This is a genomic window from Streptomyces sp. TLI_053 (assembly GCF_900105395.1).
Lineage (GTDB): Bacteria > Actinomycetota > Actinomycetes > Streptomycetales > Streptomycetaceae > Kitasatospora.
In genome coordinates this window covers 8,131,607-8,589,016 of record NZ_LT629775.1, presented here as the reverse complement: position 1 = coordinate 8,589,016, position 457,410 = coordinate 8,131,607, and the positions used below count along the sequence as shown (strand labels likewise).

Annotated in this window: 379 protein-coding genes, 2 pseudogenes and 2 CRISPR repeat arrays (2 of these 383 only partly in view); of the genes and pseudogenes, 188 read left to right on the top strand and 193 right to left on the bottom strand. The window is 74.6% G+C overall.

From position 1 onward, the window contains the following. The 3 genes from BLU95_RS35785 to BLU95_RS35775 all read left to right on the top strand — a co-directional run. Positions 1-1,864: the 3' portion of a putative baseplate assembly protein gene (locus tag BLU95_RS35785; RefSeq protein ID WP_093863646.1), read on the top strand. It extends 98 nt beyond the left edge of the window; the window shows 1,864 of its 1,962 coding nt (coding positions 99-1,962); its start codon lies beyond the left edge, outside the window; its stop codon occupies positions 1,862-1,864. After that, entirely contained in the window at positions 1,861-2,475 is a 615-nt protein-coding gene (locus BLU95_RS35780) for a phage tail protein (RefSeq protein WP_093863645.1), read from the top strand. Before BLU95_RS35785 ends, BLU95_RS35780 begins: the two co-directional genes overlap by 4 nt. 397 nt (positions 2,476-2,872) lie before the next feature. After that, entirely contained in the window at positions 2,873-3,583 is a 711-nt protein-coding gene (locus tag BLU95_RS35775) for a zinc ribbon domain-containing protein (RefSeq protein ID WP_231978052.1), read from the top strand. Positions 3,584-4,006: 423 nt separating this feature from the next. Here the strand turns inward: BLU95_RS35775 and BLU95_RS35770 are convergent, their stop codons facing one another. Then, on the bottom strand, positions 4,007-4,492 hold the full coding sequence (locus BLU95_RS35770; protein WP_093863643.1) for a hypothetical protein: 486 nt from the start codon (positions 4,490-4,492) through the stop codon (positions 4,007-4,009). Positions 4,493-4,690: 198 nt separating this feature from the next. On the opposite strand from BLU95_RS35770, the gene BLU95_RS35765 reads away from it, so the two are divergent. Then, positions 4,691-6,067, top strand: coding sequence for an alkaline phosphatase (locus BLU95_RS35765; RefSeq protein WP_502689760.1), 1,377 nt, complete (start codon positions 4,691-4,693; stop codon positions 6,065-6,067). Between the two features lie 106 nt (positions 6,068-6,173). Here the strand turns inward: BLU95_RS35765 and BLU95_RS35760 are convergent, their stop codons facing one another. Genes BLU95_RS35760 through BLU95_RS35750 form a run of 3 tightly spaced genes read right to left on the bottom strand, consistent with a single transcriptional unit; the run spans position 6,174 to position 8,734 of the window. Then, the gene (locus tag BLU95_RS35760; protein WP_093863642.1) at positions 6,174-6,971 is read right to left on the bottom strand and encodes an APH(3') family aminoglycoside O-phosphotransferase; all 798 of its coding nucleotides are present in this window, start codon (positions 6,969-6,971) and stop codon (positions 6,174-6,176) included. A 28-nt stretch (positions 6,972-6,999) separates the two neighbouring features. Then, a complete protein-coding gene (locus tag BLU95_RS35755) occupies positions 7,000-8,223 on the bottom strand; it encodes an MAB_1171c family putative transporter (protein ID WP_093863641.1) in 1,224 nt (407 codons plus the stop codon). Next, positions 8,213-8,734, bottom strand: a complete 522-nt coding sequence (locus BLU95_RS35750) for a hypothetical protein (RefSeq protein ID WP_093863640.1) — start codon at positions 8,732-8,734, stop codon at positions 8,213-8,215. Before BLU95_RS35750 ends, BLU95_RS35755 begins: the two co-directional genes overlap by 11 nt. A 267-nt stretch (positions 8,735-9,001) precedes the next feature. On the opposite strand from BLU95_RS35750, the gene BLU95_RS35745 reads away from it, so the two are divergent. From BLU95_RS35745 to BLU95_RS35690, 12 genes are all read left to right on the top strand, one after another. Beyond that, the gene (locus BLU95_RS35745; RefSeq protein ID WP_093863639.1) at positions 9,002-10,021 is read left to right on the top strand and encodes a zinc-dependent alcohol dehydrogenase; all 1,020 of its coding nucleotides are present in this window, start codon (positions 9,002-9,004) and stop codon (positions 10,019-10,021) included. Between the two features lie 64 nt (positions 10,022-10,085). Beyond that, positions 10,086-11,363 carry a DegT/DnrJ/EryC1/StrS aminotransferase family protein gene (locus BLU95_RS35740; protein ID WP_093863638.1) on the top strand — a complete coding sequence of 426 codons (1,278 nt, stop codon included), beginning with the start codon at positions 10,086-10,088 and terminating at the stop codon, positions 11,361-11,363. Positions 11,364-11,422: 59 nt separating this feature from the next. Next, entirely contained in the window at positions 11,423-12,538 is a 1,116-nt protein-coding gene (locus BLU95_RS35735; RefSeq protein WP_093863637.1) for a 2-deoxy-scyllo-inosose synthase, read from the top strand. A 48-nt stretch (positions 12,539-12,586) separates the two neighbouring features. Then, a complete protein-coding gene (locus tag BLU95_RS35730; protein WP_093863636.1) occupies positions 12,587-13,837 on the top strand; it encodes a glycosyltransferase family 4 protein in 1,251 nt (416 codons plus the stop codon). Next, positions 13,834-15,603, top strand: a complete 1,770-nt coding sequence (locus BLU95_RS35725) for an ABC transporter ATP-binding protein (protein WP_231978051.1) — start codon at positions 13,834-13,836, stop codon at positions 15,601-15,603. The genes BLU95_RS35730 and BLU95_RS35725 overlap by 4 nt, the downstream gene beginning before the upstream one ends. Beyond that, positions 15,600-17,600, top strand: coding sequence for an ABC transporter ATP-binding protein (locus BLU95_RS35720; protein ID WP_093863635.1), 2,001 nt, complete (start codon positions 15,600-15,602; stop codon positions 17,598-17,600). Before BLU95_RS35725 ends, BLU95_RS35720 begins: the two co-directional genes overlap by 4 nt. Next, positions 17,597-19,237, top strand: a complete 1,641-nt coding sequence (locus BLU95_RS35715) for a GMC oxidoreductase (RefSeq protein WP_159425133.1) — start codon at positions 17,597-17,599, stop codon at positions 19,235-19,237. Before BLU95_RS35720 ends, BLU95_RS35715 begins: the two co-directional genes overlap by 4 nt. A 30-nt stretch (positions 19,238-19,267) precedes the next feature. Beyond that, positions 19,268-20,170, top strand: a complete 903-nt coding sequence (locus BLU95_RS35710; protein ID WP_093863633.1) for a radical SAM family protein — start codon at positions 19,268-19,270, stop codon at positions 20,168-20,170. Next, positions 20,167-20,832, top strand: a complete 666-nt coding sequence (locus tag BLU95_RS35705) for a histidine phosphatase family protein (RefSeq protein ID WP_093863632.1) — start codon at positions 20,167-20,169, stop codon at positions 20,830-20,832. The genes BLU95_RS35710 and BLU95_RS35705 overlap by 4 nt, the downstream gene beginning before the upstream one ends. Beyond that, a complete protein-coding gene (locus tag BLU95_RS35700; protein ID WP_093863631.1) occupies positions 20,829-21,065 on the top strand; it encodes a DUF6137 domain-containing protein in 237 nt (78 codons plus the stop codon). The genes BLU95_RS35705 and BLU95_RS35700 overlap by 4 nt, the downstream gene beginning before the upstream one ends. Beyond that, positions 21,058-22,185: a glycosyltransferase family protein gene (locus BLU95_RS35695; RefSeq protein WP_093863630.1), complete on the top strand. Its 1,128-nt coding sequence runs from the start codon at positions 21,058-21,060 to the stop codon at positions 22,183-22,185. The genes BLU95_RS35700 and BLU95_RS35695 overlap by 8 nt, the downstream gene beginning before the upstream one ends. Further along, complete coding sequence (locus BLU95_RS35690; protein WP_093863629.1) at positions 22,175-23,053, top strand: PIG-L deacetylase family protein; 879 nt, start codon at positions 22,175-22,177, stop codon at positions 23,051-23,053. Before BLU95_RS35695 ends, BLU95_RS35690 begins: the two co-directional genes overlap by 11 nt. Before the next feature lie 71 nt (positions 23,054-23,124). Here BLU95_RS35690 and BLU95_RS35685 read toward each other — a convergent pair whose 3' ends face one another. Further along, entirely contained in the window at positions 23,125-25,077 is a 1,953-nt protein-coding gene (locus BLU95_RS35685) for a hypothetical protein (protein WP_159425132.1), read from the bottom strand. Between the two features lie 95 nt (positions 25,078-25,172). Between BLU95_RS35685 and BLU95_RS35680 the strand changes: the two genes are divergently transcribed. The 3 genes from BLU95_RS35680 to BLU95_RS35670 all read left to right on the top strand — a co-directional run bounded on the left by BLU95_RS35680 (position 25,173) and on the right by BLU95_RS35670 (position 31,336). Continuing rightward, entirely contained in the window at positions 25,173-26,420 is a 1,248-nt protein-coding gene (locus BLU95_RS35680; protein ID WP_159425131.1) for an aminotransferase class III-fold pyridoxal phosphate-dependent enzyme, read from the top strand. 137 nt (positions 26,421-26,557) lie between these two features. Then, positions 26,558-30,499: a hypothetical protein gene (locus tag BLU95_RS35675; protein WP_093863626.1), complete on the top strand. Its 3,942-nt coding sequence runs from the start codon at positions 26,558-26,560 to the stop codon at positions 30,497-30,499. Positions 30,500-30,520: 21 nt separating this feature from the next. Beyond that, entirely contained in the window at positions 30,521-31,336 is an 816-nt protein-coding gene (locus BLU95_RS35670; protein ID WP_093863625.1) for a class I SAM-dependent methyltransferase, read from the top strand. A 572-nt stretch (positions 31,337-31,908) separates the two neighbouring features. On the opposite strand, the gene BLU95_RS35660 is transcribed toward BLU95_RS35670, so the two are convergent. Next, positions 31,909-33,543: an FAD-binding oxidoreductase gene (locus tag BLU95_RS35660; RefSeq protein WP_231978050.1), complete on the bottom strand. Its 1,635-nt coding sequence runs from the start codon at positions 33,541-33,543 to the stop codon at positions 31,909-31,911. 290 nt (positions 33,544-33,833) lie between these two features. On the opposite strand from BLU95_RS35660, the gene BLU95_RS35655 reads away from it, so the two are divergent. The 6 genes from BLU95_RS35655 to BLU95_RS35630 all read left to right on the top strand — a co-directional run bounded on the left by BLU95_RS35655 (position 33,834) and on the right by BLU95_RS35630 (position 42,235). Continuing rightward, positions 33,834-34,037, top strand: a complete 204-nt coding sequence (locus tag BLU95_RS35655; RefSeq protein WP_093863623.1) for a hypothetical protein — start codon at positions 33,834-33,836, stop codon at positions 34,035-34,037. Positions 34,038-34,173: 136 nt separating this feature from the next. Next, the gene (locus BLU95_RS35650) at positions 34,174-34,695 is read left to right on the top strand and encodes a MarR family winged helix-turn-helix transcriptional regulator (RefSeq protein WP_093863622.1); all 522 of its coding nucleotides are present in this window, start codon (positions 34,174-34,176) and stop codon (positions 34,693-34,695) included. Between the two features lie 164 nt (positions 34,696-34,859). Continuing rightward, on the top strand, positions 34,860-35,363 hold the full coding sequence (locus tag BLU95_RS35645; protein WP_231978049.1) for a hypothetical protein: 504 nt from the start codon (positions 34,860-34,862) through the stop codon (positions 35,361-35,363). 91 nt (positions 35,364-35,454) lie between these two features. Further along, positions 35,455-36,321 (top strand): NmrA family NAD(P)-binding protein, encoded by an 867-nt coding sequence (locus tag BLU95_RS35640; protein WP_093863621.1) that lies wholly within the window; start codon positions 35,455-35,457, stop codon positions 36,319-36,321. A 507-nt stretch (positions 36,322-36,828) separates the two neighbouring features. Then, a complete protein-coding gene (locus tag BLU95_RS35635; protein WP_093863620.1) occupies positions 36,829-40,761 on the top strand; it encodes a Pls/PosA family non-ribosomal peptide synthetase in 3,933 nt (1,310 codons plus the stop codon). Positions 40,762-40,891: 130 nt separating this feature from the next. Then, positions 40,892-42,235, top strand: a complete 1,344-nt coding sequence (locus BLU95_RS35630; RefSeq protein WP_093863619.1) for a M1 family metallopeptidase — start codon at positions 40,892-40,894, stop codon at positions 42,233-42,235. Between the two features lie 43 nt (positions 42,236-42,278). Here the strand turns inward: BLU95_RS35630 and BLU95_RS35625 are convergent, their stop codons facing one another. Further along, entirely contained in the window at positions 42,279-43,592 is a 1,314-nt protein-coding gene (locus tag BLU95_RS35625; RefSeq protein ID WP_093863618.1) for a YhgE/Pip domain-containing protein, read from the bottom strand. A 202-nt stretch (positions 43,593-43,794) separates the two neighbouring features. Here BLU95_RS35625 and BLU95_RS35620 point away from each other — a divergent pair, with 202 nt between their 5' ends. Further along, the gene (locus BLU95_RS35620; RefSeq protein WP_093863617.1) at positions 43,795-45,177 is read left to right on the top strand and encodes a serine hydrolase domain-containing protein; all 1,383 of its coding nucleotides are present in this window, start codon (positions 43,795-43,797) and stop codon (positions 45,175-45,177) included. 77 nt (positions 45,178-45,254) lie between these two features. On the opposite strand, the gene BLU95_RS35615 is transcribed toward BLU95_RS35620, so the two are convergent. Beyond that, positions 45,255-45,665, bottom strand: a complete 411-nt coding sequence (locus tag BLU95_RS35615) for a hypothetical protein (RefSeq protein WP_159425130.1) — start codon at positions 45,663-45,665, stop codon at positions 45,255-45,257. A 278-nt stretch (positions 45,666-45,943) separates the two neighbouring features. Between BLU95_RS35615 and BLU95_RS35610 the strand changes: the two genes are divergently transcribed. The 5 genes from BLU95_RS35610 (at position 45,944) to BLU95_RS35590 (ending at position 51,058) form a co-directional block, all read left to right on the top strand. After that, a complete protein-coding gene (locus BLU95_RS35610; protein WP_093863615.1) occupies positions 45,944-46,846 on the top strand; it encodes a GNAT family N-acetyltransferase in 903 nt (300 codons plus the stop codon). Then, positions 46,843-47,661, top strand: a complete 819-nt coding sequence (locus BLU95_RS35605; RefSeq protein WP_093863614.1) for a lysophospholipid acyltransferase family protein — start codon at positions 46,843-46,845, stop codon at positions 47,659-47,661. Before BLU95_RS35610 ends, BLU95_RS35605 begins: the two co-directional genes overlap by 4 nt. A 98-nt stretch (positions 47,662-47,759) precedes the next feature. Then, a complete protein-coding gene (locus BLU95_RS35600) occupies positions 47,760-48,998 on the top strand; it encodes a hypothetical protein (protein ID WP_231978048.1) in 1,239 nt (412 codons plus the stop codon). After that, positions 48,995-50,164 (top strand): substrate-binding domain-containing protein, encoded by a 1,170-nt coding sequence (locus BLU95_RS35595; RefSeq protein WP_093863612.1) that lies wholly within the window; start codon positions 48,995-48,997, stop codon positions 50,162-50,164. Before BLU95_RS35600 ends, BLU95_RS35595 begins: the two co-directional genes overlap by 4 nt. Positions 50,165-50,275: 111 nt before the next feature. Then, the gene (locus BLU95_RS35590; RefSeq protein ID WP_093863611.1) at positions 50,276-51,058 is read left to right on the top strand and encodes a hypothetical protein; all 783 of its coding nucleotides are present in this window, start codon (positions 50,276-50,278) and stop codon (positions 51,056-51,058) included. 21 nt (positions 51,059-51,079) lie between these two features. Here the strand turns inward: BLU95_RS35590 and BLU95_RS35585 are convergent, their stop codons facing one another. After that, complete coding sequence (locus BLU95_RS35585; protein WP_093863610.1) at positions 51,080-52,633, bottom strand: MFS transporter; 1,554 nt, start codon at positions 52,631-52,633, stop codon at positions 51,080-51,082. A 106-nt stretch (positions 52,634-52,739) separates the two neighbouring features. Between BLU95_RS35585 and BLU95_RS35580 the strand changes: the two genes are divergently transcribed. After that, the gene (locus BLU95_RS35580; RefSeq protein ID WP_159425129.1) at positions 52,740-53,477 is read left to right on the top strand and encodes a TetR/AcrR family transcriptional regulator; all 738 of its coding nucleotides are present in this window, start codon (positions 52,740-52,742) and stop codon (positions 53,475-53,477) included. 231 nt (positions 53,478-53,708) lie between these two features. After that, entirely contained in the window at positions 53,709-55,325 is a 1,617-nt protein-coding gene (locus tag BLU95_RS35575) for an alpha/beta fold hydrolase (RefSeq protein WP_093863608.1), read from the top strand. A gap of 247 nt (positions 55,326-55,572) precedes the next feature. On the opposite strand, the pseudogene BLU95_RS35570 reads toward BLU95_RS35575, so the two are convergent. After that, positions 55,573-56,094 (bottom strand): annotated as a pseudogene (locus BLU95_RS35570) (MarR family winged helix-turn-helix transcriptional regulator); the annotation flags it as partial. A gap of 89 nt (positions 56,095-56,183) precedes the next feature. Here BLU95_RS35570 and BLU95_RS35565 point away from each other — a divergent pair. The 8 genes from BLU95_RS35565 to murQ all read left to right on the top strand — a co-directional run bounded on the left by BLU95_RS35565 (position 56,184) and on the right by murQ (position 63,979). Next, on the top strand, positions 56,184-57,557 hold the full coding sequence (locus tag BLU95_RS35565; RefSeq protein ID WP_093863606.1) for an MFS transporter: 1,374 nt from the start codon (positions 56,184-56,186) through the stop codon (positions 57,555-57,557). Then, the gene (locus tag BLU95_RS35560) at positions 57,554-58,567 is read left to right on the top strand and encodes a YdcF family protein (protein ID WP_093863605.1); all 1,014 of its coding nucleotides are present in this window, start codon (positions 57,554-57,556) and stop codon (positions 58,565-58,567) included. Before BLU95_RS35565 ends, BLU95_RS35560 begins: the two co-directional genes overlap by 4 nt. Before the next feature lie 148 nt (positions 58,568-58,715). Further along, the gene (locus BLU95_RS35555) at positions 58,716-60,296 is read left to right on the top strand and encodes an extracellular catalytic domain type 1 short-chain-length polyhydroxyalkanoate depolymerase (protein ID WP_093863604.1); all 1,581 of its coding nucleotides are present in this window, start codon (positions 58,716-58,718) and stop codon (positions 60,294-60,296) included. 126 nt (positions 60,297-60,422) lie between these two features. Continuing rightward, entirely contained in the window at positions 60,423-61,112 is a 690-nt protein-coding gene (locus BLU95_RS35550) for a DUF6445 family protein (protein WP_093863603.1), read from the top strand. 76 nt (positions 61,113-61,188) lie between these two features. Beyond that, positions 61,189-62,055, top strand: a complete 867-nt coding sequence (locus BLU95_RS35545; protein ID WP_231978047.1) for a P-loop NTPase family protein — start codon at positions 61,189-61,191, stop codon at positions 62,053-62,055. Then, positions 62,042-62,494 carry a hypothetical protein gene (locus BLU95_RS35540; protein WP_093863602.1) on the top strand — a complete coding sequence of 151 codons (453 nt, stop codon included), beginning with the start codon at positions 62,042-62,044 and terminating at the stop codon, positions 62,492-62,494. The genes BLU95_RS35545 and BLU95_RS35540 overlap by 14 nt, the downstream gene beginning before the upstream one ends. Then, positions 62,494-62,811: a hypothetical protein gene (locus BLU95_RS35535; protein ID WP_093863601.1), complete on the top strand. Its 318-nt coding sequence runs from the start codon at positions 62,494-62,496 to the stop codon at positions 62,809-62,811. The genes BLU95_RS35540 and BLU95_RS35535 overlap by 1 nt, the downstream gene beginning before the upstream one ends. 253 nt (positions 62,812-63,064) lie before the next feature. Beyond that, the gene (gene murQ, locus BLU95_RS35530) at positions 63,065-63,979 is read left to right on the top strand and encodes an N-acetylmuramic acid 6-phosphate etherase (RefSeq protein ID WP_093863600.1); all 915 of its coding nucleotides are present in this window, start codon (positions 63,065-63,067) and stop codon (positions 63,977-63,979) included. Between the two features lie 190 nt (positions 63,980-64,169). Here murQ and BLU95_RS35525 read toward each other — a convergent pair whose 3' ends face one another. From BLU95_RS35525 to BLU95_RS35495, 6 genes are all read right to left on the bottom strand, one after another. Continuing rightward, entirely contained in the window at positions 64,170-65,318 is a 1,149-nt protein-coding gene (locus BLU95_RS35525; RefSeq protein WP_159425128.1) for a hypothetical protein, read from the bottom strand. A 191-nt stretch (positions 65,319-65,509) separates the two neighbouring features. Further along, entirely contained in the window at positions 65,510-65,746 is a 237-nt protein-coding gene (locus BLU95_RS35515; RefSeq protein ID WP_093863597.1) for a hypothetical protein, read from the bottom strand. 234 nt (positions 65,747-65,980) lie between these two features. Next, a complete protein-coding gene (locus BLU95_RS35510) occupies positions 65,981-67,246 on the bottom strand; it encodes a sugar ABC transporter permease (RefSeq protein WP_093863596.1) in 1,266 nt (421 codons plus the stop codon). Beyond that, entirely contained in the window at positions 67,243-68,031 is a 789-nt protein-coding gene (locus BLU95_RS35505) for an ATP-binding cassette domain-containing protein (protein ID WP_078896788.1), read from the bottom strand. The genes BLU95_RS35510 and BLU95_RS35505 overlap by 4 nt, the downstream gene beginning before the upstream one ends. Before the next feature lie 196 nt (positions 68,032-68,227). Further along, the gene (locus tag BLU95_RS35500; protein WP_093863595.1) at positions 68,228-69,322 is read right to left on the bottom strand and encodes a sugar ABC transporter substrate-binding protein; all 1,095 of its coding nucleotides are present in this window, start codon (positions 69,320-69,322) and stop codon (positions 68,228-68,230) included. A 344-nt stretch (positions 69,323-69,666) separates the two neighbouring features. Next, the gene (locus tag BLU95_RS35495) at positions 69,667-70,671 is read right to left on the bottom strand and encodes an AraC family transcriptional regulator (RefSeq protein ID WP_093863594.1); all 1,005 of its coding nucleotides are present in this window, start codon (positions 70,669-70,671) and stop codon (positions 69,667-69,669) included. Positions 70,672-70,813: 142 nt separating this feature from the next. Here BLU95_RS35495 and BLU95_RS35490 point away from each other — a divergent pair, with 142 nt between their 5' ends. Next, positions 70,814-71,710: an MBL fold metallo-hydrolase gene (locus BLU95_RS35490; protein WP_093863593.1), complete on the top strand. Its 897-nt coding sequence runs from the start codon at positions 70,814-70,816 to the stop codon at positions 71,708-71,710. Positions 71,711-71,827: 117 nt separating this feature from the next. Here the strand turns inward: BLU95_RS35490 and BLU95_RS35485 are convergent, their stop codons facing one another. Further along, positions 71,828-72,628, bottom strand: coding sequence for an NAD(P)-dependent oxidoreductase (locus tag BLU95_RS35485; RefSeq protein WP_093863592.1), 801 nt, complete (start codon positions 72,626-72,628; stop codon positions 71,828-71,830). Positions 72,629-72,692: 64 nt separating this feature from the next. On the opposite strand from BLU95_RS35485, the gene BLU95_RS35480 reads away from it, so the two are divergent. Then, the gene (locus BLU95_RS35480) at positions 72,693-73,604 is read left to right on the top strand and encodes a LysR family transcriptional regulator (protein WP_093863591.1); all 912 of its coding nucleotides are present in this window, start codon (positions 72,693-72,695) and stop codon (positions 73,602-73,604) included. 42 nt (positions 73,605-73,646) lie between these two features. Here the strand turns inward: BLU95_RS35480 and BLU95_RS35475 are convergent, their stop codons facing one another. Beyond that, entirely contained in the window at positions 73,647-73,907 is a 261-nt protein-coding gene (locus tag BLU95_RS35475; protein WP_093863590.1) for a hypothetical protein, read from the bottom strand. Positions 73,908-74,093: 186 nt separating this feature from the next. Between BLU95_RS35475 and fxsT the strand changes: the two genes are divergently transcribed. Both fxsT and BLU95_RS35465 read left to right on the top strand, forming a co-directional pair. Next, the gene (fxsT, locus tag BLU95_RS35470) at positions 74,094-78,857 is read left to right on the top strand and encodes an FxSxx-COOH system tetratricopeptide repeat protein (protein WP_286158602.1); all 4,764 of its coding nucleotides are present in this window, start codon (positions 74,094-74,096) and stop codon (positions 78,855-78,857) included. Between the two features lie 211 nt (positions 78,858-79,068). Continuing rightward, entirely contained in the window at positions 79,069-83,079 is a 4,011-nt protein-coding gene (locus BLU95_RS35465; RefSeq protein WP_093863589.1) for a non-ribosomal peptide synthetase family protein, read from the top strand. A 145-nt stretch (positions 83,080-83,224) separates the two neighbouring features. Here the strand turns inward: BLU95_RS35465 and BLU95_RS35460 are convergent, their stop codons facing one another. Beyond that, positions 83,225-83,581 carry a hypothetical protein gene (locus BLU95_RS35460; RefSeq protein WP_093863588.1) on the bottom strand — a complete coding sequence of 119 codons (357 nt, stop codon included), beginning with the start codon at positions 83,579-83,581 and terminating at the stop codon, positions 83,225-83,227. A 477-nt stretch (positions 83,582-84,058) separates the two neighbouring features. Here BLU95_RS35460 and qcrB point away from each other — a divergent pair, with 477 nt between their 5' ends. Continuing rightward, entirely contained in the window at positions 84,059-85,645 is a 1,587-nt protein-coding gene (gene qcrB, locus BLU95_RS35455; RefSeq protein WP_093865371.1) for a cytochrome bc1 complex cytochrome b subunit, read from the top strand. A gap of 210 nt (positions 85,646-85,855) precedes the next feature. Here qcrB and BLU95_RS35450 read toward each other — a convergent pair whose 3' ends face one another. After that, positions 85,856-86,299 (bottom strand): hypothetical protein, encoded by a 444-nt coding sequence (locus BLU95_RS35450; protein WP_093863587.1) that lies wholly within the window; start codon positions 86,297-86,299, stop codon positions 85,856-85,858. Positions 86,300-86,683: 384 nt separating this feature from the next. Here BLU95_RS35450 and BLU95_RS35445 point away from each other — a divergent pair, with 384 nt between their 5' ends. From BLU95_RS35445 to BLU95_RS35405, 9 genes are all read left to right on the top strand, one after another. Beyond that, entirely contained in the window at positions 86,684-87,121 is a 438-nt protein-coding gene (locus BLU95_RS35445) for a hypothetical protein (RefSeq protein ID WP_159425127.1), read from the top strand. Beyond that, positions 87,118-88,212, top strand: a complete 1,095-nt coding sequence (locus BLU95_RS35440) for a polyprenyl synthetase family protein (protein ID WP_197698660.1) — start codon at positions 87,118-87,120, stop codon at positions 88,210-88,212. The genes BLU95_RS35445 and BLU95_RS35440 overlap by 4 nt, the downstream gene beginning before the upstream one ends. A gap of 137 nt (positions 88,213-88,349) precedes the next feature. Further along, on the top strand, positions 88,350-89,021 hold the full coding sequence (locus BLU95_RS35435) for a cupin domain-containing protein (protein WP_093863585.1): 672 nt from the start codon (positions 88,350-88,352) through the stop codon (positions 89,019-89,021). Continuing rightward, positions 89,018-90,166, top strand: a complete 1,149-nt coding sequence (locus tag BLU95_RS35430) for a hypothetical protein (protein ID WP_093863584.1) — start codon at positions 89,018-89,020, stop codon at positions 90,164-90,166. Before BLU95_RS35435 ends, BLU95_RS35430 begins: the two co-directional genes overlap by 4 nt. Then, positions 90,163-91,344, top strand: coding sequence for a hypothetical protein (locus tag BLU95_RS42660; RefSeq protein WP_093863583.1), 1,182 nt, complete (start codon positions 90,163-90,165; stop codon positions 91,342-91,344). Before BLU95_RS35430 ends, BLU95_RS42660 begins: the two co-directional genes overlap by 4 nt. Positions 91,345-91,372: 28 nt before the next feature. Continuing rightward, positions 91,373-92,245, top strand: a complete 873-nt coding sequence (locus BLU95_RS35420) for a hypothetical protein (protein ID WP_093863582.1) — start codon at positions 91,373-91,375, stop codon at positions 92,243-92,245. 97 nt (positions 92,246-92,342) lie between these two features. After that, a complete protein-coding gene (locus BLU95_RS35415) occupies positions 92,343-92,918 on the top strand; it encodes a hypothetical protein (RefSeq protein ID WP_093863581.1) in 576 nt (191 codons plus the stop codon). Positions 92,919-93,054: 136 nt separating this feature from the next. Continuing rightward, complete coding sequence (locus BLU95_RS35410; protein ID WP_093863580.1) at positions 93,055-94,791, top strand: asparagine synthetase B family protein; 1,737 nt, start codon at positions 93,055-93,057, stop codon at positions 94,789-94,791. Positions 94,792-94,926: 135 nt separating this feature from the next. Then, a complete protein-coding gene (locus tag BLU95_RS35405) occupies positions 94,927-96,291 on the top strand; it encodes an aldehyde dehydrogenase family protein (protein ID WP_093863579.1) in 1,365 nt (454 codons plus the stop codon). Positions 96,292-96,398: 107 nt separating this feature from the next. Here the strand turns inward: BLU95_RS35405 and BLU95_RS35400 are convergent, their stop codons facing one another. Then, a complete protein-coding gene (locus tag BLU95_RS35400; protein WP_093863578.1) occupies positions 96,399-98,012 on the bottom strand; it encodes an outer membrane protein assembly factor BamB family protein in 1,614 nt (537 codons plus the stop codon). A 161-nt stretch (positions 98,013-98,173) separates the two neighbouring features. Between BLU95_RS35400 and BLU95_RS35395 the strand changes: the two genes are divergently transcribed. Further along, complete coding sequence (locus BLU95_RS35395; RefSeq protein ID WP_093863577.1) at positions 98,174-98,830, top strand: NADPH-dependent F420 reductase; 657 nt, start codon at positions 98,174-98,176, stop codon at positions 98,828-98,830. A gap of 115 nt (positions 98,831-98,945) precedes the next feature. On the opposite strand, the gene BLU95_RS35390 is transcribed toward BLU95_RS35395, so the two are convergent. The 3 genes from BLU95_RS35390 to BLU95_RS35380 all read right to left on the bottom strand — a co-directional run bounded on the left by BLU95_RS35390 (position 98,946) and on the right by BLU95_RS35380 (position 111,449). Next, complete coding sequence (locus tag BLU95_RS35390) at positions 98,946-104,600, bottom strand: non-ribosomal peptide synthetase/MFS transporter (protein ID WP_159425126.1); 5,655 nt, start codon at positions 104,598-104,600, stop codon at positions 98,946-98,948. A 103-nt stretch (positions 104,601-104,703) separates the two neighbouring features. After that, positions 104,704-109,716: a non-ribosomal peptide synthetase gene (locus BLU95_RS35385; RefSeq protein ID WP_093863575.1), complete on the bottom strand. Its 5,013-nt coding sequence runs from the start codon at positions 109,714-109,716 to the stop codon at positions 104,704-104,706. 893 nt (positions 109,717-110,609) lie between these two features. Continuing rightward, the gene (locus BLU95_RS35380) at positions 110,610-111,449 is read right to left on the bottom strand and encodes a DUF4328 domain-containing protein (RefSeq protein ID WP_159425124.1); all 840 of its coding nucleotides are present in this window, start codon (positions 111,447-111,449) and stop codon (positions 110,610-110,612) included. A 225-nt stretch (positions 111,450-111,674) separates the two neighbouring features. Between BLU95_RS35380 and BLU95_RS35375 the strand changes: the two genes are divergently transcribed. Beyond that, positions 111,675-112,112 carry a YchJ family protein gene (locus tag BLU95_RS35375; RefSeq protein ID WP_093865369.1) on the top strand — a complete coding sequence of 146 codons (438 nt, stop codon included), beginning with the start codon at positions 111,675-111,677 and terminating at the stop codon, positions 112,110-112,112. An 87-nt stretch (positions 112,113-112,199) separates the two neighbouring features. Here the strand turns inward: BLU95_RS35375 and BLU95_RS35370 are convergent, their stop codons facing one another. After that, complete coding sequence (locus BLU95_RS35370; RefSeq protein WP_231978046.1) at positions 112,200-113,081, bottom strand: polysaccharide deacetylase family protein; 882 nt, start codon at positions 113,079-113,081, stop codon at positions 112,200-112,202. 288 nt (positions 113,082-113,369) lie between these two features. Between BLU95_RS35370 and BLU95_RS35365 the strand changes: the two genes are divergently transcribed. From BLU95_RS35365 to BLU95_RS35355, 3 genes are all read left to right on the top strand, one after another. After that, complete coding sequence (locus BLU95_RS35365) at positions 113,370-113,954, top strand: GNAT family N-acetyltransferase (RefSeq protein ID WP_093863572.1); 585 nt, start codon at positions 113,370-113,372, stop codon at positions 113,952-113,954. Continuing rightward, positions 113,941-114,543, top strand: a complete 603-nt coding sequence (locus tag BLU95_RS35360) for a 2'-5' RNA ligase family protein (protein ID WP_093863571.1) — start codon at positions 113,941-113,943, stop codon at positions 114,541-114,543. Before BLU95_RS35365 ends, BLU95_RS35360 begins: the two co-directional genes overlap by 14 nt. 145 nt (positions 114,544-114,688) lie before the next feature. Further along, positions 114,689-115,246, top strand: a complete 558-nt coding sequence (locus tag BLU95_RS35355; protein ID WP_093863570.1) for a YciI family protein — start codon at positions 114,689-114,691, stop codon at positions 115,244-115,246. A gap of 646 nt (positions 115,247-115,892) precedes the next feature. On the opposite strand, the gene BLU95_RS35350 is transcribed toward BLU95_RS35355, so the two are convergent. Then, on the bottom strand, positions 115,893-116,780 hold the full coding sequence (locus BLU95_RS35350; RefSeq protein ID WP_093863569.1) for a carbohydrate kinase family protein: 888 nt from the start codon (positions 116,778-116,780) through the stop codon (positions 115,893-115,895). Positions 116,781-117,285: 505 nt separating this feature from the next. On the opposite strand from BLU95_RS35350, the gene BLU95_RS35345 reads away from it, so the two are divergent. The 4 genes from BLU95_RS35345 (at position 117,286) to BLU95_RS35330 (ending at position 121,222) form a co-directional block, all read left to right on the top strand. Then, positions 117,286-118,887 carry a M1 family aminopeptidase gene (locus BLU95_RS35345; RefSeq protein WP_231978045.1) on the top strand — a complete coding sequence of 534 codons (1,602 nt, stop codon included), beginning with the start codon at positions 117,286-117,288 and terminating at the stop codon, positions 118,885-118,887. Between the two features lie 552 nt (positions 118,888-119,439). Then, the gene (locus BLU95_RS35340) at positions 119,440-119,961 is read left to right on the top strand and encodes a SigE family RNA polymerase sigma factor (protein ID WP_093863568.1); all 522 of its coding nucleotides are present in this window, start codon (positions 119,440-119,442) and stop codon (positions 119,959-119,961) included. Continuing rightward, entirely contained in the window at positions 119,948-120,943 is a 996-nt protein-coding gene (locus BLU95_RS35335; protein WP_093863567.1) for a hypothetical protein, read from the top strand. Before BLU95_RS35340 ends, BLU95_RS35335 begins: the two co-directional genes overlap by 14 nt. A 30-nt stretch (positions 120,944-120,973) precedes the next feature. After that, on the top strand, positions 120,974-121,222 hold the full coding sequence (locus BLU95_RS35330) for a hypothetical protein (RefSeq protein ID WP_093863566.1): 249 nt from the start codon (positions 120,974-120,976) through the stop codon (positions 121,220-121,222). 58 nt (positions 121,223-121,280) lie between these two features. Here the strand turns inward: BLU95_RS35330 and BLU95_RS35325 are convergent, their stop codons facing one another. The 4 genes from BLU95_RS35325 to BLU95_RS35310 all read right to left on the bottom strand — a co-directional run bounded on the left by BLU95_RS35325 (position 121,281) and on the right by BLU95_RS35310 (position 126,024). Beyond that, positions 121,281-122,954 carry a sigma-70 family RNA polymerase sigma factor gene (locus BLU95_RS35325; protein WP_093863565.1) on the bottom strand — a complete coding sequence of 558 codons (1,674 nt, stop codon included), beginning with the start codon at positions 122,952-122,954 and terminating at the stop codon, positions 121,281-121,283. Between the two features lie 318 nt (positions 122,955-123,272). After that, positions 123,273-124,292 carry a CAP domain-containing protein gene (locus BLU95_RS43480; RefSeq protein WP_231978044.1) on the bottom strand — a complete coding sequence of 340 codons (1,020 nt, stop codon included), beginning with the start codon at positions 124,290-124,292 and terminating at the stop codon, positions 123,273-123,275. 300 nt (positions 124,293-124,592) lie between these two features. Next, entirely contained in the window at positions 124,593-125,390 is a 798-nt protein-coding gene (locus BLU95_RS35315) for a maleylpyruvate isomerase N-terminal domain-containing protein (protein WP_093863564.1), read from the bottom strand. A 79-nt stretch (positions 125,391-125,469) separates the two neighbouring features. Beyond that, entirely contained in the window at positions 125,470-126,024 is a 555-nt protein-coding gene (locus BLU95_RS35310; RefSeq protein ID WP_093863563.1) for a GNAT family N-acetyltransferase, read from the bottom strand. A 246-nt stretch (positions 126,025-126,270) separates the two neighbouring features. Here BLU95_RS35310 and BLU95_RS35305 point away from each other — a divergent pair, with 246 nt between their 5' ends. The 5 genes from BLU95_RS35305 (at position 126,271) to BLU95_RS35290 (ending at position 130,608) form a co-directional block, all read left to right on the top strand. Beyond that, positions 126,271-127,839, top strand: coding sequence for an ATP-dependent DNA ligase (locus tag BLU95_RS35305; protein ID WP_093863562.1), 1,569 nt, complete (start codon positions 126,271-126,273; stop codon positions 127,837-127,839). Between the two features lie 304 nt (positions 127,840-128,143). After that, complete coding sequence (locus BLU95_RS35300; RefSeq protein WP_231978043.1) at positions 128,144-128,362, top strand: ferredoxin; 219 nt, start codon at positions 128,144-128,146, stop codon at positions 128,360-128,362. A gap of 137 nt (positions 128,363-128,499) precedes the next feature. Continuing rightward, positions 128,500-129,720, top strand: a complete 1,221-nt coding sequence (locus tag BLU95_RS35295) for a cytochrome P450 (protein ID WP_093863560.1) — start codon at positions 128,500-128,502, stop codon at positions 129,718-129,720. Positions 129,721-129,947: 227 nt separating this feature from the next. Further along, positions 129,948-130,109 (top strand): hypothetical protein, encoded by a 162-nt coding sequence (locus BLU95_RS42645; protein WP_159425123.1) that lies wholly within the window; start codon positions 129,948-129,950, stop codon positions 130,107-130,109. A 142-nt stretch (positions 130,110-130,251) separates the two neighbouring features. Beyond that, a complete protein-coding gene (locus tag BLU95_RS35290; RefSeq protein ID WP_231978042.1) occupies positions 130,252-130,608 on the top strand; it encodes a hypothetical protein in 357 nt (118 codons plus the stop codon). A 116-nt stretch (positions 130,609-130,724) separates the two neighbouring features. On the opposite strand, the gene BLU95_RS35280 is transcribed toward BLU95_RS35290, so the two are convergent. The 4 genes from BLU95_RS35280 to BLU95_RS35265 form a co-directional block, all read right to left on the bottom strand. Continuing rightward, the gene (locus BLU95_RS35280) at positions 130,725-131,723 is read right to left on the bottom strand and encodes a hypothetical protein (RefSeq protein WP_197698659.1); all 999 of its coding nucleotides are present in this window, start codon (positions 131,721-131,723) and stop codon (positions 130,725-130,727) included. 137 nt (positions 131,724-131,860) lie between these two features. Further along, a complete protein-coding gene (locus BLU95_RS35275; protein WP_093863559.1) occupies positions 131,861-132,145 on the bottom strand; it encodes a DUF427 domain-containing protein in 285 nt (94 codons plus the stop codon). A gap of 170 nt (positions 132,146-132,315) precedes the next feature. Next, positions 132,316-132,552, bottom strand: coding sequence for a DUF6296 family protein (locus BLU95_RS35270; RefSeq protein ID WP_093863558.1), 237 nt, complete (start codon positions 132,550-132,552; stop codon positions 132,316-132,318). Between the two features lie 105 nt (positions 132,553-132,657). Beyond that, positions 132,658-132,894 (bottom strand): DUF2277 domain-containing protein, encoded by a 237-nt coding sequence (locus BLU95_RS35265; protein ID WP_093863557.1) that lies wholly within the window; start codon positions 132,892-132,894, stop codon positions 132,658-132,660. Between the two features lie 216 nt (positions 132,895-133,110). On the opposite strand from BLU95_RS35265, the gene BLU95_RS35260 reads away from it, so the two are divergent. Next, complete coding sequence (locus tag BLU95_RS35260; RefSeq protein WP_093863556.1) at positions 133,111-134,373, top strand: MFS transporter; 1,263 nt, start codon at positions 133,111-133,113, stop codon at positions 134,371-134,373. Positions 134,374-134,438: 65 nt separating this feature from the next. On the opposite strand, the gene BLU95_RS35255 is transcribed toward BLU95_RS35260, so the two are convergent. From BLU95_RS35255 to BLU95_RS35245, 3 genes are all read right to left on the bottom strand, one after another. Then, positions 134,439-135,029 (bottom strand): gamma carbonic anhydrase family protein, encoded by a 591-nt coding sequence (locus BLU95_RS35255; RefSeq protein ID WP_093863555.1) that lies wholly within the window; start codon positions 135,027-135,029, stop codon positions 134,439-134,441. Positions 135,030-135,094: 65 nt separating this feature from the next. Further along, positions 135,095-136,414, bottom strand: coding sequence for a serine hydrolase domain-containing protein (locus BLU95_RS35250; protein ID WP_107452632.1), 1,320 nt, complete (start codon positions 136,412-136,414; stop codon positions 135,095-135,097). Between the two features lie 240 nt (positions 136,415-136,654). Continuing rightward, complete coding sequence (locus BLU95_RS35245) at positions 136,655-137,221, bottom strand: DJ-1/PfpI family protein (RefSeq protein WP_093863553.1); 567 nt, start codon at positions 137,219-137,221, stop codon at positions 136,655-136,657. A 361-nt stretch (positions 137,222-137,582) separates the two neighbouring features. Between BLU95_RS35245 and BLU95_RS35240 the strand changes: the two genes are divergently transcribed. Continuing rightward, on the top strand, positions 137,583-138,869 hold the full coding sequence (locus BLU95_RS35240; RefSeq protein WP_093863552.1) for a glycerophosphodiester phosphodiesterase: 1,287 nt from the start codon (positions 137,583-137,585) through the stop codon (positions 138,867-138,869). A gap of 117 nt (positions 138,870-138,986) precedes the next feature. Here the strand turns inward: BLU95_RS35240 and BLU95_RS35235 are convergent, their stop codons facing one another. Together BLU95_RS35235 and BLU95_RS35230 are read right to left on the bottom strand one after the other, a co-directional pair. Next, positions 138,987-141,362, bottom strand: coding sequence for a transglycosylase domain-containing protein (locus BLU95_RS35235; protein WP_197698658.1), 2,376 nt, complete (start codon positions 141,360-141,362; stop codon positions 138,987-138,989). A 225-nt stretch (positions 141,363-141,587) separates the two neighbouring features. Then, positions 141,588-142,664, bottom strand: coding sequence for a hypothetical protein (locus BLU95_RS35230; RefSeq protein ID WP_093863551.1), 1,077 nt, complete (start codon positions 142,662-142,664; stop codon positions 141,588-141,590). A 170-nt stretch (positions 142,665-142,834) separates the two neighbouring features. Between BLU95_RS35230 and BLU95_RS35225 the strand changes: the two genes are divergently transcribed. Next, positions 142,835-143,890 carry an SPFH domain-containing protein gene (locus tag BLU95_RS35225; RefSeq protein ID WP_093863550.1) on the top strand — a complete coding sequence of 352 codons (1,056 nt, stop codon included), beginning with the start codon at positions 142,835-142,837 and terminating at the stop codon, positions 143,888-143,890. Next, complete coding sequence (locus tag BLU95_RS35220; RefSeq protein WP_093863549.1) at positions 143,887-144,801, top strand: NAD(+)/NADH kinase; 915 nt, start codon at positions 143,887-143,889, stop codon at positions 144,799-144,801. Before BLU95_RS35225 ends, BLU95_RS35220 begins: the two co-directional genes overlap by 4 nt. Before the next feature lie 9 nt (positions 144,802-144,810). Here BLU95_RS35220 and BLU95_RS35215 read toward each other — a convergent pair whose 3' ends face one another. From BLU95_RS35215 to map, 4 genes are all read right to left on the bottom strand, one after another. After that, entirely contained in the window at positions 144,811-145,653 is an 843-nt protein-coding gene (locus tag BLU95_RS35215) for a universal stress protein (RefSeq protein ID WP_093863548.1), read from the bottom strand. Next, a complete protein-coding gene (locus BLU95_RS35210; protein WP_093863547.1) occupies positions 145,646-146,548 on the bottom strand; it encodes a universal stress protein in 903 nt (300 codons plus the stop codon). The genes BLU95_RS35215 and BLU95_RS35210 overlap by 8 nt, the downstream gene beginning before the upstream one ends. A gap of 424 nt (positions 146,549-146,972) precedes the next feature. After that, the gene (locus tag BLU95_RS42640) at positions 146,973-147,563 is read right to left on the bottom strand and encodes an SMI1/KNR4 family protein (RefSeq protein WP_159425122.1); all 591 of its coding nucleotides are present in this window, start codon (positions 147,561-147,563) and stop codon (positions 146,973-146,975) included. A gap of 176 nt (positions 147,564-147,739) precedes the next feature. Then, a complete protein-coding gene (map, locus tag BLU95_RS35205) occupies positions 147,740-148,507 on the bottom strand; it encodes a type I methionyl aminopeptidase (RefSeq protein WP_093863546.1) in 768 nt (255 codons plus the stop codon). Positions 148,508-148,594: 87 nt separating this feature from the next. On the opposite strand from map, the gene BLU95_RS35200 reads away from it, so the two are divergent. After that, on the top strand, positions 148,595-148,894 hold the full coding sequence (locus tag BLU95_RS35200; RefSeq protein ID WP_093863545.1) for a helix-turn-helix domain-containing protein: 300 nt from the start codon (positions 148,595-148,597) through the stop codon (positions 148,892-148,894). A gap of 33 nt (positions 148,895-148,927) precedes the next feature. On the opposite strand, the gene BLU95_RS35195 is transcribed toward BLU95_RS35200, so the two are convergent. The 5 genes from BLU95_RS35195 to BLU95_RS44640 all read right to left on the bottom strand — a co-directional run bounded on the left by BLU95_RS35195 (position 148,928) and on the right by BLU95_RS44640 (position 152,628). Then, the gene (locus BLU95_RS35195; protein ID WP_093863544.1) at positions 148,928-149,698 is read right to left on the bottom strand and encodes an SDR family NAD(P)-dependent oxidoreductase; all 771 of its coding nucleotides are present in this window, start codon (positions 149,696-149,698) and stop codon (positions 148,928-148,930) included. Between the two features lie 109 nt (positions 149,699-149,807). Continuing rightward, positions 149,808-150,398 carry a TetR/AcrR family transcriptional regulator gene (locus tag BLU95_RS35190; RefSeq protein WP_093863543.1) on the bottom strand — a complete coding sequence of 197 codons (591 nt, stop codon included), beginning with the start codon at positions 150,396-150,398 and terminating at the stop codon, positions 149,808-149,810. A 93-nt stretch (positions 150,399-150,491) separates the two neighbouring features. Beyond that, a complete protein-coding gene (locus BLU95_RS35185; RefSeq protein ID WP_093863542.1) occupies positions 150,492-150,788 on the bottom strand; it encodes an MTH1187 family thiamine-binding protein in 297 nt (98 codons plus the stop codon). 125 nt (positions 150,789-150,913) lie between these two features. Beyond that, positions 150,914-152,404, bottom strand: a complete 1,491-nt coding sequence (locus BLU95_RS35180) for a SulP family inorganic anion transporter (RefSeq protein WP_231978917.1) — start codon at positions 152,402-152,404, stop codon at positions 150,914-150,916. Positions 152,405-152,481: 77 nt separating this feature from the next. Then, entirely contained in the window at positions 152,482-152,628 is a 147-nt protein-coding gene (locus BLU95_RS44640) for a hypothetical protein (protein ID WP_231978041.1), read from the bottom strand. Positions 152,629-153,311: 683 nt separating this feature from the next. Between BLU95_RS44640 and gcl the strand changes: the two genes are divergently transcribed. Continuing rightward, positions 153,312-155,093 (top strand): glyoxylate carboligase, encoded by a 1,782-nt coding sequence (gcl, locus tag BLU95_RS35175; RefSeq protein WP_093863540.1) that lies wholly within the window; start codon positions 153,312-153,314, stop codon positions 155,091-155,093. Positions 155,094-155,264: 171 nt separating this feature from the next. Beyond that, a complete protein-coding gene (locus tag BLU95_RS35170) occupies positions 155,265-155,762 on the top strand; it encodes a pyridoxamine 5'-phosphate oxidase family protein (RefSeq protein WP_162497201.1) in 498 nt (165 codons plus the stop codon). Here the strand turns inward: BLU95_RS35170 and BLU95_RS35165 are convergent. Next, entirely contained in the window at positions 155,744-156,427 is a 684-nt protein-coding gene (locus BLU95_RS35165) for a hypothetical protein (protein ID WP_093863539.1), read from the bottom strand. The genes BLU95_RS35170 and BLU95_RS35165 overlap by 19 nt on opposite strands. A 318-nt stretch (positions 156,428-156,745) precedes the next feature. Here BLU95_RS35165 and BLU95_RS35160 point away from each other — a divergent pair, with 318 nt between their 5' ends. Then, on the top strand, positions 156,746-157,237 hold the full coding sequence (locus BLU95_RS35160) for a glutathione peroxidase (RefSeq protein WP_093863538.1): 492 nt from the start codon (positions 156,746-156,748) through the stop codon (positions 157,235-157,237). 67 nt (positions 157,238-157,304) lie between these two features. On the opposite strand, the gene BLU95_RS35155 is transcribed toward BLU95_RS35160, so the two are convergent. The 4 genes from BLU95_RS35155 to BLU95_RS35145 all read right to left on the bottom strand — a co-directional run bounded on the left by BLU95_RS35155 (position 157,305) and on the right by BLU95_RS35145 (position 161,937). After that, a complete protein-coding gene (locus BLU95_RS35155; protein WP_093863537.1) occupies positions 157,305-158,618 on the bottom strand; it encodes a hypothetical protein in 1,314 nt (437 codons plus the stop codon). Between the two features lie 111 nt (positions 158,619-158,729). Next, entirely contained in the window at positions 158,730-160,049 is a 1,320-nt protein-coding gene (locus BLU95_RS44635) for a hypothetical protein (RefSeq protein WP_231978040.1), read from the bottom strand. Positions 160,050-160,141: 92 nt separating this feature from the next. Next, positions 160,142-160,801 (bottom strand): serine/threonine-protein kinase, encoded by a 660-nt coding sequence (locus tag BLU95_RS44630; RefSeq protein WP_231978039.1) that lies wholly within the window; start codon positions 160,799-160,801, stop codon positions 160,142-160,144. Between the two features lie 212 nt (positions 160,802-161,013). Beyond that, positions 161,014-161,937, bottom strand: a complete 924-nt coding sequence (locus BLU95_RS35145) for a LysR family transcriptional regulator (protein WP_093865364.1) — start codon at positions 161,935-161,937, stop codon at positions 161,014-161,016. Between the two features lie 84 nt (positions 161,938-162,021). Here BLU95_RS35145 and BLU95_RS35140 point away from each other — a divergent pair, with 84 nt between their 5' ends. The 4 genes from BLU95_RS35140 to BLU95_RS35125 all read left to right on the top strand — a co-directional run bounded on the left by BLU95_RS35140 (position 162,022) and on the right by BLU95_RS35125 (position 166,062). Beyond that, entirely contained in the window at positions 162,022-162,726 is a 705-nt protein-coding gene (locus BLU95_RS35140; RefSeq protein WP_093863536.1) for a succinate dehydrogenase cytochrome b subunit, read from the top strand. Then, complete coding sequence (locus BLU95_RS35135; protein WP_231978038.1) at positions 162,723-164,687, top strand: fumarate reductase/succinate dehydrogenase flavoprotein subunit; 1,965 nt, start codon at positions 162,723-162,725, stop codon at positions 164,685-164,687. The genes BLU95_RS35140 and BLU95_RS35135 overlap by 4 nt, the downstream gene beginning before the upstream one ends. After that, positions 164,684-165,430 carry a succinate dehydrogenase/fumarate reductase iron-sulfur subunit gene (locus BLU95_RS35130; protein ID WP_093863534.1) on the top strand — a complete coding sequence of 249 codons (747 nt, stop codon included), beginning with the start codon at positions 164,684-164,686 and terminating at the stop codon, positions 165,428-165,430. Before BLU95_RS35135 ends, BLU95_RS35130 begins: the two co-directional genes overlap by 4 nt. Before the next feature lie 314 nt (positions 165,431-165,744). Continuing rightward, the gene (locus BLU95_RS35125; protein WP_093863533.1) at positions 165,745-166,062 is read left to right on the top strand and encodes a hypothetical protein; all 318 of its coding nucleotides are present in this window, start codon (positions 165,745-165,747) and stop codon (positions 166,060-166,062) included. A gap of 78 nt (positions 166,063-166,140) precedes the next feature. Here BLU95_RS35125 and BLU95_RS35120 read toward each other — a convergent pair whose 3' ends face one another. Continuing rightward, the gene (locus tag BLU95_RS35120) at positions 166,141-167,055 is read right to left on the bottom strand and encodes a DUF2797 domain-containing protein (RefSeq protein WP_093863532.1); all 915 of its coding nucleotides are present in this window, start codon (positions 167,053-167,055) and stop codon (positions 166,141-166,143) included. Between the two features lie 107 nt (positions 167,056-167,162). Between BLU95_RS35120 and BLU95_RS35115 the strand changes: the two genes are divergently transcribed. From BLU95_RS35115 to BLU95_RS35100, 4 genes are all read left to right on the top strand, one after another. Next, positions 167,163-167,837 (top strand): maleylpyruvate isomerase N-terminal domain-containing protein, encoded by a 675-nt coding sequence (locus BLU95_RS35115; protein WP_093863531.1) that lies wholly within the window; start codon positions 167,163-167,165, stop codon positions 167,835-167,837. Positions 167,838-167,999: 162 nt separating this feature from the next. Then, positions 168,000-170,207, top strand: coding sequence for a restriction endonuclease (locus BLU95_RS35110; RefSeq protein WP_231978037.1), 2,208 nt, complete (start codon positions 168,000-168,002; stop codon positions 170,205-170,207). Between the two features lie 238 nt (positions 170,208-170,445). Further along, positions 170,446-171,216 carry an ABC transporter ATP-binding protein gene (locus tag BLU95_RS35105; RefSeq protein WP_093863530.1) on the top strand — a complete coding sequence of 257 codons (771 nt, stop codon included), beginning with the start codon at positions 170,446-170,448 and terminating at the stop codon, positions 171,214-171,216. 74 nt (positions 171,217-171,290) lie between these two features. After that, positions 171,291-173,855 carry an ABC transporter permease gene (locus BLU95_RS35100; RefSeq protein ID WP_093863529.1) on the top strand — a complete coding sequence of 855 codons (2,565 nt, stop codon included), beginning with the start codon at positions 171,291-171,293 and terminating at the stop codon, positions 173,853-173,855. Between the two features lie 121 nt (positions 173,856-173,976). Here the strand turns inward: BLU95_RS35100 and BLU95_RS35095 are convergent, their stop codons facing one another. From BLU95_RS35095 to BLU95_RS35075, 5 genes are all read right to left on the bottom strand, one after another. Then, positions 173,977-174,624 (bottom strand): HNH endonuclease family protein, encoded by a 648-nt coding sequence (locus tag BLU95_RS35095; protein WP_093865362.1) that lies wholly within the window; start codon positions 174,622-174,624, stop codon positions 173,977-173,979. 262 nt (positions 174,625-174,886) lie between these two features. Next, positions 174,887-175,771 (bottom strand): iron uptake transporter permease EfeU, encoded by an 885-nt coding sequence (efeU, locus tag BLU95_RS35090; RefSeq protein WP_093863528.1) that lies wholly within the window; start codon positions 175,769-175,771, stop codon positions 174,887-174,889. 49 nt (positions 175,772-175,820) lie between these two features. Then, positions 175,821-177,125, bottom strand: coding sequence for an iron uptake transporter deferrochelatase/peroxidase subunit (efeB, locus tag BLU95_RS35085; protein WP_093863527.1), 1,305 nt, complete (start codon positions 177,123-177,125; stop codon positions 175,821-175,823). 142 nt (positions 177,126-177,267) lie between these two features. Beyond that, positions 177,268-178,407 carry an iron uptake system protein EfeO gene (gene efeO / locus BLU95_RS35080; protein ID WP_093863526.1) on the bottom strand — a complete coding sequence of 380 codons (1,140 nt, stop codon included), beginning with the start codon at positions 178,405-178,407 and terminating at the stop codon, positions 177,268-177,270. A gap of 328 nt (positions 178,408-178,735) precedes the next feature. Then, positions 178,736-179,605, bottom strand: a complete 870-nt coding sequence (locus tag BLU95_RS35075; RefSeq protein WP_093863525.1) for an ABC transporter ATP-binding protein — start codon at positions 179,603-179,605, stop codon at positions 178,736-178,738. Positions 179,606-179,975: 370 nt separating this feature from the next. On the opposite strand from BLU95_RS35075, the gene BLU95_RS35070 reads away from it, so the two are divergent. Continuing rightward, on the top strand, positions 179,976-182,129 hold the full coding sequence (locus BLU95_RS35070) for an AMP-binding protein (protein ID WP_159425121.1): 2,154 nt from the start codon (positions 179,976-179,978) through the stop codon (positions 182,127-182,129). A 22-nt stretch (positions 182,130-182,151) separates the two neighbouring features. Here the strand turns inward: BLU95_RS35070 and BLU95_RS35065 are convergent, their stop codons facing one another. Further along, positions 182,152-183,546 carry a hypothetical protein gene (locus BLU95_RS35065; RefSeq protein WP_159425120.1) on the bottom strand — a complete coding sequence of 465 codons (1,395 nt, stop codon included), beginning with the start codon at positions 183,544-183,546 and terminating at the stop codon, positions 182,152-182,154. Positions 183,547-183,743: 197 nt separating this feature from the next. Here BLU95_RS35065 and BLU95_RS35060 point away from each other — a divergent pair, with 197 nt between their 5' ends. Continuing rightward, complete coding sequence (locus tag BLU95_RS35060; protein WP_093863522.1) at positions 183,744-185,336, top strand: M4 family metallopeptidase; 1,593 nt, start codon at positions 183,744-183,746, stop codon at positions 185,334-185,336. Positions 185,337-185,489: 153 nt separating this feature from the next. On the opposite strand, the gene BLU95_RS35055 is transcribed toward BLU95_RS35060, so the two are convergent. After that, positions 185,490-186,452 carry a D-2-hydroxyacid dehydrogenase family protein gene (locus tag BLU95_RS35055; protein ID WP_093863521.1) on the bottom strand — a complete coding sequence of 321 codons (963 nt, stop codon included), beginning with the start codon at positions 186,450-186,452 and terminating at the stop codon, positions 185,490-185,492. A 200-nt stretch (positions 186,453-186,652) separates the two neighbouring features. Here BLU95_RS35055 and BLU95_RS35050 point away from each other — a divergent pair, with 200 nt between their 5' ends. From BLU95_RS35050 to BLU95_RS35035, 4 genes are all read left to right on the top strand, one after another. After that, positions 186,653-187,396 (top strand): response regulator transcription factor, encoded by a 744-nt coding sequence (locus tag BLU95_RS35050; RefSeq protein ID WP_093863520.1) that lies wholly within the window; start codon positions 186,653-186,655, stop codon positions 187,394-187,396. Then, a complete protein-coding gene (locus BLU95_RS35045; RefSeq protein WP_093863519.1) occupies positions 187,393-188,901 on the top strand; it encodes a sensor histidine kinase in 1,509 nt (502 codons plus the stop codon). Before BLU95_RS35050 ends, BLU95_RS35045 begins: the two co-directional genes overlap by 4 nt. Before the next feature lie 219 nt (positions 188,902-189,120). After that, on the top strand, positions 189,121-189,573 hold the full coding sequence (locus tag BLU95_RS35040; protein ID WP_093863518.1) for a hypothetical protein: 453 nt from the start codon (positions 189,121-189,123) through the stop codon (positions 189,571-189,573). After that, positions 189,570-189,791: a hypothetical protein gene (locus tag BLU95_RS35035; protein WP_093863517.1), complete on the top strand. Its 222-nt coding sequence runs from the start codon at positions 189,570-189,572 to the stop codon at positions 189,789-189,791. The genes BLU95_RS35040 and BLU95_RS35035 overlap by 4 nt, the downstream gene beginning before the upstream one ends. An 88-nt stretch (positions 189,792-189,879) precedes the next feature. On the opposite strand, the gene BLU95_RS45320 is transcribed toward BLU95_RS35035, so the two are convergent. From BLU95_RS45320 to BLU95_RS35015, 4 genes are all read right to left on the bottom strand, one after another. After that, a complete protein-coding gene (locus BLU95_RS45320) occupies positions 189,880-194,334 on the bottom strand; it encodes a caspase family protein (RefSeq protein ID WP_093863516.1) in 4,455 nt (1,484 codons plus the stop codon). Between the two features lie 9 nt (positions 194,335-194,343). Further along, positions 194,344-194,667, bottom strand: coding sequence for a Pepco domain-containing protein (locus tag BLU95_RS35025; RefSeq protein WP_093863515.1), 324 nt, complete (start codon positions 194,665-194,667; stop codon positions 194,344-194,346). Between the two features lie 195 nt (positions 194,668-194,862). Continuing rightward, positions 194,863-196,455: a glycerophosphodiester phosphodiesterase gene (locus BLU95_RS35020; RefSeq protein WP_093863514.1), complete on the bottom strand. Its 1,593-nt coding sequence runs from the start codon at positions 196,453-196,455 to the stop codon at positions 194,863-194,865. Positions 196,456-196,541: 86 nt separating this feature from the next. After that, positions 196,542-197,006 carry a MarR family transcriptional regulator gene (locus BLU95_RS35015; RefSeq protein WP_093863513.1) on the bottom strand — a complete coding sequence of 155 codons (465 nt, stop codon included), beginning with the start codon at positions 197,004-197,006 and terminating at the stop codon, positions 196,542-196,544. A 155-nt stretch (positions 197,007-197,161) separates the two neighbouring features. On the opposite strand from BLU95_RS35015, the gene BLU95_RS35010 reads away from it, so the two are divergent. Beyond that, positions 197,162-198,082, top strand: a complete 921-nt coding sequence (locus BLU95_RS35010; RefSeq protein WP_173862194.1) for an alpha/beta fold hydrolase — start codon at positions 197,162-197,164, stop codon at positions 198,080-198,082. Positions 198,083-198,155: 73 nt separating this feature from the next. Here BLU95_RS35010 and BLU95_RS35005 read toward each other — a convergent pair whose 3' ends face one another. After that, complete coding sequence (locus BLU95_RS35005) at positions 198,156-198,521, bottom strand: S26 family signal peptidase (RefSeq protein WP_093863512.1); 366 nt, start codon at positions 198,519-198,521, stop codon at positions 198,156-198,158. 159 nt (positions 198,522-198,680) lie between these two features. Continuing rightward, positions 198,681-198,920, bottom strand: a complete 240-nt coding sequence (locus BLU95_RS35000) for a hypothetical protein (protein WP_093865360.1) — start codon at positions 198,918-198,920, stop codon at positions 198,681-198,683. Positions 198,921-199,185: 265 nt separating this feature from the next. Between BLU95_RS35000 and BLU95_RS34995 the strand changes: the two genes are divergently transcribed. Beyond that, positions 199,186-200,016 carry a hypothetical protein gene (locus BLU95_RS34995; RefSeq protein WP_093863511.1) on the top strand — a complete coding sequence of 277 codons (831 nt, stop codon included), beginning with the start codon at positions 199,186-199,188 and terminating at the stop codon, positions 200,014-200,016. Between the two features lie 210 nt (positions 200,017-200,226). Here the strand turns inward: BLU95_RS34995 and BLU95_RS34990 are convergent, their stop codons facing one another. The 4 genes from BLU95_RS34990 to BLU95_RS34970 all read right to left on the bottom strand — a co-directional run bounded on the left by BLU95_RS34990 (position 200,227) and on the right by BLU95_RS34970 (position 206,534). Beyond that, a complete protein-coding gene (locus BLU95_RS34990) occupies positions 200,227-200,880 on the bottom strand; it encodes a DEAD/DEAH box helicase family protein (RefSeq protein ID WP_093863510.1) in 654 nt (217 codons plus the stop codon). Between the two features lie 670 nt (positions 200,881-201,550). Next, entirely contained in the window at positions 201,551-203,734 is a 2,184-nt protein-coding gene (locus BLU95_RS45315) for an acyltransferase family protein (RefSeq protein ID WP_197698657.1), read from the bottom strand. Between the two features lie 144 nt (positions 203,735-203,878). Next, on the bottom strand, positions 203,879-205,795 hold the full coding sequence (locus BLU95_RS34975; RefSeq protein WP_173862193.1) for a glycosyltransferase family 2 protein: 1,917 nt from the start codon (positions 205,793-205,795) through the stop codon (positions 203,879-203,881). Positions 205,796-205,958: 163 nt separating this feature from the next. Then, on the bottom strand, positions 205,959-206,534 hold the full coding sequence (locus BLU95_RS34970; protein WP_231978036.1) for a GNAT family N-acetyltransferase: 576 nt from the start codon (positions 206,532-206,534) through the stop codon (positions 205,959-205,961). Between the two features lie 373 nt (positions 206,535-206,907). Between BLU95_RS34970 and aroA the strand changes: the two genes are divergently transcribed. Then, a complete protein-coding gene (gene aroA / locus BLU95_RS34965) occupies positions 206,908-208,152 on the top strand; it encodes a 3-phosphoshikimate 1-carboxyvinyltransferase (protein ID WP_093863507.1) in 1,245 nt (414 codons plus the stop codon). Between the two features lie 46 nt (positions 208,153-208,198). Here aroA and BLU95_RS34960 read toward each other — a convergent pair whose 3' ends face one another. Further along, positions 208,199-208,984: a bestrophin-like domain gene (locus BLU95_RS34960; RefSeq protein ID WP_093863506.1), complete on the bottom strand. Its 786-nt coding sequence runs from the start codon at positions 208,982-208,984 to the stop codon at positions 208,199-208,201. Between the two features lie 282 nt (positions 208,985-209,266). Continuing rightward, the gene (locus tag BLU95_RS34955; protein WP_093863505.1) at positions 209,267-210,325 is read right to left on the bottom strand and encodes a LacI family DNA-binding transcriptional regulator; all 1,059 of its coding nucleotides are present in this window, start codon (positions 210,323-210,325) and stop codon (positions 209,267-209,269) included. A gap of 70 nt (positions 210,326-210,395) precedes the next feature. On the opposite strand from BLU95_RS34955, the gene BLU95_RS34950 reads away from it, so the two are divergent. The 6 genes from BLU95_RS34950 (at position 210,396) to BLU95_RS34925 (ending at position 216,743) form a co-directional block, all read left to right on the top strand. Then, a complete protein-coding gene (locus BLU95_RS34950; RefSeq protein ID WP_093863504.1) occupies positions 210,396-211,547 on the top strand; it encodes a Gfo/Idh/MocA family protein in 1,152 nt (383 codons plus the stop codon). An 82-nt stretch (positions 211,548-211,629) separates the two neighbouring features. After that, complete coding sequence (locus tag BLU95_RS34945) at positions 211,630-212,778, top strand: dihydrodipicolinate synthase family protein (RefSeq protein ID WP_093863503.1); 1,149 nt, start codon at positions 211,630-211,632, stop codon at positions 212,776-212,778. A 103-nt stretch (positions 212,779-212,881) separates the two neighbouring features. Further along, positions 212,882-213,718: a sugar phosphate isomerase/epimerase family protein gene (locus BLU95_RS34940; protein WP_197698656.1), complete on the top strand. Its 837-nt coding sequence runs from the start codon at positions 212,882-212,884 to the stop codon at positions 213,716-213,718. Next, the gene (locus BLU95_RS34935; RefSeq protein ID WP_093863501.1) at positions 213,715-214,803 is read left to right on the top strand and encodes a glycerate kinase; all 1,089 of its coding nucleotides are present in this window, start codon (positions 213,715-213,717) and stop codon (positions 214,801-214,803) included. The genes BLU95_RS34940 and BLU95_RS34935 overlap by 4 nt, the downstream gene beginning before the upstream one ends. 277 nt (positions 214,804-215,080) lie before the next feature. Further along, complete coding sequence (locus BLU95_RS34930; RefSeq protein ID WP_030396522.1) at positions 215,081-215,431, top strand: hypothetical protein; 351 nt, start codon at positions 215,081-215,083, stop codon at positions 215,429-215,431. Between the two features lie 439 nt (positions 215,432-215,870). Then, a complete protein-coding gene (locus tag BLU95_RS34925) occupies positions 215,871-216,743 on the top strand; it encodes a lysozyme (protein WP_093863500.1) in 873 nt (290 codons plus the stop codon). 86 nt (positions 216,744-216,829) lie between these two features. Here the strand turns inward: BLU95_RS34925 and BLU95_RS34920 are convergent, their stop codons facing one another. Next, entirely contained in the window at positions 216,830-217,417 is a 588-nt protein-coding gene (locus BLU95_RS34920) for a TetR family transcriptional regulator (protein ID WP_231978914.1), read from the bottom strand. Positions 217,418-217,744: 327 nt separating this feature from the next. Between BLU95_RS34920 and BLU95_RS34915 the strand changes: the two genes are divergently transcribed. Next, positions 217,745-218,479: a ScbR family autoregulator-binding transcription factor gene (locus BLU95_RS34915; RefSeq protein ID WP_231978035.1), complete on the top strand. Its 735-nt coding sequence runs from the start codon at positions 217,745-217,747 to the stop codon at positions 218,477-218,479. Here BLU95_RS34915 and BLU95_RS34910 read toward each other — a convergent pair. Then, positions 218,450-219,724, bottom strand: a complete 1,275-nt coding sequence (locus BLU95_RS34910) for an MFS transporter (protein ID WP_093863498.1) — start codon at positions 219,722-219,724, stop codon at positions 218,450-218,452. The two genes, BLU95_RS34915 and BLU95_RS34910, sit on opposite strands and share 30 nt — an antisense overlap. A 157-nt stretch (positions 219,725-219,881) precedes the next feature. On the opposite strand from BLU95_RS34910, the gene BLU95_RS34905 reads away from it, so the two are divergent. Together BLU95_RS34905 and BLU95_RS34900 are read left to right on the top strand one after the other, a co-directional pair. Then, positions 219,882-220,226 carry an ArsR/SmtB family transcription factor gene (locus BLU95_RS34905; protein ID WP_093863497.1) on the top strand — a complete coding sequence of 115 codons (345 nt, stop codon included), beginning with the start codon at positions 219,882-219,884 and terminating at the stop codon, positions 220,224-220,226. Positions 220,227-220,371: 145 nt separating this feature from the next. Then, positions 220,372-221,265: a class I SAM-dependent methyltransferase gene (locus BLU95_RS34900; RefSeq protein WP_093863496.1), complete on the top strand. Its 894-nt coding sequence runs from the start codon at positions 220,372-220,374 to the stop codon at positions 221,263-221,265. A gap of 33 nt (positions 221,266-221,298) precedes the next feature. On the opposite strand, the gene BLU95_RS34895 is transcribed toward BLU95_RS34900, so the two are convergent. Further along, positions 221,299-221,928: a TetR/AcrR family transcriptional regulator gene (locus BLU95_RS34895; protein ID WP_093863495.1), complete on the bottom strand. Its 630-nt coding sequence runs from the start codon at positions 221,926-221,928 to the stop codon at positions 221,299-221,301. Positions 221,929-222,185: 257 nt separating this feature from the next. Between BLU95_RS34895 and BLU95_RS34890 the strand changes: the two genes are divergently transcribed. From BLU95_RS34890 to BLU95_RS34880, 3 genes are all read left to right on the top strand, one after another. Beyond that, positions 222,186-222,944: an SDR family oxidoreductase gene (locus tag BLU95_RS34890; protein ID WP_162497200.1), complete on the top strand. Its 759-nt coding sequence runs from the start codon at positions 222,186-222,188 to the stop codon at positions 222,942-222,944. Between the two features lie 119 nt (positions 222,945-223,063). Then, positions 223,064-223,807, top strand: a complete 744-nt coding sequence (locus BLU95_RS34885) for an SDR family oxidoreductase (protein WP_231978913.1) — start codon at positions 223,064-223,066, stop codon at positions 223,805-223,807. Beyond that, a complete protein-coding gene (locus BLU95_RS34880; protein ID WP_093863493.1) occupies positions 223,804-224,814 on the top strand; it encodes an NADPH:quinone oxidoreductase family protein in 1,011 nt (336 codons plus the stop codon). Before BLU95_RS34885 ends, BLU95_RS34880 begins: the two co-directional genes overlap by 4 nt. A 212-nt stretch (positions 224,815-225,026) precedes the next feature. Here BLU95_RS34880 and BLU95_RS34875 read toward each other — a convergent pair whose 3' ends face one another. Beyond that, complete coding sequence (locus BLU95_RS34875; protein WP_093863492.1) at positions 225,027-225,236, bottom strand: DUF397 domain-containing protein; 210 nt, start codon at positions 225,234-225,236, stop codon at positions 225,027-225,029. Further along, positions 225,233-225,805 carry a Scr1 family TA system antitoxin-like transcriptional regulator gene (locus BLU95_RS45310; RefSeq protein ID WP_286158601.1) on the bottom strand — a complete coding sequence of 191 codons (573 nt, stop codon included), beginning with the start codon at positions 225,803-225,805 and terminating at the stop codon, positions 225,233-225,235. The genes BLU95_RS34875 and BLU95_RS45310 overlap by 4 nt, the downstream gene beginning before the upstream one ends. Before the next feature lie 57 nt (positions 225,806-225,862). Between BLU95_RS45310 and BLU95_RS34865 the strand changes: the two genes are divergently transcribed. Both BLU95_RS34865 and BLU95_RS34860 read left to right on the top strand, forming a co-directional pair. Beyond that, on the top strand, positions 225,863-226,321 hold the full coding sequence (locus BLU95_RS34865) for a hypothetical protein (RefSeq protein ID WP_093863490.1): 459 nt from the start codon (positions 225,863-225,865) through the stop codon (positions 226,319-226,321). Between the two features lie 26 nt (positions 226,322-226,347). Continuing rightward, positions 226,348-226,641: a hypothetical protein gene (locus tag BLU95_RS34860; protein ID WP_093863489.1), complete on the top strand. Its 294-nt coding sequence runs from the start codon at positions 226,348-226,350 to the stop codon at positions 226,639-226,641. Between the two features lie 566 nt (positions 226,642-227,207). Here the strand turns inward: BLU95_RS34860 and BLU95_RS34855 are convergent. From BLU95_RS34855 to BLU95_RS34845, 3 genes are all read right to left on the bottom strand, one after another. Next, a complete protein-coding gene (locus tag BLU95_RS34855) occupies positions 227,208-227,552 on the bottom strand; it encodes a hypothetical protein (protein ID WP_093863488.1) in 345 nt (114 codons plus the stop codon). A gap of 138 nt (positions 227,553-227,690) precedes the next feature. Beyond that, positions 227,691-227,870: a hypothetical protein gene (locus tag BLU95_RS34850; protein ID WP_093863487.1), complete on the bottom strand. Its 180-nt coding sequence runs from the start codon at positions 227,868-227,870 to the stop codon at positions 227,691-227,693. A 216-nt stretch (positions 227,871-228,086) separates the two neighbouring features. Then, the gene (locus BLU95_RS34845) at positions 228,087-228,953 is read right to left on the bottom strand and encodes an NAD(P)H-binding protein (RefSeq protein WP_093863486.1); all 867 of its coding nucleotides are present in this window, start codon (positions 228,951-228,953) and stop codon (positions 228,087-228,089) included. A gap of 128 nt (positions 228,954-229,081) precedes the next feature. Between BLU95_RS34845 and BLU95_RS34840 the strand changes: the two genes are divergently transcribed. Continuing rightward, on the top strand, positions 229,082-229,507 hold the full coding sequence (locus BLU95_RS34840) for a winged helix-turn-helix transcriptional regulator (RefSeq protein ID WP_093863485.1): 426 nt from the start codon (positions 229,082-229,084) through the stop codon (positions 229,505-229,507). A gap of 33 nt (positions 229,508-229,540) precedes the next feature. On the opposite strand, the gene BLU95_RS34835 is transcribed toward BLU95_RS34840, so the two are convergent. From BLU95_RS34835 to BLU95_RS34825, 3 genes are all read right to left on the bottom strand, one after another. Beyond that, positions 229,541-230,854, bottom strand: coding sequence for an alpha/beta hydrolase family protein (locus BLU95_RS34835; RefSeq protein ID WP_173862192.1), 1,314 nt, complete (start codon positions 230,852-230,854; stop codon positions 229,541-229,543). Between the two features lie 196 nt (positions 230,855-231,050). Then, positions 231,051-232,262: an acyl-CoA dehydrogenase family protein gene (locus tag BLU95_RS34830; RefSeq protein WP_093863484.1), complete on the bottom strand. Its 1,212-nt coding sequence runs from the start codon at positions 232,260-232,262 to the stop codon at positions 231,051-231,053. Positions 232,263-232,265: 3 nt separating this feature from the next. Beyond that, the gene (locus BLU95_RS34825; protein ID WP_502689758.1) at positions 232,266-233,258 is read right to left on the bottom strand and encodes a phosphotransferase family protein; all 993 of its coding nucleotides are present in this window, start codon (positions 233,256-233,258) and stop codon (positions 232,266-232,268) included. A 262-nt stretch (positions 233,259-233,520) separates the two neighbouring features. Between BLU95_RS34825 and BLU95_RS34820 the strand changes: the two genes are divergently transcribed. Then, a complete protein-coding gene (locus BLU95_RS34820; RefSeq protein WP_159425118.1) occupies positions 233,521-234,618 on the top strand; it encodes a hypothetical protein in 1,098 nt (365 codons plus the stop codon). 211 nt (positions 234,619-234,829) lie between these two features. Here BLU95_RS34820 and BLU95_RS34815 read toward each other — a convergent pair whose 3' ends face one another. Together BLU95_RS34815 and BLU95_RS34810 are read right to left on the bottom strand one after the other, a co-directional pair. Further along, positions 234,830-235,246 (bottom strand): VOC family protein, encoded by a 417-nt coding sequence (locus tag BLU95_RS34815; RefSeq protein WP_093865354.1) that lies wholly within the window; start codon positions 235,244-235,246, stop codon positions 234,830-234,832. Between the two features lie 10 nt (positions 235,247-235,256). Then, positions 235,257-235,676 (bottom strand): helix-turn-helix transcriptional regulator, encoded by a 420-nt coding sequence (locus BLU95_RS34810; protein WP_093863481.1) that lies wholly within the window; start codon positions 235,674-235,676, stop codon positions 235,257-235,259. 61 nt (positions 235,677-235,737) lie between these two features. Between BLU95_RS34810 and BLU95_RS34805 the strand changes: the two genes are divergently transcribed. Then, positions 235,738-236,271 (top strand): DUF2199 domain-containing protein, encoded by a 534-nt coding sequence (locus tag BLU95_RS34805; protein ID WP_093865353.1) that lies wholly within the window; start codon positions 235,738-235,740, stop codon positions 236,269-236,271. A 70-nt stretch (positions 236,272-236,341) separates the two neighbouring features. Here BLU95_RS34805 and BLU95_RS34800 read toward each other — a convergent pair whose 3' ends face one another. Both BLU95_RS34800 and BLU95_RS34795 read right to left on the bottom strand, forming a co-directional pair. After that, a complete protein-coding gene (locus BLU95_RS34800; RefSeq protein ID WP_093863480.1) occupies positions 236,342-237,241 on the bottom strand; it encodes a Gfo/Idh/MocA family protein in 900 nt (299 codons plus the stop codon). 224 nt (positions 237,242-237,465) lie between these two features. After that, positions 237,466-238,140 carry a DedA family protein gene (locus BLU95_RS34795; protein ID WP_093865352.1) on the bottom strand — a complete coding sequence of 225 codons (675 nt, stop codon included), beginning with the start codon at positions 238,138-238,140 and terminating at the stop codon, positions 237,466-237,468. 434 nt (positions 238,141-238,574) lie between these two features. Here BLU95_RS34795 and BLU95_RS42635 point away from each other — a divergent pair, with 434 nt between their 5' ends. The 3 genes from BLU95_RS42635 to BLU95_RS34780 are packed head-to-tail and all read left to right on the top strand — an operon-like array spanning position 238,575 to position 242,086. Continuing rightward, entirely contained in the window at positions 238,575-239,534 is a 960-nt protein-coding gene (locus tag BLU95_RS42635) for a hypothetical protein (protein WP_159425117.1), read from the top strand. Then, positions 239,535-240,230, top strand: coding sequence for a hypothetical protein (locus tag BLU95_RS34785; RefSeq protein ID WP_093863479.1), 696 nt, complete (start codon positions 239,535-239,537; stop codon positions 240,228-240,230). It abuts the gene before it with no gap. Then, a complete protein-coding gene (locus BLU95_RS34780; protein ID WP_093863478.1) occupies positions 240,227-242,086 on the top strand; it encodes a hypothetical protein in 1,860 nt (619 codons plus the stop codon). The genes BLU95_RS34785 and BLU95_RS34780 overlap by 4 nt, the downstream gene beginning before the upstream one ends. Before the next feature lie 223 nt (positions 242,087-242,309). Here the strand turns inward: BLU95_RS34780 and BLU95_RS34775 are convergent, their stop codons facing one another. Next, positions 242,310-243,167, bottom strand: coding sequence for a class I SAM-dependent methyltransferase (locus BLU95_RS34775; protein WP_093863477.1), 858 nt, complete (start codon positions 243,165-243,167; stop codon positions 242,310-242,312). A 154-nt stretch (positions 243,168-243,321) separates the two neighbouring features. Next, positions 243,322-244,323: a spermidine synthase gene (locus BLU95_RS34770; protein ID WP_231978911.1), complete on the bottom strand. Its 1,002-nt coding sequence runs from the start codon at positions 244,321-244,323 to the stop codon at positions 243,322-243,324. Positions 244,324-244,471: 148 nt separating this feature from the next. Between BLU95_RS34770 and BLU95_RS34760 the strand changes: the two genes are divergently transcribed. Both BLU95_RS34760 and BLU95_RS34755 read left to right on the top strand, forming a co-directional pair. Then, entirely contained in the window at positions 244,472-245,431 is a 960-nt protein-coding gene (locus BLU95_RS34760; protein WP_093863476.1) for an alpha/beta hydrolase, read from the top strand. Positions 245,432-245,616: 185 nt separating this feature from the next. Beyond that, entirely contained in the window at positions 245,617-247,050 is a 1,434-nt protein-coding gene (locus BLU95_RS34755) for a selenium-binding protein SBP56-related protein (RefSeq protein ID WP_093863475.1), read from the top strand. A gap of 54 nt (positions 247,051-247,104) precedes the next feature. Here the strand turns inward: BLU95_RS34755 and BLU95_RS34750 are convergent, their stop codons facing one another. Next, positions 247,105-248,376 (bottom strand): globin domain-containing protein, encoded by a 1,272-nt coding sequence (locus BLU95_RS34750; protein WP_231978034.1) that lies wholly within the window; start codon positions 248,374-248,376, stop codon positions 247,105-247,107. A gap of 210 nt (positions 248,377-248,586) precedes the next feature. Next, positions 248,587-249,594 carry a helix-turn-helix domain-containing protein gene (locus tag BLU95_RS34745; protein WP_093863473.1) on the bottom strand — a complete coding sequence of 336 codons (1,008 nt, stop codon included), beginning with the start codon at positions 249,592-249,594 and terminating at the stop codon, positions 248,587-248,589. Positions 249,595-249,721: 127 nt separating this feature from the next. On the opposite strand from BLU95_RS34745, the gene BLU95_RS34740 reads away from it, so the two are divergent. Next, the gene (locus BLU95_RS34740; protein ID WP_093863472.1) at positions 249,722-250,870 is read left to right on the top strand and encodes an NAD(P)-dependent alcohol dehydrogenase; all 1,149 of its coding nucleotides are present in this window, start codon (positions 249,722-249,724) and stop codon (positions 250,868-250,870) included. A 171-nt stretch (positions 250,871-251,041) separates the two neighbouring features. Here the strand turns inward: BLU95_RS34740 and BLU95_RS34735 are convergent, their stop codons facing one another. The 3 genes from BLU95_RS34735 to BLU95_RS34725 all read right to left on the bottom strand — a co-directional run bounded on the left by BLU95_RS34735 (position 251,042) and on the right by BLU95_RS34725 (position 253,185). Then, on the bottom strand, positions 251,042-251,443 hold the full coding sequence (locus BLU95_RS34735) for a DUF6114 domain-containing protein (RefSeq protein ID WP_093865351.1): 402 nt from the start codon (positions 251,441-251,443) through the stop codon (positions 251,042-251,044). Between the two features lie 161 nt (positions 251,444-251,604). Further along, entirely contained in the window at positions 251,605-252,261 is a 657-nt protein-coding gene (locus BLU95_RS34730; RefSeq protein WP_231978033.1) for a DUF6230 family protein, read from the bottom strand. A 138-nt stretch (positions 252,262-252,399) separates the two neighbouring features. Then, positions 252,400-253,185 (bottom strand): TetR/AcrR family transcriptional regulator, encoded by a 786-nt coding sequence (locus tag BLU95_RS34725; protein ID WP_231978032.1) that lies wholly within the window; start codon positions 253,183-253,185, stop codon positions 252,400-252,402. A gap of 450 nt (positions 253,186-253,635) precedes the next feature. On the opposite strand from BLU95_RS34725, the gene BLU95_RS34720 reads away from it, so the two are divergent. The 3 genes from BLU95_RS34720 (at position 253,636) to BLU95_RS34710 (ending at position 257,002) form a co-directional block, all read left to right on the top strand. Next, positions 253,636-254,310, top strand: coding sequence for a Tat pathway signal sequence domain protein (locus BLU95_RS34720; protein WP_159425116.1), 675 nt, complete (start codon positions 253,636-253,638; stop codon positions 254,308-254,310). Positions 254,311-254,522: 212 nt separating this feature from the next. Beyond that, positions 254,523-255,395: an AAA family ATPase gene (locus BLU95_RS34715; protein ID WP_093863470.1), complete on the top strand. Its 873-nt coding sequence runs from the start codon at positions 254,523-254,525 to the stop codon at positions 255,393-255,395. Continuing rightward, a complete protein-coding gene (locus tag BLU95_RS34710) occupies positions 255,392-257,002 on the top strand; it encodes a VWA domain-containing protein (RefSeq protein ID WP_093863469.1) in 1,611 nt (536 codons plus the stop codon). The genes BLU95_RS34715 and BLU95_RS34710 overlap by 4 nt, the downstream gene beginning before the upstream one ends. A gap of 131 nt (positions 257,003-257,133) precedes the next feature. Here BLU95_RS34710 and BLU95_RS34705 read toward each other — a convergent pair whose 3' ends face one another. The 3 genes from BLU95_RS34705 to BLU95_RS34695 all read right to left on the bottom strand — a co-directional run bounded on the left by BLU95_RS34705 (position 257,134) and on the right by BLU95_RS34695 (position 259,813). Beyond that, positions 257,134-258,129 (bottom strand): alpha/beta fold hydrolase, encoded by a 996-nt coding sequence (locus tag BLU95_RS34705; RefSeq protein WP_093863468.1) that lies wholly within the window; start codon positions 258,127-258,129, stop codon positions 257,134-257,136. Positions 258,130-258,222: 93 nt separating this feature from the next. Further along, positions 258,223-258,462: a hypothetical protein gene (locus BLU95_RS34700; protein WP_093863467.1), complete on the bottom strand. Its 240-nt coding sequence runs from the start codon at positions 258,460-258,462 to the stop codon at positions 258,223-258,225. 10 nt (positions 258,463-258,472) lie between these two features. Then, positions 258,473-259,813, bottom strand: a complete 1,341-nt coding sequence (locus tag BLU95_RS34695) for an MFS transporter (RefSeq protein ID WP_093863466.1) — start codon at positions 259,811-259,813, stop codon at positions 258,473-258,475. A 244-nt stretch (positions 259,814-260,057) separates the two neighbouring features. Between BLU95_RS34695 and BLU95_RS34690 the strand changes: the two genes are divergently transcribed. Beyond that, entirely contained in the window at positions 260,058-261,614 is a 1,557-nt protein-coding gene (locus BLU95_RS34690) for a D-alanyl-D-alanine carboxypeptidase family protein (protein ID WP_353653524.1), read from the top strand. Between the two features lie 20 nt (positions 261,615-261,634). On the opposite strand, the gene BLU95_RS34685 is transcribed toward BLU95_RS34690, so the two are convergent. Then, the gene (locus tag BLU95_RS34685; protein WP_093865347.1) at positions 261,635-262,432 is read right to left on the bottom strand and encodes a cytochrome c biogenesis CcdA family protein; all 798 of its coding nucleotides are present in this window, start codon (positions 262,430-262,432) and stop codon (positions 261,635-261,637) included. Positions 262,433-262,603: 171 nt separating this feature from the next. Here BLU95_RS34685 and BLU95_RS34680 point away from each other — a divergent pair, with 171 nt between their 5' ends. From BLU95_RS34680 to BLU95_RS34650, 7 genes are all read left to right on the top strand, one after another. Continuing rightward, positions 262,604-263,029 (top strand): PPOX class F420-dependent oxidoreductase, encoded by a 426-nt coding sequence (locus BLU95_RS34680; RefSeq protein ID WP_045943103.1) that lies wholly within the window; start codon positions 262,604-262,606, stop codon positions 263,027-263,029. Positions 263,030-263,260: 231 nt separating this feature from the next. After that, on the top strand, positions 263,261-265,624 hold the full coding sequence (locus tag BLU95_RS34675) for a DUF8508 domain-containing protein (RefSeq protein WP_093863465.1): 2,364 nt from the start codon (positions 263,261-263,263) through the stop codon (positions 265,622-265,624). A 258-nt stretch (positions 265,625-265,882) separates the two neighbouring features. Further along, entirely contained in the window at positions 265,883-267,988 is a 2,106-nt protein-coding gene (locus BLU95_RS34670) for a TerD family protein (protein WP_173862312.1), read from the top strand. 188 nt (positions 267,989-268,176) lie between these two features. Next, entirely contained in the window at positions 268,177-268,335 is a 159-nt protein-coding gene (locus BLU95_RS34665; RefSeq protein WP_159425115.1) for a hypothetical protein, read from the top strand. A gap of 53 nt (positions 268,336-268,388) precedes the next feature. Further along, positions 268,389-270,650, top strand: coding sequence for a heavy metal translocating P-type ATPase (locus BLU95_RS34660; protein ID WP_093865346.1), 2,262 nt, complete (start codon positions 268,389-268,391; stop codon positions 270,648-270,650). After that, positions 270,647-271,264 (top strand): copper chaperone PCu(A)C, encoded by a 618-nt coding sequence (locus BLU95_RS34655; RefSeq protein ID WP_093863462.1) that lies wholly within the window; start codon positions 270,647-270,649, stop codon positions 271,262-271,264. The genes BLU95_RS34660 and BLU95_RS34655 overlap by 4 nt, the downstream gene beginning before the upstream one ends. 405 nt (positions 271,265-271,669) lie before the next feature. Next, the gene (locus tag BLU95_RS34650; RefSeq protein ID WP_093863461.1) at positions 271,670-272,920 is read left to right on the top strand and encodes a hypothetical protein; all 1,251 of its coding nucleotides are present in this window, start codon (positions 271,670-271,672) and stop codon (positions 272,918-272,920) included. A gap of 106 nt (positions 272,921-273,026) precedes the next feature. Here BLU95_RS34650 and BLU95_RS34645 read toward each other — a convergent pair whose 3' ends face one another. After that, positions 273,027-274,112: an Acg family FMN-binding oxidoreductase gene (locus BLU95_RS34645; protein ID WP_093863460.1), complete on the bottom strand. Its 1,086-nt coding sequence runs from the start codon at positions 274,110-274,112 to the stop codon at positions 273,027-273,029. Positions 274,113-274,286: 174 nt separating this feature from the next. Between BLU95_RS34645 and BLU95_RS44610 the strand changes: the two genes are divergently transcribed. Next, positions 274,287-275,090 (top strand): SMI1/KNR4 family protein, encoded by an 804-nt coding sequence (locus BLU95_RS44610; RefSeq protein ID WP_231978031.1) that lies wholly within the window; start codon positions 274,287-274,289, stop codon positions 275,088-275,090. A gap of 208 nt (positions 275,091-275,298) precedes the next feature. Here BLU95_RS44610 and BLU95_RS34635 read toward each other — a convergent pair whose 3' ends face one another. Next, complete coding sequence (locus tag BLU95_RS34635; protein ID WP_159425114.1) at positions 275,299-276,243, bottom strand: universal stress protein; 945 nt, start codon at positions 276,241-276,243, stop codon at positions 275,299-275,301. 740 nt (positions 276,244-276,983) lie between these two features. Between BLU95_RS34635 and BLU95_RS34630 the strand changes: the two genes are divergently transcribed. Beyond that, positions 276,984-278,681, top strand: a complete 1,698-nt coding sequence (locus BLU95_RS34630; protein ID WP_231978910.1) for a sensor histidine kinase — start codon at positions 276,984-276,986, stop codon at positions 278,679-278,681. Positions 278,682-278,702: 21 nt separating this feature from the next. Here BLU95_RS34630 and BLU95_RS34625 read toward each other — a convergent pair whose 3' ends face one another. From BLU95_RS34625 to BLU95_RS34590, 8 genes are all read right to left on the bottom strand, one after another. Beyond that, positions 278,703-279,074, bottom strand: coding sequence for a hypothetical protein (locus BLU95_RS34625; protein ID WP_093863458.1), 372 nt, complete (start codon positions 279,072-279,074; stop codon positions 278,703-278,705). Between the two features lie 157 nt (positions 279,075-279,231). Next, a complete protein-coding gene (locus BLU95_RS34620) occupies positions 279,232-279,693 on the bottom strand; it encodes a pyridoxamine 5'-phosphate oxidase family protein (RefSeq protein WP_093863457.1) in 462 nt (153 codons plus the stop codon). A gap of 81 nt (positions 279,694-279,774) precedes the next feature. Further along, on the bottom strand, positions 279,775-280,521 hold the full coding sequence (locus BLU95_RS34615) for a response regulator (RefSeq protein ID WP_093863456.1): 747 nt from the start codon (positions 280,519-280,521) through the stop codon (positions 279,775-279,777). A gap of 303 nt (positions 280,522-280,824) precedes the next feature. Then, positions 280,825-281,268: a nuclear transport factor 2 family protein gene (locus BLU95_RS34610; RefSeq protein ID WP_093863455.1), complete on the bottom strand. Its 444-nt coding sequence runs from the start codon at positions 281,266-281,268 to the stop codon at positions 280,825-280,827. A 106-nt stretch (positions 281,269-281,374) separates the two neighbouring features. Further along, complete coding sequence (locus BLU95_RS34605; protein WP_159425113.1) at positions 281,375-281,911, bottom strand: hypothetical protein; 537 nt, start codon at positions 281,909-281,911, stop codon at positions 281,375-281,377. 168 nt (positions 281,912-282,079) lie between these two features. Then, positions 282,080-283,867 (bottom strand): aa3-type cytochrome oxidase subunit I, encoded by a 1,788-nt coding sequence (gene ctaD, locus BLU95_RS34600; RefSeq protein ID WP_093863453.1) that lies wholly within the window; start codon positions 283,865-283,867, stop codon positions 282,080-282,082. A 343-nt stretch (positions 283,868-284,210) separates the two neighbouring features. Next, complete coding sequence (locus BLU95_RS34595; protein ID WP_231978908.1) at positions 284,211-284,627, bottom strand: pyridoxamine 5'-phosphate oxidase family protein; 417 nt, start codon at positions 284,625-284,627, stop codon at positions 284,211-284,213. 122 nt (positions 284,628-284,749) lie between these two features. Continuing rightward, positions 284,750-285,682 (bottom strand): sigma 54 modulation/S30EA ribosomal C-terminal domain-containing protein, encoded by a 933-nt coding sequence (locus tag BLU95_RS34590; RefSeq protein ID WP_093863452.1) that lies wholly within the window; start codon positions 285,680-285,682, stop codon positions 284,750-284,752. 302 nt (positions 285,683-285,984) lie between these two features. Between BLU95_RS34590 and BLU95_RS34585 the strand changes: the two genes are divergently transcribed. From BLU95_RS34585 to BLU95_RS34570, 4 genes are all read left to right on the top strand, one after another. Next, on the top strand, positions 285,985-286,629 hold the full coding sequence (locus BLU95_RS34585; RefSeq protein WP_093863451.1) for a class I SAM-dependent methyltransferase: 645 nt from the start codon (positions 285,985-285,987) through the stop codon (positions 286,627-286,629). A 700-nt stretch (positions 286,630-287,329) separates the two neighbouring features. Then, complete coding sequence (locus tag BLU95_RS34580; RefSeq protein ID WP_197698655.1) at positions 287,330-290,545, top strand: type 2 lanthipeptide synthetase LanM family protein; 3,216 nt, start codon at positions 287,330-287,332, stop codon at positions 290,543-290,545. A gap of 136 nt (positions 290,546-290,681) precedes the next feature. Continuing rightward, on the top strand, positions 290,682-290,873 hold the full coding sequence (locus BLU95_RS42630) for a hypothetical protein (RefSeq protein ID WP_093863449.1): 192 nt from the start codon (positions 290,682-290,684) through the stop codon (positions 290,871-290,873). Positions 290,874-291,277: 404 nt separating this feature from the next. Next, the gene (locus tag BLU95_RS34570; protein ID WP_093865343.1) at positions 291,278-294,376 is read left to right on the top strand and encodes a helix-turn-helix transcriptional regulator; all 3,099 of its coding nucleotides are present in this window, start codon (positions 291,278-291,280) and stop codon (positions 294,374-294,376) included. Between the two features lie 64 nt (positions 294,377-294,440). On the opposite strand, the gene BLU95_RS34565 is transcribed toward BLU95_RS34570, so the two are convergent. Then, the gene (locus BLU95_RS34565) at positions 294,441-295,379 is read right to left on the bottom strand and encodes a Vgb family protein (RefSeq protein WP_093863448.1); all 939 of its coding nucleotides are present in this window, start codon (positions 295,377-295,379) and stop codon (positions 294,441-294,443) included. 132 nt (positions 295,380-295,511) lie between these two features. Here BLU95_RS34565 and BLU95_RS34560 point away from each other — a divergent pair, with 132 nt between their 5' ends. Further along, positions 295,512-296,084 carry a hypothetical protein gene (locus tag BLU95_RS34560; RefSeq protein ID WP_093863447.1) on the top strand — a complete coding sequence of 191 codons (573 nt, stop codon included), beginning with the start codon at positions 295,512-295,514 and terminating at the stop codon, positions 296,082-296,084. On the opposite strand, the gene BLU95_RS34555 is transcribed toward BLU95_RS34560, so the two are convergent. The 6 genes from BLU95_RS34555 to BLU95_RS34530 all read right to left on the bottom strand — a co-directional run bounded on the left by BLU95_RS34555 (position 296,075) and on the right by BLU95_RS34530 (position 302,345). Further along, positions 296,075-297,256 carry an AI-2E family transporter gene (locus BLU95_RS34555; protein ID WP_093863446.1) on the bottom strand — a complete coding sequence of 394 codons (1,182 nt, stop codon included), beginning with the start codon at positions 297,254-297,256 and terminating at the stop codon, positions 296,075-296,077. The two genes, BLU95_RS34560 and BLU95_RS34555, sit on opposite strands and share 10 nt — an antisense overlap. A gap of 252 nt (positions 297,257-297,508) precedes the next feature. Next, positions 297,509-298,657, bottom strand: a complete 1,149-nt coding sequence (locus BLU95_RS34550) for a winged helix DNA-binding domain-containing protein (RefSeq protein ID WP_231978030.1) — start codon at positions 298,655-298,657, stop codon at positions 297,509-297,511. Then, entirely contained in the window at positions 298,654-299,367 is a 714-nt protein-coding gene (locus BLU95_RS34545; protein WP_093865341.1) for a glycerophosphodiester phosphodiesterase, read from the bottom strand. Before BLU95_RS34545 ends, BLU95_RS34550 begins: the two co-directional genes overlap by 4 nt. 184 nt (positions 299,368-299,551) lie before the next feature. Beyond that, a complete protein-coding gene (locus tag BLU95_RS34540) occupies positions 299,552-300,007 on the bottom strand; it encodes a hypothetical protein (RefSeq protein ID WP_093863445.1) in 456 nt (151 codons plus the stop codon). Between the two features lie 208 nt (positions 300,008-300,215). Continuing rightward, positions 300,216-300,632, bottom strand: coding sequence for a TOBE domain-containing protein (locus BLU95_RS34535; protein WP_030398575.1), 417 nt, complete (start codon positions 300,630-300,632; stop codon positions 300,216-300,218). 504 nt (positions 300,633-301,136) lie between these two features. Further along, entirely contained in the window at positions 301,137-302,345 is a 1,209-nt protein-coding gene (locus tag BLU95_RS34530; RefSeq protein WP_093863444.1) for an ROK family transcriptional regulator, read from the bottom strand. Between the two features lie 209 nt (positions 302,346-302,554). Here BLU95_RS34530 and BLU95_RS34525 point away from each other — a divergent pair, with 209 nt between their 5' ends. The 6 genes from BLU95_RS34525 to BLU95_RS34500 all read left to right on the top strand — a co-directional run bounded on the left by BLU95_RS34525 (position 302,555) and on the right by BLU95_RS34500 (position 308,803). Continuing rightward, positions 302,555-303,865, top strand: a complete 1,311-nt coding sequence (locus BLU95_RS34525) for an MFS transporter (protein ID WP_093863443.1) — start codon at positions 302,555-302,557, stop codon at positions 303,863-303,865. Between the two features lie 182 nt (positions 303,866-304,047). Further along, the gene (locus BLU95_RS34520; RefSeq protein ID WP_093863442.1) at positions 304,048-304,686 is read left to right on the top strand and encodes an RICIN domain-containing protein; all 639 of its coding nucleotides are present in this window, start codon (positions 304,048-304,050) and stop codon (positions 304,684-304,686) included. Positions 304,687-304,765: 79 nt separating this feature from the next. Then, entirely contained in the window at positions 304,766-305,614 is an 849-nt protein-coding gene (locus tag BLU95_RS34515; protein ID WP_231978029.1) for a TVP38/TMEM64 family protein, read from the top strand. 353 nt (positions 305,615-305,967) lie between these two features. Continuing rightward, positions 305,968-306,360, top strand: coding sequence for a cell division protein SepF (locus tag BLU95_RS34510; RefSeq protein WP_107452631.1), 393 nt, complete (start codon positions 305,968-305,970; stop codon positions 306,358-306,360). A 219-nt stretch (positions 306,361-306,579) separates the two neighbouring features. Further along, entirely contained in the window at positions 306,580-307,134 is a 555-nt protein-coding gene (locus BLU95_RS34505) for a TetR/AcrR family transcriptional regulator (RefSeq protein WP_093863441.1), read from the top strand. A 94-nt stretch (positions 307,135-307,228) separates the two neighbouring features. Next, on the top strand, positions 307,229-308,803 hold the full coding sequence (locus BLU95_RS34500; RefSeq protein ID WP_093863440.1) for an MFS transporter: 1,575 nt from the start codon (positions 307,229-307,231) through the stop codon (positions 308,801-308,803). Positions 308,804-308,920: 117 nt separating this feature from the next. Here BLU95_RS34500 and BLU95_RS34495 read toward each other — a convergent pair whose 3' ends face one another. The 10 genes from BLU95_RS34495 to BLU95_RS34450 all read right to left on the bottom strand — a co-directional run bounded on the left by BLU95_RS34495 (position 308,921) and on the right by BLU95_RS34450 (position 323,196). Then, the gene (locus BLU95_RS34495) at positions 308,921-309,178 is read right to left on the bottom strand and encodes a hypothetical protein (protein WP_159425112.1); all 258 of its coding nucleotides are present in this window, start codon (positions 309,176-309,178) and stop codon (positions 308,921-308,923) included. 201 nt (positions 309,179-309,379) lie between these two features. Next, positions 309,380-311,854: a SpoIIE family protein phosphatase gene (locus BLU95_RS34490; protein ID WP_093863438.1), complete on the bottom strand. Its 2,475-nt coding sequence runs from the start codon at positions 311,852-311,854 to the stop codon at positions 309,380-309,382. Positions 311,855-311,998: 144 nt separating this feature from the next. Continuing rightward, a complete protein-coding gene (locus BLU95_RS34485; protein ID WP_093863437.1) occupies positions 311,999-312,622 on the bottom strand; it encodes a TetR/AcrR family transcriptional regulator in 624 nt (207 codons plus the stop codon). A 254-nt stretch (positions 312,623-312,876) separates the two neighbouring features. After that, positions 312,877-314,469, bottom strand: a complete 1,593-nt coding sequence (locus tag BLU95_RS34480; RefSeq protein WP_093863436.1) for a 4-coumarate--CoA ligase family protein — start codon at positions 314,467-314,469, stop codon at positions 312,877-312,879. A gap of 407 nt (positions 314,470-314,876) precedes the next feature. Then, the gene (locus BLU95_RS34475) at positions 314,877-316,064 is read right to left on the bottom strand and encodes an acyl-CoA dehydrogenase family protein (RefSeq protein WP_093863435.1); all 1,188 of its coding nucleotides are present in this window, start codon (positions 316,062-316,064) and stop codon (positions 314,877-314,879) included. Between the two features lie 185 nt (positions 316,065-316,249). After that, on the bottom strand, positions 316,250-318,310 hold the full coding sequence (locus BLU95_RS34470; protein ID WP_093863434.1) for an acetyl/propionyl/methylcrotonyl-CoA carboxylase subunit alpha: 2,061 nt from the start codon (positions 318,308-318,310) through the stop codon (positions 316,250-316,252). Positions 318,311-318,324: 14 nt separating this feature from the next. After that, positions 318,325-319,923, bottom strand: coding sequence for an acyl-CoA carboxylase subunit beta (locus BLU95_RS34465; protein WP_093863433.1), 1,599 nt, complete (start codon positions 319,921-319,923; stop codon positions 318,325-318,327). Then, complete coding sequence (locus BLU95_RS34460; RefSeq protein WP_231978907.1) at positions 319,920-321,614, bottom strand: acyclic terpene utilization AtuA family protein; 1,695 nt, start codon at positions 321,612-321,614, stop codon at positions 319,920-319,922. The genes BLU95_RS34465 and BLU95_RS34460 overlap by 4 nt, the downstream gene beginning before the upstream one ends. 488 nt (positions 321,615-322,102) lie before the next feature. Next, entirely contained in the window at positions 322,103-322,645 is a 543-nt protein-coding gene (locus BLU95_RS34455) for a DUF6368 family protein (protein WP_093863431.1), read from the bottom strand. A gap of 80 nt (positions 322,646-322,725) precedes the next feature. Beyond that, positions 322,726-323,196, bottom strand: a complete 471-nt coding sequence (locus BLU95_RS34450; RefSeq protein WP_093863430.1) for a DUF4279 domain-containing protein — start codon at positions 323,194-323,196, stop codon at positions 322,726-322,728. A gap of 138 nt (positions 323,197-323,334) precedes the next feature. On the opposite strand from BLU95_RS34450, the gene BLU95_RS42625 reads away from it, so the two are divergent. Next, a complete protein-coding gene (locus BLU95_RS42625) occupies positions 323,335-323,577 on the top strand; it encodes a hypothetical protein (protein WP_159425111.1) in 243 nt (80 codons plus the stop codon). Between the two features lie 14 nt (positions 323,578-323,591). On the opposite strand, the gene BLU95_RS34445 is transcribed toward BLU95_RS42625, so the two are convergent. From BLU95_RS34445 to BLU95_RS34430, 4 genes are all read right to left on the bottom strand, one after another. Next, the gene (locus tag BLU95_RS34445) at positions 323,592-323,954 is read right to left on the bottom strand and encodes a hypothetical protein (RefSeq protein WP_093863429.1); all 363 of its coding nucleotides are present in this window, start codon (positions 323,952-323,954) and stop codon (positions 323,592-323,594) included. A gap of 403 nt (positions 323,955-324,357) precedes the next feature. Continuing rightward, positions 324,358-324,660, bottom strand: a complete 303-nt coding sequence (locus BLU95_RS34440) for a hypothetical protein (protein ID WP_093863428.1) — start codon at positions 324,658-324,660, stop codon at positions 324,358-324,360. Between the two features lie 516 nt (positions 324,661-325,176). Continuing rightward, on the bottom strand, positions 325,177-326,319 hold the full coding sequence (locus BLU95_RS45305) for a prenyltransferase/squalene oxidase repeat-containing protein (protein WP_093863427.1): 1,143 nt from the start codon (positions 326,317-326,319) through the stop codon (positions 325,177-325,179). A gap of 226 nt (positions 326,320-326,545) precedes the next feature. Further along, positions 326,546-327,460 (bottom strand): S41 family peptidase, encoded by a 915-nt coding sequence (locus tag BLU95_RS34430; protein WP_093863426.1) that lies wholly within the window; start codon positions 327,458-327,460, stop codon positions 326,546-326,548. Positions 327,461-327,517: 57 nt separating this feature from the next. On the opposite strand from BLU95_RS34430, the gene BLU95_RS34425 reads away from it, so the two are divergent. Next, positions 327,518-328,042 (top strand): ArsR/SmtB family transcription factor, encoded by a 525-nt coding sequence (locus BLU95_RS34425; RefSeq protein ID WP_093863425.1) that lies wholly within the window; start codon positions 327,518-327,520, stop codon positions 328,040-328,042. Between the two features lie 66 nt (positions 328,043-328,108). Here the strand turns inward: BLU95_RS34425 and BLU95_RS34420 are convergent, their stop codons facing one another. Then, entirely contained in the window at positions 328,109-329,020 is a 912-nt protein-coding gene (locus tag BLU95_RS34420) for an alpha/beta hydrolase family protein (RefSeq protein WP_093863424.1), read from the bottom strand. A gap of 102 nt (positions 329,021-329,122) precedes the next feature. Here BLU95_RS34420 and BLU95_RS34415 point away from each other — a divergent pair, with 102 nt between their 5' ends. The 3 genes from BLU95_RS34415 (at position 329,123) to BLU95_RS34405 (ending at position 330,808) form a co-directional block, all read left to right on the top strand. Continuing rightward, entirely contained in the window at positions 329,123-329,692 is a 570-nt protein-coding gene (locus BLU95_RS34415) for a TetR/AcrR family transcriptional regulator (RefSeq protein WP_093863423.1), read from the top strand. A gap of 135 nt (positions 329,693-329,827) precedes the next feature. Next, positions 329,828-330,178, top strand: coding sequence for a thioredoxin family protein (locus tag BLU95_RS34410; RefSeq protein WP_093863422.1), 351 nt, complete (start codon positions 329,828-329,830; stop codon positions 330,176-330,178). A 108-nt stretch (positions 330,179-330,286) separates the two neighbouring features. Next, positions 330,287-330,808, top strand: a complete 522-nt coding sequence (locus BLU95_RS34405; protein WP_093863421.1) for an AAA family ATPase — start codon at positions 330,287-330,289, stop codon at positions 330,806-330,808. On the opposite strand, the gene BLU95_RS34400 is transcribed toward BLU95_RS34405, so the two are convergent. Both BLU95_RS34400 and BLU95_RS34395 read right to left on the bottom strand, forming a co-directional pair. Further along, the gene (locus BLU95_RS34400; RefSeq protein ID WP_231978028.1) at positions 330,798-332,123 is read right to left on the bottom strand and encodes an MFS transporter; all 1,326 of its coding nucleotides are present in this window, start codon (positions 332,121-332,123) and stop codon (positions 330,798-330,800) included. The genes BLU95_RS34405 and BLU95_RS34400 overlap by 11 nt on opposite strands. 136 nt (positions 332,124-332,259) lie before the next feature. Further along, entirely contained in the window at positions 332,260-333,633 is a 1,374-nt protein-coding gene (locus tag BLU95_RS34395) for an NAD(P)/FAD-dependent oxidoreductase (RefSeq protein WP_093863420.1), read from the bottom strand. Positions 333,634-333,858: 225 nt separating this feature from the next. Here BLU95_RS34395 and BLU95_RS34390 point away from each other — a divergent pair, with 225 nt between their 5' ends. The 3 genes from BLU95_RS34390 to BLU95_RS34380 all read left to right on the top strand — a co-directional run bounded on the left by BLU95_RS34390 (position 333,859) and on the right by BLU95_RS34380 (position 335,880). After that, the gene (locus BLU95_RS34390) at positions 333,859-334,617 is read left to right on the top strand and encodes an SOS response-associated peptidase (protein WP_093863419.1); all 759 of its coding nucleotides are present in this window, start codon (positions 333,859-333,861) and stop codon (positions 334,615-334,617) included. A 71-nt stretch (positions 334,618-334,688) separates the two neighbouring features. After that, positions 334,689-335,372, top strand: coding sequence for a helix-turn-helix transcriptional regulator (locus BLU95_RS34385; RefSeq protein WP_093863418.1), 684 nt, complete (start codon positions 334,689-334,691; stop codon positions 335,370-335,372). A gap of 31 nt (positions 335,373-335,403) precedes the next feature. Further along, positions 335,404-335,880: a DUF3291 domain-containing protein gene (locus tag BLU95_RS34380; protein WP_093863417.1), complete on the top strand. Its 477-nt coding sequence runs from the start codon at positions 335,404-335,406 to the stop codon at positions 335,878-335,880. 36 nt (positions 335,881-335,916) lie between these two features. On the opposite strand, the gene BLU95_RS34375 is transcribed toward BLU95_RS34380, so the two are convergent. Beyond that, positions 335,917-336,438, bottom strand: a complete 522-nt coding sequence (locus BLU95_RS34375; protein ID WP_093863416.1) for a GNAT family N-acetyltransferase — start codon at positions 336,436-336,438, stop codon at positions 335,917-335,919. Between the two features lie 232 nt (positions 336,439-336,670). On the opposite strand from BLU95_RS34375, the gene BLU95_RS34370 reads away from it, so the two are divergent. Next, complete coding sequence (locus tag BLU95_RS34370; protein WP_093865337.1) at positions 336,671-337,672, top strand: aldo/keto reductase; 1,002 nt, start codon at positions 336,671-336,673, stop codon at positions 337,670-337,672. A gap of 61 nt (positions 337,673-337,733) precedes the next feature. On the opposite strand, the gene BLU95_RS34365 is transcribed toward BLU95_RS34370, so the two are convergent. Next, the gene (locus BLU95_RS34365) at positions 337,734-338,582 is read right to left on the bottom strand and encodes a class I SAM-dependent methyltransferase (RefSeq protein WP_093863415.1); all 849 of its coding nucleotides are present in this window, start codon (positions 338,580-338,582) and stop codon (positions 337,734-337,736) included. 311 nt (positions 338,583-338,893) lie between these two features. On the opposite strand from BLU95_RS34365, the gene ddaH reads away from it, so the two are divergent. Then, complete coding sequence (gene ddaH / locus BLU95_RS34360; RefSeq protein WP_093863414.1) at positions 338,894-339,712, top strand: dimethylargininase; 819 nt, start codon at positions 338,894-338,896, stop codon at positions 339,710-339,712. Between the two features lie 390 nt (positions 339,713-340,102). On the opposite strand, the gene BLU95_RS34355 is transcribed toward ddaH, so the two are convergent. Next, a complete protein-coding gene (locus BLU95_RS34355) occupies positions 340,103-342,316 on the bottom strand; it encodes a M4 family metallopeptidase (RefSeq protein WP_093865336.1) in 2,214 nt (737 codons plus the stop codon). A 495-nt stretch (positions 342,317-342,811) separates the two neighbouring features. On the opposite strand from BLU95_RS34355, the gene BLU95_RS34350 reads away from it, so the two are divergent. The 8 genes and pseudogenes from BLU95_RS34350 (at position 342,812) to BLU95_RS34315 (ending at position 351,620) form a co-directional block, all read left to right on the top strand. Then, the gene (locus BLU95_RS34350; RefSeq protein ID WP_231978027.1) at positions 342,812-344,395 is read left to right on the top strand and encodes a hypothetical protein; all 1,584 of its coding nucleotides are present in this window, start codon (positions 342,812-342,814) and stop codon (positions 344,393-344,395) included. Then, the gene (locus tag BLU95_RS34345; protein ID WP_093863413.1) at positions 344,392-345,570 is read left to right on the top strand and encodes an ARPP-2 domain-containing protein; all 1,179 of its coding nucleotides are present in this window, start codon (positions 344,392-344,394) and stop codon (positions 345,568-345,570) included. The genes BLU95_RS34350 and BLU95_RS34345 overlap by 4 nt, the downstream gene beginning before the upstream one ends. A gap of 185 nt (positions 345,571-345,755) precedes the next feature. After that, positions 345,756-347,243, top strand: coding sequence for a hypothetical protein (locus BLU95_RS34340; RefSeq protein ID WP_159425110.1), 1,488 nt, complete (start codon positions 345,756-345,758; stop codon positions 347,241-347,243). Beyond that, positions 347,240-348,025, top strand: a complete 786-nt coding sequence (locus BLU95_RS34335) for a hypothetical protein (protein WP_093863411.1) — start codon at positions 347,240-347,242, stop codon at positions 348,023-348,025. The genes BLU95_RS34340 and BLU95_RS34335 overlap by 4 nt, the downstream gene beginning before the upstream one ends. A 29-nt stretch (positions 348,026-348,054) precedes the next feature. Further along, positions 348,055-348,312 (top strand): annotated as a pseudogene (locus BLU95_RS44600) (DUF2201 family putative metallopeptidase); the annotation flags it as partial. 136 nt (positions 348,313-348,448) lie between these two features. Beyond that, positions 348,449-349,816, top strand: a complete 1,368-nt coding sequence (locus BLU95_RS34325; RefSeq protein WP_093863410.1) for a M14 family metallopeptidase — start codon at positions 348,449-348,451, stop codon at positions 349,814-349,816. A gap of 286 nt (positions 349,817-350,102) precedes the next feature. Then, positions 350,103-350,555 carry a hypothetical protein gene (locus BLU95_RS34320; RefSeq protein ID WP_159425108.1) on the top strand — a complete coding sequence of 151 codons (453 nt, stop codon included), beginning with the start codon at positions 350,103-350,105 and terminating at the stop codon, positions 350,553-350,555. 117 nt (positions 350,556-350,672) lie between these two features. Further along, the gene (locus BLU95_RS34315; protein ID WP_093863408.1) at positions 350,673-351,620 is read left to right on the top strand and encodes an NAD-dependent epimerase/dehydratase family protein; all 948 of its coding nucleotides are present in this window, start codon (positions 350,673-350,675) and stop codon (positions 351,618-351,620) included. Positions 351,621-352,015: 395 nt separating this feature from the next. On the opposite strand, the gene BLU95_RS34310 is transcribed toward BLU95_RS34315, so the two are convergent. From BLU95_RS34310 to BLU95_RS34215, 20 genes are all read right to left on the bottom strand, one after another. Next, positions 352,016-352,915, bottom strand: coding sequence for a Gfo/Idh/MocA family protein (locus BLU95_RS34310; protein ID WP_353653595.1), 900 nt, complete (start codon positions 352,913-352,915; stop codon positions 352,016-352,018). Positions 352,916-353,107: 192 nt separating this feature from the next. Then, complete coding sequence (locus BLU95_RS34305; protein ID WP_093863407.1) at positions 353,108-354,316, bottom strand: MFS transporter; 1,209 nt, start codon at positions 354,314-354,316, stop codon at positions 353,108-353,110. A 583-nt stretch (positions 354,317-354,899) separates the two neighbouring features. Next, entirely contained in the window at positions 354,900-355,994 is a 1,095-nt protein-coding gene (locus BLU95_RS34300) for an ATP-grasp domain-containing protein (protein WP_093863406.1), read from the bottom strand. Next, on the bottom strand, positions 355,987-356,703 hold the full coding sequence (locus tag BLU95_RS34295) for a GAF domain-containing protein (RefSeq protein ID WP_231978026.1): 717 nt from the start codon (positions 356,701-356,703) through the stop codon (positions 355,987-355,989). Before BLU95_RS34295 ends, BLU95_RS34300 begins: the two co-directional genes overlap by 8 nt. Beyond that, on the bottom strand, positions 356,693-357,577 hold the full coding sequence (locus BLU95_RS34290) for a S8 family serine peptidase (protein ID WP_093863404.1): 885 nt from the start codon (positions 357,575-357,577) through the stop codon (positions 356,693-356,695). Before BLU95_RS34290 ends, BLU95_RS34295 begins: the two co-directional genes overlap by 11 nt. Then, positions 357,574-361,083: an adenylate/guanylate cyclase domain-containing protein gene (locus BLU95_RS34285; protein WP_093863403.1), complete on the bottom strand. Its 3,510-nt coding sequence runs from the start codon at positions 361,081-361,083 to the stop codon at positions 357,574-357,576. Before BLU95_RS34285 ends, BLU95_RS34290 begins: the two co-directional genes overlap by 4 nt. Further along, the gene (locus BLU95_RS34280; RefSeq protein WP_231978025.1) at positions 361,080-362,672 is read right to left on the bottom strand and encodes an MFS transporter; all 1,593 of its coding nucleotides are present in this window, start codon (positions 362,670-362,672) and stop codon (positions 361,080-361,082) included. The genes BLU95_RS34285 and BLU95_RS34280 overlap by 4 nt, the downstream gene beginning before the upstream one ends. Beyond that, positions 362,669-363,817 carry a DUF6895 family protein gene (locus BLU95_RS34275; RefSeq protein ID WP_231978024.1) on the bottom strand — a complete coding sequence of 383 codons (1,149 nt, stop codon included), beginning with the start codon at positions 363,815-363,817 and terminating at the stop codon, positions 362,669-362,671. The genes BLU95_RS34280 and BLU95_RS34275 overlap by 4 nt, the downstream gene beginning before the upstream one ends. After that, positions 363,814-365,022, bottom strand: a complete 1,209-nt coding sequence (locus BLU95_RS34270; RefSeq protein ID WP_093863402.1) for a radical SAM protein — start codon at positions 365,020-365,022, stop codon at positions 363,814-363,816. Before BLU95_RS34270 ends, BLU95_RS34275 begins: the two co-directional genes overlap by 4 nt. Beyond that, positions 365,019-366,032, bottom strand: a complete 1,014-nt coding sequence (locus tag BLU95_RS34265; RefSeq protein WP_197698654.1) for a DUF6895 family protein — start codon at positions 366,030-366,032, stop codon at positions 365,019-365,021. Before BLU95_RS34265 ends, BLU95_RS34270 begins: the two co-directional genes overlap by 4 nt. Further along, a complete protein-coding gene (locus tag BLU95_RS34260) occupies positions 365,938-367,257 on the bottom strand; it encodes a glycosyltransferase (protein WP_231978023.1) in 1,320 nt (439 codons plus the stop codon). The genes BLU95_RS34265 and BLU95_RS34260 overlap by 95 nt, the downstream gene beginning before the upstream one ends. Before the next feature lie 305 nt (positions 367,258-367,562). Further along, positions 367,563-367,694, bottom strand: a complete 132-nt coding sequence (locus tag BLU95_RS45300; RefSeq protein ID WP_286158599.1) for a hypothetical protein — start codon at positions 367,692-367,694, stop codon at positions 367,563-367,565. A gap of 192 nt (positions 367,695-367,886) precedes the next feature. Beyond that, positions 367,887-369,722: an AfsR/SARP family transcriptional regulator gene (locus BLU95_RS34255; protein WP_159425107.1), complete on the bottom strand. Its 1,836-nt coding sequence runs from the start codon at positions 369,720-369,722 to the stop codon at positions 367,887-367,889. Between the two features lie 7 nt (positions 369,723-369,729). Beyond that, positions 369,730-370,290, bottom strand: a complete 561-nt coding sequence (locus BLU95_RS44595) for a helix-turn-helix domain-containing protein (RefSeq protein ID WP_286158598.1) — start codon at positions 370,288-370,290, stop codon at positions 369,730-369,732. A gap of 121 nt (positions 370,291-370,411) precedes the next feature. Next, positions 370,412-370,732 (bottom strand): hypothetical protein, encoded by a 321-nt coding sequence (locus BLU95_RS34240; protein WP_093863400.1) that lies wholly within the window; start codon positions 370,730-370,732, stop codon positions 370,412-370,414. A 307-nt stretch (positions 370,733-371,039) separates the two neighbouring features. Beyond that, positions 371,040-371,951 (bottom strand): LysR family transcriptional regulator, encoded by a 912-nt coding sequence (locus BLU95_RS34235; RefSeq protein WP_093863399.1) that lies wholly within the window; start codon positions 371,949-371,951, stop codon positions 371,040-371,042. A gap of 700 nt (positions 371,952-372,651) precedes the next feature. Continuing rightward, entirely contained in the window at positions 372,652-373,845 is a 1,194-nt protein-coding gene (locus BLU95_RS34230) for a glycine C-acetyltransferase (RefSeq protein ID WP_093863398.1), read from the bottom strand. A gap of 38 nt (positions 373,846-373,883) precedes the next feature. Beyond that, complete coding sequence (gene tdh / locus BLU95_RS34225) at positions 373,884-374,912, bottom strand: L-threonine 3-dehydrogenase (RefSeq protein ID WP_093863397.1); 1,029 nt, start codon at positions 374,910-374,912, stop codon at positions 373,884-373,886. A 502-nt stretch (positions 374,913-375,414) separates the two neighbouring features. Further along, positions 375,415-376,071 carry a hypothetical protein gene (locus tag BLU95_RS34220; protein WP_093863396.1) on the bottom strand — a complete coding sequence of 219 codons (657 nt, stop codon included), beginning with the start codon at positions 376,069-376,071 and terminating at the stop codon, positions 375,415-375,417. Next, complete coding sequence (locus tag BLU95_RS34215) at positions 376,068-377,063, bottom strand: ATP-binding cassette domain-containing protein (protein ID WP_353653521.1); 996 nt, start codon at positions 377,061-377,063, stop codon at positions 376,068-376,070. The genes BLU95_RS34220 and BLU95_RS34215 overlap by 4 nt, the downstream gene beginning before the upstream one ends. A 256-nt stretch (positions 377,064-377,319) precedes the next feature. Between BLU95_RS34215 and BLU95_RS34210 the strand changes: the two genes are divergently transcribed. Further along, a complete protein-coding gene (locus BLU95_RS34210) occupies positions 377,320-378,762 on the top strand; it encodes a serine hydrolase domain-containing protein (RefSeq protein WP_093863395.1) in 1,443 nt (480 codons plus the stop codon). Positions 378,763-378,867: 105 nt separating this feature from the next. Here the strand turns inward: BLU95_RS34210 and BLU95_RS34205 are convergent, their stop codons facing one another. Further along, positions 378,868-379,929, bottom strand: coding sequence for an ATP-dependent DNA ligase (locus BLU95_RS34205; protein ID WP_093863394.1), 1,062 nt, complete (start codon positions 379,927-379,929; stop codon positions 378,868-378,870). A 212-nt stretch (positions 379,930-380,141) separates the two neighbouring features. On the opposite strand from BLU95_RS34205, the gene ligD reads away from it, so the two are divergent. From ligD to BLU95_RS34190, 3 genes are all read left to right on the top strand, one after another. Next, positions 380,142-381,140, top strand: a complete 999-nt coding sequence (gene ligD, locus BLU95_RS34200) for a non-homologous end-joining DNA ligase (protein ID WP_093865331.1) — start codon at positions 380,142-380,144, stop codon at positions 381,138-381,140. Between the two features lie 75 nt (positions 381,141-381,215). Further along, positions 381,216-381,872 carry a GNAT family N-acetyltransferase gene (locus BLU95_RS34195; protein WP_093863393.1) on the top strand — a complete coding sequence of 219 codons (657 nt, stop codon included), beginning with the start codon at positions 381,216-381,218 and terminating at the stop codon, positions 381,870-381,872. Next, the gene (locus BLU95_RS34190) at positions 381,869-382,762 is read left to right on the top strand and encodes an aminoglycoside phosphotransferase family protein (RefSeq protein WP_093863392.1); all 894 of its coding nucleotides are present in this window, start codon (positions 381,869-381,871) and stop codon (positions 382,760-382,762) included. Before BLU95_RS34195 ends, BLU95_RS34190 begins: the two co-directional genes overlap by 4 nt. An 82-nt stretch (positions 382,763-382,844) precedes the next feature. On the opposite strand, the gene BLU95_RS34185 is transcribed toward BLU95_RS34190, so the two are convergent. After that, positions 382,845-383,459 carry a hypothetical protein gene (locus BLU95_RS34185; protein WP_093863391.1) on the bottom strand — a complete coding sequence of 205 codons (615 nt, stop codon included), beginning with the start codon at positions 383,457-383,459 and terminating at the stop codon, positions 382,845-382,847. A 110-nt stretch (positions 383,460-383,569) separates the two neighbouring features. Further along, positions 383,570-384,766: an 8-amino-7-oxononanoate synthase gene (locus BLU95_RS34180; protein ID WP_093863390.1), complete on the bottom strand. Its 1,197-nt coding sequence runs from the start codon at positions 384,764-384,766 to the stop codon at positions 383,570-383,572. A 225-nt stretch (positions 384,767-384,991) separates the two neighbouring features. On the opposite strand from BLU95_RS34180, the gene BLU95_RS34175 reads away from it, so the two are divergent. The 4 genes from BLU95_RS34175 to BLU95_RS34160 all read left to right on the top strand — a co-directional run bounded on the left by BLU95_RS34175 (position 384,992) and on the right by BLU95_RS34160 (position 390,917). Then, positions 384,992-385,441, top strand: coding sequence for a WXG100 family type VII secretion target (locus tag BLU95_RS34175; protein WP_159425106.1), 450 nt, complete (start codon positions 384,992-384,994; stop codon positions 385,439-385,441). A gap of 25 nt (positions 385,442-385,466) precedes the next feature. After that, complete coding sequence (locus BLU95_RS34170; protein WP_093863388.1) at positions 385,467-387,731, top strand: DUF6571 family protein; 2,265 nt, start codon at positions 385,467-385,469, stop codon at positions 387,729-387,731. A gap of 163 nt (positions 387,732-387,894) precedes the next feature. After that, the gene (locus BLU95_RS34165) at positions 387,895-388,368 is read left to right on the top strand and encodes a hypothetical protein (protein ID WP_093863387.1); all 474 of its coding nucleotides are present in this window, start codon (positions 387,895-387,897) and stop codon (positions 388,366-388,368) included. Positions 388,369-388,424: 56 nt separating this feature from the next. Next, on the top strand, positions 388,425-390,917 hold the full coding sequence (locus BLU95_RS34160; RefSeq protein ID WP_173862310.1) for a DEAD/DEAH box helicase: 2,493 nt from the start codon (positions 388,425-388,427) through the stop codon (positions 390,915-390,917). 120 nt (positions 390,918-391,037) lie between these two features. Here the strand turns inward: BLU95_RS34160 and BLU95_RS34155 are convergent, their stop codons facing one another. Continuing rightward, positions 391,038-391,973, bottom strand: a complete 936-nt coding sequence (locus BLU95_RS34155) for a hypothetical protein (protein ID WP_159425105.1) — start codon at positions 391,971-391,973, stop codon at positions 391,038-391,040. Positions 391,974-392,383: 410 nt separating this feature from the next. Here BLU95_RS34155 and bioB point away from each other — a divergent pair, with 410 nt between their 5' ends. The 5 genes from bioB to BLU95_RS34130 all read left to right on the top strand — a co-directional run bounded on the left by bioB (position 392,384) and on the right by BLU95_RS34130 (position 397,622). Continuing rightward, positions 392,384-393,676, top strand: coding sequence for a biotin synthase BioB (gene bioB, locus BLU95_RS34150; protein ID WP_093863384.1), 1,293 nt, complete (start codon positions 392,384-392,386; stop codon positions 393,674-393,676). Positions 393,677-393,791: 115 nt separating this feature from the next. Next, complete coding sequence (locus tag BLU95_RS34145) at positions 393,792-395,096, top strand: adenosylmethionine--8-amino-7-oxononanoate transaminase (protein ID WP_173862189.1); 1,305 nt, start codon at positions 393,792-393,794, stop codon at positions 395,094-395,096. Between the two features lie 64 nt (positions 395,097-395,160). After that, positions 395,161-395,955, top strand: coding sequence for a dethiobiotin synthase (gene bioD / locus BLU95_RS34140; RefSeq protein WP_093865329.1), 795 nt, complete (start codon positions 395,161-395,163; stop codon positions 395,953-395,955). Positions 395,956-396,222: 267 nt separating this feature from the next. Then, positions 396,223-396,669 carry a hypothetical protein gene (locus BLU95_RS34135; protein ID WP_159425104.1) on the top strand — a complete coding sequence of 149 codons (447 nt, stop codon included), beginning with the start codon at positions 396,223-396,225 and terminating at the stop codon, positions 396,667-396,669. A 203-nt stretch (positions 396,670-396,872) separates the two neighbouring features. Beyond that, positions 396,873-397,622, top strand: a complete 750-nt coding sequence (locus BLU95_RS34130; RefSeq protein ID WP_159425103.1) for an AfsR/SARP family transcriptional regulator — start codon at positions 396,873-396,875, stop codon at positions 397,620-397,622. Positions 397,623-397,723: 101 nt separating this feature from the next. On the opposite strand, the gene BLU95_RS34125 is transcribed toward BLU95_RS34130, so the two are convergent. The 7 genes from BLU95_RS34125 to BLU95_RS34095 all read right to left on the bottom strand — a co-directional run bounded on the left by BLU95_RS34125 (position 397,724) and on the right by BLU95_RS34095 (position 406,583). Then, on the bottom strand, positions 397,724-398,659 hold the full coding sequence (locus tag BLU95_RS34125) for a class I SAM-dependent methyltransferase (RefSeq protein WP_093863381.1): 936 nt from the start codon (positions 398,657-398,659) through the stop codon (positions 397,724-397,726). Positions 398,660-398,681: 22 nt separating this feature from the next. Beyond that, the gene (locus BLU95_RS42615; RefSeq protein ID WP_093863380.1) at positions 398,682-400,865 is read right to left on the bottom strand and encodes a glycosyltransferase; all 2,184 of its coding nucleotides are present in this window, start codon (positions 400,863-400,865) and stop codon (positions 398,682-398,684) included. A 42-nt stretch (positions 400,866-400,907) separates the two neighbouring features. Continuing rightward, the gene (locus BLU95_RS34115; protein ID WP_093863379.1) at positions 400,908-401,861 is read right to left on the bottom strand and encodes a UbiA prenyltransferase family protein; all 954 of its coding nucleotides are present in this window, start codon (positions 401,859-401,861) and stop codon (positions 400,908-400,910) included. A gap of 13 nt (positions 401,862-401,874) precedes the next feature. Then, positions 401,875-402,906, bottom strand: a complete 1,032-nt coding sequence (locus tag BLU95_RS34110) for an NAD-dependent epimerase/dehydratase family protein (protein WP_286158664.1) — start codon at positions 402,904-402,906, stop codon at positions 401,875-401,877. Positions 402,907-403,031: 125 nt separating this feature from the next. Next, entirely contained in the window at positions 403,032-404,432 is a 1,401-nt protein-coding gene (locus BLU95_RS34105; RefSeq protein WP_197698653.1) for an aspartate aminotransferase family protein, read from the bottom strand. Continuing rightward, positions 404,419-405,465: a lysylphosphatidylglycerol synthase domain-containing protein gene (locus tag BLU95_RS34100; protein ID WP_093863378.1), complete on the bottom strand. Its 1,047-nt coding sequence runs from the start codon at positions 405,463-405,465 to the stop codon at positions 404,419-404,421. The genes BLU95_RS34105 and BLU95_RS34100 overlap by 14 nt, the downstream gene beginning before the upstream one ends. Next, positions 405,465-406,583, bottom strand: coding sequence for a glycosyltransferase family 2 protein (locus tag BLU95_RS34095; RefSeq protein ID WP_093863377.1), 1,119 nt, complete (start codon positions 406,581-406,583; stop codon positions 405,465-405,467). Before BLU95_RS34095 ends, BLU95_RS34100 begins: the two co-directional genes overlap by 1 nt. Positions 406,584-406,696: 113 nt before the next feature. Between BLU95_RS34095 and BLU95_RS34090 the strand changes: the two genes are divergently transcribed. Both BLU95_RS34090 and BLU95_RS34085 read left to right on the top strand, forming a co-directional pair. Then, on the top strand, positions 406,697-407,857 hold the full coding sequence (locus tag BLU95_RS34090; protein ID WP_107452629.1) for an endonuclease/exonuclease/phosphatase family protein: 1,161 nt from the start codon (positions 406,697-406,699) through the stop codon (positions 407,855-407,857). Beyond that, complete coding sequence (locus tag BLU95_RS34085; RefSeq protein WP_231978021.1) at positions 407,832-408,497, top strand: hypothetical protein; 666 nt, start codon at positions 407,832-407,834, stop codon at positions 408,495-408,497. Before BLU95_RS34090 ends, BLU95_RS34085 begins: the two co-directional genes overlap by 26 nt. 45 nt (positions 408,498-408,542) lie before the next feature. Here BLU95_RS34085 and BLU95_RS34080 read toward each other — a convergent pair whose 3' ends face one another. The 4 genes from BLU95_RS34080 to BLU95_RS34065 all read right to left on the bottom strand — a co-directional run bounded on the left by BLU95_RS34080 (position 408,543) and on the right by BLU95_RS34065 (position 411,570). Further along, entirely contained in the window at positions 408,543-409,481 is a 939-nt protein-coding gene (locus BLU95_RS34080) for an aldo/keto reductase (protein WP_093863375.1), read from the bottom strand. A gap of 79 nt (positions 409,482-409,560) precedes the next feature. Then, positions 409,561-409,746, bottom strand: coding sequence for a hypothetical protein (locus BLU95_RS34075; RefSeq protein WP_093863374.1), 186 nt, complete (start codon positions 409,744-409,746; stop codon positions 409,561-409,563). Next, entirely contained in the window at positions 409,743-410,747 is a 1,005-nt protein-coding gene (locus tag BLU95_RS34070) for a hypothetical protein (protein ID WP_159425102.1), read from the bottom strand. The genes BLU95_RS34075 and BLU95_RS34070 overlap by 4 nt, the downstream gene beginning before the upstream one ends. Before the next feature lie 115 nt (positions 410,748-410,862). Then, complete coding sequence (locus tag BLU95_RS34065) at positions 410,863-411,570, bottom strand: TetR/AcrR family transcriptional regulator (protein ID WP_093863372.1); 708 nt, start codon at positions 411,568-411,570, stop codon at positions 410,863-410,865. 95 nt (positions 411,571-411,665) lie between these two features. On the opposite strand from BLU95_RS34065, the gene BLU95_RS34060 reads away from it, so the two are divergent. Next, complete coding sequence (locus BLU95_RS34060) at positions 411,666-412,358, top strand: DUF4386 domain-containing protein (RefSeq protein WP_093863371.1); 693 nt, start codon at positions 411,666-411,668, stop codon at positions 412,356-412,358. Between the two features lie 49 nt (positions 412,359-412,407). On the opposite strand, the gene BLU95_RS34055 is transcribed toward BLU95_RS34060, so the two are convergent. Beyond that, positions 412,408-412,758, bottom strand: coding sequence for a deoxyxylulose-5-phosphate synthase (locus tag BLU95_RS34055; protein WP_093863370.1), 351 nt, complete (start codon positions 412,756-412,758; stop codon positions 412,408-412,410). 63 nt (positions 412,759-412,821) lie between these two features. Further along, positions 412,822-413,490: a hypothetical protein gene (locus tag BLU95_RS34050; RefSeq protein WP_093863369.1), complete on the bottom strand. Its 669-nt coding sequence runs from the start codon at positions 413,488-413,490 to the stop codon at positions 412,822-412,824. Between the two features lie 132 nt (positions 413,491-413,622). Between BLU95_RS34050 and BLU95_RS34045 the strand changes: the two genes are divergently transcribed. Continuing rightward, complete coding sequence (locus tag BLU95_RS34045) at positions 413,623-414,435, top strand: thioesterase family protein (protein WP_093863368.1); 813 nt, start codon at positions 413,623-413,625, stop codon at positions 414,433-414,435. A 77-nt stretch (positions 414,436-414,512) separates the two neighbouring features. On the opposite strand, the gene BLU95_RS34040 is transcribed toward BLU95_RS34045, so the two are convergent. Further along, complete coding sequence (locus BLU95_RS34040; protein WP_093865325.1) at positions 414,513-415,169, bottom strand: NADPH-dependent F420 reductase; 657 nt, start codon at positions 415,167-415,169, stop codon at positions 414,513-414,515. Positions 415,170-415,260: 91 nt separating this feature from the next. Between BLU95_RS34040 and BLU95_RS34035 the strand changes: the two genes are divergently transcribed. Then, positions 415,261-415,683, top strand: a complete 423-nt coding sequence (locus tag BLU95_RS34035; protein WP_093863367.1) for a winged helix-turn-helix transcriptional regulator — start codon at positions 415,261-415,263, stop codon at positions 415,681-415,683. Here the strand turns inward: BLU95_RS34035 and BLU95_RS34030 are convergent. The 3 genes from BLU95_RS34030 to BLU95_RS34020 form a co-directional block, all read right to left on the bottom strand. Then, positions 415,636-416,421 (bottom strand): alpha/beta fold hydrolase, encoded by a 786-nt coding sequence (locus BLU95_RS34030; protein ID WP_093863366.1) that lies wholly within the window; start codon positions 416,419-416,421, stop codon positions 415,636-415,638. The genes BLU95_RS34035 and BLU95_RS34030 overlap by 48 nt on opposite strands. 55 nt (positions 416,422-416,476) lie before the next feature. Continuing rightward, positions 416,477-417,121 (bottom strand): YrhB domain-containing protein, encoded by a 645-nt coding sequence (locus tag BLU95_RS34025; RefSeq protein WP_093863365.1) that lies wholly within the window; start codon positions 417,119-417,121, stop codon positions 416,477-416,479. Positions 417,122-417,230: 109 nt separating this feature from the next. Continuing rightward, positions 417,231-418,070, bottom strand: coding sequence for an SDR family oxidoreductase (locus tag BLU95_RS34020; protein WP_093863364.1), 840 nt, complete (start codon positions 418,068-418,070; stop codon positions 417,231-417,233). A 94-nt stretch (positions 418,071-418,164) separates the two neighbouring features. Between BLU95_RS34020 and BLU95_RS34015 the strand changes: the two genes are divergently transcribed. Continuing rightward, positions 418,165-418,527, top strand: a complete 363-nt coding sequence (locus tag BLU95_RS34015) for a winged helix-turn-helix transcriptional regulator (RefSeq protein WP_093863363.1) — start codon at positions 418,165-418,167, stop codon at positions 418,525-418,527. Positions 418,528-418,571: 44 nt separating this feature from the next. On the opposite strand, the gene BLU95_RS34010 is transcribed toward BLU95_RS34015, so the two are convergent. The 3 genes from BLU95_RS34010 to BLU95_RS34000 all read right to left on the bottom strand — a co-directional run bounded on the left by BLU95_RS34010 (position 418,572) and on the right by BLU95_RS34000 (position 420,546). Then, a complete protein-coding gene (locus BLU95_RS34010; RefSeq protein ID WP_093863362.1) occupies positions 418,572-419,138 on the bottom strand; it encodes a hypothetical protein in 567 nt (188 codons plus the stop codon). 142 nt (positions 419,139-419,280) lie between these two features. Continuing rightward, a complete protein-coding gene (locus tag BLU95_RS34005; protein WP_093863361.1) occupies positions 419,281-419,718 on the bottom strand; it encodes a GNAT family N-acetyltransferase in 438 nt (145 codons plus the stop codon). Between the two features lie 138 nt (positions 419,719-419,856). Beyond that, positions 419,857-420,546 carry a class I SAM-dependent methyltransferase gene (locus BLU95_RS34000; protein ID WP_107452694.1) on the bottom strand — a complete coding sequence of 230 codons (690 nt, stop codon included), beginning with the start codon at positions 420,544-420,546 and terminating at the stop codon, positions 419,857-419,859. Between the two features lie 192 nt (positions 420,547-420,738). On the opposite strand from BLU95_RS34000, the gene BLU95_RS33995 reads away from it, so the two are divergent. Then, on the top strand, positions 420,739-421,518 hold the full coding sequence (locus BLU95_RS33995) for an SDR family oxidoreductase (RefSeq protein WP_231978020.1): 780 nt from the start codon (positions 420,739-420,741) through the stop codon (positions 421,516-421,518). A 413-nt stretch (positions 421,519-421,931) separates the two neighbouring features. Continuing rightward, positions 421,932-423,119, top strand: a complete 1,188-nt coding sequence (locus BLU95_RS33990) for an ROK family protein (RefSeq protein ID WP_093863360.1) — start codon at positions 421,932-421,934, stop codon at positions 423,117-423,119. An 85-nt stretch (positions 423,120-423,204) separates the two neighbouring features. Here the strand turns inward: BLU95_RS33990 and BLU95_RS33985 are convergent, their stop codons facing one another. From BLU95_RS33985 to BLU95_RS33975, 3 genes are all read right to left on the bottom strand, one after another. Next, positions 423,205-423,606: a hypothetical protein gene (locus BLU95_RS33985; RefSeq protein ID WP_093863359.1), complete on the bottom strand. Its 402-nt coding sequence runs from the start codon at positions 423,604-423,606 to the stop codon at positions 423,205-423,207. Continuing rightward, complete coding sequence (locus BLU95_RS45295; RefSeq protein WP_093863358.1) at positions 423,606-431,306, bottom strand: RHS repeat-associated core domain-containing protein; 7,701 nt, start codon at positions 431,304-431,306, stop codon at positions 423,606-423,608. Before BLU95_RS45295 ends, BLU95_RS33985 begins: the two co-directional genes overlap by 1 nt. 227 nt (positions 431,307-431,533) lie before the next feature. Beyond that, positions 431,534-432,307, bottom strand: coding sequence for a GntR family transcriptional regulator (locus BLU95_RS33975; protein ID WP_093865322.1), 774 nt, complete (start codon positions 432,305-432,307; stop codon positions 431,534-431,536). A 294-nt stretch (positions 432,308-432,601) separates the two neighbouring features. On the opposite strand from BLU95_RS33975, the gene BLU95_RS33970 reads away from it, so the two are divergent. Next, entirely contained in the window at positions 432,602-433,396 is a 795-nt protein-coding gene (locus BLU95_RS33970) for an exodeoxyribonuclease III (RefSeq protein ID WP_502689875.1), read from the top strand. 263 nt (positions 433,397-433,659) lie between these two features. Next, positions 433,660-434,297: a CRISPR direct-repeat array (repeat unit 28 nt; unit sequence GAGCAATCCCCGCGTGTGCGGGGCCGAC). 18 nt (positions 434,298-434,315) lie between these two features. On the opposite strand, the gene cas2e is transcribed toward BLU95_RS33970, so the two are convergent. From cas2e to BLU95_RS33930, 8 genes are all read right to left on the bottom strand, one after another. Further along, a complete protein-coding gene (gene cas2e / locus BLU95_RS33965) occupies positions 434,316-434,594 on the bottom strand; it encodes a type I-E CRISPR-associated endoribonuclease Cas2e (RefSeq protein ID WP_093863356.1) in 279 nt (92 codons plus the stop codon). Next, a complete protein-coding gene (gene cas1e, locus BLU95_RS33960) occupies positions 434,591-435,613 on the bottom strand; it encodes a type I-E CRISPR-associated endonuclease Cas1e (RefSeq protein ID WP_093863355.1) in 1,023 nt (340 codons plus the stop codon). The genes cas2e and cas1e overlap by 4 nt, the downstream gene beginning before the upstream one ends. Before the next feature lie 3 nt (positions 435,614-435,616). Further along, positions 435,617-436,390, bottom strand: a complete 774-nt coding sequence (gene cas6e / locus BLU95_RS33955; protein ID WP_093863354.1) for a type I-E CRISPR-associated protein Cas6/Cse3/CasE — start codon at positions 436,388-436,390, stop codon at positions 435,617-435,619. A gap of 4 nt (positions 436,391-436,394) precedes the next feature. Further along, positions 436,395-437,243 carry a type I-E CRISPR-associated protein Cas5/CasD gene (cas5e, locus tag BLU95_RS33950; RefSeq protein WP_093863353.1) on the bottom strand — a complete coding sequence of 283 codons (849 nt, stop codon included), beginning with the start codon at positions 437,241-437,243 and terminating at the stop codon, positions 436,395-436,397. Beyond that, positions 437,243-438,382 (bottom strand): type I-E CRISPR-associated protein Cas7/Cse4/CasC, encoded by a 1,140-nt coding sequence (gene cas7e / locus BLU95_RS33945; protein ID WP_093863352.1) that lies wholly within the window; start codon positions 438,380-438,382, stop codon positions 437,243-437,245. Before cas7e ends, cas5e begins: the two co-directional genes overlap by 1 nt. Before the next feature lie 59 nt (positions 438,383-438,441). After that, positions 438,442-439,044, bottom strand: coding sequence for a type I-E CRISPR-associated protein Cse2/CasB (casB, locus tag BLU95_RS33940; RefSeq protein WP_093863351.1), 603 nt, complete (start codon positions 439,042-439,044; stop codon positions 438,442-438,444). Then, positions 439,034-440,782: a type I-E CRISPR-associated protein Cse1/CasA gene (gene casA, locus BLU95_RS33935; protein WP_093863350.1), complete on the bottom strand. Its 1,749-nt coding sequence runs from the start codon at positions 440,780-440,782 to the stop codon at positions 439,034-439,036. The genes casB and casA overlap by 11 nt, the downstream gene beginning before the upstream one ends. Before the next feature lie 159 nt (positions 440,783-440,941). Beyond that, positions 440,942-443,869 (bottom strand): CRISPR-associated endonuclease Cas3'', encoded by a 2,928-nt coding sequence (locus BLU95_RS33930; RefSeq protein ID WP_231978019.1) that lies wholly within the window; start codon positions 443,867-443,869, stop codon positions 440,942-440,944. A gap of 148 nt (positions 443,870-444,017) precedes the next feature. Then, a CRISPR array of direct repeats spans positions 444,018-444,942; the repeat unit is 23 nt; unit sequence CCCCGCGCTCGCGGGGGTTGCTC. A gap of 381 nt (positions 444,943-445,323) precedes the next feature. Between BLU95_RS33930 and BLU95_RS33925 the strand changes: the two genes are divergently transcribed. From BLU95_RS33925 to BLU95_RS33895, 6 genes are all read left to right on the top strand, one after another. Further along, a complete protein-coding gene (locus BLU95_RS33925; protein ID WP_093863349.1) occupies positions 445,324-446,364 on the top strand; it encodes a permease in 1,041 nt (346 codons plus the stop codon). Beyond that, entirely contained in the window at positions 446,361-447,215 is an 855-nt protein-coding gene (locus tag BLU95_RS33920) for a TIGR03943 family putative permease subunit (protein WP_093863348.1), read from the top strand. Before BLU95_RS33925 ends, BLU95_RS33920 begins: the two co-directional genes overlap by 4 nt. Before the next feature lie 108 nt (positions 447,216-447,323). After that, positions 447,324-448,187 carry a protein phosphatase 2C domain-containing protein gene (locus tag BLU95_RS33915; RefSeq protein WP_231978018.1) on the top strand — a complete coding sequence of 288 codons (864 nt, stop codon included), beginning with the start codon at positions 447,324-447,326 and terminating at the stop codon, positions 448,185-448,187. A gap of 428 nt (positions 448,188-448,615) precedes the next feature. Continuing rightward, on the top strand, positions 448,616-449,944 hold the full coding sequence (locus BLU95_RS33910) for a DUF6271 family protein (RefSeq protein WP_093863347.1): 1,329 nt from the start codon (positions 448,616-448,618) through the stop codon (positions 449,942-449,944). After that, positions 449,941-450,438 (top strand): GNAT family N-acetyltransferase, encoded by a 498-nt coding sequence (locus tag BLU95_RS33905; protein ID WP_093863346.1) that lies wholly within the window; start codon positions 449,941-449,943, stop codon positions 450,436-450,438. The genes BLU95_RS33910 and BLU95_RS33905 overlap by 4 nt, the downstream gene beginning before the upstream one ends. 353 nt (positions 450,439-450,791) lie before the next feature. Further along, positions 450,792-453,212: a helix-turn-helix domain-containing protein gene (locus BLU95_RS33895; RefSeq protein ID WP_159425101.1), complete on the top strand. Its 2,421-nt coding sequence runs from the start codon at positions 450,792-450,794 to the stop codon at positions 453,210-453,212. A gap of 99 nt (positions 453,213-453,311) precedes the next feature. On the opposite strand, the gene BLU95_RS41735 is transcribed toward BLU95_RS33895, so the two are convergent. Both BLU95_RS41735 and BLU95_RS33885 read right to left on the bottom strand, forming a co-directional pair. Next, a complete protein-coding gene (locus BLU95_RS41735) occupies positions 453,312-454,079 on the bottom strand; it encodes a hypothetical protein (protein ID WP_107452628.1) in 768 nt (255 codons plus the stop codon). 90 nt (positions 454,080-454,169) lie between these two features. Then, entirely contained in the window at positions 454,170-455,516 is a 1,347-nt protein-coding gene (locus BLU95_RS33885; protein WP_093863343.1) for an MFS transporter, read from the bottom strand. Between the two features lie 609 nt (positions 455,517-456,125). Between BLU95_RS33885 and BLU95_RS33880 the strand changes: the two genes are divergently transcribed. Continuing rightward, positions 456,126-457,410, top strand: partial view of a type I polyketide synthase gene (locus BLU95_RS33880; RefSeq protein ID WP_093863342.1) — the beginning only. 4,895 nt of this gene lie beyond the right edge of the window; the window shows 1,285 of its 6,180 coding nt (coding positions 1-1,285); it begins with the start codon at positions 456,126-456,128; its stop codon lies off the right edge, out of view.

Sequence of the window (457,410 nt, the reverse complement as noted above, 5' to 3'; positions counted from 1 at the left end):
CCACAACGTCTCCGACCCGGGCGTCACGCTGATCGAGACGTTCGCCTACCTCGTGGACCAGCTGCTGTACCGGCTGAACCGGGTCCCGGACAAGAACTACCTGGCGTTCCTGGACCTGTTGGGAATCCGGCTGTACCCGCCCTCGGCGGCCGTGGCCGAGGTCGACTTCTGGCTGTCGGCCCCCCAACCGGACACGGTGACGCTGCCCGCCGGCACCGAGGTGACCACCGCGGCCGGCGAGACCGAGGCGGCCGTGGTCTTCGCCACCACCGACGACCTGCGCATCGTGCCGAGCGAGCTGACCAGGTTGGTCACCGCGCCCCGCACCGGTGAGCAGACCGACCGGACGGGTGCCCTGGCCGAGGGCCGGGACATCCCGTGCTTCCAGACCGCGCCCGAGCCCGGCGACGCGGTGCTGTTCGGACTGCCGACGGCGGTGCCGCGCTGCGTGGTGGCGGTCCGCCTGGACAGCCGCGTCGAGGGCGTCGGTGTCGACCCGCGCCAGCCCCCGCTGGTCTGGGAGGCGTGGGACGGCGGCCGGTGGCAGCGCTGCGAGACCGGTTCCGACACCACCGGCGGGCTGAACCGGCCCGGTGAGGTCATCGTGTACGTCCCGGCCGGGCACACGGCGTCGCTGGTCAGCGGGACCAGGGCGGGCTGGCTGCGCTGCCGGGTCACCGAGGCGGAGCCGGGGCAGCCGTTCTACTCCGAGTCGCCGACGGTGCGCGAGGCCGCCGTCTTCACCGTCGGCGGCACGACGGCCGTGGAGCACGCCGAGCGGGTGACCGACGTACCGCTCGGTGTGTCGGAGGGGGTGGCGGGGCAGTCCTTCCGGCTCGGCCGTCCGCCCGTGCTGCTCGACGGGGAGCCCCCGGTGGTGGAGGTGTCCTCCCCGGACGGGTGGCAGCGCTGGGAGGTGGTGGAGCACTTCGGCCGCTCGGGACCGGCCGACCGGCACGTCCGGGTGGACGCCACCACCGGCGAGTTCACGTTCCCGCCGGTGCTGCGCGAGGCCGACGGCACCCTGCGTCCGTGCGGGGCCGTGCCGGCCAAGGGCGCCCGGATCCGGGTGGCCCGCTACCGCACCGGCGGCGGCCCGGCGGGCAACGTCTCCCGCGGCGCGGTCTCCGTCCTGCGCAGCTCCGTCCCCTACGTCGCCCGGGTCGTCAACCGGGAGGCGGCGCGCGGCGGTGTCGCCGGGGAGACGGTCGACAACGCCAAGCTGCGGGCACCGGAGACCCTCCGCATGCAGGAGCGCGCGGTGACCGCCGAGGACCACGAGATCATCGCCCGGCAGGCGGCCCCCTCCGTGCGCCGGGTCCGCTGCCTTCCCGACCGGGACGCGGGCGCGGGCGCGGTCCGGGTCCTGGTGGTGCCGAACGCGGTGGCCGACGAGGGCGGCCGGCTGCGCTTCGAGCAGCTGATCCCGTCCGACCAGGTCCTCGCCAGGATCACCGCGGCCCTCGACGAGCGGCGCCTGATCGGTACCCGGCTCCTCGTCGAGCCGCCGTTCTACCAGGGTGTCACCGTCGTCGCCCGGCTCTCGGCACCGGCCGCGGACGCCGATCGGGTGCGCGACGCGGCACTCGACGCGCTCTACCGGCACCTCGACCCCCTGCGCGGCGGACCCGACGGAACGGGCCGGGCGTTCGGGCGGCCCGTTCAGTACGGGGAGGTGTTCGGCGTGCTGCAACGCGCCGTCGGGGAGGTGGTGGTGGAGGAGATCCGGCTGTTCGCCGCCGACCCGGTCACGGGCCGGCGCGGCGCCCCGGTCGACCGGATCGACGTCGGCCCGGGCGCGCTGGTCTTCTCCTACCAGCACCAGGTGGTCGTGACCGCGCGGGAGCCGGAGGTGCGCGGATGAGCCGGGCCGCCGTCCCGGGCCTGCCCAGCCGGTACCCGATCGGTGAGCAGCTGCCCGCGCTGTACGCCGAGGACGACTTCGCGCAGCGGTTCACAGCGGGGCTGGACACGGTACTGGCCCCGGTGTTCACCACCCTCGACAACCTGCCCTCGTACTTCGATCCGCGACTGGCCCCGGCCGACTTCCTGACCTGGCTGGCCACCTGGGTGGGTAGTACCGACGACCCGCGCCGACCGACGGCGCTGCGCCGCGAGGCGGTGGCCGGCGCGGTGGAACTGCACCGCTGGAGCGGCACCCGGCGCGGCCTGGTCGAGGCCCTGCGCCTGATGCTGGGGGTGTCCGCCGACATCACCGGGGACGGCGGGGCCGCCTGGTCGAACACGGCCGGTGGCGCGCTGCCGCCCGCCCCGGCCGACGAGGTGCTCGTCCGGGTGTGGCCTCGGCACGGCGGAGCGGTGGACGGGGCGGACGGGGCGGACGGGGTGAACGGGGCGCACCGGGTGGACGCGGACCAGGTCCGGGCGCTGGTCCGGAGCCTGTGCCCGGTCCACACGGTCTGCCGGGTGGAGGTCCTGCCGGGACCGCCCACGAGCGAGGAGGGGCGACAGTGATGCGTGAGTGTCCCGCGTGCGGGGCGTCCAACGGCCCGACGGACGGCTTCTGCGGCAACTGCGGCTCGTACCTGGGCTGGTCGGACACCCCGGTTGCCCCGGCGGTTGCGCCGACGGCCCCGGCTGCCCCGACGGCCCCGGTTTCCCCGGTTTCCCCGGCTGCCCCGGCTGCCGACCACCCGGCCGGATCCGCCGCGCCCCGGCGTGCCGACCCCTCACCGACTCCCGACCCCTCACCTCCCCCGCCCCCGCGCTGCCTGCCGCCCCCGCGGCACCCGCCGAGCTCCCGCCGCCCGCCGGGCCACCGCACGTCTCCGCCCCTACTCCCGCCGACTCACCGCAGCCGGTGCGGCCGGCGAAGGCCGTCGCGCCGCGTCCGGTGGTCCGGCCGGTCCCGGTGGACGACGACACCGCCGGAACGCCCTGCCCCTCCTGCGGCACACCCAACCCGCCCGACCGCCGCTTCTGCCGCCGCTGCGCGACCCGGCTCGCACCCGGTGCGGCCCCACCGCCGCTCCCCTGGTGGCGGAGGATCCGGCCGCGCCGCCGCACCCGGGCGGGCTCGGGCCGGACGACGCGCTTCCTGGTGGTCCTGGCCGTGGTGCTGGCCCTGTGCGCGGGCGGCTTCCTGCTGCTGCCGGCTGGCCGGAACCTGATCGAGGACACCCGGGACAAGCTGGGCAAGAGCAAGCCGGTGACCCCGGTCCGGGTGGAGGCGAGTGCCGAGGTCGCCGGCCGGCCGGCGGGCAACGCCACGGACGGGCTCAGCAACCGCTACTGGGGCGCACCGGGCCCCGGCGCCTCGATCACCTTCACCTTCGCCAAGCCCTTCCGCCTGGTGGCCGTGATCGTCACCAACGGTGCCTCGACCTCGCCCGAGGACTACGCCCGCGAGGGGCGGGCGCTGCGGATCGACATGGAGGTGACGGCCTCGGACGGCCGGAAGACGGTCGAGCGGCTGAACCTGATCGACAAGCCCGGCCCGCAGACCTTCCCCACCGGAATCAGCGACGCCACCACCGTCCGGCTGACCCTCGACGACCCCGCGGGCCTGGACGGCGACCGCCATCTCGCCCTGGCCGAGCTGGAGTTCTTCCGGCGGAGCTGAGCCCCGGCGGGCACCGGTGCCGGACCGGCGCCCATCCGCACCGCACCCCCCGTCGACGCAGTCACCCTGCTGCGCGCTTCCGGCAGCACGGAGACCGGGACCGCCCCCGGCCCACCCGGGAACAGCTCGCCGCCCTCGTGACGGGCAGCGGCCTGGACGCCCGCCTGGTCGGTGGAGTGCCCGAAAGAAGCCGGAGCGGCCGTCCAGCGGGCGGTCCACCGGATCGCCCAGGAGGCCCTGACCGACTTCCTCCTGCTGGCGGTCGTCGCCACCGTCCTCTCCTGGCGCCGGACGGTGCACGGGCGGCGGCCCCGATCGGGCGGGGCGGTGGAACTGCCTGGTCGCGACGGCGGGCCTGGCGGGATACCTGGCGATCACCCTGGCACTGGTGTGGAGCTTCGCCGCACGAGCGGGGCAGGGCGGTCAGTTCGTGCCGTCGGCCGGAAGGTCCGGGTCGGCGCTGACGGGTGAGAGGTTCTGGACGGCCCGGGCCTGGTCGACCATGATCAGCAGGGCGTCGAGGCTCGCCGCGGAGAGCCCCTCGGCGCGCAGCGCGAGCGAGCGCACGCGTGTGTCGCGCAGCGCGTGCGCGAGCCTGAGCTGGGAGTTGACCCGCTCGGCGACCGCGTCGTTCAGGAAGTACTCGGGCGGCACGCCGAAGAACTCGGCGAGGACGTCGAGTTGTTCGAGCGTGACATTGCGCTTCTTGCCGGTGGCGAGTTCCCACAGGTAGGTCGCGGAGATCGCGCCGCCTGTGGTGTCGCGGATCTCCTTGGCCAGCCGGGCGTAGCCGGGCCGGGTCCGCTCGTCCGGGTAGATGGCGCTGATCAGCGTGTTGAGTCGCTGGTCGAACTTCCGCAGCAGGGATCTTCCCACCGCTCGGTCCGCCACCGGGTCGCTGTCGGTCATCCGTCACTCCCGCCCGCTGCGGTCCCCCGGTCGAGAGGTGTTCCGCCCGCTGATGTGGACAAGTCTGCTCGCTACAAATACCGCCATCCGGCGGGGTTGACAAGGAAACTCCGCGTAGGCGTACGCTCACGCACACACCTGTCCGCTAAAGCGGACACCAAAGTCTCCCCCGACCGTTCCCAGCGGAGGTGCGGCAGCGTGACGAATTCCCCTTCCGGTCCGCCGAGTTCGAACCGGCGCCGAACCGCCCTGCGGCGCATCGCGGCCGTCGCCGCCGGAGCCCTGGTGGTCGCCGCGGCCGCGGCGGCCGCTCCGGCCGGGGCCGAGGAGTCGGCCCGCAACCGCCCGGCCACCGGCGTCATCCTGCTGATCGGCGACGGCATGGGGGACTCCGAGATCACCCTCGCCCGCAACTACACCGTCGGCGCGGCCGGACGCCTCCAGCTCGACCGGTTCCCCGCCACCGGCGTCTACACCACCTACGCCGTCGACAGCGGCGGCCGTCCCGAGTACGTCACCGACTCCGCGGCGAGCGCGAGCGCCTGGGCCACCGGCCGCAAGACCGTCAACGGCCGGATCTCCAAGACGCCCGACACCGACCGGCCGCTGCCGACCGTCCTGGAACTCGCCCGCCGGGCCGGCCTGGCGACCGGCAGCGTCACCACCGCCGAGCTCACCGACGCCACTCCCGCGGCCCTCACCGCCCATGTCGGCGACCGCAGTTGCCAGGGGCCCGCCGACATGGCGGACTGCCCGGCCGACCTGCGGGCCGCCGGCGGCGGCGGCTCGATCGCCGAGCAGACCGTGGCGCTCGACGTGGACGTCCTGCTCGGCGGCGGGCGGGAGCGCTTCGACCAGGTCGTCACCGACGGACCCGACCAGGGGCTGACGGTCGCCCAGGTCGCCCGACGGCGCGGCCACCAGGTGGTGACCGACGCGGCCGGCCTGCGCGGGGTCGACCCGGGCCGGCCGGTCCTCGGACTGTTCGCGCCGGGAGCCGTCCCCGTCGAGTGGACCGGGAAGCCGGCCGTGCTCGGCGGCACCGCGCCGCAGCGGTGCGTGCCGAGCAACCCCGAGCGGCCCGTCGGCACCCCGAGCCTGGCCGCCCAGACCGCCCGGGCACTGGAGCTGCTGACCGCCCGACGGCCCGACCGGAAGGACGGCAAGGGGTTCTTCCTCCAGGTCGAGGGCGCCTCCGTCGACAAGCAGGGCCACGAGGCCGACCCCTGCGGACAGATCGGCGAAACGGTGGCCTTCGACCGCGCGGTCGCGGTCGCCCGGGACTACGCCGCCCGCCACCCCGGGACGCTGGTGATCACCACCGCCGACCACGGGCACGCCAGTCAGATCCTGCCGGTGGAGGCCAGGACGCGCGGACTGTCGACCACCCTGGTCACCGACGAGGGCTCTCCGCTGAAGGTCGCCTACGCCACCAACGCGGACGGCGACGGCGAGGAGCACACCGGCGTACAGGTGCGGATCGCCGCCCAGGGGCCGTACTCCCAGCGTGTCCTCGGCGTCACCGACCAGACCGAGCTGTTCGACACGCTGCGCACCGCGCTCGGCATTCGCTGAGCGCGGCCGCTCCTGTTCTCCCGGGCCGGGCCCGGAGGAACAGGAGCGGCCGGAGCGACCGCCACAACCGGTCGGACTCGAACGAGCTCGAAGGGACTGCGAAGAACTAGAAGAACTCGTCGAGCAGTTGGTAGAAGGCGATCCGGTCGCTCCGCAGCTCCGTCGCCCCGTAGCGCTCCAGGAAGCTCTCCACGCAGTCCGGGCCGAACCACGGGTCCTCGACGTGCCGGAGCTCGCGGAGCGCGATCGCCAGGTCGGCGTGCCGGTCGGCGCGGCCCAGGCGGCCCACGTCGATCAGCCCGGTCACCGCGAGGGTGTCGGGGTCGATCAGGACGTTGTTGGGGCACAGGTCACCGTGGCAGACGACGAGGTCCTCGTCGGCCGGGCGGGTGCGCCGGAGTTCGGCGAGCAGCCGCTCCCCCGACCAGCCCTCCCGCTCGTCCTCCAGGTTCTCCAGGTCCACCAGGCCGTGGGCGACGGCCTGTTCGGCGAGCGGGACGGCTGTGGCGAGGCTGCGGTCGAAGGGGCACTTGTCGACCGGGAGTTCGTGCAGCGCCCGGGCGATCCCGGCGATCGCGGCGGCCACCGCCGGGCGCCGGTGTGCCGGCCATTCCTCGGCGGCGCCGACGCCGGGGACGGCCTCGGTGACCAGCCAGACCGCGTCGGCGTCCGCGCCGCGGTCGACGATGCGCGGCACCGGGATGCCCTGGTCGGCCAGCCAGGCCAGGCGGTCGGCCTCGGCGGCCAGGTCGAGCGCGGGATTGCCGTCCGGCGCCGCCGGGGCGATCTTGGCGTAGAGATTCGAGCGCGGTCCGACGAGCAGGTGCACGAAGGCCCCTGAGTCACCGTCAGTCACCGGCGTCCACTCATAGGTCGAGTAACGATGGCGTAACGTGCGGTCCATGGCGTCATCATGCCGCACGGCCGGGCCCTCACGCATCCCGGCCCCGCGCGGCGCCGCCCGCCTCGAACCGGCGGACCAGTGGTGATCTGCGGGCCCGCGCCACCGCCACCAGGAAGGCGGTCTCGTCGGCGAGTTGACGCCCGAGGCCGCCGGACCGGGCGGGCCCGCCCGCGGTCGGCGGCCCGCCACCGAGCCCGGGCCCGGCGGTCCCGGCGGCGGCCGCCCGGTCCGGGGCCCGACCCGCGAGCCGGTTGCGCCGCGCCACCAGGAGCACGCAGGCCAACGCCTCGGCCTCGGCCGACCGCGCCGGCAGGTGGGCGGTCACGGCCCGGGCCCGTTCGACGAGCCGGGGCCCGACGTACTCCTGCAGGACGAGGATCGCGTCCCGGGTCTCGATGACCTTCCGGTAGGCGAGCAGCCGCCACGGCAGCCGGGGCCGCAGGAGCTCCGCGACCCGCGGGCGGACCTCGCCGAGGGCGACCTGCGGCACCACGGTCACCAGGTCGCGCCAGAGCGGGGCCAGCCGCCAGACCGTCCGGACGTCGGCCGCCGCCCCGGCCACCGCCGTCACCGTGGGCACCAGGACCGCGGCCGTGCGCAGCACCGCGTACAGGTCCAGCAGCAGCCGCAGCCCGGGCCGCAGCCGGTCCGCGGGTACGGCCAGCAGCACGCCGTGGCCGAGCCAGTACACCCCGGCCAAGGCCGCGCTCCAGCCGAACAGTCGCAGACCGAGCCGCAGCTCCCGCCCGACGGTGGGGCCGCTGTAGCGCCAACAGGTCCAGGCGCAGGCGGCGTTCGCGGCCAGGTGGGTGCCGATCAGGAGCACCCAGTAGGCCAGGGGTTGGACGTCGGAGCCGATCCGCGGCGGTGCGCCGCCGGGTTCGGGGTGGGGCATGGTCAGCACGTCGATGACGACGAGGGTGATCAGGACAGCGGCGAACGGGGCGGCCAGCAGCCCGCGCCGTTCCGGTCGGCCGGTGGTGGTGGCGACGAAGTGGACGACCGCGGCGGTCGACACCAGTCCGGCGAGGTTGCGCACCAGGCAGGCGACGTGGACGGGCCCGACCAGCAGGTTCAGCGCCTCGCACACCCCGGGCAGTTGGAGGGTCATGGCCACGGCGGAGGCCGCGAGGGCCAGCCAGAGACCGCGCTGGTGGGGCGAGCGCAGGGCGGGCCGGGCGCGGACCGCGACGGCGCCCCACATCCCGGCCGTGGCGGCGAGCTGTAAGCCGGAGGTGAGGTCACCCGCCATGGCCGCCGTCCCGTACGCCGAGCGCGGCCCGGAGCCGACCGAGCGCGCCGGTCGGCACGGGCGGACGCGTGCGGCCGGTGTCGGTACGGATCATGCTGGCCAGCATCTCGGCCTCCTGCTCCTGCTCGGTGGAGTAGTCCGCGCGGGCGAGCAGGTGGCGGACCAGTCGCGGCGACAGGTCGGGCAGCAGGGTCTCCGGCAGCCGGCCGGAGAGGCTGAGGCCCTGGTGACCGAGGAGCATGTGGCCGATCTCGTGCAGCACGATGTGCTCCTGGTGCAGGCGCACGGTCCGCTGCTCGACGAAGACGTGGTCGTCGGTGGCGGTGGCCAGCCAGAGTCCGCAGGCGCCGGCCGAGGCGGCCTGGGCGGGCAGCGGGTGCAGGTGCAGGGGCCGCCCGCGCAGTCCGGCGATGTGCGGACAGAGGGTGTCCAGGGAGAACGGCTGCGGCAGGCGGAGCTCGTCGAGCACCGCCGCGCAGCGCCGACGCAGCTTTCTGACGACTGGGGGCATCGAGGTTGTGCGTCGCCTTCGCTCGGGGCCGGTGGTGAGGGCCGGTGGTTGGGGGTCGGTGCGGGGTCTCATCGCCGATGCCCCGCCAACAGGTCCAGACCGCCCGCTCAAGCGGACGCCCATCCCGTCCTACCAATACATCCATTCACCAGGGTTGACAAGCAAACCCATTGACGGCGTACGCTCACCGAGCCCACCATCCGCTATAGCGGACAGTCGTCACAGGCCGTCAGGACTGTGTTCTGGTCGATCCGGAGGTACTGCGGCATGAAAGCCCTGGTGTTCGAAGCCCCCCACCGCGCCGTGCTCGACCGGCGCGAGGTACCCGCGCCGGCGCCGGGGGAGGCGCTGGTGCGACTGGCCTACAACTCGGTCTGCGGCAGCGACCTGTCCTTCTACAAGGGCGTCTGGCACGGCTTCAGCTACCCCGTCGTCCCCGGACACGAGTGGAGCGGCACCGTCGTCGAGGTCAACGGCGTCGGGTCCGAGCTCGTCGGCGCCGACGTGGTCGGCGACCTCACCTGCGCCTGCGGCCGCTGCCGGGCCTGCCGGGAGGGCACGCCCACGATCTGCGACGGCCTCCAGGAGCTCGGGTTCACCCGGGACGGTGCCTGCGCCGAGTACATGACGGTCCCGGTGGGCAACCTGCACCGGCTGCCCGCCGGCACACCGCTGCGCGAGGCCTGCCAGGTCGAGCCGCTGGCCGTCGCGCTCAACGCGGTCGACCGCCTCGCCGTCACGCCCGGCGAGAAGGTCGCGATCACCGGGGCGGGCGGCATCGGGCTGATGCTGGCGCTCGCCGTGCGGCAGCGCGGCGGGATCGTGACCGCGGTCTCGGAGCCGGTCGCCGAGCGGCGCCGGGCCGCCGAGGCCCTCGGCGTGGAGGCCACCGTCGCCGGTCACCCCGGTGACCTGGTCCGGCTGGTGGAGAAGCGCCCCGAACTGCGGCCGGACGTGGTGCTGGAGGCGTCGGGCTACCCCCTCGCGGTCCAGGAGGCCGTCGAAGCGGTCCGCGCGGGCGGCCGGATCGGCCTGGTCGGCTACCGGATCGAGGAGAGCGACCGGATGGCCCCGCACCACATCGTGCTGAAGGTGCTCACCGTCCAGGCCTCGATGGGCCCCGGCGACCGCTTCGACGAGGCCGTCGCCCTGCTCGCCGCGGGCACCGTGCCGGTCGGCCCGCTGCTCAGCCACGAGTACCCGCTCGACGACTACGCCACCGCCCTCGACGTGGCCCTGCGCCGGGCCGACGGCAACACCCGCTCGTACTTCAACCTCCGGGCCTGACGGCGGCCCCGGCCGCGACCGCCGCCGGCCCGGGCCCCGCCGTCCCCAGCGAAAGGAAGAGAGCATGGACTCGCACACCCTGGCCGTCAACGGCGGCCCGGCGGTCCGCGACCGGCCCTGGCCCCGGTGGCCGCAGGCGGCGCCGGGTGCCGCCAAGGCCCTGGAGGAGGTTCTGGAGTCGGGCCGCTGGGCGATCAGCGGCCCCTACCGCGGGACCGAGTCCCAGGAGCGCCGCTTCGCCCGCGCGTTCGCCGACTACCACGGCGTCCCGCACTGCGTGCCCGCCGCCAGCGGCACCGCCTCGCTGATGCTGGCCCTGGAGGCGTGCGGGGTGGGCGCCGGCGACGAGGTCATCGTGCCGGCCCTGTCCTGGGTGGCGTCCGCCTCCACCGTCCTCGGCGTCAACGCCGTCCCGGTGTTCTGCGACGTCGACCCGGACACGCTCTGCCTCGACCCGGCCGCCGCCGAGGCCCTCGTCACCGGCCGCACCAAGGCCGTCGTGGTGGTGCACCTCTACTCCGCCGTCGCCGACCTGGACGCGCTCACCGCGCTGGCCCGCCGGCACGGCCTGCCGCTGATCGAGGACTGCGCCCAGGCGCACGGCGCCGAGTACCGCGGCCGCAAGGTCGGCACCCTGGGCACCGCCGGCACCTTCAGCATGCAGCACAGCAAGGTCCTCACCAGCGGCGAGGGCGGCGCCGTGATCACCGCCGACGCCGCGCTCGCCCGCCGCGTCGAGCACCTGCGCGCCGACGGCCGGGTCCTTGCGGCCCACCCGCCCGCGCCCGGTGCGATGGAACTCGTCGAGACCGGCGAACTGATGGGCAGCAACCGCTGCCTGTCCGAGTTCCAGGCCGCTCTGCTCACCGAGCAACTGCCAGAACTGGACGGCCAGAACGAGACCCGCCGGCGCAACGCCGCGCTGCTCGACCGGCTGCTGGCCGAGGCCGGCTGCCGACCCCAGTCCACCAGCCCCGGCACCACCCGGCGCACCTACTACACCTATGCCGCGGCGCTGCCCGAGGACGCCCTCGGCACCCTCGGCAGCGGGTCGGCCTGCCGCGCCCTGACCGCCGAACTCGGCTTCCCGGTCTCCCCCGGCTACCCGCCGCTGCCCGCCAACCGGCTCTACGACCCGGCCGGCCGCCCCCGGTTCGCCCTCGACGAGGAGTACCGCCGCCGCACCGCCCCGGACGCCGCCGGCCTGCCGGTCGCCCGGGAGTCCGCCCGGCGCACCGCCACCCTGCACCACGCGGCCCTGCTCGGCGACGAGGGCGACATGCACGACATCGCCACCGCCTTCACCAAGGTCCTTCGGCACAGCGCCGACCTGCCCGGCTGAGCGCCGGGCCCCGCACCGCCACACGATCCGTCGGACAATCGGGGTGAACCTTGCACGTCATGCCCATCACCATGGAAGACGCGAGCTTTCCGTACCGGCTGGGAACGGACTGCGCGGACGGCATCGTCGCCCGGCTCGCCGAACTCGGGGCCAGCCGCTACCTCGTGGTCAGCGACACCACGGTGGCCGCGCTCTACGGCTTCGACCTCACCACCAGACTGGAGAAGGAGGCCGGCCCGGCCACCCTGCTGACCCACCCGGCCGGCGAGGCCAACAAGGACCTCGCCACCGTCCACCGGCTCGCCGAACAGGCGCTGGAACTCGGCGCCGACCGCCGCACCGCCGTGGTCGCCCTCGGCGGCGGCCTCACCGGCAACATCGCCGGACTGCTGGCCGCCCTGCTCTTCCGCGGGATCCGGCTGGTGCACGTGCCCACCACCGTCGTCGCCATGCTGGACTCGGTGCTCTCGCTCAAACAGGCGGTCAACACCGGCTTCGGCAAGAACCTGGTCGGCACCTTCCACCAGCCGGTGGAGGTGCTCGCCGACACCGCGATGCTGCGCACCCTGCCGCTGCGCGAACTCCGCTCCGGCATGGGCGAGGTGGTGAAGAACGCGCTGGCGATCCGCCCCTCGATGGCACCGCGGCTCGCCGACGAGCTGCGGCCCGACGGCCGGTACGCGGACGAGGCCCTGCACTGGATCATCGGCGAGAGCCTCGCCGCCAAGGCGCAGGTGACTCACGCCGACAAGCACGAGCGGCGCGACGGCCTCGTGCTGGAGTACGGCCACACCGTGGGCCACGCCGTCGAGCACACCACCCGGGGCGCGATCGCCCACGGCGCCGGCGTCGCGATCGGGTCGGTCGTGGCCGCCGAGGTCTCCCGCCGGCTCGGCCACGCCGACGCCGGGCTCGTCGAGCTGCACCACGAGCTGGTGGCCGCCGCCGGGCTGCACACCGCCCTGCCGGCCGACGTCGACGCGGCCGAGGTCGGGAACTGGCTCGCCTTCGACAACAAGCGCGGCTACCTGGACTGCGCCCCCGGGCACACCCCGATGGTGCTGCTCTCGGAGCCCGGCCGGGTCCTGCGCACCGGCGCGCTGCCGCTGGTGCCGGTGCCGCTGGCCGCCGTCCGGGACGTCCTGGGCGCGCCCGCGACGGCCTCGCCGGGGTGACCCGCGCCACCCGGCCCGTCACCCCCCGCCTTCCACCGTGGAGTTCCCGTGCGCGTGCTGCGGCTCACCCCCTTCTTCCACCACGACTGCGTCGACAGCTGGCCCCCCGAGTTCGACGCCGTCGGCGGCATGCAGGTCCAGATCCTCAGGCTGTCGCGGGAGCTGGCCGAACGCGGCGTCGAGCAGCAGGTCCTGACGGTCGGGTTCCCCGGCCTGCCGGCCCGGCGCCTGGACCGTCCCGGTCTGGTGGTCCGGGTGACCAGGGCACCGCTGCCGCGGCTGCGGTCGGAACTGACCGGGATCGCCGGCCTCAACCAGGCCTGGCTGCTCGGCGCGCTCGCCGCCTGCCTGCGGCTGCGCCGCAGCTGGCGGCCCGACCTGATCCATGTGCACGCCGACGGGCAGCTGTGGGCGCTGCTGGCCGGACCCCTGGCGGCCCGGCTGCTGGCCGCGCCCTACTGCGTCACCCTGCACTGCTCGCGGCTCTCGGTGTACGAGCCGATGTCCCGGGTCGACCGCCTCCAGCACCGGCTGGTGCACGCCGCCGAACGCCGGGCGCTGCGCCGCGCCGCACGCGTCTCCACGCTCACCGAACGCACCGCCGACGTGGTCGCCCGGGAGATGCCGATGAGCCGCGAGCTGATCGACGTCGTGCCCGACTCGGTCGGCCCGGTCGAGCGCCAGCCCGGGGACACCGCCCGGGCGTTCGTCCGCACCCTGGGCGTCCCGGACGGCGTCGCGGTGATCGGCTACGTGGGCCGGATCGCCCACGAGAAGGGCTGGCGCGACTTCGTCGCCGCGGCCGCCCGCTGGAGCGCGCGGACCGACACCCCGGACAGCGTCTTCCTGGTCGTCGGCGACGGCCCGCAGGGCGAGCGGATGCGGCAGGCGGTCGCCGCGGCGGGCCTCACCGCGCGGTTCCGCTTCACCGGCTTCCTGCCGCACTCCGACATCCCCGCCGTGATGACCGCGCTGGACGTCCTGGTGATGCCATCGGTGCACGAGGAACTCGGCGGCAGCGCCCTGGAGGCGATGGTCTGCGGCACCCCGGTCGCCGGATACGCGGTCGGCGGGCTGCGCGAGACGGTCGGCGACGTCACCCCCGGGCTGCTCGTCCCGCGCGGCGACGTCGGGGCGCTGACCGACGCGGTGCGCGAGGCCGTCACCTCGCCCGCCGTCCACCGCGCCGCGGTCGCGGCGGCGCTGCCCCGGCTGACCGAGCGGTACGGCGGCGCCACCGCCACCGAACGCGCCCTGGCCCACTACCACCGGGCCCTCGCCGCCGGGGCCGCCCGGTGATCCCCGGTTCGCTGCGCCGCTGCGCCGGCTACCTCCGGCCGCACCGCTGGGCGATGGCCGGTGCCTGCGCCGCCGCCCTCGGCTCGATGCTCGCCGGACTGACCGTGCCGCTGGTCCTGCAACGACTGGTGGACGGGCCGGTCGCCCACCGGGACACCGCCGCCCTGCCCTGGCCGATCGTCGGCCTCACCGTGCTCGGCACCGTCGAGGCGGTCCTGCTCGGCGCCCGCCGGCTGCTGGTGGTCCGCCCGGTCAACCGGCTGGAGACGGCGATGCGCGAGGACCTGTCGGCGCACCTGCACCGGCTGCCGCAGTCCTTCCACATCCGCTGGTCGTCCGGCCAACTGCTGTCCCGGACGGTCTCCGACGTGGCCGAGATCGGCCGGTTCGCCGCGTTCTCCGCGGTCTACCTGCTGGTGAACGTGCTCGCCCTGGTGGCCGGCCTGGTCGTCCTGGCCGTGCTCGCTCCCGCCCTGGCCGTGCTGGTGCTGGCCGCGTACGCCCCGATGGTGCTGGCCACCACCGCCTTCGAGCGCCGGTTCCGGAGCGTCGCGCGCTCCGCCCAGGAGCAGTCCGGCGACCTGATGACGACCGTCGAGGAGTCCGTGCTCGGCATCCGGGTGCTGAAGGCCTTCGGCCGCGGGCCGGGAACGGTCGCCCGGTTCCTCGGCCGGGCCCGCCGGCTGCGGCTGACCGAACTGCGCAAGCTCTCCCTCACCGCCGCCCTGTGGTGGGTGATCACCGCGCTGCCCGAACTCGCGGTGGTCGCCCTGATCGGCTACGGCGGCCACCGGGTGGCCACCGGCGACCTCACCCTCGGCACCCTGATGGCGGCGGTCAGCGTCGCCACCTACCTGCGCTGGCCGGCCGACACCCTGGGCTGGCTGATCGCCGACGCCAGCACCGCCGCCGCGGCCGCCGACCGGTACTGGCAGCTGCGGGACGAGCCGCTGACGGTCGCCGAGCCGGCCCGCCCGCACCGCCGCCTCCGCCCGCCGCGCGGCGAACTCGCCCTGGAGGACCTCCACCACACCCACCCCGGCGCGGCCGTGCCGGCGCTGCGCGGCATCGACCTGACCGTCCCGGCCGGCAGCTCGCTGGCGCTGGTCGGCGCCAGCGGCTCCGGCAAGAGCACCCTGCTCGCCCTGCTCGCCCGCCTCGACGACCCGACCTCGGGCCGGATCACCCTCGACGGCGTGGACCTGCGCGAGCTCCCCCTCGACGACCTGCGGGCCGCGGTCTGCTGCGCCTTCGACGACCCGGTGCTGTTCTCCGGGACGGTCCGGGACAACGTCGCGCTCGGCGCCGAGGACTGCGAGGACGCCCGGATCCACGAGGCGCTGCGGATCGCCCGGGCGGACGGCTTCGTGGCCGCGCTGCCCGAGCGGCTGGACACCCGGATCGGCGAGGAGGGCCTGGCCCTGTCCGGCGGGCAGCGCCAGCGGCTGGCGCTCGCCCGCGCCGTCCTGCCGCGCCCCGCCGTGCTGGTCCTGGACGACGCGCTGTCCGCGCTCGACGTGCGGACCGAGCGCGAGGTGGAGCACGCCCTGCGGACCGTCCTGGGCGGTGTGACGACGGTGTTCGCGGCGCACCGCCCCGGCACCCTGCGACTCGCCGACCAGGTGGCGCTGCTGGTGGACGGGCGGGTCGCCGCCGTCGGCGGCCACGAGGAGCTGATGGCCCGCCACGGCGAGTACCGGCGGCTGCTGGCGACCCCCGCCACGCTGGTGCCGGGGACGGCGGGCCGGGCGGTGGACGTCCGATGAGCACCGGTGCCGACCACCTGCCGACCGACCGACCGTCGACGGACCGACCGACCACCGACCGACCGCCGACCGCCGATCGACCGGCTGCCGACCGACCGGGTGCCGACCGTCCGCCGACCGACCGGCTGCTGACCGACCGGCGGAACGCCCTGCTGCGCCTGCTGCTGCGCCCGCACCGCCACCGGCTGGCGGTCGCCGTCGCCCTGGCGGTGCTGGAGAACCTCTGCGGCCTGGCCACCCCGCTGCTGGTCGCGGCCGCCATCGACCGCGGCCTGCCTGCGGCGGCCGACGGCCGCTGGGGGGTGCTCGCCGGCTGCGCGGCAGCCGCGCTGGCCGCCGGCCAGGCGACCGCCACCCTCAAGTACGGCTTCCTGCGGTACTCCGGCGGAATCGCCCAGAGCCTGCTGTTCGACCTGCGGCGGCACACCTTCGGCCACGTCATGGCGCAGCCGCTCGCGTTCCACGAGGCGACGCCGTCCGGGCGGGTGGTGGCCCGGCTGTCCGGCGACGTCGAGGCGGTCGAGGAAGTACTGGAGACCGGCCTGGACGGGCTGTTCTCCGCGCTGTTCTCGATGGTCGGCATCGTCGCCGTGATGCTCTGGCTCGACCTGCCGATGGCCACCGCGGTGATCGCGTTCTTCGTCCCCCTGGTGCTGCTGACCCGCTGGTTCCGCCGGGGTTCGCGGCACGCCTACCGCCGGACCCGGGCCGCCACCGAGGAGGTGGTGCGGCACACCTCCGAGGCGTACAACGGCATCCGGGCCGTCCAGGCCTTCCGGCGGGAGGCGCGCAACGCGGCCCGGCTGCGGGAGCTGGACGCGGGGTACGCGGCCGCGCGGCTGCAGTCCGGCCGGGTGAGCGCGCTGTTCAGCGGCGGCGTCAAGCTGATCGGCAACCTGTCGTTGGCCGTGCTGCTGGCGCTGGGCTCCGTACGGATCGCGCAGGGCCGGCTGGAGCCGGGTGACCTGACCGCCTTCCTGCTGTACGTGCACCGGCTCTACGACCCGATCGACGAGCTGGCGAGCTTCGCCAACGCCTTCGCCGCCGCCTCGGCCGGCCTGGAGAGGATCGGCGCCCTGCTGGCGGAGCGGGCCCCGCTGCCCGAACCGGGCCGGCCGCGCGCGCTGCCGGCCGCGGCGGCGCCGGGAGCGGTCCGCTTCGAGCGGGTGCGGTTCGGGTACGCGCAGGGCGCCCCGCCGGTCCTCGCGGGCCTGGACCTCGACCTCGCGCCGGGCCGCACCGTCGCCCTGGTCGGCACCACGGGGGCCGGGAAGTCGACCATCGCGAAGCTGCTCGCCCGGTTCTACGACCCGACGGCCGGCCGGATCACGCTGGACGGCGTGGACCTCAGGGACCTCGCCGACCCGGAGCTGCGCGGCGCCGTCTCGATGGTCACCCAGGAGGCGTTCCTGTTCTCCGGCTCGGTCGCCGACAACATCGCGCTGGGCCGCCCGGGCGCCGACCGGGCCCAGGTCCGCGCCGCCGCCGAGGCGGTCGGGGCGGACGCGTTCATCGGCCGGCTGCCCGACGGCTACGACACCGACGTCCACAAGCGCGGCGCCGCCCTCTCCGCGGGACAGCGCCAACTCATCGCGCTGGCCCGGGTGATGCTGACCTCGCCGCGGGTCCTCATTCTCGACGAGGCGACCTCCGCGATGGACACCCCGACCGAACGGGCCGTGCACGACGCGCTCGCCCGGGTGCTGGCCGGCCGCAGTGCCCTGCTGATCGCGCACCGGTTGTCGACGCTGGCGATCGCCGACCGCGTCCTGGTGATCGAGGGCGGCGCCGTCGTCGAGGACGGCCCGCCCGGCGAACTCGCCGACGGCGGCGGCCGCTTCGCCGAGCTGTGCGCCGCCTGGGCCGCGGCGACCGGCCCCGGCGAGCCGCCGCCCGCCGCACCGGCCACCGCCGCACCGCCCACCTCCGCGCCCACCGGCCCGGCGCGAACCGTCCAGGCGCGAACCGGCAACCCGCAGACGAAAGGGAGCACATGAAGCGACTGAGGGGCACCCTCCCCCAGGACGCCCCGCACGCCCGCGATCCGGAACCGCTCGGCCGCTCCCACCGGGACGGCCTGGAGCCCGCCGCCGCGGACCGGATCTGGGACGTCTGCGTGATCGGCAGCGGCGCCAGCGGCGCGGTCGCGGCCGAGCGGCTGGTCCGCCAGGGCCTGGACGTCCTGATGATCGAGGAGGGCTACCGGCTGCCGCCCGGACTGGGTCACGACGAGTTGGACGACCTGAGCCGGCAGGCCGTCGCCCGCGACGGGGACGGCGGCTGGAACGACGGCGGCTGGCCGTGGAGCACCACCAATCTGGGCGGTGGGACGGTCTTCTACGGCGGCGCGTCCTGGCGCTACCGGCCGTTCGACTTCGACCCGGGCGAGCTGATCCGCACCGACGGCCTCGACGTCCGCTGGCCGTACACCCTCGCCGACCTGGTGCCCTACTACGAGGTGCTGGAGCGACGGCTGGGGGTGTGCGGCGGCGACCACGAACCGGTGCCGCGCGGCCGGGGTCACAGCCGGGGCCCGGCACACCCGCCGACCGCCGCCGCCGAGGTGCTGCACGAGGCGGGCACGGCCCTCGGCTACCGGCCGTTCCCCACCCCACTGGCTATCAACCGGAGCCCCCACGAAGGACGTTCGGCCTGCACCCGGGCGACGCTCTGCGTCAGCCACCAGTGCCCGACCGGCGCCAAGGGCGACGTGGTCGCGGTGTTCCTGGCCCCGTTGGCCGACCGGCCCGGCTTCGCCCTGCGCACCGGTGTCCGGGCCCTGGAACTCGAACAGGACGGCCCGGACGGGGTGTCCGCGGTGCGCTGCCTGGACCGGCTGACCCGCACCCCGCACCGGATCAGGGCGCGCGCCTTCGTGCTCGCCTGCAACGCCGTACAGAGCGCGGCCCTGCTGCTGCGCTCCCGCGGCCGACGCACCCCGGACGGGGTGGGGAACGAGAACGGCCTGGTCGGGCGCGGCCTGTGCCTGAAGCTCAGCGAGTACGTGACCGGCACCGTGCCCGCGCCGGCCGACACCCTGGCGGACCCGGCCGCGCACACCGGGCCGTTCTCCACCATCGCCTTCCTGGACCACTACCTGGACCCGGAGTGCCCGACCGGGGTCGGCGGGCTGATCTACGAGTCCCGCACCGACCAGCCGCACAAGCTGGTGCGGGACGCGCTGGAGCTCCGGGTGGAGACCATCCTGGCCGACCACCCGAACCTGGACAACCGGGTCGGCCTCTCCCCGCACCTCGACGAGGACGGCCTGCCCGCCGTCGTCATCGACTACACGCCGGACCCGCGCGACCTCGCCCGGCTCGACCACATGGCCGGCCGCTGCGAGCGGCTGCTGCGGCAGGCCGGGGCGGCGGGCGTGCGCCGCAAGGCCAGCGGGTTCGCCCAGGGCAGCAGCCATCTGCACGGCACCTGCCGGGCCGGCGAGGACCCGAGGAGTTCGGTCGTCGACGGCTGGGGCCGGGTGCACACCGCGCCCAACGTCTTCGTCGTCGACGGCAGCTTCATGCCGTACCCCGGCGGCCTCAACCCCACCCTGACCATCCAGGCGCACGCCCTGCGCAGTGCGCGGGCGGTCGCCTTCCACCTGGCGGCCGCACGCGCCGCCACCGCCTGAGCGGCCCCGGCCGCACCACGAGGAGAGCTGATGACCACCGCCGAGCAGAGCTGGCCGCCGCGCACCCGACAGGTGCGCCTCTACCGCAACATCGTCGTCGACGGCGCCTGCAACATCCGCTGCACCTACTGCGAGGTGAAGAAGGCCAAGGTCGACCAGGCCGCCACGATCGCCTCGCTGGACCGCATCTTCGCCGAGTACGAGCCCGACTCGGTGCTCTTCCGGGTGGAGTCCGACGGCGAGATCACGCTCTACCGCAAGATCGTCGACCACCTGCAGCGCCGGGCCGCGGAGGGCTACCGGATCGAGGTGCTCAGCAACGGCACCAAACTGCCCACCGCCCTGGCCGGCCGGCCCGATCTGCTCTGGGTCTTCTCGGTGGACGGCCACACCGCCGAGATGAACGCCAAGCGCGGGCTGAGCCAGCAGCAGGTGGACCGGATCATCGACGCCGCGGTGGACCTCGGCGCCGAACTCCAGTCCGTGTACTGGGGCCAACCGATCGAGCAGGTCAACGCCTACATCGACCTGCTCGCGGAGCGCGGCTACCGGGGACTGCTGCACTTCATGCCGCTGCTGGCGTTCAAGGGCCGGCCGCTGGAGGTCGACCTGCGGTACCAGGACCTGCACCCGGCGGAGTTCCTCGCACCCCCGGAGTACTTCCGCCGGTGGAACCACATCTTCGAGACCGGCACCCGGGACGCGGTCTGCGACCAGATCACCAACGGCTACAACTACCAGGTGACCGGCGAGCAGATCCGCATGGTCAAGTGCGACTGCTACTCGGTGCCCAAGCACCTGTTCCACGCCTTCGGCGCGCCCCGCGAGTACGACAACTGGCCGTGCGGGACGTGCATCGCCAACCAGGAGTTCAACAACTCGCGCAGCCGGATGCAGATCCCCCAGGGCCGCATCCCGCTGCCGCTGGTATGACCGGCCACCGGCGGTTCGTGCTGGTCCGGCACGCGCAGGCGAGCGTCAACGTGCTGCGGGACGACGACCTGATGCCCGGCTTCGACCCGGACGCCGACCTCACCGCGCTCGGCCGGCGCCAGGCCGCCGCACTGGGCGCGCACCTGAGGCGCGGCAGCGCCCGCTGGGCCGCACCGCGGCTGTCCGACTGGCGGCTGATCAGCAGCCCGCAGCGCCGGGCCGCCCGAACCGCCCAGGTGCTCTCCGACGCCCTCGGACTGCCGTCGGAGCACGACACCCGACTGGCGGAGGTCGGCGCCCCCGAACGGTTCCCCCGCCCGCTGCGGGTGCACGAGTGGGACGCCGTGCTGGAACAGCGCCTGCTCCGACCGGACGAGCGGATCGCCGGGGTGGAGAGCTGGACGGCGCAGCGGGCCCGGGTGCGGGAGTTCCTCGCCGCCTGCGGCGGGCCGCCGGAGCGGCGGGGCGGCCTGGTGCTGGTCTCCCACGCGGAGACCATCCAGGCCCTGCTGTTCGAGCTGCTCGGCCTGGGTGACGAACTGCTGCGCACGGTCCGGTTCAGGATCAGCAACACGGGTGTCTTCATCGTGGACAGGACGGAGGAGGAATGCAGCTCTCTGGTGGTGGCGAACTCCAAGGCGCACCTGGCGCGGACCGCATGACACGGCTGCTGGTCGTGAAGTGCCTCAGCGACGAGACCGGGGACGACCCCGGGGAGATCGCGGAGGCCGGGTACCTGGAGGTGAACGCCCGGGAGTTCGTCAAGATCGTCAACCGGCTGGAGTCCTACTTCGACTGCTCGCTCGACCTGCTCGGCGCCCCCGCGGACCGGTTCGACGTGGACGAGCTGGTGGCCCGGCTGGTCCTCCGGACCGCGGGGGCGGGCCGTGCCTGACACGCCGCGGGCTCCCCGGGCCCTCTTCGAGATCTACGACGAGGGCTTCGACAGCGACACCTGGGGCGGGGTCGAGACCGCCCTGTGGTACCTGACCGAACACCTCCGGCGGTGCCGGGTGGAGGTCCGCTTCTACCGCTCGGCGCAGGCCCCCGACCCGGCGGCGCTGGCCCGGCTGACCCGGCAGGACCGGGCCGACGCGGTGTTCCCGCTGGTGGACAGCCCGGTGTTCCGGGGCACCGAGTGGGCGCGCTTCCCGGACCTGTACCGCAGGGTGGTGCGGATCTGGCACGACGTCAGCCTGCTGGCGCCCGGCATGACCGCACCGCCGCACTGCCTGCGGCACGGGCAGTCGGTGGGCGGGGGGACGGTGGCCCGAGGATCCGTCGTCGGGGGGTCCGGCTCTGTGGACGGGGGGACGGTGGCCGGAGGATCCGTGGTCGGGGGGTCCGGCTCTGTGGACGGGGGGACGGTGGACGGCTGCCCGGCCCGGGCCGCGCACCCCGAGGGACCGATGCGCGAGGTGTTCCTGCGCGACCGGTCCTGGACCCGCTGCTTCCCGGACCGCCACTACATCCCCTGGGCCGCGGACCACGTGCCCGCCGCCGACCTGCGGGACCCGGTCGGCCCGGTGGTCCTGCACCTGGGGAAGATCCCCGCCGAGGACGCCCACCGCTGCCTGCGCCGCCTCGCCGCGGCCGACCTCCCGCTGCGGATCGTCCTCACCACCTGGTCCCGGACGGGCCGGGAGATGCGGGACGAACTGCGCCGGCACCGGCTTGCCGGACGGATCGAGGTGATCGACTCCTACGACATCCGCTCGGACTGGAAGCGGGTGCTCGGCGGCGCCCGGCTGCTCGTCCTGCCGTCGGTCTTCCATGAGACCTTCAACTTCCTGGCCGCCGAGGCGGTCCAGCTCGGGGTCCCGGTCTGCGCGCTCGGCAGCAGCGGCAGCCTGCCCCGGTTCGCCTCGCTGCTCGCGGACAGCGTCGACGAGCTGAGCGAGCTGGTCGCCGCGGGTGCGGCCCCGCCGCCCCGCCCGCGGCCCGGCCTCGGCTGGCACGATGTCGCGCTGCGGTACGCCGACCTGATCGGTGCGGGGGTGTCCGATGACCTCTGATCCGCGGGCCGGTGGTGCGCAGGTCGTTGCCGCACGGGCCGGTGGTGCGCAGGTCGTTGCCGCACGGGCCGGTGGTGCGCAGGCCGGTGGTGCGCGGGCCGGTGGTGCCGCGCGGGCCGGTGACCTGGTCGACCGGCTGCGGGACGGGCGGACCCTGCTGGTCTCCCCGCACCCCGACGACATCGCCTACTCCGTCGGTGGCCTGCTGGCCCTGGCCGGACCGCTGCCCCGGGCCACCCTGCTCACCGTCTTCACCCGCTCCGCCTGGGCCCTGCCGAGGCGACTGCGGAAGGCCGGCCCGCAGGTGGTCGGGGCCCGCCGCCGCACCGAGGAACTGCGCTACTGCCGGCTGCGCGGGCTGGCCGACTACCGTCCGCTCGGCCTCGACGACGCGAGCCTGCGCGGCTACGACGACGTCGGCGAACTGACCGCGGATCCGGCGGCCGACCCGGTCGGACCCGCCCTCACCGCCGCCCTGGTGCCCGCGCTGCGCGACACCGCGGCGGACACCGTGCTCGCGCCCGCCGCCGTCGGCGGCCACGTCGACCACCTGCTGGTGCACCGGGCCGTCCGCGCCGCCGGCCTGCCGTCCGCCACCGTGCTCTGGTACGAGGACCTCCCGTACGCGGGACAGCACCCCGCGCCGCAGGTGCGCCGGACGCTCGCCGAGGAGCGCGGGCTGACCCTGCGGCACACGGTGGAGATCTCCGGGGTGCTGGCGCACAAGGTCCGCGGCATGTACGTGTACGGGAGCCAGACCGACGACGAGTGCGTGCGCCAGGCCCTCGGACACGCCCGCCGCTGCGCCGCCGACGGGCGCGGCGCGGTCGAGCGGCTCTGGGCGCTGCCCGAGGAGGCCGACCGATGACCGCCACCGGTCGGCCCACCGACCGGCCCACCCCAGGACGTGCCGTCGGACCCTCCGCCGGTCGGCGGCGGTCAGGACAGGGCGGCCACCCGGTCGGCCAGCTCCGCCAGCCGGGCACGGATCCGCTCCGCCGTCGCCGGCCCTGGTGCGAGGCAGCGGCGCAGCCAGGACTTGGCGTTGAGGAGCAGCGCCTCCCCACCCAGCCGCAACGCGCCCGTGAAGACCGCGTCGTCGTCCAGCGCCGTGCGCAGATCCGCCAGCGCCTCGCCGGTCAGGCCGTTCTCGACCACGAAGGAGGCCACCTCGGACTCCAGCCGACCCGCCCCGCCCCACACCCAGTCGAGGCCGAAGCGGCGGACGGCCGGCGGGCCGTCCGGCTCCCCCTCCGGGTCCTCGGGCGGGGGCCCGGCCGGGGCGAGCTGCCAGTGCCAGTCCTGGTGCGAGTACGGCAGCGAGGTCCGCAGCAGTCGGCCGTCGGCCCCGCCGAGCCTCGCGTGGCCGGGCACGTGGCGGCGCAGCCAGGCCTCGTCGACCGGCAGCGGGCCGCCGACCAGGTCCCGCAGCCTCGCCAGGGCCCGGCGCAGCGCGTCCTGCGGGTCGTACCCGGCCTCCGGGGCGACCCGGCCGAGGTCGCCGAGCCGCTGCTGCGACCGCCAGCCGCGGACCACGGTGGCGAGCACCTGGCGCCGGTGCGCCGGGTCCAGCGCCGGGAGTCCGTCCGCGAGCGGCCGCAGCCCCGGCTCGTGGTCGGTCACCAGGTAGCCGTCGACGTAGCGGAACGCCGGTGCGGGTCCGCCCCATTCTGCGAGTGCCGCCGCGCACTGGGCGCCGTGCGCGCCGGTGCCGGCGAACCGGAAGTGCCGGGTGTGTGCCGGGCCGACGACGGTGAACGGCGTGGCCCGCGGACTGATCCGGTGCGGACCGCCGGGCCGGCCTGCCGGGCCGGGGCCGGTCGGGTAGCGGGTCAGGAACGGGCCCCGGAAGGGCTCCACCCGCAGGTCCCGGTCGTCGGCGGTGAGCGGCACCCCGGCGGCGCGGATCCGGGCCAGCAGGCGCGGCCGGTCGGCCGGTGCGAGCAGCTGCCACAGCCGCTCGCGGCCCGGGTGGACGGGCGGGACCGAGGCGATGGTGCGCAGGGCTCCCGGCCCGACCCGGTACAGCCGGCCCGGGGACGCGAGAAGGACCTCGGGCCGACCGGGCAGCCGCCGGACGAGGGCGGCCCGCACCGCGCGGGCGGTGTCGCCGGTGTCGGGCTGGTCGTCGACGGCCACCACGAGGGTGCCGGTCGGCAGCGTCGTGGGCAGCCGGTCGAGTTCGGCCTCGGGCAGAGTGATCCCGTCCGGGAGGCGAAGCGGGCGCAGGGTGGTCCAGGGTGCCGCGGTGCGGCCGGCGGCGGCGACCGCGGCGGCCCAGAACGGCGCCAGGTAGGAGCCTCCGGTGCGTATTCCGACCACCAGGACGGGGCGGGGGCGGGCGTGCCCGGCCAGCCAGTCCTCGGCCTGACGGTACGTCAGCTCCGGGTCGGCCAGGTCGTAGGCGTGGCACTCGGGGGTCTTCCAGTCGGTGGCGTGCCGCAGCAGGGCGCCACCGGCCGGGTCGGCGACCGTCTCCGGTGCGGACCAGAGGAGGTCGGTCAGCCCGGCCGCGACGGCCGCGGCCCGGCCGAGCAGAGTGTGCGTCGCCGTCCGCACGGGCACCCGGTCGAGGTCGCCGCCGTCCGCGGCGAGCGCCGCCAAATCCGCACAGCAGGCTCGCAGTTCGTCCAGCACGGCCAGAACAGCCGGTCCGGTCGGCCCGGTCGGCCCGACCTGTCCGACGCGCCCGACCTGTCCGACCTGTCCGACCGGCGCGAGATGTCCGGCACCCGGACAGGCCAGGGCGTCCGCCAGGACCTGCTCCAGCAGGCACCCGCAGGCGTACGCGGCCGCCGCCCCGCCGTCCCGCCGGGCCTGCTCCAGGGCCGCCCGGTGCAGGGCGGGCACCGCCGGCCACGGCGGTGGCGGAAATGCTCCCGATCCGGCCACGACAGCCTCCCTGTGAACCTCGGGGACAGATTTCCCGGCGACTCTGCCCGGATTTCCCAGATTTCCTCAACTCCCCTTCGAGAAAGCGGTCGACAATGACGCGAATTCCCTCCGTCCTGGCCGAAAGGCCGACCTGTCCGCGCACTCCCGACGGCATTCCCCGGGTATTCACCGCCGCCCGCGGCGGCTATCTCACGGACGATTCCGGAAAGAGCTGGATCGACTTCGACAACGCCCGGGGATCGGTGACGCTCGGTCACGGCGACCCGGAGGTCGCCGCCGCCGTGGCCCGGGCCGCGGCCGGCGAGTCCGGTTCCGCGACCGGCTGGAACGCGCGGGTCGACACCGTCACCGGCCGGCTGCGGGAGCTGTGCGGGGGCGAGGTGGTCGGACTGTTCCGGTCGGGCACCGCGGCTGTCCGGGCGGCCGTGCTGGCGGTCCGTGAGTCCGTCGGCCGACCGCTGGTGCTGAGCGCCGGCTACCACGGCTACGACCCGATGTGGCGCCCGGCCGGCACACCCGGAGAGCCGAACGCGGACGGGATCGCCGACTTCTACTTCGACCTCGGACTGCTCGCCGAGCTGCTGCGCGACGACAGGGCGGCCGCGGTGGTCCTCTCCCCCGACCACATGCACCTCTCCCCCCGCTGGTACGCCCGCGCCCGCGAACTGGTCAGCGCGGCCGGAGTGCCGCTGATCGCCGACGAGGTGAAGGTCGGGCTGCGCTACGGCCTCGGCCTGTCCACCGCCGAGCTGCTGGCCCCGGACGTCTGGACGGTCGCCAAGGGCGTCGCCAACGGCCACGCGGTGGCCGCCGTCGGCGGCCCGCGCGAGCTGCTCGCTCCGCTGCGCGAGATCTCGTTCACCTCGTTCTTCGAGCCGACCATCCTGGCCGCCGCCGACCGGACGCTCGCGCGCGCAGCCACCGGCGAGCCCCAGCGTTCGGCCCGGGCCGCCGGCGAGCGCTTCGTCGGCCACGCCCGCAAGGCCCTGGAGGCGGCGGGCCTGGCGGTCGAGATCGCCGGGGACGGCACCCTGTTCCAGTTCGTCCCGGCCTCCAGGGCCCTCGCCCGGGCCTTCCGGCAGGCGGCCGCCGACGAGGGACTGCTCTTCTACGACGGCGACAACCAGGCCGTTTCGGCGGCCTTCGACGACACCGTGCTGACCGACGCCGAGCGGCGCTTCGACCGGCTCTGCGAACGGCTGGCCCCGCACGCGGGCGGCGACCCGGTCGACGAACCGGCCCGCTACCGCGCCGCCTGGAACGTGATCGACGGCCTGCGCGAGGCCGACCGCACTCCGGAGCGGACCCGGCGGTGGCTCGCCGAGCTGCTCGACGACTGACCTCCCCGGGCCGCTCGACGACCGACGTCCGGACCGGACCTCCGCACAACGCCCGGCCCGCCCCAGCACCCGCAGCCACCGCCGCCCCGCTCCCGCGCTCTCCCCGCACCTTCCGTCCACAGGAGAACACCATTTCCATGCACCTGCCGGCCGCTTCCGGGCAGACCGTCGACCCCGGAGCAATCGGCGCGAAATGCGCCCGCCTACTGCGACTCGCCCACGACGAACGGTTCGCCGACGTCGCCCTTCCGGTGTTCCCGCTGCCGGCCGAACCGGTGGGGGAATTCCCCGGCATCGGCACCGCCGAATTCCCCGGCCTGGCCACCGCGGCCGACACCCCCGCCGCCGAACTCGTCGAGTCCTACGCGGAATTCCTGCGGGCCCTCCGACCCGCCCTGGACGCCGAGGTCCGGGCGGTCTGCGGGGACGGCCCGTGGATCGTCCGCAGCTCCGGGGCCGAGGACGGCGAGGGCAACATCAACGCGGGCGGCTACGAGAGCCTGGTCTGCGCCGACCCCGCGGAGCTCCACCGGGTGGTGTCCGCCGTGGTCTGGAGCGGCTACGCCGAACGCTCCGTCGCCCAGCAGCGGCTCCACGACCCCGGGTACCGCCCCCTGCCCATCCCCGCCTTCGTCCAACCACTGCTCGCCGCTCCGCCGCACCGGCTCCCCGCACCGACCGAGACCCCACTGCTGTCCGACGCCGAACTCGCCGGAATCACCGCCTGGTTGGACTGCGCCCACACCGGGTTCGGGATGGCCCGGCTGGACACCGAATGGGTTCTGGCGACCGACCACGGCACCGTCTCGGTCACCGCCCTCACCGAGCGCGGCCCCGACGGCCGGCTGGTGGGCCAGCTCTCGTTCGGCTTCGGCTTCGCCTCGGCGCAGCGCCTGGAGCACACCGACAACAGCCTCGCCTGGCTCACCGGCTCGCCCGGCCTCACCCTGTGGCGGGGCGAGGTGCTGACCGCCGTGGAGGTCACCGACCGCCGTCTGGTGCAACTCCGCCCCGCCGCCGCGTTCGATCCCGAACCCGTCGTCGAGACACTCACCGAGAAGTCCCGGCGCGAGTGGCGGCAGGACCGCGCCGCCCGTCCCGCGGAGATCCTGGTGGCGCCGGCCGCGGTCGCCGCGACCGGGTTCCTGACCGCCGTCCGACTGGACGACGCCTGGGCGCAGTACCTCGCCCTCGACGACGCCGGGCGGGCGGGCGTCGGGCACGTCCTGGTCGAGCGGGGCAGCGCGGCGGAGCACGCCGGGGTGATGTTCCGCCAGTACGGCATCGGCGTGCTGCGCGGCCGCCCCGAGGACCTCCCCGAGGGCGCCTCGTACGTCCTCGCCGACCCGTGGGCGGAGGAGTGCTGGTTCGGGGCCGGCCGACCACCGGCCGTCGACACCGTCCGCGCCCGGACGACGGCCGTGCCGCAGGGCTGCCGGCTGCTCCACGACCCGGCGGACGGGCTCGAAGCCGTCCGGCGCGCGCCCGACCCGGCGGCGGCCCTCGCCCCGGAGGCCATGCCCCGGCTGACCGAACTCACCGCCCTGCCGCACCTGTCGCCCTCGGTGCGGCGCCGACTCGTCGACCGGAGCCACCTGCCCGACCCCGACTGCCACCGCCGGGACGGCGACTCGGTCGCCTCGCCCTCGTTCGCGGCCCGGGTCGGCGAGGCGCTGCTCGCCCTGGGCACCGACCCGCAGGACCTCCTCGCGGCCGCCCCGCCGCAGGCCGGGACCTACCTGCGGGGTCTGGCCGCCGCTCGGGCCGGCTCGGCCGACCGGTCGGCCGAACTGCTGCCGCGGAGCACCCGCGCGCTCGGCGCCGTACCGGTCGGGCTGCTGGCCGGGACCGGGGACCTCCGCCCGGCGGTCGCCCTCGCCCGGCTGGAGCTGCGCCCGGACGTCCCGGAACCGGCGCTGCGCCGACTGCTCACGGCGGCCGCCGCGCTCGCGTCGAGGGACGGCGACGGTGACGGCGGCACCGGCACCGGCGCGGCGGTCGCGCTGCTGCACGCCGCCGACGCCCTCGCCGACGCCCTCGCGGCGCTCGACGTACACACCCCGGAGGAGCGCGAGCAGGTCCTGACCGGACTCGCCGCCGCACTCCCGGTGACCGACCGGGCGACCGACCCGACGACCGGCCCGGCGATCGACCCGACGCGTGCCGAGGCGCTGTACCGCCTGGTGCCGCGCTCCCAGCTGCCGCCGGCCGAGGTGCCCCGGCTGCTCGCGGCCGCCGCCGACGACCCCGGCTTCGCCGACCGCCACCTCCGACTGGAGCGCTGCCGGGTGGCGCTGGCGGCGGCCGACCCCGGTACCGCACCGCGCCGGGCCGCCGAGCTGACGGCCGCCTACCGGGACTACGCCTCCGACCCGACGGCCCCCGGCACCCCGGCTCCGGCTCCGGCTCCGGCCCACGGCCCGGCGCAGGACGACCGGACCGCGAACGACGGCGGGCCGGACCTGGCCGTGCTGCGCCTGCTGGCCCGCTGCGACCTGGTCGAGTCCTACGACGCCGCCCTCAAGGCGATCCTTCTCGACCTGGTCGACGCCCCCACCGCCGACCGCTGGCACGGCTACCTCGGAGTGCTGTCCGAATGGCTGCGACTGGCAGAGGAGTTCGGCCTCACCCCCGCCGAGCGACGGGCCGTCACGACCTTCCGCTCCTGGCTCGCCCACTGGCGCGGCGGCCCGCCCGCCACGGACTACACCATCGAGGAGAACGCCTCCTGGCAGCGGATGCTGGCGGACGCCGCCGGTTCGCCGGCAGCCGCACCGGCCAACCCGCACCGGCTCCACAACGCCGTCCACCAGTGGCAGCTCGCCCGCACCGAACGCTACCCACTCGGGCGCGCCCCCAGCGGCGTCGCCGCACTGCAGCGGATCTCCGACCGGTTCTGCCACGGCGGCAACAAACTGCTGCGCCTCGGCGCGGGCGCGTTCGAACTCGACGTGCCGCTGTCGCTGCACAAGGCCAGCCTGGTGTTCCGCCCCGACCGGGTCGAGGGCGAGTGGAGCGAGCAGCCAGGCGTCGTCGCGGGCGAGACCGGGCGGCTGCGCGCGTTCCGGACCCTGCTGGAACTCGCCGGCACCTGGTTCCCCGACCTCACCTTCCGCTCCGAGCAGTTGCTGCTGGCGGGCACCTGGACGCTGCGGATGGAGGCCCGGTCGAGCGGCCCGCGGCAGCGTCTGACGTTCGAACTGATGCGCCTGGCCCTGGGCGTGTTCCGCACCCTCTTCGACGGATCGTACGACTTCTCCTACGTCGAGGACGAGGAGGTCGCGGGGCTGGCCGAGGAGTTCGCCCACCCGGCGTGGGGCCGGATCGTCCCGGCGCTCGTCCACTACCGGCTGCAGTACGACGACTCGCACCAGTTCGAGACCCTGGAGACGCTGCCGCTCGGCACCAGTGTCGGCATGCTCTGCACGGACCCGGAACTGCGCGCCGTCGCCCGCGAGCTGGCGGCCGGCGGGGCCGAGGACGCACTGCGACGGCTCGACGCGGTGTGGGCGGCACTGCAGGCCGAGGACGACCCGGCCGAATGGATCCTCCGCTACAACCGGGTTCAGCAGACCGCCCTCCTGACAGCCGCCCTCCATCCCGACGAGGCGCTCCGTGCGTTGGCCCGCACGGACCCGGCCGAACCACCCGGCGGGGCGCAGGACATCCTGGCGAGCGCCCTGCTGCCGCGCGCCGACCTCTGGACCGCGGTCATCGCCAGGCTGCCCCGCGAGCCGCTCGACCCCGACCACGGCCTCACCGCTCTGGTGCTGCGCCACGCACCGCACCTCGCGGTGGCCCCGGAGAACGCCCGCGCCGTCGCCCGCGCGGTACTCGCCGCACCCAAGGCCCACCGCCGCTGCAAGCAATACCTGGCGCACCGCCACCCCGACGTGCTCGCCGCGGGCGGACTCCTGGACCTCCTGGTCGAGGACCTGGAGGTCGTGCCGTACGCCGCCGGTCCGGAGCTGGAGGCACCACTGGCCCGGGCCGTGGCGGCGGTCGGCGGCCGCCTGAGGTCCGACATCCGCGCCCGCCTCACCGAGTCCGACCCGACCCTCTCCACCGGAGGTCGATGACGGGACACCCTCGGGCGCCAGGTGTCCTCGGCCTTCTGCAACCGGCGCCACAGCGTACTGGCGGCCCTGGGGCAGGTCCGGGGCGAACGCGTCCTGGACCTCGGGTGCGGTACCGGCCTCTGTTCGCGCCTGCTGAAGGCGCAGGGGGCCGGACTGGTGGTGGGACAGGACGTGTCGGAGGGCATGCTCTCCTACGCGAGGGCGCAGGAGCCCGCCGGCCACCGGGGCATCGAGTACGTCCACGCTCTGCCGCCCGCCCTGGAGGGGACCTTCGACGCCGTGCTCGGCGTCTACGTCCTGCCCTACGCCGAGCAGTACGCGGAACTCGTGGCGCTGTGCGGGACGGCCGCGCGGGCGCTGAGGCCCGGCGGCCGGTTCGTCACCCTGCCGGTCGACCCCGACTACGACGGCAGGCGCGAGCAGTGGCGGCTCCTGGCCGAAGGCGCCCCCGACGACGCCACCGCCGACTACCTGACCCGCTATCCGCCGGGCGGCGATGGCGACTGCGATGGCCTGCCAGTAAGCGCGGTAGCCGGTTCGGCCTTCCTTGATGCAGAAGCCGACGGGCCGGGCGGCGTTGTCGTCGGTGACCCGGCACCGATCGCGGCAGGCCGCGGCGACGGCGAGTCACTGCTGCCACTGGGCGCGCAGGGTGGGGTCGGTCGGGGCCTCGCCGAGGGTGCGGCTCCACTCCGATCGATGCCCCGCGGTGCAGTCGGCGAGCACCGCGAGCCGGTTGGAGATCAGGGTGGTGCTCTCGATGAGGTAGTCGTGGTGGCGCGGGTTGGCCGCAGTGGAGAGCGGCACCAGGCTGATCCTTTTGCCAACCGGGGTTGACCGGGACGTCGGTGGCGAGCTGGCGACCGATGCGCCGAGCCCGGACTTGGCTGAGGCTGTCGACGCCGCGGAGCGCGCGGCTCTCGACGACCTGGCGCAGCAGGGCGGCGGGTTCGTGGCCGGCGACCTCGGCGCGGCGGAGGCAACGGTGAGGGCGGGCCAGGTTTTCTCGTTACGGGCACGGGCGACTTGCTGGTCGCCGAGGACATCGGCAGCGAGGGCCTGATGGCGGAGGGACTCGGGGTCCTGCTGGTGGGCGCCGGGGATGCCGTCGGTGGCCCGCACCATGTCTCCCCACCGCCCTCCGAAGCGAGCGCGATGGACCGAATCGACAGCGCCAGCAGGGCCTGTCCGGCCATCGGCCCAAGTCAGCAACAGGTCAGCACGAGTCCGAGTACAGCCTCACGAAAAGGCGGGTACCCGAGAGTCCGGGTCGCGCGTCAGGCGCAGTCGCGCGGTCGCCACGGGACGACCCGCGCCCGGACCAGGAAGCCGATCAATCCTCTTTACGTGCATAATTTGCCCAGATATGGTCCGTTTACCAGATGGTCGGCACGGCTCTGTGTGCTCGTTCAGGACGGCAGGGTCACCGACTGGGCGTGGTGGAAGACGTTGGCGGCGTCCCAGAGCTTCTTGGCGCGCTGCAGGCGGGTGTAGTTCGCCTTGTAGTAGAGGCGCTGGTAGGCCGGCTGCTTGTCGGCGGTGGTGCCCAGGTCGACGTCCGGGTAGTTGACGTAGGCCCCGTCGGTGTCGGTGTCGATCTCCGGGATGCCGCCGGTCGCCCGGTAGGTGTCCCGGTAGAGGCCGCTGAGGTAGGCGAGGTGGGCGGCGTCGTCGGCCCGGTCGGTCCAGTAGGTCTGGTACTGCAGCTTCATGACCGAGTCCCGCTGCGGGACGGCGGTCTCGGCGGCGCCCCGCGCGTTCACCCGGCAGCCGTAGGAGTCGATCTGGACCAGTGTCTGGGTGAGGTCGAGGCCCTCGACGTCCTTGGTGAGCCAGGTCCACCAGGCGTCGGTCTGGGTGGGCGTGAACGCTCTGCGGTGGTAGGCCGACTTGTACTTGCCGCGCTGGTTGGGGCCGGAGCCGTTGAGCGTCATGGTCGCCTGGAACCAGGGCAGTTGGCGGCGCTTGTCCGGGTAGGGCAGGTAGAGCCCGCCGACGCCGTTGGTCTGCGCGGTCGACTTGGCGCGCATCCCGCGCTCCACCCGGGCGAGGAACGCGTCCAGCGGCGCCGGGTCCTCCTCGTCCCACTGGCTGAACAGGACGACGTTCCCGTTCGAGTGGTGGGTGAGGTGGAGGATCGAGAACAGTCCGCGGTACACCTTCTCCGCGGCGCCGCTGTGCTCGGCGAAGAAGGCGCCGAAGTTGTCCAGCAGGGTGCGGAAGTCCTCGGGATGCTTGAGCAGGTCGGACCACTTCCAGGCGACGCTGCTGAGCCAGACCCGGGGCGGCGGCGCCGGCAGCGCGTGGGCGAAGTGGTAGCGCAGCACCACGCCGAAGTTGCCGCCGCCGCCCCCGGTGTGGGCCCAGAACAGCTCGTGCTCGGGCGAGCCCGGGGGGTCGCCGCGGTGCGCCCGGGTCACCTCGACCACTCCGCCGCGGACCGTGGCCACGTCCACCTGGACCAGATGGTCGACGGTCAGTCCGTGCCGCCGGGAGAGCAGCCCGTACCCGCCGCCGCAGATGTGGCCACCGGCGCCGACCGAATAGCAGGACCCGGCCGGAACGGTCACCCCGTACTCGCGGAAGAGCGTGGTGTACACGTCCCAGTTGGTGGCTCCGCCCTCGACGGCGTAGGTGGGGCCGCCGTACTTGTCGGTCCCCGCCCCGACCCCGCGCAGGGTGCTGAGATCGAGGATGACGCCGCGGTCGTTGTCGACGAAGCCCTCGTAGCAGTGGCCGCCGCCGCGCACCGTCGGCCGCAGCCCTCGGTCGAGCGCGGAACGCAGCTCCGCCACCGCGTCGGCCTCGTTGCCGACCAGCCGGATGTACGCCGGTCGGCTGCGCCAGCGCTGGTTGAAGCCCTGGCTGAGCGTCTCGTAGCGGGAGTCCGGGGGAAAGACCGTCCAGCCCTCGGGCTGTTCGACGGGTCGGGCCGAGGCCGGGCCGGCGGCGCCGACGACCAGGCCGAGCGAGGCGGCGGAGGCTCCGGCGGCGACCATTCCGGTACTGCCGAGGAAGCCGCGGCGGGAGAATTCGTTGCTCATTCCTGGGACCGTCTTTCCCGACTCCGACAGGTGGCGGGCGAACGCTAGCAAGGAATGCACAGGGAATCCATTGTCCACAAATAAGTGTGACCGTATGTAGACGAATTCTGGCCATGCGTGTCAATTGCCCAACGGCGATGGCGCGACCGGGGTTCCCGTGCGTAGCCGGAACAGTCCGATCCGACCACCCGGAACCGGTGAATCCGGCTGCACCGGGCCGGAGGCCGGTTTCCGCCCCTCCCGGCCGGGGATCGACCACGACAGAGGCACCAATCGGGAGGCAGGCAGCCATGGCCTATCAGTACACGGTCGTCACCCCGCACGGCGATGTCCACCTGGACAGCGAGCACCACCACAGCGCGTTCGACACCATCGAGGACTTCCTGAAGCACCACAAGGAGACGCTCACCACCGCGGTCGGCGTCGCGACGCTGGCCGTCAACGCCCTCGGCCTCTACCACTCCTACAACCGGGCCGGCGCCCGCCTGCGCTAGCCGTGTGCACGCGGGGCCGAAAGGCGACCCGCCGCGGAAGCCCCGTTCCCGCTCCGCACCCCGGAGCGGGAACGGGGCTTCCCGTCCTCGGGCGGGGCGCTTGACGGGAGATCAGGTTAGGCGCCATATTACTTTCATGGCACAGCAGCACCAGGCCGGCAACGGCGCACCCTCGCTCGACCAGGCCCGCCGGCAACTCTCCCGGTACGGCCTGGCCGCCGATCCTCAGGCGGTCCTGGTCGCGGCGCGACTGATGGCCGCCGGAGCCAGGCTGAGCCAGGCCGGCGAGGCCCACTTCGCCCGCTTCGGCCTGTCCACCGGGCGCTACCGGCTGCTGGCCGAGCTGGAGGACCACGGCGGCGAGAAGTCGCCGTCGCAGCTGGCGGCGGCGCTCGGGGTCTCCCGGGCGACCGTGACCGGCCTGGTCGACGGGCTGGAGCGGGACGGCCTGGTCGCCCGGCGCCCGTCCGCGGAGGACGGGCGGGGCAACGTGGTGATACTGACCGCACGCGGCGCGCAGCGGTTGCGCGACATGGCGCCGGAGCACTTCGACCGGATGCAGGCCATGGTCGCCGGACTGTCGGTCGAGGAGCGGACGGTCTTCCTCGACCTGCTGGGCAGGTTGGTCGCGGGCATGTCCGCACTGACCGACGACTGACGGACGACAGCGGGGGCGGTGGGCCGGTCGACCGGCCCGCCGCGCCACCGGGCCCACCGGCCCACCGGCCCACCGGCCCACCGGCCCACCACAAGCCCTTCCGCCACCTCATTGTTGGCCCACCGCACACCTATAATTAGCCTCCTAATCACTTGGACGACCCCATGCCCGGCAGAACCAAGCAGCACCCCGCCACCCCCGACATCACCCCCGGCACCCCCGCCGCCCCGGACACCGAGACCCGGCCCCGCTTCGTCCTCTGGCGCGAGGTCCTGATCGCCTACGCGGCGCCCGCCGTCATGGCCAGCGCCGGCGGTTTCGCCACCGGCCAGTCGGAGCTGAGGATCGCCGCCCTCACCACCATCGCCGGCACCTCCGCCCTGGTCGCCACCCTGGTCGGCCTGCGCCACCGGCGCCGGCCCGCCGACTCCTGGGCCGCCCGCGGGCCGGTCCCGCTGCTCGCCCTCGTCTTCGGCCTCGGCTGCGCCGCGCTCGCCCTCGGCGTCGGCCTGGCGGCCGCCGAGCTGCTGCCCCGGATACCGGCGCTGGCCGACAGCCCGTGGCCGGGCCGGCTCCGCATCGACCTCCCCCTGTCCGCCGCGATCGCGGCGACCATGACCACCTGGCGCTGGCGGGTCTCCCTCCCCCGCCGTCGGCGCGCCCACTGAACCGCTCCCGCACCACCGTCCCTACCGGCATCCGTACCTGCATGCCTACCTGCATCCCTGTCTGCATCCCTACCGAAGGAGCAGTACCCGCATGATCACCATCATGGGCGCGTCCGGCGCCACCGGCGGCGCCACGCTGCGCAGCCTCACCGCCCTGGACGTCCCGGTCCGCGCCCTGAGCCGGGACCCGGACCGCCTGCTGGCCGGGCTCGACCCGCACACCCGCGGACTGGTCGAGGTGGCGGCCGCCGACGCCGGCGACCCCGCCTCGATGCGCGCCGCCCTCAAGGGCACCACGCAGCTCTTCCTGACCATGGAGAACGGCCCGCAGCAGGTCGAGCACGAGCTGCGCGCCGTGGACCTGGCCGTGTTCCTGGGCGTGCGGCACGTCGTGAAGGTCTCCGCGCCGGCCGCCGAGCCCGACTCCCCGGTCGCCGTCTCCCGCGGCCACCACCTGATCGAGCAGCGGCTGCGGGCCTACGACATCACCACGACGGTGCTCCGGCCGTACGCGTTCATGCAGAAGCTGCTGCTGCTCGCGCCCGGGATCGCCGCCGCCGGGGCGATCTTCGGCGCGCTGGACGGCGCCCGGTGCAACTACGTCGACTGCCGCGACATCGGCGACGTCGCCGCCGCGGTACTGACCAGGCCCGACACGGCCGGCGGCGAGATCCCGCTGACCGGCGGCCGGGCGTACAGCCACCCGGAGCTGGCCGAGCTGCTGGGCACGCTGCGTGGCCGGCCGGTGCAGGCGGTGAACCTCTCGCCCGCCGAACTGCACGCCCACCTGGTCGCCCGGGCCGGGATGCCGGACTGGCTGGCCGCCCACGTGGTCGAGATCCAGCGGCTCGCCGTGGAGCGCCCGGAATCCCCCGACGACGCCGCCACCCGGCTGATCGGACGCGCCCCCCGTACCCTGGAAGCATTCCTCGGGGAGCACCTCGACCGGTTCCGCTGATCCGTCCGTACGGTTCCGCGACCCACCGGACCGGGCTCCGACGGGCCCGCCGCCTCCCCCGGCGGCGGGCCCGTCACCCCCCGGGGAGCGACCCTGTCGGCACCGGGGCACCACCCCGTCGACCCCGGACGACAGCCCCGTCGACCCCGGGCCGCAGCCCCGTCGACCCCGGAAAAACGGCCCCGCCGCCCTCCGGGAGCGGCTCCGGATGTGGCATGGGTCACGGTCGGAAACTCGACCTGACGGACCGTCAAAACGAGTGACGGTCCGTCACATCCGATCGATGCGGCCTCAGTTGTGACCTGATGCTCCGTCAGATTCGGCCACTCCAGGGCCAGTTGGGCGGAGTGTCGGCCGGTGTGCGTTTCACCGGACCGGGCTACCATCGGTTGGGTTGTCCGCTCCGGCCCCGGAGTGGGATCACCCGGATCAGGCGAGTGCTCCCACCGCCCCCAAGGGCCGGAAGATCCATCGGGACGGGGCGAGACCTAGGAGCACACGGCACTGATGACAGCCGAACCCAGCCGGGAACCGGGCGCCGAGGCGCCCGCCGACGGCGGCACCACCGACCGGGACACCGCCGCCGAGAAGCAGGCCCACTACCCCGGCCGGCCGGCCCCCGCACCCCGCACCCTGATCGACATCCTGGACGAGACCGCCCGGCAGTACCCGGCCGAGCCCGCCCTCGACGACGGCCGCACCGTGCTCGGCTACCGGGCGCTTGCCGCCGAGGTCGAGCAGCTGCGCGGCCGCCTCGCCGCCGCCGGCATCGGCCGCGGCGACCGGGTCGGCGTCCGGGTCCCCTCCGGCACCAACGACCTCTACGTCTCCGTGCTCGCCGTGCTCGCCGCCGGCGCCGCCTACGTCCCGGTGGACGCCGAGGACCCGGACGAGCGCGCCCAGCTGGTCTTCGAGGAGGCCGCCGTCGCGGCCGTGCTCGGCGCCGAGCGCGCGCTCACCCTCACCGGCGGGCCCCGCGAGCCGCTCGCCGACCGGACCCCCGGCGGGCACCGCCCGACGCCCGCCGACGACGCCTGGATCATCTTCACCTCGGGCTCGACCGGGCGCCCCAAGGGCGTCGCCGTCACCCACCGCAACGCCGCCGCCTTCGTCGACGCCGAGGCCGCGCTCTTCCTCCAGGAGGAGCCGATCGGCCCCGGCGACCGGGTGATGGCCGGCCTGTCGGTCGCCTTCGACGCCTCCTGCGAGGAGATGTGGCTGGCCTGGCGGCACGGCGCCTGTCTGGTGCCCGTCCCCCGCTCCCAGGTGCGCAGCGGCGCCGACCTCGGCCCCTGGCTGGCCGAGCAGGAGATCACCGTGGTCTCCACCGTGCCGACGCTGGCCGCGCTGTGGCCGGCCGAGGCGCTGAACGAGGTGCGGCTGCTGATCTTCGGCGGCGAGGCCTGCCCGCCCGAGCTGGTGCAGCGCGTGGTCACCGAGGGTCGCGAGGTGTGGAACACCTACGGTCCCACCGAGGCCACCGTGGTCGCCTGCGGGGCGCTGCTGACGGGCGAGGGCCCGGTGCGGATCGGCCTGCCGCTGGACGGCTGGGACCTCGTCGTGGTCGACGAGGCCGGCGAGCCGGTGGCACCCGGCGGGACCGGTCAGCTGGTGATCGGCGGCGTCGGCCTGGCCCGCTACCTGGACCCGGAGAAGGACGCCGAGAAGTACGCGCCACTGCCCTCGATGGGCTGGGAGCGCGCCTACCGCAGCGGCGACCTGGTCCAGGCCGACCCGGAGGGCCTGCTGTTCCTGGGCCGCGCCGACGAGCAGATCAAGCTCGGCGGGCGCCGGATCGAGCTCGGCGAGGTCGACGCGGCGCTCCAGGCGCTGCCCGGCGTGGCCGGGGCGGCCGCGGCCGTGCGCACCGCGCGCGGCGGCAACCAGCTGCTGGTCGGCTACCTGGTGACCGGCGAGGGCTGGGACCGGGAGCAGGCGGTGCAGCGGCTGCGCGCCGAGCTGCCGGCCGCCCTCGTCCCGTTGCTGGCCCCGGTCGACACCCTGCCCACCCGCACCTCCGGCAAGGTGGACCGCAACGCGCTGCCCTGGCCGCTGCCCGATCTGGAGACGTCCGGGCCGACCGAGCAGCTGTACGGCACCGAGGCCTGGCTGGCCGAGCAGTGGACGGAGATCCTCGGGGTGCCGGTGAGCGGCTCCCGGGAGGACTTCTTCGCGATCGGCGGCGGCAGCCTGGCCGCCGCCCGGCTGACCACCCTGCTGCGCACCCGCTACCCGAACGCGGCGGTCCTGGACATCTACCAGAACCCGACCCTGCGCAAGCTCGCCCGGCACCTGGAGCGCACCTCGGCCGGTACCGGCGAGACCCGGACCGTCGACCCGGTGCCGACCCGGGCCAAGCTGCTCCAGCTTCTGCTGCTCGTTCCGCTGTTCACCGTGGTCGGCCTGCGCTGGACGACGGCACTGCTGGCGCTCGGCAACCTGCTCTCGCACCTGGACGGCTTCGGCTGGGCGCCGACCGCCTCCTGGTGGGCGGTCGCCCCGCTCGCCGCGGTGCTGTTCACCCCGGCCGGCCGGCTGGCGATCGGCGCCGGCGGTGCCCGGCTGCTGCTGCGCGGTCTGCGGCCCGGCAGCTACCCGCGCGGCGGCGGCGTCCACCTGCGGCTGTGGGCCGCCGAACGGCTCGCCGAGGTGAGCGGCGCGACCTCACTCTCCGGCGCCTGGCTGGTGCGGTACGCGCGGGCGCTCGGCGCCAAGGTCGGCGAGGAGGTCGACCTGCACGCGCTGCCGCCGGTCACCGGCATGCTCAAGCTCGGCCGGGGCTGCGCGGTGGAGGCCGAGGTGGACCTCAACGGCTACTGGATCGACGGCGACCGGCTGGAGGTCGGCCAGATCAAGGTGGGGTCGGGGGCCGTGGTCGGCACCCGCTCGACCCTGCTGCCGGGCGCCCGGATCGGCAAGCGGGCCCAGGTCGTGGCCGGCTCCAGCGTCACCGGTCACGTCCCGACCGGCCAGCGCTGGGGCGGCGCGCCCGCCGTCAAGCTGGGCCGGGCCGAGCGGACCTGGCCGAAGGAGCGCCCGGTGCGCCGGGCCCGCTGGTCCGCGCTGTTCGGCCTGAGCGGCTCCGCGCTGAGCCTGCTGCCGCTGCTCCCGGCGGTGGCCGGCCTGGCGGTGCTGACCCTGTTCGTCGACCCGGCGGACGGGCTGGGCGGCGCGCTCGGCGGCGCGCTGCTCGGCCTGCTGCCGGCCGTGCTGGCGTTCGGCGTGGTGTACGCGGCGCAGCTGGTCGCGGCGGTGCGGCTGCTGTCGATCGGCCTGGAGCCCGGTGTGCATCCGCTGTACGGCCGGGTCGGCTGGCAGGCCTGGACGGTCACCCAGCTGATGGACCAGGCCCGCGAGGTGCTGTTCCCGCTGTACGCGGGCCTGGTCACGCCGCTCTGGCTGCGGGCGCTGGGCATGCGGGTCGGGCGGCACGCGGAGGTGTCCACGGTGCTGGCGCTGCCGAGCCTGACCACGGTCGGCGACGGCGCGTTCCTGGCCGACGACACCCTGATGGCGCCGTACGAGCTGGGCGGCGGCTGGGTGCGGCTCGGCGAGGCGAAGGTCGGCGAGCGGGCGTTCCTCGGCAACTCGGGGATGACCGCGCCGGGCCGTTCGGTGCCCAAGCGGGGCCTGGTCGGCGTGCTGTCGGCGACCCCGGAGAAGGCGAAGAAGGGCGGCTCCTACCTGGGCATGCCGCCGGTGCGGCTGCCCCGCTCGGCGGACGCGGCGGACCAGAGCCTGACCTACGAGCCGCCGGCCCGGCTGCTGTGGGCGCGCGGGCTGGTCGAGGTGTGCCGGCTGCTGCCGGTGCTGGCCTCGGGCGCGCTGGGCCTGCTGACGCTGGCCGGGCTGTCCTGGCTGGCGGTGGCGTGGTCGCCGCTCGCGGCGGCACTGCTGTCCGGTCCGGTGCTGCTGGCCTCGGGTGCGGTGGCGTGCGCGGTCGCGGTGGCGGCGAAGTGGCTGCTGGTGGGCCGGTTCCGGGCGGTGGAGCACCCGCTGTGGAGCGGCTTCGTGTGGCGCAACGAGCTGGCGGACACCTTCGTCGAGGTGCTCGCGGTGCCGTGGCTGGTGGGCGCGGTGCCGGGCACCCCGGTGCTGAACCTGTGGCTGCGGGCGCTCGGCGCGAAGGTCGGGCGCGGCGTGTGGTGCGAGAGCTACTGGCTGCCGGAGGCCGACCTGGTCACCCTCGGCGACGGGGTGTCGATCAACCGGGGCTGCGTGGTGCAGACCCACCTCTTCCACGACCGGATCATGCGGATGGATACTGTCGTCCTGCGCGAGGGCGCCACCCTGGGGCCCGGCGGCATCGTGCTGCCCGGCAGTACGGTGGGCGCGCGCAGCACGCTGGGTCCGGCCTCGCTGGTGATGCGTGCCGAGTCGGTGCCCGCCGACTCGAGGTGGCTCGGCAACCCGATCGAGGTGTGGCAGGCCACGTCCTGACCGCCGTCCAGGGGGGCCGGCCGGGGTTCGCCCCGTCCGGCCCCTCGGGCGTCCGGTCGGTGCCCGCCGTCCCTCGTCCCCCGTCCATCCCCTGTTCCGTCCACCCCGTGTTCCAGGAGCGTACGACCCGGTGAACCACAGCCCGGCGCAGTCCCCGCAGCCCTCGCAGCCCGTCGCCCCGCCGGACCCGTACTTCCCCGGCAGCGGGGATCCCCGCTACCGGGTGCACCGGTACGAGCTGGCGCTGGACTACCGGCCCGGCCCCAACCGGCTGGGCGGCACGGCCCGGCTGAGCGCGGTCGCGGCGACCGTGCTGAGCGAGTTCGCGCTGGACCTCGCGGACTTCCGGATCGGCCGGGTGCTGGTGGACGGCAGGCCGGCCCGCTACACCCACCGGGCGGGCAAGCTGCGGGTGCGGCCGGTGAAGGCCCTGTCGGCCGGTGCGGCCTTCACGGTGGAGGTGCACTACACCGGCAATCCCCGGCCGGTCCGCAGCCCCTGGGGCGGCCTGGGCTGGGAGGAGCTGACCGACGGCGCGCTGGTGGCCAGCCAGCCGGTCGGGGCGCCGTCCTGGTTCCCCTGCAACGACCGGCCGGCGGACAAGGCCACGTACCAGATAGCGGTCACCACGCCGTCCCCGTACACCGTGGTGGTGGGCGGCCGGCTGCTGACCCGGACGACCCGCTCGTCCAGCACCACCTGGGTGTACGAGCAGTCCGCGCCGACGTCGACCTATCTGGTGACGGTCTCGATCGGCCCGTACCGGCCGGTGCCGCTGGCCGAGCACCCGGAGGTGCCGCAGACCGGCTACGTGCCGGAGCGGCTGGCCGGGGCGTTCGCGGCGGACTTCGGGCGGCAGCCGAGGATGATGGCCTACTTCGGCGAGGTGTTCGGCCCGTACCCGTTCGGCGAGTACACGGTGGTGGTCGCCGACGAGGAGCTGGACGTGCCGGTGGAGGCACAGGGGGTGGCGACCTTCGGCACCAACCACCTGGGCGGCGGCTGGGACCGGGAGCGGCTGGTCGCCCACGAGCTGGCGCACCAGTGGTTCGGCAACAGCGTCTCGATCGGGGACTGGAGCCACATCTGGCTGAACGAGGGGCTGGCCAAGTACGCCGAGTGGCTCTGGTCGGAGCGTTCGGGCGGGCCGACGGCGGCCGCGCGGGCGCTGTACGCGCACCGGCTGCTGGCCGGGCTGCCGCAGGACCTCCGGCTGGGCGACCCCGGCCGCAAGCTGATGTTCGACGACCGGCTGTACCAGCGCGGCGGGCTGGTGGTGCACGCGCTGCGGCTGACGCTCGGCGACACCGCGTTCTTCCGGATGCTCAGGGACTGGGCGACGTTCCACCGCCACGGGGTGGTCACCACCGCGGACTTCACCGCGCACGCCGCCCGGTACGCGCGGACGCCGCTGGAGGGCCTGTTCGACGCCTGGCTGTGGCGGCCCGAGCTGCCGCCGCTGCCGGCCGGCTGAGGCCGACGCGGTCGCTCGCCGCTCTCCCGTCCCCGGGCCGGGCTCAGGCCAGCTCGGGGACGGTGCGGTGCAGGCCCTTGCGGTCGTAGTAGCGGGTCATCGCGAAGCCGAAGAGCAGCGCCGCGACGGTGCCGATGGCGATCCAGACCCAGGCCCGGGTCAGGCCCGCGTCCGCCCGGGCGTCGAAGAACAGGATCGCCCGCACGCCGTCGGTGAGCTGGCGCATCGGCTCGAAGAGCGAGAGGAAGCGGTAGAACGACGGCAGGGCGTCCAGCGGGATCGTCGCTCCGGAGGACGGCAGTCCCAGCACGATGAAGACGAACATGCTGATCAGCAGGCCGAGCCCGCCGAAGGCCGCGTTGATCGCCTGGACCCCGAGGCCGACCGCGCTGCTGGCGCAGACCGAGAAGATCCACAGCAGCGGCAGGTGGTCGGCGTCCATGTCGAGGATCACCGCCGCCGACAGCATGATCAGCGAGGACGTCAGCAGCGACAGGCCCACCGACATCGCGCACTTGACGGCGAGGGTGCTGGTGCGGCTGATCGGCACCACCGGGTGCCGGGCACGCCAGGGACCGACCTCGTTGTCCGCGTAGCCGAGCGCGACGTCGACGCCGTTGCCGATGATGTTGGCGCCGAAGAAGCCCGCCAGCACGAGCAGCAGGGTGTAGTAGAAGGCCGACAGCCCGAGTCCGCTGCGGTTGCCGATCGGGTGGCCGACCGTGGTGGTGAGGGCGATCGGGTCGGCGATCAGCAGCCGGGCCGCGTCGCCCGCGCCCCGGGCCTGCGGCAGCGCGGCGAGCTTGCCGCCGAGGGCCAGCGAGGCCTGGTGGACGGCCTGCTGGCCGATCTGGGCGGCCAGCGAGGAGCCCAGACTGCCGACGCCCGGGTTGGTGTACTGGAGCACGGTGGGGCGTACCGGCTTGTCGCTCGTGCCCCCGAGGGCGGCGACGGTGGCGGTGAAATCGGGCGGCACCCGGAGCGCCCCGTAGATCTTGCCGGAGGCCAGCTGCTCCTCGGCCGTCGCCTCGTCGAGCTGCCGCCAGGACACCGCGTCGCCCTGGCCGGGGGCGGTGGCGATGCCGGTGACGACCTGTTCGCCGAGGTTCTGCTGCTGTCCGGCGACGGCGGCGCCGCGGTCGGTGTTCACCAGCGCGATCGGCAGGTCGTGCAGATCGCCGCGGGGGTCGAGGATGCCGCCGAGGTAGAGCAGCGACATCAGCAGACTGAGCAGCCCGACCAGGACACCGGGGACCACCCAGATCCGGGGGTTGCGCAGTACCCGGCGCGCCTTGACGCCGGTGGGCAGTTCGGGCCGGCGCGGCTCGGGCAGGGTCGGCTCGGGCTGGGAGGGCATGACGCTCCGTAGGGTGGTCGGCGGTCAGACGGACCCTAGGAGCCGGTCACCGACGGGCCGTGGTGCCACGCCGCCGGGGTCACCCGGGCGCCCGTACGGTCCGCGCGAAAATGGGTGGAGGACCGCACGTGATCGAACTAGGTTGGAGCCGCAGTGCCATGGCACCGCGGGCCGAATCCCCCGAAGCGTCGCAGAGGACCACATGACCGACCTGTCCGACGAACTGCTCCCCACCACCCGCCGCGCGCTGCTGCACCGCCTGGCCGTCGCCCAGGCGGAGGGCCGCACCCCCTCGATGGTCGCCGGCGTGCTCCGGGACGGGCGGCTCGTCTGGAGCGGCGCCCGCAGCATGGTCGACGGTCACGCGCCGACCACCGACGTCCAGTACCGGATCGGCTCGATCACCAAGACCTTCGTCGCCGTGCTCGTGCTGCGGCTGCGGGACGAGGGCCTGCTCGACCTCTCCGACCCGCTGGGGCGCCACCTGCCGGGCACCCCCGCCGACGGTGCCACCGTCGCCCAGTTGCTCTCGCACTCGGCCGGCCTCGCCTCCGAGACCCCGGGGCCCTGGTGGGAGCGGACCGACGGCGCGCTCCGCCCCGGACTCGCCGACGTCCTGGAGACCGAGCGCCCGCTGCGGCATCCGGCCGGGCGGGTCCACCACTACTCAAACCCCACCTACGCGCTGCTCGGCGCCCTGGTCGAGCGGCTGCGCGGCGGCGAGCACTGGGGCGAGGTGCTGCGCCGGGAGGTCCTCGAGCCGCTCGGCATGGACCGCACCGGGCTGCTCCCCGAGCACCCGCACGCGGGCGGCTTCGCCGTCCACCCGTGGGCCGACGTGCTGCTGCCCGAGCCGCTCACGGACACCGGCCGGATGGCCCCGGCCGGCCAGCTCTGGTCCACCGTCGCCGATCTCGCCAAGTGGGCCGCCTTCCTGACCTCCGGCCACGAGAAGGTCCTGTCCGCCGGGACCGTGGCCGAGATGCGCCGCCCCGCCGTCGGCACCGAGCCCGACGACTGGAGCGAGACGTACGGCCTCGGCCTCCAGCTGGTCCAGCACGACGGCCGGATCCTGCACGGGCACTCCGGCTCGATGCCGGGCTTCACCGCCGGGCTGTGGGTGAGCGAGGCGGACGGCCTGGCCGCGGTCGCCTTCTCCAACGCCACCAGCGGCCCGCGCACCGCGGCGGTCGCCGCCGAGCTGCTGGCGCTCACCGCGCAGCACGAGCCGCGGATCCCCGAGCCCTGGCGCCCGCTGGCCGAGTTCGACGAGCAGCTGCTGGCCCTGACCGGTCCCTGGTACTGGGGCGCCGCGCCGCACGGTCTGCGGCTCACGGCGGACCGCGGGCTGGAGCTGTCGGTGCTCGGCCGCGCCGGCCGGGCCGGCCGCTTCCGGGCCGAGGCGGACGGCACCTGGACCGGCCTGAACGACTACTACGCGGGCGAGACCCTGCGGGTGGTACGGGCCGCCGACGGCTCGGTGAGCCACCTGGACATCGGCTCCTTCGTGTTCACCCGCGAGCCGTACGGACCGGCCGACGCGGTCCCGGGCGGCGTCGACCCGCAGGGGTGGCGGGTGTACTGAGCCCCGCCGCCCCCGGCAGCCCCTCCCCGCCGCGCCCTCCGTCCCGGGTCCGCGCGCGCCGTTCCGGCTCCGCCGCCCTAACCACCCCCGCCCGGGCCCGGCGCGGGGGCGGCGGCGGGGCGCGGCGGGTACGCGCCGCTGCGCAGCGCGTGCACGGCGCGCGCCACGTACCCGGCGAGCAGCAGCCCGCCCGCCATCGCGCCCGAGGCGTAGGTGTCCGCCGCCTGCGCCTCGGCCCACCCCGAGGTCGCGCCCAGCACCAGGTACGGCGCCACCGCGACCGCCAGTGCCACGGCCAGCGCCACCAGCGCCGCCCGGGGCCGCCGGTCGTCCTCCCAGCAGCGCTCGCCGACCAGGTGCAGGGCGACGGCCATCGCCACCACCAGGCACCACCACGGCGAGGGCGCCAGCCCCACCGCCCGCGCCAGTGCGTACACGACGGCGAGTCCGCCGGTCGCCGCCGTCTGGCACACCAATACGTCTGTCATGTCGCTGGCAAAGGTCCGCCAGAGTCCCGCCCCCGGATTCCACCCCATGCAGCGGAGGATAGGGCGGCGCCGCGGTGCCCAACAGGTGTCCCGCACACGTCGGGTGGTCGCATTCAGCAGGTGCACATCTGCGCTCCGCCGAACGGCAACGTGGATGCCAGCGGACTTGGAGAGACATACGGGTGCCGGTTCGCGGACCCGACTGTACGGGTCCGACCCGGGCCGCTGCCACGGAACGCCGTGGCGGCCGTCGTCCGTGCTGCCCTGGAGGGTCTGCCATGACCACCGTCCCCACGTACACTCCGACCGCAGTCACCCCCACCCGGGCCACCCCGGTGCCCGCCGCGCGCCCGTCCGCCGCGTCCGGCTCCGCCTCCGCCGTCTACACCGTCTCGCTGGCCCGCGACGAGGCCGACGTCCGCGCCGCCCAGCGGCTGCGGCACCAGGTCTTCGCCGACGAGCTCGGCGCCAGCCTGCACAGCACCGTCCCGGGGCTGGACGTCGACCCGTTCGACGACTTCTGCGACCACCTGCTCGTCCGCGAGGGCGAGGACGGCGCCGTCGTCGGCACCTACCGGCTGCTGCGCCCCGAGGCCGCCCGCCGGGCCGGCCGGCTCTACTCGGACGGCGAGTTCGACCTCGGCAACCTCGCCCCGCTGCGCGACGGGCTGGTCGAGCTCGGCCGCTCCTGCATCGCCGCCGAGCACCGGGGCAACGGCGCCGTCATCAACCTCATGTGGGGCGGCATCGCCCGCTACCTCGCCGACACCGGCAACACCTGGGTCGGCGGCTGCTGCTCGATCCCGCTGGAGGACGGCGGCGCCACCGCCGCCCGGGTCTGGGACACCGTCTCCGCCAAGCACCTCGCCCCCGAGCAGTACCGGGTCGCCCCGCACCGCCCCTGGGACGCCACCGGCGTCGCGCGGGCCGACCGGGCACCGCTGCCGCCCCTGCTCCGCGGCTACCTCCGGCTGGGCGCCTGGGTCTGCGGCGCGCCCGCGCACGACCCGGACTTCGACTGCGCCGACCTGTACGTCCTGCTGTCGCTGGAGCGCACCGACCCGCGCTACCTGCGGCACTTCCTGTCCGGCGTCGGCGGCGTGGGCGCGGCGGCCGCGCCGGCCCCGGGCACGCGGACGGACGCCGGTACGGACGCGGTGGAGGCGGGACCGGCCTCATGAGCGTCTGGCTGCCGACGGCCTCCTGCACCCCGGAGGCCTGTCTGACCGATCCGGCACCGACCGTCGCCCTCCCCCGCCGGGTGCTGCGGCTGACGGGCTTCCTGGTGCTGCTCGTGGCGGGGCTGGCGCTGATCCCGCCGGTGCGGCTGCTGCCGCCGGGCCCGCGCGGCGCGCTGGCCCGGTTCTGGGCGCGCGGGCTGCTCGGCGCGCTGGGCGTCGCGGTCCGGATCGTGCCCGGCCCGGCCCCGGCCGGCCCGGGCGGGGTGCTGCTGGTGGCCAACCACGTCTCCTGGCTGGACATCCCGCTGATCGCCGCCGCCCGGCCGGGCCGGTCGGTCGCCAAGACCGAGGTGCGGGACTGGCCGGTGCTGGGGCGGCTCGTCGCCTGGGGCGGCACCGTGTTCCTGGACCGCGACCGACTGCGCGCCCTTCCGGCGACCGTCGCCGAGGTGACCGACCGGCTGCGGGCCGGTCACCCGGTGATCGTGTTCCCGGAGGGGTCCACCTGGTGCGGACGGGAGAGCGGACGGTTCCGGCCGGCGTTCTTCGAGGCCGCCGTCCGGTCCGGCGCCGCCGTCCAGCCCGTCTCGATCCGCTACCGGCTCGCCGACGGGCGCGCCACCAGCGCCCCCGCCTTCGTCGGCGAGGACGACCTGGCCACCTCGCTGGCCCGGGTGGTCGCCGTCCGCGGCCTGGTGGCCGAACTCACCTTCCGCCCGACCGTCCCCGCTCCGGCGGCCGACCCGGCCCGCCGCTGGGCGGCGCGGAAGGAACTCGCCCACGCCGCCCAGACCTCGGTGGAGGGCATCCGCTGAGCACCGTCGCCGGCGGCCGACAGAACCACGGGACAACCATCCGGTGAACTCCGTTCTTCGGCCGCCCGCCCGACCCCTGCCCTGACACAGTGTCAGTCATGCATGAGGGAACGGCTGTTGAAGAGCCGAGACTCACCGTCAAACGCCAGCGCTCGATCGTCCGCAGGCGCCCCCGGTTCACCGCCGCCGTGGCCGGGCTGCTGGCGCTGTTCCTCGCCGGCACCACCTCGCTGGCACTCTCCGGCCACCTGCTGCTCCCGTTCGACAAGGTCCTCCTCCTGGAGGGCCGCACCGGCTCCAAAGCGGCGTTCTTCGAGGACCCCGAGGTCCAACGGCTGCTGCTGCGCCACGGCATCCGGGTCCACGTCACCGCCTCCGGTTCGCAGGAGCTGGTCAACGGCGACTACTCCCGGCTGGCCTTCCTCCTCCCCTCCGGCCGGCCGCCGGCCAACGACATCCTGGCCCGGCTGAAACGGGAGAACGGATACTCCAAGGCGTACAACCCGTTCGTCAGCCCACTGGTGCTCGCCACCTACCGGGACTACGCCCGGACCCTGGAGGACAACGGGATCGCCACCCCGCAGTACCCGACCGGGCGCGGCGAGGAGCCTCTCTACTACAGCCTCGACCTGGCCGCGTTCCTGCAGCAGGGGGCCACCCACCGGTCCTGGAACGACCTCCGGATCGACCGCCACGGCACCACCAACGGCAACGTCGTGGTCGCCCAGACCTCCCACATCTGCCAGTCGAACTCGGCCGAGACCTTCCTGGCCCAGGTCGCGTTCACCGAGAACGGGGGCCGCGTCCCCGAGGGCCCGGGCGCCGACGAACTCGCCGACCGGATCAAACCGCTGCTCTCGGCGCAGGGCATGCCCGGGGTGGACGTCTTCGAGCCGTACGCCAGCCCCGAGGGCCGCGGCATCGCCCCCGTGGTGGTGGTCTACGAGCACCAGTACCTCGCCTACCAGACGCGTTTCCAGGACACCCGGCACCGGCTCGACACCGAGCGCGTCCTGCTGTACCCGACCTCCCGGTTCATCACCCAGCCGCAGTACATCTCGCTCCGGCCGGAGGCCGACCGGCTCGGCGAACTGCTCACCCACGACCGCCGGCTGCGCGAGCGCGCCGTGGCCCTGGGCTTCCGCACCATCGGCGACGACACCGACTCCGGCGAGCTCCGGACGTACCTCGGCGCGCGCGGCATCCCGGCCCCGGACACCCGCACCGACGACACCAGGACCGTCATGCCGACCCAGGAGATCCTGAACCGGATGGTCCGCAGGGTCGGCGACTGTCCGGCCGACCCCGGCACCCCGGCTCCGGGAGCGACCCCGTGAACCCGCCGGACCGGTGGCACCGGCGCACCCGGGGGCGGCGCGCCGACCGTGCCCGCCGCCGCGTCCGCTCCGCCGCCTCCACCACCACCACCACCGCCGCTCGACTGCCCGCCCGGGCGCTCCTCGCCCTGGTCCTGCTCGTCTGCTCCGCCGCCCCGGTGGCCGGCTGCGGTCCGGGCGCACCCACCGGCACCACGCTGTCCGTCCTGGCCAGCGCGGAGCTGACCGACCTCCGGCCGGTCCTGGACGACCTGCGCCGCGCCACCGGGATCGCCCTGGAGCTGGACTTCGGCGGCACCGTCAGCGCGAGCGAACTGCTCGGCTCCGGCACGCCCGACCGGCACCACCTGGCCTGGCTCTCCTCCGACCGCTGGCTGCGACTGAACGTCAAGGCCGCGGGCGGGACGGGCACCCCGCTCTCCACCCGCACCATGATGTCGCCGCTCGTCCTCGGCGTGAGGCGGAGCACCGCGCACCGCCTGTGGCCCGGCGCGGGCGCGCGGCAGCCGTCCTGGGCCGACATCGCCGCGGCGGCCGAGCACGGGGAGCTGCGGTACGCGATGAGCGACCCGACCGTCGCCCACAGCGGGCTCGCCGCCCTCGTCGCCGTGGCGACCGCCGGCGCCGGGACCGGCGAGGCCCTCCGCCCGGAGGACGTCGCCCAGGACCGGGTCCGCGGTTTCCTGACCGGCCGGACCCTCGCCGCGCCGTCCACCCACGCCCTGGTCGACGCCTACCTCGACCACCAGGACCGGGCCGACGCGGTGATCGCCTACGAGTCGGACCTGCTCGCGCTCGGCGGGGACGGGCGCCTGCGCGAACCGCTGGAGCTGGTCTACCCGCAGGACGGCATCGTGCTGTCCGACTACCCGCTGCTGCTGCTCGACCCGACGAAGCGGGCCGCCTACGACCGGGTGCTGGCGTGGCTGCTCGCGCCCGCCGCGCAGAAGAAGATCATGACGCTCACGCTGCGCCGCCCGATCGACCCGGCCGTCGACCGGGATCCCCGGCTGGAGCGCCCGATCGGCAACGCCCTCTACTTCCCCGACCGGCCGGAGGTCGTCCAGCGCCTCCTGGCCCAGTACCGGGCCGACACCCCGGCGACGGGCCCGGGCCCGACCCGCTCCCCGGCACCCTCGCCGCCGGCACTCCCACCGCCCCCGTGACCCGGGCGGCCGACGTGACCGCACAGCCCTCGTGGCCCACGGCCCGCGTGCCCCACAGCCCTCGTGGCCCACAGCCCTCGTGTTCCGCACAGCCCTCGTGATCGGAGACCGGTGACCATTCTCGACGAGTCCTCGTGGGGCGTGCTCGGGCTCGAACTCGCCACCTGGCTGGTGGCGTTCGGCAGCCTGGTCGCGCTGCTGGCCGTCGGCGGCCTGGAGCTGCGCCGCAAGCGGCCGCCGGCCGGCGTGGACGTCACCACCAAGGCCTGCGTCCACCTGGACGACAAGGCCGTCATGGACATCTACCGGATGGGCCGCTACACCGCCGCCCTGACCCAGGAGGTCGAGCAACGGATCACCCGCAACCTGCACTTCGGCGGCGAGCTGCCGGGCACGACGGTCGGCATCGGCACGGAGGCCGCGGAGGAACGGATCAGCCGGTACGTGCGGAGCGACGCGCCGATCGACGTGATCGGCGTGATCATCAAGGCGCTCGACGACCGGGACGGCATCATCCACGCCGACCTGCTGTCCGGCACCGTCCGGAAGAACCGGGCCCTGGCCCGGTCGCTGGACGTGGTCGAGGACTCCGGTCCGCGTCCGCCCGGGGTCCGGCTCTCCCGGGCGGAGGCGTACGTGCTGCTCCGGGGGAAGTTCCAGGCCGTCGCTCCGGGGCCGGACACCGCCGAGGGCAGCACGGTCTTCCTGGCCCGCTACGGCCGTCCCGGCGATCTCTCCCGCAGCGGGCGGGTACGGGTCACCTGCACCCGCCCGGGGCTGAGCGACTCCGCGGCCGGCGCGCAGACCCGCGCCGGGTACTGCCTCGGCACCGTCCACGGCTGGGACCCGGCGGAGGCGACGCTGGAGGTGCATGCGATCGCCGTCTTCCGCTGACGGCCGCGGGGCGCCGCTCCCTCACTCCGGCCGGGCACCGGCCGGGGCCTGCGCGCGGGGCCGGGCTCCGGCCGGGCCCCGCGGTCCCGCCGGGCCCGGCGCGGCCCGGCGCAGCAGCAGGGCGACCAGCACGGCGGCCAGGGCCAGGGCGGCGGAGCCGCAGCGCAGGGCGAGCTGGATACCGTCGGTGAAGGCGGCCTCGACGGCCGACCTGACCGGTCCGGGCAGCCCGGCGGTGGCCGCGCCCGGCGCGGTGGCGGCGGTCAGGGCCTCGGGCGGGAGGCCGAGGCCGGCCAGGGAGCCGGCCAGGCGGTGGGTCAGGACGGCGCCGAGGACGGCGATGCCGAGCACTCCGCCGAGTTCGCGCAGGGTGTTGACGGTCGCCGAGGCGGTGCCGATCCGCTCCGGGGCGACCCGCTGCAGGACGGCGATCGAGACCGGGGTGAAGGTCGTCCCCAGGCCCAGGCCGAGGACGAACAGCGTCCACAGGTACTCCGCGTAGTGGGCGTTCTCGCCGTAGCGGGAGAGACCGGCAAGGCCGACCGCGCACAGGGCGATGCCCAGGACCAGCGGGAGCCGGGGTCCGTACCGGCCGGTCAGCTGCGCCGAGAGCGGGCCCGCGACGACGATCATGGCCGTCATCGGCAGCCCGGCGAGACCGGCGGCCGTCGGGGACCAGTCCAGGACGCCCTGCATCAGCAGCGGCAGGAAGAACAGCGCGCCGAACATTCCGAAGCTCACCGCGAATCCGCCCAGCAGCGCGCCGCCCAGCACGCCGTCGCGGAACAGCCGGAGATCGAGCATCGGCTCGGCGGTCCGCAGTTCGAGCAGCAGGAACGCCGTCAGCAGCAGCACCGCGAGTGCCGCCGTGGTGAGCACCCGGCCGTCGGTCCAGCCGCGGTCCGGACCCTCGACCAGGGTGTGGACGGCCGCGCCCAGGCCGAGCGCCGAGAGCACGAGGCCGCCGAGGTCGATCCGCCGGGCCCGGCCCGGGACGGCCGGGAGCACCCGGGCCGACAGGACGAGCGCGGCGACGCCGATCGGGACGTTGATCCAGAACACGCTCGCCCAGCCGAAGGCCTCGACCATCGGGCCGCCGACCACCGGGCCGACCGAGAGGCCGAGCGCGGAGACGCCGGACCACCGGCCGATGGCCCGGGTGCGCTCCCGTTCGTCGGTGAAGACGTGCCGCAGGATGGCGAGGCTGCCGGGGGTGAGCAGGGCCGCGCCGACACCCTGGAGCATCCGCGCGGCGACCAGGGCCCCGGTGGTTCCGGCCAGCGCCCCGGCGGCCGACCCCAGCGTGAACAGCGCCAGGCCCAGCCGGAAGACGGCGGTGCGGCCGTACCGGTCGCCGAGCGCGCCACCGGTGAGCAGCAGCGCGGCGAAGACCAGGCTGTATCCCTCGGCGACCCACTGGAGGCCGGTGATGCCCGCGTCGAGGTCCTCGCCGATGCGTGGCAGGGCGTTGTTGACGATGACGTTGTCCAGCATGGACATGAACATGGTGGTGCACAGCGTCGCGAGCGCGAGCCGCTGGCGGCGCCGGACGTCCGGCGCCCCGCTCTCCCCCATCGGGTGTTCCTCTCTCGTGTTCCCGGGACACCTGCGTGCCCCCGGGATCCCTAACGGCGTTAGGGGCGGGTTCGACGGGGGACAGCGTGCCCCTAACGGTGTTAGATTGCAACTGGAATTCGGGCCCGGCCCGCTCCGCCCGAAGAACAGCGAGGACCTCATGCCTGCCGACGAGGACGACGCCGCCCAGCCCGGACTCACCCGCGACGCCCTCGCCCGGGCCGCCCTGCGGGTCCTGGAGCGCGAGGGCCTGGCCGGCCTGTCGATGCGCAAGGTCGCCGCCGAGGTCGGGGTCAGGGCCGCCTCGCTGTACTGGCACGTCCGCAACAAGGAGGAACTGCTCGACCTGCTCAACGACGCGCTGATGGCCGACGCCGAGGCCCCGCCGCGCACCGGCGACTGGCGCACCCAGCTGCGCGGCTACTGCCGGCGCTACCGCGCCCACCTGCTGGGCAGGCGGGACGCGGCCAAGGTGGTGGCGGGCCGGCTCGCCCCGGGCCCCCACCTGCTGCGGCTGATGGAGGACCAGCTCGACCGGCTGCGGGAGGCCGGCTTCTCCCCCGCCGACAGCGCGATGATCTCCTATCTGCTCGGCGCGTACGTCCAGGGCTTCGTCCTCCAGGAGGAGTCCCCGATGGCGGCCGCCGAGACCGCCGGAGCCGGGCGGCGCGAGGTCGCCGACGCCGCCGCCGAGCGCTTCCGCGCACTGCCCGCCGCGGAGTTCCCCAACCTCGTCGCGATGGCCGACGACCTGACCGGCCCCGATCTGGACGCCCGGTTCGACTTCGGCCTCGACCGCATCCTCGACGGACTCGCCGCGCTGCTGCCGCCCGACCGTCGCTGATCCGTCCGAGCCGTCCGGCCGCGGACTGCCCCGCGACCGCCCGACCGTCCCCGCCCGGCAGGTCGGCCGGTCCGACATCCCTGGTCGCGACGGGCAGTGACGACCCATCAACGGTCCGAACACGGGGGGTGACAGCGCCGCCCCGGCGGCCGACACTGGGAGGAAGAAGCTCCCACATCAACGGGTCGGCCGGTGCCGGCCGGTACCGGCCGCCGAGAGGGCAGGCCGGCCATGAGTACGCCGTCCTCCAGACTCCCGATCGTCTATGTCCGGGGATACGCCGGTGGCACCCCCGGGATCGAGAAGGCCGTGACGGATCCGTTCTACGGATTCAACGAAGGCTCGACGCACATCCGCGTCGGGCGCCAGGACTCCCCCGTCTTCTACCAGTTCGAAAGCCCGTTAGTGCGCCTGCTCACCGACGAGGGCTACCACGTCCTCGTCGAGGGCGGCCAGGAGGCCTATCTGGCGAACCACCCCAAGGACATCCGCCCCGACAGCATCTGGATCCACCGCTTCTACGACCGCTGCTCCGGCACCTGGGGCGGCGAACCCGAGGCGTTCAGCCTGGAGCACGCCGCCGAGGACCTCCTCCGGCTGATCGAGGACCTGCGGGAGCGCACCGGCGCGCCGCGGGTCCACCTGGTCGCCCACTCGATGGGCGGACTGATCTGCCGCTGCCTGCTCCAGAAGGTCATCCCCGAGCAGCGCCGGGGAAAGCGCGCCACCGACTACGTGTCGAAACTGTTCACCTACGGAACGCCGCACGGCGGCATCACCTTCGCGGTCGGCTTCGGCGTCCCCGAACTCCTGCGCGACACCTTCGCCCTGAACGGCTCGGACGTCTTCGGACCCGACCGGATGTACCAGTACCTGACGCCGGATCCCGCTCCGGACGGGCCGCCGGACGGCTGGCGGGCCGTCGACCTGCCGGACGACGACGGCAGCGGGACGCCCCAGGAGGCCGCGGGCGGGTTCCCGCTCGACCGGATCTTCTGCATGATCGGCACCGACTCCGAGGACTACGACGTCGCCCACGGCATCTCCGCCTCGGCCGTCGGCCCGCGCAGCGACGGTCTGGTGCAGATCGAGAACGCCCAGGTCACCGGGGCCAACCGGGCGTTCACGCACCGCAGCCACAGCGGCCGGTACGGACTGGTCAACTCCGAGGAGGGCTACCAGAACCTGCGCCGCTTCCTGTTCGGAGACCTGCGGGCCCGGGTCGACCTGGTCGGCGTGACCCTGCCGGACCGCGACCCGGACGTCACCTGGCAGGCCGAGGTGCGGCTCCAGGTCCGCGGACTGCCGGTACTGCTGCACGAACGCGCCGCCCCGCACTGGTGCCCGGTCCAGCTCTCCGACCCCACCTCGGCCACCCGTCAGGCCCGGGCCGGCCGGGACGGCGCCGTCCAGCTGGCGACCACCTTCCTCTCCAGCAAGCTGCTCCCGCCGCGGGAGGACGCGGAGCGCTCGGCGGTGGACAGGGCGGTGGACGGGACACGGCCGGGGGCGAGCGAGCCGGTGCGGTTCGCGCTCGACCTGCGGGTGCTCGGGCTCAAGGAGCACAACGGGTTCTTCGGCTTCGGCGACCACCTGGAGCAGACCGCCGACTTCGCGGACACCCTGATCGTCGACGTGGACACCGACTCCCCGCGTCCGGCGGCCTGGGCGCACTGGAACTCCGAGGTGGACGGCGCGATCCGGGACCTCCACCCGAGCGGCCCGCCGCTGCCGGACGAGGACCCGCGCGCCGACGCCTGGCTCGCCCACGTCCCGCTTCCGGCCACCACCCGCCCGATCCTCGGCCCCGACGCCAGGATCCGGCTCACGGTCGGCCCCTGGAGCTGACCCCGACTCCGCTCCCGGCTCCACGGCTCCGGCTCCACGGCTCCGGCTCCGGCTCCGGCTCCGGCCATGGCTTCGGCTCCGTCCTCGGCCATGGCCTCCGGCCTCAGTCGTGGCCGTGCCAGTCGGCCGCCGGGGGGTCGGTCCTGGGCTCGGTGCCGGAGAAGGTCCAGGCCGCGGCCGCCGGGCCCAGCCGGGGGTCGGCGCCGGGCTGCGGGCCGGTACGCGATCCCGGCTCCGGCGGCGGCCCCTCGGCGGCCAGCAGCACCCGGCGCAGCAGATCGGCGAGCTGGTGCCGCTCGGCCGGGGAGAGCACGCCGAGCAGTCGGTGCTCCTCCCGGCCGACCACGTCCAGCGCCTGCGCCCAGGCCAGTCGGCCCTGTTCGGTCAGTTCGACGTCGACCCGGCGGCGGTCGTCGCTGGACGGCGTGCGGACGACGAATCCGCGCCGTTCCAGTGCCTCCAGACGCCCGGTCACCGAGGCGGGCGCCAGGCCGAGGTCGGCGCGCAGCTCGGACGGGGTGGCCCGGCCGCCGCGGCCGGCCAGCCCGTGCAGGGTGTCGAACTCGTGCTTCTGCAGTCCGTAGTCGGCCACGCCCTGCTCACGGACCCGGCCGAGGTGCCGGGTGAGCTTGCTCATCCGGGTGACGGCGCCCTCGACGTCCGGATCCAGGTGCGGCAGCACCGGCCGCCAGCGGTCGACGTGGCCGTCGGTCCAGTCGCGGGGCCGGTCGGCCGCCGCCCGGTGCGTCGCGGGTGTCCCGGGTGTCATACCCCCGAGTCTAGGCGGCCCCCGACCAGGGGCTTTCGGGTTCCCGATATTTCGTTGACGAAATTTCGGCACCGAAATACAGTGCTGCCGTGACTTCGACCCACCACCCGCACCCGCTGCGTCTGCCCGCCTTCCGACTGCTCTTCCTCGGCCGGACGATCTCCACCCTGGGGGACGCCGTCGTCCCCGCCGCCCTCGCCATCGCCGTCACCCGGGCGACCGGCTCCTCCTCCGCGCTGGCCCTGGTGCTGGGCTGCGCGATGGTTCCGCGCCTGCTGCTGCTCCCCCTGGGCGGCGTCGTCGGGGACCGGGTCGACCCCCGGCTGGTCGCGCTCGTCACCGATCTGGTCCGGGCCGTCGCCCAGATCGCCGTCGGTGTCGAACTCCTCGGCGACCGGCCCAGCCTCGCCGCCGTCGCGGCCGCCGAGGCCGTCGGCGGCATCGCCTCGGCGTTCGCGATGCCGACCGCCAGCCCGCTGGTGGCGGTCGCCGTGGACGGTCCGCAGCGGCTGCGCGCCAACGCCCTGCTGGCCTCCGCCGTCAACGGCGCCCGGCTCGGCGGCCCGGCGCTGGCCGGCCTCCTCGTCCTGACCGCGGGCCCCGGCTGGGCGTTCCTGCTGGACGGCGCCTCCTTCCTGGTCAGCGCCGCGCTGCTGACGCGGCTGAAGGTGCGCCGTGCCCCGGCCGAGCGCAGGTCGTCGCTGCGCGCCGACCTGGTCCGGGGCTGGAGCGAGGTCCGCTCGCGCGACTGGTACTGGACCAGCCTGATCGGCCATGCCGTGTGGAACGGCGCAGCCGCCGTCCTGCTCACCCTCGGACCGCTGATCGCCTCCCGGCGGATGGGCGGGGAGGGCGTGTGGATCGCGATGACCCAGGCGGCCGCCTTCGGCGTGCTGGCCGGTTCGCTGCTCGCCGGCCGGTTCCGGCCCCGGCGCCCGCTGCTGGTCTCCTCCCTCGGCCTCGCCCTGTACGCGCTGCCGCTGGTCGCCCTGGCGGCGACGGCGCCCGCACCGGTCACCGTCGCCTCGTACGCCCTGGCGATGACCGGGCTGGGCTTCCTCAACCCGGTGTGGCAGACCGTGGTGCAGCAGGAGTTCCCGCCGCAGGTGCTGGCCCGGGTCACCTCCTACGACTGGCTGCTGTCGCTCGCCGCCGCCCCGCTGGGGTACACGCTCGCACCGCTGGCCGCGGACGCCTGGGGGAGCACCGGGCCACTGCTCGTCACGGCCGCCCTGGTAGCGCTGGCCTGTGGCGGGGCCGCCGTCGTCCCGGGTGTCCGCCGGATCGGGTGCCGCACCGACGCGGACGGCCTGACGGAGAGTCCGGCGGGCGGCCCGGCGGACGGCCGGCACTCCTCGGGCAAGGGCCCGGCGGCGACCGGCCCCCAGGTCACCGGGGCGCCTCCCGCAGCCGAGGAGGCCGCGGTCGGGGCCGCCCGGCGGGACCCTACGATACGCACATGATCGCCTATGCCCCAGCGGCCTTCTTCTTCCTCCTCTGCGGAATCGGAGTCCTGCGCGACCGACGCAAGTTCAGCAATGCCGTCCTGCTCGGCATCGGGGTGTCGCTGCTGGCCCTGGCGCTGATCGCGGAGGTGCGCCGGGCGCCGACCCTGGTGGCCGAGCTGACGGTGGCCGTCATCGCCCTGCTGCCGACGGTCGGCACGGTGGCCCTGGTCTGGTTCCTCCTCTCCAACGGAGTGACGATGATCCGCAAGGAGGGCCGGCGGCCGGCGAACCTGCTCTCGCTGCTCGCCGGCCTCGGCATCATCGGGCTGATCGGTCTGCTCGGGGCAGCCGTCGTCACCGACTCCCCGCGCCTCGGCGTCCTCGCCGCCACCGCGCTCCTGGTGGTCGGCTACGTGTCCTTCCTCTTCGTCTGCTTCGTCGGCTACGCCTTCCTCTACCAGCGCCACCTGCCGCGCAAGGAGGTGGACTTCGTGGTGGTACTGGGCTCGGGCCTGATCGGCGGCGACCGGGTGCCGCCGCTGCTCGCCAGCCGGCTCGACCTCGGCCGCGCGCTCTACGAGCTGCAGTCGGCACGGGGCAACCCGCCGGTGCTGATCACCTCGGGCGGCCAGGGTCCGGACGAGAAGGTGCCGGAGTCGCACGCGATGGCGGACTACCTGCTCGAACGCGGCTTCCCGGCCGAGCACCTGGAGCGCGAGGACCGTTCCCGGACCACCGAGGAGAACCTGCTGTTCAGCAAGGAGATCATGGAGCGGTCGAAGCCCGACTACCGCTGCGTGGTCGTCACCAACAACTTCCATGCCTTCCGGGCCGCCCTGACGGCCCGCACCACCGGGGTCAACGGCCAGGTCTGCGGCTCCCCCACCGCCCGGTACTACTGGCCGAGCGCGACGATCCGCGAGTTCGCCGCCGTCTTCCTGTCGCACAAGTTGGTCAACTTCGGGATCTGCGGCTTCGTCGCCGTCTGCGGACTCGTCGCCGCGGCGCTGAGCCCCGGCGCCTGACCCCACCCCGGTCGTGGGTGGTACCGCCATGGCGGCACCACCCACGACCGGGCACCGGGGGACGGCCGTTGGCGCCATGGCGACCGGGGAGGGGCCCGGGCACGCTGCACGGCAAGGTCCTGCACTCCTCCCCCACCCGGAGTCCCCCATGGCCGTGTCCCCCACCGCCCCGCCGACCGCCCCGCCGACCGCTTCATCGACCGCCCCGCCGACCGACCGCCGCGTCCACCGGGCGGGCGGCGCAGCCCGCGCAGCCCTCGTCGCGCTGCTCACCGCGGCGACGCTGCTGCTCCCCACCACCGCCTCGACGGCCGCGACCGCGCCGACGCCCGCCCACGCCCCAGCCCCCGCCGCCACCTCCGCCTCCGCACGATCCACCACCAACGGCACCTTCCAGGAGGTCACCGGGTTCGGCAGCAACCCCGGCAACCTCGCGATGTACACCTACACCCCGGCCGCGCTGCCCGGCGGCGCGCCCCTGGTGGTCGCCCTGCACGGCTGCACCCAGACCGCCGACGACTACTACCGGCACTCCGGCTGGCCCGAACTCGCCGACCGCTACCGCTTCGCCGTGGTCTTCCCGCAGACCGGCACCACCAACAACCCGCTCTCCTGCTTCCGCTGGTTCGACGCCGCGCAGAACGCCCGCGGTGTCGGCGAGGCCGCCTCCGTGCTCCAGATGGTCACCAGGGCCGGGGACCTCTTCGGCACGGACCGCGGCCGGGTGTTCGTCACCGGCCTGTCCGCCGGGGGCGGGATGGCCGCCGACCTGCTGGCCGACTACCCGGACGTGTTCGCCGGCGGGGCCGTCGACGCCGGTCCGCCCGCGCACTGCGCCGCCACCCTGTCCGCGGCCTCGTCCTGCCAGAACAACGACCAGCGGCTCACGCCCGCCCAGTGGGCGGAGAAGGTCCGCCGCGCCGACCCCGGCCACCCCGGGCCCTGGCCCCGGGTGGCGATCTGGCAGGGCACGGCCGACACCACCGTCCGGCCGGTCAACGCCACCGAACTGCGCGACCAGTGGACGGAGGTGTGGGGCATCGGCCAGAGCCCCTCCGGCACCCGGAGCCTGCCCGGCGGCACCACCGAGACCCGCTACGACGACGCCGGTGGGCGGCCAGCCGTCGCGCTGTACTCGATCGCGGGCATGGGGCACGGACTGGCCGTAGCCCCGGGCTCGGGAGCGGACAGGTGCGGGGCCACCGGCGCGTACTTCCTGGACGCGATCTGCTCCGGCTACCACACCGCGCTCTTCTGGGGCCTGGACGGCGGCGGGCCGACGGTCCCGGGGCTGCCCGCGCCGAGCGGGCTGACGGCCACCGTGACCGGGGGCGACACCGTGGCGCTCGGCTGGCAGCCCGTCACCGGCGCCGCCTCCTACCGGGTCTTCCGGGACGGCGCCCCGGTCGCGGACCCGACCGGCACCACCTGGACCGACAGCGGTCTGAGCGCCGGCACGGCCTACGGCTACGCGGTGGCCGCGGTCTCCGCCGACGGCACCGCGGGCACCCGGTCGGCCGCCGTCACCGTCACCGCACCGGGCGGCCCGGCACCGTGCTACACCACCGACAACTACCACCAGGTGGCGGCCGGGCGGGCCACCCTGAGCGGCGGCCTGGTGTACGCGCTCGGTTCCGGACAGGCGATGGGGCTCTGGAACACCTTCACCGTCCACACCCTGCGCCGGACCGGCCCCGGCTACTACGTGCTCGCCGACGGCTCCTGCTGACCGCCCCTCCCGTCCCCTCTCCTTTCCTCACCTCCCGCACCACCACCCTCCGTCCGCGGACACCTTGACGAAAGGTTGACCTGCTCACGGCAGAACGTTGGGGACCCTCGCTCCTATGGTCGGCCCATGCCTCCACTGCCCCCAGGCCCAGGACGGACAGCCGCGCTCCCGGTGCTGCCCTACCGCAAGCCCACACCCGGCCGCGACTACTGGGTGTTCGACGACGTCCTGCCGGACCCGGACGCCGTCCGCCGCCGCTGCCTCGACCGCAACGACTGGACCGAGGGCTACCCCTACCGACCGGAATCCTGGCCCGGACTGCGCACCATGCCCGGTCTCGAGCCCGACGAACTGGCCCGGGTGGAGGCGCTCGTCCGCAAGGCCACCGGAGCGTCACGGCTCTGGGTGCAGAGCGCCCCTGGCGGTGGCACCCTCAACCACAACTGCATCCAACTGGTGGGCACCGCCGAGTCGGAGTCTCGTCCGCACACCGACTCCCGGGCGCTGTGCCGCTTCGCGGCCGTGCTCTACCTCAGCCCCGGCGCGCCGAAGGACGCCGGCACCGGCTTCTACCGCCAGCAGTTCCCCGGCGGCCGGCTCGGCGGCAACCTGGTCACCGCCCCCCACAACAACCTGGTCGAGGCGCTCGGCACCCGCCGCGTCCCGGCCGACGCCTTCACCGAGGACGTGCGCGTCCCCAACCGCTACAACCGCCTGCTCGTCTACCACGCCAACCTGATCCACAGCGCCACCTCGTACCACGGCCTGACCCTGGAGGAGCGGCGGATGACCGCCGTCTTCTTCTGGATGGCCTGACGGCCCCACCCGACCCCCACCCCCCACACCGCGGAACGCCGTCCCTGCCTCCCCGAAGGGCGAGGGGCGGCGTTCCGTGCCCCGCGAGGGCCAGGCGGTGGAGAACGGCGACGACGAGGACGACGAGGGCGTCCGGCTGACACCCACCGGCCTCGGGGCCTCGGTGAACCCGATCGCGGTCCTCGGCGAGCCCGGCGCCGGCAAGACGGTGCTCTACAAGTCGCTCTCCCTCGCCTACCGGGGCGGCGCGAGCGACAGCACCATCAGTCCCCGTCCGGAGAAGCACCAGAGCCTGCTGCGGATCGACGGCGCCAAGCAACTGCGCCTCTCCGTGGTGGTGATCCCGGGTCAGGCATCGCACGAGCGCGAGCAGGCCGTGCGGGAGACGATGCTGGGCGACGCCTCGCCGCGCGGCATCATCTACGTGACCTGCTGGGGCCACAACCGGATCTGGCACCGCGGTGTCCAGCAGGAGGTCCAGGAGACCCTGGAGTACGAGCACGGCACCGTCACCGCCGAGGACCTGCGCGAGTGGCACCTGGAGAAGGAGCGCGCCGACTTCCGGGAACTCGTCTACCGGATCATCGACAAGGAGGTCGCGAAGCGGCTGGAGTGGCTCGCCGTCGTCGTCTCGAAAGCGGACCTCTACTGGGACCGGCTGGACGAGGCCCGCGACTACTACATCCCCGGCGGACCGGGCGGGCCCGGCGCGGAGTCGAGGTTCTGCAGACTGATGCGCGACCTGGAGAAGGAGACCCGGCTGCGCATCGCCGTGGTCCCGATGAGTTCCCGGCTGATCCGGTACAAGCCGCTTCCGGGGCTCGGCGCGCAGCGGTCGCTGCTGGACGACCCTCAGTTGGGCCCGCTCCGCCGCAACCTCGGACGCACCGTCCAGGAACTGCTCCTCCCGGAGCGGAACGGGGCCGGCCGTGGTCGCCGGTGAGCGCGGGGACCACGGGGACCGCCGCGAGCGGCGCGGCGGGTTCGAAGAGGACCTGGTGAAGGCGGAGGGGCGGTACACGGCGCTCGAACCGGAGCGGGCCAGACTGCGGTACCTGCTGGTCCTGCGGGCCGTCGTCGTCGGCGGCGGCGCGGTGGCCCTCGTCCTCGGCACGGCCGCGGCCGGGTCGGGACCGCTCTGGCCGGTCCTCGGCACGGCGGCGGCCGTCGCGCTCCTGACGACCGCCACCGTGCTCGGCCGCGTGTCCGTCGCTCCGCTCCGGTCCCGGATCCAGGTCGAGGAACGGGCGGTGCTCCGCGAGGTCGACCGGCTCCGGGAGACCCTCGTGCGGGTGTCCGTCCGGGAGCAGTGGTCCCCGCACCACCTCAGGCACGTCCGGCAGCGGCTTTCCCGATTCCCAGTAGAGGCAGGGCAGTACTGATGTTGGAACGCATCGCCAAGCAGTTCGGGCTGGCGACCGCCGGAGCCGCCCTGCTCACCGTCGCCGGCAGTCTGCTCGCCTCCCGCAACCCGGGGCACTTCCAGCGGGTCTTCCACGACGACTGGGACTACATCAGCGTCGGGTTCGTCCTCCTCATCACCGGCGCGCTGATCTGCGCGGACGGCCTGGTGCTCTACTTCAGCACCTACGGCGGGTTCAAGGACGCCAACGTCAAGCGCGGCGCCCTGCTGACGGCCGGCGGTCTCGTACTCGCCGGCACCGGGATCGCCGCGCTGGCCCTGAAGCTCTTCGGCTGACGTCCCTTCCCGCGGGGCGGGCTCTCGAGGAACGGCCTGCGCGGCCGGGAGACCCAGGTCGGCGGCGGCGGGACGACCCCGGCTCTCGAGGAACGGCCCGGCGGCGAGGATCGGCCCGGCGGCGAGGATCGGCCCGGCGGCGCGCGCACGACCAAGAGCGCTCCACCGGCGTGGCGGCCCGCCCCCTGGCCCGTCGCGGTCTCCGTCCCGCCCCGTCCGGTTGGCGGCGGGCGCGGGCGGGGAGGGGCAGCGTATGGAGAACACCGACCGGCCGGTCACCGAGGCGGCCCGACCGGAGTGGGCCGGGATCGACCGGATGGACACGCCGGAACTGCTGCGGCTGCTGAACGCCGAGGACCGCACGGTGGCCGGGGCGGTGGCCCGGGAGCTGCCCAGGATCGTTGTCGTGGTGGACGCCGTCGCCGCCCGGATGCGGCGGGGCGGGCGGCTGGTCTACGCGGGCGCCGGGACGGCCGGGCGACTGGGGGTGCTGGACGCGAGCGAGTGCCCGCCGACCTTCGGCACCGACCCCGGTCTGGTGGTCGGGCTGATCGCGGGCGGCCCGGCGGCGCTGGTCCGCGCGGTGGAGGGCGCGGAGGACCGCCCGGAGCTGGCGGTGGCCGACCTGGCCGCGCTCGCGCTGACGCCCGAGGACACGGTGGTCGGCGTCTCCGCCTCCGGGCGCACCCCGTACACGGTGGAGGCGGTCCGCGACGCGCGCCGGGCCGGGGCGCTGGGCGTGGGGCTGGCGGGGACGGCCGGGTCGCCGCTGGTCGCGGCCGCCGAGCTGGGGATCGAGGTGGAGACCGGGCCCGAGGTGCTGGCCGGGTCCACCCGGCTCAAGGCGGGCACGGCGCAGAAGCTGGTGCTGAACCTGATCTCGACGGCGGTCATGGTCCGGCTCGGCCGGACGTACGGAAATCTGATGGTCGACGTCCGGGCCGGGAACGCCAAGCTCCGCGAGCGCGCACGGCGGATCGTGGCCGACATCACCGGTGCGGACGAGGAGACGGCGCGGCGGGCCCTGGCGGCCACCGGCGGGGACGCGAAGGCCGCCGTCCTGGTCGTCCTCGCCGGGGTCGGCGCCCCGACCGCCGCCCGGCTGCTCACCGCGGCGGACGGCCACCTGCGCGAGGCCCTGGAGCTCGCCCGGCGTGGCGGGGGTTAGGGCCTCGGATCCCCGACGGTGCCGTTCTCGCGGGCGACTTCCGCGCGGACTCCCTCGACCAGCACCCGCAGGCCGGGCCGGCCGACGCCGGGCGCGCGGCCCCGGCCGGGCGGCGCTGACGGGCCGCACGGCCGGGACCGGCCGGTCGCCTCAGGACGGGCCCGGTCGCGTCAGAACGGGCCCGGTCGCGTCAGGACGGGCGAGCGGGGGTGGGCGGGAGGATCCGCTTGTAGAGCGCCCCGATCGTGGCCCGGTCGGCGATCAGCGGCAGGGTGTCGAAGGACAGCTCCCACTCGCCCTTGGGCCCGAACCGCTCGACGATGCCGAACGGCACCTCCGTCCCCTTCCCCGTCACCGGGTCCTTGCTCCACTCGGGGACGGCCTTCCCGTGCCACTCGACGAAGGTCGTCGTCCGGCCGAAGGCGACCTGGCCCGCCTCGAACCGGACGTCGGCCTGCGCGAAGAGCCGCCGGAGGTACTCGCTCGCACCCTGGGTGGTGCCGAGCGGAGCGGTCAGGCCGGGGCCTTCGAGCCGTGCGCCGGCCGTCCGGCCGACCAGCGCGGCGACGTCCTCGCCGTTCCAGGCGGCGAGCCGGGCGGTGATCTCCCCGGCCCGGAAGGGCTCCGGACCGTGCCGGCCCGGGCGACCGGCCGGCCCGGCCGGGTCCGCGACGCCGTCGAAGAGCGGACGCAGCTCGGGCGCGACCGGCCGGACCAGCTCGTACCGGTCGTAGTAGCGGCGGGCCTGCATCGTCCGGCCGTCGTCGGAGAGGACGTTCCGGGCGATCTGCGGGAAGGCGACCGGGTGGCCGTTGACGGTCGCCTCGTTCCACTGGCCGAACATCACGACCGCGCCGTCGGCGACCACCTCGGTGCCGCGGTAGCGGAAGTCCGGGACGAGTTGCAGCGAGCCGATGATCGCGGCGCTGATCGCCTCCGGTCCGCGCTGCGGGATGCCGCCGGCCTCCCAGAGGGTGGCCGAGTCGTCGAAGACCGAGCGGTAGGCCAGGACCCGGGGGTGCTCGAACTCGCCGTCCTTCGGCGCGGTGCCGGTCGGTGTCGCACCGAAGGCGATCTGGCGGCGGACGAAAGCACAGGCGTTGGGGGTGAACCGGCCCTCCAGCCGCTCCACCTCGCGCTCAAGACCCGCGCACTCGGCGATCGCGCCGGGCGCCGCCGGGTCGCCCGTGCCGGCGGTGGCGCCGGTGGCGCCGGTGGCGGCGGTGGCGCCGGTGGCGGCGACCGTACCGAACGCGACCGCGCCGGCCGTCGCGGCCGCGAACAGGGTGGTCCGACCGCGGCGTGCCGGACGGCGGGCGGGCCTGCGAACTGCGGTCATGTCGAACCCCTCCGATGGTGTCGGCACCGGTCCGGGGATCTTCCCGGCCGGTGTTGATCACCCTGCCCCGGGGGGTGCGGAGGGTCGATTACCTCGGAGGTCATGGCCTGCCGAGCGGAGGTGCCGCCGGCGGGTCCGCAGCACCGGCGCGGCGGCCGGAACGGGGGAACGACGGGCGCCGGCGCCGGGGCTCAGGCCTCCTGGGCGTCCAGCCAGTGCAGCAGCACGGCACGTTCGGTCTCGGTACCGACGGGGCTGTCCGGGTCGAGCGCCCAGTGGCGGATCCGGGTCAGGGTCTCCGCGTCGAGGTCGAGGTAGAGGCGCCAGTGGGCGCGGGGGTGGCAGTTGCTGTCACGCGGTTCGCCGCACTCCTGGCAGTGGGTGAAGAAGGCGTCGACCAGACGGTGCACGATCGTCTCGGCGGGCATGGGCGGCGGTACGTCCTCACACTCGGGGCCCGGGTTCGTCGGGGCGGCCGGACTTCGTGGGTCGGCGGCCCGCAGTCCAGGGTGCGGGGCCGGACGGGCCCGGCGACAGGGACGAACGTCCCGAGCGGGACGACCGGGACGGCGCCGGGGCACCCGGGCGGACGGGCCGGGGCACGCCGGAGGCCCGGTCCCCGTGGGGGTGGGGACCGGGCCGTTCAGGGCGTGTCGCCGGGCTCAGCCCCGGCCGGCGGACTTCTGGGTGCGCCGGGAGACCGAGTCGAGCACCACCGCGGCCAGCAGCACCGCGCCGGTGATCATGTACTGGATGGCCTGGGCCGCGTGCACCATGTCCAGTCCGGTGGTGATCGACTGGATCACCAGCATGCCGAGCAGCGCCGACCAGGTGCTGCCCCGGCCGCCGAAGAGGCTGGTCCCGCCGATGACGGCCGCCGCGATCGCGCTCATCAGCACATTGCCGCTGCCGAGCAGCTTGTCCGCCGAACCCTGCTGGGAGGCGATGAACAGGCCGCCGAGGCCGGCCAGCATCGCGGAGATCATGAAGACCGAGATCCGCACCCGGGCCACGTTGATGCCGGCCCGGCGGGCCGCCTCGATGCCACCGCCGACGGCGAAGATCTGCCGGCCGTAGGAGGTGCGGCGGAGCACGAAGTCGGTGAGCGCGACCACGCCGACCAGCACCACCAGCGGCAGCGGCAGACCGCTGTCCTGGTTCAGCGTCCAGGCGGAGACCAGGGCGACCACGGCCAGGGCGCCGGTGCGCAGGGCGATCTCGCCCACCGGCCTGGCGGGCAGGCCGGCGGCGGTGCGGCGGCGGGCGGTGAGCACCTGGGCGGCGCCGTACCCGGCGACGGCGACGACGGCGAGCAGCCAGGCGAAGAGGATGTCGCCGTCACCGAGGAAGTAGTTGTCCAGGTGGGCGACGACGCCGTCGTTGATGTTGTTGACGGTGCCGAGCTTGCCGAGCACGTAGTCCTGGAGGCCGCTCCAGGCGAGCATGCCGGCCAGGGTGACGACGAACGCGGGGACGCCGATGCGGGCGAAGAAGAAGCCGTGCAGGGCGCCCATCGCACCGGCGGTGAGCAGGGCGAGGAGGATCGCCAGCCACTCGTTCAGGCCCTGGCGCACCGCGAGCACGGAGGTGACGGCGGCGCAGGCGCCGGCCACCGAGCCGAGCGAGAGGTCGATCTCGCCGAGCAGGAGGACGAAGACGACACCGACCGAGATCAGGCCGTAGCCGGCGATCCACTTGGTGATGTTGGTCAGGTTGTCGGCCTGGAGGAAGTGGCCGGTGACGCTCTGGAAGATGATCGCGATCAGGATCAGGCCCAGGACGACGGGCAGGGCGCCGAGTTCACCGCTGCGGATCTTGCGGCGGAACTCGTCGGCGTAGCCGGCGACGCCGCCCTGGCGGACCAGCAGCCGGGGGTCGACGGCGGGGGCCGGGGTGTCGGCGGCGGGGGTGGTCTGGCTGGTGCTCACTTCGCTTCCTCCGCGATGCGTGCCTGGCGCCGGGTGACGGCGTTGTCGGTGGCGCCGGTGATGGCGGAGATGATCTCCTCGGGCGTGGTCCCGGCGACCGGGAAGGCGCCGTTGTTGCGGCCGAGCCGCAGCACGGCGACGGTGTCGGCGACCGCGCGGACGTCCGCCATGTTGTGGCTGATCAGGATGACGCCGAGGCCGCGCTGGCGCAGCCGTTCGACGAGGTCCAGGACCTGCGCGGTCTGCTCGACACCGAGGGCGGCGGTCGGTTCGTCGAGGATGACGATCCGGGGGTCGCCGACCAGGGCGCGGGCGATGGCGACCACCTGGCGCTGGCCGCCCGAGAGCGCGGCGATCGGGATCCGCACGCTCGGGATGCGGATCGACAGGGTGTCCAGGAGCTCCTTGGCGCGCCGTTCCATGGCGACCTCGTCCAGGGTGCCGCGGCGACGCAGCTCACGGCCGAGGAAGAGGTTGGCGACGACGTCGAGGTTGTCGCAGAGCGCGAGGTCCTGGTAGACGGTCGCGATGCCGAGGGCCTGGGCGTCCTGGGGGCGGCCGATCCGCACCGGGCGGCCCTCCCAGGTGATGGTGCCCTCGTCGATGGGGTGGACCCCGGCGATCGTCTTGACCAGCGTGGACTTTCCGGCACCGTTGTCGCCGACCAGCGCGACGACCTCACCGGCGTGGACGTCTAGGTCGACGTCGGTGAGTGCCTGGACAGCGCCGAAGCGCTTGGAGACCGCGCGCAGCGCCAGTACGGGTGCGCCTGTCACGTGAACCATCTCCTGCGGGGGTGTGCGTGGCGGGGAGGGGAGGGGTGGGAACGGGAGGCGACGGCGGGGCGGGCCGCCGTCCGGCGCCGCGCGAGGGCGCCGGACGGACGTCGGCCGGCCGTCGGCGGCCGGACCACGCCGGCCGGGGGTCGGTCGCCGGACATCGGCCACCGACCGTCGGCGGCCGGACGTCAGCGGCCCGGGGTCACTTCAGGCCGGCGGCGGCGCAGGCGGCGGCGTAGTCGGCGGTGCAGATGTCGGCGGCCTTGTAGAGCCCGTCCGCGACGACGGTGTCGGTGATGTTGGCCTTGGTGACGACCTTGGGGTCCAGCAGCTTGGCCGGAATGCCCTTGTCGGTGTCGCTGTCCACGGTGGCGGAGGCGACGGCCTTGACGTCCTTGCCCTGGAGCAGGCTGACGGCGAGTTCGGCGGCGCTGTCGGCGAGCGGCTTGTACGCCTTGTAGATGGTGTAGGCCTGGTCCCCGGCGACGATCCGCTGGATCGCGTCGAGGCCGGCGTCCTGGCCGCCGACCGGGACGTTGACACCGGCCGCCTTGAGCTGGGTGATGATCGCGCCGGCCATGCCGTCGTTGGCGGAGTAGACGGCCTGGAAGCCGTCCTTGCCCAGCTGGGTGATGGCGGCGCCGGTCTTCTGGCCCGCGACGGTGGGCTTCCACTCGCCGGACTGCTCGTACACCACCTTCTTGATCTTGCCGTCCAGCACCTTGTGGGCACCGGACTTGAACAGCGCGGCGTTCGGGTCGGCCTCGTCACCGTTGATCATCACGATGTTGGCGTCCGCGGCCTTGGCGCCGAGGGCGTCCAGCAGGGCCTGGCCCTGGAGCTCGCCGACCTTCTCGTTGTCGAAGGAGACGTAGGCGGAGACCGGGCCGGTGGCGAGGCGGTCGTAGGCGACGACCTTGACGCCCTTGCCGGCCGCCTCCTTGACCCAGGCCTGGGTGGACTTGGCGTCGAAGGCGTCGAGGACGATCACCTTGACGCCCTCGGCGATCAGGGTGTCGAACTGCTGCTTCTGCTTGGCCGCGCTGCCCTCGGCGTTGCTGTAGCGGACCTTGCAGTCCGGGCAGAGGGCGGTGACCTTGGCCTCGATGAACGGACGGTCGAAGGACTCGTAACGGGTGGAGGAGGCGTTCTCCGGCAGCAGCAGGCCGATGGACTTGGAGTCCCCGGAGCTCGCGCTGTCCTTCTTGTCGCCGCCGGCCTTGCCGCAGGCGGCCAGCGAGAGGGCCATCGAGACCGCGGCGGTGCCGACGAGGACGCGACGCATCGTTGCGTTCATGGGGTGGATGCCTCCGTGACAGGGGCCGCAACTCTGCGGCGAGGTGGCAGGAGTTAACCCGGCGCCGTCCTGTGTCGTCAATAAGTAAATTCAAGCTCCGAGGAATCCCTGCCCATTCGTTATCTTCATGAACGCCAACTAGGGGTTGAAACTTGGAGGATCCTCCGAGTCAAGACCTGACAGGACATGACAGAAAAGGACGAATCGCCCACGATCAATAGCCGTGACCTGGTACGTACCTGGTGGGCAAACGATCGTTCGCTGCACATACCGCCACCCCGACGGCAGCACGAGGCCCTCTTGACAGGGACAGGGCGGTCACACTCAAACGTTCAAGAGTTTGATCATCCGTCAGCGAATTGGGCGGCCATCCGGTCCCGGTAGCGGCCCGGGGTCGTCCCGAACTGCCGGCTGAAGGCGTGCGAGAGCGCGTACGGCGTCGCGTAACCGACCCGCCGGGCGATGACGTCCAGCGGATCGGCGGTCTGCTGCAGCAGCGCGGCCGCCCGGGTCATCCGCCACCAGGCCAGGTAGGCCATCGGCGCCCGGCCGACCAGGGCGGTGAACCGACGGGTCAGCGTCGCCCGGGAGACACCCGTGCTCGCGGCCAGCTCCTCGACGCTCCACCCCCGTGCCGGATCCTCGTGCAGCGCCCGCAGGGCACCCGCCACCACCCGGTCCCCGAGCACAGCGGGCCAGCGGCCGCCCGCGATGGGCTCCGCCCCCGCGTCCGGGGGCGACGCGAGCCAGGCCCGCAGCATGTACACCAGCAGCAGATCGATCAGGCTCGGCACCGCCAACGCCCCACCGGCCCCGTCGGCGGCCAGTTCACCACCCAACAGATCCACCGCCGCCCGGAGTTGGGGGTGGGCCCCGACCCGGTTCGGCAGATGCACCACGTCCGGCAGCTCCAGCATCAGCGGGTGCGTCCGGCTGTGCTCCAAGCGGTACTTCCCGCAGAGCAGTTCGGCGATCGACCCGCTCACGGCGCCGAGCACCGGCAACGCCCCCGGAGCGCCGCCGTGCGGGCCCTCCGGCACCGGCGGCGTCGGCCGGGCCGCCGCGAGCAGGCGCTCGATCGGCACCGCCAGGGCCACCGCGTCACGGTCCAGCGGCGCGGACGCGAGCACGTGGCCCGTCCCGTGCGGCAGCAGGACGGCGTCCCCCGCCCCCAGCCGGACGGGCCCACCACCGTCCGGCAGCAGCCAGCAGCCGCCCTCCAGCACCACGTGGAAGCCGGCGCCCTCGTAGGCGGGGATCCGGGCCGACCACGCCCCGCCGACCCGCAGCCGGTTGGAGGAGGGCCGTCCGATCCGGACCGCCGCGATCGCGTCGCTCACCACGTCCATGCCCGCAGAATAGCCGCAGCGGCACATCGGTGAGCCGATCACGTATTGAATCGAGTCATTCGCGCATTGAACCGCTCAGTAGACCCCTCCTAGGATCGGAATCGTCGACGGAACGACAGCGCACGGCACCACGGGAGGGACCATGGAACGGATCGTGCTCGGCGAGGCCGAGGTACTGCGGGTCAGGGAGTGGGAGGGGGCGTTCATGCCCTCCGCCGACATCGTGCCCGGCGCGACGCCCGAGGACTGGGAGCGGAACGCGGAGCTGCTCGCACCCGACCACTGGAACCGCGCCGACGACACCCATCTCGGCGCCCTGCAGAGCTGGGTGGTCCGCCACGGAGGCCGCACCGTCCTGGTCGACACCGGCGTCGGGCACCGCAGGCAACGCCCGCACAACCGGCTCTTCCACGAGCGGGACAGCGACTTCCTCGACCTGCTCGCGGCCGCCGGCGTGCGGCCCGAGGACGTCGACGTGGTGGTCAACACCCATCTGCACGCCGACCACGTCGGCTGGAACACCGTGGAGCGGGACGGTGAATGGGTGCCCGCCTTCCCCAATGCCGTCTACTACCTGCCGGCCGCCGACCACGCCTCCTTCGCCCCGGACGGGCCCGGGCGCGCCGGTCCGGCGACCCGTCAGGAGGAGCGACGGCTGCTCTACGCCGACAGCATCGAGCCGGTGGTCCGCTCGGGCCGGGCGGTGCTGTGGACGGAGGGCGTCCGGCTCGACGAGGCCCTCACCCTGGAGCCCGCCCCCGGCCACAGCCCCGGCTCCTCGGTCCTGCGGCTCGACTCGCGCGGCGAGCGGGCGGTGTTCGTCGGCGACCTGCTGCACAGCCCGCTCCAGCTGGCCCGCCCCGAGTGCAACAGCTGCTTCTGCGAGGACCCGGCCATGGCCGCGGCCACCCGGCGCAGCGTCCTCGAACGGGCTGCCGACCAGCACGAGTTGGTCGTCCCGGCGCACTTCGCCGGGACGGGCGCCGCCGAGGTGCGGCGCGAGGGCTCCGGCTTCGCCGTCACCCGCTGGGCCGGCTGACGGCCGCGGGCCGGGGTGTCCGTCCTCCCCCGAGGCGGACGGACACCCCGGCCCGCGGCACGGCCTGCCCGCGCGAGCCGGGCTCAGCACCCGGCCCGGCCGGCCCCCGAACCGCCCTCAGCCCCCGGCGCGGACCGCGTCCACCCAGCGCGCGAGATCCTGCTCGGCCAACTCCGGGTGGGCGAGCAGCCGTTCGCGCACCGCGTCGAGCACCGGCCCGCCGCCCGCCAGCGCCAGGTCCTTGGCCGCCAGCCGCACCGGGAAGTCGGCGTCGACGGCCCGGGCCCGTGCCACCAGCCCCCCGAGCGGCCCGGCGGCGAGCACCCCGGCCGCCAACTCCTCGGGCAGGCCGAGCGATCCGGCCAGGGCCAGCGCCTCGGCGACCACCGCCACTCCCCCGACGATCGCCCCGATCGCCACCAGCTTGAGCGCCGCACCGGCCCCGGGGCCACCGCAGTCGACCACCCGGCCGAGCCGTTCCAGCACGGGGCGGACCCGCTCCACGTCCACCGGCCCGCCGCCCACCAGGACGGTCAGCCCGCCGGTCCCGGCCGGTCCGACGCTGCCCAGCACCGGTGCGTCCACCAGGCCCACGCCGTGCGGCAGTCGGTCCCTCACCTCGGCCACCGCCACGGGGCCCACCGAGGACATGTCGACCCACACGGTGCCGGGCTCCAGTTCGGCCACGATCTGCCGCGCGACGGCCGCCAGTGCCGCCGGATCGGCCAGCATGGTGACCACGACACCCGCGCCGCGCACCGCCGCCGCCGGGTCCGCGGCCTCCACCAGCCCCTCCACCGGCTCCGGCACCCGGCCGGGCGTCCGGTTCCACACCGTCAACGGGTAACCGCCGGAAGCGAGTCGGCAGGCCATCGGGAGCCCCATCCGGCCGAGGCCCAGAAATGCGATCTTCTCCATGGCTCCACGCTAGGAACCGCCGAGCCAGGCGACAAGCGAATGTCCCGCATGGTAGCCATGCGGAATGGACATGGCCTGGCTCGACGTCTTCCGCACCACCGCCCGACTGGGCTCGTTCACCGCCGCCGGCGAGCAGCTGGGGTTCACCCAGTCCGCGATATCACGTCAGATCGCGACCCTGGAGGCGGAGTTCGGTGTCCAGCTGTTCGACCGGCTGGCCCGCGGCGTCCGCCTCACCGAACACGGCCGGACGCTGCTGCCGCACGCCGAGGCACTGCTGGACCGGCTGGACGGCACCCGCCGCGACCTCGCCGCGCTCACCGGCCTCGGCCTCGGCCGCCTGCGGATCGGCGCCTTCGACAGTGCCAACGCCGCCCTCGTCCCGGCCGCGCTGGCAGCCTTCCGGACGGCGCATCCGGGGATCGGCATCTCCCTCGCCGAGGGCCTCTCGGCACAACTGCTCGACCGGCTGCGGGACGGCGCGATCGATCTCGCGGTGGTCGCCGGCTACCCCGGACACCCCTACGACACCGAGCTGTTCGACCTCCGCCCCCTGGCCGAGGACCCGGTGCTGGTGGCCCTCCCCCCGGACCACCCGCTCGCCGGCCGGGAGCGGCTGCGGCTCGTCGAACTCGCCGACGAGCCCTGGATCGCCGCCAGCAGCCGGGCCGAGTCCACCCTGCTCGCCGCCTGTGTCCGCAGCGGCTTCCAGCCCCGGATCGCCTACGAGGTCGGCGCCTGGACGGCGAAACTCGGCCTGGTCGCCGCCGGGTTCGGCGCCACCCTGATCCCCGCCCTGGCCGCCCGCGCCACCCGACCGGACATCGCGCTCGTCCCGCTCCACCCCGAGGACACCCCGGTCCGCCTGGTCCGCACCGCGACGCTCCGGACCCGCTCCGCGCCTCCCGCCGTCACCGCCTTCCTCCCGCACCTCGCCCGCGCGGCGGCCGCACGACCGCCCCGGCCCCGGCCCTGACTCCGGCCCTGATTCCGGCCCCGGGCCCGCCCCGGCCCGGGCTCACGACCGACCCCGTCGGCGCGGCCCCGCCGGAGGTCCGGCGGGGTCCGGACGGCTCCCCGCCAGCAGGGCGGACAGGGCCGCCGTGTGGGTGCGCAGCAGGCTGACCACCCGCCGGTCCCCGTCCCGGAGGAAGGGCAGCACCAGCAGGGCGGGCACGGTCGCCAGCACGGCCACCGCCAGGACGGGGGCGAGCAGGGCCACCAGCAGCACCCGCTGCAGCGGGCCGAGCGTACGCGGAGTGAGGGTCAGCACGGTCATGTCGGATTCTCCGTTCCCGCCGGGACGGCCCTCCCGGCTCAGGTCTTCGGGAACGACGCTGACAGGCGGACGAGTTCATCGCCGTTGTTCACCGGGACACCCCTGGCAACGGGCCGAACAACCGGTGGTTGTTCGGTGATAATGCCGAACAACGAGCTGTCGGTCGGGCGGGGTCCGGGGGGACGAGTGGCGCAGGCGAACCAGGGCGGCCGCCCGTTCGGCCCGGTCCGGGCGGAGAGCCCGGAGGCGGAGGAACTCGCCGAGTTCCTCCGCCACCTGGTGATCACCGCCGGGCGGACGGTGGCGGACGTCGCCCGGACCGTCGGTCGGGCACCCGGCACCGTGAGCGGCAACCTCTCCGGCCGCGTGCCCACCGAACAGTTCGTCCGCGCCCTCGTGGCGGCCACCACCCGCGACCAGCGGGACCTCCGCCGGGCCCTGAACCTCCTTCAGGCCGCCCGCGACCCCGCTCCACCCCGCGCCCTCCCCGGAAGCCGTCCCGGCGGCAGCCTGCCCGGCGGGAGCATCGAGGAGCAGCACGGCTACCTGGAGACCCTCTACCACCAACTCGGCAAGGCCAAGGAGCAGCGCGACGAACTCCAACTGGCCCTGGAGAACACCGAGAAGATCGTCACCGTCCTCCTGATCATGCTGGCCACGCTGCAGCACCGCGTCGGCGAGCTGACCGAGGAACGCAACCGGCTGCTGGGGCACCGACAGGAACTCGCCCGCCTGCTCTCCACCCAGCGGCAACTGGTCGACGCCCACGACCGCGAACGGCGGGCGATGGACGAACTGCTCCGGGCCGAGACCCGGCGCGCCGAGGTCGAGGGGCTGCTCTCCCAGGTGCTCGACCAGATGGGCCGGCTGACCGAACGGGTCGCCCTGCTCCAGGACTCCGACGGCGGGCGGCCCGGTGACCACCGGACGGACCTTCCGCTCGCGCCCGCCGAGAGCACCGAGGATCCGCTCGGCGAGGACATCGACCGGGCGCTGGAGCGGCTGGGCGCGATCAACGAGGAGGGCGACCGCACGGTCAGGCGTCTCGCCGACGCGTGGGACGCCCGGGCGGCCGCGCCCCTCGAACCGGCTCCCGGCCACACCGGTCCGAGCGCGGACGGCCGGGTCGTCACCTTCTACTCCTACAAGGGCGGCTCCGGCCGCACGACGGTCACGGCGAACTGCGCCTGGATCCTGGCCGCCAACGGCTTCCGGGTGCTCGCGGTCGACTGGAACCTCGCCGCACCGGGCCTGCACCACTACTTCCACCCGTTCCTCGAAGCCGAGGACTCCGGAGCCGTGAGCCGGGATCTCGTCGGCCTGCTCCGCCGCTCCCTGGACGCACCCGAGAACCGGACGGAACACCCGGCCTGCGTCCTCGACCACGTCCGCCCGCTCCGCTGGTCCGGGTTCCCCGGCGACGGGCGGCTCGACCTGCTCCCGGCCGGGGACGCCCTCGCCGACGGGACGGACGCCCTCCTCGCCCGGGCCGCGACGGAGAACCTCGTCGGAACCGTGGGCCAGGACCTCCGCCACCACTACGACTACGTCCTGATCGACGCCCCCAGCGGCCTGTCCGACAGCGCCGAACTGTGCACCCTCCGGCTGCCGGACGACCTGGTGGTCTGCTTCACCTTGAGCGCCCAGTCCATCGAGGGTGCCGCCCAGGTCGCCCGATCGGTCCACGGGAGCGAACAGGACCGGGGTGTCCGGGTACTGCCCGTGCCGACCCGCGTCGACGACCGCGAGAAGGAGAAGGCCGACGCCGGCCGGGCCCTCGCCCGGACGCGCTTCGACGGACTGCCGGCCGGCCTGGCGGGCGAGGAACTGACCGGCTACTGGGCCTCGGTGGAGCTCCCGTACCGCCCGTTCTACGCCTTCGAGTCGATCCTCGCGGCCTTCGCCGACGAGCCGGGCCTCGCGAGCTCGATGCTGTCCGCCTTCGAGCGGCTCGTCGCCGTCCTGACAGGCGGCCGGGTCACCGGCCTTCCACCGGTCGACGAGGAGCTGCGGCTGCGTCACCTGGAGTCCTTCACCCGCCACCGCCCGGCCGTCCCCGAGGACCTCCTGCTCTTCTGCCTCGACGCGGACCGGACCTGGGCGGACTGGATCGGAGCGGTCCTCACCCGGGCGGGCTGCCGGGTGACGACCGACGCCGGGGCCGGGGCCGGGGCCGGGGCCAGGACCGTGGCCGTCCTGTCCGGCGCGTCCCAGAACTCGCGCCGACTCCAGGAGTTGTGGGAGCGGACGGCGGAGTACGACCCCGCCGGCGACCGAGGTCCGCTGATCCCGGTCCGGGTCGACGACACCCGGTTCAGCCTGCCGATCAGCCACCGGAACCCGGTCGATCTGGTCGGCCTCGACGAGGCGGAGGCCGTGCAGGTCCTGCTCGCCGCCCTGGGACTGCCCGGTACCCCAGCAGCGGAACCGGGCGGCGAAGCCCCTCCCTTCCCCGGCCGACGGCCCACGGTCTGGGAAATGCCTCCCCGCAACCAGTACTTCACCGGACGTACGGCCGTCCTGGACCTTTTGCGCGACCGGTTCAGCGGCGGAGCCGGGTCGACGCCGGCCGGTGTCCAGGTGCTGCTGGGTCTCGGCGGCATCGGCAAGACCCAGATCGCCCTGGAGTACGCGCACCGCTTCGCGGCCGAGTACGACCTCGTGTGGTGGATCAGTGCCGAACAGTCCGAGCTGATCGCCGTCGCCCTCGCCGAACTGGCGGAGCGGCTCGGCCTCCAGGTCGGCGACTCGGTCAGCGCGGCCATGGAGGCCGCCCGCGACGCGCTGGGGCGCGGTGAACCTCACTCGCGCTGGCTGCTGGTCTTCGACAACGCCGACGAGGTCGACGAGGTCGTCCGCTACCTGCCCGGCGGCTCCGGTCACATCCTGCTCACCTCTCGCCACTCCGGCTGGTCGAGGCGGGCCGAGGCACTGGAGGTCGACGTCTTCGAGCGGGCCGAGAGCGTCGAGCACCTGGCCCGTCGCCTGCCCGACATCTCACCCGAGGAGGCCGGGCAGGTCGCCGAGGCGGTCGGTGACCTGCCGCTGGCGGTCGAGATCGCGTCCGCCTGGCTGGCGGAGACCGACACCACCGTCGCCGCCTATCTCGCGCAGTTGCGCACCGAGTCCGTCCGGGTGCTGTCCATGGCCGCCGCGCCCACCGACTACCCGACCCCGGGCGACGCCGCCTGGAACATCTCCATCGCCCGACTGCGCGAACAGTCCCCGGCCGCCGTCCGGCTGCTCCAGCTCTGCGCGTTCATGTCCGCCGAGCCGATCGCGATGCCCCTTGTCTACAGCGACGAGATGGTCCGCGCCCTCGTCCCGTACGACGCCGATCTCGGCGACCGGTTCATGCTCGGCTCGGTGATCCAGGCCATCGGCCGGCTCGCCCTGGCCAGCACGGATCCGGGCCGGCAGACCCTCCAGGTCCACCGGTTGGTCCAGTCGACGCTGCTGGCCACCTTGGCCGAGGACGAACGACGGACCGCCCGCCACGCGGTGCACCTGGTCCTCGCGGGGGCGCGACCGGTGGTCGGCGAGACCGACGACCCGGCCAACTGGCCTGCCTACGACCGGATCTGGCCACATCTGATGCCCTCGGAGGCCCAGGACTGCGACGACCCCGACACCCGGCTGCTCCTCATCGACCGGGTCCGCTACCTCCGGACCCGCGGGGACCTGGACGCGGCGCTCCAGCTCGGCCGGACACTGGACGCGCACTGGAGCACCAAACTGGGCGAGGACGACCGGCAGACGCTGGTGCTCCGCTACCACCTGGCCGCCGTGCTGCGCTCCCGGGGCGACTACACCGAGGCCCTCGCCCTGGACGAAGGCGTGCTGGAACGCCAACGGGCCGCCTTCGGCGAACACCACGCCTACACCCTGATGACCGCCGGCTCGCTCGCCGCCGACCGGCGGGCCACCGGTCGTTTCGACGCCGCGCTGGCCCTCGACCTCGACACCCTCGAACAGTTCCGCGAGCTGTTCGGGGACGACAACCCGCTCACCCTGTCCACGGCCAACGACCTGGCACTCGACCACCGCTTGACCGGCGACCTGACGACCGCCCGCGACCTCGACCGGGAGACCTTCGAGCGACGGACGACCGTCCTCGGCCCGCTGCACCCGGCCACCCTCGTCAGCAAGGCCAACTGGGCCCGGGGGCTGCGTGAACTCGGCGACTACCGTTCCTCGTCGGAGGTCCTCCGGGAGGCTCTCAGCCAGCTCCACGAGGTCCTCGGTCAGGACGCGCCGGAATGCCTGAGCACCGCCGACTCGCTCGCCGTCGGCCTGCGCCTGCTCGGCCGGACCGAGGAGGCCCGGCAGCTCGCCGAGGACACCTACCACCGCCACCTGCAACCGCACGGCCCGGACACACCCGCCGCACTGGCCTCCGCGCTCGACCTGGCCGCGATCCTCGGCGCCTGCGGCGACCACGAGGCGGCTCGGGACCTCGCGAGCGGCGCCTACGAAGGCCATCGCGGGCGGTTCGGCCCGCTGCACCCCTTCACCCTCGCCTGTGCCGCCAACCTCGGGCTGTACCGGCGCCGCTGCGGCGACCTCGGAGCGGCCGTCCTGCTCGGGCAGGAGGCGGTCCGCGGACTGACCTCCACGGTCGGGCCGGTTCACCCGTCCACGCTGAACGCCGTGCTCACCCTGGCCAATTCCCTTTCCGCGGCGGGGGACCAGGAGCAGGCCGAGGAGCTGGGCCGAGCCGCTCTCCGGGGACTGTCCGAGCGGTACGGCCAGGAGCATCCCGACACCGCGGTCTGCCGGGCGAACCTGGCCGTCACCCTGCGCCGCCAGGGCCGCCGGCAGGAGGCCGTCGAGCTGCGGTCGGAGGCACTGGCCGCGATCACCCGTCTCCTGGGAGAGGAGCACCCGCACCTGCGGTCCGTTCTCGAATGGCTGCAGATCGACCGGGACCTCGAACCCCAGCCGTTCTGACCGACCGGGACCGCGCCCCGGGCGTCCGGGACCGCGCCCGGGACGCGGGCGGGACCGCCCCGGCCCGGAAGGGGGACCGCCCCGGGCCCGAGGCGGGGCCGGGAGACGGCCACCGCCCCGGGTGTCCGGGACAGCGGGCGGCGGACCTTGGGAGTCACGCCCGGTCCGCGCACCGGGCGGCCCCATCGGCCCGAGCCCAGGGAACCCCGTCATGACCGCACAGTCCGTCCTGTTCGCCACCCTCCTCGACGCCCGCCGCTCCGTCTGCCTGCCGGACCTGCTCCGCGCCCAGGCCGCCGCCCGCCCCGACGCCACGGCGGTCACCGCCCCGGCCGAGAGCGGCCCCGGCCCCGGCCCCGGCCCCGGCACTACCGGCGCCCGGCTGAGCTTCCGCGAGCTCGCCGACGCCGCCGACGCGCTCGCCGCGCACCTGCACCGGCTGGGCGTGGCCACCGACGACTGCGTCGGCCTGTACACCGAACCCTCCCTGGCGCTGATGACCGGCGCCTGGGGCATTCTGCACGCCGGCGCCGCGTACCTGCCGCTCTCCCCCGAGTACCCGGAGGAGCGGCTCCGTTGGATGATCGAGTCCAGCGGGACCAGGGTGGTCGTCGCCCAGGAGCACCTGCGGTCCCGGCTGGCCGAGCTGGTCCCGGCCGGCACCCGGATCGTCACCGCCGCCGACCTGCCGGCCCCGGACGCGCCGCCGTCGGCGACCGCGGGCGCCCACAACATCCCGCACCAGGCCCACGCCCCGGCCGGTCCCGCCCCCGAATCGCTGGCCTACGTCATCCACACCTCCGGCAGCACCGGCCGCCCCAAGGGCGTGATGATCGAGCACCACAGCATCGTGTCGCAGCTGCGCTGGCTGGCCGACGCCGGTCATCTGGGCCCGGACACCACCGTGCTGCAGAAGACGCCGATGAGCTTCGACGCGGCGCAGTGGGAGATCCTCGCGCCCGCCGCCGGCGCGCGGGTGGTGATGGGCACGCCCGGCGTCTACCGGGACCCGGAGGCCCTGATCGACACCGTCCTCGCGCACGGCGTGACCACCCTCCAGTGCGTGCCGACCCTGCTCCAGGCCCTGCTCGACACCGAGCGGCTGGCCGGCTGCACCGGGCTGCGCGGGCTGTACTCCGGCGGCGAGGCGCTCTCGGTCCGGCTCGCCCGGGCGCTGACGGCGGCGCTGCCGGGCGCGGAGCTGGTCAATCTGTACGGCCCGACCGAGTGCACCATCAACGCCACCGCCCACCGGATCGACCCGGAGACCCTCGGCGACGGCGCCGGTTCGGTGCCGATCGGCGTACCGGTGGACCGCACCCGCTGCTTCGTCCTGGACGAGGGGCTGGCGCCGGTGGAGGTCGGCGCGACCGGTGAGCTGTACATCGGCGGCGTCCAGCTGGCCCGGGGCTACCTCAACCGGCCGGACCTCACGGCGGAGCGCTTCGTCGCCTCCCCGTACCTGCCGGGCGAGCGCCTCTACCGCACCGGCGACCTCGCCGAGTGGAACCCGGACGGCACCCTGCAGTGCGCCGGCCGGGTGGACAACCAGGTCAAACTGCGCGGCTACCGGGTCGAGCTGGACGAGATCGCGCTCGCCGTCGAGGAGCACCCCTGGGTGCGCCGGGCCGCCGCGGTGGTCACCGACGACCCGCGGACGGGCCACCGCAACCTGGTGGCCTGCGTGGAGCTGAACCCCAAGGAGGCCGCCCTGATGGACCAGGGCAAGCACGGCGGCCACCACCGGTCCAAGGCGAGCAAGCTCCAGGTCCGGGCCCAGCTGTCCAACCCGGGGCTGCGCGGCCCGGCCGAGCTGGCCGGCCGGCCGGTGGTCGCCCTCCCGGGGCGTCGGGAGACCGACCGGCAGCGGCGGGAGACCTTCGCCCGCAAGACCTACCGCTTCTTCGAGGGCGGCCCGGTCACCCGGGACGACCTGGTGGCGCTGCTCGCCCCGCCGCGCCGGACCACCCCGCCGGACCGGGCCCCGACCGCCGTCACCCTCGCCGAACTCGGCCCGGTACTGCGCTGGTTCGGCCAGTTCCACAGCCCCGAGCGGCTACTGCCGAAGTACGCCTACGCCTCCCCCGGCGCGCTGTACGCCACCCAGCTGTACCTGGAGACGGACGGCTCGCACGGCCTCGCGGCGGGCGTGCACTACTACCACCCGGTCGACCACACCCTGGTCCGGGTCGGCGACCGGGCGGCCGGGGGTGCGCCGCTCGCGCTGCACTTCCTCGGCCGGCGCGGCGCCATCGAGCCGGTGTACCGCGACAACATCCAGGAGGTACTGGAGTTCGAGACCGGCCACATGCTGGGCGTGCTGGAGGAGGTGCTGCCGGAGTACGGGCTGGCGGTGCGTCCGCTGGGCCACGAGCCCGCCGTCCAGCGGCGGCTGGACGTCGCCGAGGAGGACCACTACCTGGGCAGCTTCGCGATCGTCCCGGAGGACGGGCGGCCGCGCCCGGAGGACACCGAGCTGTTCGTCCAGGCCCATCCGGGCGGGGTCGACGGCCTGCCGGCCGGTCTGTACCGGTACGAGGGCGGCGAACTCACCAGGATCTCCGACGAGGTGGTGGAGTCCCGGCACGTCATCGCGATCAACCAGCAGGTCCACCGGCGGGCGGGCTTCGGCATCACCGCGGTGAGCCGGGCCGCCGAACCGTGGCTGGAGTACATCGGTCTGGGCATCCGGCTGCACCGGCTGCAGCGCAACGCTCTCGGCTTCGGGTTCATGTCCTCGGGCTACAGCTCGAAGAGCGGTCACCCGCTGCCCGCCGCCCGCCGGATCGACGCGGTGCTGGCCGGGTGCGGCATCGCCGGCGGCCCGTCGTACTTCTTCCTCGGCGGCCGGGTGAGCGAGGAGCAGATCCGCAGCGAGGGCATGCGGGAGGACGCCGTGCACATGCGCGGCCCGGCGGAGCTGATCAGGGACGAGCTGGTCGCCCTGCTGCCGGACTACATGGTCCCCAACCGGGTGCTGGTGCTGGACGAGCTGCCGCTGACCGCCAACGGCAAGGTGGACGCCAAGGCACTGGCCGCCGCCGAGCAGGTCAGGGACGCCGCCACCGGCGCGCCGTTCGTGGCGCCGGCGACGCCGACCGAGCGCCGGCTGACCGGGATCTGGGCCGCCGCGCTGAAGTACGGGACCGTCTCCGCGGCGGACGAGTTCTTCGCGGCGGGCGGCAACTCGCTGATCGCGGTGGCGCTGGTCAACCGGGTGAACCGGGAGTTCGGCGTCCGGCTTCCGCTCCAGGTGCTGTTCGAGTGCCCCCGGCTCGCCGATCTGGCGGCCAGGATCGACACCGCCGGGATCGACAAGGCCGGGACCGGCACGGCCGTGGCGGGCGGCGCGGGAGGCGAGCACGCCGCGACGGACCGCGCCCCGGAGCGCGGGGACGCCGCCTCCCGGCTGGTGCCGCTGCACCGGGGCGGCACCGGCGACCCGGTGTTCTGCTGGCCCGGACTGGGCGGCTACCCGATGAACCTGCGTCCGCTCGCCGGGCGTTCGGGCCGGCCGTTCTACGGCGTCCAGGCGTACGGCATCAACCCCGGGGAGACGCCGTACCCGACCGTCCGGGACACGGCGGCGGCCGACCTGGCGCAGATCCGGGCGGTCCGTCCGGAGGGGCCGTACACCCTGTGGGGGTACTCCTTCGGCGCCCGGGTGGCCTTCGAGGCGGCCTGGCAGCTGGAGCGGGCCGGGGAGCGGGTGGCCGCGCTGATGCTGATCTGCCCCGGCAACCCCGAGCTGCGCCGGGCGGACGGGGAGCGGTACGGACGCGAGTCCTCCTACCGCAACCCGGCGTACCTGACCATCCTCCACTCGGTGTTCACGGGTTCCGTCGGCGGTCCCCGGCTGGCCGAGTGCCTCGCCGAGGTGCGGGACGAGGACGGCTTCGCCGCCTTCGTCCACCGGACGCTGCCGGAGCTCGACGAGGAGCTGATCCGTCGGGTGGCCCGGATCGTCGGGGAGACCTACGAGTTCGAGTACACCTTCGGCGAGCTTGCCGAGCGGCGGCTGTCGGCCCCGGTGACCGTCCTCAAGGCCACCGGCGACGACTACTCGTTCATCGAGGGCAGCTCCGGCTGGTCGGCCGCCGGCCCGACCACGGTCCGGCTGACCGGGGACCACTACGGCGTGCTGCGGGAGGAGGGCGTCGACGAGCTGGCGGCCGCGATCGCCGCCGCCACGAGCGGGGGCGGGGGCGGGAGCACGTCCTGACCCCGCGGCTGCAGGCGCCCGGGGACCGTCGGAACCGGTCCCCGGGCGCCTGCGCGCCGTCACCGGCGGGTGCGCCCCGCCGTCCCCCTCACCGGCGGGCGCGACCCGCCGGTCGCGCGCCGGGCGGACCCCGGGCGGTCCGCCCTCACCCCCACCACTGCTCGGGGACCCCGGCCGGCTCCCGGCCGCCCTCGCCCGGGGCGTCGGTCGCGGCGACCCGGACCGGACGCGGGGCGGTGACGAGCAGTCCGTCCGGCCCGGCCGGCGCGACCCGGTAGCCGGACTCGCGCAGTACGGCGGCGACCGCGCCGGTCACCGCGGCCCGGATGCCCTCGGCGGGCGGCGGCTGGTCGGCCGCCGCCTGCTCGGCGGGCGGCCAGTCGATCAGCACCCCCTGCGGGCCATGGCCGATCCGCAGCCCGGAGGGCCCGCGGTCGATGTCGAAGCCGGCCCGGGCCAGGTCGGCTGTCACGTCCTCGAAGAGTTCCCGGTGATCCACCATTGGCGCAGCGTAGGCCCGCTCCCGCACCCTCCCCGGGCACGGCGCGCGCCAGAACGTCCCGGCGCGTCGTCAACAGCACCCGAGCGCAGCATCCGAGCCGGAGCGGAGGCGGACTCCGGACGTCCCGTCACGGCCCCGCCACCGCCCGCCCAGCACCCCGGGAACCCCCGGACGCGCCGACACGAGCGGCCGGACGGGCCGATGGACGTGCACAGTCGGCGCGCTCCCGACAGCATGACAGAGTAAGCGCTCCATCACTTTGAGCAACGGGGGCGGCGGGTCGCCGGATCCGCGCGCCGGACTGCCCGGCTCCCCCGTATCGAGAGGTCCGATGATCACATCACTCCACCGGCCGGCCGTGACGCGGCCGGGCGCCCAGGACATGCCGCGGCGGACACCGGGGAGCCCGTCGTGAGAGCCGACCAGCAGTCGACCCCGGGGCCGGTCACCAGCACCCGCGCGGCGCCCGCCAACAAGGTGGAGGCGCTCGTCGACTGGGCCGACGGACGGCTCGGAATCTACGGCCTGTCCAAGTCCAATCTGCGCAAGATCTTCCCGGACCACTGGTCCTTCATGCTGGGCGAGATCTGCCTCTACACCTTCGTCATCATCATCCTGACCGGGGTCTGGCTGACGCTCTTCTTCATCCCGTCCATGGGCGAGGTGACCTACGCGGGCAACTACGTGCCGCTCCAGGGCGTCCCGATGTCGGAGGCCTTCGCCTCGACGATGCGGATCAGCTTCGACATCCGGGGCGGTCTGCTGATCCGCCAGATCCACCACTGGGCCGCGATCGTCTTCGTGGCCGCGATGTTCGTGCACATGATGCGGGTCTTCTTCACCGGAGCGTTCCGCAAGCCGCGCGAGATCAACTGGATGTTCGGCGCGGGCCTGCTGATCCTCGGCATGTTCGACGGCTTCATGGGCTACTCGCTGCCCGACGACCTGCTCTCGGGCACCGGCATCCGGTTCATGGAGGGCGCGATCCTCGCGGTGCCGATCGTCGGCACGTACCTGATGTTCTTCATCTTCGGGGGCCAGTTCCCCGGCCACGAGATCGTGCCGCGGCTGTTCACGGTGCACGTGCTGCTGATCCCGGGCATCATGCTCGGGCTGCTGGTGGCCCACCTGATCCTGGTCTTCTACCACAAGCACACCCAGTTCGCCGGGCCCGGCCGGACCAACGACAACGTGGTCGGCATGCCGCTGATGCCGGTCTACATGGCCAAGGCGGGCGGCTTCTTCTTCCTGGTGTTCGGCGTGGTGTCCGCGATGGCCGCGATCGCCACCGTGAACCCGATCTGGATGTACGGCCCGTACCGCCCGGACCAGGTGTCCACGGACGCCCAGCCGGACTGGTACATGGGCTTCTCCGAGGGCCTGATCCGGATCATGCCGGGCTGGGAGATCGGCCTGTGGGGCCACACCCTCAACATGGGGGTGTTCGTCCCGCTGATGATCTTCCCGCTGGTGCTGGTGGCGATCTGGTCCTACCCGTTCCTGGAGGCCTGGATCACCGGGGACCGGGGCGAGCACCACATCGCCGACCGGCCCCGCAACGCGCCGGTGCGCACCGCGTTCGGCGCCGCCTGGATCAGCCTCTACCTGGTCCTGCTGGCCGCCGGCGGCAACGACCTGATCGCCACCCACTTCCACCTCTCCATCAACTCGATCACCAACGCGACCCGGATCGGCTTCTTCGTCGCCCCGGTCATCGTCTTCGTGATCACCAAGCGCTGGTGCCTGGGCCTCCAGCGCCGGGACAAGGAGAAGGTGCTGCACGGGCGGGAGACCGGCGTCATCAAGCGGCTCCAGCACGGCGAGTTCATCGAGGTGCACGCGGCGCTCCCGCCGGAGCGGCTGCACACGCTCACCGCGCACGACCAGCCGCAGCCGTTCGAGCTGCCGGCCGAGGTGGACGAGAACGGCGTGGCCCGCAAGGCCGGGCTGCTGGCCCGCACCCGGGCCAAGCTGGCCCGCGGCTTCTACGGCGAGGGCAGCCAGATCGCCAAGCCGACCGCCGAGGAGCACCAGGAGATCAGCAGCGGCCACGGCCACCACTGATCCCGTCCGCACCGCCGTCCGCGGACCGCACGACCGGGCCCGCCGCACACCCCCCGGTGTTCGGCGGGCCCGGTCGTGCGGGCGGCGGGTGAGCCCCTGAGCCCCTGAGCCCCTGAGCCCCTGCCACGGTCCGGCACCGGCGCTCCGCGAGGCGGGCCGGCGATCCCGGTGGCGACGGTCCCGGCCCGGCGATCCCGGCCCGGCGGCCGGTCAGCCGTGCAGGGCGACCGGGACGACGGCGAGCAGGGCCACGGCGAAGGCCACCGAGAGGCAGACGGCCGCCCAGCGGGCGCAGATCCGCCGGCACTCGGCGCGGTAGCGGGCGGCCAGCGCGCGGCAGCGGCCCACCGCCCGGTCGACCACCTCCTCCGCGTACCGGAGGCGGTCGTCGGTGTACGCCTGCTCCAGGGCCTCCCGGTCGTCCGGCCCGAGCCAGGGGAAGCGGTCGGCGAAGGCCCGGGCGTCGCGCCGGGCCGCCGCGACCTCCGCCTCCCAGGCGAGGTAGCCCTCCAGCCGGGCGATCTCCAGTCCGGGGTCCACCGCCGGCCGACCCGCACCCGGCCGACCCTCGCCCGGGGCGACCGGGCGCCCGGTCCGCCGCTTCGCCTCCGGCCGGGCGCCCCGCGCCTTCGGCGGACGCTGTCTGCCACCCATGACCGCTCCTTCTCCTGTGCCGTCCCGTACTGTCAGGTGCTGCCGTCCTCCGCCCCCGGCGGATCTCTCCGCACCCCACGGTGGATCACTCCGTGCACCCCCCCGGTGGATCACTCCGCGATCAGGCAATCACTATCAGTGACCGGACGGGCGGGAAGCCCCGACTCGCCGGGCCGCCCCGGCCGCACCCGGCGCGCGCACACCGCCGCACGCCGGGGCGACTCCGGCGCACCACGGCCCGTGCGCGCGCCCGGTTCCGCCATCGTGACGCCGTGGACACGCTCCGCACACAACCGTGTACCATCGGCGATCGGTACGGCGCCCCGCCGCGCGCCGACCCGGACCGCCCCGGCCCCGGCCGGGGGGCGAACCAGGAGGTCAGCGATGCCCGATGCCGGTCGGTTCAGCGATTTGGGCGAGCAGGGCTCGCGCGCGGTGATGGAGGCCGCGGCCGTCCTGGAACGGGAGCTGTCCGCCGGGATCGCCGACGCCAAGGCGGCGACCGACCGGCTGACCGGCGAGCACCGCGTCGACCAGGAGGAGTTCGACCGCCTGGTGGGCCGGGTCTCGGAGAACACCCACCAGCTGATCGACGCGGTCAGCGAGCGCGTCCTCGCCGGCACCACCGGCGAGGTGTCCGAGCAGGCCCAGCGGCTCGCCGCCAACGCCCACGACGTGCTCGACCTGCTGCTCCGCCTCAGCTCGCTCGCCCCCGGCCTCGCCGATCAGGGCCTGCGGAACGCCTTCGGACCGCAGGGCGGGCCGCGGGCCGCCGACGGCGGAACCGGCGGCGCGGAACCGGACGAGCGGCCCGGCGGGTGACCACCGCGGCCGGACGCCCCGCCGTCGGCGCGCCGCTGGTCGAGCGCGTCCTGGCCCGGTACCGCGAGCGCACCCTCGCCGAACTCCTGCGCCACATCCCCGAGCAGAGCCCGCCCTACCTCTACGACCTGGCCGCCGACTACCCGACCCGCCCCTGCAAGGGCCTGCGGGCCGCGCTCTGCCTGGCCACCTGCGCCGCGTTCGGCGGCCGCCCCGAGCGGGCCCTCAACCCGGCCGTCACCGTGGAGCTGTTCCACAACGCCTTCCTCGTCCACGACGACATCCAGGACGGCAGCGAGCTGCGCCGGGGGGAGCCCACACTCCCCGCCCGGTACGGCGTGGAGGTCGCGCTGAACGTCGGCAACGCGACCAACCTGCTCGGCCTGCGGCGGGTGATGGCCAACCGCAGGGCGCTCGGCGGGGAACTGGCCTGGCGGCTGTTCGAGGAGACCGAGCTGATGTGCCGCCAGTCCCTGGAGGGGCAGGCCGTGGAGATCGCCTGGATCCGGGACAACGCCTGCGGGCTGACCAGCGCCGACTACTACCGGATGTGCCTGAAGAAGACCTCCTGGTACACCTTCCTCTACCCGTGCCGCTCCGGCCTGCTGGTCGCCGAGGGGGCCGGTACGGACGCCGACCGGCTGGACCGCTTCGGCTGGTACCTGGGCGCCGCCTTCCAGATCCAGGACGACGTGCTCAACCTGGTCGGCGCGGCCGAGGAGTACGGCAAGGAGATCGCCGGCGACCTCTGGGAGGGCAAGCGGACCCTGATGCTGATCCAGCTGCTGGAGCGCGCGACCCCGGCCGAACGCGCCCGCGTGGTGCGGCATCTGAGCCTCACCCGGTCGCAGCGCGGTCCCGGGGCGGCCGAGGACGTGGCCTGGCTGCTGGACCGGATGACGGCCTACGACTGCGTGGCGCACGCCCAGGAGGCGGCGGCCGGACTGGTCGCGGCGGCCGCCCGGGAGATCGAGTCCGTGCTCGGCGCGGCCCCCGCGGCGCAGGCCGCCGACGGGGACGGCGAGGAGGCCGCCGAGGCCCGCGGGTTCCTGCTGGCGCTGCCCGCGTTCGTGGTGGCCCGCGGCCGCTGATCCCGCTCGCCCCTGGGCGTTGTCACCCCGGGTGCGTAAGATCCGGAACGTCGGTCCCGGACGGCGGGAACCGACCGTGCGACGCCCCGCGTCACCGGGGGTGACGTGGCAAGGGTCGAGGTGGGGGTGGGTGGCCGATGTCCGTACGATCGGGGCTGCGGGAACTCGAGAAGCTCGCCGGGCGGCTGCCGGCCGGGGCGGAGCTCTACCGGCTGCGGCCGGACGGCCGGGTGCTGCTCGCGGACCGGGACGGCGCACGGGAGTTGGGACCGGAGGCCGCGCACGGGCCGGCCGGCGAGGAACTGCTGCGGTTCATCGACGAGGGCCAGTTCGCCCACTACCTGGTGGGTGACGCCAAGACCTCGCCGGAACGGCCCTCGAACGCCACCTACAAACTCGGCATCGTCGCCCCGCGCAGCGCGTTCACCCCGCACGCGCACGGCGGCGAGCACCTGGTGCTCAGCCTCGGCCACGCCGCCTGCGGCCTCTACGACGCCGAGCGGCGCCGGGTGGTGGAGGTGCCGCTGACACCGGGGCTGCTGATCCGGATACCCGAGCTGATGCCGCACTCCTTCGCCAACCGGGGCCGCGAACCGCTCAACATCCTGGCCGCCAACACCGGGTACGGCATCGACCACGAGGACTACGCGATCACCGCGGCCGAGGCCGAGCGCCGGTCGGAGACTGAACTCGCCGAGGCGCTGCGGGCGGTGGAGCGCGGGCAGCGGATCGGCACGGTCGGCCGGCGGGAGCGGCTGGCCGCCGGGCTGCGGCGGCTGGCGGCCTCGCTGGAGGAGTCCACCCGATGAAGTGCCCGCGCTGCGAGACCGATCTGCCCGGCAGGATCCGCACCGGCCGCACCTGCTGGCGCTGTCAGCGGCGGTTCGCGCTGGAGCCGAAGTACACCCGGGGGCTGCACGACCTGAGGCTGCGGCGCACCGTCGAGCGGCTGGGCGACGACGGCCGGGTCGTCCTGACGGTCGAGCAGCTCCGCTGGGCGCACCACGAGCGCGGGCGGCCGTCGCCCCTGCCCCGCAAGGACCCGCCGGGCCGGCCGGCCGAGCCCCGGTTCGAGGGCGTCGGCGTGCTGGCCTTCTGTCTCGGCATGGGCACCGGGCTGCTCACCGTCGCCTGGTTACTGGTCACCCGGCTGCCGGCCGCGATCATCCTGGCCGCCGTGGCCGGCTTCTTCGGGCTGGCCCTGCTCGGGGCGATGGCGAAGGACGGGGTCCGGCTGCTGCGCCGCAAGCGGATCCGGGCCGACTGGGAACTGGCCGAGCGCCAGTGGCAGTTGCGGCGCGAGCTGCTGCGGCGGCAGGAGGACGCCTGGACGGCGCCGCTGACCGACCGCCCCGACTGGACCGAGGCGGAGTTCCGGAGCAAGGTCCTGAGCCCCTGGGCCGAGGTCTACGGCGGCCTCCCGGACGGGGTGGTCGCGGACGCGGCCGTCCGGCCCTCGGTCTCGGCCGGGACGCCGACGCTCGCGGTCCTCTGCCCGGACCGGACGGTCACCGCCTTCCTGTACGCCAACACCTTCGCCGTGCGCTACCGGGCGGTCCTCGTCGCCACGACGGCGGAGCTTCCGGAGGACCTGCCCGTGGTGGTGCTGCACGACGCCTCCCCGGAGGGCCTGCTGCTGGTGCGGGAGGCCAGGACCGCCAGGCCGGGCGTCCCGGTGGTGGACGCCGGGCTGTCGGCCCGCACCGCGGTGGCGGCCGGGGACCGGGCCGTCCAGCTGTACCGGCACCGGGAGCGCGCGGCCCTGGCGGAGCTGCTCGCCCGGCTGCCCGGACTGTCCGAGGGGGAACGCCTCTGGCTCGCCGCCGGGTTGTGGAGCCCCCTGGTGGCGGTGCCGCCCAAGCGGCTGCTGACGATGGCCGAACGGGCCGCCGAGCGGGCGCTGCACGGAAGTGTCGGATTCCTCAGCTGGCCGGTGCCGGAGGTACCGCGATGATCTGCCCGCACTGCTCGAAGGACCTGCTCCAGCGCCAGCGGACCGGTCGCCGCTGCACTTACTGCCGCAAGGAGTTCGCACTCGACCCCAAGACGGACGGCACCGGGCTGCACGACGTGCGGATCCGCAAGGCCGTCGCGAAACTCTCCGACGGGGGCCGGCTGACCGTCACCGCCGGGCAGCTGAACCACTCCCTCCAGCACCGGGGGCGCCCGCCGCAGAAGTTCCGGGGCGACAAGGCCGTCGGGACCGGGCTGGTCGTCCCCGGGGTGATCCTGACCCTGATCGCCCTCACCACGATCCTCACCCCGTTCGGCCCGTGGATCCTGGTCCCGGCCCTCCTGCTGATCGGCTCCGGCATCCGCCAGTGGATGCTGTCGGACGTGCCCGCACCGGACGAATCGGTCCACTCCCGCTGGACCGTGGACGAGTTCCGCACCACCGTGCTGGACCGGTGGCGGACCGTCTACGGCGCCCTGCCGCCCGGGCTGGTGGACGACGGACTGGTCCCGCCCGGGCCGCCGCCCGCCCGGCCGGCCTTCGTCCTGCTCTGCCCGGACCGCACGGTCACCGCCTTCCTGCACGCCAACCGCTACCCCGAACGGCACCGCGCGCTCGTCGTGCGGGACCTGCGCGAGGTCCCGGCCGGACTCCCGCTGGTGGTGCTGCACGACGCCTCGCCCCAGGGCCACCTGCTGGCCGCCGACGCCCGCGCCGCCCGCCCGGGGACACGGGTGCTGGACGCCGGGCTGTCGGTGCGCACCGTGCTGGTCGACCAGACCAAGTACATGCTGCTGCGCGACCTCTACCGCTCGGAGGAGCTGTACGTCCGGCTGGAGCGGGCGGTGCCGGAGCTGACCGGCAGCCAGCGGGCGTGGTTCGCCGAGGGCTGGTGGACCCCGCTCTCCGCACTGGCCCCGAAGCGGCTGCTGGCCGTCGCCGACCGGGCCGCCGAACGGATCACCGCGCCGCCCGCGCCCAGGGACCCGGCCGCCCCGCGGACGGGACCGGTTCGCTCCCCGGCGGCGGGACGGCCGGAGAACCCGCTGGAGACCCGTCGCCGGGCGCTCGCGGTCGGCTTCATGAGCTGGCCCGAACCCGAGCCGGACGGCGCGCCCGGGGGCGCCGGCGGCCCCGGGCCGGACGGCCGCCCGGACCTCGGCAAGGGCCCCGCGTGAGCGCGGGGACGACGAAAGGCAGGAACCCATGACGCTGCGTCCGCTCCTGGACGGCGCGCTGACCGTCGCCGCCGGCCGGGCCGGGGCGCCCGGCGGGCTGCGGTACACCGAGCGGCAGCTCTACTACGAGCTGTGCCGGGTGCTGCAGCCGCTGCACGCCGGGCCGCGCCGGATCCCGTACACCCTGGCGCCGCCCGTGCGGTACGCCCGGTTCGCCGCCGCGCTGGCCGCGCGCCGGGACGAGCTGCCCGGCCTGCTGCCGCCCGCCGCGCCCCGGCCGGCCGGCCCCCGCGCGGCCGCCGCCGAGGAGCCGGACCTCTACGACTACGGGCTGCCCCGGCTGCTGGTCTGCCAGAGCCGGGAGATCACCGCGATGCTGATCGCCAACGACCTGCACCTGGAGACCGCCTGCCTGATCCTCCCGGCCGACGAACTGCCGCTGGACGAACGGCTGGTGGGCGCGCTGGAGCGGGCCGGTGGTGCGGTGGTGCACGTGCTGCACGACGCCAGCCCGTCCGGGCTCGCCTGCTTCGAGCAGGTGAAGGCCGCGTACGGATCGGCGGCCGGACCGGCGGCGGCCGAGGCGACGGAGGCCGGGCCGACGGGCGTGCGGGTGCGCTCGATGGGCCTGGTGCCCCGGCACGCCGGCACCCTGCACCTGACCTCCGGGCGCGGCCCGCACGGCCACCGGGGTGCCCTGCCCGCCGGGCTGCGCCCCGAGGAACGGGCCTGGCTCGGCAGCGGCCGGACCATCGAACTGGCCGCCGTCGCGCCGGCCCGGCTGCTGCACACCGTGATCCGCCGGCTGCGCGGCGGCGGAACGGCCGGACCGCGCCGCGCCCCGCTGCACCGGCGGGTCCGCACCGTGCGCGGCAGCGGATTCCTCAGCTGGCCGGCCTGAACCCGCGCCACCCCGCTCCGCCCCGGCCCGCCCCACGGGCACCGCCCCACCCGTACCCACCGTCCGACCTGCCCGAGTCTGTGAGGACCCCGCACCCATGAGCAACGCACGCCATCTGGGCTACCGCGACGAACTGCTGGCGGACGGCCAGGTCCACCGCCGGTACGAGGACGGCCGCAGCGAGTGGCGCCGGCGCGGCACCGACCGGCAGATCCACTGGCACGACAGCATCGGCCGCTCCGGCACCGACGAGCCGCTCGGCCGAGACCTGGTCAAACGGCGCTACGCCGACGGCACCGCCGAGTACGGTCGCGACCTCGGCTACGGCCGCACCGTGTGGGGCAACGGACGGCTGGTCACCCTCAACCGCAGCTCCTTCGGCGGACGGCTCGGGGTGGTGGTCGGCGCCCTCGGGGTGGCGGGCGTCGCCGCGATCACCGCCGCCCAGCTGCCGCCCATGGCGCTGTCCGAGGCCGAGGAGGAGGAACTGCGCCAGCAGGCCCGCCAGCAGGCCGCCTCCTCGCCCGGCGGTGACGGCGGCAGCGGCGGGAGTGTCGACATATCGGCGGGCGGCGACGGATCCGGGGGCCACGACGGGGACCACGGCTCCCCCGAGGACTTCGGCGACTGGGGCGACTCCGACGACGGCTGGGACGGCGACGACTTCGGCTGAGCCGCCACCCCCGGCGCCCCCGGCCGCCCGGCCGCCCGACCCCTCACCGGCCGGAAGCCGCCGGCCGCCCGGCCACCCCGCCGACCGCCCGCGCACCACCCGCGGGCCGCCGTCCGACGAAAGGCACCGCTCCACCATGCCCCGCTGCTGCGCCCTCGCCGGCCCCGACGCCGACCGGGCCCGCGCCCACCTCGCCGCACTCACCGGCGGCACCGCGCCGAACGGCGCCCAGGCCGCCCTCCTCCCCGCCGAACCCGGCTTCGCCACCGGCCCGTTCACCGTCGACGGCCGCACCGCCGTCGGCGAGGTGACCCTGCACAACCGGCCCGTCCTGCTCGCCGCCCTCGCTGCGGCCGGCTCCCCCGTCCCCGCGGACCTGCCCGACGGCGAACTGCTGCTCCGGCTGTGGCTCCGGCTCGGCACCGACGGCCTGCGGCAGGCCGACGGGATGTTCGCGCTCGCCGTCGTCGACGGCGCCGACCTGGTCCTGATCCGCGACCACGCGGGCACCCGCACCCTGTTCCACGCCCGCGCCGACGGGTGCTGGGCCGCGTCCACCTCGCTCCGCGCCCTGCGCCACTGGCCCGCGCTCGGCACCGGTCTCGATCTGGCCGCCGTCCGCTCCTTCCTCACCTTCGCCTACCTGCCCGGCGAGGAGACCCTGCTGCGCGGCGTGCGCGAGGCCCTGCCCGGCCGGGTGCTGCGGCTCACCGCCGACGGCGGAACCCACCAGGAGCCGTTCTGGGAACCCGCCGAGCGCCTGCCCGAGGGCGAGGCCCCGCCCGCCGAGGAGTACGCCCGGGAGCTGCGCGCCCTGCTCGAAGGGGCCACCGCGCGACGGCTGCCGACCGGCGGCCCGGTCGGCGTGCTGCTGTCCGGCGGCGTCGACAGCTCGCTGGTCACCGCGCTCGCCGCCCGGCTGCACGACCACCCGGTGCACACCTACTCGATCAGCTTCGGCGACCGGCTGCCCAACGAGCTGGGGTACTCCGGACTCGTCGCCGACCACTGCGGCACCCGGCACCGGATCCTCACCGTCTCCGGCGAGGAGGTCGCCGCCCGGCTCGCCGACACCGTCGCCCTGCTCGACAGCCCGGTCGGCGACCCGCTGACCGTGCCCAACCTGATGCTCGCCGAGGCCGTCGCCGCCGACGGGATCACCGTCTCGCTCAACGGCGAGGGCGGCGACCCGGTCTACGGCGGCCCGAAGAACCTGCCGATGCTGGTCCACGAGATGCACCGCGACGACCCCGCGCCCGAGGTGCGGGCCGAGGCCTACCTGCGCTCCTACCGCAAGTGCTACGAGGACCTGCCGCTGCTGCTCACCGGCGAGACCCTGCGCGCGCTGGCCGACGAACCGCAGCCGCGCCGCTTCGTCGCCCCGTACCTCTCCCCCGGACCGATGCACTCGCTGCTCAACCAGCTGCTGCACTGCAACCTGCGGACCAAGGGCGCCCACCACATCCTCACCAAGGTCGAGCGGCTGACCGCCTCGCGCGGGGTGCAGGGCCGTTCACCGCTGTTCGACCGGCACGTCGTCGACCACGCCTTCGCCACCCCGCCGACCCTCAAGCTGCGCGGCACGGTGGAGAAGTGGATCCTCAAGGAGGCCGTCCGCGACCTGCTGCCGGGCGCGGTCGTGGACCGGCCGAAGAGCGGCATGCGGGTCCCGGTCCAGCAGTGGCTGCACGGGCCGCTGCGCGACCTGTCCGCCGAGCTGCTGCTCGGGCGCACCGCGCGCGAACGCGGCCTGGTGCGACCGGACACCGTGCGCACCTGGATGCGCCGGGAGGGCACCCTGCTGCCGCGCCAGGGCGGGAAGCTCTGGCTGGTGCTCACCCTCGAACTCTGGCTGCGCGCCTACGACCTCTGACCCCCGGTCGTCCTCCCTGGCCGAGCCGTCCACCGTTCCCGCCCGACCCTTCCGACCCCACCGTTCCCGCTCCGCCCTTCCCGCTCCACCGTTCCCGCTCCACCGTTCCCGCCGACCCGGCCCGGAGGCCCCGTCATGGCACCGTCCACCGTTCCCGCCGTCCCCGAACTCCACCTGATCGACCCGCGCACCGGCCACACCCGGGGCACCCTCGTCCCGGCACGCTCCGCGCAGGTCGCCGAGACCGTGGCCCGGGCCCGCGCCGCCGGACCGCGCTGGCGCGCGCTCACCCCGCGCGAGCGCGAACGCCGCCTCGACGCGCTGGCCGACCTGATCGAGCGGCACCTCACCGAGTACGCGGTGCTGGAGCAGGCTGGCACCGGCAAGCCCGAGGCCGAGGCCGCCGCCGAGGTCCGCGAGGTCGCCGACCTGTTCCGCTTCTACGCGGGGGCCGCCCGCACCGGCACCGCCCCCGCCGCCGGCCGCTACCTGCCGGGGCACGAGAGCTGGGTGCGTTGGGAGCCGGTCGGCGTGGTCGCGGCCGTCGTCCCGTGGAACTACCCGCTGCTGATGGCCGCCTGGCGCTGCGCCCCGGCCCTCGCCGCCGGGAACACCGTGGTGCTCAAGCCCGCCGAGACCACCCCCGACTCGGCGGCGCTGCTCGCCGCCCACGCCGCCGAGGCGCTCGGCGAGGACGTGCTGACCGCCCTGGCCGGCGACCGCGAGAGCGGCCGGCTGCTGGTCGCCGCCGCCGTGGACCTGATCGCCTTCACCGGCAGCGCGGCCGCCGGCGCCGACATCGCCGCCCGGGCCGGCCACCGCCGGGTCAGCCTGGAGCTCGGCGGCAACAGCCCGGTCCTCGTCCTGCCCGACGCTCCCGCCCACACCTGGTCCGCGCTCGCCGCCGCGTGCACCTACAACGCCGGCCAGAGCTGCGCCGCGCCCGCCCGGGTGATCACCCTCACCGAGAACTACGAGCGGACCGTCGCCGCCCTCGCCGCCGCCCTCGGCACCCGTGAGGCGGGCCGGGACTTCGGCCCGCTCAACAACCCCGACCAAGCCGCCCGGTACGACAAGCTGCTCGCCGCCTCCGCGGCCGGGCGCTCGCTGCCCGCGCCCGGCCGCGGTGACGGCCTCTGGCGTCCCGCCCGGCTGCTCGCCGACCTGCCGGACGACGACCCGGCGGTGCTGGAGGAGGTGTTCGGGCCGCTGCTGACCGTCCAGCACGCGCCCACCGTCGAGGCCGCGCTCGCGCTCGCCAACGGGGTGCCGCAGGCCCTCGCCGCCAGTGTCTGGACCGCCGATCTGTCGACCGCCCTCGACCTGACCGCCCGGCTGGACGCGGGCGAGACCTGGATCAACTGCCACCTCGCCCAGAGCGCCGAGCTCCCGCACAGCGGCCGCGGCACCTCCGGCCAGGGCGTCGACCTGTCCACCCTCGCCCTGCACGAGTACCAGCGCCCCAAGACGGTGACCGCCCGTCTCCGCGAGGGTGCCTGAGCCCCCGGCAGAGTTCCTGAGCCCTCGGCATGGTGCCTGGGCCGTCGGTGGGGTGCGGCGGGCCGCCCGCGGACGGGCGGCCCGCCGGAACCGGCGGCCGAGCGGGCTCAGGCGAAGGCGCCGGGGCGCCCGAGGGCGACCAGGCGGTGGTCCTTGGTGCCGATGTAGATGCGCCCCTTGTCGGTGGCGGGCACCGAGAACTTGCTCACCGTGCCGATCGGGACGGAGCGGCGCAGCTTGAGCGTGCCGCCGACCGGCACCGGGTCGTACGCCCGCAGTTCGCCGCCCTCGCCGTACTTCCCGGTGCCGGACCAGATGACCCAGACCAGGGCGGAACCGGTGCGGGTGCCGTCGGAGGTGACGACGGGTGAGCCGGACATCTTGAGGAAGTCCTCGGCGCTGGTGCCTGCGCTGCTCAGCTGCGGGGTCCCGGCGGCGCTCACCCCGTACTTGAGGGCGCGCAGCTTGCCGTAGTTCTCCACGGTGTAGACGTAGCCGCCGTCGCCGCCCCAGACCGCGGGGTGGCCCCACACGCCGCCGAAGGGTCCGGTGAGGCCGACGACCTTGTCGGTGCCGTTCGGGCCCTGGCCGGTGCCGCCGAGGTCGTCGCGGTCGAGCAGGAAGATCCGGCCGTCCTTGCCGACCTGGACCAGGAGGTGGGGGTGGGCGGCGGTGCCGAAGCCGGACGGCAGGGCAACCGGGCCGCCGGAGCCGAGGTCGGTGTCCTTCTTGTCGAGGGTGGCGTTGTTGGTCGGACTGAAGAAGTCCGCGGGGGCGAAGCCGCCGTCCGCGTCGACGGCGAAGCGGACCACGGACTCGCCGAGGCCGCCGGGCGGGCGGTTGCCGGGGCCGGGGGCGGGCGAGGCACCGGCGCCCTGTCCGTTGGCGGTGGTGAGGAAGAACCGGCCGGGGCCGTCGGAGACGAGGCCGCTGCCGGACATCCAGACCGAGGCGCGCTGGGTGTCGGAGCCGGCGACGGTGGAGAAGAGGGTGAGCCGGCGGGTGCGGGTGTCGAGGCCGGCCACCGTGCCGATGTAGTCGCCGATGCCGCAGAGCGATCCGAAGCCGAAGTAGAGCCGGCCGTCGAGCAGCAGCAGTCCGGGGCGCTGGAGCGAGCGGTAGGCGTTGAACGGCTTGCCGGGCGCGTTCACCGGTTCGCCCTGGACGGTGACGGGCCAGCCGCTGCGCTCGGCGCCGGTGCGGGCGTCGAGCGCGTGCACGTAGTGGTGCGGGTGGTGGTCGTCGGGGCCGTCGTCGACCTTGCTGGTGAGGTAGACGGTGCCGGTGGCGGGGTCGTAGACCGGGGTGGAGGTGGTACCGACATTGGGGCCGGGGTCGGAGCAGCCGATGGCTGCGGAGGCCCAGGCCGGGCCGGTCTCCCGGTGCCAGACGATCTTCCCGCTCCTGGCGTCGACGCCGTAGACGTGGTTGGTCTCGGTGGCGACGACGACGGTGTCGCCGATCACCAGGGGCTGGGCGAAGACCTGGCCGTCGAGCTGGGTGGAGAAGCGGACGCCGAAGTCGGACCGGTCGACCTCGGTGGGGTCGAGCAGCGGTTCGGCGCGGTCCCAGGCGGTGCGGTCGTTGCCGAAGGAGATGGTGGTGACGTCGGCGCGGGCGGTGCCGACGGCGAGCGGGGCGAGCAGGGCGAGGCCGGTGAGGAGGGCGGCGGCGCGCGGCAGCCGACGGGCCGGGCGGGGGCCGGGGGCGGTGCGGTTCATGGCGCCATGGTTCGGCGGACCGGACGGGCCCACCAGCCGAAGTGGTCCAGTCGGCGGGCGCCCGTTCGCGGCGTTCGCCGGACACCGGACCGCAGTTGATCTATCGTCGTCCCGGCGCGTCGAAGTCCCGGCGCGTCGGACGACGAACGGGGAGAACAGCGGTGCGGTACGGAATCATCGGCACGGGTGACGTCGCGCGGACGATCGCGGACAAGCTGGTGGCGCTCGGACACGACGTGACCCTGGGGTCGCGCAGCAAGGACAACGAGGCGGCGGTGGCCTGGGCCGAGCAGGCGGGGCCGACCGGGCACCACGGCACCTTCGCGGAGGCGGCGGAGTTCGGCGAGGCCGTCCTGAACGCCACCCCGGGGACGGTGGCCCTCGACGCGCTGCGGGCGGCGGGCGCGGAGCGGCTGGCGGGCAAGCTCCTGATCGACCTCTCCAACCCGCTGGTCTTCTCGGCCGAGGGCGAGCTGACGCTGGACCCGGTGAACACCGACAGTGTCGGTGAGCGGATCCAGCGGGAGTTCCCGCAGGCCCTGGTGGTGAAGACGCTCAACACGGTGACCGCACCGGTGATGGTGGAGCCGTCGCGGCTCGAGGGCGAGCACAACATCTTCGTCGCGGGTGACGACGAGGGGGCCAAGGCGCGCACGGTGGCGCTGCTGGGCAGCTTCGGCTGGCCGGCGGGGTCGGTGATCGACCTGGGCGACATCACGGGCGCCCGGGCGATGGAGATGATGATGCCGTTCTGGATCCGGCTGATGCGGGCCTTCGGCACGGCGGAGTTCAACTACTCCTTCAAGCGCGCGAAGTAGCCCCCGGCCCGAGCGGCCGGCACGGACGCGCCCCCGCCCCCCTGCCGAGGGGGACGGGGGCGCGTCGTCGGGCGCGGCTGCCGGTGGCGGACGGCCACCGGCGGGCGGCTGACGGCTACCGGCGGCCGGTGGCGGCGTGCACCCGGTCGGCCGGGTCGTCCTCGACCGGCTCCGGGGTACCGGCCGGGCCGGACACCCGGACGGTGCCGGACGGCGGCCGCCCGGCGCCCCGGACCCGGGCTCCGCGGCGCCGGGCGGCGGCGCCGGCGGCCTCGGCGAGGGCGAGCTGCCGGTCGGCCTCGGCCTGGATGGCGTCCTTGTCGCCGATCTCGGCGTCCGGCAGCGCGTCCGGGAGGAGGTCCTCCAGCAGGCGCAGCGGCCGGTAGGCGAGGCCGAGCAGGCCCCAGACCGTGAGCAGCAGGCCGACCACGACGAGCAGCAGTCCGGCGCCGCGGCCCGGTCCGGTGCCGATGACCAGGCCGACGGAGTCGGCGAGTGCGCCGCCGGGGCGCATCAGCGGCTCGAAGACGTGGTCGGAGAGCGGGCCCGCGGTGAGGAAGCCGAGCGGCATCATCGACATGGCGAGCATCTGGTTGGTGGCCAGGACCCGGCCCTGGAGCTCCATCCCGACCTTGGTCTGGATCAGCGACATCCAGTGCGAGTTGAGGATCATCATCGATCCCCAGAGCAGGAAGAGTCCGCAGGCGGTGAGGGCGGTCTCGGGGCGGCTTCCGGTGACGACGGCGGCGAGGCCGACCACCGAGGTGAAGCCGATCATGCCGACGGAGCGGCGGCGGGTGCCGCCCCAGAGGCCCATCACCAGGGCGCCGACCATCGCGCCGAGTCCGCCGAGGGCGGTGACGACGCTGAGCTGGAAGGGCGTGCCGTTGGCCAGCACCATCGGGGTGACCAGCACGGTGGCGACGGCGAACAGGTAGTTGAACACCACGAAGAAGACCACCATGGCGACCAGGCTGTGCCGCCGCGCGATGTACCGCCAGCCGGTGACGACCTCCCGCCAGAGCGGCTCCTCCTGCTTGTCGAACATCGCGTTCGGGAAGCGGACCAGCAGCAGGCAGCTGACCCCGGTGAGGAAGGTCGCCATGTCGAACAGCACGACGCCGTGCAGACCGACCAGGGAGACCAGCACACCGCCGGCCAGGATGGCCATCATGTCGCCCGCGCCGGTGCCGAGTTGGGCGAGGCCGTTGGCCTGGCCGAGGTAGCGCTTGGGCACCAGTTGGGTGATCGCGGCGAGGTAGGCGGGCCGTTGGAAGGCTCCGCAGGCGGAGCCCAGGCAGGCCACGATGTAGATGTGCCAGACCTCCAGGAGGTCGGTCCAGAGCAGTACGCCGAGGCCGAGCATGCCGGCGGCGGCCACGGTGTCCGTGACGATCATGATCCTGCGCCGGTCGACCCGGTCGGCGACGGCGCCGGCGATCGGCAGCAGCAGGACGGCCGGCAGCACCGCGATGAACGAGATCATCGCGAAGTCGAAGGCGGAGCCGGTCTGCTGGTAGACCCAGACGCCGAGGGCGAAGGTGGAGAGGCTGGTACCGATCATCGACACGAACTGGCCGATCGCGACCTTGGCGAAGGTGCCCAGTTCGGCCCTGGCGGCCGGGCGCTTCTCGGCGACCTGGTCGGCCACCGCGCCGGTGGCGGCGAACCCGGCCAGCACCCGGGCGAGTTCACCGGCCTGGTGCTTGAGGAAGTAGTGCCCGGCGCGCGGGACGACCGCGAGGTCGACGGTGTCGCCGAAGTGCTCCCACTCGGTGTACCGCTCCTGGTAGAGCAGGGTGGCGCGGTCCTTCTCGCCGACCACGCAGAGGATCGGGGCGTCGATCGTCGCCGGCCGCTCGTCCCCGTAGGCCCGGGTGTAGAACTCCTCGGCCTGCCGGACGTCGTGGCGCAGCGCCCGGACCAGGAAGTCCTGTTCGGCCTGGTCGTAGACGTCGGTGAAGCCGCCCATCGCGCGCAGGTAGTCGAGGTAGCCGCGGTTGGACAGCGCCCGGTCGCCGGGCATCCGCCGGGCCATCCACTCGGCGAAGCGGCCGGGCAGCCGGGCGGCGGGGAAGGTGCCGCCGAGGGCGAGTCCGCGCAGGTCGACGCCGGCCGCCTCCAGCCGGGAGCCGAGCGCGGTGGCGAGCGCCCCGCCGAGGCAGTGGCCGTAGAGCAGCACCGGGCCGTCGATGCGCTCCAGCACCTGGGCGGTCAGGGTGTCGGCCAGGGTGGCGAGTTCGGCGAGTTCGTCGTCGGGGCGGCTCGGATCGTGGCCGGGCAGCTCGACGGCGTAGAGCCGGTGGTCGGCCGGCAGCGCGTCGGCGAGCGGCTGGAAGGTGATCGGGCTGCCGCCGCCGTAGGGCACGCAGACGACGTTCATCCGGGCCGGCGCGTTGCCCCGGGTGAGCTTGTGCAGCAGGGTGCGCGGTCCCTCGTCGGCGGTGCCGCCGGCCCGGGCGTCGATCAGCGCGGCGAGTTCGCGGACGGTGGGGTGCTGGAACAGGTCGATGACCGACAGGCCGTTGCCGATCAGCCGGACGGCGTGCACGGCGGAGAAGGAGTCGCCGCCGAGCGCGAAGAAGTCGTCGGCGGCGCCGATCTCCTCGGTCGCCAGGACCTTCCGGTAGGCGGCGGCCACGTCGTGCTCGGTCGCGGTGCTGAGCTCGCCGCCGCCGGCGGCGGGCTGGACGGCGGCCGGCTCGGGCAGGGCGGCCCGGTCGACCTTGCCGTTGGCGTTCAGCGGCAGGGCGTCCAGGACGACCAGGGCGGCCGGGACCATGTAGTCGGGCAGCCGGGTGCGCAGCGCGGCGCGCAGCTCGCCCGGGTCGGGCGCGGCGGCCGGGTCGGCGGGCACCAGGTAGCCGACCAGGGAGCCGGTGGCGCCCTCGCCACGGGCGACCACCACGGCCTCGCGGACCTCGGGGCGGGCCGTCAGCTCCGCCTCGACCTCGCCGATCTCGACCCGGAAGCCGCGGATCTTGACCTGGTGGTCGATCCGGCCGAGGAACTCGATCGCGCCGTCCGGGCGGCGGCGGACCAGGTCACCGGTGCGGTAGCAGCGGCGTCCGTCGACCTCCAGGAAGCGTTCGGCCGTGAGGTCGTCGCGGCCGAGGTAGCCGCGGGCGACGCCGCCGCCGGAGACGTACAGCTCACCGGGGACGCCGACCGGGACGGGGCGGCGGCGGGCGTCCAGCAGGTGGGCGGTGACATTGCCGAAGGGGCGGCCGAGCGGTGCCGTGACCGCGTCGCCGAGGTCGGCGGGCACGGGCGCGCCGAGCATCGAGACGGTGGTCTCGGTGGGCCCGTAGTGGTTGTGCAGCGTCAGGTCCGGCCGGGCGGCGCGGATCCGGGCCACCAGGTCGGGCCGCAGCGCCTCGCCGGCGCAGATCAGCAGCCGGGCCGGGAGGATCGCGTCGAGGCCGGCGCCGTGCGCGGCCAGGCCCTCCAGGTGGCTGGGGACGAGCTTGACGGCGTCGATCCGGTGCTCGGCCGTGTAGGCGGCGAAGGCCTCCGGGTCGGTGGCCTGGTCGCGGGTCAGCAGGTGCAGGCAGCCGCCGCCGGTGAGCGCGCCGAACACGTTGGTGGTGCCGAGGTCGGCGGCGAAGGTGGAGACCAGGGCCCAGTTCCAGCCCGTCCGGTCGCCGCCGATCCGCTCGTGCAGGCCGTGCAGGTAGTTGCGGTAGTTGCGGTGCTCGACCGCGACGCCCTTCGGCGTCCCGGTGGAGCCGGAGGTGAAGAGCAGGTAGCAGAGGTTCTCGGGGCGGACGTCCACCTCGGGCGCGTCGGGCCGTCCGGTGCCGTCCGGGACGACCACGGGGTGGCCGCCGGTGAGGCGTCCGCGCTGGTCCTCGGTGGTGACGACGGCCGCGACGCCGGCCGCGTCGAGCAGGGCGTTGATCCGCCCGTCCGGGTAGACGGGGTCGAGCGGCAGGTAGGCGCCGCCGGCCTTGAGGATGCCGAGCATGCCGACGATCAGGGCGGCGGAACGCTCGACCAGCAGGCCGACCGGGCGGTCCGGGCCGACGCCCTCGGCGCGCAGCCGGTGGGCCAGCGCGTTGGCGCGCCGGTCGAGTTCGGCGTAGTCGAGGACACCGTCGGCGCCGCGCACGGCGGGCGCGTCGGGGGTGCGGCGGGCCTGCTCCTCGACCAGGCCGTGCAGGGTGCCGCCGAGGTCCCAGCCGCGCGGGGCCTCGTCGTGCCACTCGGCGAGCTGCCGCTGCTCGGACGGGGTGAGCAGGGGCAGGTCGGCGAGCGGGCGGTCGGGGTCGGCGGCCATCGCGTCGAGGGTCGTGGTGAGGTGGCCGAGGAAGCGGCGGACGGTGGCCTCGTCGTACAGCTCGGTGCGCCAGATCAGGTCGGCGGCGAGTTCGCCGCCGGTGTCGACGACGGCCACCGAGAGGTCGAACTTGGCGGTGTCGGTGCCGATCGGCCGCCAGCGCACGGTGTGGCCGGGCAGCTCGGGGCGGGCCTCGGCCTGGTTGTGGACGTTCAGCAGGACCTGGAACAGCGGGGTGTGGGCGAGTTCGCGCTCCAGCCCGAGCGCGTCGATCAGCCGCTCGAACGGCAGGTCCTGGTGGCCGTAGGCGCCGAGGGTGGCGTCCTTCACCCGTTCCAGGAGTCCGCGGACCGTCGGGTCGCCGGAGAGGTCGGTACGCATCGCCAGGGTGTTGACGAAGCAGCCGACCAGCGGCTCGGTCTCGCTCCGGGTGCGCCCGGCGATGGGGGTGCCGACGGTGACGTCCTCGCTGCCGGTGTACCGGCCGAGCACGGTCTGCAGGGCGGCCAGCAGCACCATGTAGACGGTGCTGCCGGTCCGTTCGGCGAGGACGCGGACCCGGCGGGTGCGCTCCTCGCCGAGCGCCTCGGTGAAGCGCGCGCCCTCGGTTCCGGCGACGGCCGGCCGGGGCCGGTCTGCGGGCAGGGTGACGGTGGCGGCGGCGCCGCGCAGGCGCTCCTGCCACCAGGCCTGCTGCCGGTCGAGTTCGGCGGCGAGCTCGGTCCGCTGCCAGTGCGCGACGTCCGCGTACTGGACGGGCAGCGGCTCGAAGGCCGGGGCCCGCCCGGCGCGACGGGCGCCGTAGGCGGTGGCGAGGTCGCCGAACAGGACGCCGATCGACCAGCCGTCGGCCGCGATGTGGTGCAGCACCAGGCTGAGGACGGCGCCCTCGTCGGTGCGGAGCAGGGCGGCCCGCAGCGGCAGGTCGGTGGCCAGGTCGAAGGGGCGGTGGGCCTCGGCCGCCAGCCGGTCGTCGACCCGGTCGGCGGGGACCTCGGCGACGGTGAGGACGAAGGAGTCGGCGGATCTCGGCTCGGGGCTCACCTCGCCGTCGACGGTCGGGTAGACGGTGCGGAGCACCTCGTGCCGGGTGAGGACGTCGGTGAGCGCGGCGGCGAGGGCGGCCTCGTCGGGTTCGCCGTCGAGGTGCAGGGCGAGCGGGATGTGGTAGGCGGCGCTGTCCGGTTCGTACTGGGCGAGGAACCACATCCGGCGCTGGGCCGAGGACAGCGGGGGCGCCGTGCCCTCGGGGCGCGGGGTGATGGTGCGGTGCTCGGCGCCGCCGGCCGCGGCCGCCGCCTTGGCGGCCTTGGCCTTGGCGAGGCGGCGGCGCAGCAGCTCCTGCCGGCGGGCGGCCTGGTCCGGCTGCTGGGCCTGAACCCGACCTTGTTCCTGAGCCCGTTCCCGGGCTTGTTCCTGGGCTTGTTCCTGCGCTTGTTCCTGGGCTCGTTCCCGGGCCGGGGTCGGCCCGGTGGTGCTGTGGTCGGTCATGCGGTCTCCCCCGTCAGGGCGCCGGTGTCGCCGGCGGCCGGGCATGCTTCCAAGGTCCCGGTCCTGCCGGTGTCGCCGGCGGCTCCGGGGTGGGTGGGGCGGTTCACAGGGCGCTCCCGGCGGTCTCGTCGAGGCCGTCCAGGTCACCGAGGCCGTCGAGGGCGTCCAGGTCACCGAGGTCGTCGAGGTCGTCGATCTCCTCCAGCAGCCGCTCCTCGACCCGGCGGGCCAGGGCGGCCAGGGTGCGGTCCTCGAAGACGACGCGCAGGGGCAGTTCGGTCTCGAAGGTGTCCCGGATCCGCGCCAGCAACCGGGTGGCGAGCAGCGAGTGCCCGCCGAGCGCGAAGAAGTCGTCGTGCCGGGAGACCCGCTCGACCTTGAGGACCTCGGTCCACAGGTCCGCGAGCAGCTCCTCGCAGTCGCCCTCGGGCGGGGCGCCGGCCCCGCCGAGCTCCGGCACCGGCAGCGCGGCCCGGTCGACCTTGCCGCTGGGGGTCAGCGGCAGCGCGTCGAGCAGGACCAGCCCGGCGGGCACCATGTAGTCGGGCAGCCGCTCGGTCAGCGCGCCGCGCAACGCGTCCTCGGTCAGGCCCGGGGCGACGGCGTAACCGGCCAGGACCGGTCCGGCCGGGGTGCCGACGAGCCGGGCCGCGCCCGCGACGACGCCCGGCAGGGCGGTGAGCGCGGCCTCGATCTCGCCCAGCTCGATCCGGAAGCCCCGCAGCTTGACCTGGGCGTCGGCACGGCCGTGGTACTCCAGCCGGCCGTCGGCGCGGCGACTGGCGAGGTCGCCGGTGCGGTACATCAACGCGCCGTCGGTACGGCCCGGTTCGGCCGTGAACCGCTCCGCGGTCAGCTCGGGCCGGCCGTGGTAGCCGAGCGCGACACCCGCGCCGGCGATGCACAGTTCGCCGATGCCGTTGACCGGGACCGGCTGGCCGGAGCGGTCGAGCAGGTGCAGCCGGGTGTTGGCGATCGGGTCGCCGAGGGCCACCACCCCGCCGTGGGCGACGAGTTCGGGGGTCACCCGCTGGACGGTGGACCAGACGGTGGTCTCGGTCGGGCCGTAGAGGTTCCACAGCGAGTCGACCCGGCCGAGCAGGGCGCGGGCGAGGTCCGCGGTGAGCGCCTCGCCCCCGCACAGCGCGGTCAGTCCCGGGCGTCCGGCCCAGTCGGCCTCCAGCAGCATCCGCCAGGTCGCGGGGGTGGCCTGGAGATGGGTCACGCCCTGCTTCTCCACCCAGGCGCCGAGCGCGGCCCCGTCGGTGGCGGTGGCCCGGTCGGCGATCTCCACCCGGGCACCGGTGACCAGCGGCAGCCACAGCTCCAGGCCCGCGATGTCGAAGGTCACGGTGGTGACGGCGGCCATCACGTCCCGCCCGGTGAGGCCGGGTTCGCGGCCCATCGAGGTGAGGAAGTTGACGATCGCCCGGTGCGGCACGGCGACGCCCTTGGGGCGGCCGGTGGAGCCGGAGGTGTACAGCAGGTAGGCCGGGTCCTCCGGGCCGACCGTGACCTCCGGCGCCCGGGCCGGGGCGGCGGCGTGCGCGGGGCCGTCCACCAGGACGGTCTCCCGGCCGTGCAGCAGTTCGTGGCCGGCGGTGGCGGTCTCGGCGACCACCAGGGTGACACCGGCGTCGTCGAGCACGCCCCGGTTGCGGGCGAGCGGCTGGTCGATGTCGAGCGGCAGGTAGGCGGCGCCGCTGCGCAGCACGCCGAGCAGGGCGGCGGGCAGCAGCCGGCCCCGTCGCACCGCAACGGCGACGAGGTGGCCGGGTCCCGCACCGCGGGCGGCCAGCAGGTGGGCCAGCCGGTCGGCGGTGTCGAGGAGTCCGGCGTAGTCGAGGGTGCCGTCGGCGGCGGACACGGCGGGCGCGTCCGGGGCGAGCGCGGCCCGGTCGGCGACCAGCCGGTGCAGCGGGGCGTCGGGGAACGGCGCCCCGGTGCGGTCGACCGGCTCGTCGGCCGCGAGTTCGGCGGCGGAGAGCATGGCCAGCTCGCCGAGCGGGCGGTCGGGTTCGGCGACGGCGGCGGAGAGCAGCGCGACCAGGTGGTCGAGCGCGGCGCGCACGGACCGCTCCTCGTAGCGGGAGGTGCGGTACTCGGCGGACAGCAGCGGGCCGTCGGCCGGGAACTCCAGGAACAGCGAGAGGTCGGTCTTCGCGGTGCCGTTGCACACCTCGGCGACGAAGGTGAGCTTCAGTCCGGGCAGTTCGACGCCGGCCACCGGGTGGTTCTGGACGGCCAGCAGCACCTGGGAGATCGGCGAGGCGGTGAGGCCGGGCGAACCGCCGTAGCGCCGGGCGTGGTCGACGAACGGGTGACCGCTGTGCTCGGCGGCCTCCAGGACGACCGGGCGGACCCGGGCGACCAGCTCGCGGAAGGTGTCGGCGCCGGCCACGTCGAAGCGCAGCGGGACGGTGTTGATCAGCGAGCCGATCACGGTCTCCAGCTCGGGCACCGGGCGGACGGCGAAGGGGCTGATCACGGCGACGTCGGTGCGGCCGGTGTAGCGGTGCAGCACTCCGCCGAGCGCGGCGAGCACCACGGTGTAGAGGCTGACGCCCTCCCCCGCGGCCCACTTCTCGAGGCCCTCGACGAATCCCTCGTCGAGGCGGCGGGCGAGGCGGCGGCCGGCGATGTCCTGCGGGTTGGGGCGCGGGCGGTCGCCGGGCAGGTGCTGGTCGCCCTCGACGCCGCGCAGGTGCTCGGCCCAGCGCTCGGCGCCCTCGCGGCCGGCCTCGACGTCGCGCAGCTCCCAGCGGGCGACGTCGGACAGCTGCAGCGCGGGCTCGGGCAGTTCGTCGTCCCGCAGGGCGCGGGCGACCTCGGCGAGCAGCAGCCCGGCGGCCCAGCCGTCGGCCGCGGCGTGGTGCACGGTGATCAGCAGCTCGTGGCGGTCCGCGCCGGTCCGTACGGCGAGGGCGCGCAGCAGCCGGCCGCCGGCGAGGTCGAGCGGACGGGCGGCCTCGACGCGAAGCGCGTCGTCGACCGCCTCCTCGTCGGCCACCTGACCGTGCGGGCCGACCAGGTCGAGCAGCGGCACCTCGACCGGGTACGGCGGGCGCACGTCGGCGACGGCGTCGTCGTTCTCGGTCGGGTTCGGGTCGCCGTACAGGGCGGTGCGCAGCGACTCGTGGCGGCGGACGACCTCGGTGAGCGCGCGGCCGAGGGCCTCGCGGTCGAGGTTGCCCTCGGCGCGGATCCGCACCGGCACGTTGTAGAGCGGGCTGCCGGTCTGGACGGCCTCGTGCAGCCACAGTTCGCGCTGGAACTCGGTGGCGCGGGCGGGCAGGTGGGCCTCCCGCTCCGGCGGTGCCACCGAGGCGCGTCCGCCGCCGCCGTTGGCGGCCCGGACGGCCAGCGCGGCGACGGTCGGAGCGGCGAAGAACTCGGCGAGCGGCACCCGGGTGCCGAACTCGCGCTCGACCCGGGCCAGCAGGCCGACCGCGAGCAGGGAGTGGCCGCCGAGGTCGAGGAAGACGTCGTGCACGCCGACCTCGGGGACGCCGAGCAGGCCCTGCCAGAGTTCGGCGATCCGGATCTCGGCGGGGGTGCGGGGGGCGACGAACAGCTCGTGCCCGCCCCGGCTGCGGGCGGCCGGGGGCAGCGCCTTGCGGTCGGTCTTGCCGTTGGGGGTGAGCGGCAGTTCCGCCAGTACGGCGACGGCCAGCGGCACCATGTAGCCGGGCAGGGCGGCGGCGCAGTGGGCGCGCAGTTCGGCGGGCGTCGGTCCGGCGACGCCGGGGGCGGGCTGGACGAAGGCGGCCAGGTAGTCGCCGGCCTCGTCGCGCTGGACGACGGCGGCGGCGGCCTCGACCGCGGGGTGGGTGGCGAGCACCGCCTCGATCTCGCCGAGTTCGACCCGGAAGCCGCGGACCTTCACCTGGTGGTCGACCCGCCCGTGGTACTCCAGGTCGCCGTCGGGCAGTCGGCGGACCAGGTCCCCGGTGCGGTAGCAGCGCAGGCCGTCGACGTGGACGAAACGCTCCTCGGTGAGGTCGGGGCGTCCGTGGTAGCCGCGGGCCAGGCCCTCACCGGAGAGGTACAGCTCGCCGATGCCGCCGTCCGGCACGGGTATCCGGTGCTCGTCGAGCACGTGGTCGAGGGTGCCGGCGAGCGGACGGCCGATGACCGGTTCGCCGGTTCCGCCGCGGGCGACCAGCGACCAGGTGGAGTAGACGGTGTCCTCGGTCGGCCCGTACAGGTTGTAGAGGCGCTCGACGCCGGGCTGGGCGTGGACCCGGTCCGCGAGGTGGCGGGGCAGGGCCTCGCCGGCCAGGTTGACCACGCGCACGCCGGCCGGCAGTCCGTCGGCGGCGCCGGTGCCGTCGCCGCGCAGCAGCGCGGCCATCGCGCTGGGCACGGTGTTGACCAGGGTGACCTCGTCCCGGGCGGGCAGCTCCGGGAGGGCGAGGACGTTCTCGGCGACCACGATCGTGCCGCCGACGGAGAGCGGGAGGAACAGCTCGTACACCGAGATGTCGAAGCACACGGAGGTGCCGAACAGCACTCCGGCGAGGTCGGCGGCGGTGTAGGTGTCGGCGGCCCAGCGGAGCATGGCGTTGACGCCGCGCTGGGTGACCGAGACGCCCTTGGGGCGGCCGGTGGAGCCGGAGGTGTAGAGGACGTAGGCCAGTGCGTCGGTGGTCGCGTCGCCGGTGGTGGGGCGCGCGGCGGCCGGGTCGAGCGGGGCGGCCGGGCCGTCCCCGTCGACGTGCAGGAGGGTGGCGCCGGCCCCGTTCAGCAGGTGCTCGTGGGCGCGGTCGGTGAGCACGACGGGGGCCTGTGCGTCACCGACGACCAGTTCGAGGCGGTCGCGCGGGTAGGCCGGGTCGAGCGGCACGTAGGCCCCGCCGGCCCGCAGCACCGCCAGCAGGCCGACCACGAGGTCGGCCGTGCGCGGCAGGCATACGCCGACCAGGGTCTCGGCCCGGACACCGACGGCGGCCAGCCGGCCCGCCACCGCGGCTGCCGCGGCGTCCAGTTCACGGTAGGTCAGCCGGCGTGTGCCGTCGATCACGGCCGTGGCGTCCGGGGTTCGTCTGACCTGCGCGGCCACCAGTTCGGCCAGTGGTGCCGCCGGATCCAGTGGGGTAAGTCCCGTCGAACTCATCGCTTCTCTCCCGAGGGTGCTGCTGCATCGACTTGTGGTCGGCGAGAAATGGGCGGTGTGCCCTCGGAGATGGTGGGGTAAAGATCTACGAATCACCAGCACATTTCCGTCACTCGTTCGATATGCCGGAAAGATCACCTCTCCCGGGCTGGTCAGCGGGGCCGGAATCTGACGGTTCGTCGGCGATATCACACGGATTGACAGCCCCCTTGGCAGCGCCGGTCCGTACCGATAGCGTTTCGCCGACGGTTCGTCAGTTGGGGCACACTTGCGCCCCGCTGGCACCGCAAGCAGATTTCCGGACTCATTCTTGTCCGTGGGCAGTCAAGATCTGGCCGAGAGTACGGCTCCCGAACCCTTCGGCCGCGCACTCGCCCGACCCGTTCGGACAGCGACCGGCCGAGGCGGCGGACGCGGGGGCACCGGTCGCGGATCTGTGTGCAAACAGTGTGCATTCACGGGGGCTCCGGGGATTTCCGCCGACGGCTCGGCCGCCCGGCACACACCGGGCTCCCACCCACACTCCGCCGCCCGGCGTCCCGGACGCCCGGGACGGCGGTCACGTCGCGGTCCCGGCTCCGGTCCCGGTCGCGGTCGCGGTCGCGGTCGCGGTCGTGGTCGCGGTCGTGGTCGTGGTCGTGGTCGTGGTCGTGGTTGCGGTCGTGGTTGCGGTCACGGTCGTGGTCGTGGTTGCGGTCACGGCCCGCTGGACCCGACGCCGGGTACAGCTCCGGACTCGCCGCTGGAACGGTGCCGGAGCGGCGCCGGCGAGCCTTGGGACTCGCCGCCGGAGCGGCGCCGGGCGCAGCGGGACGTGCCGGGACGCACGAACGCCGGGCCGGGAGGTGTCGGTGGACACCTCCCGGCCCGGCGTACGAGGAGAGGAAGCGCGGTCAGCTCACGGCACCCGACACGGGCCGCGTCCCGAAGGGCTCCTGGGGCGGCACCGGCCGGGCCCCCGGGCGCCGCGCCACGGCCGCCCGCGCGATCTGCATCTCCGTCAGCCGCCAGACCACCAGGACCGCCAGCACCGCCGCCGCCACCCGCAGCGCGTTCCCGACGACCTCGACCTGCAGCGCCGTCCGCACGGCTTCCAGCCGCAGGTCCTCCTCGTCGACCCCCGGCCCCGTCCGGACCAGGGCGCGGGCGATCCGCGGGGCCAGCAGCGAGCCGGTCCAGGTCGTCCACCACGCCGACACCAGCCAGTGCGACACGGTCCGCCGCCGCCCCTCCGGGTCGACCGGGCCGCTGGCCAGCCAGCAGTCCACCACCAGCTGCCACGGGAACCAGAGCCCGACCAGGGGCGTGAACCACGCCCCGATCGCCCAGCCCGACCCGAGCCGGTGCCCGTTCGGCACGAACAGGTCCGCGTTCGCCCGGATCCGGCGGAACCAGACGACGAAGGACACCGCCGTCACCAGCAGCAGGAACAGCGACGCACCGTTCGTCGCGGTCTCCAACGCGGCCAGGGAGTCCAGCAGGTCGTACCCCTCGACGTCGTCGGCGTCCGCCAGTACCAGGCCGACCGCCCGCACGCCGAGGACATCGGCGACCAGCACGCCCGCCGCCAGCAGACCGCTCAGTACCAGCAGCACGACGGCCACCACCGCCGCGACCTTGGGCGACCGGAAGTCCCGCGGCCAGTGCGACGCGGCCTCCGCGCAGGCGTAGCACCGCCCGCCGTCCCCCATCACCGGCCGAGCCCCGCAGACCACGCACAGCACCGGAACCACTCCCCACACAGCACCAGGGACGCACCAGGGCCGGTCTCCGCCCGCCCCGTCACCGCCGCGGACCGCCCGCGAGCGGGCCGACTCTAAGGTCCGCGCGGGCCGCTCCGCCACTTCAATTCCGGCATCGACGCAGGTCAGAGGTGATATCGCGGCCTTTGCCCGGTTCCGCGCCCAGTCTTCGGGTCCGGGCCGCAGGCATCACGCGGAGGGGCCAGAATGGAGCGCATGTCCCGACGTCGTTCCGCGCCCCGCGCCAGCACGCCCGCGCCGCGCCTGCTCCCCTCCTCCCCCTGCCCCTGCGGCCTGCCCGGCAGCTACGCCGAGTGCTGCGGCCGACTGCACCGGGGGCAGCTCGCCGCCACCACCGCCGAGGCGCTGATGCGCTCGCGCTACAGCGCCTTCGCCGCCCGCGACGAGGCCTATCTGCTGCGCACCTGGCACCCGGACACCCGGCCGGAGAGCGTGGACTTCGACCCCGGGCTGCGCTGGGTGCGGCTGGAGGTGCTGTCCACGGGCGAGGGCGGGGCGTTCCACGCCGAGGGCACGGTGGCCTTCCGCGCCCACTTCACGGAGGGGCGGGAGGAGGGCGTCCTCACCGAGCACAGCCGGTTCGTGCGGCACGAGGGTGCCTGGGTGTACCTGGACGCGCTCTCGCTCGACTGAGCCGGGGCCGATCCGCGCGCGGACGTGCGGGCGGGCGGGCGGACGTGCGGCCCCCAGGGCCGCCCGCCCGTGCACCCTTGCACCCGGCTACAGGTAGTCGTCCAGCCGGGCGAGGGCGAAGCCCTGCGCGGTGACCTCGTCGACCACCTTGCGCAGCAGGTCGGGCATGGACCCCGGCCACAGGTCGGTGCCGCGGAAGTGGGTCAGGATGATGTCGCCCGGGTGGAGCTGCTGGTCCTCGTAGCGGTACTCCATCCGGTCCGGGAACGCCTCCTCGTTCCACAGCGGCACCGCCTCGATGCCGCAGGAACCGGCGGCCCGCAGGGTGTCCGCGTTGTACTCGCCGTAGGGCGGCCGGAAGAGCCGGGGACGGGTGCCGATCTGCCCCTCCAGCTGGTCCTGCTGGCGGCAGATCTCGTCGCGCTGGGTCGCGTAGTCGAGGACCTTGAGGTTGCGGTGGTTGATGGTGTGGTTGTTCACCGCGTCGCCCTGCTCGGACAGCTGGCGGAAGTAGCCGTAGTCGGAACGGGCCAGGTAGTCCGCGACGAAGGTGGACAGCGGGATGCCGAGCTCGGCTGCCATCCGGCTGAACTCCGGGTCCTTCTCGGCGCCGTCGTCCACCGTCAGGAAGACGATCGGCTGGTCGGTGGGCACCCGGTAGACCACCGGCGGCAGCCCGTCCGCGAGCTTGACGCCCTGCGCGGCGCGCAGCTCGGGCCGCCCGGCCGGGGGCTGCGGGGCCGGCAGCGGAAGCCGGGCCAGGCCCCAGCGGCGGGCGGTGTCCAGCGCCGCCCGGGCGGCCTCGGCCCGACGGGCCACCGCCGCGCCGCTGGTCTCCTCCTCCGCCCTGGCCGGTCCCGGGAGGACCGCCGGCACCACCGGGGCGGCCGCTGCCGCCGGTACGGCCGGGGGCCGGGGCACGCCCCGGTCGGTCGCCGCACTCGCACCGGCCCGTGCGGTCGACGGCACCGCGCCACCCCCGGCCGAACCTCCGCACCCCGCGACCGCGGCCACCAGGCACACCGCCGCGACCAGTCCGTGCCGCCCCCGTCCGCGCCGAGGCTCCGTCAACCCCCGATTAATGCGATTATCTGATGGTCTGTCCATGATTTCACTGCTCCCCCGCCACGCCGGGCACCCAATCCACCCGTCACCCACCCGGCCCACCCCGGACCACGCTCCCGACCTGCGGCTACGGTCCCGTCGGTGATCGAAAAGGGTTGGCGCCCGGCGCGCACGGCGCCCGATAATGCGCCCATGACGACGAGCACGACGAGCACGACGAGCACGACGAGCACCGAACACGGCACCGGGGACTCCTGGGCGGTCGCACCCGCCGATCCCGGATCCGCCGAGTCCCTGGTGCTGCTGCGCGAGTACTTCGTCGACGTCGCCAACCGCTACTACCGGCTCCACTTCGACCGGGACGGCACGGCCGAGGAGATCGAGACCGGCCTCGCCGACACCCCCAGCGACCACCTCGCCCCGCCCACCGGGCTCTTCCTGCTCGGCCGGTACGCGGGCGAGGCCGATTCCTGCGCCGGTCTGCGGGTGCTCGACGCCACGACCGTCGAGCTGACCCGGGTGTACGTCCGACCGTCCCGGCGCGGCACCGGGGGCGGCGCCCGGCTGCTCGGCGCCGTCGAGGAGGCGGCACGGTCCCTCGGAGCCCACCGGATCGTCCTGGACACCCGGCTCGACCTGGTGGAGGCCCGCGCGCTCTACACCCGGCACGGCTACCGCGAGATACCCGCCTACGGCAACAGCCCGTACGCCGAGATCTGGTACGGCAAGGACCTCGCGCCGGCGCACCGACCGGGCGGGGCCCGTGCAGACGGTTGAGCTGCTCTGCGACCCGCCGTTCGACCACGCCGTGCGCACCGTGTGGCAGCGGCTCGCGGACGCGGGGGTGGACAGTCTCGCCCACAACCAGCACCAGGGGCACCGGCCTCATCTCACCCTGGCCGCCTGCGCCCGGATGCCCGCCGGTGCCGCCGATCGGCTCGACGAACTCCTCGCCGAGGCACTGCCGTTGACCGTCCGGCTGACCGGCCTGCTGTCCTTCGCGGCCCGCAGCCGACGCCGGGTGCTCAGCTGGTCGATCGTCCCCACGCTCGAGCTGGTGCAGCTCCACCGACGTGTCTGGGAGGTCCTGGACGGCGCCGAGGAACCGTCCGCCCACTACGTCCCCGGCCGGTGGTCCCCGCACCTCGGCCTCACCCGCCGCCTCACCCCGGAGGACGTCTCCCTCGCCCACGCCGCCCTCGGCCGCCACCCGGACCTCACCGGAACCTTCACGGCCGCCCGCAGCTTCGACTCCGGGACCCAGCTGACCCGCCCCCTGGGCGCGGTCGACGGCGCGGTCGACGGCGCGGTTGACGGCGCGGTCGCCAACACCCCTGGCCGCGCCCACGACGGCACCCCGGACTGACGCGCTCCGCGGCCGCGTCCGCGACCGCCGCGATCCCAGCACCGTCCTCCGGACCGCGGGCGGCCCAGCGCCCGTCGTCCGCCCAGCGATCCCGGCATCGGTAAACCGCTCGACCGGGCCACCCCGTCGAGGAGATCCTGCGGACATGGAGTTCTTCGTCCACCACCGCGATCGGCCCGGCTCCGAGGGCCTGCGCGAGGAACTGCGGGAGGAGCACTGGTCCTACATGGACCGGTACGCGACAGAGATGATCGCCCGCGGCCCGACCCTCTCCGGCGACGGCGACACTGCGACCGCCACCGGCAGCGTCCACATCGTCGACCTGCCGGATCCTGCCGCCGCCCGCGCGTTCGCCTTCGACGAACCCGGCTACCAGGCCGGCATGTACCGGGACGTGCTGGTACGGCGATGGCGCAACGTCCTGGGGCGCACCATGTGGGACTTCCCCGGTGGCCGGACCGGCGGGAACCGGTATCTGGTGCTCGGCCTCGGCACCGGACACGACACCGACCTCGTGGCACCGCCCGACCCTGACGAGCTGATCGCCTACGGGCCGCTGCTCTCCGACAGCGGCGCGACCTGGCTGGGCACCGCGGCGCTGCTCCGCGCGCCGGACCCGCAGACAGCGCGCGCCGTCCTGCCTCCGGACCGGTACGCCGCCGTCGAGGTGCACGACTGGCAGTTCGGCGGGCGGCCGTCCTGAAGCCCGAGAAGCGCTGTTGATCGCTCCCGTACCGACATGCCGCACGACCACCGCGAACGTGACCTTCGGCGGCCAACAACCCTCCCGGTGAACGCACCACTGCGGCGATCAGGACGGCTCCTGGGGCCCCGGGGGCCCGGGGCCCTGGGCCGCAGGGGCCGTCGCGGTCGCCGCCGGTCAGGGGGACGGCTCGCGGAGAACCGCGGCCGTCGGTGCTCACACGGTGCTTCGAGCACGGTCGAGCACGGTCGAGCACGGTCGAGCACGATTGACCGGGCTCGGGCCCGTTCCGGCTTTCGGCCGCCCGGCCCGGCAGGTTCCGCCCCCTCGCCCTCCGCGTCCCATGGCCGCGCCCGTCGGCCCAGGCTCCGAACGATCCGAACGATCCGGGCGGACCGGGCGGACCGGGCGGACCGGGCGGACCGACACCGTGCAGCGGGGCCGGCTCACGCCCACGGCCGCGCAGCCGCACAGCTGCACCAGGACCGCGATCGCTGCAAGCACCACGCCGGGGGGATCCCTGCCTGTGGCTCAGCCCAATTGTTGGGCAAGCACCCAACAGGACGCTATTGGACACTCAACCAATACGTATCCTATTGGTCAATTGCCCAATACTTTCACTATTGGTCAGTTTGCCAATAACGTCTCAGGCGAGAGCCGAAGCCAGTTCGGCCGCATCGGGCGGCGTCGCGCCGGGGCGGGTGACGGTCAGGGTGGCGGCGGCCGTGGCACAGGCCAGGGCGGCGTCGAGGCCCGCGCCGGTGCGGCGGGCGTGCAGGAGCGCGGCGGTGAAGGCGTCGCCCGCGCCGACCGTGTCGGCGACCTCGACGGTGCGGGCGGGCGCCTCGACCCGGCGACCGTCGGCGGTGAGCGCGAAGGCCCCGGCCGGCCCGCGGGTGACCGCGACGGTGGCCGGGCCGAGGCCGAGCCAGTGCCGGGCCACCTCCTCCGGATCCCGGCCCGGGTAGAGCCAGTCGAGATCCTCGTCGCTGGCCTTGACCAGATCGCTGAGCGCCACGCAGCGCTCCACCCGGCGGACGGCTTCGTCGTGCTCGCCCATCAACGCGGGCCGCACATTGGGGTCGTAGCTCACACCGGCCCGGCCGCTCCACCGCTCGACCAGGGCGAGCACGGCCGCCGCCCCCGGCGCGGTGACGGCGGCGATCGAACCGATGTGCAGGTGCCGCGGGGAACACGGCAGTTCGACCGGCGGGAGGGTCCAGCCGATGTCGAAGGCGTACTGGGCCCGCCCCTGCTCGTCCAGCCGCACGACCGCCGAGGGGGTGCGCGGAGCGTCCCCGCTGGCCGCCGGGGACAACAGGGTCACACCGGCGGACTCCAGGTGCGCGCGGATCAGTCGGCCGTACCGGTCGTCGGCGAGCTGGGTGAGCAGGGCGACGGGCTCGCCCAGCCGGCCCAGCCCGTAGGCGACGTTGGCCGGGCTCCCGCCGGGGTGGACGACATCGGGCGCGCCGTCCGTGCGGACGACGTCGGCGACGCACTCGCCGATCACCACGAAGTGCGGGCTGGTCACGGGGCTGCTCCTGCCGGTCCGGTGCGCCGGCGGGGCTGCGGGCGGCCGACGCGGCTGCCCAGCCTACGAGGTGGCCGACGAAGCGCTAGAAGCAATGCACGAGAAGGAGCGCACGAGAAGCAGTGCACGACGAGCAGTGCGGGCGGCGCGGGACGCCGCGCGCGTGCGGAGCGGACGCGGGGGCGCCGGCTCCGCACGCGGGCACGAGTACGGCCGCCGGACCTGGCCAGGTTCTCCGACGGCCGTGGTCCCGCCCGTCAGGGGGCGGAACTCTTCGAAGGTATGACACTGCGCAGCCGCTCGGCCACCATGGTGGTCCGTCCGGGGGACGGCCGCGTGTCGCCCGGGTCGGGGCCGACGGGTCCGGGGCGGTTCGTGCGGGCCGGGAGCGGAGGGGTGGGCGTTGTCGGAGGGCTCTGCTACGTTCCGTGCCCAGAAGATCGCTCACCGGAAGCGGCCCGCCCCGATCGGCGCGGGACCGTCCGACACGAGAGAGGTGATCACCTTGTCCTGGCACCGTTCCGTCCTCGCCGCCGCGCTCGCGCTCGCGGCGGTACCGCTCGGTCTGGCCCCGGCGGCCGCGGGCAGCCCGGCTGCGGGCACCCCGGCCACGGACAGCCCGAGCGCGGGCACCCCGGCCACGGACAGCCCGGGCGCGGACAGCCCGGGCACGGACAGCGCGGGCGCGGGCCCGCCGCCGGCCGCGGACCCGGTCTTCCCCGCCCTCGGCACCACCGACTACGACGCCCAGTCCTACGACCTCGCCTTCACCTACCGCCCCGCGACCAGGACGGTCGACGCCACTACGGCGATGACCGCCCGGGCCCGCACCGCGCTGCCGAGCCTGGAGCTGGACGCGCTCGGCCTGGACGTGCACGCCGTCCGGGTCGACGGGCGGCCGGCCGGCTTCCGGACGCACGACGAGAAGCTGACCGTGGTCCCGGCGCGGCCGGTCCGCGCCGGGGCCGTGCTGCGGGTCGAGGTCGAGTACACCGCCGACCCGCGGGCCGCGCTGCCGCACACGGGCTGGGTGGTGACGCCGGACGGCTTCGCGGTGGCCGGCCAGCCCGACGGCGCGCACACCGTGTTCCCGTGCAACGACCGGCCTGGCGACAAGGCCCGCTTCAGCGTCGCGATCACCGCGCCGGACGAGCTGTACGGGGTGGCCAACGGTCAGCCGGTCGCCACCGAGCCGCACTCCGACGGCACCACCACCCGGCGCTACCGGTCGCGCGAGCCGATGGCGACCGAGCTGCTCCAGGCCTCCGTCGGCCGCTACACGGTCCGTGAACGCCAGGGCCCGGACGGGCTGCCGCTGCGCGATGTCGTGCCCGCCGCGCGGGCCGCCGACCTGGAGCCCGCGCTCGCCCTGACGCCCGCCCAGCTGGACTGGGCCGAGCGGCACCTCGGCGCGTTCCCGTTCGAGACGTACGGGCTGCTGCCGGCCGACACCGACGATCCGGCGGCGTTCGACTTCACCGGACTGGAGACGCAGACGCTCACGCTCTACAAGCCGAACTTCCTGCGCCAGCCGGAGCGGCAGATCGGCTCGCACATGATGCACGAGCTGGTCCACTCGTGGTTCGGGAACAGCGTCACCCCGGGCACCTGGGCCGATCTGTGGCTGAACGAGGGCCACGCCGACTTCTACGGTCTGATGTACCGCTACGAGCGCGGCTGGCCGGACTCCGGCGGCTTCACCACCCTCACCGACCGGATGCGGAGCCTCTACGCCCAGGGCGACCAGTGGCGCCACGACTCCGGGCCGGTGGCCGCACCGACCGCCGCGACGCTGTTCGACAGCCAGCGGTACACCGGCGGCGCGCTGGTGCTGTTCGCGCTGCGGGAGCGGGTCGGGCCCGAGATGTTCGACCGGATCGAGCGGGCCTTCCTGCGGCGCCACCGGAACGGCACCGCCACCACCGCGGACTTCCTGCGCACGGCGGACGAGGTCTCCGGGCAGTCCCTGGGCGGCTTCCTGCGCGACTGGCTCTACGGCGAGCGGACCCCGCCCATGCCGGGGCACCCCGACTGGACGGTGGATCCGGTCGATCCGGGTGCGGCACGGCGGGCCGGAGGTGCGCCGAAGGGCTCGGGGACGCTCTGACCGCGGCCGGCCCCGCCGGCGGAACGGCCACGGACGGGCGGCGGACCGGCCACGGGCGGAGAGCGGACCGGCGCGGGGCCGGAGCCGGGCCTCACCCGGCGCGCCCGGCCGGTGCGCCCGGGCGCCGTTCGCGCGCCCTTGGCGGGTCGCGGTGGCGGGCGGATCGTGGTGACCACGGCCCGCTCGCCGCCCGGCCGAGTCCCGGCCGGCTCGCGGGCCGTCCAGCGTTCGCGCCCGCCCGGAGCGGCTTCGCGCCTCTTCGTGCGCTCCCCCGCCCCGTGCCCCACCCGCACCGCGCCGGCAGGGCCGCCACGGGCCGCAAGGGACTGCCGGGGGACCGCCAGAACCGACCCCGCCGCGGGCCCCGACCTGGCCACCCGCGAAAATAGACCGGTCGGACAGGCAACCCGGCGCCGACCCCAGCGCGTTCAGCAGCCGTGAGAACGAGAGCGAGGATCCGGCGGCCATGGCCGACCGGCAGGACCGCCGCCAGCGACCTGGCGGCGCGGATCACGGAGACGGTGGCGGGAACAGCATGGCGGGGGCGTCGGGATGAGCGAAGCGAGACCGGACTTCGAGGAGTTCGTCGCCGCCCGCAGCCCTCGGCTGCTCAGGATGGCGTGGCTGCTGACCGGCGACCCGTACCTGGCCGAGGACCTGCTGCAGACGGCGCTGGCCAAGGTCTGGCCGCGCTGGGAGCAGGTCTCGATCGATCGGCCCGAGGCGTACGTCCGCCGGGTACTGGTGAACTCGCACGTCTCCTGGTGGCGCCGCCGCTGGCAGGGCGAGCTTCCGCACGACCGGCTGCCGGAGCCGCCGACGGTCGCGGACCCGTTCGACGAGGTGGTGACCAGCCAGGTGGTCGCCGCCGCGGTGCGGGCGCTTCCGGCCCGGCAGCGGGCCGTGGTGGTGCTGAGGTTCTTCGAGGACCTCAGTGTGGAAGACACCGCCGAGGCGCTGGGCTGCACCCCGGGCACCGTCAAGAGCCAGACGCACCGCGCCCTGCAGGCGCTGCGCGGCAAGCTTCCGGCCAGGGAACTGCTGCTGGACGGGGGTCGTCGTGACGGAGCATGACTTCGCCGAGTGGGAACGCGAGGCGGCTCTCGACCGTGAGACGGCCCTGGACCGGGCGGTGGCCGACGACCACGAGGTGGCGGACGAGCTGCGGGTGCTGCTCCAGCTGGCCCCGCCCCACCTGCCCGCGCCCGCGGACCGGATGGAGCGGGTACTGGCGCGGGCCGCCCTGGCCCGGCGGCGCCGACGGCGGGCGGCGCTCGCGGCCGGACTCGCGGTCGGCCTGACCGCCGCCGTACTGGCCGCCGCACCGGCGCTCGCCCCCGGACCGACGGGGACCGTGCTCGGCCCGGCCGCCTCCGGACCGGCCTCGGGCGCGATGCCGCCCGCCGGAACATCCACCGGGACACCCACGAACGCACCGACCGCCTTCCCCGAGCCCTCGGTGAGTGCCTCGGCCGACGCCGCCACCGGTGGCACCGACGGCGGCGCGACAGGGGACCAGACGGGCGACGGGGTCACGCCGTCCAGGCCGGTCCGGTTCACCGCCCTGGACGGGGTGATCATGGACGTCCCGGACGCCTGGTCCGACCTCACCGTCCTCGCCACCCCCGGACGCCCCGAGTCCGTCGGCTACGTCGCCTCCCAGCCCATGTTCTGGGAGCCCGGCTGCCAGATCCGCAACGGCGAACGGCCGCAGGTCTGTCTTGCGGCGGGAGGGCTGTTCGACAACGCGGCGATGGTCTCGGTCCGGGTGATCCGGGACGAGAAGGCCGCCACCGAGGCCGCGAAGCGCTCGACGCTGCTCCGACCCGTCGAGCCCGACAAGGCGTGCCTCGCCGAGGGCGGCACCCAGCAGCTCGTCGCGCAGCAGGTGGTCGCCCCGAGCGGGAAGGCGGCGGAGATCGTGGAGCTCTCGGCCTGTCTGCGGCTCCCGGCACAGGCGACCCTGAGCGCGCTGTACGGGCTGGCCTCCTCGGTGCGGCTGTTCGGGCCGGCCGCGGACAGCCCGACCGGCCCGGCGGGCGACCCGCTCCCGTAACCCGGGTGGCGGAGCGTCGTTGAACGGGGCATGAAGAAGCGCAGCATGCTGGCCGTCGCCTCGCTCGCCGTCGGCGTCGTCGCCTCCCTGACCGCCCCCAGCGCCCACGCCGCCGCCCTCGGCGGCCAGGGCGACCTGACCGGACCGCTCCAGGGCGGGCCCCTCGCCTCGGCCCCGGACGCGCTGCCGGGTCAGGTCGGCGACGCCGGCGGCGTGGTCGGCCGGGCGACCGACCATGTCACGGGCGAGGCCCCGGGCCTGATCGGCCTCCCGTCCTGACGGCACGCACGGTTCCGGCGACACGCACGGTTCCGGCCCGGCGTGCCTCCCGGCACCGTCAGCCGAGCGGGGCGCCCAGGTCCTGGGTCCAGTAGAGCCCGGCCGGGCCGGTGGCCACACCGATGCCGACGTCCTTGAACGCGCAGTCCAGCATGTTGGACTGGTGGATGCCGCCGTCCATCCAGCGGGTGAAGACCACCGCCGGGGCGCTCGGGCCGCGGTCGAGGTTCTCGCCCCACTGCGACCAGCGGTAGCCGACCGCGTTGAGCCGGGCGTCGGCCCGGGTGCCGTCGGGGGTGAGGTGGTCGAAGAAGTTCCGGGCGACCATGTCCTCGGAGTGTTTCTGGGCGGCCGCGTGCAGCTTCGGGTCGATCCGCAGTGGGGCGCAGCCGCGTCGGCCGCGCTCCGCGTTCACCAGGTCGACCAGCTGCCGCTCCAGGTTCGGCGGGGTCGTGGTCGGCCGGGCGGTGGCCGGGGTCGCGGTCGGGGTGACCACCGGGGGGCTGCTCGGCACGGGCGGCACCTCGACCGGGGCGACCGTGACCGGCGCGGGCGGCGCCGCCTCCGGCGTCGGTACGACGGTCGGTTCGACGGCCGTCGCGACGGGCGGCACCGGGGCGTCCGGGGCGCTGGCCGGGGTGGTCGGTTCCGGCGCCGGCCCGGTCGGCTGCGTGGGCTGGGGCCAGACCATCGCGAGCGTCGCCGCCGCGAGCACCACCGCCGTCCCGCCCGCCAGCACGCTCTTGCGGCGGGCCAGGTCGGTCCAGCCACCCGGTCCGCCGGCCGGGTCGGTGGGCGGGGTTCCGGTACTGGTGGGCGACGTACCGGTGGGCGGAGCACCGCCGGTACCGGCGCCGGCGGACCCTCCGGCCGCGCCGCCGTCGCCCGGGACGCCGCCGGAGCCGGCGCCCGGCGTCCCGGCCGTGGCTCCGGCGGCGTGGAACGCGAGCCCGCTGGGCGCGTCCATCGGGACCGGGACCAGCGCCAGTCCGGCGAGCAGCCCCTCCGCCGGGAACAGGTCGCGCCCCAGGCCGTCACAGGCCTGGCAGCCGCGGATGTGCCGGGCTATTCGCTTGCGCCAGACCGAGTTCGGCGTGCCGTCCCAGCCGGTCATCACCTCGGCGAGCTCCGGGCAGCGGGGGTAGGCGGTGAGCGCCCGGACCACCACCCGGCCGGCCTCCAGCTGCTTCTTCATCCGCTGGACGCGGACGGCGGTGTGCTGCGGCGTCAGGTCGAGCGCCTCGGCGAGTTCGGCGCGGGTGAGTTCGCCCGACGCCTCCAGCCACCAGAGGGAGAGCAGTTCCTTGTCGTCCGGGTCCAGCCAGCGGGTGGCCTCGGCGACCTCCCGGCGCTGGCCGGAGAGGCCGAGCCGGAGAATGGTCAGGTCGGTGAAGTCCGCGCGCGGGTCGGCCACCTCCCAGCTCTCGTCCAGGCCGCCGACGGCCGCCTGCTGCTGGCCGGTCGACCGGTTGCGGACCTGGTTCATGGTGATCGCGACCAGCCAGGACCGGAACGCCCCCGGGTCGCGCAGCCCCTCCAGACCGTCGAGGGCCCGGATCATGGTCTCCTGCGCGATGTCGTCCACGTCGGCGTGACCGTTCAACGCCCGGCCGGCCACGTTGTAGACCAACGGGAACCAGGCCGCGACCAGTGCCTCGCGCGCCTGCGGGTCGCCCGCCTGGGCCGCGCGCACGAGGGTCGTCCCGGCCCTGCTCTGCACGTCAACGTTCATGGGTCCGCACTCCGTCCGGCTGTCGTCCGTCCGCCACTGCCTCCTCGGAGACCGTTGGGGAGTGCTCAGATAACAACAATTTGCGCGGATTCGGAAAATCGGCGAACCGCGAGGCCACCGGCCGGGCCCGTGCGGGCCCGAACGGTGGTTCCTCGGCAAGGTGGCACGCTCGGGAGGGTCATGCGCTGGGGAGGGTCGTGCGCTCGGCAGGACGGCGCGCTCCGGAGCACCGAGCCGCCGACGGCCGAGCAGTCGACGGCCGGGCCGCCGCAGGTCGGGTCGCCGAAGGTCGGGCCGCCGACGGTCGGAGCGCCCGGCTCAGGACGGCGAGGCGAAGACCTGGGTCCACCAGGGCCCGCCCGAACCGGTCCGGACGCCGACGCCGATCTGCTTGAACGAGCAGTTGAGGATGTTGGCGCGGTGGCCGGGGCTGTTCATCCACGACTCCATCACCGCCGCCGGATCCTTCTGACCGCGCGCGATGTTCTCGCCCCAGCTGCTCCAGCGGTAGCCGGCCGCCTCGATGCGGTGGTCCGCGTGGAAGCCGTCGGGGCTGGCGTGGTCGAAGAAGTTGCGGTCGGCCATGTCGTCGCTGTGGAACTGGGCGGCGGCGGTGAGCTTGGCGTCCACCGTGAGCGGTCCGCAACCGGCCTGCGAGCGCTGGACGTTGACCAGGTCCGCGACCTGCTGGGCGAAGGAGCTGTTCGACGAACCGCCCGGCGCGGTGGTGGCGGTCGGACGCGGCGCGGTCGGCGAGGGCTTGACCGTCGTGGGGGCGCTGGTGGGGGCCGCGGTCGGCTTCCCCGGGTCGGGGGCACCGGCCGTACTGCCGGGAGTGGTTCCGGTGCTCGGGCTCACGGTCGGATTGCGCGGCGTGCCGGACGCGGTGGCCGGGGCCGTCGAGGCGGTGGGCCCCGCGGTGGTGGCCTGGGCGGAGGGCGTCGCCGGGGCGGTGCTGGGAGGAGCCGTGGCCGTGGCCGCGCGGGCCTGGTCGGTCGGGGCCGGGTCCTGGACCGGCGCGCCGCCCGCCCCGGGTACCTGGATGCCGTTCACGTCCCCGGCCTCGGCCGCGACCAGCGGCTCGTACGCCACCGCCTGCGAGCCGGTGTCGCTGCCCTCCTCGCCGCGGAACACCGCGTACCCGGCGCCGGTCAGCGCGGCGATCACGCTCGTGCCCGCGACGGCGGCGGCAACGGCCATCATCGGTCCCATCGCGCCCCGGCGGCGGCGCCGGCCGTGGCCGCGCCGCCGTTCGGCGGCACGCCGCGCGGAGCGCCCGTCGGCGCCCGCGGGGCGGCCGGTCGCGGGGAGGATGGTGGTGCGGTCTTCGCTGTTCACCTGCGCACGCTTCCTGAGTTCTGGTCCGTCGGATTCGGTCGGACGAGTGCCGACACCTGGGAGACCGTGGAGCGGTGGGCGGATAACAGAAAAGTGCGAACTGATTTCCGAACGAACCGGCGGGACGGCGCTCGGCCATGATGCCGCATCCCCGGCCGGGCCCGTCGGGCGGCACGGGGGCGGTGCACCCGGCGCCCGCACGCCGCGGCGTCGCCCGGAGCTCGCGCGGAACGCCGACCGGGGGCGGAATCGGTCGATTCCGCCCCCGGTGGTGCACCCGGCGGGTGCCGCGTCCTGGTCCTAGACCTCGGGCTCCCAGGCGATCAGCTGCTCGATGATCTGCCGGTCGCCCTCCAATCTCAGCACGTCGAGCGGCTGGCGGCCGTAGAAGCCGGCGAGGATCAGTTCGCCGGCCGAGGACTCGGTCGAGAAGTTCGCCGGGGCGAGGTCCGCCGAGCCGGGGGTGCCGGGCGCGGGGATGCGGGTGGCCCGCGCCCCCTCGGCGTCCAACTGCAGGCGCCAGGACCGGCCCTCGGTGACGTGGTAGTCGACGGTCGCGGGCTCGTGCGGCCAGGCGGCCGTCGTGGCGCAGCAGGTGACCAGGAACTCCTCGACGCCGTCCAGGGCCACCTCGGTCGGCAGCGGCTGCGCGGTGCCCGCGACCAACTGGGCGTCGTAGGTGTGCACCGTGATCTCCTGGAGCTGGTGCCGGGCCACGGCCCCCGCGGTCTGCGGCGCCTGCGAGTCGGGCCACCACGTCCAGCAGCCGCTGTCCGGACCGGCCTCGCGCAGGGCGTCCAGGAGCTGCTGGGTGGACTCGGCCAGCCAGGCGATCAGGGCCTCGCGCTCCGGCGGCACGGCCGGGCCGGCCAGGGCGGCGGAGGTGTCGGGGCGGACCTCGGACGGCCCGGCGGCCACGATGACAGCCCAGTTGCGCCGCCCCTCCCCCAGGTGCCGGACCAGGTCGAGCAGTGTCCAGTCGGGGCAGGTCGGCACCTTCGCGTCGAGGTCGGGCGCGGCGGCGACGGCGGCACGGAAGGCGGTCGCCCGCTCGTCGATCAGACGGAGCAGGTCGGGAAAGTCCAGGGTGTTATGCACACCCGGTGTCTATCACCATGATCGAACCGCCTGCCATCCCTTTTCGCGCACGCCGGCCCCGGCCCGGGACCAAGGACGGTCAGACGCCGGCCGGCGGCATGTCGTAGGTGACGAACATCGTCCGGGTGGCGACCTGGTCGTACTTGCTGCGGGCCCGGTGGTTGTCGTCGGCGGTGATCCAGCGGACGGTGTTCCAGCCGCGCTCGGCGGCGATCGAGCGCAGCCGGGCGAGGAGCAGGTCGACCGCCCCGGTGCCGCGCGCAGCCGGGGCCACGAACAGGTCGTCGAGGAAGCCCGCCACCGCGCCGTGCAGCGGGCGGACAAACGGCCGGTAGTGCGCCAGTCCGACCGGGGTGCCGTCGGCGTCGCGCACCAGCAGACCGTCCAGCTCGTGCACCGGGTCGGTGAGCCAGGACCAGACCAGCTCGGCCTTTTCGTCGGGCACGGGCACCCGGTAGAAGTCGCAGTAGCCCCGGAACAGCTCCCGCCAGGCGGCGAAGTCCGCGGCCGTGGGCGCGTCGACGGTCCAGCCCCCGGTCGGCCGGAACCCGGCGGGAGGCGTGGTGCTGGTCGTCGGCGTGGTGCTGGTCGTCGGCGTGGTGCTGGTCGTCGGTGTGGTGCCGGTCGTCGGCATGGGACGCTCCTCGGTTCGGTCGTACCGTGCGTGCACGGGTGGACGCCGGACAGCATGACGCCCCGTCGGATCCGCGCCGATCGACAGCACGGCCAAGTACGGGTCCGCTCCGCTACGGAGTGGCAAGCGCCCCGTGCCACCGGACCGGCGTCCCCGCCGCGCGCCCGCGACCCGCATCACCGATCCTGGACGCCCGCCCGCACGCCGTTCCCGAGGCACACCCCACGCCCGCCGAGGAGGCCCCCGATGCTGCTCCGCCGTCTGGCCCTCACCTCGCGCGCCGTGGCCACCGAACCCGGTCGGCGGGCCAAGACCGAGCTGCTCTCCGACTGTCTGCGCGAGCTCGGCCCCGAGGAGGCGCCCGCCGCCGTCGTCCTGCTCTCGGGCGAGTCGCAGCGGCTGCGCACCGGCCTCGGCCCGGCCGCGCTGCGCGAGCTGCCGCCGCCCGCCGCCGAACCGGTGCTGGGGGTGCGCGAGACGGAGCGGGTCCTGGAGGCGATCGCGGCCGTGCACGGGACGGGTGCCCGGGCCGAGCGGCAGCGGCTGCTGGCCGGACTGTTCGGGCGCGCCACCGAGGTCGAGCAGTCCTTCCTGCGCGCCGTCCTGGTCGGCGACCTCCGCCAGGGGGCGCTGGACGCGGTGGTCGCCGACGCCGTGGCACGCGCCGCCGGGGTGCCGGCGGCGACGGTGCGGCGGGCGCTGATGTTCCGCGGTTCGGCGCGGGCGGTCGCCGAGGCCGCGCTGACCGGCGGGGAGCCCGCGCTGGCCGCCTTCCGGCTGGAGGTGGGCCGCCCGGTGCGGCCGATGCTGGCGGCCTCGGCGCCGGACGTCGGCGCGGCGCTGGAACACCTCCCCGGTCCGGCGGCGCTGGAGTGGAAGCTGGACGGGATCCGGATCCAGGTGCACCGGGACGGCGGGGACGTCGGGGTGTTCACCCGGTCGCTGGACGACATCACCGCCCGGGTGCCCGAGGTGGTGGAGGCCGCGCTGGCGCTCCCGGTGCGGTCGGCGGTGCTGGACGGCGAGGCGATCGCCCTCGGACCGGACGGCCGCCCGCGCCCGTTCCAGGAGACCGCCGCCCGCACCGCGGCCCGCCGGGACCCGGAGCGGCTGCGCGCCGAGGTCCCACTCAGCCCGCACTTCTTCGACCTGCTGCACCGGGACGGCGAGGACCTGGTGGACCGGCCCGGCCGGGAGCGCTGGGCCGCGCTGGCCGGGGCCGTCCCGGCCGCACTGCGGGTGGCCCGCACGGAGACCGGCGACCGGCAGGAGGCCCTCGCGTTCTTCCGCGCGACCCTGGCCCGCGGTCACGAAGGGGTCCTGGTGAAGGACCCGGCGGCGGGCTACCGGGCCGGCCGGCGCGGTGCGGGCTGGATCAAGGTGAAGCCCCGGCACACCCTCGACCTGGTGGTGCTGGCCGCCGAGTGGGGCAGCGGCCGGCGGCAGGGTTTCCTCAGCAATCTGCACCTGGGAGCGCGGGCCGGCGGCGAGGCCGGCCTCGGCCCGTGGGTGATGCTCGGCAAGACCTTCAAGGGCCTGACCGACGACACCCTCGCACGGCAGACCGAGGCCCTGCTCGCCCGCGAGGTCGAACGGGACGCCCGGACGGTGCGGGTGCGGCCGGAGCTGGTCGTCGAGATCGCCTTCGACGGGGTCCAGCGCAGCCCCCGCTATCCGGCCGGGCTGGCACTGCGGTTCGCCCGGGTGGTCCGCTACCGGCCGGACAAGAGCGCGGCCGAGGCCGACACCGTCGCGACCGTCCGGGAGATCGCGGCCTCGGAAGGGATCACCACGACGGACGGGATCACCACGTAGGACGGGACCGCGGCGACGGACGGACCTCCGGAGCGGTGACGGAGCGCAGCGCCGCGCCGGAGCGGTGACGCAACGCAGTCCCGGACCGGTGACACAACGCAGTCCCGGACCGGCACAACCCGTCTGACGATCGATCAAACTTCTTCTTCCTCACACTCGTTCACGAGCAGTGGCAAATCGGCCATTCTGCGCGAGACGGCCACGCTCTCTTCGTGTGCGACGGGAGTCGGGGTTAGTTTGACGACGACAGCGGGGGCGGCACGGCCCGGAGGATCCGGTGCCACACCAGGGAAGGATGTCCGCGATGCACGTGAACGTCGAACGGGACCGCTGCTGCAGCTCCGGCCAGTGCGTCATGACCGTGCCGGAGATCTTCGAACAGGACGACCAGGACGGTCTGGTGCGCGTCCTCCTGAACGCCGTACCCGCGCCGCGGTTCGCCGATGTGCGCCTCGCCGCCGAGCTGTGCCCCGGCGGCGCGATCACCGTCACCGAGGACGACGGGGCCGGCAGCGCCGCCTAGCGACCGTTCGACCACCACTCGACGACCGCTCGACGAGCGCCCGACGACGACGCCCCGGCGGCCACCGCCGGGCCCGCCGCCCGCCCGCCGTCTCCCACCGCCTGCCACAGGCCCACCTGTCACGCGAGGAGACCACCTTGAGCACGCCCACCGCTCCCGTCACCCTGATCCCGGCCCGGCACGACACGGCCTGCCCGTTCGCGCCGCCGCCCGCCTACACCGAGGCCGCGAGCACCGGCCCGGTCAGCCGCGCGGAACTCCTGGACGGCTCCCCCTGCTGGCTGGTGACCGGTTACCAGGAGGTCCGTACGGTGCTCTCGGACCGCCGGTTCAGCGCCGACGCCCGCCGGCCCGCGTTCCCCTTCCTCACCGAGGGGCGGCGCGAACTCGTCGCCGCCAACCCCTCCTTCCTCCGGCTCGACGACCCCGAGCACGCCCGGCTGCGCCGCATGGTCACCGGGGACTTCCTGGTCAAGCGGGTGGAGGAGATGCGCCCCGGAATCCAGCAGATCGTGGACGAGGCGCTGGACCGGATGATCGCCCGGGGCGGCCCGGCCGGGCCCGCCGACCTGGTCGCCGACTTCGCCCTGCCGGTGCCCTCCCTCGTCATCTGCCTGCTGCTGGGCGTCCCGTACGAGGACCGCGAGGCGTTCCAGGCGAACAGCCGGCTGCTGCTCAACACCGAGGCCGACGACCGCGACGTGGCCCGGGCACAGACCGAACTGCTGGACTACCTCGGCCTGCTCGCCGAACGCAAGCGGGCCGAGCCCGGGGACGACATCCTCAGCCGGCTGGCCACCCGCGAGGACCTCACCACGCGCGAGATCGCCTCGACCGGGGTGCTGCTGCTGGTCGCCGGGCACGAGACCACCGCCAACATGATCGGGCTCTCCACCGCCCTGCTGCTGCGCCACCCGGAGCAGGTGGCCCGGCTGGCCGATCCGGCGGCGGTGCCCGGCGCGGTGGAGGAGCTGCTGCGGCTGCTCACCATCGTGCACACCGGGGTCCCCCGGCTGGCGGTGGAGGACGTCGTGCTCGGCGGCACGCTGATCCGGGCGGGGGACGGCGTGATGGCGATGCTGTCGACCGCCAACCGGGACGACGGGCTGTTCGGCGCCGAGGGCCACCCGGGCGTCGACGAGGTCGACCTCGACCGCGAGGCCCGCCGGCACGTCGCCTTCGGCTTCGGGGTGCACCAGTGCCTGGGCCAGCCGCTGGCGCGGGCGGAACTCCAGATCGCCCTGGCCACGCTGTTCCGGCGGCTGCCGGGGCTGCGGCTCGCGGTGCCGGAGGAGGAGCTGGAGTTCCGCACCGAGGCGCTGATCTACGGGCTCGGCTCGCTGCCGGTCCGCTGGTGACCGCGGCGGGCGGGCGGCGGCGGGCGGCCGCCCGTCGGTGACCTGCGACGGGCGGTCCACGACGGGTGACCGACGGCGGAGGGCCGGCCGGGTCCGGTTGGCCCTCGCCGGGGCACGGAGGCAGGCTTGAGGTGCAGAACAGAGCACCGGCCCGGCGGCCGCCCGCCACCACGGCGTAGCGCGGCGGGCCCGGACGCCCCCGGCCGGCCGAGGAGACGGAGCCCGCGATGACCGACATGAGCGCACGCTCCGAGGTGAGCGTCGACCGGGACGAGGACGTCCGCGCGGCCGACCCCGAGGAGGGCATCACCTCGATGCAGAACCTGCACGCGCAGGACACCTCCCAGGCGGAGGGCGAGCCGGAGGATGAACGGGGGGCGATCGGCTGATCCGGTCGGACCGACAGGTTTGCGAAGAGCCGCCGACGAGCAACCGAGACGTTGCCACGAGGCCGCCCGATCTGCGGGCGGCCTCCGCGACCGCCGGTTCCGCCGCCCGTACGGCGACGGACCGGCCGGAGAGGATGGGCGCATGACCGAACAGCAGCAGGGCACGGCGGCCGGGCGGTCGGCGGGGCCGGTGGAGCCGCCGGTCGACCCCCGGGCGTCCTGGGCCACCTGGACCACCCAGTCGATCATCAGCGGACCGGGCGGGGTGACCACCGTCGAGGTCGGCCCGATCTCGGGCGACCTCACCGTGCACACCACCTGGGTCGACGGCGAGGCGCGGCTGACCGTCCAGTACACCGGCGCGCTGGACTGGTACTCGGTGGCCGGCAGTCCGGTTCCGGCGGCCGACGAGACCACCGCGCGGGCCGTCCACCAGGCCATGGTGAACGCCGTCAAGACCGGGAAGGGCTCCGCCGCCCCGGCGGCACCGGCCGGCTGACCCGGCGCGCGGCGGCCGGCCCCGGGCGGGGCCGGCCGCTGCGGTTGTCACGGGCGGGCCGTGCGACGGCCGGGCGCCCCCCGCGGACGGCCTCGCAGACGCCCCCGCGGACGGCGTCACGGACGCTCGTCCGGCTCCGCCCCGTCGCCCTTCCCGACCGCCTTGCCCAGCCCCTTCCCGAGGCCCTTCACCAGCCCCTTGCCCGCGTCCTTCACCAGCCCCCTGCCCGCGTCCTTCTCCGGACGCGGGGCCGGTGCGGCGGCCGCCCAGTACCCGGGGTCGACCGGGCGGCGCGCCCGCAGGTCCGCGCGGACCTCGCGGGCGACCTTGCGGGTGTCCCGCAGATTGACCGTGGCCCCGATACCCGCGCCGACCAGCAGCGGGGTCAGCGAGGGCAACCGGCGCAGCGAGCTGCGGGTGAGCCGGCGGCGGACCTGCTGGCGGACCTCGCTGCCGAGGGCCATCGCCGCCAGGCCCGCCGGTTTGGCCAGCAGCGAGCCGTCGATGCCGCGCCGGTTGGCCCAGGCGGTGACGTAGGCGGTGGCCTTCTGGGCGGCCGTCCCCTGGGCCGGGAGGCCGTAGACCTGGTGCAGTTCGGCGATCAGCTTGACCTCGACGGCCGCCACGGCGAGCGTCTCGGCGGCGATCTCGACCGGCATCGCGGGCGGTACCGGGAGCATCGCGGCGGCCCCCACACCGGCGCCGAGCGCGCTGGAGGCCCGGCCGGCGCCGGTGACCAGCAGGTCGGCGAGCTGTTCCGGGTCGGTGGCGCCGGGGTGCTGGGCGCGCAGGGTGGCGAGGTCGCGGACGGGGATCCGCGGGGCCGCCTGGAGCAGCTGGTCGGCCAGCGCGCGGCCGCCGAACGCGGCACCCTTCGCCGCCGCCCGGCTGCCGCTGCCGAGGCGGCGGGAGATGTCGGTGACCAGCTGGGCGCCGCGCCGTCGGCCGCGCTCGACACCCGCGCGGTACTCGGCGAGCTCCCCGGCCTCGCCCTCGGGGAGCGCCCCGGGCGCACTCGGTTCGAGTTCCTCGACCAGGCCGGCCAGCTCGTCGGCGACGCGGTCCGGGGTGGGCTCGGGCTGTCCGGAGCGCCCCGGTTTCCTGAAGATTGCCATGCTGTGGCCGTACCCGGCGCGGCCCGGCGGTACGCGCCGGACGTGTCCCGGTCCCGCGACGGGACGGCCACGGCATCGTCCCTACGGCCTATCGGCGGTGTCCCGGCCGGTCGGCCGGCCGATCGCTCCCGGGACCGTCAGTCGGTGATCTCGACTCCCCGCCAGAACGCCACCCGGCCGCGGATGTGCTCCGCCGCGGGCTCGGGGGAGGCGTAGAACCAGGCCGCGTCCGGATTGGTGCGGCCGTCGACGTCGAGCGAGTAGTACTCGGCGGTGCCCTTCCACCCGCAGACGGTGGTGGTGTCGGACGGGCGCAGGTACTCCGGGCGGACGGAGTCGGCCGGAAAGTAGTGGTTTCCCTCGACGACGACGGTGTCCTCGCTCTCGGCGACGACCGTGCCCTGCCAGCGTGCTGTGGTCATGGCGGGAGTCTGCCCGACGCGGCGCGGGGGCGGCAGCGGCCGGGGCGTTATCCGGCCACAGTGCGTGACCGGGCGGGGCGGGCGGCCGAACGGGCGACACCGGGCGGCCCGGCGCAGCGGTCGGGCGGCCCGGCGCAGCGTCGGCAGCTCGGGGCCGTCGGTCGGGCGGCTCAGGGCAGCGGCTGGGCGTGGACGGGGACGTGCGGGTTCTGATGGCCGCCGGTGGCGAGCATCCGGACCTCCCCCGCGTCGCTGATCTCGGCCCGGACGATGCCGCTGGCGTCCTCGTACACCGGGTGGCCACCGGGCCCGGCGGCGCCGGTGCGCTCGACCACGACCACGTCCTGCGGGGCCTGGGTGCCGGGGGTGCCCGGGAAGGTGAGTGCATAGCGGGTGACGGGGCTCATCACCGACCTCCTGCTCCCTGTTCGACGTTGCCCGGCCTTCGAGGTTGCCCGGCCTTCGACGCGGACTGCCCACGGCATCCGGCATCCGGCGTTCGAAATCCGACCTCAGGCGGTGGCCCGGGCCTGACGGGCGGACGCACCGCGAACCTCCAGCTCGCCGAGCAGGTGCGCGGTGGCTTCCGCCACGGCGTCGACGGCCCGGTCGAAGGCCTCGCGGTTGTGCGCGGCCGGGGCCCGGAACCCGGACACCTTCCGTACGTACTGGAGCGCGGCCGCGCGGTAGTCCTCCTCGGTGGCGTCGGGCGTCACGGGTGGTCTCAGCGTCTTGATACTGCGGCACATGCCACCAGTCTTGCGCGCGGACGCCCGGCAGGCGACTCCCGTCCGTCACGGGACCGCCTCGTGCACCACACAGTGGCGTCATCCGATCGGATTAGGATTTGGCCCGAACAATCCCGGCCTCCCCCGGTCCGTTCCGTCTTCCCGTTCCTCCCGCCCGTTCCTCCCGCTCGTCCTTCGCCGCCCGCCCTTCGCCGCCCGTTCTTCCGGAGCACCCCCTTGCCTCTCGCGCTGGTCGCCCTGGCCGTCACCGCCTTCGCCATCGGAACCACCGAGTTCGCCGCCATGGGGCTGCTGCCCCAGGTCGCGAACGACCTGGACGTCTCGATCCCGCAGGCCGGCTGGCTGATCTCGGCCTACGCGCTGGGCGTGGTGATCGGGGCGCCACTGCTGACCGCGCTCGCCGCCGGACGGCCCCGGAAGGCGGTGCTGGTCGCCCTGGCCGGGTTCTTCGCCGCCGGGAACCTGCTCTGCGCGCTCGCCCCGGACTTCTGGACGCTGGCCGCCGCGCGGCTGGTCACCGGACTGCCGCACGGGGCGTTCTTCGGCGCCGGGGCGGTCGCGGCGGCGGAACTCGTCTCCCCGGACCGGCGGGCCAGGGCGGTCGCGGTGATGTTCTCCGGCCTGACCCTCGCCAATGTCGTCGGTGTGCCGGCCGCAACCCTGCTCGGCCAGCACCTGGGATGGCGGGCGACCATGCTGGTGGTGGTCGCGATCGGCGCGGCGGGGGCCCTGGCGATCGCCCGGCTGGTCCCGGCCCTGCCGTCCCCGGCGCAGTCGGGTCTGCGGCACGAGCTGGGCGCGTTCCGCAGCGGACAGCTGTGGCTCGCGCTGGCCACGGTGGTCTTCGGCTGCGGCGGCTTCTTCGCCTGCTACTCCTACATCACCCCGCTGCTCACCGAGGTGTCCGGTTTCGCGACCGGCTCGGTGACGCTGGTGCTGGCGCTGTTCGGGGTCGGGATGACGATCGGCAACCTGCTCGGCGGCTACGCGGCCGACCGGGCGCTGCGGCCGACGGTATGTGTCGCGTTCCTGCTGCTCGCGGCCGTACTGGCGCTGTTCGCCGTGACCGCGCGGGCCCAGTGGTCGGCGGCGGCGACGGTGGTGCTGGTGGGGCTGTTCGGGTTCGCGATCGTCCCGGCGGTCCAGACGCTGGTGATGCGCGAGGCCCGGGGCGCCCCGACGCTGGCCTCGGCGACCGTGCAGGGTGCCTTCAACCTGGCCAACGCCCAGGGCGCGTACTTCGGCGGGCTGGCGCTGGACGCCGGGCTGGGCTGGACCTCGCCGCCGCTGGTCGGCTCGGGCCTGGCCGCCTCCGGCGCGGTGATCGCGGTCGCGGCCTGGGCGGCCGCCGCGCGGCGCACCGGCGCCCGGACTCCGGGGCTCCCGAGCGCTGTCGCGGGTGCGGGCCCGGCCCCGGTGCCGGGCCCCGCGCCGGCCCCGGACGACCGGATCGGCGCGGGGACCACGACCTCCCGCTGAGCCGACGCCGAGAGCCGGCACCGCGAGCCCGCACCGAGCCCGCACGGGGTCCGCGGCCGATCCCCTCAGACCTCGTCGGCCGTCTCCGTCTCCGGCCCCGGAGCCGCGACCGGGACCGGACCCGGACCCGGAACGGGCCGGAGGTCCCGGTGACCGTCGGCCAGCAGCGAGTAGCCCTCCGCGTTGAACTTGATGCCGGTCCGCTCCTCCTCGGTCAGCTCGCGGCGCACCTTGGCCGGCACCCCCGCGACCAGCGAACCGGGCGGGACCACCATGCCCTGCGGCACCACGGCACCGGCCGCGACCAGCGAGCCGGCCCCGATCCGGGCGCCGTTCAGCACCGTGGCGTTCATCCCGACCAGGACGTCGTCCTCGATCACACAGCCGTGCAGCACGGCGTTGTGGCCGACCGAGATCCGCTCCCCCATCACCAGCGGGAAACCGAGGTCGGCGTGCAGGGTGCAGTTGTCCTGGACGTTGCTGCCCGGGCCCACGGTGATCTCCTCGGCGTCACCGCGCAGCACCGCGCCGTACCAGACGCTCGCCCCCGCAGCGACGGTCACGCTGCCGACGACGACCGCGTTGGGCGCCACGAACGCGGTCGGGTCGACCACCGGGACCCGGCCCCCGACCTCGGCGATCAGCGGCTCTGCCATCTCTCGTCCTCCTTGTGACGACTGCCCATCAGGTGCGGGCCATGATGGCATCCCGCTCGGCGCCGTCAGCCGGCCGGGGCGGGGGCCGGAGCCGGAACGGTGGCGGTGGGCGGCGGGCCGCCGCAGGTGCCGGTGTCGAGCAGCTTCGCGAAGGCCGCGTCGGTGGCCGCCGGGTCCGACATGTCGAAGGCGTTCACGGAGGCGGCGAACTGCCGACGGGTGTCGCCGTCGGTGTAGACGAAGGTGTTGTAGCCGGGGATTCCGCCCGCGTGGCCCCAGACCGGGCCGCAGGGCGTCGACAGGCGCTGGAGTCCCAGACCGTACGTGTCCTTGCCGCTCTGCGGCGTGACGGTCATCATCTCGGCGAGCAGCGGCCGGGGCAGCAGCCGCCCGCCGATCAGGGCGGTGATGAAGGTGGTGAGGTCGGCGGTGGTCGAGATCCCGGCGCCCGCCGCCCCCGCCATGCTCGGGTCCACCTCGGTGACGTCCGCGGGACCGGCCGGCAGGTCGTAGTAGCCGTGCGCGTGCGGGCCGGGGATCGTCGTCGAGTGGTCCGGCATGGAGGTCCGGGTCAAGCCCAGCCGACGGACGATCCGCCGCTCCACCTCCTGCTGCCAGCTGTGGCCGGTGACCCGTTCGACGATCTTCCCGACCACGAGGTAGTTGGTGTTGGAGTAGTGCGCGCCCTGTCCCGGCTCGAAGTACGGCGGGTGGGCGTTGGCGACGGCGATCAGCTGCTCCGGGGTGTACCTGGTGAAGCGGCCGGTCTCCAGCCACTGCTGGAGCCTGACCGGGTCCTCCTGGTAGCCGAAGAGGTCGTCCTCGGTGTAGTTGAACAGGCCGCTGGTGTGGTCGAGCAGCTGGCGCAGGGTGATGTTCCGGCCGTTCGGCACCGCTCCCGGCAGCAGCTTCTCGACCGGGTCGTCCAGCCGCAGCCGCCCCTCGCCGACCAGTTGGAGGACGACGGTCGAGACGAAGGTCTTGGTCACGCTGCCGATCCGGAACAGGCCGTCCGGGTCCACCGGGGCTCCGGTACTGAAGTCGGCGGTACCGGCCGCGCCCTTCCACGCGGTGCGGCCGCGCTCGCTCACCCGGGCGAGCGTCGCCGAGGCCCCACCGGGGTCGACCATGCCGCGCACGGCGGCGTCCAGCGCCCGCGCGTCGACACCCCGGCGCCCGGCGCGGCCCGCGTCCGCGCCGTCCTGCGTGCCCGTCACCGTCACCGCGGCCACCCCTCCCGGCCCGGTCGCGCCCACCGCACCGGCCGTCGGGGCGATCACGCCCACCAGGCCCGCGCCGGCCAGCGCGAGCGCGACGACGCGCACGGCCGTGGCCCGGCGCCGGTTCCTCGTCCTGCCCGTGCCGCTCCGTGCCGTCCGGTCCATGCGTCCTCCCACGTCAGTGCCTCCGGGTCTCCACAACTCCCGTGCCTCGTTCGGTAGCTGACACTCTGACAGGAGATCCGGCGGATCTCCTCCGCCCACGGTCCGGACCCGCTCCGCCCCAGGGCCGAGATTCACCCGCCCGTGGCGGACGCTTCCCGTACGGGCCACCCCTGACGCCCCTCGGGGAGGTGTCTCCGCCCCCGGTCGGAGACACCTCCCCGAGCACGAGGTCGGGCGAGGTCAGGACACCGGCGCCTTCACCCGAAGGACCTCGACGAACGCCCGCAGCCACGCCGGGTGGTCGGGCCAGGCGCGGGCCGAGACCACCACGCCGTCGACCACGGCCTCGCCGTCCACGTACGTCGCGCCGGCCGCCGTCACGTCCGGCTCCAGGGCCGGGTAGGCGGCACTGGTCCGCCCGCCGAGCACCCCGGCGGCGGCCGACACCAACGGGCCGTGGCAGATCTGCGCGACCGGCTTCTCGCTCTCGAAGAAGTGCCGGACGATCCGCCGCACCTCCGGGTCGTTGCGCAGGTACTCGGGAGCGCGGCCGCCCGGGATCACCAGCGCGACGTAGTCCGCCGGGTCCACCTCGGCGAACGCCAGGTCGGCGGGCCAGGTGTAACCCGGCTTCTCGGTGTAGGTGTCGAAGCCCTCGACGAAGTCGTGCACCACGAACTGCAGCCGCTTGCGGGTCGGTGCCGCGATGTCGACCTGGTAGCCCTCCTCGCGCAGCCGCTGGTACGGGTAGAACACCTCCAGCGACTCCGCGGCGTCCCCCGTGACGAGCAGGATCTTCGATGCCATCGCCGACATCCCTCCGAATCGATCGATCGTCGGACATGCTGTCGGCCCGGGCCGGTGCACCCGGCACGGGCCGGGACCAACCTCCCGTACCCGTCACACCCGCGCAACGGGGCGCACCGGGCATCCACTCCGCCGAGTGCGCCCCCGCGCGCCACCCGGCTGCGGCACGCGCCCCTTCGGCCACCCGGGCCCGGCAAGGACGGTGGGTGCCGGAACTTCTCCCGCAGTTCGCCCGGAGGCCACCCGGCGGGACGGGACTGCTCCTAGTCTGCGGGCGGCAGCCACACCGCGACGCCGACGGCGCGGCACCGACACCGCCGCACCGAGACCGCGACGCCATCCGCGCGAGCTAGGAGCTTCCATGACGTACCGTCCGACCGACGGCGGCACCCCGGCGGAGTCCGCCGAGGGCACCTCCTCCTCCCGCCGCAGCTTCCTGCGGGCCACCGGTGCCGCCGGTCTCGGCGCGGCGGCCCTCGCCGCCGGGGCCGGGGAGGCGTTCGCCGCCCCCGCCGGGGACCAGCCGGGCGCGGACCGGTCCGGCGCCGACGACGAGCGCGGCGTCGCGTCCGACCGTCCGGCCGGCACCCGCCCGCCGGTCCGCACCGGCACCGGCCTGGACCGCCTGCCGCACCCGCTGATCGTCGGTCACCGCGGCGCCCCCGGCTACCGCCCCGAGCACACCCTGGGCTCCTACGACCTGGCGCTGAAGCTGGGCGCGGACGTCATCGAGCCGGACCTCGTCCCCACCAAGGACGGCCAGCTGGTGGTCCGGCACGAGAACAACATCGTGGAGACCACGGACGTCGCCGACCACCCCGAGTTCGCGAGCCGCCGCACCACGAAGACCATCGACGGTGCGGCCCAGACCGGCTGGTTCACCGAGGACTTCACGCTCGCCGAGCTGCGCACCCTGCGCGCCAAGGAGCGGCTGCCGCAGCAGCGTCAGCGCAACACGCTGTACGACGGCCGCTGGGCGATCCCGACCTTCCGCGAGGTGGCGGACTTCGCCCGCAAGCGCGGCCGCGAGCTCGGCCGGGACGTCTGGGTGTACCCGGAGACCAAGCACCCCAGCTACTTCCGTTCGATCGGGCTGCCGCTGGAGGAGCGCCTCGCAGACGAGCTGCGCCGCACCGGGCTGGCCGGGCGCAACGGCCGGGCGATCCTGCAGTCCTTCGAGCCGAGCAGCCTGCAGCGGCTCGCCAAGCTGGTCGACAACCCGAAGATCTTCCTGCTCAGCGGCCCGACCAGCCAGCCGTACGACTTCGTGCTGTCCGGCGACAAGCGCACCGTGGCCGACCTCGTCAAGCCCGAGAACCTGCGCTGGATCGCCGGTTTCGCGCACGGCATCGGCCCGACCACCACCCTGATCGTCCCGGTCGACGCGGCCGGCAAGCTGCTGCCGCCGACCACCCTGGTCCGGGACGCGCACGCGGCCGGCCTGCTGCTGCACCCGTACACGGTGCGCAACGAGAACGCCTTCCTTCCGCTGGACTACCGCCGGGGCACCGACCCCAACGCGTACGGCGACGCGATCGGCTGGGCGAAGTACCTGTACGAGCTCGGCGTGGACGGCTTCTTCACCGACCAGACCGACACCAGCGTGCTGGCCCGCCAGGACTTCTGGGACGCCAAGGGCGTGCACTGAGCGCACCGGCTCCCCCTACCCCGGTGACCTCACCGGCCCGTCGCTGAACCGCCGCGCCCCCGGAACGTCCGTCGACGTTCCGGGGGCGCGGTGCCGCTCCGGGGATGCTCTCCGGGGTCAGCCGTCGTTGTGCTGCTCCTCGGACTGGCCCTGCTGGCCCTGCTGGGCCGGCTGCCCCTGCGGTGCCTGCTCCTGCTGGGTCGGCCGGTCCTGCTGGGCGGGCTGGGTCGGCTGGGCGGGCTTGCGGGTGGGCTGGCGGCCGGGCTGGGTGCGTCCGCCGGGCCAGGTCGGGGCGACGTCGGTCGGCTGGCCGCCGGGCCAGGTCGTCCACGGTGTGCCGCTGCCCGAGCCCGGGCTCGCCGAGGGGTCGCGCTTCGGCGCCGGATTCGGGATGTAGACGGTCTCGAACTCCTTCTCCGGCATGCCCCGAACGGCGTCGTTCATGGCCATCTGCCAGATCGGCCCCGGGCCGGTGGCGCCGAAGACCTCGTCGAACCACTTGCCGCCGATCCGGATGTTCTTCATCGGCACGCCGCCGGCCGGGCCGCCGAGCCAGACCGAGGCGGCCAGGTTGCCGGTGTAGCCGCTGAACCAGGCCGACTTCTTCTCGTCGGAGGTACCGGTCTTGCCGGCGATCTGGCGATCGTCGTCCAGACCGAGGTCACGTGCGGTGCCGCCCTTCTCGGTGACCCCGAGCAGCACGGTGTTGATGATGTCGGCGGTGCTCTCGGACAGCACCCGGTCGCACTTGGCCGGACTGACCGGGACGTCCTTGCCGTCCATGGTGGTGATGCTGCTGATCGCGACCGGCGTGCAGTAGGTGCCGCGGTTGGCGAAGGTCGCGTAGACGTTGGCCATCACCAGCGGGCTCACCTCCTGGGTCCCCAGGCCGAGGGCCGGCAGCTCCTGCAGCGGCTTGCCGCTGGCCTTGCTCCCGACACCCAGCTTGTTGGCCATCTGCTTGACCGCGCAGAGGCCGATCTCCTGCTCCATCTGCACGAAGTAGGTGTTGACCGAGAGCGCCATCGCCTCCTTGAGCTCGTACGGGCCGACCTCGCCCGAGGACTCGTTGGGGATGGTGCCGCCCTTCTTGCCCTTCTCCAGGTTCTTCCAGGTGCCGTCGCAGGTGGTCATCGTCGGCCAGTCCATCTTGTTCGGCGAGGCGTAGGACTGGGTGGAGGTCAGCCCGGCCTCCAGCCCGGCGGCGGCCACGATCGGCTTGAAGTTGGAGCCCGGCTGGAAGCCGTTGCCGCCGCCCATCGCCGCGTCCACGTTGTAGTTGACGACGGTCTGGTTCTTGGCCGGGTCGATCCCGTACGGCCGGGTCTGGGTCATCGCCAGGATCTTGCCGGTGCCCGGTTCGACCATGGTCATCGCCGCCGACACCTGGTCGGTGACCTTGACCTTGGTGGTCACGGCCTTGAGCGCGGCCGCCTGCTTCACCGGGTCGAGGGTGGTGTGGATGAACAGGCCGCCCTGGTCCCAGAGCTTCTTGCGCTCGGCGGCGGTCTTGCCGAAGACCGGGTCCTGCTTGATCACGTGCCGCACGTAGTCGCAGAAGAAGCCCATGCCCGCGTCGGCGGTGATGCAGCCGTTCTGCGGGGCCTGGTAGTGCAGGGCGACCGGCCCGGACTTGGCCTCCTTGGCCTGCTCCGGGGTGAGGTGCTTGTTCTCGACCATCTTGTCGATGACGACGTCGCGGCGCTTGCGCGAGGCCTCGGGGTGGGCCTTGGGGTCGAACTGGGAGGGGTTCTGCACCAGTCCGGCCAGGGTGGCGGCCTCGGCGACCGTGAGGTCCTTGCTGTTCTTGCTGAAGTACCGCTGGGCGGCCGCCTGGATCCCGTAGGCCTGCTGGCCGTAGTACGTGATGTTCAGGTAGTTGGTGAGGATCTGGTCCTTGGTCAGCTCCTCCTCCAGCTTGATGGCGTACTTGAGCTCCTGGACCTTGCGGCCCAGGGTCTTGCGCTGGGCCTCCAGCACGGCCACCGGGTCGTCGCCGGCCTTCTCGACGTTCACGTTCTTCACGTACTGCTGGGTGAGCGTGGACGCGCCCTGGACGGCGGTGCCGCTCTCCGCGTTCTTGGTGATGGCCCGCAGGACGCCCTTGAGGTCGACGGCCCCGTGCTCGTAGAAGCGCGCGTCCTCGATGTCCACCTGGGCCTGGCGTATCAGCGTGCCCATCTCCTCGCCGGTGATCACCCGGCGGTCGCGCTCGTACACCTTGGCTATCTGCTGGCCCTTGGCGTCGTAGATCCAACTGGCCTGGGTCAGCGCCGGTGTCTTCAGGTCGGCGGGGATGCTGTCGAACTCCTCGACGCCGCTCTTCATGCCGAGCCCGAGCGCCCCGGCGGCCGGCAGGGCGATGCCCGCGAGCAGGACTCCCGCGAGGGTGCTGTAACCGAGGAACTTCACGCCGTGGCCGAGCAGACCGAGCGGGGTCTCGCGGCGCCGGGGGCGCGGGACCCAGGTGTCGTGGGGCTCCGAGGAGGGCATGCGGCGGCTTCTCCGTGACATAGTCGGAACACTACGTCCACGAAAACCGCCCGTGGGGCCGGTGTTGGTCAACCTTTGTCACAAATCGGCGACAGATCACCGTCGTTGGGCGTGGCCCCCGGTGGGGCCGACGGGGCCGCCCGCCCCGGGACCCGGTCGTTCGCCCACGCTCGACGGGACTCGATCAAGAACGGGCGGGTCCGCGCGCCCCGCCGTCCCCGGCCCTCAGCTCTCGCGCTTCTTGCGCCGCAGTCCGAACACCGCGACCGCGATCGCGCCCAGGAAGGCCACCCCGAGCACCTTGTCCCCGGTGCCCGCCGGGGCGCCCTGCCCGCCGCCGGACGCCGACGGGGCGGCCGCACCGGACGCCGCCGGGCCCGAGGAGTCCGGCTCGGCCGACGGGGCCGGAGTGGCGCTCCGCAGCGGTTCCACGGTGTCCGGAAGCTGCGCGTCGTCCAGCGGCGCACGCCAGACCGGGCTGTCCTTGCCCTCGGTGCCGTAGAGCAGCGCCCGCCCGTCCGGGGTGAAGGTGACCGACTCCCCCTGCCGCTGGAACGGCACCGACAGCGGCGAGGGATCGCCCGGCATGCCGTCCTTCCAGCGGTAGAGGGTCGCCGAGAAGTAGCCGCGCAGCACCAGCCGGGTGCCGTCCGGCGAGAAGGCGCCGTCGGTCGTCCAGGGCGCGTCGGCGATCCTCCGGAAGGTGTTCACGCCCGTCGGGGAGAGCTTCTCCGGGCCCTGGTAGAGCCCGCCGCCGCCCTGCTTCTTGCTGGCGATGTAGGCGCGGCCGGTCACCGGGTGCACCATCAGCGCCTCGGCGTCGCGCGGGCCGTCCTCGTAGCGGACCTTGTAGCGGGTCACCTCCACGGCCTGGTCGTGGAGTTCGGCGGGTTCGGCGAAGGCGTAGATCCAGACCTCGGGCCACTTGCCGCCGAGGTTGTCGCCGAGGTCGCCGACGTAGAGCCGACCGTCCGGACCGAGCGAGATCGCCTCGACGTCGCGGGGTTCGACGCCCCGCAGGGTGACGGTGGCGACGGTGCGGCCCTGGGAGTCGACCGCGTAGACGTACGGACCGTCGTCGCTGTCGTTGTGGGTCCAGTAGACGCCGGGGTGCTGCCGGCTCGCGGCGAGGCCGCTGGACTCGGTGATCCTCGGGTCGGCGATGTCGAAGGCCCGGCCGCCCGGGTCGGCCGCGTGCGCGGACGGGGCGCCGAGCGTGGCACCGGCGCCGACGGCGACAGCGGTGGTGGCGGTGGCGCAGGCCGCGGCGAGCAGCACCGCGGGGAGCCCGGTCGTTCGCATCCTCAGCACCGTTCGATCCTCCCACGACCGCCCTCCCTACCGGTTTCCCGTTCGTCCCCTGTCCCTGCAGCCCGCGCCTCCCGCCTCCTCGCCGCCGGGGGATCATTTTTCGTCACCTTGACGAGATCCCTTCGGCTTCAATATCGTCAGTGCGACGAAAAGGAGTCGCCATGGCCGACATCACCAAGCGCTTCGGACTGCGCCACCTGCGCGCCCGCCCCACCGCCCACATCCGGCACGTCCGCCGCGGCCGGCTCGCCCACGACGGCACCGGGCTCGCCTTCTGGTTCCGCCCGCTCACCGCCGCCCTCTCCGAGGTGCCGGTCGACGACCGCGAACTCGCGATGCTCTTCCACGCCCGCACCGCCGACTTCCAGGACGTCACCGTCCAGGGCACCCTGACCTACCGGATCACCGACCCGGCCACCGCCGCCGCCCGCGTCGACTTCGGCATCGACCCCGACACCGGTGCCTGGCGCTCCGCCCCGCTCGACCAGCTCGCCACCCTGCTCACCGAGACCGCCCAGCAGCACGCCCTCGGCCTGCTCGCCCGCACCCCGCTCGCCGCCGCCCTGGCCGACGGCATCGCCGGTGTCCGCGAGCGGATGACCGCCGGCCTCGCCGCCGAGCCCCGGCTCGCCGAGACCGGACTCGCCGTCATCTCCGTGCGCGTGGTCGCCCTGCGCCCCGAACCGGAGGTGGAACGCGCCCTGCGCACCCCCGCCCGGGAACTCGTCCAGCAGGAGGCCGACCGGGCCACCTTCGAACGACGCGCCGTCGCCGTCGAGCACGAACGCGGCATCGCCGAGAACGAACTGGCCAACCGGATCGAGCTCGCCCGGCGGCAGGAGCAGCTGATCGTCCAGGAGGGCGCCAACGCCCAGCGCCAGGCCGAGGACGAGGCCGTGGCCGACCGGATCCGCACCGACGCCGAGGCCCAGCGCCGCACCCGCCTCGCCGGCGCGGAGGCCGAGGCCGCCCGCGCCCTGGGCGAGGCGAAGGCCGCCGCCGAGGCCGCCTGGCTGGCCGCCCACCAGCAGGCCGACCCGGCGGTGCTGCGGGCGCTCGCGCTGATGCGGCTGGCCGAGCACCTGCCGCGGATCGACAGCCTCACCCTCACCCCGGACGTGCTGACCGGGCTGCTCGCCAAGCTCGGCGCGGCGGGTTCGTCGGCCGGTGCGTCGGGGGAACCGCTGTCCGGCGGCACGGGCGGGCACGGACGGTGACGCTCGCCCCCCGGGCCGTCCTGGTCCACCGCCGCAGCGAGTACCAGGAGCTGGTCGCCCACCACGGCACGCCCGGCCAGGCCGCCTACTTCCTGCGCAGCCGGGGCCGCTCGGTCGAGGAGATCGAGCGGCGCCACGTCCGGCAGGAGGAGGCGCTCGCCCGGGCGGGCGGCGCCGTCCCGCTCGACTGGCGCCGCACCCGGGTCGAACGCGCCGACCTGCCCCGGTTCCTCTTCGAACCCGAGGACGTCGTCGTCGTGGTCGGCCAGGACGGCCTGGTCGCCAACGTCGCCAAGTACCTCGGCGGACAGCCCGTGATCGGCGTGGACACCGAACCCGGCCGCAACCCCGGCGTCCTGGTCCGCCACCGGGCCGACGACCTGCCCCGCCTGCTCCCGGCCGCCGTCGGCCCCGGCACCGACCGGCGGACCGAGGAACGCACCATGGTCGAGGCCGTCGCCGACGACACCCAGCGGCTGCTCGCGCTGAACGAGGTCTACGTCGGCCAGCCCGGCCACCAGACCGCGCGCTACCGGCTGGCCGTCGAGCAGCACCCCGGCGCGCCGGACGGCGACGAGGCGCAGGCCTCGTCCGGGGTGCTGGTCGGCACCGGCACCGGCGGCACCGGCTGGTGCCGCTCCGTCTGGCAGGACCGCGGCGGCCCGCTCGCCCTGCCCGCGCCCGGCGCGCCGTCGCTCGCCTGGTTCGTCCGCGAGGCCTGGCCCTCCCCCGCCACCGGCACCACCCGGGTGCACGGGCTGCTCGACGGGGATCAGCGGCTCGTCCTGACCGTCGAGTCGGACCGGCTGGTGGCCTTCGGGGACGGCGTCGAGAGCGACGCGCTGGACCTCGTCCGGGGGCAGACGGTCCGGGTCGGCGTCGCCGCCACCCGGCTGCGGCTGCTCGGCTGAGCGCCTCCCCTAACCGGCCTCCGCGAGTTGCGCCTCGTGCCGGACCACCACCACCGGGCAGAACGCGTGCTGGATCATCGCCTGGCTCGTCGACCCCAGCAGCATGCCCGCGAACCCGCCCCGGCCCCGGGCGCCGACCACCAGCAGCTGGGCCGCCCGGCTCGCGTCGATCAGCGCCGGGCGGGCGTGGGCCTCGATCAGTTCCGCGCGCAGCTCCACGTCCGGGTACTTGTCCCGGCGGCCGGCGATCGCCTCGGCGAGCGCCCGCTCCTCCTGTCCCGGGAGGCTCGCGCTCGGATGCGCCACATGCAGCGCCGTCAACGGCACCCCGCGGGCGGCGGCCTCCGCGAAGGCGAAGTCCAGCGCCTCCGCGCCGACCCCCGCTCCGTCCACCGCCACCAGCACCGGCCCGTCCGGCTCGGGCCGGCCCCGGACGATCAGCACCGGGCAGGCGGCGTGCGCGGCCAGGTGCACGGCCACCGAACCGATCAGCAGCGCCCCGAACCGGCCGAGGCCACGGCTGCCGACCACGACCAGGCAGGAGTCCCGGGACAGGCGGGCCAGCACCGTCAGCGGCTCGCCGGTGACCAGCTCGGCGTCGATCTCCAGCTCGGGGTCCAGGGCCCGGGCCCTGGCGAGGGCGTCCTCCAGCACCCGCTCCGCCTGGTGCCGCAGCCCGCCGTCCGGCGGTCCGTCCTTGGCCGGGCCGAGGGGCACGTGCATCAGCGGCCAGATGAAGGCGTGCACGATCCGCAGGCCGCGGCCGCGCAGCCGCGCCTCCCGGACCGCGACGTCCACGGCGGCCAGGCTCGCCTCCGAACCGTCCACCCCCACCAGCACCGGGTCACTCATCGCCCGCCTCCTGCGTCTCGTCGGGGGTGCGCTCCTGGGTCCGCTCGTAGGGCACCACCGCGACCGGGCACGGCACGTGGTGCAGCACCGCGTGCGCGACCGACCCGAGGTGCGCGCCCAGCGGCGACCGGCGGACCCGCCGCCCGACCACCACCAGCTCCGCGCCCGCCGCCGCCCGCTCCGCGAGCACCTTGGCGGGGCGCGCGTTCAGGACCTCCTCGACCACTGTCACCCCGGGGTGCTCCGCCCGCCACGGCTGGACCACCCGCGCCAGCTCGGTCTCGGCGAAGGTCTGCATCGCGCCGGACACGTCGACGCTGGCCGCGATGCCCGCGTACTGGTAGGAGACCGGCAGCGTCCAGGCGTACACGGCCCGCAGCGGCAGCCCGCGCCGCTCGGCCGCCGCGAAGGCCTGGCCGAGGACCGCGTCGGGGCCCTCGTAGGGGTCGACGCCGACCACCACCTCGCCGCCCTCCGTCCGCCCCTCCCGCACCAGCACCACCGGCACGTCCGACCTGGCGAGCACCCGCTGCCCCACCGACCCGACCAGGAACCCCGCCACCGCCCCGAGCCCCCGCGACCCGAGCACCAGGGTCGCCGCCTCCCCCGCCTCCTCGACCAGCGCCCGCACCGGATCGTGCGGCACCTGCACCGCCGTCACCGCGAGCTCGGGCCACCGCTCCCGCACCCGCAGCTCCGCCTCGCGCAGCGTCACCTCGGCCTGCCGGTGCGCCAGATCCACCGCCCCCAGCACCGACAGCGGCGTCACCACACTCGGCCAGGCCAGCACCACCCGCAGCACCGCCCCGCGCCCCGCCGCCTCCTCCGCGGCCCAGTCCAGCGCCGCCAGACTCTCCGGCGACCCATCCACCCCGACCACGACGAATCCGCTCACAACCGCCTCCACCCAACCAATCGGGACGAACCCACGCCCGCCCGCACCCCCAACCCTCCCCATCCCGCTCCAGCTCCACCCAGAGTCCAAGGTCCCCACCACCCACCCGGTGGTCCCGGACTCCACCCGGGACCGGACCGACCGGGACCGAACTCCACTGCCGAGCCCGCGGCGGGCGGACCCCACGGACATAGGACCCCAACCAATCGACAAAGCTGAATCTGGGGAGCGAGTACGAAATGTGCAGGAATTTCAACAAATACATTCACTCGACACAGGACTTGGATCAAATAGGCAAGTGCTTTGCCGCGCACCAGCATCGAAACGCAACCCTGCAACAAAAGGACCGCCGGAGCCCAGGCGACCCAGAAAAACAGGGCGCCGGCCCGCACCTTCCGATGCGGGCCGAACCCAAATTTCCGAGTCAGAAATCTCTCCAGTTCCGATAAGCATGAGGGGGGACATTCCAGGAGCTATCACTGAAGGGATTCGGCAATGTTCCATCGAGAAGGCCGACAAGAAACCTTCCGAACCCCATCTCGAATCTTTTCCAGGGACCGACCCCGAAACGCGCCTGCCGCTTGAAGGTAGCGACTTCCCAAGCTTCGGGGTCAATTGATTCGCAGACCCAGAATGCGACGTCCCCATTTGCCGTGGCAGCGAACGGCAAAAGCCTCATCTCCGACGGATCCATCAAACCCAATTCATGGCTCGATCGATATTCCTCCCTCGGATCGAAGTCGAGTCCATCCAGTAGGTTACCCACGGGCGACCCATCGACAGGGGGGGTGCGGAACGCAAGATACTCATTCAGTTCACTCCCTCCACACAACGCCACGAAGTCACGATAGTCGGCCGGGAGCCGCAGGCCTGTAACACCCTCGACTTCGCCCCAATCAACAACATCACCCCCCGCGGTCGAGATCCGAAGCATCAACGACAATTGATTGATCGCCGAATGGCTGCCATTCACCTCAGCCTTCACTCGATTCTCGAAAGTCAGCGTGCTGTCCATTGCATCAAGACGCGTACTGTCAGACTTTGATTTTCCGACGTTAGAATTTGCATCACTGCCACAGGGGACTGTCGGTAGATCGACAATATCCTTTCGGACCCCTAGTGGCCGAGGTCACACCACGAACCGGGTCACACATGGACAAGCTTCCGAACACGAACCGACCGGTAGCGGGGTCAGGGGAGGGTGAGGATGCGGGGGCCGGTTTCGGTGATGGCGACGGTGTGTTCGACGTGGGCGGCGCGGGTGCCGTCGGTGGTGCGGAGGGTCCAGCCGTCGGGGTCGGTGGTGTGGGTGTCGGTGCCGCCGGCGATGAGCATCGGTTCGACGGCGAGGACCAGGCCCGGCTTCAGGGGGAAGCCGCGGCCGGGGCGGCCCTCGTTGGGGAGGTGGGGGTCCTCGTGCATGCGGCGGCCGATGCCGTGGCCGCCGTAGCCGTCGAGGAGGCCGTAGCCGGCGGTGCGGGCGACGGTGCCGATGGCGTGGGCGATGTCGCCGGTGCGGTTGCCGACGACGGCGGCGGCGATGCCGGCCGCCAGGGCGCGGCGGGCGGTGTCGATCAGCCGCTGGTCCTCGGGGCGCGGCGGGCCGACGGTGAAGCTGACGGCGGCGTCGCCGGCCCAGCCGTCGAGCAGGGCGCCGCAGTCGATGCTGACGAGGTCGCCGTCGCGCAGCCGGTAGCCGGTCGGGATGCCGTGCACGACGGCGTCGTTGACGGAGGCGCAGATCACGGCCGGGAAGGGCACCGGGGCGAAGGCCGGGCGGTAGCCGAGGAAGGGGGAGGTGGCCCCCGCCTTCCGCAGGACCTCCCGGGCCACCTCGTCGAGTTCGCGCAGGCTCACCCCCACCCCGGCGGCCCGCTCGACCTCGGCCAGGGCGGTGGCGACCACCCGCCCCGACTCGCGCATCGCGGCCAGCGCCGCCTCCGACTTGAACTCCACCATGGGACCCCTCCGGGCCTAGCTCCAATTCTTATACCGGTATTTGTATCACGGTCGAGCGGGCCGGACGGGTGGCCTACCATCGGGGGCATGGTGAGGACTCCGCTGACCCCCGGGGAACGCGAGCGCGGCGAGCGCTTCGGTGTGCTGCTGCGCGAGGCGCGCGGCGGACGCAGCATGGTCGAGGTGGCGGCGGCGGCCGGGGTGTCGGCCGAGACGCTGCGCAAGATCGAGACCGGGCGGGCGCCGACCCCGTCGTTCTTCACCGTCGTGGCCCTGGCCTACGCGCTCGGGCTCTCGCTGGACGAGCTGGCCACCGCGGCCGCGCTTCCGGTCGAGGGCGAGAGCGAGGGTGGGTACGGGAGCGAGACCGGGGCGCTGTCGGCCTGAGGTCGTCGACGGGGCCGGCACCGCCGGGCGCGGTCAGGCGGTGATGCCGCCGTCGAGGACGAGGTCGGCGCCGACGGTGAACGCCGACTCCGCGGAGGCGAGGTGCAGGACGGCGGCCGCGACCTCCTCCACGGCACCGGCCCGGCCGACCGGGACGTCGCCCTTCATCCGGTCCGCCTTGTCGGAGGCGTTCTCGCCGGGACGGGAGGACATGGTGGTGTCGACCGGGCCCGGGCTGACCATGTTGATCCGTACGCCGTCGGCGATGTGGTCGCGGGCGGCGCTCCGGGTCAGGGTGGCCACGGCCGCCTTGGAGACGGCGTAGGCGCCGAGGTTCTCCAGTCGCATGTGGGTGCCGAGGTTCGAGGCGATGTTGACGATCGCTCCGCCGCCATTGGCACGCTGGTGGGCGATCTGGTGCTTCATCGCGTACCAGGTGCCGTTGAGGTTGATGTCGATGACGCGCCGCCACTCCTCCTCCGCCACGTCGGCGATCGGGGCTATGCCGCCGAGCACGCCGGCGTTGTTGACGGCGACGTCCAGGGCTCCCAGGTGTTCCACGGTCTCCCGGACCAGGCGGGCCGCGTCCGCGGAGTCGGACACCGAGCCGACCAGGGCGACGGCCGTCCCGCCCTCCCGCTCGATCAGTGCGACGGTCTCGGCCAGGGCGCCGGCGGTACGACCGGCGACAGCGACCCGGGCGCCCTCCCGGGCGAAGGCGAGGGCCACGGCTCGGCCGATGCCGCTGCCGCCACCGGTGACCAGGACGGACTTGCCGGCGAAGCGGGTGGTGCTGCGGGACATGGAGGTACTCCTCGATCGAGGTCTAAATTGACCGTTCGGTTCAGAATAAGGACATGAAGAAGGAGGGAGGAAAGGGACGGAACGAAAGCCGCGAGCGGCCGGGGGGCGGTCAGTCGAGCAGGGTGAGGGCCTGGTCCGCCGCGTCGCGCAGCCGGGCCGCGCCCTCGCCGGCCTTGCCGATCACCCGCATGCCCTGGAACAGCACCAGCAGCATCCGGGCCAGCGCCTGCGGGTCGCGCCCCTCGGGCAGTTCGCCCTGGGCCCGGGCGCGGACCAGGGCCGTGGCGAGCACCGTCTCCAGATGGAGCAGGTTGGACTCCACCCGGCGGGCGGCGCCCTGGTCGTGCGGGGCCAGTTCGACCGCCGTATTGGTGACGAAACAGCCCCGATGGGGACCGTCCCCGCCGTCGGCGGCGGACTCGTCGGCGAACCGGCGGACCAGCGCCCGGACGGCCGGCAGGACCGGGCCCGGCTGCGACAGCTCGGCCAGCAGCACCGGCTGCTGCTGCTGGCCGTACCGCTCCAGCGCCCTCAGGTAGAGCTCGCGCTTGCTGCCGAAGGTGGCGTAGATGCTGGCCCGGGCGATCCCCAGGTGCTCGACCAGTTCGGCCATCGAGGTGGCCTCGTAACCACGCCGCCAGAACAGCTCGAGAGCCGACTGGAGCGCCGCGTCCGGGTCGAATTCCTTGGTTCTTGCCATAGCTGAAAGATAGTCGATTCCAGATCGATCGGTCAAGAAAGTCGAGACAGGGTGGTCGGCCCGCCCCGGGGAGGGGCGGGCCGGCCTCGAGCCTCAGCCCTCGGCGAGGTGGCGCTCCACGGTGGCGACCTTGCTGGTCAGTCCGTCGGTCACCCCGGCGCGGTCGTCGATCTTGATGACGGTGCTGACCCGGTTGCTGTAGGCCTTCACCGCCTCGATCGCCTCCCGGATCACCGGCATCACCTCGTCCCACTCCCCCTCGACGCTGGTGAACATCGCGTCCGTACGGTTCGGCAGCCCGCTCGCGCGGACCACCCGGACGGCGGCGGCAACCGCCTCCCCCACGTCCTCGCCGACCCCCAGCGGGGTGACCGAAAAGGCAGCGATCACGGCTCTGTCTCCTCCCACGAGTCCCGGACGGCCCCGAGGCCGAGGTCGGGCCCGGGACCAACGTCGGGCCCGAGGCCGAGGTCGGGCCCCCGGCCGCCGTCCGACGGCCAGCCTAACGAGCCCGCTCAGACCACCGTCGGCAACGGCGGGTCGACCGCCAGCGGGGCGGTACTGCGGGCGCGGTGCTGGGCCGCCCAGGTGGTCAGCGCCACGGTGCAGGCGTGGTCCAGGTGGCGCAGCCCGGACCAGTCGAGCTCGACCGGACGGTCCGCGGGGAGCCGTTCGAGGGTGTCGAGCAGCCGGGGCAGCCGCAGGAAGGTGGCGTTGCCGCTCAGCCGGACCCGCAGCGGGGCTTCGTCCGTACCGGGCGCGGCGGGGCGCTCCTCGACGCCGATCTGCAGGTGGGAGGTCTGCCAGGCCGACTTGGCGACGGCCAGGCCGATGCCGATCAGGACGCCCTCGAACAGGTCGGTGGTGATGATCGAGACGGCGGTCACGGCCAGCACCACCGCCTCCCCCCGGTGTTCGCGGCAGAGCGCGGCGATCCGCCGGACCGGGACCAGCTTGGCACCCGCGTGCACCAGGACGGCGGCCAGCGCGGTCAGCGGGACCAGGCCCAGCACGCCCGGAACCAGGGCCGTGAAGAGCAGCAGCCAGCCGCCGTGCAGGACGCGCGAGGCCTTGGTGCGGGCCCCGGCCTGGACGTTGGTCGCGCTGCGGACGATCACCGCGGTCATCGGCAGCGCGCCGAGCAGCCCGCAGAGGGCATTGCCGATGCCCTGGGCGGTGAGTTCGCGGTCGTAGTCGGTGCGCGGGCCGTGGTGCATCCGGTCGACGGCGGCCGCGCTGAACAGCGTCTCGGCGGAGGCGATCAGGGTGAAGGCGAGGACGGTGCCGACTCCGGCCGTGGTGGCCAGGGCGCCGAGCGCGGCCCGGTCGGGCAGCTGGAGGACGTCGAGCAGCCCGGCCACCTCGACCCGGGCCACCGGCAGGTCGAACAGCGCGGTGACGGCGGCGGCCAGGCCGACCGCAGCCAGCGGGCCCGGCACGGCCCGGGCGAGCCGGGGCGGCAGGTACTTCCAGGCGACCAGCACCAGCAGCGTGGCGGCCCCGAGCGCCAGGGCGCCGCGGTCGGCGGCGCCGGTGACGACGTCGCGCAGCAGCGCGGGCAGACCGGCGATCTTCTCCGGTCCGGTGCCCGGGGCCCGGAGGTCGGCGAGCCCGTAGAGCTGGCCGAACAGCAGGGTGAGGCCGATGCCGGCCAGCATGCCGTGCACCACGGACGCCGACATGGCGCGGAACCAGCGGCCCAACCGCATCGCGCCCATGGCGAGTTGGAGCAGGCCGGTGAGCAGCACCAGGACGCCGAGGGCGCCCGCGCCGTACTCCTGGAGGGCTTCGTGGACGAGCACGGTCAGACCGGCGGCCGGGCCGCTGACCTGGAGACTGCTGCCGGGCAGCGCTCCGACCAGCAGACCGCCGACGATGCCGGTGACCAGGCCGAGTTCGGCGGGCACGCCCGAGGCGACGGCGACACCGACGCACAGCGGGAGGGCGACCAGGAAGACCACCAGGGAGGCGGGGAGGTCGTACCGCCAGGGCACGGCGCGCAGCACGGCGACCGGGCCGCGCCGAGGACGGGAGCCGGGACGGTGGGCGGTGGGCGGGCTCTTCCGCCGTCGGGGCAGACCGTTCACCGGCGCACCGCCCGGACGGCGACCGGAACGGCAGGGGCGGCGGGGAGGCGGAGGGCGACGGCGGGACAGATCGGGACGGCGGAACGGATGAAGAGGTGGAGGACGGCGGCGGGACAGGTGGGCAGGGCACATCGTCGAGGCATCAGGAGCTTCCTTCCGCGCACCCGACGGGGCGGCGCGTCGCGGGCGACGCATCGGCTGCGGGTGCGTTGCTGCGGTGTGCTGCGGGTGGCGGCGGTGCGGCGATGGCGCGGTGCTGTGGCGTGGCGCGGTGCTGTGGCGACGGCGGGGCCCGGCGGCGACGACGATCACGGTGGCCGGGACGCCCGGACCGGAACGCCCGGACCGGAACGCCCGGACCGGAACGCGCGGACCGGGACGGCCGGCGCGACGAGTGTGCTGGACGGGACCGGCGACCGGAGCTCCCCCGCTCCTCCCCGGACGGTCCGGACCCTCGGGCCCCCCGTGACCCCCTTGCCGCGCCCCCTTGTTGAACATGGCAACCATGACGGGCCCGGCGTGGGACCGACGGTACCCAGCTCCCCGGCGCCGGCCAACCTCGCACACAGTCCTTCCACTCCGGCGGCACGCCACATCCACGGACGGGCCGGAATCCGGACTCCCGCCGGGTACACCCGTTCGCCGGTCGAGCGGATGACCGGCCGATTCCCCGCTCCCTCGCGTTCCACATTCTGTTGAAAGCCCCCTTGACGCCCCGGCGACCTCCGTCCTACTTTAATTCCACATACAGAAACCGTTCTTCCGTATGGTGGAATTCTGGAGATGAGCCCTCCGACCCACTGCGGGCCGACGCAGGAGAGACCCGATGCCCCGAATGACAGCCGCCCGCGCGGCCGTGGAGATCCTCAAGCTCGAAGGCGTCGATGTCGCCTTCGGCGTGCCGGGCGCGGCCATCAACCCCTTCTACGCCGCCCTCAAGGCCTCCGGCGGCATCCGGCACACGCTGGCCCGCCACGTCGAGGGCGCCTCGCACATGGCCGAGGGCTACACCCGCGCCGCCGCGGGCAACATCGGCGTCTGCATCGGCACCTCGGGGCCGGCCGGCACCGACATGATCACCGGGCTCTACTCAGCCATCGCCGACTCGATCCCGATCCTGTGCATCACCGGCCAGGCCCCGGTCGCCCGCCTCCACAAGGAGGACTTCCAGGCCGTCGACATCGCCTCGATCGCCAAGCCGGTCACCAAGGCCGCCACCACCGTGCTGGAGGCCGCGCAGGTCCCCGGTGTGATCCAGCAGGCGTTCCACCTGATGCGCTCGGGCCGCCCCGGCCCGGTCCTCGTCGACCTGCCGATCGACGTCCAGCTCACCGAGATCGACTTCGACCCGGAGGCCTACCAGCCGCTGCCGGTCTACAAGCCCACCGCCAACCGGATCCAGATCGAGAAGGCGATCGCGCTGCTCCAGCAGTCCGAGCGGCCGCTGATCGTGGCCGGCGGCGGCGTGATCAACGCCGACGCCGCCGCACTGCTGCTGGAGTTCGCCGAACTGACCGGCGTCCCGGTGGTGCCGACGCTGATGGGCTGGGGCATCGTCCCGGACGACCACCCGCTGAATGCCGGCATGGTCGGCCTGCAGACCTCGCACCGGTACGGCAACGAGAACTTCCTCGCCTCCGACTTCGTGCTCGGCATCGGCAACCGCTGGGCCAACCGCCACACCGGCGGCCTGGACGTCTACACCGAGGGCCGCACCTTCGTGCACGTCGACATCGAGCCCACCCAGATCGGCAAGATCTTCGCCCCCGCGCTCGGCATCGCCTCCGACGCCGGCGCCGCGCTGGAGCTCTTCGTCGAGGTCGCCCGGGAGCTGAAGGCCGCCGGCACCCTCAAGGACCGCACCGAGTGGGCCGCGTCCACCCAGGAGCGCCGGGCCCTGCTCCAGCGCCGCACCCACTTCGACAACGTGCCGCTCAAGCCGCAGCGCGTCTACGAGGAGATGAACAAGGCCTTCGGCCCGGAGACCCGCTACGTCACCACCATCGGCCTCTCCCAGATCGCCGGCGCGCAGCTGCTGCACGTCTACAAGCCCCGGCACTGGATCAACTGCGGCCAGGCCGGGCCGCTCGGCTGGACCATCCCGGCCGCGCTCGGTGTCGCGACGGCCGACCCCGAGGGCCAGGTCGTGGCGCTCTCCGGCGACTACGACTTCCAGTTCATGATCGAGGAGCTGGCGGTCGGGGCGCAGCACCGGATCCCGTACGTCCACGTGCTGGTCAACAACTCCTACCTGGGCCTGATCCGGCAGGCGCAGCGCAACTTCGACATCGACTTCCAGGTCAAGCTGGAGTTCGAGAACATCAACGCGCCGGAGCTGGGCGTCTACGGCGTCGACCACGTCCGGGTCGCCGAGGGCCTGGGCTGCAAGGCGATCCGGGTCACCGAGCCGGAGGGGCTGCTGCCGGCCTTCGAGGAGGCCAAGAAGCTGGCCGCCGAGTTCCGGGTGCCGGTCGTGGTCGAGGCGATCCTGGAGCGGGTCACCAACATCTCGATGGGCGCGGCCGACATCGACAAGGTGATGGAGTGGGAGGAGGTCGCCACCCTCCCGGAGCACGCGCCGACGGCGATCCGCCCGCTGACGGCCTGACCTCGCGGAGTCACGAGGGGGCCGCCGTCCGGGGGCCGGGCGGCGGTCCGGCCCCCGGACGGAGGCCGGACGGCGGTCCGGCGTGTTCGGCCCCCGGGTCGTACGGGTACGTACCGGGGAACGCCCGGGCGCGAATCCGCGCGCGGACCGGCTGCCCCGGGAGTTCCCACCGTGTCCTTCTCGATGACCCGCGCCGCGTGCGAGCGCTTCCTGGCCGGCGTGCACGTCGGCGTCCTGTCCGTCGCCGGAGCGGGGCCGGACGAGGCCCCGCTCGCGGTGCCGATCTGGTACTCCTACCGGCCCGGTGGCCTGGTCTCCGTGCTGACCGGGCGGGAGTCGGCCAAGGTCCGCCGGATCCGCGCGGCCCGGCGGTTCACCCTGTGCGCGCAGCAGGAGGATCCGCCCTGCAGGTACGTGAGCGTGAGCGGTCCGGTGGTGGCGATCGAGGACGGGGTCGACCCGGCCGAGCGCGCCGCGCTGGCCCACCGCTACCTGCCGCCCGCCACCGCCGAGGCGTACCTGGTGGCCACCGCCGGACAGCTGACGGCGGACGTCACCGTGCGGATGCGGCCGGAACGCTGGCTGAGCGCGGACTTCGCCTCGATCGCCGAACAGCTCCGGGACACCCGGCAGCCGGCCGGGGACCGGGGTCAGCCCTCGGCCGGCTGACCCCGCTGGACCCGCTTGACCCGCTCCGCCTGGAGGTCCGCGAACTGCTTCAGCGTCCTGTGGTCGCGCTCGTCCTCGTCCAGCTCGATCAGGGAGACGACGGCGCCGATCCGCATCACCATCGTCCCGGCGAGGACCTCGGTCGCGGCTTCGCCGGAGTCGCCGTCCTTGTCGACGTCCTTCTCGAAGGCCTGCGACTGTTCGGCGCCGGTCTTCACGTTCACCTTGCGTGCGGCGCCCTCGTCCTCCGCGAACGAGGCCACCAGGGCCTCGAAGACCGGTCCGGCGTTCTCCGCCCTGTCGAAGGTCAGCAGGGTGAGCCGGATGTCGTTGGCGGTGCTGGACACCGACTTGTACCGGACGTTGCCGCCGAGCTGGAGACCGAGGCAGTCGGCCTTCAGCTTCTTGCGGCAGGTGGCGGACGCGTCGGCCTGGGTGACGGCCTGCGGCGGCTTCGCCCCGGAGGAGCGCTTCCAGCCCGCGGGGAGCGAGGTCTCGCTGGGCAGCGCGTCACGCACCTGGTCCGGCTCGGACAGCACCACCTTGGCCTGGATCGCCGACCCGGCGCCGCCGCCGTCGGAACCGCACGCGGCCACCCCCAGCGTGAGCGCGGCGATCGCCCCCGCCCACGCGAAACTCCGCCCGTACCGCTTCCGTCCACCCACCGTGGTCCCCCGTTCCGCTCTTCACTTGAAGATCAACAGCGGACATCAAACCACATGATCATCTGAAATTTCCGACCTGTCGCCCAGCTGCGGAACACGGTTCCGTCCCGAGCTCCGGGACCGACCGGCAGCGGCGACGAGACCCAAGACACCTACGACACCTACGACACCTACGACACCGAATCCTGCGGGCCCGGTCGGAACCGGTCACCGTTCCCGGAACACCCGCCCGCCGATGGTGGTTGACCAGGCGGGACCGGCTACCGTTCCCCACGGGTCCGCCCGACACCGACCGACGCCCTCCGAAGGGGACCAACCGTGAGCCTGTACGACATCCCGCTGCGCACGCTGGCCGGCGAGGCCGCCTCGCTGGCCGACTACAAGGGCAAGGCGCTGCTGATCGTCAACGTCGCCTCCAAGTGCGGCCTGACCCCGCAGTACGCGGGCCTGGAGCGGCTCCAGGAGCGCTACGCCGAGCGCGGCTTCACCGTGCTGGGCTTCCCGTCGAACCAGTTCGCCGGGCAGGAGCCGGGCAGCGCCGACGAGATCCAGACCTTCTGCTCGACCACCTACGGCGTGAGCTTCCCGCTGTTCGAGAAGACCGATGTGAACGGCGACGACCGGCACCCGCTGTACGCGCGGCTGACCGAGACCGCCGACGCCGAGGGCCAGGCCGGGGACGTCTCCTGGAACTTCGAGAAGTTCCTGGTGTCGCCGGACGGCACCGTGGTGGCCCGGATCCGCCCGCGCACCGAGCCGGAGTCGGACGAGGTCGTCGCCGCGATCGAGGCCGTGCTGCCGACCGCCTGACGCGCGCCGCCCGCACGGAGGGCCCGGGGCAACCGCCCCGGGCCCTCCGGCGTTCCGTTCCGGCCGGTCAGGCGCAGTGGTAGGGGAACGAGACCGCGGCGGTACGGGAGCCGGGGGCGAGGATCTCCAGGGTCGCGGTGGCCGCGAGCGTGCCCCGGCCCTCGAAGCTCCAGCGCAGGACCAGTTCGGTGCGGTGGGCGCCGGAGCCGATCTCCTGGTCGATCTCGCCGGAGGTGGTGCCGTCGCTGCGCAGCCAGCGGTAACGAAGGATGCCCGCGCCGCCGTTGGTCTCCACCTCGGCCCTGACCACCGCCACCGAGTCGCAGCCGGGGCCCGCCGGGTCGGTGCTCACGCCCACCCCGGTGACCTCGAGGGCCGGCGTGGAGAAGCGCCAGAACAGCAGAGCCGGCACGGCCAGCAGCAGCACCAGCGGGAGCAGCCAACGCCACACCCGGCGACGGCGGGGCGGCTCGGTTACGGGGACGGCCGCGCCGTGCCAGACGGCAGCGGCCTGCGGCGGGACGCCGGGGCCGAAGCGGCGCAACTCACCGGGGGCGAGGGGGCGTTCGTCCGCGCTGCCGGAGGAGGCGGAGGCGGACGCTGCTGCCGCTCCGGACGAGCGGGAGGGCTCGGCCGACACCGAGGAGGCCGGGGCCGCAGGGGCCGCCGGAGTCGCTCCCGGTGCGGGCGGCGGTCCGGGCGGTGGCGTGGCGCCGGTCGGTACGGGGGCGGCGGGGACGGTCACGGTGGCCGCCGTGTCGGCCACGGCCGGGGCCAGGTCGGCCGGCGGCGGGCCCGGGACGGCCACGACCGAGGGCCGCCCGGCCGGGGCCGTCACCGTGAGGGCGGGGTCGCCCCCGGCCGGGGCGGCGGTGCCGTGCGCCGGGGTGTCGACGAGCGTGACCGCCTCCACCGTCTCCCCCGCACCACCCCACGCCCCCGGATCCAGGAACGTCGCGCTCACGGCCTCCTCCGGATCCACCCGGACCGTGGCCACGTGCTCGGGACCGCCGGTGGCCGGGTCGAGACGGACGGTCTCCGTGGCGTCCTCCCCTGCCGGGGCGGCGGTGCCGCGCGCCGGGGTGTCCACCAGCGTGACCGCCTCCACCGTCTCCCCCGCACCACCCCAGACCCCCGGATCCAGGAACGTCGCGCTCACGGCCTCCTCCGGGTCGATCCGGACGGTGTTCTCGGCGTCCGGACCGTCGGCGGCCGACCGGTCGACGGCCGCCCCGGCCCCGGACCCGAGTCGGACGGTCTCCGGACCGGCGTCCCCGACGGGGGCGGGGCGGACGGTCCGGTCGGCGTCGCCCTCCACGTCCGCGACCGGCACCGGGGCCGTGGCCGGGGCCGGGTCGGAATCGGGTCGGGGCGTGGACATGGCTCCTCCAGTGAGCGGGACGGGGCGTTCGGATCCGGGCAGGTGGTGCGGGTCGGGGCGGGTCGGGGCGGGTCGGTGCGAGGCGGGACGGGACGGGACGGGACGCGCGGCTCAGCGCGGCGGGTCGCAGAGGAAGGCCGAGACCGTGTTCGAGGTCGTCCCCGGCTTGGCCGCCGCCGGGGCGGTGCCGATCCGCACCCCCCAGGTCGGATAGGTGTCCGCCGAGGTGAAGTCGTGCGTCCGGCTCACCGTGGCACGGCCGTCGTGCACGGCCACGGTGTCGGTCGCGACGTCCACGGTCCGCTCGCCCAGGGTGTGGAACCAGGTCAGCGTCAGCGAGCCGGTGGCCGCGCCCTGGGCGACCACGGTGACCGTCGCGGTGGTGCTCCAGCGTCCGGCGCAGGTCAGCGAGTCCAGGTTCACCGAACTCACCGCGATGGTCGGGGCGACCGTCCGGGTCGGCAGCGCCGTCGGGGTCAGGACCGGCGGCGTGGTGGCGGGACCGGCGGGCGTCGCCGTCGAGGGGGTGCCGACGGGCCCGGTGGAGGGGGGCGTCACGGGCGGGCCGGCAGGCGGCGGGACGCTCCCGGGCGCGGCCGGGCCCGAGGACGGGGCGGCGGTGCCCGGCGGCAGCGGCGGCCGGGCGGTGGTCGGGGCACCGGAGCCGGGCGGCGTCCCCGGGGAGGTCCGGCCGGTCGGTGCGGCGGTGGGACCGGTGCTCCTGCCGCCCGGGCCGGTGGCGGACGCGCCGGGGGACGGCGCGCCCGTGGTGGGAGCGCCGGCGGTGGACGCGTCCGGCGCGGGTGTCGCCGAGGGGTCGGACGCCTCGGGGCTCGGGGTGCCCGGGGCCTCGGTCGCGGTGGAGGGGGCGACGGGCGACGCGGCACCGGCCGGGTCGAAGGGGCCGATGCTGGTGGTCGCCTCGGGGGCGACTCCCCCGACGACCGTGCTGGAGTCGCCGTCCACGGCCCCGGCGATGGCCATCCCGGCCAGGGTGGCGAGGGTCAGCGCGCCGGCGGCGACGCCGGTGAGTGCCTTGCCCCGGGTGCCGGTGCGGGCGGCCCGGCGTATCAGCGTCTCCCGGACGACGACGGCCGGCGCCGCCCCGGCCGCCGCTCCCCCGCCCGAGGACGGCAGCGCCGCCGGGCCCGAGGCCGGTGACCCTCCGGCGGAGGAGTCCAGTGCCGAGGACCCGCCGCCCAGGGCGGTGTGCGCCAGCGAGGTGCCACCGGCCGCGCCGCCGGCGCCGGCGCCGGGCAGCAGCAGCGCGAGCAGGGCGACCAGCGCCGTCAGGTCGAGCCGCCCCTTCTCCTCCCACCCCGGTCCGTACCCGGCCGCCGCGACCGCCTCCAGCTCCGCCAGCAGCGCGGTCGCGCTGTCGGGGCGCTCCCCGGGGTCCTTGGCGAGGCCGGAGAGGATCAGCGGCCGCACCGGGTCCGGCGTCAGCTCGGCCGGGATCGGGGCCTCGGTGTGCTGGACCGCGAGTTCGGCGAAGGTCGTGCCGCCGTAGGGGCGGGCGCCGGTCAGGCACTCGAAGAAGGTGACGGTCGCGGCGTAGACGTCGCCCGCCGGGGAGGCGGGGCGGCCGGCCCACTGCTCGGGGGCATGTAGGCGGGGGTGCCGGAGACGTCCCGCTCGTCCCCGCTCGGCACCGCGATCCCGAAGTCCACCAGCTTGGACGTCCCGGCGGTGTCCACCAGGACGTTGGCGGGCTTGTAGTCCCGGTGCACCACCCCGGCGCCGTGCGCGGCGGCCAGACCGAGCAGCGAGCCCTTCAGCACCACCAGGGCCGCCTCGGGGGTGGTGGCGCCCTCCGCGCGGAGCAGATCGCGCAGGGCGATGCCGTCCACCAGCTCCATCACGATGGCCGCGCCGCGCTCGCCCTCGACGTACTCGTAGAGCCGGGTGACGTGCGGGGAGTCGAGTCCGGCCAGGACTTCGGCCTCGGCCCGGAGCGTGGCGGTGCCGGCCGCGCTGTGCAGGTACTTGACCGCCACCGGCGTACCGGTCGCCCGGTGCCGGGCGAGCACCACCCGGCCGCTCGCGCCGGCGCCGAGCTCGCGCTCGTGGAGGTATTCGGGGAGTTCCCAGGGCCGCTCGTCGGCGGGCTCCGGGGTGGTCCCCGCGGTGGGGGTCGTACGGCCCCCGGCCGGTCTGTGCTCCTGCTGCTTCCGGTCGTCCATCGCTTCGTGCTCTCCCCGTCCACGGCCCGCTCGGCTCTGCGGCGACGCACCTTACGGCACCGCCGGCGCTGGCTGGGACGCGGCCGGTGAACAGCGGGTTCCGGGCCCGCGGCAGCCGTGGATCACGATTCGGGTGCTTCGCACACCGAGCCAATCGTCCCTGCGTGCGAACGGGCGCGCGGGGGCGCGTACGGGTGTGCGGCGGGGCGCGTTCAGTCGAGCAGCAGGGTGGTGCCCGGGGGCAGTCCGCCGGTGCGGGCCGCGTCGCGCAGGTGCGCCAGCAGGGTCGCCCGCAGCGCCTCCGCCGCCCGGGTCGGCGGCACCTCGTGGCCGTGCGCGACGGCGATGGTGCGGCCGAGGCCCGGACCGGCGAAGTGGGCCACGGCGAGACCCGAGCGGTCGGCGACCATCCCGGGCAGCACGGCGGGCCCGAGCCCGGCCCGGACGAAGCCCAGCACCGCGTCCATCTCCCCGCCCTCCACCGCGAACTCGGGCTCGAAGCCCGCCGCCCGGCAGGCCGTCAGCGTCGCCTCCCGCAGGTCGTAGCCCTCCCGGAACATCACCAGCGGCCGCTTGCGGAGCTCGGCCACCCGGACCGTGCGGCGGGTCCCCGGTTCGGCGGTCACCAGCACCAGTTCCTCGTGCAGCAGCTCGGTGACGGCCAGGGCCGGGACGGCCGCGCCGCTCGGCGGGGTGATGACCAGCGCGAGGTCCAGCTCCCCGGCCGCCAGGGAGCGCACCAGGTCGCGCGAGCCGCCCTCCCGCACCACCAGCGCCACCCCCGGGTACCGGTCGCGGAACACCCGCAGGACGTCCGGCACCAGGCTGGTGCACAGGCTCGGCGGCGCCCCCAGCCGTACCCGGCCGCGACGCAGCTGGACGGTCTCCTGCACGGCGAGCCGAGCGCTCTCGGTGTCGGCGAGGATGCGCCGGGCGAGCGGCAGCAGGGCGTCCCCGGCATCGGTGAGGGCGATGTTGCCCCGGGTGCGGTGGAACAGCTCGGCGCCCAACTCACGTTCCAGGGCGCGGATCTGTTGCGAGAGGGACGGCTGGGCGACGTGTTCCGCCTCGGCCGCGCGGGTGAAGTGGCGGGTCTCGGCGACGGCGAGGAAGTACCGGAGCTGCTGGAGTTGCACAGCTCCCAGCATAGGCACGGCCTATCGTCGTGAGCCGCATCATGTCTTGGACTCACCCTGACCGCCGTCCCTACCGTTGATGCCATGACAACCGCGTCCCGGACGGCCCGGCATCCGTCCACCCTGGCGACCCTCTGGCGGTCGACCGTCGGCAAGAAGGCGGTCATGGCCGTCAGCGGACTGGCGATGCTGCTGTACCTGGTCGCGCACATGCTGGGCAACCTCAAGGTCTTCTTCGGCCCGGACGACATCAACGGCTACGCGGCCTGGCTGCGTACGATCGGGCAGCCGTTCCTCGGTCACGAGTGGTTCCTGTGGATCGCCCGGGTGGGCCTGCTGGCCGCCGTCGTGCTGCACGGCGTGGCCGCGTTCCAGCTGAGCCGGCGGGACCTCGCCGCCCGGCCGGGCAAGTACGCCCACCAGCGGCGGCGGGCGAGCTACGCGACCCGGACGATGCGCTGGGGCGGGGTGATCCTGGCGCTGTTCATCGTCTGGCACATCCTCGACCTGACCACGCTCACCGTGAACCCCGCCGCCGAGCACGGCAGGCCGTACCAGAACATCGTGGCCTCCTTCGGCAACTGGTACTCCTGCGTGATCTACATCGTGGCGATGCTCGCCGTCGGCCTGCACGTCCGGCACGGGTTCTGGAGCGCCGCGCAGACCCTCGGCGCCAACAACGCCCGCCGGGACCGGGCGCTGAAGCTGACCGCCAACGGGCTGGCGCTGCTGCTGACCGCCGGCTTCCTGTCCGTCCCCGTCGCCGTGATGACCGGAGTGGTGAAGTGAACGCGTCCCCGGAGCGAAACGTGTACCCGGACTACACCGTCGGCGAGCCGGTCGCCGACACCCGCTCCCCGCAGGGGCCGATCGAACAGCGCTGGGACCAGCGGCGGTTCGAGGCCAAGCTGGTCAATCCGGCGAACCGCCGCAAGCACACCGTGATCGTGGTCGGCACCGGCCTGGCGGGCGGCGCGGCCGGCGCCACCCTCGCCGAACAGGGCTACCACGTGGTGCAGTTCTGCTTCCAGGACTCGCCCCGGCGGGCCCACTCGATCGCCGCCCAGGGCGGCATCAACGCCGCCAAGAACTACCGCAACGACGGCGACTCCGTCCGCCGGCTGTTCTACGACACCGTCAAGGGCGGCGACTTCCGCGCCCGCGAGTCCAATGTGCACCGGCTGGCCCAGGTGTCGGTGGAGATCATCGACCAGTGCGTGGCCCAGGGCGTGCCGTTCGCCCGCGAGTACGGCGGCCTGCTGGACACCCGCTCGTTCGGCGGCGTCCAGGTCTCCCGGACCTTCTACGCGCGCGGCCAGACCGGCCAGCAGCTGCTGCTCGGCGCCTACCAGGCGCTGTCCCGGCAGATCGCGGCCGGCAACGTGGAGCTGCACGCCCGCACCGAGATGCTCGACCTGCTGGTGGTCGACGGCCGGGCGCGCGGGATCGTCGCGCGCGACCTGGTCACCGGCGAGGTCTCCACCTACACCGCCGACGCCGTGGTGCTCGCCTCCGGCGGCTACGGCAACGTCTTCTACCTCTCCACCAACGCCAAGAACTCCAACGCCACCGCGATCTGGCGGGCGCACCGGCGCGGCGCGTACTTCGCCAACCCGTGCTTCACCCAGATCCACCCGACCTGCATCCCGCGCTCCGGCGACCACCAGTCCAAGCTGACGCTGATGAGCGAGTCGCTGCGCAACGACGGGCGGATCTGGGTGCCGAAGGCCAAGGGCGACACCCGGCCGCCGGCCGAGATCCCGGAGCAGGAGCGGGACTACTACCTGGAGCGGATCTACCCGGCCTTCGGCAACCTGGTGCCGCGCGACATCGCCTCCCGGGCCGCCAAGAACGTCTGCGACGAGGGCCGCGGCGTGGGGCCCGGCGGGCAGGGCGTCTACCTGGACTTCGCCGACGCGGTCCGCCGGCTGGGCCGGGACGCGGTGGAGGCCAAGTACGGCAACCTGTTCGAGATGTACGAGCGGATCACCGCCGAGGACCCGTACCGGGTGCCGATGCGGATCTACCCGGCGATCCACTACACGATGGGCGGACTCTGGGTCGACTACGACCTGCAGACCACCGTGCCGGGCCTGTTCGCGATCGGCGAGGCCAACTTCTCCGACCACGGAGCCAACCGGCTCGGCGCGAGCGCGCTGATGCAGGGCCTCGCGGACGGCTACTTCGTGCTGCCGCCGGTGCTCAACGACTACCTGGCCCGCGAGCAGCTGCCCGCCGTCCCGGCCGACCACGAGGAGATCGCCTCGGTCGAGGCCGAGGTCGCCGACCGGCTGAACCTGATCCTCGCGGTGGACGGCGACCGCACGCCCGACTCCTTCCACCGCGAGCTCGGCGAACTGCTCTGGGACGAGTGCGGGATGGCCCGCGACGAGGCCGGACTGCGCCGGGCGCTGGAGCGGATCCCCGCGCTGCGCGACGAGTTCTGGCGCCGGATCAAGGTGCCCGGAAGCGGTCAGGAGCTCAACCAGGCGCTGGAGAAGGCCAACCGGCTGGTCGACTACTTCGAGCTGGCCGAGCTGATGTGCCTGGACGCGCTGCACCGCGCGGAGTCCTGCGGCGGCCACTTCCGCACCGAGAGCCAGACCCCGGAGGGCGAGGCGGCCCGCCGGGACGAGGAGTTCTCCTACGCCGCCGCCTGGGAGTTCACCGGCACCGGCCGGGCGCCCGTGCTGCACCGGGAGCACCTCGACTTCGAGTACGTCCACCCCACCCAGCGGAGCTACGCGTGAACCTCACCCTCAGGATCTGGCGCCAGGCGGGCCCCGACACGCCCGGCTCGATGACCACCTACCAGGTCGGCGGGATCAGCCCCGACATGTCCTTCCTGGAGATGCTGGACACCCTCAACGAGGAGCTGATCCTGCGCGGCGACGCACCCGTCGCCTTCGACCACGACTGCCGCGAGGGGATCTGCGGCGCCTGCGGCATGGTCATCAACGGCCGGGCGCACGGCCCCGAGCGCACCACCACCTGCCAGTTGCACATGCGGCACTTCGAGGACGGCGACACCATCGACGTCGAACCGTGGCGGGCGGCGGCGTTCCCGGTGGTCAAGGACCTGGTGGTGGACCGGTCCGCCTTCGACCGGATCATCGGCGCCGGCGGGTACATCACCGCCCCGACCGGCAGCGCGCCCGACGCCCACGCCACGCCCGTTCCCAAGGAGGCCGCCGACACCGCGTTCGAGCACGCCGAGTGCATCGGCTGCGGGGCGTGCGTGGCGGCCTGCCCGAACGGTTCGGCGATGCTGTTCACCTCCGCCAAGGTGGTCCACCTGAACGTGCTGCCGCAGGGCGCGCCCGAACGCGCCTCCCGGGTGATGAACATGGTGGAGGCGATGGACGCCGAGGGCTTCGGCGGCTGCACCAACACCGGTGAGTGCGCGACGGCGTGCCCCAAGGGCATCCCGCTGCCGAGCATCGCCGCGATGAACCGCGAGTTCCTGCGCGGTTCGCTGCGCGGGGGTCGCTGACTCCCGGGCCGGTCCGCGAGGCCGGCCCGTCAAGGCCGAAGCGGGGCGCGCGTGGTGCTCGTGCGCGCCCCGCTTCTTCGACCGTTCGTCAGGATCGTTACTGGCTCCTCGGATTTCGCGCTACCGTGGTCCCCGCGCCGAGGAGGAATGCATATGCCCGAGGTTCAGTCCTGCTCCGGGTGCGGCGGGTCCGGGGGGACCCAGAAGACCGAAGCCACGGTCGAACTGGACGAGGAAGGGAGCATGGTGCCGAAGATCCACACTTTCTGGTCGCCATGCGGTCGGTGCCACGGATCCGGGACGGTGATCGTCGGATGAGGCTGGTCTTCGAATGCGTCGAGTGCGGTAGCCACTACCTGCCGCCGGAGGCGATGGTGTACCCCGACGGGCCGGCCTCGCCGGTCTGGTGCACCCACTGCCAGACGGCGAAGCGGGCGGCGGGGGTCCGGGAGGACCCGCTGCTGGCACGGGTCGCCCTGGCCACGGCCAAGGCCGCGCGGGCCGGGAACGCCCGTACCGGTGGCACCCCGGAGGAGACGGCGGGCGGGCGGCCGGACGTCCGGCCGTCGCGGCCGCCGGTGTCGCGGCGGGCCCGCTCCGGGCCGGGTGCGGTGCGCGGCAAGCTCGGGTAGCGGGCACCGCCGCCGGCCGAAGAGCGAGGACCGAGCGAGGGCCGAGCAAGGACCAGCGGCAGGGCCGTCGACCGGGGCTCAGAACAGCGCCTCCTGGGTGTCCGGAGGCTCGGGCCGCGCCCTGGGCACCAGTACCAGCCCGGACGGCGGGCGGCCGGGCGCCGGGACGAGCGTCCAGCCGGTCAGCAGACGGGTGTCCAGGAGCAGCGGCGGACCGCCGTCCGGCCGGTCGAGCAGCAGGTGCCGGCCGATCGGCGCGCGCAGCCGCCCGGCCACGACCGCGCCGTCCGCCAGGCCCTCGACCGCGTGGTAGGCGTCGGGGGCGCCGCCGGTCAGGCCGAACAGCCCGACCTGGTCGACCACCGGGTGGCCGGGCAGCAGTTCCACGTCGTGGCCGTGCAGCAGCTCGTGCGCACGGGCCCGGGCGTCGGTCAGCACGGCCCGGCGGTGGGCGGCGTCGCCGTGCTGCCACCAGTGCTCCACCTTGGCCCGGACCTTGAACCGCTCGCGGGCCAATCCGGCGGCGGAGACGGTGAGTTCGGCCCGGCGGACGGCGGGCAGCGCCCCCCGGGCGGCGAAGGTCCAGGCCAGCGCGCCCTGTTCGAGCAGTCGGCTGGTGCCGCGCTGCTCGGCGGTCAGGCCGACCTTCAGCAGGCCCTCGCCGAACCAGGCGAGATAGAGCCGGTAGGTGCGGCCGTCGTCGAGGATCTGGTCCCGGGCCAGCGCCAGGCCCCGGTCCACGCTCTGGCAGGGCGGGCACTGCACGGCGCCGCCGTCCGGCGCGATCCCGGCCCGGTGCGGGCAGGGCGTGCGCTCGTCCCGCCCGGCCAGCAGCGCCCCGATGCAGCGGCGCGGCCCGCCCAGCCGCCAGCCGACCTCGGCACCGGGCACCACCTCGCGCTCGTGGGTGCGGCGGCCGTGGACGGCGCTGAGCACCGCCCGGCCGTCCCGCCACGCCAGCCCGGTGGAGACCCACCCGTCCGTCCCGCTCACCCGTTACCTCGCCCGTGCCGCCCGAGCTGTCGAGGCTACCCGGTGGCACCGACAGCGACCCGCCCCGGCCGCTCGACCGGCCCCGGGCGGCCGGATAGCGTCACGGCATGATCACCACCGACGCCGCGACCGGGCCCGTCCCGCCCGGCCCCGTGACCCCCGACGACCTGGCCCTCGTGCTGCGGCTCGCCGCCGACACCCTGCGCTCCGCCCCCGCCGGCACCGACTGGTCCCGGCCGGCCGGCGGCGTCGACTGGGACTGCTGGAGCACCGTCGAACACCTGGCGGACGACCTGCTGGCCTACGCGGCCCAGCTCGGCCCGGACGAGCCGCCGCGCGACCGCTACGTGCCCTTCGTCGCCCGGCGCCCGTTCCCCGGCGGGCCGAACAACTTCGTGTTCGCCGAACGGGAGGACGGACCGGCCGCACTGCTGGAGGTGCTGGCCGCGAGCGGCGGACTGATGGTCTCGATCGCCCGCACCAGGGGGCCGGAGGTCCGGGCCTTCCACCCCTGGGGGCTGGCCGACCCGGCCGGGTTCGTCGCGATGAGCCTGGTGGAGGCCCTGGTGCACCTGCACGACGTGGCCGAGGGACTCGGCCTGCCCTGGGAGCCGCCGGCCGAGGTCTGCGCCCGCACCCTGTCCCGGCTGTTCCCGGACGTCCGCCCCGACCCGGCCGGTGCCTGGCCGACCCTGCTGTGGGCGACCGGCCGCCGCACCCTCCCCGGCCGCCCGCGCCGCACCGGGTGGCGCTGGTACGCGGACGTGCCCGGCACGGCCTGACGCCCGCTCATCTCCTCCCGGCGCCGCTCACCCCGGCCGACACCGCAGGTCGCAGGCCCTTTGCGCGCTCCCCCGGTGCACGTTCTATTGTGGCGGGCGCGGGCGGTGGCGCGGCCGGGAGGCGGGCGCCGGGCCGGAGCGGCGCGGAGCGAAGGGGTGGACGTGGCGGGGCGGCGGAACAACGGGGTGCTGGCGGTCTGGGCGGAGGCGCAGCGGCAGGAGCAGCGCCGGGAGGAGGCGCGCTGGCGCGCCCAGGCCGCCGAGCAGCGCCGGTGGGAGCGCGAGCAGCGCGAGGCGCAGAAGGCGGCGGCCCGCACCGAGCGGGAGGCACAGCGGGCGTACCAGCAGTCCCGGGAGGCCGAGGCCGCCCGGCGGACGGCCGAACTCGACGGCCGGGTGGAGGAGTTGCGGGGTCTGCTGACGGCCGGTCTGGACCGTCCGGCGTTCCGGGCGCAGAGCCTGCTGGCCCCGCGCCCGGTGCCGCCGTTCGAGCCGGGACGGCTGGGCGAGCCGGTGCCGATGCCGGACCAGGCGCACTACCAGGTACCGCCGCCGGACCAGGCGCAGGCCCGGAACCCGGGGGTGCGGCAGCAGTACGAGCAGTACGTGGCGCAGGCGCGGGCCCGGTTCGAGCACGACTGGTACGCGGCGCAGGCCGCCGAGGCGGAGCGGCGGCGGCGGCTGGGCGAGTACCACGGGCAGTACCTGGAGTGGGTGGCCCGGTTCCGCCGCGAGGACGAGGAGCGCGCCGCCCGGACCGAGGAGTCGCTGCGCCGGCTGCGGTCCGGCGAGGCGGAGGCGGTGCAGGAGTACTTCTCCGCCGTGCTGTACGCCTCGGCGGGCTGGCCGGAGGGCTTCCCGCACCGGCTGGTGGCGGCCTGGGAGGCGAGCAGCCGCCAGCTGGTGGTGAACTGGGAGCTGCCCGGCCCGGACGTGGTCCCGGCGACCGGCCGGGTGCGGTACGTGAGGACGGACGACCGGGAGGCCGAGGTGGCCCGCCCGGCGACCGAGCGCAAGGCGCTCTACCGGGAGGTGCTGGCGCAGAGCGCGCTGCGGGTGGTCACCGAGCTGTACCGGGCGGACGGGGACGGGCTGCTGGCCTCGGTGGTGCTGAACGGCTTCGTCCGCGGCATCGACCCGGCGACCGGCCGGGAGGCGGAGCGCTTCCTGACCACGGTGACGGTCGACCGGGCCGAGTTCGCCGGTCTCACGCTGGACCGGGTGGCGGCGGTGGAGTGCTTCCAGGGGCTGGGCGGGGTGCTGTCCGCGCGTCCCGAGCGGCTGGACGAGGTGCGCCCGGACCGGTTGCCGGAGACGGTCGGCGGCAGTGTGGCCGGGCAGGGCGGCGAGGACGACCCCGACCTCTTCGAGATGGATCCGATCGAGTTCGAGGAGCTGATCGCGGAGCTGTTCCGGCTGCGCGGTTTCCGGGTGATGACCACGGCCCGCAGCGGGGACGCCGGGGTGGACGTGGTCGCCGAGGACCTCGATCCGGTGACCGGCGGACGGATCGTCATCCAGGCCAAGCGCTACCGTTCGACGGTCTCCCCCACGGCGGTGCGCGACCTCGACTCGACGGTCCGGCACCACGGTGCGATCAAGGGGATCCTGGTGACCACGGCCGGGTTCGGACCGGGTTCGTACGAGTACATCCGCAACAAGCCGCTGACGCTGGTGAGTGGTCCCGAGCTGGTGGAGCTGCTGGCCGAGCAGGGCCTGCGCGGCCGGCTCGGGGAGCGGACCGCGGGCGGCGGCGCGAGCAGGAACGGGGGGAACAGCTCGGGCGGTGACGGGAACGGCGGCCCCACGGCCGACGGAGCCACGGCCGACGGAGCCGCGGCGGGCACCACGGGCGCGACCAGCACCGTGACCCTCTCCTGGGGCAGCCGCACGGCCGGCGGCGACCCGGTCGAACTGGACGTCTCGGCGTTCCTCTGCGCGAGCGGGCGGGTGCTGGACGACGAGCACTTCGTGTTCTTCAACAATCCGCAGGACCCGGACGGCGCCGTCCGGCTGCACCCCACCCGCTCGGTGCCGGGCGAGCCGCTCCGCCGGGCCGAACTCACGTTGGACACCGCCCGGCTGGCCCCGGCGGTGGACGAGGTGGTGGTGGCGGTGTCCACCGAGGAGGAGGAGTCGCCGGCCCTGCCGCTCGGCTACGTGCACGGTCTGGCCCTGACCGGCGCGTTCGGTCCGGACGCGGAAGGCCCGGCGCACTGGGCGGCGGCCACCGGCGGGGTGCCGGAGAGCGCGATGGTCGTCGGCTCCTTCCAACGGCACGGCGGCGGCTGGCGGTTCACGCCGGGCGGGACACCGGTGCCGGGCGGTCTGGCCGGTCTCGCGGTGCGCTGGGGCGTCGCGGTCGAGTAGCCGCGGCCGGGGCGGCCCCTGCCACCGGGGCCGGGCCGCTCCTGCGACCGGCAGAGGAGCCGCTGTCATACCCGAGGAGGAGAGGAGCCCCCGCCGGACCGCCGGGTCGGCGGGGGGAGCCCGTACCCGGGAGCGACCTTCCGGGCGCGGGCCGATTGCGAGAATGGACAGGAAGACGATCATCCGATTCTGCTTCCGCCTTGCCTCGCACTCCCCTCGCATTCCCCAGGAGACGCTCGTGACGATGTCCGCAACCGCCGTCCGCACCGGCCGGGCGGCCGCCCGCGCCACCGGCCTGAACAAGGTCTACGGGGAGGGCGAGACCCGCGTGGTCGCCCTCGACAACGTCAGCGTCACCTTCCCCCAGGGCGAGTTCACCGCGATCATGGGCCCCTCCGGCTCCGGCAAGTCCACCCTCATGCACTGCATGGCCGGCCTCGACACCGTCAGCTCCGGCTCCTCCACCATCGGCGACACCGAACTCGTCGGCCTCAAGGACAAGCAGCTCACCCAGCTGCGCCGCGACCACATCGGCTTCGTCTTCCAGGCCTTCAACCTCCTCCCCACCCTCACCGCCCTCGAGAACATCACCCTCCCCATGGACATCGCCGGCCGCAAGGCCGACAAGCAGTGGCTCGACCGCGTCGTCGAGACCGTCGGACTCTCCGGCCGCCTCTCCCACCGCCCCAGCCAGCTCTCCGGCGGCCAGCAGCAGCGCGTCGCCTGCGCCCGCGCCCTCGCCGGCAAGCCCGACATCGTCTTCGCCGACGAACCCACCGGCAACCTCGACTCCCGCTCCGGCGCCGAGATCCTCTCCTTCCTGCGCAACTCCGTCCGCGAACTCGGCCAGACCGTCGTCATGGTCACCCACGACCCCGTCGCCGCCGCCTACGCCGACCGCGTCGTCTTCCTCGCCGACGGCCGCATCGTCGACGAACTCACCAACCCCACCGCCGACACCGTCCTGGACCGCATGCGCCGCTTCGACGCCAAGGGCCGCACCAGCTGACCCGGCGCACCAGCCGAGCGCGCGACCCGATCCCGAACCGGCCGATCCCCGACCTCCAGGACTGACACCACCCCATGTACCGCACCGCACTGCGCAACGTGCTGGCCCACAAGGCCCGACTGCTGATGACGACGCTCGCCGTCCTCCTCGGCACCGCCTTCGTGGCCGGCACCCTCGTCTTCACCGACACCCTGGGCGATGCCTGGCGTTCCCAGAGCGCCAAGAGCTACGCCGACATCGCCGTCACGGTCGGCGACAGCGATGCCATCAGCAAGGGGTACGACCGGGGCGACCGGGATCCCGGCGCGCCCACCCTCACCGAGGACACCCGCAAGGCCATCGCCGCGCTGCCCGGCGCGGCCGAGGCCCGCGGCGTGGTCAGCGGCTTCGCGGGGATAGCCGACCGCAAGGGCGCGCTGATCGGCGACGGCTTCTCCACCACCGGCACCAACTACGTCCCCGGCGCGGACGGCAACGACCCGCGCTACCCGCTCCACGACGGGCGCGGCCCGCGCACCTCCGGCGAGATCGCCCTCGACGCGAAGACCGCCGAGAAGGGCGGCTACAAGGTCGGCGACACCGTCCGCGTCGCCGTCAACGGCCCGGTCATGGAGCTGAAGCTCACCGGCACCCTGGGCACCAACGACCCCCGGATCGTCTCCGGCGGCTCGCTGGCCGCCTTCGACACCGCCACCGCTCAGCAGCTCTACCTCAGCCCCGGCCAGTACGCCGAGATCGACGTCAAGGGCAAGCCCGGAGCGGACGACACCGCCCTGCTCACCGCCGTCCGGCAGACCGTGCCCGCGTCCGACAGCATCGAGGCCAACACCGGCCGCCACCTGGCGGCCGAGCAGGAGCGGATGATCGACGAGGGCACCAAGGGCATGTCCACCGTGCTGCTGGTCTTCGCCGGGATCTCGCTCTTCGTCGGCATCTTCATCATCGCCAACACCTTCACCATGCTGATCGCCCAGCGCACCAAGGAGCTGGCCCTGCTCCGCGCCGTCGGCGCCAGCCGCAAGCAGATCACCCTCTCGGTGCTGGCCGAGGCGCTGCTGGTCGGCCTGGCCGCCTCGATCGGCGGTCTGCTCGCCGGTGTCGGCATCGCCTCCGGGCTCAAGGCCCTGCTCAACGGACCCTGGGGCGCCAACCTGCCGGACGGCCCGCTGGTGATCGCCCCGTCCACGGTGATCGCCTCGCTCGTCGTCGGTGTCGTGGTCACCGTGCTGGCCGCCCTGCTGCCCTCGCTGCGCGCCTCCCGGATCGCCCCGGTCGCCGCGATGAGCTCGGCCGAGCAGCCGGCCACCCAGAAGTCCCTGCTGGTGCGGAACATCATCGGTCTGTTCTTCGCCGCGATCGGCACCGGCGGACTGCTGGCCGGCGCGGCCGCCAAGTCGGTCAACCTGGTCGGCCTCTCCTCGGCCGCGCTGATGGTCGGTGTCTTCGTCCTCACCCCGCTGCTGTCGCGGCCGGTGATCGCGCTGTTCGCGCCTGCTCTGCGCAAGCTGTACGGCACGCCCGGCAAGCTGGCCCGGGAGAACGCGGTGCGCAACCCGCGCCGCACCGCCGCCACCGCCTCCGCCCTCACCATCGGCGTGACCCTGATCACCGCGCTGACCGTGGTCGGCGCCTCGGTGAACAAGGCCGCGGACGACTCCTCCGCGAGCGACCTCAAGGCCGACTACGTCGTCGCCATGAAGAACTCCTCCGTGCTCGCGCCCGAGGTCGCCGCCCAGATCGCCAAGATCCCCGGGGTCACCGCGATGAGCACCGAGCGCACGGTGAAGGTGCGGTCCGCCACCGACGCCGAGGACCGCTCGCTGCTCACCGCCGTGGACGCCGCGGCCTTCGGCCGCCTGGTCGACGTCAGGGTCACCGAGGGATCGGCCGACGCGCTCGAGCAGGGCCGGCTGATCAGCAGCGTCGGCTACGCGAAGAACCAGGGGCTCACGGTCGGCTCGACGCTCGACGTCACCTACCCGGACGGCAGCCGCGGCAGCCTCACCGTCGGCGCCCTGGCCGAGGGCAGCAACCTGGTGGCCGGGCTGATCGCCCCCGCCCACGTGGTCGCCCCGCACGCCGACCCCACGGTCGGCCTGGAGAAGGTGCTGGTCAAGGGATCCGCGGGCGCCACTCCCGAGCTGAAGCAGGCGCTGCGCGACGCCACCGGCAGCAACCCGCTGATCAGCGTGGACGGTCAGAAGGACATCAGGGCCGAGAACCAGCGGGCCGTCACCGCCGTGCTGAACGTCATGTACGGGCTGCTGGGCATGTCCGTCGTCGTCGCCGTCCTCGGCGTGGTGAACACCATGGCGATGTCGGTGTTCGAGCGTCGCCGGGAGATCGGCATGCTGCGGGCGATCGGCCTGGACCGGCGCGGGATCGGCCGGATGGTCCGGCTGGAGTCGCTGATGATCGCACTGTTCGGCGGGGTGGTCGGCGTACTGCTCGGGATCGTCACCGCCTGGGCGGCGACCCGGACGATCGCCGGGGTGTTCAAGAACATCACCGTGGTGGTGCCGCCGGTGCAGATCGGGCTGTTCCTGGTCGCCGCCGCGGTGATCGGCCTGCTGGCCGCCCTCTGGCCGGCCCGCCGGGCCGCCCGGACGGACATCCTGGGCGCGATCAAGAGCGAGTAGCCGCCGCCCCGGGAGCGACCGGGACGCAGGGAACGACGACGCCCGCCGGGACTCCTCTCCGGCGGGCGTCGCGCTGTCTGCGGGTGTCGGGAGCCCTGGGGCGCCCGGGGCAAACGTTTCCTCAGCAGCCGTTGAGGATCGAGGAGAGCGCGCTCTTCTCCGCGCTGTCGACCGAGAGGCCGTAGTAGTACTTCACCTGCACCCAGGCACGGGCGTAGGTGCAGCGGTAGGAGGTCTGCGGCAGCCAGTGGGCCGGGTCCTGGTCGCCCTTGGAGCGGTTGGAGCTCGCGGAGACGGCGATCAGCTGCGGGCGGACCAGATCGTTGGCGAGGGCCTGGCGCTGGGCGGTGGTCCAGGCCCAGGCGCCGGAGCGCCAGGCCTCGGCCAGCGGCACCAGGTGGTCGATGTCGAAGCTCGACGCGCTGGTGGTGGTGACGTTGTCGTAGGCCGAGACCCAGCTGCCGCTGACGGAGGCGCAGGCGGAGTCGGTGACGACGTTGCTGCCGTCGCGCTTGAGAACCGTCTCCCGGGTGTTGCAGGTGCCGGAGATGGTGATCCAGTGCGGGAAGAGCGCGCGGTCGTAGGTGGAGTCGTGGGACTCCGCGGCCACCGTGACGGCGGCGAGGTAGCCGCGGGCGGTGGCGGCCGAGACCGGGGTCGGCAGGGCGGCCCGGGCGGTGCCGGCACCGGTCAGCAGGGTGGTGAGGGCGAGCAGCAGGGCGCCGAAGGCGGCGGCCAGGACGCGGCCGGGCACACGTATCGCGGACATGCCGAAGTACTCCTGGGTCGAGGAGGGCAGGGGAAAGCCCCCGGGCGGGAACCGGCCCGGGCTGTCGACCAGCATGTCGCCCCAGGGGTTTACGCGGGTAGATCCGAGAGGTGAATTTTTTGACCGGATGTCAGGTACACAAACCGTCAGGACACTACCGACCCGCTGCCCTCGGCCCGGGAACGCCGACGCCCCGCCCGGGTTGCCGGGCGGGGCGTGGTGAGGGTGGCGTGGGTGCGCCGGGTGGCGCGGGCCGGTGGTGTCAGGCGGTGGGGCGGGCCTCGGTGCTGCCGGTCGTGCCGGTGCTGCCGGTGGTGCCGGTGGGCTCGGGGGTGCCGGGCTTGGCGGGGCCGCCGAGGACACCGAAGAAGTAGGCCAGCGTCGGCGCCAGGTAGGCGAGCCAGACCACCAGCTGGAACACCGTGGGGTCGGGCTGGAAGTTGAAGACGCCCTTGAGGAGGGTGCCGTACCAGCTGTCCTTGGGGACGGTGGTGGAGATGTCGAAGGCGGTGGTGTGCAGGCCGGGCAGCCAGCCGGCCTCCTGGAGGTCGTGGACGCCGTAGGCGAGGACGCCGGCGGCGACGACGACGAGCATGGCGCCGGTCCAGGTGAAGAACTTGGCGAGGTTGATCTTCAGGGCGCCGCGGTAGAACAGCCAGCCGAGGAAGGCGGCGGTGAGCAGGCCGAGGGCGGCGCCGATGATCGGGTTGTAGCCGTCCTCGGTGGCCTGGACGGCGGTCCAGATGAACAGGGCGGTCTCCAGGCCCTCGCGGCCGACGGCGAGGAAGGCGGTGGCGACCAGTGCGCCGGTGCCCATCGCGAGGGCGGCGTCGAGTTTGCCCTGGAGTTCGCTCCTGAGGTGGCGCGCGGTGCGGCGCATCCAGAAGACCATCCAGGTGACCAGGCCGACGGAGATGATCGACAGTGAGCCGCCGAGGGCCTCCTGGGCCTCGAAGGACAGTTGCGAGGAGCCGAACTGCAGCACCGCGCCGAAGGCCATCGAGAGCAGCACGGCGGCGCCGACGCCGGTCCACACCGGCGGGAGCTTCTCCCGGCGGCCGGTCTTGACCAGGTAGGCGATGAGGATGCAGACGACCAGGCTGGCTTCGAGTCCTTCGCGCAGGCCGATCAGATAGTTGGCGAACACGCCGGCTCCCTGGGGGTGAGGAGGTGGTACGGGCGGAACGGGCGGGAGGTCAGCCGAAGAGGACCTGGCCCCACCACTCGCCGGGCTTGCGGACGCCCGCGGGGCAGGCGAAGTGGGCCGAACCGACGTGCTGGATGTACTCGTTCAGCGCGTCGGAGGCCGCGAGCCGCTGCTGCAGCGGGACGAACGCCTTGCGGGTGTCCCGCTGGTAGGCCAGGAAGAACAGGCCCGCGTCCAGCCGGCCGAGGCCGTCGGTGCCGTCGGTGAAGGAGAAGCCGCGGCGCAGGATCATCAGCCCGTCGTTGGACTCCGGGTGGGCCAGCCGGACGTGGGCGTCGGCGGGCATCGCCTTGAGGTCCGGGGCGTCGTGCTCCTTGGTCCTCCCGTACGCGGCGCCCTCGCCCTTGGTGCGGCCGAAGACGTCCTCCTGCTCCTTGAGCGAGGTGCGGTCCCAGGTCTCGATGTGCATCCGGATCCGGCGGGCCACCAGGTAGGAGCCGCCGGTCATCCAGTCCGGGCCCTCGCCGGGCGCGGCCCAGACGTGCTCGGCGAGCTTCACGGTGTCGGTGCCGGCGATGTTGTGGGTGCCGTCCTTGAACCCCATCATGTTGCGCGGGGTCTGCGCGTCCGGGGTGGTGGACGAGGTCTTGCCGAAACCCAGCTGCGACCAGCGGATGTTGACGGTTCCCATGCCGATCCGGGCCAGGTTGCGGATCGCGTGGACGGCCACCTGCGGGTCGTCGGCGCAGGCCTGGATGCACAGGTCGCCGCCGCTGCGCTGCGGGTCGAGGTTGTCGCCCTTGAACTTCGGCAGGTCGATCAGGGCCTCGGGCCGCCTGGCCTTGAGGCCGAAGCGGTCCACGCCCTCCTTCTCGAACAGACTCGGGCCGAAGCCGATGGTGAGGGTCAGCCGGGAGGCCGGCAGACCCAGGGCCTCGCCGGTGTCGTCCGGCGGCGCCTCCGGCAGACCGCTGGCGGCGCCGCTGCCGACCTCGCGGCCGCCGGTCATCGCGGCGGCGGCCTTGGTCCACTCCTTCAGCATCCGGACCAGCGAGTCGCGGGTGGCGCTCGACGAGACGTCGAACGCGGCGAAGTGCAGCCGGTCCTGGACCGGGGTGGCGATGCCCGACTGGTGGTCGCCGAAGAACGGGATGTCCGCGGTGGCGGCGGGCGCGGCCGGGGTGTCGTCGTCGTCCTGGCGGGTCGCGGCCGCGACCGAGCCGACACCGGCGGCGCCCAGCGCGACCCCGGCACCGGCCCAGCCGATGACGGCACGGCGGCTGACCGGGGCGCGGCCGGCGGCCTCGGCGGCGGCCGGCGTCTCGTTCTGCTGCTGCTGGTTCTCGGCGTCCATGGGCGGGCGGACCCTTCTCTGTGCTGAACTCACGGATGCCGTGGCGGCCGCTGGGGCCGCCACGGCGGAGTACCGGATGTGGTGCGCGGTGCGGGATCCGGTGCGCGCGCCGCGGACGGCGGCGCGCACCGGACCGCGGTGGTTACTTGACGACCACGGCGGCGGCGAGCTTGGAGAGGGGTTCGCCGAGGGAGTTGACGGCGTCGGAGAAGGTCTTGCGCTCGGTGTCGGTGACCTTGTCGTAGGAGGTGTAGCTGCCGTCGGTCTGCTTGTACTTGGCGAGCAGGGTCTGGATGGCGGCGAACTCGGAGTCGAGGGTCTTGGCGAGTTCGGCGTCCTTCTCGGCGGCGACGGGCTTGAGCAGTTCGTAGGCCTTCTTGGCGCCCTCGACGTTGGCGGCGAAGTCGGCGAGGTCGGTGTGGCTGTAGCGGTCCTCCTCGCCGGTGACCTTGCCGGTGGCGACCTCGTCGAGCAGTTCCTTGGCGCCGTTGGCCATGCTGGTGGCGGTGATCTCGGCCTCGGGGATCTTCTTCTGCCAGTCCTTGAGGTCGGCCACCAGCTGGTCGGCGAGCTTCTTCTCGTCGTCGCCGATCTTCCCGTCCTCCCAGAGGGACTTCTCCAGCTTGTGCCAGCCGGTCCACTCCTGGCCGGGCTCCAGGCCGTCCTCGCGGGTGTCGGTCTTGGGGTCGACGTCGCCGAAGCTCTCGGCGACCGGCTCGGTGCGCTCCCAGCCGATGCGCGAGGGCGCGAAGAGGGACTTGGCCTTGTCCAGCTCGCCGGCCTTGATCGCGGCGGCGAACGCCTCGACGGCCGGGACGGTGGCGTCGGCCTGTTCCTGGGCGTACGTGCGGTAGGCGTCCACGGCGGCGGTCAGGCGGGGGTCGGTGGGGGCGGCGGAGGCGTCGCCGGTGACGGTGATCTTCTGGCGGATGCCGTCGCCGACCATGCCGGGCTTGCAGGCGACCTCGTAGGAGCCGGCCTTGATCTCGGCGGTGATGGTGGCCTTGGTGCCGGGGCCGATGTTCTCGCGCTCGGTGACGATCTTGTCACCGGCGGCGTAGACGTAGACCTCGGTGACCTTGGATCCCTTGTTGGCGATGTCGATGCTGACGTGGCCGGCCGGGAACGTGGTCCTCGAGACCTCGCAGGCGGTGTCGGTGGCGTTGACCTTGACGGCGTCGGCAGCGGCCTTGTCGTCCTTCTTCTGCGAGCAGCCGGCCAGGGCGGCGGTCGCCACGGCGAGGGTGAGCAGCGTGGCGGCGGTGGAACGACGGGCGGACATGCGGGCTCCAGCGGTCAGGACAGGGTGCTTCAGGGCAGGGTGTTTCAGGGCAGGGCTGAGCGCGGACAGGGAGCAACGACGCCGTCGGTACCCCCGTCCACTTAGCTAAGGCATACCTTAGGGATATCTTTTTTTGCCGTCCACCCCGGGGTCGGTCACGAAACGGTGCAGGTGGGACAAGGGCTCCGGCCTCCCGGTGGTCGGTCCACCGACGATTTCCGGCCACCGGCGGCTCGGTCGGAGGTGGCACGAATGGCAAAGAAGTGGTAAAGGGGCACGCACCGGTGGGTGCATGCCCCTGGGAAGGCGTTGTCCGATACCGCCGGGCTCAGCCCGTCGGGGTGCGCCGGGCGGCGGCCCTGGCGCTCCAGCGGCCGTCATGGCGGGTGATCCGGATCGGGTGGCCGAAGGTCGCGCTCACCAGCTCGGTGGTCATCACCTCGTCCACCGGGCCGGCCGCGACGGTCTCCCCGGCGCGCAGCAGCAGCGCGTGCGTGGTGGACTCCGGCAGCTCCTCCAGATGGTGGGTGACCAGGACGCTCGCCAGCTCCGGGTGCTGATGGCGGAGCAGGTCCAGACTGTCCAGCAGCAGTTCCCGGGCGGTCAGGTCGAGCCCGGTGGCGGGCTCGTCGAGCAGCAGCAGCCGCGGACTGGGCATCAGGGCCCGGGCGATCAGGGCCCGACCCCGCTCCCCCTGGGAGAGCGTCGTCCACGGGGACTCAGCGGCCGCGGTCATGCCCAGGGTCTCGATCAGCAGCTCGGCCCGTTCCAGCTCCTCCGGGGCGGGTTTGCGGTGCAGGTCCGGCTCGATCGTGTTGGTGACGCCGGTGAGGACGACCTCGCGCACGGTCAGCGGCGAGCGCAGCGGGTGGCGCGGATTGACGTGACCGAGGTGGGCGCGCAGGTCGCGGATGTCGACCCGGCCGAGCCGGCGGCCCAGCACGTCCACCTCGCCGCGGGTGGGATGGGAGACGGCGCCGAGCAGGGCGAGCAGGGTCGACTTGCCGGCGCCGTTCGGGCCGAGCAGTGCCCAGTGCTCGCCGGGGTGGATGGCGAGGTCGATCCCGCGCAGCAGGTAGCGGCCGTCCCGGACGACATCCACCGCCCGGGTGCGCAGCAGCGGGGTCGGGGCCTCCGACGACTCCGCCGGTGCGGCGGGCGAGCCGGTGGCGGGCGGGCGCGGGTCGGACGTGCTCATGCGGGCGGTCCTCCTGGGGTCCGGTGCCGGGCTGGGTCGCGGGCGCGGCGCCGCACCGGACGGGCCGCCGCCGACCGTCCGCGTGCAGAGTACAACCGTCGCCCCCGGCAACGGGTCCGGCGTCCGAGCCGTGGACAGCCGCCCGGCGCGGGCTCCGTGCGTACCCCCCTTTCGTCCGGCGGCAGTTGACGCCATCATCGGTGCGCGAACCGTGGAACCGGACCGGACCGGCGGCTCGTGGAAGCGGTGCGGGGCACGGATGCGGACCGGCGGCCCGGGGAATCGGTACGGGGGGCGTGGAAGCGGACCCGCGGCCCGTGGAAGCGGGGCGGGGCCACAGCCAGGTGGATGCGGGTGGAGGGGACGGGGCATGACAGGAACGGACACACCGCCGGAACTCGGCACCGGACGCGCCGGGACGCTGCCCGGACGGTTCGAGGAGTACGCCCGCGCCACGCCCTGGGCGGTCGCCCTGCGCTGGGCCGGCAGGGAGGTGGGCTACGGCGAACTCGACACCAGGGCCGACCGCCTGGCCCACCACCTGGTCGAACGCGGGCTGCGGCCCGGGGGCCTGGCCGCGGTGGCGCTCGGCCGCGGGGTCGAGGTGTACGTCGCCCTGCTCGCCGTGCTCAAGACCGGCGCCGCCTACCTCCCGCTGGAGCCGGGCGCACCCGACGGGCTGCTGCGACACGTGCTCGCCGAGGCCGCGCCGGCCCTGGTCGTCACCGAGGAGGCGCACCGGATCCGGCTGACCGACGCCGGGGCCCGGGAACTCGTCTGCCTCGACTCGGCCGCGGCCGCCGTGGCGGCCGCACCCGCCGGCCCGCCCACGGTCGACCTCGACCCGGACGGCCCCGCGGTCGTCCTGACCACCTCCGGCACCACCCGGGCGCCGCGCTGCGCGGAGCTCTCGCACCGCAATCTGCTCGCCGTCCACCACGGCTGGCGCACGGTGTACGGCCTGACGCCCGCCGACCGGATCCTGAGCACGGCGAGCCTGGAGTTCGACGTGTTCACCGCCGACTGGGTGCGCGCGCTCTGCTCCGGCGCCACGCTGGTGGTCGCACCGCGCAACCTCACCCTGGACCGCGCCGCCGACATCGCCGACCTCCCGCCGCTGATCGCCGCCGAGCGGATCACCGTGCTGGAGCTGAACACCCGCACCGCGCGCAGGCTGACCGCCCACCTGGCGCCCGCCGCCGGGCCGAGCGCGCACCGCGCCGGGAGCCCGCTCTCGGGGGTGCGGGTGCTCACCGTCGGCGCCGAGAAGTGGTGGCTGGACGAGCACCTGGCGCTGCAACGGCTGCTCGGCCGGTCCACCCGCGTGATCAACGTCTACGGGCTGGCCGAAGCGGGCGTGGACAGCACCTGGTTCGAGGTCGGGGAGAAGAACCAGGTGCTGCGCGGAACGGCGCCGTCGCTGATCGGCGCGCCGTTCCCCGGCGCCCGGGTGCTGGTGCTCGCCCCGGACGGCACCCCGCTGCGGGACGGGACGATCGGTGAGATCGCGCTCGCCGGTCCCGGACTCGGCCGCGGCTACCCCGGCCGGCCCGAGGAGACGGCCCGCCGGTTCGTGCACTCGGCGCACGACACGGACGGCCGGGTGCTGCTGACCGGCGACCTCGGCCGGTTCAGGGCGGACGGCACGCTGGAGTTCATCGGCCGGGCGGCGGGCGTGGTCGGACCGACCGACGTCCGGCTGTCCGACACCGTCGCCAGGACGGTGGCCCGGGCGGCCCGGGCCGAGGCCCGGCTGCGCGCCCGCCCCGGGATCCGGGAGGCGGCGGTCGCCGAGGTGGAGGTGGCGCCCGGGCGCCGCGAGCTGGTCGGGTACGCCGTCGCCGTTCCCGGCGCGCCGGACACCGACGGCTGGTCGCTGACGGCCGCCCTGAAGGCGCTGCTGCCGGACGGGGAGGCGCCCGCCGCCGTGGTCCCGGTGCCCGAACTGCCGCGCACCCGGGCCGGAAAGCTGGACCGGGCGGCCCTGCCGCTGCCCGCGCCGGCCGACCACGCCGCACCGGCGCGCCGGTCGGGCGGTGGGAAGGGCGGCCGGAGCTGGAAGGGCGGCGGGAGCGGGGGTTCCGCCAGGGTGGACTCCACCCTGGGCTGCGGCGTGGTCGGCTTCGGGGTGCCCGCGGCGGTCGTCGCCGGGCTGCTCACCAACAGCCTCTGGCCGGGTTCGACGGACGTCTCGGCCGTTCCGGCCCCGTACGACGATCTCTTCCGGGTGCTCTACTTCTTCGAGTGCGCCTCGTTCGGACTGGGTGTGGCCTGGCTGCTGGCCGGTGCCGGGGCGACGGCGCGGATGGGGCGGCCGGCCGGCCTCTCGACCGCCGCGCACCTGGCGGTGTTCTGGCTGCTGGCCTCCTGGTGGCCGCAGGACAACCTGTACCGGACCACCCGACCGTCCGACTGGCACGCCCAGGCGTGGCTGGTCTTCGTGTTCAACATCGCGCTGATGGTCTCGGCCGCGATCCTGGTCCGGTTCCTGACCTGGCGCCCGAAGCCGGCGAAGCGGCCCTGAGCGCCGGGGCCCGGCCGGAGGTTCAGCGCAGGGCTTCGAACATCCGGCCCAGCGCGTGGTGCGCCGCCCCGAGCAGGGCCTGCGCGGCGTCCAGAGCCTCGACACTGCGGGCGGCGAGCGCCAGCCCGACGGCCGGCTCCGGCTCGTGGCCGGCCGTCACGATCAGCGGCAGCAGCGTCGCCCCGAGCCGCGCGCAGGCCGGGCGCAGCCGGTCCAGGTGCCCGTGCAGCGCCTCCTGGGAGAGCCGCGCCCCGAGCGGCATCGCGTCCACGGTGCGGACCAGGTGGCCGGGGCCGCGCACCTGGTCCAGCCGGTGGCGCAGGACGAAGGCGACCGCCGGGCCGGTGAGCCGCAGATTGGCCTCGGTCGGGGCGAGCCGGCGTTCCCGGTCGGTGACGAAGTCCACGTCGTACCAGCCGCGGTGGCCGGCCTCGGCGAGCCGCTCCCCCACCGCGAGGCCGAAGCGTTCGGCGGTCCCGGCGGCGCCGGGCGGGACCACGCCCGGACCGACCGTCACCCCCTGGTAGCGGGTCCCGTCGACCGCCATCTCGCCGACGCCCACCGGGTGGACCCGGCCGTCGGCGCCGATCACCGCGTCGAAGGTGAGGTCGCGCAGTCGGCCGGCGCCGGCCGGGCCGCCGTCCACGAACTCCTCCAGCAGCAGCGGGCCGCCGGGCGGCAGGGCGTCCTCGCGCACCAGTCGGCGCAGCAGTGCCCGGGCGCCGCCGGCCGCCGACACCTCCTCCGGGGTCACCACGACGGTGCCCCGACCGCCGACGCCGTGCGGGGACTTGAGGACCGTGACCAGGCCCCGGGCGGCCCGCGCGGCCAGCCCCCGGGCGGCCGCGCGCGGGCCGTCGACGGGCTCCTGACGGGGCACCCGCACGCCGGGGTGGTCCTGGGCGAGCGCGGCGAAGAGACCGTTGGCGGCGTCCTTGGCCTCGAAGCGGCGGACGGCCGCGAGCTCCGGGCCCTCGCCCCGGTCGGGGGTGCGGCCCCAGAACAGCACCGGGCCGGGGCCGGTGGCGAGCCGTTCGGCGAGCGCGGGGCGGGCGGCGAGGGCCTCGGCGACCGTGCCGCCGGGGGCGACGCCGTCGAACAGCTCGACCGGCCCCCAGTCCAGTTCACGGGCGAGCCAGTCGATCCAGGCCCGGTCGACCTCGGCGGGCAGGACCAGTGCGGCGGGCTCGGGGCTGTAGCCGACGGCCAGTCCGGCGTAGTGGTGCGCCCGGCGGAGGCGGTCGGCGCGCCGCTCGGCGGGGGTCGGCGCGGGGGCGGAGCCGCCGGTCCCGAACCTCCCGACGGCGAACCGCCTGCCGGCGGGCGGGGCGAGGAGGAACTGCTCGTTGAAGTCGGCCACGTTGCCGACGTGCACCGCGCGCCGGCCGCCGGTCCAGGCCCCCACCCATCCGTCCATTCCGCGAGCGTACGGCAACGGCACCGCCGCGCCCGGCCCGAACGTGAACAGACAACTCAAAAGCGATCACATTTGATCAGTACAGGACACGAATTGGCAAAGTTCTGACGTTCGCTCTAGCCCTGGATGACTGCGCACCGTCAATCTCAACCCAGCTCTCATCCCTGCATCACGCAGCATCCCCGACTGGAGTCAGAGTGAGCCCCACCTCCTCATCTCGCCGCTTCCTCACGGCCGGAGCCATAGCCGCCACCGCCGCCCTCGTCGCCGCCACCGTCACCGCCGGGACCGCGTCCGCCGCCCCCGCCGGCCGTGACGCGGCGATCGCCCAGGCCCGGGCCAACGTCGCGCACAACGCTTCGGTGTTCGGCTTCGCCGACGGCCAGGACCTCGTCGTCAAGGACGTCGTGCTGGACGCCGACGGCACCCAGCACGTGCGCTTCGACCGCACCTACCTCGGCCTGCCCGTGGTCGGCGGCGACCTGGTGGTCCACCAGGACTCCCGCGGCCGGCTCAAGGACTCCTCCCGCGCGGCCGCCCACGACGCCGCCGTGCGCACGATCGTCCCCAAGATCCCCGCCCAGCTCACCGCGGGCCGCGCGCTCGAGGCCGCCCCCGGCGTCGGCGACGCCACCAGCAGCCCCGAACTCGTCGTCTGGGCCGCCGACGGCACCCCGCGCCTCGCCTGGCGCACCACCGTCGAGGGCACCGGCGACCACGGCCAGCCGGCCGGCCGGATCGTCGTCACCGACGCCAACACCGGTGAGCAGATCGAGGCCTACGACGCCGAGCACCAGGCCACCGGCACCGGCCACTCCGAGTACACCGGTGACATCACCATCGACACCACCGCGCAGACCGGCGGCTTCTCGCTGAAGGACCCGACCCGCGGCCACATCACCAAGGACGCCCGCAACGTCGCCGCCGGCTCGCTCAACGCGAACTCCGGCACCCTCTTCACCGACACCGACAACGTCTGGGGCGACGGGAAGAAGTTCTCCACCGACCGCGCCACCGCGGCCGTCGACGCCCACGCCAACACCGCCTGGACGTACGACTACTACAAGAACACCTTCAACCGCAGCGGCATCAAGAACGACGGCAAGGGCGCCACCGTCTTCGTGCACGTCGGCACCAAGTGGGACAACGCCCAGTGGTCCGACAGCTGCTTCTGCATGATGACCGGCGACGGCGACGGCGTCACCGACCCCGAGCAGGTCGACCTCGACACCATGGGCCACGAGATGACCCACGGCGTCACCAGCGCCACCGCCAACCTCCGCTACAGCGGCGAGTCCGGCGGCCTCAACGAGTCCACCTCGGACATCTTCGGCACCATGGTCGAGTTCTACGCCCACAACCCGGTGGACAAGGGCGACTACCTGTTCAGCGACCAGTCCACCCCGCCGTGGCTGCGCCGCTTCGACAAGCCCTCGCTGGACGGCCGGTCCGCCGACTGCTGGACCAGCAAGGTCGGCCAGCTCGACGTGCACAACTCCTCGGGTGTCGGCAACCACTGGTTCTACCTCGCCAGCGAGGGCAGCGGCGCGAAGACCATCGACGGCGTCAGCTACAACAGCCCGACCTGCAACGGTTCGACGGTCACCGGGATCGGCAACCAGAAGATCGCCAAGATCTGGTACCGCGCGCTGACGGTCTACATGACCTCCACCACCAACTACAAGGGCGCGCGGGCCGCTTCGCTGAGCGCCGCCAAGGACCTCTACGGCGCCACCAGCACCGAGTACAAGGCCGTCGCGGCCGCCTGGAGCGCTGTCTCGGTCTCCTGACCGCGGCGCCCGCACCGCGGCCCGTCACCCCGTCGTGGGGGTGGCGGGCCGCCGACCGACGGCCCCCGGGGGCCGTCGGTCGGTCGCCCAGCACGCGGACCGGCGTCCGAGGGTCATCGGTCGCCCAGCACGCGGACCGGCGTCCGAGGGTCGTCAGTCGCCCAGCACGCGGACCGGCGCCCCGGCCAGGAAGGCCGCGATGTCCTCCACCGCCTCGCCGTAGTAGCGCCGGTAGTTGTCCCGCGACACGTACCCCAGGTGCGGGGTCGCCAGCAGCCGGGGCGCCGTCCGCACCGGGTCGTCCGCCGGCAGCGGCTCCTGGTCGAACACGTCCACCGCCGCGCCCGCGATCCGCCCCGCCGCCAGTGCCGCCAGCAGCGCCCCCTGGTCCACGATCGCCGCCCGGGAGGTGTTGACCAGGTACGCGTCCGGCCGCATCAGCGCCAGCTCCGGCGCGCCGAGCAGCCCCCGGGTGCGGTCCCCGAGCGCGAGGTGCACGGAGACGAAGTCGCTCTCCCGCAGCAGCTCCTCCTTCGACCCCGCCCGGCGCACGCCCACCTCGGCCGCCCGCTCCCCGGTGAGGTTGCTGCTCCAGGCCAGTACGTCCATGTCGAAGGCGAGCCCCACCCGGGCGACCCGGGCGCCGATCTTCCCCAGGCCCAGCAGGCCCAGCCGGCGTCCCGCCAGATCCGCGCCCACCGTGCTCTGCCACGGCCCGCCGTTCCGCAGCGCCGTGCTCTCCTCGACCAGGCCGCGGGCCAGCCCGAGCAGCAGCGCCCAGGTCAGCTCCACCGGCGGCGTGGACGAACTGGCCGTCCCGCACACGGTGACCCCGTGGGCGCGGGCCGCCGCGTGGTCGATCACCGAGTTCCGCATCCCCGAGGCGACCAGCAGCCGCAGCCGGGGCAGCCGCTCGAACACCTCCGCCGGAAAGGCGATCCGCTCCCGCAGCGTCACCACGATGTCGAAATCGGCGACCGCCGCGACGAGTTCCGCCACCGAGGCCGGATGCTCGCGGAACGTCACGACCTCCACCCGGTCGGCCACGGGGGACCAGTCGGCGATCGTGGTGGCGACGCCCTGGAAGTCGTCGAGTACGGCGCAGCGGAGTGTCATGCCCGCACTCTTCCAGACCCGCCCGGCACCGCCCGGCCCGGCTCCCCCGTTCCGTCACCGGCTCTCCCGTTCCGTCACCGGCTCTCCCGTTCCGTCACCGTCCCGTTCGACCGGCGCCGTCCGGGCCGGTCCGGGAGACCCCCGGGGGCCGGGCGGCGCCCCGGTGTGAGAGGGTCGGCGGCCGGACGGAGGAGGCGCCGATGCGGGCGAGTGGGACCGGGGACACGACTGGGACCGGCGGGCGGGTCCTGGTGGTCGACGACGACGCGGCGATCCGCCGGGGGCTGGAGCGCGGACTTCGGCTGAGCGGCTTCACGGTGTCCCTCGCCGAGGACGGCGGGGCGGCGCTGACCCGGATGGCCACCGAACCGCCCGACGTGCTGGTGCTCGACGTGTCGATGCCCGGCATCGGCGGCGTCGAGGTCTGCCGCCGCCTGCGCGCCCGGGGCGACGACCTCCCGGTGCTGATGCTGTCCGCGCTCGACGAGGCCGCCGACCGGGTCGCCGGACTCCAGGCGGGCGCCGACGACTACCTGGTCAAGCCGTTCGCCCTGGAGGAACTCGTCCTGCGGTTGCGGGCCCTGCTCCGCCGCCGGCCGCCGCAGCCGGACGACCGGGTGCTCGCCGGCCCGCTCAGCCTCGACCCCGGCACCCGCCTGGCCCACCTGGACGGCGAGGAACTCGCCCTCACCCGGCGCGAGTTCGAACTGCTGACGCACCTGGCCCGGAACGCCGGCCTGGTGCTGTCGCGCGAACTGCTGCTGGAGCGCGTCTGGGGCTACGACGTCGAGGTGCGCAGCGACGCCGTCGACACCTTCGTCAGCTACCTGCGGCGCAAGACCGAGGCCGGCGGGCGGCCCCGGCTGATCCACACCGTCCGGGGCGTCGGCTTCGTGCTGCGGACACCCGGCGGACCCGACGGATCGCGGCAGGCCCCGCGGTGAGGCTCTCCACCCGGATCGCGCTCTGGGCGGCGGCCGTGGTGCCGCTGCTGGTGGTGCTCGCGGGTCTGCTGCTGCTGCCGCTGGTCGGCCGGGACCTGCGGCACCAGCAGGACGCCCGGCTCGGGGAACGCGCGGCCGCCCTGCTGCCGAGCGTCCGGGCGCTGGTGGCCGCCGACAGCAAGGGCCGGCCCAAGGTGGAGCAGAACCAGCAGCGCAAGGTGGTGGACGCCGCCCTGGACCTGGGGGTGCGGGTGACCGGCACCGACGGCGGTGTGCTGCTGTCCGTCGGCCCGCAGCCGGACGACGCCGGCGTCCTCCCGGGCGACCCGGGCGGCGGGCCGGTCACGGTCCGGGACCGCGCCGGCTCCTGGCGGGTCCTCACCCGGGCGGCCGGTGGGGGCGGGAACGGCAAGGGCGCCGGCCTGCTGCAGGTGATCGCCCCCACCGGACCGGCCGACCGGCAGGCGGCCGCGGTGCGGCGGCGGGTCCTGCTCGTGGCCCTGGTGTCGGCCCCGGTCTCCGCGCTGCTCGGCTTCGCGCTCGCCGAGCGGGCCACCGCCCCGCTGCGGCGGCTCAGCCGCCGCGCCGCCGGGCTGGACCCGGCGGCGTCACCCGCCGGCGCTCCGCACGGCCCCGGCGGTCACGGGTTCGTCCCCGAGCGGACCGGGACGGCCGAGGTCGACGAGCTGTCCTCGGCCCTCGCGCTGCTCCTCACCCGCTACGACGAACAGGCCCGGCGGACGGCCCAGGCGCTCGACACCGCACGGGCGTTCTCCGCCGACGCCTCGCACGAGCTGCGCACCCCGCTGATGAGCCTGCGCACCAACCTCGACGTGCTGGCCGCCCACCCGGACCTGCCCGCCGCCGACCGGGACGAGGTGGTGACGGAGCTGCGGCAGGACCACGCGCGACTGCTCGACCTGCTCACCGCGCTCAGCACCCTGGCCCGGGGCGACCTGGTCCAGCTGGACGCGTTCCAGCCGCTCGACCTCGCCGAACTCGTCGACGCGGCGGTCGTGGAGGCCCGCCGCCGCCACCCCGGCACCGAGTTCGCCGTGCACGCCCCGGCCGAACTGCGGTTCTTCGGCTGGGAGTCCGGACTGCGGATCATGCTCGCCAACCTCCTCGGCAACGCCGCCGTGCACGGCGGCGCCGACGGCGTCCCGGCCCGCGTCGCCGTCCGGCTCTCCGCCGAGGGCCCGCAGGCCCGACTCACCGTGGACGACAACGGTCCCGGGGTGCCGCCGGAGAGCCGGACGGCGGTGTTCCAGCGCTTCCACCGCCGTCGGGACAGTCCCGGTTCGGGCCTCGGGCTCACCCTGGTCGCCCAGCAGGCCGCGCTGCACCGGGGGAGCGCCGCCCTCACCGCGCCGCCCGACGGCGCCGCCGGCTGCCGGGCCGAGGTGCTCCTCCCGCTCCCCCGGCCGGACGCGCCGACCCTCGAACTCCCGGCCCGCCGGGACTGGCTCTCCGGTCCGGGGCACCGAACGGGCCCGGGAGGCTGAACGGGCCCGGGAAGCCGAACAGACCCGGGAAGCCGAACAGACCCGGGAAGCTGAACGGACCCGGGAAGCCGAACAGACCCGGGAAGCTGAACGGACCCGGGAGGCTGAACGGACCCGTTGGAGCCGCGGCCGTTCCACAGGGATTCCACAAGAACGCGCTCTACCGTCCGACCCGACCGCACCGGACCGTCCGGGTCCGGGCCGACGAGAGGACGTCACATGCCCGCAGTCAACCGCCTCCCCTCCGGTCGCCGGGCCGGCGCGCTCGGTGCCCTCGCCCTGGCCGGTGCGCTGCTGGCCACCACGCCCGCCGCCCAGGCCGCTCCGGCGGCCCCGAGCACCGGGCCGGCCGCCGCCACCTCGCCGACCGCCCTGCCGACGCCCACCGGTGACGGGGCCAGGACCATCTGCAAGCGGCTGCCCAGCACCGAGGGGCACCTCACCAACGCGCTCAACCGGCTGAACGGGAGCGCCACCGTGGCCGGCTCCGTCGCCCGGCTGGAGCAGCGGGTCGCCAACGCCAAGGCCGCCGGACACACCGAGGTGGAGACCTACCTCAACGGCCGGCTGACCGCCCGCAAGGCCCTGGTCGGCACCCTGAAGTCGCGGCAGGACGACCTCAAGTCCGTGGCGACCTGGTGCGCCGCCCACGGCAAGGGCGCCGGCAAGTGACCCGCCGGCCCGCCGCCGGGGTGCTCGCGGCCGTGCTGCTGGCCGGAGCGGCACTGCTCACCGGCTGCGGCCCGGCCGCACCCGGGAACGCCGCCCCCGGCGCGGCCGCACCCGGTACGGCCGACGACGCGCCGCCCGGGGACCTCCAGCAGAAGCTGGACGCCGCCGAGAGCGCCGCCGCCGCGGCCGACGCCGACACGGCGGCCGAGAACGGCTGACCCGGGGGGCGGGAGGCTGCAACTGGGATGTGGCGGGCCGGTCGTGGGGGCCGGCCCGGCGCACCCCGGCCGTCGGACGCCCCCGCTCTCAGTGCCTGCGGCGGCCCCACCGCGGCCGCCGGCCGGGCGGCTCCGCCGGCCCCGACAACCGGGCCGCCAACTCCCGGAGGCCCCGCTGCTCCAGCATCCGCCCGACTTCGGCCACGTCGTCGTCCGGACGGCCCGAGCGGACCATCTCGATCGCCTCCCCGACCGGCGCTCCCCGGCCCGTCGGATCCAGGTGCTGGAGGAAGTCGGCGACGTGCTCCGGAGGCCGGTGGCGGCAGACGGTCACGGTCATCGCGTGGCTGAGTTCCGGCGCCAGGTCGACCAGGCTCGCCGCCGCCCGGGCGATCTCCGCACCGGTCCTGCCCCGGGCGGACAGCTCGGTGGCCAGCACCTCGGCGCTCCTCCGCCAGCCCATCCTCAGCAGGCGCCCGATCACATCTGCCACCGAGTCACCCGCCAGCATCCGATTGGCCAGCAGCTCCGCCGTCCCGTTCGAACGTCCGGCGGGGTCACGGTCCGTCGGTCCGACCACCGGCAACGGCGTGTCCAGCAGCGCCGCGACCCGGTCGGCGGGTTCGTCGGCGAGCAGGTGGTCGACGATCCGCTCCGCCTCCGCCGGCCGGCCCGTCTCCCGCAGGGCCCGGAGGATCAGGGCGAGTTCCGCCGGGGGCCGGGCGGCCGCGAGGATCGCCAACAGCTCGGCCTGCCGCGCCGCCACCGCGGTCCGGGGCGCCGGATCGGGGTACGGCCCCGCGCCGGGCCGCGCCGGCGGCAGGTCCGCCAGCGCGGCCAGCAGACCGACCACGTCCGCGGGCTTCCGGTGCAGGGCCGCCGCCGCCAGTGCCGCCCTGACCGGCTCGCCCCGGGCGGCACGGCCGGCGAGTTCCCCGACCGGGCCGTCCGCCCCGACCTCCCGCCGCAGGGCCGCGCGGTCCAGGCCGGGCGCCGTCCGGTACAGCTGCCGGTACCAGGCCACGAGCGGGGCGTCCGGCGGGGCCTCGTCCACCAGGGCGGCCGCGTACCGGAACCAGCCGCGCTCGTTCAGTCCGGCCCAGAAGAGTGGGGTGTGGACCCTCCGCGCGCCGACGCGGAGCAGGGGCATCCCGAGCTGCTCGTCACCGTTCCGGCGCAGGTGGGCGAGGACGCAGTCGGCCTGGTAGGTCAACAGCTCCGGGGCCAGCGTGTCCATCGCGACGCCGCGCGCCTCCTCGCCCCGGGTGGCCAGCGCCGTGAACAGCCGGCCGAGCTCCTCCTCGGAACCGGTCCAGCGGGCGGCCTGCAGCACGGCACCCGCGACGACACCCTGCCGGCCGACGAGCAGTTCCACCAGAAGTTCCGCGAACCGGTCCGGTGGGGTCGCCCGCGCGAGGTGCTCCACGAACCGCTGCACCGCCTGCCCCCGCCGCGGCCGCTCCAGCCGGAAGTTGCGCAGCACCTCGGCAACTTCCGGGACCGGCCGCCCGGCCGCCGCCCGGCACAGCACCTCGAACGCCTCGTCGTCCCGGAGCGCTTCCAGCAGGCCGACGACGACCGGGGGCGGCCGCTCGCTCCCCAGCCGTTCCAGCAGGAGACCGGCCTCCCGTCCACCGCCGGTCCGGCGCAGTTCGCCGATCAGGGCACGGAACTCCTGCGGCAGGATCGGCGGCCCGCCGAGGAAGGCGTCCAGCAGGTAGGAGGTGCCCTGCTCGGAGCCGGTCGCCCGGGCCGCCGCGAACAGCCTGGCTGCGTGCGCCCTGAGCGCCTCGACCAGCTGCTCGCCGGGGCGGGATCCACGGTGTTCGGCCCCCAGAGCCCCGATCAGCGCTCCGCTCCGCTGCACCGGTCCGGCGTCGAGGAATGTACGGAGCAGCTCGTCGACATCGACCGCCGCACCGGCACCGGGCCCCTGGGCGTCGAGGGCGACGATCAGCTCGGCCACCTCGCCGGGCGATCCTCGCCAGGCCAGGCCGAGCAGGGCGCCCCGGTCCGCGGCCGGGCGGAGGGGAACGGGGTCGGGCCCGGGGGCCGGGGCCGGGCCGGGACCCCGGTGCGGTTCCCGGGGCGGTTCCCGGGGCAGCGGAGGCAGCACCGGCACGGGCTCCCGGGGCGGGGCGGGCGCCGCCGTGCTCGCGACGGGCCCGAGCCGGTCGCGCAGCAGCCGCTCCCCGGCCAGCCCTTTCCGGGCCCGGAGTTCGACCAGCACACCCGCCAGCTCGGCGGCCTCGCACTCGGCCACGACGGCCCGCGCCAGCGGGTCGCCCAGGGACGCGAACCGCTCCTCACCGCAGGCGTCGAGCAGTTCGGCGAGCCGGCCCGGCTCCCGGCGCAGCACGAGGATCCGGCGCAGGAACACATCACGCTCCGTCGACGGCGCCTCCGCCAGCACGGTCAGCAGCTCCAGCGTCGACCGGTCGCGGACCAGGGCGTCCCGGAGCCGGGCCGTGACGGCGGACAGGCGTCGCTGCTCCAGCTCCCCGAGCAGGACGCGCACTTCCTCGGCCGGGTACCGCCGGCCCAGCACCGACACGGCGGCCGTGACCGGGTCGTGGTCCGGCCGCCCCACGGTCGGGAGCTCCCAGACCCGGACCAGGGCGTACGCCACCCGGTCCGGCGGCTCCCCGCACAGCCGCTCCAGGAAGGGGTCGAGCAGTTCTCGCGGCCCGTGACCGCAGAGCAGGACGGTCAGCTCACCCGCGTCCTCCGGCCGCATGAATTCGGCCGCGCGCCGGACGACGGCGACGGCGTCCGCGCGGGCCGGAGCGAGGTCGCGGTCAACGGTGTGCCACAGGACGTCCAGCAGACGATGCAGGGCGCGGGGCTCCCGCTGGGCACACTCCTCACGGAACAGCTGGAGAAACCTCTGCAGGCCGGCCTCGCGGAACACCCTCGGCAGCTTCTGGACCTCGCGGTGACTCACCAGGGCCCGGACGACGGAAGCCGCGTCCCGGTCGAGGCCATCCCGCACCCTCGCGGACCGCAGCCAATGGGCGACCGACGACACCGGCCACTCCGCCACCGCCGCGAGCGCCGTCGCCCTGGCCTCGACCGCCCCGGCCCGGGACAGCTCCACGAGGAGGCCGTCCACCGCCCCGGAACCGAGCCGGGCCACCCTCGCCCGCACCAACCGCTCGACCTCGGCCGGCAGTTCCTCGGCGTCCAGCGCGGCCAGCAGCGGCGGCAGGTCCTCCACCGGCCTCGGCCCGTCGGACACCCCGGCCGCCTCGGCGGCGAGTCCGGCCCGGTGCAGCTCCACGACGCACGCCGCCCAGCCGTCCACCGGCAGCGCGGCCAGGGCCCGGAGCAGCGTCGACCGCAGCGCCTCGACCGTGTCGGCCGGCAGTCCGGCGGGTCCGGGTTCGTCGACGGGACCGGCGAGCGCGGCCAGTCCGGCGAGCACGAGCGGCAGTTCGGGTACCGGGCGCGCGGCCGCCGCCTCCAGGATCCGGTGCGCGACCTCGCTCCGACCGGCCGCGCAGAGCGCGCCGACCAGCTCCAGCAGCGGGTCGACGGGGCGGAGTCCGGCCGCCGCGTCCCACATCGCAGCGACCGCTCCGTCCTCCAACCGGGCGGCGAGGTCGAGCAGTTCGGCGGTCGGCCCGAGCGCGGCGTACTCCGCCAGGAGTTCGGTCCGCCCGTAGGACTTCCATTGGAAGAGCGCGCGGCCCACGAGGTCGTGGAGGTGGGGCACGGCCGGCGGGCGGTCCGCCGCGACCGGTTCGTCGTCGACCGGGCCTTCGTCGACCGGGCCGTCGTCGACCGGGTCGGGGGCGGGCTCCAGCAACGGGCCGGCGACCACGAACGCCGTCCGGTCCGTGTCGGAGAGGACCCGGACCTCCTGCGGGGCGCCCAGCTTGCGGTGCTCCCTGTGGAGCTCCCCGATCCGGTGCTGGACGGCCTCCGCCAGCTGCTCCAGGGTCAACTCGCCGTCGTGCGAACGAAGCGTCTCCAGGACCGCCCGCGAGAACAGGCTGAACGAGCCGCTCCCCGAGGTGGCGAAGTGCGCGAGCCCCCCGGGCGCGCAGGCGTAGAGGCGGGCGACCTGCTGTGCCTTGACGGCCCTGGCCCTCCTGGTCGGCCAGGCGGCCGCTCCGCCCATGGTGTCGTCACCCACCCCCTCCCGGCAGGCATCGACGAGGAACAGCACCGCCGCGGCACGGCTGCTCTCGATCTCGCGGCGCCAGTCGATGGCGACGCAGCCCTTCCACGGCGGCTTCCGGAACCGGCGCAGGTCCTCCGGCACCAGATAGTCCACGCCCCGGGCGTGCAGGCCGTGTCCGCTCAGGCAGATCAGCAGTGTTGCGCCGGACGGCGCCTCCTCCAGGAAGCGCGTCACCTCGCCGTGCACGAAGTTCCAGCCCGTCCGGCCACTCACTCCAGGCCGCTCGACCCGGAAGCCGCGCGCCCGCAGGGCCCCGTCGAGGCGTTCGAGATCCTGGGGGACGAAGGGCAGTGAGGTGATGAACTCCTCTCCTTCGTAGTCGCTGGCACCGATCAGAAGTGCGGCGAACCCGCCCATCCGGTCCCGCTAGTTGCCGAAGACGAAGGTGATCCCACGGGTGCCCTGGACCTGGGAAGTGCCGACCAGCTGGACGCCGCCCGAGGCGGAGACCTGGAAGCTGAGCTGGACCTCCTTGAGCGGCAACGGGCCGCCGCGGTCGGCGATCTGCTCGAAGAGGGTCTGGAGCGCGTCCACCGTCTCCGTGAGGTTCGAGCGCAGCGCCCCGAGCGGCACCCGGCGCAGGACGGCCTCCCGGTCGCGCCGGAAGACACCCATCGTGTCGCCGTCCTCCTCCTCGTCCTCGGTCACCCAGAACTCCAGGGAGTCCAAGGACTCCGCCTCGTGCGCCACTTCTCCCCCACCCCGCGCGACACACGCGCGTTCCACGCCCCCGGCCGACTCCGGTGTGATCCACCGCAGGGCGAGGATAGCCGCCGGAGACCCGTGATTGAAGGAGATCCGCCGACAGATCACGGCTGTTGACGACGAGTCGGACGGAGACTCCTGTGACGCCGGGGACGACCACGGCAAGGCGCGCCGACGACCCTACTGGCGGGCGGCGAGCCAGCCGGCCAGCTCGGCCGGGCGGTCGGTGATGATGCCGTCGACCCCGAGCGCGTCCAGGGCCTTCCAGCGGGCGGGCGCGTCGACCGTCCAGGCGTTGACCGCAACGCCCGCCGCGTGCAGGGCGGCCACCACCTCGGGGCGGCCGGCGAGGGCTGCGTCGGCGGGGTTGTAGACGGACAGGCCGAGGTCCCGCGCGACGGCCACCGGGTCGGCGTCCAGCGAGGCGCGCAGCAGGCCGAGGGGCAGTTCGGGGGCCAGTTCGCGGGTGTAGCGCAGGGCGTCGGTCTCGAAGCTCTGGACGAGGACCCGGCCGGCCATGCCGCGGTCGCGGACGTCCTGGACGATCCGGGCCACCTCGTCGCGGGTGTGCGGGCCCTTGATCTCCAGCAGCAGGCTGCCGCCGCGGGTGCGCAGGTCGTCGAGCTGGGCGGCCAGGGTCGGCACGCGCGCGCCGGCCGCGGCCGGGGCGAACCGGGCACCGGCGTCCAGCGCGGCCAGCTGGGCGGCCGTCAGGTCGCGGACCCGGCCGGTGCCGTTGGTGGTGCGGTCCACCGTGTCGTCGTGCATGACGTGGGGGACGCCGTCCCTGCTGGGCTGGACGTCGTTCTCGATCCAGTCCGCGCCCGCGCGCCGGGCCACCTCGTCGGACAGCAGGGTGTTCTCGGGGGCGGCGGAGGAGGCGCCGCGATGGGCGAACACGGTGAGTGGCGCGCCGGGCTGCCGGAGGAAGGCGCCGGGGGCGAGCGCGGTGACCCTGAGGTCGTCGAAGGACACCCGGGCGCCGTTGACCAGCAGCGCCTGGCCGCCGTCCGCGCTCCGGGCGACCTGGGTGGTGCGCATGACCTCGCGGCCGTCGAGGAGCCACCGGGCCGCGCCGCCGTGCACCTCGACGGCGAGCCGGACGTCCCGGCCGGTGCCCGCCGCGGTGGGCGCGACGGCGGTGTCGGTGACGTTCCAGGCGTCGGCGGGGGTGCGTCGGGCGAACTCCAGACCGTTGGCGGCGGTGGTGCCGGAGCGCACGGTGGCGATCGACCAGGGGGTGGCCCCGTTCGCCGGGACGTCCAGGCCGAGGGCGGTCCAGCGGGCGGCGTCGACGACGCTCTCGAATCGGGCGGTCACCTCGATGCGGAAGTCGGTGAGGTGGCGGCCGAAGGTGATCCGGCTCTGCTGGTTCCAGTCGGCGGAGGTACCGACCAGGCGGCCGTTCTCGATCCGCCACGGCCCCTCGACGGCCGTCCAGCCGGTGGGCAGGGCGGGGCCGTCGAAGTGCTCGTCGAGGACGACCTCGCCGGGCGCGGCGGCCTGCGCGGCGCCGGGAGCGGCCGGGGCGGCTTGAGCGGCTCCGGGAGTGGCCGGGGCGGCGCCGGGAGCGGCGGAGGCGGCGTGCGGGGCCGTCAGCGCCACGGTGCCGAGACCGAGCACGGCGGCGAGCAGTGCGGCGAGCGGGCCGGAACGGGCAGTGCGGGCGGCGCGGGCGGTACGTCCGGAACGGGAGGCGCGTCCGGTGCCGGCGGCGCGGGCGGTACGTCCGTTTCGCGGCCCGTCCGGGCCGGCGGAGTGACTGCTGATCATGCGCGGCACGCTAGGGGATCAGGGCCCGGAGCGGAAGCCACGCCGTACGAACAACCGTTCCGACGAGCGGCCGGGGCGACGGAAGGTCACCCCGCCGGCGGCACCCGGCGGCCGGGGGCGAGGTGGCGGGCGAGGGTGGCGAGGGCCTCGGTGACGGCGTGCAGGACGGCCGGGTCCGGGGCGGCACCGTCGGGTCCGGCGAGGGCGGCCGTGAGGGCGTCGTCGACGGTGGCGGTCCGGACCTCGGCGACCCGGACCGAAGGCTCGGCGGCGGGCCGGACGAGCCGTCGGCGGCGGTCGGCGGGGTCGGGCCCGGTCTCGACCGAGCCCGCCTCCACCAGCCGCGCGACGGCAGTGGAGACCTGACTCTGCGGCAGACCGGTGCGCGTGGCGATCTCGCCGACGGTCGTCCCCGGGCTGGCGACGATCTCGCCCAGGGTGACCAGGACCGAGCGGACCGAACCGCGCGAGCCGGTGGCCGGTTCGGGCATGGCCTGCTCGCCGACCTTCATCAGCGTGCGACCCAGGAGGAACAGCTCGACTCCGTTCATGGCCGCCAGGCTACATCGGCATCGATGCATTGAAGAAGATGCATCAGATTAGATACATCTCTATTGATGCATCTTTCTCGATGCTCTAGTGTCGGTCGGGCCGGTCGAACACCGGCTCCTCCGCTCGAACCGCCGCCGAAGGGACACCCGCCGCCATGACCACCACCACCGGTTCCGGGACCACCACCGCCGCTTCCGGGACCACGGCCACCGAGGGCACGCTCGACGTCCCCGGCGCCACCCTCCACTACCGGCTCGCGGGCAACGGCCCCGTCCTGCTGCTCTCGCAGAGCGGCGAGGGCGACGCGGACCGCACCGTCGACCTCGTCCCGCACCTCACCGACACCTTCACCGTCGTCACCTACGACCGCCGCGGCCTCTCCCGGAGCACGCTCGACGACCCCGCCCGACCGGTCACCATGGCCGACCACGCCGACGACGTCGCCGCGCTGCTCGCCGAGGCCGCCCGGATCGCGGGCGAGGACGGAACGGTCGGCGGGGCTCCCGAACCCGCCCTGATGGCCGGGTTCAGCATGGGCGCCGCGATCGGCCTCCAGGTGCTGGCCCGTCACCCGGGCGTCCTCGGCACCCTGGTCGCGCACGAGCCCGTGCTGCCGAACCTGCTGCCCCCGCCGGACCGTGCCGAGCACATCGCGGAACTCCTCGCCGTCCGGGCGGCGCACGCCGCCGGAGGCGCGGCGGCGGCCTTCCCCGCGATCGCCCGGCACCTGGGCATCGACCCCCGCCACGACACCACCGAGGAGGGCCTCACCCCGCAGCCGATGACGCCCCGCCGACTGGCCAACTTCGACTTCTTCATCGGCACCGAGTTCACCGCCGTCACCACGGACGGGCTCGGCCCGGCCGAGCTGGCCGCCGCCGCACGGCACTCCGGCACCCGCGTTCTCCCCGCCACCGGCCGCACCACCCGCCCGGACGTGCACACCTACCGCTGCGCGCTGGCGCTGGCCGAACTGCTCGGCACCGAACCGGTCGCCTTCCCCGGCGGGCACAACGGGAACACCGCCTTCCCCCGTGCCACCGCGCGGACCCTGAAGGCGCTGCTCGGGCGCTGACCGCGCGTCCGCTCGGCGGACACCCCCGATCGGCAGGCGCTCGGCGGACGCTCGGCGGGCGGTCGGCGGACACTCAGCGGGCGCCCTCCGGGCCGGCGGACCGGGACTTCCCCGCCGCATCGGGCCGGGGGACCCCGTCGACGGCGACGCAGATGCCGAAGACCCGGTCGTGTCCGGTCCAGCCGTTGACGCGGCCCCGGTTGTTGCTGATCTGCACCCGCCTCCTGGCGTGGTCGAGGGCCGATACCAGATGCAGACGGACGGTGCCGGCGACCCTGGCCAGCACGATGTCGCCGACCTCCAGCTTCGACGGATCGGCCGGGACCACGCGCACCGACTGCCGACTGCGGATCAGCGGGACCATCGACGAGCCGCTCGGCCGGAACTCCACGTCGGCCCCACCGGCCACCCTCGCCGCCACCGCGTCCAGTGCACCCATCCGGTGATCGTCGCACCCACGCCCCGGACCCGGCCACCGAATTGTCCGCCGGAACAGCCGACCCGGACGGCTCCCGGACGGCGTGCCCGGCTCCCCCCGCCAAGACGCCGCGTCAACGGGCCGCGTCAACATCACACCTGCCGCTCCTCACACCTGCGGTCAGGCTTCACCCGGGTGCCAGGCGGGCCATTCCCAGGGGCGGTCGACCCAGTGGACGCGGTCCGGATCGCGCGGATCGAGGTCGGGGAAGAGCTGGTGGATCCGCGGTTCGAGCTCCTCCGGGGCGAGCGGCTCCCAGCCGTGACCCTCGAAGCGGACCAGCCGGTACCGGCTGTCGGTGCGGAACTCGGCGATCTCCACCAGGGGCTTCGCCGTACCGGACGTGCTGTTCGTTTCCATGCCACCCAGCATGTGACGGACCCCCGGGCGGCGCACCCGGGCTGCGGCAGGCAGCGTACGACGACACCTCGGAGCGCTCCGTGCGCCCGTCGGAACCCTCGGCCGGGTCATGTCCCGCCGTCGGCGGGCTCGTTGGGCAGCGCGAGCGGGGGTCCGCGAAGGCGGCCGCGCGGAGCGGCCCGTCCGGCCCACCCGGCACAGCCCGGCCCTCCCGGCAGGCCACGCGCGGACGGGCGGCGGTGGACGACGGCAGGAGGACGAGGACATGAGCGGACAGGCGGCGGACGGCAGCACCCCGGCGGGCGGCGGACCGACGACCGGCCCGGTCGCGGCGGCGGGCACGGACGCGGCGGGCGCGGGTGCCGGGCAGTGGCAGTGGCCGACCCCGGCCTGGCAGCCCCCGCCGGTGCCCGCCCCGCCCCCGGCGCCCGTCCCGACACCGCCCTGGGAGGCCATGGCGGACGCCGCCGCGGCGGAACGGCGACGACGCCGCCGGACCTGGGCGGCGAGCGCCGCCGGGATCGTGGCCGGGCTCGCGGCGGTGCTGGCGATGTGCGGGCCCGGGTCGGGCGAGGAGTCGTCGGGGGTGGTGGCCTTCCCCGGCACCTCCACGACACCGCCGCTGGCTCCGTCCCCGGCCGTCTCGCCGACCACCGGCCTGCTGCCGGTCCCGGCGCCCTCCCCGCTGCCGTCACCGACCAGCAACGAGGGCCCGCCGCCGCCCGCAGCGGCAGCCGCCGGGACGGACGCGGGCGCGGTCGCGGCGGGCGGTCCGCCGACCGGAGCCGCGCCGGCCCCGGAGGGCGGCGACCCTGCGGGCACCCGGCCGAAGCCCAGCCGTACTCCGCGCCCGGCGCCCACCAGGACGACCCACGCACCCGGCAGCCCGACCCCGGCGGCGCCCACACCGGCACCTGCGGCCGCCGCCGCGCCCGGCCACTCCCCCACGACCGCGGCACCGCCCACCGCCGCCGCGCCCGCGGCACCCGGCCCGCCCGGGGCGGGCGGAGGCACGATCTGCGACCAGGCCGAGCACTTCGGCCGCTGGCCCGCCGGCTCCGAACAGGCCCGCATCTGCCGGGGCATCTACGGCTGAGCCCGCGCCCGCTCACCCGAGCAGCCCAGGACCTGACAACCCGCCCCCGGGGGAGTGGGAAGTCGATCGGCCCGACTTCCCACTCCCCGGTACGACAGGGCAAGCGGCAGCGGTCATGCCCGTCAATACCCGGCACTGGCACGAGCACGGCCACCCCGTTCCGGTGACCACGCCAGGGGAGAACGGCCGGCCCCGGTTCGCTCGAGTGGATCAAGGTCTTCCATCGGGAAATGCCCGATCCGTCCAGCCTCGTGACAGCCCGAGCAGGCCTGACCGCAAGGCCTCGCGCCGGTCGGCGACCCAGAGCTCCACCTGGTCGACGGAGTCCGCGACGGACCGGTCCGTGGTGTCGATCAGGTGGGTGGACCATCGTCGGTCACCGGCGGTCCAGTCGGTCCACCGGTTCCAGACCATCTCGGACCAGCTGCCGTCGGTGATGACATCCGGCCGGTACCGGGGGTCCCGGGCGTGCTGGCGATGCCAGTCGGCCCAGCCGAGGAAGGCTTCGACGGCCGGCGCGTCCCACCGGCCCGGATCGCGTTCGGCGAGTCTGCGGCGCCGGATCCCGTCGGACACGTCGACCAGACACACCGCGATTCCCTCCAGCAGTGGTGCCGACGGAACGGCCAGCACCTCACCGAGCGGAGACTGCCCGGTCAGCAGCAGATCGAGTCCGCGCCGCTGGTAGTCCAGTGCACGGCGCACCCACATCTCGGTCGTCCGGGTCCGCCAGATCCGGTCCGCGTCGTCCGGAACACCGACTTCGTCGAAGTCGTGCACGACGATCCCGCCGATCCGTTCACCGACGGCACGGGCGACGGTGGTCTTCCCCGAGCAACTGGAACCCGTCAGTTCGAGCAGCACCCGACCAGAGTGGCAGGTCACCGCCGGCCGTTCCATCTGTTTCCCGGCTCCGCACCGTCCCGCTCACAGCCATTCGTCGACGACCGCGACCAGGACCACCGCCTCGGAGCGCACGGCGAGCTCGTCGCACCGGGTGGCCACCGCTCACCCGAAGCGAGCGAGCGGAAACCCGCTTACCCCCCGGGGAGTGGGAAGTCGATCGGCCCGACTTCCCACCCACCGGCCCGACTTCCCACCCACAGGGTTTCCTCGCCGGAGGCCCCTCACTGCTACGGAGGTCTTCGGGGTGGGTCGGTCGGGTGATGTGCCTCGGCGTCAGAGCTGCCGTGCGGGAGTCGACGCTCCCGCAGGGCGATCAGGTGTTCAACCGGCTTGAGGTCGGAGTGTTGCCACAGGGGCGACGGTGGGCTGCCCGGTTGCAGCTGAGGATCGACGGCGAGGACGTGCTCGCGGGCGTGGTCGGAGCCGGTGGCCGCGGCCCGTTCGCGGACGAGGCGTTGCCCGCCGTAGGCCATGGTGCCCTGTGAGCGACCGACGAGGGACAACGCGTGGTGCTAGGGGTACCCGACTGCCCGGGACGTCCGCCGACGACACCGGCCGCGCGGTCGCACGACGGCGGCCGTCCGCCCACCGGAGCGGCGGGCGGACGGCCGGGGCGGCGGTGCGGGCGTCAGGAGACGGTGCCCGGGCCGAACAGCGCGTGGTCCAGGCGCGGGGCGAGCACCCGGGCCAGGGTGTCGGTGATGTGGCCGGTGTCCCGGTAGAGGATCACGCCCTCCAGGACGGCCGGGCAGTCCGGGCCGGTGCCGGGGCAGAGCAGCGGGCCGAGGTCCAGGGCCCGGACCCGGTAGCGCTCGGCGAGGCCGCCGTCGAGCAGCGGGTCGCGTTCGAAGGCCGTGGCGCGCGGGAAGAAGCACTCGTCCGAGCGGCCGTCGGAGCCGGCCAGGCAGGTCGGGATGTCCTTGCCGGGCATCGGGGTGTCGCCCAGGTAGGCGAGCGGTGCGCCGAGGGCGGTGAGGCGGTCGAGGGTGCGGGTCCAGCCCTCGGTGCGCTCGTCCTGGCCGCCGTACCGGTTGAGGCCCGCCATCAGGACCAGCCGGGGCCTGGGGCCGGAGGTGAGCCGGGTGAAGGTGTTCTCCCGCCAGCGGTCGCACTCCTCGAAGGTGCGGCCGAGCACGTTGTTGCGCACCGTCAGGGTGGCCAGCGGGCAGCCCGGCTTGACCAGTACCTCCAGCGCCCACTGCCGCTGCTCGGCCATCGCCAGGGCGGCGGAGATCCACTGACCGGCGTGCGAGTCGCCGATCAGCACGATCCGGTCGGGGCTGGACTCGGTGCCGAACAGGCAGCGCGGGCTGGTCTCGGCGCCGAGCGGGATCTCGCAGCCCTTGCCGGGCGGGAAGTCCTCGCGCGCCCGGGCGAGCGAGGGGGTGAGCGCGAGCACCTTGGTACCGGGGGCGAAGAGGCCGGGGCCGTCCACCGCCCCGGCCGGGGCGACGGTCGCGCGGTCGGGGTCGCCGAGCGCGCGGACCGTGCCGCCGCCCAGGGTGAGGCCGGCGATCAGCGGGATGACCAGGGCGCTGGCGCCGACGGCGAGGCCCCGGCGCGGGGCCGGGCTGCTGCCGTACCGCAGCGGTTGCTCGACCAGCCGCAGGGTGAGCCAGGCCGGGACGGCGGCGGCCGCCGTGAGGGCGACCAGCGTGGTCCAGGGCAGGGCGCCCCAGCGGGCCTGGGCGATGGTCAGCACCGGCCAGTGCCAGAGGTACCAGGCGTAGGAGAGGCGACCGGCGGCGCGCAGCGGGCGGGTGGCGAGCAGTCGGCCGGCGTCACCGGCGCCGAGCGCGCGGTGCGCGGGGCCGGCCAGCAGGAGGGCGGCGGTGCCGAGGACGGGCAGCAGGGCGGCGGTGCCGGGGAAGGGCGTGTCGCGGTCGTACCGGAGGACGGCGGTGAGCAGCGCGGCGGCGCCGGCCCAGCCGAGGACGCGGAGCAGTCCGCCCCCGAGGCGGGCACCGGGGCCGCCGCGGGCGAGCCGGGTGGTCAGGGCCGGCGCGGCGAGGGCGACGCAGCCGCCGACGGCGAACTCCCACAGGCGGCTGGCGGTGGAGAAGTAGCCGAGCGGCGCGGAGCCGGCCGTCCAGCGGACGCAGAGCAGCAGCGAGACGCCACCGACGGCGAGGGTGGTCAGCGTGGCGGCGGTGACGGTGCGCCGGCGGTGTCCGGCGAACAGCCGGGCGAGGCCGAACAGCAGGACGCCCCAGAGCAGGTAGAACTGGTTCTCCACCCCCAGCGACCAGAAGTGCTGGAGCGGGCTGGGGTCGTGTTCGGCGGCCAGGTAGTCCGTCTGCTGGCCGACGAAGCGCCAGTTGGAGAACTGTCCGGCGGCGGCGATCAGGTCCCGGGCGAGGTCGGTGCCGCGCAGCGGGTCGAGCAGGGCGCCGCCGGCCAGCGCGGTGGCGACCAGGACCACGGCGGCGGCGGGCAGGATGCGGCGGGCGCGGCGGGCGGCGAAGTCCCACAGGCCGAGGGGGCGGGCGAGGAGGAGTCCGGTGATCAGGAAGCCGGAGACGACGAAGAAGACGTCGACGCCGACGTAGCCGCCGGTGAGGCCGGGGACGGCCGCGTGGAAGGCGAGCACGGAGAGCACGGCGACACCGCGCAGGCCCTCGATGTCGGGGCGGAAGGCGGCCCGCGGCCGCGGGTCGGTGGTGGCGGGTCCGGCCGCGTCGGTGCGCGCGACGGCGGGCTCGGCAGCAGCGGGCCCGGCAGCAGCGGGCCCGGAGGAGGACGAGGAGGACAGGACGTCGGTCGGGACGAGGGCGCGCGACGGATCGGCGCCTGGTGGTACGGCCGTGGGCACGGCGAAGCTCCTTGCAGGGGCTGGCAGCGGTGGTCGGGGCCGGCGGGCCGATGGGGCGGCCGGCCGGCAGTCCGCGCCGGTGGGGCGACGCGCAAGGAAGGGTGGAGCGGAACGATCAGGGGAGGAAAGCGATCCGACTCGGCGTCAGAACACCAGCGGGTCGGCCCACCCGGACGCCAGCAGGCCGCAGAGCAGCAGCACCGCGGTGACGGCGACGGCCTCGGCCGGGCCGAAGCGCAGGTCGGACGAGCGGCCGTAGGGACGGTCGGAGGGGAGGGCGGACGAGCGGTTGCCCGAACGGCCGGCGCGCCGGTCCGAGGGCCGGGCGAGGTCCGCGACGGTGGCGCCGTTGCCACCGCGGAGCAGCGGCCGGAGCGCGCCGATCAGCGGAACGACCGTGTAGGTGGTGAGTGCGAGCAGTCCGGCGAGCGCCCAGAAGGGCTGCCAGCCGTAGGAGTTGACGGCGCGGACGAGTCCGACCGCGCCGGCGACGACCACGAGGCCGAGCCAGCCGACGCCGATCCTGGCGACGCTGCGGGCCAGCGCGGTGCCGCCGGAGACGGCGCCGGTGGGCACCCAGTCGGCACTGCGGCGGCGCAGCGCGTGCGCGATGGCGACCACGTGGCAGAGCCCGCCCAGGAGTTGGACCCGGGTGACCTCGAAGCGCCAGTGGGTGCGGGACATCGCGGGGAGCAGGACGAGCGCGACCCAGATCGGCGGCAGGAACGGCAGCACCTGCCACGGGGCGATCTCGTCGGGCCGGAAGAACAGCATGATCAGGGCCGGCAGCGGCACGGCGAAGACGTTCACCGCGCTGGTGAGGTAGCCGAGGATGCCGTTCCAGAAGCAGAGCCGGGCCGAGCGGGGAAGCGGGCCGCGCCGGAAGTCGGGGTCCCCGACCAGGGCCAGCGAGCCGAGGCACCAGCGGTACTGCTGGCTGATGAAGGCGGGCAGGCCGGTGGGCGACATGCCCTTGGCGAGCAGCGCGGGCACGTACCGGGTGGTCCACCCGGCGCGGGCGAGCGAGAGGCCGGTGTAGAGGTCCTCGCTGTGGTCGATCTCGGCGAAGCCGCCCACGCGTTCGAGCGCGGCGCGCCGGTAGAGCGCGTTGGTGCCGCAGCAGACGGTGCCGTCCTGGGCGTCCCGGGAGGGCTGGATCCAGCGGTAGAAGATCTCCTGGGTGGCGCCGGCCGCGCGTTCGAGCCAGGACATCCCGGCGTCGGTGTCGAAGCACTGCGGGCTCTGCACGATGCCGATGTCCGGATCGTCGAGGTACGGCACCAGGTGATGCAGGAAGTCCGGGCGCGGGCAGAAGTCCGCGTCGAGGACGGCGATGATGTCGCCGGTGCCCTCGGCCAGACCGTGGTTGAGGTTGCCGGCCTTCTTGAACCGGCCCCGGTCGGGGCGGCTGCGGTACTCGAAGCCGTAGGACTCGGCGAGTTCGCGCACCTCGGGCCGGGCGGCGTCGTCGAGGACCAGGACGGTCAGCGCGCCGGGCCAGCGGACGGCGGCGGTGTGCCGGTAGGCGTTGTCCAGGACGGCGAGCGGTTCGCCGGCGGTGGGCAGCAGCAGGTCGACGCCCGGGTGCCGGACGGGGCGCCAGGCCCGGACCAGCAGGTCGTGCGAGTCGCGGGTGAAGCGCCGGGAGCGCTGTCCGTCGACGACGGAGAGCAGCCAGGTCGCGGCGTTGAGCACGGTGAGAGCGAGGAACGGCCAGAGCAGTGGGCGGCTGAGCGCGAAGAGGCCGAGCGTCGCGGTGGCGCCGGCGTACGAGAGGGTGGCGCAGAGCAGCACCCAGCGGCGCTGCGGGCCGAAGTACCAGTAGAGCTCCTCGTCGTCGGGCGGACTGGGCAGGCGCGACAGCTCGTCCTCGGCGCGCCGGTCGGCACCAGTACCGGGGGACGCCCCGGGACGGTCGGCACGTGTACCGGGGGACGCCCCGGGACGGTCGGCGAGAAGGCTGTCATGACGGTCGTCGGGCCCGCCGTCGGGTATTCGGCGCCCCGGGTGGTGCGGTTCCCGGTCGGGCGCGGACACGGCGTTGCCATGGTGTGCGGGCATGCGGAATGGCCCCCCTGAGCTGGGACGGAACATGGCCTTTCGCCGGCCAGCCTCTCACGTTGGTCTGGACCAATAGATCATCGGGCCGGACCGTCGGGCATCGTCCCAGGTCAGAGAGTTGACACCACGTCAGATTCGTACACCATCTGACGCCGCGTCACCACTACCGAACGGTAATCTCCTTGGTCAGCTTCTCGAACCGGAGGTCGGGGCGGAGCGGGATGCCGAAGCGCTCGTCACCGTACGGGAACGGCGAGAAGTCGCCGGTGCGGCGGAAGCCCCGGCGCTCGTACCAGGCGATCAGCTCCGAACGCTGCTCGATCACCGTCATCTCCATCTCGGCCACGCCCCACTCCTCGGCCGCGTACCGCTCGGCCCGTGCGAGCACGGCCCGCCCGAGGCCGCCGCCCTGGCGGCCGGGACGCACCGAGAACATGCCGAAGTAGGCGCGCGCGCCCCGGCGTTCCAGCTGGCAGCAGGCGAGCAGCTCGCCGTCCCGCTCCGCCAGCAGCACCACGCCGTCCGGGTGGGTGACGGCCGCGGTCACTCCCTCGGCGTCGGTGCGCTGCCCGGCCAGCAGGTCGGCCTCGGTGGTCCAGCCGGCCCGGCTGGCGTCCCCGCGGTAGGCGGACTCGACCAGGTCCAGCAGGGCGGGCACATCGGCGGAGGTCGCGGCGCGGAAGTCCAGCCGGTCGGTGCCGGCGGCCTCGGGGGCCGCGCCGGTGGTGCTCTCGGGCACAGGGTCCTCGTCTCTGGCGGGCCCGGACCGTGCGGGCCCGGGCGAAGGGGCGGCGGCCGTTCGGCCGATCCCCCGCATCGTGCCACAGCCGCCCCCGGCGCCCACCTGCGCGTACGACCCGGTCCGGCCGCGCGCACCCGGCGCGCACCCCGCCCCCCGGGGGCCAGGACCACCCGTCCCTCCCGACCACCCGGCCCGGCCCGGCCCCGAACCGCCCGCCCCCGCCCGACCGTCCGCCCGGCCGCCTGTCCGCCCGTCCGCCCGTCCGTCCATCACCCGGACACCCTCCCCCGCGCGGCACCGCCTCCGGCAGGATGACAGGAGGACCACGAACCCCGCCCGGCACGCCCGGACCGCCCGCCCCGGAGGCCCCATGACGACCGTCGAGATCCCCGGCTCCAAGTCCGTCACCGCACGCGCACTGTTCCTGGCCGCCGCCGCCGAGGGCACCACCACCCTGCTCCGGCCGCTGCGCTCCGACGACACCGAGGGCTTCACCGAGGGGCTGCGGGCGCTCGGTTACCAGCTCACCACCGCCCCGGACCGGTGGACGATCGAGGGCCGCCCGCAGGGCCCCGCGCACGACGCCGAGGTCTACTGCCGCGACGGCGCCACCACCGCCCGCTTCCTGCCGGTGCTCGCCGCCGCCGGCCGCGGCGAGTTCCGCTTCGACGCCTCCGCCCAGATGCGCCGCCGCCCGCTCGGCCCGCTCACCGAGGCGCTGCGCACCCTCGGGGTCGACCTCCGGCACGAGGAGGCCGAGGGCCACCACCCGCTGCGGATCACCGCCGACGGCGTCCGCGGCGGCGCGATCACCCTCGACGCGGGCCTCTCCTCGCAGTACCTCACCGCCCTGCTGCTGCTCGGCCCGCTCACCGAGCAGGGCCTGCGGATCACCGTCACCGACCTGGTCTCCGCGCCGTACGTGGAGATCACCGTCGCCATGATGCGGTCCTTCGGCGCCACGGTGACCCGTACCGGCCGGGTCTTCGAGGTCGCGCCCGGCGGCTACCGGGCCGCCACCTACCCGGTCGAGCCGGACGCCTCGACGGCGAGCTACTTCTTCGCCGCCGCCGCGCTCACCGGCCGTCGGCTGACCGTCCCCGGGCTCGGCAAGGACGCGCTCCAGGGCGACCTGCGGTTCGTCGACGTGCTGGCCCGGATGGGCGCGCGGGTCGAGGTCGGCACCGACCGGACCACCGTCGAGGGCCCCGCCGGCGGCCGGCTCTCCGGCCTGACCGTCGACATGCGCGACATCTCCGACACCATGCCGACGCTCGCCGCCGTCGCCCCGTTCGCGGACACCCCGGTACGGATCGAGAACGTCGCCAACACCCGGGTCAAGGAGTGCGACCGCCTCGACGCGTCCGCCGAGAACCTCCGCCGGCTCGGCATCGACGTCGCCACCGGGCCCGACTGGATCGAGATCCGCCCCGGCACCCCGCGCGGCGCCGCCCTCGCCTCCCACGGCGACCACCGGATGGTGATGTCCTTCTCCGTCACCGGCCTGCGCACCCCCGGCATCACCTTCGACGACCCCGGCTGCGTACGGAAGACCTTCCCCGCGTTCCACGAGGTCTTCGGCCGGCTGCGCCAGGACTGGACCACCACCGGCTGAGCACCACCGGCCGACCCGGGACGCGGCGTCCGGGAGGGTGCCCTCGCTACCAGAACCGGGCGAGGGCACTCTCCTTGAACGGCTGCGGGGACACGCTCAGGTCCCCCGAGAACGGCCGGTCCAGCACGACCACCAGCAGCAGGCTGAAGCCGATCAGCGTGGCCACCGTGCCGACGAACAGCAGCCGCGCCCGCCGGTCCCGCACCCCGTACATCAGGGCGAGCGCGGTCATCACCACGGCACCGCCGAAGATCAGCGCCTGCAGCAGCGCGGGCAGGCTCCCCCGGCTGTCGGCGAGGCGGCTGCGCCGCAGGCCCGCGACCTCGTTGAGGCTGTCCAGGGCCTTGCCGTAGAAGGCCTCCTCGGCGGGCGTTTCCGGCTGGTACCCGACGAACACCCGGTACATCCCGTCCACCGCCCGGGTCGTCACCGCCGAGTCCCCCTGCCCCTCCCGCATCAGCGGCCACTGGTCCTCCACCACGGCGTGCACGTAGTCGTGCACGGCCGCGTGCACCGCGTCGCGGGTGGCCGGCGGGAACGCCTCGGCGTCGCGCACGATCTGCGAGACCGCGCTCGCCTCGGTCGCCACGATGTGCCCGGCGTCGTGCAGTTCGGTCCACAGGTTCACCACGACGAACGCCAGGATGATGCCGTAGATCGCCCCGAACATACCCAGCAGCACCCCGGCCATGTCGTTGTACTCGCCGTCCGCCAGCCCCGGGAACCGGCGCAGTGCCAGCACGCTGCTCCCCAGCGCGACCAGCACGAACCCTCCCACCACCAGTACGGCCAGCGGCACGGTCGGGACGTGGTTCAGCAGCCACAGATCCACCTGCCTGCACTCCTCGCGGACCGGGCCCCGGCGGGCCACCCGCAGCCATCATGAGCGGTCGACCGCCACCCGCTCCGGATATCCGCCGCTCCGAGCCGCGTGCCGCCCCGGACGACGGGCAACCGTGTGACACCCGGCGTCCCGGCTTCGGGAGGATCCGTGCCCGGGACGCGCCGCGACCGAGGGCTCGGGCCCCTCGGCGCTCCCCCTGCCCGGGTCCGGGTCGCCGGGAGGTGCTCCCGCTTCTGGTAAGCGCTATCCACGCCTCCGCGGGCCCGTCCGTCAGCCCGCGACCGGCCCCGTGCTGCCGCGCACCACCAGGGCCACGCCCAGCGGCGCCTGCCGGGCGGGCGACGCGCCGTCCGCGATCAGCTGGACCGCCCGCTCCCCCGCCTCCTCCAACGGCAGCCGGACGGTGGTCAGCGACGGCCGGAGGTCCACCGCGAACGGGACGTCGTCGAAGCCGACCACCGAGACCTCCGCCGGGACGCTCCGCCCCAGGTCGTCCTGGACGGCGGCCAGCACACCCGCCGCCATCACGTCGTTCAGGGCGAGCACCGCCGTGACCCCCGGCTCGGCCGCGAACAGCCCGAGCGCCGCGTCCCGGCCCCCGGCCCGGGTGAAGTCCGCGAACACGACGCGGCGGTCCGGGAGTTCACCACCGAGGCGGGACCACGCCGCCCTGATCCCGGCGAGCCGCCGCCGCACGGTCACCAGGCGCTCCGGGCCGGCGACCACGCCGATCCGGCGGTGCCCGAGCTGCCAGAGCTCGGCGGCCGCACGCTCGGCCCCGCCGGTGTGGTCGAGCGGCACGTACGGCTCGACACCCCGCTCGCCGATGCAGGACACCCGGCCGCCGTCGGCCCGGAAGGCGTCCAGCTCGGCCGCCAGCCGTGCCGTGAGGTCCGGATCGGCGACGCCGCTGCCGGCGAGCAGCACCGCCCGCGCCCGCTGGGCCCGCAGGCTCCGCACGTACTCGATCTCCAGCTCGGGGTCGCCGAACGTGGCGGCGATCATCACCATCAGCCGGTGCCGCTTGGCGGCCCGCATCGCCCCGGCGGCGATCGCCGCGAAGTACGGGTCGGCGATGTCGTGGACGACCAGGCCGACGACCGAGGTCGAGGAGCGGGCCAGCGCCTGCGCGGGCGCGTTGGAGACGTAGCCGAGGTCCCGCGCCGCGTCCTCCACCTTGCGGCGCAGCTCCTCCCCCACGGTTCGGGTGCCCCCGTGGAGCACCCGCGAGGCCGTGGCGATCGACACCCCGGCGTGCTCCGCGACGCGCTGCAGCGTCACGGCACCGGTGGAACGGGTGGCACGGGTGGTTGACCTCGGGTTCGGCATGCTCGTAACGTACCCGGCGGAAAGCGCTTACCAAGAATCCCGCGCAGCTCCCCGCGAAAGAAGGTCCACCATGTCCCGCAGGGTGATCGGCATCGTCATGAACGGTGTCACCGGTCGAATGGGCTACCGCCAGCACCTCGTCCGCTCGATCCTCGCCATCCGTGAGCAGGGCGGACTGCCCCTCGGCGACGGCGAGGTGCTGTGGCCCGAACCGATCCTGGTCGGCCGCAGCGCCCGCAAGCTCGAGGAGATCGCCGACCGGCACGCGCTCACCCACTGGACCACCGACCTGGACGAGGCCCTCGCCCACCCGCTGGCCGAGATCTACTTCGACGCCCAGCTCACCCAGGTCCGGGAACAGTCCATCCGCAGGGCCGTCGCCGCCGGCAAGCACGTCTACACCGAGAAGCCCACCGCCGAGTCCCTCGACGCCGCACTGGAGCTGGCCCGCCTCGCCCGCGACGCCGGGGTCCGCAGCGGCGCCGTCCAGGACAAGCTGTTCCTGCCCGGCCTGCTCAAGCTCAAGCGCCTGGTGGACAGCGGCTTCTTCGGCCGGATCCTGTCCGTGCGGGGCGAGTTCGGTTACTGGGTCTTCGAGGGCGACTGGCAGGAGGCCCAGCGGCCGTCCTGGAACTACCGCGCCCAGGACGGCGGCGGCATGGTCCTCGACATGTTCCCGCACTGGCGCTACGTGCTGGACGGCATCGTCGCCCCGGTCCGCTCCGTCTACGCCCACACCACCACCCACATCCCCACCCGGGTCGACGAGCAGGGCCGCCCCTACGAGGCCACCGCCGACGACGCCGCCTACGGCATCTTCGAGCTCGAGGGCGGCATCACCGCCCAGATCAACTCCTCCTGGGCCGTCCGCGTCGACCGCGACGAGCTGGTCGAGTTCCAGGTCGACGGCACCGAGGGCAGCGCCGTCGCCGGACTGCGCGAGTGCCGCTTCCAGCACCGGGCCGCCACCCCCAAGCCGGTCTGGAACCCCGACCTGGCCGTCACCGAGTCCTTCCGCGACCAGTGGCAGCGGGTGCCGGACAACGCCGAGTTCGACAACGGGTTCAAGGTCCAGTGGGAGCTGTTCCTGCGGCACGTGGTGACCGGCTCCGAGTACCGGTGGGACCTCCTCGAGGGCGCCAAGGGCGTCCAGCTCGCCGAACTCGGCCTGCGCTCCGCCCGCGAGGGCCGCCGCCTGGACGTGCCCGACCTCGCCCTCTGACCCCCGCGCCCGGCTCCCGCCGCCCCGGCTCCTCCCGCTCCCGCCCTGCTCCCACCCGCACCCCGACCCGATTGCTGACACCATGACCGAGATCGACCTGCCCGGCCACGGCCGCCACCGGATGTCCGAGCCGCCCCGCCTCCCGCCCGCCGCCGAGCCGCCGGCCGGCCGCATCGTGTACGCCGCCGCCCACGTTGTCGCCGACCCGCTCGGCGACAACGCCCCCGGCGCACCCGCGGCCGTCGACTGGGACGCCACCCTCGCCTTCCGCCGCCACCTGTGGTCCCTCGGCCTCGGCGTCGCCGACGCCATGGACACCGCCCAGCGCGGCATGGGCCTCGACTGGCCCGCCACCCGCGAACTGATCACCCGCTCCGGCGCCGAGGCCCGCGCCACCGGCGGACTGCTCGCCTGCGGCGTCGGCACCGACCACCTCGCGCCCGGCACCCACGCCCTCCCCGCCGTCGCCGCCGCCTACGAGGAGCAGCTCGACGTCGTGCAGGCCGCCGGCGCCCGGCCGATCCTGATGGCCAGCCGCGCCCTGGCCGCCGGAGCCCGCGGCCCCGAGGACTACCTGAGCGTCTACAGCGGGATCATCGGCCGGGCCGAGCAGCCGGTCGTCCTGCACTGGCTGGGCGAGATGTTCGACCCGGCCCTGGCCGGCTACTGGGGATCCACCGACCTCGACGCCGCCACCGCCACCGTGCTGGAACTCATCGGGGAGCACGCCGACCGCATCGACGGCATCAAGGTCTCGCTGCTGGACGCCGACCGCGAGATCGCGCTGCGCCGCGCCCTGCCCGCCGGGGTCCGCCTCTACACCGGCGACGACTTCCACTACCCGGAACTGATCCGCGGCGACGAACACGGCCACAGCGACGCCCTGCTGGGCGTCTTCGACCCGATCGCCCCGGTCGCCGCCGCCGCGCTGCACGCCCTGGACGCCGGGGACCTCGACCGCTACGACGCGCTGTTCGCGCCGACCCTGCCGCTGGCCCGGCACCTGTTCGCCGCCCCCACGTACCACTACAAGACCGGGATCGTCCTGCTCGCCTGGCTGGCCGGGCACCAGGACCACTTCACCATGGTCGCCGGCGCGCAGAGCGGCCGCTCGGTGCCGCACCTGGTCGAGCTGTTCCGCCTCGCCGACGCCGCCGGGATCCTGCCCGACCCCGATCTCGCGGCCGACCGGATGCGGCGCTACCTCGCCGTGGCGGCCCCGCTCGGCTGAGCGGCGACCGGCCTCCCCTCTCCGCCCTGTCCTCTCCGCCCTGACCTCCCGTCCCTCTCCTCCCCTGCCTTCGCCCTCCCCTGCCCGAAAGGAGCCCGGCGCCGTGACCGGACTCTCCCGCCTGTCGCTCAACCAGATCACCACCAAGCGCTGGAGCCTGCCCGAAGCCGTCCAGGGCTGCGTCGACGCCGGGATCCCCGCCATCGGCCTGTGGCGGGACAAGGTCGCCGAGACCGGCCTCGCCCGCTCCGCCAAACTCTGCCGTGACGCCGGACTGACCGTCAGCAGCCTCTGCCGGGGCGGCTTCCTCACCGCCACCGGGCCGGAGGAACGACGGGCCGCGCTCGCCGACAACCTCCGCGCCATCGAGGAGGCCGCCGAACTCGGCACCGACACCCTGGTCATGGTCGTCGGCGGCCTCCCCGACGGCAGCCGGGACCTCGTCGGCGCCCGTCGCGCCGTCTCCGACATGATCGCCGAACTCGCTCCGCACGCCGGCGACTTCGGCGTCCGGATGGCACTGGAGCCGCTGCACCCGATGTTCTGCGCCGACCGCGCCGTCATCTCCACCCTCGGCCAGGCCCTCGACCTCGCCGCACCCCACCCCGCCACCCAGGTCGGCGCGGTCGTCGACAGCTACCACGTCTGGTGGGACCCGCAGCTCCCCGAACAGATCGCCCGCGCCGGCCGGGAGGGCCGCATCGCCTCCTACCAGGTCTGCGACTGGACCCTGCCGCTCCCGGCCGACGTCCTGCTCGGACGCGGCCACGTCGGCGACGGCCACATCGACTTCCGCACCCTCACCGACCAGGTCTCCGCCGCCGGCTACACCGGCTGGATCGAGGTCGAGATCTTCAACCAGCAGATCTGGGACACCCCCGGCGACCGGACCCTGCGCACCCTCGCCGAACGCCATCTCACCCACGTGGTCCCGGCATGAGGATCGTCCTCGCCCCCGACTCCTTCAAGGGCACCGCCACCGCCGCCGAGGCCGCCCGGGCCCTGGCCGACGGCTGGCACTCGGTGCGGCCGGGCGACCAACTCCTGTCGCTGCCCATGGCCGACGGCGGCGAGGGCACCCTCGACGCCGTGGCCACCGCCCACCCCGGCGCGACCGTCCACGAGGTCCCCGGCTGCACCGGCCCCGACGGCCGCCCCGTCCCGGGCCGCTACCTGCTGCTCCCCGACGGCAGCGCCCTCGTCGAACTCGCCACCGCCAGCGGGCTCCCCCTGCTCGAGGGCCGCCCCGCACCGCTCGCGGCCACCACCCGCGGCACCGGCGAGGCGATCGCCGCCGCGCTGGACGCGGGCGCGACCGCGCTGACCGTCGCCCTCGGGGGCTCCGCCTCCACCGACGGCGGGGCCGGGCTGCTCTCCGCACTCGGCCTCCGGGTCCTCGGCCCCTCGGGCGCCCTGCTGCCCGACGGCGGCGGCGCCCTCGCCGCGGCCTGGCGGATCGACACCCGCTGGCTGCGCCCCGGCCCGCCCGGGGGCGTGCGGCTGCTCACCGACGTCACCAATCCGCTGCACGGCCCCGACGGCGCGGCGGCCGTCTACGGCCCGCAGAAGGGCGCCGGTCCCGCCGAGATCGGCCTGCTGGAGGACGGACTGCGCCGCTACGCCGGGCTGCTCGGCGGCGACCCGGACCAGCCCGGGGCCGGAGCGGCCGGCGGCACCGCCTACGGCCTCGCCACCGCCTGGGGCGCCGCCATCACCCCGGGCGCGGCAGCCGTCGCCGACCTGCTCGGCCTGGACGCCGCCCTCGCCGGGGCCGACCTCGTGGTCACCGGCGAGGGCCGCTTCGACAGCACCAGTCTGCTCGGCAAGGCGGTCGGCGAGGTGATGGCCCGGGCGCGGCGCGCCGCCGTGCCGGTCCGCGTCGTCGCGGGCGACTCCACCGACCACCGGGCGCTCACCCTGCTGTCCCTGGCCGGTGACAGCGGTGACGCACAACGGCGGGCCGCCCACTGGCTCGAGCTGGCCGGGAGGCACCTGGCCCACTCGGTCGGACGCGCGGCGCGCTGACGCACGCGGCCGAGGGGGCCCGGTGAAGGGGCCCGGCGACGGCGTCGGCGGGGTGGTCGGTGAGGGGGCCGACGTCACCCTGCCGGGCCCGGCTCAGCCGTGCGGGTGTCGGTGGCGGCCGGTTCCGCCGCAGGTCGTAACTTTCCGGACCGCCGTTCTTTGATCCGGACAGCAGTGATTGCAACCGGTTCAGGGCGTGCAGCACCTTCAGCCGGCGCACTGTCGACCACCACCGGGTCGACCAGTGCTTCGAGTTCATCTTGAGAGGAATGCGGAAATGTTCAAGAACACCTTCGCCGCCGCCGCCGGCCTGGCCGCCGCTGCCATCGCGATGTCCGCCGGTTCGGCCTTCGCCATCGCCGACTCGGACGGCGCCGCCGTCTCGTCCCAGGGCAACGGCGGGACCAACCAGACCGGCACCCACGGCGACCACAGCGCCAACTTCCACACCCTCGACAACCCGAACATCTGCCTCCCGGAGGTCCACAACATCGCGGTCGGCGCCGTCATCGGCGTGGCCGTCCCGATCGAGGTCCCGGTCCTGAACAAGACCCCGAAGCAGATCTGCAACGTCGGCCACAACACCCAGTCCTCCGGCGACGGCGGTGTCTCGCACCTGATCGGCTGATCCAGCGGCGTTCCTGGGCCCCGGTGACACGTCGCGGGGTCCGGGTACCGCGCGGGACCGACGCCCGGCCGGGGCTTCCCGGCCGGGCGTTCGGCATGTCCGGTTCGCCGCGGCGGACTTGCGCGTCGCGGGAAGAGTGCGCGACCAATGGCCGACCGGCACGCGAAGCCCGGGCAGCGCGGGAGTGCGGACGCGCGGGTCGCGACCCGACCCGCCGTCCGGGTCCGGGGCCGCCTCCCCAGGTGGGGGCTGGTCCTGCGCGCACAAGGCGTCCGAGTGGTCGGAACCATTCCCCTGTGCCCCCCGGTCGGAATGTGGCCACCGATACCTGGCGGGCTGGCACGTACATGGCTACCCTGCTGCGGCCGGACACCGTCACCGGCCGTCCCGCAGTCCGCACCCGCCCCACGGGACGTCAGCACCGGACCAGAGGAGTGTCATGCCCAGCACTTCCCGCTCCGCCCGCCCCTCCGGCACCAGCGTCCTCCGGAAGCCCCGGCAGCACCGGCTCGGGGCGTTCGCCGCCGTCGCGACCGCCGTCGCCCTGGCCGTCGGCATCGCCGCCCCCGCGCACGCGGCCGGCGGCCACCTGCCCCCGATCCACCCCGAGCTCGACTTCGCCGGCTCCACCGTGGCCGCCCACGAGGGCCGCGACGGCACCGCCCCGCTCGCCGCCCTCGCCGTCACCCAGACACCCGGGCTCGACGTCGCCAGCTACCAGGGCAACGTCAACTGGCCCTCGGTGCGCGCCAACGGCGCCCGCTTCGCCTACGTCAAGGCCACCGAGGGCACCACCTACACCAACCCGTACTTCACCCAGCAGTACAACGGCTCCTACAACGCCGGGCTGATCCGCGGCGCCTACCACTTCGCCCTGCCGGACCGCTCCTCCGGCACCGCGCAGGCCAACTGGTTCGTCGACCACGGCGGCGGCTGGTCCCGCGACGGCAAGACCCTCCCGCCGGCCCTCGACATCGAGTACAACCCCTACGGTGCCACCTGCTACGGCCTCGGCCAGAGCGCCATGGTGAGCTGGATCCGCGCCTTCAGCAACACCGTCCACTCCCGCACCGGCCGCTATCCCACCATCTACACCACCACCAACTGGTGGGCCACCTGCACCGGCAACAACGCCTCCTTCGGTGCCACCAACCCGCTCTGGATAGCCCGTTACGCCTCCGCCGTCGGCACCCTCCCGGCCGGCTGGAGCTACCAGACCATCTGGCAGCACGCCGACTCCGGCACCTTCCCCGGCGACCAGAACCTCTTCAACGGCGCCTTCGACCGCGTCCAGGCCCTCGCCAACGGCTGAGGCCCGTCCCCGGCACCCCTCCCGCTGTGCCGCCCGGACCGGTCCGGGCGGCACAGCGGGAACGCGCAGGGTGCGGCGGTGAGGAGTCAGGGCGTGGTGGTGAGGGAGTCGAGGAGGATGCGCCAGGCCTCGGTGTAGGCGGTCGGGTCGTCGGGGGTCGCGTCCGGGGGGCCGAAGGCGACGTGCGGGGCACCGTGCAGGACGGCGAGCAGGAGTTGGGCCACCAGTTCGGGCGGGCGGGGTGCCATGCTGCCCTCGCCCTGGGCCCGGCGGATCAGGGTGACCAGGCCGCGCTGCACGTCCGAGAAGATGTCCGCCGCCGGGGCGGCCGGGTCCGGGACGTCGGTGGCCAGACGGAGGGCCGCGCGCAGCCGGACGTCCTCCTTCAGCCGCTGGGCGAGGTCCAGGACGAGCGCCTCCAGGACGTCGGCGGCCCCGGCGCCGGGGACGTCGCGGGTCAGCCGCATCTCCTCCCAGACCTGCCGGGACTGCGAGACCAGGGCGCCCGCGAGGGCGCGCTTGGAGTCGAAGTGCCCGTACAGCGCCCCCTTGGTCATGCCGGTGCGCTGCGCCACCGCGTTGAGGGTGGCCCCGCTGTAGCCCTGGGTGGAGAACTCCTCGGCCGCGGCGTCGAGCACCTTCTCCCGCGTACGCCGGGCCCGCTGCTGCTTCATCACGCGGTCCTCCTCGGGGTTCGGAGAACATTCCGTGGCGAGGGAATGTTCCCGGGCCGGCACGGTCACCGCCCGGTTCCGTTCAGGTCCGACCGGGAACATTCATCGGTGCTTCCTCCCCCGAGGTCGCGAACTCCCGCACGGGCCGGCTGCATTGCGGCACCGTCGCGGGCGTCCCGGCTCAGGAACCTACCTTCCGGAAGGATTGGCGTCGAGGCGGGATTCCCGCCGCCCTGTCCAAAACGCCGTCATCGGACGCGGGTCGACGGCCCTGCACCGGAGCCCCCCACACACCGAACTCCCGCCCCCACCACCGAGGAGCCGAACGTGCCCGAGCCCGATCACCGAAGCAGACCCGGCGCCGGAGCCGAAACCGGAAGCCCGTCCCGGACCGGGACCGGGACCGGGACCGCGGCCGGACCCGAGCCGCCCGGCCCGTTCCGGGTCCGGCCGATCGTCACCCGGCGGGGTCCCGATCCCCAGCAGGAGCGGGCCACCCGCACCCGGATGCTCGTCCTCACCGCCGCCGCCGAACTGTTCACGGCCCGGGGCTTCCGGCACACCTCGGTGCAGGAGGTCGCCGACCGGGTGGGGATGACGAAGGGTGCGGTCTACTTCCACTACCCGACCAAGGAGGCGCTGGCCGTCGCCGTGGTCGAACAGCACTACGCCCGCTGGCCGTTGCTGCTGGCCGCGGTCACCGCGGAGGGGCACGGGCCGCTGGAGACCGCGGAACGCCTCTTGGCGGGTGCGGTGCTGGCCTTCCGGGACGACGTCCTCGTCCGGGCGGGCACCCGGCTGCAGGTCGAACGCCCGCAGATCGATGCCGAGTTGCCGACGCCGTACGTGGACTGGACCGAGCTGCTGACCGGACTGCTGGCCCGCGCCGAGGCGCTGGGCGAGCTGCGGGCGGGGATCCGGCCCCGGGCGGCGGCCCGGTCGCTGGTGGCCGCGCTCTTCGGCACCCAGCACATCTCGGACGTCCTGCACGAGCGGGCGGACATCGTCGAACACTGGGCGGAGACGGCCGAGTTACTGTTCCGGGCGATCCGCGCGGACTGACCCGGCCGGGACCGGGGCGGGCGACACAGCCGAGACCGCGGCCGGGGCGGGCGACGAGGACGGGGCACCGCCACCGCCTGCCGGCGTCCCGGCACCCGCCACGGCACCGGCCCCGGCCCGGGTACCGGCGTGGGCCGTGGCCGCGGCCACCAGGGCGAGCACGGCCGCCGCGAGCGGGAACCAGCGCCCGCCGAACAGCGCGACGGCCGCGCTGCCGACCGCCCCGCCGGCGGCCGTACCCAGGTACAGGGCACTGCTGTTGAGCGAGATCAGCAGCTGGGCGCCGCCCGGGTCGAGCGAGGCGAGCCGGTGCGGCAGCGCCACCGACACCGCCCAGCCCGCCAGCGGGGTGACGACGGCGTAGGCGAGCGCGCCCGGCATCGAGCGCCCCGCCCACGGGAGCGCGGCGAACGCGAGCGCCGCCACCGTGCTGCCGGTGAGCAGCACCCGCCGGACGCCGACCCGGTCGACCAGGCGACCGCCGAGCCAGCTGCCCGCCACCGAGGCGAGGCCCGAGACCAGCAGCACCAGGCTCAGCCGGTCCGCCCGTCCACCGGTGGCCGGGGCGATCGCGGTGGCCAGGTAGATGTAGACGGTCTGGAAGGCGAGGAAGAAGAGCAGGGTGGTGGAGGCGGCGCCGAGCACCCGCCGGTCGCGCAGCGGCGCCAGCCGGTCCCGCAGTCCGGGTGCGGCGACGGGCGCCGGCAGGTCGCGCAGCAGCAGGGCGAGTCCGGCCAGGGCGGCCGCGCCGAGGGCCGTGACCAGCCACATCGTGAGGCGCCAGTCGGTGCGGCCGATCCAGGTGCCGAGCGGGACGCCGAGCGCGGTGGCGACCGTCATGCCGCCGAGCACGGTGGCCAGCGCCCGGCCGCGCCGCTCGGGGGCGACCAGGGTGGTGGCCACGGCGTTGGCCGTCGGGGTGTAGAGCGCGGCGCCCGCGGCGGCCAGGACCCGGGTGGCGAGCAGGGTCCCGTAGGAGGGGGCGAGCGCGCTGAGCGCGTTGGCGGCGGCGAACACGGCGAGCGCGGTGAGCAGCAGCCGGCGGCGCGGCCAGCGCGCGGTGAGCGCGGCGAGCGGCGGGGCGAGCAGCGCGTAGCCGAGGGCGAAGACGGTCACCAGTTGGCCGGCGGCGGCGACCGTGACACCGAGGTCCTCGGCGATCGGACCGAGGATGCCGGCCATGACCATGGTGTCGGTGCCGACGGCGAAGGTGCCGAGGGCCAGCAGGAGCAGTCGGACGGGCACGTGGTTCCCCCCAGGAGCGGACGTCAGCGGAACACTGTTGTTGGACGGATGGGCAACAGTTTGATGCTCGCCAAACAGTACGGATTGGTGGATGATTGTCAAACCGTCCCGTCCGCGTCGCACCAGCGCCGCCCGAGCCCCGAGGAGGCCGCCGGCCATGACCGACGACGAGCGGCTGCCCCAGCCCACCGCCACCGAGATCGACCTGGTCACCGTGCTGCACGCACTCGGCGACCCGGTCCGGATGCGCCTGCTGACCAGCTACGCCGACGGCGCCGAGCACTCCTGCGACCCGCGCCACCTCGGCCTCGAACACCTGCACAAATCGACCGTCTCGCACCACATGCGGGTGCTGCGCGAGGCCGGTGTCACCACCACCCGGGTCGCCGGCCGCAACCGCTACGTCTCGCTGCGCCGGGCGGACCTCGACGCGCGCTTCCCCGGGCTGCTCGACGCCCTGCTCACCGCGACCCGGGCCGCCGCCCCGACCGACGCCGACTGAGCCCCGCCCGGACCGGGCCGCCGCACGGTCCCGCCACGCGGTCCCGCCGCCCGTCCGGCCGCACCGGACCGGCGCCCGCGCCGCCCGCTCGGTAGCGTGGCCGGGACGGCGAGGGCGCGGACCAGCGAAAGGCCGGGCGGGCGCGATGATCGGTGAGGTCGGCGGACAGGCCGACGGGCGGACCGGCGGACAGGCCGGCAGCGGGCTCGACCTGGAGGGCCTGCGCCGGGTCTACGGCACCACCGGCCACCGGCTCTTCTACACCCTCGTCTGCCGGCGGGCCCGGCACTGGGGCTGGACCGAGCCCGGCCAGTCCAAATGGCGCTGCTGGCGGGCGCAACGGCAGTTGGAGGGGGTGCTCGGCCGCAAGCTCGCCCTGCCGCCCGGCGCCCGGGTACTGGACGCCGGCTGCGGCTCGGGCGTCGTCGCCCGCCAGCTGGCGGCCCGCTTCGGCCTGCGGGTCACCGGCGTCGACCTGATGGACTTCCACGTCCGGGAGGCCCGCCGGCTGAGCGCCCGGGCCGCGCTGGAGGACCGCACCGCCTTCGCCTGGGGCGACTTCCACGAGCTGGACCTGCCCGCCGGATCCTTCGACGGCGTCTACTCGATGGAGACGCTCTGCCACGCCCACGACCCGGCGCGCGCCCTCGCGGAGTTCCACCGGCTGCTGCGACCGGGCGGGCGGCTGGTCCTGCTCGGCCCCGCCGCCGTCCCGCGCGCGGAGATGCCGGACACCCAACAGGCGCTGCTGGACCCGTACCTGGACGCGATGGTGCTGCCCGGCGCCCGCCGCTACACCACCCGCACCCTGGGCGGACTCGTCACCGGGGCGGGCTTCCGGCTGGAGGAGGAGCTCGACGCCACCCCCTACTACCTGCCCACCACCGAGGCCCTGTACGGGTACTTCCGACTGCCGTACGCCCTGCTGCGCCGCCTCGGCGTGACCGAGCACTGGCTGGGGCTGCGCTCCACCGTGGAGATGTACCAACTGCGCCACCACGTCGCGTGGATGGTGCACACCGCCGTCAAGGACGGCTGACCGGCGCGGCGTTCGCCCGCCGGCGGTCGGGGGTCAGCGCCCGGCGCCCAGCATCCGGAGCACCAGTTCGCCGTAGCGGCGGCCGAGTTCCTCGGGCGTCTCACTGCTGCGGTCGGTGTACCAGCGGGACACGTCGATCCCGAGCGAGGTGACCGCGCGCGCCGCGGTCCGTACCTCGGCCACCTCGAACAGGCCGTCCGCGCGCCCCTCCTCGATCAGCGCGGTGACCTCGCGCTCGATGTCCAGCCGCAGTGCCGCGACCGCCGCGTAGTCGTCCTCCGGGAGCGCGTGCAGCTCGTAGTTGACCACCCGGCCGACCGTCCGCGCCCGGGCGTGCCAGGCGGTGAAGTCCTCGACCAGGCGCCGCATCCGGGCCACCGGGTCGCCCTCGCCGGCCGCCGCCGCCCGGACCAGGGAGAGCGCCGCGGCGTGACCGGCCCGGCTGATCTCGGCCAGCAGGGCCGCCTTGGAGGGGTAGTGGATGTAGAGCGCGGCCGGGCTCATCCCGGCGCCGGTGGCGATGTCCCGGGTGGTGGTGGCGTGGAATCCGCGCTCGGCGAAGGACTCGACGGCGGCCCGGAGCAGCCGGTACACCGCCTCCGGGCGGGTGTCGGCGCCGCCGGGCAGGGTGGGCCACAGCTCGGCGATGGGCGTGCTGGTCATGGCGCCATCCTCGCAGATCGGTCGTCCGGGCGGTCGTACGGGCATTCGCCCGGGGCCGGTCCGGCGGAGGACGGGAGACCCAGCCGGGCACCCAGCCGGGAACCCAGCCGGACACCCACCCGGACGCGCTCCCAGGGGCTGTTGACAGGGTGTCGCACCGACACCATGCTGAGCAAGCGCTTAGTCAGCAGTCGCTCCACCGGCAGCCGAGCCACCGGGCCCGTCGGCCGGTCGCCGTCCACGCCGAGAGGATCCCCGTGGTGCACTCCTTCAAGGGCCGGGTGGCCGTCGTCACCGGATCGAGCCGGGGCATCGGCCTCGGCATCGCACGCGAGCTGGTCGCCCGGGGGGCCAGAGTGTGCCTGACCGCGCGCAACGCGGAGCCGCTCGCCGAGGCGGTCCAGGACCTCGGCGGACCCGAGGTCGCCATCGGCGTCGCAGGCCGCGCCGACGACCCGGCCCACCAGGAGGAGGCCGTCGCCCGCACCGTGGCGGCCTTCGGGCGGCTCGACCACCTGGTCAACAACACCGGCATCAACCCGGTGTACGGCCCGGTCCTCGGCGTCGACGAGGCGGCCGCCGCCAAGATCCTCGCCGTCAACGTGCTCGCGCCGCTCGCCTGGACCCGCCGGGCGCACGCCGCCTGGATGGGCGAGCACGGCGGCTCGGTGGTCAACGTCGCCTCGGTGGCCGGTCTGCGCTCCTCGCTCGGCATCGGCATGTACGGGGTCTCCAAGGCGGCACTGATCCGGCTCACCACCGAACTCGCCGCCGAGCTGGGCCCCGAGGGCATCCGGGTCAACGCGGTCGCCCCCGCCGTCGTCAAGACCAGGTTCGCCGAGGCCCTGTACGAGGGCCGCGAGGAGCAGGTCGCCGCCGCCTACCCGCTCGGCCGGCTCGGGCTGCCCGAGGACGTCGCGGGCGCGGTCGCCTTCCTGCTCTCCCCCGACGCGGCCTGGATCACCGGCCAGACCGTGGTGGTGGACGGCGGCGTGACCCTCGGCGGCGGGCTGTGAGCACCCCGGCCGACACGCCGGCCGACGCCCCGGGAACCGCCCCCGCCCGGACCGCCTCCGCCCCCGCCGCCCGGCCCTTCGCCGGCCAGGGCGTCGTCGTCACCGGCGCCGGCCGGGGCATCGGCGCCGCCGTGGCCCGCGCCTTCGCGGCCGCCGGCGCCCGGGTGGTGGTGAACGACCTCGACGGCACCGCGGCCCGCGCCGTCGCGGCCGACTGCGGCGGCTCCGCCGTCCCCGGCGACGCCGCCTCCGCCGAAGGGCTGGCCGCCCTGGTCCACTCCGCCCGGGGAGCGCTCGCCCGGCACGGCGCCGAACTCGACATCTGGTGCGCCAACGCGGGCGTCGCCCCGGCCGGCGGCGCGGACGCCGCACCCGAGGCCTGGGCCGCCGCCTGGGAGGTCAACGTCCTCGCCCACGTCCGGGCCGCCGAACTGCTGCTCCCCCACTGGCTGGAGCGCGGCAACGGCCGGTTCGTCGCCACCGTCTCGGCGGCCGGCCTGCTCACCATGCTCGGCTCGGCCCCCTACGCCGTCACCAAGCACGGCGCGCTCGCCTTCGCCGAGTGGCTCGCCGCCACCTACCGGCACCGCGGGCTGCGGGTGCACGCGCTCTGCCCGCAGGGCGTGCGCACCGCGATGCTGGCGAGCACCGGCGCAGTGGGCGAGGCGCTGCTCGCACCCACCGCGCTGGAACCGGCGGAGGTCGCGACGGCCCTGCTGGACGCCGTCGCGGCGGAGCGCTTCCTGGTCCTGCCGCACGCCGAGGTCGCCGACTACTACACCGCCCGCGCCGGGGAACCGGACCGCTGGCTGGCCGGGATGAACCGCCTCCAGCGGCAGCTGGAGCAGGAGGGGGCGCTGTGAGGGCCTGGCAGGTGCCCGAGCCGGGCGAACCGCGCGTGGTGCTTCGGCTCGCCGAGGACGCGCCGCGCCCGGTCCCGGGCCCGGGACAACTGCTGCTCCGGGTCCGGGCGGCGGCCGTCAACTTCCCGGACGCGCTGCTGGTCCGGGGCCAGTACCAGGTGCGGCCGCCGCTGCCGTTCACCCCCGGGGTGGAGCTGTGCGGCGAGGTGGTCGACCAGGGCCCCGCTCCGGAGGAGCCGGGCAACCCCCCGGACGAGCGGTGGCGGCCCGGTGACCGGTTGATCGGCACCCCCGTCCTCCCGCACGGCGCCTTCGCCGAGTACGCGCTGCTGGACGCGGCCGCCGCCTTCCGGGCCCCCGACTCCCTGGACGACGCAGAGGCCGCCGCCCTGCACATCGGCCACCAGACCGCCTGGTTCGCCCTGCACCGGCGGGCCGCGCTGCGCCCCGGCGAGACGCTGCTGGTCCACGCGGCGGCCGGCGGGGTCGGCAGCGCCGCCGTCCAGCTCGGCCGGGCGGCCGGCGCCCGGGTGATCGCCGTGGTCGGCGGGGCCGCCAAGGCGGCCACCGCCCGCGCGCTGGGGGCCGACCTGGTGGTCGACCGCACCACCGAGGACTTCGTCACCGCCGTCCGGACCGCCACCGGCGGCCGGGGCGCGGACGTGGTCTTCGACCCGGTAGGCGGCGCGGCCTACACCGGCTCCACCCGCTGTGTCGCCTTCGAGGGCCGGATCGTGGTGGTCGGCTTCGCCGGCGGCGAGATCCCGGCACCCGCACTCAACCACGCCCTGGTGAAGAACTATTCGATCCTGGGCCTGCACTGGGGCCTCTATCAGACCCGCGACCCCGAGGCGGTCCGCGCCGTCCACCGGGAGCTCAGCGCGCTCGCCGCCAAGGGCGCGGTCCGGCCGCTGGTGACCGGCCGGCTCCCGTTCGAAGCCGTACCGGACGCCGTCCAGCGGGTCGCCGACGGAACCACCACCGGACGGCTGGTGCTCCTGCCCTGAACCGGCGGCGGCCACTGACCACGCCGCGTCGGTGCCCGCCACGATCACGTCCAGGGTGACTGCGGGGCCCTGCCGAGCAGGGCCCCGCCAACGGCGGGTACGACACCGGCCCCAGCCGGTGCGCGGTCGCCGCCGAACGCGAGTCTTCGCCAAGACAGACCCCGCCTCCTTGCGGCGACGGGGTCCAGTCGGCGGGCGCCCGGGGCGCCACATCAGACGGTGCCGAACTCCCCGTCGCGCACTGCATTGACGAACGCTGCGAACTCCGCCTCCAGGAAGACCAGCGCAGGCCCCTGGGGGTCCTTGCTGTCCCGTACAGGCACGACGCCGGAACGGTTGGCTGCTACTTCAACACACGAACCGCCGTTCTGGCTGTGGCTCGACTTGAACCACGCGGCTCTGGACAGATCATGCTCCCTCATGCCAGCTCCTTTCGCGTCTCGTGGATCAGATCCAGAGTCGCTGCCATCGACAACGCCTCTACCTGGAGACGATCGTAGGCTCCCTCCCAGCTGGTCACGGTGTCTGAGTCGCGGATCACGAACCTCCGGTCAGCGGACCCGGTGCAGCCCGCGACCGTCCGGTCCGTGAATGTGAGGAGGGTGACAAAGCCACTGAACGGCACGGGGTCGACCATGGAGAACGGGGCTACCTGGAGCACGATGTGAGGACGTTTCGCCATCGCGACGAGATGGTCGAGTTGGCCTCGCATGACCTCCGCTCCGCCCGTGTGGCGGTGTATGCCGCTTCGTCGATCACTGCGTGGACCAACGGCGGTCCGGCGCGCTTGTGGAGCTTCTGGCGAGAGCCCGGGAAGACCAGTCGCTAGTGGGCCTGAGCCTGCGTGATCGATCCACGCCGGACACTTGCGCTTCGGGCAGGGGCGGTGTCCGTCCGTACACCGGCCCCTATGGACACTGGCGAAGGCGCTCGGAACCACGGAAGCTCTTCTCGTCACCGAAGGACCCTCATAGAACAAGGGCAAATCCATGTAATTCCATGGATTGCCTTGCAAGATCGGTGATCGATGAAAGGAATCCAAGAAGTCATGCGTACCGATGTCCGGATCGCCACCGCTGCTCTCGTTGCCATCACCGCGCTGACGGCCGCCGCACCGCTCGCCACTGCCGCGCAGTCCTCGCACACCACCCGGCCGACGGCGTCGGTTCTGACGGCGGACGTCGAAGCAGTCCAGCTCACCCCGGCCGAACTCGCCGAGATCCAGCGCATTGCCGACGAGATCAAGCAGGACGCCGTACAGGAGGAGGGCCCACTGCCGGGCTACACCGTGTACAGCGGCAAGGGCGACGCCGCGAAGAAGATCATCGGCCTCCTGAAGAAGTCACCCGCCCTCTTCAAGAGCGCCGTCTCCAAGGCGAAGGAGGGCAAGGGCGCCTTCGACAGCTGGATGGGCAAGCAGAACATCATCGTCCGTGGCGCTTGGTGGGCCGCAGGCGGCTATGCCCAGGGCGTGGCGTGGGAGGAACTGAACAAGATGGTCGGCTGAGGAGCCGGGAGAGGCGAGGATCGAGAATGACGGAGCTGACGCCCGAGGAGACGGGCTCCAATCCGGTGGACACGTTCTTCGCGATCCCGATGTTGCTTCTGAGCGCGACCTATCCGCTTTTCAGGCTCGGCTCCGACGGCTTCCGCAGGACGGTCGGATGGCCGGTCTACGAGGCCGGACTGGCGTTCACGGTGGCGGGCCTGCTGTATTGCGCCTGGTCGCGACAGAGCCCCAGGGCGGGAGGAATCGCCTCAATGGTCGCGGCGACCGTCGCCGGTGTTCTGACCTACCACAACTATGGGCCGCCGCCGCCTTGGTGAGCAGCAGCGGGCGCGCCGGGCCGCCGGGCGGCACCGCACAATGACCCGGGCGTCCGGCCACCTGGCAACGCCTTTACGCCCGGTGGCCGAAGGCGGCGGGGCGGGGCGTTCGGCTTCATGGTTCGCGCCGGGGGCGTGCGCGCGGGTGGTGGTTGAGGTGGTGGCGGCGCTGGCTTCGAGGCGGACCCGTTAGACGGTGGGCTCCTCGGCGCCGTGCCATCCGGCCGGGCAGTGGTACTGGTCGCCGGCGCACACGACGGTGCGTTCGATGTTGATCGTCGCGCGCTGCTCGGGCTGGGGGCCACGGACGTAGCTGCCTGCCGGACCGATCGGCGGAGGGTGGCCCGTGCCCGCTCGGGGTGCCGGCCGCCCTTCGAGCGTTTCGACCGGTGAATCGTCGGCCTCGGGAGGAGCTGAGCAGGATCACCGGCCGAGGAACCCCGAGAGGCGAGGATCGAGCATGACGGAGCCGACGCCCGGGGAGACGGGCTCCACCGGTGCCTCGTGGTGACGCGGGACGGCCCGGCAGTGGCTGCCGGGCCGTCCCGGTCTGCGGGGTGCGGATGTCAGGAGAAGACGACCGAGCGGATCTTCAGGCCCCCGGTGTTGATGATCTTGCCGGGGTTCATGACGTAGAAGACGTCGCCCGCGCAGTCGAACTCGGCGAAGACGGTGGCCGTGGAGAGGGTGAGGTTCCTCGGGTGGTGGGCCGGCTCGTCGTCGGTGGTGCCGGGGAGGTTGAGACAGTCCTCGCTCGGCGGGTCGGTCAGCCCGTGCGGGATGCCGGGGCCGGTCCTGTAGAGGAATTCGCCGACGGCGGCGTTGGCCGAGTTGGGGACGGCGAAGAGAAGGGCGCCGGCGCTGACGGCGGCGATGGTGGCGAAGCGAAGACGCGTGGCAGAACGACGCATTGGTGTGGCCTTTCTGACAAGCCCCTCTGGGGCCGGTGGGGCGAGGCTGTGTTGCGCTCAGTTGGTAGTGAAGCACCGAAGGTGAACGCTCGCCTCCGCGCGTTCGGGTGAACGGGAGCGCGAAGGGGCGCCCGCCCGTCAGTACGCGCCCCCGGCCGGGTGGGCTGGAATCGATGCAGCAACGATGCAGGTCAGGTGGACAGTTGGCGCGTCCACGGGTTGGCGGGTGATCGTCAGTTGTGCGGCAGCGGCAGTCATGGTGAGGGTTTCGAGCCTGAGGGGGTGCGCGTCGGCCCGGGTGCGGGTGACGTGTTCCATGGGCAGCAGTCCGCTGCGGCGGGCGCGCAGTCCGTCGGCCTCGTGGGTGCAGAGGCGTTGGACGGGCCGCCAGGGGCGTGGCGCGGCCGCCGGTGACCGGGCGGCCCCTGTTCGAGGCCGTACCGGACCCCGTCCAGCGCGTCGCCGACGGGACCACCACCGGACGTCTGGTGGTGCCCCCCGACCGGGGCCGGTCGCCGCTGACGGCCGCCGCCGTCACCAGGCCGCGTCGGTGCCCGCCGCGATCACCCCCAGGGCCGGCCGCGGGGCCCGGCCGAGCAGGGCGGCGAGGTCGCCGGGCTTGCCCGGGCCGGCCAGGAAGCCGTGGGCGATCGACGTCAGGGTGCCCACCACCATGGGTACCTGGAAGGACGCCGTGCCCGCGGCGGCGATCCCCGCCCGCGCTCCGGCCAGCGTGCCGGGGCGGTACTCGACCGGCCTGCCGCTGCTGCGGCTGAGCGCCGCGGCGACCTCGGCGCCGCCCACCGCCTCCTCGCCGACCAGCTCGTAGACCCGGCCCGCGTGCTCGGCCGGTGCCGCCGCGACCTTCGCCGCGATCTCGGCGAGGTCCTCCCGGGCGACCGCCGCCAGCCGGCCGTCACCGAGCGGGGCGGTGATCACGCCGTCCGCGTCCGGCCGGGCCAGAACGGCGAGCAGTTCCGCGTAGAGGCCGTTGCGCAGGACGGTCCAGCGCAGGGTGGCGGACTCGCGCAGCCTCCGCTCCGTCCAGCGGTGCGCGAGCGCGTAGGGGAGGTGGTCGCCGTCGCCGGAGAGGCTGGTGTAGACGACGTGCTCCACCCCGGCGCGCTCCGCCGCCTCGATCGCCGCCCGGTGGCGCGCGATCACCACGTCGTCCTCGCCGTAGCCGGCCGACACGAGCAGTAGGGTGCGCACCCCGGCGAAGGCCTCGGCCAGCGTCTCCGGCCGGTCGAAGTCGACCTCGCGCACCGGCACGCCGGCCGTCCGCACGCGCTCCGGCGTCCGGCTGCCGGCCACCACGCCCTCCGGCCCGCCCGGCCGTTCGGCGAGCCGCTCCAGCACCAGCGAGCCGAGTCCGCCGTTGACACCTGTGACGAGAAGCATGGTTCCTCCGGAAGTCCTGTCGATCCCGTACCGGCCGTGCGGTCCGTCCGCCCGGCCCCGTCCGCCCTGCTCGGCGGCCCGGTCCCCATCCTCGATAACCTGGGCGTTCGACATAAGGAGGCACTTCGATGTCAGTGGGGCACACCGGGGTAACCACCCCGGCCGAGGGAGCGCGGCCGGTGGTCTGGTGCGAGGACGGTGAGGACTGCGGCATCCGTGACCTGCTGAACCGGCTCGGCGACCGCTGGACCGTCCTGGTGGTGGTCGAACTCGCCCAGGGGGTACGGCGGTTCCGTGAGCTCCAGCGCGGTGTGCCGGGGATCTCGCAGCGGATGCTGACCCTGACGGTCCGCCGGCTGGAACGCGACGGCCTGGTCTCGCGCACCGTCCACCCGACGATCCCGCCCCAGGTGGACTACGAGCTGACTCCGCTCGGACACAGCCTGACCCATCTGGTGCGTGCCATGGCGGACTGGTCGTACGACCACCACGACGCGATCGTCGACTCGCGGCAGAGCTGGGACGACGCCAATCCGGGCTCAGAGATTCGCTGAATCACCTATATGGGGAGCGGAGTTGACGTTGTGTCAGCGCTCGAACCGCATCTCCGGGAAGAGCGGCGAGGGCCCGTCCAGCAGGCGGTCGTCGTGGCCGCGCAGCCAGCGGTCGAGGAACGAGCCGACGTAGGCCCGGGTGGCGAGCACCGCCCGCTCCGGCCGGACGTCGCCGATGTCCGCGCGGACGGCGTCCTCCGGCACGGCCCCCTGGCGGGCGAGCTGCGGCAGCAGCGACTGCGCGTCGGTGTAGGAACCGTGCTGCGAGCCGAGCAGGGTGACATCGGCCTTCCAGCCCCGGGTGTGCTGCCAGAACGCGGCCCAGCCCGGCTGGCCCGGGTAGCCGCCGGAGTCCTCGCTCTCGGTGCCCATCAGCAGGAACGGGCGGTCCAGGCCGTCCTCGGCGACGCTGCTCAGGTGCACCCCGGTGCCGTCGGGGCCGGGGAAGTGCAGTTGGCCGTCCAGGTTGACGCCCGCCTTGATCCGGGGGTCGTCGTGCATGGCCTGGGCGGCCGTGAAGCCGCCGGCGGAGTGGCCGACCATGCCGATCCGGTCGAGGTCCAGCGATCCCGCCAGCGCGGGCGGCAGCCGCCGGTCGGTGCGCAGCGCGGCCAGCTCGTCCAGCACGAAGCGGGTGTCGGCGACCCTGGTCGCCAGTGCCTTGCGGAGCAACGCGCCGACGTCCAGGCCGGGTTGGCCGGCCAGCGCGGGAAGGACGGAGGTGGTCAGCCGGCCGTCCGGGAAGGCCACCGCGGAGGAGTCGGACGGGTGGTCGACGGTGACCACGACGTATCCGCGCGAGACGAGGTCCTCGACCAGCGCGGTTCCCCAGGTGCGGGGGTCGCCGAGCCCCGCCGAGTAGAGCACCACCGGGCGCGGCCGGGCGGCGGGCAGCGCCGGGGCGTCCTGCCCGGCGTGGGTGCGGACCCCGGACCAGTCGGTGCGGCCCGGATCCGTCCGGTAGTTGAAGACGCCGGCGCCGTCCGGGCCGCCGAAGTGCCCGGCGGCGCGCGGCTCCATGTAGCGGGCACGCCCGTCGGCCCGGACGGGGCGGGTGGCGGGGTACCAGACGCTGATCATCAGCTCCCGGTCCCGCCCCGGCTGCCAGGGGTCGTCCCGGCCGTGGTCGACCAGCCGCAGCGCGGTGGTGCCGATCGCGTACGGGCCGGTGGGCTGCGGCAGTCCGGCCCGGGCCAGGCGTTCGGCGACCGCCGGCGCGGCCTCCGCCGGGGCCGTCGCCGCCCCGGCGCCGCCCAGCACGGCCGTGGCCGCCAGGGCGACCGCGACGCCGGTCCGCAGTCCCCGTCCGTGGCCCCGTGCGGCTCGTCCCTGCACCCGCTCGCGCATGCTCCCAGCTCCCCGTGGCGTGCGGCCCGCCGTCCGCCGGCCGGCCCGTACGGCGACAGTACGGGCCGGGGCGGTGCGTGGACGTCATACCGCGGAGCCAACCCGCCGGGTCGTACCCGGGTACTACTCGGGCACGACCCGGGCGGGCGTACCGGGGGCGGCGGCCGCCCGGCACCGGAGCGGCGACGGCGCCCCGTCAGCGGTAGCGACGCAGCTCGCGCCGGGCGAGCGAGCGCTTGTGCACCTCGTCCGGCCCGTCGGCGATCCGGATCGTGCGGTTGAACGCCCACAGGGCGGCGAGCGGGGTGTCCTGGCTGACACCGGCGGCGCCGTGGGCCTGGACGGCCTTGTCCAGGATCCATTCGACGGTGCGCGGTGTGGCGATCTTGATGGCCTGGATCTCGGTGTGCGCGCCGCGGTTGCCGACGGTGTCCATCAGCCAGGCGGTCTTCAGCACCAGCAGCCTCAACTGCTCGATCCGGACCCGGGATTCGGCGATCCAGTCCTGGACGACACCCTGCTCGGCGAGCGGTCCGCCGAAGGCACTGCGGTCCAGGACGCGCCGACAGGTCAGTTCGAGCGCCCGCTCCGCGATGCCGATGGCCCGCATGCAGTGGTGGATCCGGCCGGGGCCGAGGCGGGCCTGGGCGATGGCGAAGCCGGCGCCCTCCTCGCCGAGCAGGTTCCCGGCCGGGACCCGGACGCCCTCGAAGGTGACCTCGGCGTGGCCGCCGTGGTCGGCGTCGTCGTAGCCGAAGACGGTCATGCCGCGCCGTACGGTGACGCCGGGGGTGTCGCGCGGCACCAGGACCATGCTCTGCTGCCGGTGCGGCTCGGCGCCGGGATCGGTCTTGCCCATCACGATCAGGAGGCGGCAGTCGGGGTTCATCGCGCCGCTGATGTACCACTTGCGGCCGTCGACCACGTACTCGTCGCCGTCGCGCACGATCCGGGTGGCGATGTTGGCGGCGTCGGAGGAGGCGACGTCGGGTTCGGTCATCGCGAAGGCGGAGCGGATCCGGGCGTCGAGCAGCGGTTCCAGCCAGCGTTCGCGCTGCTCGGCGGTGCCGAACCCGGCCAGCAGCTCCATGTTCCCGGTGTCGGGGGCGGCGCAGTTGAGGGCGGGCGGGGCGAGGTGCGGGCTGCGGCCGGTGATCTCGGCGAGCGGCGCGTACTGGAGGTTGGTGAGTCCGGCGCCGTGCTCGCCGGGCAGGAAGAGGTTCCACAGCCCCTGCTTGCGCGCCTCCACCCGCAGGTCGGCGACCACCGGCGGGATCTCCCAGCGCGGCCGGGCCGGGTCGGCGAGCTGGGCGGCCAGCACCGGTTCGGCCGGGTACACCTGCCGGTCCATGAACTCCTCCAGCCGGTCGCGGAGTTCGAGGGTGCGGCGGTCGTAGGAGAAGTCCATCGGTCAGTGTCCCTTCAGCGTGGTGAGGCCGTGCTCGATCAGGACGGGCGCCGCCGTGCCGGCCCGTTCGAACCCGGCGCCGAGGGTTCGGCCCTGGCGGAACCGGTAGTGGATGCCCTCGGCGACGACGGCGAGCTTGTAGGCGGCGAACGCCACGTACCAGTCGAGTTCGGCGGCGTCCCGGCCGGTGGACCGCGCGTAGCGGTCGACGAGTTCGGCGCTGCGCGGGAAGCCGGGCGCGGTGGCCGCGGCCGGGACGAGTCCGCCGCCGGCACCGGCCAGTTCGGTGTACATCACCAGCAGTCCGACGTCGGTGAGCGGGTCGCCGAGGGTGGACATCTCCCAGTCCAGGACGGCGCCGATGACGTCCCGCCCGTCGTGCTCCTGGAGCAGCACGTTGTCGAGCCGGTAGTCCCCGTGCACCAGGGCCGGGGCCGGGGAGGCCGGCCGCCGGGCGGTGAGCAGTTCGTGCAGCCGGTCGACGCCGGGCAGGTCACGGCTCCGTGATGCCTCCAACTGTTTTGACCAGCGCCGCAGTTGACGGTCGAGATAGCCGTCGGGACGGCCGAAGCCGGCCAGCCCGACCGCCGCCGGGTCGATCCGGTGCAGGGTCGCGAGGGTGTTCACCAGGGCCTCGCCCACCGCCCGCACCCGGGCCTCGCCGAGCGCGCCGAAGGCCTCGGCGTCCCGGTGCACGACGCCGGGCACGAAGGCCATCAGGTACCAGGGGGCGCCGAGCACCTCCGTACCCGGGTCCAGGTGGACCGTCTCCGGCACCGGCACCCCGGTGCCGCGCAGCGCCGTCATCACCCGGTACTCGCGGCCCATGTCGTGCGCGGTGGCGAGCACGTGCCCGAGCGGCGGCCGGCGCAGCACCCAGTCGTTGACGCCGTCGGTGAGCCGGTAGCTGAGGTTGGAGCGGCCGCCCTCGATCAGCCGCGCCCGCAGCGGACCGGCCACCGTACCGGGCAGGCTGCGCTCCAGGTGGTCGCGCAATCGCCCCAGGTCCAGCCCCTGCGGCGACGCCGGTGCGGGCTCCGGACCTGGCTCCGGTGCGGGCCCCGACCTGCTCTCCGGTGTGCTGTCCGACCTGCTCTCCGGCACGGGCACTCTCCCTCCGTCCGCCGACCGCGTCGTCGACGACCAAGCACTGACCAAGCGCCGGCCAAGCATCGACCAAGCCCTGACTAAGCGCTTGCTCAGCATTCAGCCGACGGCGGTGCCGTGTCAATGCCGACGGGACGTCACAATGAGCGCCATGAGGTTGATCCACACCGTCGCCGGCGTGCTGCTCCTGCTGCTCACCATCGGCAGCATCCTGCGCACGCTCGTCGTCCCGCGCGGCCTGTACAGCTCCCTGGTGCACGGTCTCTGGCGCGCCCTGCGCACCGCGCTGCGACTCGCCGCCGCGCCGTTCGGCACCTACCGCGCGCAGGACCGGGCCCAGACCTGGCTGGCCCCGCTGATGCTGACCGGCATGCTCGCCGTCTGGCTCGGCGGAATGCTGATCTCCTACACGCTGATACTGCACGGCACCTCGGGGCTGGACTGGTCGGTGTCCTTCCGCGAGGCCGGCTCCAGCCTCTTCACCCTCGGCTTCGCCAGCGGCGACCGGCTCCACCTCTCCGTGATCGACTTCATCGCCGCCTCCAGCGGCCCGCTGGTGATCGCCCTGCAGATCGCGTACCTGCCCACCCTCTACGCCGCCTACAACCGGCGCGAACTGGAGGTGACCCTGCTCCAGTCCCGGGCCGGCGAGCCCGCCTGGGGCCCGGAACTGCTCGCCCGGCAGTCCCTGGTGGACACCGAGACCGCCCTCCCCCAGCTCTACCGGGACTGGGAGCGCCTCGCCGCCGACCTCGGCGAGAGCCACTCCAACTACCCGGTGCTGATCTCCTTCCGCTCCCCGCAGCCCAACCGCAGCTGGGTGGTCGGGCTGATCACCGTCATGGACGCCGCCGCCGTCCACCTGGCGATCAGCCCGCGCAGCGCACCGCCGGAGGCCCGGCTGGTGCTCCGGGCCGGGTTCACCGCGCTGCGCGACATCGGGCGCTCGATGCGGGTCGACTTCGACCCGGATCCGGCCCCGGACACCGCGATCCGCCTCAGCTACACCGAGTTCGACGCCGCCGTGGCCCTCATCACCGCGGCCGGCTTCCCCCACGAACGGCCCGCCCACGAGGCGTGGCCGCACTTCCAGGGGTGGCGGGTGAACTACGAGCCGCTGGCCTACGAGCTGGCCCGCCGCAGCGACGCCGTCCCGGCACTGTGGAGCGGCCCGCGCGACTTCCGGGCCCCGGTCATCCCCCCGGCCCGCCCCGCCGACCGCCGACCGCAGGGCGGCAACACGGGCTGACCCGCGGGCTGACCCGCGGGCTGATCCGCGGGCTGATCTGCGGGCGCGCCGAGGTGCCGAGGCACCTCCCCGTTCGCCGGTCGTCGGGCGAGGAGGGGCGTCGGGGGTGGGCGCCGAGGGCACTTTGCAAAGTCCTGGCGCACTTTGCAAAGTGCGCCAGGACTTTGCAAAGTGCCCTCGGGCAGCCTCCGCCCCTCAGCGGGGCACCGCCCTACTTCGGCTTCCGCTGGGTGAACCGCAGCATGTTCCCGGCCGGGTCGCGGAAGGCGCAGTCCCGCACGCCGTACGGCTGGTCGATCGGCTCCTGGAGCACCTCGCCGCCCGCCGCGCGGATCCGCTCGAAGGTCGCGTCGCAGTCCTCGGTGGCGAAGATGACCGCCCGCAGCAGCCCCTTGGCCAGCAGCTCAGCCATGGCCTGCCGGTCGGCCTCCGAGGCGTTCGGGTCCGCCAGCGGCGGTTCGAGCACGATGTCCACCTCGGGCTGCGAGGGCGCGCCGACCGTCACCCAGCGCATGTTCTCGAACCCGACGTCGTTGCGCACCTCCAGGCCGAGGATGTCGCGGTAGAAGGCGAGCGCCTTGTCGTGGTCGTCGACGGCGATGAAGCACTGTGAAAGCTTGATGTCCATGCGCCTCACGCTACGGGCGGGGCGGACGACGCGCTTCTCCGTTCCTGACCGGTCGGGTGTAGAGCTTCGCGTAGCAGGCCGGGATCGCGGCGCCGTCCTCGTGGTCCCGGGCCCGGTAGGCGCTGGGGCTCTCCCCGACCAGCTCGGTGAAGCGCGAACTGAACGACCCCAGCGAGGTGCAGCCCACCGCGAAGCACACCTCCGTCACCGAGAGGTCCCCACGCCGCAGCAGCGCCTTGGCCCGCTCGATCCGCCGGGTCATGAGATAGCTGTACGGGGTCTCCCCGAAGGCGGCCCGGAAGCTGCGCGAGAAGTGGCCCGGCGACATCAGCGCCACCCGCGCCAGCGCCGGCACGTCCAGCGGCAGCGCGTAGTCGCGGTCCATCGCGTCACGGGCCCGGCGCAGCCGGACGAGGTCCTCCAGGATCACCCCTCCACCCTCGCACAGGGCGGCGACAACCGCTCCGACCAGGTCGTTTATGCTCTGCGCCATGTCCTCCACGCACAGCCCCGCCCACCATGACGCCGCCGCCGGTCACACCTGCGCCTGCTGCGCCGAACAGCACGACGGGCCGCCGCTCTCCTACGGCTCCCCGGCCCCGACGGGCTGGAAGCCGCGTTACGCCCGGCGCCGGGACAGCGAGCTCACCCCCGACCAGTGCGTGATCAAGGGCCGGGAGTTCTACGTCCACGGTCTGATCGAGATACCGGTGCGGGACACCGGCGAGACCTTCTCGTGGGGCGTCTGGGTGTCGCTAAGCGAACCGAACTTCGCCCGGGCCCACGACCTGTGGGAGGACCTGGCCCGGGAGCAGGAGCCCCCGTACTTCGGCTGGCTGGTCACCGAGCTGCCGGTCTACCCCCGGTCCACGCTGCTGCTCAAGACGCATGTGCTCACCCGGGCCGTCGGCCTGCGCCCGCTGATCGAGCTGGAGCCGACCGACCACCCGCTGGCGGTGGAACAGCGGGAGGGCATCACGGCGGAGCGGGTGCGCGCGTTCGCGGACCAGCTGCTGGGCGGCTGAGCGGCCGGGGCCGAGCCGCCGAGGGGCTGAGGGGCCGGGGGCAGCTCCTCGGCCCCGGCCCCCAGTCGTCTCAGACCTCGACAGTGGCGCCCGCCGTGAGCGAACGCTCCGCGGCGGCGAGGATCTCCACGGTGCGCAGGCCGAACGCGGCCGAGCAGGGGTGGGCCTCGCCGGTGCGAGCGGCGGTCGCGAGCGCGTCCAGCGCGCGGTGGAAGGCCGCGTGCGGGCCCTCCCCGCGCTCCGGCAGCCGGACGGTGCCGGCCTCGCCGCGCAGCTCCATCGCGGTGCCGCCACCGGCGACCGGCGCGGTCAGGCTCAGCGTGAGGGTGCTGGAGGCACCGCCGACGTGGCGCAGCACCAGGTGCACGGTGTCCAGCGGGCCGGGCACGGCGGTGACGGCGGTCGCGTCGCCGAGCACGGGCAGCAGCACCGAGAGGGCGTGCGGGCCGACGTCCCAGAGCGCGCCCTTGTCCTTGCGCCACTGCGAGGCCGCGTACGCGCTGGTGGAGTCGGGGACGAAGACCGAGCCGAGCCAGTCCGAGCGGCCGGTGAACCAGCCGCCGACGGCGGCCTGCTCCTCGATCCACGGCAGCTGCTCGCCACCGAAGCGGACGGTGAAGAACACCACGGAGGCCACCCGGTGCGCCTCGGCCGCCTCGACCACCCGGCGGGCGTCGGGGACGGTGAGCGCGACGGGCTTGTCGAGCAGCAGGTGGCAGCCGGCCTCGGCGGCGCGCACCGCGAGGTCCGCCTGCACGGTCGGCGGGAGGGCGATCGAGACGGCGTCGACCTCGGCGAGCAGCCGGTCGAGCTCGGTGTGGCCGGGGACGCCGTACTTCTCGCCGAGCGCGGCGGCCGCCTCGGGGCGACGGCCCCAGACGCCCGCGAACTCGACGCCGGGGTGCTCCGCGAGGGCGGGCGCGTGCACCCGCTCCGCCCAGGTGCCGGTGCCCAGGAGTCCGATCCGCATGGTGCTCCTACTTCTCTCTTCGCGTGCTGGTGGGGTGTCGGTCGTGCGGTCCCGCGGCCGTGCGGTTCACGGCTCTGCGGTCCACGGGCCTGCGGTTCCGTGCGGGCACGGACGCCGCTGCCCGGAGCAGAAGCTCCGGGCAGCGGCTCGTACGGCTCGTACGGCTCACACAGCGCGTACGGCTCGGCGACGGGCGCCGGCGAGCGGGCGAGCGCGCGAGGCCGTCAGTCGGCGGCGGGCGCGGAAACCGTCGGCGCCGCGTCCACGGTCTTCGCCGCGTCCTCGGCCTCGAGGGCGTGCGCGGCCTTGGCGGCCCGGCGCTTCATGAACCAGGCCGAGAACGCGCCGACGGCGACGGCGAGGAGCAGACCGATCCAGGAGAACTTCGACAGCCACTGCTCGGCGACCTTGCCGACCTGGTAGACCAGCCACGTCGTACCGCCGGCCCAGACCACGCCGCCGAGCACGTTGGCGATCAGGAACTTCCAGTACGGCATCTTCAGGGCGCCCGCCAGCGGGCCGGCGAAGATGCGCAGCAGGGCGATGAAGCGGCCGAAGAAGACGGCCCACATGCCCCACTTCTGGAAGGAGCGCTCGGCGCTGGCCAGGTGGCTGGGGCCGAAGTGCTTGGGGAACTTGCGGCCGAGCTTCTCGAACAGCGGCTTGCCGCCCTTGCGGCCGATCGAGTAGCCGATCGAGTCGCCGATGATCGCGCCGGCGATCGCGCAGACCGCCACCCAGACCGGGCTGACCACGCCGCGCGCGGACAGCAGGGCGGCGGAGACCAGGGCGATCTCCCCGGGGAGCGGGATGCCCAGCGACTCCAGTCCGATGATCAGCGCAACGAGGGCGTACACCGCGCCCGGTGGTACGCCTTCGATCCAGGCGTCGATGTGCAGCAAGGCCAGTACCTCCGTGGCAGGACGAGACCCGCGGCAGGCCCGCCCAGGTCCCGATCAGGTCCCCGCGGCTCGCGCGCCGGTCTCGACAGTCGTCCGAATGGCGGCGCCAGGCCGCTCCCCGAGAGGGCAGCCTAACGTGCCGGGCGGCCCGTCCCCTCGGCCGATCACCCCTGCGTACGACGTGCGGGGCGGCCCGGCGGTTCCGTGCCCGGGGCGATCCGCGGAACCGGGTCTCCGCCGGGGCGTACGCCGGAGCGACCGGCGGCCGCGCGGGCGGGCGAAGCCCGGACCCCGCTTGACGTGCTCGCGCACGCCACCGAATCGGATTGGTCACGGTTCGCCGAACGCCGTCCGAACCGGCTTCCCTCGCCCCCTTCCGGGTCTAACCTCCTTTTCCAACAAGGCAGTTGATATCACTGGGGGACGCCGTGATGATCCGTGCCCGCAACATCCGCAAGCGCGCCGCCCTCACCGCCACGTCCGCCGCACTGGCCCTGGCCCTCGTCTCCGGGTGCGGCGGCGACGGCGGGAGCCCGGTCGCCGACACCCTCGACACCGCCTCGGCCGGACCGTCGGTGTCCGACACCGCGCCGGCCGTCCCGACGACCGACCCGACCACCCGGGCCCCGGCGCCGACCCCGACCCGTCCTCCGGCCCCCTCCCCGACCGGGCCGGCCGAACCCGTACCGACCACGACGGCCGCCCCGAGCCCGGTCCGCCCCAGCAGCAGACCCCCGGCCGCACCGAGCACCACCCGGCCCGCCGCCACACCCACCGCCCGGCCGAGCACCCCCGCGGCCACCAGGCCCGCCACCACCGCCCCGCCCGCCGGGGGCGCGTCCTCGCTCTGGGGCGGCCAGTACCGGGGCACCGCCCGGGTCACGGTCCAGCTGTACGACTACTGCTCGCTCGACGGCGCCCGGCGGCCCGCCGGCTCACAGACGTACTCGATGGCCACCACGCTCTCCGTCGAGCGCCCCCGGGAGGCCGGCGGCCAGCGCGAGAGCAACCCCTTCGCGCTGGTTATCTCCGTCGGCCCGCCCGGGCAGACCGGGGCGGTGGGCCTGGGCACGTCCGTCGCCGTCGCGACCGGCTCGGGACAGCTCCTGCTGACCTACTGGAAGCTGTCCTGGGACAGCGGCACGCTGCGCGGCCAGCTCACCGACAACCACGTGCGCGAGGCCGCCGCCCTCAACCTGATCAACTGGGCCACCCTGCTCGTGCCGTGCCGGCCCGAGCTCGGCACCCTCCCGGGCGGCATGCCGCACTCGGTGGCCGTCGGCGCGAGCCTCTCCGGCAAGCTGACCGCCACCAGCACCTCGCTGACCGCCAAGGGCGCCTCCGACGACGGCCTGGTCGAGTTCACCTTCGAGTTCAGCGGGAGCCGCTGAGTGGACGCGGCCGGGCTGGCCGCCTGGGGGACGCGGGTCGCGGTGATCGCGGCCCCGGACGAGCGGGACCTCGCCCCGTCGATCACCCTCGCCTACGCGGCCGGGGGCAGGGCCCGCCGGGACCTCTACCGCCGGGCCGGTCACACCCCGGGCGGCATCGGCGGCGGGCTGGTCACCGTCCTGCCGCAGCTGCTCGACGCGCTGGCCTACGCGGCGCGCGAGGTCGGGGACGTGCTGGGCAGCGCGCAGTTCGGGAACCTGGTCTCGGCGACGGCCCTGCTGGTCAGCCTGCGGCGGCGGTCCGACCGGTCCGACACCGGCGCCCCTCCCGGCCCCGATCCCGGCGCCCATCCCGGCTCCGGCGGCGGGGCCGGGGAGCCGACCGAAACGGCCCTGCACGCCGCCGCCCGGCTCGGCGCCCGGCTCCGGTCCCGGGGCGTGCCGCCGCCGGACGCCGACCGCCTGGCCTGCGAGCTGCTGGCCGGACTCCTCAACAGTCCCGACCGGCGCGACGCGGCGGCCTTCCTCGACCGGCTGGTCGCCGCCGAACCCCCGGAGCCCGCAGTCCGTCCCCGCCGTCGGCCGTTCGGCCGACGGCGCCGGACCCGGGCCACCGACCCGCCTCCCGCCCCGGAGCCCGGAGCAGACGACCGCTCCGGCAGCGTCGGGACCGAGGACCGCGAGGACACCCCGTGAGACGTCCGCCCGGGCCGCCGCCCTGGCTGTGGCTGCTGGCCGGCCTCTACCTGTCCCAGGTACCGGCGACCGTCACCTGGTGGACCGCCCAGGCCAAGGACCTCCTCGGCCTGGGCGCCTACCCCGAACAGGTCACCACCACCGGCGGCTTCCGCGCGCTGCTGGCACTGTCCGTGGCCCAGCTCGCCCCCACCGCGTTCCTGCTCGCCGGGATCCTCGCCCTGCCGCTGCCCCGGCTGCGGTGCCGGTTCACCGAGTGGCGCCACGACCTGCGACGGCCCCTTCCCGGGGAGCCCTTCGCCGAGATCCAGCGGTTCCTCGCCGACCGGGCGCCCGGCGTCGAACTGCGCGTCAGCCCGACCCGCTCCGACCTGACCGCCCGCGTCTACCCCGCCGGACCGCGCGCCACCCGGATCGCCGTGTTCGTCCCGCTGACCGTGCTCTGGCGCCGCGACCGGGCGGCCGCCGAGACCCTGCTGCTCCACGAACTCGGCCACCACCGCAACGGGGAGCAGCACGTCGCCGGGCTCGGCAGCCCGTTCGTGGCCCTGCTGCGGAGCTGGCCCTACGTCTTCGCCCTGTGCGGGCTGCTGCCGGCGGGCCTGCTGCTCGTGTCGGGAGAACCGTCCGCGCACCTGATGTTCGCCCAGGTCGTGCTGGTGCTGCTGCGGGTGCCGGAGGTACTGCTGCTGCCGGTCGGCGCGCTGTGGAGCGCCGAGCTCGCGGCCGACCGGCACGCCGCCGCCGCACGGGGCGGGGCAGCACAGGGCGGCGCGGAACTGCTGCGCGTGCTGGCTGCGGTGGAGGAGGCCGACACCGGCCGGCTGGCCGCGCTTCACCACCCGCCCGCGCGGCTCCGCCGCTGGTTCGCTCGCCGGGCCGGGAGCCCGTCGGCGCAGCTGCTGCTGGTGGCGCTGCTGCCCCTGGCGCTCCTCGCCGACCTGCTGCTGACCGTCGCCGGCGCGACGGTCGCGTACCGGCTGCTGGACGTGCCCTGGGAGCGGGCCGCCGGGCGGGCGCTGTCGCTGGCGGACCACCAGGTCACCGCCGGTCCCGAGTGGTGGGCCGTGCTGGCCGTCCTCGCCGTGTGGCCGCTGCTGGCACCGGTCTGGCCCCGGCTCTGGGCACCGGACGGCCGTCCCGGCGGCAGGCTGTCGCCCGGACCCTACGCGACCGCCGCCCTGGTACCGGCGCTGGTCCTGGCCGTGGCCCTGGCGCCGTGGGGCAGCACGGCCGATCCGGTCGCGACGAAGGCCCCGGCCCCGGCTCCCCCGGCCGACCCGGTCGGGACGGCGGCCCCGCCTCCCGCCACCGACCCGGCGGGCCAGCCGACCGGCACCGCCATGGCCACCGCCACCGCCACCGCCTGCCCGACGCCGTCCCCGCCCGCGGCACCGGCCAGGCCGACCGGTCTGCCCGCGCCCGACACCGCGGCCGGGGAGCTGCCCGCCACCGACCCGGCCGCCGTCCCGCTCGGCACCTTCCGCACCGCCCGGGTGGTGTCCGCCGAACCCCTGCTCGGCACGCCCCGGCAGCTCGTGGACGACGTCGCCGACCGGCTCTCCGGTGCCCGGTGGACCCTGGCCGCCGACGGCACCCTCACCGACGACACCGGCGAACCGCCCCTGCGGCGCACCGGTGGTCTGCACGGCGAGAAGCACACCACCACCGAGGTGAGCGCGACGGCCGTCTGGACCGACGCCGACCTCCGCCCGGCCCCCGACGCCGACGGCCTGCGGCTGGTCCTGGTCCGGGCGGCCACCGGCGTCAATCACGCGGTGATCGCCTGCCGGGCCTTCGACGCCACCACGACCACCGCCGGCGTCTTCGTCCTGGAGCTCAGCCCGACGCCCTGAACCGCGTTTCCCCGCGCCGCGCCGCCCTGCCCCGCCCCGCGCCGCCCTGCCCCGACGCCCGGGCGGCGGCCGCCGTCTGCCGGAAGTACCTCCAGGACCACCTCGCCGGGCAGGTGCGGGCGAACGAGAACGCCCGGAAGCAGCGGACCTACCGGAGGATCAGGAACGGTGCGGAGCAGGCCGACCAGTACCTGAAGGGCTTGCGCGCGTCGCGGCGGCGGAACTACGCGCCGCTGTCCCCGGTGTCCCGCGCCGGGCCGTCGGCGAAGTCCAGGACGGTGACCGTCGGACGGTGGGTGGACAGCGGGGGGACGGTGAGGGCCAACGGGAGCAGGGCGGCGGCGAGGCCGCTGCCGCCGGTGGGGCGGACGTCGCGGACGGCGGTGACGGCCGGGCTCGCGGTGCGGAGCTTGTCGCGCTCGCGGGCGTCCATCCCCCACGGCATCGGGGGCGCCTGGTAGCCGGGGGTGCGCATCTTCCCCTCCCGGGTGAGGCGGGCGAACCAGCGCGGGACGGCGTCCAGGACGAGCGAGCCGCCGGGGAAGCGTTCCGCGCAGCCGGCGACGAGGTCGCGGACCTGGGGCGGGGCGAGGTACATCAGCAGGCCCTGGGCGGTGATCAGGACGGCGCGGTCCTGGTCCACCGCCTCGGCCCAGGTGGCGAGGTCGGTGGCGTCGGCGGCCAGGCAGCGCTGTCGCGGCCCGGGGGGCAGGAGGCGTTCGCGCAGCTCCACGGCCTCGGGGAGGTCGACGGAGAGCCACTGCGCGCGGCCGTTGTCGACCCGCCAGTACTGGGTCTCCAGGCCCTCCCCCAGGCAGACGACCGTACCCCGCGGTTCGCGGGCCAGGAAGTCGGCCACCTCGCGGTCGAAACAGCCGACCCGCAGGGCCTGGAGGCGGGACTGCCATCCGCTGGTGCCGAAGCGCTCCGCGAACGGGAAGTCGATCCGGTCGACGAGGGCGACGGCCTCGGGGTCGTGCAGCAGCGCGTCCGGCCGACGGGCCTCGACGGCCCGCTGCCAGAGGGTCCACAGTGCCGTCTCGGGCACCGCCGCCAGGTCCGGACGCTCCGCGCCGCTCATCTCTCGCTCGCTCCCTCGGGTGGTGGGGCCGGCCCCCGACGACCGTGCCCCCTACAACCCGCCGATTCTGACACTGCGGCTGATTCTGACACCGCGGGGGCGTGAAGCCGGGGTGCGTCCGCCCGGCGCGCCGGGCCGCGCTTCCGCGCGCCGGTCAGCCGACACTGAACGCGCCGTCCGGCGGGGGCGGGGAGTCGGTGGCGGTGGCGTCGGTGACCGGGGCGGTGCGGCCGGCGAAGGCCGCGAGGTCGGCGCCGTCGGTCAGCCGGGCCGGGAAGATGTCCCCGGCCAGCCGCCGGACGAGGTCCGCGACGGGCAGTGGTCCGGCCGAGCCGACCAGCAGGATGTTCCCGTAGCGGCGACCGCGCAGCACCGGGGGCTCGGCGATCAGGCAGGTCTGCGGGAAGACCGCGCGCAGGGTCGCCGTCTGGGCGCGGGCGAAGGCGAGCGGGGCGCCGTCGGCGAGGTTGGCCGCGTAGAGGCCGCCGGGCCGCAGTACGGCGGCGGCCAGGCGCAGGAACTCCACCGAGGTGAGGTGGCGGGGGGTGCGCGAGCCGTGGAACACGTCCGCGACGACGAGGTCCAGGCTGCCGGGCGCGGTCCGCGCCAGGGCGGCCAGGGCCTCGCGGGCGTCGCCGACCTCGGCGGTGATGTCGACGCCGGGCCCCTGCCACGGGAGGTGCTGTTCGACCAGGTCGAGCAGCGGACCGTCCACCTCCACCACGCGCTGGCGCGAGCCGGGGCGGGTGGAGGCGAGGTAGCGGGGCAGGGTCAGGGCGCCGCCGCCGAGGTGGAGGGCGTCCACCGGGCGTCCGGGGCCGCCCGGCCCGTCGCCACGCCCACCACCGGGCTCGTCGCCCGACCTGTCCTCAGCCCCGTTCCCGGCCCCGTCCTCGGCCCCGTCCTCGGCTCCGTTCCCGGCCCCGTCGAGCGCGTCGACGAGGTGGCCGAGGCGCCGGGTGTACTCGAACTCCAGGTGGGTCGGGTCGCCGAGGTCGACGTAGGACTGCGGGGTGTCGTCCAGGGTCAGCAGCCAGCCGCCGTCGTGGTCGACGTCGGGGAGCAGCTTCGCCCGCCCGAGGTCGGTCTCGCGCAGTACGGGCAGTCGTTCGTCGGCCGGGGAGTCCTCGGACGGTGCGGCGGTCGGGTCGGGCATCTCGGGCATGTCCGCAGCATAGGCGGCGGGCCCGAGTCGCCGTCACGCCCGAGGCTACCGGCCGGTATCGTCAGGGGGTCCGGGCGCCGAGGTCCCGGCGTCCCGCGATTCCGACCGGAGTCCGACCAGAGATTGGGTGCGAGTGGCCATGGAGTTCCGCGAAGACATCCTGGGTGCCCCCTACGAGGCGGCCGAGCTGCCGCTGCGCCCGGACGAGGAGGGCGAGGTCACGGCGACGCTGGTCCGCCGACTGGTCCCCGGCTCGGACCAGGCCGTCCTCTACATCCACGGCTACAACGACTACTGGTTCCAGACCCACCTCGCCGACCACTACGTGGCCGCCGGCTTCTCCTTCTACGCGATCGACCTGCGCAAGTACGGCCGCTCGCTGCGCGCGCACCACTCGCCGAACTTCGTCCGCGACCTCACCGCCTACGACGAGGAGCTGGACCAGGCGGTGCGGATCATCCGCGAGCAGGACGGCCACGGCCGGCTGCTGGTCAACGGGCACTCCACCGGCGGCCTGATCGCCGCGCTGTGGGCGGGCCGCCGGGCCGGGCGCGGCCTGGTCGACGGGCTCTTCCTCAACAGCCCGTTCCTGACCATGCCGGCCTCCCCCGCCGTGCGCACCCTCGGCGCCCCGGCCCTGGAGGCGATCGCCCGCCTCTCGCCCACCCGGGTCCTGCCGTCCGCGCTCAACCCGCACTACGTGCACAGCCTGCACCGGGACTTCCGCGGCGAGTGGGACTTCGACCTGAAGCTCAAGCCGGCCGAGGGCGTGCCGCTGTTCGCCGGCTGGCTGGCCGCGATCCAGCGCGGCCACCGCGAGGTGCGGCGCGGGCTCGGCATCGACGTGCCGGTGCTGCTGATGGCCTCCACCGCCTCGATCGCCACCACCCGCTGGCACGCCGCGCTGCACCACGCGGACGCCGTCCTGCGCGCCGACGACATCGCGGCCGCCGGGCCGCACCTGGGCCGCCATGTGACGATCGTCCGGATCAAGGGCGGGATGCACGACCTGGTGCTGTCCGGCGAGACCGCCCGCACCCAGGTGTTCACCGAGCTCGACCGCTGGCTGGGCGCGTACTTCCCGCTCGCCGTGCACTGACACGACGCACCGGACCGAAGATCCGTTCGGGCCGGACCGAAGATCCGTTTCGGGGGGGGTCGGGGGTGCGCCGCCCCCGGCCCCCCGATCGCTCCCCGTGCGCCTGCTGTGCGCCCGCGAGTCCGTGCAAGGCTACCCGGGCCATTGTCACTTACCTTGCCGAGCAGGCAAGTTGAGGAGCCAGCATGCCGCATGGACACGGCCCGCAGGACGACCGCCCGTCCGGACACAGCGATCCCTCCCTGTACCGCACGCCCGCCGAGGCGATCGCCGCTCCACCGGAGAAGCTCGCCTACGTCGCCGGGTTCGACCGGTCGGCGCAGCGACCGGACGCGCTGATCACCGTCGACACCGACCCGGCGTCGCCGAGCTACGGGCGCGTGCTCAACTTCACCGAGATGCCCGACGTGGGCGACGAACTGCACCACTTCGGCTGGAACGCCTGCTCCAGCGCCCTCGCGCACGCCTGCCACGAGAACCCCGAGCGGCGCTACCTGCTGCTGCCGGGGCTGCGGTCGTCCCGGCTGCACGTCCTGGACACCCGGCCCGACCCGGTCCGGCCCAGACTGGTGAAGACGGTGGCGGCGGAGGAGCTGGCCGCGAGAGCCGGCTACTCGCGCCCCCACACCCTGCACTGCGGGCCGGACGGCGTCTTCCTGTCCTGCCTCGGCGCGGCCGCGGGCGGCGACGGACCCGGCGGGGTCGCCGTGCTCGACCACACCACCTTCGACGTGCTGCGCCCCTGGGAGACGGAGCGCGGCTCGCAGAACTTCTCCTACGACGTGTGGTGGCACCTGGGCAGCAACGTGGGCGTCACCAGCGAGTGGGGCACCCCGTGGATGGTCGAGGACGGGGTCGTGCCGGAGCTGCTGCTCGGCCGCAAGTACGGGCACGCGCTGCACTTCTGGGAGCTGGACACCGGGCGGCACCTGCAGCGGATCGACCTCGGCGACCAGTACCAGATGGTGCTGGAGCTGCGCCCGGCCCACGACCCGCAGGCCGAATGGGGCTTCGCCGGGGTGGTCACCAATGTCGAGGACCTCTCGGCCTCGGTCTGGCTCTGGTACCGGCAGGGCGAGGCGTTCACCGCGCGCAAGGTGATCGAGATACCGGCCGAACCGGCGAAGGCCGAGGACCTGCCGCCGGTGCTCCAGCCCTTCGGCGCCGTGCCGCCGCTGGTGACCGACATCAACCTGTCGGTGGACGACCGCTGGCTGTACGTCTCGGCCTGGGGCACCGGGGAGTTGCTCCAGTACGACGTGTCGGACCCGTTCCACCCGCTGCTCACGGCCTCGGTGCGGCTGGGCGGGGTGACGGCCAGGACCCCCCACCCGGCCGAGCCCGGGCGCCCGCTGAGCGGCGCGCCGCAGATGGTCGAGATCAGCCGGGACGGGCGGCGGGTCTACCTCACCAACTCGCTCTACGGCGCGTGGGACGACCAGTTCTACCCGGACGGCATCGAGCCGTGGATCGTCAAGCTGGACGCCGACCCGGAGACCGGCGGGCTGACCGTGGACCCCCGCTTCTTCCCGCACGGCGCGGAGTTCCGGGGGCTGCGGGTGCACCAGACGCACCTGGCGGGCGGCGACGCCTCCTCGGACTCCTACTGCTACCGGTAGCGGCGGCGACGACGGCGGCGGGCAGCACCGGCCGGTCCGAGTGCGGACCGCTGCTCAGAACCGGCCGAGCACCGGGTCGTGGTGGATCCGGGCGGCGGGCAGCCCGGCGGCGGCCAGGCGGGTGCGCACCTCGTCGACCAGGCCCGCCGGTCCGCTGACACAGGCCCGGTGCTCGGACCAGTCGGCGGCCCGGCCGACCGCCTCGGCCAGCCGACCGCCGGGGGCGATCGGGGCCCCGCCGTCCTCGGTGACCGGGACGAGTTCCAACCAGTGCTTGCGGAGGCCGAGTTCGGCCAGCGCCGGCCAGTCGTAGAGCTCGTCCCGGCTCCGCGCGCCGACGAAGAGGTGGACCCGCTGTCCGCGCGGGCGGTGCTCCACCAGCCGCTCCACGATCGCCTTCATCGGGGCGAGCCCGGTGCCGCCCGCCACCAGCAGGAGGTCCCTGGTGTCGTCCTCCGGCATCAGGGTGCCGCGCGGCGGCCCCAGCCGGAGGCGGTCGCCGACGACGGTGCTCCCGACCAGCGCCGCGCTCACCCCGCCCGGCCCGGTGCGCCGGACGTGGAACTCCAACTCGTTGTCGGCACGCGGCGCGCAGCCCATCGAGTACTGCCGCCAGGTGTGCGGCAGGGCCGGGTGCTCGACCGTCCCGTACTGTCCGGCCCGGTACGGGTAGGGCTCGCCGGTGCGCACCCGGAGCACGGCGAGGTCGTGGCGGCGGCGCTCGTGGCCGACCACCGTGGCGTGCCAGTACGGGGGTTCGGTGAGCGCCGCCTCGGCGCCCGCCACCATCGAGCGGACGGTGAAGCGCAGCATCCGCACCCAGGCCGCCTCCAGCCCGGGGTGCCACCGGGAGCCCGCCCAGTACCGGACCGCCTCGCGGAGCGCCTCTTCGAAGGCCTCGTAGTGGACCGGCCGGACACCGAGCTTCCGGTGGTCGCGGCCGAGCCGGGCGAGGGTCTCGGCGAGTTCGTCCGGCCGGTCCAGCCGCTCGATCACGTACTCGAACATCCGCTCCAGGTGGGCCTGCTGGAACTCCATGGACTCCGGGAACAGCGCGCGCAGGAACGGGCGGTGGCTGAACATGCGGGCGTAGAGGTGGTCGATGAGCTCGTCGAACGGGGCTACCAGGGCCAGGTCCCGGAGGATCAGCCGACGGTCGGCCGCCCCGTCGTAGCCGCTGCGGCCATCGGCGCCGGGCGGCGAGGGTGCGTCCTGGGGTGCGGTGGAGAAGGACGGCGCCGGTGCGAGGATCTGTCGGCGCAGCCGCATGGCATGGTGTCGCGCGATCAGCCGGTCGTACTCGGCGGTGGTGCTGGTGGTGTCCATGCCGGGCAGCCTAACGAGCACTGACACCTCGTCAGCCATTTGTCGGACCGGTGCTGTTCACCGTCCCGATGGGCGGCCGGCCGGTTCCGGGCAGGCGGCGGCCCGGGGCCGCCGCGGAACCAGTAAACGGCTCCGCCCGGGTGTCGGGACAGGGCCGGTGGTCCCTGGCCGGACGGGACCACCGGCCCCCCGCGGGCTCCGGGAAAAGGACTACCGACCCGTCGACGGGGCTTCCGAACCAGAACCAGAAGCCGAACCCGAGCCGGAGCCGGAGCCGGAGCCGGAACCCGAGTGCGACTGCGACTGCGCACCGGGGTCGGGCCGGTCCGCGGCCCCCTGCTCGGGGCGGCGCGCGCTCGCGGCGCCCCCGGACGGCCCGGTGGCGATCCAGCTCGCCAGCAGCCGCAGCGACTCGGCCGAGGGCGAGTCCGGCTCGGCGTGGTAGGCGACCAGCACCTGGTCCGGGTCGCCGGCCGGGCGGAAGGTCTCGTAGCGCAGGGCCAGCCGGCCGACCACCGGATGGCGCAGCTCCTTGACCCCGTGCCCCTTGTCCAGGACGTTGTGCGCCGCCCACAGCCGCCGGAAGTCCTCGCTCTTGACCGAGAGTTCGCCGATCAGCGAGGTCAGCCGGGGGTCGTCCGGGTCGCGGCCCGCGTCGAGCCGGAGCATCCCCACCAGGTCCGCCGCCTTGCTCTCCCAGTCCAGGTAGAGCTCCCGGTTGCCCGGTTCGAGGAAGACGTGCCAGGCCAGGTTTCGCCGCTCCGGCGGCAGCGCCGCGACGTCGCCGATCACGGCGTTGCCGAGGCGGTTCCAGGCGAGCACGTCGAGCCGCCGCCCCAGCACGTAGGCCGGGACACCGTCCATCGCGTCCAGCAGCTGCGTCAGCTCGGGCCGGACCTGCTGCGTGCGCGTCGGGCGGCCCCGGCCGGGGCGGCGGCGCACCGGCCGGGTGATCCGCAGCAGGTGCTCGCGCTCGGCCGGTTCGAGCCGCAGCGCGCGGGCGATCGCCTCCAGGACCGCCGTGGAGACATTGTCGCCGTTCCCCTGCTCCAGCCGGACGTAGTAGGCGGTGCTCACCCCGGCCAGCTGGGCCAGCTCCTCGCGGCGCAGCCCCGGGACCCGGCGGCGGCCGCCGTAGTCGGGCAGGCCGACATCGGCCGGCCGCAGTCGGGCCCGCCGGGACCGCAGGAATTCGCTGAGCTCGGTGCGCTGGTCCATGCCAGCAGTATGGGCCCGCCCGCCGCGGCGGACGGGCGCCGAGGGTGATACTGCCGGTGGTAGGACCGGTGGTCGTACGACGACCACTGGCCTGGCCCGGCCCGAACAGCGCGCCGAGGCTTGGGGCATGGCGAACACGACGAACACGACGATCACCGCAGGCACCGCCGCCACCGACACCGGCACCGGCACCGGCACCGGCACCACCGTCACGGACTCCCCCGACCGGCCCGGCCGGATCGCGGTCTACGCAGCCGCGGCGCCGAAGGCTCCGCTGGAGCGCACCACCGTGCCGCGCCGGGCGCTCGGCCCGGAGGACATCCTGATCGACGTCCGCTACGCCGGGATCTGCCACTCGGACATCCACCAGGTCGACGAGGACTGGGGCCCCGGCATCTTCCCGATGGTCCCGGGCCACGAGATCGCCGGAGTGGTGACGGCGGTCGGCTCCGCCGTCTCGCGCTGGACGGTCGGCGACCGGGTCGGCGTCGGCTGCTTCGTCGACTCCTGCCGGGAGTGCGACAACTGCTCTGCCGGGCTCCAGCAGTACTGCACGGGCGGGGACGGCATCGTGCTCACCTACAACGGCCGCGGCCGGGACGGTTCGCCGACCTATGGCGGCTACGCGAAGCAGCTGGTGGTGGACGAGCGGTACGCCCTGCGCATCCCCGACGCGCTGCCGCTGGACGTGGCCGCGCCGCTGCTCTGCGCGGGCATCACTGTCTACTCGCCGCTCAGCCACTGGGGTGCAGGTCCCGGGCGGAGGGTCGCCGTGGTCGGGCTCGGCGGGCTCGGCCACCTGGGAGTGCGGCTCGCCCGGGCCAAGGGCGCGGAGGTCACCGTGCTCAGCCAGTCGCTGCGCAAGCGGGAGGACGGGCTCCGGCTCGGCGCCCACGACTACCGCGCCACCTCCGACCCGGCGACGTTCACCGAGCTGGCCGGACGGTTCGACCTGATCCTCAACACCGTCTCGGCCGACCTCGACCTGAGCGCCTACCTCGGGCTGCTGCGCACCGACGGCACGCTGGTCCAGCTGGGCGCGCCGGCGAAGCCGGTCGGCCTGGGCGCGCACGCGCTGCTCACGGGGCGGCGGTCGCTCTCGGGCTCGATGATCGGCAGCCTGGCGGAGACCCAGGAGATGCTGGACTTCTGCGCCGAGCACGGGATCGGCGCGGAGATCGAGCTGATCCCGGCCGAGCGGATCAACGAGGCGTACCGGCGGGTCCTGGCGAGCGACGTGCACTACCGCTTCGTCATCGACACGGCGACGATCTGACGCCCGCCGACGGGCTGCCCGGCCGCCGCGGTCCAGCTGCCCGCTCGACGGAACGCACGACGAACGACGCCCCGTCCCCGGCGCTCTCCCTTCGCCGGGGGCGGGGCGCCGGCCCTGTCGGCGGTGGCGGGCGTCGGTCACCGGCCGCGACCGCCGCCCGCCACCGCCTTCTCAGACGCCGGCCGGGTCGGCGGCCTCGCGTCCGGTCCGGTCCCGGCGCAGCCGACGGCGGCGCGGGGGCTGGTCGGGCAGCCACCCGAAGGCGAGGCAGCTGCCGATCACGCCGAACAGCATCCCGAGCAGGAAACCGCCGAGGTTGGAGGTGAGCCAACTGCCCAGCGAGGCCAGTACGGCGAGGATCGAGTAGAACAGCCGCTGGGCCGGGTTGAAGAGGATCAGCAGGCCGCAGAGCGCCATCACCGCCGGAACGAGATAGCCGGCCAGCCCCTGGATCCCGATGTGCAGGACGACGGGCAGCGGGGCGCGCAGCGTGAAGAGGATCTCGGCGCCGCCGAACAGGACCAGCGCTCCTCCCCAGAACGGCCGCCGGCCCCGCCAGCCGCGCCAGGCCAGCCGGGCCCGGGCGGCCGCACCCGCCCGGGCCTTCGGCGCCGTCCGCGCTCCGGGTCCGGCCGGTGCTCCCGGCTCGCCCCCGGCCTCCGGACCGACCTGTGCGTCCGGCCCGACGTGGGCCTCCGCCTCCGCCGGTGTCCCCGGCTCGGGTCCCGCCACCGTCAGCAGCCCTCGGAGCTGAAGCTCAGCCGGAGGTTGGGCAGCTTGAAGGCGCCCGCGGTGGTGGCGTAGTTGTGCTGCCGGAGATTGCGGATCTTGACCGTGTCGGCCTGCTGGCCGAAGACCCCGGGCAGGCCCTTGACGCCTGCCTTGGTGTAGGTGCTGGCGTCCCCGCCGATCTCGATGTTCTTGAACTCCGCGTCGCCGGAGAGCAGATCGGAGTCGGTGGTGAGGTCGGTGGCGGTGACGGGGGTCCCGGCGTCACCGGCCCGGATCAACAGGTTGATACCGCCGAGCTCGACGCTCTGGCACAGCTTGGTGAGCGAGGCGTCCTTGATCGCCGAGACCGCGACCAGTACCTGTCCGCCGGTGTCACCGGCGTTGGGACTGTCCTCGATCATGTGGTCCAGGCTGCCGAACTGCTCGAAGCCGACGCCGTCCAGGCTGTCGGCGGTGACGACGAACGGCATGCCGGAGATGGCGAACTGGGCGGCGAGCACACCCTGCGCGGTCAGGGCCATCAGCACCGCGCCGGCGGCGACGGCGGGGACGGCCATCAGCGCCGTGCGCCTCAGCCGGACCCGGCCTCTTCCCTGGCCGGGTGACGCGGGTACCTCGGTGTTCTCGGTCGGGTGGGCGGCGTCCTCGGACGTGGCCATGTGTGCTCCCTCGGGTGGTGGGGACGGGCAGGCACTGGCACGTTGTCCTGGCGCGGACAGCGTTCTGCGGCACGGCAGCGCGGGACCACCCCTCGGCAGCGGGGCGGACCGGTCGGGCCGCAGTGGGTAACTGGGAAGCTACTGCCCGGTATTGACCGGGTCAATACGGGTGCACGAAGGATCATCGTCCGCCCCCGGACCGCGTTCCGGGGCCGGTCCGGCCGAGGCCAGGCGGCGTGCGGCCTCGACCGGACCGAGGAACGGTGCCAGGCAGAACAGGCTCAAGGTGGGCAGCAGGTCAGGGAGTTCGGCAGTGCGGTCGGTGTCGATGCAGCGCTGGAGGGTGGAGTAGACACCGCCGACCACCGCGTCGATCATCGCCTCCACCCCGATGCCGTCCGGGAGTTCGGGGATCTCGGCGAAGAACGCCCGGAACCGGATCAGGAGCTGCTCCCGCTCGCGTCGTCCGGCCGGACCGACCGCGTCCAGTTCGATGACCGCCATGGTCGCGAAGGCCGGCACCCCGGCCAGCAGCCCGAGCATCGCCCGCAGAGCCTCGCGGATCCCGCCGCACCAGTCCGGCGAGGCGGCGAACGCCCGCGCCATCCGCCGGATCACCACCCCGGTGCCGTGCCGGTGGGCGGCGAGGAAGGCGTCCTCCTTGCCGGTGAACAGCTCGTAGAAGACCGGCCTGGTCACCCCGGCCGCGCGACAGATGTCGCTCACCGTGGCGCGCTGGTAGCCGTGTTGCGCCACGGTGTGGACCAGCCCGTCGAGCAGGCGCTCGCGCTGGGTCGCCGCGACCACCCCGGGCGGCAGCCGGCTCGGCCCGGGTTTGATCGATCGGGCCGGGTCGCGCCCGGCGCGCGCACCGGGGATCAGGACCACGTCGGCATTCCTGCGGAGATCCGGGTCCATTGCCATCTTCCGTCCCCAACTCCTGTGCATTGCCTTGACATTGGCGCGACATCAGGTTTACAACACTGGCGGGTTTCCAATCCGCGGCCGAGTCCGCCGGAAGCCCGCACGCGTTCCGACTGCTCAGTATGGCGAACGCATGCCCGGCGGTGGCAGCCGTCGACGTGCACCCTGCACTCCCGCAATCGCGTTGGACCGTTCCACCCCGCCGTACTCAGCCGTACCCGGCCGGTTCCTTCCGGCCGGCCCAGGCCGTGCCGTACCCGCCGCACAACGTCGTGCCGCCGGTACCACGCCGTACGGGCGGGCCCGTGGCGCCGGGCCCGCCGAGTCGCCGTTCGCGGCGCCCCACCTCGCACACCCCCCGTTCCGGCCGGGCGCGGCCGACGATGCCGCGCACCCCCACACCGACCGCACGGGCTCCCCCACCCGACTCGCCCGGAGAGGCACACCCTCATGCGCATCCGCCGTACCCTCGGAGCCACCGCCCTCGCCGCCGCCGCGGTGCTGGCCGCCGGCACCATGACCCCCGCCCAGGCCGCCGGCTCCGCCGTGCTCACCCACACCTCGGTGGGCGGGCCCAACATCGCCGTCGGCGACGTGCTCACCGCCGACCTGGTGCCCGGCAGCTTCGCCACCTTCTACTCCAGCGCCACCGGGACCAGCGGCATCAAGTGCGCCGCCTCCTCCTTCTCGGCGACCGTCACCAGCAACCCGGCCGCGCCCGGCGTGGCCACCGAGCAGCTCAACACCCAGACCTTTGGCTCCTGCACCGCCAACGTCATCGGCGTGACCTCCGTGCAGAGCATCACCGTCAACAACCTGCCCTACACCAACTCGGTCAGCGACGCCCCCGGCAACCCGGTCTCGCTCGACCCCACCTCCGCCGGCCCGCTCCAGACCACGGTGGTGCTGAAGACCATCCTCGGCACCATCACCTGCGTCTACCGGGCCGCCGCCGGCATCAGCGGCACCACCAGCAACGTCGGCCAGACCATCGGTTTCAGCGCCCAGGCCCTGCCCAAGGTCTCCGGCCCGAGCACCTGTTTCGCGACCGGGTACTTCAGCGCCACCTACGGGCCGGTGAAGGACAGCTCGGTGGCCGGCAGCCCGCACGTCTTCATCAACTGACCCTCCCGGACCGTCCCTCCCTGACCGTCCCTGTCGTACCGTCCCCCGCCGGGGCCGGTACGACCACCGGGCGGGGTGCGGCCGCCGCCGCACCCCGCCCCACCGGTTCCGCCTGCCCGCCGGGGGCCGGGTGCCGCCGTGTCCGGGACAGCGAAGTGACCCGCGGGTAGGGTGCTCGCGACGGACACCGGAACAGGGACGGCGGGACAGGCATGGTCGGCGACGGCACGCAGTTCTTCGAGTCGGTGGCCGACACGGCCGCACGACTGGCCGAGGTCGGCTACCTGGCCTCCACGGAGGTCGCCACCACCGTCTTCCTCGCCGACCGGCTCGGCAAGCCGCTCCTGGTCGAAGGCCCGGCCGGCGTCGGCAAGACCGAACTCGCCAAGGCCGTCGCCGCACTCGGCCGGGCCCGGCTGGTCCGGCTCCAGTGCTACGAGGGCATCGACGAATCCCGCGCCCTCTACGAGTGGAACCACGCCAAGCAGTTGCTGCGGATCACCGCAGGGCGGGACGAGGGCTGGGACGCGGCCCGCACCGACATCTTCGGCGAGGAGTTCCTGCTCACCCGGCCGCTGCTCACCGCCATCCGCGGCGACGAACCGACCGTGCTGCTCATCGACGAGATGGACAAGGCCGACGTCGAGGTCGAGGCGCTGCTGCTCGAAGTGCTCAGCGACTACCAGGTCACCGTGCCCGAACTCGGCACCGTCACGGCGACCCGCCGCCCCTTCGTCCTGCTCACCTCCAACGCCACCCGGGAACTCTCCGAGGCGCTGCGCCGCCGCTGCCTCTTCCTCCACCTCGACTACCCGGAGGCCGAACTGGAGCGCCGGATCGTCCGGCTGCGCGTCCCCGGGCTGGACGCGGCGCTGGCCGAGTCGCTGGTCCGGGTGGTCGGCGCGCTGCGGGCGCTGGAACTGCGCAAGGCCCCCTCGGTGGCCGAGACGGTCGACTGGGCCCGCACCCTGCTCGCGCTCGGCGCCGACACCCTGGACGAGACGGTCGTCCGGGCCACCCTCGGGGTCGTCCTCAAGCACCAGGACGACGTGCTGAAGGCCGCCCAGAAGCTCACTCTCGCATGAGCGTCCCGCCCCCGGCCGCTCCGGGCGGCCCGCCCGGTGGGCCCACCGGTGGGCCCACCGCGGGCGCGTCCCCCGGCGCGTCCCCCGGGACCTCGCCCGGCACGTCCGATCCCGCGGACGTGGCCGCCCGGCTGACCGCCTTCGTGCGCGCGCTGCGTGTCCACGGCCTGCGGATCGGGCCTGCCGAGACGGTCGACGCCGCCGCCGTCCTGGCCGTGCTCGGCCTCGCCGAACGCGAGCAGGTCCGGGCCGGACTCGCCGCCGCACTGCTGCGCACCGACGGACAGCGCCCGGTCTTCGACGCCGCCTTCGACCTGTTCTTCCCGCTCGGCGTCGGCGATCCGGAAGCGGTGCGCCGGGCCTCGGCGCACCGCGCCCCGGACCCGGCCGACCCCGCCGACCCCGGCGCTCCGGGTCCCGCTGCACCCGCGGGCCCGGACGCGGACCCGGCCGCGCAGCGCGAGGAGCTCCGGGCGCGGCTCGTGGCGGCGCTCGCCGCCGACGACCGGGCCGCCCTGGCCGGGCTCGCCGGCGAGGCGGTGGCGGCGTTCGGCCGCTACGGCGGCGCCGGCACCGCCGGGCGGCCGGGGAACGACGGCTGGTCGTCCTACCAGACCCTCGGCAGGCTCGCACCGGAGACCCTGCTGGCGCGGGTGCTCGCGGCCCTGCGCGCAGGTGCCGCCGGCACCGGACCGGACCCCACCGCCACCGACCCCACCACCACCGACCTCGCCGACCACGTCCTGCCCGACGAGATCCGCCGCCGCATCCAGGAGTTCCGCGCCATGGTCGCCACCGAGGCGCGCCGACGGGCGGCCGAGATCCGCGGCACCGAACGCCTCGCCGAACGGGCCGTCGCACCGAGCCCCGACCGGATCGACTTCCTCGCCGCCGGCCGCGACCAGCTCGCCGAACTGCGCCGCACCGTCCACCCGTTGGCCCGCAAACTGGCCACCCGGCTGGCCGCCCGCCGCCGCCGCGCCGCCCGCGGCCGGATCGACCTGCGCCGCACCCTGCGCCGCTCGCTCTCCACCGGCGGCGTCCCGCTGCGCCCCGCCCACCGGCTGCGCCGTCCCGCCCGGCCCGAACTCGTGCTGCTCTGCGACGTGTCCGGCTCGGTGGCGGGCTTCTCCGACTTCACGCTGCTGCTGGTCCAGGCGATGCGCGACCAGTTCAGCAAGGTCCGGGTGTTCGCCTTCGTCAACCGCACCGCCGAGGTGACGGACCTGCTCACCCGCGGCGGCGGCGACCCGGCCGCGCTGGCCCGGCGGATCCTCACCGAGGCCAAGGTGACGGGCCACCACGGCAACAGCGACTACGGCTCGGCCCTCGCCGAGTTCGCCGAACGCCACCTGGACGCCGTGGGACCGCGGACCGCCGTGCTGATCCTCGGCGACGCCCGCAACAACTACCGGGACCCGCACCTGCCCGCCCTGCGGCTGATCGCGGCCCGCGCCCGCCAGGTGCACTGGCTCAACCCGGAGCAGCCCGCCCTCTGGGGCACCGGCGACTCCGCCGCCCCCGCCTACGCCGGGGTGGTGCCGATGCACTGCTGCCGCAACGCCCGCCGGCTGGGCGAGTTCGTCGCCCGGCTGCTGCCGGTCTGAGGCGCGCGACGGACGGCGCCTCGGCGGGCCGGGGCACAGCGGACGGGGCACAGCGGACGGCGCGCGACGAACGGGGGCGACGGACCGCGCGCGACGGACGGGGGCGGTGCCGAGGCCCCGCCCCCGGTGCCTCAGCGGTCCAGCTGCCCCAGGAAGTCGAGCAGGGCCTCGTTGACCTCCGCCGGGCTCTCCTGCTGGGTCCAGTGCCCGACGCCCGGCAGCGTCACCCGCCGGTACAGCTTCGGTGCCAGCCGCTCCAGCAGCCCGCGCATCGCCTCCTCCGGGATCAGGGCCATCACCATGTCCTGGTCCCCCGCCACGTAGAGGGCCGGGACCTCCACCGGACGTCCGGCCAGCCCGGCCAGCAGCTCGTTGTTCCGGTCGATGTTGCGGTACCAGTTGAGACCGCCGGTGAACGCCCGATCGCCGTGCTCGGCGTAGTCGGCGACGAACGCCTCGATGTCCGCCTCGGAGAGCCAGTCCGGCAGCTTCTCCGGCTCGGGGACGCTGCCCAGCAGGGTCTGTCCCTCGCGGATCACCCACGCCCGGGGCCCGCCGCCGTCCGGCCGGGCCCCGGCGCCACTGGACAGCATCCGGCGGAACGTCGAGTGCGGGTCCCGGCCGAGCTCCGCGTCCGCGACACCGGGGCGCTGGAAGTAGATCTGGTAGAAGCCCTCGCCGAACCGCTCCCGGGCCTGGGCCAGCGGCGGCAGACCGAGGGTGGGCAGCGGCGGGACGCTCAGCCCCGCCACGCCGCGCACCAGGTCGGGGCGCAGCGCGGCCGTGCTCCAGGCGACCGGGGCGCCCCAGTCGTGGCCGACCAGGACGGCGCTCTCCTCGCCGAGGGCGCCGATCAGCGCGGTGACGTCGCCGACCAGGTGCAGCAGGGTGTACGCGTCGACCGACTCGGGCTGCTCGCTGCGGGCGTAGCCGCGCTGGTCGACGGCGACGACGCGGTAGCCGGCCTCGGCGAGCGGGGCGAACTGGTGCCGCCAGGAGTACCAGCTCTCCGGGAAGCCGTGCAGCAGCAGGACGAGTGGTCCCTCGCCCTGTTCGGCGACGTGCAGCCGGACTCCGTTCACCTCGACCTGACGGTGCGCGATATGTCCGTACGCCTGCTTGGTCATGCGGCCCTCCTCGTCGACGACGCGTCATCCGGCAGAACGGGCGGCGGCCGACCGTTCGTTCCCCGCGACCGCCGCGTCCGCGCCCTGCCGGGGTCAGTCCCCGCTGTCGCGGCGCGTCCGGCCGCCGCCCTCCCGCCGGTCGAGCAGCGCCGTCGCGGCCGCCAGCAGGGCGCCCACCGCGATCAGTACGAAGTAGCCGGCGGTCCGGTGGTCGGCGGGGACGAGGTAGCTGACGAAACCGAAGACGTGCAGGCCCCACAGGTGGTCGACGAGCAGGCCGTTGATGCCGCCGACGATCAGGACGAAGCTCACGAATCCCAGCAGGTTCTTCATGGTTCCGACGTTAGGCAGCCGGGCCGCCGACCGGATCCGACTTTCGGCGCGACCGGGGCCCACCAAAGTCGCGCATCCGCAGCAGCACGGGCACGGCGGCCAGTGCCGGGGCGGCGGCCAGCGCGAAGCAGAGCGGCAGCGGCAGGTGTCCGACCAGCAGGCCCGCGCCCGCGCCGCCGACGGCCGAACCGGCGTTGAAGGCGGTGTTCACCCAGGCGCCGGCCCTGGTCCCGGCCTCCGGGGCGACCGCCTCGTCCGCGACCAGGTAGGAGGTGGTGAGGGCGGGCGAGACGAAGAACCCGGCGACGCCGACGGCCGCGCCGAGCAGGACCGGGCCGGGTGCGAGCCCGGCGCCGGCCAGGGCCAGGCCGAGGCCGGCGGTGAACAGCGGCAGCCGGACGGCGTTCGGCACCGGCCGGTCCAGTGCGCCCAGCCCGAGGCCGCCGACGGCGCTGCCGGCGGACAGTGCGGCCAGGATCCAGCCGACCGCCTCGGGCCGCCCGCGGTCCTCGGCGAAGGCGAGCACCATGAGGTCCAGGGCGCCCAGCGCCAGCCCGGTCACCGCGGAGGCGAGCACGGCGGCGCGCAGCGCCCGTCCGCCGCCGAGCGGTGTCCGGCGGCGGCGGACGGGCGCTGCGGGCGCGGCACCGCGGCCACCGTCCGTCCCGTCCGTCCCGCCCGGCGCGTCCGGTGCGTCCGGTGCGGCCGGTGCGACCGCTCCGGCCGCCGCCACCGGGGAGGCGGCCAGCAGCAGGGCCCCGGCGAGCAGCAGCCCCGCACCCACGGCCACCGCACCACCGGGACCGACGACCGGAAGCAGCAGACCGACCAGCAACGGACCGGTGACGAAGAGCAGTTCCTCCGCGACGCCGTCCAGGCTGAACGCCCGGCGCAGCAGCACCGGGTCGGGAAGGAGCCGCCGCCAGAACGTCCGCATCACCGGACCCAGCGGCGGTGTGCAGGCGCCCGCCGCGACGACGAGCGCGCCGACCGCCGCCGGAGCGGCACCCGGCCGGGCGGTGGCCGCGACCACGGCGAGCAGCAACGCGCCGTACAGCACGGCCATCGGCGGCAGCACCCGCCGGGGACCGTGGCGGTCGACCAGACCGGCCCGGACCGGTGAGAGGAGCACACTGGCGAGCGCGAACAGGGCCATCGCCGCGCCGGCCGCGGAGAAGGAGCCGGTGGCCTCGCGGACGGTGAGCAGCAGGGCGAGCGGAACCACCCCGTAGGAGAGGCGGCCGAGCAGCGCGGCGGCGAAGGTGCGGCCGGCGTGCGGGGCGCCGAGCACGGCGCGGTAGCCGGGGCGTGCGGACGGGCCGCGCGGAGGCGCGGAAACGGTGGAAGGCACGGTGGACGTCCTCAGGGAGGTCCGGTCCGCGGGCCGGGAGGATCACGGCGGGCGGCACCGGAGGTGCGTACGGGGACACCGGAGGACCGCGCGGACCCTGATCGGTCGGGGCGCGGTCGCGTCGGGCCTGCTACGCACGGAGGAAGGACATGGGCCGCACCGTACCAGGACGCCGCGCCGGGCGGGAGGCCCGGACGGAGCAGCGGGCAGGGCGGGGCGGCGGCCGTCCGGGTACGTTCGCGGTGTGCAGCAGAGGTCACCCCACGTCAGCAGGCGCGCCCGGGCCGGGAGACCGGCGGCGGCCGGTGCCGTCGCCGTCCTGGTCCTCGCGGCCGGCGCGCCCGTCGCCTTCTCGGCCCCTTCGCCGTCGCCCGCCGCGTCCTCGGCGTCTCCCTCCGCGCCCCCGGCGGCGGCCGGAGCCACTGCCGGAGCCACTGCCGCTTCCGGTTCCGGTTCCGGGGCCGGGGCCGGGGCCGCGCAGGACGCGGCCGCCGTGGTCGGCGGCGAGCGGCTGGGCCGGCCCGCCGTCCAGGTCGCCCCCCGGACCGGGGCGCCCGAGCTGCCGGCCACCCTCACCGGGCGGTCCTGGCTGATCGCCGACGCCGCGACCGGCGAGGTGCTCGCCGCGCGCAACGCCCACCTCCCGCTGCCGCCCGCCAGCACCCTCAAGATGCTGTTCGCCGACACCGTGCTGCCGAAGTTCGACCGCGGCCTGGAGCACAAGGTGACTCCCGCCGAGCTGGCCGCGCTGGGCGCGGGCAGCAGCCTGGTCGGCATCAAGGAGAACCTGCCGTACCGGGTCGAGGACCTCTGGCGGGGCGTCTTCCTCGCCTCCGGCAACGACGCCGTGCACGTGCTGTCCCACATGAACGGCGGTCTGGCCCGCACCGTCTCCCAGATGCAGGAACGGGCCACCGCGCTCCAGGCGAAGGACACCCGGGTGGTCTCCCCCGAGGGCTACGACCAGGACGGCCAGGTCTCCTCGGCCTACGACCTCACCCTGTTCGCCCGCGCCGGGCTGCGCAACCCCGACTTCCGCGGCTACTGCGCGACCCGCACCGCCCGCTTCCCCGGCGCGGTGGACAAGGCGACGGGGCAGCGGTCCGCGTTCGACATCGCCAACACCGACCGCCTGCTGGGCAAGTACCCGGGCCTGATCGGGGTGAAGAACGGCTACACCACCAACGCGGGCGCCACCTTCACCGGTGCGGCCGAACGCGACGGCCGCACCCTGCTGGTGACGGTGATGCACCCGGAGCAGCAGGCCAAGGTCTACGACGAGGCGGCCGCGCTGCTGGACTGGGGATTCGCGGCCGCGGGCAAGGTCGAACCGGTCGGACGCCTGGTCGAGGAGGAGGCCGCGCCCGGCGCGTCCGCGGCCCCCGCCACCGAGGCCCCGGCCACCGGCGTCCTGCCGCACGCCATCCAGCAGGCCGACCACGCCCTCGGCCCGGCCGGCTGGACGGCCCTCGCCCTCGGCACCGCCCTGGCCCTCTGGGCCGCCGGCCGGGTGCGCTCGCGCCGCCGTCCGCACCCCGCCGCGGTCCCCGCGCTCCCCGTACTCCCCAGCGGCCTGCCGGTCCCGCCGCGACCGGACTACGCCCCGCACATCGCGTACTCCGTACCCACCGGGACGGCACCGGCCGCTCCCGACCGCCGCGGCGCCACCGCCGTCGGCGGCGCCACAGCGGTCGGCGGCACCACCCGCCGCCGCCTCACCCGCCGCGCCCGCTCCCTGGCCCGCTCCACCCGCGCCCGCCTCACCGCGACCACCACACCCCGCCGGGGCCGCCGTTCCTGAGGCCCGTCGGGCACCACCGGTCAGACGGCCACGAGACTGTCCGGCAGATGACCGGCGGCCCAGACCCGCAGGAAGTCCACCAGATCCGCCCACGCCCCCGTCAGCAGCATCACGCCGACGAGCACGAGCATTCCCCCGCCGAACCGCACGACCCCGCGATGGTGGCGCCTCACCCAGCCGAAGGTTCCCATCGCCCGCCGGAAGACCAGGGCCGACACGACGAACGGGATCCCGAGCCCCGCGCAGTAGAAGAAACCCAGCAGGGCCCCCCGGGCCGGATCGCTCTCACTGAGCGCCAGGGTCTGGACGGCGGACGCGGTCGGCCCGATGCACGGCGTCCACCCCACACCGAAGACGATGCCGAGAACCGGCGCCCCCGCCAGCCCGACCGCCGGCCGGTACCGACTGCGGAACTCCCGCCCGGAGATCCCGGACAGCACTCCGGAGAAGAGTCCGGAGAACACGATTCCCATCAGGATCGTCACCACTCCGGAAGAGATCTCGACCGTACGCCGGTGCTCCACCAAGGTGTTGCCGAAGTAGCCGAACAACGCACCGGCGGAAACGAACACGGCGGTGAAGCCGAGGACGAACAGAACCGTCCCCAGGACCAGCTGTCCGCGCTTCCTCCCGCCGGCGTCCGCAAGGTCGGCCGCCGAGAATCCGGTGACGTAGGACAGATATCCCGGGACCAGCGGAAGAATGCACGGCGAGAGGAACGAGAGCAGCCCCGCCAGCGCGGCGACCGGAATCGCCAGAACCAGAGCCCCCGTGAAAACGGCCTGAGATCCGTCGACGGCCGTTGCGACCGGTTCCATCTGCACGTGACACCTTCCCGGACGCCCCCGACCCGATCCGGGCGTTCGTCGGCGACGAACGCCCGTGGCCAGCCTCGCAGAGGCCGTTCCGGCGCTCGGCACCGGCCGGGGCGGCGCGGAGTCGGCCCTGCTCCCGGGGGGTCCGTGCCGGGCGAGCCCTAGAATCCCCCTATGAGCGCCACTCCCCACCCCGACCCGCACCGGCAGGAACGGCTCGAACGCCTGGTCAGCCTCTCCTCCGGCAGCTATCTGCTGGTCACCACCTTCAAGAAGGACGGCACCGCCGTGCCGACGCCGGTGTGGGTGGTGCGCGACGGGGAGGCGCTCGGCGTCTGGACCGTCGCCGACTCGTGGAAGGTCAAGCGGATCCGCAACCGCCCGGACGTGCTGGTCGGCCCCTGCGACGTCCGGGGCAACCCGACCGGCGAGTCCGTCCCGGCGACCGCCGAGATCCTCGGCCCCGAGCGCACCGCCGCCTACCGGACGCTGCTGCGGCAGAAGTACGGGCTGGTGGGCGTCGTCACGGTGCTCGGCAGCCGGCTGCGGCGCGGCGAGCGCGGCACGATCGGCATCCGGCTGACGCTGACGGACGACTGACCCTGACGGACGGCTGACCGGGGCGGCCGACTGACCCGGGCGGCCGACGGCCGCCCCTTCCGCCCCGCGTCCCCCACGACGCGTCCGGATCCTCGTCCGGTTCATGCCAGGGAAAACGTTCTTCCGTTGGACGCCTGGTCGTTCGCCGGAGCGCGCGGTACGGCATGGGTGGCGCTGTAGAACACACAGCGCCCGCCCATCCACTGCTGCACGCCCGTCAGGAGGACGCCCATGCGGCGAACCGATCGAGTCCGGCTCCGCGCACTGGCGGTGGCATCGGCCGCCACCGTCGTCGCAGCGCTCACCGCGCTGCCCGCCGGCACCGCGCAGGCCGTGTCCCCGGACCTCGTCATCAGTCAGGTGTACGGGGGCGGCGGCAACTCCGGCGCGCCGTACACCAATGACTTCGTCGAGCTGTACAACCGGGGCACCACCCCGGTCAGCCTCACCGGCTGGACCGTCCAGTACGCCTCGGCGGCCGGGTCCTCCTGGTCGAAGACCACCCTGTCGGGCACCGTCGCCCCCGGCAAGTACTACCTGGTGCAGGAGGCCGCCGGGGCCGGTGCCGGCGCCGCGCTCCCGACGCCGGACGCCACCGGCACCATCGCGATGGGCGCCAACGCCGGGAAGGTCGCGCTGGTCACCAACTCCACCGCGCTGACCTGCGCCACCGGCTGCGCCGGCCAGCCCGGGGTCAAGGACCTCGTCGGCTACGGCACGACCGCCTCCTCCGCCGAGGGCTCGCCCACCGGGAACCTCGCCAACACCACCGCGGCGGTACGGGCCGGCGGCGGCGCCACCGACACCGACAACAACGCGGCCGACTTCGCCGTCACCGCCCCCACCCCGCGCAACTCGACCTCCGGCGGCGGGACGGGCGGCACCCGCATCCGCGACATCCAGGGCGCGGCCCGCACGTCCCCGCTGGCGGGCCGGCCGGTCACCGGCGTGCCCGGCGTCGTCACCGCGGTCGGCCCGAGCGGCTACTGGTTCCAGGACCCGCAGCCCGACACCGACCCGGCCACCAGCGAGGCGGTCTACGTCTACACGGCGAGCGCCCCCGGCGTGGCGGTCGGGGACTCCGTCCAGGTCGGCGGCACCGTCAGCGAGTACCGCCCCGGCGGCACCGGCGGCACCACCAACCTGACCGTCACCGAGCTCACCTCGCCCAGCACCACCGTGCTCGCCCACAACGCGGCACTGCCCGCCGCCACCCTGGTCGGCTCCGGTGGCCGGGTGCCGCCGGCCGCGGTGATCTCCAGCGTCACCACGGGCGACGTCGAGACCGCCGGCGGGTTCCAGCCGGCCACCGACGGCCTGGACTTCTGGGAGTCGCTGGAGGGCATGCGGGTCCAGCTGAACAACGCCGCCGTGGTCGGGCCGAGGGCTTCCGTCGGCGAGATCCCGGTCGTCCCGCAGGGCTCCGCCACCAGGACCGCCCGCGGCGGCATCCTGCTGCAGGCCGCGGACGGCAACCCCGAGCGGGTCCTGCTGGACGACGTGCTCGCGCCGACCCCGGCCGCCAACGTCGGTGACACCCTCTCCGGCGCCACCGTCGGCGTCCTGGACTACTCCTTCGGCAACTTCAAGCTGCTGGTCACCGCCACCCCGACCGTTCTCCCCGGCGGCCTCGCCCCGGAGACCACCGCCGCACCGGCGGCCGGCGAGCTGTCCACGGCGACCTTCAACGTCGAGAACCTCGCCCCGAGCGACCCGCAGGCCAAGTTCGACGGCCTCGCCGCCGCCGTGGTCACCAACCTGCGCTCGCCCGACCTGGTCGCCCTGGAGGAGATCCAGGACAACTCCGGCGCCACCGACAACGGCGTGGTCGCCGCCGACCAGACCCTGGCCAAGCTCACCGCCGCGATCACCGCGGCCGGCGGCCCGGCCTACTCCTACCGCCAGCTCAACCCGGTCAACGACCAGGACGGCGGCCAGCCGGGCGGCAACATCCGCCAGGTGTTCCTCTACCGCACCGACCGGGGCCTGAGCTTCACCGACCGCCCGGGTGCCGGCTCCACCACCGCCGACTCCGTGGTCAACACCGGCGGGGTCCCCTCCCTCGCCTACTCCCCCGGCCGAATAGACCCGACCAACACCGCCTTCAACGCCAGCCGCAAGCCGCTCGCCGGCGAGTTCCGCTGGAACGGCCGCCCGGTGTTCGTGATCGCCAACCACTTCAACTCCAAGGGCGGCGACCAGCCCCTGTTCGGCCGCTACCAGCAGCCGGCCCGCCCCTCCGAGACCCAGCGCCACGCCCAGGCCACCGCGGTCAAGTCCTTCACCGACCAGATCCTCGCCGTCGACCCGAACGCCGCCGTGATCGTCCTCGGCGACCTCAACGACTTCGAGTTCTCGCAGACCGCCGACCTCCTCACCGCCGGCGGCTCCCTGGTCGACCTCCCCCGCACCCTCCCCCTCGCCGAGCGGTACACCTACGTCTACGAGGGCAACTCCCAGGTGCTCGACCACATCCTGATCTCCCCCGCCCTCGCGGCCCGCGCCTACAGCTACGACATCGTCCACCTCAACAGCGAGTTCGCCACCCAGCTGAGCGACCACGACCCGCAGGTGGTCCGGATTCCGCTGCCGTAACGCGCTCCCCGCACCCGCACGCCCCGCTGCCCCGGCGTCACCTCCCCGACGCCGGGGCAGCGTCGCGTCCGCCGACCCGTGCCCGGAAGGTGACGATCCGATTGCGTGCACACAATCTGCTCGAATTCCGATCACACCAGCAGGTCAAACGGCTAGGCTCCCTGCTGGCCGGACCGGGCACAGACCGACGGCACCACTCGCGGCTGCGCCCACGCCGACGGCACAGCCCTGCTCATCTGGGGGACATCCGTGCAGGAAATGGTCAAGGGCGCCAACGTCGGACTCGCCGCGCTGAGCGAGGGTGACGGGAGCGTCGACGCCGTCACCGTGATCCTGGGCTGGAGCAGCCCGTCCGGCGACGGCGACGCGGACGTCTCGGTCCTCCTCCTGACCGACGAGGGCAAGGTCCGCGACAACGCCGACTTCTTCTTCTACAACAACCCCACCGCCGCGGACGGCAGCGTCCAACTGCTCGGCCAGAGCCCCACCGAGGTCGGCACCGAGGACCGCATCCAGCTCGACCTCACGGCCGTCCCGGACGGCATCGAGCGGCTGGTCATCGCTGCCAGCCGGCACCAGCGGGCGCCGTTCGGACAGTTGGACAACCTCCGGCTCGAACTCGCCGACCTCGGCGGCGAGCGGCTGCTCGGCTTCTCCATCACCGACGCCGACTCCGAGAGCGGCTTCGTGTTCGGCGAGATCTACCGCCGCAACCAGGAGTGGAAGTTCCGCGCCATCGGCCAGGGCTACGACACCGGCCTCGCCGGTCTGGCCACGGACTTCGGCATCGAGATCGAGGACGACGCCGCCGAGGAGGCCGCGGCCGAGCGCCTCGCGGTGGACGGGGCGGACGAGGCAGCGGTAGCGGTGCCGGCTTCGGGCGCGGCGGCGGTCGCCGCCGAGGCCGAGGCCGGGGGCGCCCTGTCCGCCCCGACGGCCGGCCCGACCGCCGAGACGCAGGCGACGACCCCCGGTCCGGTTGCCGGCAACGCCCCGGCCGCCGCCGACGCCGCGACCGACTCCACCGCCGCCGACTCCGCCTCGGCCGCGCCCAAGCGGCTGCGCACGGCGCGGAAGAAGGTGACGCTCCCCAAGGCCGCCAAGCCCTCGCTCGCCGAGAACGACGCCTGGAACACCGCCCGCCTCTTCCCCGCCACCGCGCTCAACCGCGACCGCGAGCGCGAGGTCCGCGCCACCTCCGTCCTGCTCTCCGTGATGGCCCAGGTCCCGGAGTTCGGCCGACGGCTCACCGCCGCCTTCGGCGCCCCGGCCGGCCGGATGGAGACCTTCACCGAGGTCTCGCTCCCGCACGGCGAGACGCCCAAGCGGCCCGACGGCGTGATCCGCGTCGAGCGCGCCGGACGGCTCTGGACCGCCCTGGTCGAGAGCAAGACCAACGGCAACCCGCTGAAGGCCGAGCAGGTCCAGGACTACATGGACATCGCCGCCCGGCGCGGCTACGAGGCGGTCATCACCCTCTCCAACGACGTCGCCCTCGAAGGCAGCCCGCTCGTCCAGGTCAAGATCGACGGTCGGCGCAAGCACAAGGTCCTGCTCGCCCACCTGTCCTGGGCCGAGGTCGCGTACCAGGCGAAGATGCTGATCCGGCACGAGGGCGTCGGCAATCCCGCCCACGCCTGGCTGCTCCAGGAACTGCTGCACTACCTCCAGCACGACAACTCCGGCTGCCACGGCTTCCAGAACATGGGCCCCGCCTGGGTGCCCGTCCGCAAGGGCATCGACGACGAGACGCTCGCCGCGGGCGACGAGCGCGCCACCCTGGTGGTGGAGAGCTGGGAGCGGCTGGTCCGCCAGGTCTGTCTCCAGCTCGGCGGCGAACTCGGGGTCAAGGTGCTGCCGGTCCAGCGCACGCGTCGCGGCGAGGACGCCCGGGCCCGACGAACGGCGCTGGCCGACCGGCTGTGCGCGGACGGGCGGCTGGACGCGGAGATCAGGATCGAGGACGCGCCCGGCACCATCGTTATCGCGGCGGACCTGCGGGTCGGGAAGCTGCGGACCTCCGCCGAGATCCCGGCCCCGGAGCAGGGCTACCCGCTCAGCTGGGCCAAGCGGCTGGTCCGCCAGCTCGCCGAGGCGCCGGCCGACCTGCACATCGAGACCCTCACGGACGGCGCCGCCGCGGGCCCGCGCGGCACCCTGGAGAAGCTGCGGCCGGAGCCGGGCGACCTGCTGCCCAAGGACTCCGCGCGGATCACCGGCTTCCGGCTCTCGCTGGTCAAGGGCATGGGGAGCACCCGGGGGAACGCCGAGAGCGGCTTCATCCGGAGCGTCGACGCCGCCGTCGAGCGTTTCCGCACCGGGGTCCTGGTGCACCTCGACCAGCGGACGGCGCGCCGGGCGTAGGGCGCAGGGCGTCAGCTGCCGGGCGGGTACCGGCCCGGGCCCGCCCGGCACCCGCCCGGCCCCGGACCGGGCTCCGGCGCTGGGCCGGACGGGGGATGTGATCCGGGTCATTCGGGGTGGGCGGGAACCCGGCGGGGCGGGGGCACGACTGGTGGGGCGTGAGTGGGATGTCGCCGGGTGCCCGGCCGTTGAGTGTGCTCGCGGGGTTCGCCCTGCTGCTGGTAGTGGTGTTCGTCGTGGCGTTCGCGGTGGGGCGCGGCGCCGGGCCGGTGACGCCCGGGCTGACGCCCGGTGGCGGAGGCGGCGGGAAGCCCGGCATGGGGCACGACATGGGAGCGGCCCGGTGAGGGCGGCCGCGGAGTCCGACGCGCTGGTGTCCACCGACCTCGCGGTCGGCGGGATGACCTGCGCCGCCTGCGTCAGCCGGGTGGAGAAGCGGCTGGCCCGGATCGAGGGCGTGAGTGCCGGGGTGAATCTCGCCACCGGGCGGGCCCGGGTGCTGCACCCGGCCGGGGTGGGCCTGGACGATCTGGTCTCGGCGGTCGAACGGGCCGGTTACACCGCCGAGTTGGCGCCGGAGGGCGTGCCGTCCGCCGGGCCGGCGACGGAGGAGGCCGGGGAACGGTGGCGGCTGCTGGTGACGGCGCTGCTGGCGGTTCCGGTGCTGGTGCTGTCGATGGTGCCGTCCGCGCAGTTCGCCGGCTGGCAGTGGGTCTGCTTCGGGCTGGCCCTGCCGGTGGTGAGCTGGGGTTCGGCCGGCTTCCACCGCCGGGCGGTGCAGGGGCTGCGGCACGCGGCGGCGACCATGGACACCCTGGTGAGCCTCGGTGTGGTCGCCTCCTTCGCCTGGTCCGCGTACGCGCTGCTGTTCGGCGGGGCGGGCGAGATCGGCATGCGGATGCCGTTCTCGCTGACCGCGGACGGCGGCGGCACCGCGCACGTCTATCTGGAGGCGGCCGTCGGGGTGCCGCTGTTCGTGCTGGCGGGGCGCCTGCTGGAGGGCAGGGTGCGGCGGCGCAGCGGTTCCGCGCTGCGGGCGCTGGCCGAGCTGGGTGCCAAGCAGGTGTGCGTCCGCGATCCGGGGAGCGGTGAGGAGCGGCTGCTGTCGATCGAACAGCTGCTGCCCGGGCAGGAGTTCGTGGTCCGTCCGGGTGAGCGGGTGGCCACCGACGGGGTCGTGGTCGAGGGCGGCTCCGCGCTGGACCTGAGTCTGCTGACCGGCGAGTCGGTGCCGGTGGAGGTCGGGCCGGGCGACCGGGTGGCGGGCGCGACGGTGAACGTCGGCGGGGCGCTGGTGGTGCGGGCGACGGCGGTCGGCGCGGACACCCAGCTCGCCCGGATCACCGCACTGGTGGCGGACGCCCAGGCCGGCAAGGCGCGGGCGCAGCGACTGGCGGACACCGTCGCCGGGGTGTTCGTGCCCTGCGTGCTGACGGTGGCGGTCTGTGTGCTCGGCTTCTGGCTGGGCGCGGGCGCCGACCCGCAGGCGGCGGTGACGGCGGCGGTCGCCGTGCTGGTGGTGGCCTGCCCGTGCGCGCTGGGCCTGGCCACGCCGACCGCGCTGCTGGCGGCGACCGGGCGGGGCGCCGAACTGGGCGTCCTGGTCCGCGGCCCGGAGGTGCTGGAGAGCCTGCGCCGGGTCGACACCGTGGTGCTGGACAAGACCGGCACCCTGACCACCGGTCGGATGGAGCTCGCGACGGTGGCCGTGGCCGCCGGCGCGGGCGTCGACGAGGAGCGGGTGCTGCGGCTCGCGGGAGCCGTCGAGCACCGTTCGGAGCACCCTGTCGGGCGGGCCGTCGTGGGGGCGGCCCGGGCCCGGTGCGGCTCCGACCCCCTTCCGGTGGTGGCCGGGTTCGCGGCCACCACCGGGGTCGGGGTGTCCGGCGAGGTCGAGGGGACCGCTGTGCGGGTGATCCGCCCGGACGAGGCCGCGGGGCCGCTGCCGACCGAGCTGACGACGGCGCTCGCGGACGCCTCGGCGGCGGGTCGCACGCCGGTGGTGGTGGAGCTGGACGGCCTCCCGGTGGCGGTGCTGGCGGTCGGCGACACCCTGCGTTCGGGCAGTTGGCGTGCCCTGCACCGGCTGCGCGGGATGGGCCTCGAGCCGGTCCTGCTGACCGGCGACGGGCCGGGGGCGGCACGCGCGGTCGCGGAGGAGCTGGGCATCGAGCAGGTGCACGCCTCGGCCTCCCCGGAGCGCAAGGCGGAGGTGGTGGCCGAACTGAGGGCGGCCGGGCGGACCGTCGCGGTGGTCGGCGACGGGGTCAACGACGCGGTGGCGCTGGCCTCGGCGGACCTCGGGGTGGCGCTCGCCTCGGGCAGTGACGCGGCGATCGGCGCGGCCGGTCTGACCCTGGTGCGCGGGGACATCGAGGTGGTGGTGGACGCCGTCCGGCTGGCCCGGCGCACCCTGGCGACGATCCGGACCAATCTGGTGTGGGCGTTCGGCTACAACGTGGTGCTGATTCCGCTGGCGGCGGTGGGGCTGCTCAACCCGATGCTGGCGGCGGTGGCGATGTCGCTGAGTTCGCTGCTTGTGGTGGGCAACAGTCTGCGGCTGCGGACCTGGCGCCCCGGGCGCGGTGGGGCGGACGACCGGGGGGCCGGTCGGTCCGCTCGGCCGGTCCGGGCGCGGCGCCCGGCGGGTGCGACGTGGTGAGCGGCCGGCCGGCGGACGGGGCCTCGGTTGCGCGACCGGAGGCGGGACGGCGGGCGGTCGAACGGCTCAAGGCGGGGCGGGCGGTCGAACGGCCCAAGGCGGGGCGGGCGGTCGAACGGCTCAAGGCGGGGCGGGCGGTCGAACGGCTCAAGGTGGCCGGGCCGCCGGTCGGGGCCGCCCTGGTGGCGCTCGCGCTGCTGTCCGGCTGGACGGCGATCGGCGGTGCGGGCACCGCGCGCCCGGTCGAGGCCGGACCGGGCTGGCTGCTCCTGCCGTCGGCGGGCGGGGTCCCGTCCACCGCGGCCTTCTTCACGGTTCGCAACCCCGGCGACATACCGGACGAACTCACCGGCGCCAGCTGGGAGTTCGGCGGCAAGGTGACCCTGAAGCGGCATCTGCACCAGGGCTCGGCGGGCAGCTGGGCGCCGGTCACGGCCCTTGAGGTGCCCGAGCGGGGCGAGCTGGCCATGTCCCCCGAGGATGCCGATCTGATGATCATAAATCCGCCCGCGCTGAAGGTCGGCCAATGGGTGGAGTTCACCCTGACCTTCCGCAACAGCCCCGAGCTGCGGGTCAAGGCGGAGGTCCGCCCGCCCGGCGGCCGCCGCGACTGAACTCCGAGGAGGACCGGCCCCCCGTCCGGCCTCCTCGGACCCGCCGGGTGGGCCGGCCGCATCGAGGGGCGGCCGGCCCACCCGGCGAGGGATCCCGGGGCCGGGCGGCGGGGCCGGGTGACGGGGCCGGGTGACGGGGTTGGGCGACGGGTGAGGGGCTGGGCAACGGTCCCGGGCGACGAGTTGCCGGTCGGGCCCGGTAGTTTGTGGACCGTCCTTCCGGGGGCCGCCGGGAATTCGGATGCCCCGAGCAGGGAATCCGTGCTTTCCTGTGTCACCCCGTCACCCCGATACGCCGTTACGCGGTCACCCCGTCACACCTCACCCCGTTCACGGAGCGGGTGGCGGTGGTGGCCGCACGCCCGGCAGCACTGCCCCGCACCGAGGAGTTCTCCCATCAGTACCGTGATACGCCGGTCCGCCCGCACCGCCCTGGCCACCGCCGCCTGCGGCGCCGTCCTCGCCGGCGGCCTCGCCGCGTGCGGGACCGTCCAGCAGCTCAACGCGGCCGACAAGGTGTCGAAGGCCTTCGAGACCTTCGGCAACGGCAAGTCCTTCAGCGCCAAGCTGTCGGTCGACGCCACCCCTGCGCAGATCGAGGCCTTCGGCGCGGCCACCGGCGAGGAGATCGACAAGGACAGCGCGGCCGCGCTGGCCGCTGTGAGCCTGTCGGTCGCCTTCAGCGCGGACAAGCCGCTCAAGGAGATCCGGCCGAGCAAGGCCGCCGGTTCCGGCAGCGGCGCCGCGCCGGCCGCCGACCCGTCGGTCGCGGCCTCCTACACGCTCACCGGCAAGGGCGGCGCACCGCTGCTGGAGCTCCGCCAGGTCGGCGGCAAGGCCTACGCGCGCGGGGACCTCGCGGGCTTCGCGAAGCTCGTCGGTGAGAACGCCGCCGAGGTCGAGGGTCTGGCCGAGGGCCTGCCCACCGCCCTGGGGAACGCGCTGAAGGGGCAGTGGGTCAGCTTCGACACGAAGGCCCTCGGAAGCACGGGCGGCACCGGCGGTGCAGGCGGGGCGGGCGGGGCAGCGACCCCCAAGCCGAGCCTGGACCCGAAGGCCGCCGAGAACCTGAACGCGTCCCTCAAGGACATCCTCACCCACGACCTGTCCTTCGAGGACAAGGGCAAGCAGGACGGCAAGGACCGGATCACCGTCACCGCCCCGGCCCGCAAGCTGACGGAGGACCTGCTGAAGGCCGTCGAACCGCTCGCCAAGGACGTCCCGAGCCTCGCCAAGCTGCCCAAGGCCGGCCCGTCCAAGGTGCCGGACCGCCCGCTGGCACTGGACCTCTACCTCGACGGCGGCACGCTGTCCGCCGTGACCTTCGACCTGGCCCAGCTGGAGGAGAAGGCCGGTCCCGGCACGCCGCTGCCGCTCCGGATCGCGTTCGGCCACGACACCCCGGCCGTGCAGGCGCCCGTCGGCGCCACCGAACTCGCCACCGAGGACATCAGCGGCCTCCTCGGCGAGCTCGCCTCCGCCGGCGGCGGCGCGGGTGGCGCCGGTGGCGCGGGCGGACCGGCCGCGCCGCTCACCGACGCCCAGATCAAGGAGCTGACCCGGGACGGCGCCATGAACGAGGAGCAGGTGCGGCTGTACAACGCGATGGGCCTGGGTTACCAGGACATCAAGGACCTCGCCGACCTGAAGTCCTGAAGTCCTGAAGTACTGAGGTACTGAGGCCCCTGGGGCACCGGGGCTCCAGGGGCCGGAGATGCCGAGAGCCTGACCGCTCTGTCGGCGCGCCCCGGGCAGGATCCGGCTACGCCGGTGACGGCCCGGGGCGCGCCGACAGGTCCAGCACGTCCTCGACCGGGCGGCGCGGGGTGGCCGCACCGGCCGGGCCGTAGCCCAGCCGCAGCACCAGCTGCACGTGGCGCGGCCCGTCGGCGGGGTCGCGCAGGCGCCAGCGCAGGTCGGGCCACTCCACCGGCTGGTGCCACACCGTCAGCCGCAGCCCGTGCACGGTGGCCAGCAGCCAGACGCGCTCCAGCGCCTGCCCCGCCCTCAGCCAGTCCGCCGGGCCGTCCCCCGGGGTGCTCTGTGTGCAGAGCCGGGGCAGCGCCTCGAACCGTTCGGAGGGCTGCGCCGGTCCCTCGTGGTGCGGCGGCCGGCCCGCGTACTCGCGCACCGGCACCCGACCGTCATGGTCCTGCGGTCCGAGTGCCGCGTACGGCAGACCGTCGACGGCGGCGGGTGCGGAGGCGTCGGCCCCGGAGTCCGGGCGCAGCCAGGAGCGGGTCTCGGTCTGCCGGGCGGGGTCGTGGGCGATCCGGTCCTCGGCCTCCGTGGTGACTCCCAGCACGCGGCGCACCGCCGCCTCCCCCAGGACGGCGAGGGCCACGCCCTCCTCCCCGGCAGCGGTCACCAGTTCGGCGGCGACTTCCTCCGGCACGTCGCGGTCGGTGAACGGCCGACGACTGGAGCGGCGCTCGGCGATCGCGGGGTAGAGGTCCCGGCCGAACGGCCCGGCACCGCCCGGTTCGGCGGGCCAGGCGGGCCCGGCCGTCCCGGCAGGCCCGGCGGGAGCGGCCGTCCCGGACAGGTCCAGAACCGCGAGCAGCTGCGGATCCGCCGGATCGGGCAGCAGACGGACGTCGGCCGCACGGCCGAGCCGGGCGCCGGCGACCCGCAGATTGAACAGCGCCGCGCCCACCGCGATGTGCATGGCGGCACCGCTCGCGTCGGCGAGCGGGACGGCCCGGCCCTGATCGGCGTACACCTCGACCCCCCAGCCGTCCGGGGTCGGCCGGAAACGCCACGGCTGACTGTTGTGCAGCGACGGCGCCGCGCCACCGGCGGCGGCGAGCAGCCGCAGGTCGGCCGGAGTGAGAGCTGACTGGGTCATGGTGATCCTCTCCTGGCCTCGACACCCTCGGGGCCCGGCCTCGTCGGCCGTACGCCCCGGTACCACCGAGCGTGCTCCCGCCCCGTCCCCGCCGACAGGGTCGAACGGCCCGCTTCACGTCCCGCGTCCCGGCGCTGCAGGCGGAACGGACGGTGCGCCGAGAGCGCGCCGAGGATGCGCTGTCGGCGGCGGGAGCTGCTCTCCGCGCTCACCGTCGAACAGGAGGACACCGTGGACGGGCGGATCGACCGGCCGACGGTCAGGGAACGGGTCGTAGCCCTCGAGACCGGGCGCCGACCGGGCAACCCGGAGGTGGGGGCGGGGACAGGGGCGAGGGCGGGGGCGGGGGCGGGGGCGAGGGCGAGGGCACCGTACCCGGTCTTCGAACCTGTGCTGACTCCCGCCGAGCTCGCCGAAGTGGAGGCGCAGGACGGCGTCCGGCTGCCGGACGAGTACCGCGCGTTCCTGACCGAGGTCGGCGCAGGCGGCCCGGCCCCGAGTTCGAGCTCACTCGTTGCGCCGGGTCGGCGGTCGGCGGTCGGCGGGCGCCGGGGATGGGTCTGGGACGACGAGGCCGATCCCTGGCTGCTCGAGCCCGGCGGTCCGTTCGTCGAGACCGTGAGCCGGCCCGCGCGGCAGGCGGCTACCCTCCGCGCCGCCGGGTACGAGCCCACCGGCCGGAGTGCGGAGGGCCACGGCCACGACAACCGCCTGGACGACCACCGAGCCGCCTTCGGTGAGGACGGCGACGAACTCCGGCACCTGGATCGCGACCGGGGCACGGTCCGGATCAGCGACAACGGGTGGGGCATGACCAGGCGGCTCGTCCTCGTCGGCCCGCACGCCGGCGAGCTCCGCCACCGGGACTGCGTGCTCGACCCGCCCTTCGAACCGGCCCTCGACGCGGCGGGGAAGCGGCACGGCTTCGGATCATGGTTCCTGGAGTGGTTGGAGCGCCGCGAGCGGGCGGTCCGATGACTGTGGCGGCCGCTCCGCCCGCCGCCCGGGACCGGGGCAGGGGTGAACCTCGGGACCGGGTGCGCGTCGGACTCGGGCGCACCTGTCGGACTCGGGCCCACGCGTCGGACTCGGGCCCACGTGCCGGGCTCGGGCGCACGTGTCGGGCTCGGACGCACGTGTCGGGCTCGGGCGGAGGCACCGGGTTCGGGCCGTGACCGCCGCGAACTCAGTCGTGCGGGACGACGGCGACCGGCGGGCGGGCGTGGTGGAGGACGGCGTGGGCGGTGCGGCCGAGGCGCGGGGCGAGGTCGTGGGGGCGGCGTCGGCGGCCGACCACCAGCAGGGCGGCGTCCGCGGTGCCCTCGACCAGAGTGCGGGCCGCCCCCAGCCCGACCTGTTCGACGACCTCGACCTGCGGGTGCCGGGCCCGGTGGCCGGCCAGTGCGGCGGCCAGGGCCTTCTCCTCGGCGGCTTGGAGCTGCGCCGTCTCGGTGCCCGACGGCAGGAAGCCGACCACCGCGAAGGTCGCCGGGAGGTTCCAGCCGTGGACGGCGCGGAGCCGGGCACCGCGCAGTTCGGCCTCGCGGAAGGCGAAGTCGAGCACCGTGTCGCTCGGCGCGCCCGCGTCGACACCGACGACCACCTCGGGCACGACCCCGGCCTCCCCGGCGCTCCCCGTGCCGCTCTCGGCACCGGTCTTTGCGCCACTCTCCGGCTGCCGGACCACCACCACCGGGACAGCCGCTCGGCCGGCGACCGCCATGCTCACCGAACCGACCAGCAACCCCTTGAAGCCGCCCAGGCCGCGCGAGCCGAGGACGAGCAGATCCACGGCCTCGGTCGCCTCGGTCGCGTCGGTGGCCGCAGCGACCTCCGTGACCGCGGTGGCCGCGACCAGGCCGTCCACCGCGGCGTCGAGCACCACGTCGGTCCGCACCGTGAGGCCCGGGTGCCGGGCGCCGATCTCCTCCGCCACGGCGGCCAGCATCCGCTGGGCGGCCACCGGAAGGTCCTCCGGGTCGGCGAACGAGGCGCGGCCGTCGGTGAGCCACGGCCAGGCGTGCAGCAGCCGCAGCGGAGCGCCTCGCCGGAGCGCCTCCCCGGCGGCCCAGTGGGCGGCGACCGTGCTCTCGGGCGAGCCGTCGACTCCGGCCAGGACTGCGGGCGTCATGGGTCTTCCTTCCGCTGCGGGTCCGCGGTGCGGGGCGCACCGTCGGGTGGCACTGCCGGGGCAGCGCGTCCGGGCACCGACCGGTCCGCCACAATTGGCCACTGGACCAATAACGTTATTGGCCATCCAGCCAATACCTCTGGTCGGCCAATTGGTCACCCGACCAATTGGCCGAGGGGATGCAGTGCGAGCTGCTATTGGTCATATGCCCAATAGCAGCTCGCACTCGGACTGACGTACCGTCGGCACCCCCACCCTCGTCGGCGGACCCCTCCGGCAACCAGGGGCCACAAGACCCTGTCGGTCGGGTCTTAGGGCCTGGATCATGACGGGGGCGCAGGGGGCGGCCGACGAGCGGCGCACGGACAACCGCGCGCACCTGTCCGACCCGCTCGTGACCGACCCCGGCGTCCCCCGCACATTCCTGCGGCACTAACGTGAATCCGACAAACCACCTGATCGGACCATACGTCCATCAGGCCGTCAGCCTGACCCCGGCAGATCCGGACCAGCGGCACGAACACACGAGGAGGACGCCGGTGGGCGGCGCGGAGGACACGCGGACGGGCACCGGCGGAGACCAGTACGGACGACCGCCCGGCACCCCGCTGCCCGGCTGCCCCGCCCACCAGGGACAAACGCCCCGCTCCGACCGGCCGCAGCCGTCCGAACAGCCGCAGCAGCTCCGAGCGACGGGAGACGCGTCGCCGCCTCACGCACCGTCCGCCGCCGGCCCGCGGATCCCCCAGCTGCGCCTGGACGAACTCCTCGAGGAACTCCAGTGGCGGATCGACGCGGCGCGCGGCACCCGGGACCGGGTGCACAGCCTGCTGGAGGCGGTCCTCGCGGTCGGCCGCGAACTGGACCTCGCCCAGGCGCTGCACCGGATCGTCGAAGCCGCCGCCGACCTGGTCGACGCCCGCTACGCGGCACTCGGCGTGATCGGCGCGGACGGGCACTCGCTCTCGCAGTTCCTGACGGTCGGCCTGAGCCCCCGGGAGATCGAGGCGATCGGCCCGCAGCCGACCGGCCGGGGCATCCTCGGCGAGCTGATCCGCGACCCGCAGCCGCTGCGGTGCCCCACACTCTCCGAGCACCCGGCCTCGGCGGGTTTCCCGCCGAACCACCCGCCGATGCACACCTTCCTCGGGGTGCCGGTCCGGGTGCGCGGCGAGGTGTTCGGCAATCTCTACCTGACCGACAAGCGGGGCGGACTGGACTTCGACGCGGACGACGAGGCGGTCATCTCGACGCTGGCCGTCGCGGCCGGGGTCGCCATCGACAACGCCCGGCTGTACGAGGAGGCGCAGCGCCAGCAGCGGTGGCTGCGGGCGAGCGCCGAGATCACCCGCAGTCTGCTCTCCGGCGCGCCGCGGCTGGAGGTCGTGGAGCTGATCGCGCGCCGGGCCCGGGAGATCGCGGGCGCCGAACTGGCCGATGTGTCGGTGGCGTTGGCCGATCCGGGCGAGCGGGCGGCGGAACTGACGGTGGAGGTCGCGCTGGGCGGGCGGCCGGAGGCCCGGCTCGGGGTGACGGTGCCGGTGGACGGCACGCTGTCCGGTGCCGCCTATGCCTCGGGGTCACCGGCGACCAGCGACGAGCTGGAGCACGACGAGCGTTTCCCGGCGGGTCCCCGGGGGCGGTTCACCGGGCTGGGTCCGGCCGTCGCGGTGCCGCTCGGGACCGGCGGGGGGTTCGGTCGCGGTGTGCTGCTGCTCGCCCGGGCGCACGGGGAGCCGCCGTTCACGGCCGAGGAGACCGGCCCGCTGCTGGGCTTCGCCGACCAGGCCGCGCTGGCCCTGGAACTGGCGGAACGGCGGCGGGACGCCGAGCAGTTGACCCTCCTGGAGGACCGTGACCGGATCGCCAGGGACCTCCACGACCTGGCGATCCAGCGGCTGTTCGCGACCGGCATGACGCTGCAGAGCGCGGGGCGGCTGATCGAGAGCCAGAGCGCGGCCGACCGGGTGAGTCGCGCGGTCGCGGACCTGGACGAGACGATCAAGATCATCCGCTCGACCATCTTCGGCCTTCGCGCCCACAGCGAGCCCGACCGGGGCCTGCGCGCCCGCGCCACCCGCGCCGTCGGCGAGGCCCAGGCCACCCTGGGCTTCGCGCCGCGGCTGAGCATGGAGGGGCTGCTCGACACCGATGTGCCGCAGGAGCTGGCCGAGCACGTCATGGCCGTGCTCGGCGAGGCGCTCAGCAACGCCGCCCGGCACGCCCGCGCGAGCCGGGTGGAGGTGGCCCTGCGCGCGGCCGGCGGCACGGTGACGCTCACGGTGACGGACGACGGTGTCGGCATCCCGCCGTCCGGCCGCCGCAGCGGGCTCCGCAACCTCGCCGAACGCGCCGAACGCGCGGGCGGCACCTTCGACCTCGGCCCCGCCGAGGGTGGCGGTACCCGTCTGGTGTGGGAGGCCCCGCTGGGCGTGTAGCGGGCGCGGCCCGGACCGGACTCAGCCGGCCGCGCGCTTGGCGAAGACCGTGATCCTGCCGATCGCGGCGGCCGTGGTCACCGACACGTGGTCCGTGCCGGGACCCCCGTCGGTAACGGTGATGCACAGCGGGGTGCCGAGCAGGGTGGCGCCCTCGATCTTGGTGATCGTGTAACCGGGGTAGCTCCCGACGAAGCTGCCGGAGGCCTCCAGGCGCGTCTGGATGAGGAAGTCGCCGGACTGCCGGCTCCCGACCTCGTTGCAGGCCGCCGACCGGGACGCGGGCGCGGAGGTGGCGGCGGGGACGGCTGCCGAGGCCGCCGGCGCCAGGGTCAGGACGGAGAGGGCGGCCGCGGCCGCGAGGCAAGCACTTCGTGTGCGTATGGCTGTCATGCGGCGATCGTCCATCGCGGCCCGTCGGCGCGCGAGCGGGCCGGGCGGCCGACTGCTCCGAACGCCTGGCGCCGCGCGCCCCGCCCCCCGACCTCGCGCCCCGACCTGGCCCGCGCGCCCCGACCGCGCGCCCCGACCGCGCGCCCCGGCCTGGCTCTCAGGCCGCGTCGGGGGCCAGGTGACGGCCGACCACCAGTTCCGGGGCGATACGGATCTCCGCGCGGGCGCCGGGCACCGCGGACGGTCGGCGGACCTCCGCGCGGCCGAGGACGGTGACGCACCAGCCGGTGCCGTCGGCGCCGTCCACCTCGTCGGCCTCGAAGGCGATCACGGCGCCGTCGACGGCGCGGGCCAGCTCGGAGCCGGGCTCCGTCGAGAGCAGCACGCCGCCGATCGGGTCCAACCGGAAGCGCACCGGGAGGACGGCCGGCAGGGCGCCGACCGTGTAGACCACCCGGCCCACTCCGGCCCGGCGCAGCAGTTCCAGTGCGCGGGCCTCGTCGAGGCCGGGCGCCGCAGCGGCACCTCCCGGCACGGCACCTCCCGGCACGGCACCTCCCGGCGGCCGCCCGAGGGGCGGCTCGACCTGCACGGACGCGGCTTCACGATCGGCGTTCATACCTGCGATCGTCACCCGTCGGACAGGGCGGAGCGAGGGCCGATGGTCCCGCCAGGAGTCCCTGCCTCCCCAGGGCGGCCGTCAGCCGCGCACACCGTGGCCGAGGATCCGGGCATGGTGGGCCGACCGCTCCGGGACCCGCTCGGCGGCCGCCGACTGCCGCAGTTCGGTCGCGATCAGCGCCGCCTGGACGCGCCGCTCCACACCCAGCTTGGCGAGCAGCCTGGAGACGTGGTTCTTGACCGTCTTCTCGGCGAGGTAGAGCCGTTCGCCGATCTGACGGTTCGTCAGTCCCTCGCCGATCAGCGCGAGCACCTCCTGCTCGCGAGCGGTCAGCTCCGGTCCGGCCGCGGTCGGCCGCTCGGGTTCGGCCTCGCTGCGCAGGCGGTTGAGCAGGCGGGTCGCGGCACCCGGGTCGAGCATCGAGCGGCCGGAGGCGACGGTCCGGACCGCGGTGACCAGATCGGTGCCGCTGATCTGCTTCAGCACATAACCGGCCGCGCCCGCCATCACGGCGTCGAGCAGCGCCTCCTCGTCGTCGAAGGAGGTCAGCATCAGACAGGCCAGGTCGGGCATCCTGGAGCGCAGTTCGCGGCAGACGGCGACACCGTCGCCGTCACCGAGGCGCACGTCGAGCACGGCGACGTCCGGGCGCAGCGCCGGGACCCGCACCAGGGCCTGCTCGGCGGTGGCGGCCTCGCCGACCACCTCCAGGTCGGGTTCGCAGTCCAGCAGGTCGTGCACCCCTCGGCGTACCACCTCGTGGTCGTCCAGCAGGAACACCCTGACCGGCGCCGCCGCGGCGGTACCGGTCGTCTCGCTCGCCATGTCGCGACTCCACCCTCTCCCTGTCCGGCGCATCGCACGCCGGGTCCACCGCATCATCCCCCGCGGCCCGCGCCGGCCCCAGGGTCGAACGGCCCCATTTCCGGCGGACGAGGCTCGACGGACGGACAACCGGGCGCACGGGCGGACGCACAACCGGGCGCACAGGCGGACGGGCGGACGACCTCTCCGCGCGGGCACGCCCCGTCGGCGGGCGGCGTCGGCACGCCCCGTCGGCGGGCGTCGTCACGACGTGCTCCCGGCGGCGGGGCGTCCCGCCGCCGGGAGCAGGCCGCGGAGCGCGTCCTACTCCGCCGGGCGGAGGGCGCCGAGCAGCCGCTCGACGGCGCCGAAGGCGACCGCGCCGTCCAGGGGGTTGGTGTAGACGCGGGACCAGGTGATCAGGCCGCCCCGGACACGGGCGAACATCACCGAGTCGAGGGTGTAGCGCTTGCCCGTGGCCAGCACCTCGCCGTGCAACCGGTACTCGGCGACGGCGAGTTCGGGATCGGTGGTGCCGTACACCTCGACGTGGTCGACGGCGTCGAAGCGCTGTATCGCGGCGCCCCGCTGGAGGTGGGTGAGGAAGGCCTCCCTGCCCGGCTGCTGCGGCGGCACGCCGGGGGTCAGGTAGGGCAGTTCGAAGACGGCGTCGGTGGTGACCAGGTCGACCACCGCCAGGTCGGGGCCCTTGCCCATCAACTGGACGAACTGGTGCAGGACTTCGCTCGGCGAGGCGGTGGCGGTCATCGGACGTTCCTCTCGACAGGGCCGGGGCGCTGCCCCGGTGGGCTGATTGGTTTCCGGGCCCGGAGTTCCTCGCGCAAGGGTACGGCGAAGGGTCGGTGACGCTTCGTCAGGGTCGGTGCCGGTGGGCGTTGCCGAGGCCGAGGAGCAGGAAGGCGGTGGAGACGACGACCGCGCTGCCCGCGGCGGCGGCCAGGCGCGGTGCGAGCGGGCCGCCACCGGCGAGCAGGATCGAGGCGGCGCCGAGCGAGGCGGTCACCAGGCCGACGAGCAGCCAGCCGAGCAGGGCCCGTGCGGCCGGGGGGCGAGCCGTCCGGGGCGCCGGGAGCGGTTCGAGCAGGGCCCAGCGCTCGGCCTCCTCCCGCTGTTCGGCGTGGTGCTGGAACTGGGAGCGGATCCGGAGCAGGACGCCCGCCACGAGTCCGGCGAGGGCGATCTGCGCGGCGGGCTGCCAGGCGGGGACGGCCAGCAGCAGGCCGCCGGCCAGGGCCAGGCAGGCCCACCAGGTCACGCAGGCGGCCGCGGCGGTACGGGCCGAGCGGGGGCGGTCCTCGCCGGCCTGGAGGTCGGCGACGGCGGGCAGGTACCAGACGCAGCCGGACGCGGTGATCGCGGCGGTGCCGATGGCCAGGACGATGTGCGACATGGTGCCGTCCACTCCTATGAGCGTCGGTGGGAGGGGCCGCTCCCGCCCGTCCGGGGGTGGAGACACACGGGCGGGAGCGGCGTTCGGGGGGCCGGCATCCGGGGCCGGTGTTCGGAGCCGGCGTTCGGAGCCGGCGTTCGGAGCCGGCGTTCGGAGCCGGCGGGGCCGTCAGCCGACCCGGTCGGCCCGGTCGACGGAGCGCTCGCGGCGCGGCAGCGGGGCGTCGTACGCGGCCGGGGTGACGCCGGCCAGGTACGTGGCGGGCTCGCCGTGGCATTCCAGGAAGTCGCGGGCGGCGATGTCCGGGTGGTGCAGGTCGAAGGCCGGGGATTCGGAGCGGATCCGCGGCAGGGAGGTGAAGTTGTGCCGCGGCGGCGGGCAGGAGGTCGCCCACTCCAGCGAACGGCCCCAGCCCCACGGGTCGTCGACGGTCACCCTCTCGCCGTACTTCGCCGTCTTCCACACGTTGTAGAGGAACGGCAGGATCGACAGGCCGAGCAGGAACGAGCCGATGGTGGACACCGTGTTGAGGGTGGTGAAGCCGTCGGAGGCGAGGTAGTCGGCGTAGCGGCGGGGCATGCCCTCCGCACCGAGCCAGTGCTGCACCAGGAAGGTGCTGTGGAAACCGACGGTGAGGGTCCAGAAGGTGACCTTGCCGAGGCGCTCGTCGAGCATCTTGCCGGTCATCTTCGGCCACCAGAAGTGGAAGCCGGCGAACATCGCGAAGACGACCGTGCCGAACAGCGTGTAGTGGAAGTGGGCGACGACGAAGTACGAGTCCGAGACGTGGAAGTCGAGCGGCGGGGCCGCGAGCAGCACGCCGGTGAGGCCGCCGAACAGGAAGGTGACCAGGAAGCCGACCGTCCACAGCATCGGGGTCTCGAAGCTCAGCGAGCCCTTCCACATGGTGCCGACCCAGTTGAAGAACTTCACCCCGGTCGGGACGGCGATCAGGAAGGTCATGAAGGCGAAGAACGGCAGCAGCACCTGCCCGGTGACGTACATGTGGTGCGCCCAGACCGTCACCGACAGGCCCGCGATCGCGATGGTGGCCGCGATCAGGCCGGAGTAGCCGAACATCGGCTTGCGGCTGAACACCGGGATCACCTCCGAGACGATGCCGAAGAACGGCAGCGCCAGGATGTAGACCTCGGGGTGGCCGAAGAACCAGAACAGGTGCTGCCAGAGCATCGCACCGCCGGAGGACGGGTCGAAGACGTGCGAGCCGAACTTGCGGTCGCACTCCAGCGCCAGCAGCGCGGCGGCCAGCACCGGGAAGACCAGCAGCACCAGGAGCGAGGTCAGCAGCACGTTCCAGCAGAAGATGGACATCCGGAACATGGTCAGGCCGGGGGCCCGCATGCAGATGATCGTGGTGATGAAGTTGACGGCGCCGAGGATGGAGCCGAAGCCGGAGAGCGTCACGCCCATGATCCACATATCGGCGCCGACGCTGGGCGAGTGCACCGCGTCGGACAGCGGCGCGTAGAGGAACCAGCCGAAGTCGGCGGCGCCCTGCGGGGTGGCGAAGCCGGCCGCCGCGATCAGCGAGCCGAACATGAACAGCCAGAAGGCCAGCATGTTCAACCGGGGGAAGGCGACGTCGGGGGCGCCGATCTGCAGCGGCATGATCCAGTTGGCGAAGCCGGTGAACAGCGGCATCGCGAAGAGCAGCAGCATCACCGAACCGTGCATGGTGAACGCCTGGTTGAACTGCTCGTTGGAGAGGATCTGCGTCCCCGGCCGGGCGAGTTCGGCGCGCATGACCAGGGCGAGGACGCCGCCGATCAGGAAGAACCCGAACGAGGACACCAGGTACATGGTGCCGATCGTCTTGTGGTCGGTGGTCGTCAGCAGCCGGACCAGGGCCGAGCCGGGCCGGTCGGCCCCGGCCTTTCCCGGTCGGGCGGCGGACGGCGGCGGCGCGCTGTCGCCCCGTGCCTCGATGGCGCTCAAGGACGCACTCCTTCGAAACTTCTGCGGATGGGTGGCGATCCATGATCGGAACGCACCGCCCTTCGCCCCCAGGGCCGTTGGACCCGGTGGACGGGGGCCGGTGGGCCCCGGATCCGGTCCACCGGGCGGGACCACCGGGCGGGACCACCGTCCGGTCCGCGGCCGCCCCGGGCCGAAAGCTCCCGGGTGCCGGCAACGCCGAACGGCCGGTGCGGCCGGGAGAGTCGACGCTCCCCCGGCCGCACCGGCCGTACCGGATCCGAGCCGGCCACCGCCGCGCCCGGCGCATCCGGTGCACCGGACCCCGTGGCGGCCCACCGCACCCCGCTCCGCGGAACCCGGGTCAGGAGGCCGCCGCGGTCCCCGCGGTCAGCCGGTACCCGGCCACCAGGTCGGGCTGGATGGCCACCATGTGGTCCATCGAGCCGTCCACCCAGGGACTCAACAGCGCCCGGTAGCGCGCGAGTCGGGCGGGATCGGTGACCGGCCGGGCGTAGCCGGTGACCACCACGCTCCAGCCCAGCCTGGTCACCGGGTCGATCGCGTCCGCCTCGTAGGCGACCACCACGCCGATGTCGTCGTCCCCGAGGGCGGCCGCGGTGAGCGCGGCACCCTCGTGGGTGCGGATCACCACGGTGTCGTCCACCAGGAGGTGGTTGACCGGACGGATCGCGGGCAGCGCCCGCACCGTGAAGACGATCCGACCGAACGGTGCGCCGCCCAGCAGTCGCAGTGCCTCGGCCCGGTCCAGTGGCACCAGTCGGCGGGGCGGCGCCTCGGCGGGCGGCCGGGGGTGCGGCGCCGGACCCGGCCGGCGGAGCGACGGTGGCGGGCCGTCGGAGCGGCGCAGCGCCCGCAGCCGGCGGCGGACGGACTCGTCGCTCACGAGGCGGCCGCGATCAGGCCGAGGCCACCGTCGAAGCGCCGGTAGAGCACCCGGCCGCGCCCGGAACCGGGCTGGGCGAAGAACAGATGGGGCAGTTCGGCGGCGGTGAGCCGTTCGACGGCCTGCTCCTCGCTCAACTCCGGTGCGCCGCAAGGGCTGAGGGTCAGGGGGACGGCCGGTCGGGTGGGCGGACCCGCGGCCACTGTGCGGGCCAGCCGGTAGCCGGTCGGGCCGACCCGGTAGACGACCGCGTCGGTCTCGGTGGCCGGATCGGTGAACAGGTGGATGTCGTAGTCCATCGCGTCCATGGTGCGGGCCGCCGCGTCCGGGGAGCACCAGACCAGTTGCGGCCGCTTGTGCCGGACGATGCGTCGGAGCGGCTCGGGCGGGCAGGGGACTTCGAGGCGCGCGACGGCCCCGACGGGTGCCTCGGCCCCGACCGACGGCTCGGCCCTGGCGGGTGGCGCGGCCCCGGCGGACATGGAGGCTCCGGCAGGCCTGAAGGCTCCGGCGGACATGGAGGCTCCGGCGGACGTGAGGGCCCCGGGGGCGGCCGGCAGCCCCCGGGTGCGGGTCCGGCGCGGCCAGGGCCGGGGTGTCCACCCGGCGGTGACGGCGCTCATCCGGGTGCGCAGGCCGTCCACGAGCCGGTCCAGCACCTCGCCCAGGTCGGCCGCTGCCGCCGCCTCCTGGACTCGGATCCGCCGGCCGTCCACCTCGGCGTTCACCTGAGCCACCACCCCCGGCGGGCCCGCGGAACCCGGGGCGATGCCCGGGAGGCCCGCCGTGCCGAGCGTCCCGATCCGGACACGCAACGACTCCACCAGGGCGTCCGCCCCGCTCACCACGGCGGCGATCCGGGTTCTCGCGTCGGCGGCGAAGCCCCGCGAAATCCCCTCGCACACCTGCACCGTGACCAACTCGCCCACCTCAGGCCTCTTCCCGTTCCGCCGCGCTGTCGTCCCGCCCGCGCCGACCCGCTCCCGGCGGGCCCGCACACCGGCGCGGCGCTCACGATCCCTCCCCGCCGAAGGAGCGGGAAGGGCCGAACGGCCCCATCGGCCCACGCCCACCGGCCCCGCCGACCGGCAGGGGCGCCGGCACCCGCACCACCCGCCGCTCCCCGCGTCGCACCGCCTCACCCGCCCCGTGCCACCCCGCCCCGTGCCGAACACGCGCCCCACACACCCCCGGCGCACCACCGTCACCCGGGGCGTGCCATCATCGGGCCATGTCGGCACCTGACGACCAGTCCGCGTACTGGAACTCCACCGGGACCACCAAGACCTTCGGCCACCCCCTCAACCCCGTCTGGGCGGCCAGGATCGATCCGGCGGCCGCCCTGCTCGACTACGGCTGCGGATACGGCCGGCTCGCGGGCGACCTGCTCGGCCTCGGCTTCCGCGACATCGAGGGCGTGGACGTCGCCCCCGAGCTGATCGCCCGGGCCCGCGCCGAACAGCCCGCGGCTCGCTTCACCGTGCTGACCGATCCGCCCCGGCTCGACCGGCCGGACAACAGCTACGACGCGGCCTTCCTGTTCGCCGTGCTCACCTGCGTGCCCGACGACGGCGCCCAGCGCGCCCTGGTCGCCGAGCTGCACCGGGTCCTGCGGCCGGGTGGGCTGCTGCACGTCAGCGACTACGTCCTCCAGCCGGACGAGCGGAACCAGGAGCGCTACCGGCGCTCCGAGCCGCGCTTCGGCCGGTTCGGCGTGTTCGAGACCGGCGACGGGGCGGTCTGCCGTCACCACACCCGGGACTGGCTGGACGGGCTGTTCGCCGGGTTCGACCCGGTGGACGCGCGGGAGATCCCGGTGCACACCATGAACGGCCACCCCGCCACGGCCACCCAGTTGCTTCTCGCCCGCCGCTAGCCGACGCCGGCCCGCTCCGTCCGACCTTCTCCGTCCGACCTTCTCCGTTCGGGTGGCCCGGACCGCGGCCGACCTGCGGCCCGGCCACCCGGAACGCCCCCTCCATCGGCGGGGGTACGACGGACGTCCGGCGGATCATGCGGGCCGCACGGCACAAAGATGGGGGCACGTCCCCCATGTCCCGGCAACCGTCCCAACGACAGGATCAGCAACGAGGGCAGCGCCTTCGACGGCAGCGCGGCTCTCTCCCGGCATCGGAGGTGCGGTGGTGGCTGAGGTGAACGCCGTGCGCAGCACGCGCCCCGACGGGGGCGCAGGACCGGTTCAGGGCCCGGTCGCACCGGTGGTTCCCTCGGCCATACCGTTCCCGCACACTCCGATGCCCGGCGACTTCCCCGCACCACCCGCCGTACAAGCACCACCTGCCGTACAAGCACCACCCGCCGTATCCGCACCACCCGCCGGCCCCGCGCCGACGGCGGAGACGGCGGTGCCCGACCCGAACCGGCCCGACCCGAACGAGCTCCGCACGAACGAGCTCCGTCCGAACCAGCTCCACCCCTCCCAGACTCCCCGTTCCCACCACGCTCGCCTCCGGTCCCCCCGTGCCGGCGGTCCGCCGTGGTGGGAACGGGGCCTGACCCCCGGTCGGCCCGCGCCCGCCACCCGCCCGGACTGGGCCGCGTTCACCGAGGCCGCGGTGGCCGCCGCGCCAGTCCGCCCGGTCGTGCCGCGCGCCGCCTACCCCGGCCTGAGCGGCTTCGCGCTCGTCCTCCAGCCCTTCGCCGACCGGGCACAGGTCCGGCTGCTGACCGCGCTCACGCCCGCCGTCCGGGCGGCCGACCAACTGGGCCGGATCGACCTCACCGCCCTGCGCGCCGAGTTCACGGCGCGGCTGACCGAACGGCTGGCCCGGATCGCCGCCCGCACCCTCGTCCTGGAGCTGCACACGGCCCGGGCGGCCGGGCGGCTGGCCGGGGGCACCCCGCAGGAGCGGTTCCGCTCCTTCCTCGCGCTCACCGCCCGCCGCGAGGGCCTGGCCGCGCTGCTGCGCGACTACCCCGTGCTGGCCCGGCTGCTCGCCCGCGCCTGCCTGGACGCCGCCGACGCGCACGCCGAACTGCTGGACCGTTTCACCGCCGACCGGGCGCTGCTGGTCGCCGGGCTGCTGCGCGGCCGCGACCCGGGCATGCTGCTGGCCGTCACCGCCGACGCCGGCGACCGCCACCGTCGCGGCCGGGCCGTCGCCGTGCTGCACTTCGCCAACGGCGCCGCCGTCGTCCACCGCCCCCGGCCACCTGCCGCGCACCGGCACTTCAACACCCTGCTCGGCTGGTACGGCACGCAGCCCGGGGTGCCCCGGCTTCGCGCGCTCGGCCTGCTCGACCGGGGCACCCACGGCTGGACCGAGTACGCCGAGGCCCGGCCGTGCCTGACCCACTACGACGTCGAGCGCTTCTACCGGCGACTGGGCGCGCTGCTCGCGCTGCTGCACGTCCTGGACGGCACCGACACCCACTTCGAGAACCTGATCGCCTGCGGGGACCATCCGGTCCTGGTGGACGTCGAGACGCTGTTCCATCCACCGGCGGGCGAGCCCCGCCCCGAAACCACCACCGGCACCACCACCGGCTCCGGCACCCGTCCCGACAGCCGCAGCGGCACCGGCACCACCCCCGCCTCCGGCACCCGTCCGGACAGCCCCGACGAGGACCCGGCGGCCCGCGCGCTCGCCGAGTCCGTGCACCGCGTCGGCCTGCTGCCGCAGTTGCTGATCGGCGACGACGGCGCCGCGGACGTCTCCGGCATCGGCGGCGGCGGCACCGGACGGCGGCTCTCCCCGGTCGACGGCGTGGACTGGGCCGGCGCCGGCACCGACGAGATGCGGCTGGTGCGGCGCCCGCGCCCGTTCGGCGCCGCGCACAACCGGCCGCGGCTCGGCGGCGCGCAGGTCGAGCCCGCCGAGCACACCGAGTCCCTGGTGGCCGGGTTCCGCGCCGGGTACGCGGCGCTCGCCGCCGGCCGCGACGACCTCACCGGCCCGCGCGGGCTGCTGCGCTCCTTCGCCGACGCCGAGGTCCGGGTGGTCCCCCGGGCCACCCGGGTCTACGCCCGGCTGCTGGACGAGTCCACCCACCCCGACGTCCTGCGCGAGGCGGGCGCCCGGCAGGCCGTGCTCGACCTGCTGCGCACCGACGCGGTCGACGACCCCGGCCGTCCCGGGCTGGCGGAGCACGAGATCGCCGACCTGTGGACCGGCGACGTACCGCTGTTCACCACCCGGCCCGGCACCCGCGACCTGTGGACCTCCGGCGGCCGCCGGCTGCCCGGGGAGCTCGCCGAACCGGGGCTGGCCCGGGTCGAGGCCAAGCTCGCCGCGCTCGGGGCGGTCGACCGCAAGGACCAGGAGTGGATCGTGCGCGCCGCCATGGCCGGCGCCGCCGACACCCCCGCGCACCGGCCCGGGCGCCCGGTGCCGGAGAACGTCTGGGCGACCGCGCCCGAGTCCGAACGGCTGCTGGCCGCCGCCCGCGGGATCGGCGACCAGCTCGTCGCCGCCGCCTACCAGGGACGTTCCCGCACCAACTGGCTCGGGCTGGAACTGCTCGCCGACCGCCACTGGCGGGTCCGGCCGCTCGGCGCCGACCTCGCCGGCGGGTACACCGGCACCGCGCTGTTCCTCGCCCAGCTCGCCGCGCTCACCGGGAGCGACCGCTACGCCGAGGTCGCCCGCCGGGCCCTCACGCCCGTCCCCGGACTGCTCGACGCCCTCGGCGCCCACCCCGGGCACCCGGCCGCCGTCGGGTCCGGCGCCTTCGCCGGCCTGGGCGGCATCGCCTACGCGCTCGCCGAACTCGCCCGGCTCCTGGACGATCCGACGATCGCCGGGTGGGCCGGGGCATCGGTGGCGCTGACGCTGGCCGCCGCCGAGGGCGAGAGCGACCCGGGCGTGCACAGCGGCACCGCCGGCGGGCTCGCGGCCCTGCTCGCCGTCCACGCCGGAACCGTTCACCGGGCCGGCCTTGCCCCTCGGGCCGAGGGCTCCCCTCTGACCGAGGGGGCTCACCGGACCGAGAGGACTCACCCGACCGAGGGGGCCCACCCGACCGAGGGGGCCCACCCGGCCGAGGGGACCCGCGAGGCCGAGACCGTCCGCGCCGAGGCCCGGGCGGCCACCGACGTCTGGGCCGCCGCCGTCCGGTGCGCCGAGCGGCTCACCGACCGCCCCCTCCCCGCCACGGCCGGCTTCGCGCACGGTTCGGCCGGCGTCGGCTGGGCGCTGCTGCGCTACGCCGAGGCCACCGGCGAGCCCCCCGAGGGCCCGCACCACCGGGCCGGTCTGGCCGCCCTGCGCGCGGCCACCGCCGTCCGTTCCCGCGAGGGCTCCTGGTGCCGTGGCCGTCCCGGGATCGCGCTCGCCGTCCTCGACAGCCCGCTCGCGCTCGCCGACCGGGAACTCGCCGACCGGGCCCAACGGGCCGTCCGGAACACCGCCCGGGCCACCCCGCTCGGCGACCACAGCCTCTGCCACGGCGAGCTGGGAGTGCTGGAACTGCTCGGCCGGCACGGGCCCGCCGCCGGCCGCACCCCGTGGGTCCGGCGGGCCGGCGCGCTGCTGGCCGCCGTCGACCAGGACGGCGCGCGGTCCGGCACGCCCGACCACGTGCCGCACCCGGGACTGCTCACCGGGCTGGCCGGGATCGGCCACGGACTGCTCCGCCTCGGCTTCCCCGACCAGGTGCCGTCGGCCCTGCTGCTGCGCCCCCGCGCCCCGGCGGCGACCGGCCCCGCCCCGGCGAGCCACCGGACGGCGCGGCCCTTCGACACCGCCCTCCCCGAGCCCCCGGCCGTCCCGGCCACCGCCGCTTCCCTCCGCGCCCTCGGCGGACCGCGCAGCCCGGTCGCACTCCGCTGACCGCCCCCGGCGGGCCGTCCGGGCCCCCGGCCGCCCCCGACCGAACCGGCGCCGCCCGCACCACGTCCTCCTTCCCGAACCGTCCGGCATCATCGTCACCACGTCATCACCACCACCACGAACGGAGCACCCGACCATGCACAACCACGACGAGCGGCTCACCCTGCCGCACACCGCCGTCCGCCCCGGCGAGACGGCCGACCACCCCGCCGGCGAGATCCGCCTGCGCGCGGGCGGCGGCCTGGGCCTGCGTTCCAACCTCCTCGCCGGAACGGGCGGTGCCATCCCGCCGATCATCGAATTCCCGACCATGACCACCCCCTTCTGATGTCGCACCGGCTCTTCTGATCCCTTGTCACCCGTTCCCGACCCCGCCCATCCCTGTTCGAACACCTTCCGGACACATTCGGATCCGTTCAGAACCGGTTCGGACTCGTTCGGGAACAGCCCGACCGTGAGCACCACCCCGGCCAGCCAGCACCGGCCGGACCGTCCGCCGCCGAGGACCGGGCAGCCCCTCGGCGGCGGACCCCGCCCCACCCCGCACGCACCCCACCCCGCACGCACCCGGCCGCACACACCTGACCGCACGCACCCGGCCCGTCGACCGGTGACCGCCCCGCGCACCGATTGTGGTCGTACGGCAACCACCCGGTGCTGACACGGTGTCTGCTTCGTGATCGATTCAACACACTTCAGAACGGAATCCCCGTCAAGTAGCCTGCGCCCATGGTGCGCACCACGTCGTCGATCACCGTCGGCCGCGCCGCGGAGCTCGCTGTGCTCGGCGGCGCGCTGGCCGCTGCCCGGCAACGGGCCGGCGGAGCGGTCTTCCTGCTCGGCGAGGCCGGCATCGGCAAGTCCCGACTGGCCGGGGAATGCGCCTTCCACGCCTACGGACTGGGCCTGCCGGTGCTTCGCGGGCGCGGCAGTTCGACCGGCACCGTGACACCGTTCCGCCCGTTGATCGAGGCACTGTCCTCACGGTTCCGGGCCGCCGGTCCCCCCACCGACGCCGAACTCGCCCCCTACCGCCCCGCGCTCGCCCGACTCGTCCCCGAGTGGCGGGACGCCGCACCGGCGGCCGGCGCCTACCCGGAGACGGTGGTCGAACTGGCCGAGGCGCTGCTCCGGCTGCTCGCGGTGCTCGGCCGCGACCAGGGCTGCGTGCTGCTGCTGGAGGACCTCCACGACACCGACGCCGAGACCGTCGCCGTCCTGGAGTACCTGGTCGACAACCTCGCCGGCCTCCCGGTCCTGCTGCTCGCGACCCTGCGGGCCGAACCGGGCCCGGCCCTGGAGCTGGTCCGGGCCGCCGAGCGCCGCCGCGCCGCGACCGTCGCCGAACTCCCGCCGCTGCCGCCCGCCGAGGTGGCCGCACTGGCCGCCGCCATCCTGGAGGACGCCACCGGCGAACTCCCGGAACCCCTGGTCGAGCACCTCGTCGAACGGGGCGACGGCTGCCCGTACCTGATCGAGGAGCTCCTCTCCGACCTGCTGGTCCGGGGCGCCCTGCGGCGCGGCGAGGACGGCCGCTGGCTGCTGGCCGAGGGCTCCCGGCCCGGCGTGCCGAGCACCATCGTCCGCAGCTGGGGCCACCGGATCGACCAACTCGACCCCCAGGTACGGGAGCTGCTCCTGACGGCGGCCACCCTCGGCAGCCGGTTCTCGGTCACCACCGTCCAGCTGATCACCGGCTACGACGACCGGACCCTGTTCAGCCACCTCCGCTCGGCCTGCGAAGCCAACGTGATCGTGCCGGACGGCTCCGCACCCGACCGCTACGCCTTCCGGCACGCCCTGACCGCCGACGCCGTGACGGCGGCCCTCGCCCCCGCCGAACGGGCCGCCCTGGCCCGCCGGGCGGCCCGCGCCATCGTTCGCGCCGACCCCGAACTCGCCGACGAACGACGCCAGTTGGTCGCCTCCCTACTGCTGCTGAGCGGCGACCGGGCGGGCGCGGCCGTGCACTTCGCGGAAGCCGGCCGACGAGTGCTGGAGGCCGGCGCGGCCGGCTCCGCCGTGGTCCTGCTGGAACGCGCGCACGAACTCGCCTCCGACGCCGAACGGCCCTGCGTCACCGAGCGGTTGCTCCCGGCACTGGCCGAATCCGGGCAGCTGGACCGGGCGTTCGAACTCGTCCGCACCCTGCCGCCGGTCCCGCAGCCCGCGACCGCCGCGCCCGGACGCCGCCCCGACGGCCCCGGACCCGACGGCCCCGGCGAGGGGCTCGGGCCGCTCGCCGCCCCGGCCGTGGAACGCCGGATCGAGCTGCACACCCGGCTCGCCTGGGCCGCCGTGATGGCCGAGCGCGGCGCCGACGCGGTGGCCCAGGTCGCCGCCGCCCGGGCCCTCACCGCGGGCCGCCCGCGCCCCGAACAGGACGCCGCGCTGGCGGTGGTCGAGGGCCACCTCGCCCTGCTCCCGGACCACACCCCGGACCCGGCCGACGACGGCGGGAACGGCAACGGGAACGGCAACGGGAACGGGAACGACAACGGCGACACCGGGGACGGCCGGGAAGTCGCCGCCCCCACCGCCGCCCGCCTCGCCGAGGCCGAACGCCGCGCCCGCCGCGCCGCCGAAGTGGCCGAACACGCCGGCCTCCCCGTGGTCGCCTGCCAGGCCTGGCAGCTGCTCGCCCTCCTCGCCCGCGAACAGGGCTTCGACGCCGCCGACGCCTGCCTGGAACGCATGCTGGCCGTCGCCGAGGCCAACGCCCTCCCCGTCTGGCGGGTCGAGGCGATGCTCCGGCTCGGCGCCAACGCCTTCATGCGCACCGGCGACGGCACCCGCCTGGAACGCGCCCGGGAGGCCGCCGCCGGACTCGGCGCGATCGTCCTCACCCAGACCCTCGACGGGCTGCTCGCGATGAACGCGGTGATGCGCGGCGAGTGGCACACCGCCCGCACCACCGTCGACCGCTGCCTCGACGCCACCGCCCGGCTGCACAACCTGGCCGCCCACCGCTACCTGCTGCTCTCCTCCGCCACCCTCGCCGCACACCTCGGCCGCACCCGGGAGATGGAGCACGAACTCGCCCGGTTCCGCCAGGCCGGCGGCGAGGATTCCTTCCTGACACCGCTGCGCTACGGGCTGTGCCGGGCGGTCGGCGCCCTGCTGGCCGAGGACCGCCCCGGCGCCCGCGCCGAACTCGCCGCCGGACTGGCCTGGGAGGAGGAACACCCCAGCGTGTTCTACCTCGCGGGCCGGCACGGCCTGCACCCGCTGCTGGAGGTGGTCGAGGGCCGCTGGGACCGCGCCGCACTCGACCGGGCCGCCGCCGTACCCGCCGCCGAACTGGCCTGGAACCGCCAGTTCCTGCGGTTCGCGAACGCGGTGCTGCTGGGCCGCGAGGGCCGCCCCGACGAAGCCGCCCGCGCGGTCGCCGGGACCGGCCCGGACGCCGCGTCCTTCCCCCTCGCCCACCACCTCGCACTGCGGCTCGCCGCCGAGGCGGCGCTCACCGACGGCTGGGGCGACCCGGTCGCCTGGCTGCGCACCGCCGAGGAGTACTTCCACCAGTTGGAGGTCCAGCCGGTGGCCGCCGCCTGCCGGACCCTGCTGCGCCGGGCCGGCGCCAGCGTCGCCCAGCACCGCGGCGGCCGCGACGCGGTCCCGGCCGGACTGCGCACCTGCGGGGTGACGGTCCGCGAGTACGAGGTGCTCGTCCTGCTCGCCGACCGCCCGGGCAACCAGGAACTGGCCCGCAAGCTCTCCATCTCACCGCGCACCGTGGAGAAGCACCTGGCCAGCCTCCTCGCCAAGACCGGACACCCGGACCGCGCCGCCCTCTGCGCCCTCGCCACCGACCTCCACACCGGCGCCTGACCGGCCCCCGCCCGGCCCCGGACGGCCGGGTGCCGGTCCCGGTCCCGGTCCCGGTCCCGGTCCCCTAGACGGTGAGCCGGGCGATCGCGCCGAGCTCCAGGGCGACGTGCACGGTGCCGTCCGGGGTGACGGCGATGCCGTGCGGTTCGGTGGCCTCGCCGGCCTCACCGCCGCCCTCGCCGCCCTCGCGGCCCTCGCCGCCCTCGCCGCCCTCGCCGCCGTCGAGCTCGTACCCGGTGTACACGCCGTCGGGCGTGAGGGAGCCGATCCGGCCGGCGGCCCACTCGGTGAACCAGAGCCGCCCGTCCGGGCCGGTGGTGACGGCGTGCGGGCGGGCCTCGCGCTCGGGCAGCGGGAACTCCGTCACCTCGCCGTCCACGGTGATCCGCCCCACCTGGCCGGCGCCGATCTCGACGAACCAGAGCGCGCCGTCCGGACCCGCCGTGATGCCGACCGGGGCGGCACCCTCGGTGGGCAGCGGGTGCACGGCGGTCTCGCCGTCGACCGTGATCCGGCCGATCGCGTTGCCCTGGTTGAGGGTGAACCAGAGCGCGCCGTCCGAGCCGGCGGCGATCATCGAGGGAAAGCCTCCGGCGACCGGCAGCGGGTACTCCGTGACCTCGCCGTCCACCGTGATCCGCCCGATCCGGTCGGCGTTCATCTCGGTGAACCACATCGCGCCGTCGGGGCCGGCCGCGATACCGTACGGCCCGCAGTCCGCGGTGGGAAGCGCGAAGGAGACCGCCTCGCCGTCGACGGTGATCCGGCCGATCCGGTGGTCCCGCATCCGGGTGAACCAGAGCGCGCCGTCCGGGCCCGCCGCGATCACCGCGGGGCCGCAGTCCTTCGAGTCGAGCGGGAAGCGGCTCACCGTCCCGTCCACCGCCAGCCGCCCTATGCCCCCGGCGTGCACCAGGGTGAACCACACCCCGCCGTCGGCCCCGAGCGCCACCCCGTACGGCCCGGCCGCACCGTCCGACACCACGACCCGTTCGATCGTCATCAGTCGCCCCGTTCATCATTCTTGACACTTCGACAACAAAACCGTGCGCGAAGCACTCTCCCCCACCCTCCCCGCCGGGGGCAAACCCACGGCCACCGCCGATTGTCGGTGGGGTGGCCTAACGTCCTCGGCATGGGCATCTATCTGGTGAGTGTCGAGGCCGACGACTGGCGCGACGAGGAAGTCCTCGGGCCGGTGGCCCAGGAGCTGGACACGGTCCTGGCCGGGCGCGGGCTGCCGCCGTTCACCTGCCCGCCCGTGACGGAGTTCCGGGCCGGGTCGGGGCGGCACTTCGAGGTGAAGCTGAACCGGCCGATCAGCGGGTTCGAGGCGTTCTGCCGGGAGCTGGGCGACGGCACCGTGGAGGCCCTGCTCGGCTGGGACGTGCTGATCCCGGTGGAGCTGGAGGCGCCGGTCCTGCTGCCGGTGGAGTGTTCCTACAACGACATGACGGCGGTCGGCGACGCGCACCGGGCGCTCGCGGCCGCCCGCCGGCTGGCCGAGCTGCTGGCACTGCCGACCGGCATACCCGAGCACTGCGACAACCTGGAGATCAACGGCTGGTTCGAGGAGCACGCGGCCGCCGCGGCCACCGCCTCCCCGGGCCCCTGGACGGAGGACCTGGACATCGCCTTCCACGCCGCGCTCTTCCTGCGCGCCGCCGAGTACACCCTGCGCCGCGGCCGCCCGCTGTCCTACTCCTGACGCCCCCCGGCTACCGGACCGGCGGTCGGACCGGCCGGCAGCCCCACTGCCGGCCCCGCCGCCGCGGTCCCGCCGTTCCGGTCACCGCGGCGACCCCGCCCGGGATCGCCGCGCAGCACGGACACCACACCGAGCCCGGCGGCGCAGATCGGCACGGCCAACAGGGCGCCGATGATGCCGGCGATCCCCGCGCCCGCCACCACCGCGACCATGATGGTGCCCGGGTGGAGTTCCACCGTGCGGCTCTGGATCAGCGGCTGGAGCACGTTGCCCTCGACGGCCTGCACGGCGACGACGATGCCGAGCGCCCACAGGGCCGTGCCGAGGCCACCGTCGGCGAGGGCGACCAGGACGGCGACCGCGCCGGAGAGGAAGGCCCCGACGAACGGGATGTAGGCGCCCATGAACACCAGTGCGCCGAGTCCGGGCGCGCCGGGGACACCGAGGACGAGCAGTCCGACGGTGATGAAGAGGGCGTCGATCAGGGCGATCAGGGTGGTGCCGCGCATGAAGCCGGCCATCGCCTCGAAGGCGCGCTCCGCGCACAGGACGACGGTCCGCGCGCTGCGGGCAGGCAGGTACGCGTGGACGACCTCACCGGTGCGGTGGCCGTCCCGCAGGAAGAAGAAGACCAGGGCGAGGGCCAGCACGCCGCCGGTGGCGATCTGGGTGGCCAGGCCGAGGCCGGAGAGCACGCCGTCGGTGACGGTCGAGACGAGCGAGTTGGTCTCGCCCTGGGCGTTGGCCAGCGCGTGCCGGATCTTCTCGCCGACGGGTCCGAGCCAGTCGGCGATCCGGTTGCCCGCCTCCGGGAGCGCGTGGGCGATCTGCGGGGCGCTGTGCACCAGTGAGTTCACGAGCAGGGCGATCACCCCGCCGACGGCGGCGACCAGGACGGCGCAGGTCAGCCCGGCGGCGAGCGAGCGGCTGATCCCGCGCCGGACCATCCACGGCATCACCGGCTGGAGCAGCGAGGTGCCGAGCAGCGCCAGGATGACCGGCACGGTCGCGGCCCGCAGTTCGACCAGGGCGAAGACGATCAGCGAGGCGACGGTGATGAGCAGCACGACCGCCGCGGACCAGGCGGCGGCCGCCCGGAGCGGGGGCGGCAGCATGAGGTAGGGGCGGCGGTGGTCGACCGGCCTCGGCTCGGGTGGGTTCTCGCCCGGCATCCGTTCCTCCCGTCGTCCGCCTTCCGCCCCGGTCGGGCGATCGGTCCAGGTCTGCCCCATCCCAACAGATGATCAGATCGAACGCGCGTTGTGCGCCCGCCCGCCCGGGGGCTGGACCGATTGAAGCCAGCCCCCCGGGTGCGGGTACAGAGCACTCGCCGTCGGACCACCCCAATGAGTCACCCCACCGCGAACGGCCGTCCGGACACCGGACGCCAGCACGACCGCCGCTCCGCGCGGCCCTGCTCGCCGCTACCCCGCGGCCTCGAAACGGACCTCGCCGTCGCCGCCCGCGAAGGCGAGCACCCGTTCGGCCTCGGCCAGGGCGGCGCGCCGGTCCGACGGGTCCAGCGGCGCACCGAACGGGCGGACCGTCAGCGAGCGGGCGCCGGACCGCTCCTCGGCCAGCCGCCAGCTGCCGGCCACCAGGCCGTCCACCAGCAGGGAGCCGAGCACCATGCCGTTCTGGGTCATCACCCGGGGCCGGTACTCCTCCGGCAGCACCCGGGTGCGGTCGGCGTGCGACAGCAGCAGGTTGTCGAACGGGGCGACCAGCCGGACCGGGGCCGGGGTGTCCGGGTCCGGCCGGGGTGCCTCGGGCAGGTCGTGGAGCAGTCGGCCCTGCTCGTCGCGGAAGGTGACCAGGCGGGGGGCGAGCCGCTCCAGGACCGGGGCGAGTCTGCTGAGGCCGCACCACTTCTGCAGGTCCGCGGCGGTGGCCGGGCCGAAGGCGGCCAGGTAGCGCAGGGCGAGGTCGTCGAGCGAGGGCTCGGGGTCGAGCGGCCGGCCCAGCCAGGCCTCGGCGGTGGTGTGGGCGGCGGGTCCGCCACGGCCCCAGACGCCGCGCGGCGGGACCTGCACCAGCGGGAGCAGGGCCCGCGCGGCCTGGGCGAGCGCGGCCGGGTCGCGGTCGGGGCGGGTGGCGGCGAGTTCGGTGCCGAGCGACTGGAAGGTGCGCGGCTCCGTGTCGACCAGGACGCGGGCCTCGGCGGCGAGCGCGTCGAGGTCGAGACCGACCAGCCACTTGCCGAAGGCGGCGCGCAGGCCCTTGTCGAGCACCGGCTGCAGCAGCGGGCGCAGGGTCAGGCAGTCCTCGGCGGTGACCAGGTGGATGGTGCCGCGCTGGAGGGCGATCCGCACGACCCGGCGGCTCTCGATCAGCTCGCTGAGGGCCTCGGGGGCGAAGCCGTCGAGGCGGGAGAGCAGACCGAGGTAGGGCGGCTGCGGGGCGGCCTGGGCCTGGAGGCCGCCGAGGTGCTCGATCATGGCGATCGGGGTGGCGGCGGTCCGCTCCAGCAGGTGCTGGCGGGCGAGCAGCGCCCGTCCGAGCGCCCGCCGCCCCAGCACTCCGCCCTCGGCCGCCGCGCCGTCGCCCCGCTCCCGCGCACCCGTCGGGCTCACCGGCGGCCGTCCAGGACGGCGCGCAGCAGGGCGATCCGGTTGGTGGTGATCGAGTCGACGCCGGCCGCGCCCAGCTTGCGCATGGTGCGGCGCAGGTCGGCGGTCCAGGTGGAGACCTCCAGCCCGGCCCGGTGGGCGGCGGCGGTGAACTCGGGGCTGGCGAGGCCGAACGGCGGGTTGATCCAGCGGGGGCGCAGATCGTCGAGCAGGGCGCGGGCGGGCAGCCGGGGCTGCTTCCAGGTGAGGGCGATCTCGGCCTCGGGGGCGAGTGCCCGGACGGCCAGCATGGCGGTGGCCGGGCCGCAGAAGCCCACCCGCCGCTCGGCGCCGAGGCCGACGACCACCTCCCAGGTGGCGGCGACCGGGCCGGCGTCGTCGAGGTCGAGGAGCAGCCGGCCGCCGGGGGTCTCGGCGGCGGTCTTGAGCGCCTCGGCGAGGGTGGGGACGCGGTGGCGGCCGCCGCCGATCCCGTCGAGCTGCTCGGCGGTGAGCCGGGAGAGCGGGCGCGGGTCGTCCCAGAGCCGCTCGAGGGTGGCGTCGTGCAGCAGGACGGGGACCCGGTCGCGGGTCAGCCGGACGTCCACCTCGACGGCGTCGGCGCCGGCCGCGAACGCGGACTCGACGGAGGGGAGGGTGTTCTCGCGGTGGCGGTAGGGGTCGCCGCGGTGGGCGACGGCGAGCACGGGGCGGCGGGCGGCGGAAGCGGTCATCGGTCCGTTCATCGTTCGGCTCGTCGGTGGGCTGGTCGGTGGACTTGTCGGTGGGCTGGTCGGTGGGCTGGTCGGTGGGAGCGTCAGGAGACTCGTCGGTGGGAGCGTCAAGGGGCTTGTGGGGGGCTCGTCGGGGAGCCGGCAGGTGGACCCGTCGGCCGGAGGGGCGGTCGCGGACGCCCGGTCAGCGGATTCTCCTGGTGAGCCAGGGCGTCAGGGTGAGCGCGGTGACGGGCTCGCGGTAGCTCGGCTCCCCCGGCACGGTGACGATCATGGTGCACGAGGGCGGGAAGACACGTTGCCGGACGTGGACCAGGCCGGTCCAGACGGAGTTCAGGAAGGCCGGGACGCTGTCGCGGGGCACGTCGAAAGGCACGTGCTCCACGGTGACGAGGGCCTCGTCGTGGACGAAGAGCCGAACGGTGACCTCGGGCGGACCGGCGATCTCGACCAGTGCCTCGTGCGGTATCGCGGCGAGTTCGTCCGCACCCGCGCCCGCGGCGTCGGTGCCGACCAGTCCGGCGAAGGTCCGGTCCCGGCCGATGTCGTGGGTGGTGCTCACCTCGCGGGCGTGCCGGGCGGCCATCGCCTCGACCGCGAGGACGGCGCTCTGGGTGGAGGGCAGCGGGGGGTGGGGCATCGGGCGGTCCTCTCGTCGGCGGGCGCGGGCTCGACCTCGGGCGCGGGCTCGACCTCGGGTACAGGTTCGACGTCGGGTTCAGGCTCGAGCGGTCGGGGCCGATGGCCCGGGGGCCAGTGACTCGGCAGCGGTGATGCGGACCCGGCGACTCGGACCCGGTGGCTCGGGCACGGTCGCCCACCCCGCCCCGGTCGCCCGGCCCGGTCGATCATCGTCGTTCGATCATCACATTGGTCGATTTGATGACAGCAGTCGCGGGTGCTCCGGGCACCAGCTCCAGTTCCTCCGCCGACTCCCGGCTGATCAGCGACACCACGCGGAACGGCCCGGCCTGGATCTCCACCTGGGCGGCGACGTCGCCCAGCACCACGGCGGTGACGATGCCCGGGAAGCGGTTGCGGGCCGAGGAAGGACGACCCTCGGCCGCGGCGGTCTCCGGGCGGGCCAGCTCACGCGCGAAGGCGGCCAGTCGGGCGCCCGCGATGATCCGGTGGCCGTGCTCGTCGCGCTCGGCGACGACCCGGCCGGCGTCCACCCAGCGGCGCATGGTGTCGGCGCTCACGCCGAGCAGCGCGGCGGCCTCGCCGATCCGGTACGGGTTGGCCGGTGCCCCTGGGTGGCCCATGGTTGCGACTCCTGACGGTGGTTCGGACGGTCCGGCGGGCGCGCGGCCCGACGGGCGGACCGCTGATCGGGCCGACCGTCCGTCGGCCGGCCCGGGCCCGCCGCCCATCCTGCCGCACCGGGCACCCACCCCGTGAAGCCCCGGTCCGCGCCGGCCCCCACCTCACCCCCCGCCGCCCGCCCCCTCACCTCCGCTGCTCGCCTCCTCCTCGGCGTCGGCTCGAGCGCTCCTCCCGCCCTCCTCGCCCCCGCCGCCCTCCGGCCCCGCCCCCCGGAACACTTTGCAAAGTCCCGTCAACCTTGCGACGAAACACTTTGCAAAGTCGCATCGGAGCAGCTCAGCAGCACTTCGCAAGGCCCCGGCGGCCTTGCCCGAATGCACTTTGCAAAGTTCTGTCAACCCGGCTCCGGGGCACTTTGCAAAGTCCTCCCGGCCCGCCCGAAGAGGCACTTTGCAAAGTGCGGAACTTTGCAAAGTTTCGTCAACCCGCCCCGGCGCCCGCCGCTACGGCTCGCCGAAGAGGTCGCGGCGGACGGCGTCGCCGGCGGTGAGGACCGCGCCGCCGAGGATCGCGCCGCCGCCCGCCTCGCCCGCGCGGACCTCGGTGCGCACCGGCGAGAGGGCGGCCAGCCGCCGTTCCACCCGGACGGCGAGCTCCTCCCCACCGGCCCGGCCGACCTCACCGCCCAGCACGACGCAGCCGGGGTCCAGGACGACGCAGATGGCCGAGGTGCCGAGCGCGATCCGCTCGGCCAGCTCGTCGAGGAAGACCGCGCCGGGCCGCCCGTCGCCGAGCGACTCGAGGGCGGCGCGGACGGCGGCCTCGGCGGCCGCCGCGTCGTCGGCCGGGTCCGCGGGCAGGCCGTGGGCCCGGGCCAGCGCGCAGACCGCCGCACTGCCGACCAGACCGTGGAAGCCGCCCTCGCAGCCGGTGGCGGTGGGCAGCGCCGTGGTGCCGGGCACGGGCAGGAAGCAGATCTCGCCGGCGCCGCCGCCGACGCCGCGGCGCAGCCTGCCGTCCAGCACGACCGCGGCGCCGACGCTGTGGCCGAGCCAGACGAGGACGAAGTCGTCCCGTCCCCGGGCGGCGCCGGTCCGGTACTCGGCCCGCCCGGCGAGGTTGACCTCGTTCTCCAGGATCACCTCGGTGCCGGGCAGCTCGCGCAGGGCGGCGAGGAGGTCGGCGTGCCAGGCGGGAAGGTCGCCGGTGGACTGGAGCCGCCCGGTGGCGGGGTCGACCAGGCCGGGGGCGCCGACGGCGACGGTGTGCAGGTGCGGGACCTCGGCCCGGCGGGCGGTGTCGAGCAGGGTGCGGACGATCCGGTCGGCGGCGGCGCGGTGCGCGGCGGGGTCGGCGCCCGGGTCCTCGACCGCGAGGTCGGCGGCGGCCAGGGTCCGCCCGGCCAGGTCGGCGACGACCAGGGAGACCCCGCCGGAGCGGACGTCGAAGGCGGCGAGGTGGGCGCGGGAGGCGACCAGTGCGTAGAGACGGGCGTTGGGGCCGCGCCGCTGCTCGCCGCGTTCGCCGACGACGGCGACCAGGCCGCTGCGGCCGAGCCGGTCGAGCAGGTCGGCGACGGTGGGCCGGGAGAGCCCGGTGAGGTCGCGCAGCTCGGTCGCCGTGAGGGGTCCTTGGTCGAGCAGCAGGTTGAGCGCCAGGCGGTCGTTGATCGCCCGGGCGGTGCTCGGGGTGGCCGTGCGCGCGGTGGTCATGGCCGCACATCCTTCCAGAGTCTTTCTATCAGGGTCCCTTCCTGATAATTTATCGAACCGTCGCCCGGCGCACCTTCCGGACCAGCGACCGGCCGGGCACAGCCCGCCGCCGCGACGCCACCCGCTGACAAGCGCGGCCGTCGGCAGGACCATCGAAGCCACCGTCCACGGGGCACCGCCGCGGCACGCGGCGGGGAGGGAAGAACCGGATGACCACCAGCCCGACCACAGGCCCAGCTCCCCTGGGCACGCCGGACGCCGCCCGCCGGGCCCGCGTCGCCGTCGCCCTCGTCTTCGGCGTGCACGGCGCCGTCGGTGGCACCTTCGTCAGCCGGATCCCCTGGATCCAGCACCATCTGGGCCTCTCCCCCGGCCAGCTCGGACTGGCCCTGGTGATGCCGGCGATCGGCTCGTCCCTCGCCATGCCCCTGGCCGGCCGCTTCGTGCACCGCTGGGGCGGACGGGCCGCGGTGCGCGTCCTGCTCTCGCTCTGCTGCCTGAGCGTCGCCCTGCCCGTACTCGCACCCTCGCTGCCGGTGCTCTGCCTCGCCCTGCTGGCCTACGGGGCGACAGCCGGCATGTCCGACGTGGCGATGAACGCGCAGGGCGTGGAGATCGAGCAGCGGCTCGGCCGCTCGATCATGTCCGGGCTGCACGGCATGTGGAGCGCGGGCGGCCTGGTCGCCTCCGGCATCGGCATCCTCGCGGCCCACCGGTCCTTCGACCCGCGGCTCCAGCTCGCCGTGGCGGCCGTCCTGCTGCTGGCCCTCGCCCAGCCGGTCTGCGCCGCTCTGCCCGATCTGCGGGCGCCCGAGCAGGCCGAGGAGCCGCCGCGGTTCGCCCTGCCGCCGCGCAGTTCGCTGGTGATCGGCATGGTCGGCTTCTGCGCGGTCTTCGCCGAGGGCGCGTCGATGGACTGGAGCGGTGTCTACCTGCGCGACGTCACCGGCGCCTCGCCCACCGTGGCGGCCGCGGCGTACACGGCGTTCGCGCTCACCATGGCGGCCGGCCGGCTGGCCGGCGACGCGGTGATCGGCCGGATGGGCGCCGTCCGTGCGGCCCGGCTCAGCGGCGCCGTCGCCACGACCGGCGGTCTGCTGGTGGTCGTGGCGGACCGGCCCGCGCTCGCGATCCCCGGTTTCGCGCTGATCGGGATCGGCGTCGCCGTGGTCGTCCCGCTGGCCTTCGCGGCGGCGGGCCGGATCGGCGACAACCCGAGCCAGGCCATCGCAGGGGTCGCCACCGTCACCTACACCTCGGGGCTGATCGCACCCGCCATCGTCGGCGGCCTGGCCCAGGCGTCCTCGCTCACCGTCTCCTTCGGAGTGGTCACCGCGCTCTCGTTCGCCCTGCTGCTCGCGGCCGGCGCGCTGCGCCGGGCCGAGGGCGGCCGGACCCCGGGCGGCACGGCAGCGGCGGCCGCGGCGGGCGGTCCGGGCACCCGGGAACCGGTCGTCGGCGAACGGTCCGCGCGGGAAGCGGTGCCCGGGGGCTCCGGGCCGAACGCCCCGGCGGGCTGACCCCGGGACCACCCGCGTTCACGGCCGGGCACGCACCCCACGTGCCCGGCCTCCGCGCGCCCGAGGCCGGATCGGCCGGCGGGCTTCTAATCTTTCGTCACATCGCGTGCAACCTCTTCGGGCCGCCGGCCGTCGGTCACCTCGGCACCGCGTTCTCGAAGCCACCCATCGAGGGGAACCCCATGACCCGCCCTCGCTCCGCCGCCGCGCTCGCCGCCGGCGCCCTCACCCTCACTCTCGCCGCCGTCCTCGCGGCGCCGGCCACCGCCGCCCCCGCTCCCACCCCCACCTCCGCGTCCCGGCCCGGCGGCCCCGCCGACCCCATCGGCTCCGCCCGCCCGAGCGGCTCCGCCACCACCGCGGCCGCAGCCGCCCTCGCCGCCACCGCCCCGATGACGGTCATCACCGCCAACCCCTCCGACACCCAGAAGTGCCTGGACGTCACCGGGCAGAGCACCGCCTCCGGCACCCTCGTCGAACAGTGGACCTGCAACGGCGGCACCAACCAGCAGTGGTACTGGACCGAGGCCGGCGAGTTGGTCAGCGTGGCCAGCGGCAAGTGCCTGGACATCCCCCGGTTCAGCACCGACGGGGGTGTGCAGGCGATCATCTGGCCCTGCAACGGCGGCGCCAACCAGAAGTGGACCCAGACCCTCGTCCACCACGCCGGTGTCTACAACCTGACCAACGTCAACAGCGGCCTCAACCTGGACGTCCAGGGTGCCTCCCCGGCGGACGGCACCCCGGTGATCCAGTGGCCGCAGACCTACGGGCTCAACCAGTGGTGGTTCTACGGGTCCGTGCCCACCGCCCGGGGCTGAGCCCGGCCGCTCCGCCCTCCCCGCCGGCCCGGGACCACCCACGTCCCGGGCCGGCGGGCGACCCGGTTACGCTCGAGCGGTGCCCGCACCCGTGACCTCCCCGCCGCCGCCCGGCCCCGCGCCGGCCGACGGCTCCGCCACGGCCATCGGATCCGTTCCGGCCGACGGCCCCGCACCGGCGACCGGATCCGCCCCGGAACACGGCGCGGCTCCCGTCGGCACCGGAACCCCGACCCCGGCCCCGGCCCCGGCCCCGGCCGAGGGGCAGCCGGCCCGCTCGCCCTGGCCGCGGTTCGCCGTACTGGTGGCGATCCTCGGCGCGGCGGCCGGATCGCTGCTGCTGTGGAGCCCCACCGCCCTGCTCGACGGCGGACTGTCCCACGGGATGCCCTGGTACTGGCGCGGACCCCTGTTCGCCGCGGTGTACGCGGTGGGAACGGTGGCGTTCTTCCCCCGGCCCGCCCTGAACGCGGCCGCCGGACTGCTGCTCGGACTGCAGGAGGGCCTGCTGCTCGCCGTCCTGGGCACCACCCTCGGCGCGGCCGCAGCCTTCGGGCTCGCCCGCTGGCTGGGACAGGACGCGCTGCGCCGCCTGCTGCGCGGGCGCGTACTGGTGGCGCTGGACCGGCGCTTCACCGACCAGGGCTTCCGCAGCGTCCTGCTGCTCCGGCTGTTCCCCGGCCTGCCGTTCCAGGCGGCCAACTACGGCGCCGCCGTCTCCGGGGTCCGGTTCGGCTCCTTCATCGGGGCGACCGCGCTCGGGGTGGTCCCGGTCACCGCGGTCTACGTCGCGGCGGCGGCCACCGCGCGCGAGCCCGGATCGACCGGCTTCCTGCTCTCCGTCGGGGCGCTCGGACTGCTCGGGCTGGCGACCCTGGCCCAGGTCGGACGGGCCGCTGCCCGGCGGCGGCGCACGGTTACTGACTGAGCGCCGGGCGTCCGATCCGGCACGCCGGGCGCGCGGGAGATCAAATCCGCTCGGCCGGTCGGGGTCGTTGTCGGTCCCGTGTGAAATCGTTCCCGCATTGTTGACAGTAGGTCAATTGCGCGGTGACCGCGACCGATATGGTCTACGCGCGCAACCGTACGTCGTTCCCCCGCGTCGCAACTGGTGCCCGGGTCCACCCGGGGCCCCGGCGCGGCGCGACTCGTACGGACCGCGCGAGCGGGCACGACACCGGTGATCAGTGCGATACTCGGACAGTTCCGACGAGTGGATGACGTGTCAAAAGGACACGCGCACCGGGGGACCTGTACGGAACAGAGGCAGGGAGGCGCGGCATGGGAGCACTTCGCGACGAGCACCACAACGGGTGGCTGATGCCCTCCGGGAGCTACCCGGCCGCGGTGTACGACGACGAGTGGGTCGAGCAGGAGACGGTGTCGTCCTCGCCCGCCCCGACGAAGATCGTCTCCCTGCGGCCGACCGGGTTCGAGGCGGCCCGTACGGTCGGCGAGCACATCCGGGCGAGCATCCCGGTCGTCATGGACCTGACCGAGATGGAGGAGGCGGAGGCCAAGCGCATGGTCGACTTCGCCTCCGGCCTGATCTTCGGCACCCGCGGCGGCATCGAGCGGATCGCCAAGCGGGTCTTCCTGCTCACCCCGGCGGAGGTCGAGGTGATGGTCATCGACCGCCCGCTCGACGAGACCGGCTTCTACAACCAGAGCTGACCGGCGGCCGCGCGGACCGCGGCGCCCACGACCGGGGACGGCACTCGCCGTCCCCGGTTTTTTGCTGCCCGCCGACGGCCCACGGCCCGTCGCCCGTCCGCTGCCCGCCGGTCGCCACCCGTCCGCCGTCCGCTGCCCGGGACCGGACAGCGATGACTCGAATGAAGCACCAAGAATAATAATGAGACATCCATGTCTCATTCGGAGTACACTCGCCTCATGGCCACCGACCGTGACTCCGTTCTCGAAGCCGCCGTCGGCGTGCTCTCCCGCCGCCCGACCGCCCATCTCGACGAGATCGCCCGCACCGCGGGCATCAGCCGCGCCACCCTGCACCGGCTCTTCCCGGGCCGGGACGCGCTGATCCGCGAGGTCGGCATGCTCGGGCTCCAGCGCTTCGGCGCCGCGCTCGACACCGCCGCCGTCGAGGAGGGCGACCCGCACGCCGCGCTGCGCCGCCTGGTCGACGCGGTGGTCCCGGACGCCACGCTCTGCGCCTTCCTCGCCGGGGAGAACCAGCTCTACGACGACGACCGGGTCAACGAGCTCTGGGAGTCCCAGATCGCCCGGATGCACGCCCTGTTCCTCCGCGGACAGCAACAGGGCGTGTTCCGCGTCGAACTCTCCGCCGCCTGGCTCAGCGAGGCCTTCTTCGACCTGGTCGCCGGGATCGGCTGGGCGATCCAGGACGGCCGGCTGGCCCCGCGCGACGCCGCCTTCTCGCTCGCCGAGCTCTTCCTCGGCGGCGCGCTGCGCGCCCCGCGACCGCTCTGACCCCGCGGCCGCCCCGGCCCCGCGCACGCCACCGATCCCCCACACCCTCACCCCACCTGCCGCACACCGGACCGGAAACCGGACACCGATACCCATGAGCAGTACCGTCCACCTCCAGCCCCGCCAGCGCTGGACCGGCCTCGCCGTCCTCGTCCTGGCCGTCACCCTGGTCGCCGTCGACGCGACCGTCCTCTCCCTGGCCATCCCCTCGATCAGCGAGACCCTGCGTCCCAGCGGCACCCAGCTGCTGTGGATAGGCGACGCCTACTCCTTCGTGCTCGCCGGACTGCTGGTCTCGATGGGCTCGCTCAGCGACCGGATCGGCCGCAAGCGCCTGCTGCTGATCGGCGCCACCGCGTTCGGCGCCGCCTCGCTGCTGGCCGCGTACTCGCCCTCCGCCGGCTGGCTGATCCTGGCCCGCGCGCTGCTCGGCGTGGCCGGGGCGACGATCATGCCGTCCACCCTGTCGCTGATCCGGACCCTCTTCCCGGACGACCGCGAGCGGGCCACCGCGATCGGCATCTGGGGCGCCGCCGCGACGGCCGGCGCCGCGCTCGGCCCGGTGGTCGGCGGGGTGCTGCTGGAGCACTTCTGGTGGGGTTCGGTCTTCCTGCTGAACATCCCGGTGCTGGTGCTGCTGCTCGTGTTCGGCGCCTGGCTGCTGCCCGAGTCCAAGGACCCGAACCCGGGCCGCTGGGACGTGCTGAGCGTACTGCTCTCGCTCGCCGGTGTGATCGGCGTGGTCTACGCGATCAAGGAGGCGGCCGCGCACGGCGTCCTGCGCTGGGACGTGCCGGTCACCGCCGTACTGGGCGCGGTCGCGCTGACCGTGTTCGTCCGGCGCCAGCTGCGGCTGGACACCCCGCTGCTGGACGTCCGGCTGTTCCGCGACCGCCGGTTCACGGCCGCCGTGCTGGCCTCGCTGATCGCGCTGATCGGGCTCTCCGGCGTGGTCTTCGTGACCTCCCAGTACCTCCAGCTGGTCCGCGGCTACCCACCGCTCAAGGCCGGTCTGGCCGAGCTGCCCGCCTTCGCCGGCGCGGTGGTCGGCGGTCTGCTGACCGCCCGGCTGGTGCGCCGCACCGGGGCCCGGACGGCACTGACCGCCGGTCTGCTGGTGATGGGTGTCGGGATCGGCATGCTCGGCTGGATCCAGCAGGACTCCACCTATCTGCTGCTGGCCGCCGCGTTCCTGCTCGTCGGCACGGCCGAGGGTGTGGTGTACACGCTCGGCGCCGACCTGGTGCTGACCGCCGCGCCCGCCGACCGGGCGGGCGCAGCGTCGGCGGTCTCCGAGACCGCGTACGAGCTGGGCACCGCGCTCGGCATCGCCCTGGTCGGCTCGGTGGTCGGCGCCCTGTACGCGGGCCGGCTGGTGGTCCCGGCGGGGGCGGACCCGGCGACGGCCGCGCAGGCCGGCGAGTCGCTGGGCGGTGCGGTGGAGGCGGCCCACGGGCTGCCGGACACTCTGGCCGGACCGCTGCTGGAGAGCGCCAGGACGTCCTTCGTCCACGGCGTCAACGTGGCCGGGATGCTGGCGGGCGCGCTGCTGCTGGGTGCGGCGGTGCTGGCCTGGCGCCTGCTGCGGGGGCTGGGCGACCGGACCGCCGCGGGCGCCCCGGAGTTGCCGACCGCGGCGCCGGAGCCGGAGCGGACCCCGGTGCACTGACGACCGGTGCGCCGACCCATTGAGGCACCGACCCACCGGCGCGGGCCGCTCCCGGAATCCCCAGGGCGGCCCGCGCCGTCGTGCGTTGCCCGCCGGTCGGGGTCGGCTCAGCCGGAGTCAGGGCAGCCGGTCGGTGTGCTCGATCAGCGTCCGGCGGCTGTTGCGCAGTTCCATCAGCGGTGTGCCGTCCTGCGCGTACACCTCGGTGCGGACCCGTTCGGTGTCGACGTGCTCCTCGCGGACGGTCCGCCGGCGCTCCCGGTGGCGCAGCTGCGACCAGGCGTACGCGTCCGCCCGGCCGAGCCGGTACAGCACGGCGCCGCGCTGGTAGCAGTAGAGCACCGGAAGCCGTCCACCGGCCCGGTGGAGCCACACGACCGCCAGGACGAACAGCAGCGGCCCGGCGGTGGTCGGGACCCCGATCGCGGGCCGGCCCCGGACGATTGCCGCGATGCCGAACGGGACCAGGAGCAGCGGCTGTCCGAGGAGGACGAGGGCCGAGCCCAGCCCCGGCCGACCCGGCGCACGGCCCCGGACCGGGCCGGACCGGACCGGGCCGGACCGGGCGGCTGTCGCTCAGCCCGCGCCGAAGGGGAGTTCCAGTTCGGCCCAGACCACCTTGCCGTCCCTGGTCAGGCGGCTGCCCCAGCGCTGGGCGAGTTCGCTGACCAGGAACATGCCGCGACCGCCCTCGTCCTGTTCGGCGAAGGGGCGCAGCTGCGGTGTCTGGCCGCCGGTGTCGGCGACCTCGACGGTGAGCACCCGGTCGCGGAAGAGCCGCAGCCGGCGCGGGGCGTCGGCGTGCAGCAGGGCGTTGGTGACGAGTTCGCTGACCAGGAGTTCGGCGTAGTCGGCGAGGGCGGACAGGCCCCAGTCGGCGAGGGTGCTGCGGGTGAACCGGCGGGCCTTGCCGGGGAGGCGGCCGTCGCCGGTGAGCGGCAGGGTGGCGACGCGGTCGGTGGGCAGGGGCAGTGCCCGGGCCATGATCATGGCGATGTCGTCGTCGCTGCCGCCGCTGACCAGTGCGGCGAGCACGGCGTCGCAGTTCTCCTCCAGGGTGCGGCCGGGGCCGGACAGGGTGCGGGCGAGCAGGTCGATGCCCTCGTCGAGGTCCTGGCCGCGCCGTTCGACCAGGCCGTCGGTGTAGAGGGCGACCATGCCGCCTTCGGGGAGGACGAACCGGACCGATTCGAAGGCCACGCCGCCGACGCCGAGCGGGACGCCGGGCGGTGTGTCGATCCGCCGGGAGGTGCCGTCCGGGGCGACCCAGACCGGGGGCAGGTGGCCGGCGGAGGCGATCTGGAGGGTGCGTTCGAGCGGGTCGTAGACGGCGCAGACGCAGGTGGCGAACTGACCCTCGCCGATGCCGGAGGCGGTCTCGTCCAGGCGGGTGAGCACCTGCTCGGGCGGCATGTCGAGGGTGGCGAGGGTTCGGGCGACGGTGCGCAGCTGTCCCATGGTGGCGGCGGCCCTGATGCCGTGTCCCATGACGTCGCCGACGACGAGGGCGACCCGGCCGCAGGAGAGCGGGACGACGTCGAACCAGTCGCCGCCGACCTCGCTGGTGACGCTGGAGGGCAGGTAGCGGTAGGCGATCTCGAGGCCGAGGGTGCGGTGGATCTCCTGGGGCAGCAGGCTGCGCTGGAGGGTGAGCGCGGTCTCGCGTTCGCGCCGGTAGAGCCGGGCGTTGTCGATGGCGAGGGCGGTGCGGGCGACGAGTTCCTCGGCGAGTGCGACGTCGGAGGCGGTGAAGGGTTCGGGGTTGCGCATCCGGATGAATTCGGCGCCGCCGAGGACCATGCCCCGGGCGGTGACCGGGAGCATCAGGTAGGAGTGGATGCCGGCCGCGAGGCCGGGGGCGACGCGGTCGGGGCTGGCGACGAGGCCGCGCAGGACTTCTTCGTCGACGTGGGCGCGCAGCAGGGGGCGGCCGCTGCGCAGGCACTGGTTGTAGCTGCGGCCGGGGGCGTATTCGGTGACTTCGCCGACGGTGTCGACGGCGTGCACGAGGCCGGTCTCGTAGGATTCGCCGACGGCGACGGCGCGCAGTTGGACGCTTCGGTCCTCGGGGATGGGGGTGGGTTCGGCGCCGCGCAGGACGGTTTCGAGCAGGTCGACGGTGGCGAAGTCGGCGAATCTGGGGACGACGGCCTCGATGAGTTCTTCGGCGGTGCGCTGGAGGTCGAGGGTGGTGCCGATGCGGGCGGTGGCTTCGGCGATGGTGGCGAGGCGTTCCTGGGCGCGGGCGGCGCGGGCTTCGGCCTGGAAGCGTTCGGTGACGTCGATGATCGAGGAGCAGACGCCGAAGACGCGGCCGGTGGAGTCCTCGAGCCGGAAGTAGGAGGCGGACCAGGCGCGGTCGCGGCGGGGGTCGCCGGGGACGCGGCCGTGCGAGCGGGCGTCGACGACGGGTCGGCCGGTGGCGAGCACCTGCTTCATGATGTGTTCTATCTCGGCGCTGTTGATGCCGGGCAGGACGCTGCTGATGCGGCGGCCTAGGTGGGCGGCGACGGGTACGCCGTTCATCCGGGCCAGGGATTCGTTGAGCCGTACGTAGCGCAGTTCGGTGTCGTAGACGGCCATGCCGATCGGGGACTGGCCGAAGATGCCGTCGAGTACGGCGAGGTCGGCCTCGACGCGGTGCAGGGCGGCGGTGTCGGAGGCGGTGGCGAGCAGCAGCAGGGTGCCGCCGGGTCCGGCGATCGGGTAGGTGCGGAATTCGAGGTCGACGGTGTGGCCGTCGCGGTGGCGGACGGGGAAGACGCCGGTCCAGCCTTTGCCGCTCATGATGCGGGCGAAGAGTTCGAGGACCTCGGGGCGGTCGCTGTCGTCGGTGAGCAGCCGGGCGGCGTGGTTGCCGACGGCTTCTTCGGCGGTCCAGCCGAGCAGTGCTTCGGCGTCCTCGCTCCAGTGCAGGATCAGTCCGTCGTCCTGGAGCAGGGCGGTGGCGAGGGGGACGAGGCGGTGGCCGTCCGGGCGTGCGGGGGCGGCGCCCGTTCGGGGGCCGGTGGCGTCGGGCGCGTCGGTCGCGTCCCACTCGTCTCTCCGCATGATCAGGCAGCACCCCGGTTCGGCTCGTGCCCGGCCGGGCGGGCCTCGTGGTCCGTGCGGCCGGGGTTCTTCTCCAGACTGCACGGACATGGTCCGCCCGGCGACCCCTTGGTGAGGGTTACCGGTCGGGCAGGTGTACGGGCGTCATGGGCCTACCGGGCGCAGCGTACTCTCAAGAAGGCTCGCCCACTGCCGGATCACTCCGGATCGTCGGAGGCTGTCGTCGGTGAGGAGATTGGCGAGGCCGAGGCCGCGGGCGAGGTCGAGGGTGGCCTGGACGGTTTCGCGCACGCCGGGTCGGCTCTCGTCGGCGCCGAGGAATTCGAGGGCGGCGCGGTGGGCCTCGCGTCCGACGTGTCCTTCCAGTCGGATGATGCGTTCGCGCAGTGGTTCCTCGGTGGCGGCGGCGACCCAGAGCTGGAGTGCGGCGCGGAAGAGCGGGCCGGTGTAGAGGCGGACGATCATGCCGACGACGGCTTCGGTGCGGGCCGGGCCGGCGGGTGGGAGCGTGTCGGTGTGGGCGCGGACGGCGGCGAGGCGTTCGGCGGTGACGTGCTCGACGGCGGCGGTGAAGAGGTCCTCCCGGGTGGGGAAGTGGTGCTGGGCGGCGCCGCGGGAGACGCCGGCGCGCTCGGCGACGACGGCGACGGTGGAGCCGTGCCAGCCGAGCTCGGCCAGGCAGTCGACGGCCGCCGCCAGCAGCCTGGCGCGGGTGGCGCGGCTGCGGTCCTGCTGGGGGGTGCGCGCGGCGGCGGGGTGGGTGGTCATCTGCGGCGGCGGTTCCTGTCCGTGCGGGGGCGGGCGGCTGGTCGATCCTCGCAGACGGCGGTTCGGGTGGCGCGGGGTCGGGGTGGGGTCTCCTCGAGGGGGGTGGCGCGGGACGGGAGGGCTTTTGCGCGGGGACGGGGGGCGGAGTGGGGACGGGGTGCGGACGGGAGGGGCATTCGCGCGGGGACGGGACGGGGGCGGGGGCGGTGCGGCCGGGTGGGTGGGGGTGGCGGCCGGGCCGGTGCGCGGGCGGCTCAGCCGGCGGCGGCCGCCTCGCGCTCGCGCAGTTCCCGGCGGAGGATCTTGCCCGCCGCCGACTTGGGGACGGCGTCCAGGAACTCCACCGCCCGCACCTTCTTGTACGGCGCGACCTGGCCGGCCACGAAGGCGGCGACCTCCTGCTCGGTGAGGGCGCTGCCGGGTGCCCGGACCACGAAGGCCTTGGGGCTCTCGGTGCCCTCGGCGTCGCGCACCCCGATCACGGCGGCGTCGGCGATCTGCGGGTGGCTCAGCAGCAGCGCCTCGAGTTCGGCGGGGGCGACCTGGTACCCCTTGTACTTGATCAGCTCCTTGACCCGGTCGACGATGTGCAGGTAGCCGCGCTCGTCGACGAAGCCGATGTCGCCGGTGTGCAGCCAGCCGTCGGTGTCGACGGTGGCGGCGGTGTCGGAGGGGCGGCCGAAGTAGCCCTTCATCACCTGCGGGCCGCGGATCAGCAGCTCGCCGCGCTCGCCGGGGCCGAGGTCGGCGCCGCTGCCGTCGAGCGCGGCGACCCGCAGTTCGGTGGAGGGCAGCATCCGGCCGACCGAGCCCGGCGAGGGGTCGGGGTCGCCCGGGGACATCACGTGGCTGACCGGGGACAGCTCGGTCATGCCGTAGCCCTGGAGGATCCGCGGCAGCCCGAGGCGGCGGGCGCAGGCCTCGGCGAGTTCGCCGTCCAGCGGGGCGGCGGCGCAGAGCAGGTACTGGACCGAGGACAGGTCGAACTCCTCGACCAGCGGGTGCTTGGCGAGGGCGAGCACGATCGGCGGGGCCGCGAGCACGGACTGCACGCGCTGGTCCTGGATGGTGCGGCAGAACTGCTCCAGGTCGAAGCGGGGCAGTACGACCACGGTGGCGCCGCAGCGCAGCGGCTGGTTGAGCAGCGCGGCCAGCCCGTAGATGTGGAAGAACGGGAGCACCGCGAGCACCCGTTCGCCCACCTCGGGACGGAACACGGCGTCGGTCTGGGCGAGGTTGGTGGCGATGGACCGGTGGGTGAGCATGACGCCCTTGGGCAGGCCGGTGGTGCCGCTGGAGTAGGGCAGCACGGCGACGTCCCGGCCGGGGTCGAGGTCGATCGCGGGGGCGGGCCCGGTGGCGGCGAGCAGGTCGGCGAGCGAGAGGTGGCCCTCGGCACCGTCCAGGACGACGATCCCGGCGAGTTCCCGGCCCTCGGCGGCCAGCTTCTCGGCGGCGGCGCGGGCGGTGGGCAGGAACGGCGACACGGTCAGCAGCCAGCGGGCGCCGCTGTCGGCGAGCTGTCCGGCGAGTTCGCCGGGGGTGGTGAGGGAGGAGACGGGGGTGACGGTCGCGCCGGCCCGCGTGGCGCCGAAGAAGGCCATCGGGTACCGGACGGTGTTGGGGCTGAACAGGGCCACCACGTCGCCCTGGCGGACGCCCGCTTCGGCGAGGCCGGCCGCGACCCGGCCGACGGCGTGGAGGAGCTGCGCGTAGCTGACCGTCTCGCCGGTGATCCCGTCGACGAGGGCGGGCCGGTCACCGTGGCGCTCGGCGTCGCCGAGAACGGCGTCGTGCAGGGCGAGGTCGACGATGCCGACGTCCGGGAATTCGCTGTGGAACACCAAGGCGTGCCTCCTGTGCGGTAGTTGGCGCGGGGCGGGGCGACCGGCGGGAGGTCCTGTGCGACCGGCCGTACGGCGCGCGGACAGGAGCATACGGACAGTGGGCGGTCGGTGCGCCCCTGTGACGGACGTTTGGCGGAGCGCGCGGGGCGCAGGGGTGGCGCGGTACGGCGAAACACGAGGTGGGGCCGGGTCGGCGGTGCGCCGGGGTGGTGGGGCGGGCACGATCCGGTCAGATGCCAGAACGATGATGCGACGATCTGTTCGAGGGCGAATGGGGTGGCGGGGCCCGGGGGCGGGCCGGGCGGAGGAGCCCGGGGCGGGCCCGGGCCCGGCGCGGCGCGGCGCGGTGCGGTGCGGTGCGGTGCGGCGCGGTGCGGCCCAGGAGCGGGGACCGCGCCCGGCCCGGATCAGTACGACTTGGGCAGACCGAGGGTGTGCTGCGCGACGTAGTTGAGCACCATCTCGCGGCTGACCGGCGCGACCCGGCCCACCCGGGTGGCGGCCAGCAGCGCGCCCAGCCCGTACTCCTGGGTGAGGCCGTTGCCGCCGAGCGTCTGCACCGCCTGGTCGACGGTCCGGGCGGCCGCCTCCCCGGCGGCGTACTTGGCCATGTTCGCGGCCTCGCCCGCGGCGGCGTCCTCGCCCGCGTCGTAGAGCAGCGCGGCCTTCTGGGTCATCAGCCGGGCCAGTTCGATCTCCACCGCGCACTGGGCCAGCGGGTGCGCGAGACCCTGGTGGGCGCCGATCGGGGTGGACCAGACGACCCGGGTGCGCGCGTACTCGACGGCCCTGCCGAGCGCCTGCCGGGCCAGCCCGAGCGAGAAGGCCGCCGTCATGATCCGCTCGGGGTTGAGACCGGCGAACAGTTGCAGCAGTCCGGCGTTCTCGTCGCCGACCAGTGCTTCGGCGGGCAGCCGCACGTCGTCCAGGAAGACCTGGAACTGCTTTTCGGGAGCGACCAGTTCCATCGGGATGGGCCGGTACTCGAAACCGGGCGTGTCGCGCGGCACGACGAACAGGGCGGGCTTCAGCTTCCCGGTCCGGGCGTCTTCGGTGCGGGCGACGAACAGCACGGCGTCGCAGTGGTCGATGCCCGAGACGAAAACCTTCCGGCCGGTCAGCAGCCAGTCCTCGCCGTCGCGGCGGGCGACGGTGGAGATCCGGTGGGAGTTGGAGCCGGCGTCCGGCTCGGTGATGCCGAAGGCCATCCGGCGGCTGCCGTCGGCCAGACCGGGCAGCCAGTTCCGCTTCTGCTCCTCGGTGCCGTAGCGGGCGATCACGGTGCCGCAGATCGCCGGGGAGACGATCAGCAGGAGCAGTGGGCAGCCCGCGGTGCCGAGCTCCTCCAGGACGATCGCGAGGTCCGTGATCCCCCCGCCGCCCCCGCCGTACTCGGCGGGGAGGTTGACGCCGAGGTAGCCGGCCTTCCCGGCCTCGGCCCAGAGCTCGTCGGCGGGCCGACCGGCGCGGGCCCGGCCGAGGTAGTAGGCGGAGCCGTAGCGGTTGCCGAGGTCGGCGACGGCGCGGCGCAGGGCGACGCGTTCGGGGGTCTCGATCAGCTGGCTGCCGGGGGCGGTGGTGCGCGGTGCGGACATGGCTGGTCCTTCCGGGCGGTTCTTCGGCGGGGGTGCGGGGCGGGCTTCCGCGGTGCGTGGCGGTACGGGGGTCGGCGACGCGGTGCTCCCGGACGCCGGGTGCTCCGGGAGGTGCGGTCCAGGGTGCGGGGGTTCCAGGACGCGGCGGGGTTTCAGGACGTACGGTGCTGCAGGACGTGCGGGCTTCAGGACGCGGGGTGCACGACGGCGAGCAGGGTGCCGAGTTCGACCTGCTGTCCGGGAGCGGCCCGGAGTTCGGCGAGGACGCCGTCGGCCGGGGCGGTGACCTTGTGCTCCATCTTCATCGCCTCCAGCCAGAGCAACGGCTGTCCGGCGGTCACGGTGTCACCGACCCCGGCCGCGACGCGGACGACGGTGCCCGGCATCGGGGCCAGCAGGGCGCCGGGGTCGGTCCGGCCGACGGGGTCCGGGAAGCGGGGGAGCGCCGTGAGCACGGTGCTGCCGAACGGCGTGTCGACGTACACCCGGTCGCCGTGGCGGGCGACCTCGTAGGTGCGCAGGACCTCCCCCTCACTCAGTACCACCCGCTCGGCGGAGGCCTCGGCCAGGGCCACCCCGGGGTGCCCCTCGGCCCGCAGCCCGTCCCGGGTGAGCCGATAGCGGACCACCGACTCCGCGCCGTCCTCGGTGCGGTAGCGCCTGACCTGGGGCTGGGACGGCAGATTGCGCCAGCCCGACGGCAGTGCGCCGGTCCGTGCCGCGGACCGGGCGGCCGCCTCGGCGAGGGCGGCGGCCAGCGCCGCGCGTCCGCTGCCCTTGGCGTCCGGCGCGAGCAGCCCGGCCGCGTGCTCGGCCAGGAAGCCGGTGTGCACCCGCCCGGCGAGGAAGGCCGGGTGGCGCAGCGCGTGGACCAGCAACTCCCGGTTGGTGGACGGTCCGTGGACCCTGGCCCGGGCCAGCGCGTCCGCCAGTCTGCGGGCGGCGGCCGTGCGGGTCGGCGCCCAGGCGATCACCTTGGCGAGCATCGCGTCGTAGTGCGGGGTGATCTCGCCCCCTGGCGCGAACCCGGGGTCGAGCCGCAGTCCGGACTCGCCCGTCGATCTGAACTCCTCGTGATCACAAGCGAGTTCGAGACGGTGCAGGGTCCCGGTGGCGGGCTGCCAGTCCTTGGCCGGGTCCTCCGCGTAGAGCCGGGCCTCGACGGCGTGCCCGGTGGTCGGCGGCGCGTCCGGGCCGGGGAGCTTCTCCCCTTCCGCCACGGCGAGTTGGAGTGCGACCAGGTCCAGTCCGGTGACGGCCTCGGTGACCGGGTGCTCGACCTGGAGGCGGGTGTTCATCTCCAGGAACCAGAACCGGCCGTCCTCGGCGAGCAGGAACTCGGCGGTGCCGGCGCCGGTGTAGCCGATCGCCCTGGCCGCGCTCACCGCCGCGGCGTGCAGGGCCGTACGGACGTCGTCCGGGAGGCCGGGGGCCGGGGCCTCCTCGATCACCTTCTGGTGGCGCCGCTGCAGTGAGCAGTCCCGGTCGCCGACCGCCCAGACCGTGCCGTGCGCGTCCGCCAGCAGCTGGACCTCGACGTGCCGACCGGTCGGCAGGTAGCGCTCGCAGAACACCTCGTCCGAGCCGAAGGCCTTGGCCGCCTCCGCCCGGGCGGCGTCGAGTTCGGCCGGCAGGTCGGCGAGGTCCCGGACGATCCGCATGCCGCGTCCGCCCCCGCCGGCGGCCGCCTTGACCAGCAGCGGCAGGTCGGCCTCGGTGGGGGCGTCGAGCGCGTCCAGCACGGGCACGCCGGCCTCGGCCATCAGGTGCTTGGCGGCGGTCTTGGACCCCATCGCGGCGATCGCGGACGGCGTCGGCCCGACCCAGCACAGGCCGGCGTCCAGTACGGCCTGCGCGAACCCGGGGCTCTCGGAGAGGAATCCGTACCCGGGATGGACGGCGTCGGCACCGGCGTCCAGCGCGGCGCGGACGATCAGATCGGCCCGCAGGTAGGTGTCGGCGGGCGCGGCGCCGGGCAGCCGGACGGCGCTGTCGGCCTCCCGGACGTGAGGCGCGGCCGCGTCCGGGTCGGCGTACACGGCGGTGGTGGCGATGCCGAGTTCGCGGCAGGTGCGGAAGATCCGGCGGGCGATCTCGCCGCGGTTGGCGACCAGCACGTTGGTGATCGGGAGGTTGGTGGTCGGGGGGTTGGCGATCGGGGGGTTGGCGATCGGGGGGTTGGCGGTGCCGCGCCGGTGGTCGGTGCCGCTCAGGTGGTCGGTGCCGCTCAGGTCGTCGGTGGTCATCGCGGGAAGCTCCCTCACATCCGGAAGACGCCGTAGCCGGGTGCGCCCTCGACCGGCGCGTTGTGGATCGCCGAGAGGCAGAGCCCGAGCACGGTGCGGGTGTCGCGCGGGTCGATCACCCCGTCGTCGTAGAGCCGGCCGGACAGGAACACCGGCAGCGACTCGGCCTCGATCTGCTGCTCCACCATGGCCCGGATCGCGGCGTCCGCGTCCTCGTCGTACGGCTGCCCCCTCGCCGCGGCCGACTGCCGGGCGACGATCGACAGCACCCCGGCCAGCTGCTGCGGCCCCATCACCGCCGATTTGGCGCTCGGCCAGGCGAACAGGAACCGCGGTTCGTAGGCGCGCCCGCACATGCCGTAGTGCCCCGCCCCGTACGAGGCGCCCATCAGCACGGACAGGTGCGGCACCCGCGAGTTGGCGACGGCGTTGATCATCATCGCGCCGTGCTTGATGATGCCGCCCTGCTCGTAGTCCTTGCCCACCATGTAGCCGGTGGTGTTGTGCAGGAACAGCAGCGGAACGGCCCGCTGGTTCGCCAACTGGATGAACTGGGCGGCCTTCTGCGACTCCTGGCTGAACAGCACGCCCTGGGTGTTGGCCAGGATGCCGACCGGGTAGCCGTGCAGACGGGCCCAGCCGGTGGCGAGGCTGGCGCCGTAGCGCGGTTTGAACTCGTCGAAGTCCGAGCCGTCGACGATCCGGGCGATCACCTCGCGCGGGTCGAACGGGACCTTGAGATCGCCGGGCACGATGCCGAGCAGTTCCTCCTCCGCGTACTTCGGCGGCTCGGCGAACCGGTCCGGATCGGGACCCGGCTTGCGGTGGTTGAGCCGGGCGACGATCCGGCGGGCCAGCCGCAGCGCGTCCGGCTCGTCCAGCGCGAAGTGGTCGGCCAGGCCGGAGACCCGGGCGTGCATCTCGGCGCCGCCGAGCGACTCGTCGTCGGACTCCTCGCCGGTGGCCATCTTCACCAGCGGCGGTCCGCCGAGGAATACCTTGGCCCGTTCCTTGACCATCACGGTGTGGTCGGACATGCCGGGCACGTAGGCGCCGCCGGCCGTGGAGTTGCCGAAGACCACGGCGACGGTGGGGATCCCGGCGGCGGAGAGCCGGGTGAGGTCGCGGAACAGCGCGCCGCCGGGGATGAAGATCTCCTTCTGACTGGGCAGGTCGGCGCCGCCGGACTCGACCAGGTTCACCAGCGGGAGCCGGTTGGTGAGGGCGATCTCATTGGCCCGCAGTGCCTTGCGCAGGGTCCACGGGTTGGAGGCGCCGCCGCGCACGGTCGGGTCGTTGGCGGTGATCACGCACTCGACGCCCTCCACCACGCCGATGCCGGTGACCAGCGCGGCGCCCACCGGGTAGTCGCTGCCCCAGGCGGCGAGCGGGGAGAGTTCCAGGAACGGCGAGTCCTCGTCGACCAGCAGCTCGATCCGCTCACGGGCGAGCAACTTGCCGCGCCCGCGGTGGCGTTCGACGTACTTGGGTCCGCCGCCGGCCAGGGCCTCGGCGTGCTCGCCGTCCAGGTCGGCGAGTTTGGCGAGCATCGCCTCCCGGGACGCGCCGTACTCGGCGCCGCCCGGGTCGAGGTGGGTGGGCAGGACGGTCACAGCAGGGCCTCCGGGATGTCGAGTCGGCGCGAACGCAGCCACTCCCCCAGCGCCTTCGCCTGCGGGTCGAAGCGGTGCTGGGCGGCGACGCCCTCGCCGAGCAGGCCGGTGATGGTGAAGTTGAGCGCGCGGAGGTTCGGCAGGAGGTGCCGGGTGATCGGCAACTCCGCCGTTTCCGGCAGGAGTTCGCGGAGCAGCTCGGTGGTAAGGGTGCGGGAGAGCCACTGCCAGCCGGGCTCGTCCCGGGCCCAGACGCCGAGATTGGCGTCGCCGCCCTTGTCGCCGCTGCGGGCGCCGGCCACCAGGCCGAGCGGAGCCCGGCGGGTGGGCCCGGGGTCCGCTCCGCCGGACACCGACGCCTCCGCCTCCGGGTCCTCCCGGGCGGTGGCGGTTGCACTGGCGGTGGCGGTGGCACTTGCACTGGTCGTGGCAGTGGCAGTGACCGGCGCGGGCGGGACGGCCACCCGGCGCCCGTCCGGCAGGACGGCGGTGTGCTCGACCTCCCCCGCCCCGATGTGCGCGGCCTCGAACACCCCGTACGGCGCGCCCGGCCCCGGCGGGGCGGTGAGATGGAAGCCCGGGTACCCGGCCAGCCCCATCTCGACTGCCACCCGGCCGAGTTCGCGTCCGACCCGGGCCGGGTCGGCGTCCCTGGCGGTGAGCCGCAGCAGCGCGGAGGCGGCCTCCTCGGTGTCGGCGTCGGCGTGGTCGGTGCGGGCCAGTGTCCACCGCAGTCCGGCCGGCCGCCGGTCGGCCGCCAGCCCGTCCTCGAACTGCCGCCGCACCAGGGCGGCCTTGGCCTCGATGTCGAGCCCGGTGAGGACGAACACCACCTCGTTGCGGTGGCCGCCGAGCCGGTTGAGCCCGGCCTTGAGCGTGGGCGGGGGCGCCTCGCCGCGCACTCCGGAGATCCGCACCCGGTCCGGCCCGTCCGCGGTGAGCCGGACGGTGTCCAGGCGCGCGGTGACGTCCGGGCCGAGGTAGCGCGGACCGTCGGTCTCGTAGAGGAGTTGGGCGGTCACGGTGCCGACGGTGACCGCGCCGCCGGTGCCCGGGGGCTTGGTGATGACGCTGGACCCGTCCGGGTGCAGCTCGGCGAGCGGGAATCCGGGCCGGGTCACATCGTGCTCGCGGAAGAACGCGTAGTTGCCGCCGGTGGCCTGCGCGCCGCACTCCAGCACGTGCCCCGCCACCACGGCACCCGCGAGCGCATCCAAGTCCCCGGCCCCCCAACCGAAGTGGGCGACGGCCGGGCCGACCACCAGCGCCGCGTCGGTGACCCGCCCGGTCACCACCACATCGGCGCCGCCGCGCAGGCACTCGGCGATCCCGAACGCCCCCAGATAGGCATTGGCCGCCAACAGCCCCTCGGGGAGACCGAGTTCCTTGCCGCGCGGCAGCAGATCGTCACCCTCGACATGGCCGACGGCCGGATCCAGCCCCAGGCTCTTCGCCAACTCCCTCACGGCGTCCGCCAGTCGCGCGGGATTCAGCCCACCCGCGTTGACCACGATCCGCACCCCGCGCTCCAGCGCGAGTCCGAGGCACTCCTCCAGCTGCCGCAGAAAGGTCTTCGCATAGCCGAGCGAGGGATCCCGCAACCGGTCCCGCGCCAGGATCAGCATCGTCAGCTCGGCCAGGTAGTCCCCGGTGAGCACGTCCAGCGGCCCACCGGTGAGCATCTCCCGCATCGCCGAGAACCGGTCCCCGTAGAACCCCGAAGCGTTCCCGACCCGCAGCACCGCCCGGTCACCCACCCGGGCCTCCGACCCCACGCGCACGCCTACCCCCAGAGGTGGCCCAACGATCGCCGTCGGTGAGCACACTGACACCCACCGGGAGAAAAAGCAATCACGCCTGCTTGTTTTTCTCCCGGCCCCCGGGCGATCAAGGCGCTCGCGTTGTGACTGGCAGGGATAGTTGGCCATTGGCGGAGATAGTTGGCCAGGGGGCGATCAAGTAACTGTGAGTTACGAACAGGTTCGGAGATCCACCACCGGCCCGCACGCGGGGGCGGTGTCGTATGCCCATGGGTACGGAGACTGCACCCCGAGTCCGTTCTGACGAGTGCAACTTGGTCCATCTGATCGCGCCGTACGGCGGTGACAGCGCCTGTTGACCTTCCACTCTCTGCGACAATGCATCCTAACTCGCGAGCCGAACATGGCTTCACGGCTAATTATTTGAGGAGTCGGAAGCTCGGTTGAACAGCCCATGCCCGCAGAAACTCTGCCGTGCCGAAAACAGTCGGCCACGGGCTGCCCGTCATAGCGAGCACACCCGGAAGACCCGCCACCACGTCAACCTGGTCATCCAGTAGCTCAGCATTAGCGACGCCGCCAACCACGTCCATGATGGCGGCCGTCAACAGGGCCGTGGTGATGTGATCGATCGGCCTATTGCATCCGGCGATGACGTCCACTGCGTGTGTCGGGCTGAAGCCAATGAGCGGTTCCAGGTTGGGGCCATCCGCGTGCTCGGCCTCGAAAATCTCCTCGTCCCCGATTCCGGGCCCCATGATGTGAACCAGAAATGGCCGGCGCCCGTCGACCTTGCCCAGGTCCGCGACGCCGATCCGATCGGCGACTACGTTGAGGTCGTAGCCACCAGGACGCTTCTCCACGAACCAGGCCGACGAGCCCACCAAGACATCCCGGAGCCGCTCGACTGTCGCGGCAGGAACCGCCTCGGCCAACTCAATCACCAATACTGGACCACTCACAGCGGGAGCCTACTGAACTTGAACTCCTGACATCGTCGGGGCACTGACTCCTGTGCCCAGGTAAGTGCAAGGTCGCGCGCTCAGATGGTGTCCTCTCCTGGGGTCATGTCGTACTCGTCCACGTCGAGCTCGGCGTCGACTGCGGCGAGGAAGTCCAGGACATCGCGCTCCAGATGCCAGCCGAAGAGGTTGGGCGTGTCGGGAGCGTCCGGGTGGCTGGGCGATTCGTCGTGGTCGGTGTCGTTGAAGTAGCGCACGACCTGCAGGACTGCCCCGCCGCCGCCATTCGCCAGCTGGCCCACGAGCTCGGCTACGCGGGCCGTGTGGGGCCGGAGCCTGCAGAGGAGCCGGGCGATCTGTTCGTCGACGCTCAGGCCGGGCTCCCGGCAGACGACCTTCCAGCGGTGGCTGGCGGGAATCGCCTTCGGCTCGGTGAAGCGGCTGCCGCGGACGGACACTTCGTCAGGGGTGATGCCCAGTTGCGAGGTCATCTCGTCGGCGGAGACGTGTTGGCTGAACAATGCGAAGTACGCGTACTGGCGGAGAGGCATCCGGGGATGATAGCGGTGCTAGGAGCGCGCGCCGAGCGGGATTTATGCAGATGGTCCCAGGGTCGGCGGAGACGCGAGTTCGGCGTCACCTGAGCAGTCCCCTTCGCCGCAGCTGCAGCCACGTGGGACCATCCGGTCATGCGTCTGATCGCCGATGGGACCACAGCCGCCTCACGCTTGGTGCTCGTGAACGAACTCGAAACCGATGACGGATACGCCTTCGAGCTGGACAGCCCACTGTTCTTGGCAGTTGGCGATCGGGTCGGCTTCGAGGCCGGCAACCTCGTCGTCGCTCGCGCGAGCGGTGAACGGATCCGGCGCGCTGGCTTCTGGTCCACGCGCTGCCGGATCGGCAATTGCCGCCCCGCCACTACCTCTTGAGCTCGATGTCAGGCTCACGAAGGTGGCCGCAGCCACCGACGCGCTGCGGCAAGATTCACCTCGGCGTCATCGCTCCATGAGCAGACCTCCAGCCACGACAGGTAGCCTCCCTGCGCGAAGACCAGGACTTCGCCAGGGCACTCGCCGGATTCAGTGAAGAGCTGTGCATCAGCCGCTACCACGGTGCCGGGGCCGGTCGGTGCGGGCTCCACCTCGCTGGTGTCGAGCTCGAAATAGGCGGTACCGCACCCGCATGTGCAACGGGATTTCACGCTGAGTCGTGGAACCTGCTGTCGGAGCGCAACGTGAACTGGTTGGTCCGTACTCAGGACGCGCTCAAGCACATCGGCTACGTCATCGGGCAGGCTCTCGGTCATTCCGCCACCGTAGCTGACCAGCGCATTCTGGCTCCGGCCAGTCCCGGCTCGTTGAGCGTGGGGCAGCCTGGGCGCGAACGTCCAGCGCCAGGTCGGTGCCCGCGAGGCGGCCACCGGTGACCTCCGGTCGGCGCTACAGCGCCTTCAACTTTCGCAGCAGTCATGGCCAGCTGGCCAACCCCAGCCTCCGCTATCTTCCGTGATCGAGTACCCACGGCATTGGCCAGCTATCGCTGCCCAAAGTGGCCAACCATTGTGACTCAGCACGCTACTTGTCGCCAGGAGCGGTGCTCGGCGTGCGGTTCTGTGGTCGGATCAGCATGACAACTGTCGCCGAATCGGCGAGGCATCTGACGCCTGGTGATCGTTCGGCAAGCAAGTTGTCGCCAACTTCGAAGAAGCCTCAGCTCACCGAGGCACCCGGCGCCAGCACCAAACCCGCTGCTGCGAGGAAGTCCTCAAGGCTGATGACACCGCCGTCGGTGCCGTCGTCCCATTCGACGAGGAGCCCCGAGAGGCCCTCGTTCCATGAGGCCGGCGTGTCGGCATCATCCTCAGGCCCAGGGTGCCACTCGACGCATCCCTCACCATGCCGGTATCGGAGGTACAGGTACTGGCCGTCTGCCGTCCAGGCGTCCCACTGCGACGGGTAGGCAGAACACGTCTGCACAACCCGAACCAGCTTCCGACCCTCACCCGTATCCATCCGACGATGGTCGCGCAGCAGCAGATCTCTGGCAATCGACTTCAGGCCGCCACCACAAGCGCCTCAAGCAACAGCCAGAGCGCGCCACCAATGATCGGCCGGACAGCTCCTAACGTGTCACGGCTCCCCTCGCCGGCGAGATCGACGCTGACCCTGGACGACAGAATCCGCGCTGACACGACAGTTAGCCTGCCGAGTCACAACCATCACTGCCAACTCACCCCACCACCCGCACAGAGCACGCGTGTGACTGGCCGACTATCCCTGCCAGTCACACGCGTCTCCACGGGAACACCGGTTGCCCGCCCTCACCCGGCCGGACGAGGGCTCCGGGACCGGACGACGGGCTCGGCCTTCCCCGCCGACGCAGCACGCCGCCCCGGAGCTGCCGTCGCCCCGCGTGCAGCGACCGGGCCGGATCGTGACACATTCCGGCAGGCCGCGCGCATCTCCCTCGGCCTGCGGGTCAGGGCCCCTGACGGCGGGCCGCAGCCGTCAGGGGCCCTCGTCGCCCGGTCAGTCGGAAGGGGTCGTCGGGCACGAGAAGACGGGCGCGTCGGGCTTCGCGCCGGACGCGCTCAGCCTGGCGAAGCCCTTCAGCGCGGGGGAGAACGCCAGGGTGGCCTGGACCGTCGCCCGCAGGGCGGTGGGGCGGTCGAAGCCGGTCGCGTCGTACGGGACGGCGCCGCGCTGATCGGCGGGCGCGCCGCAGCGCAGTTGGCGCGGCTCCAGCCACTTGAGGGCCCGGTAGCCGCCGCTGGAGCCGACGGTGAAGAGGGTGTGGGAGACCCGGCCGGTGGTCACGGCGTTGGGCTCGGTGGCGCCGGGGGACACGAAGCCGCCGTCCGGACGCTGCCGGTTGACCAGCCAGCCCGTCGCGTGCCCCGAGGAGCCGGCGGGGTTGCCGGCGTTGTAGCCCTGGATGCCGAGCGCGGTGGCGTCGGGATCGCCGGTGCAGGTGGCCGGGCTGCCGAAGGAGACGGGATAACCGCCACCGCTCGGCACGCACTGCGCGGCGCCCAGGAAGCTGCGGGCGATCGACGGGACGCCCGCAGCGGTGCGGGAGAGGGCGATCAGGGCGAACGACTGGCTGGCGATGTCGCTGCGGTCGCCCGCCTGCGAGCGGTCGGCGAAGCGGCCGTTCGGGGCCATCAGCGAGCGGAGGCGGGCGACCAGGTCGACGCCGCCGAAGTCCGTCGGATCCAGCCCGCGGACCTGGGCGAGCAGCAGCAGCTTCGCGGTGGGGCCCGCGTACGCCTCGGTGGTCCCGTCGCCCAGGTAGTCGGCGAGGACGTCGGGGCGGGCCAGCCAGGCGGTGGCCCGGGCCGCGGCGTCGTCCGCGACGGCCGCCGCGGCGAAGGCGAGCACGGCCTCGACGGTGAGGTCCTGGTCCGGGCGGACGGTGCCGTCGACGATCCTCTCGAAGTGGTCGCCGTCGACGAGTTGGCGGGCCAGCCAGCCGGCCGCCGCCTCCCTCGGCACGGAGGTCGTGCCCGGGACGGCCGAAGCGGACGAGGCCGGCAGAGCGGGCGAGGCGGGCTGAGCGGGCGAGGCGGGCTGAGCGGGCGCGGCGAGCGCGGGGGCGGTCGGGAGGGACACGACGGCGGCGGCCAGCGCCGGTGTCGCGAGCAGGCGGAAGAGCCGGTGGCGCAGGGGCATGGGGTGCCTTTCCGGGCGCTGGGCACGGGAGTTCCGCCGGGCGGGGCGCGGCCCGGCGAGCCCCGTCGTCGGAGGCTTCGTCCGACGGTCCATCATGTTCGCGCGGCGGAAAGAGGGTCAAGGCTCCTCCGTGTCCGGATGAGGACGGCCGGGAGGGGATCGTCCGCAGACGACCGCCCCGGATCCGACCGAACGGCAGAGCCCGGGGCACCACCCCGTCGGACCACTACCCGGCCAGGCGCGCCAGGGCCAGGGAGTGCGCGCGGTCGAGTGCCTGCGCGGCGTCGCAGGGGACGTCCGGGCGGACGCCGGTGCCCTCCCAGTTGGTACCCGAGACCGGGTTGACCGCACGGGCGATCGGCACGCTGAGTTCCAGGTTCGGGTGCACCGTCCAGCCGTTGCGCGGGTGGGCGCCGCCGCGGGTGGTCTCGCCGACGATCTCGGCGCGTCCGAGCTGCTGGAGGTCGTAGGCGAGCTCCTCGCCCGCGGAGAAGGTGTTCCCGCTGGTCAGGACGTAGAGCGGCTTCTCGGCACCGAAGCGGGCACCCGGCACGAACGCGGGCGTCCAGGACTGCTCGGCCACCTCGCCCTGGCGCTTGAGCATGGTGTTCAGATGAGTGCGGCCGGCGAGCAGGTGGGCGCAGACGAAGGCCACCGTGCCCGGATCGCCGCCGAGGTTGCGGCGCAGGTCCAGGACGAGCGCACTGGCCGGCGCCACCAGCGTGAGCGCCGCGGTCAGCGGCTGCGCCGCCCAGTCCAGCGGGAACATGTGGGACGAGATCTCCAGCACCGCGACGCCGCCGTCGAGCAGTTCCACACGCGGAACGCCACCCAGGGACGCGTCGAAACTCCGCCGCATCTCGGCGAGCACGGCCTCGCCCTGCCCGGGCGGCACCGGCACGGCGTGGTGCTTCAGGGCGAGGTGCAGGTCGCCGTTGACGGACCGCAGGTCCTCGGTGATCGCGTCGGCCAGCCCCTCGGCGGACCCGGCCGGGTAGGCGTCCTCGGCCTTCCGGCGCCGCAGCAGGTCCGCCAGTTCGCGGGCGACCTCGGGGAAGACGTAGTGCTCGCGGATCAGGTCGGCGACCGACTCGACGACGGCGGCGGTGTCCAGCGCGGGTGCTGATGTGGTGGAAGTCATGGGAGGGAGTGAATCAGCGGCTTGCCAAAGCGTCAAACATACTTAACGCTTGATCGGGTGAGCTCTCCATCGGACGACAGCGTGCAGCGGATCAGCACGCCTCGGCAGCACACCGCACTCGCCCACCCCACGCGTCAGCGTCTGCTGTTCGCGCTGAGCGGCGGACCGTCGACGATCAGCCGGCTGGCCGCGCAGCTGGGAGTGAACAAGGGCAGCGTCTCCCACCACCTCGGGGTGCTGGGCGAGGCGGGGCTGATCCAGGAGGCGGGAACGCGAACGGTGCGCGGCGGCACCGAGAAGTACTACCGGCGGTCCGCGGAGCGGCTCGTCGCCGCCGAGCCCCGGGCCGAGGGCACGGCCGCGCTGTTCGGCGCCGTCGCCCAGGAGCTGGAACGCTCCCCCGTCGGACATCTTCTGACGTTGCGTCATATTCGGCTCAGTCCGGCCAGGGCGGCCCGGCTCGCCAAGGCGCTGGCCGAAATCGTCGACGGGGCGGAGGAGGAACCGGAGGGCGGGCCGGTGCACGGAGTGCTGGTGACGCTGTACCAGCAGGCCGGGCCCCAGGGGCCGGCCGGGACGTAGCGGCCAGGCCGGGACGTAACGGCCGGGCCGGGGCGGCCGGGGCACGAGGCAGCGGCCGGGAGGGGCTCACTTGGCGGAGATGCTCCACTCGCCACCGCCCGCGGCACCCGCGGCAGTGAGGGCGGCCCAGGCGCTGCCGTCGAGCCCGAGTGCGTCGAGGAGGTAGCCGGAGATCGCGTCGGCGACCAGGGCGACGCGGACCGGGTCCTCGTCGGTGGTCTCGGCGACCGCCTCGCCGGCGATGCCGCCCAGGGTGTGCTCGCCCTCGGCGACGGCGAGCAGGCTCTTCGGGGACGGGCCGAGGTGGTAGGCGTCGGTGAACCAGTCCGGCCCCCGGGTGGAGAGTCGCGACCGGTCCTTGCCGCCCGCGACCACCAGGGTGGGGAGGGCCATGGTGGAGTAGTCCGGCCTCATGAACGGAAGGTGCTCGACGGCGAACGGCGTGAGCGTGTCGCCGGTTCCGGTCGCGGCGATCAGCGCTCCGGCCGCGACGGCGGGATGGGAGAAGTCCTCGCCGGGGACGCCGTCGGCGTCGAGCACCCGCGCACCGAGGACGGCGCCGGCCGTCTGGGCGCCCCAGGAGTGGCCGACGACCGCGATACGCCCACGGTCGACCCGGTCCTCCAGGCCGCCCGCCCGGCGGAGCACGTGGTCGAGCCGGTCGAGGACGGCGTGGAGGTCGGCGATCCGCACCCGCCAGACGGTGCCGAAGCGCGGGTCATCCCAGCCGATGCCGTTGCGGCGGGAGTCCAGGTGGGTGGGCTGCACGACGACGAACCCGGCCGCCGCCCAGCGGTCGACGAGGGGCTCGTACCCGTCGAGGGACCAGGCGTTGCCGTGCGAGAACACGATGACGGGAAGGTCCCGGCCCGACAGCGGGGCGGTGACCTTGACCCGCAGTTCGATGCCACGGCCGGGCGCGGGCACGACGATGGGCTTGACCGCGACGATCCGCCGGTCCAGGGGCTCTACGGGCATGGGGGACCTGCGCTTTCTCCGGGAGGGGGCTCTGCCATAATTTGGCGGAGCAGCGTTCCGCCAATCTAGCGGAACATCGTTCCGCGAGTAAAGGAGAAGCCGGTGCCGGAACCGGTCGGAGTACGTCAAGCACAGGCCCGGCGCACCCGCAGCGGCGTGCTGGCGGCGGCCGCCGAGGTCTTCGTGGAACAGGGGGTCCAGGCCCCGGTCCGGGACATCGCCGAACGCGCCGGCGTCGGCGTCGGCACGCTCTACCGGAACTTCCCGACCCGGGCCGACCTCGTCACCGCCGTCTACCGGCACCAGATCGACACCTGCGCCGCGCTCGCGCCCCGGCTGCTGGAGGAATCGGACTCCCCGTTCACCGCGCTGACCCGCTGGGCGGACGCGTTCGTGGAGTTCCTGGTGACCAAGCACGGCCTCGGCGCCGCACTGGGCTCCGGCGATCCCGGGCTGGAGAACCTCCACACCCTGATGCTCGACACCCTGGTCCCCGCCTGCGCGACGCTCCTGGACGCCTGCGCGGCCGCCGGCGAACTCGAACCCGGCATCACCGCCTACACGTTGATGCGCGCCATCGGGAACCTCTCCATCACCGGCCCCGACTACGGCCGGGCCGAGGCGACGCGCATGGTCGCCGCCCTCCTCGCGGGGTGCCGCAGCACGGCGTAGCCACGGGGCGGGGAAGGCGCTCGCAGGCACGGCGGGAGCCCGGGCCCCGGGGCCCGGGTGCGGCGAGCGGGCCTGCGACCGGGGAGGATGGGGGGCGGCGAGCGAGCCGGTCGCGACGACGAAGGAGAGGACCGCATGGCAGCAGTCGGGATGCACCATCCCAAGGAGGACGCGGAATTCGACTTCGTGCTCGCGCACGTCGACGGTCCGGTGCTCCTGTACTTCTGGGGCGTGTGGGCCGCCGCCTGCAAGAGCCTGGAACCGGTGGTCAAGGACGTGGCCCGCGCGTACGCGGGCCGGGTCGCCGTCGTCCGCACCGACATCGTGCGCTGCCCGGCGGCCACCGAGCGGTACGAGGTGCTGGGCGCGCCCACCTTCGTGCTCGTCCTGGACGGCGAAGCGGTGGCCACCACGACGGAGGCGACCGACGGGGCGGGCGTCCGGGCCTTCCTGGACGCCCACCTCCGACCCGTCGGGGACGGCTGACGGACGCGGCCCGGACGGAGTCCCCGGGCCGCGGGCGAGGACCGTCCGGGCCCGGCGTCCGGCACGGAAGGGCCGACCGCGGCGGCCTTCGCGCCTAGGATCGGGCGCATGATCGTATGGCTGAACGGCACCCACGGTGCGGGCAAGACGACGACGGCCGCGCTGGTGCAGCCACTGATTCCGGACTCCCGGGTGTTCGACGCCGAGAAGGTCGGCGAGACGCTCATGGACATCACGCCGGGACTGCCCGGCACCGACAACTTCCAGCACTGGCCACCGTGGCGACCGCTCGTGGTGGAGACGGCGCGGCGGGTGCTCGACTACACCGGCGGCACCCTGGTGATGCCGATGACCGTCCTGGTCGAGCGGTACTGGCGCGAGATCGCGGCGGGCCTGGCCCACCACGGCATCCCCGTGCGGCACTTCGTCCTGCACGCCGACCAGGAGACCCTGCACGGGCGGATCCTCGGGGACACCGTGCTCGGCCCCTCGCCGTTCCGCCTCAGGTATCTGGAGCCCTACGCCGAGGCGGCCCGCACCTGGCTGCACGCGGAGGCCGAGGTCGTCGACACCACGCACCTCACGCCCGCCCAGGCCGCCGGGCGGATCGCGGCCGCCGTCACGAGCTGAGCCGGGCGGCGGTGTCGGCGGCGGCCTCGGAGGCGGCCTCGGCGGAGGCCTCGGAGGCGGCCTCGCCGGGCACGTCGGGGACCGGGGGCGCGGGGCGGGTGCGCTCGGCCCAGCCCACCAGCGGCGTGGCGGCGGCGCCGAGAGCGGCGAAGAAGAGGCCGAGAAGCAGCCAGCCCGTGTGGCCGAGGCCGAGGACGGCGCCGGTCAGGACCAGCGGGGCGAGGGCCTGGCCCGCGTTGAAGCCGATGCCGAGGAGACCCTGGTACTGGCCGTGGGCGTGGTCGGGCGCGAGGCCGAAGCCGAGGGCGTAGCCGGCCGAGGACTCCCACACCTCGCCGAGGCTGTGGAGGGCTACCGCGAGCACGGCGAGCACCGGCGCCACCCAGGCGGGGACGTCGGCCGTCAGTGCCATCAGGGGGCAGCTGAGGAGGAACATCAGCCCGGCGAGGCGGAAGGCGCGCCCGCCCTGACGGGGGGTCTCCACCTTGGCCCCGAGCCTGCTCTGGAGCAGCACGCAGATGCCGCTGTTGATCGCGTAGATCGCCGCCACGGTCCAGCGCGGTGCGTCGGTGTGGGCGCTGATCCAGATCGGCAGGAGCAGCGAAACGGTCTGGTACTGCAGGCCCATGGCGCTGTAGAGGGCGACGAAGGACACGTACGGCCGGTCCGCCAGGACCGACCACTGGCGGTGCTGCTCGGGCCGGGGCAGCGGCGGGTAGGCGGGGACGCCCAGCAGGACGACCAGTGCGGCGCCGGCGAAGCTGGCGGCGTTGGCGAGGATCAGCGCGGTGTAGGCGGCGCGGGTGTCGATCTGGAGGGCGACGGCCGCGCCCAGGGTGCCCGTGACCACGCCGAGGTTGACGTAGGTCCGCAGCCTGGCCCGGAACGCGGCGGGCCGCTCGCCGCCGACCCTGGCGATGAGCGCGCCGCCCGCGGCGCCGCCCGCCGTGGCGGCCAGCCGGTCCACCGTGGCCAGCAGGACGAACACGGGCCAGCTGTCGATCAGGACGAACGCCGCCATCGAGGCGGCCTGGACCAGGAAGGCGATCAGCCAGATCACCCGCGGCCCGTACCGGTCGGCCAGGTTCCCCGCCGGTATGCCGGCCGCCAGGCCGCAGAGGCCGGCGATCGTCAGGCCCGCACCGACCTGGGTGGCGGGCAGGTGCGCCACGAGCGTGAAGTAGAGGACGGACGCGGCGTTGAAGAGGCCGTTCCCCACCCGGTTGACGAAACTGGCGACGATCAGGGCCCGCTGCGGACCGGCCTCCGACTCCTCGGACACCTTCCGGTCGGCCCCCCGCTTCATCATGATCATGCCGAGGAGGCTAACAGGGGACCTCGGGGCACCCTCCGGCGCACCGGCCGTTCGCACACCTCGCGGTCCGTGGGCCTCTCCGGGACGGCCGCCATGGCCGCCATGGCCGTCAGGGGCGTCAAGGGCGTCAGGGCCGTCAGGCCGGGACGAGGGCGTCCCACTGCTCGCGGGTCGGGCCGTCGTGCGTCGGCTCGAAGTCCGGACGGGCGGCCAGCCAGGCGGTGACGCTGCGGGCGACCTCCTCGGTCGTGTAGGCCTCGCCGGGCGTCCGGAGCAGGTGCCGCACCTGGGCGCGGGCGCGCATGACGACGGGATCGTCGAAGGCGCACGCGGCGAGCGCGGCGGCCCGCCGGTCCGTGGACTCCGCGCCCTCGGCGAGGCGCTGCCCGGCCACCCGGTCGGCCGCCACCTGCGCGTCGAACCACGGACGCAGCGTCCGCACCGACCAGTCGTGGTAACCGCCCGGGTCGGCGGCCGTCTCCTCGACGTGGCCCGCGAGGTACTGGGCGGCGCGCAGGCCGAGGGCGGCGCCGTGGCCGAGGGTCGGGTTGGTGTGGACGAGGCTGTCCCCCGCGTTGACCAGGCCGGTGACGACGGGGCCCTCGTCGTCGACGAGGGAGGTCCAGCGATTGTCCAGCCCGGCCATCGCCAGGACGTCCGACAGCGGTTCGGCGGCCAGGTCGAGCCAGGCGGCGGTGGCGGGGAAGCTGCGGGCGACGGCCTCGAACACGGCCGGGTCGGTGAGCGCGCCCCGGGTCGGGTCGGCGGTGGAGACCACCACGTTCACCGCGAAGGTGTCGTTGTCGGAGGGGAAGACCCCGGCGAGCGCGAACGGCGCGGACGAGCCGTTCCGCAGCCGTCCCGGGTCGCGGGGGCCGTCCTCCCGCACGCGGTACCAGCGGCAGAGGTAGGCGATCCGGGCGCGGTGGCTCTCGACGACGGGCGGACGGCACCCGGCCGCGACGAGCAGTGCGGGGACGGCGGAGCGACGGCCGGCCGCGTCGACGACGAGGTCCGCCGGGTGGATGTCCGCGCCGACCGCGACGCCGGTGACCCGGGCGGGGCGGCCCGGCGCGAAGGTGAGGCCGTCGACCCGGCGGCCGCGCCGCACGTCGACGGTGGGCTCCCGCCGCACGGCCGAGGCCAGGGCGGCCTCCAGCACGATCCGGCGGGTGCGGAGGGTCACCAGTTCCTCGTCGCCGTCCCGGTGCGGCGGGTGCTCGTCGAACCAGTCGAACTCGTGGTACTCCCGGGCGCCGCGCGCCAGCAGGTCCGCGTAGACGTCGGGCGCCTCGGCGCGCAGCACCGTGCGCACCGGTGCGAGCAGGGAGTGCGGCTGGACGGCCTGCGGAACGCGGGGGCGGTCCCAGTGGAAGAAGTCCCGGTGCAGGTCCTCGCCGGCTTCGCGGGTGTCCTGCTCGAACAGCGTGACCGCGTGCCCCCGCCGTCCGAGCATGAGCGCGACCCCCAGGCCGCCGATACCGCCACCGATCACCGCAACCCGCGCCACTGGCTCCCCTTCGCGTCGTGTTGCGGGTGGAGCCTACCGCTCGATGATCTTGGGGCGACGGCCGGGGGCGGGCGACGGGCGGGGCGGGTGATACGGGAGGGTGATGCGGGACGGGCACGGCGACGCGGGCGCGATGCGCGACGGCCGGGGCGGGACGCGACAAGCGGGACACGCGACGGGCGGGACACGTGACGGGCGGGGCGCGGTGGGGGCAGGATGAGGCGCATGTGCGGTCGATTCGTCTCCACCACCACTCCGCCCGATCTGGCGGAACTGCTGCGCGCCTCGCTCTGGCCCGCGACGGAGGCGCTCGCGCCGTCGTGGAACGTCGCGCCGACCGACGAGGTGGCGAGCGTGCTGGAACGGGTCGACCGGGAGACCGGGGAGATCACGCGCCAGGTGCGCTCGCTGCGCTGGGGACTGGTGCCGTCGTGGTCGAAGGACCCGGGCTCCGGCGCGCGGATGATCAACGCGAGAGTGGAGACCGCCGCCGAGAAACCGGCGTTCCGCAAGGCCTTCAAGGAGCGGCGCTGCGTGGTGCCCGCCGACGGGTACTTCGAGTGGCGGCCGGTGCCGGCGGCGGACGGGCGCAAGGGGTACAAGCAGCCCTACTACCTCCACCGGCCGGACGGCGGCCTGCTGCTGATGGCCGGGCTGTACGAGTTCTGGCGCGACCGCACGGCCCCCGAGGACGCGGACGCGTGGCTGGTGACCTGCACCGTGCTGACCACCGAGGCGACCGACGCGGCCGGCCGGGTCCACGACCGGATGCCGGTCACCCTCACCGCCGACACCCTGGACGCCTGGCTCGACCCGGGCGTCACCGACCCCGCCGAGGTCCGCGGCCTGCTGCACGCACCGACGGGCGACCTGCTGGTGCGACCGGTCGCGACCGCGGTGAACAGCGTCCGCAACGACGGACCGCAGCTGCTGGACGCGGTGCCGGACCCGCTGCCGGACGTCACCGGCGGCCACTACGCCTGACCCGGCGGCGGGGCGGGCCGGCGCCGGCCGGAGGTTCTAACGTCCATCCGCGTTGTTCTTAGAATGGCCGGATGGAGGACATCGACGCGATCGCGGTGCTGCAGGACCCAGTGCGGCGCCGACTGTACGAGTACGTGGTGGCGCAGGGCCGGGAGGTCGGCCGCAACGAGGCGGCCGAGGGCACGGGGGTGGCCCGCACGCTCGCGGCGCACCACCTCGACAGGCTCACCGAGGCCGGACTGCTGGAGAGCGGCAGCCGCCGGCTGACCGGCCGCTCGGGTCCGGGGGCGGGCCGGCCCGCCAAGGTGTACACCCGGGCCCGCGCCGAACACGCGGTGTCGCTGCCCGCCCGTGACTACCGCACCGCCGCCGAACTCCTCGCCGGGGCGGCCGAGGCCGCCGGGCTGGACCTCGCACTGCACGAGGCCGCGCGCCGCCGGGGGGAGGCACTGCGCGGGACGGAGCCGCCCTGCGGTGACCTCGACCGGGCGATGGAGCTGCTGGCCTCGCGCGGCTACGAACCCTACGCGGTGCGGGCCGAGGACGACGCCGACAGCGGCGCGGCGACGGCCGTCCGGATGCGCAACTGTCCGTTCCACGCCGTCGCCGAGCAGTTCCCGCCGCTCGTCTGCGGCATGAACCTCGCACTGCTGGAAGGGCTGCTGGGGACGGACGGGCCGGTCCGGGCACGGCTGGACGCGCGGCCGGGCGAGTGCTGCGTGGTGGTCGAAGCTTCTAAAAACAATGACGATTGACATAGAAACTCGGGCCGTGCTGGGATGGGGCATGACCTCGCCCCTGCCTGCCCAGCTCGCACAGCTGAACGTCGCCACGCTGCTCCACCCGATCGACGACCCGCGGATCGCGCCGTTCGTCGAACTGCTCGACCCGGTCAACGCCGCCGCCGACGGGGCGCCCGGCTTCGTCTGGCGGCTGGTCGAGGACGGCACGGACGACGCGACCGGCCTGCGCCCGGCGGGCGCGGACGTCATCGTCAATCTGTCGGTGTGGGAGAACCAGGACGCCCTGTGGGAATTCGCCTACCGCAGCGGGCACTTGGAGGCGATGCGGCGACGGCGCGAATGGTTCGCACGGCACGTGGAGGCGCATCTGGTGCTCTGGTGGGTGCCCGCCGGGCACCGCCCGGACGTCGCCGAGGCGCTGGAGCGGCTGGCGCACCTGCGGGCGCACGGGCCCTCGCCGCGCGCGTTCACCTTCGCCTCCGCGTACAGCGCCGAGGAGGCCCGGTCGGTGACGGGATGACGGAGCACACGGGAGGGAGCAGCAGGCGGGGTCCGGTCAGACCAGCGGCAGCGCCATCTCCAGTTCGCGGGCGGCCGGGTCCAGCGGGTACGGCTTGGTGCCGCCGGTGAGTTCGAAGCCCCGGCGCCGGTAGAAGGCGGCGGCCCTGGCGTTGTCCTCGTGCACGGTGAGCAGCAGGCGCCGCGCACCCGTCTCCCGGGCCCAGGCGACGATCGCGTCCAGCATGCCGTCCGTCACCCCGCGCTCGCGGCCCCGGTGCTCCGGGTGGACCCAGACGCCGACCAGCAGCGCCGTCCCGGGCTCGGGCGTGAAGGCGATCATCGTCCCGACCCACTCCCCCGCCCCGGCGCCGTCGTCGTGCACGGCCGCCAGACCGACGCTGCCGGGCTCGTTGACCCGGCGGATCCGGGAGTGCCACTCCTCGTCGCCGTGCGCCAGTGCCGTCTCGTAGGTCTCCAGGAAGGCCATCGGGGTGTCCAGCAGCTGCGCGAGGCGCACCGCCCGCAACCGCTCCCAGTCCGTGTCCGTCCGGCCGATCCGTTCGATCCGGTAGGTCATGACGGCCCTCCCCGCAGTGGTCTCCGCTTCGACACAGGAGCATAGGCACCCGCCCGGGGCCGGCCGTCACCGGGTTATCGGTGCAGTTCAGGGGCCGGTCGGAGCCCGTCCGAGCGGATAGGGTGCGGTGGAGAACGCCGCCCCCGCGGTGGAGAACGCCGCCCCCGCGGTGGAGGCCGCCGCCCCCGCCGGCGGAGACCGCCCCTGCCGCCCCTGCCGATGGAGATCCGCCATGCCGACCGCCCACGCCGCCGCAGCGCACGATCCGTCCGGACCGTCGATCGCACGGTTCGGGCTGGGCACCGCCGCCGTCGGACGGCCCGGGTACATCACGCTCGGCCGCGATCTCGACCTCCCGGCCGAGCGCACCGTGGAGGCGCTGCGCGAGCGGACCCACGCCCTGCTCGACGCCGCTTTCGCCGCCGGTGTGCGTTACTTCGACACCGCTCGTTCCTACGGCCGCGCGGAGGAGTTCCTCGGCGCCTGGCTCGCCGCCCGGCCGCTCGCCGCGGCCGAGGTGACGGTCGGCAGCAAGTGGGGCTACACGTACACCGCCGACTGGCGGGCCTCCGGTGTGCCGGTGCACGAGGTCAAGGAGCACTCGACGGCCGTCTTCGACCGTCAGGTGCGGGAGAGCCTCGCTCTGCTGGGCCGCCGTCCGGACCTCTACCTGGTGCACTCGGTCACGCCGGACAGCCCCGCGCTCACCGATCCCGCGCTGCACGCCCGGCTGGCCGAGCTGGCCGCCGACGGCGTGCGGGTGGGCCTGTCGACCAGCGGCCCGGAGCAGGCGGCGGCGGTCCGGGCGGCGCTCGGGGTGACGGTGGACGGCCGTCCCCTGTTCGGCGCCGTGCAGTCGACCTGGAACCTGCTGGAGCCCTCCGCCGGACCGGCGCTGGCCGAGGCGCACGCGGCGGGTCTGCTCGTCGTGGTCAAGGAGGGCATGGCCAACGGCCGGCTCGCCGACCGCAACGCCACCGGTCCGGACACCGCCGCGCTGCGCGAGCTCGCCGCCCGGACCGGCGCCTCCTGCGACGCCCTCGCGCTGGCGGCCGTCGCCGCGCAGCCCTGGGCGGACGTGGTGCTCTCCGGCGCGGCCACCACCGACCAGCTCGCCTCGAACCTGGACGCCGTCGGGCTCGCCCTCGCCCCCGCCGCGTCGGCCGCTCTGGCGCCGCTCGCCGAACCCGCCGAGCGGTACTGGGGCACCCGCTCGGCGCTGCCCTGGGCCTGACGGCCGCGGAACCCGAGCCGGCACCCGGGCCAGCACCCGGGCCGGCAGGATCCCCGGGACGTCAGCGCGGGGCGCGGCGGACCGTCAGCATGTCCTGGGTGTGACCGATCGCGTAGCCGCCGTCCGGCCGGGCGAAGTGGCGTTCGACGTAGGCGGTCAGTTCGTCCCGGTCGGGCAGCCGGTCCAGCACGGCCAGGTCGGCGACGTTCACCATGAATTCCGCGACGTCCACCGCCTCCGCCAGCCGGTCGGTCCGGTAGTGCAGGTCGAGCGTCTCCAGCGCCACCGTGTGCTCCGGTCCCTGTTCCGCCAACTGCTCGGCGAGCGGCCGCAGGTCGTAGCGCACGCCGGCGAAGTGCGCGGCCATCCGCATGCAGGGGCTCTCCGGGTTCTGCAGCACGACCAGCAGCGTCCCGCCGGGCGCCACCCAGTCCAGGACCCGGCCGACGGTGCGCAGCCAGTCCCCCGGCGGCACGTAGTAGAGCACGTGGGAGAGGTGGACGAGGTCCGCCGGCCCGGGCGGTTCGGCGGCGTCGATCCGGTCCGGCAGGACGAGGGCGTCCGGGCAGACGGTGCGCAGCCGCTCGCGCATCACCGCGCTGGGCTCGATCGCCACCGTGCGCTCGAAGTACTGCGCGAGGTGGGCGGTGGTCCGGCCTTCGCCGGCGCCGACGTCCAGCAGGACCCGGCGGCGGTCCAGGCCGGTGGCGACCTCGGTCAGCCGGGCGTGGGTGAGGGGCTTCTCGTCCGTACCGGCGAGGAAGAGCTCGAACGCCCGGCGGTAGGCCGCGCCGGAGGTGTCCAGGACGCGCAGCGGGCCGGTGGCCGCGTGCGGCGGTGCGCCTGCCCCCGGGGCCCGGGCCTCGCCGGCCTCCCTGCTCGTGCCCGCTCCCGTGCTGGTCGTCCCCATCGTGCGGTCTCCTCGTCGACGCGGCGTGTACGGCCGGACCAGTCCAGCGCTCCGCCCCGCCCCCGCCGCGCAGGCACGTTCCTGCCCGCGTGTCGTGGAACGCGCACCGTCCGCCGCTCCGGGGCCGTCCCCGGCCTGCGTCGACGACGCCGTGCGCCGACCCCGGCCGGACCGCCGCCGTCCGCTCACCGTGCATGTCGTGGCCACGTCCGCGATCGTCGCGCCCGGCACGCTCGGGGCGACCGGCGGGGCGCACCCCGCACCCGCCCGGCGCCTCCCGCACCACCCCGCCGGAAGGAAGACCACCACCCGTGTCCCGTACCGCCCGCCCGCGCCACTACCTGATGTGCCGTCCGACGCACTTCACGGTCGACTACTCGATCAACCCGTGGATGGAGCCGGCGAAGCCGACCGACGCCGACCGCGCCGTCGCCCAGTGGGAGCAGCTCCACGCGCTGTTCCAGGAGCTCGGCCACACCGTGGAGTTGATCGATCCGCTGCCCGGCCTGCCCGACATGGTGTTCGCGGCCAACGGCGCGACGGTGGTCGACGGCACCGCCCTGGTCGCCCGGTTCCGGCACGAGGAGCGCGCGGAGGAGGCCCCGGCGTACGTCGAGTGGTTCCGTTCGCGCGGCTACCGGGCGGTGCACCGGGCCGAGTTCACCAACGAGGGCGAGGGCGACTACCTGCTGGTCGGCGAACGCCTCCTGGCCGGCACCGGCTTCCGCACCGACCGGCGGGCGCACGCCGAGACCGAGCGCGTCCTCGGCCGCCCCGTGGTGACCCTGGAGCTGGTCGACCCGCGCTACTACCACCTGGACACGGCGCTCGCGGTGCTCGACCACGACGAGGTCATGTACTACCCGGCCGCCTTCTCGCCCGAGAGCCGGCGCACCCTGGCCGGGCTGTACCCGGACGCCGTGCTCGCCACCGACGAGGACGCGGCCGTCTTCGGCCTCAACGCCGTCTCGGACGGCCGCCGGGTGGTGCTGCCGGAGGCGGCGGTCGGGCTGGCGGCGCGGCTGCGCGAGCGGGGCTTCGAGCCGATCGGGATCGACGTCACCGAGCTGCTCAAGGCGGGCGGCAGTGTGAAGTGCTGCACCCTGGAGCTGCGCGGGGCCCCGGCCTGACGGGTCCGGACCGAACACCTGACGGGACCGGACCGAACGCCGGGCGGCGCACCGGACCGAACGCCGGGCGGCCCGCGAGGGGTGGCGGCGCGGGGCTCGCGAGGGGGTGGCGGCGCGGGGCTCGAGCGGCAGGTCGAGGGCGCGCGGGCGGCCGCGGAAAACCGGATGCGGCCCCCGCACCACCCGGTGCTACTGTCGTCCCGGCCGGCCGCGGGACTCCGGTGCGACTTCCGGAATGTGCCTTTAACGCAATGATTCGCAGCTCGTACCCCCATTCCCCGGCCGGCCGTCCTCGTCGACGACCGCGCCCGCCCGGGTCCGTGGCGCACGTCCGCCCGGGTGGTCCGGCTCCCGGCGTGGGCCGGCCGGAGCACCCGGGCGGGAGGCCGGTCAGAAGATGATCCGCCAGCTGTCGATGCGGCCCGAGTCGCTGCGGTACATGTCCTGCACCCGGAGCCGCCAGGTGCCGTTGGCCTGCTGGGCGGAGGCGTCCACGGTGTAGGTCTCGACGACGTCGTCGGCCGAGTCGCCGATGGCGGCCTTCTTCAGCGGGTACACGGTCCCGTCCGGGCCGATCAGGTCGACGGCCAGGTCACCGCGCCAGGTGTGCTTGATGTCGACGCCCACCTTGAGGTCGCCGGGCGCGGCGCCCGGGATCCGGTCGACCACGATGTCGGAGAGGACCGCCGGGCCGCCGTCCGGGATCGGCACGGCGGTGGCGTTCGCGAAGATGCCCCGGGAGACCTTCCAGGTGAAGGTGGTCGAGAGCCGCCGGTTGTGGGAGGCCTTGGCGGTGACGGTCACCGTGGAGGTGCCGGCCGCGGTCGGGGTGCCGGTGATGCGGCCGGTGACCGGGTGGAGCTGCAGGCCGTCGGGGAGCCCGGTCGCGTGGTAGGTGACGGCGCCGGGGTTGAAGTTGATCGCCTTGACCTCGAGCGCGGCGGGAGCGCCGACCTCGGTGATCTGGTCGGCGACGGGGTCGAGGAGCAGGCCGTCGACGACGCGCGGGCCGACGTTGATCGCGGCCCAGGCGTTGGCGGCGTTCATGTAGGTGGGGCTGAGCTGCCCGTACAGGTCGGCGGTGGCCCGGAGGGTGGCGGTGCGGGCGCCGGCGTAGTCGGTGGACGAGGTCATGTAGGTGGTGAGCGCCCGGTACCAGATCCTGGCGGCGGCCTCCCGGCCGATGCCGGTCACCGGCAGGCCGTCGGAGGTCGGGGAGTCGTAGGCGACCCCGTTGACGGTCTTGGCGCCGCTGCCCTCGGAGGCCAGGTAGAACCAGTGGTTGGCCGGGCCGGAGGAGTAGTGCACGTCGACGGTGCCGAGGTCGGCCGACCAGACGTCCCGCGACTTGCCGTCCTTGGAGGGCTTGTCCATGTAGCGCAGCGGGGTGCCGTCACCCCTGATGTCGATCTTCTCGCCGACCAGGTAGTCGCCCTGGTCCTCGGGGTTGCCGGCCCAGAACTCGATGGCGGCGGCCATGATGTCGGAGGTCGCCTCGTTCAGGCCGCCGGACTCGCCGCTGTAGATCAGTCCGGCGGTGGCGGAGGTGATGCCGTGGGTCATCTCGTGGCCGCCGACGTCGATCGAGGTGAGCGGCTTGACGTTGCCCGCGCCGTCGCCGTACGTCATGCAGAAGCAGGTGTCGGACCAGAACGCGTTGACGTAGTTGCTGCCGTAGTGCACCCGGGTGTAGGCACCGACACCGTCGTCCTTGATGCCCTCGCGGCCGTGGACGTTCTGGTAGTAGTCCCAGGTGAGTTGGGCGCCGTAGGCGGCGTCCACGGCGGCGGTCTGGCGGTTGCCGACGGTGCCGTCGCCCCAGGTGTCGGTCGGGTTGGTGAACAGCGTCCTGGTGGAGCTGGTGCCGTTCAGGTCGTAGGTGCTGTGGCCGCCCCGGGTGGGGTCGGTCATCGCGTAGCCGCCGCCGTCGGCCGCCGAGGTGCCGATGGTGACCTGGCCGGAGTACTTGCTGGTGCCCAGGCCGGTCTCGATGCCCTGGTACTCGAAGATCTTCTTGCCGGAGTTCGCGTCGGTGACGACGTGCAGCTCGGAGGGTGTGCCGTCCTCCTGGGTGCCCGTCACGACCGTCTCCCACGCCAGGCGCGGGGTGCCGGAGCCGGCCCAGACCACCTTGCGGGCGTCGCCGGCCGCCGCCCCCGCGACCTTGGCGTCCGCGGCGCCGGCCAGCGCGAGGCCCTTGGCGGTCTCGGCGCTCTCCCGGGGGCCGGTGTCGACGGCGATGTCCGCGCCGGTGGCCCGGGTGACGCTCCTGATCGCTCCGCCGGGGGCGGCGTGCACGACCAGGTCGCCGCCGAGCACCGGCAGTCCGTCGAAGGTCCGCTCGTAGCGGGTGTGCACGGTGCCGTCCGCGTCCCTGGTGACGCCCCGGACGACCAGGGCCTCCTTCGGACCCAGCTTCAGCGCGGCGGCCGTGCTCGGCCTGTTCGCGTCGGCGGCGGCCAGCAGGGCGCCGCGCTGCGCGGCCGACAGCTTCGCGGGCAGCGCGCCGGCGATCGCCTGCGGCGCGGCCTGCACCCCGGCGGGCGCCCCGGCCGGGGTGTCCGCCGCGGCGGCGGCACCGGCGGGCAGAGCGGCCACGACCATCGCGGCACCGGCGATCAACGCGCTGACGGGGAGGGACTTCTTGCGGAATCGAGTCACACGGAACTCCTTCTGCGACGGCCGGGTTCAGGCGGCCGGAGTCAGCCGGGCGGCCGAGAGGGGTGGCGCCCGGTAGAGCTGGTGGTTCGACTGGCTGGAACGGCCTTCGAGGTACTGCCCGCGCGGCGCCCTGGCGACTGCCAGTGCTCCGGCGGCGACGGACGGTACACAGTGCCATTCTTGGTGAGGGCATGTCATCAATGCCGAAACAAGTTGGCCGAAATGCTCCGCCGACGACCGAGGCGTGCCCGCACGGACCGGCCTGCCCGCGCCCGCACCTCCGCCACCCCGTCGAGGAAGCCGCGCCCGGTCGGTCGTGCGGGCCGCGAAATCGGGTTGGCCCATCCGATTCGTCCCGATAGCATCCGGGGACCGGAGGGGCGACCGGCGCCGTGAGGGTGCTGGTCAGCAGCGTGACAGACCAGGGGGGCGGTCCTTGTGGAGACGTACGGCGACCTCGTCGCCGCCGAGGACGTGCTGCTGTTCGTCAACGCGGCGATCACCGGCACCGGGCAGCGCGAGTTCCACAGCGGGGCGGACGAGCAGCGGCTGTCGCTCGACTTCCTGCACGAGTACATGCTCGTCAACTACCGCGGCCCGTACGCCGCCGCGCTCGCCCTCGACATCAACGACCACAACGCCGCCCTGATCGTCCGCCGCCTGCTGGAGAGCTCCCGCGAGGCCACCGAGGAGCAGCGGCGCACCGAGGGCCGGCTGATCGCCCGTCGGCTGCGGCTGCTTCCGCCGCAGCGGGTCTACCGGCTGATCGGCGAGCTGCGCCGCGCCAAGGTCAACAACCGCCGCACCCGGGCGATCCTGCGCGACTGGCTCGCCGCCCGCCCCGACCAGGCTCTCGACTCCGTCAAGTACCGCGCCGGGCTCAAGCTCGCGCTGCGCCACACCCATCTGCGCCCCGTCGCGGAGGAGACCGGCGACTTCCTGTACGCCCCGCGCCGGCGCCCCCGGTACGCCGCGCCGCTGCTGGACGCCTGGCGGCGCGCCCACTACGAGCAGGGCGCGCTCTACGAGCTGCCGTACACCGTCGCGGAGGGCTTCGCCGACCGCCACGGCATCCCCCGGGCCGCCTTCCTGCGGCGGATCGAGCCGCGGCTGACCGGACTGGAGCGGCTGCGCCTCCAGGAGTCCGCCCGCACGCTCGGCGCCACCGCCGTCACCGCCGACGCCGGCGCGCTCGCCCGGATGCCGCTCACCCGGCTCGCCTCGTACGCGCTGAGCCTGCCGCCGACCGACCGGAGCGCCCGCCGGACGGAACTGACCGAGGCCCTGCGGGGCGCGGCACGCCGGGCGGTGCGCGCGGCCGGGGCGGAGGAGGGCGGCTGGGGCCGGGTCACGGCCGTGCTCGACGACAGCTGGTCCGCGTACGGCTCGGGCGTCAAGCGCCGCCGGCCGCTCGCCGCCGCGCTCGCCTGCCACTTCCTGCTCGCGGCGCTGGCCGGCGAGTACACGGCGCTGTGGACCTCCGGGCACGGCGACGCGCTGCTCGCCCGCCCGTCCGGGCCGACCCCGCTCGGGCGCCACATCCTGGACGCGCTGGACACCGCGCCCGAGCGGCTGGTGATCGTCTCCGACGGCTGGGACAACGCCCCGCCGGGGCTGGCCGCCGAGGTGCTGCGGGTGTGGCGCACCCGGCTCGACCCGGAGCACCGGACCAGCATCGTGCACCTCAACCCGGTGTACGACGCGGAGGGGTTCGACGTGCGCCGGCTCGCCCCGACGGTGCCCACCGCCGGGCTGCGCGACGCCGAGGACCTGCCCGCCCTGGTCGAGTTCGCGCGTTTCGCCGAGGGCCGGACGGACCTCGCCGAGCTGACGGCGCACCTGGCCGCCCGCACCGAGCGGTTCCTGGCGGCGGGCGGCGCGGCGGTCACCGGGAGTACCAGCGCCGGGACCGCCGTCACCCCTGCCACCACCGCCGGGACCGCCGTCGCCGGGGCCACCACCACCGAGGGCAGCACCGCCGGGACCTCAGCCGCCGGAACCGCAGGGGAGACCGCCCGATGACCACCACCCCGGCCGCCCCGGCGTTCCGCCTCGACCTCACCGGGCTCGACACCCGCCCCGCCCAGGTGTGGGGCGGCGTGCGTCTGGTGCCGCTGGTCCGCACCCAGCCGATCGAGGACCTCCGGCTCCACCAGGAGCTCTACGAGCCGGAGTACACCGCCGTCCCGGTCGGCCGTCGCACCGACTACCTCGCCTTCGTCCCGCACGGCTTCGTCGCCGACTGGACCCGCGACGGCACCCCCGCCGCCGCCTACGGCACCCGGCTCGACGCGCCCTCCGCCGTCACCGCCAGCACCCCGCCCGAGCGGATCCGGGTACGGCCGCCGCGCCGGATCGCCAAGCGCGAGAACCGCACCCGGCTGCGCTTCCTGCCGCTGCACCTCGCCCTGGAGGGCTATCTCGCCCTGCACTTCGGCGGCCCGTCGATCGCCTGGGAGGAGTACTCCGAGCGCGCGCTGCGGCACGGCCTCTCGCCGCGCGCCGAGGAGGCGTACGCCGGCGACCGGGTCCGCGGCCTCGCCGACGCCCTGCGGGTCTTCGAGATCCACCCCGGCCAGTGCGGCCTGGTCGTGTACGTGGCCGACGCGCTCGCCGCGGCCTTCGTCGTCCCGCACCCCGACGACTACCGCGCGCTGCACCGGACCCTGCTGCTCGACCTGTTCGGCGAGCTGATCCACCACTACGCCCTCCTGTCCGCCCCCGTACCGGACTTCCGGGCCGATCTGCGCACGGCCGGTCCGGTGAACTCCCTGGCGCAGCTGCGCACGGCCGTCGACGGCCAGGAGCGCGAGTGGGCGGCCTTCCACGACGACACGATGGCCGGCGGTCTGCTGGACCCGGACTACCGGGCGCGGACGGTGCGCCGCCTGGGCCGATTCACCCTGGACCGGTTCCTGCCGGAGTTCCGCCCCAAGCAGGAGAACCACATCGGCGAGGCGATCACCGACGAGCACGGCCGCCTCGCCTACCTCAAGACCTTCCGGCTGTCAGAGGCCCAGGTCCGCCGCGGCCACCTGCTGGACCGCCTCGCCGCCCACGACTGGCACCTGCCGACGGCCGCCACCGCCCTCGGCCTCACCGAGCCCCAGCTCGGCCTGCGCCTCGAATCCGCCGGCTTCGGGAGCCTGCTGCGCCAGGACGTCCTGGACGGCTACCGCCGCGCCACGCGCCGGTAGGGCGGCGCGGCGCGCCGGGCACCGGTAGGGCGGATCTCCGTGTCGGACGCTCCGGTCGGGCGGCTCCGCGCGCCGGGCCCGCCCGCCACTGCGGCAGCCCCGCCCGGGCACTACCCCGCCCGGGCATGGTGCCGGGGGCGGGGCCGGGGGATGATGGGAGAAGGTTCGCAGAAGGACGGTCGGCGATGCCGAGAGGAACCGGACGGCCGGCGGGCCGGGCCGTGGTCCCGGCGCTGCTGGCGTCCGTGGTCGCGGCGGCGTCGGTGCTGCTCGCACCGGCGGCGGGCGCGGACACCTCGCTCCGGCTGAACCCCGGGCACGGCGCGGCGGGAACCGGCGTGACGATCGATGGGGCGGGCTTCGGCGACTGCCTCCCCGACACGAAGTCCGTGCGCTTACGGTGGGACACCGGCACCGACCTGGGCACCGGCCCGATCGGCGCGGACGGCAGCATCCATGCGTCGTTCACCGTGCCCGCGAGCGCCCGCCCTGCTCCGCACCGGGTCACGGCCTCCTGCCGGGTCTTCCCCCGGCCCAACCTCCGGGCGCCCGAGGCCCAGGGCCTCCGCGGCCCGTTCGACCTGACGGCCTCCGCGACGTTCACCGTCGACCCCGCCGCACCGGGGGTCCTCACCCTCGACCCGGCGAGCGGCACCCCCGGCCGGACCTTCGTCGCCCACGGGAGCGGATTCGCCTGCCCCGCCGGTGAGCCCGTCGTGCTGCGCTGGGAGCAGCGGGAACTCGGCCGGGTCGCGGCGCCCGACGGGACCTTCGAGCAGCGGCTCACCGCTCCCCCGGACGCGCCGCCGGGCGCCCACCCGGTGGCGGCCGCCTGCGAACCGTCCACGGACCACGCGACCAGCGCGGCGTTCACCGTCCTCGCGGCCCCGGGGAGCGGTGCTCCGGCGGGACCGCTGACCGGGCCGTCCGACAAGGCGCCGGCCGGCGGCCCCGCCGGCACGTCGAACGGCAGGGCGGGCGCGGGAGCCGCACTGCGGGTGGAGCCGGGCGCCGCGCGGCCGGGGCAGCCGGTGGTGCTCACCGGGAGCGGCTACGCCTGCCGGGGCGGGGAGGCCGAGCTGACCTGGAACGGCGTGGTGTGGGAGCACGTCGGCACCGGCTCCGGCGGCGGGTTCACCGTGACCACCCGGATCGCGGACGACGCCAGGCCCGGCCGCTACCACCTGCGGGCGGTCTGCCCGGCCCACCCGGAGGCGGACGGTCGGACGGACTTCGAGGTCCTGTCCGCGGAGACCGGCGGCGGGTCGGGGAGCGGGTCCGGCGACGCGTCACCGACGGCGCTGGTGGTCGGCCCGACGGCGGGCGGCGCCGTGCTGCTCACCGCCCTCGCGGGCACCTACGTGCTCGGCCGCCGCCGGGGGCCGAGCTGGGCGTCCGCGCACGTCTCCGTCGCCCCGGTGGCCGGTGAGCCGCCGCGACCGCGGGTCGAGGAGGCCGCCGACCCGGCCGGTCCCGGCCTGACCGTCCGGCTGGAGCCGCGCCCGGACCCGGGCACGCACCGCGTCGAGGAGACGCCGGGCAGGGGGACACCGGGCCAGGAGGCAGCGGGCGAGGGGGCGGCGGGCGACCGGACGCACGTCGAGCGGCCCGCCGGGAGCCCACCCGCCGGGGGCCCGCCCGCCGTCGCCCGCGAGGAAACGGAGGAGCAATGAGCACCCCCGCCCTGACCGATCCGGCCACCGCCCGCGACCTGCTGTTCGGGGCCGCGCCCGGCAGCGCCGTCGAACCGCTCACCGCGTCCCTGCACGCGCGGGACACCGTCGGTGCCCTGCTGCACGGAATCCCCCGGCTGACCGGTGCGGCCGGGCAGGCCGTCGAGCGCGAGGTGGCCACCGCGCTGGACCGCCAGCTCGGGCGCGACCTGTTCGGTTTCGCCGCCGCCGGCTGGTCCCGGTACACCGCCCTGACCGCGGCCGCCCGACGCACCCGGGCCGATCCCGCGTCGGAGGAGGTGGTGGCACTCGTCGACCACCGCATCACCTCGACCAACAGCCCGCGAGTCGATCTGCTCGTCGACGGCGCTCCGGTCGGCTCGGTCCGGATGGAGCTGACGCTCGTCATCGAGCTGGCGGGCATCGTCGCGGTGGTCCGCCAGGCCCGCCTGGTGGCGCTGCGCGCCGGCAGTTGCACCGTCACCGGGACGCTCACCGTGAACCGGGAGAAGATCGTCCAGCGCAGCCGCAGGTACGACCTCCCGGGCGCGGTGACCCTGCGGAACGGGATCCCGCTGCTCGCGGACGAAACGGCCCCGCCGGGAGCCTCTGCGGGAACGGAAACCCCGGCCGCGGCAGGAGCGGAAACCCGGGTCGGGGCAGGAACGGAAGCCCGGGCCCGGGCGGAGACCCAACGCCTCCCGCAGGCCGACGAAGGCGCCGCGGCCCGGGCCCGGGCGGAGACCGAACGGCTTCCCCGCACCGGCCACCGGGGCGCCTGACGGACCGTGCGGGCGGGGCGACGGGGCTGCTGGTCGGCGGCGGCGGGACGGACCTCCGGCAGGGGTTCGCCACCGCCCTGCGGACCTGGCCCCGGCCGGACGTCGTGGTCGTTCTGACGGACGGTCAGACACCGTGGCCGTCCGCGAAGCCGTTCTGCCGGACGGTGGTGGGCCTGTTCGGCCGGCCCGGCCGGTGGAGCGAGGACAGCACCGAGTACCGGCGGACGGAACCCCCCGACTGGGCGCGGGTGGTGACCATCGGGTCGGCGGCGGGCTCCCGCTCCTGACCGCCCGCGAGCCCCCGCCCGCGCCCTCGCTTCCCCAACTCCTTGACGAAAGCATGACATTGACGCACCATCAAGCTCGCGGCGCCGCATCTCCTCCAACGTTCCGTCCCTACGGACCCCCCACAGGAGGACAGTCATGCGACTGCCCCGCCGAGGGAAGCCCGCCACGGCCACCGCCGTCCTGCTGGCGCTCGCCCTCACCACCCCGCTCAGCATCCAGGCCGTCACCCCGGCCGCCGCCGTCCAGCCGGACTCCGTCGCCTCGGCCGGCGACGCCGACAGCGTCCGGCAGTACCGCCTGGACGGCCCGCGCACCGTCGCCGAACGCACCGCCGTCGCCGCCACCGGGGCCTCGGTCGACGCCGTCCGGGCCGACTCGGTGACGGTCACGGCCACCGCCGCCGAGACCGCCCGGCTGCGGGCGCTCGGCTGGTCCCCCGTCCCGCTGCCGGGCCCCCGCTACGGCGACGGGCCCGGCGGGCAGGCCGAGTCCGGCGCCGCGCTGTACGACTTCCCGTCCGCCGACTCCGGGTACCACAACTACGCGGAGGCCGCCGCCGACATCGACGCCGTCGTGGCCGCGCACCCCGACATCATGAGCAAGCGGGTCATCGGCACCTCGTACGAGGGCCGGCCGATCGTCGCCGTCAAGATCAGCGACAACGTCGGCACCGACGAGAACGAACCCGAGGTGCTCTTCACCGCCCACCAGCACGCCCGCGAGCACCTCACCGTCGAGATGTCGCTCTACCTGCTGCACGAACTCGGCGACAAGTACGCCACGGACAGCAGGATCGCCAACGTCGTGAACAACCGGGAGATCTGGGTGGTCCCGGACCTCAACCCGGACGGCGGCGAGTACGACATCGCCACCGGCCGCTACCGCAGTTGGCGCAAGGACCGGCAGCCGAACACCGGCAGCAGCAGCGTCGGCACCGACCTCAACCGCAACTGGAACTACAAGTGGGGATGCTGCGGCGGCTCCTCCGGCTCCACCTCCAGCGAGACCTACCGGGGCAGCGCGGCGGAGTCCGCCAAGGAGACCAAGGTGGTCGCCGACTTCGTCCGCACCCGGGTGGTCGGCGGCAAGCAGCAGATCACCGCGGCGATCGACTTCCACACCTACAGCGAGCTGGTGCTCTGGCCGTTCGGCTGGACCACCGCCAACACCACCACCGGCATGACCGCCGACGAGTACAACACCTTCGCCACCCTCGGCCGCTCGATGGCCTCCACCAACGGCTACACGCCGGAGCAGTCGAGCGACCTCTACATCACCGACGGCTCGATCGACGACTGGCTGTGGGGCGCCCAGCGGGTGTTCGCCTACACCTTCGAGATGTACCCCGGGCCGAACGGCAGCAGCGGCTTCTACCCGCCGGACGAGGTGATCGGGCGCGAGACCAGCCGCAACCGGGAGGCGGTGCTGCGACTGCTGGAGACCGCCGACTGCGTCTACCGGGCCATCGGCAAGCAGCAGCAGTACTGCGGGATCGCCAACTGAACCACCGGTAGGACCGATTGACGACCACAGGCCCGGTCGGTGCTCCCCGGGGAGCATCGACCGGGCCTTCCGCGTTGCCCCCCGCCTCCGTTCCGTCGCCCACGAAGCGGTGCATGTCACTTCGTTCCGGCCAAACCGCCGCGTCCACCGGTCAGAACCGGCCCGCACCCGCCCGGGTACTGACGGGCCGTCATTCGGAATGCAAAGATCCCCCCAAGGAATGTGACATGTCACAGTGTGCGCACCGGACTTCACCGGCGCGCCGCACGAGGGAGGGAACCGCTCCATGAACCGCCTCACCACCGCCGCCCTGGCGGGCGCCGCCGGCCTCGCCGCGCTGACCGTCGGCCTGGCCCCCACCGCCACCGCCACCGGTCCGGTGGGCCCGGTCGGGCCCACCGGCACCGTCACCTGCGGCACCCCGGGCGCCCCCGGCTTCCTGCGCACCCGTGCCTGTATCGAGGTCAGCGGCACCAACGTCCGCCTCTACGGCCAGGTCGCCACCACCGACCCGGCCTGGGTCGCCCAGAACGTCGGTTTCACCATCACCGGCTCCACCCCCGCGCTCCCGCCGCAGCCGCCCCTCAACCTGACCGCACTGGTCCCGCCCGGCGGCGCCACCGTCGGCGACCTGCTGCTCACCGTGCCCTGCGGCAACACGGTGACTTCCAGCTTCAGCGTCAACAACGGCGGTTGGCCGCCCTCGACGGCGACGGTCTCGGCCTTCGTGCCCTGCTGACGCCCCGTCCGGTCCCACCCGCGCGGCCCGGCCCGTACCGGGTCCGGGCCGCGCGCCCACCCCACCGTGCCCACCCCGACCGCGTTCCCGCTGGTCCGGCCCCTCTATGGTGTGACGGTGAGTCTTCATGTGATCGTCGGACACGGACCGGCCGGAGCGGCCACGGCGCGACTGCTGGCCGAGCAGGGCCACACGGTACGGGTGGTCACCCGGTCCGGGCGGCCGACCGAGCCCGGGATCGAACACCTCGCCCTGGACGCCACCGACACCGCGCGACTGACCGAGGCCGCACGGGGAGCCGCCGCGATCCACAGCTGCGCCGCACCTCCGCTCCCCCGCTGGACCGCCGACTGGCCTCCCCTGCACACCTCCCTCCTCGCCACCGCCGAGGCCACCGGCGCCGTGCTCGTCATGCTCGGCAACCTCTACGGCTACGGCCCGGTGGACGGCCCCCTCACCGAGGACCTCCCGCTCGCCGCCCCCGGCCCCAAGGGGCGCCTCCGGGCCTCGCTCTGGGAGCAGGCCCGCGCCCTCCACGAGGCGGGCCGCATCCGCGCCGTCGAGGTCCGCGCCTCCGACTTCTTCGGCCCCGGCGTGACCGACGGCGGCCACCTGGCCGGTCGCGTCGTCCCGCGACTGCTGGCCGGCAAGCCGGTCAGCGTCCTCGGCGACCCCGACGCCCCGCACAGCTGGACCTACCTCCCCGACGTGGCCCGCACCCTGGCCGAGGCCGCCACCGACGAGCGTGCCTGGGGCCGCGCCTGGCACGCCCCGACCGCCCCCGCCGTCCCGGTCCGCCGGATGGTCGACCTCCTCGCCGCCGAGGCCGGCGTCGCCCCCGTCCCCGTCCGCCGCCTGCACCCCACCGTGTTCGCCCTGGCCGCCCTCGTCACCCCACTCCTGCGCGAACTCCGCGAGACCCGCTACCAGTTCGACCACCCCTTCGTCGTCGACGCCGCCGCCTGGGAAGCCGCCTTCACCACCCGCCCCACCCCCCTGGACACCCAGCTCCGCGCCACCCTCACCTGGTGGCGCGACCGTCCGGCGGCCCGACCGGCCGGGTAGACCGCGCGAGGCCGAGGCCCGGTGCCCCGCGCCGTCGGAAACCGTCGCCCGGCCGGCCGGCCGGGGACCGTCCCGCGGGCGGACCGGAGCCATGGTGCCGGGTTCGTGGTCCCGGGCCGACGGCGTGGCCGCGCCCGAGGAGCGGGCCCGGGAGGGCGGCAGGCGCCGACGGCCGATTCAGCCTCCCGGCGTGGACGGCACCGGGTCGGCCGCAGGGGCGGTGCGCCGGAGGCGGCGGAACGGGAGGGCCGGCCGGACCGGGCCTGCGGGACGACGCGCGGGCCCGGTCCTCGAATCCCTCGCCCGTACGGCTGCGACGTCGAACGGCGTGCGGCCGTGCGGCCGTGCTTCGTGCAGCCGTCCGGCGTGCGGCCCTGCGGCCGGGGAGTTCGGTGTCAGAGGGCTTCGATGCGTTCGACGATCAGTTCGCAGAGCTCGTGGGTGCGCAGGGCGTCGTGGGCGTCGAGGGTCTTGCCGGTGCGGACGGCGTCGAGGAAGGTGAGCCCGGCCTGTTCGATGCCGCGCTGGCGGGCGACCGGGACCCAGTCGCCGCGGCGGCGGACGGTGGGCTGGCCGCGGTGGTCGACGACGTCGGCGAGGTTGTGGACCTCGCGCTTGGAGTCGCCGCCGGAGACCTCCAGGATCTCCTCGGTGGAGCCGGACATGCGGTTCATGATGCCGAGGGCGGTGAAGCCCTCGCCCGCCAGGGTGAGGACCACGTGCTCGACCAGGCCCTCGCGGACCCGGGCGCGGACGTCGACGTGCTCGATGTCGCCGGGGACCAGGAAGCGCAGCGTGTCGACGACGTGGATGAAGTCGTCGAAGACCAGCGGGCGCGCCGCCTCGGGCAGGCCCTCGCGGTTCTTCCGCAGCAGGACGAGGTCGCGCGGGCGTTCCTTCGCCTGGACGTTGGCCGGCGCGAACCGCCGGTTGAAGCCGACCATCAGGGAGCGGCCGGTGCGGTCCGCCAGGTCGACCAGGCGGCGGGAGCCGTCGAGGGTGTAGTCGAGCGGCTTGTCCACGTACACGTCGACGCCCGCCGTCAGCAGCTGCTCCACGATCGGGACGTGCTGGTCGGTCGCGGCGTGCACGAAGGCGGCCCGGATCCCGCTGCCGATGAGCTGCCCGAGGTCGGTGAAGCGCCGCTCGGCCGGGATCCGGTGGGTGTCGCCGATCCGGTCCAGCTTGGCGCCGTCCCGGGTCATCAGGCGCAGGTCCAGACCGGGCAGCGCCGTCAGGACCGGCAGGTACGCCTTCTGGGCGATGTCCCCGAGGCCGATCACCCCGACCGGCAGCAGGGCGTCGGGCGCGGCGTTCGAACTCATCCGGATCTCCACGGGTGCGCGGGGGCAGCTTCCGCCCCCACCCTATGCACCGGCCCTCGAGCGGGACGAACCAGGCACCGGGCTGCGACCACGCGGCCGGGCGCCGGACCGGTGCGGACGCAGCGCGGGCGCCCGCGGTGGCGGACCTGACGGGACGCCGGGTCAGGCCGGGTGGACGCGGGCGCGGCGCAGCAGGTAGGCACCGGAGGCGGCGGCGAGGACGGCCATGCAGGCGGCGAAGACCAGGCCCGCGTCGGCGAGGCCCAGCGGTTCGGCAAGCAGGCCGACCCCGATGACGGGGACGGAGATGCCGAAGTAGGCGACCACGAAGAGCGCGGAGAGGGCGCCGCCCCGGTGCTCGGCGGGGGCCGCGCCGGCGATCTCGCCGACCGCCCCGCGCAGGCCCATGCCCTGCCCGGCGCCGCCGACCAGGGCGCTGAGCACCAGCAGGGCGAGGAGCGTCCACGCGAGCGAGGCGGCCAGCAGCGCGAGGCCCGCGATGAGCACCAGGCAGCCGAGCGGGATCGCCCGGGCGGAGCCCAGCCGGGGCACCAGCAGTTGTCCGAGCGTGGAGGCGAGGAAGGCCGCGAAGACGATCAGGCCGACCACCGCGTGGTTGTGGATGCCCAGACTCTGCCCCAGGAAGGCCGGGGTGACCGAGGTGAAGACCCCCAGCAGGGAGAAGCCCGCGAAGGCCGCGATCGCCGCCGGCACGAACACCCCGCGGACCTCCGGCGGCAGCGACGGGCGCCGCGGCCGGGCGGTGCGCAGCGGACGGGCGCCGTCGACGGTCTCCGGCAGGAACCAGGTGACCGCGAACGAGGCGGCCAGCAGCACCAGGTGCACGACGAACGGCAGGACGAGCGGCTCCGGCGCGTACTCGGCGAGCAGGCCGGACAGCAGCGGACCGCAGCCGAGGCCGCCCATGTTGGCGGCGGTCGCGACGAAGCCGGCCCGGGCCCGGCGGTCGGGCGGGGCCAGTTCCAGCACGTAGGCGGTGGCGGTGCCGGTGAACAGGCCCGCCGACAGACCGGACAGCAGGCGTCCCAGGCAGAGCAGCGGCAGGCCGCCCTCGGCGAGGAAGGCGACGGCGCTGCCGGCGGCGAGCGCGAGTCCGCAGAGCAGGACGGGGCGGCGGCCGACGCTGTCGGAGACGTTGCCGACGAGCAGCAGCACGCCGATCACCCCGAACGCGTAGACGGCGAACACCACCGTCACCATCAGTTCGGAGAAGCCGATCTCGTCCTGGTAAAGCCCGTACAGCGGGGTGGGCAGGGTGGTGCCCGCCATGCAGACGGCGAAGGCGGCGGCGGCGCCGAGGTAGCCGGGGTGACCGGCGGCGGGCGGGCGGCGGGTCCGGCGGTCGGTCATCCGCCCACGGTAGGCGCCGGGGCGGGACGGCGGCGGCCCGGTGGCCGGTGGCTGCGCCGAATGGCCGAGGCCCGCCGGCCCCGGCCGGTCGGCGGCGGGCGCGGCGGGCGCGGCGGGCGGGCGGCGTGGAGGACGGCGCGGCGGCGGTCGGGGTCAGCGGTCGAGGGTCGCGGGCGCGCGGGTCACCGGTTCGGGAGCGGGGCCGGGCCCGGGCAGGGGCCCCGGGGCCGGGTGCGGGTCAGGTCGCGGAGCGGGCGGCGGGAGCGGGTCGGGCTCCGGCGGCACCGGGCCGGGCGGCCTCGGGTCCGGCCCGCCGGGACCGGGTACCGGGCCGGGCAGCGGTCCCGGCCCCGGCGCGGGTCCCGGGCCGGGGGGCGGGGTGGGGCTGGGCGGGACGGGGTCGTTCGGGGGGATTCCCACGGTCGGTCGTTCCTCTCCGGGTCCGGAAGCTCTGCCACCGCGCGGCTACCCCGTCGGTGTCGGCCCACACCCGCTGCCGTCCGACGCCGGGGAGGGCTCGGGCGGGACCGGACCGGGCGGGACCGGGCCGGACCAGGCCGGACCAGGCCGGACCGGGTGCCGGTCAGAGCGCGGCGCGGTGGAGGGCGGCCAGCATGGCGGCGACGGCGACGGTGACCGGGGTGGTGCGGGTGCGGCGCTCGGCCCAGCGCCAGTCGCCGTCGGGGTTGACCTCCAGGAAGACCGGGGTGCCGTCGCTGAGGAGGAAGTCGAACGCGCCGTAGCGCAGGGACATCGCGGCGGCCAGGGTGCGGGTCGCGGCGGCGACCTCCGGCGGGGGCGACGGCAGAGCACGGACACCGAGCCGGTCGGGCGCGGTCCAGGGGTCGGCCGGGTCGGTCTTGGTGACCTCGAAGGCGTGCAGTTGCCCGCCGACGAAGTAGACCCGCAGTTCGGCCTCGTGCTCGACGTACTCCTGGACGATCACCGGCGGTCCGGGGCGCGGGCCGCCGGCCAGGTCGGCCCGGTCCAGCACGGTCGGGAAGATCCCCTGCAGCCGGCCGGGGACCGGCTCCACGAAGTGGTGGCCGGCCGCCTTGACGACCACGCGCGGGCCGTCGAACTCGTCGCGCACGAGGTGCGGGTCGGTGGTCAGCACGGCACGCGGCGCCGCGACCCCGTACCGGCGGGCGAGGTCCAGTTGGCAGAGCACCCCGGGGCGGTCGGGGCGGACCGCCGTCCCGGAGATCGCCGCCAGTTGGGCGGCCGCCGCCTGCCACGAGTCGCGGAGGAAGGCGCCGCGCGGCGTCCCGGCGGTGTCGGTGCCCTGCGGGACCGGGCCGCCCAGGAGCGCCGGACCGTCGAACCCGGCCGGGTCGAGGGCGGTGGCGGCGAAGTGGCGGATCCAGGTGACGGTGGGGGTCAGCTCGCGCCCGTTCAGCCGGACGGCGCGGCTGTCGGGGGCGATCGTCAGGGAGGTCGCGGCCAGTTCCTCGGCGTTCAGGCGGGCGGTGCGGATGCCGGCGCCCGCGAGCAGGTTCCGCACCGGGTCGAGGTCGGTGTCGCAGGCGCGGCTGAGCAGCAGGACGCAGGGGGCCGGTCGCGGGCGTGCGTCCAGGGTGCGGGCGGGGTCGTCGAGCTGGGCGAGGAAGGGCGAGCGCGGCGAGCGGGACGGGCGGGGCGCGCGCGAGGCGGGCGCCCCGGCGGGGCGGTCAGGCATCGGCGTCGGCGGTGGCCGTGGCGGCAGGGGTGGCGGTAGCGGTAGCAGTGGCGGTGACGGTGATGTCGGCGGTGGCGAGCAGGTCGTCGGCCATCGCCAGCAGCTTGCCGACGGTCGCGGCCACCTGGTCCGGGGCGCCGGGGAGCCGGTCGGCGACACGTTGCAGCACCGCCAGGTCGAAGGCCGCCGCCTTGCCGGGCACGGGCGCCGCCGCCACCGGGTCGGGGGCGGCGGAACGGAGGGTCACCAGGAGTTCCAGCACCGTCGCCATCTCGGTGGCCAGCAGGCCGAGCGAGGCCATGTCCCCGAGGTCGCAGCGCGGACGGCTGTCGCGGTCCAGCACGGACAGCACCCCGATGCAGTCGCCGTCGCAGATCAGCGGGGCGGCCATGATGCTGCTCGGCACATAGCCGGTGGACTCGGCGGCCGAGCGGGCGAACTGCGGGCTGTCCGCCACGTCGTCCACCACCACCGGCTGGCCGGTCATCAGCGCCCAGCCCGCGATACCGGTGCCGGCCGGGAAGCGGCTGCCCAGGAGATGGTGCTCCCCCTCCCCCGCCACCGCCTCGAAGACGAGGTCTCCGTCGGCCTCGTCCACCAGCAGCACGGAGGCGGCGGCCGCGCCGAACACGCTGCGGGCCACCTCCACGATCGACTGGAGCAGTCTGCGTTGCCGCAGCTCGGCACTCTCCAACGGGTCAGTCGACACGCGCACCTCCATCGGGTACGGCTACGTTCTCAGCGGCCAGGTAGAGGACGGACTTGAGCTGGAAGGGGGTGAGCGAGCGGTGCTTGCTGAGAATGAGCGCGCAGATACCCGCGATGTGCGGGGTCGCGAAGCTGTTCCCGGTGCTGAGCAGGTGGCGGCCGCCGGGTCCGGCCACCGGCACCCGTACACCCCGGGCGTAGAACTCCACCGGCGGTGACGGGTTGTAGTAGTACGTCATCGGGTTGGGGCTGTCGTGGCTGGCCACCGAGATGACCGAGGCGAAGGGCCACGGGTAGCTGCGCACCGGCATGTTGTGGGCGGAGGCGACGATGACGCAGCGGCGGAAGTAGGCGGAGTCGGAGAGGTCGCGCAGGGCGTCGCAGAACTCCGCCTTGGTCGTCGACAGGCTCATGTTGATGACGTCGTAGCCCTCCTCGATGGCCCAGGTCAGCCCGGCCAGCAGGGCGGCACCGCTGCCGTGCCGGCCGCCGGACAGGACGCGGACCGAGGTGAGCGCAGCGCCGGGGGCGACGGAGCGGATGACGCTGGCGCAGGCGGTGCCGTGGCCGGCCGCGTCGCCCGGCTCGGTCGGGGTGACGGTGAGGGCGCCGTCCTCGGCGCGCACCACGTCCATGGCCCGGTCGAGGCCGCCGACCAGTGGGTGTTCGGCGTCCACGCCGCTGTCCAGGACACAGACCCGCACGCCGGAGCCGTCGGCGCCGCCCCAGGCCCAGTCCTGGGTGAGGTGGCCGCCGAGCGGGCTGACGTCGAAGGGCTCCTGGGGCACGACGGAGACCGGCATGCTCCAGGCGGGCACTCCGGGGAAGTGGTCGCGCGGCGGGCGGCGCCAGGGCGGGAGGTGGAGGTCGGTCATCGTCGGGCACCTCCTCCGGTGCCGGGCGCGTCGGGTGGGGCGGGCACCTTGGGCGGGGCAGGAACGTCGGGTGGGGCAGGCACGACGGTATGGGCAGGCACGACGGGTGCGGCAGACACGACGGCAGGGGCAGGTGCGGCGCCGCCGGGGGCGCCCGTTCCCCCGGCGGCGAGCCAGGCGCGGACCCGTCCGGCGGGCAGCGCGGCCCCCTTGGCCTCGAACATCCGCAACGCCTCGGTCCCTTCAGCCGTCGCCCGCTCGGCCCGGCCGGCCGCGCGGAGCACGATCGCCAGATCGAACAGCGTCTCCCCGACCAGGCACGGGTCGTCGGAGTCCTCGCTCAGCCGGCGGGCCGCCGTGGCGGCGGCGACCGCCTCGGGGTGGTCGCCGCGGGCGGAGGCGAGGCGGGCGCGCAGCGCCGTCGCGCCCAGCCGGGCACGCGGGTTCCCGCCGTCCCTGCCGCGGTCCGGCTGGTCGTTGTCCCGGCCGCGGTCCCGCTCCCCGGACTGCTCGCCGGGCCTTCCGTCCGGACCGTCCGGCGGGTCGAGCGCGGCCAGTGCGACGGCGGCGGCGCCGGTCCGGCCCTGGGCGAACAGCTCGCGGGCGATGGCGACCTCCGTGGTCCGGGTGTCCGGGGCGTGCTCGGCGGCGCGCAGCACGCCGAGGCTCTGCCGGTAGCGGGCCTCGGCGACCTCGTGGGCCCCGGCCAGCGACTCGACGAAGCCCGCCGCGTCCAGCACGACGGCGTCCGCGAGGTCGGTGTGCACGTCGTGGGAGCAGGTGAGCGCCTCGGTGAGGGTACGGCGGGCGGCCGCCACGTCCCCGGCGAGCGCCTCCAGGTGGGCGCGGGCGACGAGCACGGGGATCAGCAGCGAGCGGTTGGCGGCGAAGCGTCGGCCGAGCAGCGCGCACAGCTCCAGCGAGGCGGCCACCGGGGTGGGCGTCCACTGGGCCAACTCGCACACAGCGCAGAGGAGTCGGTCCTCCTCGTAGTTGTCGGCGAGGACCCGGGCGCGGGCCAGTGCGAGCCGGAAGGAGGACTCGGCGGAGGCGGTGCGCTCGGCGGCGAGTTCGAGGTGGGCGTGCAGTTGGTGGAGCCGGGACCAGCTGCGGTCGTCGCCCGGGTCGTGCTCCAGCAGCGCGGTGAGGCGGTCCGCGTCGGCGGCGACGGCGGCGGGCGGGGCGAGGCCGAGCCGGAGGGCGACGATCCCGCGCTGGACGGCGAGGGTCGCCGCGGCGCGCGGGTTGCCGGGCAGCGCGGCCTCGGCGGCGTCGAGCGCGGCCCGGCACCGGGCCTCGTCCTGGAGCCAGATCCCCGCGTCGCAGACGTGCAGCGCGAGCGGGATGTGCCGGGGGTCCCCGACCGGCAGCAAGGTACGGCCGCGTTCGAGGAGCTGGACGGCGGCGGGGAGGTCCTTGCGGGCCAGCGCGCGCGTCCCCTCGGCGATCAGGGTCCCGGCCGCCGCCCCGGCCAGAGCGGGCAACTCGTGCTCGCCCGGCCGTAGTTGTCGGCGAAGCTGCCATCCGGCCTCGACGTGGTAGGCGACCGCCATCGGGTCTCCCGGGCGGGCGCGGGAGAGCCGGTCCGCGAGGAACCCGTGCCAGCGTTCCCGCCTGGTCTTCGGGGTGAACTCGTAGGCAGTATCCCGCAGCAGCGCCTGGGCGAAGCGGTAGGTGGCGGCGGGTCCGGGCTCGAAGACCCGGCGGCGGGCCAGCCGGGCGGTCGCCTCGTCGGCGGCGGCCGGCACCACGCCGTCGGCCTCGGCCATCGCCCGCAGCTGCCCGCGACTGAACTCGCGCCCGACGACGGCGGCGAGTTCCAGCAGTCCGCGCTCGGTGGCCGGGAGCCGGTCCAGCCTCGCACCGAGCAACGCCTGGACGGTGGGCGGCACATGGGTACCGGGGGCGGTCTCGGCGAAGACGTCCATGAGCTGTTCGGCGAAGAACGGGTTGCCGTCGCACAACGCGACCACCCGACCGGCCAGTTCCCGCTGTTCCTCGATCCGGAGGTCCTGCGGGTGGACGTCGCCGCGCAGGACCAGGCCGCCGACCAGGGCGGCGGTCTGCTCCTCGCTCATCGGCCCGAGGTCGACGGTGGTGGCGCACGGCTTGCCCCCGCCCCAGTCGGCGCGCTGGTCGAGCAGTTCGGGACGGGCGACGCAGAGCAGCAGGACGGGGACGTCGCGCAGCCAGGTCGCGATCTCGTCGACGAGGTCGAGCAGGGTCGCCTCCGCCCAGTGCAGGTCCTCCCAGACCATGACCACGGGACGGGAGCGGCCGAGCACCGCCAGGAGGTGGCGCACGGCCCAGGCGATGTCCTCGACGCCGACCTGTCCGGGGGGCGGGTCTGCGGGGTCGGCGGGGTCGGCGGAATCGGCTGGGTCACCGAGGGCGGGGTCGGCAACAGCGGGGTCGACGAGGGCGGGGTCGGCGACGGCGGCGAGGGTGCGGGTGACCAGGCGTCGCGTGCGGCCGTCCGCACGGTCGGGAGACCCGGCCTGCGCGGCGTCCTCGGCGAGCAGCCGCACCAGTTCGGGCCGGCCGCCGGGCAACGAGCCGAGCATCTCGGCGAGCGGCCGGTAGGTGATCCCCCGGCCGTAGGCGGAGCAGCGCCCGGCCAGCACCAGCGCCTCGCCGTCGGGCAGTCCGGACAGGAACTCCCGGACCAGACGCGACTTTCCGATGCCCGGAGCACCGAGCACGGTGGCGAGGCACACCTCGCGCCGCTCCCGGGCCCGCCGGTAGCCGCGTTCGAGCGCGGCCAGCTCGTCCGTCCGGCCGATGAACGGGGTGAGCGGGCCCGGGGCGTCGGCCGTCGCGTCCGGGGCGGTGACCCGCCAGGCCGGCACCGGGCGGGACTTGCCCTTCAGCCGCAGCGGTTCGACCGGTTCGATGCCCACCTGCGCCCGCACCATCGCGGCGGTGTCGGCGCAGATCAGCACCTCGCCGGGAGCGGCGGCGGTCTGCAGCCGGGCGGCCGTGTTGACGGAGTCCCCGACGACCCGGAAGTCGTCCCCCGGGCGGGTGATCACCACGACGTTGCCGGTGCAGATCCCGGCCCGGGCCTCCAGCTCGACCCCGTACCGGGCGGCGAGGTCGGCCGTGAGGCCGGCCAGCGCGGCGAGCGCGCCGGTGGCGGCCCGGACGGCGCGCAGCGCGTCGTCCTCGCGGGCGGCGGTGGCGCCGAAGGCGGCGAGGATCGCGTCGCCGATGAACTTCTCGACGACGCCGCCGTGTTCGGCGATGCAGGCGCCGCAGCTGGCGAAGTAGCGGTCCATGACGCGGCGCAGCGGTTCGGGGTCCAGTCGCTCGGCGAGGGTGGTGGAACCGACGACGTCCAGGAAGAGCATCGACACCTTGCGGCGCGATTCGCGCGGTTCGGCGACGACCGGGGGCGGAGCGGGGAACGCGGCGGACGCGGCGGACGCCGGGGCGAGCGGGGTGCCGCAGCCGGCGCAGAACCGGTCCGCCTCGGCGGTGCGGCGTCCGCACGCGGTGCAGCTCACGACCGCTCCTCGGGGGCGGGACCGACCGCCTCGCCCGGGTCGGCCCGGTCGGTCGGGTCGGCCCGGTCGGCCGGATCGGTCGAATCAGCCGGGGAGGCCGGGGCGTCGGCCGATGCCTCCCCGGGGACTTCCCCGTGCGCCTCGACGGCCATGGCCACGGGCTCGCGCGCCGGTTCGGCGTCGGGTCCGGCCGCGAGGGGTGCGGGCTCGTCGGGTACGGGCTCGTCGGGTACGGCCGCCGCGGGTCCGGGCCCGGCGGCCGGGGCCGTTCCGCTCGCCGGGAGGCCCACCCGCGCGTAGACGCCGGCGAGCACGACCACCAGCCCGGACACCGCGAAGATGGTGTCGATCGGGCCGAACCGCAGGCCCGCCACCGAGCCCGAGAAGTCCCGCAGCCCGCTGCCCGCCAACCAGCCGGACAGCACCGCCGTCAGCATCGCCGCAAGCCGGGTGACCGGGTAGAACACCGAGATCACCCGCCCCCGGAACTCCTGCGGGGTGGCGGCGAGCAGCAGTGGGGCCATCGCCGTGTTCAGCATGGTGATCGGCACCACGAAGACGAACAGCAGCGTCACGGCCGCCGGGAAGCCGGTCTGCCGCGAGTACAGCACCAGCAGCGCGCCGCTCGCGATCAGGCCGATCCAGGTCGTCCGGCGGGCGCCGATCCACTGCACGACCCGCCCGGCGGCGAGCGCGCCCGCGATCCCGCCGATGCCGAGCGCCATGCCGAGGTAGCCGTACGACTCGGCGGAGACGTGCAGGTTCCGGGTGGCGAAGAAGATGTTCAGGGTGCTCAGGGCGCCCATCCCGAGCTGGCCGATCACCGTGAGCAGCAACAGCGCGACCAGGAACCGGTTGTGCGCGAAGAAGCGCAGTCCCGCGGTGAAGTCCTTGAACAGGCCCGGTCGTTCGGCGGCCTTGCCGTTCCTCGGAGCGGCCGGTCCGGACCGCGCGGGGTGCACCGGCCGCAGGTCGGCCGTACTGATCGCGACGTACGACACCAGGTACGAGAGCGCGTTGAACAGCAGCGCCCACTGCAGGCCCACCGCGAACAGCAGCGGTGCGGCGAGCGGCGGCCCGATGATCCAGGCGGTCTGCCCGGTCGCCTGGGCGATTCCCGCCGCCCGGGCCCGGTCGGCCTCGTCCGTCACGAGTTCCGCGATGATCGAGAACCGGGCCGGGGTGAAGAACTGGCCGGCCGCGTTGAGCACCAGCACCATCACGTAGATCAGCGCCAGCCAGACGCCCGCGGGCAGTTCCCGGGTCGGCACGAAGGCGACGGCGGTCAGGACGGCGACCAGCCCGCCGCGCAGCACCTCGGTGCCGAGCATGGTGGCGCGCTTGTCCCAGCGGTCGACGAAGACCCCGGCGAAGGGCCCGACGAACATCACGGCCGCGCTGGTCGCCAGGACCACGCCGCTGACCGCCTGCGGGCCCCAGGACTTCCCCTCCGCCAGCACGGTCGCCACCCAGAGCACCAGCGTGGTGCTGAACACCGCGTCCCCGACCGAGGAGACCGCCTGGCCGAACCAGAGCCGGGTGTAGGTGGGGTTGATGAGGGTCGGCCGCAGCCGGCCGAGGGCCGTCACTGGGTGCGCCCCGTTCCGGGCATCAGCAGCGTCATCAGGGCGGTCACCAGGGTGGTGTGGTACGCCTTGGCGAAGTACTCGGCGGCCGGGTCGGCGGTGCTCGCACGGGTGGCGGCGGAGCGGCCGGGGATCGAGCCGTCCGGGCCCTGGGCACGGGCCAGGCAGTCGACGGCGGCCGCACCCTCGGGCGTGCCCGTCGGGTCCAGGCCCAAACAGACCTGGGTCATCAGGAGTTCGGCGGCGAGGTCCCACCAGTCGTGCCGGACGCAGTGGTCGAGCAGCCGGCCGGCCAGGGCCGCCGCCCCGGCCACCGCGCCGTCGGGCAGTCCCGGGCCGGTGCGGGCGAAGTCGCTGAGGTAGAAGGCGGAATGGGTGAGGGCGTAGGCCTCGGGGACGGTCACCGGCGGCTCGTCGGGGCGCTGCGCGGTGCCGTCCCGCCGCCGGCCCCGGGCCGCGGCAGTGGCCGGGAGGGTGACCAGGACGTTGCGGTCGGCCAGCTCCCGGTAGGACTCGACGCTGTGCGCGACCCCGGCCTTGTCCGCGTAGTAACGCAGTTCGAGCCGTTGGTAGGGCGAGCGCCCGGCCGGGGCGAGGTCGGCGGCGCCGAGCCGGGCGAGGCCGGACCGGAACGGCGCGTCGTCCGTCCCGGTGGGCGCGAGGGCGGCGCAGGCCAGCCGGTACTGGGTGGCGCCGCGCGGCTCGGCGGTGAGCAGGCGCGGGAAGCCGGGGTGCCGCCAGACGGCGCGGACCCGGGCGGTCGCCTCGATGCGGCGCGGGTCGTCCCCGGCGTCGAGGCGGGTCCAGCAGTGGGTGAGCAGGGCGAGTTCCAGCGCGGCCTTGGCGGGGCGGTGCGCGTCGCCCGGGCCGCCACCGCGGCCGCCGCCGAAACCGCCGGGCGCGAACGGGTCGAAGTGGTCGAGGTGGCGGCCGATCCAGCCGAGGGTGCCGGAACGGAGCCCGTCCAGGGCGGCGCCGGTACGGTCGGTGCCCGGACGATCGGTTCCGATGCCGTCGGTTCCGATGCCGTCGGCGTGGGCGCTGTCGGCTCCGATGCTGTCGGCGTGGGCGCTGTCGGCTCCGATGCTGTCTGCGTCGGCGCTGTCGGCGCTGTCGGCTCCGGCGCGCAGGCCGGGTGTCGTGGTCACAGGCGCCCCGTCTCGTCCAGGTAGTCGAGCAGCGCGGCGTCGACCGTGTCGTGGAACACGGCGAGCGTGCGCCGGTCCTCGTCGCGCCGGTAGAGGTCCTCGCAGCCGACCCAGCGGTCCCGGGTGAGGGCGCCCGGCAGGTAGCCGCCGGTAACGGTGCCGACCTCCCAGTCCGGCTTGCCCGCCGTCTCCCAGCAGCTGGCGAGGGTGCCGTCGGCGCTCACCACCGCGCCGTAACGGCCGTCCCCGTGCCCGCAGGTGGCGCACGGCCGGTGGGCCTGCGGGCGGGTCACACCGAGACCGAGGTCCAGGGCGCGGCGTTGCCAGCGGGTGAAGCGGGCGGAGAGGTCGCGGGAGTGCCGGAGGTCGTTGCCGTAGCCCACGCCGACATCGCCCACCTGGGCGAAGTACAGGGTGCAGCGGGCCGGGTCGAGCGCGCCGGCGAGCCGGTCGAGCAGGCTGTCCACGCCCCGGTAGGTCTCCTGGGAGACGTTGACCCGGAAGATCCACCGCAGCGGGGAGCTCTCGGAGGCGCGGGCGAGGTTGCCGACGATGGTGTCGAAGGTGCCGCCGCCCTCGGCCCGGCGGATCCGGATCCGGTCGTGGTCCGGCCGGTCCCCGTCGAAGGTGACCTGGACGGAGCGCAGGCCGCGGTCGGCGAGCCCGGTGGCGAGCGCCGGGGTGAGCAGGGTGGCGTTGGAGATCATCCAGGCCGAGGCGAGGCCGTGGCCGGCGGCCCGTTCGAGGAGTTCCAGGCAGCCGCGCGGGTTGAGCAGGGGCTCGCCGCCGAACAGCAGGATGCGGAGCTTCGCCAGCTCGGCGGCGGCCATCTGCCGGTCGGTGAAGTCGAGGATCTCGGTGATGGTCCGCGAGGTCAGCCGCTTGCGGGCGATCCGCGGCGGGCGGCTGCCGCCCGCGCCGTCCTGGGCGGTGTTCTGGAAGCAGTAGCCGCAGCCGAGGTTGCAGTGAGTGCTGGTCAGCACGGTCAGGGCGTAGCTGCGCGGGGCCGGGGCGGCCAGCAGGCCCTGCTCGCGCAGACGGCGTTCGGTGCCGGGCCGCAGGGTGCCGTCCTCGGCCAACTGGCCGGGGCGCAGCCGGGCGAGACCGCCGCCCGGGCCGAGGAACCACCAGTTGCGCTCGCCCCGGAGCAGGCGGGCTCCGGTGGCGGCGACCGTCGCGGGGCCGGACGTGCTCGCCGCGCTCACCGGGCACCGCCGCGCGCCGGGACGGTGGAGGCCGTGGGCGGCTGTTCGGCGGGTGCTGCCGGGCGCGGACGCAGCAGGACCACCGTCGCCAGGGCCACCACCAGCGTGGACTGGAAGGACTTGCGGAAGAGGTGGACGGCGCCGGCGCCGGCCGGGACCCGTTCGGTGGCCGAGCGGCCGGGGAAGGACCCCTCGGGCGACTGGGCCTCGGCGAGCAGGTGCAGAGCGGCCGCCCCCGAGGGTGTGGTCAGCGGGTCGAGCCCCAGGCAGTGCTGCGCCAGGACCAGCTTGGCGGTGAGGTCCCACTCACCGCGCCGGACGGACTCCTCGGTGAGCCGCTCGACCCGGTCGCGGGCGTGGGCGAGATCGGCCCCGCCGAGGCCCGGGTCGCGGAAACCGAAGTCGGCCAGGTGGAACACGGTGTGAGTGACGTTGCAGACCTCGAGGTCGGCCAGCGGCCGGCCGTCGGTGTGCCCGGCCAGCCGGCTGATCCGGTACAGCTCCGGATAGTCGGACAACTGGTGCCGCACACCAGCCAGTTCGGCGTAGTACCGGGTTTCCAGATGCAGGAAGGGCGACTTGTGACGTGGCGTCAGGAGGTCACCCGCCACTCCTTCGGCCAGGGCCGCCCGGTGCGGACCGTCGGGGTCGAGGCCGGCCGGGGCGAGCGCACCGTACATCAGCTGGAACTGCCGGGCGTAGCGCGGCTCGACGGTGAGCAGGGGCGGGTGCTCGGGGTTGCGCCAGACCTGCTCGACGGTCGCGGCGACGGCGGCCAGGTCGGGGTCGGGGGCGTGCGTCCGGGCGGGCTCCGCCGCTCCGGCGGCCCTCGCCCAGCAACGGTACAGCAGGGCGAGTTGCAGCAGCGCCTTGACCCTGGGGGTCACCGGCAGTTCGGCCCGGCCGGCCGGCTCGTCAAGGAAGCCGCAGTGCCGGCCGATCCACTGCCGCGTGCCCGCCGAGAGGCTCTCCACGGCCGCGAGGTCCGGGGCGGCTGTTCGAGTACCCATGGTTCTCCCTTGAGGTTGCGGGCTGCCGGTCGGACGTGCGGGCGGTCCGCTCGACGAGGTCGGCGGCGCGGTGCGGGGCGTCCGCCGCGGCCTCGGCGAGCCTGCGGCCGAGGCGGTGGGCGTGGGAGCGCAGCCGGTCGTCCCGCCAGGCCGTGTCCACCAGCCCGGACTGGTCCGGCTCGCCCGTGCGCGGGAGGTGGACGGCCGCGCCGGCCCGCAGCAGCGCACCGGCGAGGACTGGCTGCTCGGAGCCGTTGGGGGTGACGCCGAGCGGGCGGCCGCGCTGCAGGGCGCCGAGCACGGGCGCCGAGGTGCCGGCGGTCAGCACCAGTCCGGCCCGGTCGACGAGCGGCCCCAGCCAGGGCTTGCGGACGAGCAGGATGTCGGCGTGCGGGTCGGGGGCCGGCCCGGCGGTGCGGCCCTGTTCCACGACGGCCTGGTAACGGCCGCCGGTGAAGGTCGCGTTGAGGCGGGGCCACGGGGTGCCGCCGCCGAAGAACCGGCCCAGGTGCACATAGACGACCGGCTTGCCGCTGCGCGCCAACGCGGCGTCCACGGCGGCGAGTTCGCCGGGGTCGGCGGCGGGCTCCCAGGAAAGCGGGCCGATCCGGTGCACCTGCGGGGGCAACTCGGCTCCCGGGTACTCCAGTTCGGCGGTGCCCCGGAGCAGGAGCGCGTCACCGAGCAGGGCGGACGCGTCCGGCCCGCCGCCGGTCGCCGCGACCCCGGTCCGCGGTCGGCGGGACGGCCGGGCGGGCAGACCGACCTCCTCCCGGGCGGCGTCGTACAGCGCCAGCGTCTCCAGGGTCCGGTTCTCCCGGCTTCGGCCGTACTGCGGCTCGCCCGCGCCGCCGGAGCGGTAGGTCCACAGGTGGATCGAGAGCCCGATCACGACCACCGGGACGTCGAGCGTCTCGGCGGCCAGCAGCGCGCCGTTGCACAGCACCGAGGTCACCAGCAGGTCGGCGCGGGCCTGCCGGGCGGCGCGCACGGTCGCCCGGTACTGGGCGGAGCCCATGACGCCCCAGCGGGCGGCGGAGAAGGCCCCCTCGCCGCCGAACTGCTCCGCCGCCGCGAACGGCAGGCCTGCCTCGGCCGCGAACGGCGCGGCCGTGGAGCGGCCCAGCACCGACACCCGGTGGCCGCGGCGGCGCAGTTCGCGGCCGACGGCGAGCGCCGGGTAGAGGTAGCCGCCGTCACTGAGCGGGCAGAGCAGGATGTTCACGGGGCCTCCGGGCCAGGGGGCCGGGTCGGGGAGCCGGGTCGGGGAGCTGGGTCGGGGGCTGAGGTCGCGGTACGGCGGCCGCGGAGGGCTGCGGTCGCGGAGGACTGCGGTCGCGGAGGACTGCGGTCGCGGAGGACTGCGGCCGGGGGACTGCGCTCGCGGAGGACTGCGGTCGCGGTGCGGAGACCGCGGTGGAACCGGCCGAACGGGCCACCCGGCCGCCGGCGGCTCGGGCCGGGGCCGGATGACCCGCTCGGGCGTCATGACGTCACGGCGTCATGACTCGACAACCGGACCGGCCGACGTCACATGGCCGAACTGTTGTTGATGATGCAGATGTCCTCGACGAGACCGTCGTCCTCGACGTCGACGCTGTGCGCCACGACGTCGACCTCGTCCTCGGCCTCGGTCGGCTCCGGGTTGATGGAGTCACTCATGCTGACCTCCCTCTGCAGTGCGGCGTCCGCTACGCCGGCCCGGGAGAAACCTAGGGATCCCCGGTATGGCGGCGATTAGGCGCCGGTTCGATTTCGGTATGACGGTTGGTCATGTGCCGTTCCCCGCAAGGTTTCCGCTTCTTCGCGAGGGCGTCGCCGCCGCGGCCGGGCGGCCCGCGCCGCGCGGCTCGCTCAGTGCAGGTGGACCGGCACCCGGTCGGCGGTCCGGCCCGCCCGCTCCCGGGCGTACGCGTACAGCAGCGCGGGCATCTCGTACCGCACGGTGTGGGCCAGGCCCTCCGCGCCGGCGACGGTCAGCAGGCTCGCCTCCAGCAAGTCCTCCAGCACCCGGACGGCCGCCGCCGGGTCGCAGTCCAGCACCGCGGCCGCGCGGTCCAGGGTGAACACCGGCCGGGCCAGCAGGCCCAGCCGCAGCACCGCCCGGTGCGTGGCCTCCGGCAGCTCGCCGACCGACTCCGCCAGCCGCACCCGCACCAGCGGGTCGCCCCCGCACAGCTCGTCCAGCAGCGCCCGGCCGCCGCTCAGCCGCGCGCCGTACTCGCCCAGCGGGACGTGCCGCAGGAACGCCAGCCGGTCGGCGACCAGCCGCACCCCGAGCGGCAGCAGCCCGGTCGCCCGGACGATCCGGGCGGCGGACTCCCGGTCCGCGTCGACCCGTTCGGCACCGATCGTCCGGCCCAGGAACTCCACCGCCTCGTCCGCCGTGAACGGTGGCAGCCAGACCCGGTGGGCCCCCTCCAGTCCGATCAGCCGGGGCCTGGCGGTGACCACGACGGCGCTCTCCCCCGCCTCCGGCAGCAGCGCCCGCACCTCGGACTCGCGGCGGGCGTCGTCGACCACCACCAGCGCGCGACGCCCGGTCAGCCACAACTGCCAGGCCCAGCGCGGGTCCGGGCAGTCCGCTACGTGCGACGCACCGGCCGGCCCGTCCCGTTCACCGCAGGCGGTGGCGGCCAGCAGCTGGCGCAGGACGTCCTCCAGCGGGCGGAGGCGGCCGTCCTCCCCGCGCAGCCGGACGAACAGCCGACCGTCCGGGAAGTGCTCGGCCAACCGGTGCGCGGTGTGGACGGCGAGCGCGGTCTTGCCCGCGCCGAGCGGCCCGGTCACCACCGCCAGCCGGCCGGCGCCGCCGGTGAGCACCTCGGCCAGTCGGCGCACGGGGGCCGCGCGGCCGGTGAACGCGGGCGGGTCGGTGGGCAGCAGGTTCGGCGCCGCCCGGTGCGGGCGCGGCACCGGTGGCCGCAGCTCGGCGGGCGGTTCGGAGCGCGGCCGGACGGGGCCGGCGTCGCAGAGCAGCGAACGGTAGAAGCGCGCCAGGGCCGGACTCGGCGGCAGGCCGAGTTCATGGGCCAGCGCCTGCCGCAGGTCGTCGTAGACGGCGAGTGCCTCGGAGCGGCGCCCGGCCTGGCACAGGGCGGTCATCTGCAGCATCCGCAGCCGTTCGCGCAAGGGGTGCCGCTGGGCGGTCTCGGTGGCGCGCTCGATCGCCTCCGCCCCGCGCCCGGCGGCGAGTTCGGCATCCAGCCAGTCCTCGAACACACCGAGGAAACGGCGGTCGAGACGCTGGGCGGCGCTGTCGATCAGGGGGACGTCCCGGAACCCGTCGAGCGCCGAGCCGCGCCACAGCTCCAGCGCCTCGGCGAGCGCCCCCGCCCGGGCCCGCTGTTCGAAGCGGAGCGCGTCGAGCTCCACCTCGGCGGTGTGCAGGACGTAGCCGCCGGCCCGGTGGCTGATCCGGGTGACCACGGAGCCGGGGCCCGGACAGGACTCCGGGGCGGACTCGGGACCGGCCAGTCGGCGCAGCCCCGAGACGTACACCTGGAGGTTCTTGCGGGCGGTGCGCGGCGGCGCGTCGTCCCACAGTGCCTCGACCAGGGAGTCGGCCGACACCCGGGTATTCGCGTGGGACAGCAGCGCCGCCAGGAGAATCTGTTGTTTCCGGGATCCCGGATCGACCGCCCGGCCGTTCTCCAGCACGTGCAGCGGCCCGAGAATCCCGAATCTCACCGCCATCTCACGCCAACTTGATGACGAAGGAATGCCCTTCCACCTCGGCGTCCGAAACAGCGTCCAGGCGCTGTTTCACGGAATTGAGGACGGCGACCTCGTCCTCGCTGAGCCGGGACAGCACGTCCCGTTGCTCCAGTGTCAGCAGGTCGACCGGGTTGCCCGCCTGCCGGAGGGCGGCGAGGGCGTCGAATGTCATGGTCCCCTCCTTCTCGGATGCCAGATCATCATCACCGTCGTCCGGGAGGCCGTCCATGAGACCTTTGGGCCAGAAACCGCGCCCGTCGGGGGAGGACGCGAGAATCAGTGCGAGCAGTCCGGCCTGCAGTCTTGACCGGAGTCCCAGTTTCGCCAGAATGGCGGTGACGAACCGTTTGACGGTGCGCTCACTGATATTGAGTTCGTAGGCTATCGAGCGATTGTCGTACCCGAGGCCCAACAGCTTCAGCACGGTCCGCTCCCGGGGCGTCAGCTCCCGGGTCAGCGGCAGCGCCGCCGCCGGCGGTAGCGGCACCCCCGGCGCGCGCGGCGCTCCGCACGCCGGACACACCGGATCTCCACCACCCATCGACGGGATCCCCCCTCCGGCGGCACACCACTGCGGTGCCCTCATGCTGACGCTCCGGTCGGACACCGGCAAGAGGTCGAACGTGCCCGGATAATGCCAACATCACGCCCGGGAGCGGCGGTCAGGCCTCGCCGAACGGCTCGTCGCTCCACCGGAACCAGGCGCGCCCGCCGTCGACGTGCAGCAGGAACTCGGCCACCGGCCCCGTCGGCGCCAGCAGCGACAGCGCACCGGCGATCCGCTCGTAGCTCGCGTCGAACCGCTCGTACTCCTCCGCCTCCAGCAGCGCCGACGACTCCTCGAACCACGGCCGGACCTCTCCGAACGCCGCCGTCGGCACGAACCGCCCGTGCAGCCACGGGAAGTCCGCATCGTCGATCACGATCTCACCGAGCTCCTCCCCCTCCCGCACCAACCGCCAGCTCTCCCCCAGGAACCCCACCCGGCACCACCCGTCCTGTCGTCCGTCGATCGTCGTCCCTGGCGCTCGTCGTCGTCCGCCGGAGGCCCCGCCCGGAGGCCCCGCCCGGAGGCCCCGCCCGGAGGCCCGCCGCCCCTTGCCCGTCCCTCGCCCGCCCCGAGGTACCCCGCGCCCGTCGTCGCGGGCTGCGGGCAGCGGGTTGCGGGCACCGGGTTGCCCGAGCCACCACCTTCGCCCTGTGTCCGCACTTTGCAAAGTGCACTTTGCAAAGTGCGGACACGGGCCGAGGCCGCCCGGGGCGCCGCGAGCAGCGGCGCCCCGGCAGAGGTCAGAGGGTGGTCGGGGCGGCTTCGGCGAGCGCGTCGAGGACCGGGCGGATGAGCGGGTGCCCGTCGGCGCCGGCGCGGACGGCGGCGAAGACCCTGCGGGTGGCGAGGGCGCTGTCGACGGGACGGACGGCGACCTGCGCGAGGTCGACACCGAGGAGGGCCGAGCGCGGGACCAGGGCCACCCCGGCACCGGCCGAGGCGAGGGCGACGACGGCGCGGAAGTCGTCGGAGGAGTGCACCAGGCGCGGCTGGAAGCCCGCGTGCTCGCAGGCCAGCAGCACCACGTCGTGACACGGGTTGCCCGGGTAGGGGCCGATCCACGGTTCGTCGCCGAGGTCGGCCATCGCGATCGGGCCCTCGGCCGAGGCCAGCGGGTGGGCGAGCGGAAGAACGGCCTCGAAGGGCTCGGCGTAGAGCGGGACGCGGGTGAGCCGGGCGTCGTCGGCACGCGGGGCACCGCGGTACTCGACCGCCACGGCGAGGTCGGCCCGACCGTCGAGCAGCATCGGCAGGCTGGCGTCGCCCTCGGCGTCGAGCACCTTGAGGCGGACGCCCGGGGCACGGGTGGCGAGCGTGCCGATGGCGGGCGCGAGGACGAGGGAGATGCCGGTGGCGAAGGAGGCCACGGTGACCTCGCCGGAGACGCCCGCGCTGTAGGCGGCGAGATCGGCCTCGGCCCGTTCGAGCTGGGCGAGGACGGCGTCGGCGTGACCGAGCAGGATCTCCCCGGCCGCCGTGAGCCGCACGCCACGGCCCTCGCGGGCGAGCAGGTGGTGGCCGGTCTCCTGCTCCAGCGCAGCCAGCTGTTGCGAGACGGCGGAGGGGGTGAGGTAGAGCGCGGCCGCGGCCGCGGTCACCGTCCGGTGGTCCGCCACCGCTCGCAGGGTCCGCAGCCGTCTCGCGTCGATCACAGGCCAATTCTGCCAGCGTCGGCGGGGCCGCCGGGGCGGGGGTGACGAACCGGTCGGGAGTGACAGCGGAGTGGGAAGTCGGCCCCGCCGACTTCCCACTCCGGGCAACACCGCGCGCAGGACTCGGGCAACCCCGTCCCGTGCCCGGACCACCCTCTCTCGGCCCTCTCACCACCTCTCTCGGCACTTTGCAAAGTCACACTTTGCAAAGTGCGGGAAGGGGGGCGAGGGGGCCGATCGCCCGGGAATCAAGGGGATCGCCCTCTCTCGGCACTTTGCAAAGTGTGACTTTGCAAAGTGCGGGCCTCGGAGAAGCGGTGAGGGAGCGAAGGGGTGCAGGAAGGACGGACGGACAGCTGGAAGGCAGGAAGGAGAGGAGCCAGGAAGGGAAGGAAGCAGGAAGCGGCGCAGCACGGCGGGCGAGCGCGGACGGCAAGGCCCCGGCTCCGGAAACCGCGAACGGGAGTGGGAAGTCGGTCGGGCCGACTTCCCACTCCCGCGGCGGGAGGGTGGGGCAGGTGGTCTTGGTGCTGTGCGATGTCGGCGGGGCCGGCCCCGCCGACATCGCACAGCGGTTCGGGAGCCCGTGGCACGTCCGGTTCCGAGCGGACGTGCCACGGGCGATCGAGGGGGAAGGGCCACGGCAGGGACCGTTCCCGGTGGCCGCCGCCGGAGCGGTGACCGCGGCGGCGCGGGAGGGCTACTCCCCCAGCGCGGCGCGCGCGTCCACGAAGGCCGCGACGGCGCGCTCGACGTCCTCGGTGGTGTGGGCGGCGGAGAGCTGGACCCGGATCCGGGCCTGGCCGTGCGGGACGACCGGGTACGAGAAGCCGATCACGTACACACCGCGCTCCAGCAGCAGCTCGGCGAGCCGGCCGGCCTTCGCCGCGTCGCCGATCATCACCGGCGCGATCGGGTGGTCACCGGGCAGGATCTCGAAGCCCGCCTCGGTCATCCTCGAGCGGAACAGCGCGGTGTTCGCCGCCAGCCGCTCCCGCAGCTCGTTCGAGCTCTCGACCAGGTCGAGGACCTTCAGCGAGGCGGCCGCGATGACCGGCGCGAGCGAGTTCGAGAACAGGTACGGACGCGACCGCTGGCGCAGCAGCGCGACGATCTCCCGGCGCGCGGCGACGTAGCCGCCGGAGGCGCCGCCGAGCGCCTTGCCGAGGGTGCCGGTGATGATGTCGACCCGGTCCATGACGCCGTGCAGCTCCGGCGTGCCGCGGCCGCCCGCGCCGACGAAGCCGACGGCGTGCGAGTCGTCGACCATCACCATGGCGTTGTAGCGGTCGGCGAGGTCGCAGATCTCGCGCAGCGGGGCGACGTAGCCGTCCATCGAGAACACGCCGTCGGTGACGATCAGGCGGCGCCGGGCGTCCTGGCTCTCCTTGAGCTGCTGCTCCAGGTCGGCGAGGTCGCGGTTGGCGTAGCGGTGGCGGCGGGCCTTGCACAGGCGGATGCCGTCGATGATGCTCGCGTGGTTGAGGGCGTCGGAGATGACGGCGTCGCGCTCGTCGAGCAGGGTCTCGAAGACGCCGCCGTTGGCGTCGAAGCAGGACGAGTAGAGGATCGTGTCCTCCTGGCCGAGGAACGCGGAGAGGCGGTCCTCGAGCTGCTTGTGCACGTCCTGGGTGCCGCAGATGAAGCGCACGGACGCCATGCCGTAGCCCCAGCGGTCGAGCGCGTCCTTGGCGGCGTCGAGCACCTCGGGGTGGTCGGCGAGGCCGAGGTAGTTGTTGGCGCAGAAGTTGAGCACCTCGCCCGGGGTGCCGCCGGCGGTGACGGTGACGGCGGCGCTCTGCGGGCTGCCGATGACGCGCTCCGGCTTGAAGAGGCCGGCCTCACGGATCTCGTCGAGGGTGGCGGCGACCTCGTCGCGCACGTTGTCGAACACAGCTGCTCCTAATCGGATCGTCGGATCGGCGAGGGTGCTCAGGCGGTCCAGTCGAGGATGACCTTGCCGCAGCGGCCGCCGGCCGCCTCGTCGAAGGCGGCCTCGAAGTCGGTCGCGGCGTACCGACCGGTGATCACGGGGCTGAGGTCGAGGCCGCCCTCCAGGAGGACGGACATCGCGTACCAGGTCTCGAACATCTCGCGGCCGTAGATGCCCTTGATGGTGAGCATCGAGGTGACGACGGAGGCCCAGTCGATCGGGAACTGCTCGGCGGGCAGGCCCAGCATGGCGATCTTCCCGCCGTGGGTCATGTTGGCGATCATCGACTGCATCGCCTCGGGCCGGCCGGACATCTCCAGGCCGACGTCGAAGCCCTCGCGCAGGCCGAGCTTCTGCTGGCCCTCCTCGATGGTGTGCTCGGCGACGTTGAGCGCCAGCGTGACACCGACCTTGCGGGCGAGGTCGAGGCGGTACGGGGAGACGTCGGTGATCATGACGTTGCGGGCGCCGGCGTGCTTGGCGACGGCGGCGGCCATGATGCCGATCGGGCCGGCGCCGGTGACCAGCACGTCCTCGCCGACCAGCGGGAAGGACAGCGCGGTGTGCACGGCGTTGCCGAACGGGTCGAAGATCGCGGCGACGTCGAGGTCGACGGGGACCCGGTGCACCCAGACGTTGGAGGCGGGCAGCGCGACGTACTCGGCGAAGGCGCCGTCGCGGTTGACGCCGAGGCCGACGGTGTTGCGGCAGAGGTGGCGGCGGCCGGCCAGGCAGTTGCGGCACTTGCCGCAGACCAGGTGCCCCTCACCGCTGACCAGGTCGCCGACGGCAATGTCCGCGACGCCGGCGCCGATCTCGGCGACCTCGCCGACGAACTCGTGGCCCAGCACCAGCGGGGTCCTGATCGCCTGCTGCGCCCAGCCGTCCCACTTGCGGATGTGCAGATCGGTGCCGCAGATGCCGGTGCGCAGCACCTTGATGAGCACCTCGCCCGGGCCGATCGCCGGGGTGGGGACGTCCATCAGCCAGAGTCCCGGCTCGGCCTTCTGCTTGACGAGTGCCTTCACGGCGGTGGCTCCTGACGCACGGTGGGGCGGCCTGGTGTGGGCAGGCCGACGAGGCCCGGCGGTGGCGGCCCCCGGGAGGGCCGGAGGGTGGTGACGGGGCCGGGGTCCTGGTGTCGGTCCTGGCGTCCGTAATCCGGGCAGGCAGAAATCTGCCTGGTCGGAGGGGGTGCGGTCCATCGAGGAATTCTTAAGGGCCGCGACAGCTGGGCTGAACGATCGTGCCCGAGCTGCGCCCGGGGCCCGTCGCGGCATGCCGGTCGGCACCCCGACGGCGGAGCGCGCGGGGCGCGTTCGGGGCGCGCGGAGCGCCCGCCCGGCGACCTCTGGGGCCACGACCGAGCCGGTACCGGGCGGGGCCGGGCGGCGGGGCCGGGCGGCGGGGCCGGGCTCAGGACCGGGCGGCGGGGCCGGGCGGCGGGGCCGGGCGCGGGGCGGGGCTCAGGGCCGTACGCGGTACCGGGCTCAGGGCGAGCGCAGGACCGACGCGGGAGATCCCGCCCGGTCAGTCCCGTCGGACCGCGACGGCGTGCGCCACCACTGCCGCCGCCCCGAGCAGAGCTGCCGCGAGCGCGAGCAGCAGACCGGTCGAGCCGACCAGCTCCGCCGACCGGTGGTGGCCGGAGAGCCGGGTGAGCAGGAGGTTCACCGGCGGCAGGCCCTTGCCGAGGGTCAGCACGAGCAGCAGCACGAGGGCGAGCAGCAGTCCGTACCCCTGCCGCCGGACCACCGGCCGGGCGGCGAGCAGGCCGACGGCTGCGCCGGTGCAGCCACAGGTGAGCTGGGCCTCGGCGCCCAGGAGCAGATCGGCGGGGGTGGGGTCGTGGGTGCCGACGAGCAGCGGCAGGACCAGGCCGAGGACGGTGAGGGGCAGGCAGACCACCAGCGCGGCGAGGACGGTCCCGGTGGCCAGGCGGCGGTGTCCGCCGGCGGCGGCCGTCACCACCGCCCGGTGGGTCGGGTCCTCGAGCCCGGCGAGCGCCGTGGTGAGCCAGGTGGCGGCGAGCAGCATCGCCAGGCCGGAGGCCGCGTGGGTGGCGGTGAGCGGGCCGGTGTCGTTGCTGGTGAGCACGGTGACGAGGGCGGTGAACAGGAGCAGCGGGGCGAGGTAGCGCTGGGAGAGCAGCAGCGTGGTGAGCCGGTAGCGGACGAGGGCGGTCATCGGGCGGTGGACCTCGGGGTGGGCTCGGCGGACGGGCGGGGGGCGGCGACCGGTCGGGACGCGACGGCCGCTTCGGACTCCGGCCGGGTGACGGCTCGTACGGACCAGTGGTCGCGCAGGACGGCGAGCAGGACGGCGTCGGTCCTGGACGGGTCCACCCGGAGGTGGAGTTCGGCCCCGCGGCGCTCGGCGGCGAGGACGCCCGGGAGGCCGAGGACCCCGGGGAGGTCGGGGACACCGGGGAGGTCGGGGAGGTCGGGGAGGTCGGGGACGCCGGGAAAGTCGCGGACACCGGCAGGGTCGGCCCCGCCCGGGCGGGTGAGGACCACCAGCGCCGACAGGTCCCCCGCCGCCGCGACGGGGCCGGCCCGACGACCGACCCGGCCGCCGGCGACGGTGTGCACGGCGGTGGCGTGGGTCCGGGCGAGGGCTTCGCGGTGGTCCGTGAACACCACCGCCCCGCCGGCGGCGGCCACCTCGGCGAGGATCCCGGCGAGCGCGGTGTGGGCGGCGGCGTCGAGGCCGGACCACGGTTCGTCGAGGACGAGGAGGTCGGGCGGCACGAGCAGGGCCTGCGCGAGCGCGACCTTCCGGGCGTTGCCCTTGGAGAGGGTGCGTAGCTCCGCGTCCGGGCCGCCGGCGAGGGCGCGCCGGTCCAGCAGCCGGCCGGCGCGGTCCCGGGCGGTGGTGGTGGTCAGTCCGCGGATGCGGCCGAGGTGGGTGAGGAGGGAGACGGCGGTGAGGCGGTCGGGGGCGGTGAAGCGGTCGGGGACGTAGCCGACGGCGGCCCCTCGGGCGGTGACCGGTCCGGTGCGGCGGCCGGTGGTGGGGCGGGCGACGCCGGCCAGGATCCGGAGCAGGGTGGATTTGCCGGAGCCGTTGGCGCCGAGGACGGCGAGGACGTCGCCGGGTGCGAGGCTCAGGTCGACGTCGCGCAGGATCCAGCGGCCCCGTCCGTAGCGTTTGCCCACGGCTTCGCAGCGCAGCAGCACCTCGGTGTCCCCTTCCGTCGGTCGGGCGGTCGGCACCCTACTCGGCCGCCGGTAGGGGCCGGGTATGGTGCGGGCCGCGGCGGTGGTGGCGCGACCGGGGCCGGGCCGGGTGGCTGACGGGTGGGCCCGTTCGGGCCAGCGGGCCGCCGCAGGGCGCGCGGTGGCGGTGACCGGCGCATACGGTGGCGATCGCTCCCCCTTGCGGGCCCGTGGAGCGGTGCTCCGGGCCCGTCCGGCCCAGAGAGGCGCCTCGACGATGACGAACCACGACCGCGTGCCGAACCGTGCGACGACGGCCCGAGCCACGACTTCACGCCGCCCGGGTGCGGCCCGCGCGGCCGCGCCCCGGCCCGCTCCGGCGGCAGTCGCGCTGGCGCTGGCCGGGCTGCTGGCTTCCGCCGGGTGTTCGGGCGGCTCGTCCGGCGGCTCGCCGGCGGCCGGGGCGGTGACGGCCGTCCCGGCGGCGCTCAGCCCCTCGGCCTCGGCCTCGGTGTCGGGCCCGAGCGCGAGCGCGACGCTGCTCAGCCCCTCGCCGACCACCCCCGCCGGCCCGAGCCCGTCGGTGCTGCCGCTGACGCCGGACGTGACGGCCCGGTTGGACTCCGCGGTGCAGCGGGTGCTGACCGAGGCTTCGGTGCCCGGCGTGATCGTCAACGTGTCGACACCGCAGGGCGAGTACCTGAAGGCCTTCGGTGTCTCCGACAAGGTCGCGGGCACGGCGATGGTGACCGGGCTCAACATGCGGATCGGCAGCGAGACCAAGACCTTCACCGTCACCGCGCTGCTGCGCCTCGTCGACCAGGGCAAGGCCGGTCTGGACGACCCGATCGGCAAGTACCTGACCGGGGTCCCGAACGGCGGCACGATCACGCTGCGCCAGCTCGCGGACATGCGCAGCGGCCTGTTCCCGTACACCCAGGACGAGGACTTCGTGACGGCGCTCCAGTCGGACCCGCAACGCTCTTTCACCCCGGACCAGTTGCTCGCCTACTCGTACAAGCATCCGGTGGGGTTCGCGCCGGGCACGGAGTTCGAGTACTCCAACACCAACACGGTGCTGCTGGGCCAGGTGGTCGAGAAGCTGGGCGGGCGACCGCTCGGGGACTTCCTGAAGAAGGAGGTGTTCGATCCGGCGGACCTGGGCCGGACGGTGTTCCCGACGACGAACGCGTTCCCGCAGCCGCACGCCCGGGGCTACACCGACCAGACGGCGAACGGGGCGATCGCGGACGCCACCGACTGGAATCCGTCCTGGGGTTGGGCCGCGGGGGCGATGATCTCGGACCAGGCGGACATGAAGAAGTGGGCCAGGGTGCTGGCCACCGGCACGCTGCTGACTCCCCAGACGCAGGCGCAGCGGCTCCAGCCGCAGCCCTCGGCGGTGCCGGACACCTGGTACGGGTTGGGGGTGTTCTACAACCACGGGTGGATCGGGCACAACGGCTCGCTGCCGGGGTACCAGACGGTGGTGGTGTATCTGCCCTCCGCGCAGGCCTCGTTGGTGGTGCTGCTGAACACCGACATCTCGTACAAGGGGTCGGCGCCGTCGACGCTGTTCGCGAAGGCGATCACGGAGATCGTCTCGCCCGGGAACGTGTACGACCTGCCGTCGGCCCCGGCGGGCGGGGACGAGCCCTCGCCGACGGCCGACGCGTCGGTGTCGACGTCGGTGACGCCGCCGGTGCCGTCGGCGGCATGACGGGCGGCGGACCCGACCGGCCGCGAGTGACCGGCGACGCAACCGACGGACGTGACCGACGGACGTGCCCGGTCGTCACCAGGCGCAGGTGCTCCGCAGGGGCCGTCAGCCCCCGAGCACCTGCGCCAGGTCGTAGGAGACCGGTTCCTCCAGCTGCTCGTACGTGCAGCTCTCCGGAGCGCGGTCGGGGCGCCAGCGGCGCCACTGCGCGGTGTGCCGGAAGCGGGTGCCCTCCATGTGGTCGTAGGCGACCTCGACGACGCGTTCGGGGCGCAGCGGCACCCAGGAGAGGTCCTTCTTCCCGGTCCAGCGGCTCTGCGCCCCGGGGAGTCTGGCGTCGGCGTGGGCGGCCTCGTCGGCCCACGCTCCCCAGGGGTGGCCGGCGAGGTCGGTGGTGCGCAACGGCTCGAGTTCCTCGGCGAGTTCGCGGCGGCGGGCCATGCTGAAGGCGGCGCAGACGCCGACGTGCTGGAGGCGGCCCTCGGCGTCGTGGATCCCGAGCAGGAGGGAGCCGACGACGGGTCCGCTCTTGTGCTCGCGGTAGCCGGCGACCACGCAGTCGGCCGTCCGCTCGTGCTTGATCTTGTACATGGCGCGTTCGCCGGGCCGGTAGGGCTGGTCGAGCGGTTTGGCGACGATGCCGTCCAGGCCGGCGCCCTCGTACTGGGCGAACCAGGTCTCGGCGAGGTCGCGGTCGGTCGCGGCGGGGGCGGTGAAGACGGGGTCGGCGGCGTCGGCGAGGGCGGTCTCCAGGGCGGCGCGGCGGGCGGCGAGCGGCCGGTCGACCAGGGACTCGTCGCCGAGCGCGAGCAGGTCGAAGGCGACGAACGAGGCGGGGGTGCGTTCGGCGAGCAGTTCGACCCGGCTGGCGGCGGGGTGGATGCGTTCGAGCAGTTCCTCGAAGCGGAGCCGGCCGTCGCGGGCGATGACCACCTCGCCGTCGAGCACGCAGCGCGGGGGTGTTTCGCGGCGCAGGGCCGTGACGAGTTCGGGGAAGTAGCGGGTGAGGGGTTTGCCGGTGCGGCTGCCGATCTCGATCTCGTCGCGGTCGCGGAAGACGATGGCGCGGAAGCCGTCCCATTTGGCCTCGTACTGCATGCCGGGCGGGATCTTCGCGACGGACTTGGCGAGCATCGGGGAGACGGGCGGCATCACGGGCAGGTCCATGCTCCCGATCCTCGCGCCGATCCCGGCCCGCCGCGCGACGGCGCGCGACGGCGCGCGGGTGCCGCGACCGCCCGGGGTCGCGGCAGCCCGGGGTCGCGACGGCACGCTGGTGCCACGACCGCCCGGAGGCGCCCCGGGATCGGGACGGGCGCCCAGGTCAGGACAGGCGCGGTGGGCGGCGCGCGCTTAGCGTGAGTGGCATGGGCTCTGCCGTGGAACTGGATGTCGCCGGGCGCACCGTCCGGCTCTCGAACCCCGACAAGGTGTACTTCCCGGAGCGCGGCTTCACCAAGCTGGACGTCGCCGAGTACTACCTCGCGGTCGCGGACGGGGTGCTGCGCGGGCTGCGGGACCGGCCGACCACGCTGCAGCGGTTCCCGGACGGGGTGGAGGGCGAGTTCTTCTACCAGAAGCGGGCCCCGAAGGGCCTGCCGGACTGGCTGCCGACCGCGCGGATCGCCTTCCCGAGCGGACGCTCGGCGGACGAGATCTGTCCGACCGAGCCGGCGGCGGTGCTGTGGGCGGCGAACCTCGGCTGTCTGACCTTCCACCCGTGGCCGGTGCGCCGCTCGGACACCGACCATGTGGACGAGCTGCGGATCGACCTGGACCCGCAGCCGGGCACGGACTTCCGGGACTCGGTGCGGGTCGCGCACGAGCTGCGCGCCGTGCTGGAGGAGCACGGGCTGCGGGGGTGGCCGAAGACCTCGGGCGGGCGCGGGGTGCACGTGTACGTGCCGCTGGTGCCGGAGTGGACGTTCACCGACGGGCGGCACGCGGTGATCGCGCTGGGCCGGGAGCTGGAGCGGCGGCTGCCGGGGCGGGTGACCACGGCGTGGTGGAAGGAGGAGCGCGGGGAGCGGATCTTCGTCGACTACAACCAGATGGCGCGGGACCGGACGATCGCCTCGGCCTACTCGCTGCGGGCCCGGCCGCGGGCGACGGCGTCGACGCCGCTGCTGTGGGAGGAGCTGGACGACGCGCTGCCGGAGGACTTCGACCTGCGGACGGTGCCGGCCCGGTTCGCGGAGGTGGGTGATCCGCACGCGGGGATGCAGGGCGAGGCGTTCCGGCTGGAGGCGCTGCTGGAGCTGTACGAGCGGCAGGTCGCGGACGGTGCGCACGGCGAGTTGCCGTATCCGCCGGACCATCCGAAGGCGGCGGGCGAGCCGACCCGGGTGCAGCCGAGCCGGGCCCGGAGGAAGACCTGACGTGATCACGTAGGCTGGCCGCCCACGAAGATCGTCAAGAGATCACCGAAGAAGATCACCAGGGGGCGGGGAGCGATGGCTGCACGGGGGCTGCGGGAGATTCTGGCGGACGCGGGGGGCGGGGTGTTCCCGCCGTCGGACGGATCGGTGACGGTGGTCCCGCAGCCGTCGCCGCGCGAGGCGGGGGTGCTGTCGTTCTCCGCGCACGCGGTGGTCTTCACCGACGAGGACCCGGACTGGGTGCGGGCGACGCTGGCGGCGACGCCGAGCGACCCGCTGGCCGCACCGCTGTGCCCGCCGTTCCTGACCGCGTTCGCCCGCCGCACCGGCCGGGAGAACGGCAACATCGACCTGCTGACGGTGGCCGACCGGCTGCCCGGCGCGCCACCGCTGGCGCTCGCCCCGGTCGCGGACCGGGAGCACCCCCGGGTGGTGCGCGCGCTGCGGTACCGCGAGGACGTGCGGGTGTTCGAGGCCGAGGGCGGGAGCGGGGTCCTGGTGCTGGGGCGCGGCGTCGCCGGGCGCTGGGAGTGTTCGATCGAGGTCGGTCCGGCGGCCCGCGGCCGGGGTCTGGGCCGGGCGCTGGCGCTGGCGGCGCGGCACCTGGTCCCGAACGGCGATCTGGTCTGGTCCCAGCAGGCGCCGGGCAACGCGACGAGCGTGCGGGCCTTCCAGGCGGCCGGCTACCGGCCGGTGGGCGCGGAGACGCTGCTGGTGGTGGGGCAGCCGTGAGCACCGGCCCCGAGGCCGGGGCCGCCGACCTCACCACCGTCCCCGAGGAGGTGCGGGACCGGCTGGTGACCCGCTTCGGGCCGGACGCCCGGGAGTGGTGCGCGGGGCTGCCGCAACTGGTGGACGGCCTGGCCGGGCGCTGGGGGCTGGCGGTGCGGGCGGCCGGCGGCGGCGGAACGTCGCGGGTGTTCCGCTGCGAACGGCCGGCCGACGGGGCGACGGTGTGGCTGAAGCTGACGCCGGACGCCGAGGTGGCCCGGCAGGAGGCGGTGGCGCTGACCGCGTGGCGGGAGGTGCCGTCGGTGGTGGGGCTGCTGGCGGAGGACGTCGGGGCCGGGGCGCTGCTGCTGGCGGACGTCCGGCCGGGGACGACGCTGCGCGAGCGCGGTTGGCGGCCGGCGGAGGTGGCCGGGACGCTGACCGCGATGCGTTCGGTGCCCGCGCCGCCCGGTACGGCGCTGCCGTCCCTGGCGGAGCGGCTGGACTTCCTGTTCGAGCTCACGGAGCGGCGGGCTCCAGGCGTGTCGACGGCGGGCGCCCGGGCCCTGGCCGGGGAGCTGACCGGCGCCGGTGGTCCGGTCGGACTGGTCCACGGCGACCTGCACCCGTCCAACGCGCTGCTCGGCCAGGACGGGGCGGTGGCGATCGATCCGCGCGCCTGCCTGGGCGACCCGGACTTCGACCTGGTCGACTGGGCGCTCGACGGCGTGGCCGATCGGGCGGCGCTGTCCGCCCGGATCGCGGAACTGACCGACCTGGTCGCGGGCGCGGACGCCGACCGGCTGCTCGCCTGGTGCCGGGTGGGGGCCGTGCTGATCGCCGCTCCGCGCGTCGCCGCCGGCCGCCGCGACGACGGCACGGTGTTCCTGCGGGAGCTGGCAGGGCTGTAGCGGTCCGCCTGCGGGAGCCGGCGGGGCCGTAGCGGTCCGCCTGCGGGAGTCGGCGGGGCCTCAGCGGCGCCGGCCCGGTGCGTCAGCCGGAGGACGGACCGGGGCCGCGGCGGTCCGGCCCGGCGGGCGGGCGCAGCCGGAACCGTCCCGTCGTCGTCGGCCCGCGGCGGGGGCGCCGGTCCTGTTCGTCCTGCTCCAGCTCCCGCCGGAGGTCCGCCAGGTTCGTGGAACCCTGCCGGAAGTCGTACGACTCCAGGCCCGCGAGGTCGAGGTCCCGGCGGAGGGCCGCGATCGCCAGATTCCGCCACCGGTAGAGGTCCTTCGGTCGCGGGCCGCCGTCCCGGGCCCAGCCCCGGCAGCAGTGCCGCAGGCCGAGGACGGCGCCCCGGGCGGTGGCGGTCGCGCACATGCCGCCCGGCCCGTAGAACCAGCCGTTGAGCGCCGCCGCCACCTGCCCCGCCACCTCGGGGGTGAGCGGGGGGCCGGCGGCGTGCGACAGTCCGCCCAGGATCCGGAAGACCTCCGGGTAGGCCTCCAGTCTGGCCTTGTGGAGCTCCAGCGCCCAGCCGGACTTGAGGTCGGTCAGCCACCGGGCCCGTTCCCGCCGCTGCTGGGCGAGGGTCAGCGCCGCGCCGACGGCGGCCACCACCAGGGCGACGAGCCCCGACAGCAGGGCCGTGACGATCTGTTCGCTCATGGCCCCCGCCCCCGTCACCGGCCGTCCGACGGGCCCATGATGGCAGCCCGATCGGCCGTCAGCAGCCTTTCGCGGAAAGCGAGTTGTTCGCCGTCGTCCGGCCGGGGGCGTCACCCGACGGTGCGGGCGCCCTCCGGGGCGGTGTCGGCGACGGTGCGGACGGCCTGCGTGATCTGCTCGTCCGTCAGGTCGCCGCGCGCGGTCAGCCGCAGTCGGGAGATGCCGTCCGGGACGGACGGGGGGCGGAAGCAGCCGACGGCGAGACCGGCCCGGCGGCAGTCGGCGGCCCAGCCGACGGCGGCCTCGGGACCCGGGGCGCGGACGGACACCACGGCCGCGTCGGGCGTGGAGGCGTGCAGGCCGGCGGCGGTGAGGCGGGCGGCCAGGGTGCGGGCCACCTCGCGGGCACGCTCGGCGCGGTGGGGTTCGGCGCGCAGCAGCCGCAGGGCGCCGAGGGCGGCCCCGGCCGCGGCGGGGGCGAGGCCGGTGTCGAAGATGAAGGTGCGGGCGGTCTCGGTGAGGTGGCGCACGACCCGGCGGGGGCCGAGCACGGCCCCGCCCTGGGAGCCGAGCGACTTCGAGAGGGTGACGGTGGTGACCAGGTCGGGGGCGCCGGCGAGACCGGCGGCGGCCGGGGCGCCGCTGCCCCCGGGGCCGAGGACGCCCAGGCCGTGCGCGTCGTCGACGAGCAGCGCGGCACCGAACCCGCGGGTGACGGTGGCGAGTTCGGCGAGCGGGGCGGCGTTGCCGTCGACCGAGAAGACCGAGTCGGTGACCACCAGCGCCCGGGGCCGCTCGCGCCCGGCGAGGATCCCGGCGACGGCCTGCGGATCGCTGTGCGGGGCCCGGTGGACGTCGGCCCGGGCGAGCCGGCAGCCGTCGATCAGCGAGGCGTGGTTGTAGGCGTCGGACACGATGAGGGTGTCCGGGTCGGTGAGCGCGGTGAGCGCGGCCAGGTTGGCGGTGTAGCCGGAGGAGAAGACGAGGGCGGCCTCGGCCCCGCAGAAGTCGGCGAGCTCCTGCTCCAGCTCGGTGTGCAGCGCGGTGGTCCCGGTCACCAGCCGGGAGCCGGTGGCACCGGCGCCCCAGCGCAGCGCGGCCTCGGCGGCGGCCCCGGCGACGGCGGGGTGGCGGGTGAGGCCGAGGTAGTCGTTCCCCGCGAGGTCGAGCACCGGATCGTCGGCGGGCCGACTGCGCAGCGTGCGGGTGAGCCCGGCCGCGGCCCGCTGCTCCGCGGTCTCGTCGAGCCAGTCGAAGACGGCGCCGGGAGCGAGGGTGCGCGGTTCGGGCGCGGTGCGGTTGACCATGCCCGGCACTCTGGCACGGCGGACGCGCACCGGGCAACGTGCGCCGGGGCACACGGCCGGACCAGGAAGCACCTGGACAACACTTCTGCAATGAACAGAAGGCACCTTCCATTCACCTCCCGTTTCCTCTTTTCGGCCTGGATCTTCCGGTTGCCGCAAAAACGGCCGATCGTTCGCGCTCCCCCGGTAATGTCCCCACCACTCGAACATTCCTGGGGGGACGAGGTGGCAGACCTCGAATTCGAGCGACGGATGAACCCGTGGCTCTTCGACAGTTCCGGAAACCTCACCGAAGAGGCGAAGAAGCAGTTCCCGGACCTGGCGGCGACCGCCACCGGTGCACCGCCACCGATCACGTTCCAGCCGGGCGGCGGGGGGCCGTCCGTCAAGGCGAACCCCGGCATGATCCGCCAGGCCGGGACCAACGCCACCGCCCTGCGCGAGTCGGTCCGCACCGAATGCGGGCAGCCCGCGGGGCATGTCACCGGCGCGATCGCCGCCCTGGCGGGCTGGAGCCTGTCCACCGCCCTCAGCACCGCATGGAGCGTCTGGTCGGGCCAGTCGCACACACTCGGGGAGGCGGTCGGGACGATCGGCAAGAACCTGCACACCACCGCGCAGAACTACGAGAGCACCGAGACCGCGATCCACAGCCAGTTCGCGCAGCAGCACTGACGAAGGGACGAAGCGGCAGACCGCCATGGTCACGTACACCCAGCTCCAGAACGTCGACCTCGCCGGCCTCAACTCGGCGGCGACCGACTTCGAGAAGATGGTCCGGTCCTGGGACCTCTCGACCAGAATCCAGAACGAGGTGATCGGCCCGGTCCAGCAGTCCGGCTGGCACGGGCCCAGTTCGGAGTCGGCCGCCACCGCCCTCACCCAGGCGCGCGACCAGATCCGGGCCGCGTTCGAGGAGGCCTCCGCGATCGCGCGGACCCTGCGCGACGCGCACGACGAGTTCACCGCCGCACAGAAGGACCTCCGGACGGCGGTCCACAACGCCGCCGAACTGGGCCTGACCGTCGACGCCCAGGGCAACGTCCACTGGCCGCCGGCCACCGACCCGGCCGACAAGCGCGACGCCGACTACGCCAAGGCCCAGCAGGCCAATGCCCAGGGCGCCGCCCAGGAGATCGGCAAGGCCCTGGACCGCGCCACCGAGGCCGACTCCGCGGCCGCCCTGGCCCTCGCGATGGACACCGGGAACGACACCAAGAGCTTCAACAGCACCCCGCTGGGCAGCGTCGCCGACGCCGAGGCCAAACAGGCCGCCCAGATCCTCAGCCTCGGCAGCGCCGCCAGCGACACCCAGCTCGCGCAGTTGCAGGCGCTGCTGCAGCACCACTCCGGCGACCCCCGCTTCGCCACCGCCTTCTACGGCGGCCAGGACCCGGGCACGTTCCTCGCCTCCTACGGCTCGCTGGCGCAGAGCGGCGACTTCTCCGACAGCCCCGCCCGCAAAGCCGCGGTCAAGGGCATCCAGGAAGGGCTCGGCCTCACCCTGGCGACCGCCACCAGCACCGGACAGCAGCCGCACCTGCCCGCCGACTGGGCCGACCGCATGCGCCGGGCCGGCAGCCGCCACGTCCAGATCGCCCCCGGAGCCGCCTACGACTCCAGCCCGTACGGCTACCAGATCCTCGGCAACATCCTGAAGCACGGCAACTACGACGCCGCGTTCCTGAAGCCGATCGCCGAGCACGTCACCCAGCTCACCCAGGAGAACCCTGCCCGCTGGGACGCGGTGGCCATGAAGGGCGGCGCGCCGTTCCAGGAGTTCTGGTTCACCGGCACACCGGACGACAAGGGCAACTACCACGGGTTCAACCCGATGGGCTCGGTGCTGAACGCGCTCGGGCACAGCCCGGACGCCGCCGCCAAGTTCTTCACCGACCCGCCGACGACGTACTGGCCGGACGGCTCGGTGAAGAGCACCGGCGGGACGAACACCTACCTGACCCTGCTCGCCGACACCGGAGAGCGCTCGCTGCTGCGCGACGTCGCCTACCCGCTCGGACCGAACAGCGGCAGGGCGGGCCCGCTCCAGGTGGAGGCCCTGGGTCACGCCCTGGAGGCCGGGGCGACCGGCCGGGCGTACGACGACGAGACGGGGCCGCTGCCGCCGCACAACAAGGCGATGAACCAGACCATGCAGCAGGCCGTAGGCCTGTTCGGCGGGAAGGACGCCTCCGCGCTGCTGTACGGCGAGGACGCGCCCTTCGGCGACCTGCAGGGCTCCCTCGGCAAGATGACCGGCGCCTACATGGGCGACGTGCAGACCGCCCTCGGAGGTCCGTCCACCCGTCTGCCGATCAACGGGGAGCTCGCCGGCCTCCCCAAGGAGAACCTGCAGCACCTGCTGGTCACCCTCGGCCACAATCCGGAGGCCTACGCCTCGGTGGCCGCCGCGCAACAGGCGTACACCACCGCGGCGATCAACGACGTACTGCTGCACCCGTCCGACCACGGCGACCTGACGTCCGCGGCCCTCGCGTCCGCCGCGCCCGGTGGCACGGTCGCCGGGCTCCTCAGCAGAGGCATGACCGACGAGGTCTTCACTCAGGGAAAGAACAACGACGAGGAGTACAACTCAGCCGTTTCGAACACACGCGAATGGGCGGGCACGATCTGGGAGACGACGGCCGGATCTGTCCTGGAGACCCGGGCGCCCATCGTCGGTCCGCTCGCCAACAGCATGGTCGACAAGATCATGGACGGTATCGCCGAGAGCTACCTGGTGAACACCGAGGCGGAGACCACCAACAAGGCGCAGGCGGCCCAGAACCACGCGCTGGTGGGCGCGCAGGGGTCCGTCCAGGACGCGATCCGGGACGGGGCGGCCCAGGCCGGCCTCGAACGGAAGTACCTCAACGACATGGCGCCCGCCGTCGAAACCGCGATCGCCGGCTCGTTCGCCGCCGGCACCAACATCCTTTGGCAGGTGACCCATGAGAAGGACTGACACGGTGCGGAGCGGCCGACGAGGGCGGGTCACCGTCGCAGCCGCGGCTGCGACGCTGGTGCTCCTCGGTGGCGGCCTGTGGTGGTGGCAGCCCTGGAAGTCGGCGGACGTACCGGTCGGCGCGTGCTGGGGAATCGTCACGGCGGGGAACCTCCGAACGCTCATGAGCGACGAAGGGAAGGCTGTCGAGGTACCGACCGACGCCGACCTGTCCGGCCGCAGTGCCACGGCCGATTGCTACGTCAGTTGGCGACCGGAGCAGACGGACCCCGTGGTGAGAATCGAGGTGAGGCAGGTCGACGAACGCTCGTACCGCGCCACGCGCGACGAAGCGACCGAGTGGGTCCGCGTCGGACAGAGCACGGAGCTCGCCTTCGGAACCGGGGTCGAGGGGTGGCTTCAGGACAACTACGCCCCCCTGCTGATCCTGAAGTGCGACAGCGGCCGATCGGCGCGGCCAGAGGCCGTCTACCGGAAGATCTCCGTCTGGGGCGACTTCCTCACCTCGGACCTGCCCCGGCCGGAGCGCACCCAGCTCTTCGTCGACCTCGCCCGCCGCACCGCCGCCGAGGTCGTCCGCCAGGAGGGCTGCCCCGACGTGCGGATCGCCGACCGGGCGCCCGCGGTGGCGGGGTAGCTTTGCCGGGGGTGGCGGCGAGCAGGCAAGATGGGGCGGTGACCCTCCTTGATCTGATGCCGAAGCCCGCCACGCCCGACGCGCTGTACGAGACGTTCGCCGCCTGGGCGGAGGAGCGCGGGATCTCGCTGTACCCGGCTCAGGAGGAGGCGCTGATCGAGCTGGTGTCGGGGAACAACGTGATCCTGGCGACGCCGACGGGCTCGGGGAAGAGCCTGGTGGCGGCGGGAGCGCACTTCGCGGCGCTCGCGGAGGGGAAGCGGACGTTCTACACGGCGCCGATCAAGGCGCTGGTGTCGGAGAAGTTCTTCGACCTGGTGAAGATGTTCGGGACCGAGCAGGTCGGCATGATGACGGGTGACGCCTCGGTGAACCCGACGGCGCCGATCATCTGCTGCACGGCGGAGGTGCTGGCGCAGATCGCGCTGCGCGACGGCGCCCGGGCCGATGTCGGCCAGGTGGTGATGGACGAGTTCCACTTCTACGCGGAGCCGGACCGCGGCTGGGCCTGGCAGATTCCGCTGCTGGAGCTGCCGCAGGCGCAGTTCCTGCTGATGTCGGCGACGCTGGGCGACGTGCGGCGGTTCGAGGAGGACCTCACCCGGCGCACCGGACGGCCGACGACGGTGGTGCGCAACTCGACGCGCCCGGTGCCGCTGTTCTACGAGTACCGCCGCACCACCATGCACGACACGCTGGAGGAGCTGCTGCAGACCGGCCAGGCGCCGGTGTATGTCGTGCACTTCACCCAGAAGGAGGCGGTGGACCGGGCGCAGTCGCTGATGAGCATCAACATGTGCTCGAAGGCGGAGAAGGACGCCATCGCCGAGCTGATCGGGAATTTCCGCTTCACCACCAAGTTCGGACGCAATCTGTCGCGTTTCGTCCGGCACGGGATCGGTGTGCACCACGCGGGCATGCTGCCCAAGTACCGGCGCCTGGTCGAGCGGCTCGCCCAGGCGGGTCTGCTGAAGGTGATCTGCGGGACGGACACGCTCGGGGTGGGCGTCAACGTTCCGATCCGCACGGTGCTGTTCACCGCGCTGTCGAAGTACGACGGGCAACGGGTGCGGATCCTGCGCGCCCGGGAGTTCCACCAGATCGCCGGACGGGCCGGTCGGGCCGGGTTCGACACCGTGGGCCAGGTGGTGGCGCAGGCGCCCGAGCACGTCATCGAGAACGACAAGGCCGTCGCCAAGGCGGGCGACGACCCCAAGAAGAAGCGGAAGATCGTCCGCAAGAAGGCGCCGGAGGGCTTCGTCGGCTGGTCCGAGGAGACCTTCCAGAAGCTGATCGGCGCCGATCCGGAGCCGCTGGTCTCCCGGTTCAAGGTGACCCACGCGATGCTGCTGTCGGTGATCGCGCGGCCGGGCAACGCCTTCGAGGCGATGCGCAAGCTGCTCACCGACAACCACGAGGACCGGGCCGCGCAGCGCCGGCACATCCGCACCGCGATCGCCATCTACCGCTCGCTGCTGGAGGGCGGCGTGGTGGAGCGGCTGCCGGAGCCGGACGCCGAGGGCCGGATCGTGCGCCTCACCCTGGACCTCCAGGAGAACTTCGCGCTCAACCAGCCGCTGTCCACCTTCGCCCTGGCGGCCTTCGAACTGCTCGACCCGACCGAGCCGTCCTACGCGATGGACGTGGTGTCGGTGGTCGAGGCGACCCTCGACGACCCCCGGCAGATCCTCGCCTCGCAGCAGAACAAGGCGCGCGGCGAGGCCGTCGGCGAGATGAAGCGCGACGGCATCGAGTACGAGGAGCGGATGGAGCGGCTCCAGGAGATCACCTACCCGAAGCCGCTGGAGGAGCTGCTCACCCACGCCTACGAGGTGTACCAGCGGGCCCACCCGTGGATCGGCGACCACCAGCTCCAGCCGAAGTCGGTCGTGCGGGACCTCTACGAGCGGGCGATGACCTTCTCGGACTACGTCGGCTTCTACGAGCTGGCCCGCACCGAGGGCATCGTGCTGCGCTACCTGGCCGGCGCGTTCAAGGCGCTGGAGCAGACCGTCCCTGAGGACGTGAAGACCGACGACCTCAAGGACGTCATCGCCTGGCTGGGCGAGCTGGTCCGCCAGGTCGACTCCAGCCTGCTGGACGAGTGGGAGCAGCTGGCCAACCCGACCGGTCCGCAGACGGCCGAGGTGGCGCTGGACGACAAGCCGGCGCCGGTGACGGCGAACGCGCGGGCGTTCCGGGTGCTGGTGCGCAACGAGATGTTCCGCCGGGTCGAGCTGTGCGCGCTGGAGCACTACGACGAACTGGGCGCGCTGGACGGCGAGTACGGCTGGGACGCGGACCGCTGGGCGGACGCCATGGACGGGTACTGGGACGAGTACGACGACCTGGGCACCGGTCCGAACGCGCGCGGCCCCAAGATGCTGATCATCGAGCAGGAGGACTCGGCCTGGCGGGTGCGGCAGATCTTCGACGACCCGGAGGGCGACCACGACTGGGGCATCAGCGCCGAGGTCGACCTCTTCGGCTCGGACGAGGAGGGCCGCGCGGTGCTGCGGGTCACCGCCGTGGACCGACTGGGCGGCTGACGGACCGTCATGAATGGCTGACAGCTCGTCAGCGGCCCTGACCGGCCGACGGAACGGGGGAGGGGGCGGGCCGCGGCCCGCCCCCTCCCCCGTTCGGCCCCTGGGGCTGCGTCCGGGCCGCTACATCCAGACGAACGGCACGCCCGCGCTGTGCGAGACGGCCCGGGTGGCCTCGTCGAGCAGCTGGTCCAGGCCGGGAGTGCTCGCCGAGGGCACCGGCAGCGGACTCACCGGGGGCACGGACGGGCCGCCGGCGGGCGGGGCGGAGGCGGTACCGGAGGGCGCACCGGGGACGGCGGTACCGGGGGCGGTGGTGGGCACCGGCGTCGGCGCGGGGGGCGCGGCCACGCCGCCGGGGTACATCTCGGCGGGCCGGGAACTGGCCACCGTCACGTAGTGGCCGACGAGTTCGACCCGCGGCTCGATGGCGGGCCGGGCCGATCCGGCCGGCAGCGCGGGCGCGGCCGAGGCGTCCGGGAGGATGAAGGCCACCGATCCGGACTTGGCGTGGAGCGCCTCGACGGCGCGGGCCGCGGCCGCGGCGTCGGTGAAGCGCAGCAGGGTGACGCTGCTCAGCACGGGCCGGTCCTGGGCGGTGAAGCTGACCGCGAGGTAGCCCTTGCAGCCGGGCTCGCGCAGCAGCTCCAGGGTGCGGTCCTGGAGCACCTCGGTGCAGTTGTCGCCGCGCCGCACACCGGAGCGCTTGCCCTTGTAGGAGCCGGACTCCACGATCCGCTGGGCGGGGAAGTAGGCCTCGACGTCGAGGGCCTCGGGGTCGACGAGCGTGCGCTGCGGCGGGTCGCCGACGATCGGCGGGGTCTTGGACTGCTCCTTGCTGGAGGGACCGAGCCCGGGTATGTAGTCGCCGGGCGTGGGGCGGGTGACGATCCAGCCGCCGGCGGCGACCACGCCGACGACGGTGATCCAGCCGACGACCCGTCGGGCGGTCACGCGTCTGGGCCGGTGGGTCCCGTCCGGCCGTTCGGACACGTCGTACCCCGGCCGCTCCGCCGGTGATTCTGCCGATGACGGGGCGCGCTCCCCCTGCGTGGTCATGCGGCCGATTGTATGCAGGTCACGAGTGGTGGAGATCACGGGGTCGGGGCGGCGGGAGCAGGACGGGGAGGACGGCGGGAGCGGCGCGGGGAGGACGGCGGGAGCAGCGCGGGGAGGCCGCCGGGAGGGGCTCGGGAAAGCACCGGGAGGGCCGTCGGAACGGGCCCCGAAATGGGCCCCGGAACGCACTCCCGAACGCACCCCCGAACACGCTCCGGAACGGGCACCGGAAGACGCTCCGCAGCGGTCGCCGGAAGGACCTCCCGGAGGGCCGCCGGGACCTTCGTCCACGACGTGACCGGCGCCACTACCGTGAGCTTCGACACTGTGACAACTCGCACATCCTCCCCGGGATCTTCTGGTGGGTTTCCTCTGGCGTCCGTCGCGGCCCAGCAGGCAGGATCAGGCCCATGGATCTGCTCGATACCCTCACCGCCAAGGGCCTGCGTGGGGAGACCCCCACCCGCGAGGAGGCGCTCGCCGTCCTCGCCACCACCGACGACGAGCTGCTCGACGTGGTCGCGGCCGCCGGGCGGGTGCGCCGGCGGTGGTTCGGCCGCCGGGTCAAGCTCAACTACCTGGTGAACCTGAAGAGCGGGCTGTGCCCGGAGGACTGCTCCTACTGTTCGCAGCGGCTGGGCTCCAAGGCCGAGATCCTGAAGTACACCTGGCTCAAGCCGGGTCAGGCCGCCGAGGCGGCGAAGGCCGGCGTGTCGGGCGGCGCCAAGCGGGTCTGCCTGGTGGCGAGCGGCCGCGGCCCGACGGACCGTGACATCGACCGGGTGACCGACACCGTCGCGGCCATCAAGGAGGCCGACCCGGCGGTGGAGATCTGCGCCTGCCTCGGCCTGCTCTCGGACAACCAGGCGGAGCGTCTGAAGGCGGCCGGTGTCGACGCCTACAACCACAACCTGAACACCTCCGAGGGCACTTACGGCGACATCACCACCACCCACACCTACGCGGACCGGGTGGACACCGTGCAGAAGGCGCACGGCGCCGGCCTGTCGGCCTGCTCGGGCCTGATCGCGGGCATGGGCGAGAGCGACGAGGACCTCGTGGACGTGGTCTTCGCGCTGCGCGAGCTGGGCTCCGACTCGGTGCCGGTGAACTTCCTCATCCCGTTCGAGGGCACTCCGCTGGCGAAGGAGTGGAACCTGTCGCCGCAGCGCTGCCTGCGGATCCTCGCCATGGTGCGGTTCGTCAACCCGGACACCGAGGTGCGGATCGCCGGCGGCCGTGAGGTGCACCTGCGCAGCATGCAGCCGCTGGGCCTGCACCTCGCCAACTCCATCTTCCTGGGCGACTACCTGACCAGCGAGGGCCAGGCCGGGCAGACCGACCTCGACATGATCGCGGACGCCGGGTTCGAGGTCGAGGGCATGGGCGAGAGCACCCTGCCCCGGCACCGGGCGGACATCGCGGCGGCGGCGACCGGCGGTTGCGGCAGCGGGGCCACGGCCGGCCCGGGCGGCGGCTGCGGCACGTCCGTCCTGTCCGGCGAGAGCGCCGGGTCCGCCGTCGGCGGCGGCTGCGGGACGGGCGGCGGCTGCGGCCCGTGCGGCGGCCACGACCACGCGGCGCCGGCGGCGAGTGCCGACGACACCGCCGGGGCCGTCCCCGCGGGCTCCGACGAGGTGCGCACCGACCTGGTCCGGGTCCGCCGCCGCGGCGCCGGGACCGAGCTGGCTCCGAACGCCTGACGCCCCCGGCCCACACCGGACCGGCACGAACCGGACCGGCCTGGCACGACCCGGTTCGGCCCGGCACGAACCGGGCCGGACCGGCCCCCACCGCACCCCGGAAAGTCCTCTCCCCATGACCCAGCTGTCCACCGACACCCTGATCGCGCTCGACCGGGCGCACGTCTGGCACCCGTACGGGCCGATGCCCGGCACCGCCACCCCGTACGTGGTGGAGTCCGCCTCCGGCGTCCGGCTGCGGCTGGCCGAGCCGGTCGCGGGCGGGCGGCGCGAGCTGGTGGACGGCATGTCCTCCTGGTGGGCGGCGATCCACGGGTACGGGCACCCGGTGCTGGACGAGGCGGTGCGCGGGCAGCTGGGGCGGATGAGCCACGTCATGTTCGGCGGGCTCACCCACGAGCCCGCCGTCCGGCTGGCGGCCACCCTGGTGGAGATCACTCCGGAGCCGCTGCGGCACGTGTTCCTCGCCGATTCGGGCTCGGTGGCCGTCGAGGTCGCGATGAAGATGTGCCTGCAGTACTGGCAGTCCGTCGGGCGGCCGGAGAAGCGGCGGCTGCTCACCTGGCGCGGCGGCTACCACGGGGACACCTTCCACCCGATGTCGGTGTGCGACCCGGAGGGCGGCATGCACCAGCTGTGGGGCGGGGTGCTGCCGCACCAGCTGTTCGCCGCCGAGCCGCCGGCCGGCTTCGACGCCCCGCTCGACGACGCGTACGCCCGGGCCTTCGAGGAGCTGGTGGAACGCCACGCCGGCGAGCTGGCGGCGGTGATCGTGGAACCGGTGGTGCAGGGCGCCGGCGGGATGCGCTTCCACTCCCCCGCCTACCTCCGGATGCTGCGCGAACTGTGCGACCGGCACGGGGTGTTGCTCGTCCTCGACGAGATCGCCACCGGGTTCGGCCGCAGCGGCGAGCTGTTCGCCGCCGACCACGCGGGTGTCGCCCCGGACGTGATGTGCCTCGGCAAGGCGCTCACCGGCGGCTACCTCACCATGGCGGCCACCCTGTGCACGGCGGAGATCGCGGACGGCATCAGCCGCGGCACGGTGCCGGTGCTGGCCCACGGGCCGACGTTCATGGGCAACCCGCTGGCGGCGGCGGTCGCCAACGCCTCGATCGACCTGCTGCTCGGGCAGGACTGGGCGACCGAGGTGAAGCGGATCGGCACCGGGCTGGGCGCGGGTCTGGCGGACGCCGCCGCGCTGCCGGGGGTCAAGGACGTCCGGGTGCTCGGCGCGATCGGCGTCGTGCAGCTGGACCACCCGGTGGACATGGCGGCGGCGACCGAGGCCGCCGCACGGGAGGGTGTCTGGCTGCGCCCGTTCCGGGACCTCGTCTACACCATGCCGCCGTACATCACCGGCGACGAGGACGTGGCGCGGATCGCCCGGGCCGTCACGGCGGCGGCGGCCGCCGGCTGAGCGCGGGGCGGCGGACACCACGATGGACGGGAACAGGAGCGGGACCATGGGCAGGGACGGGGACATGAGCGGCGACGCGGGCAGGCACACCGACGGCGGCACGGGCGGACGCGTGCTCTTCGTGACCGGGACCGGCACCGAGGTCGGCAAGACCGTCACCACGGCGGCCGTCACGGCCGCCGCCCTGCGGGCCGGTCTGCGGGTCGCGGTGCTCAAGCCCGGCCAGACCGGGGTCGCCCCCGGCGAGCCCGGCGACGCCGAGGAGGTCCGCCGGCTGGCCGGGCCCGCGGCGCCGGCGCCGGACGCCCTCACCCTGTGCGAACTCGCCCGCTACCCCGAGCCCTTGGCGCCCGACACGGCCGCCCGCCGGTCCGGCCTGCCGTGCCTGGCGGCCGAGGACGTGGCGAAGGAGGTCGCGGCCCTGGCCGAGCGGCACGACCTGGTGCTGGTGGAGGGCGCCGGCGGGCTGCTGGTCCGCTACGACGAGCAGGGCCGGACGCTCGCCGACCAGGCCCGCGCGGTACGTGGACTCGGCCTGCCCGCCGAGGTGCTGCTGGTGGCCACGGCCGGTCTCGGCACGCTGAACACCACCGCGCTCACCGCCGAGGCGCTGGCCGCGCGCGGTCTGCCGCTGCTGGGCGTCGTGGTCGGCGCCTGGCCGGACTCCCCCGGGCTCGCCGACCGCTGCAACCTCGCCGACCTGCCGCGGGCCGCCGCCGGCGCGCCGCTGCTCGGCGCGCTGCCCGAACACGCGGGCCGGGCGGCGGACTTCACCGCGCTCGCGGTCGCCGCGCTCGCGCCCGCGCTGCACGGCGACTGGGACGCCGCCGCCTTCACCGCCGAGCACGGAGCCGGCTGAACCGCGGACGGCCCGGCTCCCGCCGGTCGGGAGAAAGCGCACGGCCGACCGACACCGACGGCCGACGAACACCCACGGCCGGAGAGCGCCCGCGGCCGACGAGCGCGCGAGCCCGACGGACGCGCGAGCCCGACGAACGCCCACCGCCCGCGACCCCGCACGGCCCCCGGCGCTCCCGGAGGAGGAACCGCGCCGTTTTCCCTCGATCGGGTGAGATCCCGCCCCGGCCCCGCCCCCGGCCCCCGGACGCTCAATACGGTTCTCCGCATGACGGATGGCCTGATGGTGGACGAGGCCCTGCGGGCCCTGGCCGCGCTCGAAGCGGCTTGGAAGGACGACGACGAGGCCCTGGCCGCGCTGGCCGCCGGGGGGCCGACCGAGCAGCCGCTCGCCGCGCTGGTCGCGCGCTACGGCGAGCACGCCGTCGACACGCTGATGGCGCTGGCCTTCGGCCTGCGGTCGAGCATGACCGACGAGGAGCTCGCCGAGCTCACCGACGCGGTGAGTTCCAACATCGGTGCCCGGATGAGCGCCCTGCTCACCCGGACCCTGCGCGCGTGGGGCGAGACGGCCGGGGACGACCTCGGTGTGGTCAAGGTGATCGCGCACGCGGTGATCGACGCCATGCGGGCCGTCACCGAGGAGCCGAGCAAGACCGATGTGCTACCCCTGCTCGCCACTTTCCGTACCTACGCGCTGAGCGACAGTCCCTGACGGTCCGTCAGTCACGAGGGTTCCCGGCCGCCGCGGCGGGCGGTCCGGGCGGGGCCCGATCCGGCCATCCGGCGGCCTTGAAGTGCCCTTGACACCCTCAAAGGTCTATACCATGCTGCCATCCGGCGCCCGGACGGCGGAGTCTCCTCCGCTTCCGCGGCGCCATTTCGGCGCAGGTGAGAGCGACGAACGGGGGCTGTATCGTGCTGGTGCACATCCTGGGACCACTCCAGGTCGACGTCGACGGAAAGCCAATACCACTCGGGGGACGACGCAGCCAACTCGTGCTGGCGACCCTCGCCCTGACACCCAACTGGGTCGTGCCGCTGGACCGGCTGGTGGACAACCTGTGGGGCTCCGCGCCACCGGCCAGCGCCCGGACGCAGATCCGGATCTGCGTCTCGCAGCTGCGCCGCGCGTTCGCCGACGCGGGCGCGCCACCGGTGATCGAGACCCATCCGAACGGCTACCGGCTCCGGCTCGGGCCGGGCGAGCTGGACGCCACGCTGTTCAACGAGGAGGTCGCCCGCGCCCGGTTGCGGGCCGCCGCCGGGCACCTCCCCGAGGCCGCCGCCGTCCTGCGGCAGGCCCTCGCCCGGTGGACCGGGCCGGCCACGGCGGGGCTGGACTGCCCGCCGCTGGAGTCCTGGGCCCGGCGGCTGGAGGAGAACCGGCTGCGCGCGGTCGAGGAACGGGTGCGGCTGGAGCTGGCCCTCGGCCGGCCCGGGGACCTGGTCGGCGAGCTGCTCGAACTGGTCTCCGCGCACCCGTTCCGCGAGCACCTGCACGCCCTGCTGATGCAGGCCCTGCACCGCTCCGGACGGACGGTGGAGGCGCTCGGCGTCTACCGCACGCTGCGCACCCAGCTCGTCGAGGAACTGGGCCTGGAGCCGGGACCGGAGCTGCGGACGCTGGAGCAGGACATCCTCAACGGCGCCTGCCCGGCCTCCTGAGCCGTCCGTCCGGCCCCCGGGCCCCGCCCGTTCGCGCCCGGCCCGCCGGGCCCCTGGCCGTCCGCCCGAGCGGCCCGCCGGAGCCACCCGCCCGGGCCGGCTCAGCCGGTGTGGCGCCACCAGAACGACCCGGGCTCGTAGTGCTCGGTGACCCCGAGCCTGCGCCAGAGCGGCTCGGCGATCCGCCGCAGCTCCGGGTCGGCGTGCACGAAGGCGTCCGGCAGCTCGACGTCGAACCGCCCCGGAGCGGCCGTCAGCAGCGCGGCCAGCAGGTACTGCTCGGAGTAGTGGCGCCAGCGCCAGGAGGTCGGGTAGTCCGCCGGGAGCATGATGTCGTGCACGTGGACGATCACCCCGGGCCTGAGCACCGGCAGCACCTCGAAGAAGAACACCGCGACGTCCGAGCCCATGTGGAGCCGGTGCGACCCGTCGAAGAAGACGATGTCGCCCGGCTCCAGCTCGCGGAACACCGCGAGGTCGGCGTGCTGGAGCGGGGTGCGGACCACCTCGTCGCAGAGCCGGTCGACGGTGGCGCGCGGGGCCGGGTCGATCGAGGTGATCCGGGTGCTCAGCCCGAGGTCCTCGACGGCCCGGCGGGCGAACTTGGTGGAGTTGCCGGAGCCGATCTCCAGGTAGCGGGCGGGCCGCAGCTCGGCCAGGAACCCGTACAGCGACAGCGCGTCCAGCGGCGGCAGCCAGCCGTTGTTCCAGTACGGGGTGGAGCCGGCCGCGGTGCCCCGCAGCGGGATCCCGCTCAGCGCGTCGCCCAACTCCACGAAGCCGGCCAGCCGTTCCGCGTAGCGCTCGCGGTTCTTCTCCAGCAGGTCCCGGACCTCGGTGAGTTCGGCCCGGGGCTCGGGGGTGACCACATGGTCCCAGAACAGCGGCTTGCGCAGCCCGAACGCCCACAGGGTGAGGCCGTGCAGCACCGGCCGCTCACCGAGCCAGTCCACCGGCCGGCGCAGCGCGGGCAGGCGCTCCAGCAGTTCGACGCCGGAGGCGGTGCGGACGGCGGTCCGCAGGTCCTTGAGCACCATGTCGTTTCCTTTCGGGGGGAGTTCAGAGCGAGAGCCAGAGGTCCTGGAGCCGGTGTTCGGAGATGCCCTCGGCGGAGCGGAAGTCGTAGCGGTGCACCTTCACCGGGCCCCGGGTGAAGCTCCAGTCCAGCCGCCAGAGCGGGTAGGGGCGGTTGATCGCGCTGTCCCAGTCGAACCCGGCGGGCGCGGAGAACTTCCAACTCAGCGGCAGGAAGTCATTGTTGGCGCGAATCGCGTCGTCCGCGAGCGATCGGATCCCGTCCAGGTCGCGCATCGCGGGGCTGGCGTTGAAGTCGCCGGCGACCAGCGTCCGGTTGGGGTTCCCCTTGAGCTCCGTCTCCAGTCCCCGGATCTCCTCCTGGCGCCAGGCGAACTTGCGCTTGAAGTAGGAGTCGAAGTCGAAGCCCGAGAACGGGTCGAGGTCGGGGGCCAGCGGCACGGTGACGTGCACGTTGTAGACGCTGAGCACGGTGGCGCCGACCTGGAGGTCGGTGCGCATCACCTTGTCGCGGGCGAAGATCCGGCTGAACGAGGCGTCGGGTCCGAGGGCGGCTCCGGTGCCGACGGAGCGCTGCTCGAGGATCGGATAGCGGGAGACGGTGAGCAGTTCGCCGGTGCGGGCGATGTGGTAGCCGGGGAACTCGGCGGCGAGCCGGGCGTCGTCGTCGAGCCGCCGGTAGCCGTCCTCGCCGAGGCCGGGCTGCCAGACCACGTGCTCCTGGAACAGGTACACGTCGGCGTTCTGGCGGTGGATCAGGTCGTAGAGCCGGTCGACGCCGGTGGACGCGGCCCAGTACTGGGTGTTGAAGGAGACCACGTGCAGTGCCCCGGGCGGCACCGGCCGCTCGCCGTGCCACAGGGCGGGCCAGTTGAGGCCGGAGCCGGTGGTGAGGCCGAGCAGCAGCGGCGGCAGGGCGAGTCCGAGGGCCCAGCCCCGGCGGGGACCGCAGGCGCCCGCGGCGGCGAGCAGCAGGAACAGCGGCACGGCGACGAGGAGCACCGGCGGGACGGCGTCGAACAGGATCGCCCAGTGCCAGCGGCCGCTGACCGACCAGCGGAAGAAGGCGTAGAGCAGCCAGGCGCCGGTGAGGCCGACCAGGGCGCGGCCGTACCAGGTGCGCAGCCGGCGGGCGATCCGCCGGGCCCGGGTGGGTTCCGGCTCCGGGTCCGGCCGCGACACCGGGCCCGGCACCGGTTCCCCGACCGGGCCGTCCTGCCGGTACATCCGGCGGAAGCGCCGGCTGACCGCGAACTGGGCGACGCCGGCGGCGAGTCCGGCGGTGACGACGGCGTTCAGCAGGAGGTGGCAGAGGGTGAAGAAGGCGAGGAAGCGGTAGCCGCGTTCCTGGCGGACGAAACGGTACTGCCCGAGGTCGGTGAGGACGAAGGCGGCGAGCAGCAGGGCGGTGGCGAGCGCGGCCGCCGGCTCCAGGACGATCACGGGCAGGCTCAGCAGGGTGAGCGCGGCGAGCACCGAGGCGAGGGCCCGGCCGGGGGTCTCCATGCCCTGCATCGCGCGCCCGCGGTCGAGGTAGAACGGCACCCGCAGGCGGCTGCGCACGAAGGCCTTGCGCAGCAGCGGGCGGATCCGGTTCTCGTCGGAGAGCCGGCCCCGGACGCGCGAGGTGAGCAGCATGGGGTGGCGGGCGGCGAGCCGTTCGGCGTGGTCGATCTCCTCGGTCTGGCGCAGTGCCGGGTTGAACGGTCCGGCTTCCAGGAAGGCGGTGCGGCGGACGGCCCCGAGGGCGTAGAAGCCGCCGCTGACGAGTCCTTCGGCGCTCTTGCGCCAGTAGTGGTACTGGAGGATGCGGTACTGGCCGACCGGGCCCTCGGGGAACAGCGGTTCCTTGTCGGGGACGCCGAACACGGCGCCGTACTCGGGGTGTTCGGCGAAGACGGCGACGGCTTCGGCGACGGCGTCGGGGTGCATCGCGAGGTCGGCGTCGAGGAAGAGGACGATGTCGCCGGTGGCGTGTTCGACGCCGAGGTTGCGGGTGGCGCCGGGTCCGCCGTTGTGTTCGGCGCGGACCAGGGTGACGGGGTGGGCGGCGGCGAGCGCGGCGGAGTCGTCGGTGCTGGCGTCGTCGACGACGATCACCTCGTGCACGGGGTGGCTCTGGGCGAGGACGGAGCCGAGGCAGAGGTCGACGGTGCGGCTGTCGTTGTACATCGGCACGACCACCGAGACGAGCGGTGTGGTGGGCATGGCTCCTCGTTCGGAACGGCTGGAGGTCAACGGGCTCGTGTTTCAGGTGAGTTGGAACGTGAGCAGGAGGGCGGCCCAGAGCACGGCGGTGGCCAGCATGGCCCGGTCGCGCAGCAGGGTGTGCACGGGGTTGCCGCCCTCGGCGTGCACGACGACGATCTGCAGGTAGCGGAACAGGGCGAACAGGGCCAGCGGCGCGGTGAGCAGGGCGCCGGTCTCGTAGCCGGACTCGGTGCGCAGGTAGAGCAGGTAGCCGACGACGGTGAGTCCGGAGCAGAGCACCAGCACCAGGTCGAGGAAGTGCGCCGAGTAGCCGACCAGGGCGGGCCGGTGGCCGCTGCCGGCGACGCCGAGTTCGTGACGCCGTTTGCCGACGATGAGGACCAGGCAGAGGGTGAGCACGGTGAGGACCAGCCAGGCGGAGAGCGGGCGTCCGCTGGCCCCGTAGCCGCCGAGCAGGCGGAGCACGAAGCCGGTGGCGACCACGAAGACGTCCAGCAGCGGGAGGTGCTTGAGCCGCCAGCTGTAGGCGGCGTTGACGCCGAGGTAGAGCAGGACGGGTGCGGCGACGCCCGGTCCGGCGACGGCCAGGACGGGCACCAGCAGGGCGGCGAGGAGCAGCGCGAGACCCACCGCGGTCCGCGGGGCGACCCGTCCGGAGGCGAGTGGCCGGTGGCGTTTCACGGGGTGGCGGCGGTCTCGTTCGATGTCGGCGAGGTCGTTGACGACGTAGACGAGCGAGGAGGCGAGGACGAAGGCGGCGACGGCGACGGCGATCCGGGCGCTCGTGTCCCGGGCGAGGTCGGCGCCGAGCAGGGGCAGCGGGACGACCAGGATGTTCTTGGGCCACTGGCCCGGCCGGAGCAGGGCGAGCGGTGCGGGCAGCCGGGAGGGTCCGGCGGTGCGGCGGGCGGGCCCGGGCGGTCCTTCGGGGCCGGGTGGTCCTTCGGGGCGGGCCGTCTCGTGCTGCGAGCTCTGTTCGCTCAGGGAGGTCATGGCGGAGCGCTCCTCAGAAGAAGATCTTCACGGCGGACAGCAGTCCCTGGCTCCACGGGTCGCGGCTGGTGCGGCCCGCGTCGGGGCCGCCGGTGCGCGGGGCGGCCGGGGTCTCGTGCCGGGCGGTGCGCCACCAGTCGTAGGTGCGCAGGACGGCGTCCCGGTTGGAGAGCTTGGGGTCGAAGCCGAGCCGGTCGCGGGCCTTGTCGATGGAGACGTAGGAGTCGGCGGTGAGCTTGTGCAGCAGGCGTCCGTAGACGGGCGAGAGGCCGGCCCGTTGCAGGGTGTCGAGCACGGCGAGGGCGGGCCGGGCGGGCAGTCCGACGACCCGCTTGCCGTGGCCGGCGGCGTCCAGGACGGCCTGGAAGTCCTCGCGCAGGGTGCCGAACTCGGCGGCGGCGAGGTTGTAGGTGTCGTTGGCGAGGTGGTCGGGGGCGTGCAGGACGGTGACCACCGCGTCCACCAGGTCGTCGATGCCGAACATCTGGGTGCGGACGTCGCCACGGCCGAGCACGGGGAAGTTGCGGCCCTCCTCGGCCCATTCGAAGAGCATCGCGAACAGGCCCATCCGGCCGGGGCCGACGAAGGTCTTGGGCCGTAGGATCGGGACGCACAGGCCGTCGGCGCGGTGGCGTTCGGCGATCTCCTCGGCGGCGGCCTTGGCCCGGCTGTAGGTGTCGACGGGTTCGCGGGGGTGGGTCTCGGGGGTGGGGACGCGGCGGGGCAGGCCGTAGACGGCGGTGGAGGAGATGTGCACCACGCGGGGGGTGCCGGCGGCGCGGGCCGCGGCGAAGACGGTGCGGGTGCCGTCGACGATGATGGAGCGGATCTGCTCGTCGGGGTAGCTGGGGAGGGCTGCGGCGGCGTGCACCAGGATGTCGGCGCCGCGCAGGCCGCGGTCGAGGGCGGCGCGGTCGCGGATGTCGCCGACCACCTCGACGCCGGGACCGGGGCGCAGGTCGATGCCGCGCACGTGGTGGCCGTCGGCGGCGAGGCGTTCGGCGAGGCGCGAGCCGAGCATGCCGGCGGCGCCGGTGACGGCCACGGTGAGGCGGGGGCGGCTGCGGGGGCCCGTAGCGGTGTCGGCAGCGGTGGCGGTGTCGGCAGCGGTGGCGGTGGTCGTGTCGGCAGCGGTGGCCGTGTCGGTGCGGGCGTCGGGGCCGGTAGGGGTCACCACTGGGAGGTCACCTTCTGCTTGACGAAGCGGGTGACCAGGCGGCCGAGCCCCTCGTCGAGGACGGTGCCGAGGGCGTCCACGGTCCGCTCGACGTCGGCCGGTTCGGTGATCAGGGAGGGCCCGATGATCAGCGGATTGAGGCCGTTGAGGGTGTAGTAGGCGAAGATGCCGTGGTCCTGGTAGAGGGCGCTGATGACGGCGCAGGTGACCAGCTTGGTCCGGAACCGGGGGTCGCGCGCCATCCCGCCGGGCGCGAGCTTGGCGACCAGGTCGAGGATCCGCGGCCCGCCGTCGATGAACACCCCCCACAGCGCGCCCGCGCCGTCCACCCGGGCGACGGTGTCCGGGTGCTCCTTCGCGAGCCGCCGCAGTCCCGGTTCGAGGACGGCGCCGATCGCCCGGGCCCGGGCCGGGTAGTCGTCCTCGATCGCGATGTTGACGGCCTCCAGGGCGGTGGCGCACTCTTCGCCGAAGCCGTAGTAGGTGGTCGAGGTGGACTGCAGCAGGGCGTCGCCCAGGTTGTCGTAGGCCTTGCGGAAGACGGGTTCGCGGGCGACGAACGCCGAGATGGAGGACTTGCCGCCGCCGAAGGACTTCGAGGTGGTGAGCACGTCCGGCAGCAGGCCCGGGTAGCGCATGAAGTGGAACAGGGTGCCGGTCTTGCCCCAGCCGGTGTAGATCTCGTCGAAGATCAGCACGATCTTCTCGCGGTCGCACAGCTCGCGCAGTCCGCGCAGGAACTCCTCCGAGCAGGCCTCGATGGTGGAGGCGCTGAACGGCTCGATCAGGATCGCGTAGACATCGCCGGGGTGGGCTGCCACGGCGCGCCGCACGGAGGCGAGGTCGTTGTAGGTGAAGGTGTCGATGCCGGGGATGGTGGGGAACGCGAACTGCGTCTGCCCGGTGAGGCCGCCGGAGCCGAGGAGCTTGCCGTGGAAGGCCCGGTCGGCGCGCAGCACCGTCCGGCGCTTGCCGTTGTGGTACTTGAACGCGAGCTTGACGGCGCCCTCGACCGCCTCGGCGCCGGAGTTGGGGAGGAAGGACATCGACAGGTCGCCGGGCAGCACCTCGGCGAGGTTGTGGCCGAGGGCGGCGAGGTAGGGCGAGAAGTAGGTCTTGTGGACCTCCATCCGGCGCTCGCGGGCGAAGCGCTCCCGGACGGCGAGGATCCGGGGGTGGTTGTGGCCGTGGTTGAGCACGCCCACACCGCCGGTGACGTCCAGGATCCGTCGGCCGTCGGTGAGGGTGAGGTGGGCGCCCTCGGCGTGCGCGACCAGCTCGCGGCCGAAGCCGAAGGAGGTCATCAGCGAGACCTGGCTCTTGTTCACGTACCGGCGGTAGAGGTCGTGCACCTCGCCGACCTCGAAGCGTTCGGCGTCGTCAAGGGTGTACACGGGAGTCTCCGATCGGAGTGGGGGCGATGGAGGGAGCGGCGGTGGGAGCGGCGACAGGAGCGGCGGTGGGAACGGTCGTGGGAACGGGGCTGTCGGCGTCGGTACGGGCGCCCGGGGCGCCGAGCCGGGCCCGGGCGAGCGCCAGGACGACGGCGGAGCTGCCGAGTTCGGCGACCACGCAGACCACCCGGCTGGCGACGGCCGCCGTCGCCGCGGTGCCGTCGGGCAGCGCGGCCGCGAGCGCGGCGGCGATGGTCAGCTCGCGCACGCCCCAGCCGTCGGGGACCACCACGGCGAGACTGCTCACCACCGTGGCGAGCGCGAACGCCCCGATCGCCGGCCCGGCGGAGGACCCGGCGGGCGCGCCGAGGGCGATCGCCAGGAACCACAGGTGCAGCCCGGACACCAGCCAGGAGGCGACCGCCAGCGCGATCGCCCGGCGGACCGCGGCGTCCGGCGGCGGCTCCACCGTGCGGCGGGCCAGCCGGGCCAGCGCCACCACCGGCGCGGTCGCCAGGGCGGGCCTGGCCACGCAGGCGAGCAGGCCGAGGACGGGCAGGACCAGCCAGAACCACTGCCCCGGCAGGACGGCGGGCGCGGCGAACAGGCTGACGCAGGCTCCGGTGAGGACGGTCAGCGCGAGGCTGAGCAGATAGGCGGAGGTCATCGTGGCGGCCGGCACACCGACCGCGCGGCCGTGGGTGACATGGGTGACCACGCCCCACACCCGGCCGGGCAGGTACTTGGACAGCTGGCCGAGGAAGTAGATCCGGGCCGCGAGCAGACCCCGGACCGGTCCCGCCGTGCCGGGGGGACTGCCCGGCGGCGCGGGCACCAGCACCCGCCAGGCGTGCACCGCGAGCACCAGGCCGCCGACGTTGGCGGCCAGCGCGGCGAGCAGCGGCGGCACCGCGTCGGCGCGGGCGAGGGCGCGGGCGGCGACCGGGCCCTCGTGCCGCAGCAGCAGGCCGACACCGACCAGGGCGGCCAGCACGACGGCGGGGGTGAGGAGGGCGCGCAGGCGTTCCGCCATCAGTTCCGCTCCCCCGTCACCGGCGCCGGCTCTCCCGTCACCGGCGGTGCCGTCCGCCGCGTCGGCGCGACCGCGGCAGCGCCCGGTGCCGCCCCCGGTACCGCGCGCCGCCCCGGCCGCAGCATCCGCAGGGCGCCGACGCCTGCGCCGGTCAGCAGCGAGCCGACGACCAGGAAGTGCACGCCCGCCGCGTACGGCGCGAACGCCGCCCCGTGCCGCCGGGCGGCGAACCGCAGCAGCCCCGCGTTGGCGGCGCAGAAGGCGGCCAGGCCGGCGACCGGCAGCACCGGCCACCGGCCGGCCAGCGGCAGCACGGCCAGGGTGAACGCGGCCGACACGACCGAGGCCGGGCTGTTGGCGGTCAGGTTGCGCCGCCCGCCGCGCCGCGCCGAGGCCAGCGCGGGCACCAGCACCAGCGCGCGCCGGTAGGTCTCGGCGAGCAGCGGGCCGAGCCGTTCGACCTCGTCGTGGTGGGCGACGATCCGGTCCGTGAGCACGATCCGGTAGTGCGGGGCCAGCCGGTCGCTGAGTTCGAGGTCCTCGGAGTCGCGCAGGCTCTCGTCGAAGCCGCCGATCCGCTCGAACACCTCGCGCCGCACCGCCGCCTGGGCGAAGAACGCCGTCTCCACCACACCCGCGCCGCGCACCCGCCACCAGTGCGCGTGCAGCACCCGGTAGCGCTCCACCGGTCCGTCGTCGAAGAGTGGTTCCGGGGCGATCACCCCGTGCACGCAGCCGCATTCCGGATCCTTTTCCAGGATTTCCAGCGCATTCGCCACCGAATCGGGCGTCAGGGCCTCGTCGGAATCCAGGAAGAAGATCACCTCACCGGTCGCCGCCGAAATTCCGGCATTCCGCGCGGCGGAAACCCCGCGATTCGGCCACTGCCGGATCAGCTCGCACGGCGGGCCGCCGGCCGGGCCACCGCCGGAGCCCCCGGCGGGGCCGCCGTCGACCGCGTAGGCCTCGGCGATCCGGGCGGTGGCATCGGTGGATCCGTCGTCGACCACGATCACCTGGTGCGGCCGGTGGGTCTGGGCGTACACCGAGTCCAGGCAGGCCGAGAGGGTTCTGGCCGCGTTGTGGGCCGGGACGACGACCGTCACGGAAAAGGTCATGGGCCAAGTTCAGGCGGACCGCGTATCGGGCGGATATCGTCCCCGTATCGGGGGTGTCCGGGTACTGGGCACCGGAATTCGGGTGCGCGGCCCGCCCTGCTACGCTCCGCCGCATGGATCCGGATTCCGTTTCCCCCCGTGCCCGGCACCGGCATTCCGCGGGGGTGCGCCTGCTGGTGGCCGCCACCGCGCTGTGGGCGGCGTTCCTGGCACTGGACCTGGTGGCGAACGGACGCTGGTGGTTCTGGCTGGTACCCGGGCTGGCGCCGCCGCTGCTGTTCCTCGCCGTGCCGGTGACGCTGCTCGCGCTGGCGTGGACACTGCCGGCCGCGGGCTCCGGCCTGCGGCGGTGGCTGGTGCCGGCGGTGGTCCTGCTGCTGGTCGCCGCACTGCCCCGGACCGGCCTCAACTGGGCCGCGCTGAAGCCGGGTTCGGCCGCCGCCGCGGCCGGTCCGGGGATCAGGGTGTTCTCCTGGAACACCGAGTACTGGGACACCACCGACGACCCGGACGCCTTCTACCGCTTCCTGCACGCCCAGGACGCCGACGTCTACCTGCTCCAGGAGTACCTGGCGTGGGTGCGCGGAACCCACACCCCGATCGACGAACTCGACCGGATCCGCCGGGAGTTCCCCGGCTACCAGGTGGTGGTGGCCGGGGAGCTGGTCACCCTCTCCCGGTTCCCGGTGCTCGCCGCACCGACGGTCGGCCCGGGGGTGGCGGCGGACGCGCCCTGGCCGGAGGTCTTCACCCGGCGCAAGGTGCTGCGCACCGACCTCGACGTCCGGGGCCGGGCCGTCTCCTTCTACAACGTGCACATCCCGGTCCAGGTGGACACCCGGGAGTCGCTGTTCGGCCGCGCCTTCTACCGGGTGGTGCGCGAGGCCGACGCGGCCCGGCGCGAGCAGTTCGCGGCCCTGGAGCGCGACACCGCCGCCAACTCCCGGCCGCTGCTGGTCGCCGGGGACTTCAACACCAGCCCGGCGATGGGCGACCTCGACCCGCTGCGCGCGCACCTGCACGACGCCCGGGCCGCGAGCGGCGACCTCTACCCCGGCAGCTGGGGCGGCATCCTGGGCGCCGACTGGTGGCGCCTCGACTGGGCGTTCACCAACGACGGCGCGGCGGTGGACCACTACGCCTTCGTCGACGACCGGGGGCTGTCCGACCACCGGGGCCAGGAGCTGCGGCTCTCGCTGCCGCACCGCAACCAGGACCGCTGTCGGTGGCACCTGCTTGAATCCTGGTGTGCACGACATCCGCGACACCCCTGACCCGACTCTCGAACTGCGGGCACTCCTCGCCCGACTGCCCGACCCGGCCGCCCTGCGCGACCGGTGCCGGGGGCTCGCGATGCTCGAAGCGATCCTCGGCCCCGTGTGGGGCGACCGCTACTACTCCTTCGACTCCCGGTGGGGCGACGGCCAGGAGCTGGCGTCGATGCGCGACGGCGAGGGCGACGACTGGTTCATGGTCTTCTCCGAGGCCGGCGTGTACGCCCGCGGCTTCGACCACACGGCGCCCAACGCCGCGCCGCGGCTGCTCCCCGAGGTGCCCGCCCCGTTCCGCTCGCAGGCCGCGGAGCCGGCCTTCGGCGAGGAGGACGGCGTCCCGCTCGCCACCGTCTGCTTCTGGCACGGCACCGGGGACGACGACGTGTGGCAGGCGCCCTCGGCCGCGCCGACGGGCGGGGTGGAGCTGTTCGCCCTGCCGGCCGCCGCCGACCTGACGGGCGCCTACCTGGAGTGGGCCGAGGAGTACTACGAGCCCGAGCACGCCCCCGACCCGGCGGCGGTCGCCCACGTGCTCGCCCTGCGCCCGCTCACGGCGGCGGTCGTGGCGGCCATCGCCCCGGACGTCGACCTGGACGACCTCTCCGAGGACATCGCCGGGACCGGCTACCCGACGGCCTGAGCGGGCCGAAGCTCCCGGGGCCCGGCCGGGCCCCGGGAGCACTTCCTACAGCGCGGCCTCGTCCAGCCGCTTGCGCTGCTCCGCCGTCAGCGTCAGGTCGAGGGCTCCCAGCGCCTCGTCCAGCTGGGCGGTCCGGCTCACGCCGACCAGCGGCAGGATCCCCGCCTCGTGGTCGAGCAGCCAGCTGAGCGCCACCTGGTTGACGGTGGTGCCGGTCTCCTCCGCCACCGCGCGCAGGGCGGCGAGGCGCTTGGGCGTGCCCGGGTGGTCGTAGGCGGCGCCGATCTCGACGTCGTCGCGGGTGAGCCCGCCGGAGAGGATCGGGCTGTAGACCCAGAGCCGCAGGTCCCCCTCGGAGCGCACGTAGTCCAGGAGTTCGGACGTGACGTGCACGTGGGCGGAGGACAGCAGCGGCACGTCGAAGCGCGGCTGGAGGTAGGAGTAGCGGTACTGCAGGTGCGAGTAGCGCGGACCGTCGCCGGCGAGCGCGCGGGCCCGCTCCACCCGCCACACGGCGTGGTTGCTGGCGCCGACCGCCCCCGCCTTGCCGGAGGTCACCAGCTCGGCGAGGGTCTCCACGGTCTCGGCGAGCGGCACCGAACGGTCCTCGATGTGGGTCCAGTACACCTCGACACGGTCGGTGCCGAGGCGCCGCAGGCTGCCTTCGATGCCCGCCCGGATCGCCTTCTCGGACAGCCCCTCGGCCGCCTCCAGTCCGGCCCCCGGCACGGTGGGCCGGGCGCCGACCTTGGTGCTGATGACGACCTGGTCGCGGGCCTTGCGGCTGGCCAGCCAGCGGCCGATGACGGCCTCGCTCTCGTCACCGGTGGCACCGTCGAGCCAGAACGCGTAGTTGTTCGCGGTGTCGAGGACGGTACCGCCGCCCTCGACGAAGCGGTCCAGGATCCGGAACGAGGTCTCCTCGTCGACGATCGTGCCGAAGCCCAATGTGCCCAGGACGACGGTGCGCTGAGGAATGGTCATGAGTATGGGTCCTCCCCGTAGTGGTCTGGACCATTCAAGACGCAATCGCGATCACCCGCAACAGCTTCCACCCACCTGCTCACCCTCCGAACAGGAACACCAGCGCCCCGAGCACCACCAGCATGCTCCCCCCGAACGCCGACCCGGCCCACAGCGCGGCCTCGGTGGCCCGCGCCCCGAGCCGGGTGCGGAGCACGAACACCAGCAGGGCGGCGACGGTGGAGAGGAGGACGGCGACCAGCAGCCAGGGCAGTCGGGCGCTCATCGGTGGCTCCCGGTCCGATCGAAGGAACGGCCCCGCGTCGCCCTCGCCGTCAGTGCGACGGCCGCATCCCGGGCGCGGCCCGACTCCTCCGCGGTCAGCCAGTACGGGGCGTCGGCGTCGGCCGTTCCCGCCGCCATGGCCAGCCCGGCCAGGCAGGCCACGGCCGCGTCCCGGGCGGGCGGCAACGGCCTCCCGTTGCCGCCCGCCCAACGGCGCCCGTGCAGGTTCTCGTCGAGCAGGGCCAGCATCGCGAGAACCAGATCCCGGAACCGGTCCACCTCCTTCGCCCCCGTCCAGCCGCCGCGAGTGAACCGGCCGCCGAGGTGCCACACCGAGTCCCCTGGCGCACGCGGGACTTCGACCAGTTCGACCAGGTAGTCATGGTCGAGGTCGGACGGCATGTCCTCCTGGGGCCGCCTCCGGAGCCAGGACCGGAACGACACGGCGATCGGATAGGGCTGTACGGCCTCCAACAGTTCGACCAGCCGGTCCAGTTCATGGACGGCCTCAAGCATCGGCAGGAGGCATCTGGCCGGCCAACGGTCGTCCCGGGATCGCGCAGCGCATCGCAGCAGCACCGGCAGACGCAGCACGACGAAGGCGAGCGAACCGCACACCTGCTCGCGGACCCACTCCGGGATTCGGTCGGGCAGTTCTCCCCCGGGCCACCGTCGACCGAACGGGGAGGTCCGCACGCCTCTTCCGACCGCGCGCAGCAGCCGCCGAACGGATTCCCGGTCCTTGCTCTCGAACTCCAGGTGGGCCGCGATCACGCCGACCAGCTCGGAGATCGTGTCCTGCGCGTCGTTCGCGCGGAACATGCACCCGGCCGCCCAGGTGCCGCCCGGAGCCGCGGTCGCTTCCAGGACATCCTGCAGCGGTTCGACGACCAGCAGGACACAATCCACGGCGGCCGCCCGCAGATGCGACGGCATGGCGTCGCCGAAGGTGTGTCGCGGCATCGTGCTTCCCTCTGGCATGCGCCGCCCGTGCCCCGGCACATGCTCGTGGGCACGGTGGACCGAGGGTGATCGCGATGACTCAACTTCCGGCCGTCACAGGCGTCGTGGGCACGGGCCACAACGCACAGCCGCGGCCGTCGCCACGGCCGTGGCATCACTGTACGGCACGGCGGGCCCCCGTGGAGGTCCAACCGGCCAGGTGCAGACGCTCGATGCCGTCGAGCAGGACGTCCAGGGCGAACTCGAACTCGAACTGGTCGTCGCAGCCGCCGCCGACCGCCGCGCCGTCGCCCTCCGCATGGGCGGCGGTGGCGGCGACCTCGGCGATGTGCGGGTAGCGGAGGGCCGGTCGGGGGTCGGGCGGACCCGCTTCCGGGCCCGGGGAGGCGTCGAAGAGTTCCTGGGTGAAGCCCAGGAGACGTCCGCCGAGGGCGTGCATCGCGTGGTGGGCGAGGTCGACGGAGAGACCGCCCGCCCGGAACAGGCCGATCACCGCGTCCAGGTGGCCGAGCACGGCAGGGGGCGGCGCCGGCAGCGCCTCGATCACGCGCGGCGCCCACGGGTGGCGGCGCAGCGCCCGGCGGGCGGAGAGGATGCGCTCGCGCACGGCGGCCTTCCAGTCGGCGTCGGCGGCGGGCGGCTCGATCCCGCCGACGACGGTGTCGACCATGCCGGCGAGGAGTTCCTCCTTGTTGGCGACGTGCTTGTAGAGCGCCATCGGCACCACGCCCAGGTCCTGGGCGAGTTTGCGCATGCTCAGGGCGTCGGTGCCGCCCGCCTCGCGGTCGGCGAACGCCACGGCGGCGGCCAGTACGCGGTCGCGGTTCAGCGGGGTGCGGCGCGTGCCCTCGTTCTCGCCCATCTCCGGTTCCTCCCTCGTCGGCTTGACGAGTGTACGGCGTACGCCTAACGTGAGCGCCAGGTGTACGCCGTACACCCGAGGCTGACCGAGAGGGGATGGTTCTGGTGAAGGCGACCGGGGACAGGTACACGGCGGTGGTCACGGGCGTCCTGTTCCTCGTGACCGAAGTGGCGGCCGTCGCCGGGATGCTGCTGTACCGGCCCGCGCTGGACGGCGCCGCGTACGCGGCCGGGTCCGGTGCGGACGGCCGGGTGGCGGCGGGGGCGCTGTGCGAGGTGGTGCTGGTCCTGGCGGTGATCGGCACCGGGGTGTCGCTCTACCCCGTGCTGCGGCGCCGGCAGGAGGCGCTGGCGCTCGGCTACGTCTGCGGGCGGCTGCTGGAGGCCGCGGTGATCACGGTCGGCCTCGTCAGCATGCTCGCCGTCGTGACCCTGCGGCAGGACGCGGGTTCCGGGGCGGCCACCGCCGCCCGCGCCCTGGTCGCCGTCCACGACTGGACGTTCCTGCTCGGCCCCAACATCGTCCTGGGCGCCAACTCGCTCGCCCTGGCGGTCCTGATGCACCGCTCGCGGCTGGTGCCCCGCCCCGTCGCGCTGCTCGGCCTGGTCGGCGGCCCACTGATCCTCGCCTCGGCGGTGGCCGTGCTGTTCGGCCTCTACCCGCAGGTGTCGACGATCGGTTCGCTGGCCGCGCTGCCGGTCTTCGCCTGGGAGGTCACCCTCGCCGTCCGTCTCCTCACGAGGGGCTTCACTCCGGTGGCCGGCCGCCCGGCGGTCCTGGCGGGCTGAACCCCGCACCCTCGCGCGGGAGGTCGGCCCACCCGACTTCCCGCGCCGCTCAGCCGGCCGCCCGCTCCCACGGGACGTCCCGGTGCAGCAGCGCCCGCGCGAGCGGCTCGCCGGAGCGGCGGGCGTAGAGCGTGCGCTCGCGCACCTCGTGCCGGGTGCGAGGCCGGTAGCCCGGGCCGCCGCAGCAGCTCTTGTGGAAGCGAATGCCCGCGTTCAGCAGCAACGTCAGTGTGCGCCAGGCCGCCGTGTCCCGTCGCGCCGGCGCCGCGAAGGCCGACCCCGCGTGGATCAGCGCACCCGCGCAGCGCGGACAGCGCCGCTCGCCGGCGGCCGTGTCGTACGGCTGCTTGTACGAGGCCCGGCACGGCAGGCAGACGAAGGAGGTCTTGGAGTGGGCCATGCGCGCCACCCTACGACGCACCCCTCCTCACCTCGACTCCTTTTCCGCTCCCGGTCCGACCCCTCAGGACCCCGACCCGGCCGGCTCCCCGAAGCCCATCGCGCGGGCCCGTGCGACGACGGCCCCGAAGTCCGCGCCGGGCGACAGCGCCTCGACCGTCCGACGGGTCAGCGGCGCACCCGCCAGGACCGCCGCCACCGCCGCGCGGTCCACCTCACGCCCGAAACAGTCCTCCGCGAAGGCGACGTACGCCTCCGGACTCCCGTCGGCCAGCAGGCCGAACAGCCCCTCGGCGCCGTCCGTCTCCCCGGGTGCGAACTCCACCGGCCCGCACCGCCACCGAGCGGCACCGCTCTCGCGCCAGGCGCAGACCGTCGCGTCGAAGAACCCCTCGAACCGGAACTCCGGCTCCTGCACGTAGTGGGCGAGCGAGGCGGGCAGGCCGTCCAGCAGGCCGGGCCAGTGCTCGCGGTCCTCGCCCCGCCACGGGGTCGCGTCGCTCTCGTGGTCGAAGCCGTACAGGAACACCCCGGCCGGGTCGAACACGATCGCGTACAGGTCGCCCGAGCCGTTGTCCATCCAGGCCAGGTCCACGCCCTCGCGCCAGTCCCGGACGAAGGAATGCGTGGGCACGTGCCGGTCGAGGATGCTGTCGAGCAGGGCGATCCCGAGGCAGCGAGCACGGAGCTCGGCCGGATCGGGCAGCAGGGGCAGGAGGTCGCGCACGGTCATGGCAACCAGTCAACAGCGCGGCACTGACAGCGCCAGCCCACGAGCGTGTGCGGGAGATCACGGCGACCGGGGCCGCCGGGGAAGCCTACGATTCGTGACCGATGCACCTGTCCCGGCCGAGGAGCGGATCCCTTGAGCAGCAGCGACCTCGCGCGTGAGAGCTACTACCAGCGAACCGGCGCCCGGACGTTCAAGCCCACCGCGCACGCGGGTGGGGCGTGGAGCGCCGACGAGCAGCACTTCAGCCCGCTGGCCGGGCTGGTGGTGCACGCGATCGACCGGTGGCTGGCGGAGCGCCCCGGCGGCGACGGGGGGCTGACGCTCGGGCGGATCGGCTACGACATCCTCGGCCGCATCGCGCTCGACGAGTGCGAGATCACCGTGGAGTCCGTCCGGCCGGGCCGGACCATCGAACTCCTCGAGGCGACCGTGGTGATCGGCGGACGGGCCGTGGTCCGGGCCCGGGCCTGGCTGCTGGCCGCCCTGGACACCTCGGCCGTCGCCGACAGCCCGGTCGAGCCGCTCCCCGCGCCGGAGGAGCTCGACCCGTGGGCGATGGACGAGGAGTGGAACGGCGGCTACGTCGCCTCGGTCGACCTCCGCCGGGTGCCGCCGACCCGCCGCGGCCGCACGGCGGCCTGGATCTCCTCGCGGACGGACCTGGTCGCCGGCGAGCCGAGCAGCGCGCTCGCCTCCTTCGTGGCCCTGGTCGACACCGCGAACGGCATCGCCGTGCAGCAGGACCCGGCCGAGTGGATGTTCCCCAACGTCGATCTGACCGTCCATCTGTTCCGGCAGCCGCGCGGACCCTGGACCGGCCTGGACACCACCGCCAGTTTCGGTCCGACCGGCCAGGGCCTCACCAGCAGCGTGCTGCACGACGTCGACGGCCCGGTCGGCCAGGCCGAACAGATCCTCACCGTCCGCCCGCAGCCGCCCCGGTAGCCGGCAGGTACCCCGGTCCCCGGTCGTCGGCAGGTTCCCGACGGCCGCCGTCGCGTCGGCTCAGCCGTCGCGTCGGCTCAGGTCGCCGCCGGGTGGCCGGCAGCGTACGCGAGTGGCGGCGCGATCGCCTGCGCGTCCGCGCCCTCCCCGACCCACAGGCCGATGAACAGCGCCGCCGTCGCCTCCAGCAGGCCCGCCCGGTCGAGTCCACCCGCCGCCACCGGCAGGCAGCCCGTGTCCCGCACCAGCCGGGACACCCGGGCGACCGCCGCCGCGTCGTCCCCGCACAGCGGCACCGCCAGCGGCCTGCCGTCGAAGACGGGCGGCCGCATCCGCCACACGTCCTCGTGGCAGAGGTTGAACGCCTTGACCACCTCGGCCCCCGGGGCCGCCGCGGCCAACTGCCGTGCCGCAGACGGCCCGCCGTCCGTCAGCAGCCGGAAACCGGGGCCGACGGGGTTGGAGCAGTCGACCAGCACCGTGCCGTCCAGTTCCGCGCGCAGCTCCCGCACCACCTCCGCCCCGGCGCCGTAGGGCAGCGCGGCCAGCACCACCTCACCGGACGCCGCCGCCGACCGCAGCCCGGCGGCCCTGGCGCCGCCCCCGATCCGCCGGGCGAGGCGCGCCGCGGCGGCCGCGTCCCGCCCGCCGACCGTCACCTCGTGCCCGGCCCGCGCCCAGTGGGTCGCGAGTGCGTCCGCCATGTTACCCGTGCCCAGCACGCCGATCCTCATCGCACCGGTGCTCATCACGCCGTCCTCCGTGTCGTCGGGAACTCCCCGTCCCCCGCTGACGCTAGAGAACCCGTCGGGCACCATTCGGTACGTGACGACCGAAGCCTTCCTCGCCGACTGCCGTGCCCGCCTCGCCTTCGACCTGCTCTCCAACACCTGGAACGCCGTGGTCCTCCGGGCGCTGCGCGACGGCCCCCGGCGCCCGGTCGAGCTGCGGCAACGGATCGGCGGGATCAGTTCCAAGGTGCTCACGGAGACCCTGCGCCGGCTCCAGTTCAACGGCCTGGTCGACCGCCGGGCGCTGCCCGGCGCCCCGCCCCGGGTCGAGTACCGGCTCACCGGACTGGGCCGCAGCTTCCTCGGGCCGATCGAGGCCGTGGGCGCCTGGGCGTTCGAGCACGGCGACGAGGTGATGGCCGCCCAGGAGCGCGGCGAGGCGGGGCGGGGGCCGGCGGGAGGCGGGGCCTCAGCCGGCCAGGAAGGGCAGCAGGACGGCGGTGAGGGCCTCGGGTGAGTCCAGGGCGACGAGGTGGGCCGCGTCCGGGAACTCGACCAGGGTGGCGCCCGGGATCTCGGCGGCGTACCGGCGGGCGATGTCCCGGAAGTCCGGCACCTCCAGCCCGCCGACGCCCACCAGCGTGGGAACGGCGACGGCGGACACCTCGCGGGCGGAGGGGCCCTGCGAGTGCTCGCCCACGACGGACTGGTTGACCAGTGAGGTCCGCATCGGCTCGCGCAGCCGGTCGGCCAGTCCGTCGGCCACCCGGTCCCAGCCGCGGGCCGGGCCGCGCAGCCACATGTCGAGGTTCACCCGGACCGCGGCGTCGAGGTCGCCGGCCTCCAGCGCGGCGGTCTCGGCCTCGTCGTACGCGACCATGTCGGCGGACCAGCCGTAGCCGGGCCACGGTGCCGCGAGCAGCGCGAGGGAGTGGACCCGGTCCGGGTGGGTGAGCGTGAACTCCACGGCCACCCGGCCGCCCCAGGACGCGCCGACCAGCCGGACCCGGTCGAGGCCGAGGTGGTCCAGCAGGCGCAGCAGGTCGTCGGTCTCGCGGAACGGCCCGGTCGGGGGCGCGGACTCGCCGAAGCCCCGCAGGTCGTAGCGGACGACGGTGTGGTGCTCGGCGAGCGCGGGCACGACGGCGTCCCACATCCGGTGGTCGGCGACACCGGCGTGCACGAGGACGACGGGCGGTCCGTCGCCGGAGACGACGTAGGAGAGGTGGCCGAGCTCGTCGGGAAGAGTGATCATCCGCGCATCGTCGCAGCTCGGGCCTGTCCGTGGCCAGCCAATTCGATGCCGGTGACTACCGCTCGACCGGCCCGGACGGCGCCTCGACGGGTCCGGACGACGTGTCAGCGGGTCCGGACGGCGTTCCGACCGCTCCGGACGGCGCCTCGACGGGTCCGGACGGCGCCTCGACCGGCCCGGCCAGCGTCTCGACGGGCCACAGCGGCCACCTCGGCGCCTTGCGGGTGAGGCTCGCGAGCTCCTCCGGCGGTTCGGCACCGTCGCGCACGGCGGTCAGGTAGCTCCTCGCCTGCCGGAGGCTCAGCCCGGGGGCCCGCTTGCGCAGGTGCCCCATCGCGGCGACGGCCCCGGCGGACCGGGCGAGAGCGCGGACCTCGGCGGCCAGCGGATCGGGGCGGCGGACCCCCTTGACCTGGAGGAGGTAGTGGTCCTCCCAGCCCTCGTCGTCATCCCGGGCGTTGGGGACGAAGTGCAGACTGCCGTCCTCCCGGTCGACCAGCACATGGCTGCCGCCGCCACCGAAGCCGAACCGCGCGTCCCCGGTCCGGACGAAGGCCGCGCTCTCCCAGAACGCAAGCCAGCCGACGCTGTGCTCCTCCACCGCGTAGACGGCCGGCTCCGGCGTCGGGCCGCCGCCCGGCCACTCCATCACGGCCAGGTAGGACTCGACGAGTTCGATCGCGCGTTGCCTGGTGATCACGTCCCCATCGTGCCGGACCGGTCAAGTGCCTTTCTCCGGAACCGAGGTGCGGCGCGCGCACGCGGCCCGCGCGGGACGTCGGACGGGCCGGCGTCCCGCGCGAACCCGCTCAGCGGAAGGCCTCGACATGGCGCTCGGCCCAGTCGGCGAAGGACCTCGGATCACGGCCCAGCACCTCCCGCACACCGGGGCCGATCCGCAGTTCGGCCGCGCTCGGGGCGCCGAGGATGTCGAGGGTGTCGTCCGCGAGCTCCACCGGCATGCTCCGGGCCATCGCGGCCGCGGCCTCCGCGCGGGACAGCTCCTGGAAGCGCAAGGGCACCCCCAGCGCGGCGGAGAGCGCCGCCATCTGCCCGCGCGGGCTGATCACCTCCGGGCCGGTCAGCTCGTGGACGCCGCCGACGTGCCGGTCCTCCAGCAGGCAGGCGGCCGCGACCTCGGCGATGTCCCCCGGGTCGACGACCGGCGTCGCGACGTCACCGAACGGGGCCGCGACGAACCGCCCCGTCCGGATCGACTCGGCCCACCACAGCGTGTTCGAGGCGAAGCCGCCGGGCCGCACGATCGCCCACTCCGGCACGGACGCCCGGACCAGGTCCTCCAGCGCGCGCATCGCGATCCGGGTCGGACCGAACGGCCTGGTCACCACGCCCTGGGTGGAGAGCAGGACGATCCGCCGGACCCCGGCCGCCGCCGCCCGGCCGACCAGCTCGGCCGGGGCTCCGCCCGGACCGTGCAGATCGCCCGAGAGCAGCAGGAACAGGGCCTTCGCCCCCGTCAGCACCTCCTCCAGCGCGGCCGGGTCGGCCAGGTCGGCCGTCAGGCGGCGGACACCGTCCGGCTCCGGCGCCGGGTGCCGCGACACCGCCGTCACCTCCGCGCCCGCCGCCGCCAGCGCCCGCGTCAGCGGCCTGCCGATGTTTCCGGTGGCCCCGGTCACCACGATCATGGTCAGCTCCTCGTTCGTTGCCCCGTTGGGACTTCCGACGCTAGAGCTGCCGGCTCACCGTTCGTAAGGACATACCCCGGGGTAAGCTCCGGACATGACGGAAGGTGTGCAGCTGGACCGGGGTGCCGTCGGCAAGCGCTATGAGGTGTTTCACACCGACTGCGCGGCCCGCGACACGGTCGACCACGTGACCAGCCGGTGGGGCGTCTGGGTGCTGATCGCCCTGGAGGGCAACGACCTGCGGTTCTTCGAACTGCGCGACAGCATCCGGGGCATCAGCGAGAAGATGCTCGCGCAGACCCTGCGGGCGCTGGTCCAGGACGGCCTGGTGTGGCGGGTGGTCGAACCGACGACACCGCCCCAGGTCACCTACGGGCTCACCGAGTTCGGCCGGGACGTCGGCGAACCCCTGCGGGACCTCCTCGGCCGGATCACCCGCCGTCTCGACCGGGCCTGATCACCGGTCCGTCCGACCGGGACCGGTCACCGGGCCGGGACCGGTCACCGGGCCGCCCCGGCGCCCTCCCGGCGCCGCCCCCACACCCACGCGCCGCCGGCCACCAGCACCGCCGTGCCCAGCGCGTAGGCGGGCAGCCACCGGGTCGTCGTCGCCGACAGGCAGTCGTCCACGGCGGTCCGGGCCTGCTGCTCCTGCTCGTACGCCAGCGCCTCGGGGTCGGCCGCCGCCAGGTCCGCCAGCGCGGCCCGGGCGTGCAGGCTCTCGTACCGGCCCGCCTGCGCGCAGCTGTCCCGGGTGCCGGGCATCGGGAAGAGCCGGTCCCAGCGCTGCAACGCCGGGGCCAGCGCCAGCGCCACGCACAGGCCCACCACCAGCGAGTACGCCGCCAGGTTCCACCCGAAGGCAGCGGACGGGGCACCCGGCGCGCGGACCGGCACCCGGCCGAAGGCCAGCACCACCACGAGCAGCGTCAGCCCCAGGTAGGTGGAGAACCACTGCCACGAACCCTCCGCGAGCGAGAAGGCCAGCACCACCCCGAGCGCCGTGCCGAGCACACCGGGGTCCGCGCCCCCGGTCTGCCCGGAACCACCGCCACCGCGAACGCCCACGCGCCCTCCCGACTGCCGACCCGACCGGAGCGACCAGCCTCCCGTCCGGGCCCTCCCCCGGCGGCCGACACCACCTCGCCCCGATCCGCCCTCATCCGGACGGGTCAGTCGTCCGCCGGCGGGTCGGTCGTCCGTCTGCGGGTCAGTCCTCCGCCAGCGGCTTGACCCAGCGCGTCCACTGCGGCTGCGGCCCGTAGCCGGCCCCCCGCCAGGTGCGGTGGCCGAGGGCGTTCCCGTCCAGCACCATGGCGTCCGCCCGTCGTCCGCCCAGGGCCGCGAAGCGCTCCTCGGCGGCCGCCAGCAGGGCCGCGCCGATACCGCGCCGCCGGTGCTCCGGGTCGACGGCGAGGCGGTAGAGGTGGCAGCGCCAGCCGTCCCAGCCCGCGATGACGGTGCCGAGCAGCACGGCCGGCTCGTCCGCCCGGACGGCCACCAGCAGGCAGTCCGGGTCGCGGGCGAGCAGCGCCGCCACCCCGTCGGCGTCGTCGGTGATGCTGGTGCCCTTGGCGGCGCGGGCCCACAGCGCGAGCACGGCCGGGATCTCCTCGGGGCCGGCCGTGCGCAGAATGAAGTCGATCATGGGCGACTGTCTACCAGGACCGGCCGCCGGCCGACCGTGAATTCCGGGGGCCGGACAGGGAGGCCGGACAGGAAGGCCGGACAGGGAGGCCGGACGGGCCGGCCGGAGTGCCCCGCCGGCCGGGACCGGCGGGACGGGTCAGTCGCCCGCCAGCTGCCAGACCGTCGTGGTCTTCAGCGCCGTGTCCTCCAGGTCCGCCACCACCGGCACCTCGTACGCCGCCAGCGCCGTGAACCGTTCGCGCGGCAGGTAGGCGCGGCCGGGGTCACCGACTATCACCACCGCGCCGCGCGCCCGGGCCCGGAGCAGGAAGGGCAGGAACCGGGCCGCCATCGCCCGCTCGTAGAAGACGTCCCCGGCCAGCACGACCTCGGCCGGCCCGCCGTCGCCGTCCAACAGGTCCTCGACCGCCGCGTCCACCCGGACGCCGTTCGCCGCCGCGTTGACGCCGATCGCCGCGACCGCGTAGGCGTCGATCTCGGCCGCCCGCACCGACCGGGCACCGCGCAGCGCCGCCGCGATGCCGACCAGGCCGGATCCGGCCGCGAGGTCCAGCACCGACCGTCCGGCCACCAGCTCCGGGTGGTCCAGCACGTACCGGGCCACCCCGACACCGCCCGCCCAGGCGAACGCCCAGAACGGCGGCGGCAGGCCGCGCTCGCCGCGCGCCGTCTCGGTGGTCTCCCACAGGGTGATGGCGTCCTCGGCCATGTGCAGGCGCACCTCCGGCACGAACGGCACCGGGGCGATCCCGGTCTGCGCGCGTACGAAGTCCTCGTCCGACAGCATGGCCGCCCCCGGACCGGCCGGGTGTGTGTCGCTCAGCATGCGGAGCAGCATACGGGCCCTGAGCAGGTGCTCCGCACCATCGCCGACCGACCGCGACCGACCGTGAACCGGCCGTCCCCACGGCCGCGTTGACCCCGGCCCGATCGGCCGGATCCCGACCCCGGGACGGCGCGCCGGGCGGGTAGGTTCTCCCCGGAGCCGGTGTGCGGCCGGCCGGGAGCGGGGGTCACGGTGTCGGACAAGGTGCTGGCGGGCCGCGCGGCGGTCGTCACGGGCGGTTCGCGCGGGATCGGGCGGGCCGTGGTGGAGCGGCTGGCCGCGGACGGCGCGGACGTGGTGTTCGGGTACGCGCACGACGACGCGGCGGCGGCCGAGGTGGTCCGGGCGGTGGCCGCGAACGACGCGGCCGGGGCCGCCGGTTCCGCCGGGTCCGGGCGGGTGTTCGCGGTCCGGGCCGACCTCGGCACCCCGGAGGGGCCGGAGCTGCTGATGGCGGCCGCCGAGGAGGAGCTCGGCGGGCTGGACATCCTCGTCAACAACGCGGCCCGCGCCGTCACCCGGGCCCCGCTCGCCGAGACCGACCCGGCGGACTTCGACGCCACCATGGCCGTCAACGCCCGCGCGGTGTTCCTCACCCTGCGGTACGCGGCGCGGCGGATGCGCGACGGCGGCCGGATCGTCAACATCTCCTCCCTCAACACCCGCCGTCCGATGCCGGGGCTCGCCGCCTACCTGGCCGGCAAGGGTGCGCTGGAGCAGCTGACCGAGGCTGCGGCGGTGGAGCTGGGGCCGCGCGGGATCACCGCCAACACCGTCTCCCCCGGACCGACCGAGACCGAGATGCTGCGCTCCGTCAATCCCCCGCACGCGCTGGAGACGGTGGCCGGGCTGACCCCGCTGCGGCGGCTCGGGCAGCCGGCCGACGTCGCGGACGTGGTCGCGTTCCTGGTCGGCCCGGACGCGCGCTGGGTCTCCGGGCAGAACCTCGGGGCGACCGGCGGCCTGCGCTGAGCGCCCCCGGTCCGCACCGGGCGCGGGTCCGTACCGCGCGGGTCCGTACCGCGCCGCGCCGGCCTCCGTGCCAGGCCGGACCGGCTCCCGCGCGGGTCCGGAGCGGCTCTCGCGTGGGCCCGGTGAAGCCCGGATCACGCACCGCCACCCAGTGCGTACCATTTCGATACCGAAGCCGGGATGAGCTGGGAAGATGCTCGCCGGTCGGGCCCGGCCCCCGGTAGCATCCGGCACAGGCCGTCCGGCCCGGCGCAGGCGCCGCAGCGCCGCCGTGCCGGTCCGCCGGGCGGCGGACACCCGCGGGCCCTCCGGGGGCGGCCTCCGGCACCACAGCCCGGCGGCCCCGGCCGGCCGTGCCCGCGTCCACGGCACGCGCGCCAGGGCAGTCGCGCGGAACGGCGAAGGGCAGCGTCTTGGCGGATCGACTCACCGGTGGCGACTCCTCACTACTGCGGCGGATCAACGCGGCGGTGACCCTCCGGGCACTGCGCGAGGGCCATGCGGTGACCCTGACCAAGCTGGTCGGCGACACCGGGCTCTCCCGCCCCACGGTCGAGGGCGTGATCGAGGGGCTGGTGGAGACCGGGCTGGTCGCCGAGGTCGAGCAGCCGCCGCAACCGGACGGCCAGCCGGGCGCCGGGCGGCGCGGACGGCCGGCCCGCTGGTTCCGGTTCCGGGCCGAGGCCGGACACATCCTCGGCATCGAGATCGGCGTCCACGACATCCGGATCATCCTCGCCGACCTGGCCGGCGTCGTGGTGGGCAGCCACTTCAGACCCGTCGAGGAGACCCTGGACGCGGAGGAGCGGCTCACCGCCGTCCGGTCCGTGGTCGCCGAGGTGCTGCGCAAGGCGGGCGTCTCCCGGGACAACCTGTGGGCGGTCGGCGTCGGCACCCCGGGCATCGTCGACCGGGACGGCACGGTGCAGCTGGGCACCGCGATGCCCGGCTGGACCGGCCTGGACCTGGGCGCCCGGCTGCGGCGCTCGTTCCGCTGCCCGGTGATGATCGAGAACGACGCCAACCTCGCCGCGATCGCCGAGCACTGGCAGGGCGCGGCGGTCGGCGCCGACGACGTGGTGTTCGTGATGGCCGGCCTCAGCCCGGGCGCCGGCTCGCTCATCAACGGCCGGCTGCACCGCGGTTTCGGGGGCGCGGCCGGCGAGATCGGCGCCCTGCACCTGCTCGGCCAGGAGGTGACGCCGGAGCGGCTGCTCTCCACCACCGGCAAGCCGCTCAACCCGCTGGACGAGGCGGCGGTGGCCCGGGTGCTGAAGCTCGCCCGCGAGGGCGACGAGGTGGCGCAGGTCGCCACCGACCGCTTCCTGACCCGCCTGGTGCAGAGCGTCGCCGCGCTGGTCCTGGCCATCGACCCGCAGCTGGTGGTCGTCGGCGGCTGGGCCGCAGGCCTGGACGGCGTCCTCGACCCGCTGCGCGAGCGCCTCGCCAGCTTCACCCTCCGCGCCCCCGAGGTGGCCCTGGCCGCCCTCGGTTCCGAGGTGGTCGCGATGGGCGCCCTGCGGGTCGCCCTGGACCAGGTCGAGGAGCAGCTCTTCGCCGTCAACCCGCCGACGGGCGAGAACGGTTCGGCCCGCGCCTGAGCGGCCCCGGCCGGGGTCCGAGCGGCCGGAACGACCCTCCGGTACGGCCGGGCCGGAGTCTCCGGCCCGGCCGTACCGCTCGGGTTCACGGCTGCCCGGCGCCCTCGCCCGCCCCCCGGTCCAGCCCGGCCGCCCAGCGGTCGAAGAGCCGGATGCCTCCACTCCACGGCAGCTCGTCCTCGTAGTCGCACGCGGCGACGGCGAGGTGCCCGGCGTCGTGGAGTCCGGTGAGGATGCGGGCCACCAGACCGACCGTCGCCGACGGCGGCGCGTCGAGGGGTTCGACCTCGACCAGGGCCGGCCACCGGAGGAAGTCCACGGCGCCCGGGACACCGTCCGGGTTGCCCAGGACGTCGACCTCGATGCCGTCGAAGGTCAGGGAGTCGTCGTCATCGAACGCGGCGCCGAGCAGGGCTCCCAGCAGGCCGACGGCGCGTGCCGGGTCGGCGCCGTGCACGAAGATCTTGCAGTACTCGTAGCGGTCCATCAGGGAACTCCGATGAAGGGCGGGTTGTCGAAGGGGCCGCCGATCCTGATGACCGACAGGTCCACCTTCATTCCCAGTGTCCTCGCCAGCAGCTTGCGCAGACCCTTCATCCCGGCCTCGCCGGCCTGGATCTTGCCCGATTGCGCGGCGCGGTCCCGCGTCTTCTCCTTGGCGCTCCCGGGGTTGGGCGTGCCGAAGCACTCACCGATCAGCTGGTCGAACCGGTCGGAGTCCACCCTGATGGCGAAATCGATGTCCGAGTCCGGGCGGGCCGTGCCGGCCGCCCGGCTCCCCTGCACCACGAGGTCGCCCTCCTGCCCCCGGGGGTGGGCCCGCAGCTGCTCGGCCGCCTCCGCGAACTTCTCCGCGGTGACGCCCTGGGGCAGGATCTCGTCGGCGTCGCAGCTCGGGGCGTCCGCCGTCGGGGGCTTCCTGCCGCCCTGGCCGGCGTCGGCCGGGGTCGGGGTGGGGTCGAGGGCTCCGCCCGGGAGGCGGCCGGCGCCGGCGGTGTCGGTGGGGCAGTCGTCGGCGGGGCCGCCGGTGCCGCAGCCGCGACCGGGGTCGGCGGGGTTGTCGACGTGGGGGTCGGGGCTGTTGGTGTCGGTGGGGACCGGGAGCTGGATCGGGTTGGTGAAGTCGATCAGGGCCTTGCGCAGGGTCTCCCACAGGTGCCGGATGCTGACCTGCGGTCCGCTCTCGGTCCAGGAGCCGTCGGAGTAGTGGGTGGTGATGAAGGTGGTGTCGGTGATCCAGGTGTCGGTGCGGGTGTAGAGGTAGGTGTCGTCCCACCAGTGGCTGGTCTCGGTGCGGACGTCCTCGGTGGTGCGCCAGCTGGTGCCGGTCTTGACGACGACCGGCCTGGGCGGGGTCGCCTGCGGGCGGGGCACGTTGGTCCGGGTCGCGGTGATCGTGGTACCGGCGGGCCGCGGCGGGCTCTTGGCGGCCGGGTCGGTGGTGCCGCTGGCGCGCGGGCGCTGGACCCGCGGGTCGTCGCGGGGGTCGTAGCGCGGGGAGGTGCCGGTGCCGGTGCCGGTGGAGACCGGGCTGAGGCTGCCGTCGGCGTTGACGATCTCGTAGACGAGGTAGCCGGCCACCGCCACCACGATGACGGTGCCGACCACGATCGCGGCCACGCACCCGGCGGCGCAGACCAGTGCCGCGCCCGCGGCCTCGGCCGCGGTGGCGCCGACCGCGACGACCTCGGCCCCGGCGACGGCGAGGCCCTCCACCGCGGCGGCCCCGGCGGCGTCGGCGGCGGTCACCACGGCCCCGCCGACGGTGCGCAGCACCGCGCCGCCCTCGCCCCACATGGCGGCGAAGGCCTCCTCGGTGAGTTCGATCGCGTGGCCGATGCCGCCGAGGACGGAGCCGATGCTGAAGTGGCCGCTGGGGTCCCAGTTGCCGAGCGGGTCGCCGTCGCCGTAGCCGTAGCGGTTGGTGGCGGCGGCGGAGCCGAGGCCGGGGACCCGGTCGTCGCCGGAGGTGAAGCGCCCGGTGCCGGGGTCGTACCAGCGGGCCTGGGCGTGGACGCGGCCGGTGGCGGGGTCGGTCCAGCCGCCCTGGAAGCCGAGGCCGGGGGTGGCGCCGGTGGTGGCGGTGGGCTTGCCGAAGGGGCTGTACGAGCGCCCGGCGGCGAGTGCTCCGCTGCCGGTGTCGGTGGTGCCGAGCACGTCGTGGTGGGCGTTGGTGAGCAGGGTGCGGGCGGTGCCGCCGCCGCTCGGGGCCGCGGCGAGCGGGGTGCCGTCGAACGCCCTGGCGTAGGACCAGCTGCCGTCGGAGTCCGGTTCCTTGGCGAGGCCGGGGTAGGTGAAGGAGGCCGCGCCGGCCGCGCCCGCCGTGGCGGCGGTGAGGCGGTCGAGGGCGTCGTAGGCGTAGGAGCGGCCGTCGACGCCGGTGAGCCGGCCGAGCGCGTCGTAGCGGTTGGTGGAGGACGCGGTGACGGCGCCGGCGGCGTTCTTGGTGGTCGTGGTGGCGAGGGTGCCGCGCGGGGTGAAGGTGTAGCCGGTGGTGGAGCCGTCGGCGGCGGTGGTGGAGGTGAGGCGGTTGCGCGGGTCGTAGGCGGCGGTGCTGGTGCCGGTGGTGGTGTGCTGGGCGGCGGTGCCGGTCCAGTCGGTGACGGAGGTGCGGTTGCCGGCGGCGTCCCAGCCGTAGTCGGTGCCGGTGCCCCTGGTGGTGTCGGTGACCCTGGTGAGGCGTCCGGCCGGGTCGTAGTCGTAGGTCTCGCCGTGCGGGTCGGCGGTGCCGGTGGAGCCGCTGGTGAGCAGTCGGCCGGCCGGGTCCCAGCTGTAGGTGAGCTGGGTGGAGAGGTGGCCGGTGGGGTCGGTGACGGTGTCGGCGGTGACCCGGCCGAGGCCGTCGTAGGCGAGGGTGCGGGTGGGTCCGGCGGTCTGGCCGGCCGTGCGCTTCTCGGTGGTGACCTGGCCCGCGAGGTCGTGGGTGAGGGTGCGGGTGAGGCCGGAGAGGCTGTCGGTGACGGTGCCGAGGTCGGTGTTGCCGCTCCAGGTGTAGCTGACCCGGGCGCCGCCGGGGTCGGTCTCGGTGAGCGGGCGGGCGGCGGCGTCGTAGGTGAAGGCGCTGGTGCCGAGCGGACCCCGGCTGCCGGTCAGCAGGCCGCGGTCGTCCCAGGTGAAGGTCTGGGGGCCGCCGGGGGCGGAGGCGGAGGTGATCCGGCCGGCGAGGTCGTAGCCGAAGGTGCGCGAGGCGTCGCCGTCGCCGCCGGTGCCGGTCTCGGTGGTCAGCCGGCCGAGGCCGTCGTAGCCGAAGGTGCGCCTGACACCGCCGGGTTCGGTGATGCCGGTGACCTGTCCGGCCGCGTCGTAGGCGGTGGTGGTGGTCCGGTCGGCGGCGGACTGGTCGGCGGGGACGGCCGGCAGGGACTCCGTCTCGGCCAGGCCCAGGGTGTTGTACCGCTGGTGGGTGGCGTTGCCGTTGGCGTCGGTGATCCGGGTGAGCCGGCCGAGCAGGTCGTGGCCGAGGCCGGTGACCGGGGCGGAGGCGGCGTCGCCGGGGCGCACGGGCGGGTCGGTGAGCGTGGTGGGCTGGTTGCGGGCGTCGTAGGCGGTGCGCCAGGTCTGGCCGTTCGGGTCGGTGACGCTCACCGTGTTGCCGGCGGCGTCGTAGCCGTAGCCGGTGCGGGCGAGCACGGTGCCGGCGGGGTCGGCGACGGCTTTGGTGGTGGGCCGGCCGGCCAGGTCGTAACCGGTGGTGGAGACGCGGCCGAGCGGGTCGGTGGTGGTGAGCGGGCGGCCCGCGAGGTCGTAGGTCCAGCGGGTGGTGCCGCGCCCCGCCGGGGTGCTGGAGGCCAACTCGCCGAGCTTGTCGTAGGTGTAGGCGGTGGTGGTCGTGCCGAGGGTCTCGGTGAGGACGTCGCCGAAGTCGTCGTGGGTGTAGGTGGTGGTGTACGTGTCGGGGGTGGCGGTGCCGTTGCGGACCACCGAGGTGGCGGAGATCCGCCGGTCCATGCCGTCGTACACGGCGAGGGTCTGGGCGCCGGTGGGGTCGATGACGGACAGGACGTTGCCGTTGTCGTCGCGGCGCACCACGGTGACGCCGGGCGCGGCGCCGGGGGCGGTGGGCGGCAGGGTGGTGCGCACCAGGCGGTCGCGCAGGTCGTAGGTGTACGTGACGGTGCGGCCGAGGGCGTCGGTGTGGGCGGTGGTGTTGCCGTCCGCGTCGTACGTCCACTTCTCGACCGGGTTCAGGGCGGCGGTGGCACCCGGCGGGGTGTAGGCGGGCAGCCGGGTCTCGGTGCGGCGGCCCTGCCGGTCGTACAGGTGGCGGGTGGTCCGGCCGGTGGAGTCCTTGAGGTCGGTGAGTTCGCCGAAGGTGTTGTAGCCGCGGGTGGTGACGGCCTGCCGGGCGGTCGGGGTGGCGCCGGGGGTGCCGTCCTCGACCTGGGCGGCGGGGAGGGTGACGGTGCTGGGGCGGCCGAGCAGGTCGTAGCCGGTGGTGGTGGTGTACGCCGGGTCGGGGCTGCCGGGGGCGCCGGGCTGCGGCATGCCGCGGGGGTCGGTGGAGGCGAGGACGCGGCCGTGGGCGTCGCGCAGGTAGCCGGTGACCAGGGCGGTGCCGGCTTCGGGGCGCACCACGGTGCCGGCGAGCTGGCCGGTGGCCTGGTCCCAGACGTTCTCGCGGGTCTCGGTGCGGGTGCCGTCGGTGACGGTGCTCGCGGTGACCAGTCCGGCCCGGTCGTAGGCGGTGGTGGTGGTGCGGTTCAGGCCGCCGGGGTCGGCCGTGGTGCGGGTGGGGCGGTTGGCGGCGTCGTAGGCGTAGGTGGTGGTGCGGGCGTCGGGGCCGTCGCCGCGGACGTCCTTCACCACGTTGCCGGCGTTGTCGTAGGTGAAGGTGTGGAGGGTGATCTCCCGGCTGCTGTTCCCGTCCTGGGCGGTGAGCGAGTACTTCTCGGTGAGCACCAGGTCGTCGGCCGTGTAGGTGTAGGTGACCAGGTGGCCCATCGCGTCGGCGGCGGCGGAGAGCCGGCCGGCCCGGTCGTACCCGAAGGTCTTCAGCCGGACGGCGCGCTTCGGGGGGCCTGCCGTGCCCGGGTCGTCGACGAAGTCCTTGAGGTCGACGGTGGTGAGCCGGCCGTTGACGTCGTAGCCGTAGACGTAGTGGGCGCCGTTGGGACTCCAGCTGTCGGTGATGTTGCCGAGCTGGTCGTACGTCACGCGTTTGGTGGTGACGCCGTCCTGGGCGACGCTGGTGAGCCGGTCCTGGGCGTCGTAGCCGAAGGTGGTGGTGCGCGGGGCGTCACCGCCCTGGGCGGCCGGGGTGAGGTCGCTGACGGTGCGGGTGGCGAGGTTGCCGTCCGCGTCGTAGGTGTAGCCGGTGCGGGCCCGGTGGGTGACCCCGGTGACGGGGTTGGTGACGGCGGGCCCGGTCTCGGTGGCGAGCCGGCCGGCCTGGTCGTAGGTGTAGTCGGTGGCGACGCCCGCGGGGTGGGCGGGGTCGGCGACGGTGCGCGAGGTGACCCGGCCCAGGTCGTCGTGGAAGGTGTTGACGACGCGGCCGGCGGGGTCGGTGACCTGGGTCTGGTCGTTCTCGCCGTTGTAGCCGTAGCGGGTGGTGCGTCCGCCGGCGTCGGTGACGGAGACGGGGACGCCGCAGGCGCCGTTCATGCCCGGGCCCTGGTGCCCGGGGTGGATGTCGTTGACGACCGGCTGGGCGAGCACGTCCCGGCAGCCCCACACGGTGGTGGTGACGCCGCCGGTCGGGTCGGTCTCGGTGCGCCGGAAGCCGGCCGTGTTGTAGGTCTGCTCGGTGGTGTGGCCGTTGGCGTCGGTCGACCGCACCGGCAGGCCGTTGCGCGGGTCGCCGGCCCAGGCGGGGTCGAGGTAGTACTCGGTCCGTTCGGTGTACGGCTGGGTCGGGGTGCGGTAGCGGGTGGTGGTGGTGAGTGCCCCGGTGACGTTGTCCCAGCCGTAGCGGACGACGTTGTCGTTCTCGTCGACGAAGGCGGTGAGCCGGCCGAAGGCGTCGTACAGGAACATCCGGGTGCGGCCCGGTGGCGGGGTCGGGGTGCCGTTCCAGCGGTACTCCAGCCGGCCGGCCTGGTTGTACTGGTAGTAGGTGTGCACGCCGCGCGGGTCGGTGCGGTGCACCCGCAGTACCGGCATCGGCCCGGTGGTGTCGGTGCTGCGGTCGTACGTCCAGCCGTTGTCCACCCCGGTGGCGGAGTTGTCGGCCCTGCCGACGTGCTGGACGAGCGCGCCGTCGTAGCCGATGGTGGTGGAGTTCTCGGCGCGTGCCTGCTGGACCTTGACCAGGCGCTTCGGGCCGCCGTCGGGGCGGGAGGCCTCGTAGCTGTAGGTGGTGCAGCCGCCGCCCGGTGCGCACACCTTGGTGAGGTAGTCCCCGGTGTAGGTGTACGTCCAGGTGAGCGCCCCGGTGCCGGAGAAGCTCGGGCTGGTGGAGACGGTGGTGATGTGGCCGCCGAACCAGCGCAGGTAGAGCCTGCGGTCGGAGCTGGCGTTCACCAGCACCGAGGCGGAGACCTGGCCGCCGCTGTCGTAGGTGCGCTCGAACTCCACCTTGGCCGAGCCGTGGTCGCGGGTGATCATCCGGACCTTGTCGCCCAGGTAGTAGTCGAGTCCGGCGAGCTTCAGGTGGCCCTGCTCGATCCACTGGCCGACGTTGGTGCCGCCGTACTCGGAGACGAGCGCGCCGTCGGTGTTGCGGCCGAAGTTGACCTTCCGGCCGTCGGCGAGCGCCAGGGTGAAGAGGCCGTTGCCGGCGTCCTTCATGCCCATGTCCCACAGGGAGGACCAGCCGATGCCGAAGGAGCCGTTGGCGGTTCCGGCGCTGTTGTACGTCCGCTGCACCTGGAGGCCGATGCCGGACTGCGGGAAGTCGGCGTCGGTCTCCTGGCTGGTGTAGTTGCCGAGGTAGAGGTTGACGCCGGTCTCGTCCAGCGCGCCCGGGTCCAGGCCGAGCCTGGCGGCGTCGTTCGGCGGCGGGACGACGACGGTGAAGGGGCTCATCCCGCTGAACGGCGAGGTGTAGCCGCTGTCCTGGACCCGCAGGCGCCACCAGTAGGCGGTGTTCCAGCGCAGCGCGCCGGCGGGCGGCGTCCAGTTGGTCAGCACTCCGAAGCTGTTCGGGTGCGCGGGCACGCCCTGCCAGCCCGAGCCCCAGCAGGTGCCCTTGGCCGGGTCGCTGTCGGTGCAGAGCTGGTACTCGACCTGGACGGGCGTGCTGGCGTCGTCGCCGACGAAGGCGGAGAGCGGCTGGGTGAGGGAGGCCACGGTGGCCCCGACGGCGGGCCAGCCGTCGCTCGCGGAGGGTGCGTAGTGCGGCACGGTCAGCGCGGCGGCCTGGGCCGCGGGCACGCCGTAGTGGGAGAAGAAGTACCCGCCGTTGCCGGTGTCCGCCATCTCGTACACCAGCAGGTAGTTGCCCGGGCCGAGGAAGGGGACGACGGCGTCGAAGGTGAGGGCGGTGCCGGGGGCGACGTCCGCGGGCAGGGCCGTGAAGGCGGCGGTGTAGTTCAGGAGGGACTGGTCGGCGCGGTAGAGGTGCAGGCCGAGGGACTGGCCGGTGGTGGTCCAGGTGAAGTTCGAGGTGTTGGTGACCGTCAGCCGCAGATAGCCGATCGCGTCGTAGCGCGGGGCCAGGACCAGCTGGCCGACCTGGTAGGAGGCGCCGTAGGTCTGCGCGGCGGCGACCTGCGGGGCGGGGTGTGCTTCGGGGGTGGGCGGGGACGCCGCGGCTGCGGGCGGGGCGGCCAGTTGCTCCAGCGTCAGCGGGGCCGCGGCCGGGCCGGGGGCGGCACGCCGGCGCTTGCCGGTGTCGTCCACCTCCTCCGCCGCCGGGATCCGGTACGCAGGGGCCTTCCGCCCGGCGGCGAGTTCCTCGGCCCGCTCGGCGTGCTCGGTGGCGTCGGGGGCGGCCGGCGGGCCCGGCGCGGGCCGCGGCGGCTGCCGCGCGGCCTCGACCTCGGCCTCGATCCCGGCCCGCTCCCGGGCGAGCGGGCTGTCGTCCGGTGCCCGCTCCTGCGTCGGCGGCGGATCGACGGTCCGCGCGTCGGCGCCGACCTTGCCCGGCGGCAGCGGCGCGGAGAGCACCGCGCGCTCCCGGCCCACCGCCCAGGCCGCGGTCGGCGGAACGCCGAGGCCGACGGCGATCAGCGCGAGGATCAGTAACTGGACCACCCGGCGTCCGGCCGGGCTGTCGACGATCGTGCGGTACCAGTGCGTGTTCATGGACCCCACCCCTGAATCAACGGACACTCGGGTTTCGCGCGGCAGTTCGGGTCGTACGGAGATCGTCCGTAACCTACCGACCCTTGTGCCGGGCGCCCAGGGGCGACCCCGAACGGTTGTCCCTCGTTCAGGAACCCGTGATCCGCCCCTCCCCCACGCACGAAACGGCCCGGGCCCGGACGCCTGTACGGCGTTCGGGCCCGGGCCTGAGGGTTTTCGGGAGTGGATCAGGAGGCGGCGGCACCCACGGGGGTGGCGCCGACGGGGGTGACCTCGACGAGGCCGGTCTCGCCGAAGGTGAGCTTGCAGGTGTCCGCGCGGTAGGTGGCGACGGCGAGCGCGACGAGCCGGCCGGCGGCGGCGTACTGGGTGGTCATCACCAGGACCGGCGAGCCGGGCGGGCGCTCCAGCAGGGCGGCCTCCTCGGCCTCGGCGACACCCAGCTCGACCGAGCGGGACTCGCCGTCGACCTCCAGGCGCTCCAGCTGGCGCAGCACCGAGCGGGCGCGGTCGCTCTCGGCGCGGAAGCCGGGCAGGTGCGGCAGCACGGCGGCCGGCACGTGCAGCGACTCGGAGGCCATGCTCTGCCCCTGGACCAGCCGGACCCGGCGGACGGTGTGCACGGGCGCGCCCTCGGGGACTCCGAGCGCCGCGGCCAGCCGGCGGGTGGCCGGGGCGGTGGTGCAGTCCACCGCGCGCCAGGCCTGGCTGCGGGCGGCGCCGGGCCAGCCCTCCTCCTGCCGGTTCACCGGGACGCCGACCCGGGGGGCGGCGATCAGGGTGCCGATGCCGCGCCGGCGGACCAGGCGGCCCTCCAGCTCCAGCTGGTCGAGCGCCTGCCGGAGCGTGGCCCGGGCGACACCGAAGCGGGCGGAGAGCTCGCGCTCGTTGGGGAGGATCTGGCCGGTGGAGAACTCCGTGTCGATGGCGCGGAGCAGCACCGTGCGCAGGTGCCAGTACTTCGGCTCCGGAACCGCCGCGAGCTGCCCTGTCGTTCCCACCATGTCCTCCACCCGGTTTTCTTCCGCTGTGCCCGACCGTGACCGAAAGAGGTCGGTTCCGGCCCGCTGCCCGCTGTTGCGGCAGGTGGGAGAGCGGGCTTTTTCCGTCCTTCTTTATTAAAGGTCTTTGCAGTAAGTGACCCTAGGGGCTCGATCGGGAGATGGTCAAGACCAATGGCGCCCCCCGGCACGACCGACCCACAGTTTCATGGTGCGTTCACGCCAAGCACTCAAGCGGACGCGTCGCATCCCGCCCCTGTCAGTGCCACTCGGTAGGCTGCCCGGGTGATCGTGGTGACGAGTGTGAATGTGAACGGAATCCGGGCAGCGGCCAAGAAGGGCTTCATCGAGTGGCTCGCCGCCACCGAGGCGGACGTGGTCTGCCTGCAGGAGGTGCGCTCCGAGCCCGAGCAGCTCCCCGTGGAACTGCGCGACCTGGACGGCTGGCACACGGTGTGGGCCCCGGCCGCCACCAAGGGCCGGGCCGGCGTCGCCGTCCTCTCCCGCCGGGAGCCGAGCCGGACGGCCGTCGGGTTCGAATCGGCGGAATTCGACAATTCGGGCAGGTATGTCGAAATCGATCTGCCGGGCCTGACCGTGGCCAGCCTCTACCTCCCCTCCGGAGAAGTCGGCACCGAGCGCCAGGAGGAGAAGGAACGCTTCATGGCGGAGTTCCTCCTCCACCTTCAGAAACTCCGCACCCGCGCCGCCGCCGACGGCCGCGAGGTCGTGGTCTGCGGCGACTGGAACATCGCCCACCGCCCCGAGGACCTCAAGAACTGGAAGGCCAACCAGAAGGCCGCCGGCTTCCTCCCCGAGGAGCGCGCCTGGCTCTCCCGCGTCTACGACGAGGCCGGCTACGTCGACGTCGTCCGCCGCCTCCACCCCGACCGCACCGGCCCCTACTCCTGGTGGTCCTACCGGGGCCGCGCCTTCGACAACGACTCGGGCTGGCGCATCGACCTCCAGGTCGCCACCCCCGCCCTGGCCGAGCGGGCCGTCGAAGCCTACGTCGAGCGCGCCGAGACCCACGCCGAGCGGTGGAGCGACCACGCACCGGTGACGGCGGTCTACGACCTGGAGGCCTGACGAGCTCCGGGAGGCGCCTCAGCGGCTCCCGGAGGGCGTTGCGACAGCGGCCCTGCTGGCGTGCTCCCCCGGTGGAGCACGCCGGCAGGGCCGCCGCATACGGAACCCACGCCGGACGGGACCCCGCACCGGGAACGTCCCCATGAAGGTCCCGAAACCTCCGGCCGGATCGAGAGACCGGGCGAAGGGGTTCAGGACACGAGTTCCTGCGGCATCGCGTGGCCGCCGACCAGCGGCGCAACCCTCGAACACAGGTCCGCTCGGAGCCATCCCCGCGCGTGCGGGGCCGACAGAGCCGCCGACAGCTGGGCGGTCGAGTTGACGGAGCAATCCCCGCGTGTGCGGGGCCGACTTGTCGTCGGTGAGCTGCACGCCGTAGCGGCGGGAGCAATCCCCGCGTGTGCGGGGCCGACGCACACGGCCTCGCGCTGCCGCTCTGGCGTCTGGAGCAATCCCCGCGTGTGCGGGGCCGACGCCAGCTTGCGGACCGCCCGCCGAGCAACCGGGGAGCAATCCCCGCGTGTGCGGGGCCGACTTCAGGGAAGCGTGTGAGTTCGCACGTGGCCGGGAGCAATCCCCGCGTGTGCGGGGCCGACCGGCCGAGGCCGCGATGTCCCACGCCAAAGCCGGAGCAATCCCCGCGTGTGCGGGGCCGACCGTAGATGCCCACGGATGCCCCTCTCGTACCGGGAGCAATCCCCGCGTGTGCGGGGCCGACCCGGCAGGGTGGTCGTGCGCCAGGCCTTGGGGTGAGCAATCCCCGCGTGTGCGGGGCCGACTTCTGCTCGAGGCCGCGGCTGAACTGCTCGATCGAGCAATCCCCGCGTGTGCGGGGCCGACTACTTCGAGGACGACCCCCAGGCGTCCAACCAGGAGCAATCCCCGCGTGTGCGGGGCCGACACTTCGTGACCTGCGAGTTTATCGGCGCAAGCGGGCTGAGAGAATCAGTCCGTCGAAGTCGACGGGCGTCCAGCGATCCTTCCCCGCCGTGCGGACGGTCCAGCCCTGCTCGTTGGTGGCGGGTTCGACGAGGACGGCCTGGCCGTCGCCGATTCGGGTGGCGAGGAGGTCCCAGAGGCGGTCGCGGATGCGGCGGCTCGGGGTGCCGACGAAGACGCCGGCGTTGACTTCGACCATCCAGCGGGTGAGGTGGCCCCGGAGGCCCTCGGGGGCTGCGATGAGGATGATGACGGTCATGGGCTGCTCGTGTCCTGGGTGAACTCCGGGCCGATGATGGCCAGGTGCTCGTCGCCCATGCCCGGGTCGGAGACGCCGGGCGCCGGTGTGCCTTCGGTGCCGGACCAGTTGACGCCGCCCTGGACGGTGCCGGCGCGTTCGTCCCAGAGTTCGTTGACCTCGGCGTCGGGCATGTCGGTGCCCTCGGGAGTGAGGAGGGTCTTGACGTCGTTGACGATGCGGCCGAGCAGCTTGTCCTGCGCGATGCGGTCCCGTAGGCCGAGGCGGGCGTCGCGTTCCTCGGTGTGGCCCTGCTGGGCGAGGTCGAAGGCCAAGGGGATGGTGTATTCGGCCTTGTAGAGGTCGGCGATGTCGAGGACGAACGAGGTCGCCAGGCCGGTGTGGACGAAGCCCAGACCGGGGCTGGCGCCCAGGCCGGTGATGACGGCGTGACAGATGCCGTAGAGCGCGGCGTTGGCCGCCGACAGGAGGCGGTTCAGGTCGTCGCCCGCGGCGTGGGCGTCGCCGGCCTTGTAGACGCGGCCGTTCCACGCAACCCCGGTCCGGCGCGACTCGGCCTGGTAGAGCTTGCGGATGCGGGCGCCCTCGCGGCCGCGCAGCTGTTGCATGGTCGCCGCGCTCACGTCCTCGCCGGGGAACCGCATGCGGTACATGTTCCGGGCGACGGCGAGGCGTTCCTTGGTGCGGCTGACCAGCCAGGCCTGTCGGTTGAGCAGGGCCGCGCCGCGGCTGGGGCCGAGACCCGCGGCGTACATGCGCACGCCCTGTTCGCCGACCCAGCACACGGTGGTGCCCGAATCGGCGAGGAGGTTGACGGCGCCGTGGGTGATACGGGTACCCGGGCCGAGGAGCATGACGGCGACCATGGCGGCGGGGACACGGACGGTCTCGCGCTTGTTGATGACGACGACGGCGTTCTCGTCACGGTCGATGTGGCTGCGCTCGACGTAGACGCTGGAGACGCGGTCGGCGAGGCGGTGCAGGTCGTGGGGGTGGGCTTTCCACCAGATGTCGGCCACCGGTCAGCGCGTCCCTGTCGACAGCGGCGCGAGGGTGAGCAGACCGCAGCCGTAGGCCTTGGACGGGCCGATGCCGCCGAGGAGGGCGGCCTGCAGCAGACCGGGGTCGGTGATGCGCAGGTTCCCCTCGAAGGTGGCGGTGGTGAGGGTGACGGGGGTGCGGGTGCCGGGCTTGGTGAAGGTGCTGCGGCTGCGGTCGGTGATCCTCACCTCCCGCGCGGGCTGCGCATCCGCGGGGGTGTCCGGGTCAGCCGGTTCGAGGCCCGGTGCGGGGAGGTCGGTGCGGGCCTCGGGAACGGTGAAGCCCCATCGGGTGGTGCGGTCCAGGAACCAGGTGAGCTGTTGGGCGGCCGTGTGATGGGCCATGCGGTAGGAGCGGTGGCGCAGTTCCGCTTCGGTCCTGTTGCGGTGCGGGCTCGCCTTGTCGGGCTTGGAGGTGTTCTGGACGGGGCTGGCCTTGAGCCGGAAGGCGAACTCGCGGCCGACGGCGAGCTGGGCGAGCAGCGGGCTGTAGTCGCGGACGGCGTAGTGCTCGCCGTCCGCGTCGGGCCATCCGGCCTGCTCGACGAGGTGGGTCCAGTCCGGTTTGGACGGGGTGAGGACCAGCAGCACGGGGCGGCGCGGGTGGTCGGCGTCCAGGCGCCACAGGGTCCGGTCGCCGGGAGCGACATCGGGAGTTCCGGCCGTGACGGCGCCGTGCAGGGCGCGGGGGTTGGCGAGAAGGGTGCGGCTGGCGGCCCGCAGGGGGTTGATACGGACGCGGGAGAGGTAGGTCATGGGATCACCAGCCCAGCAGGGCGAACGGGTCGTGGCCGCCGGCCGCGTCGGCCGGCCTGGTCGGTGCGGCGGGGGCCGGGAAGCCGGTGGGGACGGAGAGCCATGTGTGGCGGATCCGCCGGGTGGAGAAGCCGCGTTCGCGGGGGGCGAAGGAGCGCGGCACGTCCTGCGCGGTGTCCTCGCCGGACGGGTCGTCGAAGGTCGCGGCCAGGTCGATCCGCTGCGGCGAGAACGGCTCCGGTGCCCGCTCGGCCCGTCGCCGGTAGGCGTTCCTCGCGGCATCGCCCGCCTGCCAGGGCTCCTCGGCGAGGACGGATTCCAGGGTGCCGTCGCGCATCGCGCCGAGGGCGATCGGCTGGGTGGGGACGCAGGAGCGGCGACCGAGGGCGAGCGGGAACACGGGGCGGCGGATCGCCTCCGCGAGTGCCGTGACGAGGGCGGCCGGGCCCTGGACGGCGACGACGAACACCGCGTCCTGGAGGTAGTAGCGGTGGGTGACGTGGGTGTCCTTCGCCGGGGAGGTCGGCTTCTGTGCCCCCTTGGCGTTGACGCCGGCCTGCGGCAACGGACGACCGCGGTAGTCGCTGACGGTGTGGTAGTCGCGCAGCAGGGTTCCCGGCTGGTCGATGCGCACGCCGAGACTCAGTCCGACCAGATCGGTGATGTCGGCTTCGCGCGCTCGGCCCGCGGCGGCGGCGAGGAGGCCGACGACGCCGGACTTGGTCGGCTGGGGGCGGCTGTCGCGGCGGTTGAAGGCGCTGCGGTCGCCCCAGGACTGGAGCGGGCCGGCCAGGCGCAGGACGAGGACCGCCTGCTCCTCGTCCGGGCGCGCGGGGGTGAGGTCCGCGGGCATCAGTTGCCGTTCACCTGCTCGGTGAGGGCCTCGCGCAGGCCGTCGCGCAGCGCGGCGAAGGTGCGGTTCGCCCCGAACGCCTCCGCCAGTTCCGATCCGGTCTCGTCGGTGTCGGCGCCGAGGGTGTGGCAGATGCCGACGTACAGCGGGGTGTCGCCCCACTGTCCGGTCGCGGTGGCGTACTCCGCGGCGAGGCGGCGTGCGGACTCGGCGACGATGCCGTGGCTCGCCGGGACGGCGTTCTCGTAGGCGGAGACGAGGTTCACGGGCTGGTCGGTGCGGACCACGACGGCGACCAGGCTGGGGCGGGTGCGGTGGGCGAAGGAGTTGCCGTAGCCGGTGGGCATGGAGCGGGCGAAGGAGTCGACGAACAGGTCGACGGCGTCGACGGCGGCCTTGTCGTCGCCGAGGTTGTCGCGCAGCTGGTGCAGGCCGACGGTGGCGTACCGGTAGAGGGTCGCGGAGTTGAAGCCGATGGTGCCGATCATGCCGGCACCGGTCTCGTCGGCGGTGTTCTCGTCGTCGACGGCCGTGTAGTAGTCGAATTCGAGCTCGGCGGCGTGGGTGGACAGGGCGTGGGCGACCTGGGTGGCGGCGTCGACGTTGAGGCCGGGGATGTCCGCGACCATGCGGCCGAAGAGCGCGACGTCGGCCGGGTGACCGCTCTGCAGCTGTTCCTTGACCGGGAGAGCCTTGACGGCCTCGTCGAGCGCCTTGGCGTCGAGGGCGGCGAGGTCGGTGGCGGTGTCGGCGACCAGGTCGACGATGCCGTCCAACTGGCGGCGCCCGTAGAAGAGGAGATAGGCGGTGTCGCCCTCCTTCTTGCCGGCGGAGATCCCGGTCGCCTTGATCAGCGCGTCGGCGATCCGCCGGGTGTCCTCCGCGGTGACGCCGGTGCGCTCGGCGATGCCCTTGGCGAGCTGGGAGGCGATCCGCTTGGTGCGGGTGGCGAGGTCCTGCCGGTCGCGGCTCTCGGCGAAGTGCATGCGGGTGGCACGCTTCCAGGCCTGGGAGGAGACGCGGGAGCGGCGCTTGCCGCCGTAGTAGGCCTCCTTGGGGTTGCCGTTGTCGTCCCGGTTGAGGTTCGCCGGCGGGACGGTCTGCAGGATGTGCACGTCGATGTAGAGGCGGCCGGTCATGCGCTACTCCTCGGAGGACGTCGGTTCAGGTGGCGGGGCGGTTCAGGCGGCGGGGCAGGTCATTCGGCGGGCGCCTTCTCCTTCCACCCCTGGTAGCCGACAGCCCACTTGAGGCGGACCTGCGGGCGCCGGTCCGTGTGGTGCCAGGCCCGGATGTCGGCCATCAGGTGGTTGTAGTCCAGCGGCTGCCCGATCGTGCGCAGTTGGGTGACCAGGCCGCGCAGGTGGACCAGTAGTGCGGACACGCTGGTGGCGCCGGCGAGTTGGGCGACCCGCGTGTCGAGCGCATCCTCGCTGAACCTGCCGCTTCGGCGCAGGGCACGCAGCGCCTGGCCGAGCTTGACGCCGCGGCGGTGCATCGGCGTGGACTGGCTCTGCTGGTGGAGGCCGAACAGGGCCAGGGCGGCGTGCTCGGCCTTCTGCTCGTCGGACACCTCGTCGCGCAGCGCGAGCCAGTCGTCGACCTCGCAGCTGTAGAGCGGCCACATCCTGGGGCTGTCCATGGCCGGCCGTCCGAGGCCGGAGCGCATGGCCGCGAGGTCCTCGCCCGGCGGCCGGCCCGGTTGTCCGGTGCGGGGGTCGATGCGCCAGGTGTGGTCGGGAGCGGTGTACCTCTCCCAGTACGGGCGCCGCTGGACCGGTAGCTTCTGCTCAATGGTCAAAGTCCGCTCCAAGATCCGGGTCGTGGTCGGGGCCGGGGCCGATCTCGGCCTCGCGGGCAGCGGCGGCCTGCCGCAGAGCGTCGGTCCAGCGGGGCAGGATCTCGTCCAGCTGCCGACGGAAGTTGGCGCCGGCCGCGCCGAGACTGTAGGACCGCGTCCTGCCCGCCTTGCCTGCCTTGGCCGCCTCGCCCGCCTTGCCCGGCTGCTCAAGAGTGCGACCGCCGAACGTGGCGGCGGGCGCGGCCAGCAGAAGGGCGTCCGCCGCCTCCCGCGCGTGGCGATGAGCGACCTCCTCCCAGGCGAGCCGACCCTGGTGGAGCTGTTCCTCGTCGTCCCCCGCGCCGCGGACGCCCGCAAGCAGGCGGCGCACCAGCGGGTCGAGCAGGTGCAGGAGGAACTCACCGGGGCGCTGGCCCTTGTCCCAGGGAACGGGCTCCGCCCCCGCAGCGCGGCGCAGGTCGGCGGAGAGGTTGTTGACGGCTCTCGCCAGTTGCTCCGCCTGCTCGGCCACGTCCAGCAGCAGTTCGTGGGCTTCGCTGTCCTGGTGGAGGGCGAGCAGGGAGAGCGGGATGGAGTCGTGGAGGACGTCCTCCACCACGGCCGACTGGGTGCCGTACACCATGCCGAAGGTCTCGACCTGGAGCGGGTAGTCGGCGTCGAGGCTGCCGATCTCCCGCAGACCGCTGATCTCGTCGAGCAGGACGCTGGTCTCGAAGGCGCCTTCCGGGCCCTGCCGGGTCGCCGAGAGGAGGGCGTCCAGTCCGCGCCACGCGGCCTTGCCCTGGGTGTGGCGGCGCGGTCGGCGCTCGGGGCGTGCCGTGGCGGACTTCTTCGCCGGAGCCGTGAACGTCCAGGCGGTGTGCGGCTCCCGCTCGGGCATGGGCGTGAGGCGGTCGCCGGCGCTGATGACCACACGGGCCACCCTCAGCTGCCCGCTTCCGTCCTCGTGCGGGACGAGCCGGATGCGGCGGGCCTGCCAGGTCCACAGGTCGAGCAGGCCCTCGGCCGCGCGGGGCTTCCAGGCCGGGCCGTGCGGGCCACGAAGCCACTGCGGGACGCCGAGGACGGTGGGCGGGGTGACGGGCAGGTTCAGCAGGAGGGTCTCGTACAGGGTGCGCCCGGTGGGGACGATGACACCGAGCTGACCGAGCGGGCCGGTGGGATTCCCGGTGGTCTTGCCCGCCTTGACCTGGTCGTCGCCGACGACGCCGGTCTTGATGGCCGCCGTGTCCCAGCAGTGGGCGTGGACGAGCCAGTGGGCGGCCTGGGCCGGTGTCAGGTCGAGCGGGTCTGCGTCGGTGCGGCTGGCGAACAGCGGGACGTTGTTGCCGCTCGCCGCGGTCGCCACGAGGGCGGCGGAGCCCTTGGTTTCGTCCTTGGCGGTGCGCAGCCCGGCGACCTGGCCGAACGGGTTCTTCGGGTCGAAGAGGTCGAACTGCGCGCGGTGCTCGTCGAGGTAGGTCCGGATCTCGCGCAGCTCGTCCTTCGTGAACCCGCCGTCCCTGGAAAGGCGTTGGCCCTTGTCATGCAGCGTTCGGGGGGCACCAGTGGCGTGGGCGACGACGGGCAGCAGCACCTGACGCAGGACGGCGGGCAGCTGAGTGGAGAACTCGACGACGACGCCTTCGAGTTCGTGGGCCCGGGCCAGCACCTCGGCGATCCCCAGTTCCAGAGGCGGTCTGCCGCCGGCCGACCGCACCGTCAGCCACGGCTCGTCGACAAGGTTGTACCCGGGCATGCACTGTTCTCCCAACTGGTTATTCCTAAGCCAGCAGTTGCTTCATCATGGCACGACCTGAAGCCGGTCATGGGCCGCAATTCCTGAATTCCGCTTGATCGAGGGAGAGTTGGGGGTTCAAGGTCAGGGACCGCACCCCATCTGCTCCACTGGTGGGCCCTATTGGCGTGCGCCGCCCACCACGAGGCCGAGCAGGTCGTCGTAGCGCAGCCGGAAGTCACCGAGAACCGCTTCCCCGTTCTCGTCGAGCTCCAGGGCCGGGCTGTACCGCAGCCACGGATGGTCCCGCCATCCCGACAGCGGGCCGAGACCCTCCTCCGCCACTGCGGTCAGCTTGGCGGGAAGGCGTACCGTCCCGGAGAGCACGTCGTCCAGCAGCGCCGCCGCGACCTCACCGTTCGGCCCGAGCTTGCGACCCGTCACCGCGTGGAACACATCCTCCCCGGCTCGGCGTACCAGGACGACCTCCAGGCTCCGGTCCCCGTCGCGGACGAGCGCCTCGAAGCCTGCCTCGGCCAGCCTGCTGTGGGCACCGAAATGCAGCCCCTCCAGGGTGGGCGCTGCGTGCTCACCGGTCCGGGTCAACACGTACGGCGCCGCCTTCGCCCGGCGCTCGGCCTGCCGCTCCTCCCATTCCTCCCGAGCCTCCGTCTCGGCCTCGGCCCACTCGGCCGGGAAGACGAAACCGGTGCCGGTGCCGGTGCCGTACACGTCGGCGACCAGGTCAGGCACCTGGCCGGGGATGCTCCACGTGCCGTCGGCCACCCTCGCCGCGCGCTCGACCTCGGCGGCCGTGCGCAGCAGCAGATAGCGGCCGTAGATCTTCTCGGAGGCGCGCAGGATCTGCGGTGCGCTCTGGCCTACGAGGTGGATTCCGGTGACGGCGACGACGGGCTGTGACAAGAGGTCGGGGCGTTTGACGCCGTCATGGCGGTGGAGGCGTCCGATCCGTTGGAGGAGCAGGTCCATCGGCGCGAGGTCGGTGATCAGCAGATCGGCGTCGACGTCGAACGACTGCTCCGCGAGCTGGGTGGCGACGACGATCAGCCGGCTGGGGCGCGTGGCTCCGCTACCCGGCGGCCCGAGGAGTTCCAGCACCTCCTGGGTACGGTCCGCGCGGTGGCCCGCATGGAGGCGGCCGTGCAGAAGCCGGACATCTGCGCTGAACTCCTTGTGCAGGGCCTCGAAGGTGGACTGGGCCCGGTCCACGGTGTTCCGGATGACCAGGGCGCATCCGCCGTCGACCAGCCGCTCCCTCAGGTAGTCGACGACGACCGCGTCCGAGCGGCCGTCGGTGCCGCCCGGGAGCGTGCCGCCATCGCTCCGCGCCGACGGTTCGTCGAGCACCTCCACCCGCACCGCCAGGTCACCGCGCCAGGAGGTGGTGCTCTCGACCAGCGCCTCCGTCCGGCTCTCCTGCCCCGACCAAACCGCCGTCACGCTCGGATACCCGTCCGGCTCGGGGACGTCCAACGACTCCAACGTCTCCGACGCTTCTGCCGACCGCGTGCCGGCCAGGTAGGCGGCGGCCAGACGGCGCCGCTGCTCCGCCGGCAGGGTCGCCGACAGCAGCACCACCGGCACCTCGGCCTGCCCGAGCCACCACAGCCCCTCCAGCAGGAACTGCGACATGTAGACGTCGGCGGCGTGCACCTCGTCGAGAATCACGACCTTGCCCATGAGACCGGCCATGCGCAGCATCACGTGCTTGGTGCGGGTGGCGGCGAAGAGGAGCTGATCGATGGTACCGACGGCGAACGGGCTCAGCAGACCACGACGACGACCCAGGAACCACTGCGCGGGAGCCTTGCGCTCCCCGGCCTCGCAGCCGTCGAAGCAGTCGGTCGACATGCCGAACTCGTCCACGCCCACCGAGGAGTAGCGGGAATCGGCGTCCTGGCCCCACTTCCCCGCGCCCTCCAGCAGGCCACGCCACTCCTTGTTGAACATTCGCTTGCCGTGCAGCAGCGCAACCTGGTCCTCCAGCCCATCCCCGACCTTCCCTAGCCACGAACGGACTTGGGTGAACATCGGATCCGCGGTCGCCTGCGTCGGCATGCCCAGGAACACCCCGTCCGCGCCGAAGCGCGCCGCCAGCACTTCAGCAGCCGCGAGCGCCGCCTTCGTCTTCCCCTCCCCCATCGGCGCCTCGACGATGACCAGGCCCGGCCCGGCCATCCGGCGCACCACGTCGAGCACCAGCTCCTGGGACGGCCTGGGCCCGTGGTCGAACCGCTCCCGGAACGCCTTCGGTCCGGGAACGGCCAACTGCCCCCAGCCGCCGCGCAACCCGAGCTCGGACCAGGCGGCGGTGGCTCGCTGCCGTGCCCCCGGCATCGTCACCTTCGCCAGATCGGGCTCGCCCTTGAAGTGCGTCTCGTCGCTGGCGATCCAGTCCGCCATCACCACGAAGCCGGACAGTTGGAGCTGCACCGCTCGGCACGGCACCAGTGCGGGCTCCACCCCGGCGAGCGGAGAACCGCCCTCGTAGCCGAGTTCCCGGGAGAACACCTCCACCAACGCGGACTGAGCCGACTTCCAGGATCCGCTCTTCCCCTGGAGGTCCTCCTTCCCAGGAGCCAACTGCCCCACTGTGGGGAACAATCCGTGGTGACCGGCGACCAGCGGCCACACCCAGTCGATCTGCTCCCGCGCCCAACCCGCCCTCTCGAGCAGCAGCCACAACAGTCGGCCGCCCGCCTTGTCGTGGCGCCAAGTCTTCTTGTTCACTGCGTACTTGTCCCAGGAAAGCCCCGCCCTGCGGACGGCCGCCTCGCCAGCAGCATCGATCCGCTGGAACGCCGGCGTCGCCTTACCGAGGTCGTGAATGCCGCACAGCCACGAGAACAGCCGCCTCCCCTTGCCGGGGCCTCCCGCCACGACGTCGAGCTGCCGCACCGTCAGCTGAGGCAGATAGTGGTCCCAGACGACCTCCGCCACGGCGGCGGTGTCCAGCATGTGCGACAGCAGAAGGTTGACCGTCCCCCCGGCCTTCCCGGCGGACTTGCCCCAGAGCGCGCCCAACCAGGCCCTGACATCGACCGGATACCAGCGCCAGCGATCCACGACCACCGTGTCCACCTCCACGTACGAGTACGCTACGGAGCGTAAGACACCCCACTGACAACACGCTTCGGAGTGAAGGAAGATGAAGGCAGTACATCGGCTTCGCTCCGATCGAACCGAATCAGCCAGCGCCCCGTGACACCAAACGTCGCAGGTCAGCAAGTGTCGGCCCCGCGCTCGCGGGGGTTGCTCCGCGAAGCCGCCGCCGGGGTGGTAGACGACGGCGTCGGCCCCGCGCTCGCAGGGGTTGCTCCTTGCATGCTAGGCCCCAACTTGGACTTGACAGATCGGCCCCGCGCTCGCGGGGGTTGCTCCGGCGCCGGCGCGGGTGACGACGTGGGTGAAGTCGGTCCCGCGCTCGCGGGGATTGCTCCTCGCCCGCGACTGGAAGGTCAGCCGGCCGACTGTCGGCCCCGCGCTCGCGGGGGTTGCTCTGTGGGGCAAATGCTTGACTTGCTCGTCGGCCCGTCGGCCCCGCGCTCGCGGGGGTTGCTCGTCGAGCGTGCGGCGGAGTAAGGCGGTCACGCTGTCGGCCCCGCGCTCGCGGGGGTTGCTCCTTCCTGTACGTCGCCCTGAGCCGCGGCCGACAGTCGGCCCCGCGCTCGCGGGGGTTGCTCCGAGTTGATCCCGTGGCTGGTCGGCCTGCGCGGGTCGGCCCCGCGCTCGCGGGGGTTGCTCCACCTTTGTCGCCGACACGAGCAGTGTCCGTGCGTCGACCCCGCGCTCGCGGGGGTTGCTCGTTGATGACGATCCTCGGCTGGGTCGCCCGGGGGTCGGCCCCGCGCTCGCGGGGGTTGCTCCGAAGCGGAGCTTGTGTGCCTGGAGGGGATGTGGTCGGCCCCGCGCTCGCGGGGGTTGCTCCGGCGTATCCCCGATGATCACCCAGCGGGCGATGTCGGCCTCGCGCTCGCGGGGGTTGCTCGAACGACGAGGTCCTGGGTCGGCGGGACTCGATGTCGACCCCGCGCTCGCGGGGGTTACTCCTGGTTGTTCCTTGCTCAACTGGTCGGCCCCGCGCTCGCGGGGGTTGCTCCTTGCCCGAAGGCGGCTCCGATCGGCACGGATTATCGGCCCCGCGCTCGCGGGGGTTGCTCTGCGATGTTGAGATCGGTCTCTCTATGCTTGAGGTCGGCCCCGCGCTCGCAGAAATTACTCCTGGGACAACGTCAAGCGCTGGACTGCTGAGACGTCAGCCTCGCGCTCGCGGGGGTTGCGCTCCGGGAGGCCGCCCGTCGGTGGGCCGGCCCGCTCGGACCGGCTGCGGCTCTACTGCCAGGCCTTCTGTCGCCATTCTGACCTGCGCACCTCAAAACAGGGCTTCCATAGCTCTAGATGGCAATGATTATCAGCGCTAATCTAACCCCGCCGCTCGCACCACAGCCGAGTCGGCGCCGTCCTTCGCCGTCGCTACCCTGCTCCGGCGCGGGTGCGGCAACGTGAACTTCTGCCGAGGGCAGCAGCCAAGGGGCGGGACCATGGGCGAACAGACCCACGCAGCCGCAGTACTCACCAGATCCCCGGACGGACCGCCCGGGGCCGGTGTGCCGTCGGGGCCGGGCGCACGGCGCAGCCCGGGCGTCGCGCTCGTGGTGGCCGCCGGGGTGGCGGCGGTGCTGCTCGGGACCGGGTTCTTCGGGTGGTCGCACGCGCCCGCGCTGGCCACCTGGCGCACCGTGCTGATGGCCATCGTCGTGCAGGGTGTGCCGTTCCTGCTGCTGGGCACCGTGGTGTCGGCGGCGATCGGTGCGTTCGTGCCGTCCGACCTGTTCGGGCGGCTGCTGCCGCGCCGGCAGGCGCTGGCCGTGCCGGTCGCGGCGGCGGCGGGGGCGGTGCTGCCGGGCTGCGAGTGCGCCTCGGTGCCGGTCGCGGGCAGTCTGATGCGGCGGGGGGTCGCCCCGGCGGCGGCGCTGGCCTTCCTGCTCGCCGCACCCGCGATCAATCCGGTGGTGCTGGTCTCCACCGCGGTCGCCTTCCCCGGCAGGCCCGAGATGGTGCTCGCCCGGCTGATCGCCTCGCTGCTCACCTCGGTGGTGATGGGCTGGCTCTGGCTGCGGCTCGGCAAGGAGGAGTGGCTGCGCCTGCCGAAGGCCCCGGACGGTCTCGCCGACGACGCCGGGCCCTGGGAGCGGTTCGGCCGCGGCCTGCAGCACGACTTCCTGCACGCCGGCGGCTTCCTGGTGGTCGGCGCCATGGCGGCCGCCACGTTCAATGTCCTCGTACCGCCGTCGGTGCTCCAACTCTTCGTCGACACACCTTGGTTGCAGGTGCTCGCGCTCGGCGTGCTCGCGGTGCTGCTGGCGGTCTGCTCGGAGGCGGACGCCTTCGTCGCCGCGTCGCTGACCGGCTTCTCCCCGACCGCCCGGCTCGCGTTCCTGGTGGTCGGCCCGATGGTCGACCTCAAGCTGATCGCCCTGCAGTCCGGAGCCTTCGGCCGCTCCTTCGCCGCGCGCTTCCCGGCCGTCACCTTCCTGATCGCCGTCCTGGCCAGCATCGCCGTCGGAGGAGTCCTGCTGTGAGCCGTGTCCGAGCCCTCGCCCCGTCGCTGCTGGTCGCACTGCTGGGCTGCGCCCTGCTGCGCATCACCCTCGGCAGCGACCTCTACCTCCAGTACGTCAAGGAGGGGCTGCACGTACCGCTGATCGTCTCCGGCCTCCTGCTGGTCCTGCTGGGCGTCGGCAACGCCGTGCGCCGGCTGCTGCCGCAGCGCGAGCCGGTGCTCGCCTTCAGCCGCGCGGAGGACGGCAGCGCGCAGTGGCACCGGCGCGCCGACCCCTCGGGTCAGGACCACCACGAGCACGAGAACGGGCAGGACCACGGACACGGACACGGCCACGAGCACGGCGCCGCGCCCCGCGTCGCCGGGCTGCTCGCCGTCCCGGCCCTCGCCCTGCTGTTCTTCGCGCCGCCCGCCCTCGGCGCGTACACCGCCCAGCGCGAGGGCACGGCGGCCACCGTCGAGCAGGTCTCGTACACGGGGCTGACGGCGGACGAGCCGACCACCGCGATGTCGATGACCGAGTTCGTCGGCCGCAGCCACGACACCAACCGCAGCCTGGAGGGCCGCAAGGTCCGCCTCCTGGGCTTCGCCGCACCCGCCTCCGCGCCGGGCGCCACGCCCGGCGGCTGGTACCTCAACCGGCTGCTCGTCAGCTGCTGCGCCGCCGACGCCCGCCGGCTGCGCGTGCAGGTCCAGGGCACGGAGCCCGCGCCGGCCACCGACACCTGGGTCGAGGTGACCGGGGTGTGGCGGCCGGTCCCCGGCGCGCCGGCCACGGCGGCGCCCGTGCTCGACGTCCTGGAGGTCAGGGCCGTGCCCAAGCCGCGGAACCCCTACCGCGACGCGCCGCCCGAGAGCGACGGTGCGTGAGGGCGCGTGAGGGTGCATGAGGGTGCATGAGGGTGCGCAGGGCGGTTCCCCGGAGCAGGGCGTCTATTCTCGACGGACACCCCCCTCCTACCGACAAGGACCGGCTCCGTGCCCAGCACCCCCTTCGTGTTCTCCGTCCGCACGGGCGAGCGCGCCGGCCAGGACAGCCGCCCGAGCGAGGACCGCGTGTTCGTCACGCCCGCCGGTGACGCCGTGGTGGTCCTGGACGGGGTCTCCACGCTCTCCGACGAGCGGCCGCGCGGCGGCTGGTACGCGGACACCCTCGGCGCGCTGCTGGTCGACGGCCTCACGGCGGCCCCGCGGGCGGAGCTGACCGAGGTCCTGCACGACGCCCTCGCGGCGGTCACCCACGCGTACGGGCTGGTGCCGGGCGCCTCGCCGGCGGCGACGGTGTCGATCGTGCGCCTGCGCGGCCGGGTCGTCGAGGCCGCGGTCCTCGGCGACAGCCCGGTCGCGGTGGTCGGCCGTGACGGAACGGCCCGGGTGTTCACCGATCCGCGGCTCGCGACGCTGGTCGAGTCCCGTCCGCAGGCCGCCGAGTACCGCCGCCGCCTGGCCGGTGGCAGCGGTTTCGACGAGCGGCACCGGGAGCTGCTGCGCGAGCTCCGGGACGCGCAGATGGGCTGGATCAACCGGCCGGGCGGCTACTGGGTGGCCGAGGCGGTGCCGGAGGCCGGCCGTCGGGCGCTCACCGCCTCCTGGCCGCTCGACGAGGTCGCCCAGGTCCTCGCCGCCACCGACGGCGTCTCGGCCGCGGTGGACGACTACCGCCTGCACTCCTGGGAGGAGCTGGCCGCCGCCTGCCGGGCGGACCACCCGCAGGCCGTGGTCGACGGCGTCCACCGGGCCGAGGAGCGGGACCCGGACGGCCGGACGTGGCCCCGCAACAAGCCGCACGACGACAAGGCCCTCGCGGAGATCGCCGTCCACCCGGTCGGTGCCGGGTCGTGACGGGCTGATCCGGGCGGTCGGGGCCGGACGGCAGAGCGCGCCGGCGGGAATCGTGCTGCCCGTCCGGCCGCTCATGGAGGGCCCTTTCACCGTCGGTCGATTGTCGGGCATCAGCCAGGAGCGGTGGCGTCCGCCATGCCGCCGAGGTCCGTGCGAGGGCATCGGAGCGTGCCCCATCGGGCAGTGTCCGGGTGTCGCCGCCCGCTCGCCGAAAGCACTCCGTTGACACTGAAGTTGGTCTAGTCCACCTTGGTGGAGCGAGGCCGCCGGCAGGGAGGCCGCATGCGCGGCGGGGGACGCCGGCGTGGAGGTCCGCCCGGGACGCCGGGACGCCGCGGTGGCGGCACCGTACGCCGACCGCGCGCCGCCCCGCGACCCAACCGACCGCCGCCGCACCGAATCTGACGATCAGACGGAGAGTTCCACAGATGCAACGAGTCTGCCTCGCCCTGCCCACCATGCGTTCCTGCCCCGGTACCATCGTGGACCTCGCCGAGGAGGCGGCCTACGCCGTCGCGACCTTCGGGGTCGAGGTGCACCTCCTCGTCCTCGACACCACCGACGACGCCGAGTTCGCGAAGAACGCGGACGCCGTCGCCGCACTGGCCCCCACCCCCGGCGTGTTCGTCCACCACCTGGGCAACACGGAGCAGCGGGAGTTCTTCCGCGCGGTGGCCGAGCGCTCCGGTGGCACCGCCGACCCCGAGCTGCTGCTCGACCTGATGCTCCCGCCGGCCGTCGCGTACGGCTCCTGCGTCAACCGGCTCTTCCTCGCCGCGGCCGCGCTGGGCTGCACCTCGACGCACCTGCGCAACGACGACGCGGACTTCCAGGTCGTCGACGGCGAGAAGGTCTTCCCGATCCACCACGAGCTGCTCTCGATCGGCCGGCCGGCCGGCGAGGCGGCGGCCGTCGTGACCCGCTCCGAGCTCGACCCGGCCGACGCCGACCTGCCGGTGATGCTGGTCAGCGGCTCCTTCCTCGGCGAACTCAACGTGGACATCGGCGAGATCCTCGAACTCGACCCGGCCGTCTACCGCGACCTGGTGCGCCTGTGGACCCCGCCGGTGTGGTCGGACGAGGACCGGGACGCGATGGTGGACCTCTCCTTCAAGGGCGTCGGCGCCGAGCCGTTCGACGGGGACGAGTCCGTCCTGGGCGTGCCCGACATCTGGAACGTCTACATGTGCAACATCGCCCTGGACCACCGGGCCTACGAGGTGCTGCCGCTGCTGCCCTCGATCGAGACCATCGGCTGCGACTACGCCCTGCTGCACGCGCTGGTGCACTCCAAGTCGCCCGGCGTGGTCCACAACCGCCACATCGTCAACTACTACACGCCCGAGCGCCGCACCGGCGCCGGCTTCGTCTCGTACCAGATGCGGTTCGTCAAGTTCTTGCTCTCGATGCTGTACCTGTACCCGGTCTACGGCGGCATGATCGACCACGGCCGCGGGCTGCTGGACGAGCGGTACGGGCTGAGGGTCGAGCCGATCCTCGACCTGGTGCGGGGCAGCGTCGACTGGGACCGGGCCGGGAACGAGCACTGCCTGGACGTCCTGGACCGCTCCTACCGCAAGCTCGGCGGCAAGTACACCGAACTCGCGGACGTGGTGGCCGGGAAGCGGCAGCAGCTGATGGACGAGGCGCAGGAGGACGCCGAGCGCTGGGCGGTGCTGGTGGAGTCCTGGGCCGGGATGGTGGCCGCTGCCCGTGCCGAGGGCCTGCGCCCGGGCCTGGACGGGGCCGCCGGGTGAGCGAGGACTTCCTGATCCGGCAGCTCGCCGACGCGGACTGGGACGCCGTGGTCGCGCTGGAGCACGACGCCTACGCGGCCGACGGCCTGTCGGAGGGCCGGGAGGCGCTGCAGTCCCGCGCCGTCGCCTCGCCGGAGACCTGCTTCGTGCTGGAGCAGAGCGGCACGGTCCGCGGCTACCTGCTGAGCCTGCCGTACCCGCCGCTGCGCTGTCCGGACCTCGCCCGGGCGGAGGACACCGCGTTCGAGTCGGACAATCTGCACGTGCACGACCTGGTGATCGCCGAGGACCTGCGCGGCCGGGAGGTCGCGCTGGGGTTCATGCGACACTTCCGGTCGCGGGCCGAGGAGTTGGGCTTCGAGCAGATCTCGATGGTCGCGGTGCGCGGGGCGGACATCCTGCTGCGGATCATCGGCTGCCGCTCGCACCGGGAGGTGGCCGTGCCCGCGTCCTACGGGCGGCGCGCGGTCTACATGTCGATGCCGGTGCACTGACTCCGCGGGGCGCCCCGGGGCAGCCCCGGCCCGGCGGGTGATCTCCCCGCCGGGCCGGGGCCGTCCTGTACGCCGGGACCGTCCGGCGCGCCGGGGCCGCCCTGTACGCCGGGCCCCCGGTTGCCCCGCCCCGGGAACCCGCCCGGGAACCCGCCCGGGAACCGGCCCGGGAACCTGTCCCGGCCAACACCGGCCGCCCGCCCCACCGAGTCCGTTCGGCGTTCTATGATGATCCGTTGTCAGGGGCCCGTCAGGGTCATGGGCCGGGAGTCACGACGGGGGACGTGTCTCCGGGGGCCGGGTCGCGCCCTGCCGTCGCCGCTCCCCCGGACGACCACTCACCGGAGGCGATCGTGCTGGGGGACTTCGGAACACTGCTTCGGCAGTACCGGTATTCGACCGGGTGGACGCAGGAGGACCTCGCGGAACGGTCGGGCCTCTCGACCCACGCGATCAGCGTGCTGGAGTCCGGACGCCGACGGCCCCGGCTGTCGTCGGTGGCGCGGCTGGCCACCGCCCTCGGGCTGGAGCCGGCCGACCGCGACCGGCTGCTCGGCGCGGCCCGCGGGGAGTCGGAGCCGCAGCCCGCCGGGGAACGACCGGCCGACCACGTGGTGCCCCGGCTGCTGCCCTACGCCGTCCCGGACTTCACCGGACGGCGCGGCGAGGTGGACCGACTGCTTGCCCTGGCCGCCGGACCGGGCGGTCCGCGGGCGCGTCCGCTGGTGATCTCGGCCATCGACGGCATGGCCGGGGTCGGCAAGACCGCCCTGGCCGTCCATGTCGGACACGCCCTCGCCGACCGGTTCCCCGACGGGCAGCTCTTCGTGGACCTGCGCGGCGCCACCCCGGGCCAGCGGCCGCTCGACCCGGGCGCGGCGCTGGCCGCCCTGCTCCGGGCGGTCGGTGTCAATGAGAACGCGCTGCCCCCGGACACCGAGGAGCGCGCCCGGCTCTGGCGCAGCCGGGCGGCGGACCAGCGGTACCTGCTGGTGCTGGACAACGCCGTCGACGCGGCGCAGGTCCGCCCGTTGATCCCCGGCGGCCCGCACTGCCTGGTCCTGGTGACGTCCCGGCGGCGCCTGCCCGGACTGGACGGGGCGGTCGGCGTGCCGCTGGACGTGCTGGGCCACGACGAGGCCGTGGAGCTGTTCACCCGGGTCGCCGGACCGGACCGGGTCGCGGGCCACGACGCCACCGTGGAGGAGATCGTCACCCGCTGCGGCAGGCTGCCGCTCGCGCTGCGGATCGCCGCCGCCCGGCTGGCCCACCATCCCGCCTGGACGCCGGTCGAGCTGCTGGAGCGGATCCGGCGTCCGCAGAAGCTGCTGACCGAGCTGTCCAACCAGGACCAGAGCGTCGCGGCGGCCTTCGTCGAGTCCTACCGCTCCCTCACCCCGGCGCAGCGGGGCGCGTTCCGGCTGGCGGCGCTGCATCCCGGGGAGGACGTCACGCCGCACGCCCTCGCCGCCCTCGTCGACGCGCCGTTGGACGACACGGAGGAGCTGCTGGAGTCGCTGCACAACCACCACCTGCTGGTCGAGCACGCGGCGTTCCGGTACACCTTCCACGACCTGCTGCGCGCCTTCGCCGGTGAGCTGCTCGCGCGCGAGGCGGCCACGCCGGTCCGGCGGGCCGCGCTGGTCCGGCTGTTCGACCACTACCGGCACACCGCCGCCTCGGCGATGGACGTGCTCGTCCCGCTGGAGCGGCACCACCGGCCGCGGCCGCCCGCCCCCGGCGGCGCCGGCGGCGGCACGCCGCTGGTGTTCGCCGACCCGGCGGACGCGACGCGGTGGCTGACCCGGGAGCACGCCAATCTGCTGGCGCTCACCCGCCACGCCGCCGAGGCCGACCTGCCGGAGTACGCCGCGGACCTGCCGGCGATCCTCTGGCGCCACCTCAAGCGCCATCTGCCCGCGCAGGAGGCCCTCGGGCTGGGGCTCGGCGCGCTCCGGGCCACCCGGCAGCTCGGCAGTCCGGCCAGGGAGGCGGCCGCGCTGCGGCACCTCGGGCTGGTCCAGTACCAGCTGGGCGACTTCCCGCAGGCACTCGACCTGCTCCACCGGGCGCTGGAACTCCAGCGGCGCACCGGCAACCGCAACGGCGAGGCCCACGTCCTGGCCAACCTCGGCCTCACGCTCACCCGGACGGGGCGGCTGGAGGAGGCCCTCGACCACCACCTGGAGGCGCTGCGGCTCGCCCGGGAACTCCCCGAGCCGGCGGTGGAGTCGATCGCGCTGACCAATCTGGGTCCGACGCTGACCAGGCTCGGGCGGATGCGGGAGGCGCTGGACCACCACCGGGAGGCGCTGGAGTTCCACCGGCGCGGCGGCAACCGCCTCGGTCAGGCGATCGCGCTCAACCAGTTCGGCGAGCACCAGCAGAGGCTGAACCGCCACCCGGAGGCCCTCGACCTGTTCCAGGAGGCCCTGGAGCTGCACCGCGGCCTCGACGACACCTTCGGCCAGGCCGAGTCGCACACCCTGCTCGGTGACGCCCTGCTGGCCATGGACGCCCCGGAGAGTGCCCTGCGCCACTACCGGGCCGCGCTCGAGTTCCTGCCGCACACCGGGGAGCGCTACAACCTGGGCCGGATCCACGTCGGGCTGGCCCGTGCGCACCTGCGCCTGGGCGAACCAGAGGCTGCGCGGAGGCACGCAGAGCAGGCCGTCGGGATCCACTCCGCCCTGGGCGTCCCGGAGGCGGAGGAGGCCCGGGCCCTGCTCGAATCGCTGACCGACCCGCCGCTCGACCCGCCGCTGCCGGAGTGACGCGGACGGCGCTCCGGCTCCCGTCCGCACGGCCGCACCCGGCCGCACCCGGCCGGCGGTCGACCGGCGGTCGGCGGTCGGCGGTCGGCCGGGTGCCGCTCAGGCCGGGTAGTGGACGGAGCCGAGCGGCGGGCAGGGGACGAGGACGGTCGAGACGCCGGGGCGTTCGGTGAAGGCGCGGGCCTGCGCGGCGTGGTGGCGGCGGGTGTCGAGGTCGTCCGCGTGCCGGGCGTCGTACCCGGCGCGGACCGGGTCCCAGGTGCCGTCGATCAGGTCGAGCGCGGTGTTGCCCGCGCTGCGGCCGAACTCCGCCTTCACTGCGGACCGCTGGAGCGCGCCCTGGATCACGGCGAGGTGGAGGCGGGTGATCAGGACGCCGGGGGTGTTCGGCTCGCGGGTGGGCAGCGGGGCCTGCGGGAGCGGGGACACCCCGGTGTCGAGGCGGCCGATGTTGTCGACGGTCGCGGTGCGGGCGTCGCTCACCGCGATCCGCATCTCCCGGTGCAGCCAGAAGAACTCGTCCAGGTCCGCCCGGGTGACGCGCATCCGCCCGTAGGCGGCCCGGAAGCGGGGGTCCCGGTGCAGCGGGAGCACGGTGGGGACGTGGAGGGCCACGCAGTCGTTGTAGCCGCTGTCCACGGCGGCGTCGAGATGGCGCAGGCCGAGGTCCACCTGCCCCTGGGCGACGGCCAGGTCGGACAGGTCGGCGTGGGCCGCGGCGGCGAGCCACGCGCCGTCGGGGCCGAGGACGGCGGCGCGCGCGACGACGTCGTGGAGGCCCGCCACGACGTCGACGCCGCTGTTGGTCAGGTGCCCGACCAGCAGGTCGCACAGGCGGGAAGTCAGTGAGTCGACGGTGGTGACCAAGGCGCTCCTCGGCGGTGGACGGTGCGGATGCTGCTCCTCCCCTCCTGCTGCACCCCTGCTGCTCCCCGCTCCCGCGGGGAGGAGAGCGGCTCAGGTCCGGCGGCGGAGGCCGATGAGGGCGGCGCCGGCGACGCAGGCGAGGGCGGCGGTGAGGTAGGCGAGGTGGTAGCCGGCGAGGTGGTCGTCGCGGGTGCCGGCGACCAGGACCAGGACGGCCACACCGGCGCTCGCGCCGATCTGCTGGGTGACGACGTTGACCGCGCCGGCGACGGCGTGCTGTTCGCCGGGGACGCCGGAGAGGGCGGCGGAGGTCATCGAGGGGAAGTTGAGGCCCTGTCCGATGCCGCTGAGCACCAGGCCCGGCAGGACGTGCAGGGCGTAGTTCCCGTCGAGCGGGGTGGTCACCCACAGGCCGGTGCCGACGCCGATCAGGACGAGGCCGACCGCCATCAGGGTGCTCGGGGTCCAGCGGGCGAGCAGGCGGCCGGTGGCGAAGTTGGCGGTGAGGAAGACGGCCGCCGACATGGGCACCAGGGCGAGTCCGGACTCGAAGGGCGAGTAGTCCAGCATGCCCTGGAGGTAGAGCGGCGCGAAGAACAGCATCCCGACCGAGCCCATGTACTGGAGGAAGGCCGCGAGGCTGGCGGACCGGACCGGGGCCAGCCGGAAGAGGCCGAGCGGGAGGGCCGGGTCGGTGGTGCGGCTCTCCCGGAGGACGAACAGGGCCAGCGCGACCGCGGCGGCGGCGAGCAGGAACCAGACCGCGGCGCCGTCGCTGCTGACGCCGACGACCAGCAGGGTGAGGCCGAGGGTGCCGGTGATCGCGCCGGGCAGGTCGAGGCGGCCGCTGTGCCCCGGGCTGTCGGGCAGCCCGGCCCGGGTCGCGGCCAGCACGGCGAGGCCGAGGAGGACCGAGAACCACAGCACCGAACGCCAGCCCCAGAACTGGGTCAGCACGCCGCCGAGCATCACCCCGCCGCTGAAGCTCGCGGCGCCGACGGCCGCGTAGACGCTGAAGGCCCGGTTGCGGGCCGGACCGGCCGGGAAGGTCTGGGTGAGCAGGGCCAGGGCGGCCGGTCCCGACAGCGCGGCGCCGATGCCCTGGACGGCCCGCGCCCCCAGCAGGACGCCGGTGCTCGGCGCGGCCGCCCCGACCAGCGCGGACACCGTGAACAGGGCGACGCCGGCCTCGAACACCCGGCGCCGGCCCAGCACATCGGCAAGTCGGCCGCCGATCAGCAGGAAGCCGGCGAAGGTGACGGCGTAGGCGGTCATCACCCACTGGAGTGTGGTGTCGGCCAGATCGAACCGCTCCCCCACCGACGGGAGGGCGGCGTTGAGCACTCCGAGGCCGCTCACGTCCAGGGCGAGCGCGCCGGCCAGCACGCCGAGCGCGAGGCCGGGCCGGACCACCGGTTCGACGGCGATGTCGGTCATGCGGGCCTCCCGCCGGCGTCGTGGCGGGCGGCCGTCCGGGCGGGGCCGCGCTGCGCCGAGGACTGCGGGAAACGCCCTGGCCAGACGCCGGGAACGCGGTCGGACGGTACGTCGAAGGTCTCAACTGCCATGGGGCCAGCTTGCATTGCCCGATCAACGGCTGTCCAGCCCACTTGTACACGGATGGTACCCGAGCGTAACGCCCGGCTCCAGGAGATCGAATCGGACACTTTGTCGATCAAATCTCGCCACCACGACGACGGACACGCGTTGTACGCAATCCTGTAGCCGGTGCACTCCTCGCGTCTCACGGCGGACGAGGAGACCGTCGGCCCGTCGTAGGCCGCTGATGTGCGATCCATCGAGCAATCTCGCAAACGCCTCGGATGCCCGGGCTGCGCGGCCCGGCCGCGCGCTCCGGCGCTTTCGGGCCGTTCTTCTTGCCACGGGAGGAGCAGCGTTGCCCGGTCACGGAGTCATCCATGTCATGCCCATGATGATCTTACGGGCCGCCGGCCGCTCCTTGCCCCGCCGGCGCTGACGCTCCGCCCGGCCGCAGTACGCCGGCCGCCCCCGCCACCCCCACCCCGCCCTGCCGAGGGAGTCGCCATGCCTCAAGAGCGCGCAGCGCGAGACCTGTCCAGCGTCACCGATTTCCTGCTTTCCCGGTTCGCCGAGCTGCTGAACGTGCCCGCGCACACCGTCGACCGCCGTGCCCCGATGCACCGGTACGGTCTGGAGTCCGCGCAGTCGGTGGTCCTCGCCGCCGCGCTCTCCGAGTTCCTCGGCCGGCGCGTCCCGGCCACCATGATGTGGCAGTACCCGACCGTCGACGGACTGGCCCGCGCGCTGGTCGAGGGCCCGCAGGAGGCCGGGGCCGCCGCCGCGCCCGCCCCCGGCCGACGGGCCGCGCCGAACGAGCCGGTCGCCGTCGTCGGCATCGGCTGCCGCTTCCCCGGCGGCGCCGACCCGGCCGGGTTCTGGCAGCTGCTGGTGGAGGGCGGCGACGCCGTCGGACCGGTGCCGGCCGCGCGCCGGGCCCTGCTGAACGACCGGGTGCGCTGGGGCGGGTTCATCGACGACATCGACCGGTTCGATCCGCTGTTCTTCGGCATCTCGCCCCGCGAGGCCGTCCAGATGGACCCGCAGCAGCGGCTGGTCCTGGAGCTGTGCTGGGAGGCGCTGGAGGACGCGGGGATCGCGCCGCACAGCCTGGTCGGCAGTGACACCGGCGTGTTCATGGCCTCCTGCTGGGGCGACTACGCCGCACTGGCGCACTACCGCGGCCCCGATGCGCAGATCACCCCGCACACCGCGACCGGCATGCACGACGGCATCATCGCCAACCGGGTGTCCTACATCCTCGGCCTCCAGGGCCCGAGCATGGCCATCGACGCCGCCTGCGCCGGCTCGCTGGTCTCGGTGCACGTGGGCTGCCAGTCGATCCAACTGGGCGAGAGCGACCTGGTGCTGGCCGGCGGCGTGAACCTGAGCTTCGTCTCCGACTACTACACCGCCATGGACGCGATGGGGGCGCTCGCCCCGGACGGCCGCTGCAAGTCCTTCGACGCGCGCGCCAACGGCTACGTCCGCGGCGAGGGCGCCGGGGTCGTGGTGCTGGCCCCGCTGAGCGTGGCGCTGGAGCGCGAACTCCCGGTGTACTGCCTGATCAAGGGCAGTTCCTCCAACAACGACGGTCTGAGCAACGGCATGACCGCGCCGAACCCGCAGGCGCAGGAGAAGATGCTCCGCACCGCGTACCGGCGGGCCGGCATCGACCCGCACCTCGTGGACTACATCGAGGCGCACGGCTCGGCGACGCCGCTCGGCGACCCGATCGAGGCCAACGCCATCGGCGCCGTCCTGGGCGGCGCCGACCGCGCGCAGCCGCTCC

Excerpts from the sequence above, each read along its gene's own strand:
- BLU95_RS35780 (WP_093863645.1), top strand. The coding sequence starts at position 1,861 with ATGAGCCGGGCCGCCGTCCCGGGCCTGCCCAGCCGGTACCCGATCGGT.
- BLU95_RS35770 (WP_093863643.1), bottom strand. The coding sequence starts at position 4,492 with ATGACCGACAGCGACCCGGTGGCGGACCGAGCGGTGGGAAGATCCCTG.
- BLU95_RS35760 (WP_093863642.1), bottom strand. The coding sequence starts at position 6,971 with ATGGACCGCACGTTACGCCATCGTTACTCGACCTATGAGTGGACGCCG.
- BLU95_RS35755 (WP_093863641.1), bottom strand. The coding sequence starts at position 8,223 with ATGGCGGGTGACCTCACCTCCGGCTTACAGCTCGCCGCCACGGCCGGG.
- BLU95_RS35750 (WP_093863640.1), bottom strand. The coding sequence starts at position 8,734 with ATGCCCCCAGTCGTCAGAAAGCTGCGTCGGCGCTGCGCGGCGGTGCTC.
- BLU95_RS35745 (WP_093863639.1), top strand. The coding sequence starts at position 9,002 with ATGAAAGCCCTGGTGTTCGAAGCCCCCCACCGCGCCGTGCTCGACCGG.
- BLU95_RS35740 (WP_093863638.1), top strand. The coding sequence starts at position 10,086 with ATGGACTCGCACACCCTGGCCGTCAACGGCGGCCCGGCGGTCCGCGAC.
- BLU95_RS35735 (WP_093863637.1), top strand. The coding sequence starts at position 11,423 with ATGCCCATCACCATGGAAGACGCGAGCTTTCCGTACCGGCTGGGAACG.
- BLU95_RS35720 (WP_093863635.1), top strand. The coding sequence starts at position 15,600 with ATGAGCACCGGTGCCGACCACCTGCCGACCGACCGACCGTCGACGGAC.
- BLU95_RS35715 (WP_159425133.1), top strand. The coding sequence starts at position 17,597 with ATGAAGCGACTGAGGGGCACCCTCCCCCAGGACGCCCCGCACGCCCGC.
- BLU95_RS35710 (WP_093863633.1), top strand. The coding sequence starts at position 19,268 with ATGACCACCGCCGAGCAGAGCTGGCCGCCGCGCACCCGACAGGTGCGC.
- BLU95_RS35705 (WP_093863632.1), top strand. The coding sequence starts at position 20,167 with ATGACCGGCCACCGGCGGTTCGTGCTGGTCCGGCACGCGCAGGCGAGC.
- BLU95_RS35700 (WP_093863631.1), top strand. The coding sequence starts at position 20,829 with ATGACACGGCTGCTGGTCGTGAAGTGCCTCAGCGACGAGACCGGGGAC.
- BLU95_RS35690 (WP_093863629.1), top strand. The coding sequence starts at position 22,175 with ATGACCTCTGATCCGCGGGCCGGTGGTGCGCAGGTCGTTGCCGCACGG.
- BLU95_RS35680 (WP_159425131.1), top strand. The coding sequence starts at position 25,173 with ATGACGCGAATTCCCTCCGTCCTGGCCGAAAGGCCGACCTGTCCGCGC.
- BLU95_RS35675 (WP_093863626.1), top strand. The coding sequence starts at position 26,558 with ATGCACCTGCCGGCCGCTTCCGGGCAGACCGTCGACCCCGGAGCAATC.
- BLU95_RS35660 (WP_231978050.1), bottom strand. The coding sequence starts at position 33,543 with ATGAGCAACGAATTCTCCCGCCGCGGCTTCCTCGGCAGTACCGGAATG.
- BLU95_RS35655 (WP_093863623.1), top strand. The coding sequence starts at position 33,834 with ATGGCCTATCAGTACACGGTCGTCACCCCGCACGGCGATGTCCACCTG.
- BLU95_RS35650 (WP_093863622.1), top strand. The coding sequence starts at position 34,174 with ATGGCACAGCAGCACCAGGCCGGCAACGGCGCACCCTCGCTCGACCAG.
- BLU95_RS35645 (WP_231978049.1), top strand. The coding sequence starts at position 34,860 with ATGCCCGGCAGAACCAAGCAGCACCCCGCCACCCCCGACATCACCCCC.
- BLU95_RS35640 (WP_093863621.1), top strand. The coding sequence starts at position 35,455 with ATGATCACCATCATGGGCGCGTCCGGCGCCACCGGCGGCGCCACGCTG.
- BLU95_RS35635 (WP_093863620.1), top strand. The coding sequence starts at position 36,829 with ATGACAGCCGAACCCAGCCGGGAACCGGGCGCCGAGGCGCCCGCCGAC.
- BLU95_RS35625 (WP_093863618.1), bottom strand. The coding sequence starts at position 43,592 with ATGCCCTCCCAGCCCGAGCCGACCCTGCCCGAGCCGCGCCGGCCCGAA.
- BLU95_RS35620 (WP_093863617.1), top strand. The coding sequence starts at position 43,795 with ATGACCGACCTGTCCGACGAACTGCTCCCCACCACCCGCCGCGCGCTG.
- BLU95_RS35615 (WP_159425130.1), bottom strand. The coding sequence starts at position 45,665 with ATGACAGACGTATTGGTGTGCCAGACGGCGGCGACCGGCGGACTCGCC.
- BLU95_RS35610 (WP_093863615.1), top strand. The coding sequence starts at position 45,944 with ATGACCACCGTCCCCACGTACACTCCGACCGCAGTCACCCCCACCCGG.
- BLU95_RS35605 (WP_093863614.1), top strand. The coding sequence starts at position 46,843 with ATGAGCGTCTGGCTGCCGACGGCCTCCTGCACCCCGGAGGCCTGTCTG.
- BLU95_RS35600 (WP_231978048.1), top strand. The coding sequence starts at position 47,760 with ATGCATGAGGGAACGGCTGTTGAAGAGCCGAGACTCACCGTCAAACGC.
- BLU95_RS35585 (WP_093863610.1), bottom strand. The coding sequence starts at position 52,633 with ATGGGGGAGAGCGGGGCGCCGGACGTCCGGCGCCGCCAGCGGCTCGCG.
- BLU95_RS35575 (WP_093863608.1), top strand. The coding sequence starts at position 53,709 with ATGAGTACGCCGTCCTCCAGACTCCCGATCGTCTATGTCCGGGGATAC.
- BLU95_RS35560 (WP_093863605.1), top strand. The coding sequence starts at position 57,554 with ATGATCGCCTATGCCCCAGCGGCCTTCTTCTTCCTCCTCTGCGGAATC.
- BLU95_RS35555 (WP_093863604.1), top strand. The coding sequence starts at position 58,716 with ATGGCCGTGTCCCCCACCGCCCCGCCGACCGCCCCGCCGACCGCTTCA.
- BLU95_RS35550 (WP_093863603.1), top strand. The coding sequence starts at position 60,423 with ATGCCTCCACTGCCCCCAGGCCCAGGACGGACAGCCGCGCTCCCGGTG.
- BLU95_RS35535 (WP_093863601.1), top strand. The coding sequence starts at position 62,494 with ATGTTGGAACGCATCGCCAAGCAGTTCGGGCTGGCGACCGCCGGAGCC.
- murQ (WP_093863600.1), top strand. The coding sequence starts at position 63,065 with ATGGAGAACACCGACCGGCCGGTCACCGAGGCGGCCCGACCGGAGTGG.
- BLU95_RS35525 (WP_159425128.1), bottom strand. The coding sequence starts at position 65,318 with ATGACCGCAGTTCGCAGGCCCGCCCGCCGTCCGGCACGCCGCGGTCGG.
- BLU95_RS35515 (WP_093863597.1), bottom strand. The coding sequence starts at position 65,746 with ATGCCCGCCGAGACGATCGTGCACCGTCTGGTCGACGCCTTCTTCACC.
- BLU95_RS35505 (WP_078896788.1), bottom strand. The coding sequence starts at position 68,031 with ATGGTTCACGTGACAGGCGCACCCGTACTGGCGCTGCGCGCGGTCTCC.
- BLU95_RS35500 (WP_093863595.1), bottom strand. The coding sequence starts at position 69,322 with ATGAACGCAACGATGCGTCGCGTCCTCGTCGGCACCGCCGCGGTCTCG.
- BLU95_RS35495 (WP_093863594.1), bottom strand. The coding sequence starts at position 70,671 with ATGGACGTGGTGAGCGACGCGATCGCGGCGGTCCGGATCGGACGGCCC.
- BLU95_RS35490 (WP_093863593.1), top strand. The coding sequence starts at position 70,814 with ATGGAACGGATCGTGCTCGGCGAGGCCGAGGTACTGCGGGTCAGGGAG.
- BLU95_RS35485 (WP_093863592.1), bottom strand. The coding sequence starts at position 72,628 with ATGGAGAAGATCGCATTTCTGGGCCTCGGCCGGATGGGGCTCCCGATG.
- BLU95_RS35480 (WP_093863591.1), top strand. The coding sequence starts at position 72,693 with ATGGACATGGCCTGGCTCGACGTCTTCCGCACCACCGCCCGACTGGGC.
- BLU95_RS35475 (WP_093863590.1), bottom strand. The coding sequence starts at position 73,907 with ATGACCGTGCTGACCCTCACTCCGCGTACGCTCGGCCCGCTGCAGCGG.
- BLU95_RS35465 (WP_093863589.1), top strand. The coding sequence starts at position 79,069 with ATGACCGCACAGTCCGTCCTGTTCGCCACCCTCCTCGACGCCCGCCGC.
- BLU95_RS35460 (WP_093863588.1), bottom strand. The coding sequence starts at position 83,581 with ATGGTGGATCACCGGGAACTCTTCGAGGACGTGACAGCCGACCTGGCC.
- BLU95_RS35450 (WP_093863587.1), bottom strand. The coding sequence starts at position 86,299 with ATGGGTGGCAGACAGCGTCCGCCGAAGGCGCGGGGCGCCCGGCCGGAG.
- BLU95_RS35445 (WP_159425127.1), top strand. The coding sequence starts at position 86,684 with ATGCCCGATGCCGGTCGGTTCAGCGATTTGGGCGAGCAGGGCTCGCGC.
- BLU95_RS35435 (WP_093863585.1), top strand. The coding sequence starts at position 88,350 with ATGTCCGTACGATCGGGGCTGCGGGAACTCGAGAAGCTCGCCGGGCGG.
- BLU95_RS35430 (WP_093863584.1), top strand. The coding sequence starts at position 89,018 with ATGAAGTGCCCGCGCTGCGAGACCGATCTGCCCGGCAGGATCCGCACC.
- BLU95_RS42660 (WP_093863583.1), top strand. The coding sequence starts at position 90,163 with ATGATCTGCCCGCACTGCTCGAAGGACCTGCTCCAGCGCCAGCGGACC.
- BLU95_RS35420 (WP_093863582.1), top strand. The coding sequence starts at position 91,373 with ATGACGCTGCGTCCGCTCCTGGACGGCGCGCTGACCGTCGCCGCCGGC.
- BLU95_RS35415 (WP_093863581.1), top strand. The coding sequence starts at position 92,343 with ATGAGCAACGCACGCCATCTGGGCTACCGCGACGAACTGCTGGCGGAC.
- BLU95_RS35410 (WP_093863580.1), top strand. The coding sequence starts at position 93,055 with ATGCCCCGCTGCTGCGCCCTCGCCGGCCCCGACGCCGACCGGGCCCGC.
- BLU95_RS35405 (WP_093863579.1), top strand. The coding sequence starts at position 94,927 with ATGGCACCGTCCACCGTTCCCGCCGTCCCCGAACTCCACCTGATCGAC.
- BLU95_RS35400 (WP_093863578.1), bottom strand. The coding sequence starts at position 98,012 with ATGAACCGCACCGCCCCCGGCCCCCGCCCGGCCCGTCGGCTGCCGCGC.
- BLU95_RS35390 (WP_159425126.1), bottom strand. The coding sequence starts at position 104,600 with ATGACCGACCACAGCACCACCGGGCCGACCCCGGCCCGGGAACGAGCC.
- BLU95_RS35385 (WP_093863575.1), bottom strand. The coding sequence starts at position 109,716 with ATGAGTTCGACGGGACTTACCCCACTGGATCCGGCGGCACCACTGGCC.
- BLU95_RS35375 (WP_093865369.1), top strand. The coding sequence starts at position 111,675 with ATGTCCCGACGTCGTTCCGCGCCCCGCGCCAGCACGCCCGCGCCGCGC.
- BLU95_RS35365 (WP_093863572.1), top strand. The coding sequence starts at position 113,370 with ATGACGACGAGCACGACGAGCACGACGAGCACGACGAGCACCGAACAC.
- BLU95_RS35355 (WP_093863570.1), top strand. The coding sequence starts at position 114,689 with ATGGAGTTCTTCGTCCACCACCGCGATCGGCCCGGCTCCGAGGGCCTG.
- BLU95_RS35340 (WP_093863568.1), top strand. The coding sequence starts at position 119,440 with ATGAGCGAAGCGAGACCGGACTTCGAGGAGTTCGTCGCCGCCCGCAGC.
- BLU95_RS35330 (WP_093863566.1), top strand. The coding sequence starts at position 120,974 with ATGAAGAAGCGCAGCATGCTGGCCGTCGCCTCGCTCGCCGTCGGCGTC.
- BLU95_RS35325 (WP_093863565.1), bottom strand. The coding sequence starts at position 122,954 with ATGAACGTTGACGTGCAGAGCAGGGCCGGGACGACCCTCGTGCGCGCG.
- BLU95_RS35310 (WP_093863563.1), bottom strand. The coding sequence starts at position 126,024 with ATGCCGACGACCGGCACCACACCGACGACCAGCACCACGCCGACGACC.
- BLU95_RS35305 (WP_093863562.1), top strand. The coding sequence starts at position 126,271 with ATGCTGCTCCGCCGTCTGGCCCTCACCTCGCGCGCCGTGGCCACCGAA.
- BLU95_RS35300 (WP_231978043.1), top strand. The coding sequence starts at position 128,144 with ATGCACGTGAACGTCGAACGGGACCGCTGCTGCAGCTCCGGCCAGTGC.
- BLU95_RS42645 (WP_159425123.1), top strand. The coding sequence starts at position 129,948 with ATGACCGACATGAGCGCACGCTCCGAGGTGAGCGTCGACCGGGACGAG.
- BLU95_RS35290 (WP_231978042.1), top strand. The coding sequence starts at position 130,252 with ATGACCGAACAGCAGCAGGGCACGGCGGCCGGGCGGTCGGCGGGGCCG.
- BLU95_RS35280 (WP_197698659.1), bottom strand. The coding sequence starts at position 131,723 with ATGGCAATCTTCAGGAAACCGGGGCGCTCCGGACAGCCCGAGCCCACC.
- BLU95_RS35275 (WP_093863559.1), bottom strand. The coding sequence starts at position 132,145 with ATGACCACAGCACGCTGGCAGGGCACGGTCGTCGCCGAGAGCGAGGAC.
- BLU95_RS35270 (WP_093863558.1), bottom strand. The coding sequence starts at position 132,552 with ATGAGCCCCGTCACCCGCTATGCACTCACCTTCCCGGGCACCCCCGGC.
- BLU95_RS35265 (WP_093863557.1), bottom strand. The coding sequence starts at position 132,894 with ATGTGCCGCAGTATCAAGACGCTGAGACCACCCGTGACGCCCGACGCC.
- BLU95_RS35255 (WP_093863555.1), bottom strand. The coding sequence starts at position 135,029 with ATGGCAGAGCCGCTGATCGCCGAGGTCGGGGGCCGGGTCCCGGTGGTC.
- BLU95_RS35250 (WP_107452632.1), bottom strand. The coding sequence starts at position 136,414 with ATGGACCGGACGGCACGGAGCGGCACGGGCAGGACGAGGAACCGGCGC.
- BLU95_RS35245 (WP_093863553.1), bottom strand. The coding sequence starts at position 137,221 with ATGGCATCGAAGATCCTGCTCGTCACGGGGGACGCCGCGGAGTCGCTG.
- BLU95_RS35240 (WP_093863552.1), top strand. The coding sequence starts at position 137,583 with ATGACGTACCGTCCGACCGACGGCGGCACCCCGGCGGAGTCCGCCGAG.
- BLU95_RS35235 (WP_197698658.1), bottom strand. The coding sequence starts at position 141,362 with ATGCCCTCCTCGGAGCCCCACGACACCTGGGTCCCGCGCCCCCGGCGC.
- BLU95_RS35230 (WP_093863551.1), bottom strand. The coding sequence starts at position 142,664 with ATGCGAACGACCGGGCTCCCCGCGGTGCTGCTCGCCGCGGCCTGCGCC.
- BLU95_RS35225 (WP_093863550.1), top strand. The coding sequence starts at position 142,835 with ATGGCCGACATCACCAAGCGCTTCGGACTGCGCCACCTGCGCGCCCGC.
- BLU95_RS35215 (WP_093863548.1), bottom strand. The coding sequence starts at position 145,653 with ATGAGTGACCCGGTGCTGGTGGGGGTGGACGGTTCGGAGGCGAGCCTG.
- BLU95_RS42640 (WP_159425122.1), bottom strand. The coding sequence starts at position 147,563 with ATGGACAGCACGCTGACTTTCGAGAATCGAGTGAAGGCTGAGGTGAAT.
- map (WP_093863546.1), bottom strand. The coding sequence starts at position 148,507 with ATGGTGGAGTTCAAGTCGGAGGCGGCGCTGGCCGCGATGCGCGAGTCG.
- BLU95_RS35200 (WP_093863545.1), top strand. The coding sequence starts at position 148,595 with ATGGTGAGGACTCCGCTGACCCCCGGGGAACGCGAGCGCGGCGAGCGC.
- BLU95_RS35195 (WP_093863544.1), bottom strand. The coding sequence starts at position 149,698 with ATGTCCCGCAGCACCACCCGCTTCGCCGGCAAGTCCGTCCTGGTCACC.
- BLU95_RS35190 (WP_093863543.1), bottom strand. The coding sequence starts at position 150,398 with ATGGCAAGAACCAAGGAATTCGACCCGGACGCGGCGCTCCAGTCGGCT.
- BLU95_RS44640 (WP_231978041.1), bottom strand. The coding sequence starts at position 152,628 with ATGCCTCGACGATGTGCCCTGCCCACCTGTCCCGCCGCCGTCCTCCAC.
- gcl (WP_093863540.1), top strand. The coding sequence starts at position 153,312 with ATGCCCCGAATGACAGCCGCCCGCGCGGCCGTGGAGATCCTCAAGCTC.
- BLU95_RS35155 (WP_093863537.1), bottom strand. The coding sequence starts at position 158,618 with ATGTCCACGCCCCGACCCGATTCCGACCCGGCCCCGGCCACGGCCCCG.
- BLU95_RS44630 (WP_231978039.1), bottom strand. The coding sequence starts at position 160,801 with ATGGACGACCGGAAGCAGCAGGAGCACAGACCGGCCGGGGGCCGTACG.
- BLU95_RS35140 (WP_093863536.1), top strand. The coding sequence starts at position 162,022 with ATGACAACCGCGTCCCGGACGGCCCGGCATCCGTCCACCCTGGCGACC.
- BLU95_RS35125 (WP_093863533.1), top strand. The coding sequence starts at position 165,745 with ATGAGGCTGGTCTTCGAATGCGTCGAGTGCGGTAGCCACTACCTGCCG.
- BLU95_RS35115 (WP_093863531.1), top strand. The coding sequence starts at position 167,163 with ATGATCACCACCGACGCCGCGACCGGGCCCGTCCCGCCCGGCCCCGTG.
- BLU95_RS35100 (WP_093863529.1), top strand. The coding sequence starts at position 171,291 with ATGTACCGCACCGCACTGCGCAACGTGCTGGCCCACAAGGCCCGACTG.
- BLU95_RS35095 (WP_093865362.1), bottom strand. The coding sequence starts at position 174,624 with ATGTCCGCGATACGTGTGCCCGGCCGCGTCCTGGCCGCCGCCTTCGGC.
- efeB (WP_093863527.1), bottom strand. The coding sequence starts at position 177,125 with ATGGACGCCGAGAACCAGCAGCAGCAGAACGAGACGCCGGCCGCCGCC.
- efeO (WP_093863526.1), bottom strand. The coding sequence starts at position 178,407 with ATGTCCGCCCGTCGTTCCACCGCCGCCACGCTGCTCACCCTCGCCGTG.
- BLU95_RS35075 (WP_093863525.1), bottom strand. The coding sequence starts at position 179,605 with ATGAGCACGTCCGACCCGCGCCCGCCCGCCACCGGCTCGCCCGCCGCA.
- BLU95_RS35070 (WP_159425121.1), top strand. The coding sequence starts at position 179,976 with ATGACAGGAACGGACACACCGCCGGAACTCGGCACCGGACGCGCCGGG.
- BLU95_RS35065 (WP_159425120.1), bottom strand. The coding sequence starts at position 183,546 with ATGGACGGATGGGTGGGGGCCTGGACCGGCGGCCGGCGCGCGGTGCAC.
- BLU95_RS35055 (WP_093863521.1), bottom strand. The coding sequence starts at position 186,452 with ATGACACTCCGCTGCGCCGTACTCGACGACTTCCAGGGCGTCGCCACC.
- BLU95_RS35050 (WP_093863520.1), top strand. The coding sequence starts at position 186,653 with ATGCGGGCGAGTGGGACCGGGGACACGACTGGGACCGGCGGGCGGGTC.
- BLU95_RS35040 (WP_093863518.1), top strand. The coding sequence starts at position 189,121 with ATGCCCGCAGTCAACCGCCTCCCCTCCGGTCGCCGGGCCGGCGCGCTC.
- BLU95_RS45320 (WP_093863516.1), bottom strand. The coding sequence starts at position 194,334 with ATGGGCGGGTTCGCCGCACTTCTGATCGGTGCCAGCGACTACGAAGGA.
- BLU95_RS35020 (WP_093863514.1), bottom strand. The coding sequence starts at position 196,455 with ATGATCAGCAGTCACTCCGCCGGCCCGGACGGGCCGCGAAACGGACGT.
- BLU95_RS35015 (WP_093863513.1), bottom strand. The coding sequence starts at position 197,006 with ATGAACGGAGTCGAGCTGTTCCTCCTGGGTCGCACGCTGATGAAGGTC.
- BLU95_RS35010 (WP_173862194.1), top strand. The coding sequence starts at position 197,162 with ATGACCACCACCACCGGTTCCGGGACCACCACCGCCGCTTCCGGGACC.
- BLU95_RS35005 (WP_093863512.1), bottom strand. The coding sequence starts at position 198,521 with ATGGGTGCACTGGACGCGGTGGCGGCGAGGGTGGCCGGTGGGGCCGAC.
- BLU95_RS35000 (WP_093865360.1), bottom strand. The coding sequence starts at position 198,920 with ATGGAAACGAACAGCACGTCCGGTACGGCGAAGCCCCTGGTGGAGATC.
- BLU95_RS34995 (WP_093863511.1), top strand. The coding sequence starts at position 199,186 with ATGAGCGGACAGGCGGCGGACGGCAGCACCCCGGCGGGCGGCGGACCG.
- BLU95_RS34975 (WP_173862193.1), bottom strand. The coding sequence starts at position 205,795 with ATGCCCGCACACCATGGCAACGCCGTGTCCGCGCCCGACCGGGAACCG.
- aroA (WP_093863507.1), top strand. The coding sequence starts at position 206,908 with ATGACGACCGTCGAGATCCCCGGCTCCAAGTCCGTCACCGCACGCGCA.
- BLU95_RS34955 (WP_093863505.1), bottom strand. The coding sequence starts at position 210,325 with ATGCCGAACCCGAGGTCAACCACCCGTGCCACCCGTTCCACCGGTGCC.
- BLU95_RS34950 (WP_093863504.1), top strand. The coding sequence starts at position 210,396 with ATGTCCCGCAGGGTGATCGGCATCGTCATGAACGGTGTCACCGGTCGA.
- BLU95_RS34945 (WP_093863503.1), top strand. The coding sequence starts at position 211,630 with ATGACCGAGATCGACCTGCCCGGCCACGGCCGCCACCGGATGTCCGAG.
- BLU95_RS34935 (WP_093863501.1), top strand. The coding sequence starts at position 213,715 with ATGAGGATCGTCCTCGCCCCCGACTCCTTCAAGGGCACCGCCACCGCC.
- BLU95_RS34930 (WP_030396522.1), top strand. The coding sequence starts at position 215,081 with ATGTTCAAGAACACCTTCGCCGCCGCCGCCGGCCTGGCCGCCGCTGCC.
- BLU95_RS34925 (WP_093863500.1), top strand. The coding sequence starts at position 215,871 with ATGCCCAGCACTTCCCGCTCCGCCCGCCCCTCCGGCACCAGCGTCCTC.
- BLU95_RS34920 (WP_231978914.1), bottom strand. The coding sequence starts at position 217,417 with ATGAAGCAGCAGCGGGCCCGGCGTACGCGGGAGAAGGTGCTCGACGCC.
- BLU95_RS34905 (WP_093863497.1), top strand. The coding sequence starts at position 219,882 with ATGACCGACGACGAGCGGCTGCCCCAGCCCACCGCCACCGAGATCGAC.
- BLU95_RS34900 (WP_093863496.1), top strand. The coding sequence starts at position 220,372 with ATGATCGGTGAGGTCGGCGGACAGGCCGACGGGCGGACCGGCGGACAG.
- BLU95_RS34895 (WP_093863495.1), bottom strand. The coding sequence starts at position 221,928 with ATGACCAGCACGCCCATCGCCGAGCTGTGGCCCACCCTGCCCGGCGGC.
- BLU95_RS34875 (WP_093863492.1), bottom strand. The coding sequence starts at position 225,236 with ATGAGGGAGCATGATCTGTCCAGAGCCGCGTGGTTCAAGTCGAGCCAC.
- BLU95_RS45310 (WP_286158601.1), bottom strand. The coding sequence starts at position 225,805 with ATGGATTTGCCCTTGTTCTATGAGGGTCCTTCGGTGACGAGAAGAGCT.
- BLU95_RS34865 (WP_093863490.1), top strand. The coding sequence starts at position 225,863 with ATGCGTACCGATGTCCGGATCGCCACCGCTGCTCTCGTTGCCATCACC.
- BLU95_RS34860 (WP_093863489.1), top strand. The coding sequence starts at position 226,348 with ATGACGGAGCTGACGCCCGAGGAGACGGGCTCCAATCCGGTGGACACG.
- BLU95_RS34855 (WP_093863488.1), bottom strand. The coding sequence starts at position 227,552 with ATGCGTCGTTCTGCCACGCGTCTTCGCTTCGCCACCATCGCCGCCGTC.
- BLU95_RS34850 (WP_093863487.1), bottom strand. The coding sequence starts at position 227,870 with ATGGAACACGTCACCCGCACCCGGGCCGACGCGCACCCCCTCAGGCTC.
- BLU95_RS34845 (WP_093863486.1), bottom strand. The coding sequence starts at position 228,953 with ATGCTTCTCGTCACAGGTGTCAACGGCGGACTCGGCTCGCTGGTGCTG.
- BLU95_RS34840 (WP_093863485.1), top strand. The coding sequence starts at position 229,082 with ATGTCAGTGGGGCACACCGGGGTAACCACCCCGGCCGAGGGAGCGCGG.
- BLU95_RS34835 (WP_173862192.1), bottom strand. The coding sequence starts at position 230,854 with ATGCGCGAGCGGGTGCAGGGACGAGCCGCACGGGGCCACGGACGGGGA.
- BLU95_RS34830 (WP_093863484.1), bottom strand. The coding sequence starts at position 232,262 with ATGGACTTCTCCTACGACCGCCGCACCCTCGAACTCCGCGACCGGCTG.
- BLU95_RS34820 (WP_159425118.1), top strand. The coding sequence starts at position 233,521 with ATGAGGTTGATCCACACCGTCGCCGGCGTGCTGCTCCTGCTGCTCACC.
- BLU95_RS34815 (WP_093865354.1), bottom strand. The coding sequence starts at position 235,246 with ATGGACATCAAGCTTTCACAGTGCTTCATCGCCGTCGACGACCACGAC.
- BLU95_RS34805 (WP_093865353.1), top strand. The coding sequence starts at position 235,738 with ATGTCCTCCACGCACAGCCCCGCCCACCATGACGCCGCCGCCGGTCAC.
- BLU95_RS34800 (WP_093863480.1), bottom strand. The coding sequence starts at position 237,241 with ATGCGGATCGGACTCCTGGGCACCGGCACCTGGGCGGAGCGGGTGCAC.
- BLU95_RS42635 (WP_159425117.1), top strand. The coding sequence starts at position 238,575 with ATGATCCGTGCCCGCAACATCCGCAAGCGCGCCGCCCTCACCGCCACG.
- BLU95_RS34775 (WP_093863477.1), bottom strand. The coding sequence starts at position 243,167 with ATGAGCGGCGCGGAGCGTCCGGACCTGGCGGCGGTGCCCGAGACGGCA.
- BLU95_RS34770 (WP_231978911.1), bottom strand. The coding sequence starts at position 244,323 with ATGCCCGACCCGACCGCCGCACCGTCCGAGGACTCCCCGGCCGACGAA.
- BLU95_RS34760 (WP_093863476.1), top strand. The coding sequence starts at position 244,472 with ATGGAGTTCCGCGAAGACATCCTGGGTGCCCCCTACGAGGCGGCCGAG.
- BLU95_RS34755 (WP_093863475.1), top strand. The coding sequence starts at position 245,617 with ATGCCGCATGGACACGGCCCGCAGGACGACCGCCCGTCCGGACACAGC.
- BLU95_RS34750 (WP_231978034.1), bottom strand. The coding sequence starts at position 248,376 with ATGGACACCACCAGCACCACCGCCGAGTACGACCGGCTGATCGCGCGA.
- BLU95_RS34745 (WP_093863473.1), bottom strand. The coding sequence starts at position 249,594 with ATGGACCAGCGCACCGAGCTCAGCGAATTCCTGCGGTCCCGGCGGGCC.
- BLU95_RS34740 (WP_093863472.1), top strand. The coding sequence starts at position 249,722 with ATGGCGAACACGACGAACACGACGATCACCGCAGGCACCGCCGCCACC.
- BLU95_RS34730 (WP_231978033.1), bottom strand. The coding sequence starts at position 252,261 with ATGGCCACGTCCGAGGACGCCGCCCACCCGACCGAGAACACCGAGGTA.
- BLU95_RS34725 (WP_231978032.1), bottom strand. The coding sequence starts at position 253,185 with ATGGCAATGGACCCGGATCTCCGCAGGAATGCCGACGTGGTCCTGATC.
- BLU95_RS34720 (WP_159425116.1), top strand. The coding sequence starts at position 253,636 with ATGCGCATCCGCCGTACCCTCGGAGCCACCGCCCTCGCCGCCGCCGCG.
- BLU95_RS34715 (WP_093863470.1), top strand. The coding sequence starts at position 254,523 with ATGGTCGGCGACGGCACGCAGTTCTTCGAGTCGGTGGCCGACACGGCC.
- BLU95_RS34710 (WP_093863469.1), top strand. The coding sequence starts at position 255,392 with ATGAGCGTCCCGCCCCCGGCCGCTCCGGGCGGCCCGCCCGGTGGGCCC.
- BLU95_RS34705 (WP_093863468.1), bottom strand. The coding sequence starts at position 258,129 with ATGACCAAGCAGGCGTACGGACATATCGCGCACCGTCAGGTCGAGGTG.
- BLU95_RS34700 (WP_093863467.1), bottom strand. The coding sequence starts at position 258,462 with ATGAAGAACCTGCTGGGATTCGTGAGCTTCGTCCTGATCGTCGGCGGC.
- BLU95_RS34685 (WP_093865347.1), bottom strand. The coding sequence starts at position 262,432 with ATGGAACCGGTCGCAACGGCCGTCGACGGATCTCAGGCCGTTTTCACG.
- BLU95_RS34680 (WP_045943103.1), top strand. The coding sequence starts at position 262,604 with ATGAGCGCCACTCCCCACCCCGACCCGCACCGGCAGGAACGGCTCGAA.
- BLU95_RS34675 (WP_093863465.1), top strand. The coding sequence starts at position 263,261 with ATGCGGCGAACCGATCGAGTCCGGCTCCGCGCACTGGCGGTGGCATCG.
- BLU95_RS34670 (WP_173862312.1), top strand. The coding sequence starts at position 265,883 with ATGGTCAAGGGCGCCAACGTCGGACTCGCCGCGCTGAGCGAGGGTGAC.
- BLU95_RS34660 (WP_093865346.1), top strand. The coding sequence starts at position 268,389 with ATGACCTGCGCCGCCTGCGTCAGCCGGGTGGAGAAGCGGCTGGCCCGG.
- BLU95_RS34645 (WP_093863460.1), bottom strand. The coding sequence starts at position 274,112 with ATGACCCAGTCAGCTCTCACTCCGGCCGACCTGCGGCTGCTCGCCGCC.
- BLU95_RS44610 (WP_231978031.1), top strand. The coding sequence starts at position 274,287 with ATGCGCTGTCGGCGGCGGGAGCTGCTCTCCGCGCTCACCGTCGAACAG.
- BLU95_RS34635 (WP_159425114.1), bottom strand. The coding sequence starts at position 276,243 with ATGACGCCCGCAGTCCTGGCCGGAGTCGACGGCTCGCCCGAGAGCACG.
- BLU95_RS34625 (WP_093863458.1), bottom strand. The coding sequence starts at position 279,074 with ATGACAGCCATACGCACACGAAGTGCTTGCCTCGCGGCCGCGGCCGCC.
- BLU95_RS34620 (WP_093863457.1), bottom strand. The coding sequence starts at position 279,693 with ATGAACGCCGATCGTGAAGCCGCGTCCGTGCAGGTCGAGCCGCCCCTC.
- BLU95_RS34615 (WP_093863456.1), bottom strand. The coding sequence starts at position 280,521 with ATGGCGAGCGAGACGACCGGTACCGCCGCGGCGGCGCCGGTCAGGGTG.
- BLU95_RS34610 (WP_093863455.1), bottom strand. The coding sequence starts at position 281,268 with ATGACCGCCACCGCCTCGCCGAGCGAAGTCCTGCACCAGTTCGTCCAG.
- BLU95_RS34605 (WP_159425113.1), bottom strand. The coding sequence starts at position 281,911 with ATGTCGCACATCGTCCTGGCCATCGGCACCGCCGCGATCACCGCGTCC.
- BLU95_RS34585 (WP_093863451.1), top strand. The coding sequence starts at position 285,985 with ATGTCGGCACCTGACGACCAGTCCGCGTACTGGAACTCCACCGGGACC.
- BLU95_RS42630 (WP_093863449.1), top strand. The coding sequence starts at position 290,682 with ATGCACAACCACGACGAGCGGCTCACCCTGCCGCACACCGCCGTCCGC.
- BLU95_RS34565 (WP_093863448.1), bottom strand. The coding sequence starts at position 295,379 with ATGACGATCGAACGGGTCGTGGTGTCGGACGGTGCGGCCGGGCCGTAC.
- BLU95_RS34560 (WP_093863447.1), top strand. The coding sequence starts at position 295,512 with ATGGGCATCTATCTGGTGAGTGTCGAGGCCGACGACTGGCGCGACGAG.
- BLU95_RS34555 (WP_093863446.1), bottom strand. The coding sequence starts at position 297,256 with ATGCCGGGCGAGAACCCACCCGAGCCGAGGCCGGTCGACCACCGCCGC.
- BLU95_RS34545 (WP_093865341.1), bottom strand. The coding sequence starts at position 299,367 with ATGACCGCTTCCGCCGCCCGCCGCCCCGTGCTCGCCGTCGCCCACCGC.
- BLU95_RS34540 (WP_093863445.1), bottom strand. The coding sequence starts at position 300,007 with ATGCCCCACCCCCCGCTGCCCTCCACCCAGAGCGCCGTCCTCGCGGTC.
- BLU95_RS34535 (WP_030398575.1), bottom strand. The coding sequence starts at position 300,632 with ATGGGCCACCCAGGGGCACCGGCCAACCCGTACCGGATCGGCGAGGCC.
- BLU95_RS34530 (WP_093863444.1), bottom strand. The coding sequence starts at position 302,345 with ATGACCACCGCGCGCACGGCCACCCCGAGCACCGCCCGGGCGATCAAC.
- BLU95_RS34525 (WP_093863443.1), top strand. The coding sequence starts at position 302,555 with ATGACCACCAGCCCGACCACAGGCCCAGCTCCCCTGGGCACGCCGGAC.
- BLU95_RS34520 (WP_093863442.1), top strand. The coding sequence starts at position 304,048 with ATGACCCGCCCTCGCTCCGCCGCCGCGCTCGCCGCCGGCGCCCTCACC.
- BLU95_RS34510 (WP_107452631.1), top strand. The coding sequence starts at position 305,968 with ATGGGAGCACTTCGCGACGAGCACCACAACGGGTGGCTGATGCCCTCC.
- BLU95_RS34505 (WP_093863441.1), top strand. The coding sequence starts at position 306,580 with ATGGCCACCGACCGTGACTCCGTTCTCGAAGCCGCCGTCGGCGTGCTC.
- BLU95_RS34500 (WP_093863440.1), top strand. The coding sequence starts at position 307,229 with ATGAGCAGTACCGTCCACCTCCAGCCCCGCCAGCGCTGGACCGGCCTC.
- BLU95_RS34490 (WP_093863438.1), bottom strand. The coding sequence starts at position 311,854 with ATGCGGAGAGACGAGTGGGACGCGACCGACGCGCCCGACGCCACCGGC.
- BLU95_RS34485 (WP_093863437.1), bottom strand. The coding sequence starts at position 312,622 with ATGACCACCCACCCCGCCGCCGCGCGCACCCCCCAGCAGGACCGCAGC.
- BLU95_RS34475 (WP_093863435.1), bottom strand. The coding sequence starts at position 316,064 with ATGTCCGCACCGCGCACCACCGCCCCCGGCAGCCAGCTGATCGAGACC.
- BLU95_RS34470 (WP_093863434.1), bottom strand. The coding sequence starts at position 318,310 with ATGACCACCGACGACCTGAGCGGCACCGACCACCTGAGCGGCACCGAC.
- BLU95_RS34460 (WP_231978907.1), bottom strand. The coding sequence starts at position 321,614 with ATGCGGGAGATGCTCACCGGTGGGCCGCTGGACGTGCTCACCGGGGAC.
- BLU95_RS34450 (WP_093863430.1), bottom strand. The coding sequence starts at position 323,196 with ATGCCTCTCCGCCAGTACGCGTACTTCGCATTGTTCAGCCAACACGTC.
- BLU95_RS42625 (WP_159425111.1), top strand. The coding sequence starts at position 323,335 with ATGCGTCTGATCGCCGATGGGACCACAGCCGCCTCACGCTTGGTGCTC.
- BLU95_RS34445 (WP_093863429.1), bottom strand. The coding sequence starts at position 323,954 with ATGACCGAGAGCCTGCCCGATGACGTAGCCGATGTGCTTGAGCGCGTC.
- BLU95_RS34440 (WP_093863428.1), bottom strand. The coding sequence starts at position 324,660 with ATGGATACGGGTGAGGGTCGGAAGCTGGTTCGGGTTGTGCAGACGTGT.
- BLU95_RS45305 (WP_093863427.1), bottom strand. The coding sequence starts at position 326,319 with ATGCCCCTGCGCCACCGGCTCTTCCGCCTGCTCGCGACACCGGCGCTG.
- BLU95_RS34430 (WP_093863426.1), bottom strand. The coding sequence starts at position 327,460 with ATGACTTCCACCACATCAGCACCCGCGCTGGACACCGCCGCCGTCGTC.
- BLU95_RS34420 (WP_093863424.1), bottom strand. The coding sequence starts at position 329,020 with ATGCCCGTAGAGCCCCTGGACCGGCGGATCGTCGCGGTCAAGCCCATC.
- BLU95_RS34410 (WP_093863422.1), top strand. The coding sequence starts at position 329,828 with ATGGCAGCAGTCGGGATGCACCATCCCAAGGAGGACGCGGAATTCGAC.
- BLU95_RS34405 (WP_093863421.1), top strand. The coding sequence starts at position 330,287 with ATGATCGTATGGCTGAACGGCACCCACGGTGCGGGCAAGACGACGACG.
- BLU95_RS34400 (WP_231978028.1), bottom strand. The coding sequence starts at position 332,123 with ATGATCATGATGAAGCGGGGGGCCGACCGGAAGGTGTCCGAGGAGTCG.
- BLU95_RS34390 (WP_093863419.1), top strand. The coding sequence starts at position 333,859 with ATGTGCGGTCGATTCGTCTCCACCACCACTCCGCCCGATCTGGCGGAA.
- BLU95_RS34385 (WP_093863418.1), top strand. The coding sequence starts at position 334,689 with ATGGAGGACATCGACGCGATCGCGGTGCTGCAGGACCCAGTGCGGCGC.
- BLU95_RS34380 (WP_093863417.1), top strand. The coding sequence starts at position 335,404 with ATGACCTCGCCCCTGCCTGCCCAGCTCGCACAGCTGAACGTCGCCACG.
- BLU95_RS34375 (WP_093863416.1), bottom strand. The coding sequence starts at position 336,438 with ATGACCTACCGGATCGAACGGATCGGCCGGACGGACACGGACTGGGAG.
- BLU95_RS34370 (WP_093865337.1), top strand. The coding sequence starts at position 336,671 with ATGCCGACCGCCCACGCCGCCGCAGCGCACGATCCGTCCGGACCGTCG.
- BLU95_RS34365 (WP_093863415.1), bottom strand. The coding sequence starts at position 338,582 with ATGGGGACGACCAGCACGGGAGCGGGCACGAGCAGGGAGGCCGGCGAG.
- BLU95_RS34355 (WP_093865336.1), bottom strand. The coding sequence starts at position 342,316 with ATGGTCGTGGCCGCTCTGCCCGCCGGTGCCGCCGCCGCGGCGGACACC.
- BLU95_RS34345 (WP_093863413.1), top strand. The coding sequence starts at position 344,392 with ATGACCACCACCCCGGCCGCCCCGGCGTTCCGCCTCGACCTCACCGGG.
- BLU95_RS34340 (WP_159425110.1), top strand. The coding sequence starts at position 345,756 with ATGCCGAGAGGAACCGGACGGCCGGCGGGCCGGGCCGTGGTCCCGGCG.
- BLU95_RS34335 (WP_093863411.1), top strand. The coding sequence starts at position 347,240 with ATGAGCACCCCCGCCCTGACCGATCCGGCCACCGCCCGCGACCTGCTG.
- BLU95_RS34325 (WP_093863410.1), top strand. The coding sequence starts at position 348,449 with ATGCGACTGCCCCGCCGAGGGAAGCCCGCCACGGCCACCGCCGTCCTG.
- BLU95_RS34320 (WP_159425108.1), top strand. The coding sequence starts at position 350,103 with ATGAACCGCCTCACCACCGCCGCCCTGGCGGGCGCCGCCGGCCTCGCC.
- BLU95_RS34305 (WP_093863407.1), bottom strand. The coding sequence starts at position 354,316 with ATGACCGACCGCCGGACCCGCCGCCCGCCCGCCGCCGGTCACCCCGGC.
- BLU95_RS34300 (WP_093863406.1), bottom strand. The coding sequence starts at position 355,994 with ATGCCTGACCGCCCCGCCGGGGCGCCCGCCTCGCGCGCGCCCCGCCCG.
- BLU95_RS34290 (WP_093863404.1), bottom strand. The coding sequence starts at position 357,577 with ATGACCGACCTCCACCTCCCGCCCTGGCGCCGCCCGCCGCGCGACCAC.
- BLU95_RS34265 (WP_197698654.1), bottom strand. The coding sequence starts at position 366,032 with ATGGGTACTCGAACAGCCGCCCCGGACCTCGCGGCCGTGGAGAGCCTC.
- BLU95_RS45300 (WP_286158599.1), bottom strand. The coding sequence starts at position 367,694 with ATGAGTGACTCCATCAACCCGGAGCCGACCGAGGCCGAGGACGAGGTC.
- BLU95_RS44595 (WP_286158598.1), bottom strand. The coding sequence starts at position 370,290 with ATGGGTGGTGGAGATCCGGTGTGTCCGGCGTGCGGAGCGCCGCGCGCG.
- BLU95_RS34220 (WP_093863396.1), bottom strand. The coding sequence starts at position 376,071 with ATGACCGCCCTCGTCCGCTACCGGCTCACCACGCTGCTGCTCTCCCAG.
- BLU95_RS34210 (WP_093863395.1), top strand. The coding sequence starts at position 377,320 with ATGACGAACCACGACCGCGTGCCGAACCGTGCGACGACGGCCCGAGCC.
- BLU95_RS34205 (WP_093863394.1), bottom strand. The coding sequence starts at position 379,929 with ATGGACCTGCCCGTGATGCCGCCCGTCTCCCCGATGCTCGCCAAGTCC.
- BLU95_RS34195 (WP_093863393.1), top strand. The coding sequence starts at position 381,216 with ATGGCTGCACGGGGGCTGCGGGAGATTCTGGCGGACGCGGGGGGCGGG.
- BLU95_RS34185 (WP_093863391.1), bottom strand. The coding sequence starts at position 383,459 with ATGAGCGAACAGATCGTCACGGCCCTGCTGTCGGGGCTCGTCGCCCTG.
- BLU95_RS34180 (WP_093863390.1), bottom strand. The coding sequence starts at position 384,766 with ATGGTCAACCGCACCGCGCCCGAACCGCGCACCCTCGCTCCCGGCGCC.
- BLU95_RS34170 (WP_093863388.1), top strand. The coding sequence starts at position 385,467 with ATGGTCACGTACACCCAGCTCCAGAACGTCGACCTCGCCGGCCTCAAC.
- BLU95_RS34165 (WP_093863387.1), top strand. The coding sequence starts at position 387,895 with ATGAGCGACGAAGGGAAGGCTGTCGAGGTACCGACCGACGCCGACCTG.
- BLU95_RS34160 (WP_173862310.1), top strand. The coding sequence starts at position 388,425 with ATGCCGAAGCCCGCCACGCCCGACGCGCTGTACGAGACGTTCGCCGCC.
- BLU95_RS34155 (WP_159425105.1), bottom strand. The coding sequence starts at position 391,973 with ATGACCACGCAGGGGGAGCGCGCCCCGTCATCGGCAGAATCACCGGCG.
- bioB (WP_093863384.1), top strand. The coding sequence starts at position 392,384 with ATGGATCTGCTCGATACCCTCACCGCCAAGGGCCTGCGTGGGGAGACC.
- BLU95_RS34145 (WP_173862189.1), top strand. The coding sequence starts at position 393,792 with ATGACCCAGCTGTCCACCGACACCCTGATCGCGCTCGACCGGGCGCAC.
- bioD (WP_093865329.1), top strand. The coding sequence starts at position 395,161 with ATGAGCGGCGACGCGGGCAGGCACACCGACGGCGGCACGGGCGGACGC.
- BLU95_RS34135 (WP_159425104.1), top strand. The coding sequence starts at position 396,223 with ATGACGGATGGCCTGATGGTGGACGAGGCCCTGCGGGCCCTGGCCGCG.
- BLU95_RS34125 (WP_093863381.1), bottom strand. The coding sequence starts at position 398,659 with ATGGTGCTCAAGGACCTGCGGACCGCCGTCCGCACCGCCTCCGGCGTC.
- BLU95_RS42615 (WP_093863380.1), bottom strand. The coding sequence starts at position 400,865 with ATGCCCACCACACCGCTCGTCTCGGTGGTCGTGCCGATGTACAACGAC.
- BLU95_RS34115 (WP_093863379.1), bottom strand. The coding sequence starts at position 401,861 with ATGACCTCCCTGAGCGAACAGAGCTCGCAGCACGAGACGGCCCGCCCC.
- BLU95_RS34100 (WP_093863378.1), bottom strand. The coding sequence starts at position 405,465 with ATGGCGGAACGCCTGCGCGCCCTCCTCACCCCCGCCGTCGTGCTGGCC.
- BLU95_RS34095 (WP_093863377.1), bottom strand. The coding sequence starts at position 406,583 with ATGACCTTTTCCGTGACGGTCGTCGTCCCGGCCCACAACGCGGCCAGA.
- BLU95_RS34090 (WP_107452629.1), top strand. The coding sequence starts at position 406,697 with ATGGATCCGGATTCCGTTTCCCCCCGTGCCCGGCACCGGCATTCCGCG.
- BLU95_RS34080 (WP_093863375.1), bottom strand. The coding sequence starts at position 409,481 with ATGACCATTCCTCAGCGCACCGTCGTCCTGGGCACATTGGGCTTCGGC.
- BLU95_RS34075 (WP_093863374.1), bottom strand. The coding sequence starts at position 409,746 with ATGAGCGCCCGACTGCCCTGGCTGCTGGTCGCCGTCCTCCTCTCCACC.
- BLU95_RS34065 (WP_093863372.1), bottom strand. The coding sequence starts at position 411,570 with ATGGGCGAGAACGAGGGCACGCGCCGCACCCCGCTGAACCGCGACCGC.
- BLU95_RS34060 (WP_093863371.1), top strand. The coding sequence starts at position 411,666 with ATGGTTCTGGTGAAGGCGACCGGGGACAGGTACACGGCGGTGGTCACG.
- BLU95_RS34055 (WP_093863370.1), bottom strand. The coding sequence starts at position 412,758 with ATGGCCCACTCCAAGACCTCCTTCGTCTGCCTGCCGTGCCGGGCCTCG.
- BLU95_RS34050 (WP_093863369.1), bottom strand. The coding sequence starts at position 413,490 with ATGACCGTGCGCGACCTCCTGCCCCTGCTGCCCGATCCGGCCGAGCTC.
- BLU95_RS34040 (WP_093865325.1), bottom strand. The coding sequence starts at position 415,169 with ATGAGGATCGGCGTGCTGGGCACGGGTAACATGGCGGACGCACTCGCG.
- BLU95_RS34030 (WP_093863366.1), bottom strand. The coding sequence starts at position 416,421 with ATGATCACTCTTCCCGACGAGCTCGGCCACCTCTCCTACGTCGTCTCC.
- BLU95_RS34020 (WP_093863364.1), bottom strand. The coding sequence starts at position 418,070 with ATGATCGTGGTGACCGGGGCCACCGGAAACATCGGCAGGCCGCTGACG.
- BLU95_RS34015 (WP_093863363.1), top strand. The coding sequence starts at position 418,165 with ATGACGGAAGGTGTGCAGCTGGACCGGGGTGCCGTCGGCAAGCGCTAT.
- BLU95_RS34005 (WP_093863361.1), bottom strand. The coding sequence starts at position 419,718 with ATGATCGACTTCATTCTGCGCACGGCCGGCCCCGAGGAGATCCCGGCC.
- BLU95_RS34000 (WP_107452694.1), bottom strand. The coding sequence starts at position 420,546 with ATGCTGAGCGACACACACCCGGCCGGTCCGGGGGCGGCCATGCTGTCG.
- BLU95_RS33985 (WP_093863359.1), bottom strand. The coding sequence starts at position 423,606 with ATGGACCGCTACGAGTACTGCAAGATCTTCGTGCACGGCGCCGACCCG.
- BLU95_RS45295 (WP_093863358.1), bottom strand. The coding sequence starts at position 431,306 with ATGAACACGCACTGGTACCGCACGATCGTCGACAGCCCGGCCGGACGC.
- cas2e (WP_093863356.1), bottom strand. The coding sequence starts at position 434,594 with ATGACCGTCATCATCCTCATCGCAGCCCCCGAGGGCCTCCGGGGCCAC.
- cas6e (WP_093863354.1), bottom strand. The coding sequence starts at position 436,390 with ATGACCTACCTCTCCCGCGTCCGTATCAACCCCCTGCGGGCCGCCAGC.
- cas5e (WP_093863353.1), bottom strand. The coding sequence starts at position 437,243 with ATGCCCGCGGACCTCACCCCCGCGCGCCCGGACGAGGAGCAGGCGGTC.
- cas7e (WP_093863352.1), bottom strand. The coding sequence starts at position 438,382 with ATGACCGGCCGCCTCTACATCGACGTGCACATCCTGCAGACCGTCCCG.
- casA (WP_093863350.1), bottom strand. The coding sequence starts at position 440,782 with ATGCCCGGGTACAACCTTGTCGACGAGCCGTGGCTGACGGTGCGGTCG.
- BLU95_RS33925 (WP_093863349.1), top strand. The coding sequence starts at position 445,324 with ATGGGCGAACAGACCCACGCAGCCGCAGTACTCACCAGATCCCCGGAC.
- BLU95_RS33910 (WP_093863347.1), top strand. The coding sequence starts at position 448,616 with ATGCAACGAGTCTGCCTCGCCCTGCCCACCATGCGTTCCTGCCCCGGT.
- BLU95_RS33885 (WP_093863343.1), bottom strand. The coding sequence starts at position 455,516 with ATGACCGACATCGCCGTCGAACCGGTGGTCCGGCCCGGCCTCGCGCTC.